This is a genomic window from Flavobacterium sp. ST-158 (assembly GCF_058309975.1).
The window spans coordinates 173,015-634,387 of sequence record NZ_JBZEEN010000001.1 but is presented as its reverse complement, the minus strand read 5'-3'; the positions used below and the strand labels follow the sequence as shown (position 1 = coordinate 634,387).

Here is a 461,373-nt window from a genome sequence, read left to right as displayed (position 1 = left end):
TGTCAAATAAATATCCTGTGCTGTTTATTGGTTTGTCAGTTGGGATTTTAAATTTGCTTCTAAATTTGGCTTCGGCTAAAACCTTAAAAATATTCCAGTTTTTAAATAAATTTTCGTTGGCAATTTGTTTTCCAGTTTTTGGGTCAAAAATTAAAGAACGCAAACCAGCATAGCCGTGTGCGCCACCGGTAAAAGTGTAATGATTGATTTCTATATTTAAAATAGCTTCCGAACTGTATTTTACATCTCCTTCAATTTTAGCTTCCCAACCAAAATGGTCGTTAGGGAAGTCTTTTTTTAGTTTTTCATAAGCTTGAATAAAAGAAGTAGTTAATTCCTCGTAATTAGAGGATGTATTAGGTTTGTCTCCAAAATCTACAATCGATTTTACAGTGGTAAATATGGCTTTGTTAATGCTGTCGGAAGCAATGTTATTGTTTTTTGCAATAGGAATTTCTAATTGGATGCTAGGGCAATTATCAGTACAGTCTACCGATGTTGTTTTTTCAAAAGATTGATTCTCAAAATTCACTTCTTTTGAACAGCTTGTAGATAGTAATAGTAAAAGTGAAAATAAGATGTATTTCATAGGTGTTTTTTTTCTGCCTTTAGCGTCATCATTAATATATGTAACTGCACAGGCTAATTAATTTCTAAAGAATGCTTAGGTGTTTGTAAACAGAAACAGATTTCTTAGATAGAAAATCCTAGGTTTTAAAGATAGTCTTTTGAATGCAAAAATAAAAATCAGATTTTATGAAATCGATTATTGCAGGTAATAAATGTAGCCTACATTAAACCAAACAAGCCAATCATTAGCCTTGTTTTCTTTGTAGTATTTTGGATTTGGTTTTAAGCCATCAACCCAATCTGAAAAATAATATTGAAATCGTAAATCGACCATTAAATCACTTAAAGGAGCTAATTTGTATCGGGTTCCTACACTGGAAACAATAGACCAAACGCTACCGCCTTCGGTAGAAAAACCGTATTGACGATTGTCTGTTGGGGTTAAATATTTTGGGTATGTTGTAAGTGGAGTTCCTAATGGTCCCAAAGTAGAATAGGCTTTGGTGTTGTAATAACTAAATTGCCCACCAAGGCTAATAAAAGGTCCTAAGCTTCCTATTCTTGCGGTAAAATCTCTAATGCTTAAAGGAAAATATTCTAATTGCATTCCCAGATTAGTTACGGATGATTCGCCTTTCATGGCTCTTAATTGGTCGGCTTGTAATGAAGTTCTTTCCGGACTTACCCATTCGCCAAAGTGATCGAAATGGGTTTTGTTGTAGGATAATTCACTTCTTAGTTTAAAGTGGTCGTTAAAATAAGTTTCGGGGGTATAACAGTTACATTCTGCAGTATAGGAAAAATTGATGTAATGAATAATTCCAACCCCAATTCCGGTGTTTCCCGCATTAGTACTTAAGTCGTGGCGCTCTCCGTAATCAGATTGAAAAGCTACAGGACCGGCTATAGCTCCAATTTCATGTGAAAAACCAAATTGCGCGTTAGATGTACTTGAAATTCCAAGTAAAATAAAAACGATTAATACGGTTAGCCAATTATTGCTGAGCATCTTATTAGTATTCGGGTCTGGACAAAGATATAAAAAACATCATTCATCTATTAAGATAATTCTAAACTAATTAAAACGAATTTCGATTAGAAAACACCGCTTTTTGATATTTATTTTTTAATTTTATATAAGATAATTCTGTTCTGTTTTATATATTTTTTACAAAGTCTCGCTTTATAAAATGTATATTTGTAAGAGGAGTAAAATGTTCTTAAAACTTAAAAATCTAAAGTATCATGTCTCAAGCTATCCAAAAATTTATGAATGGGGTTACGCTTAAAAATCCCAACGAACCTGAATTTCTTCAAGCGGTTTTAGAAGTCGCCGAGACGATAATTCCATTTATCGAAGAGAATGAAAAATACCGTAACAAAATGCTGTTGGAACGAATGGTAGAAGCTGAGCGAACTATTGTTTTTCGGGTGGCTTGGATTGACGATAAAGGACAAATTCAGATCAATAGAGGATTCCGTGTTCAAATGAATTCGGCAATTGGCCCGTATAAAGGAGGCCTTCGGTTTCATCCTTCGGTGAATTTGAGTGTGTTGAAGTTTTTAGCATTCGAACAAACCTTTAAAAACAGTTTGACTACTTTGCCTATGGGCGGAGGAAAAGGAGGTTCTGATTTTGATCCTAAAGGGAAATCGGAAAATGAAGTAATGCGTTTTTGTCAAGCCTTTATGACTGAATTGTGTAAATATATTGGTGCTGATACCGATGTTCCTGCCGGAGATCTTGGTGTAGGAGCCAGAGAAGTAGGCTATTTATTTGGACAGTATAAAAAAATCAGAAATGAATTTACCGGAGTTTTAACCGGTAAAGGAGTGTCTTTTGGAGGTTCGTTAATTCGTCCTGAAGCTACAGGATATGGGGTAGTCTATTTTGCCCAAAGTATGTTGGCCACTAAAGGAAACGATTTTAAAGATAAAATTGTAGCAGTTTCGGGTTCTGGAAACGTAGCTCAATATGCGGTGGAAAAAGCCACTCAATTAGGAGCAAAAGTAATTACGATGTCGGATTCCGGGGGTTATATTTATGATGCTGATGGAATTGATGCCGAAAAGTTAGCGCATATCATGTATTTGAAAAATGAATTGCGAACTCGAATTAGTGACTATGTAGACAAATATCCTAATGCTGTTTATTATGAAGGGGCAAAATCTTGGGAGCAAAAATGTGACATTGCTTTGCCTTGCGCAACTCAGAACGAATTAGATGCTCAAAGTGCTCAAAATCTGGTTGATAATGGGTGCATTTGTGTTGCCGAAGGAGCTAATATGCCTTCTACTTATGAAGCATTGACTATTTTTCATAAGGCTAAAATATTATTTTCTCCCGGAAAAGCTTCTAATGCAGGTGGAGTTGCGACTTCTGGTTTAGAAATGTCTCAAAATTCCTTGCGAATGAGTTGGACTGCCGAGGAAGTGGATGAAAAACTAAAAGGGATAATGCTTAATATTCACGCGGCTTGTGTGAAATATGGTGCCGATGCCGATGGCTATGTAGATTATGTAAAAGGGGCTAATATTGCTGGTTTTGTAAAAGTAGCCGATGCGATGCTGGCTCAGGGAGTAGTTTAGTTTTTTAGTCCTTAGTACATAGTCCTTAGTACATAGTCCTTAGTCCTTAGTTTTAGTTAGTTCTTTAGTGTTTTGCTAAGGACTAAGGACTAGGGACTTTTTTATAAAGCTAAGGACTTTTAACTATCTTCGCAAAAAATCAAAATCCATGCAAATTAAAACCAAAGCAATTGTTATTTCGGCTTTAAAATACCAGGAAAAAAGCTTGATTGTAAAGTGCTTTACGTTGTCGCACGGATTGAAATCATACTTTGTCCGGGATGCTTTTTCGAATAGAAAGAGCAATCAAAAAATGGCTTATTTTCAACCAATGAGCATCTTGGAAATCGAAGCCACACACAAGAACAAAGGAACTTTAGAGCATTTTAAAGAAATTAAAATTGCCGCACCGTTTCAGTCGATACATTCCGATATTTACAAGAGTACCATTGTGCTGTTTCTTTCTGAAATTTTGCATCATTCGATACATGAAGAGGAAAAAAACGAATCCCTTTTTGAGTTTCTGGAAGCGGCTTTGCATTGGCTGGACGAACATGATGATATGGCTAATTTTCATCTGATTTTAATGCTCGAAATGACCAAGTATTTTGGTTTTTATCCTGATACTTCCGATACGGATATGCCTTTCTTCGAAATGAACGAAGGTGTTTTTACGCCCTTTCATGCTCTAGGTTCTCTGAGCGAACACGAAACCCAATTACTCAAAAAACTGATTGCATTGAAATTGGATAACAATCAAAAAGTGTTTCATGTGATCGAAAGGCAGATCCTTTTGAAAATTCTGATTGACTACTACGCATATCATCTCGATGGTTTTAAAAGACCCAAATCATTAGAGGTTTTAAAAGAGGTTTTTGCTTAAAATTTTCTAACTGACCTAATAATTGAGGATGTTACACAATCCTGATAGCCATCGGAACTGATTGTAACGGATGATCCAGATTATTTTTAAATATTCAATTAGAATAGCTTCATAGTCAACCCTTACAGAGTTTTAAAACACGAATCTTTTTATTAATCAATCTTAAAAGTATCAATTGGTTTACAAATTAAAACATCCCAAAGGCTTTAGCCAAATCTTGATTTAGATTTTGGCTAAAGCCTTTTCTGTTTTAATAATTCAAATCATCTGGCTAAAGCCAGACGCTATTGACAAAGCTAATTATCCAAAACCCTATCCGTAATATATCACTTATAATAAAATTTAAAAAAAAGAAGTAAAAAACTACAAACTAAAAGAATAATAGCGTAGCTTTGGGAGTATAATCTTACTTATTACCAACTTTTTTAAACTATTATTTTATGTCAAATTTACTCAACAACCGTGTGAACGCTACGGCTACCGCAGCGCAATTAACAGCAGTAAAAGCTGCTTTTCAAACCATTTTAAACAACCTGCCTTTTCTGGTGGGGCTTACTGCTGACGAAAGAAAGTCCTTAAACGCCATTGATGTCAACAACAAAGCCTTTGCCGAAGATGCTCTTAGTGCTGCGGTAAACAATGCTACACTGGTTCCCGGTTATATTTCGGTGCCTACTATGCAAAACGACCTGACGTTGTTTGCCCAAATGGACGAAATCTCGGGATTAGCGAACCAATTGTGCGAACGCATTGAGGATACTAAAATGCTGGCGGGTAGCGAAGCCTACAATACAGCACTTAGCCTGTATAAATCCTTTGGGACTGCCGCCGATGCCGGAGTACAGGGTGCCGACAGCATTGTCGATAAACTCAAAACTCGTTTTGCAACTAAAAGTTCCAGTGATCCGGTTACAGCACCTCCGGCACCTCCAGCGGCATAAAATTAAAAATTAATGCTATTAAACTGGGCTGGTTTCCGTACCTAGAAAAGCCACCCCGCCCTCTGGGCACCTCCCGGAATAAAATCGGGACAAGCTTTCCAGAGGAGGGGAAATTACGCGACTTCCCCTCCTCTGGAGGGGTGCCTGCAAGGCGGGGTGGTTCGTTAAGCTGCTAACCATTATTTCCAGTCCCATTGAACAAATGGGGCTTTTTTTATGCCTAAAAAGAACCATTTAGGTTCGTTATAGGTACTTTTTTAGTGTCTTAAAGTAGTTTATAGGTTCGTTATAGGGTATTTTTAAGTACTAAAAGGGAATTTTTAGGTTTGTTATAGCTACTTTTTTAGTAGTTAAAAGGAGTTTTTAAGTAGGATACAAGTACTTTTTAAGTACTAAAAGAGATGTTTTAAGTTTGCTATGAGGAGTTTTTAGGTACTATTAAGCAAGAATACTATAGTAATTTTGCTTATATTTGACACTATTCCTCTAAAAAATAGCGCCTTATGCCTGATAACACGAAACCAACACAAGCCGTACAATACCCTCCAATAGGGAATTTTATCCATTACCACATTATACAGCAAGCCCAAACCAAAAGCAGCATTGCTAAGGCAATGGGTATAGGTCCTAAAGGATTAAGGGATTATTTTAAGAAAGATTCGCTGCAATTTGCCGTTTTGTGGAAACTAAGCCTGGTGCTGAAACATAATTTCTTGGCGCAGTTGGGCGAATACCTGCCGTACCGTTTTGAAACCCTACAGGAAAAAGCCCTAAAAAAAGAACTCGATGAGAAAAACGCTTATATCCAGAAACTGGAAATACAGCTTGAAACTTTGAGAGAAATGATACAGAAGTAGTAATTTTGTAAGAATTATTTATATATTAGCGAAAAAAATAAAACGAAACAAACCTTCGTATATACACCCAAAATTGGGTAGATTGGCGAAGGTTTGTTTCGCCTATATACAAGTTAGCAGCAACACAAAAAAACTGACAAAAAATAAACAAATGACACAACTAAGACTTTCAGACATTTATTTAGGTGTAAATGACGGCAAAAAAGAAGCTTTATATAAACAAGACTTTGAAAAGTATTTTGTAGACTATAATAATAATTATACAGATATTTTAAAGCCGGAAAAATATATTATTCTTGGAAGAAAAGGTGCTGGAAAGACAATATTGGCAGAGTACATAAAAAAGCAATCTGAAAACAATCCGTTATGGTTTTGTGACATTAAATCTTATAAAGATTTTAGATTTCACGAATTAATTAACTTCAAAACCAATGATATTTCTCCAAATGAATATACCTCAATTTGGAGATGGATTATTTTGATAGACTTTGCAAAACTGATTATTGAAGATAACGGAATCCAAGATTTCGAAAACAAAAGAAAGCTTGAAGCATTTTTTAAAGACAATTATTATTCACTAGACATAGATGCAAAGAAAATTATAGAAATAACTAAGGGAGGAAAAATTAATGGCTCAATCCTAAAAGAAATTTTACAAGTTGGTGGCGAGTTAAATAAACAAACCAAGTTCAGTGAGAGTAGTTACTTGACTTATTTAGAAGACCTAGAAAAAGTTGTATTAAAATTACTCAACAATAGCAAAAGCAAGTATACATTAATTTATGATGAACTAGACGATAGATTTCAAAATGACGATTTTTACAAGAATTCAATAATTAGTTTGATTAAAACAACGGATTCCATAAACTGTGAGCTATTGTCAAAAAGGATAGATGCAAAAGTAAACTTATTAATTCGTTCAGATATTTTTTCAATATTAAATGATACTGACCTAAACAAGATTAAATTAACAAATACAATTAACATTAATTGGGGCGACAGAGTTAACGTTGATTCTCCTCTTGTTCATTTAGTTGTTCAAAAGGCAAAACGCTCAAACCAATTCTTAAATCAAAAATCGGATTTTGAAGTTTTTAAAACCTTATTTCCTCAAGATGTAAAAGGCGTTGAACCTGCTAGATTTGTCTTGGAAAGAACTTTGTTTAGACCTAGAGATGTTATCACTTTGCTTAATCTAATTATTGAAAAATATCCGCATTCAAGTTATTTTGGATGGAAAGGACTTTTGGAACTAAAACCAAAGTATTCAGAATATCTATTTGATGAAATTCGCAATGAAATGCTTGGACACGTTTCGCAAGACGAAATAGATTTGGGATTCAAATTACTAAAAAACTATAATCACCATTTCTTTAAATTCAAAGATTTAAAAGATTATTTTGAACGCCAACAAAAGCATTATCCAGGAATAGATTTAGAAAAAATTATGGTTTCTTTTTTTCAATTTAATGTTATTGGCAACAAGTGGTTCAATAAGTTTAAGAACAAAGAATATTATACGTGGTCTCATAGGGACACGAAAGCTGAACTTGATTTTGATAAAGTAATCGTAATTCATCTTGGACTTAGAGAACAACTATCAATGTAAATGTGCAGCTGCTAACATGCGTTTGGCAAAAAAGCGGGTTCAGTGCTTAAATGAAGATTTGTACTTCGTATAAAGCTCAGTGCTAACAGACAGTTTAGTGCTTCAAAATCCGCTTCTTCGCCAAGCGCGAGAACGTCAGGCTGTGAAAAAACCTCGTTTTTTCTTTTAAATCCCCAGGCTAGCGCAAGCGTCCCGCTTGTGCCCGTAAAGAAAAAATAGTTAAAGAAAATTTTCATATACAAATTATTTAAAAGACATGATTCCAACGTGGATAAATAATATTAGGAGTTTACCATTTTAAACATTAATTAGAGTGTAGGCACAAGCGGGACGCTTGCGCTAGCTTGAGGAGAAGACGCTCTAGTTAAGATTTAAACCCCCCGATGGCTCGGATACACATAAACGTTAGCGCAGTCCCGAAGCTTCGGGATGTATTCTGTGCGCACAAAGAGGAGCAACTTTGTGGAGTTACTTGATGAGATTGCTTCGTTCCTCGCAATGACTTACCCTTGATTACTATGATTTATGCAAATCCGTGCTATCCTCACGAAAAAGATTACTGCAAATCTGCGTGATTGGGTTCGTTCTTCGCAATGATTTGCTTGTGGGTAGTTGGGTTTAGAAAACTAAACCGATGGCTCGGGCTTGTAGATAAAACTTAGCACAGTCCCGTACCGAAATTTTGGTATCGGGATGCCTGTACACCTTTAGTGAATCAAGCAGCATAAAAAGAAAGTTGGAACTGTTTTAATGCTTACAACTTTCTTTTTTTTGTAAAAACCTTCTATAATTGTGTTTATTCCCTCTTTTTTCTTTCCTCTTTCCTCTATTTTCTTTAAAATTCCTTATTTTCGCACCTCGATTAAGAAAAGGATACAATGAGTACAAAATTTACTGAATACAAAGGACTTGACTTGCCAACAGTAGCGTCGGAAGTTCTGGATTTTTGGAAGCAAGAAAATATATTTGAAAAAAGTGTAACAACCCGCGAAGGGGCGAAACCTTATGTGTTTTTTGAAGGACCGCCTTCGGCAAATGGATTACCGGGAATTCACCACGTAATGGCGCGTGCAATCAAAGATATTTTTTGTAGATATAAAACTCAGAAAGGTTTTCAGGTAAAAAGAAAAGCTGGTTGGGATACTCATGGTTTACCGGTAGAATTAGGTACCGAAAAAGAACTTGGAATTACCAAAGAAGATATCGGGAAAACGATTTCAGTAGAAGAATATAACGAAGCCTGTAAAAAAACGGTGATGCGTTATACGGATGTATGGAATGATCTGACCGAAAAAATGGGGTATTGGGTTGATATGGAAGATCCGTATGTGACTTACAAATCCAAATATATGGAGTCGGTTTGGTGGTTGTTGAAACAAATCTACAACAAGGATTTGATGTACAAAGGCTACACGATTCAGCCGTATTCTCCAAAAGCGGGTACAGGATTGTCTTCTCACGAAGTAAATCAACCGGGTTCATACCGTGATGTGACTGATACTACGATTGTGGCTCAGTTTAAAGTCCTCACCCCAGCCCTCTCCAAAGGAGAGGGAGGTATTGAGGAAAATACTGTAGCAAAAGCATTCGGTCTAGTTTCCCCTCCTTCGGAGGGGTTAGGGGAGGATTTTTATTTCTTAGCTTGGACAACTACGCCTTGGACCTTGCCTTCAAATACGGCTTTGACTGTAGGTCCAAAAATCGATTATGTTTTAGTAAAGACTTTTAATCAATATACTTTTGAGCCAATCAATGTGATTTTGGCTAAAAACTTAGTAGGGAAACAGTTTGGGAAAACCTATTTCGCAACTGAAGAAGCCACCGATTTTGAAAACTATAAAGCCGGAGATAAAAAAATCCCGTACCAAATTGTTGCTGAAGCAAAAGGAGCTGATTTAGTAGGAATCCGTTACGAACAATTATTGCCTTGGGCATTGCCATACCAAAATCCGGAAAATGCGTTTAGAGTAATTTCGGGAGATTTCGTGACAACAGAAGATGGAACGGGAATTGTACATACGGCTCCAACTTTTGGTGCAGATGATGCTAAGGTAGCTAAAGAAGCTACGCCTGAAGTGCCGCCAATGTTAGTTTTGGATGAAAATGGTACTGCAGTTCCATTAGTAGATTTACAAGGAAAATTCACGGCTCATGTAGGTGAAGAATTTGCCGGTAAATACGTGAAAAACGAATATTATGATGCCGATCAGGCTCCGGAACGTTCGGTAGATGTGGAGATTGCTATTCGCTTAAAAGAAGAAAATAAAGCATTCAAAGTAGAGAAATACGTCCACAGTTACCCACATTGCTGGAGAACGGACAAGCCTATTTTATATTATCCTCTGGATTCCTGGTTTATTAAAATCACAGAAGTTAGAGACAGAATGTTTGACCTGAACGAATCCATCAACTGGAAGCCAAAAGCAACCGGGGAAGGACGTTTTGGAAACTGGTTGAAAAATGCCAACGACTGGAACTTATCGCGTTCCAGATATTGGGGAATTCCATTGCCAATTTGGAGAACCGATGACAAACAGGAAGAAATCCTGATAGGTTCGGTGGAAGAATTATACAACGAAATTGAAAAAGCAATTGCTGCAGGATTCCAAAAAGAAAATCCTTTTAAAGGTTTTGAAATTGGAAATATGGACGAATCTAACTATGATTTAATCGACTTACATAAAAATGTGGTGGATGGAATTACGCTAGTTTCGGCTTCTGGAAAACCAATGAAGCGTGAGGCTGATTTGATTGACGTTTGGTTTGATTCCGGAGCGATGCCTTATGCACAATGGCATTATCCTTTTGAAAACAAAGAACTAATTGACGAGAATAAATCATTCCCAGCTGATTTTATTGCCGAAGGTGTGGATCAAACCCGTGGATGGTTTTATACGTTGCATGCTATCGGAACTTTGGTTTTTGATACTATTGCGTATAAAAATGTAGTTTCTAACGGATTGGTATTGGACAAAAACGGACAAAAAATGTCGAAACGTCTGGGGAATGCCGTTGATCCATTTGAAACTTTAAAAGAATATGGTCCTGATGCTACACGCTGGTACATGATTGCCAATGCAAATCCTTGGGATAACCTGAAATTTGATATTGAAGGTGTGGCTGAGGTGAGAAGAAAGTTCTTTGGAACCCTTTATAATACTTATTCATTCTTTAGTTTGTATGCTAATATTGATGGTTTCAAATTTGATGAAGCTGAGGTGCCATTGAATGAAAGACCTGAAATTGACCGTTGGATTTTATCTGAATTACATACTTTAATCAAATTAGTGGATGAAGCTTATGCGGATTATGAGCCAACAAGAGCTGCCCGTGCCATTTCTGATTTCGTACAGGAAAATCTTAGTAACTGGTACGTTCGTTTATGCCGTCGTCGTTTCTGGAAAGGGGACTATGCACAAGATAAAATAGCGGCTTACCAAACTTTATATACTTGTTTGTTAACCGTAAGTAAACTGAGTGCTCCGATAGCTCCATTCTTTATGGACAAGCTTTACAGAGACTTAACGCAGGCAACACAAACAGAAAAATTTGATAGCGTACATTTGGCGGAATTTCCAAAATACGTTGAAAACTTTGTTGATAAATCGTTAGAGAGCAAAATGCAGAAAGCACAGACCATTTCATCACTGGTTTTATCACTGCGTAAAAAGGAAATGATTAAGGTGCGTCAACCGCTGCAAAAGGTAATGATTCCGGTACTTGACGAGAAACAAAGACTAGAAATTGAGGCGGTTTCTGACCTGATAAAAGCGGAGGTAAATGTGAAAGAAATTGAACTTTTAGACGATGCTTCGGGAGTGTTGGTAAAACAAATTAAGCCTAATTTTAAAGCACTTGGGCCACGTTTTGGAAAAGATATGGGATTGATTTCCAAAGAGATACAAGGTTTTTCTCCAGAGCAAATCAATCAGTTGGATAAAGAAGGAAGCTTAAGTATTATCATTGCAGGAAAAGACGTAACTTTATCTTTAGAGGATGTAGAGATTAGCTCTCAGGATATTGAGGGTTGGTTGGTTGCTAATTCTAATGGAATTACCGTTGCGCTTGACATTACAATCTCTGATGAGTTAAGAAAAGAAGGAATTGCAAGAGAGTTAGTAAACAGAGTTCAGAATGTTAGAAAAGATTCTGGATTTGAGGTAACAGACAAAATTAAGGTGTATTTGCAAAATAATGCTATTCTTGAAGCTGCTGTAAACGAAAATATTGAATATATCAAATCGGAAACATTAACAGAGACCTTAGTTTTTGAAGCGCAAATCGAAAGTGGCATAGAAATTGAATTTGATGAGATTAAAACTAAAATAACGATTACTAAATAATATTGATTATGGTAGATGAAGCAACACGATACTCAGACGCCGACTTGGCAGAGTTCAAAGAGATAATCCAAAAGAAAATTGAGAAAGCTCAAGCCGATTTAGATTTGATTAAAAGTGCTTACATGAATGATTTGAATAATGGTACGGATGATACATCACCAACATTCAAAGCCTTTGAAGAAGGAAGCGAGACTATGTCTAAAGAAGCCAACTCTCAATTAGCTATTCGTCAGGAGAAATTCATACGCGATTTAAAGAATGCTTTATTCCGTGTAGAGAACAAAACCTATGGGATTTGTAAAGTAACAGGTAAATTAATTGGGAAAGAAAGATTGAAAATTGTGCCTCATGCTACTATGAGTATTGAAGCAAAAAACATGCAACGATAATCAAATTTTACCATATAATATTTAACGCTCCGTAGGGAGCGTTTTTTTTGATAAAATTATTACTTTTACGCACTTAAAATTTTTAAAATGTCATTACGAAAAGCGTATCTACTTATTTTCATTGTATTATTAGTTGACCAGATTTCTAAAATATATATAAAAACCAATTTTTTATTAGGAGAAGAAGTTGAGGTTTTCAATTGGTTTAGAATTCATTTTATAGAAAATGAAGGAATGGCCTGGGGAACTCAAATTCCTGGAGCTTATGGAAAATTGTTTCTTACGTTATTTCGATTGGTTGCGGTAGGAGGAATTGGGTATTGGCTGTGGGATTCTGTAGAAAGAAAACACAGTAGTAATTATTTAGTGGTTGCCATTGCTTTAATTCTAGCAGGTGCTTTTGGAAATATTATTGACTCGGTTTTTTACGGTGTTATTTTTGACGATAGTAGTTCGCAGTTAGCTACCTTGTTTACAAGCCAGCCTTACGGCGAATATTTTCACGGTAAAGTAGTGGATATGTTTTACTTTCCGTTTTGGCATGGAAATCTACCAAGTTGGTTGCCAGTTTGGGGTGGAAGAGATTTTACTTTTTTTAATGCCATTTTTAATGTTGCGGATATAGCTATTTCAACAGGAGTTGGGATTTTGATTGTTTTCAATAAAAGAGCATTTCATCATAAAGAGGTATAGGTTTATACCAGTGCATAGAAAAAAGAGAAAGACCTATTTCGTACTGAAATAGGTCTTTCTCTTTTTTCTATTATTTATTTTGTCCTGGAGCATAACGTTTGGCACTTTTTTCACCAGTAATTTTTTTAGCTTGACCTGGAGGAAGAGACTTAGTAGTACTTGTTCTAGATCTGGTTCTAAATCCTACAGAACAATTAGATAGGGAAATAGAAAAAATACCTATTAAAGCAATTGTAATTAATCTTGAGTTTAGAATTTTTATCATAATAATGGGGCTTTGTATGCTAGGAAGTTACCGATTAATTTGAAAGGAATAAAGTTTATTTGGAGTTACACAATAATCCAATTGAACATCGGTTTCAAAAACACCTTCTATTTGTTCTTCAGCTTCAAAGAACGACAATCCTATTTTAATTACTTCGGGCTTGCATTTGCTTAAAAATTTATCATAAAAACCTTTGCCGTAACCCACACGATTTCCTTTTTTATCAAAGGCTAAAAGGGGAACAAAAACGACTTCAATTTTGTTCGAAGGAACTTCAATGCCGTCAACAGGTTCTGGTATGTTGAATTTGTTTTTTTTGATTTTAGTATTATCAGTTAAAAGGAAATGCGTCATTTCCCGAGTTTCAAAATTAGATTTTGAAATAAGAATGTTTTTGTCTTTACCCGAAAGTAAGTGCAGTATGAGCTCGGTGTCTATTTCCTGATGATTTTCAATAGCTAAAAAAACATGGAAATAGTTTTTGTCCCAAATATCGAGTTGGAGTAACTGATTGGCAATTGCTAAACTCATTTCTCCCATTTCGTTTTCAGAAAGTTGTTTTCGGAGTGCTTTGTATTTAATGCGTAATTCATTTTTGTTATTTTCCATTCACTACGTTTTTTGAAATATGATAAATAGCGTCTCCTTGATATACAATTGGAGAATGATTGACGTTGATAATATAGCCATCATTGGGTGCCTTTACTTTTCGTTCAAATTTACCAAAAGGATCAGTAATTGTGGCTAGTACAGCTCCTTTTTTGACAAAGGAATTTATGTGGATTTCATTATGCAATAGTCCTGAAGAATTGGCTCTAATCCAGGTGGATTTTTCAATACAAATGCTTTCTGTTTGTTTTTTAATGGTTTGATGTTTGGGATGAAGCATATTCAAATGCTCTAAAAAACGTTTTACACCTTCCAAGCCTTCATTTGCAATAGCGGTATTAATATCTAGTGATTTTCCGCCTTCAAAAAGCAGCATTTTCACATTGGATTTCTGACTTGCGTTTCTGAACGAGCCTGCAATATTTTTTGAATATAAAGTAAAAGGGGCATTAAAAACATCGGCTAATATTTTTAATTCGGCATTATTGGGTTCCAGTCGAATTTGCGGAGCATTAAATCTTCCAGCTCCTCCGGCATGAAAATCAATGGCATAATCTACATGCGGCATTATTTGAGTCAAAATATGATAAGCAAACTGGCTGGCAAGCGAACCTTTTTTGCTTCCTGGGAAAACCCGGTTTAAATCCCTGCCATCTGGAAATTGTCTGGACTGATTGACAAAGCCAAACATATTGACAATAGGGATGCAAATAATGGTTCCTTTTTTTGGCTTGTTGATTTTCCGTGTGATAATTTGGCGAACAATTTCGATTCCATTTATTTCATCTCCATGAATTCCGGCAGAAAACAACACTACTGGGCCGTCAATTTTAGAACGCTGGACAATTATTGGAATTTTTAACTTGGCTGAATTGTGTAGTTTAGCAATTTCCATATCGATGGTTTTGCTTTCGCCTGCTAAAATAGTTTCGCCTAGAATTGTGATGGGTTTTGTGTTTTGCATTGCCAAAATAAAAAGTTAAAAATATGTAATTATATGTTGTGAAACGTAAGTTATGAGTTGTTTTTCGTTTTAGAAAAATGTTATTTGTAAATTTGTTTGACAATAATATACAATCCGAAATCTACAATGCCAATTCCAACGCTCGAACTTCAAATTCAAACCTTACCAGATGGTCCAGGTGTTTATCAGTATTATGATAAAGAAGGCAAGATTTTATATGTAGGTAAAGCCAAAAATTTAAAAAAACGAGTTTCTTCTTATTTTAATAAAATTCACGATACAGCCAAAACGAATGTTTTAGTTAAAAAAATTGTAACCATAAAACACATTGTGGTCCCTACCGAAACTGATGCGCTTTTGCTGGAAAATAATTTAATTAAAACCCTTCAGCCACGCTACAATATCAATTTGAAAGATGATAAAAGTTATCCGTGGATTTGTATTAAAAAAGAACCTTTTTCGAGAATATTTTCTACCCGAAGAATGGTTAAAGATGGTTCGGAATATTTTGGACCTTATACCAGTTTTAAAACGGTAAATACCATTTTAGAATTGATTAAAGAATTGTATCCGCTTAGAACTTGTAATTTTGATTTAAGTGATTCCAATATAGAAAGCGGTAAATTTAAGGTTTGTTTGGAATATCATATTGGCAATTGCAAAGGACCTTGTGAAGGCTATGAATCATTAGAAGAATATCAAAGACAAGTGGATGCTATTCGGGAAATTCTGAAGGGCAATTTCAAAGAAAGTTTGAAAGATTTCAAAAAATTGATGATATCCTTAGCGCAGCAAATGCATTTTGAGGAAGCACAAAAAATAAAGGAAAAGATAGAAGTTTTAGAAAATTATCAATCACGTTCTACCATTGTAAATCCTAAAATTACCAATATTGATGTGTTTTCGATTGTTTCTGACGAAAGTGCTGCTTATGTGAATTTTTTACAAATTTCTCATGGTTCGATTATTCGTTCGCATACATTAGAAATTAAAAAGAAATTAGCTGAAACCGATGAAGAATTATTAGAATTAGCCATTGTAGAATTGAGAGAGCGATTTCAGTTATTGTCTAAAGAAGTAATTGTTCCTTTTGCTGTTGATTTAGGCGAAAATATAAAAGTTACAGTACCGCAATTGGGAGATAAAAAACAGATTTTAGAATTGTCTATTCGAAATGCTAAATTCTATCGTATTGAACAATTGAAACAATTACAAATTGTAGATCCTGACAGGCATACCAATAGAATTATGGCGCAGATGAAAAAAGATTTGCTGTTGCCTGTAGAACCAAGACATATTGAATGTTTTGATAATTCGAACATTCAGGGAACTAATCCGGTTTCGGCCTGTGTGGTTTTTAAAGATGGAAAGCCTAGCAAGAAAGATTACCGTCATTTTAACATTAAAACTGTTGAAGGACCTAATGATTTTGCTTCGATGGAAGAAGTGGTTTATCGTCGTTACAAGCGATTGTTGGATGAAGAGCAGCCTTTGCCACAATTGATTATTATTGATGGAGGGAAAGGGCAACTTTCATCGGCTTTAAAGAGTTTGGACGATTTAGGTTTGCGTGGAAAAATCAGTATTATTGGAATTGCCAAACGATTAGAAGAATTGTTTTATCCTGGGGATTCGGTTCCGTTATATTTAGATAAAAAATCAGAAACTTTAAAAGTAATTCAGCAATTGCGAAATGAAGCACATCGTTTTGGGATTACGCATCATCGGGATAAAAGAAGTAAGTCGGCTTTGAACTCTTCGATAGAATCCATTCCTGGAATTGGCGAAAAAACCATGCAAACGTTAATAAAACACTTTAAAAGTGTTAAAAGATTGAAAGAGGCTTCAGAAAAAGAAATTTCAGACGTTGTAGGAGTATCAAAAGCCAAAAAAATTACCGATTTTTACAAAACCACAACAACTTGATTTATAAATAGTAAAGTGAATATTGTTTTATGAAGAAATCCATCCTTGTATTGCTCATTTTTTTTAGTGGTTTGACGTTGTTTTCCCAGAAAAAAGATAGACCAAAAATAGGGTTGGTCTTAAGTGGTGGTGGAGCAAAAGGATTTGCTCATATTGGGGTTCTTAAGGTAATTGAAGAGGCTGGAGTTAAGATCGATTATATTGGTGGTACCAGTATGGGAGCGGTTGTTGGTGGCTTGTATGCAGCAGGCTATAATGCAGCTCAACTTGATTCAATTTTTACAGAAACTGATTTTGATGAGCTTTTAAGTGATTATATTCCAAGAGAAACCAAGAATTTTTATGAAAAAAGAAATGACGAAGTTTATGCGCTTGTTTTGCCTTTTAATAACTATAAAATAGGAATTCCTGATGCGCTTTCTAAAGGCTTGTATAATTTTAATTTATTAAGTCGAATAACCAGAAATGTTAGGCATACAAGAGATTTTAGCAAACTATCAATTCCTTTTTTGTGCATTGGTACCGATATTGAAACGGGAGAACAATTGATATTAGATAAAGGAAACTTGGCGCGAGCCATGATAGCCAGTTCTGCTTTTCCTTCATTGTTTTCACCTGTTGAATATCAAGATCGATTTATTGTTGATGGAGGGGTGGTTAATAATTATCCAATTGATGAAATTAGAAAATTAGGTGCCGATATTATTATCGGGGTGGATGTTCAGAATGATTTATTGGATAGAAAAGGACTTAATGATGCTACCAAAATTTTGGTTCAAATTACCAATCTTCATTCTATTGATAAGATGAAGGAAAATATTTTAAAAACAGATATTTACATTCGTCCGGATATTAAAGATTATGGAGTAATGTCTTTTGATAGCGGCCAAGAAATAGTAAGTAAAGGAGAAGAAGCTGCTTTTTCGGTTTTTGAACGTTTGAAACAACTAGGAGTTCAGTCTAAAAATTACAAAAAACCAAAATTAAAAAATGAAGTTGATAGTTTGTATATTGTTAATATCAATTGCAATAAGCTAAAAAACTACACGAAAGAATATATATATGGAAAGCTAAGGTTTAAACCAGATACCAAAATTAGTTATGATCAATTGAAAAAGGGAATCAATAATTTGAATGCAACAGAGAATTTTAGCGCAATAGATTATTATTTTGATGCTAATAAGGACGGTGATGATTTGAATTTGGTTTTAAAAGAAAATCCAGTAGATACCTATTTGAAATTTGGATTGCATTATGATGGTCTCTATAAAAGTGCGGTTTTAGTAAATTTAACGCACAAGAAAACCTTTTTTAAAAATGATGTTACTTCATTAGATGTTATTCTGGGAGATAATTTCAGGTATAATTTTGATTACTATGTAGAAAATGGATATAATATTAGTTTGGGTTTTAAATCTTACTTGAATCAGTTTAATCGAAATATTGAAGGACAGATTAGTAATTTAGATTTTGAAGATTTAGGAATCAATTCTCTTAATGTAGATTTGTTTGATTTTACCAATCAATTGTATTTGCAAACTATGTTTGCACAACGTTTTTTAATTGGAGCAGGATTGGAATACAAATATTTGAATATTAACTCTAAAACCTTATCCAATGCAGATCCTAAGATAGACAAAAGCGATTATGCGAGTGTTTTTGCTCGATTGGATTTTGATTCCTTAGACGATAAATTTTTTCCTAAAAAAGGTTGGTATTTTTCAGGAGATATTCATTCTTATTTGTATTCGTCTGATTATACCAAAGAGTTTGAGCCTTTTTCAATTGCTAAGGCCGATTTTGGAGTTGCTTTTAAATTGTTCAATAGAGCTTCCATGAAAATTCAATCTGAAGCCGGTTTTGCAATTGGTAATAAGAGTGTGTCTTTTTTTAATTTTATTCTGGGTGGTTTTGGTTATAATGTTTCTAATAATTTCAGTCATTTTTATGGCTATGATTTTTTAAGTATAGGGGGGAATAGTTATATAAAATCTACGTTGACTTTTGATTATGAAATTATCAAAAAGAATCATATCAATTTTGCAGCTAATTACGCTAATATAGGTGATGATATTTTTGATACTGTCGATTGGATTTCAATTCCTCAAATTTCCGGTTATGCAGTGGGATATGGTTTAGAGACAGCTATTGGTCCAATTGAAATAAAAAGAAGTTGGTCTCCAGAAACCAATAGTGGCTATACTTGGTTTAGTGTAGGATTTCCTTTTTAGGTGCAAAAAAACAAAATCATTAAAAATATAAAAGTTAAAAACAGCTGTTTTTGGTAAAATTGGCGCCGTTTTTTAGGTTAAAAAATGTTTTTAAGTGTGAAAGAAACGGTTTTTGAATTTTTAAAACAAAACTAAAATTATCACTTTAATTTTTTATCACGTCTTTTTTTATGATATGCAAAAAAAAACGGCTTTGCTTTCGAATCTTATTTTAAAATTTTGTTAAACTGAATTTTTGTTGTTGAAATCGCATTTTCTTGCCTTATCTTTGTCATATCAAAACAAGAGGGGTGGTTTCCTTTTGGTTTATATAAATTTAATAATTTATAATTTTTTGGTTGGTTAATAGCATAAAAACTCAGTCATTATTTGACTGAGTTTTTTTGTTTTAATATATTTGGAACAAAATTTGCAAATTGAATCAATAAAACAATTCTAGTAAATTATGAAAAAGATTATACTACTCTTATTATTGATTTTAACCGTAAGTTTTGATTCACAATCTAAAGATGCATTTGATGTAGGCGAGTGGTTTAAATTTCGTATCCATTACGGATTTGTAAACGCCGGATATGCTACTCTCGAAGTAAAAGATGCTGTTGTAAATAATAAAAAAGTTTTTCATGTTGTAGGGAAGGGGTATACCACAGGTGTTTCTCGTTTTTTTTTCAAGGTAGAAGATCTTTATGAGAGCTATATAGACAAGGAATCGGGAAATCCATATCAATTTGTTAGAAAGATAAACGAAGGTGGATATACTAAAAATCAAGAAGGTTTTTTTAATCAGGCATCAAATAGGGTTACTGTGAAAGACTATAAAAAGAAAACTGAAAAAACCTTTGTCATTTCTAAAAATACCCAAGACATATTGTCTACTTTTTATTACTTGCGAAATTATCCTACAATAGACAAAATCAAGCCAGGAGAGTCTGTTGAAATTGACATGTTTTTTGATGATGAAACCACAAAATTTAAGTTAAAGTTTATGGGTCGTGAGGATATTACAACTAAATTTGGGGTCGTGTCTGCAATGATTTTTAGACCATTAGTACAATCAGGGCGAGTATTTAAAGAGCAGGAGAGCTTAACGGTTTGGGTTTCAGATGATGATAACAGATTGCCAATACGCATTAAGGCAGAATTAGCGGTCGGATCGCTTAAAGCCGATTTGGAAGCTTTCAAAGGATTGAAAGGTCCGTTTAAAATTAAGAAGTAATGAATGTTAATGAGAATACAGCAAGTATTTTAAAAGAAATAGAACAAAAATACGAGTCCATCAGTCAAAAAACGGAAACACAACTTGAAGGTTTGCTTTGGTCAAAACCCACTAATTATTGGGATTATATCCAAACGGATGCTTTGTTGAATTTACAAATTCAAAGAACAGTGCTTCCTGATGAAATGGTCTTTATTCTCTACCACCAGATTAATGAATTAATATTCAAAATGATTCTTTGGGAAATGAATCAGATTTCCTATTCAGAAAACATTACAGCAGCTTTTTTTACCGATAGATTATCGCGCATTAGTCGTTATTTTGATATGCTTACTGCTTCCTTTACTATTATGGAAAATGGTATGGATGTAGATCAATATATGAAATTTAGAAATACGCTTACTCCAGCCAGTGGTTTTCAAAGTGCACAATACCGTTTGATTGAATTTTGTACTACTGATTTAGTTAATTTGATTGATAGTCGTTTTAGAAAATCGTTTGATAATACTATTTCTAATGAAAATGCGTTTGAAATTCTGTATTGGCAAGCAGCAGGAAAAGATTATCATACTGGGAAAAAATCCTATACCTTAGAAGTTTTTGAACAAAAATACAAAGCTACATTCCTAGATTATATGGAAACGTATAAGCCTATAAATATTTGGCAAAAATACAAGCAACTTCCGGCTCAAAATCAAGAAGATGCCGCTTTGAAAGCAGCCATGCGTCATTTAGATTATACTGTAAATATTACTTGGGTTATGCAGCATTTAAATGTAGCTATTAAGTATATTGATCAAAGTGGAATGGGTGATGGTGAGGCTACAGGAGGAAGTGATTGGCGTAAATACATGCATCCAAAATATCAGAAAAGAATATTTTTTCCTGAATTATGGAGCGAAAATGAATTAGCAAATTGGGGACAAGAACAATAAAATAATAATTAGTAGAATTGAATAAATAGATAGAGTTTGAAATACGTTTTAACATTTATAATTGCATTAACATTAGTAGTATCCTGTAAACAATCGGATAAAGAAACGGTAAAGAAAAAAGTCGTAAAAAAAGTAATTCCAAAAAAAGATAATTCTGATTTTGGATTTAATTTTTCCGACTATAATGTGGTTCAGGATACCGTTAAAAAAGGAGATACTTTTGGGACAATTATAAGTAAACAAAATATTGGCGACCGTAAAATTTATGAGATTGTAAACAGTATTAAAGATACTTTTGATGTGCGTGTTATTAGACCTAATAAGGCATACACCATGTTACGTTCTAAGGATAAAACTAATAAGCTTCAGGTTTTTGTCTATCAACCCAATGATTTAATGTATTATATTTTTGACATGCGTGATTCGGTAGTTGTTGCGCACAAAAAAGTAAGACCGGTTACCTATAAACGAAAAGTAATTACAGGTGTTTTAAAAGGTTCTTTGTCGGAAACGCTGGAAAGATCAGGTGTTTCGCCAAATTTAGCCAACCAAATGACAAAAATTTATTCTTGGTCTATAGATTTTTTTAAATTAAAAAAAGGAGATCGTTTTGGTATTATTTTTAATGAACGATTCATCAACGATACTATTTATAATGGTATTAGTAATATAGAAGGATCATTTTTTGAGTACAAAGGTAAAATTATGTATGCCTTTCCTTTTGCACAAAATCAAACAAGCGGAAAAATAGATTATTATGATGAAGAAGGGAAAACGATGAAAAATCTTTTTCTGAAATCTCCCATCAAATTTAGTCGAATTACGTCTAGATTTACTATGCGAAGATATCATCCGGTGCAGCATAAATGGAAAGCACATAAAGGGACAGATTATGCAGCTCCTACAGGAACACCTATTATGACTACGGCTGCAGGTGTAGTAGAAAGAACAGGTTATACGGCAGGTAATGGAAATTATGTAAAAGTAAAACATAATGGAACTTATTCGACTCAGTATCTACATATGTCAAAAATATTAGTAAGACGCGGACAGCATGTTAATCAAGGAGATGTTATTGGTAGAGTAGGAAGTACAGGTTTGGCTACTGGTCCTCATGTGTGTTATCGCTTTTGGAAAAATGGAGTGCAAGTGGATGCGTTAGGATTGAAACTGCCTACAGGAACCCCGATGGAAAGTGTTAATAAAGCGCGATTCTTGAAGAAAATTGAACCTTTAAAAAGAGAATTGGATAGTATAGGGAATTTGTAAATCGATTTATAAAATTTTAAAAGAGAAGTAATTTTTAGGATTAGCTTCTCTTTTTTTATGTGAGAAACTGACTAAAGATACTCTTTATACTTGTATTCCATTCGAGAATTTCAACTAATTTCAGTATTTTTACGACCAAATCTAAAAACTAAAAAACAAAAACATAAATGGCTTTAAGTACTCTAAACCCAACACAAACTGCTTCTTGGAAGAAGTTGGAAAAACATTTTGGAGAATTGAAAAATGTTTCCATGCAAGAAATGTTTAAACAAGATAATTCCAGAGCAGAGAAATTTAGTATTCTTTGGAATGATTTTTTAATTGACTATTCTAAAAATATTGTCAATCAAGAAACGATAGCGTTATTGCTTGAATTGGCAAATGAAATGGGGCTTAAGGATGGAATTGAAGATTATTTTGGAGGAGGAATAATCAACCAAACAGAAAATAGAGCAGTGCTTCATACAGCATTAAGAGCTAAGGAATCGGCTGTGATTAATGTAAACGGTATAAATGTTATTCCTGAAGTTTATGAAGTAAAAACTAAGATTAAAAACTTTACTAATGAAGTTACTTCTGGCAAAAGAACCGGTTATACAGGGAAAGCTTTTACAGATGTGGTTAATATAGGTATTGGTGGTTCTGATTTAGGGCCAGCTATGGTTGTAGAAGCCTTACAATATTATAAGAATCATTTGAATGTTCATTTTGTTTCAAATGTAGATGGAGATCATGTTAATGAAGTAATTAAAAAGTTAAATCCAGAAACGACTCTTTTTGTTATTGTATCTAAAACTTTTACTACTCAAGAAACCTTGACAAATTCAGAAACCATTAGAAAATGGTTCTTGCAATCGGCTGCTCAGGAAGATGTAGCAAAGCATTTTGTGGCTGTTTCTACTAATTTGCAAAAAGTAACTGAATTTGGAATTAATCCTGATAATGTATTCCCAATGTGGGACTGGGTTGGGGGTCGTTTTTCTCTTTGGAGTGCAGTAGGTTTGTCTATAAGTTTAGCCGTAGGTTTTGATCATTTTGAGGAATTATTAAATGGAGCTAACGAAATGGATGAACATTTTAAAACGGCTGATTTTGATAAAAACATACCTGTTGTTTTAGCTTTATTGAGTGTTTGGTATAATAATTTCTTTGGAGCTGAGAGCGAAGCCTTAATTCCATATACACAATATTTGCAAAAATTAGCTCCTTATTTACAACAAGGAACAATGGAAAGTAATGGGAAAAGTGTTGGTCGTGACGGAAAAGAAGTCGATTATCAAACTGGAACAATTATTTGGGGAGAGCCAGGAACCAATGCGCAACACGCTTTTTTTCAGTTAATCCACCAAGGAACAAAATTAATTCCAACTGATTTTATTGGTTATGTTCAGCCTTTGTATGGAGATAACAATCATCACGATAAATTGATGTCTAATTTTTTTGCACAAACAGAAGCTTTGCTGAACGGGAAAGATGAAACTAAAGTTCAGGCCGAATTTGATAAACAAGGATTATCTGCCGAAGCGGCTCAATTTCTTTTACCATTTAAAGTATTTGCAGGAAACAAACCTACCAATACTTTCTTGATTCAAAAATTAACGCCTAAATCTTTAGGTTCGTTAATTTCTTTGTATGAGCATAAAATATTCGTTCAAGGATTTATTTGGAATATTTTTAGTTACGACCAATGGGGAGTAGAACTTGGAAAACAATTAGCCAATTCTATCTTAGATGAAATCAATTCGAATGAAGTAAAAAATCATGATAGTTCTACGGCTTCATTATTGGGACATTTTTTAAGAAATAAATAACATTTGACTTGTTTTGTTTAAGCTTCTGATTTTCAGTAGTTGTTAAAAAAAATATGGTTTCTAAGCCTTAAAAACCTCATTTGCTTTTAGTATTTTGAGGTTTTTTTTATAGCTTTTTTGTTTATATTTGTTAAAAAAAATATCGAAAAACATGTATACATTTATTCAAAAGTTTCATTCAGGTTGGGCTTATTTAGCACTTTTATTATTAGTGGTTGCGGTAGTTAATGCTTTTATAGGTATGGCTTCAAAAAAAGAGTTTACAGCCACAGACAGAAAAATTGCAATTTTTGGATTAATTGGAACACATACCCAATTGTTAATTGGTTTGATTTTGTACTTTGTTTCACCTCTTGGGTTTGGTTCATTAGGACAAATGTCAGACAAAATGTTACGATTAACTTCCTTAGAGCATCCACTGATTAATATTATTGCGATTACTTTGATTACTATTGGATGGTCAAAACATAAAAAATTAACCACGAGCGAATCAAAATTTAAAACGTTTTCTATTTTTTACGGATTAGGATTGTTACTTATACTAAGTAGAATACCTTGGTCGTTATGGTTTTAATAAAAACTTAAAAAGTCCTTATTAGGACTTTTTTTATCTAGGTATAGTTTTTGTTTTAAAATAGATTCGAACTAAAAAGTTAATATGAAAAAATCAATAACACTTCTTTTTTTATTTGTTGCTGTAGTTTTTACAAATGCTCAAAATAAGATTTCAGATAATCAAAAAACAGCAACTAAATTACCAACTCAAAAAAGTACCGAACCTAAAGATTCTATATTAAGAAAATATCCATTTGTAGTTGATAAAAAAGGCGTTGTAACAGATACTCTTTTTGGTGAAGCTATTGGAAAGTTAAAGGTCTATAAAAAGAGTGTTCATGCTTCCTATTATGCAGATAAATTTAATGGCAGAAGAACAACAAGTGGGGTAAAATTTAATAATAGAGATTATACGGCAGCACATAAAAAACTCCCTTTTGGGACAAAGTTGAGAATTACTAATGAAGCTAATGGAAAATCAGTAATGGTAGAAGTTACAGATAGAGGTCCTTTTGTAAAATCAAGAGAAATAGATTTGACTAAAAGGGCTTTTATGGAAATTGCCTCCAATAAAGGATCTGGTTCGATGATTGTAACTATAGAGGAAGTTATTCCTTAAATTACCAGTTTTTAAAAGGATTTTTGCTTAAATACGAATTGTAATAGCGTTTGTCGTTTGTTACTTCTTCGCCAAGCCAGTTGGGTTTTTCAAACGATTCTGTTTCTGATTGAAGTTCAATTTCGGCCATTTCTAAACCTTCGTTTTCTCCATAAAATTCGTCTACCTCATAAATGTGATTGCCTATTTTTACTTCAAAACGGGTTTTGTCAATTACTCCTTTTTCGCAAAGTAACAATAGATTTTTTGCTTCTTCTACGGCTATTTCTTTTTCCCATTCAAAACGTGTCATGCCTGATGCATTTGAGCTTCCTTTGATGGTTAAATAGGCTTTGTCTTCTTTTATTCGAACACGAACAGTACGCTCTGGAACAGAACTTAAATAACCTTGAATAATGCGTTTTTTAGACAAAGCTATAGCTTTGTAAGCGTCAGATGTAACTAAAAATTTTCTTTCTATTTCTAACATTTTGAATGTAAAATTATGGGTCTAAAGATATGTTATTCCTTTATAATTTTAAATGTTTGAGGTGAATCGGTATTGAAAATTTTTAGAATATAAAAACCAGAGTTTAATATAGAAACATCGATGGTGCCATCATTACTATTTCCGTTTAAGATAGGATTAGATTCGAAGTCATAAAAAGCATAATCAAATTTTTGATATTCGTAATTTTTAATGGATATTGTTGTTTTAGCTGGATTTGGAAACACGTATGCTTTTCTAGTTTTTATCATTTCAGGCTGTGGAATATTATTGCAGGCACTTTCTATTAGAGCATCTAAATCATTTTCATCAAATGTCAAATTGTATTTAAGTTCTTTGGCTTTTTCAAATAATTCGCAAGCAGCATCATATTTTTTTTGGTCTAGATAAATAATTCCTAGGTTTTTGATAGCGTATGAATTGTTTTTATTTCTTTCTAAGGCTTCTTTTAAATCTGAGATTCCTTTTTCGGATTCACCTAGTTTATGATATAATAATCCTCTGGTGGTTCTTAAATCTCTTCCGTAATAACCTAAAGAACCTTTTATGATAACATCCTCTTTTTCAAAAGCTAAATTAATATTGTACATAGCTTTTTCATAATCTCCCATGTCTGAGTACAACTTAGCAATCCCCCATCTGGCGTGAGGGTGATCTTTTCTTTCTGCTAGGATTTTCTTCATATAATAAAGTGCTAAATCATTTGATTTTCTGTTTTGTAAATAATTAGCAAAATTATATAGAATTCGATAGTCGTTAGGAGCTGCAGTCATAGCTTTATAGAAGTAGTTCAAGGCAAAATTCTCCATTTCAAAATTGCTATAACTATTAGCAAGTAAATCATAAAGTAGGCTTTTGAATTTTGCTTTTTTATCTGCAAGGGTATCAACTGTAGTTGTTTTTTTAGCTATGTTATCTATTGCTTTTTCAACTCTTCTAAAATCTTCAATGGCTAAAGTTATATTGCCAAGACGATACCTGTAGTTGGCTCTTTTATAAAGATCACTAATAGTGGTTGCATTATAATTAGTTTTAGTGTTTAATTCGTTTAATTTTTCAAGAGTTGTTTTTACGATTGTTTCGCTAACTTTGTTAAAAGGTAATTTGTGGTCGGTTCTACTAATTAGCCGTCCATGTGAAAAGTTCCAAGTAACTAATTTTTCACCCATTTCATTATATTGATAGCAATTGGAATTTTTGAATCCTTTTTCGTCATAATAAAATATTTCTTGTATGTTACCATTGCGATAGTAGGTTTTAAGACTGTCTAATTTTTTATCAGCTCCTTTCCATATTTCAATTGAAGGAATATTGTCTCTATAAAAAAATTTAGTAAGATTATAGTTTGTATTGCTGTTTTGACTCCATCCTAAAATTGAGAAAAGTAAAAGACTAGAAAGTATTTTTATATTCATAACTATGTTTTTATGACGAAATGATTTTACGATGCTAAAAAAAGATTTATAAATGTAAGATATTTACATGAATTATGATGCGTTAATTTGTATAATTTTGTTGCATGTCCGAAATGAATCCAAATAGAAAAATCATACACATCGATATGGATGCTTTTTTTGCTTCTGTGGAGCAAATGGACAATCCTGAACTTCGTGGAAAACCTATTGCTGTAGGCGGTTCAGAAAATAGGGGAGTTGTTGCTGCAGCGAGTTATGAAGCTAGGGAATTTGGAGTTCGTTCGGCAATTAGTGGGGTATTAGCTAAGAAAAATTGTCCAGAACTTATTTTTGTAAAACCCCGTTTTGAGCGTTATAAAGAAATTTCGAATCAAATTCATAAAATTTTTCGCGATTATACCGATTTGATTGAGCCGTTGTCATTGGATGAAGCTTATCTTGATGTAACGCAAAATAAAAAAGGAAATCCCAGTGCTAGTTTGTTAGCGCAAGAAATCCGTAATAGAATATTTAATGAAGTAGGTTTAACAGCTTCGGCGGGTATTTCTATTAATAAATTTGTTGCTAAAATTGCTAGTGATTATAATAAACCAAACGGACAAAAAACGGTTACTCCCGACGAAGTGATTCCGTTTCTGGAAAATTTACCTATTCGAAAATTTTACGGAGTTGGAAAAGTGACTACCGAGAAAATGTACCAATTGGGTATTTTTACGGGATTAGAGTTAAAAAGTAAATCTTTGGAATTTCTGGAATTGCATTTCGGAAAAGCAGGTCTTTTTTACTATCATGTGGTGCGCGGTATTCATAATAGTGAAGTTAAATCAAGTCGCATTGCAAAATCAGTTGCTGCAGAACATACTTTTGAGGTTAATCTTTCCTCAGAAATTTTTATGCTGGAACAATTAGAATTGATAGCAAATAGTTTAGAAAGAAGGCTTAAAAAACATAATGTCTCTGGGAAAACAGTGACTTTAAAGATAAAATATAGTGATTTTACACAGCAAACTCGAAGTAAAACCTTGCCGTATTTTATAGCAGATAAAGGATTGATACTGGAAACCGTAAAAGAATTATTGTTTCAAGAACGAATGAAAGATTCTGTTAGATTACTCGGAATTGCAATGAGTAATTTAAATACCGAAGTAAAAAAATCAGTTGTTGCAGTACAGTTGAAATTTGCTTTTTAAGTACTAAAAAACCCTTCTTTGTGAGAAGGGTTTGTGTTTTTTTAAATTATTTTCTACTTGAAAGCTTTGAAAGTAATCTCAAGAACTCGATATACAACCAAACAAGAGTTATCATTAATCCCATTGCACCAAACCATTCCATGTATTTTGGCATTCTTTGTTGAACGCCTTGTTCGATACGATCAAAATCTAGGAATAGATTTAAGGCCGCAATTACAATTACAAAAACGCTAATGCCAATGCTTACCATTGAGTTTCCATAATGAACCGGTTGATAGCTTGTAAATAACGAAAATAACCAAGAAATAAGATAGTATGTTGCAATTGCTAAAGTTGCTGCAACGACTACTGATTTAAATTGTTCTGTTACTTTTACAATTTGGTATTTATATAGTCCTAGACAAACAGCAAAGGTTACAAAAGTAGCTCCTACAGCTTCCATTACAATTCCAGGGTATTGAACTTCAAAAATAGCCGAAACGCCACCGATAAACAAACCTTCAAATAAGGCGTATCCAGGTGCTAAATAACCAGAGTATTGTGGTTTGAATGCAGAAATGACAACTAATATTAATCCCATAATAGCTCCGCCAATAGCAGGTAGTATTGGGTTCATTCCATTAAAAGTCAACCACCAAATTACCATTGCTGATGCAGTAAGCAGTAAGAATAATAAGAGGGTTTTGTTGATAGTTCCTGAAAGTGTCATTTCTTGGTCGTAGCCAATAACAGTTGCTTCATGAACTCGTTCTGCTCTTGAAGTAGCAGAGAAACTTTTATTGTTCAAAAACGGATTTTTTGATCTAAAATTCATATTAAATACATTTTATGTTAGCCAAATATAAATGATATTTTATTATTTAGCTGTTTAATTCTTCTTAATTTTTTCTCTATTATTTTTAGAATATGTAGTGTATTGCTTATTTAAAAATACAGATTGGCTAAAATATAAAAATCCGTCTTATTTTTCAACAAGACGGATTCTTTATATTCAGGTTTATCTTTTATTAGATAATTTCCGAAACTCTCATAGTGTTTACCATTCCTTTTTCGGTAATAGGCATAGAAGCTAAGTTGATGATGTAATCGCCTGCTTGAACATGTCCTTTTTCTTTTGCAATTTTGTTGATATCTGTTACAGTTGTATCAGTACTTTCTTCTTTATCGTAGAAATAAGAACGAACTCCCCATAATAAACTCAATTGAGTAAGGATTCTTTTGTTTGAAGTAAATACTAAAATTTCAGCAGTATTTGGTCTCCATGCAGATAATTGGAATGCAGTATACCCACTGTTTGTCATAGTAGAAATAGCTTTAGCTTCAATAGAATTAGCCATAACCGCTGCATGACGACAAATAGTTTTAGTAATAAAACGGTTTGTTTTGATTTGTGGTGTGTTTTGTGGTACTTGAATTAGTGGAGAATTTTCTACTGCTTCAAGGATTTGAGTCATTTTTTGGATTACTTGTACCGGATAGTTTCCAGCAGCTGTTTCACCTGAAAGCATTACAGCATCAGCACCATCCATAACAGAGTTTGCTACGTCATTTACTTCAGCACGTGTTGGAGTTAAACTAGTAATCATTGTTTCCATCATTTGTGTAGCAACAATAACTGGAATACGAGCCATTTTAGCTCTACGGATTAAGTCTTTTTGTACTAAAGGTACTTCATGAGCAGGAAGTTCAACTCCTAGGTCTCCACGAGCTACCATTAATGCATCACAATAAGCTACAATTTTATCCATGTTTTCTAATGCTTCTGGCATTTCGATTTTAGCAACAATTGGAATTTTGTATTCGGCGTGTTCAGCAATTAAGTCTTGAAGATCTTTTAAATCTTGAGGTGTTTTTACAAAAGAAAGAGCAATCCAATCTACTTTTTGTCCAATGGCAAAAATAGCATCGGCAATATCTTTTTCAGTCAAAGCTGGAAGAGAGATTTTTGTATTAGGAAGATTAACTCCTTTTTTGGATTTCAATTCACCACCTTGAATTACTTTGGCAACGACTTCTGTTTTTTTATCTGTAGATACAATTTCGAAAATTAATTTTCCATCATCTAATAAGATTCTTTCTCCTGGATTTACATCATTAGGAAAGTTTTGGTATTTCATGAAAACTCTTTCAGCAGTTCCAAGAATGTCTTCGGCTGTTGTAAAAGTGATTAAATCACCGTCATTAACAACTACACCTTCGGTCATTACTCCAACGCGAAGTTTAGGGCCTTGTAAATCTGCAAGAATAGCTGTAGTGTACCCGAATTCCTCATTAAGGCTTCTGATGATTTTGATTCTGTTTTCTACGTCAGTGTAATCAGCATGTGAAAAATTGATTCTGAATACGTTAACTCCAGATTCAATCATATCCTTTATGATTTCTCTTGTGCCGCAAGCCGGCCCAAGGGTAGCCACAATTTTAGTTTTCTTGTTTGTTGTAATCATTTGCATTAAAAAATTAGATTGTTTTTAGATTTTATTTGTTTTGTTTCAACAGTATAAACTGTTGTTATGTTGTCTATAGTATTTAATATTGTTTTTATTTTAATAACATCAATGCTATCGTCGCTATTGTCTATTTTTAAAAAATAATCGGCTTTTTTACATTCGGGTAATAAATACACTTTGGTAGAAATCCCTTCGCTTGAATCCGAAAATAAGTCTTGAACTTGGTCGTTTTTTTCAGGAACAACCTCGTTTTTGTTTTGAACTAAGTTCCAGGCAACTGTGTTTTCTTCATCATAAAAATAGAATCTCGAAAATTTTGTTTCACCTTCTTTGATGTTTATATGAACTTCATCTGCGCTCTTTGCAAGATTTATAGGAAGTTTTTGATTGATACAATAGGCCAACCGATAATCTTCTAAAGAAGTATGAATGGCGATAAGATTGTAATCAATTTCATCAAATTCGTCAAGACTTAATTTATGAATAGCCATCTTCATTAAAAATAAAGATGTAAATATACTATTTCTGTCGAAGTTTAAGTGTTGAAAATATAATGATTTCGTTAAATTTAAAACGAAAACGTTGTAGCTTTGAGGAATTTAGTATTATTTTTTGTTCATTTTTTCCTGAAATGCAAAATAAGCACGTTGTGAAGCTTTTTCTTCCGCTTTCTTTTTTGAAGTTGCTCGTGCTTTTGCAATGACTTTTTCATCAATGCTTAATTTAACGCCAAATAGACGTTGTCCATCGATGGCATTGTCTTCAAAAATATCATAATGAAACTGTCTTTTCTCTTTCTGGCACCATTCAATAATTAAACTTTTGTAACTGATAACCTTGCCTTCAAGTCTTGAAATATCAACATAAGGAATGATTACCTTTTTCTGAATGAATTTTTCACAAAAAAGATATCCTTTATCTAAGTAGATGGCTCCAATAAGGGATTCAAAAATATTTCCATGAATGTTTTCTCCAAAATGTTGAACAGGAACTTTGCTTTCAACAAAGCGAATTAAGTCTAAGTCTTTACCTAGTTCGTTCAAATGTTCTCTACTTACAATTTTTGAACGCATTTTGGTAAGATAGCCTTCATCTCCATGTGGCGCTTCGTTAAATAAATGAGCGGCAATAACAGAACTCAACATCGCATCACCCAAAAATTCCAAACGTTCATAACTTATTGGATTGCCTGTAGAATCCAATTTTCCAGAAGAACGATGAGTAAATGCTTTTTGATAATGAGTAAGGTTTCCTGGAGCAAAGCCGATAATTTTTTGGATAGCATCAAAAAAAATCCCGTCTTCTTGAGAACGGGATTTTGTAAATATTTTTTTGAATATACTCATAGTATTCAATTAGAATCCTAATTTTTTCACTAATACACAAGCATTGTGGCCACCAAAACCGAAAGTATTACTCATAACAACGTTCATTTCTCTTTTTTGAGCAACGTTGAAAGTGAAGTTTAACTTAGGGTCAATTTTTTCATCATCGGTAAAATGATTAATTGTTGGAGGAACGATCCCGTGTTTAATGGAAAGGATGGCTGAAATAGTTTCAATTGCTCCAGCGGCTCCAAGCAAATGTCCTGTCATTGATTTTGTTGAGTTCAAGTTCATGGTATATGCGTGTTCTCCAAATACTTGTTCAATTGCTTTACTTTCGGCCATGTCTCCAAGTGGAGTTGAAGTTCCATGCATGTTTACTCCGTCAACATCAGTTGGTTTTAAGCCGGCATCTCTCAAGCAGTTTAACATTACATTTCTAGCGCCTAATCCTTCTGGGTGTGGTGCTGTAATGTGATGCGCATCGGCTGACATTCCGCCACCACCAATTTCACAATAAATTTTAGCGCCACGTGCTACCGCATGTTCATATTCTTCAAGGATTAAAGCTCCAGCTCCTTCTCCAAGTACAAATCCGTCTCTGTCTTTGTCCATTGGTCTGGAAGCTGTTTTTGGATCATCATTTCTTGTGGATAAGGCATGCATTGCATTAAATCCTCCCATACCTGCTATAGTTACTGCAGCTTCTGATCCTCCAGTTACCATAACATCAGCGTGGCCTAATCTAATATAGTTAAATGCATCAATTAATGCATTTGTAGAAGAAGCGCAAGCAGATACAGTTGTGAAATTGGGTCCTCTAAAACCGTATTTTATTGATATATGGCCACCAGCGATATCAGCAATCATTTTAGGAATAAAAAATGGGTTGAATCGAGGTGTTCCGTCACCAGCAGCATAATTAAGGACTTCAATTTGGAAAGTTTCTAAACCTCCAATTCCAGAACCCCAAATGACACCTGCGCGATCTTTGTCTAGTTTTTCAAAATCAAAATTCGCATCTTTTATAGCTTCATCAGTAGAAACTACAGCATATTGCGCATAACGGTCCATTTTTCTAGCTTCTTTTCGGTCTATAAATTCTTCAACATTGAAGTTTTTAAGTTCGCAAGCAAATTGTGTTCTAAATTTTGAAGCATCAAAATAAGTTATTGGTGCAGCTCCACTAACTCCGTTAATTAGACCATTCCAATACTCTTCAATATTGTTTCCAATAGGAGTAAGGGCACCTAAACCTGTTACAACAACTCGTCTTAATACCATATATTCTGTATTTTGTTATCTTTAAACAAACAAAACCCACGCTTTCTTTTGTGTTTTAGTACCTAAGAGCCATGGGTGTTGCATTATGTGTAATTGATTGAAAATCAATCGTTCTTTTTGTTTTTTTAAAATAATAACACCCGATAAACAGATTCTGTTATCGGGTGTAAGTGTATTATTTTTTAGCTTCTTCGATATAAGAGATAGCTTGACCAACAGTAGCAATGTTTTCAGCTTGATCGTCTGGAATTTGAATGTCAAATTCTTTTTCGAATTCCATAATAAGCTCAACAGTGTCTAATGAGTCAGCTCCTAAATCATTAGTGAAGCTTGCTTCTGTTACAACTTCGTTTTCGTCAACGCCTAATTTGTCTACGATAATCGCTTTTACTCTTGATGCAATGTCTGACATAATCTTTAATTTTAGAATTTAATTGGTGGCAAAAATAAAAAACTTTATTTTAAAATAACCATTAAGTTGATAAATGTGACATCTAAAATATAAAATAATTTTGAACAAAGAGTTCTCAAAGCTATTTAATTTCATTTTTTATTCTTTTTTTTGTGAGACTTAAACGTGATGAAATATGAAAAAAATAGTTGTTTTTGCTTCTGGATCTGGGACTAATGCTGAAAATATTATAAAATATTTTAAAGGAGGAACAATTGGAGAGGTTGTAAGTGTTTTTACAAATAATGCTAATGCAAAGGTGATTGATCGAGCAAAAAATAATGCTGTTCCTGTTGAGATTTTTACAAAAACAGAATTAAATGAAAGCGGATTAGTACAAAAAATAAATTCAATTCAACCAGATTTAATTGTTTTGGCTGGGTTTTTATTGAAATTTCCTGATGCTATTATTGCAGATTATCCTAATAAGATAATTAATATACATCCTGCACTGTTGCCAAAATATGGTGGAAAAGGAATGTATGGTATGCATGTGCATAGAGCTGTTGTTGAAAACAAAGAAAAAGAAACGGGTATTACTATTCATTATGTAAATGAGAATTATGATGAAGGTGCAACTATTTTTCAAAAACAGGTAACTGTTTTAGGAACAGATACACCAGAGGTGGTTGCTGAAAAAATTCATGAACTGGAACAGAAATATTTTCCTTTAGTTATTGAAGATTTGTTAAAGGCTAAATTGTAAGTTTGGAATATCAAGTACATATATATACTGATGGAGCCGCAAAAGGAAATCCGGGTCCTGGAGGTTATGGAGTAGTAATGGAACTAGTTGGGACTCCGCATAAAAAAGAGTTTTACGAAGGTTTTCGATATACTACGAATAACAGAATGGAATTATTGGCGGTAATTGTTGGGTTAGAGAAATTAAAAAATCCCAATATGAAAGTCTTGGTAGTTTCTGATTCTAAATATGTAGTAGATTCAGTAGTTAAAAAATGGGTTTTAGGTTGGGAAAAAAAAGCTTTTGCTGGGAGAAAAAATGCTGATTTGTGGAAACGATTTTTACTTGTTTATCGTAAACATCTTGTAGATTTCAAGTGGATTAAAGGACATAATAATCACCCTCAAAACGAACGTTGCGATGAATTAGCTGTATTTGCCTCAAATCAAGAATCCCTGTCAATAGATGCTTTTTATGAAAAAGAAGAGGGGAAGATTTTGTGATGATTTTGCCGCTTTTAACTTTTGCAAGATTGTAACTTATAAACTATCTTTGCACTTTAATTCGAAATTCATAAAATGAATAAATTATTGATTGTTGGAACAGTCGCTTTCGACGCAATTGAAACCCCATTTGGAAAAACTGATAAAATTTTAGGAGGAGCCGGAACTTATATTGGGCTTTCAGCAGCTTTTTTTAAATTACAATCTGCCATTGTCTCTGTTGTAGGTGACGATTTTCCACAAGAATATTTAGATTTATTAACGGAAAGAAATATTGATATTTCTGGACTTGAAGTTGTAAAAGGAGGGAAAACTTTCTTCTGGAGTGGACGTTACCACAACGACTTGAATTCGAGAGATACTCTGGATACGCAATTAAATGTTTTGGCTGATTTTGAGCCAAAAGTTCCTGAAAATTTTAAAAATGCTGATGTCGTAATGCTTGGAAACTTGCATCCATTAGTACAGAGCGGCGTTTTAGATCAACTAGAAAGCAAGCCAAAGTTAGTAGTTTTAGATACGATGAACTTTTGGATGGATTGTGCTTTGCCAGAATTGATGGAGGTAATTAAACGTGTTGATGTTATTACTGTTAATGATGAAGAAGCGAGACAGCTTTCTGGAGAATATTCTTTGGTAAAAGCAGCTGCTAAAATTCAAGCTATGGGGCCTGAATTTGTAGTAATTAAAAAAGGAGAACATGGAGCGTTATTGTTTCATGAAAACAATGTGTTCTTTGCGCCGGCATTACCATTAGAAGAAGTTTTTGATCCTACAGGAGCTGGTGATACTTTTGCAGGAGGTTTTGCAGGATTTATTACGCAGAGCGAGAATATTTCTTTCGAAAACATGAAAAATGCGATTATTTATGGTTCTAATTTGGCTTCCTTTTGTGTGGAGAAATTTGGAACAGAACGAATGGTCGACCTGGAAAAAGAAGAAGTTGTGTCCCGATTAAAACAATTTAAGTCGTTGACACAATTTGATATAGAATTATAATATTTCAAACCTCGGAAACGGGGTTTTTTTGTTCCATGTATACTCTAAATGGAGATTTCTTAATCTAGATTAACGGTTATTCGGACAAAAAAAGTGGAATTTTGTAATTTCAAATAAGAAATATCAAACTTTACAAAATAAGGTTTGATAACATAGATTAAAAACAAAACAACAAACACAACTACAATGAGCGACGCTTTAAAACATGAATGTGGAATAGCTTTAGTTAGACTACTTAAACCGCTTGAATTTTACAAGGAAAAGTATGGTTCTGCTTTTTACGGGATACAAAAAATGTATCTAATGATGGAGAAACAGCATAATCGCGGACAAGATGGTGCCGGTTTTGCTAGTATAAAAATGGATGTAGAACCAGGGGAAAGATATATTAGTAGAGTTCGTTCGAATCAGTCTCAACCTATTCAAGATGTGTTTGCTCAAATTAATGAGCGTATCAATGAAGAGTTGACAGCTCATCCGGAATATGCTGATGATGTTGCGGCTCAAAAAGCAAATATTCCTTATATAGGAGAATTGTTTTTGGGACACGTGCGTTACGGTACTTTTGGAAAAAATAGTATAGAAAGTGTACATCCTTTTTTAAGACAAAGTAACTGGATGCATCGTAATCTTATTTTGGCAGGAAACTTTAATATGACGAATGTTAAAGAACTTTTTCAAAATTTGGTGGAGTTGGGTCAGCATCCAAAAGAAATGGCCGATACGGTTACAGTAATGGAAAAGATAGGTCATTTCTTGGATAAAGAAGTGATGCAATTGTATCAAGATTGCAAGGCAGAAGGTTATTCTAAGCAAGAAGCTTCGCCAGTAATTGCTGAAAGATTAGATGTTGCTAAAATTTTAGCGCGTTCGGCTAAAAACTTAGATGGAGGTTATGCAATGGCAGGACTTTTAGGTCATGGAGATGCATTTGTATTTAGAGATCCAGCGGGAATTCGTCCAGCATATTATTATCAAGATGACGAAATTGTAGTAGTTGCCTCTGAAAGACCAGTTATTCAAACGGTTTTCAATGTGCCATTTGATAAAGTGCAAGAAATAGATCCAGGAAGTGCTTTGATTATTAAGAAGAATGGTGCTGTTTCTATGAAAGAAATTTTAACTCCTACGGTTAAAAAATCATGTTCATTTGAGCGTATTTATTTCTCTAGAGGTAGTGATGCTGAAATTTATCAAGAAAGAAAAAATTTAGGGAAATTAATTTTACCAGCAGTTTTGAATTCTATTGATCAAGATACTGATAATACAGTGTTCTCTTATATTCCTAATACTGCTGAAACTTCTTTTTACGGATTAGTTGAAGCAGCTCAGGATTTCTTAAATCAAAGAAAGAATAATTACATTTTAGCTAATAGAAATACGCTTACGGCTGAAACCTTACAAGAGTTATTAGCAGTTAAGATTAGAACTGAAAAGGTTGCTATTAAAGATGCTAAGCTAAGAACCTTTATTACTGCTGATGATAGTCGTGATGATTTGGTAGCTCATGTTTATGATGTAACTTACGGAGTAATCAAGCCTACGGATAACTTGGTAATTATTGATGATAGTATTGTGAGAGGTACGACTCTTAAAAAGAGTATTATTAAAATGATGGATCGTTTGAATCCTAAACGTATTGTGATTGTTTCTTCGGCTCCTCAAATTCGTTTCCCTGACTGTTACGGAATTGATATGGCTAAGTTAGAAGGTTTAGTGGCTTTTAGAGCAGCACTGGAGCTTTTAAAAGAAAGAAACATGTATCATATCGTTGATGAGGTATATGCTAAATGTAAGGCGCAAGAAGATTTTAAAGATACTGATGTTGTGAATTATGTGACAGCAATCTATGAGCCGTTTCAACCTCAAGAAATTTCAGATAAAATTGCCGAAATGTTAAGTTCGCCTGAAATTAATGCTGAAGTTAAGATTATTTTCCAAACGGTAGAAGATTTACATATAGCTTGTCCTAAAAACTTGGGCGATTGGTACTTTACGGGTGATTATCCTACTCCTGGAGGAAATAGAGTGGTAAATAGAGCTTTTATGAATTTTTACGAAGGTAAAGATGCAAGAGCATATTAATCGATAATTTGAGTTATTTATCGGTTTTTTAGGTTGTTTGTCTTGAATATTTGTACACAACATATAACTAGCATAAATTTGTAAGACCATAATATTAGTAGGTTAAGTTTATGGTAGATTTGGGGCAAAAAAGGTGGAAGTAATTCCACCTTTTTTATTGGAATAAAGTCAGAAAATAAGAGGGTAATACAAAATAGGAAAGACGAATAATCTAATACTAATTAGTTTGTTCGTCTTTATTATTGCAATAAAGTCTAGGTAAAGAATTGGGTAAAAAAAATAGACGAATGACTTTAGTGTCAATTCGTCTATTCTCTTTGATTCTATTTTTTTATAGAAAAAGACTATTTCTCTGAAGCATATCTTCTAGCTACTTCTGTCCAGTTAATTACATTGAAAAATGCTTCGATATAATCAGGTCTTCTGTTTTGGTAGTTTAAGTAGTAAGCGTGCTCCCAAACATCCATTCCTAAGATTGGAGTTCCACCGCAACCAACACCTGGCATTAGTGGGTTGTCTTGGTTTGGAGTTCCACAAACGTCAAGTTTTCCGCCTTTTTGTACGCATAACCAAGCCCATCCTGAACCAAATTGAGTTGCTCCGGCTTTAGAAAACTTAGCTTTAAATTCTTCAAAAGAACCAAAAGCAGCTTCGATAGCAGCTAATAATTCTCCTGTTGGTTGTCCGCCACCATTAGGAGTCATAACAGTCCAAAAAAGATTGTGGTTATAGAAACCTCCACCATTATTACGAACAGCACCGTTTGCCATATCAAGGTTAATCAATATGTTTTCAATAGTTTTACCTTCCATATCAGTACCAGCAATGGCAGCGTTTAGGTTAGTAGTGTAAGCATTATGATGTTTTGAGTGGTGAATTTCCATTGTTCTAGCATCAATATGTGGTTCTAGTGCGTCATACGCATAAGGTAATTGAGGTAATTCAAAAGCCATGATATTTTTGTTTAAGATTTATAAAATAATTTATCCAAAATTAAACATTTATGTTTGGAATTGGAAATTCTCGTTCGTTAAATAAATTAAATTATATGTTTTTTTGTTATTTTAATACGTAAAATATAGTTGCTTTCTAGTAATCAGTAAGTTATATGTAGCTTTTTGTGTTTAGAAATTATTCTTTTTAATGATTTGATATACAGTGTTTTGTTGAGCTTAGGATTGTGCCATTGCCATGCAAATGATACTAATTTTAACTCCTGGAATTTTTAATAGTGCACGACTACATGCTTCTAGAGTGGCTCCAGTTGTAATTACATCGTCAATAAGAATAAAATGTTTGTTATAATCATTTTCGGTGTAATGAATATCAAATATGTTTTCAATTCCCTCAGTTCTTCCTAAAAGATTTTTTTTAGACTGCGTTTTCGAATATACTTTTCGGTATAGAATGTTTTCGTTGTAATTCAATTTAAGATTTTCTGAAAGTGCTCTCCCAAAAGTACTTACTTGGTTGTATCCTCTTTCTTTATGTTTTTTAGGGTGTAAAGGAACTGGGATGATTTCATCGGCGTTTAATGTGTTTATGATTTCTTTTAAATCTTCAATGTACCATTGGCCAAGAATAGTTCCAATTTCTTGTTGACCTTTATATTTTAAATTATGAATAAGTTGTTGCACAATTCCTTTTTTATGAAAATATAAAAATGCAGAAACGTGTATTACAGGAATTCGCCCATAGAATTTATTATAAGCTTCATTTTCTTTTAACAAATGATGGTTTGTTAATGGGATATTATGTCTGCAAACACTGCAAATTACTTTTTCATTTGTCAATAAAATAGTATCACAACCCATACAGATTTTGGGAAAGAATAAGTTTATGATGCTATTTAACATATGATTCGCTTTGAGAATCCTAAAAATATAAAAATCAATGCTTCAAACTTTAATTATTTTCTTTTTTTTACAGTCACTTTTTATATTTTTGCACCACTATGGCAAAACAAGAAGATATATTTAAAAATGTAGTTTCGCATGCAAAAGAGTACGGATTTATTTTTCCGTCAAGCGAAGTTTACGATGGTTTAAGTGCAGTATATGATTATGCACAAAACGGTGTAGAGTTAAAAAAGAACATCCGTGAATATTGGTGGAAAGCAATGGTTCAGATGAATGAAAATATTGTAGGACTTGATGCTGCAATATTAATGCATCCAACTACCTGGAAAGCTTCCGGTCACGTAGATGCTTTTAACGATCCGTTAATTGATAATAAAGATTCAAAAAAGAGATATAGAGCCGATGTTTTGATTGAAGATTATGCCGAAAAGCTAAATCAAAAAGCAATCAAAGAAATCGAAAAAGCACGTGCTCGTTTTGGTGATGCTTTCAATGAGCAGGAATTTGTTTCTACAAATGCTCGTGTGAAAGAATATAAAGCTAAAGAAAGAGAAATTCTGGAAAGAATGGGACGTTCTCTAGGGAATGAAGATTTGGCAGATGTAAAAGCATTAATTGAAGAATTAGAAATTGCTTGTCCTGAATCAGGTTCTAGAAACTGGACAGAAGTAAAACAATTCAACTTAATGTTTGGTACCAAATTAGGTGCTTCGGCTGATTCGGCAATGGATTTGTATTTACGACCGGAAACGGCTCAAGGGATTTTTGTGAACTTCCTAAATGTACAAAAATCAGGAAGAATGAAAGTTCCTTTTGGAATTGCACAAACGGGTAAGGCATTTAGAAATGAGATTGTTGCTAGACAATTTATTTTCCGTATGCGTGAATTTGAACAAATGGAAATGCAGTTTTTTGTACGTCCAGGGGAAGAGATGAAACACTATGAATTCTGGAAAGAAGCCCGTTTAAAATGGCACTTATCTTTAGGATTAGGAAAAGAGAATTATCGTTTTCATGATCATGAAAAATTAGCGCACTATGCAAATGCAGCTGCTGATATTGAATTTAATTTTCCATTTGGATTTAAAGAATTAGAAGGAATTCACTCTCGCACTGATTTTGATTTAAAAGCTCACGAACAATATTCTGGTAGAAAATTGCAGTATTTTGATGCTGAATTGAATCAAAATTATGTTCCTTATGTAGTGGAAACTTCAGTAGGTTTAGATAGAATGTTCTTAGCTGTTTTTGCGACTTCATTAAAAGAAGAAGTTTTAGAAGATGGTTCATCAAGAACAGTTTTAAAGTTACCATCTGTTTTGGCGCCAACAAAAGCAGCAGTTTTGCCATTGGTTAAAAAAGATGGATTGCCAGAAATTGCACATCAAATCATTGCTGATTTGAAATGGGATTTTAATGTAGCTTATGATGAAAAAGATGCAGTGGGTCGTCGTTACAGAAGACAAGATGCTTTAGGAACACCTTTCTGTATTACAGTTGATCATCAAACAATAGAAGATGAAACGGTAACCATTCGTCATAGAGATTCAATGAAACAAGATCGAGTAAAGATTGCTGATTTAAGACTAATTATTGAAAACGAAGTTTCGATGAAAAATTGGTTGATGAAGATGTAATTTTTTCTAAGATAAAAGCTTAAAAAAAGGCTCTCCGTTTGGAGGGCTTTTTTTATTTTGGAACATGCTGTGTAAGAATTAGTTGAAAAAAAATAAATTTTGTAAAATTACGTATATGTCCTTAATCGGATTTATTTGCCCTTAATCAATTACTATTTACACTTCGTCGATTTCTAATAGTAACTAATCAAAAAAATAAGTTAAATGTTTATTTTTAACTTGTTAAAAGGCTGTTTTTTTGCTCAAAAAACAATTTTTTATCTAGTTTCCCCAAACTACCTATTGTTAAATTTAATTCATAGTTGGATAATTTTCGACTACTATTAATGTTGTGCTATCTAATTTAATTAGGAAGTGCCGCAAATGAATTATTCATACGTTATTATTGACGACAATCAAGAAAGTGTCTTAGAAACCAAAGCTATTGCTGATGGTTTTTCGGAACTCTCTTTTGTGGGTTCGGCTAATAATTATGAAGAAGGATTGAATTTAATATTAGAGCACAATCCACAATTGGTTTTTCTGGAAATAGATCCTGCAAACAAAAAGAGTAATCTCTCACTTTTACTTATAAATGAATTATATCGGTACCTTAAAGTAGTTCCTAAAGTCATTGTTACCACAACAAAAAAAGAGTTGGCTTTTGAGGCAATACAATACGAAGTGTCTGATTATTTAATAAAGCCTATTTCTCGTATTAATATTGTAAAATCGATACTGAAATTAGAAAAATCAAAGAATGTAGAGCCTTCTGTTCAGTCGATGTCTCGAGTCGAGATTGAGCAGCCTGTAGTTCCGGTGGTTCCAATAACAAATTCGGTTAAAAATGATCCACTTATCTTATGTATTAAATCATATGGTGATTACAGGTATATTGATGCTCGAGATATATGTTATTTACAAGCCGATAATAATTCAACCGATATCCATTTAAATTCAGGAGAAACGGTTACTGCTTTTAAAACTCTAAAACACTTTGAAGGTGTTTTATCTTTTCCTTTTGTTCGAATTCATAACAGTTATATTGTAAACAGCCAATGGATTTCCAGAATACACACTGGAAATGCGGTATGTTATATAAAGAACTCTACAGTAAAAATTCCATTTTCTAAATCATATAAGGCTAATATTGACCTTATAATTACTGAAATTTCGAACGGAAATTACCTCGAAATTTAAAAAACATCCATTCACCCAGATTTGGGTATCATCCACTCACAAATGACCGCATTCTACCATAAACGCTTAAAAACACGATTGTAATAGGGGTAAGCTATGTAATTTTACTACAGGAAAAGCAATAAAAGCTCTTTCAACAAACAAGTAAAAAAGTATAAAACATAAAAACCCAAATCATGAAAAAATCAATCGTAACAATTGGATTATTCTCTTTAATGATGATATTAACATCTTTTACCGCTTCGACTGAAAATATTGGAGGAACAAGAGATTATAAATCAGATTATTCTATCGGAGGAACAAGAGATTACAAATCAGATTATTCTATCGGAGGAACAAGAGACTACAAATCAGATTATGCTATCGGAGGAACAAGAGACTACAAATCAGATTATGCTATAGGAGGAACAAGAGACTATAAATCAGATTATTCTATAGGAGGAACAAGAGATTATAAAACAGATTAATCCCTTCAAACAAAATAAAAAAAGGCTGTCAATTTTGACAGCCTTTTTTTATGCTACAATCTTAAAATTAGTATTTTTGGTAAAATTTAAATCTACTATTGAAAACAATTAGGATAAAATGGTTTTTTTTGATGTTGTTTGTTTTTTTTGGGTGTACCCCCAAAAAATCAGATACACAAATAATTGGTACTATAAATGATAGTCTTTCATCTTATTTTTCACAAGCTAATGATTTTAATCTATCAAGAGCTAAAAGGCAAGAATATGTAGAAAAAGCGCAAAAGATAGTGCTAGAGCAAGAAAATGATTCTTTGAACAGGGTTAATCTTTTTAAAGTTGCCAATCGATATTTTAATTTAAATAATTGGAAGGCATATAAGAAAACGGTTGATTTGGTTTTAGAGAACTCTGAAAAATCAAATGATACAGTTAGTATCGCTAAGGCTTATGGCTATTTAGGTGATTATTATCGTGTCAGATTAGTTTCTGACTCTTCTTTTTTATTTTATTATAGAGCTGAAAAGCTATATGTTGATCAAGAGGGGAGTAAAACACAACTTGTTAAGATACTTATTAATAAGGTAAGTTTATTGTTTAGAGTTGGAGATTTTATTGGTGGTGAAAAAGAAGCTTTTAAGGTTTTAAGACTTATAAATGGAGAAACTAGTCAAGAATATAAAGAAATATATTATGATGCCTATAATTTATTAGGTTTAGTATATAATGGTATGGGAGATTATGCGAATGCTATTAATTATCATGAAAAAGCTTTGAAAGTTCTTGAAGATAATGATATTGGTGCTAAAAGTCAAACTATGGCTATCTCATATTTAAATTTGGGTTTGGTTTATATGAATTTAAAGAATTATGAAAAAGCCAAAATTTATTTTCAAAAAGGAATTAAATATCAGTTAGTTGATATTCAAGATCCTAGTGTATATGCAATGCTCTTAGATAATTTAGGCTATTGTAAATTTAAACTTAACGAAAAAGATGGGCTTCCTGATCTATTTTATGAGTCGATGAAAATTGGTAATGGTTTAAAAAAATCTTCAGGTAGTTTTGTGAATTTAATTCACTTATCGGAATATTATGAATCAAAAAATGATAGGGTTAAGGCTTTAGATTTTGCCAATCAGGCATTAGCATTCGTTCGTAAAACGAATGAAAGACATGATATTTTAGTGGCTTTAAAGCATATTGCGACTATTGAACCCCAAAAATCATCTGTATATACGAAAGAGTATATTCGTATTAATGAAGATTTACAAAAAGAAGAACGAAAAATAGGAGAGAAGTTTTCAAGAATAGAATATGAAACAGATCAGATAAAAGATGAGAATTCAGATTTAGAAACCAAGAACCGAAAGCTAGTTTATTTTTTTAGTGGTTTGACAATTTTGGGGCTTTTTATATATATCATTAAATCGCAAAAAGCTAAAAATAGAGAGTTGCTATACAAACAACAACAGCAAAAAGCGAATGAGGATATTTATAACTTAATGATTTCTCAACAAAATACAATTGAAGCGAATAGGGTTCAGGAGAAAAAACGGGTGGCTCAAGAGTTGCATGATGGTGTCTTGGGTAGGATGTTTGGTGTTAGAATGAACTTAGAAGGTTTGAATCAATTTAATGATGATTTAGCCGTTACTCAACGTCATGAGTATTTGGCCGAATTAAAAAATATTGAACAAGATATTCGTGAAATTTCACATGATTTGAATAGAGAAAAATCAGAATTAATTAATAACTTCGTCGCTATTGTTGATAATCTTTTTGAAGAACAGAGAAAAACATTTCAATCAAAATTATTTTCTAGTATTGATTCCAATATTAAATGGGATTTAGCGGTAAACTCGGTGAAAATTAATTTATATCGAATTATTCAAGAATCACTACAAAACATTAACAAATATGCTAATGCTGAAACCATAAAGGTTGATTTGAAGAAAGAGAATAATAATATTGTATTGACAGTAACAGATAATGGTATTGGTTTTAATGTCAATCTCAAAAAGAAAGGAATTGGCTTGCAAAACATGATTTCGCGAGTAAAAGAATGTCATGGGGAATTTAATGTAAAATCTAAAATTGGAGAAGGAACAACAATAACAGTTACTATTCCTATAGAATAATATAATACCTAATAGAGCAAATGACAATTGAAACTGCTGGGACTAAGTTAAAAAAGAACATCTTAATTGTTGATGATCATCCTTTTATTATTCAAGGATATAAAAATGCTATTACAAGGTATCATCCAAATGATTATGATTTTGTAATTTCTGAAGCTAAAGATTGTGAATCAGCTTATTCTTTGATTACTAATACTGATTCTTTAGTTTTTGATATCGCATTTCTAGATATTAGTATGCCTGCTTTTGAGGAAAAAGAATTATATTCTGGAGAAGATTTAGCCAAACTAATTTTGCAATACATGCCTAATTGCAAGATTATTATGTTAACTATGTTTACAGAGTTTTTAAAGTTAAAAACTTTGATTAATAATGTAAATCCCAGAGGATTGGTTATAAAAAATGATTTAACATTTGATGAGTTATTAAGTGCTTTTGATAAGGTAATTAATAATGAATTATATTACAGTAAGTCTATACTTGAGATGTTAGAATCCCACGATAATTCAATAGAAATAGACTTATTTGATAAACAAATATTATTTCATTTGTCTAAAGGAACTGCTATGCAGGATATAACCCAATTTGTGCCAATATCTTTGCACGCTATAGAAACCCGTAAAAATAATCTTAAAACACTTCTTGAAGTAGAGGAAGGAGAAGATAGTGATCTTGTAAAAGCAGCTAAAAATAAAGGCTTAATTTTTTAAATATAAGCATAAATAACATAAAAAAGTCTCGTTTTTGGAACGAGACTTTTTATTATACTAAAAATTTTATTCTTGACTTAAGGCATTCCAACCTCTTGCTTTCAAAGGAATTTTAGTATTGGCACGAGTAACCAGATGAATTCCTTCAGCCTCTTCTGTCATGTGACCAATGATAGAGAAATTTGGGTTTCCTTTTATTTTGTCAAAATCCTCAATAGGAATCGTAAACAATAATTCGTAATCTTCACCTCCATTGATGGCAACAGTGGTACTGTCAATATTAAATTCTTCGCAAACATTGATGAATTGAGGATCTAGCGGTAACTTGTCTTCATATAAATTACAACCTACTTTAGATTGTTTACATATATGAATAATTTCTGACGATAATCCATCCGAAATATCAATCATTGAAGTTGGTTTTATTTCTAAAGCGTGCAATAAGGTGCGAACATCTTTTCTAGCTTCTGGTTTTAATTGGCGTTCAATTAAGTAAGTATATAATTCTAAATCTGGTTGCGAATTGGGATTTACCTGAAAAACTTGTTTTTCTCTTTCTAAAACCTGTAATCCCATATAGGCTGCACCAATATCACCAGTAACTACTAATAAATCAGTTGATTTTGCCCCATTTCTATATACAATTTCTTCTTCATCGGCTTCACCTAAAACAGTAATGCTGATGATTAATCCTTTTTGAGAAGAAGTAGTATCACCACCAATAACATCTACTTTGTATTCATTGGCTGCTAATGTTATTCCTTGAAATAATTCTTCTAAGGCTTCTAAAGGAAAGCGATTTGAAACGGCAATGGAAACCGTTATTTGAGTTGCTTTGGCATTCATGGCGCAAATGTCAGACACATTAGAAACAACGGCTTTATAACCTAAATGTTTTAAAGGCATGTAAGCCAAATCAAAATGCACTCCTTCAACCATAATGTCAGTAGAAACAACTACTTTTTTGTCTTTGAAATCTAAAACTGCCGCATCATCTCCAATTCCTTTTAAGGTAGAAGCTTGGTTGATTTCAAAATGTTTGGTAAGATGTTCAATCAATCCAAATTCGCCCAATTGAGCAATGCTTGTACGTTGTGGGTTTTTATCTTCAATCATAGTTTGTAAGTTTCAAAGCAGCAAAGATACAATCCCGAAGCTTCGGGAGCAAAGGTTTTGGCTAATTAAAAGCAATCTATTTGATGATGTAGATTTTACTTTTTAATAAATTTTTGAAAAATTAAAATCCTACTGACAAACTGTTGTCACCAGGCGTATTTACTTTTGAAGAAATAAAAATATAAAACTTTTAAAATTATGAAAACATTAGCTGCACAAGTAATTACTCCTGAAGATTTATTAAAACATTGGCAAGGACATCGTGCTTTAACACGTCGAGTAATTGAATTATTTCCTGAGAAAGATTTCTTTGAATTTTCTATTGGCGGAATGCGTCCTTTTTCTAAAATGATTGATGAACTTTTAGCCATTGCTGCTCCCGCACTTAAGGGAATAGTAAATAGGGATGTACAACCTTATAATGAAGAAGGGGCAGAAAAGTTAATTTTTAAAGCCCAATATTTGGAAAAATGGGACGAAGCTACTGCCGAAATTAATCAATATTGGAGCCAATTATCAATAGAGGATTTTAATGAAACCTTCAATTTGTTTGGACAATATGAATTTCCAATTATACAAAATATTTTATATTTTGTTGATAATGAAATTCACCATAGAGGTCAGGGTTATGTGTATTTGAGAGCCTTAAATATTGAACCTCCTTTTTTCTGGGAAAGATAAAATTTGATGTTACCATTAAGAGATTAAGATAGATTAAATTTAAATTTTCTTAATTTCTTAATGGTTCGTTTTATAAAAGCCGTTGTTTGTTGAGTTCTAATAATTCCAGAATTCGGATTTTTAATCTTTCGGGTTCAAGTATTGTGGCATAATCTCCAAACATTAGAAACCAACGCGCAAAACCATTTTCAATATCACGACACATAAAAGTCATTTCAATTTCGTCTTCGATTTCTTTCTCAGAAATATAGCCGTGATATTTTTGTTCGAAAGCTAAATATTTGGCTATTTTTTTTTCAACTAGAATTCGGACTTTAGTTGTTGGAGTGTTTTTGTTTGTATCTAGGTAAGTTTCTAATGCATCATGTTCCAGTGAAAATGCGACTTTTGTTTTTTTAATTTCGTGAACTCTATCGGTTCGAAATTGCCTGTAATCCTTCCGTAAATGGCAATAACCTAAAAAGTACCAATTGTTATTGTCGTGGAAAACACCAACGGGTTCAATATTTCGTACTGTAATTCCGTCCGATTGAATCGCTTCATAAGAAAGAATAACTTGAGTTTTTTCGGCAATACTTTCAAATAGAATTGCTAGTGTATTGGGCGATTTGTCATTAAAAAGTTTTTCTTCCGATTGCATCACAACGTTTGATTCAATGTTTGAAATCCAATCTTTATCATCGCTTCGCAACACTGATTTTAGTTTGTACATTGCCGAAGCATAATGATTTCCTAGCGTTTCATCAGTGAATTTTTGCATTAGTTTTTCGGCAGCAATAAAGCTACTGGCTTCTTCCCGGGTAAACATGACAGGTGGCAATCGGTACCCTTTCATTAAAGCATAACCCACGCCAGCTTCACTGTAAATGGGAACTCCCGAAGCTTCCAATGTGCGAATATCACGATAAATAGTGCGTAAACTCACTTCAAAACGATCTGCTAATTCCTGTGCTTTTACAATCTTTTTGGATTGCAACTGAATCAAAATAGCAACAATGCGGTCAAATCGTTTTGGGGTTTCGTCCATTTTTTGGAGGTTCTGAGTTTGAAAGGTACTAAGTTACTAAGTTTAGTGTGTAAACAAAAAAACCTGACAATTTTCATCGTCAGGTTTTCTCTTTATTCTTGCTTCTTTTCTCTAAAAAAGATTTAATCATTCAATTTTAAGACAGCCATAAACGCCTCTTGTGGAATCTCAACATTTCCTACCTGACGCATACGTTTTTTACCTTTTTTCTGTTTTTCTAATAATTTACGTTTACGCGAAATATCTCCACCGTAACATTTTGCCGTTACGTCTTTACGAAGTGCTTTGATGGTTTCACGGGCAATGATTTTAGCACCAATGGAAGCCTGAATAGGAATTTCAAATTGTTGTCTAGGAATCAATTCGCGTAACTTCTCACACATTTTTTTACCAATAGTATAGGCGTTATCAGCGTGAATAAGTGCTGAAAGTGCGTCTAATTGATTGGCATTTAGTAAAATATCCATTTTGACTAATTTAGACTCTCTCATTCCAATCGGTGAATAATCAAAAGAAGCATAACCTTTAGAAACCGTTTTTAATCGGTCGTAGAAATCAAATACAATTTCGGCTAAAGGCATATCAAAATTCAATTCAACTCGTTCAGTAGTTAAATAAGTTTGGTTAGTAATTATACCACGTTTTTCAATACATAAACTCATTACGTTGCCCACGAAGTCAGCTTTAGTAATGATAGTTGCTTTAATGTATGGTTCTTCTACGCGGTCTAATTTTGTTGCTTCGGGTAAGTCGCTAGGATTGTTTACAACAATGGCAGTATCTGGTTCTTTTTTGGTGTAAGCCAAATACGAAACGTTAGGAACTGTAGTGATTACCGTCATGTTGAACTCGCGCTCTAATCGCTCCTGAATAATTTCCATGTGTAACATTCCTAAAAATCCACAACGGAAACCAAAACCTAAGGCAGCCGAACTTTCTGGTGCAAATACTAAGGAAGCATCATTTAATTGTAATTTTTCCATCGAAGCACGTAAATCTTCAAAGTCCTCGGTGTCAACAGGGTAAATACCGGCAAATACCATTGGTTTTACATCCTCAAAACCAGTAATCATATTGGTAGTTGGAACTTTAGCGTCAGTAATAGTATCACCTACTTTTACTTCTTTAGCTTCTTTAATTCCAGAAATTAAATACCCAACATCTCCTGTTGAGATGACATTTTTAGGAACTTGGTTTAATTTCAATGTTCCTACTTCGTCAGCAAAATATTCATTGCCAGTAGCCATGAATTTGATTTTTTGCCCTTTTTTAATTTCTCCGTTTACCACACGGAAAATAACTTCAATTCCACGGAATGGATTGTAGTGAGAGTCAAAAATCAATGCTTGTAATGGTTCTTCTTTATTTCCTGATGGTGGTGGAATTTTTTCGATAATAGCAGCTAAAATATTTTCAACACCAAAACCGGTTTTACCTGATGCATGAATAATATCCTCCAGTTTACAACCTAACAAATCAATGATATCATCACTAACTTCTTCTGGATTTGCTGATGGTAAATCAACTTTATTCAAAACCGGAATAATTTCTAAGTCGTTTTCTAAAGCCAAATATAAGTTGGAAATGGTTTGTGCTTGAATGCTCTGCGCAGCATCTACAATTAACAAAGCGCCTTCGCAGGCAGCAATAGAACGGGAAACTTCATAAGAGAAATCCACGTGTCCCGGAGTGTCAATCAGGTTTAGGATGTAATCCTCACCTTTATATTTATATTCCATCTGAATGGCGTGACTTTTAATCGTAATCCCACGCTCGCGTTCCAAATCCATGTTGTCCAAAAGCTGTGCTTTTTCTTCACGAGCCGTAACGGTTTGCGTAGCTGCCAATAATCGGTCAGCCAACGTACTTTTTCCGTGGTCAATATGAGCAATAATGCAAAAATTTCTAATGTGCTTCATTTGTTCTTTGTGTCAATTTTTTATGTCTTGCTTGTTTGGGCGTTTCCCTTCGGGTCGGGCTTTTCGCTCTATCTTTTATTCCATTTCATTCCATAAAAGGATGCCGCTGCACTCCCTAACGCACTCCCGAAAAAACAAGGCAATTAATCTGCAAATATACGCTAAATTCTATAGCTTCAAAGCGTATATTTAGTAAACTAATTGCTTAACTAATAAGTCTTTCCTAATTGTTCTTTTATCATTTCGTTTAAAAAACGTAATTTTGCAGCAAATTTGAGAAGATGATTAAGATTGGCAACATAGAATTACCTGATTTTCCACTATTATTAGCGCCTATGGAGGACGTGAGCGATCCGCCATTTCGTCGTTTGTGTAAGATGCATGGAGCTGATATGATGTATTCTGAATTTATTTCTTCGGAAGGCCTAATTCGTGATGCTATTAAAAGCCGTATGAAACTCGATATCTTTGATTACGAACGACCTGTTGGAATCCAAATTTTTGGAGGTGATGAAGAAGCTATGGCGCTTTCGTCTAAAATTGTCACTACCGTAAATCCTGATTTAATTGATATCAACTTTGGTTGTCCGGTTAAAAAAGTGGTTTGCAAAGGTGCCGGTGCTGGAGTTTTGAAAGATGTGGATTTAATGGTGCGTTTGACAAAAGCAGTGATTGATAGTACAAATCTTCCGGTAACAGTAAAAACCCGATTGGGCTGGGATGACAATTCAATAAATATTGACGAAGTAGCAGAACGTTTGCAGGATATTGGGGTGGCTGCTTTAAGTATTCATGCCAGAACCCGTGCTCAAATGTATAAAGGCCATTCGGACTGGTCACATATTGCAAGAGTAAAAAATAACCCGAGAATTACGATGCCGATTTTTGGTAATGGCGATATTGATACACCTGAAAAGGCATTGGAATATAAGAATAAATACGGCATTGATGGTATAATGATAGGTCGTGCTGCTATTGGATACCCTTGGATTTTTAATGAAATCAAGCATTATTTTAAAACCGGAGAACATTTGGCTAAACCTACTGTTGCCGACAGAGTAGAAGCAGTACGTAATCACTTGACTTGGGCAATGGACTGGAAAGGCGAACGATTAGGAATTGTAGAAACCCGTCCGCATTATACTAATTATTTTAAAGGAATTCATTCGTTTAAAACCTATAAACAAAAACTGGTGACTCTGGATCATCCAGAGGAATTGTTTGCAGTTTTGGATGAAATTAATGAAGCGTATTCAGGTTACGAAGTGGTATAAGATTTCTTATTCTAATAACTTCTCACTCACACGGCTACTCGCAATTAATGAGGCGATAAAGCCAAGGAAAACGATTGTTGCCATTACTATTAGCACATTTTCTATCGAAAAAACAACCGGATAAGCTAAGGTTGGCGTAATCATAATAAGTTGGAAATGCTGTTGTATCAATACAATTATGATTCCTAATGCGAGTCCTATAAGTCCGCCAAAAAAGCTTAATAAAGTCCCTTGTAATAAAAATATTTTGCGCAAGTTCTTGATTTCGACACCTAGATTAAACAAGGTTTTCAAGTTGCTTTTTTTGTCTAAAACCATCATAATAAGTGCTCCAATAAGGTTAAAAAGAGCCACGATTATCACCAAAGTAAAAATAAGATATACCGCTATATTTTCGGTGTTGAGCATCTTGTATAAAGACTCGTTGAGTTGCGCTCTGTTTTTTACGGTTACTTTTCCTTTAAAAATACTGTTGAGTTTTTGAATAATAGTATTTTCGTCGGCATTGGGTTTTTCTTTCAATTCAATACCTGAAACCTGATTGCCTTTGTATTCTAATAATTCTTGCGCCAGACCTAAATCGGCAAAAACATATTTGGAATCTAAATCTTCATTGATGGCATAAATACCTACAGGAAATATTTCATGCTGATTGAAAGCCTGTTCGGCATTTTCAATAGTTCCGGTGCCAGCTTTTGGGACTAAAACCTCCAAATGCTTATTGAAATCCATTAGGCCTAAAGATAATTTTTGAACTAAACCAAAACCTACAACCACCTGATAAGTATTTTCTTCAAGCCATTGTCCGTTGTAAATAATTTTTTTAGTGTTGTTGACTTTACTGTAGTTTGGATCAACTCCTTTTAAATAAGTAACCTCCTGTTTATTGTCAAAGGTAAATAAAACCCGTTCTTCAATAATTTTGGAAAAAGCTGCAACACCCTCAATTTTTCTGATTTCGTTTTCCTGTTCCGGAGTGACAAAAAAAGATTTTCCTATGGTACTTGAAATTTTTAAGTCAGGGTCAATGTTGTTGCTGAAAGAAAGACTAAAAACTTTTAATCCGCTAAAAACCGACAGTACCACAAACAAAGCCATGGCACCCACAATGATTCCCATACTCGCAATGCGATTAATAATGTTGATGGCATTATTTTTACTATTGCTACGAATGTAACGTTTGGCTATGTATAGCGGAAAATTCAAATGCTTAAAATTGTCTTCTTTTGTCTAATAAGTCTCTGTTTTCAATTGGATTTTCCTGGTTTTTCAAGGCATTATCTATTTTTTCTATATAATCCAATGAGTCATCTATAAAGAAAACTAAATTAGGAACTCTGCGCAATTGCTTACGCACTCTTTGTGCTAAGTCATGCTTAATCAATGGAGTATTCGATTTTATTCCTTCTAATGTTTCCTGTGCTTTTTCCTGTGGAAAAATACTCAAATATACTGTAGCCACAGATAAATCGGATGTTACCGAAACTTTGGATACCGAAATAACCAAATTGCTAACGCCATTTTTTCTCACTTCACCTTGCAGAATATCCACCAAATCTTTTTGGATAACTCCGCCTATTTTTTTCTGTCTGTTTGTTTCCATAGTGCAAAAATACTACTTTTAAAGATTAAATAAGCAATTTTATAATTTCTGATTTTCAGGAGCTGTTTCCCGCTATTCGTTTCAATCTTTTCTTGTCTCAAAAAAAAGAGACAGGAAAAGGATTTTCACTGCTATCGGGGCTAGGGCATATTTAAAGTTAGTAGTTTCATTCTAAAATTAAAAAATCGTTAATCAGCAATCAAAAATCCAAAATGCAAAGACACTCTTTTTCAATTTATGACGCATCAGCAGGTTCCGGTAAAACCTATACTCTGGTCAAAGAATATTTAAAAATCATTCTTACTTCTCCAAAAAATGATGCCTATCGTAATATTTTAGCTATCACTTTTACCAATAAAGCGGTACACGAAATGAAAAGCCGGATTGTGGGGAGTTTGTCTGAATTTGCTAAGGATGAACCTTCTAAAAAAGCACTGGATTTAATGCTGGATTTAGTTCATGATACTAAAGATTGGGAAACTAAATTATCTCTTGTTCAAATTAAAATCAAATCGCAGCAAATTATCAAGCATATTATTCATAATTATGCCGCTTTTGATATTTCAACCATTGATAAATTTACACATAAAGTCATTCGTGCTTTTGCTCACGATTTAAATTTACCCATGACTTTTGAAGTGACACTGGACACCGAAAATTTATTAGCAGAAGCGGTTGATGCCATTATTGCTCAGGCTGGTGAAGACGAAACCTTGACTGATTTACTCATTGATTTCACAATGGAAAAAACCGATGATGACAAATCCTGGGATATTTCCAGAGAAATTCTGGAAACAGGAAAGTTGGTTCTAAATGAAAACAATCGAAATGAAATTACACAATTTCATGATAAATCCATCGCTGAATTTGTTGAAATAAAAAAGAAGTTAATTGCAGTTTCTAAAGATTTAGAAAAAAAAAATGCGGCTTTGGCTGAAAATGCTTTATTACAAATTGAAAATAACGGAATTGATTTGAAATCGTTTTCCCGAGGTACTTTTCCGAATCATTTGGCAAGTATTCGAGACGAAAAATACAATCCAAAAAATAAAAAGTTTTATGAATTTGATGATATTGCCATCAATAAAACAGCAAAAGATCGTGCGTTAATTGAAAATTTGATTCCAGAGTTGTTGCAAATTTTAGCAACCATTTATAAGAATTTCGAAAAAAGAGATTTTTACAAAGCCTTTCTGAAAAACATCACGCCCCTTTCACTTTTGAATACGGTGAGTAATGAGTTGGCTAAAATTCAGGAAGAGCAAAATGTGCTTTCTATTTCGGAATTTAATACCATAATTCATCGCGAAATTCAAAATCAGCCTGCTCCTTTTATATATGAACGATTGGGAGAAAGATACCGCCACTTTTTTATAGATGAATTTCAGGATACTTCAGAGATGCAATGGCAAAACCTGATTCCGCTTATTGATAATGCACTTTCCGGTCAGGACGATTATGGAAACAAAGGAACATTAATGATTGTGGGCGATCCCAAACAATCTATTTATCGATGGCGTGGTGGAAAAGCGGAGCAGTTTATCGAACTAAGTAAAGACAATAATCCGTTCAATAATCCGGATAAAAATATTGAGCATTTAGATACCAATTATCGTTCGTATTCGGAAGTAATCGAATTCAATAATGATTTTTTTAAATTAATTTCAGCTGAATTCGAAAATGCAGATTACAAAGATTTATATGAAAATCACAGTCACCAACATTTCAATTCCAAAAAAGGAGGTTATGTAAATATTTCTTTTATCCCTAAAATAGAAGCTGCAGAAGCAGACGAAGAAGCATTGGATAAAACGGAATTGTATGTTTTAGCCACTTTAAATACCATTCAGAAAGTTTTACAAGAAGGTTTTGAATACAAAGATATTGTGATTCTGACACGTAAAAGAGATCAGGGAATTGCAGTGGCTAATTATTTGACTGAGCAGGGAATTCCTTTGTTGTCATCAGAAACATTGATGATTCAAAACGCAACCGAAGTTCGCCTAATCATTTGTCTTTTGAAATACCTTAAAAACAATGCCGATTTAGAATCAAAAGCTTATTTCTTGTATTATGTTGCGGTAAATGTTCAGGATCAATTAGCTGTTCATGATTTTATAGCCAAAGGAATGGAGCAAAAACAAGAAAAAGATTTTGAACAGTGGTTGTTGAGTTTTGACATTTCGCTTTCGTTTCAGAACATTCGAAAAAAGTCTTTATACGAAGCGGTAGAGATTATTGTATCAAAATTTCTTTCGAATATCAATCAAAAAGGGAATGCTTATGTTCAGTATTTTTTAGATATAGTACTGGAACGTGACGTGCGAAATCAGGCGGGAATTGCTGATTTTCTTGATTTTTGGGATAAAAATGGTGCTAAATACAGTATTCCGTCGCCTGAAGGAAATAATGCTGTGCGAATTATGACCATACATAAATCAAAAGGTTTGGAGTTTCCGGTGGTAATTATGCCTTTTGCAGAAGAAGATTACAGCAGAAAACCAAAAGATAAATTATGGTTGGATGTTGAAGATATGGAAATGCCTAAGGCTTTAATTGATAATAGCAGTGCTATAGAGGGATTTGGAGAAGATGCAAAGGCTATATACGATGAAAAAAAACAAGAAGAATTATTAGATAATATAAATGTTCTTTATGTGGCTTTAACGCGTGCGGAAGAACAATTATTTGTAATTTCTAATATGAATTTATCCAGTAAAGGAGAAATTAAGAAGAATGATATGTCATCTTTTTTTGTGAATTTTTTGCAAAATAAAGGAATGTTTGAAGAAGAAAAATTAGAATATAGTTTTGGAGATAAAGCAAAAATTTCATCGGTATCAAAACATGTTGATGCATCTAAAGTGATAGGTGTTGTAAGTGATGCTCTGAATCCTAAAAACATAAAAATTGCTCAGAGAGAAGCGCTTATGTGGGGGACTCATCAGCAAGAATCAATTGAATATGGTAATGTGGTACATGAGATTCTATCTTTTGTTAAAACAAAGAATGATGTTGCTTTTGCAATAGATAAAGCTCTCGAAAGTGGTTTGATAAATTTGGAACAAAAAGATTTAGTTCAAGAGACAATTTGTAAGATAGTTCATCATGCTGCCTTGGAAATGTTTTTTGTGGAGGGAAATGAAGTATTGAATGAACAAACCATTATTCAGAAAGAAGGAAAGACTGTGAAGCCAGACAGGATGGTGTTTACAGAAGACAAAAAGGTGTTTTTATTGGATTATAAAACAGGAGTTCATAATGCGAAATATCAGAAACAGTTAGAAAATTATCAACTTGCAATTGAATCAATGAGCTTTAAAGTAGTGCAAAAATCATTAGTTTATATAGGTGAGGAAGTAGAAATTGTTGATTTTTAATACAATTTTACGTAAGAAAATGTTTTCAATATAGGTTTTTTGATGATATGTTTGTTGTAATATTTTCAATAAATAATAAACTTTGTTTTTTTTGAAATTACGGAATGCCTTTTCAGAACTAGGTTTTTTTAAGGTTTTATTATGTTAACTCTTAGTTTTTATGTGTTTATGAGTGTTAAAGTCACTAGTGTATAGTGTTTTTTTTTTAACATTCTATTTTGTAGTTAAAAAATTACGCGTTACTTTTGTGAATAATTAACTAAATTGTAATTAAAATTTTTAAGTATGAAACATCTTAACAAACTTTTTGTTGCTGTAATGATGGCTATGGGAATTAGTTCTCAAGCACAGGACAGTAACAACCCATGGGCAATTGAATTTGGGGTAAATGCCGTAGACTTTAGAACTAGTGCAGGTGGACCAGGTGGATGGTTAGACGATCATTTCTCTCAACCATTTGATGTGAAAAATAACTGGAATATTCTTCCTTCTGTATCTTACTTGAGCGTATCACGTTATGTTGGAAGTAATTTTTCTGTATCTCTTCAAGGTTCAGTTAACAAAATTGACAAATTAGTAATGTGGGATGGTAATCCAGCTCAAGATCATTATGTTATTAATCCAGGAGATTTAATGTATTATGGAATTGATGGTAAAGTGAAATATAGTTTCATGAACCTAATCAAATCTAAAGTTATTGATCCAAGTTTACACTTAGGTGGAGGTTATACTTTTTTCGGAGATAGTAGTTTTGGAACAGTTAATGCTGGTGCTGGTTTGACTTTCTGGTTTACAGAAAATGTTGGATTATCTCTTGCAACTACTTATAAAAAAGCATTTGGAACTAGTGATCCTTTAGTTCGTTCTCATGCTCAACACACAGCTGGAATCGTTTTCAAATTTGGAGGAAAAGATACTGATGGTGATGGTGTTTACGATAAAGATGACGCTTGTCCAGAAGTTGCTGGTTTAAAACAATTCAACGGTTGTCCTGATACTGATGGAGACGGAATTATTGACTCAGAAGATGCTTGTCCAGAAGTTGCAGGTTTAGCATCATTAAAAGGATGTCCAGATGCTGACGGTGACGGAGTTACTGATGCTGAGGATGCTTGTCCTAATGTAGCTGGTTTAGCTTCTTTAAAAGGATGTCCAGATGCTGATAAAGATGGAGTAGCTGATAAAGATGACAAATGTCCAAATGTTGCAGGTCCTAAAGAAAATGCAGGATGCCCTTGGCCAGATACTGATAAAGATGGTGTAGCTGATAAAGATGATGCTTGTCCAGAAGTTGCTGGTCCAGCTAGTAACAAAGGATGTCCAGAAGTGACTCAAGAAGCTATGGATCAATTAAAATCTCAAGCTAGATTTATTTATTTCAACTCTGGAAAATCTACTTTCAAAACTGCTGATGTACCTAAGAGATTAGATGCTATGGCTGCTTTGCTTAAAAATTATCCTAACTCTGAGTTCTTAATTGAAGGACACACTGATAGCGATGGTTCTGATGCATTTAACCAAAAACTTTCTGAGGCTAGAGCTGCTGTTGTTAAAGACGCATTACTAGATAGAGGAATTTCTTCTAGCAAATTGAAATCAGTAGGATATGGTGAGTCTATGCCAATTGCTACTAACAAAACTGCTGCTGGTAAAGCATTAAACAGAAGAACTGAAGTGAAATTAATCAAATAATTTCTTTCTAAATAATTATTGAAAAACGCCCTGTTTATCGGGGCGTTTTTTTATTTTTATGCTATGACAAATAGTACCTTTTTAGATAAAATAGCGGAGCTTTTAATTGAAAAATATTCAGATAGGCTGGTAGATACTATAGTAGTTTTACCGAATAAAAGAGCTAAGATTTTTTTAATCGAAGCATTAAAAAAACAAGTTTCTACTAATATCCTGGCTCCTGAAATTATTAGCATTGAAGATTTTATCCAAGATATTGCAAGTATTCGTACCGTTGATCCAATAGAATTGTTATTTGAGTTCTATGAAGTGTATTTATCTGTTACCGATAAATCCAATCAACAGTCTTTTGAATTGTTTGCTAATTGGGCCAAAACGCTTTTACAAGACTTTAATGAAATTGATCGTTATTTATTAGATCCAACACATGTGTTGTCTTACTTAAAGGATATTGAGGATATTAAAAAATGGGGGATCGAAGTAGAGCATAAAACCCCTTTACTAGAAAAGTATATTGACTTCTGGAAATTACTGCCCTTATATTATCAATCTTTATACGCTCATTTACTTCAAAAAGGAATTGGTTATCAAGGTTTAATTTACCGTGAAGCCGTTGAAAATCTAAATCATTTTTCCAATTCAATAAAAAATAAACAGTTTGTTTTTGCGGGATTTAATGCTTTGAACGCTTCCGAAGAAAAAATTATTCAGCATTTGATTGCCAATGACCAAGCCAAAATTTATTGGGATGCCGATCAAACATTTTTGAATGATCCCTATCATGATGCGGCTTTGTTCTTACGTAGATTCAAACAAAGCTGGAAACATTATAAAACCAATCCTTTTGAATGGATAGTAGATGATTTTTCCCAATCTAAGAATATTCAAATTATTGGTACGCCCAAAAGTATTGGTCAAGCCAAAATTTCAGGGAGTATTATTGAAAAAATTATTGAAGATAATCCTTCAACTACCTTGGATAAGGTCGCAATTGTTCTTGGTGAAGAAAATCTTTTAGTGCCACTTTTGTATTCACTGCCATCCACTGTTGGAGCTTTGAATATTACGATGGGTTATTCTAGTAAAAACAATCCTGCGCAGATTTTGATTGCCAAATTGTTTAAAATGCATACGAATGCTTTGTCCAGAAAGTCTAGTAGTTATGTGTTGTATTACAAGGATGTTTTGGATATTTTGACACATCCATTGGTGGAGCCTTATGCTAAAACTGCTGATTTGGTCAATATCATCAATAAAAACAATTATACTTTTATTAGCCATCATAAATTGCTGGAGTTGAATCAAAATCCGAGTGATTTGTTTTTATTGTTATTCCAAAAATGGGACAATGGTTCTGTTGCGGTTTTACAGTCTGTTTCGAAATTATTATTGACTATCAAAGAAAATTTGAGCAATGATAATGAAGAAGAGAAAATTACCAAAGCCTTTGTTTTTGCTATTTTCAAAGTGATTAATAAGCTGATTAACTATTATTCGCAACACCAACATATTGATAAAATAGAAACCTTGCATGCTATTTACAAACAAGTGATTGATTTGGCTGAGGTATCTTTTGAAGGGGAACCGCTAAATGGTTTGCAAATTATGGGAGTTTTAGAAAGTCGTGTTTTGGATTTTGATACGGTGATTGTGACTTCTATGAATGAAGGAAAATTTCCAGCGGGTAAATCGCAAAATTCCTTTATTCCTTATGATGTAAAACGCGAATTAGGTTTGCCTACTTTCAAAGAAAAAGATGCCATTTACACCTATCACTTTTACCATTTGTTGCAACGGGCCAAAAATATTTATTTGCTATATAATACCGAAAGTGAAGGTTTAGACGCTGGTGAAAAAAGCCGTTTTATCACGCAATTGGAAGTCGAAAAACAACCCAAACATATTCTAACCCACGAAATATACAACGCGGTTTTGCCTGAAACAGCATATACGCCAATGGTCATAAAAAAATCGGCAGCGGTAATGGAACGATTGAAAGTGATTGCCGGGGAAGGATTTTCTCCATCTGCTTTAACGAGTTATATCAGGAATCCAATACAGTTTTATTTCCAAAAAATATTACGCATTCGGGAAGTAGAAGAAGTTGAGGAGAATATTGCTTTGAATACTTTGGGAACCATTATTCACGAAACATTAAAAACCTTATACGAACCTTTTATTGGTAGATTTATTTCTGAGGCAGCTATCGAAAATGCCTTTAAGGAGATTGATGCGGAGGTTTTAAAGCAATTCAAGATTGTTTACAAAGAAGGCGAAATTAAAAAAGGGAGGAATTTGTTGGCTTTTGAAGTAGCCAAACGCAATGTATCTAATTTCTTGAAAGTGGAATTAGAAAGTATCAAAGCAGGTGATGTGATTAAAATTATTGCGCTTGAACAAACCTACGGTAGAACTTTAACGCATCCTTCATTACCATTTCCGGTATTAATCAAAGGAAATGTGGATAGAATCGAAGAGCGCAACGGCATCATTCGAATTATTGATTATAAAACAGGAAAGGTTGAGAAAGCAACAGTGTGTCTGAAATCTTGGGAAGGTTTGACTCAGGAGCTTAAAAACGACAAAATTATTCAAGTTTTAGCCTATGCGTTCATGTACGAACAAGAAGCTGCCGGAAAATCCATTGAAGCAGGAATTATTTCGTTTAAAAATCTGAAATTAGGTTTTTTGCCTTTTAATTTTAAAGAAGATAAAGACGTACAGCAAATTATTAATTCAGAAATAATGACGAATTATTTGGAGCAAATTGTTTTGTTGTTGCAAGAGATTCTAGATGAAACGATACCGTTTAAGGAAAAGGTTTAACCGCAAAGATTATTGAGCTTTCGCAAAGAACACAAAGTTTTTGAAAAAAATCTGTTTTTAATATGTGTAATCTGTGGTTAAATTTTTTTTATAAGAATGCGCTAAACCTTCTTAAAAAAGTCCAGCAAAACTTTAGTTAATTCGGTTTCGTTTTCGATGGCGCTCATGTGACCGTCGGGGAAGGTTACGAGTTGGACATCGGTTTCTTCAATTTGTTCCAAGTTTTCTTCGTAATTCAAAACAGGATCTTTTTGACCCAAAATCAACATTTTTGGATAAGGCGTAAGGTGTAGAATTACTTCTCTGTCCATGCGGATTTTCATGCCTTCCAATGAAGCTACAATTCCTTGCAATGGTGTTTTTAAAGCTTCTTTTTTGACCCATTCGATTTGGTCTTTCAGCCGTTCGCGATTTTCTTCACTGAACAAATTAGCAATCGAGAGCGAAATAAAATTAGAAAAAGATTGTTTCACGGCTTTAATAGCACGATCCCGATTTAATTTTCTTTCTTCGCTATCAGCTCGCGAAGTGGAATTCAGTAAAACCAATCCTTTTACATTGTCAGGGTACAATTCGGCGAAAGCCAAAGCGACATATCCGCCCATTGAATGTCCAACCAAAACTGCTTTACGGATGCGTAATTCACTTAAAACGGCGTGAACGGCATCGGCATTGTCTTCCATGCTGTGTACATAACCCATGCATTCCGTTGCGCCATGACCTAATAAATCGATAGTGATAACACGGTATTTTTTAGAAAATTCAGGAACAAAAGCATGCCACATGTTTTGGTTTTCCAAAAAACCATGCAGTAAGACAACAGCAGTTCCTTTGCCAGAATCAGTATACGAAATGCGGGTGTTTTTAAAAAGAATGGATTTCAAGGGAGGATGCTTTTATGAGGCAAAAATAAAGTTTTTTATTTTTAAACCTAACAGCTTTTCAAAAGCTGTTAGGTTTTTTGTTGTTAAAACCGATTATCTCCGTCTAATAAGTTTCCTAATCCGCCCAGTAAACTTCCTTCACCACGACTGTCACCGCCTGCTTTTGGTGCAGAGGCAATGATTCTGTCGGCTAATCGGCTAAAAGGAAGGGATTGTATGTACACGGTTCCTGGGCCACGAAGTGTGGCATAGAATAGGCCTTCGCCTCCAAATATTGAATTTCTAATGCCGCCAATGAATTCAATATCATAATCGATATCTTGTGTAAATCCAATGATACAACCCGTGTCAACTTTTAGGATTTCGCCGGCTTTTAATTCTTTCTTGGCCATGGTTCCTCCGGAGTGAACAAAAGCCATTCCGTCACCTTCAATTTTTTGCATGATGAAACCTTCGCCGCCAAAGAGTCCGCGACCTAATTTTTTAGAGAATTCGATTCCCACTGCAACGCCTTTGGCAGCGCATAAAAAGGAACTTTTTTGGCAGATGAATTTTCCGTTGAATTGGGTTAAATCAATTGGCAGGATTTTTCCTGGATAAGGTGAGGCAAAAGATACTTTGGCTTTGCCATAATTTTGATTAATAAAGGCAGTCATAAAAAGACTTTCACCAGTAAGAACTCTTTTTCCGGCACTGAGCAATTTGCCAAAAATTCCCGATTGTTCCTGAGAACCATCCCCAAAAATAGTTTGCATCTGGATATTATTGTCCATCATCATAAAGCTGCCTGCTTCGGCAATGACAATTTCTTGTGGGTCGAGTTCGATTTCGACATATTGCATTTCTTCTCCAAAAATTTGGTAATCTATTTCGTGTGCTTGCATTGTGGTAGTTGTTGATTAATGAAGGTTAAAGTTACAAAAAAGCAGTTTATTTCTGTTGTATTTAATTTGCACAAGGGATAAGAGCGGCATCCTTTTATGAAGCGATAGCGAAATAAAAGATATAGCGGATAGCCCGACCCGAAGGGATGTGCCATAATTATTGTTTAATCGTTAGTAGGTTATTTGTTTAATCGAATTTTGACACAAAAAACGGCTCACATTACTGCAAGCCGTTTCGTTTTATTTATGTTAACTGATTACTGATCACTGCAAACTAGCTATTCATCAAACTCTCGATTTCCTCGACTTCAATTGGAATGTTTTTCATCAAATTGAAAGGTTCTCCTTTTTCCTGAATAACCACATCGTCCTCAATACGAATACCAAAACCTTCGGCTGGAATGTAAATTCCTGGTTCAACAGTGAAAACCATATTGGCTTGCATCGGTTCGGTTAAAATTCCGTAATCGTGGGTGTCGAGTCCCATGTGGTGCGAAGTACCGTGCATGAAATATTTTTTATACGCTGGCCATTCGGGATTTTCATTTTGCACATCGGCTTTGTCTAAAAGTCCTAATCCAAGTAGTTCAGATGTCATGATTTTGCCTACTTCAATATGGTATTGTTTCCAATTTGTTCCTGGAGTCAGCATTTTGGTAGCCTCATTTTTTACTCGTAAAACTGCATTGTAAACCGCTTTTTGTCTTTCGGAATATCGACCTGAAACCGGAATGGTTCGGGTTAAATCGCTGGAATAATTAGCATATTCTGCAGCAACGTCCAGTAATATTAAATCACCTTCTTTGCATTGTTGGTTGTTTTCGATATAATGCAACACATTAGCGTTGTTTCCCGAAGCAATAATTGGGGTGTAAGCAAAACCTTTGGAACGATTGCGAATGAATTCGTGAATCAATTCAGCTTCGATTTCGTATTCCGTTACATTAGGTTTTACAAATGACAATAAACGACGGAAACCAAGTTCGGTAATGTTACAAGCCTGTTGAATCAAATCGATTTCTTCGCTTTCTTTTACAGAACGCAGGCGTTGTAAAATTGGATTGCTTTTGGCAACTGTATGTGCGGGATATTTTTCTTTCCACCATTTTACAAAACGTGTTTCGCGGGTTTCGGTTTCCACTTTAGAGCGGTAATGTTCGTTGGTATTGATGTAAATAGTGTCTGAATACGTCATTAATTCAAACAATATTTTTTCGAAATCTTGTAACCAATACACGGTTTTGATACCTGAAACTTCAAAAGCACGTTCTTTGGTTAGTTTTTCTCCTTCCCAAATAGCAATCAATTCGCTGGTTTCTTTTAGGAAAAGCATTTCTTTCTGATGCTCGTAAGGTGCATCTGGAAAAAGCAACAAAATACTCTCTTCCTGATCAATTCCGCTTAAATAAAAAATATCGCGGTGTTGTGCAAACGGCAAAGTACTGTCGGCACTAACGGGATAAATATCATTAGAATTAAAAACAGCAACACTATTAGGCTTCATTTGAGCGGTAAACTTGCTGCGATTCTTTATAAATAAATGGCGATCAATCTGATGGTATTTCATTTGAAAAAATTTTGAAATACAAATCTAAACAATCCAATTTAAAAACACTAAAGAGTAGTTTTAATAGTTGTAAATGCGGTTAAAAATATTAACCGCAGAGTTTTTAAAGGTTTTTCGCAAAGTTCACAAAGATGGCTCACAGATTGTACGGATGCAACGGATAGTCACTAATTTTTTTAAAATTTGAGGATTAAAAAAATAATTAGTGAATTCGTGGCAAAAAAATCTGTGTTTTCTGCGATGTACTTTTTTAATCAATCCATTTGTAATAACGCGCACCAATTAGATTTGGATTTTCGTTTTCAATTCGGTCTAAAACCCATTCTTTTTTTGGCGTTTGTATGCTTTGTTTCTGTTCTTTTTTGTGTAGTTTTTCGTAAGTATCAAAGTCAATTTCGAAACTTTGAGCTAAGGTTTCAAAAAGTTTTGTGTTTGCCATTGCCAATTTCCATTCGTCCTGAATTACTCCTTCAAACACTTTAGATTTTGAACCACTACCATAAGCTAAGAACCCAAAAGTGTTACCTGAGATTTCTTTGTTTGTATCATAAAAATGAGCCAAAGTAGAAAGGAATCCCATGAAGATAGAGCCTGTATATAGGTTTCCAATTAATGAAGAAGCTAATTCGGCAGGCATTAATTTTTCTTCAACAAAGTTTTTGTATTCAGCTGTTTTGCTTGTTTCTTTTAGTTTTGGTTGGTATTCCGCCGGAGTTTCATTTCCAGAAATAATCGAATTTTCTGCATCCAAAGCATAGATTTCAGATAACATTCTGCGACCTTGGAAAGAATAAGGCAAATGCATGATAATACTGTTCCAAGATTGGTATAAAGTGGTTGTGGTTTCTTTTAATTTTTTGAAAGAGAAGTACGCATTACGAGTTCTGTCCATGTAACACTGATTCGAATATTGTCCGTCAAAAACAGGTTGGTCTTTGTGGATTTCGATTTCGGCTTCCAGATTGTCAAACCAATTTTCGTTGTTAGTATTTCCGGTTATTGTTTCTTTTGAAACTGTTCTGAAAGGTTTGAAAAAGTCAAAAACGCCTTTAGTATTGGTTGCCCAATGATTTTCGAAAGCAATAATTCTTGGGTTTGCAGTAATTAATAATGCCATAGCTCCAGCGCCTTGCGTATATTCGCCGGTAGAATTCAAATCGTATTTGGCAATATCAGTGGTCACTACAATGGCTTTTTTATTTGGGTTTAATCGAATGTAATCAAGACAGTTTTGCATGGCATCTACTCCGCCAATACAGGCAAAAGTAAAATCGACTACATCACATTCAGCTAAATTGTTTTCACCAAATTTTTGTTCCATTAAATCTACAAGGAAAGAACCAATCGGTTTTGCGTTATCAATAGCGCTTTCGGTTCCGACATAAATACGGGCAATTTCGTTTAGGTTGATTGCATTGTCTTGAATTAATTTGGTCAATGCATTGGCAGCAAAAACTACGCTATCTTGATGGGTATCGGGCAAAGTCATTTTGATTAATCCTAAGCCTTTTTCTAATTTTTCAGCTTCTATGTTTCTGGCTTCTGCCAATGTTTTTATGGGTAAATGTAGTTTGGCTACATCAAAAGATATTGCGTCGATTCCTGTTTTCATTTTCATTTTTTTTGAATTTGCAAAGATAAAATCCCCCTTTGAAAATGCTGTTTCTTTAACTACACAAAATAGTCTGATTTTGTGTTTTTGTTGATTTTAATGTAAAATATTATAAAAATTATTAAATGTGTATTTTTTAAGCTTTTAAATGCAGATAATTAATTGTTTTTTTGTAGTAATTTTTCACATTATTTTTTGTTTTCGTATGTTATTTTATTGATAATCAATGCTTTATTTTTTTTTTATTGAAAACGATTGTAGTTCTGATGTAAAACTTTATAATCTTTCTAAATAAGAACGAAAAGGTTGTAGTTCGTTGCTAATTACTTTATTTTTGTGTACTTTTTTAAATTATATTCTAAAATATTATGGCAAAATCTGGATTATTGAAATCGTCAATAGCAAAAAAAGTAGCTATGGCACTTTCAGGACTTTTTTTGATGTTGTTTCTAGCACAGCATTTTTTTATTAATATGATGTCAGTGTTTAGTGCTGATGTTTTTAATTCGATTTCTCATTTCATGGGAACCAATCCTTTGATTCAGTTTGTTATTCAACCTATTCTTATTGTAGGGGTTGTTTTTCACTTCATCATGGGATTTGTTTTGGATATTCAAAACAAAAAAGCAAGACCAGTAGGTTATGCTAGTTACAATGGAGCAGCAAATGCAAGTTGGGCGTCACGTAACATGATTATTTCAGGTTCAGTTATTTTAGCTTTCTTAGCATTACACTTTTATGATTTCTGGTTTCCAGAGATGATTTATAAGTATGTAGAATTCAATCCTGCAGATGAGACCAGATATTTTCCTGAATTAGTAGAGAAATTTGAAAATCCAGTACGTACAGCTTTGTATAGCTTGTCTTTTATATTGTTGTCTTTACACTTACGTCACGGATTTAGTTCTTCTTTTCAATCAGTAGGAGCAAATAATAAATACACAAAAGGGATGAAGAATTTTGGATTATGGTTTTCTGTAGTCGTTCCTTTAGGATTCGTATTTATTGCATTATTTCATCATTTCAATCATTAATATTCAATTATAATGGCATTAGATTCAAAAATTCCAAATGGTCCAATTGCGGACAAATGGACAAATTATAAAGATCATATTAATTTAGTAAACCCGGCTAACAAACGTAATTTAGATATTATTGTTGTTGGAACAGGATTAGCTGGAGGTTCTGCAGCTGCTACTTTAGCAGAATTAGGATATAACGTAAAAGCATTTTGTTTCCAAGATTCACCACGTCGTGCACACTCTATTGCTGCACAAGGGGGAATCAACGCTGCAAAAAATTATAAAGGTGACGGTGACTCAGTTTACAGATTATTCTACGATACTGTAAAAGGAGGAGATTACCGTGCTCGTGAGGCAAACGTACACCGTTTGGCTGAAGTTTCATCAAATATTATTGACCAATGTGTGGCTCAAGGGGTGCCATTGGCTCGTGAATACGGTGGATTATTAGACAACCGTTCTTTTGGGGGAACTTTGGTTTCTCGTACATTTTATGCGCAAGGTCAAACAGGACAACAATTATTGTTAGGAGCTTATTCGGCAATGAACCGTCAAATTGGTCGTGGAAAAATTAAAATGTACAACCGTCATGAAATGCTAGAATTAGTAATTATTGATGGAAAAGCAAGAGGAATTATCGCTCGTAACCTGATTACAGGTGAAATTGAAAGACATTCAGCTCACGCTGTTGTTATTGCTTCTGGAGGATACGGAAACGTTTTCTTCTTGTCAACTAACGCAATGGGTTCTAATGCTACTGCAGCATGGAAAATTCACAAAAAAGGAGCTTTCTTTGCAAACCCTTGTTATACTCAAATTCACCCAACTTGTATTCCAGTTTCAGGAGATCACCAATCCAAATTAACGTTGATGTCTGAGTCGCTTCGTAATGACGGACGTATCTGGGTTCCTGCAAAATTAGAAGATGCACAAGCTATTCGTGAAGGAAAGAAAAAAGCAACTGATATTGCTGAAGCAGACAGAGATTATTTCTTAGAAAGAAGATATCCTGCTTTTGGTAACTTAGTGCCTCGTGACGTAGCATCTCGTGCTGCTAAAGAAAGATGTGATGCCGGTTTTGGCGTGAACAAAACAGGAGAAGCTGTTTACTTGGATTTTGCAGCTGCAATTCAACGATACGGAAAAGAGCAAGCTCACGTAAAAGGATTAGACGAAAATGATAAACAATTAGTAACTAAATTAGGTACTGATATCGTTAGAAGTAAATATGGGAACTTATTCCAAATGTATTACAAAATTGTTGATGAGGATCCATACACTTCACCAATGATGATTTACCCTGCGGTTCACTATACTATGGGTGGAACATGGGTTGATTATAATCTGATGACTACAATTCCGGGTTGTTTCTCTATTGGAGAGTCTAACTTCTCTGATCACGGAGCGAACCGTTTAGGAGCTTCTGCTTTGATGCAAGGTTTGGCTGATGGATACTTTGTATTGCCTTATACGATTGGAGATTATTTGGCACCAGATATCAAAATGGGACCTATCTCTACAGATCGACCTGAGTTTGAGGCTGCTGAAAATGGAGTAAAAGAATTGATTGCTAAATTTATGAATAATAAAGGAACGCATTCAGTAGACCATTTCCACAAAAAATTAGGTAAAATTATGTGGGATAAGGTAGGTATGGCTCGTAACGAGAAAGGATTAAACGAGGCTATCGTTGAAATCGCTGCTTTACGTGAAGAGTTTTATAAAGATGTAAGAGTACCTGGAACTGATAAAGGATTCAATCAAGAATTAGAAAAAGCAATTCGTGTTGCTGATTTCTTAGAATTAGGAGAATTGTTTGCGAAAGATGCTTTACACCGTAACGAATCTTGTGGTGGTCACTTCCGTGAGGAATACCAAACAGAAGAAGGAGAAGCATTGCGTGATGATGAGAACTTTGCATACGTTGCTGCTTGGGAATACAAAGGAAAGCCAAGTGATGCGGTATTACACAAAGAGCCTCTAGTTTACGAAAACATTAAATTAGTTCAAAGAAGTTACAAATAGAATTTTGTCAAAAGTCGAAAGTCAAAAGTCTTAAAGTAAAGGCTTTCGACTTTTGATTTTAAGACTTTCAAACTAAAAAGATATGAAACTTACATTAAAAATATGGCGTCAAAAAAACGCCCAAGATAAAGGAGCAATGGTTGATTACAAAATCGACGGAATTGAACCTGATATGTCATTCCTTGAAATGCTTGACGTATTCAACGAACAACAAATCAACGCTGGTGAAGAGCCAGTAGCTTTTGATCACGATTGTCGCGAAGGAATTTGCGGAATGTGTTCTTTATTCATTAATGGAGAAGCGCACGGTCCAGATAGAGGTGTAACAACTTGTCAATTGCATATGCGTATGTTTAAAGACGGAGATACTATCACGATCGAGCCTTTCCGTGCAGCTGCTTTCCCGGTAGTAAAAGATTTAGTAGTGGACAGAAGTTCTTTTGATAGAATCCAACATGCAGGAGGATTTATTTCAGTTAACACATCTGGAAACACTATTGATGCTAACACCATTCCAGTAAATAAAGATGATGCTGATAAAGCTTTTGATGCAGCAACTTGCATTGGATGTGGAGCTTGTGTGGCAACTTGTAAAAACTCTTCTGCAATGTTATTCGTTTCAGCTAAAGTTTCTCAATATGCTTTGTTACCACAAGGTAGAGTGGAAGCTACTGACCGTGTATTGAACATGGTAAAACAAATGGACGAAGAAGGTTTTGGTAACTGTACCAATACAGGAGCTTGTGAAATCGAATGTCCAAAAGGAATTTCTCTTGAAAACATTGCTCGTATGAACAGAGAGTACATGTCAGCAAGTTTGAAAGGATAATATTTTTTTCAATATATTTCAAAAAACGCATTCATTGATTTGGATGCGTTTTTTTGTTGAAATAAACTTTGTAAATCTGCGTATCTTTGTGAAACAACTCTTTTGTTATGAAAATTGCACTAATTCAATCCAATCTAATTTGGGAAAACTCAAAAGTCAATCGAAATTCTTTTGAAGAAAAAATCAATGGAATTAATGAATCAGTTGATTTGATTGTACTTCCCGAAATGTTTTCCACCGGTTTTACGATGAATCCTAGTGTTGTTGCTGAAACGATGCAAGGCGAAACGGTGTTGTGGATGCAAGCTTTGGCGAAAGCCAAAAATGTCGCTATAACAGGCAGTGTGGTTATTGAAGAATCGGGTAATTTCTATAACAGAATGCTGTTTGTATTTCCTTCAGGTGAAATTGAACACTACGACAAGAGACATTTGTTTACGTTGGCTGGGGAAGAAAAAGTGTATACAGCAGGGAATAAAAAATTAATTGTCGATTATTTGGGTTGGAAAATCTGCCCGTTGGTTTGTTATGACTTGCGTTTTCCAGTTTTTTCCAGAAATGTAGAAAACTATGATTTGCTTTTGTATGTGGCCAGTTGGCCAGAAAAAAGAATTGCAGCTTGGGATGCCTTACTTAAAGCGCGTGCCATAGAAAACATGAGTTATGTAGTAGCTGTTAACCGAATAGGTGTTGATGGAAATGCGCATCCTTATACAGGTCATACGCAAGCAATAGATTCTTTAGGAGAATATGTGCTTTCCCCTAAAGAGTCAGAAGCTGTTTTTATTGTTGATTTAGACCGTGAAAAATTACTTTCTATTAGAGAAAGAATGGGTTTTTTAAATGATAAAGATGCTTTTAGATTACTCTAGTATTGTTTTTTCTTCTTTTTGTTTTTATCCTCTTTTTTAATAGGTGGTGTGTAGGGAATGCTGAGGTCAAATGTTTGTTCAACATCCCAATTGGCACGTACATCTATTTCTCCTGAAAGATAAACTACTTCTTCGGCATATTTCTTTTGAAGAAAATTTCCGGGGTCGTATTTTTTGTTTTTGTTTGTATCATAGATGGCTCTGAGTGAGAATTGAGCCGGATCTAATAAATCAAAACTAATTATAGTGTTGCTTTCTGCATAATTGCTTGCAACTATTTCTCCGCTTGATTTAAGGAGTTCTACAATAACAGGGAATGATTTTACATTCTCTAGTTTGACCTTTAAATTACCATAATCTGTGAGCTCTTTAGTGCTAATTTGATAATTTAAAGTATCATTAGTTAGTTCGAAAAAGTCAGTCATAGCGCCCGGTAAAATGTTGAAAGAATATTTTTGAGCAGGTTCTTTTTTGAAGTCAAAAAATAATTTTTGATTGAATTCATCATAATTAGTAGTGAATTTTACAGCTACAGAATCTTTGTTTATCAATTTGATTTTTGTTTCATCAAATTTTACTAAAGGGGTTGAGGCTTCTAATGCAAATGAATCATAGAAACCGGATGGATTTACTGAACTAACTGTTAAGCTGTCTTTCTTTTGATTTTTGATTTTGAGAACAAAATTTTTATTAAAATCTCCCTGAGCAACTTCTACTTTTAGAGAATCTGTTTTTATTGGTTTAAACCAAATTTGTAAGGAATCTTTTTTAGGTAATTTGGTGGTAATACTTTCTAAGATTTCATCTTTGTTTTTTAGAGTGATTTTAGGTCTTGATTGAGTTTCTGACAAGTCACCTTCGAAGCCCATAAATAATTTGTTCCCTGATTCTTGTGTAGGTTTGAAAGCTTTAAAAGGGTTGATTTCCTTGAATAATTCTATTTCGTACAGAGTGTCGTTAGGAATCGTGATGTAATCTTTGATAAAACCAATTTTTTCGGTTTTTGGGTCAAATTTATTGTTGTTGTTTAAGTCCTTTAGAGCTATTAAACGGTATTTTCCTGCCTTAAGATTTTCTAAGCGAAAGGTTTTTAAGCTATCCAAAGTATTGGTAATGTATCTTGGGCCAGGGATTTTTCCTCCAGAATCTTTTTTGTTATAAATTATTGAGTCGTTGAATGATTCGTTTACTTCGTATAGCATAACCGAAATAAAGGATTCGGGTTCTTTTTCGTAAGCATATTTTACTTTCCCGCCAATGGCTAAAGAGTCGATATAATCGCCTGTAGAAAATACGTATTTGAACTGGTTCAAAGGATTTCCTTCGTTATTGTCTGTTAGACTTTGCCCAAAATTAAAACTATAAGTTGTGTTGGGCTGAAGTGTGTCTGAAATTTTTATGGTAATTACTCTACTAGCTGTTGTTGGCAAAATGAGAGGGTCATTTTTCATTGGTGGAGAAATTACCAATTGTTTTCTAAGATTTTTTAGAATAACTATTTCATCAAATTCTAGTTTGATTTGTTTCGCATTAAAGTGAGTACTAAAGTTTTCAGGTAAACTCATTCTTAAACTAGGAGGAATGGTGTCTTTTAATCCTCCGGTTATGCTGCCTCTTTTGGCACAACTAGCCAAAATTATAATCAATAATAAAGAGATGTATTTTAATTTGTTTTTCAACATGTAATTCAGAATTTAGAATCTACAAAATAACGATTATAATTATTGGAATTAAAACTTTTTATTGAATTATTAAGATTCTAAAATGATAGAATGATTACCTTTATATATCGTTTTTGATTTTAGGTACTTTTTTAATAAAATAGTTTAGGATTCACCTCTAATAAAAGATTTTGAATGAAAAAAATCGACCATATAGGTATTGCGGTAAAAGATTTGGAGGTCTCTAATTTGTTGTTTGAGAAATTATTAGGTGTTGCTCCTTATAAACAAGAAGAAGTTCAGCATGAAGGGGTAATCACTTCGTTTTTTGATGCAGGTTCGAATAAAATAGAGCTTTTGGCGGCAACACGAGAAGATGGTGTCATTGCGAAGTTTATTGAAAAAAAAGGAGAAGGTATTCATCATATTGCTTTTGATGTAGATGATATTCAGGTTGAAATGGAAAGATTGAAAAAGGAAGGTTTTGTTATTTTGAATGAAAACCCTAAAAAAGGGGCTGACAATAAATTAGTGGTTTTTTTGCATCCTAAAAGTACAAATGGTGTTTTAATAGAGTTGTGCCAAAGTATTAAGGAATTATAAAATTCTTTATGGTTCTAGTAATCAGCTCTTTTCTGCTGTCATTTTTTTTATGTCGGTGTATACTAAAAAACTAAGTGAAAAATATTTGGAGCAAACAAAAAATAGTAGTAATATTGCAAACTCTTAACCGGTCCTATAGCTCAGCTGGTTAGAGCACCTGACTCATAATCAGGTGGTCCCTGGTTCGAGCCCAGGTGGGACCACAAACCGCACTAATTTAGTGCGGTTTTTTTGTTTAAAGTTCTTATTTTACAGGGGTTTACGTTTTATAAGCAAAAAAGATTACCGTTAAATATCAAACCTTTTTCTACCAGTTTTCTACCGAGTTTCTACCCAATTTATTAAAATTGTTTACATACATTTGCGTAAATCAATACGCTAATATTATGAACAAAACACGCTACACTCCAGTGTTTAACCGTAAAAAACAGTTAAATACAGTAGGAAAAGCACTAATACAAATTGAGTGCTATTTGAACGGTAAGAATAAATATTTTTCTACCCAAATTTATGTTGAGCCGAACAACTGGAACAACAAAACCCGAACCATTAAAACGGATTATCCCAACGCAATAAAACTAAATAAACAAATTGCGGAAACGATCAGGAACTTTGAAAACTTTGAACTGGATAAAATAAATGCGGGAAAGCCTTTTAATTTAGGAATGCTAACGGATTTTTTTAAAGGTGAAACCGTGAGCTCATTTACTGAATTTATGGAAAAGGAAATTGAACAAATGAACCTAACCGAAGCGACCAAAAAAAACCACCGAACCACATTAGCAAGGCTAAAGGAATTTAAAAAAGTGATTTATTTTGAAGACATTACTTTTGAATTACTAAACGATTTTGATTGTTTTTTACGTAAAATAAAAATCACTTATAAAGATGCACCTCCCAAAAAATTAATGCAAAATACAATTTGGAAGTATTTTAAGAATATGAAAACTTATGTGAACCTTGCAATTAATAAAGATTTAATGAATGTGCAACAATACCCATTTAGAAAATTTAAGGTAAAACAAGGCGAAAGCAACAAAGTTTTTTTAACTCCCGAAGAGATCGACCAAATGCAAGATTTGGTATTAACTGGCGAAAATCTAAAACACCAATACATAAAAGATTTATTTATGTATAGCGTTTATACTGGACTTCGTTTTAGTGATGTTTTGAGTATGCAAAAAAGGGAATTGGTGACTATCGGTGGCAATACTTGGCTTATTAAAAAAATGGAAAAGACAGACGAAAACGTAAGGATTCCAATCTATACTATTTTTAACGGAAAACCGCTGGAGATCATTAATAAGTACAACCGTTTTAATAGTGTATTTTGTTTTGAACAGATCACAAACCAGTACGCAAACCGAACTTTAAAAACGTTGGCCGTATTGGCTGGAATCAATAAAACAATAACCTTTCACACAGCACGTCATACCACAGCTACATATTTGCTTTATAAAGGCGTTAGCTTAACTACAGTGCAAAAAGTATTAGGACACAAGAAAATAGCCACTACTCAAATTTATGGGCATATAATGGATAATACCATAGAAAAGGAATTAAATGCCGTAAATTTTTAAAAGTTGCTTTACAAAGCTCCCTATTATGTTAATAAGTGAATTAACCCATTAAACAATGTTTTAGCAATTAGTATTACTTTTATATTTCACTCTAAAAATAGAAAATATGGAAATTAATTTCAAGAATATCAATGTTATGTATCCAAATGAAAACACCCCACAACCAAGAAAAATAACCCTCACAGCAGATGGCGAATATTTACAAATTAATATCTATGATGAAACTTTAGATTTTATAGGAATCACTCTTGAAAAAAATGAGGTCGAATTATTGAGCGATACATTGAAACTTATTTTAAAAAACAAACTGGTTGAAGAAGTTGAAATATAATTGAATTCGAGAACACTTTAAAAAGTTGTGAAATCCTTGCGTAGTAATTATGTGAAATATGCCTTTTTGTGAAACCTTTGCACTATGGCGTACAATAAAACAAATTACAACAAACGAGCACGGTTTATAATTGGGGTTTATAATGAAGTTAAAAACCCTGATATACCCGACACAAAAATAGTGGCTCGAATATTCCCGAAGCATGGAATAAACATAAGTTACCGCCAGTGGATGAACATAAAAGGAATGCCAGTGCCAAAAGAAACCGACACATAGTTTTATCACAGAATTTTATATATTATTTTTAGTTTTAGGTTTAAACCGTTTCATTTGGAACGGTTTTTTTATAATCTTACAAAACTGTATCAGATAGATAGATTGTTATTAGATCAATATTTTGTACTTTTATTTTATGGAAACAATTTACGATCATAATCCTACAACTGCTGAATTGCTGGATTTAGCTGACGGAATGACAAAAGATCAATATGTATTTAACTGGATGTACTCAAAAGATCACAGTATTTTAGATATTGTACTTTTGTACGAATCCCGAAATGATGAAATAATGGCAAAAAAATATAAGGATTTAATTCCCGATCTATACCAGCAATGGCAATGGGGATTAGATAATGTTTTGATCCCAATATGAAAGCCTTATTTTAAATAAAATGGTTACGAGGGGCAACCGCCCCGAGTTTCCTCCCATATAAACCGCCCCAACTGGAGCGGTTTTTTTATGCAATAAAATAGATGATCGCTTTATATTTTCAAATCAAGCAACTTTTTTTGTTAATTTGCCATATAATTTAATCCAATACGCTAAAAGAATGAACAAAACCAGTAAAATAACAGTAAAGCATTACCCAAATACTAATTTAAAATCTCAAACGGAAAACGGAAAAGAGAAATTTCCTTTATATGTACAGGTTATTTATGACCGAAAAATTTACAAATTCAAATCAGAGAATGAATATTTCAAATATGTTGACAATTCAGATTTAGAAAACGATTTTATTTGTAAAATGTTAGAGGATGAAATAAAACGTATTGAAAGAACTGTTAATTTAATTTCACAAAACAACGAAAAACTACTAACAAGTAAAGATATTTACAAACACTCAAAGCCATTAGATAAAATTATAGAAAAAAATTTAGGAGTATTAATAGCAAAGGAATTTAGCGATGCCCCACCTTTTTTAACAAATTTAAGTTATACCGAAATTAATCATTTATTGTTTTTTTTGGAAGCATACGATAAGCTACAAATGAATGATAAAATTGGTAGTGTGTGGCAAATAATAAATAATTTAAACTTCTACTCTCCAGAATTTTACAAAAATGATTATTGCTACATAGATTTATTTTTCGGAGATAAATTTTTAAAAATTTATGATGTGATAGAATGCACAGTTACAGGAAATGAAAAGAGGGCAAAACACTATTTAGAAAATTTTAGATACTTTATAGAATTGTAATTAGTCTTAATTATTTGATTTTAAAGCGGTTATTATAGCCGCTTTTTTATTATTCAAAATGTTTGAATTATAAAATTGAAACTTTTTATTAAAAATGTTTGTATTTTAAAATTCAAACAATATATTTGCAGATATAATATTGAAAACAACAATAAAAAATCAAATAAAATGGACATTCAAGAAATCAAAAAACAGCTACCTACTGGAGCAATTAAAACTATCGCAATTAACAGCGGTGTACATTATGCCACAGTACAAGGATTCTTTAATGGAAAAGAAACCAAAGAGAATGTAAAACTAATTGAACACACTGCGAAGTACTTAAAAGAGTACAAAGAAGCAAAAGCAAACGCAATGCAAGAACTACAAGCCGTTGCCAGCGCCTAATTATTCGAGTTATGGAAAAGCTAACATTTTCAACCAACTGGAATAATAAATTAGACTGCAAATGTTTTACCAGTATTAGGATTTACAACCTGTCAAAGCATTTTAGAGCAAATCAATTTGAAGTTTTTCTATAAAAGAAATTCAAAACTAAGGCGGTGGTTTTGGGTACTGTCATCACTAAACTGGATCTATTAAGTGACTATGTTTGTTATTTAGATACTGGATATAACAAGGAAGAAACTAAAGAAATTTTTAGAAAGATGTACCCGCACATTGATTTTAAAAAGCAAAAAATTTGCATTCTTATGTTACAACGAATTGAAGTACCAAAACCAGTTCAACACGAATTATTTAATTAAAATCTAAAAAAGAATATGAGTACAAACACATTATTTGATTTGAATAAGTTGTATAAAACTTATTTTAATAGTTCGCCTTACTATGTGACAAAGGACGAAAACAGACCATTATCTCAAGATGTAACCAGCTATGCGGTAAACACTGAAAACCCACGCCCAAAAGGAACAATTCAAAAAAGCACACAATATCAACCATTTAATAAAATAGGCTCGTACGGTCAAGAAATTTGGGGCGCAATCACTTTAAAAGTAGGTAATAAATTAAATATTGAGATTGAAGCGTGTACCGTAGCGGTTCATTTAAGTAAAACTATTATTAAAACGGCTGTTAGTGAGCGTCAAGGAACTATAAAAGAATGTTTTCATAATGACGATTATAAGTTTGTGATAAAAGGATTTTTGATTGATAAAAATAGAGCATTTCCCGAAGATCAAGTAAACACGTTAAAAGCCATTTTTGAAAGCACTGACCCAGTAGAACTATTAGGAGGTTATCCCGAAATGTTTTTAACTGACAATGCAAAAGTAGTAATAGAAACGCTGGACTTTCCAGAGGTACAAGGTAAAGCCCCGTGGATAAGACCATTTCAAATGACTTGTGAAAGTGACTTTATACAAGATTTGATAATCAAAGATTAAAGAATTATGAAGCACTGGAGCGAATTTATACACCAACGATCCCACGCATTAAAAAGGCTGGGAAAAATAGCCACTAGCCTAACTTTTGAGGTTGAAAGCAAAGCAATAGAACTACAAAACGCTAAAGCCAATTTAGAACGTTTTGAAACGCAAATATGTAATTCAATTGCGGGTAATTATTCCGATCAATCAGAATTTGAAACCGCAATTTTAAGCGCAAAGTATAAGGCAAATTTATGGAATAATGAACCCATAGCCAGCCATAAACCGCATACAGTAAAACAATAATTTAAAACCAATACGCTATGAAAACAAACCCGATCACAGAATACAACAAAGAAGCATTAAAAGGAATTAGTGAATTTTTAGAGTTTAGTAACTACCAAGGTAGTCAAGTTGTACAAAAAAACGTTTATACAAATTTTGTTGACATAGTTGACGATTTAGCAACCATTTTAGATGCTATTGAAGTTATAGGCTATCAAGGAAGTAATAAGGATATGGGCATTTGTGGTGGCTTGGCTGGGATTGCAAAAAAAATGATTCCACGTAATGAAATGGACTTTTTAGATAGTTTACTTATCAAAAAAGAAGATTCAAAAATAACTTTCTCAAAAATCGAAAATCTATAAAAATGGCAGAAAAAACACAACCAACAGTAAATGAAAAGATTGCTTCCTATTTTGAAAAACAAATAGATTTCAAAGATTTCGCACAACAAATTAGACGTGCAAATTGTATCATAACACAGGTAATGATGCGCCCCGATGCAGAACAAAATGTTACCAAAAGTTATTGGGCGGAAGATTGCGTTTACCACTTGAACGAGTTTGCAGAATTGATTGATCCATTTTTAGAAAAAGAATAAATGAAAGCAATATTTAGCATACAGAAAGTATATAATTTGAATGGTTCCGTACTTCAAATTAGAGTGAAAATGTTTAAAAAAGTAGCTTTAAGATTTTCGTTTAAACCTACTTTAAACAGTATTTAAAGTATTAGAAATAATAAACCCGAACCAATCCAAAAAGAGAAAAAACTAAAAATTAATTATAAAAATAATAAAATGAGTGAATTTAAAAAAGTAGCTATTTATGTGAATGAAGAGAGGATAAATAGCCACATAGCACCACAGGAAAACCGCTTTGAATATTTCCAGCAGTTAATAGATATGTACAACAATCTAAATACTGGAATTGTATTAGAAAAGAACGATCTAAAGGGAATGATCCAAAACCCCAAAGAGTTTGTTGCAAAGCGATTAATCAAAGATCAAGAAGTAAGTTTTGGAGGTTTAAAATTGAGCCTAGAAAAGGTTTTTGATATTATAGAAAAACCAGAGGGAACAGATGAATTGATTAATAAAATCATTAATGATAACCTAGTGAAAGAATTAATGATGAATCAAAGAAACGTTGAATATTTTGAAATTCAAAACGGTGACAGGGTTGCGATTAACTCCGAATATTTAGAAAAAATAACGGAACAAAGTACGGTTTACATTGCTACAGAAAAACAGGCTAAGGCATACAAAGCATTACAGTTAATTGTTGAGAGCATTCTAGAATTAAACAGCTTAAAAAGTCGGGGAAACATTCAAGATCTTTTATTCAATGATTTTCTTGAATTAAATACCAATACAGGATCGGTGTCGATCAACCCCTATTTTGCTAAACAAATACTTTAAAATATGGAAAATAATATTGCAGTTATTACCGTGCCATTAGATGAATGGACAGAATTAAAAAGCCAAATTAAAACCATTGCAAAGGGGTTGCTGGAGATTAAGAACAAAGGACAAAAAGAGTTTTTAACGCCAAAGGAAGCAATGGAAATGCTTAAATGTGGTCGAACCACTTTGCAAACTTACATTGATAGAGGATTTTTTAAAATTACAAAAATGAGTTCTAAAAAATATAGCAAAGTACTTATTAGGCGTGCGGATATAGATTATTTTATTGAAAGTAGAGCATAAAAAAAGCCACTAGAAAGTGGCTTTATATTGTTACTAAAAAACCAATACGCTAATATCATTATTTAGTACACTGCAAATATATAAAAATGATTGATAATATCACAATGACAAAAAGGACTTTGTCAGAGGTTGAAAAAAAGAGTATTATAAAATCCAGCCGTTTAGTGTGTAATTCATTAAACGGCTTGATCTATTATGACAATCGAAATACTAAAAATTTTACTGGAGGTCTTTTTATTCAGATAGATACAAGAAATAAATTAAAAATTACGGGCAGTATTCACAAATACCACTCTCATTTAGAAAAAGGGTTTTTAGCCAATTACGATAGCTTTACAATGGATCAAGCCAAATATACTTTTGATCGATTAATTGTAAATACTGGAATAGATCCAAATGACATAGAAGTAACATTTTTTGAAATTGGTATTAATCTAAAATTTGATATTGATGTAAAATTGATTTTAGAAAAAATACACAGCATCGGTAAAAATGAAAAACCGTTTTTCATTGAACCAAAGTTTAAAGATGGTCGGCAACTAACCACTGGAACGCATCGGGATTTTAGAGTGCATTTTAAAATATATGACAAAGTATTTGAAATGGAGGACAGAAGACAGCCAACCCGTAATTTAAACTACAATGTATTAAGAATTGAAACGGTACACAGGAGGTGCGAAAAACTCTACTTGAATGATTTTCTTAATTTGGAGTTTTTTCAACAATTACAAAATTCATTTTTTAATGAATGGGACAAACTCAATTTCTATAATGATATTACCGCACCAAAAGGCACACAGCGAAGCAAAATAGATTTGATACGCAATATTATCTATAAAGGTAAAAACGAGGTTTTAAAGCAGTATAAAACACAGTACGAAAATAACGCACTTACAAAGCGACAATTTTACTCGGTTCGGGATTTTTTAGAGAATTGGGAAACAATACGGCACGAATTTGATATTAAAAACAGTAAAATAGTACCATTTTGGAAAGCTGCATATAATATTGAAAAACAAACAGTTATGTTAATGTCAAAAATGAATTGATGCTTAACGGTAATATAAAGTGCTTGAATGGTACTTTTTATAAAAAGTTACACTTATGTAACTCTAGTAAGTATTTAAAAAACAATAAATTAACACGTAAAGTAAAATGAAATGGTATCTATCGGTAATAAAATTGGCTCGAATGACACACGTATAGTCCCGTATTTTTTTTATGGAAGCTTGTCTTAAACTTCCTTTAGGAAGCTAGAACCTATCAATATTGAGTTTACATAGTATTTACAGCAGTACACAAGTGTAACAATTCATAATATTAATGATAACAACAAAAAAAGGTCGAAAAAGGTCGATTTGATAGACCAAAGCACTTTTGATGCAAATTTTTCGAATGGGGCATTTTGATTTAAAATTGATTCAAAAGATTTCAAAAAATACGTTATAGCAATACCCTTAAAAAAAAGCTGATTTTTTACCTTTTATTACCATTTAACCGCCTTTTTATTTCTAAAATATTCAAAACTCCCCAATAATGAAAAAAACAAAATCGAATACTAAAATTATCAAAACCCGAACCACCTACACGCTGGATATAAAAGCTAGCGCAAAGCGGTTTTATTTGATCGGTTTGACACTTCAAGAAATTAGTAAAATAATTGATGCACCAGTACGCACAATTGAAAATTGGCAAATTGCCGAAAACTGGAGAGAATTAAAGGAAACTACTCCAGTTCAAAAGAAAGCGTTTGAATTAAAAGAAAGCGGTAAAACTTATAAAGAAATTGCAACGATGCTAAACAAAAGCCGAACTACAGTTTGGCGTTACATAGCAACCGCAAAAAAACAATAAAAACAATGGAACTAAATAAAACCAAAATCAAAGGTTTGTTTTTGACAAACGAGGGCAAAGCATGGCACAAAAGCGCAAAGCGTGAAATATCAGCCACCACAAACGGCAAAGTTAGGTTTAACGGCAAATTATACGATTTGCAAAAGTTATCAATTGGAACAAAGAACAAAGCATCAAAGCAACCAATTAAAAAAAGTGTTACAGTTCGTGAGCTTCAAAAAAAAGGATTTAGAAAAACTACAATAAAGGGCTTGTATGCTACCAATAACGGACTTTGTTATAATTGTACATCAAAGAGAAGTTTGTCTATTGCAAAGGGTAAAATTGTCATAAATGGCAAAGCTTACAACGTAGCAAAGTTAATTTTAGAAACATTTTGCAAAATTCCGATCCGTAGCGGTCAAATAAGCTTTAAAAACGGTAATAACAAAGATTTTTACTTTGAAAATTTAGAGTACAAAAGCACTATAAAGCAATTACCACCAAAGTCAGCCGATTTGATCCAGTGTATTAGGTTTTATTTTGAAGTTGAAAAAAACATGAACACTTCTAACCTCCTTTTTAAGTATTATTTGAACGAATTAGCAATAAAAAGAGGTTTTGTTTACTTGCATACGGATAATGACTTTTATTTGTTTTTAGAATGGTTAAAACCGTTTAGCCATAACCAAAGCAAAGCCGAAATAAGCAAAAATCATAATTACAGCACAACCAATGGAACTAATGCCATAAATAAGTATTTAGGAATGTTAGTAAATGAATGTATGCAAGACTTTGAAAACGGAATATTAAAAGTAAAGGATTTTAAACCAAAGCCACGGACTCCAACCCAAAAATTAAAAGACTTGCAAAAGTCAGTCGATGAAATGGGATTGGGTGTTAAAATTCCTTTACGAAAACCCAGTACGAAAGAATTATTAAATAAATTTAAGATCGATTAAAAAACAATCTATAAAATAAACCCAATGAAAGGAAAAAAACTATTTATTAGCTACGCATCAAAAAGAGATTACTCAGCGAGCGAAGCGGACGAATACGCCCAGCTTTTGGAAACAATAAGGTTTCATATTGGTGATGAAATATATAATTTACTTGAAATAGCAGAAAAGGAGGGTAAACGATTAAAAATTTTAGATCTTACAGAAAACGGCAAAATTTTAAGAGATGAAATATATACAACTGATATAATTTTTGTTTAACTTTGATATTATCATTTCCAAAAACACCACAAATTAAAACCGCTATTAAAAGGCGGTTTTTTTTATAGCAATAGTCTGTATAGGACTTGAACCAAATAGCAAAAACTATATAATATCAAGGCTTTAAATTGTCATTTCAGATCACTGGTAGAAAAATGGTATAAAAATGATAAAATATTAGGGATTAAATACCAATGCTTAAATTCATTTTATAAATAAAAATATTTAAATATTATTTTATCAAAATAAATAAAAAAGATATTATTTAAAATTATAATTCAAATCAAAATGTTTATGTTTGGTCTATAATTTAAATTATCAACATGAATTTAAAGCTTGAAGATTTAAAAGATGCAATGACCTATTTTAGTAATATTCAGTGTTTAGGTCTTACAGAAAACTGTATAGTTGCATTAGAAGATATTCCACACAAAAATGGTTGCGAATTAGAAGTGTCAGGATTGTATGAGGGAAAAATTTCTTTAGACTGGGATACAATAGTTAATAAAAATGGTTATAAAGAAAAGAAAAAATTCACAGAAAAGGGAGCGGAAGCCCTTTCTTTTTTTCTTGCCATGGAGTTTACAGAATATGAAATATTGGAAGAATCAGAAATCGGTACAGGAGTGGATTACTGGCTTGGATATGGAGAAAATCACGAAAAATACGACCCCCTAAATTTTTTTAATGCTCGTTTAGAAATATCGGGTATATTGAGAGAAACACCGACCAATTCTTTTAAGAAAAGAATTGAAGAGAAAAAAAAGCAAACCAACGCATCAAATAATACTGGAATACCTGCATACGTTTCTGTAATTGAATTTTCAAACCTTAAGGCTCATATTACTAAAAAATGAATATACAAGAGGTACATAGGGAAGCTATAAAATTATCAAAAGAAGCAAATGAGGAATTTGACAAAGGAAATTTTGAGCAATCAAATGTTCTGATTTCAAGAGCATTTGAGTTAGAAAAAAGTGCAGCGCAATTCCTTAAAAACAAATTCGAAGTTGAGCCTACAAGATCAGTATTGTATCGTAGTGCCGCTACACTTGCCTATAAGTGCGGAAATTATACAGAAGCTATTGATCTCATTACGGAAGCCCTTAAAGGAAATCCATTTGAGGAAATTAAATTTGAGCTTTTACATTTGCTAAAGGAAAGTATAAATGTTAGACCTCAATTAGTTAAAAAGAATGACTATTTAGATTTATTAAATAGAAAAGCCGTTCCCTTAAAATTAGAAGAAAAAACAAATAAATATGCTGGAGCTTTTGTAATACCTCATGTAGTGGAGTTTTTAAGGAATTTAAACACTTCATATCAAAACTATGCGGAAGCTTTATTTATTAATGGAATAGATAAAGATTCATTGCCCGATTTTGAGCATTCGCTAAATGACTTTAAAAGCAAATCTAATCTTTTAGGCTCTCATACTGCTTTTAGTAGTTTTGGAATTAATATAAGTGCAGAAAATTCACTTATGGATCAATTTGCTGTTTATACAAAAGAGTTTAAGGAAGTGAAAGAAAATTTATTTAATGATTTTAAAGAAGATGTTCTTTACTCTAATTATGAAGACCCGATTTTTCATGAAAGAATATCTAACAAATTCGATGATGAACAAAGAAGAAAAATATTTAATCCAGTATTAAATTCAATATCAAAATCTAAGGGGTATAAAATATCAATTACGGATTATGAATTTAAGGAAAAAATAAAAGAGTTTAAAGCTCCAACTAATATTATCAAACAAATATTAGTTCCAAAAGAAGATAAGATACAATCTTCTTTAGATGAAGAAACAAATCTGACAAGAAAAATAGAGCAAAGAACTGGGAAGAAAACAAAGACAATCTTAGCAGAAAATATTCAATACTTGGAGGAAAAAATAACACTAACGGGATTAGAATTTGATAAGCGGAACGTATATTTTAAAGAACATCATATTGTAGTACTAATATTTCAAAATAATTACTATAAGATAGACGATGATGTTTACCAAATATCAGTTTCACATAAGGATTTTGACGGAATATTGGAGCAATACAGTAAAATTTTTATTTCACAATTAATAACGATGCTGACAAATAAAACAAGTCTTTCGGATGATGAAAATGAATTGTTAGAACAATACGAAAATACGACGATAAGAGATTGGTAAATATTACAAGCATCATTGCTAATTTTGTTAAAAAATGTTAAAGTTTGCCTTTCTACCAGTTTTCTACCCAAAAATTAAAAATATCAATAATCCCTTTGTTTACAGTACTTAACAGCGTTTTTGGCTAGTGCAGGTGGGACCACTAGTAAAATCAAGCCTTCATAGTAATATGAGGGCTTTTTTGTTTTCATCAGTACAACATATGTACAACAAATTGTTGGACTTTACAAAGATAGTAAACTTTTCATTCTGTTTCAATTAGCTATATTTTTTTAGTATTTTTACTCTTAAAAATAAATTACTACTAATATGGCAGGTAGAATTGAAAAAGTTTTCTTCTTTATTCATAGGCAATTTGAAAAATTGAATACTATATTTAAATCAAAGAAGGTTTCATTAATTGCTGCTCCACTTTTGCCTTTTTTAGTCGCTATATTGTGTGTTGTCCAAATAAGCAATAATTCTTTCATCGTATTTAATTCAATAATTTTTTGCTTGGCTATTATTTTTACATTTTTACTAACAGTATCTTCCTTGTATTTTTTAAAAGGAGATAATATTTTTAATCGATATAATAGAGAAAAATCAAATAATAATTTAACTCAATTTCAAATCAGTGAGATTAGCGGAGATATTTCTAATGAGAAAATAATATTGGACATCCTTGAAAGCAATAAGGATAAAATTATTTATTATTATTTTGAACTGAGAAGAATAGAACTTTTTGATTTTGATACTACAATAGATGATTTTAAAAATTTAATTTCAAATTGTTTCAAAAAAACAAATGATAATTATGTTTTTAAATTGGAAGTTAGTGCTTATGAGGCTCATTATTTTATTAGGGGATTTTTAGTTCCTTTCTTAGGAGAATTAAATGAGGATGTTGTTGTATCTAAAAAAGGGATTGCTTCACTCATAAAGTATAAGAATAATCAAATGTATCATCCAATAAACATAAATTCATTTTCAACTAAAACGAGAATTAGTTATACTGAAGAACAAAAGAAATTGTATGATAGTGTTAAAATCAGGTGATTTCTCCGAATTAATACGTTACTGCCTCACGAACCCACGTTTCATTTCGTTTCATTCAAGTAGTTTAGCCTCATAATTTTAAAAGATATATTATGAATCTACAAAAAATTATTGAACAGTTAAATGAAATTAAAATGATGATTACTAAGGGGAATCAATTTCAAAAGGAAATCTTTACGATCAAGGATTTAATGGCTTATACAGGATTTTCAGAAAGTACCATACATAAATTATCTTCTAGAAAATTAATCCCTCATAGTAAACCTACTAATGGTACTTTGTTTTTTGATAGAGTTGAAATAGTTGAATGGATAAGAAAGTATAAAGTGTATTCTGACGAGGAAGTTTTGTGTAAATTTTCGAAAGAATTAAAAAAAAAATAGATGAAATCTAACTTATTGGTTCGAAGTTCATATCGCCCTCTTTTTATTGTTGATTTTGAGGGCGATCCGAAACTATTTTCGAACCATTTTCTACAAGATTTGAAAAAAATTTCAAAAATATAATTTGTAAAATAGATATTAAACTTGATGTGTTTTTTGATTTATATCCAATCACTAATCTTAATTGTAAAATCTTTCAATTTGAAATAGCAAAAATCTAAATATAGTCATTTTTATGCTTTTATTATATAACCTATTTTATTACCCTTAAGACTCATTTACATATGTTTATATATTAATTTTTCAGCGAAAACTCTGTAATTTGTATCAAGTAGTTTTGAAATTTTTTCAAGCTCAAAAACTTCAATTTGTTCTCTATTCAAAGCCTTAATTAGTAATTCTAATACTTCAAAATGAACTATATTATCATCAAATTCATCCTTAATATCTATCCATAAATCTTTACTCTCTAAAATTCGATTGTTAAGGAAATTTGCCGTTTTTTCTTCATATTGTTTCAAAATATTTGAACCAAAATCATCAAAATTATATTCACTGTTTCTAATATTAACAATTTGATTTATGATTTCTTTAAAAGACACAATATCACCTAAAACCCTTTCATAATTTGCTATTTTTGGTATTTTAATATTCCAAAACTCTAATTCAAGTAAATCTATTATTTCATCTTTAATTTGATATGTCGGATTAAACCAAAATTCGCAATCATCAACTTCTTTATCTAAATTATGAATAGTTAATTCTATTGCACCTTTATTAACTGGTTTTCCATTGAAGTATGGAATAAAAATAGCTTCAGAAATATTACTTTCAATGTAAACACTTTTAACACTGGTATTACTGACCTTAATTGTTCTTTGAAGAAATACTCTGGCAACAAATACAGAATAAGCAAAATCTTCGCTACATATTTCACTAGTTAAAATTAGAATATTACCAGCTTTACTATCAAGGTAAACATCAAATAACAAACCATAATCCCGATGTATTAATTTTCGTTCTTTTAAAAATCGTTTAGTCATTTCAATCTTAACAACTTTAAAATTCTGATTTGTTTGTTTAATAATTTTTGTATTTAAATTTCCTTTTTTAAAGTTAAATTGATGCCAACAATTAAATAGAATTTCAAGGTTTTTATTTTCATTTATATGAATTTGGTCAAGTTTATTTTCATCACAAAATTTAGAAAATAAATCCATAAATTCTCTATGATATAAATTGCAATTTTTAAGAGCACTTTTTATATTCATAAATGCAGGATTTGGATTGTATTTATCATCATTTTCAGCAAATAATCTTGATTTTTGGACATTAATAACATTATTTTCTAGAGTATTAAAAAATCCATTTATTGAATTAAAGTAACTATTCGAGTAACCTTTTAATTTTGAATATTTTTTAAGTGCAGTAATATTTTCCTTTACTATATTATTTGAGTTATCGCCTACTCCATTCAAATTACTTCCATCTGATACATATCCCCATTTATCTGAAATGTTTTTTGGAAAAGGAATCGACTTGATTTCTTGAACTTTAAGTTTTACTTGACCTAGTTCCTCAATAAATTTTACAATATTTTTATTTTTAAAGTATTCCTCAAATTTTTGAATTAAATGAAAAAGTACAGTAATATAATTTTCTCTTTTTTGTATCACAAAATCAACATATTCATTCCAGTTCTCTGGTTTGAATTCATAATTGTACAAATTGCTAACCAACGCATTATTACTAACTAAAAATGGAAGAGGAAGATTCGACGATGGTATTTCTTTTAATGTAGGATCATAAGACATTTCAATACCAAAAAAATTAAATCCAACACCTTTAACTGAATAAACTTCTTTATTTGGAAAAGCAAATCGAAGCATATCAATTATTTTCATAGATAAAGTATTTAGATAATCTCCTTCGTTAATTACTTTTTCATCATATTCGATTGGGTCATAGAAATATTTACATTCAATTTTTTTAGTTTCATTCAAAAATATTATGTTATACTCTTTTCTTAGTCTTTCAATAAACAGTTTCTTTATTTCGATAACATATAAAGTGTTGTAATTATTCAATTGAAGTCCAAATAGTAAAACAGAAAAATCTTTCAATGATAATGCAGTATTTAACATACTGGTAAGCTCTTCCTCATCAACATCAGTAATAATGTTTAATTTTAATTCGGAAATCCAAAAATTAACTTCTCCTAATGATTTTATATCATTTAACTTCAAAACACCTGATTTAATAATATCAATTTCTTTGAAGCAATCTTTCACATAATCATAAATAATTGCCTTACTTGTAAACTCTTTATGGATCTCTTTAATATGTTTTATTTTCTCTTTTGAATATAAACTTTCTAAAATTCCAAAAATTCCATTTTCTCTTTCATCATTAGCAAAATCAAAAGGAACCAAAAATGACCATAAGTCTTTAAATTCTGAATGTAATTTTGAAATTGTTTTTATGTTTTTAATGAAAATGAAATCATAAATGCCCTTCCAAATTAAAGCATTGAAAACTCCTGAATAAGCTGTCCAAGTATTAAACTTGATGCTTTTAAGAGTTTCAATACAAGTAAAGACATTATAGCCTTTGTGTAGACTTTCTAATAAATAAATTTGTAAATCTTCCTCATTTATTAAGTTAATTGAATTTGTTACATAGTCATATATATCGACATAATTTTCTTCACTAAATAGAATCTCACATATTATTTTAGATCTTATAGGGTGCAATCCAGTTATATACTCTTTGTTTTGTGAATATTGTAAGAGATACTCTTTTTGAAAATAATCAATGTAAAGTTTTGGGGTATTTATGTTTAGTTTGCCAACTAATTTTTTATAACTAATTTTAGAATTAAAAATATCTGCTAAACAAACATATCTTAATATCTCAAGCTCTTCCGTTTTATTTACGGACACTTTTTCTTGTATTCTTTTAATTTGGTCTTTTAATCTACTCTCTAAAGAATCTCCTTGATTAATTAAATAAACATATTCTAACAAAAGTCCTCCTTTATTAAACTTATTCCAGGATTCTTCAAAGTCAATAAATTTTAAATCCTCTTTAAATTTTGAAAGACTATCATAAATAATTTTCGCTTCACTTTTATCAAAACTTAAAGCTATATCATTAAACTTAAATTCAAAACCTAAAGTTGTTTTGTTCCAATCCTCTTGTCTGATTGTTATTAAAAATCTTAAATTTTTTCTACCATATAGTTCTTTTAAAATTTCATTCCAATAAATATCTTGTGGTTTAATATCTATATATAACAATATTGGAAAATCTAATCCTCTTGAAAGTGCATCCAAACTATTTATAGTTTGATAAACCTCGTTTATATCTTGCGACACTTTTAATTCATACGAGGTACTATTCGGTGTGAAATCATTAATATATCGATATGCTAATGTACTTTTTCCTTGACCAGATGCCCCGTGAACGAAAACAATATTATCAGTTTTAAAGGCTTCATTTATAGATTCCAATTTATCTTTTCTCTGAACATCTAAATTTGACAAAATATGTTCAAACTTTGCAGATGCACCATAATAGAAACCTTCTTTATAAATTTCTAGATTATCATTGAGGATTGATTTTGTTGTAAAGGGAATAATTGTATTTCCATAACTGTTATTAAATGATAATTGCTCATTAAGGAATTTACCAATATTTTCAAATTTAGAAATTAATCCTTTTGAAAAGATGCTTTGTTGCTTTTCTCCAGTGATATATAACCAATAAATTAAAAGCTCTAAAGCTATTTTTGAATCGGAAAAAAGACTAATCTTTTTAAGTATCTCAATTGTTTTACTTTCTAATTCATTCTCATTGACAATTTCATAAGTAAAATTTTGAACTATTTTATAGATGTCATCTTTTTTTAAACCGCTTTTAGTTAACTTCTTGTGTAATTTTTCTTTATTAGTTATCTCATCACTAATTTCATTGAACGAAACTAACTTAATAATTGTGTTGGGAGAATGATTTAACGCATGTGCAGCTCTTTGAAAAAAAGAAGATTTTTTAGAAACTAAATCTGAATATATTACCGGATTCGATTTATTCTTAATTTGTATTATTTCGACATAAGAATTGTTCGTGTCAAGAATATCTAAATCTTCAAATTTTCCTTCAGGTTGGTATATATAATTATTATTGTATTCTAAAAGAATTTTATATAAAGAATATAAAAACTGAGTTCGGTAACCTTTTAGTGCGAAAATTGCCCCCATAAGTAAACATTTATTAATATAATTTTAATTTGAAATGATTATCATTTCGAGAGAACGCCACATATATTTACAATGATCTCAATTCTATTCTTAATCTTTCAATCTCATATTCGATATTCTTTTTTCTCTCTTCATTTCCGAAAATTTCGGAATACATTTCTAGTAACTTTGATTTTACTATTGGTTCGTCAATTATTTCAATAATAATTTTGTGATATTCTTTGTCTTTTACTAATAATTCAAAATCTTCTTTAAAAGGTTTTTCTTTTTCTTCACGTATAGAATTCATCCATTGGATTGTTTCAGTAATTCTTTTCTTAGCAAATTCTCCAATTGAACCTTTATTCATAAAAAATCCATCTTTTAATAAATCATGAATATTAGCACCAAATGTTGATTTATCTTTTAAGATTTGAATTGCTTTATTATTTATGTTTTCTAAAAACATGATATTTTCTTTTGGAATATCAGAAAGTATAAATGGTGAATGGCTAACAAAACAAAAATTGATTGCTTTGATTTTGTAGAGTTCTATTCCTGAAATACTATTTAATATATCATTAATAAAATTTCGTTGCATTTCTGGATGAAAATATAATTCAATCTCCTCCAAGATTATATTAACATTGGTATAAGCTGTCTTTGTTCGAGTGTTTTTTACTGAATCTAGATTACTTAAATGATAAAGAATTGAACTAATAGAATAAATTTTCTGCTTTTCTCCTGAACTCAAAGTTTTGAATTCTATTTTCTCGTTTTTTTCTGATTTTAAGATTATATCTGTATTGAAAAAAGGAGGAGGAATTAATTCTATTGCATTAATTTTAGAATAATTTTTATTCTCTTTAATTTTTGAAATGAAATCTGAAATATTTTTAAGAGGAACTCTTTGGTTTTTTATTGGGATATTATTGTTACTAAATCTAATATAATTGAGTGTTTGCTTTAATTTAAATGTAATATGGCTTTCATCATTAACAAAAAGTTCTTTAAAATATTCGTCTAATATTTCCTCATTAAATTTTTTATTATTCTTACTAAAATATTTGTCATAATCTGAATAAGTCACGCAAATATTAACCAATTTATACTTTAAATAATCTAAAGCTATTCGCAACTTCTTTTTATTATTACCATCATAAGAAAACTTGTAATATTTATTAATTTTTTTATAAATTAAGTTCTCATTAAGGTTAAGATCTTTGAGTTTTATTTTTTCATTGATCTTTGGATCATCGGTAGGTAATTCATAAATAGTTTTTTCTCTTTTAGTATCATTTAATGTTATGTCAAGTTCAATAGCTTCAAGATTATCTGTTAGTTTTTTGAAGTTAAATTTAGTTGTTGGTTTAACTAAATTAGATATCAATCTTGATTTCACTAGATGATTTTCAGTACTAATTTTGAAGTCTCCTTTAGTACGCATAGGATTTAATACTAAAGGTGTTTGATATGCATCATTTTTATGAAATAAACCATTTAGCCAATCTCCCAAGTCATCTGTATTATAGGCATAATGAGAGTGATTAATAGTAACTGTATAAAAGAAATCTTGTAGTTTATATATATCATTTGAAATTGCGGGCTGGTATAATTTAAAATCTCCTTTAACTTTTTTATAGCGATAAATTGTTACTTCATTATCAAAGACCTTTACTTTATAAAACTTTTCTACTCCTTTATTCCTTTGAATAGAAAAAGTCTTAAAATAAAATTCAACTCTTACATCATCTACATAAATAAGGTCAGCTTTTTTATTTTTTTTGTTTAACCTGAATGAAAAGTTATTAATTGCTAAGAACAGAAGCTCTATAAGTGTACTTTTTCCTGAACCATTTTTTCCTGATATTGCAGAAATACAAATTTTTACTTTTTCATTGTTTAAGCACTCAACATCATATAATTGTTCTGGGATTTTCTTCACAAAAGATATTCTGTCATTATTTTCATCAATAGTAAATTCTCGATATAAATAATATATAGAATCTTCATTTAATAATTTCAAATATTTTTTATGACAGCCTTTAATAGGTTTTATTGCAATTATTTGTAAACTCATAACTATTTTGAATATTTTTTTAAGGAACCTATTGAGACTGCTATGTCTTTGGTCAATTTTGCTAAAGGTCTTTTATTAAATTCTTTTTCATCGTAAAAATTTCCATACGCTAATCTATATGCTTCTTCCAAAGTTAGTTTAGCTTCTGGAAAAGTTTTTTGTAATGTTTCAATATAGTTATCATTAGAAATATGTCTTTTTTTAATTATTTCTTGTACTACATCTTTATGCTCATTTACTATAGTATTTAATTCAAAAACTTTAGTATTACCGTCAATTTTTGCTTTAAGTTCAGGGCTAAGTTTTGCACCATCATTTTTTACAAAAATTCTAAATTCATCTGTTTCTCCAATTGAACCTAAATAAGTTTTTGGGTAATAATCATACTTAATCAAATCGTGTTTAGAATTTGCTTCATAAGGTGAAAAATGTGTTTGATATGAAAAACTTATTTTTCCTTTACAGTCTCTATTACAAATAGTACAAGATGGTATTAAATTAAAAAAACTTAATGATAATAATGGGTTTTCATTTTTTGGTAGAAAATGATCTAATTCAGGTCTTGTTATTTTGTTTTTTCCTTTTGAAAGACTAAATGTATATTGTCTATTGCAATAAGAACATACTTTGAGTCCTAAACTTTTAGTTAATTGATAAGGACCCCAAACTCCATTTGGATCAAGATTTAAAAACCAATTTTCGTAGTCAAATATTTTATTTATTAGAAAATCTATTGGTTCAAAATAAGAATCTTTTAAATAATTATAATAATCTATCTTGTATTGGCTTCCAAAACTTAAATCTAAACCTAAAATAAGTTTGTTTTTAGATTTTAAGTTTTCAAGTTTTTCAATTACAAGATTAACATTTTGAGCTTTTGTTTTAAAAAGTTCAGTTTTCTTTAAATTTAAATATTTAGTTTCGTCAAACTTTTTTTGATTAGCAAAAATTATTTTTATGAATGGGACATACTGTTTTAAGCGTATAAACTTATTAACACTGTTTTTTATAGTAATTTCTTTTGTTCCAATACTAAATGAATTAATAGACATGAAGAGATTAATATAAAAATCAATCCTTTTATCAACTTCAATTGATACAAAATCTATATGCTTATTTCTTACAGATATTAACTCTGATTCTGATATACATTCTCTTATGCTAATCATTTTGATTATTTTTTAGATTCCTTAAATGTTTTAATCTTTCTTCTAACTCATTAATCTCATTTTCTATTGAAACTTCAAAAATTGTATTGTACATATCTATCAGTTTCATTTTAATGATCGGCTCATCGATTATTTCAATGGTTTCTTTGAGTAATATTCTTTTATCTTCAGATATATCCACATACTTATTATTGAACTTCAAATCAAGTAATTTATCAAGATCAACTATTACTTCCTCAATCTTATCTTTTGCAAAATCACCAATTAATCCATCTTTAACAAAGAATGAATCAGCTAAAGACTTTCCCTTTTTTGTCTTCATCAAAATAATAAAAAAACTTACTCCCTAAATTAATAGTTTGCCCATTATGGTTTTCTCGGAAAATATGTGTCAAAACTCCGCTTGGAATGTATATAGCTGCTAATACCATTATATGTTTATTAATCTTTCTTTTAGTTCGTGCATTCTCATGATAAGATTTTCAAACTCCAATGTCTCACCATAAATCATAAATTGCTGCATGGCTTGGTAGTCTTTTTTCCAAAGTTCTGTTACTTCTGCTGGTGGAATAAAATTTATTGTTTGTGGTGTGTGTAAATCATAATAAATTCCTCTTAAAGGTGTGTATTTACTTCGGTGTTGGACTAGTGTTTCGAATAGCTCTTTATTTTTTATTGCTTCTTTTCCATAATCGTGGTTCATTAGTTTTTCAATATCGTAAAGATGTCTTGACATTCTGTAATGTCTAATGTTCTCAATTGGTTTTAGAAATTCTTCATGTAGTAACATTATTTTTTCTAAAAAAGTTTTGGTTGGTATTACCACAATTACTTCAAATGGTTGAATGGTGAAAGCTTGTACCGGATATGTTTTGCCAATGATTGATTGAATTGTCTTTTGTTCGTTTGGTTCTAGCAAAGCTCTAGCCCCTAATTCAATGATAACTCTTTGCGGAATGTATTCTCCTGATTCAACGATTGAGTTGTATTCTAATTCTATACGATGAGGATCACTCGTGTCGTCTATATCATCATCAAAGATTAAATTGTAAGTTTCATTATTTACACCAAGTTTTTCTAATTGATTAATCAATTCTTCTTTAAATTCACCTACTATAAAATTACCGGAAGCTTTACGAAGTTTTTTTATTTGTGTTTTTGATAATTCACCTTCAAATCCTAAGATTGTTCTATCAATTGATAAATCAATATCTTCCGAGAAACGTTCTATTAAGTTATAAGCTTTACTTAGTGATGTGCCGCCTTTGAAAACTAAATATTGAGCAAATTTTGATGAAAATATTGCTTTTAACGTAATGGTCACCCACCAATCTTTTTCTATAGCATCGGTAGGAAGTCCTGTTTGATTATTGACTTGGTTTAGTATTTCAATCCGTCTCTTTTCGGATAGTTTAAGCCACTCGTTCATATTAGTCATTGTTTATTAATTCAAGGATTATATTTCTAATCCATGTCGGTGCTGCAACGGTATCTTCTTTTATGCTCCCAATCGTCATTTGTTGCAATACTGTTTTAATTTTTTGTTTAGCATTTTCATCTACATTGTCTTTGCCTAACTCCTTTAATGCTTGAATTATAATGTTGAGTTTTTTATTTTTTATGGCCAGATTTTTGGGAGTGGTTTTTTTGAATGTGATAGTTCTTTTGCCCACTTTGATTTTTCTTGGTGCTCCATCAGTCAAATAGACTACGTTCATAGGGACTTGTGTAGATAAACCTAATTGTTGCAATGCCTGTACACCTGTAGAAATTATTCTCGCTTTATCTCTTTTTGCAATGGCTAATGCAATTTCTTCGGTTGAAGGGAATAGGGTTCCAAGTATTTTATCCTTTTTAGGATATAGATAGATACCGTGTGCTAAACGAATTAAAACTTCTTTTTTTTCTAATCGCAAGAGTACCTTTTTTACATTTTCGGCTGTACCTAATTCAATAAAATCTGATACAAAAACAATACTTCCTTTTTTTAAGGTCTTTATTTTTTCTTCTATTTGATTATGAATAGAATGCATGGTGAGGTGGTTTAATGGTTGTCCCAAATTTAGTAAAAAAATGGGACAAAAAATAAAGAAGTTATTGTTGTACTTTCTTCGTTTTTATTCTTTAATTGAGTTATAAATAAAGAAGCAAAAGGATTCATAATCATTCGTACTCTATTACATCACTAAAATTTTGTAAATCAGAGACTTTATTTTCAGATTAAAATTTTCTACTATCATCTATTTCTTTAAACTTTACATTACGTTCGCCACAGATTCTCCAAAAGAGCTTAAAGTCATTTTCAAAAAAAAAATTATTTAATATTTTTTTTAAAATAGGTAAATCTGTGATTATTTTTATAAACTTTAATTGTAAAAATATATTTCGAGGTGAGGGATTTCGATAGTAGTCAATCCCTTTTGATTTTTGAGTAGATGGGTTAGCAAAATTATTCATAAATTTCAATTAACTATCCGTTTAATATTATTTGATCGTAATGCTTTTTAAAATACCCAAGTTCATAAATTGCAATTAATGAGGATTTATCCAATTTATCATTCCATACATTATTGTAATTATGATACACTACGTCATATACTTCTGTGTCTTTTTGAATTTCCCAAGCAATACCTATTACAACAGCCGATTTATTCATTAAAAAGGCAGCAACCATACATCTAATCTCTAATTCTTTTAATCTTTCCTTTTGGTTATTAAATTTTCCAGAAACAAAAACATAAATGACGTGATTAAATGAGGAGGAAAAATAAATTCTTGCCCTGATATTAGTTTTAATTACCTCATTTAAATTGTTTACTAATTTTACTCTTTCAAATCTTGTTTCTTGCGCCATAATCTCATAGGCTTTCATCAAATTATTTAAAGATTTGGTATTGTAACCGTTTTGGGTAAAATGATTTTGAGCAGAATGATTAATTATGAAATCCCAGATATAACTTTCTTGTCTTTCTTTTTTTTCTTTAATATAAAATTTATCTTTTTTGAGGCTTTTATATAATCCTTCATCAAAAACTAAATAGGTTTTATCTGGAAAATTAAAATCATTGAATAAATAATACGCTAACAAATCTTCTTCTCCATTACCTGTAAAATAAACATTTGATAGTTTGGTTTGTTTTTCTCTTAAATAACTAATGAAATCTGTTATTGTATCAAGTTCCATAGTAATTGAATGAAATGAAACTTCATCCATAATGTTAACATATCCATTATTTCGAATAGATTCAGGAATAGGAAATTTGCCTCTTCCTCCAATCGCTAAAGCAATTTTGAAAAAGTTTTTTTCTATTGGTAATTCAATCTCTTCCTCTGAACCTTTCAGTTTAAATGAATAAACTGTTTTTAAAAAGCGTTCTGCTCCATTTAATTGTTTTACAGAATCTTCAATTGCACGTGTATTCCATCTGTTGTAATCAACATCATAGTTATGGGTTAGATTTATATTAATTTCTTTTACAGAAATTAATACTATATCCTTGCCACAAATAATAATAACATCGCAAAGTTCTTTCCCTTTTTTACCAATAGGATTAACAAAGCTAAACAGTGAGAAAAAAGAATCTCTACATAAATTATACGCCCACTCTTCTGATCTAGTCATTATTGTTGAACTTCTTTTTAATTAATTATTTTACACTTCTATTAATCTAAACAAACCACATTACCAGCCCCAAATAATTCTTTTGCCTTTTCAATAACAACTGGTTTGGGATTATGATAGTAAACAGCTAAATTTTCTTTTGCTCGTGTGCAACAAACGTAAAATATTTTTTGAGTTCTCTCCAAAACACTCGGTGTACCTGTATTTAAAAATAAAGATTCAAAATTATACTGATTCCACTTACCATTATCCAGAATAACGAATACATTATTGAATTCATCTCCCTTTGTTTTATGTTGTGTTGAAAACGGAGTAGCACCTTCTAAATACTCATATAACTTTTGAAATTCGGCAAATGCTACGTTTTTTACTCGATTAAACACGTACTCTTTTTCATTTATGAATTTCAGTAAATTATCATCAATAAGACAAATTCCTTTTTCGTTTGCTTCATTAATTATTTGTTCGATGGTTTTATTTCCAACATCAACTAATTCATTAATGTTTTTTTGCAATATTCTTTTTTCTTCAATACTTTTAAATTTATGCCTGAAATCGGTAACTCTCAAAAAGTCATTATACTGTTTGTTTTGATATAATGAGATATTATTTTGAATTTTGAAGAGATGCTTTATTAAATGGTCTCTTTTTGAACCTTTTTTATTTTCATCTTCCTTGTCCTGTTTTTTATCATCAAGTAATTGGTCTTTGTCTAAATAAATTTTTCGAAAAACTGTAAATGGGTAGTTCCTTGCAGTTAGATATAAATCATTGTTTTGAGTAAGGAACTGTCCAATTTGTGTTGAGGGATTTACAGCTAAATTCACTTTATCTATAATCTCTCCAAATGTAGCTTCTTCAGTAACTTCAATATTTTCGTCTTTAATTTTTTTTGTAATTTTATTTTTCAGTTCAATGATTCTATCACGATCATATATTTCCATTAAACTTGGAAATCCAGCTTTTCCTGCTATTAAATTATGTGTTAGATTTAATTCCTTTGTTTGTTTTGAATCTGAAAAATCCCAACCTAGATAATCTCTAAAAGTTTGTAAATTACCATCATTTGAATAAGCAAATTTTATATTTCCATCTTTCACAATACCATCCGACATATTGGGCGCAGAATTATCATCGGAATGAGTTTGAACCAAACCATCAGTATTAACTCTTAATCTATTTGCTAATTCATAAACTAATCTTGGGTTTCTTCTATTCTGTTCTTTCTTTACTTCTTTCACCTTTTGTACATCATCACCTTTATAATCATCCAAATTACCTATGCCATCAGGATAAATTGACTGCATTGCATCACCAAAAAAACCAATTATATTTTTCTTTTTGCTCTGATTTAATTGGTTAAGTAATATTTCAATTACTTCTCTGTGAGTATCCTGATATTCATCAATAAATATAAATTGGTATCTGTCTTTTAGAATATCACATAGTTTTGGGAAACATTGAAACATACTGTTGGCAACAATTAGTAATTCATCGTGAGAAATAATACCTTCTTTAAGTCGCAAATACTCTTTATATTGAATATCTTCTTCTAAACTATCAAAATAGTCAGGGAACACAATTGTTACATTTTCAATTTTTATTTTTGTTTCATTTTCATCATTTATTAATTTCACAAGAGTAGATTTAAGTTCTTTTTGAAAATGTTTGATGTTGTCCCACAGAAAATCGTGAATGGTTGTTACATTCAAATTATCATGATTTACCCTCTCTTCAATCTCTTTAACGGCTGCATTGGTATATGTCATACAAGCAACTTTAGAAGTTGGATTGTCTTCAATAACTTGTTTAATAACTTGTACAAGAGAATAAGTTTTCCCGCTTCCAGCACCGCCACTTAAAAGAAAGTTATTGCCATTTTTGATGTGTTCCATAATTTGTTGAAACTCATCTTTTTTTTCTAAAACTAATCCTGTTTCAACCATAACAATCCTTCTTTTATATATCCGGGTATTTGCCAATTACTAAAATCATCGTTGCTATGGTATAATATATCCAAAGCAAAATGAGTTTTTTTCTTAATACAATGTTCCGCTAATTGATAAGCGTTATTTTCTACATTATCAAAATCTGTGTGATTTTGCAAACCTTTAAATTCATCTTTTAATGGAGTAATAAAATCTCTGTTCAAATGAATAAAAGAGTCTTCAAAACTGCGAGAATTAAATCCATTTTCTAGTATTTGATAAACAACGCATAGTTTGCCATTAATATCAACATTCCATAAACTATTAGAATAACTAAAAATCTTGTTTTGAATAGTAAATCCTTTTAAATCAATTAATGTTGGATTCTTAAAGAAAAAAGATAAAGCATCGTTAGAATAGCTAATCCCAATTGATGGTTCACATTTTTTACCATTTGGCGCTATTGTGTCTAAATCAGTTATAACTAATGTTTTTATTCCAATAAATTCTATGAATTTTTCAAAAATTTGCGAATATGCGCCAACTTCTATAATTGAAATGTTTTGAGAAAGTAGAGGAAGTGAATCATCTATAGTCCCGAGGTTTTTATGTTTCTTTTCTTCGTCAATATCATATTTTTTCATCAAAGTAGGAAACAAAATTCTTTCAGTATCTCCTTCAATTAATATTGCTTTGTCGGCAAAGAATATTTCGGCTCTATTGATTGTGAGATATTGTTTCAGAAATTCATATTGTTTCGTATTTGCTTTATATTCTTCTTTTAATTCTTTTAAGTTTTTTGCAATTACAGAATTCTTGTTATTCTTTTTTAAGTATTTAATATCATCAAAATTACTTTCAGAAACAATATGAGAAGAGTGTGTGCTTATTATAGATTGTAATTCTCCACTTTGACCATAATCTCTTTTAATCCCTTGTTTTAATAAATCCTTGATGTTTTTAATAAATACATATTGCATCTGTGGATGAGTATGTGCTTCAGGCTCTTCAATGAATAGTAAATTTATATCTGAAGGTTTTTCATCTTTACCATTTTTAAAATCTTGAATAAGTATTTCAATTTCGAATATCATACTTATTAAATTCATATACCCAAGCCCATTGTAATGTTCCGGCAATGAATTTTCGTTATGATTGTACATAACTGTTGTATTCCCTTCAAGTAATTCGCGATGTTGCAGCGTTGAAACTATTTTAATAATTGAATCATCTTTTTTGACACCACCAAAGGTTTTAACTTTTTCAATAACATTATTAAATAAGTTTGAATAAATATCACTTAATACAAAATCAGTATCACTTAATTTATCTTTAAAATCATCGATAGCCTCTTGTTGCTCATCACTTGCCTCTGTCTTTTTGTAGATTTTGGAAGTTTGTATAGATAAAGTTTTATCTACTTCTTTATTAGAAACCTCGCGTTTAGCACTAATAAATTTAAAATTAATTATTTCTTTAATACTTATTTTTTCTTGTATTAAATCAATAAATTTTAGATCATTCTCTTCATTAGTTCTTAAATCAAATTCTATAGATTTTTTAGCAAAAACAAAGTAATCTTGATGATTTGCTTTTAAAAAATAAAATAGATCTTTTAAAAACTTTGGTTCATTATCTTTTTTCTTTTTGATTTTTAATGCTTCTTTTCTTGTAAATTCATTATAATCAATCCTTAATTTATTCAATTTTTCCAAATCAAGAACATATTCAAAACCTAAAACAATAAAATTATTATTAGGGTCTAAATCCATCATTACTCTGGAAATATTAGATAAATTATCTTCTTCATTGTACTCAATAAATAATTTTAACTTGATGCCTTTTTGTTCAAAAATCTCATCGTCTTCGACAGGATTCTCAACTAAAGTTTTAATTTCATTCTTAAAATCTATATTAAAATCATCAAATGAAAATTTATTTTTATCCGACTGATTTAAAAATTTATCTAATACAGCCAATAAAGAAGTTTTTCCACAATTATTTTTACCAATAACCAATGACAATTCATTTTCGAGATCTAATTGAAAGTTTTTTAAAAGTCTAAAATTTTCAATTTTTATTTTATTTATCTTCATAATCCGCCGTTTATATGGATTACCAAAATAGCGAATAATTCTGATTAATTTATTTTATCTACTATTGACTTATTAACGTACTTATTAAACTCGTTTATCCTCAATATTCTTGTCAAATCCAATCAAATTAACCATCATACGTAAACGGCTTCTCACTCTATTGCCATAATATTTTTCTATTTCTGTTGCTGATAGATTAGTTGTGATATGCGTTTGGATTTTTTTGGAAATAAAGAGATCGTAACGGGATATTAAAATTTCAACCATTACGTTGCTTTCATTTTTATAATATTTTAGGTTGTTTTCTGTTTTTAAATTATTTAATCAGTTTGTTTTTAATTTGATTCAAAACGCTGTGAATCGAATTTCCAGTTTTTATTATCCTAACCATTTCTCAGCTATTTTTTGAATGTGTTTTTTGATTTCTTCCACTTTATTTAAAAGAATTTTTTGTTGTATTTCATTGCTGATAATCTAGTTTTTGAACTCCGAAATTTGTTGAAGTGTATGGAGTTTTTTGACCGATTGATTAAAGTTATTTTCAATGGCTTGTAATTCGTTTCTTAGACGTATCATTTCATTCATAAATTCATCCAGAGATTGATTCCGATAAAAGGTCGTTATGGGTTTGTCTAGCAGTATTTTTCGAGCATATTCACTCAGTTTTCTACAGGTCGTTTTGTGAAATTTTTTTTCAATTTTTTGTAGTTCTTCCGGCTTCAAACGGATATGAAGCCACTTGGTTCGGTTGTCGTTTTGCTCTTTCATCATCTATCTTTTAGCATTTATTCGACTTTTTTAGAAATTTAAAGCTTTCTTTGGCTTGTTTTCAGCACTCTTTTATTTTGCAGTGTCACTGTCCACGAGTTCCGAGTAAAGGGCAGCCAGATATCGTTTGTGATACAAACGGACATCTGGCCGATTGCAGGAACGAGGCAATCTTGGAGCTTTTAAAAGTTAGATACTAAGATATTATTCATCTTAGACAACTACAATCCTGGTCAAATTTTGATTAGGATAGAAAAATCTAGTAGGGAAACCGGAAAACGCAAAATTGTGCAACAAAACGATACTAAACATTAATTTAAAAGAAAAAGGAAAAAAAGAAAGCCGTACTCTCATTGAATATTGTCAAAAGAGGTGCTATAAGTCCCGAAGGGTGACAGGCCTTGGCACAAGGCTTGTCATTATGCGCACTTCTTTTGACAATGTTCAATACCTTAGCTGGATTTTTCTCCTTTGAATTGGAGTCTGAAAACTTTAAAATGATTTTTAAGAAATCTAATCAATTTTAAACTCTTCAGAAAGGGTACACTTCTAAAATTCCAATTAAAAATTAAGTTCAAAAGAAGTGTACGCTTTCAGGAAATATTCTCCTTTTTTATTCGCAAAATTCTGAGGATTTATCCGAAGGTTTTTGAGGATGGTCTGACAGGAATATCAGCAGTTAAAAAACTCTTTTTAAGAATCTTTGAAAAGGGTATACTTCATCTAAATTCCAATAACAAACAAAGCCTAAATGAAGTGTACTCTTTTGGGCTTTATCTTCTAATCAATCCGCAAAATTCTGAGGATTTATCCGAAGGTTTTTGTGGATAGTCTGACTGTAATAAAATCAATCAAAAATTATTTTTTTACCGTCTCAATTAATGAAATGGTATCGCTCAAATTGTTATTTGAAATATATTCCAAAACATAATTTTCAGCTTCCTTTTTTTGCTCTGGTTCGGTTGAAAAAGTGTTTAGATAAAAATCCTCATTTTCATCTTCAATATGAATGATTTCAGTGAAGCCTTTAGAAATTAAAGTTCCTTTTAATTTTAAAACTTTAAGTTCATTTGCCCTGTCAACTTCTTTCTTTACCCTAAGTTTTATAATCTTATTCATGATGTTTTTAGTAGTGTTTTTTCAACAAATAATAATGCTTTTAACAACAAAGAGACTCTTAAAAAGAGCCTCTTGTTGGAATTAATATATTTGGGAATTTTATTTAGATTTTAGTAGCTTTTCCAAATATTCCACTTTATCTTTTTCAGCTTGAAGTAATCTTTCATATAATTCAACTACTTTATCAAGAGGATTGAATGTGCAATTATGATTTACTGTAGGGCCACTATTGATTACTGAACCTTCATAATTATTTTGGATATTTTGAAGAACCGTTTCATCACTATAGTTTTTGATAGCTTCTGCAGACACACCTAACACTTCCGCAATAGCTTTTAATTTGTCTTCATCTACAACTTCACTTCCTTCAATGTTTGAAACAGATTGTTGACTCACACCAATTGCTTGCGCTAGGGCTTCTTGTTTCATTCCTTTAAGCTCTCTGATACGGCTTATATTTCTACCAATATGTTTTGTTTTAGTTCCTGTGTTCATGGCTCAAAGATATTAAAATTTCTAAAAAGTAAAGTCTGTTGGTATTTTACAAGCCAGTAGTAGTAAGATACAATTCCAAATAGTTCGGTACGGTACAATCTATTCCTTACTTGCAGTGTATTAAACAAAAATACAATTTTTCAGACAGGTATCAATTAAAAAAAGTAAAATTATGAAAGCTTCCCATCAACTATCATTCCCACATCTCAACAATGAGTTGGTGGAAAATATACTGAAACAATTATTGAATCAGTATAGTATCATTCAAATGTTCTTTACCAAGGGACAGGCAGCTACAGCAGCACATTTAATCATTCATGTAGAGAAGAATGTAGATGCTATCGTATTACAGCAACATAAATGGGTTAAAAAAGTAAAAGAACAGTTCAATATTGCTGTCTTCTTTATTTACACTTCGAAACTTCATCATCGTTGTTATTTGGCTTGTCCTTTTGTTGAATTGTATTGCAGTCCTTCAGCTATGATCTATCAAAAAGAAAATGTAGATAATCTGTTGTATATAAAAAGAGATTGGAAGAAGTACAAAAAAAAATTCAATGCTTATCAAGAGCGATTTCACCACGATCATGACCTTTATAATTCCGAAATCCAAAAATTAATTGAAGAAGGAATCGCTAATAGTGTTTTTACCTCTTATTCCAGACTGATAGAATACCACTTTGACTATTTGGAGGAATTATATACAGGATATAAGTCCGATCATCTTAGTTTAGATGAAAGAATTACTAATCTAACAAGCTATGTTCCTGAAATCCAGAAAAACTTTGTAAAGGATTGTCCCAGTAAATACCATTTGCCTCAATTATTTGAAAAAGCAAAAGAAGCATCAGCTGAAAATGAACTTCTTTACGACAATAAAATGTTCGAAGCCATTGAGATTGTGGAACAAAAACTCTCTGAATTAGTTGTAGAACGATTTGGAGAATTGAAAAAACACATTAAAAAAGTAAAGTTAAACAAAGTACCAACAAAGAAAGAAGTTTTACTTAATCTTGAAGATAAATCGCAAAATCAAGTTCCGGAATTGGTGCTTCAAACTATCATTAAATCATTAGATACCGAAGAGATTTATTTGTATCATAAAAAAATATATGGTGAAAAAACAATCTATTATCTCCTGATAATCGCTAATAATGTCAGTAATGAAAAACTACATTCCATCAATCAATCCTTAAAAAGTAAACTGGGATACAGTTCTGAGTTTGTTTTGATTGGTCATAACAGAAGTTGGATTCAAAACAACCTTTATTGCTATCAGAGTTTTTTCGCTACCATAATCAAAGATAATCATCGAATCTATTCGTCCAGTAATTATCATGCAGGTTTTCACTGGGAAGCACCTCATGAACCTTATCATGCTGATTTGTATTTTCATTACAGACCTGTCAAAGCAGTAGCCTCACAGATTATCACGATAGCCGATAGCGATGCGCAAAACTATCAAGGAATTGAAAATCTATTTGGATTGTTTTTTCAGTCTTTCTGTAGAACTTTCATTTTTGTAAAGACCTATTACATGCCTAATTATGTTTCCAATGAAACATTATGGAATATGTGTTTGTATGCCGATTCATCACTTCAAAAATACAATTTCCTTTTTGCTCATTTTTGGACTGATTTCTTCCCATTCATAGAGAAGCACATGGTAATTCTTCATAAATTTTCAAAAATCGAAAAACAAGAAGTTATTCAAATCAAAGAAATTGTGGAGAAGCTAAGTGCTGAATTAGATGCGGATGTTGCTTGCAAATCGTTATTAAAAAGTGAAAAAAGTTTAGTGTTTCCCTGATCCGTTAAATAAAAAAATAACTGTAGAAGATAGCTGTAAATATTCGGATTTGAATGGTAAGTGTACTTGTTTATAACAGGATTATAAATACAGACTTATATTCCCGGAGGACGTCTTTTTCTTTTTTTCTTCTTCTTAAAATGAGGAACCTGATCTTCTGTATGCTCATAATCCAACAGTTCGGAAGAGAACAGAGTACCCAAAATGTTTACCACAGAATCCCCAATGATACCTATGAGTTGGGCCAAATCTGTTTTGTTATTTTGGTAAATATTCTTTGCAACATTAGGAACTTTTAGCTTTTCCGTATCAGTCAGTTTACTTTCAAGTTGATCCAGCAAATGGATCGCACTTTTTTGTTCGGTATTTCCGTTTTTCATTGTGAGTGCATAGGTCATTGAATCTTTTAACGGACGGTTGTAATTGAACATTTTGTCAAAAAGAATTTCACCAGATTCCTTAAAAGCTACTCGGTCAAACTGCCCGAGCTTAGCTGAATGTTGTTGATTACGTCCTCTGGAAGTATTCATAGGACTCAGCTTGATTTTATTGGTAGTATCCTTACGACTGACGATAACCTGAATGTGCATTTGCTCCCCTGTTTTAGGTTCTCCTACCTTTACGGTTCCTTGTTTTACTTCTTCATCGGTGTGATGATAGTAACGATGGTGTTCTAATTTTCCGTACCATAATAGATCTTTTCCACTTTCTATACCGGTACGTTTAAAATTATGGGCATAGGCATCCATTACATAAGCTGCATACTTTTTCAATTCTTCTTCAGTACCTTTCTCTCCAAACTGTTCTTTGAGGTAGCTGATTTCTTTTGGACTAGGACTGATGTTAATCAAGAAAAACTTTGCATCGTTCCGGCTTAACTTAGCTACATTGTTATCAATTTTCACACGTACTTCCTGCGGAGTGATATCTTTGCTAAGGTTATTGAACCATAGTTCGTTTTCTCTTCTTTCTGCAAGCGCCGTACGGTTTTCTTTCTCTAAATAACCTACCAATTGTCCTGAACTTCCTTTATTATTTCCTGTCTCAGAATCCGATATATTTATATACATAATTTTACAGATTTTTGAGGGATTGTTTTATATGAACAACGAGTTCTTCTTTCTTTATTCCTGAAGTTGTCCAATCCATTTGCTCTCGTTGGTTGATGTAATAATCAAACAATTGGGTAAATTGTTCTTTTAGAATTTCTTTTTCTTTCTGTTTTGAAACAATGTGTTTCAATCCATTTAGTAGCTGTTCACTGCGTTTGACAATAGCAGAAGTTTGCTCACTTTCGGTTAAAAGATGTTTTCCTATTCCTTCCAAAACTTCTTTTTGTCTTAAAGAAACAGTTTTTAATACAACAATGTCGGTAAATAAAGGCAACAGAAAATCTTTTTCTTGCTGACGGATAAAGGATATAATGCGACTGATACCCGAAGATAGTTCCCGTTTGAGTATCTCATCTCCGGGGTCTGAAGGATCTTTTTTGCTTCGGTAAAAGTAATCCACCATTTGACAGAATAGTTCTTTCTTGCTCCGTCCAAGACTTTTAGTCAGCTTTTCCATCTTTTCGTCCGTTTCTTTTGAATAACGGATACTGTTGGTATCTCTCTGTTTCATTGCCAATTGTTTTCTAAACCCAAATCAATCTTTTCTAAATGGTGATATACCCTGTAGTATACCATTTTCGTTGTTATAGCTAGCCTGAATGGCTAAAAGTATACTTCCGGTATACTAAAATCCTCTGTAACGCCAGTAAAGAGGCAAGCGAGTAGGGCTCTGCCCAACTCCTGCTTGCTTTTTTCAAAACATATTAAAAACGTAATAGAATCATTCACAAAGTAAATACATGACAGTAAAAGCGCATAATTTTTAGTATGGACAAAGAGTGTCTCCAAATGCCATATAAGACTCCGACTCTTAAAAGAATGCGCACTTCTGATTTTCTTTTTTCTAAAAAAAAACAGAAAAAAATTAGGTTTTCATAATAGTATCTTGCTCTGTTCTGGTGAACAGATAATCCGTCCGCCTGTCGGTGGAACCGGATTGAATATATCAGGGAAAAACGGCTTAATGCCGTTCCTGTTACCTCTTGTATATTAAAAGTCGTTTGTTTAAATCCGTTATTAAAAATAACCCCCTCTTTCAGAAAGGATTGTGTCGTACTCCAGTCCAAATGCAATGTTTTAACGGGAATACACTCGAATAAAATAGATTGGCTTTTGTGCTAATGATTTCAGGAAGAGCAGATTGTACATGTTCAGGCAAGTAGGCAAATCAGCCTGCCTGATTGCAGGAATACTAGATTTCACGACTGCCGGAAAGTGTTGATGCTTGTTATCCAGCTAGCCTGAATGATTGGTTGATTGTCAGAAAGAAAGAATGACGTCAAGCCTGCCTGGTAAACTACCGGAATGATTGTAAGGCTGCTGTACTGCAAGTAAGCAGGTAATTTGGGTAAGAATAGTCATTGCATTTACATAGCTGCATTTTTTTGTATTTAGAAACACATATAAGGCTATGCGTACCTACGTAAGTAACAACATAGTTACATCAATACGTACTTAAATTGATACATATATCCAGCTGTAAAACAGTAGCTAAGGAAATAAATACCTATAGAAGCAACTCTATATTCAAGTATGTCGTTAGTATTTCATAGCTATACTAACAGATTCAAGATGGCATTCAGATATATAATAGGTTGTTGCGTATTTGGTCACTTAGCACAGTAAAAAGAAACAAACGAAAAGAGAAGGTTAAGTCCTTTTTTAATTAATTGGAAAATTCAGTTTTGATCTGATGAAAAAATCAAAAATACTAAAGTCCCGATTTTGATTTTGGTAAAGAAGCCAATGATTTTGTGAATCGGATTTAAACGAAAATAGAAAAAGTATATCCTGAAGTAAATTCTCAAAAGTGTATTAGAAATTTTGCCTATATGGGCAATCAAAGATTAGAATTCAAATCCGTAATTAGTATAAAATTAGTTTCTCTTCTGAATTGACTGATGATGTTCCAAAGAGTTCTGCTAAAAGGAAAATGAGAAGATAAATTTAAAATGTAGATTTATGTAATAGGAAAAGTTATTTCTAAAAAATATTTCTGAGCTTTTTAAAGTAACTCAAATATTTTTTAGAATAACTTTTGAGTTTACTCATTTCGTGATGTTCTTCTTCCGAAAAAAAAATCTTAAATTTCAATTTTCAAAAAGGACAATTTACTGCAATAAGATAATTTAAGCAAAATCTTATTTTTTTTATTTTGTAAACGTTTACAATAAGGTGGATTGGAGTTGAATTTATTAGTAAAAGTGTAAATAATTTGGTTTTTATTAGTGTTTAATTGAGTTTAATTTATTAGACATTGTGTTTTGTTTTTAAATTAATAAAAATATTGATATCGTAAAATATCACCTAAAGTGGGTATTGTTTCATTGATTTTACTCTAATATGTTTGCAGGTAATTTTTTATAAAAAATATCTAATTTGAAAAAAACAATACTCAATCCAATACAGTTACTAACTGTCTTACTACTTATTACCATAGCAATAGGATTATTTAATACTGAAACTTTTTATAGTTCCACTGCTTTTGCTTATTATGGTTTCTGTACAATTGCGTTGTCTTTTGTAATTAGTTCTTCTTTTTTAAATTCAACAAAAAATACCGGTTTAATCCTTAAAGTTCCTCTGCTTTTATTTGGATTATGGTGTTGTTATGTACTGCTTCATTATTTCACTAATACGGGAACATCAGTTTTCACCATTTATTGTGCTGTACTTTATTTTTTACTTCTAAAAGCAAGTACACTTTTTAGCACATCTAATTTTAAATTCAAACTGTTTTTTATTGGTATTACTGGAATTGCAACACTAGAATCACTCTATTGTCTTTGTCAGTTTTTTGGATATTTCACAACTGCCAACAAAAATTTTGCAGTTACGGGCAGCTGGAGCAACCCTAATGTTACGGCTATTTTTTTAGCACTTACTGTCCCTGTATTCTTGTTTTTGTTTCGAGAGAAATACAAAAAAATTGTTTGGGCAGGTTTTCTTTCTTTGTTACTTGCTCTGCTATTGCTTAAATGCCGAGCTGCATTTATAGGTACTGTCTTGTCAGTCATTATATTTTATGGATTAGAATATGACTTTATAGCTTGGGCAAAAGATAAGAAGAACAAAACCACTGCCAAAGCTTTATTGATTCTAGGTTTACTGATTCTTATTCCATTAAGTTCTCAATTGTATAACGCTAAAAAAGCCTCGGCTGACGGCAGGAAATTTATTTGGAGGTTATCTGCTTTTATGATAACTGATAAACCCGTAATGGGTTATGGTTATGGTTATTTTGAAAGAGAATATAATTTATATCAAGCTAACTATATTCAAAAAGGAAAAGCTACACCTGAGGAATTAGAGAATGCAGGTTCTGTAATTATGCCACACAATGAATTGCTTCAAAATGCAGTTGAAGGGGGGAGTATTGGATTAGTACTAATTGTTCTTTTTTTTGGTTCACTTCTCATTACTGTAAAAGAGAAAAATCGAACCTATCGGAATAAACTTAATCATCAAGACAATGTTGAAACTATTTCCAAAACAAAAAAAAATATTTTCAATTTAAGTTATGCCGGGGTTGTAGCTTTTATAGGAATGTCTATGGTTAATTCTACCATGCAGATTGTGCCTATAATGTGTTTGTTGGTAGTTTATGCCGCCATCATTTGCAGTACTTTAAAACCAATAAAACTTCCTAGATTTCTTTTATTTATTGAAAACAATAAACTTTCCATTATTTCTAAAACGTTACAAATCACCATTAGCCTGTATTTATTGTATTTTCTTTTTGGAATGGCTATAGCTGATAATCAAAACAAAAAAGCAAAACTTTTAAAAGAATCAGGATACTACGAACAAGCCCTGCAGATTATGTGTACACTGAAACCTTACTTAGAAGAAGATAGTTATTACTGGGAAAACTATGGTCGAATCCATTTTAGAGCACAAAATTTTCAAGAAGCAATAGTTTGTTATAAAAAAGCACAAACATTGAGTGCTCTTCCATCACTATTTACTGGAGCAGGAAAAAATTATGAAAAATTGGAGCAATATCCTCAAGCCATTAAGGAATATGAAACGCTAATTGCCTTGAATCCGACTAAGTTCTCCTATCGAATGCTTTTACTAGAAGCCTATTTAAAAAACAAGGACAGCACTAAAGCTATTACAATAGCTCAGGGAATTATCCAGCTCAAACCAAAAATACCATCCGAAAAAGTAAATCGATATAAAAATATATGCGGGGTTTTATTGAAAAACTTAACTCATCGAAAAGAAAATAGAAAAGAATTTCAAATACAATAAGAATAATAAATACAATTTTTAAAATAAATATGCGACTAACTCTTAAAGCTCTCTTGTTTCTACTTCCTTTTTTAGTAAAAGCACAATATTCTGCCTCAGTTGAAACGGTTTTAAAAAAAGCAGGAAACAACCGAGTGGAACTTGAAAAAGCATTAGAGTATGCCAACAAAACGGGCGATACTTTAAAAATTAAAGCAATGCAGTTTTTGGTTTCCAACATGGATATTCATTCCTCTTCTAATTATTATTGGGAAGATGCTGCTGGCAAAAAAATAGCCTATAACGAGCTGGATTATCCTGATTTCGAGCAAGCTAAAACCGCTTTCGAAATCATAAAAAAACAAAACCCGGGACTTAAACCTAAACCAGTAACTTACAAAGATATCGAAACCCTAACAGGCGATTATTTGATACAAAATCTCGAAAAAGCTTTTCAGGCTTGGCAGACTTCCACAATGAAGAATATTACATTTGCCGATTTTTGTGAATACATCTTGCCTTACAGAGTGAGTGTAGAACCTTTACAGGATTGGCGCACTGTGTATGCTGAAAAATTCAAATGGATTAACGAACAAATTCCATCTAAGGGGTTTAAACAAGTTTTATTCTATTTAAAAGGCGATTATGATACTTGGTTTACCAATACTTGGGGTGAAGCAAGCAAAGAACCTTTGCCAAGACTAAGTGCTTTACAATTACTGTTAAGAAAACAAGGACCTTGTCCTGACATCGCCGATCTTGGTGTATATATTATGCGTTCACAAGGTATTCCAGCAGCTGTAAATGTAATTCCGTATTGGGCGACTGCCACAGGAGGACATTTTATGAATACTTTTTTTGATGATGCGATGACTTCTTATAATTGCGATTATGGTTCGAAAGATTTTGGAGAAAATTTAAAACGAGAACCCGCCAAAGTGCTGCGATTGACCTATTCTAAACAGCCAGAAACACTGGCTAGTTTTGAGGATAAAAACAATATCCCTACTGCATTTTTGAAACAAGAAAATTACATAGACGTAACCAAAGACTATTGGGAAACTACAGATGTACAATGCTCTTTATATCCAACTACAACACCAACTAAAATTGTTTACGCTACCACTTTTAACGGCTTGTCGTGGAGACCTTTTTGGTGGGGGAAAGTTGAAAACGGAAAAACAATTTTCAGTTCTATTTGTAAAGGGACTGTTTTGATTCCTCAATATTACAGCAACGGAAAATTAGTTCCTGCAGGTGCACCAATTGTTGTTGGTGACAAAGAACCTAAAGTATTGCTTCCTGACCTCGCACAAACTAGAGACGTAACCATAACTGAAGCCGATAAATACCTCCGATTCAAATTGGGAGTTACTTATAAATTATTTTATTGGAACAATGGCTGGAAACTGGTGGATAGCCGAGAAGTAAGTAGTCCTATCACTTCAATGTTATTTAATAAAGTTCCTAAAAACGCTTTGCTTTTATTTCTAGCAAGCGATTCCAAAAAACTAGAACGTCCTTTTATAATGGATGATAATGGAGAGCGAACGTGGTATTAATTAAATAATTATAAAATAATAACAATCAAAAATCAAAAATCATAAAACATGAAAAAACTAATTTTTGCCTTACTCTGTTCTTCTACCCTGTGTCAGGCGCAACAAAACCAGGGACTTACACAACAATTTCCTGCACACATTCTTTATAAAATAGAAGAAGTAAATAGCAAAGTACAATTAACCGAAGACAAAAAAGTCAAAATAGGTCGAAAACTTTTTACCGCCGATAGTCTAGCCACTATTAGCTTAACTAAAGGCGAGCCTATTAACCAACTAAAATCTTATTATACTGTTGATTCTAATTTCCTGAAACTTATTTTATCCCCAGAAGAATTAGATGCTTTTCAATATGAAAATAACAAAGAAAATCGCTTTTTAGTGGCTTTGAAGTTTGCTTCACAACTAAAACTTGAACCGAAAGAAGTAAACGAAATACGCAAAGAAAATGACGACTTAACTAATACTTCTTCATTGGATGCAAAAGAAACCATTGCTTTTTATGACTCCAAACTAAACTTAATTTTATCTAAAGCAAAATACGCATCTCTATTACGAATTATATACAAAGAACAATCAATAAAGGATGCCAATAAAGATTGGGATAGAATAAAACAACTCAAACTAGTTACAGATGAAAAAAATGGAAGTGAGTACAATCAGGTTCTAAATTATCATTTAACCAAAAATATTTTTCTGGATCCTAAAGCTGAAAAACATGATAAAAAAATGATAGAGGCAATAAATAATAAACTGCTGCTGCAACAGCCTCCAGTCTTGGTACGAGCAAATATTTTATCAGCAGGTATATTCAAAGACAATCTTTTTTCATCAATTATCAAATACGAAAAAGAAACGCAACTATCTAAGCCCCAAATCGACACTATTTTATCTAAATACTCCAAACTCGAAAGAATTCGATATGAAAATGAAATAAATGATTTGACAAGTAAACTCCCCTTAAAAGAACCTCTACAATATGAAGAAATTGCCCAAATTTTAACTCCAAAGCAAGTGAGTATATGGCTTGCCTATAAAAACAAGAATCAAGCCAATAAAGTTGCTATGAAAAATTGGAAAAAATTAGAGATGGAGGGGCTTACCAAAGATTTAGACAAGAATGTTATTATTGCTGAATTGGTCAAGTATCAATTGAAACATCAAATTATTGATGAAAAAATAAAAATCTACAACACGCAAGAATATGTCTTTTTGAAACGTGATATAGAGCAAAAAAAACCGGATATGCTCAAACAACTCGATGCTATAGCGCGAAGTAAATCTAAAGGCACTTATGTCAAGAATGCCCTTGCTTGGTAATAGTTTCTTTACAATGACATTGGCAAAAACAAGTAATAATTAACCTTTAAATACATTTTATGAAGAAAACCACAAAAAAAGGTCTCTCTCTATTGCTACTCCTAAGTAGTATGATGGGGTATTCGCAGGAATTGCCAGAGACCAAAAAAAATCTGTATGTTGCACAAATGCAGCTTAAAGAAGGTAGTATGATTTACAATCCCCAAGCTGCATTTGCCACTTATCAGCAACAAGCCGCTATGGGCATTCCAGAAGCGATGAATGGACTAGGCTTATTATATAGCAAAGGAATTGGGACACAAATTAACGAGCAGGAAAGTATCAATTGGTTTTTGAAGGCAGCCGAAAATGGGTATTCAAAAGCTTGGTTTAATCTGGCTATATTGTATAGAGAAGGGATTAGTACGATTAAAAATCCAACAAAAGCTATAGAATGTTTTGAAAAATCAGCCAAATCTGGTTACCACCAAGGATGGTTTTTTTGGGGATTATTGACAGCAAAAGGGGAAGGCGTGCCTCAAAATTACCCTTTGGCGATGAATATTTTCAAGCAAGGTGGAAACCTTGGGTATCCACGTTGCATATACGCCCAAGGATACTTGAATTATAAAGGCTTGGGTTGCAAACAAGATTATGATCAAGCTAAAAAACTATTTGAAATTGCAGCCCAAAAAGGAGACAAAGCCTCTATATATATGTTAGGATTATGCTATCGTAATGGTTATGGAGTAGCAATTGATTTAGAAAAAGCAAAATCATTGCTTAAAAAGGCAGCTGCACTAGGATATCAACCAGCCGATGTTGAATTAACCGAAACAGAAGCCGAAAATGTAAATCCAAAAAACAGCAAAACAGAATCAGCTGTTATTCCTGAAATTATTAAAATAACTGAAACTGTCGCTCCTGAAACTTTTCAAAAAGTGAAACAACAACCTATTAAGAACGACATTAGTGGCAGTTATACAGGATATTTGACTTACTATGATTGGAGTGGTCAAAATGTAATCGCTACCTCGCCTTTGCAAATAGAACTCAATCAAAACGGCAAAAATCTAATAGGAGAGTGGAAAGAAACTGCTGGCGACACGGTTACTTTCACTGCCAGAATAGAAGAGGATGCCATTGTGTTTCAGGATTCGAAGGTAGATCGATTAGAGCATTACAATGGAAGTAGACCTGTTAACTACGAATTTAGAGAGGCTAAACTACAATTCGTTCAATCTCAAGAATCGCTATTTCTGGTAGGTAATTTGCAACTTTACAATATCAAGGAGAGAGAGAATGAAAAACCAATGTACCTTATTCTTGAAAAAAAAATATTCAAAGAAAGTGATTTCCCAGAGATAATCTCTTCGGTAGTGGTATACCCCAACCCTGTAGTAAGTAATTTCAACCTGAGTTTTGACCTAGCCCAAGCTGCCGATGTTACAGTGAGTATTTACAATATGAACGCTGGAGAACTATACAGCGAGAAATGGAGGAATCTAGAGAAAGGAAAACAAACTAAAACTCTTAATCTTAACGCACCATCAGGATACTATATCTTAAAACTGGTTTATGGCAATGAAGTAAAAACTACTCTTTTAATTAAAAAATAAGAAATATGAAAAAGAAATATTTTATATTAGCTATTATGTTTTTATGTTTATTGGTGAGTGGGAATAGTTATGGACAGAATGTAAATTCTGATTATGATTTTGATGATCCTTTTGGTGATGATTATGGTGATGATTATGGTGATGATTATGGTGATGATAATAGTAATGAAGTATGTACAAGTACAACAGTAGATAATGATTTAATTCAATCATCTGATTGTGTGGACATATATTTAACCGTAGTAGAAACTTATTATTGTAATACAGGGGTTAATATAAATCAGACTCAATATGTGGATTATGTATTTAAGGAATGTGGCACAGTTGACTCAGGAGACTGTACAGATCCTTTTAGTATTGATTATCCTTGTACAAATCCACCAACAGATCCGCCAACAGATCCTGAAGATCCATCAACAGATCCTGAGGATCCACCAACAGATCCTGAGGATCCACCATTAGATCCATCATCCTGTCCAATAGGTTTTACAAAAGAGAATATTATGTCAAATGATTTAAGTTCATGTAAAGAGGATTTTGTGATAACAGGTATTAAAGTAAGCGATTCTAAAGACAGGACTGCAAATACAAATGAAACTTTATACATACTCGATGATGATAAGAAAATTACTATTACCTCCCTATTAGATAGGAACGTATGGACACCATATCATCATATAATAACTCAATTTGCCGTTAACAATATTACCGATACTCATCTCACCGCTGTATCAGGAACAAAAACAGCAACTGGTGGTTGGCCAAATTCTTCTACACATAATGTAGAAGTTAGTATTTTGCCAAAAATCAGTTATGTACCTGTGTCAAGCTTATCTTTTCCTGGGGTAACCAGTAATTTAGATGCAATTGCAAGAAATGCTAATGTAATTGGTTCAAAAACAAGTTTTAATCTTAATATTTCTCGCTCTATTGGAGAAAATGAAGTAGATCCTGGTTCAAGATTTATACGCACTTTCACAAAGTATAGTGGAACTTTTGGATTTTCGACCTCTTCTGGAGATGTCGCTGTTCCTGGATGGTCTTTTCAGTCACCTCCTGGTGTGCCTACAGTAGAAGCTGGTTTGTATTTGAGTATTAGTGGTGGAGCTTCATGTACAGTGAATTTAAAAAAATATCAATTAAATAATAATCTGGCACAAGATGTTTATTCAAATGATTCTTCTGTAACTGTTACAGGTAGTGCTACTGTAAAAGCTACTGTAAAAGCATTAGCTGAAGCCCAAGTGCTTTTATATGGAAGTTGCACTTTTGAAACTGGCTGCTCAGTAAGTGTGGGGGCAGAATTAACTGCCACAGCCAATGATGGCATTGTTAAAGCTTCATTAAATGTAGGGCAACTAAAAGGAAATTTATATTACAAAGTAAAATCAGGAGACATTTATTATTCTGATACAGTTTCTGTGGTTCTTTCCGGTGGGTTTAAACTAATTAATAATCAAGAAATTTTTACATATTAAAATACAGTTCGAATGATAAAATTAATAAAATACAGTTTTTTAATGATTGGGCTATTTGCCTGCTCACAAGAGAATAAAAAAAATAATGAAGAAAGCGTAAAAGTTACCGAATCTTCAAAAATTAAAAATGTAACCTTGATTACATATAGTCCTACTATTAAGCTAAAGAAATTATATCCGGATATCAAACAAGCTAAAAACAGAACTCCTGAAGAGTTATTGATTTCACTTTCTTCAGAAAATTCTGTGGAATGGAATCGCTGGAACAATTACAACAAAAATTTGCCCATTGACGAGGGGACTTTAGAATGGTTTAAAGGAAGGGCTAAGGTTGATAGAGAAAAGCATTATTCCGAATTAATTCAAGAATTATACTTCGAATATAATAATAAACAATACTGTTGGACGAAGTCATACTCGCATACAGAATTTAATAAGAAACGAGGTTATGGTATTTACACAATCACTAATGTAATGATTAAAGTGGAAGATCATTGGGAATTATACAATAATTTGGTGGATGAAGTGTTTTTAAGAGAAAAAGGAAATTTTACTGTTTTTAAAAGCAACATATTTACTTTGATTTGCACAAAACAAAATCCAGATAACAATCCTTATCTAGCAAAATTATTAGATAAAGTTTATGAAGGAGACTCGTTAAACTTAGATAAATTATACTCTGAAGTAAAACGAATGTATGAAGAAAACAATAAAAGCAATGAAACTAAAACTGAAGAATATAAATATTTTGCAGACGATTATTTATTTTAATTTATCTTAACAAGATGGTCTGTTAATATAACCCCCAAATTACAACTTTAAAAAAGTTGTAGTTTGGGATTTTTAGTTGTGGTTATATTTACTTACGATGCACAAGTTAACATTTTATTTACTTTTGGTTAACTAAAAGAATATATTACAATGTAACATCAGGAGATTTCAAATTTTTCAAGACAGTTTCATATATATTATACGGTGGTTTTAAATTGAAACAATAGTGGATATGCAAATAAAAATTTCGATCCAAGTTAAGCTACATTATTTTAAATGCATGTTTGTTATATTAAGTTCTCAAAAGCAGTGTCTAACTGTTCTGTATTAAAATCTTCCAGATAAGTTTCAGTTGTTTTGATAGATTGATGTCCTAAGGCTTGTTTAATCATAACGGTATTAATACCTTTTTTTAACGATAAGGTTGCAAAAGTGTGTCTGGCTGTATAAAAAGTTACTTTGTTTTTAATGCCACATTGAAGTGCAATAGTATTGAGAAGTTTTCCATAATAATTTAAAACACTTTTTTTTCGATCTCTCAATTCTTCTTTGGTGTAAAGTTTTTTATCTTTTTCTAAAATTGGAAAAATGTAATCGGTATCAAATGGGCGATAAGTTTTGAAGTAGTTTAGGATAGTTCTCATATAATTGTTATCTGGGATTTTTACATTTAATTTTATTCCGGTTTTATTTCTAACGTAAGAAAAACTGCTTAAATCAATTTCTTCCCATTTTAACTCAGCTAAATCAGTGAAATTCATACCTCGGCAATAAAAACTGAATAAGTAAGTGTATAAGGCTTTAGCTCCTTCTTTGTTTTTAGAAATATCATAGTTTAGTAATAGTTGTAAATCTTCTTTGTTTAAAGCTTTCTTTACTTTGCTGGATTTTAATTTAGAAATTACATAATCTTTAAAAGGATAAAATTCACTAGAAATAATTTTAGATTTTATCGCTGAGTTATATATGGCTCTAATATTACGCATATATACACCAATACCACCATCATTACAGCCATTGGCTCGTAAGAAGGACTCAAAAGCTATTAAGAAATCGTAATTGATTTTTGAAAAATCGTAAGTTGAAATGGTTGGTCTAAATCTCGTAAGTGCTGAGATAGTGTCACGATAGGAACTGCTGGAGCTTATTTTTCCGGATTCTTTTAATTGAAGTTTTCTTTCTTCAAAATAAGCAATAAAACTTAGTTTTTTTACCTCTTCAGGTCTAAGTAAAGAGTCAAATGATTCCAGAGAAAAGTCATGTTTTTCTTCAATCATTATGTCTAATATTTTGGAAGCATTTTGTTTTATTGAATTTAATATTCTGTTACATTGCAAACTATTTGGGAATTTAGTTGTAAATTCGCCTGCTTTGTCATTCCAAAATTTTGGTAAAGTATTGTAAGGTGTTTTGTAGAATTTAGACTTTCTATCAATTGTTATTCTTAAATTGACAGGAAATGTGCCATCGTTAAGCATTGTCTTTTTTAGAATGATTTTTACACTAGCTTTCATTTTTAATATTTTTAAAAGTACAACATACGTACAACAAATGCGTGCATATTGTGAAACCGGATGAAACAAAAATATTTTTTTAAAATGATAAACATCTGTAAAACAGTAGTTTTGAATCTATATGCAATTAAATGGAAAAGTTAAAAGTCTATCTCATAATCAGGTGGTCCCTGGTTCGAGCCCAGGTGGGACCACTAGTAAAATCAAGCCTTCACAGCAATGTGAGGGCTTTTTTTATGGATGAAATTTTGTGAAGATTAGTATGTCTAGAAAAAGAGGGATATCTGAAAATGAGTTAGAAATAAATTATTTTTAGATTACTTTGTGATTTTATTTTGGATACATAAAGGGGCTTGGTTTAGTGTTAAAACGCTAAAAAAATCGATAAAAACCCTTTAAAATTAACGTTTTGATGAGGTTTTCTTTTGTGAAGAATTCATTTAAATGCTATATCTTTGTTCCTGATGTTTGGTTTTGAGAATGGAAGGGAGTAGTTTGGGAGCTTGTTTAATCATGGCTAAATGTTTTTTTGTTTTATATGAGAGAAATGTTAAAAAAATATATTTTTTTTATTATCTGCTTCATGATGAGCATGGGGGGGGCTATGGCGGGCGATACTCCGCCAGCTCCTGCAGCAAAAACAACTTTTGAAAAGACTCCTCCGCCTCCAGGATTGCCAATAGATGAAAGTATTATGTTTTTACAGGTGTCTTGTTTGTTGTTTGGTTTTTATAAAATTTATACTTCTATATTAAAAAAGAAAGGCTCGGTATAACCGAGCCTTTCTTTTTTAAATTTTGTTGGCGTATAATCGGGAGACGTATTTTCCAATGACATCAAATTCAAGATTGATTTTAGAACCTACTACGAAATTTTTAAAATTAGTATGTTCGTGCGTGTAGGGAATAATGGCTACGCTAAATTGATTTTTTTGAGAGTTTACAACGGTTAGGCTAACTCCGTTTACAGTGATAGAGCCTTTTTCGATAGTTATATTGTTTAATTTGTCGTCGTATTCAAAGGTGTAAAGCCAGCTTCCGTCTGTTTCTTGGATTAAAATGCAATTTCCTGTTTGATCTACATGACCTTGAACGATATGTCCATCTAAGCGGTCTCCAAGTTTCATGGCTCTTTCCAGGTTAACTAAATCTCCTTCTTTCCATGTTCCTAAATTGGTTTTTTGGATGGTTTCGTCAATGGCTGTTACGGTGTATGTGGAGTCTTTTATGGCTACTACTGTTAGGCAAACTCCATTGTGAGCAACGCTTTGGTCTATTTTGAGTTCTGTTGTGATAGAAGAGTCTATTGTTATGTGAATATTGTCTTTTTCTTTTTTTATTTCTTGGATGGTTCCAAGGGTTTCTATGATTCCTGTAAACATTCTTGTTTTATTTTACTAAATTTGCCTTCAAAATTAGCAATAAAAATTTGGGGATATGATTAAAAAAGCAGAAAATATTATAGTAGGAATTTCAATTGGAGATTTAAATGGTATTGGAAGCGAGGTTATTCTGAAAACATTTGAAGATGCCCGAATGCTAGAGCTTTGTACGCCTGTTATTTTTGCTAATGTAAAGATTTTGTCTTTTATAAAAAGAAATTTAGAGTCTACGGTAGTATTGCATGGTATTGATAGATTGGATCAGTTTGTTCCGGGTAAAATCAATGTTTTAAATGTTTGGAAAGAAGGGGTAGATTTGAATTTAGGAACAAATGATGATAAAGTAGGGGAATATGCTATAAAATCTTTTGTGGCTGCAACAAAAGCTTTGAAAGAAGGTTTGGTGGATGTTTTGGTTACCGCGCCTATTAATAAGTACAATATTCAATCTGAAGATTTTAAATTCCCAGGACATACGGATTATTTGGATCAGGAATTGGGTGGAGATGCTTTGATGTTTATGGTTCAGGATAATCTGCGTGTAGGTTTGCTAACGGATCATGTGCCAATAAGTGAAGTGGCTTCCCGATTGACAGAAGACTTAATTGTAAAAAAAATAAATACAGTAAAGCAATCTTTAATTCGTGATTTTAGTATCAATAACCCAAAAATTGCTGTTTTAGGTTTGAATCCACATTGTGGTGATGGAGGGGTTATTGGGAAAGAAGATGAAGAACTAATTAAACCAGTATTGAAAAAAATGTTTGATAAAGGAACGATGGTTTTTGGGCCTTTTGCAGCGGATGGTTTTTTTGGTAGTGGTTATTATGAAAAGTTTGATGCAATTATCGCGACCTATCATGATCAGGGATTGGTTCCTTTTAAGACCTTGTCTTTTGGAAAAGGAGTTAATTTTACGGCTGGTTTGGATAAGATTCGAACTTCGCCAGATCACGGAACGGCTTATGATATTGCGGGGAAAGGAATTGCTGATTATAATTCGTTTAAAGAAGCAGTCTATTTGGCTATAGATGTCTATCGTTCAAGGATTCAGTACGAAGAAATCACCGAAAAGCCGCTAAAAGTTAGGGAAAAATAAATGTAAATAAAAAAAGATTAATAAGTTATTGGATTTATAATAATTTTATATCTTTGCACTCCCGAATTACGGGCAAAATTTTGTTGAAATGGACAGGACTAAAGAATTTTTAATTCCTTTCGTTGGCTTAAAGCTAGGGAAACATCATTTTGAGTATCAAATAAATAATGCGTTCTTTGAGAACTTTGAGTATGATGAATTTCAAAATTCAGATATCAAAGTAGCAGTAGTTTTAGAGAAAAAAAGCAATATGCTTGAGTTGAGTTTTAAGCACAAAGGGACAGTAAATGTGCCTTGCGACTTAACGGGAGAAGATTTTGATTTGCCAATTAAGGGTAAAATGAAACTGATAGTCCGTTTTGGTGAAGTGTTTAATGATGATAATGAAGAGTTGTTGATTTTGCCTTTTGGAGAATTTGAAATAAATATAGCACAATATATTTATGAGATGATTGCTCTATCGGTACCTTTAAAACGAGTTCATCCAGGAGTTAAAGATGGAAGTTTAAAAACGGAAGCTTTAGAAAAACTGAATGAATTGCAAGTTAAAGAAATAGATGAAAAAGAGAATAAAGAAGAGAACATAGACCCACGCTGGGACAAATTAAAGCAACTATTAACGGATAAATAATATAGTAAAATGGCACATCCTAAAAGAAAAATCTCAAAAACAAGAAGAGATAAGAGAAGAACACATTATAAAGCTACAGTAGCACAAATCGCTACTTGTCCTATTACAGGAGAAGCGCATTTATACCACAGAGCTTACTGGCATGAAGGAAAAATGTATTACAGAGGACAAGTAGTTATTGATAAGTCAGAAGCTACTTTTGCATAATATGTTTTTATAGATAATACGAGAACTCTCACACTTTGTGAGAGTTTTTTGTTGTTTGTAATTTTCGTTAAATTAGAAGTTTTAAAGATAAAGGGTTTAATTTTTTTTTGTAATTTTAACCCCTTTTTAAACGTTTTCTTCTATGGTTTTATAGAAGGGAAAATATCCGAGTAAAATGAATAAAATTACGGCCGCAATTACTGCAGTTGGAGCTTATGTTCCAGATTTTGTGCTCACAAATCAAGTTTTAGAAACGATGGTGGACACAAACGATGAATGGATAACTTCGCGTACAGGAATAAAAGAAAGAAGAATTTTAAAAGATGCTGATAAAGGAACCTCTTTCTTGGCTATCAAAGCAGCTGAAGATTTAATTGCTAAAGCCAATATAAATCCTTTAGAAATTGATTTGGTTTTAATGGCAACTGCCACACCAGATATGCAAGTTTCGGCAACAGGTGCTTATGTTGCCACTAAAATAGGAGCTACTAATGCTTTTGCTTACGACTTACAAGCCGCATGTTCCAGTTTTTTATACGGAATGTCTACAGCGGCAGCATACATACAATCAGGAAGATATAAAAAAGTATTGCTAATTGGGGCTGATAAAATGTCTTCAATTGTAGATTACACAGATAGAACAACTTGTATTATCTTTGGGGATGGTGCAGGGGCTGTTTTGTTTGAACCTAATCATGAAGGTTTAGGATTGCAAGACGAGTATTTAAGAAGTGATGGTATTGGTCGTGACTTCTTAAAAATTGATGCTGGAGGTTCGCTTCATCCAACAACGATTCAAACTATTGAAGAAAAAAGGCATAGTATTAGACAAGATGGGAAAACTGTATTTAAATATGCGGTAACCAATATGGCTGATGCTAGTGAGCAAATTCTTAAAAGAAATAATCTTACCAATGAAGATGTTAACTTTTTAGTACCGCATCAGGCAAATAAGCGAATTATTGATGCTACAGCGAGCCGCATGAACCTTGAAGAATCTAAGGTTTTAATGAATATCGAAAAATACGGTAATACTACATCGGCCACTTTACCGCTGGTTTTAAGTGACTTCGAACATTTGTTTAAAAAAGGAGATACTATTATTTTTGCTGCATTTGGAGGAGGATTCACTTGGGGTTCTATTTACCTAAAATGGGCATACAACAAACAATAAATTTAAACTAAAATCAAATATTATGGATTTAAAAGAAATTCAGAACCTAATCAAATTTGTATCCAATTCTGGCGTTGCTGAAGTGAAGTTAGAAATGGATGATGTTAAAATTACCATTAGAACTACGCTAGAAAGCCCTGCTTCTGAGCCAACTTATGTACAACAATTACCTGCTCAGGCACCAGTACAACAAATTGTAGCAGCACCTGCGGCACCAGCAGCAGCTCCAGTTGCAGCAGCTCCAGCTGCCGATGATGCTAAATATGTTACTATCAAGTCGCCAATGATTGGTACTTTCTATAGAAAACCTTCTCCAGATAAACCAATGTTTGTAGAAGTAGGCAGTTCTATTGCTAAAGGAGATGTACTTTGTGTTGTTGAAGCAATGAAGTTATTCAACGAAATCGAATCTGAAATTTCTGGAAAAATCGTTAAAATATTAGTTGACGATATGTCTCCGGTAGAATTTGATCAACCTTTATTTTTAGTAGATCCATCATAAGAAATTATAAATTATAAATTATAAATACGTTTTATCCTTATTTATAATTTTATAAAAATTTATAACTCATAACCCATAACTCAAAAGAGATGTTTAAAAAAATATTAGTTGCAAATAGAGGAGAAATTGCACTTCGTGTAATTAGAACATGCAAAGAAATGGGAATTAAAACAGTTGCTGTTTACTCTACTGCTGATGCAGAAAGTTTGCATGTAAAGTTTGCTGATGAAGCGGTTTGTATTGGACCGGCACCTAGCAACTTATCCTATTTGAAAATGTCAAATATTATTGCTGCAGCCGAAATTACAAATGCTGATGCAATTCATCCAGGATATGGTTTCCTTTCTGAAAATTCTAAATTTTCAAAAATTTGTCAAGAACACGGTATTAAGTTCATTGGAGCTGCTCCTGAAATGATTGATAGAATGGGAGACAAAGCTTCGGCAAAATCGACTATGATTGAAGCTGGAGTACCATGTGTTCCTGGATCTGAAGGAATCTTAGAATCTTTTGAACAAGCACAAAAAGTAGCAAAAGAAATAGGATATCCTGTAATGATGAAAGCTACTGCTGGTGGTGGTGGAAAAGGGATGCGTGCTATTTGGAAAGAAGAGGAACTTCATAAAGCATGGGAAAGTGCGCGTCAAGAAGCAGCTGCTGCTTTTGGAAATGACGGTATGTACATGGAGAAATTGATTGAAGAACCTCGTCATATTGAAATCCAAGTAGTAGGAGATGCTTACGGAAAAGCCTGTCATCTTTCTGAAAGAGACTGTTCTGTACAAAGACGTCACCAAAAATTAACGGAAGAAACTCCTTCTCCATTTATGACTGACGAATTGCGTCAAAGAATGGGTGAAGCAGCAGTAAAAGCAGCTGAATATATTAAATATGAAGGCGCTGGAACAGTGGAGTTTTTGGTAGATAAACACCGTAATTTCTACTTCATGGAAATGAATACGCGTATCCAAGTAGAACATCCTATTACCGAACAAGTAATTGATTACGATTTAATTCGTGAACAAATTATGGTAGCAGCAGGAATTCCAATTTCTGGGAAAAACTATTTACCACAATTACACGCAATTGAATGTCGTATCAATGCTGAAGATCCATACAATGATTTTAGACCTTCACCAGGAAAAATTACTACCTTACATATGCCAGGTGGTCACGGTGTACGTTTAGATACTCACGTATATTCCGGATATACTATTCCACCAAATTACGATTCGATGATTGCTAAATTAATTACTACTGCCCAATCTCGTGAAGAGGCAATTAGTAAAATGAGAAGAGCATTAGACGAATTTGTAATTGAAGGTATTAAAACTACAATTCCTTTCCACAGACAATTAATGGATGATCCTCGTTACATAGCGGGTGATTATACAACTGCTTTTATGGATACTTTTAAAATGAATGATCCAGAATAATCGCTATTATTCTTCTTATACAATCAAGCCGTACAGTTTATGTACGGCTTTTTTTATGCACTTAAGTGTGTAAAAAAGATACACTTTGATATGATTTTACACACTAATACACAAAGTGTAAAATTGCTGTTTATTTTTAAATTACTGTAAATCAGTTGTTTTTGTGTTTGTGATGTGTTTGAAAATAGTTGGTATGATAATTTCAATGTCCTAAGTGTAAAACAATAATAATATTTAAAATATACACATTATGAAAAAATTAATTTTAGCAACAGCAATCGTATTAGGAAGTTTATCAACAATGAATGCTCAAGAGAAAGATGAGGCTACAACTCCAACAGAGCAAGCGGCTCCAGCAACAGATGAATTTAAAGAAATTAAAGTTGAAGAAGTTCCTTCTGCAGTAACTGAAGCTTTAAAGAAAGCATATCCAGATGCAGTGCTTAATAAGGCTTATGTAAATGGTAAAAAAGAATACCAATTAGATGTTACAGTTGGTGATAAACAAGGATCTTTGTATGCTGACGAAACAGGAAAATGGATTCAAAAATAATCAAATATCAAAAATAATCTAAAGAATAATAATATTTTAAAATACACACATTATGAAAAAATTAATTTTAGCAGCAGCAATCGTATTAGGAGGTTTGTCAACTATTAACGCTCAGGCAAAAGAAGAGCAAGCTGCTCCAACGGAACAAGCAGCTCCTGTAGAAGCAGCAGCTCCAGCAACAGATGAATTTACAGAAATTAAAACAGAGGAAGTTCCTGCTGCTGTATCCGAAGCTTTAAAGAAAGCTTTTCCTGATGCCGTTCTAAATAAGGCTTACAAAAACGATAAAAACGAGTATAAATTAGAAGTAAAAACAGCTGATAAAGAAGGTGTTTTATATGCTGACGAATCAGGAAAATGGATTCAGAAATAATTAATACAAAAAGAAAATGATTTAGAATATCAGTTAAAGACCAAGCGGCTACTGTTTATACAGATGTTGATGGGAACTGATAACCAAAATAAGCACGCGAATTAGCTTATTGTTTTGAGGAGACTGTCCAAATGGGCAGTCTCTTTTTTTTGCATAATTTTATGAGAATACAATAATATAAGTTTTAATTTAGCATAAAAAGTGCCTCTATAATGTCAAAGATTTTAATTGTTGAAGATGATATTTCGTTTTGTAAATTGTTAGAAAAATTTCTAACCAAAAATAAGTATACGGTTAGAACCACTTTTTCAGCAACCGAAGCCCGATTAGCAATTCAAGAGGATGAATTCCATTTAATCTTGACGGATTTGCGTTTGCCAGATGCTGATGGCATTGAATTATTGGCAGAAATTAAAACTACTCATTCTCATATTCCAGTAGTTTTAATGACTGGATATTCAGAAGTGAGCACTGCTGTTAAAGCCATAAAAAATGGTGCTTCCGATTATATTTCGAAGCCTTTTAATCCAGATGAGGTTTTGGTGGTTATTGCGAATGCTTTAGCAATGGAAACTACAGAGAAGACTATTCCAAAGCAAGCTAAAAACGAGACTAAATCAGTGGCAACAACTCAATATGTGCAAGGAATTTCTCCAGCTTCTAGAAAGTTAGCAGAACATATAAAACTAGTTAGTCCCACCGATATGTCAGTTTTAATTATTGGCGAAAGTGGAACAGGTAAAGAAATTATTGCTAAAAGTATTCATCAACAAAGTCGTCGAAAAGAGAATAATTTTATAGCTGTAGATTGTGGTGCTATTCCAAAAGAATTAGCAGCGAGCGAGTTTTTTGGGCATTTAAAGGGTTCCTTTACTGGAGCAATTTCAGATAAAATAGGTTATTTTGAAGCAGCTAATGGTGGAACTATTTTCTTGGATGAAATTGGTAATTTGTCTTATGAAAACCAAATCCAGTTGTTGCGAGCGTTGCAGGAACGTAAAATAAAACCTGTGGGCAGTAATAAAGAAATTGAAGTTGATATTCGAATTATTACGGCTACCAATGAAGATTTGCGTGAAGCAGTTAAAAACGGTGATTTCAGGGAAGATTTATACCATAGAATCAATGAATTCTCTATTCATTCTCCTTCGCTTGTAGAGCGAGCGGAAGATTTAGTGTTGTTTGCTGATTTTTTTCTTGAAAAAGCCAATGTGCAATTGCACAAAGAGGTCATTGGTTTTTCTAAAGAAGTAGTCGCTATTTTTCAAAATTATAATTGGCCTGGAAATTTAAGAGAATTGCAAAATTGTATCAAACGCGCTACTTTGTTGACTCAAGGCGATTTTATTGAAACTACAGTTTTACCAGTTGAATTTTTTCATCAAAATCAAGTCAAAAAGGATTCTTTTTCTTTATCAGAAAATGAAAAAGAAGCTATCGAAAATGCTTTAGTGAAAACTAAAAACAATAAATCAGAAGCAGCAAAGTTGTTGAAAATTACCAGAAAAACTTTGTACAATAAACTCAAGTTGTACGATATGGATTAAATCATTTTTTCTAATTCAGTTATAAGTTGTTGAATTTTAGTTTTTAGATTAGAAAAATGGGCAGCTAATTCAGTTTCATTGTATTGTTGTGATTCCAGTTGTTCTAAAATTGCAGCAATGTCAGTAGCTTCAATTTGTTTGAACATAGGATTCATTTTGTGCGCTACTTCTTTTATTTTTTCATAATCAGCTGTTTGAATAGTATTTTCAAGTAAAAAAAGATTTGAATAGGTTGAAGAAATAAAAGATTCTATAACTGATTTTATTGCTTCGGAATCATTTTTTAAAAAAAGTTTTAGGCTTTCTAAAGAAAACAATTCTTCTTTGTTTTTAGAATCTCTAATTGTATTTTCTTGAATTGGCAATGCAATTTGATTAAAAATAGCATCGATAGTTTTCAGTAAAATACTTGGAGTAAATGGTTTTTTAAGTACAGCTGTAAATCCAGCTTTGGTGTATGTTTCTTGATTTAAATCAGTTCTCCCAGTTACCGCAATTAGGGGTTGATTGTTATAAATGTTTTTTTTCTTTTTTTGTAATTCTTCAATCAATTCAAAGCCGTCTTTAATAGGCATTTGGATATCAGTAATGAGTAAATCATAGTTTTCTAAAGCTAAATTTTGCAGGGCTTGTTCCGCATTCGAAAAAGAAATCACCTGATAATATTGTTTTAAAACTTCAACGGTAAGTTGTAATAAATCGGGATCATCATCTATTACTACAATAGTTTTATTTTGTTTTTTAGGTTCAAAGATATCCGTGTTTGTTTCTTGAATTTCTTGTTGTTTATCAAATCCAAATCGTATTGGCAAACTTATTTCAAAACAACTTCCTTTTTTGGAACTGTTTTTTAAATACAATTGCCCACCCAAAAGAGCAATTATTTTTTTGGAAATGGCTAATCCTAAACCTGTGCCGCCATATTTTTTTTCGATGGTTTCATTGGCTTGAGCAAATTCTTCAAAAACCAAATTTTGACTTTCTTTCTCAATCCCAATTCCTGAATCTTCAATGCTTATTAAAGCTGTATTTTTACTTGAATTAAAAGTAGCATTTATTTTGATGTAGCCTTCTGGAGTGAATTTATATGCATTCCCAATAATATTTGTTAACACTTGTTTTAAACGAAAAGCATCACCAATAATAGGTTGGTTGAATTCTTTATCAATAAAAATTTGAAGGTCAATTTCTTTTTGTTGAAACACCGACTGTAAATTTGTAGCTACTTCTTGAATGGTTTCTGTTAAGGAAAATGGATTTTTTTCTAAGTTAATTTTTCCAGCTTCAATTTGTGAAAAGTCCAATAAATCCTGAACTAATCTTGAAATGTATTCGGATGAGTTTTTGATGTTAGTAGTAAAATAGGATTGCTTAGTTGTTAAATCAGAGTTTCCTAATAACTCCGTGTAACCTACAATGGTACTCAAAGGTGTTTTTAAATCATGACTAACGGTAGAGATGAGTTGTTCTCTGTTTTTTAGTAAATTTTGAGTTTTAAAATTGGCTATTTCCAGTTGTTTTTTATACGATTGTGTTTTAGAAAAATCGCTTGTAATTAATATGGAAAAGAATAATGTAAGTAATAATCCTAAAATGGCAGCATAAGATACAATTTGATTGATTTTTTTTAGAGATTTTTCTTTTTCATTATTGTTTTTTATTGACGAAGCAACAACTTCTTGTTCAATAATACGGAGCACTTTCCTGAGTTGGTCCGATATTAATAACTCATTAGTAAGTAATTTATTTTCCTGAATGCTCAAGGATTCTTTTTTCTTTTCGGTTTCTAATTTTACTTTGCTAAGTAGTTTTTTAGAGGTAGATAAAATAGAATCGGTTTCTTTTTTTGTCAGTGTATTGCTAGGGTCATCTGGAATGTTTTGATTGAGATAGTCAACATATCGTTGCAATACATTGAGCTGATAACTGCTTAGTTTTTCGGGATTTCTTGTAAAATCTTGGAGTTTTAATTTACTAAGCGAAAACTCTAATTGTGTTAATTCTTGAATTGCATCATTTACTGAAGCTTCATCAGATGTTTTGTTTTTGATGCTTTTAAGATGTCTAATGTTTAGTGTTTTTTCATTTAATAAAATGATGACACTATCTAATAATTTGTTTTGATATTCACTAGAAAGGTCCTTTTTTAAGGAACGGATTCTCATTTTTAGTGAATCCGTTTCTTGTACATAATCTTTAAAATCAGATTCGGAATTAGATTGAATGGTTTTTCTAGCTAAACTTTCCGTTTTATAAATGTTTGAAAAAAGGTTACTGACCTTAAGAACTTTGTTTTTTTCGGTAATAATTTTGTTTTCAATTTTTGAATAATCTTTATTTTCGGTATACAAAATCCAGCCCACACTAGCCACAAGTGTAGCAAGGATGATGTAACTGATAAATACTTTTATAGGGATATTGCTGTTTTTGTTTCCCATTTTTTATTCGGTTGTTTTTTGTTTTTACAAAGTTTCTTGTAGCCATTTAAAAAATTCTCTTTGCCATATTTGGGCATTTTGAGCTTGTAATACCCAATGATTTTCTTCTGGAAAATAGAGTAATCGACTTTTTATGCCACGCAATTGAGCTGCCTGAAAAGCCTCCTGCGCTTGTCCAATTGGTACACGAAAATCTTTTCCCCCTTGGATAATTAAAATAGGAGTATTCCAATTATGAACCAGGTTAATTGGATTGAATTTCTGATAGACTTTTTGGGCAAGTAAATTATCTTTTTCCCAATATGGACCTCCAAAATCCCAGTTGCTAAAAAATACTTCTTCAGTGGTTCCAAACATGCTTTGGGTATTGAAAACACCATCATGAGCGATAAAAGTTTTAAATCGATTCTGGTGAATTCCAGCTAAATAATACACCGAATAACCGCCATAACTGGCTCCAATACAACCCAAACGGTTTTTGTCAACATAGCTTTCTTGTGCAATAGTATCAATAGCCGAAAGATAATCGTCCATTACTTGTCCGCCCCAATCTTTACTAATTTGTTCGTTCCATTCTACTCCGTGTCCTGGCATTCCGCGGCGGTTAGGGGCTACAATGATATAATCGTTTGCCGCCATCAATTGAAAATTCCATCTAAAGGAGTAAAACTGACTCAATGGACTTTGTGGTCCTCCTTGACAATAAAGTAGGGTTGGGTATTTCTTAGAGGCATCAAAATTTGGAGGGAAAATCACCCAAACTAGCATTTTCTTTCCATCGGTGGTGGTTACATATCTTTTTTCAGTTTTGCTTAATGCTAAGGATTCATAGATTTTAGTATTGCAGTGGCTTAGTTGTTGCCAGTTTTTCGCCATTAAATCATAAGAGAATATTTCTGCAGCATGATTGCTGTCTTCTCTTGTGACGATAATTTTTGTTTCATTAAAACCAATAAGAGTAGTGATGTCAAAATAACCATCGGTCAGCTGTTGTACTCTAGGAAGCATTTTTGTAAGTCCAGGAAAATTGACTTCAAACAATTGTTTGGTTCCGTCAATCGGGGCAATAAAATAAATTTTTTGGCTGTCCTGGCTCCAAATAAAATTATCCACTGTTCCGTCCCATTGTGCGGTTAAATTTATTTTTATTCCGTGGTAACGAACTATAATATCGTTTTTGTCTGCTTCATAACCATCACGTTTCATTTCCAGCCAAGCTAAAATTCCCGAATTTGAAAATTGGGGAGCCACATCATAACCTGTATTTTCTTCTGTGAGATTAGTGGTTTTAGCTGTTTCTAAATCGTATTGATAGATATTAGTGTTGGTTGAAATAGCATATTCGGTGCCTGATTTTTTCTTGCATACATAAAGGATACTCTTGCTATCAGGTGACCAGATATAATCTTCATCGCCGCCAAAAGGTTTCTGAGGACAATCAAAAAGTTCTTTTTCCATGATGTCTTTTTGCGGAGCATCTTCTCTATTTTCTTTGAAAAAAACATGATTGAATTTGCCTTCATTCCAAGTGTCCCAATGACGGTAATTCAAGGAATCGTATATTTGAACCTCCGATTTTTCAAGTTCGGGGTAGAAATCTTTTCCTAATACATTTTGCAGTTTTACTTCTTGGTGCGAAAGCAGAAATTTACCATCGGGTGATATTTTTTTATTAGTTAAAATTGTATTTGGATCTTCAATTTCGGTTGGATTCCCACCATTTATTGGTATGAAAAAATGTTTTGTTTGTGGTTTGTTTTCCTCCACTGAAGGAATGGTGACTTTGTAAACAATATTTTTTTTGTCTTTAGATATTCCTAGAGCAGTGATGCGTTCTAATTGCCAAAGTAAGTTGGCTGTCATTTTATTTTGAGTCATTGTATGGCTTCTGAATTTTGAAGTATAAAAATAGTTAATTTAAAATGGCTTCTTTAAAGGCTTAATTTTTTTAATATAATTTTAAATGAATTAGAAATATAAAATAATTTTATTGGATGATTCCTTAAAAAAAGTAATTTTACTTTTTGTAAAAAATAAATATCGAGTTTGTGATTTTAACACACAGAGAGCATCCCAAATTTAAAAATGGCAACAAAAATTACTCCAAAAGCAATAGCTAAAAAACCTTCAAAAAAATCGTCTTCAGGTTTTATGACTAAATTGAGAACTATTTTGTTTAAAATAACATTATGGTTTTTGGGGCTTTCCTTTTTTTCGGTAGTCTTTTTTAAATTTGTTCCAGTTCCTTTTACCCCTTTAATGCTTATTCGGGCCATAGAGAATAAAGCAGCTGGTAAACCGGTCTATTTTAATCACGATTGGGAGCCACTTGAGAATATTTCGGTTAATTTGCAAAAAGCAGTTATTGCTAGTGAAGATGGTTTGTTTTTAAAACACAACGGTTTTGATTTTAGAGCCATGCAAAAGGCTTATAAAAATAATTCAAGAGGTAGAAAAATTAAAGGAGGAAGTACCATTTCGCAGCAAACCGCAAAAAACGTTTTCTTGTGGCAAGGAAGAAGTTACATAAGAAAAGGATTGGAAGCTTATTTTACGGTTTTAATTGAACTAATTTGGGGCAAAGAACGTATTATGGAGGTTTACCTCAATAGTATTGAAATGGGAGACGGTGTTTATGGTGCGCAGGCCGCAGCGGAGCATTGGTATCGAAAAGATGCTGCTAACTTAACTCCAAAACAAGCAGCAGGGATAGCAGCAATTTTACCTAATCCTAGAAAATTTACCGCAACGAGTTCGTCTTCTTATATCAATAGAAGAAAAGATAAAATTATGCGTGTAATGCGTACAGTAGGAAAAATTGAATACTAAATGCAATTAAAAACAATACTTTTTAGCTTTTTATTCTTGTGCTTTTCGGCTACTTTATCAAGTCAGAATACTACTGTTGAAATAGGTATTGTTACGGATAATGATTTGTACACTTCTACTAAAAACGACCAGTATTATACCAATGGGTTAGAGATTTTTTATAGGTATTTATCTAAGAAAAATAAACCGAAAGTTTTAAAAAAAATCAATGAAATTCGTTTGGGACAATATATGTATAGTCCCAGAACAATTTATGTTGATGAGGAAGATATGTTTGATAGACCCTTTGCAGGTTATCTTTTTGGGCAATTTGGAAATACTAATTTTTATACCAATAAATTAGTTTTCAAGAAATATTTTCAACTAGGTTTTATTGGTCCTAATTCTTTTGCTGACCAAGTGCAATCGAGTACGCATAAGTTGTTTCATTACCAGGCATTTGAGCAATGGGATTACCAAATTAATAATGCTTTTTCGGTACAAAGTTATTTCATGTTGTCAAAATCATTTTTGAATTCGATTAAAAGTAAAAGAATTGATTTTCAATGGCAAACTGAAGCAAAACTGGGAACCGTATTTACGGCAGTATCAGCAGCTTTTATTACTAGAATTGGATTTAAAAAATTAGTGCCTTTATCTGATTCTAATTATTACGGAGCTTCAATAAGCCGTGATACAAAACCGACGGAACATGAATTTTATTTTTATATAAATCCATCCGTAAATTATCAAATTTACGATGCCACTATTCAAGGCAGTCTTTTTAATGATCACAGTCCGGTTACTTTTGATTTGATTCCCCTTAGGTTTAATGGTGAAGCAGGTTTGCGTTATCGAAACAATAATTGGAATCTTTCCTATGCTTTTGTTTATCGCGGAAAAGAATTGAAATTTTATAGGACTATTGGTTATTTTTATGGCTCGATTCAACTGTCTTATCTTTTTAGATAAGTTCGCTTAAAATAAGAAATTAGCATCGGGTTAAAAGCAAGTCGTTTTTTAATATTTTCAAAAAGCATTTAGTGTTAAATATTTTAATAAATTAGTAATAACTTAACCTAAACCAAAAACCACAACAATGAATAAATTTTGGACTTTATTCCTGATTTTTTGTTTTCCTGTTTTATTGTATTCTCAAGTTGAAATCGACGCATTATTGGATGAATTAGATACTACTATTGATAAAAGTGAATTTTATCATGATAAGAAAGAAGCGGATATTAATAAACTCCGTAGCTTGCTGAAGTTTACTTCTATCAATGCTCAGAAATTTGAGGTTTATGAGAAATTGTATGGTGAATATAAATTTTATCAATCGGATTCGGCTTTAAATTATGCTAGAAAAAGCATGAAAATTGCAACCGAATTAAAAGACTTGGCAAAAATAAATACCACCAAATTAAACTTGGCTTCCACCATGGGAACTTTAGGGATGTATAAGGAAGCGACGGATATCTTAAATAAAATTAATATTAAATCGACACCTGAAATCAAAGGTGTTTATTTTGGAGTTTGTAGCACACTTTATCTCTCTATGGCTGATTTTGCTGCAACTTCACAAGAAAAAAATAACTACTTAAGATTAACGCAACAATATAGAGACTCGAGTTATTATTTTTATCCTAAAAATTCAGAATCTTTTATAATTCATCAATCTAACAAGCTTTTCCAAAATAAAAAGTACGATGAAACCATTGGTTTATTAAGTGCTTATTTTTCTAAAATAGATAGTAATAATACTGATAAAGCAGTTGTCGCTTATATTATTTCGCAGGCATATCAACATAAAAAAGAGTATGAGCAAGAGAAAAAATGGTTGATTCTTTCGGCTATTTCAGATTTGCAATTAGAAAAGAAAGAATACATTTCGCTTCGTTCATTAGCCTACATTTTGTATGAAGAAGGAGATATAGATCGTGCCTATAAATACACAAAAAGAACGCTTGAAGATGCTCTCTTTTGTAATGCTCGATTAAGAACATTTGAAATTTCAAAAATGATGCCCATCATCAATGAAGCGTATCAAAAACAAAACGATACTAACCGTCATCAATTGCTTGTGTTTTTAGTAAGTGCTAGTATTTTGTCTTTATTTTTAATGGTAGTATTGATTTTATTATTCAAGCAAATGAAGAAATTGTCTAAAGCGAAACAGGAAATTAGTTTAGCCAATAAACAATTTATAATTCTTAACGAAGAATTGAAAACTGCAAATGAGAGATTGAATGAAACCAATCACACACTAGAAGAAGCCAGTTTGGTAAAAGAAATTTATATAGGCAGGTATATGGACCAATGTTCTGTTTATATCAGTAAACTAGATGAATACCGACGCAAATTAAACGTAATTGTTTCCAGTGGTAAAACCGCAGAACTTGTAAAAGCCATAAAATCAAAAGAATTTATCGAAGTCGAGCTCAAAGAATTCTACCATAATTTTGATAAAACCTTTCTATCCCTTTTTCCAAATTTTATTGAAGAGTTTAATGATTTATTGATTGATAATGAAGATATTAAATTGAAACAAGGAGAGTTAATGAATACCGAATTGCGAATTTTTGCATTGATTCGTTTGGGAATATCAGATAGCGTTAAAATTGCTGAATTTTTACGTTATTCATTGTCTACAATCTACAATTACAGAACAAAATTAAGAAACAAAGCTTTGGGACCTCGTGATGAATTTGAGGCCAATGTAATGCGCATTGGAACAAATAAATAGTTAATTATTCGTTTGTAATTTAATGTCTTTGTGCTGTTTTTTAGTACTTAGGCTGTTTTTTTATACTACAGGAGTACTACTTTTTTTTATTTGAACACATGATTTATTGTGTTGTAAATCAGTGTTTTATTGTTGTTTTTTGGTTGCATTTGACTACCAAATTTAGTTAATAAAAATATAGGAGGTAAAATCAATATAAATTTGGTTTATGAAGATGTATAAAGCAAATTATTAATTTATTAACTCAACCAAATGAAGTATTATTTTTTATTAACCCTGCTGTGTGTTACACTACATACTATGGTAGCACAACAGTTAAAATCGCCCAATCAAAAATTGCAAATGGAATTTTCTTTGCAATCTGATGGAACACCAAGCTATAGTTTAAATTACAAAGGCAAAGTAGTTATAAAGCCAAGTAAATTAGGACTCGAATTAAAAAATGATGAAAAGTCGTTGTTAAATGATTTTAGTATATTAAATACAAAGATTACTGCATTTGACGAAACTTGGAAACCGGTTTGGGGTGAAGTTGCCAGTATTCGAAATCATTATAACGAATTGGCTGTAACTTTAAATCAAAAGGGAACCAACAGGCAAATGGTTATTCGTTTTCGATTGTTTGACGAAGGTTTAGGTTTTCGCTATGAATTTCCTTCGCAGAAAAACCTAACGTATTTTGTAATCAAAGAAGAAAGAAGTCAATTTGCCATGACTGGCGATCATACAGCATTTTGGATTCCTGGTGATTATGATACTCAGGAATACGATTACACCACTTCTAAACTTTCTGAAATTAGAGGTCTTACGGAAAAAGCCATGACAGCTAATGTTTCTCAGCAATCATTTTCTCCTACAGGAGTACAAACTGCACTCATGATGAAAACTGCAGATGGCTTGTATATCAATTTGCATGAAGCAGCTTTAATTAACTATTCTTGTATGCACTTGAATTTAGATGATAAAAACATGGTTTTTGAATCTTGGTTAACTCCTGATGCTAAAGGGGATAAAGGATATATGCAGGCACCTTGTCAATCGCCTTGGAGAACGATTATGGTTAGCGATGATGCCAGAGAAATTTTGGCTTCTAAAATGACTTTAAATTTAAATGATCCTTGTAAAATAGAAGACACTTCTTGGATTAAACCTGTAAAATATATTGGTGTTTGGTGGGAAATGATTACCGGAAAAAGTACTTGGGCTTATACGGATGATTATCCAACAGTTGAATTAGGAGTTACAGATTATTCTAAAGCTAAACCTAACGGAAAACACGGAGCCAATACCGCTAATGTTAAAAAATACATTGACTTTGCAGCGGCAAATGGTTTTGATGCTGTATTGGTTGAAGGCTGGAATGAAGGCTGGGAAGACTGGTTTGGTCATTCTAAAGATTATGTTTTTGATTTTGTAACGCCTTACCCCGATTTTGATGTAAAAGGCATTCATGAGTATGCAAAATCCAAAGGAATTAAAATGATTATGCATCACGAAACTTCGGGTTCTACGCGTAATTATGAGCGTCATATGGATAAAGCCTATCAATTTATGAAAGACAATGGATATGATGCAGTTAAAAGTGGTTATGTAGGTCCAATTTTGCCACGTGGAGAAAATCATTACGACCAATGGATTGTAAATCATTATCAATATGCTGTTGAAAAAGCGGCCGATTATAAAATCATGGTCAATGCTCACGAAGCAATTCGTCCAACAGGGATTTGTAGAACGTATCCTAATTTAATTGGGAATGAATCGGCTAGAGGGACAGAATATCAAGCGTTTGGAGGTTCTAAGCCTAATCACGTTACTATTTTGCCATTTACCCGATTGGTTGGTGGGCCAATGGATTATACACCTGGAATTTTTGAAATGGATATAAGTAAATTAAATCCTGAAAATACTTCGCATTTAAACAGTACATTGGCTAATCAATTGGCATTATATGTAACCATGTATAGCCCATTGCAAATGGCTGCCGATTTACCGGAAAACTATGAGCGTTTTGCTGATGCTTTCCAATTTATCAAAGATGTAGCTGTAGATTGGAGTGAAAGCAAGTATTTAGAAGCTGAACCTGGTCAATATATTACCGTAGCAAGAAAAGCCAAAGGAACTAATAATTGGTTTGTGGGGAATGTAAATGGAGATAATTCTCGTGTATCAAATATTCAATTTGACTTTTTAGAAAAAGGAAAGAAATACGAAGCTACCATTTATGCTGATGCAAAAGACGCGCATTATAAAAGCAATCCACAGGCCTATACAATTAGAAAAATAAAGCTAAATAATAAATCAAAATTAAGTCAATTTTCAGCCCCAGGCGGAGGTTATGCGATAAGTATTGTTGAGGTTAAATAAATTTTATTCTAATAGTTATATTAATAGATCAAGTTTAATTGGGTTATTTTATTGGTTGGTTTATAAAATTCAAACCCTATTTTTTTGAAAAAGAGACTATATCACAAGTGGTGAAATAGTCTCTTTTTCTGTTTTTAATTTCTATTGGCTTTCTAAAAGTTTTTTAGAGTAAAAGGCTAAGTGCTATTTAGTAGTTTAGTAATCAAGTTCAATAAAAGATAATTCTTTTTTATTACAGCATAATGTTTTAATAAAATGTTAGTGAAGTATACTATTCTAACAACTAAGCTAAATAATCGATTTGATTAAACAAATGCATCAAAACGTCTTTAAAACTGACATAATAACTACAGCTAATTACAATAGGCTTTAAAATTATCAAAGATATTTTATCTCAAGGTATTCTTGTTACTAATTCATCAATAGTCTTAATTGACTTATTCTGTTTTTGAAGCTGTTTTTAATTGCTTTTTTTGAATTTTTAGTGCCTTTAAAATTTTATTTAATGTGTATTTATTTGTAATTTAATTTATATTTTATTTAAATAAAATAATCAATAATTGTTAATTATACAATTATAAGCTTAATGAAAATGTTATTTGTTATTTAGTGAAAAATCACTAAAATTTAGTTTTTTTCACTACATATTCACTACTTTTTTTTAAAATTAAAAACATGTAAATGCTTGTTTTTAAAGGGTTTTAAGCTTGGGTAGTTGCTCTTTTAACTACATTTTTATTGTCGTTAAAATTGAGGGTGTTAAATCCATATAATTTTACATAAACAAAATCGAAGAAGTGTTTGTTTGAGATACGTTTTAAGACCAATCGATTTTGTAAAACCAAAAATTATTAACAACCAAAAACTAAAAGAATTATGGTAAAAATGAAAAACAGTATGTATTACATTTTGTTATTATGTAACATGCTATTTATTATGCCAAGTGTAGTTGCTCAAACTACAACCAACAAAATCTCCGGTGTTGTCGTAGATCAAAAAGGAGAAACCTTAATTGGGGCAAGTGTCTTAATTAAAGGGACAAATATTGGAACGATTACAGATATAAATGGGGCTTTTGCCTTGCCATCATCAACTAAATCTCCAATAATCGTAGTTTCTTTTATCGGATTTACTACTCAAGAAATTGTTGCCAATGGTAAAGACCTTCGTGTTGTATTGATCGAGGACTCAAATGAATTGAAAGAAGTAGTGGTGCAAGTAGGGTATGGTACGGTGAAGAAAAAAGATGCCACAGGATCTGTATCGCAAATTTCGGCTAAAGAATTTAACAAAGGTCAAAATGTAACCCCAGAGAGTTTGATTAGTGGTCGTATTTCTGGAGTGAATGTTACAGGAGGTGGAGCTCCAGGAGCAAAAGCGGATATTCGTATTCGTGGAGGTTCTTCATTAAATGCATCAAATGATCCATTAATTATTTTGGATGGTTTGCCATTAAGTAATACTGTTCCATCTGGTTCTACTAGTATCTTATCTACAATTGATCCTAATGATATTGAATCTTTTACTGTATTGAAAGATGCTTCAGCAGCAGCAATTTATGGTTCAAGAGCAGCCAATGGGGTAATTGTAATTACTACTAAAAAAGGAAGTAAAGGTGGAGTAAAAGTGAATTTTAGTTCACAAGTAGGCGTAAATACTGTTGCTAACACAGTAGATGTTTTAAGCGCCAATCAATATCGTGCTTTAGTAAACGAAAAAGGTTCTGATGCTCAAAAAGCTTTGTTAGGAACGGCTAATACCAATTGGCAAAATGAAATTTTTCATACTGCTTTAACCACTAATAATAATATTTCTATCAGTGGCGCCTTGTTTAATAAATTACCTGTTCGTTTATCTGTTGGGAATGTTAACAATCCAGGGATTCTTAAAAACACTAATTTTGAAAGAACAACGACTTCGTTGTCTATTAATCCAGTTTTATTTGATAATCATTTAAAAATTGACATTAGTGGAAACTTATCTTTTGGAAAAAATAGATTCCAAGACGAAGATGCTGTAATAGGAAGTGCTATTGGATTTGATCCTACACAATCGGTGTATGCTGAAGGTTCACGTTACGGTGGCTATTTTGAATGGTTAGAAGCAAATGGAAACTTACCCTTATTACCTGCTAGAAATCCTGTTGCTCGATTGAATCAAGATGAAAGAAGAGCTACTTCAACCAGAAAATGGGGGAATATTCGTTTAGACTATAAATTCCATTTCTTTGAAGATTTACACATTGTAACAGAGGCTGGAATTGACCGTTTTGACAGTAGTGGATATACAAGAGTGAGTACAGAAAGTGCTTTAGGATATCAGCCAAATGCTTTTACTTCTGGGAATTGGGTTAATTTAGGAAATTATTCAACTTACACGGATGCACTTCAAAACAAAAATTTAAATACCTATTTCAACTATACTAAAGATTTAGGGAAATTTAAAGTGGATGCAACAGCAGGGTACAACTATCAATTGTTTCAAAAAGAAAAATACGAATCAGGTGAAACTATGCAGCCTAATCCAAATGAGGATGTTACTACTGATCCAGACATTAACTTACAATCTTATTTTGGACGTTTGAATTTGGGTTATGATAGCCGTTATTTATTGACTGTAAATTACAGAAGAGATGGAACTTCTCGTTTTTCTAAAGCAAACAGATGGGGTAATTTTGCCGGAGCAGCTTTTGCTTGGAATCTTTCAGAAGAATCTTTCTTAAAAGACAACGAAACGATTTCTACTTTAAAATTGCGTTTAGGATACGGAACAACTGGGCAGCAAGATATTACTGCTTCTTACGATTATTTGAGAAGAGTTACTCTTGGTTCTATCAATACTCAATATGTTTTTGGAGGTGTGGTGTATTCTACAGCAAGACCTGAAGGATACAATGAAAATATTAAATGGGAAGAGTTGTCTGAAACTAACGTAGGTATAGATTATGGTTTTTTCAATAATAGAATTTCAGGTTCTATCAACTATTTCGATAAAAAATCAAGTGACTTATTAGCGGATGTATTAGTTCCGGATGGTGCTAATTTAAGAAATCAAGGATTTAACAACATTGGTAATTTAAATACTAAAGGAATTGAATTTAGCATTCAGTCAGATATTGTTAAAAATGATAATTTGACTTGGAACCTTGCATTCAATACTACTTATATTGATCAAAAAATTACCAATTTAGGAAAAACAGTAGAGGGCTTTACGGGTTATGCAGTAGGAGATATTAAAGGAGGAAGTGGTAATAAAATCCAAATCAATTCGGTTGGATATGCACCAAATTCATTCTTTGTTTTCGAACAATTATACGATGCTAATAAAAAACCAATTGCAGGAGCTTATGTAGATAGAAATGATGATGGAAAAATTGATGATGGGGATCGTTATAGATTCCATAAAGCAGCACCGGATTATACTTTTGGACTGTTTTCAAGTCTAAATTACAAGAAATTTGATTTTGTAATGAATTGGAGAGCGAGCTTAGGGAATTATATTTTTGATAACGTAAGTTCTGATAAGGGTTACTTAATGGCTGGATTAAGAAGAGATACTGATTTAGCTAATATAAGTTCTGATTACTCAAATACAGCTTTTGTTTTTGAAGATAATGGAACACAACGCTATTTGTCTAATTACTTCGTGAAAGATGCTTCTTTTATCAAATTAGATAATGTTACTATTGGCTATACTTTAGACAAGGCCTTGCTTAAAGTGGTTAATTTAAGATTTTCGGCAGGGGTTCAAAATGTGTTAACCATTACAAAATACAATGGTTTAGATCCTGAAAAATTCAATGGAATTGACGGTAATATTTACCCTCGTGCAAGAACTTACCTGTTTGGTGTAAATGCAAGTTTCTAGTAGCTAATTAACAATCAAAAAATTAAACAAAATGAAAATATCATTTAAATATATATCTTTTTTCTTCCTATTTGTTTTAGGGATGAATATGGCTCTTGTATCGTGTACAAGCGATTTGGATGTGACTCCAAAAGATGATGACGAGTTTCTTTCTGAAACCTTTTTTCAAGATCAGGATTCTTACAAACAAGTTTTAGCAAAATTATACGCAGGACTTTATGTAGGAGGTAATGACGGTGATTCAAAACCGGATATTGCTGGAATTGGTGGCGATTTTAGTAGTTATTTGCGTTTGCTTTTTGTGAACCAAGAATTTACTACAGACGAAGCAATTATAGCTTGGGCAGATGGAACTTTACCAACCATGAATTCTCAAACTTGGTCACCAAATAACGAATTTTTATACGGAACATATTCTAGAGCTTTCTATGAAATCAGTTTGGCTAATGAATTTTTAAGACAAACAACAGATGAAAAATTAGATGCTCGTGGTGTAGATGCAAGTCTAAAAAGTGATATAGCAAATTTTAGAGCCGAAGCCCGCTTTTTAAGAGCTTTCTCTTATTTCAATTTAATGGATTTGTTTGGAAATGTGCCTATCACTACCGAAAATGATCCTGTGGGATTCTTCTATCCAGAACAAAAAACAAGAGCTGAGGTTTTTGCTTATATCGAAAGTGAATTGAAAGATTTGGATGCGAGTTTGGTAGCTTCAAAAGCTAATGAATACGGAAGAATTGATAAAACTGCGGCTAAATTTTTATTAGCACAAATTTATTTGAATGCAAAAGTATATATCGGTACAGACAGATATGCCGAAGCGGCTGCTTTATGCGCTGATATTATTACTAATTCAGGTTATACTTTTGCTAATGTACCTTACCGATATTTATTCTCTGCAGATAATGATAGAAATGGAGCACAATCTGAATTTATTTTCCCAATTGTAAGTGACGGAAATGCTATTAGAGCTACCGGTGGAGGGATGAGTTTTATCCTTCACGCTTCTATTGGTGGAAGTATGGATGCAGCTCAATACGGTATGAACGGTGGATGGCAAGGGATTAGAACAAGAAAAGAATTTGTTCAAATTTTTCCTGATGCAACTGCTACAGCCGATAAAAGAGGAACTTTCTATACCGATGGTCAAACTTTAGATATTGCTAATGTAGGGACTTTTACCAATGGATATGCGGTGACCAAATTTACGAATGTAAACTCAGATGGAACGGCTGCACAACGTAATGATATTCCTGATACTGATTTTCCAATGTTCCGTTTGTCTGATGCGATGTTAATGTATGCAGAATGTGCCGTTAGAGGTGCTTCTGGAACTGATATGACTACAGCAGTTGGTTACATCAATAAATTAAGAAACAGAGCGCAAGCATCTACAATTGCATCTTCTGATATGACACTTAATTTTATTTTGGACGAAAGAGGTCGCGAATTGTTCTGGGAATGCCACAGAAGAACTGATTTAATTCGTTTTGGTAAATTTTCTGGAGCAGATAAAATTTGGCAATGGAAAGGTGGAACGGAAAACGGTTCAGCTACAGCCTCATTTAGAGACTTAATGCCAATTCCGGCCAAAACCATTCAGGCAAATCCAACTTTGAAACAAAATTTAGGATACTAACCAATCACTTCAATTAAAGATGAAAAATATATATAAAATAGGAATCGCATTGGTAAGCGTTTTGTTTGTATCATGCAACGCTGATGCGGTAGATAATAGACCAATACTAGAGAATTTTAGTGCACCGGAAATGCCTCTTTCTTTAACAGGAAAAACATATGTTTTAACGGAAGAGAATGCAACCAATGAAGCGGATAAATTTGTTTGGTCACCAGCGGAATATTCACAAGATGTGGTAGTAACTTACACCTTGTTGATGGATGTAAAAGGAGGAGATTTTTCTAAAGCGCAAGTTTTAGCAACTACTAGTGATGTGACTGAAGCTGGAGTGCTTGTTAAAAACCTGAACCAAGCGGCAATAGATTTAGGTGCCGAAACAGGAAAAGCATCTCAGTTTGATTTAATTGTAAAATCAAGTGTATCTGGAGGAGTACCCGTAATGGCTCAAAATAGCGTTAGCATAACAGTTACTCCATATTCAGGTGCAGTAGCTTACACATTTACTGATTGGTATTTAGTAGGTGATGCAACTGCTGCAGGTTGGGACACGAATAACGGAAACCAACCGATTTTTAGAAGTGGTTCAAATGCTAAATTGTATAAGTTTACGGGCTATTTCAAAGCAGGATCATTTAAAGTTGTGTCAACTTTAGGAAGTTGGGTACCAATGTACGGTATGGGCGATGGAGGAGCACTTGCCTATAGAGGTAGTGATGCCGATGCCGATCCAGCAACCTTTAATATTGCAACAGCAGGTTATTATACTTTTTCAATGAATGTTCAAACCATGACGTATACTTTAGTTCCTTTTGATGCTTCTTCGGCTACAATCTATACTAGAGTTGGTTTAATTGGTTCTTCTAGAACTGGAGATGATGCAGGATGGGGAGGTGATGATACAATTATGACTCAATCTACATTTAATCCTCATTATTGGACACTTACAATTAGCTTATTTGATGGAAAAGCAAAGTTTAGAGCTAATAATGCTTGGGATGTGAACTGGGGCGGAGATACGGCTTTTTCAGGATTTCCTGCCAACGGAACAAGCGGAGGAGATATTCCTGTGGCTAAATCTAAATACAAGGTTTTCTTTAATGATTTAGACGGAAGTTATCTAATGATTCCAAATCAACAATAATAGATTGAAATAACAAAAAAGGCTATCTGATGATAGCCTTTTTTTTCCTAAACCTATAATCATGAAAAAAGCACTACTTTTTATATGTAGTTTTTTTTCAATTTTAGCTTTTGCCCAACAGCAAACGGTTACCTATTCCGTAAGTCCGGCTATTTTTGAAGAAACTACAGCAATCACTATTACCATAAATGGAAATAGTATTAACGAAGCTACATGGGGAATCACAGGAAATGCTTTGTATATGTGGGCATGGGCATTTGATACTGATGATACCACTGCCAAAGGAACTCCCGACAATGGAAGTTGGGAAGCTTCTTCAGAGTCAAGTAAATTTACCTATAATGCTGCTAATGATACCTACTCAAAAACCATAACTCCATCAACCTATTATAATGCCACTGCTTTAGGCAAAATAGGTTTTTTAGTTAAAGCCAAAAATGGAACTGGAGATAAAAAATCACAGGATATTTTGGTTGAGGTTGGCGGTTTTCAACTTACGTTGTTAACACCGGCAGAAAATAGTACAGCGATATTAAATTCAGGTTCCAATTTTACTATTTCAGCAACTAATACAGGAGGGAATGCAGCTTATGTTTTGAAAGCTAATGGGACTACGATTAATTCCAATGCAAATACGGCTGCTTTTTCCTATACACATTCCGGAATTACTACTAATCAAAATTATGAATTACAAGTAACTCAGGGCGCTACTGTAATTACTAAAAAGTTTACGGTAGTCATAAATCCTAATACCATTTCGGAGGCTATGGTCTCTGGTTTAGAAGATGGAATTAATTATAATTTATCTGATGTGACTAAGGCTACTTTAGTTTTAGATGCTCCAGGCAAAGATTTTGTGTATGTGGCGGGAAGCTTTAATAACTGGCAGCCTAGTTCGGCTTATGCAATGAAAAAAGATCCCACTACAGGAAAGTTTTGGCTGGAATTAACAGGCTTAGTTGCAGGAACTAATTATACCTATCAATATTGGGTTGTGGATCAATCGCCATTGGCTAATTCACCAATTATGGTTAAAACTGCCGATCCGTATTCTACTTTGGTTCTTTCTCCCTATGATGATGCTGGTATTCCGAGCACTACTTATCCTAATATGCCGGTGTATCCTTCAGGCCAAAAATTTGAAGTAACAGTTTTAAAAACAGGACAAACCCCTTATATCTGGCAAGTGACTAATTTTACAAAGCCAGAAAAGGAAAAACTCATTGTGTATGAAGTTTTAGTTCGTGATTTTGATGTGCATCGCAATTTTCAGGATTTAATCAACCGAATAGATTACTTCAAGAATTTAAAAATTAATGCTATCGAATTAATGCCAGTGATGGAGTTTGAAGGCAATGAAAGTTGGGGATACAACACTTCGTTTCACATGGCTTTGGATAAGTTTTACGGGCCATCCAGTAAGTTAAAGGAGTTTGTTGATTTATGCCATCAAAATGGAATTGCAGTCATTCTGGATGTGGCATTGAATCATGCTTTTGGCAGAAACCCAATGGTTCGTATGTGGATGAACGATCCGGACGGTGATGGTTTTGGTTCTCCAACTGCCGAGAATCCTTATTTTAATACTGTGGCTAAACATTCATACAATGTTGGGGAAGATTTTAATCATCAACAAGCCCGAACCCAATATTATGTAAAAAGAGTGATTAAACAGTGGATTCAGGAATATCATATTGATGGTTTTCGTTGGGATTTGACCAAAGGTTTTACGCAAAATTGTACGGCTACTGATGAAAGTTGTACCAATGCCTATCAGCAGGATCGTGTGGATGTTTTAAAATCCTATGCTGATTATTCCTGGAATCTTGATCCTACACATTATACCATTTTTGAACACCTAGGAACCGATGCCGAAGAACAACAATGGGCTAATTATCGAATTGCTGAAACACCAAGTAAAGGAATTATGCTTTGGGGAAAAATGACCAATGAATACAATGAACTTTCAATGGGGTATACCTCTAATATTGCAAGAATGAACAGCAGCAGTAGAGGATTTACTAAAAACCGATTGATGGGATTTGCCGAAAGTCATGACGAAGAGCGCTTGATGTATAAAAATTTGCAATACGGAAATTCGACTAATGCAACTCATAATGTAAAAAATCTAGATACAGCGCTATCGAGAATGTCAGCAGTAGGAGCAGTTAGTTTATTGGTTCCAGGACCAAAAATGATTTGGCATTTTGGCGAATTAGGTTTTGAAAATTCCATTTTTACATGTGATAATGGTATTGTAAATACCGATTCGGATGCTACTTCTGGCGATTGTAAATTGGCAACCAAACCACAACCGCAATGGACAAATAATTGGTTGGATAATAGCAATCGATACAAGATTTATTCGGATTGGGCTAGAATGATTCAACTTAAAACAGAGGAGCCTGTTTTTTTAGGAACGGTAACGATGACTAATGCCAGTTCCTTAACTAAAAACATTAAAATTACCGATGCAGCTTTGCCAGTAACTAGTTTGAAGGATGTAGTGATTTTGGCCAATTTTGATGTGACTACTCAAAATGTAGCTACCGGATTTCCATATTCTGGCGAATGGTATAATTTGATGGATAATTCAGTTTGGAATGTAACTAATGTGGATGAACCCATTGCAATTCCAGCGGGACAATTTAGAATATATGGGAACAAACCCGCCCTTGTAACCAATGTTCCTTTTGCTTTGTCTTCTGATAATTTTACCATCGAATCCAAATCTGAAACTTGTGCCAATAAGAAAAACGGACAGATTAGTATCACAGCACTTCAGTCGTATAATTATACCGCAACGATCAATAATGTCAACTACAATTTTGTAAATAATAGTTTGATTGTCTCTGATTTAGCTCCCGGAACTTATTCGGTTTGTATAAGTATTCCTGGTAAAACTTTCGAACAATGTTTTACTATCACCATAAATCCAGGAGGAACGTTTGTTGGAAAATCAACATTTTCTTCGGATAAAGTAGCCGTAGAAATCACCGAAGGAACAGCGCCTTATCAGGTGATTGTAAATGGAATTACCCAATTCGAGACCAATTCAAATTCCTTTTCTGTTGCGGTTCTGGGAGGAGATGTGTTAGAAGTTAAAACCGCCGTACCATGCGAAGGAACATTTTCCCAAACGGTTTCGGCTAATGTAATTGCATATCCAAATCCGGTCCAGGATGAATTGACACTTTTTGCTCCAACTTCAAAAAATGAAATCAATATCAGTCTGTATGCTATGAATGGCCAATTGATTTCTAGCGAAAATTATCCCGTTGTGAATCAAAAAGTAGTCTTGTACCTAGGAAAACTAGAGGCGGCAGTTTATATAGCTAAAGTTAATGCTGAAGCCTCATCTACAATTACCATAATAAAACAATAGACATGAAAAAATATATCTATTTAGTAGCGACAGTCTCTATGTTGGTTTCCTGTGGGGGAGGTGATTCTTCATCAGATACAACTTCAACGAATACAGCACCTTCCATTCCTGCCTTGACAACGCCCACAAACAATAAACTGTGCATCAGTAATGCCGTGAGTTTTGAGTGGAATGCTTCAACAGATGCCGAAAAAAATCCGATTACATATCAGATTCAAATAGCTACAGACAATCAATTTACACAAATTGTAAAAACTACCGAAGGGACTTCAAATTACCAAAGTATAACTCTTAATAAAGGAACGGCCTATTATTGGAGAGTGAAAGCTACGGATAGTAAGAATGCTTCAAGTAATTATTCTAGCAGCTTTAGTTTTTATACAGAAGCCAATGCGGTTGCAAACCATCTGCCATTTTTGCCTCAGCTTTTACAACCAGAAATGAGTGCCTTTGTAAACGCAGCAACAGCAACTTTAAAATGGACAGCTTCTGATGTGGATGCCTCTAATGTTTTAGTTTATGATGTTTATTTTGGAACTTCAAATTCACCAACGGCAAAAGTAGCCAGCAACTTAACAACTCCTGCATGGACAACTTCTACTTTGCAGCCAGCGACTAATTATTATTGGAAAGTGGTGGTTAAGGATAACAAAGGCGGAGAAACCATAGGTCAGATTTGGAATTTTAAAACCAATTAAATGAGAGAATCGATGAAAAAAATGAATAAGTTATCAAAGTGGAGCCTTCTTTTATTGGTTTTTATTTCGATAAATAGTTGGTCTCAAATACAAAGAGTAGAACCTCCTTTTTGGTACGCAGGAATGCATAATCCTGAGTTACAGATTTTATTTTACGGGAAAAATATTGCTGAAAATGAAGTTTCAGTTTCCAATGGAATTACAATTAAATCCGTCCAAAAAACAGAGAATCCCAATTATGTTTTTGTCACTATTGACACAAAAAATAGTTCGGCTCAGGATTTTGTTTTTTCTTTTTCGAAGAATAAAAAAGTCGTTTTTACTAAAAAATATACTTTAAAGCAACGAAAAGTAAATGCTGCTTTACGCAAAAGTTACGATGCTTCGGATTTGATTTATTTAATAATGCCCGATCGTTTTGCGAATGGAAATCCCAATAATGACATAGTAAAAACATTAGCTGAAAAAGCAAGTCGAACGAATCCATCAGGAAGACACGGAGGAGATATTGAAGGGATTATTCAAAATTTGGATTACCTCCAAGAATTAGGAGTTACTGCGCTTTGGCCAACACCGCTTTGCGAAGACAATGATGCTCAAGGTTCTTATCATGGTTATGCCCAATCGGATTTGTATCAAATAGATTCCCGTTATGGAACGAATGAAGAGTATCTGAAATTGTCTTCAGCTTTGCATGAAAGAAAGATGAAGCTTATCATGGATTATGTGACGAATCATTGGGGAACGGCTCACTGGATGATAAATGATTTACCTACTTATGATTGGATTCATCAATTTCCAGGATATGCACAAACTAATTATAGAATGACCACACAATTTGATACTCATGCATCCCAAATTGACACTAAAATGTGCGTGGACGGCTGGTTTGTAAAATCCATGCCCGATTTGAACCAATCCAACCCATTAGTATTAAATTATTTAATTCAAAATGCGATTTGGTGGATTGAATATGCTGATTTGGACGGGTTTCGGGTGGATACTTATTCTTATAATGACAAAGAAGGAATTGCCAAATGGACTAAAGCCATTACTGATGAATACCCGAATTTTAATATTGTGGGCGAAGTCTGGATGCACGATCAAGCACAAATGGCTTATTGGCAAAAAGACAGTAAACTGGCCGCTATTCAAAACTACAATTCCCATTTACCCGGTGTTATGGATTTTACTTTGATGGAAACCTTAGCCAATGTGTTTAATGAAAATCAGTCGGCTTGGGACAAAGGACTCATCAATATTTATGATAATTTTACTAATGATTTTTTATATCCAAATGCCAATAATATTATGATTTTTGCAGAAAATCATGACACGCAGCGTTTTAATGAAATTTATAAAAAAGACTTCAAAAAATACCAAATGGCTATGACAATTCTTGCTACGGTTAGAGGAATTCCGCAGTTGTATTATGGTTCTGAAATTGGAATGGCTGGAAATAAAAACGAAGGTGATGGAGCCATTCGATTGGATTTCCCCGGAGGATGGAAAGACGATGCAAACAATGCTTTTACTAAAACAGGAAGAACCGCAGAGCAACAACAATTTTTTGATTTTACTTCAAAATTGTTCCAATGGAGAAAAACGAATGACGCCGTACATTTTGGAAAAATGACCCATTATGTCCCTGAAAACAACGTCTATGTTTATTTTAGATATTCGGATACTAAAACCGTAATGGTTGTTTTGAATAATAATTTGATTCCAAGTATCATCAATCCGAAGCGTTTTCAGGAAAACATAAAAGATTTCAAATTGGGTAAGGATGTTTTGTCAGGAAAACGGATTAATTTGGAAACAGAAATTACTATTGAGGCACAATCAGTTTTGTTACTTGAATTGGAATGAAAAGTGTAGCTTTGTTACATTCTTTTTTTAACAAAGTTATATTTAATTTATTTTTCATGATCAAAGTTCATAAATGTTGGATTGGTTTTTTATTGCTAGTAGTTTGTGCTTGTCAAAAGAAACAGGAAATAATTGTAGAAAAGCCAGAAGATGTAATTACACCTGTAGACATGGTTTGGGTGCCTGGAAATACTTTTACGCAGGGAGCAAAAGAAAACGACCGATTGGCATTGGAACAAGAAAAACCAGCGCATAGCGTTGCCATAGATGGTTTTTTTATAGATGTAACTGAAGTAACCAATGCTAGTTTTGAAAAATTTGTATCCGAAACACATTATGTAACTACTGCCGAAAGACCTATTGAATGGGAGGAATTCAAGAAAAGTTTGCCTGAAGATACGGCTAAACCAGCTGATTCATTACTGCAACCGGGTTCTTTAGTTTTTAATTCGAAGGTAAAAAATGTGACTAATTATATGGATTTTCGCCAGTGGTGGAAATGGGTAGTTGGAGCTAACTGGAGACATCCCGAAGGAAAGGGATCGGATATAATAGGAAAAGAAAATTATCCAGTAGTTCATATCTCTTTTGAAGATGCTCAAGCCTATTGCAAATGGGCCAATCGTAGATTACCCACAGAAGCCGAATGGGAATTAGCAGCCATGGGTAATTTAAAAAATGCGATATATACTTGGGGAAATGACAAATCAAAATTAGAGATGGAAGCCAATACCTGGCAAGGAAATTTTCCAAATAGCAACAGCAATCAAGATGGTTATGCTTTTTTAGCGGCAGTAAAATCTTTTCCGCCTAATTCTTTAGGAATTTATGATTTATCTGGAAATGTTTGGGAGTTTACTCAGGACTGGTACAATACCAATTATTACCAAGAATTATATGCAACAGGAAAAACAAGCTTCAATCCACAAGGGGCTTCGGAAGCTTTTAATCCAAATAATCCTTATGAGAAAGAAAGAGTGATAAAAGGAGGTTCTTTTTTGTGTAATGAATCCTATTGTTCTAGTTTCAGAATTTCAGCCCGAATGGGATTAGCAGATGGTTCGAGTTCTAATCATGTGGGTTTTAGAACCGTAGTTGATTTAAAAATGCTTCCAAAAGATTGATTTTTATATCTTCGAACCTACTAAAAAAATATGAAAAACTATTTTAGCCGTTTACTTTTACTAGGATTGTTGTGTTGTTGTTTTGATGCAACTGCACAGCAATCTTTTGTGTTTACGGCTGTGGATAGCAAAGAAGGACTTTCGGATAATAGGGTGCGTACTATTTCGCAACTTCAGGATGGAAGAATGATTGTCACTACTGAAGGAGTAACCAATATTTATGATGGAACCTCCTTTAAATATTTACATCAAAAAGGCAATACAATTTATCCCTTAACAGCCTATACTGGATTTCACCACGGTTATGTGGACAAAGATTACATGTGGATAAAAGACAAAGGAAAGTTGATGCTAATTGACATTAAGCAAGAACATTTTGTGCAAAATCCTGAAAAGGTTTTGTCTTCGATAGGAATAAGTGAACCAATTGCTGATTTTTTTCTGGACTCTTATCACAATTATTGGGTACTTACTTCTTCCGATAAGCTATTGTTTCGAAACGCCAAAAACGCAAAGACTACTGTTTTTCTTCAAAATGTTTCCCGTCCCAATGGAATAAAAAATCAACTTTATGATGTTGCAGTAATCCAGAAACAGCTTTTTCTGTTTTATAAAAATGGATTAATGGTCTGTTACGATTTGGATACCACTAAGGAGTTGTATCAAACGAATTCTTTAGCCAAGGAAAATCCTAATCAATACAACAATACTTTGTTAGTGGTTCAGTCCAATGATTTTCTTTATCAAATTCGAAATGGTGGAGGTGGAATAATGAAAGCTTATGATATTCGTAAAAAAACCTTCAGAACTATACTTCAAACTGATTATTGGTTGAATACAGTCTCAGTCGATAATAAGGGGAATTTATGGGTAAGTTGTGCCAATGGATTGTGGTTTGTTAATAAAAATGGAAAAGAGAAACAATTTATACCCTCTTTTAAATTGGTTGATGGAACGCTCATACATACTGAAGCCAGCACACTTTATAATGATTCACAAGGTGGACTTTGGATTGGAACCTTTAATCATGGATTGTTGTATTATCATCCGGATCGCTTTAAATTTAAAAATATTGGTAAAACATTTTTTGACACTCAGGATAAGGATGTTAATATAAACTGTTTTGCAGCAACTGTATCGAATACCATCCTAGTAGGAACTAGAAATGGATTGTATAGCTATAATTCTCAAAAGTCAAGTCTTTCTATTTTAGCTGGTTTGCCAGCCGATGTGGATTGTATTTCGATGACTAAAGATTCCCAAAATCGAATATGGATATGTACACAGAATAAAGGATTGTATTGTTTGCAAAACAATCAGATAAAACCTATTGGGTTAGAATATCATTGCCGAAACATTGTTGAGCAATCAGCAAATCAATTTTTACTGGCAACAACCGAAGGATTAGTAGCATTTAATGCAGCAACTGGAAATGCTCAGTTGTTGCAATTGAAGTTAAATGGGGAAAGATTGCGCTCTGTTTCTCAATTGATTCCTTTTGGGAAGCAGACTTTTATAGGGATAAGTGACGCAGGATTATTTGAATATCATTATACAACGCACCGCATTAGTCAAACTTTTAATAAACTTTTGAAAAATGAAAAACAGCATCATAGCTGTGTTTTTAAAGACAGTCGTGGGATTGTTTGGCTGGGTACTCAGGATGGATTAAATGTTTGGGATCCCCTTAAAAAAGAATTGCATACACTCTACACTGACGATGGTATGGTCAATAATAGTATTAAAGCTATTGCAGAAGACAAGCAAGGAAGGATATGGGTTACAACTGCTGCCGGTGTTTCTCAAATTACCGTAGATAACAAAGGAAAACAACTTGATTTTACCATTGCTAATTTCAATCATTATGATGGAGTGATTGAAAATGAATTTGTTTCTAATGCTATTTATACCGATGAAAGCGAAAAGCTATTCCTGGGAGGTGTAAATGGTTTTAATGTTATTGATTTAAAAAAACCTTGGGATTTAAAGCAATTACAAAAACCATTGTTTACAGGTTTAACGCTTTTTGGTAATGAAGTAAAAGTGGGAACATCCTATGATGGAAATACCATATTGAAGAATGCAGTTGCTTTAAGTTCGCAATTAGCATTGAAGTACAATCAGAATTTTATAACGGTTCATTTCTCGGCACTCAATTATGTAAATCCTACGCAAACGTATTATCGTTATCGTCTAGAAGGAGTTGATGATAATTGGCGTGAAATTGTTGCTAAAAACGGAACTGGAAGTGCTACTTATACTAATTTGGCTCCGGGAACCTATGTTTTAAAGGTTAAAACTGCCAGCAATAGTCGAACATGGACTGATGAATATTCTCAAATTAGTATTGTGGTTCATCCGCCTTTTTGGAAAACGCCCTTGGCCTATTTTTTATATCTGGCAATTGTTTTGTTCTTGTTCTATTTCGCTTTGCGATATTACAAACAATGGACCACTCAAAAAATAATGAGGAAAAATGAAGAAAAACTGAATGAAATGAAGTTTAGTTTTTTTACCAATGTGAGCCATGAATTTCGTACGCCGCTTACCTTGATTATTACCCCGCTGGAATCTATTTTAAAAGAAATAAAAGAAACCAACTTAGAATCAAGAATCAGGTTAGTTCACCGACATGCACTAAACTTGCAGTATTTGGTCAATCAGTTATTAGATTTCAGACGATTGGAAATTTCGGGTGAAAAACTGAATCTGACTTTTGGAGATTTAGTAGATTTTGTAACGCAATTTGAAGAATTATTTGGCAAATTAGCTCAGGAAAAAAAAATTGAATTTTCGATACAAACGAATGTTTCGGAGTTGTTCCTGTATTTTGATAAAGATAAATTACATAAAGTAATCAATAATTTATTGTCGAATGCATTTAAGTTTACGCCAAAAGGAGGGACTATAAAACTTAGTATTTTGCAAAAAAATGCGGATGCAGTTCATTTAGAAGTTATCGACTCGGGTTCGGGAATTCTTGATAAAGATATGCCGCATTTATTTGAACGTTTTTATCAAGCCACAACAACTCAAGGGGGAAGTGGCATTGGCTTGCATTTAGTAAAAGAATATGTAGAATTGCATTCGGGAGAAATTATGGTAACGAGTGAGCCCAATGTAAAAACAGTATTTACAATAACAATTCCAACTCATCTTGTTCCGTTAAAAACAGATTTGGAAGTAAAAAATACAGATTCAAAGCTTTTAACTGAGAATCAAAGTTTGCAAGCAGATGTAAGAAAAGAGAAAATTCTGGTAGTGGAAGATAATGAGGATTTAAGGTCTTTTCTCGTGAATGAGTTAGCTAATACATACAAAGTTTTTGAAGCAGCTGATGGTGAAGTAGGTATAGAAATGGCTTTGTCAATAACTCCTGATTTGATTATAAGCGATGTGATGATGCCTAAAGTAAATGGCTTTGAATTATGCGAAAGCATAAAATCCAATTTGCAAACTTCACATATTCCGGTAATTTTATTAACCGCTCGTTCCTCCGAAGAGCTCAAAATTACAGGTTATCAATCCGGAGCTGACGAGTATTTGTCTAAACCCTTTAATCTCGATATTTTGTTGCTTCGAATAGAGAAACTGATTGCGCAGAAGAACCTTCGTCAAGCTACTTTTTCTCAAAAATTAGAAGTAAACCCAAAAGAGATTACCATAACATCACTTGATGAACAGTTAATCGAAAAGGCATTTGAATGGCTGGAAAAAAATATGGATAATGCTTCTTATTCTGTTCAGGAATTCAGTCAGGATTTAGGAATGGATAGAACGGTATTGTACAAAAAACTGCAATCTATTACGGGATTGGCTCCTTCGGAATTTATTCGTTCCATTAGATTAAAACGAGCCGCTCAACTATTAATTCAGGGACACTATTCCGTAGCTGAGGTATCCGAAAAAGTAGGTTTTAATACGCAGAAATATTTTAGTAAATACTTTAAGGAGGCTTTTGGAGTGAGTCCTTCAAAGTATACGCAAAAAGAAAAAAATTGTGATAATGAGTTACTATAAAGGAATAAACAACGAAATGTACCCATGAAAACAACATATCGTACCTATGCTTTTAAGTGAATAGATTTAGCTTTGGTTCTTTATTGATTAACTAAAAAATTTAACCAAATGAAAAATGCATTTCTGAGTAGAAACTGCAAGTATATGTTATTGCTTGCGATGTTTTCTTTTTCGTCTTTAGTAGCTCAAAGTTTTCAAAAAACAGCTCTGGGGATAAAAACAAAAATTCAGGCACTCGATGTTGAAGTCCAATTTTACAGTCCAACAATTGTTCGTGTTTTAAAATCACCTGAAGGAGTTGCTTTCAAAAAAGAGAGTTTATCTGTTATCAAAAAGGCAGAAAGCACAAAATTCACAATGCAACAAAAAGGAGATATCGTTTCGTTAAAAAGCGATAAAATGAAAGTGGACGTTGATTTGAAATCGGGTAAGATATCCTTTAATACTCTTGCCGGAGCATCTCTTTTAAACGAGGCAGCATCAGGCGCAACTTTTACCGATTTTAATGATGCAGGTTCTAAAACGTATAGCATCAATCAAGATTTTACCTTAGATGAAGACGAAACTATTTATGGTTTAGGGCAACAACAACGTGGAAAATTATCGCTGCGTAATGCTAAAATCAATATGGTACAAGGAAACTTAGATGATTATGTTCCTTTTCTTGTATCTACTAAAGGTTACGGATTGTTTTGGGACAATTACTCACCAACCGTTTTTGAAGATAAACCAAAAGTTACATCTTTTAAATCGGAAGTAGGCGATTGCATCGATTATTATTTTATGCTTGGCGGAAATATTGATGGTGCTATTGCGGGTATGCGTGAACTAACCGGACAAGCTCCTATGTTTCCGTTATGGACATTTGGATATTGGCAAAGTAAGGAGCGCTATAAGAGCCAGGATGAATTGGTAGGTGTAGTGAGTAAATATCGCGAACTAGGAGTGCCACTGGACGGAATTATTCAGGATTGGCAATATTGGGGGAACAATTATTTGTGGAATGCTATGGAATTTCTCAACATTGAATTTCCTAACCCAAAGAAAATGGTGGATGATATTCACAACATGAATGCACATGTTATTATTTCTATTTGGAATTCATTTGGGCCACAAACTAAGCAATTCCGAGAAATGCAACCAAAAGGGATGCTTTTAAATTTTGGTACTTGGCCGCAATCTGGAGTAGAATCATGGCCTCCAAATCGGGACTATCCATCAGGTGTTCAGCCTTATGATCCGTATAATCCTGAAGCTCGTAATATCTATTGGAAGTATTTAAGTAAAGGTCTTTTTTCTGTAGGTATTGATGGTTGGTGGATCGATTCATCAGAGCCGGATCATATGGATTTCAAACCTTCTGATTTTGATGTTAAAACCTATTTGGGTTCATTTAGAAAAGTGCGAAATGCTTTTCCATTGATGACTGTAGGAGGTGTTTCTGAACACCAACGCGCAGAAAGTTCAGATAAGCGAATCTTTATTCTTACACGTTCTGCTTTTGCAGGACAACAACGTTATGGAGCGAATACCTGGTCAGGTGATGTGAATTCGTCCTGGCAATCCTTACGCAATCAGATTCCGGCTGGTCTAAACTTTTCTATGAGTGCCATTCCATATTGGAATACGGATATTGGAGGTTTTTTTGCAGGTGCTTACAAAAAAGGATGGGGTGACGGAACTAAGAATCCATCATTTCAGGAATTGTATGTACGCTGGATGCAGTTTGGTGCATTTACCCCTATGATGCGTTCACATGGAACAGATATTCCTAGAGAAATATACAATTTTGGTAAAAAAGGAGACATTATTTTTGATGCAATAGTTAAAACAATTGATTTGCGTTATTCATTGTTGCCATACATTTATTCCGCTTCTTGGGATATTACAAATGGACAATCGACGATGATGCGTGCTTTGGTAATGGATTTCGATGATAAGAAAGTGGTTGACATGAATAATGAGTATCTATTTGGTAAATCAATTTTAGTTGCACCTGTTGTTCATGCACAATATACACCTGAGACTATTGTAAAATCAAATGAAGAAACAGGCTGGAATAAAAATGAGGATACTGATGTTGCTAAAACCCAAGCGGCTACTTTTGGTCAGGCCAAATCAACTAAAGTGTATTTGCCGGAAGGAACATCCTGGTTCGATTTTTGGACAAACGAGACTTTTAAAGGTGGACAGGAAATAACCAAGGTTACAACAATTGACGAGATTCCATTATTCATTAAATCAGGTAGTATCATTCCATTTGGACCCAAAGTGCAGTATGCAACGGAAAAGAAATGGGATAATTTAGAAATCCGTGTGTTTCCTGGAGCTAATGGTGAGTTCACTTTGTATGAAGATGAAAATGACAATTATAATTATGAAAAAGGAGCTTATTCGACTATTACTTTTAAATGGAACGATAAAACTCGAACCTTAACGATTGGAAAAAGAGAAGGAAGTTTTAAAGGAATGATTGCTAGCAGAACTTTCAAGCTTGTATTGGTTAAAAATTCGGCATCTTCATCAACTTTGGATAAAACAGTGACTTACAACGGGAAAACAAAAACCATAAAATTATAATAAATTATTTTTTTAGGGTGATTAAATAATTCATTAGTTGTATTTTAGTGGATGATATATTAACCATTTTAAAATAGAATAGTATGAAAAATATAGGTGTGTTTTGTTTGTTGTTCCTTTGTTTTGGTTTAGAAAGTTGTAAAAAAGATTCGGAAAAAAAAGCGGAAAAGGAAGCTAAGTTAAAACCAGATGTAGTGGTGAGTACAGATTGCTATAAAGCACTATACGATAAAGATACGATTGATTTAAAAATCAACACGATGGAAAGTGGAAAGATTTCGGGTGATATGACTATGAAACTGGATTTATTACCGAGTAAGATTGGAGAATTTTTTGGAGATTTCCATGGTGATACTTTGTTTGTGAGTTATACTTTCATCAACCAAGGAAATGATAAAATTACATACAAAAACCCAATGGCTTTTTTGAAAAAAGGAGATGAACTTATTTTAGGTAATGGAAAAATGGAAACTACTATGGGGGCTACTTATTTTGTTAAAGGCGAACCAATAGATTTTGAAAATGTAAAATATAAATTTTCAAAAGTGGATTGTAAGGAGAAATAATTGAAACAAATTCTATAAATAAAAAAGTCTTAAACAATTGCTGTTTAAGACTTTTTTTGTGGAGAATACCGGATTCGAACCGGTCGCCTCTACGCTGCCAGCGTAGCGCTCTAGCCAAATGAGCTAATCCCCCAATGCTTGGCAAATATAGTATTTTATCAGATTCAAAAAACAACTTTTGAAAAAACTATTGTTTCCGTTGAATATTTTTAACTTTACCTAAAAACTACTTTATGAATACGCAAAATACTTTGGGTTCAATAATCACTACTATAGAAAATAAAATTGCTACGGTTGAGTTTGGACATCCGGCGAGTAATTCTTTTCCGCGTTCTCTATTGGATTCATTAACTTCAGAAATCAATAGTATAAGCGAGAATAAAGCTGTTTCTATACTTGTTTTAAAAAGCAAAGGAACTGGGGCATTTTGTGCCGGAGCCTCTTTTGATGAACTTTTGGAAGTTTCAAATCGGGAAGAAGGATTGGCATTTTTTTCTGGTTTTGCCCATTTAATTAATGCCATGCGCCGTTGTTCTAAACTAATTATTGGACGCGTTCAGGGTAAAGCTGTTGGGGGTGGAGTAGGTATTGCTGCTGCCTGCGATTATGTTTTTGCCACTGCAAATGCATCGATTAAGTTATCCGAACTGGCCATCGGTATCGGACCTTTTGTTATTGAACCTGCCGTGAGTAGAAAAATTGGCAAAACAGCCATGACCGAGATGACTTTGGCAGCTCACGAATGGAAATCGGCAGCTTGGGCACTGCAAAAAGGTTTGTATGCCGAGGTTCTTGAAACAACTGAATTATTAGACGCCACTGTGAGCGACTTTGCAACTAAATTAGCTTCCTATAATTTAGATGCATTAACAGAAATGAAGAGCATTATTTGGGAAGGAACCGAAAATTGGGAAACCCTTTTAGTAGAAAGAGCCGCTATCACAGGAAAATTGGTTTTATCTGATTTTACTAGGAAAGCATTGGAACAATTCAAAAAATAGTCTTTTTTTATTTGAAGCTATTCCTGCTGTCCGCTATATCTTTATTGTCAAACCCTGACAATAAAGGATGCCGCTACCATCAGGGCTAGAAAGCTGTGAATTTTCAAACAAACAATTTTCAAGTCATTTCTCATATCAATTCCTTAAATTTGCAGTCAAAATAAATCTACAATGAGTAATATCCGAATTACAAAACAATTTAGTTTCGAAACTGGTCATGCATTATATGGTTATGACGGAAAATGTAAAAACGTACACGGTCATAGTTATAAATTGTCAGTAACCGTTATTGGTAAACCAATTACGAATAGAAATGATGTGAAATTCGGAATGGTTATTGACTTTTCTGATTTGAAAAAAATTGTCAAAGAAGAGATTGTAGACCAGTTTGATCATGCTACTGTTTTTAACGAAACAACACCTCATGTGGAGTTGGCTCAGGAATTAAAAAATCGCGGTCATCACGTTATTTTAGTTGATTATCAACCTACAAGTGAGAATATGGTTGTTGATTTTGCTCAAAGAATCGTTCGTAGATTGCCTGATGGAATCAAGCTCTTTTCTTTAAAACTACAAGAAACAGAATCCTCATTTGCCGAATGGTTTGCTAGTGATAATCTCTAAAAAGATATAGGTTAAGCGTTAGTCGTTGAATTGTTTTTGTCTAAACGCATAACTTATTACCCCTAACTCATAACTTCTTCTATGAAAAAAATATATTTCGCATCTGATCAACATTTTGGAGCACCCACGGCTGAATTAAGTTTTCCCAGAGAACAAAAATTTGTGGCTTGGCTTGACGAAGTGAAAAAAGATGCCGAAGCTATTTTTCTTTTAGGTGATTTATTTGATTTTTGGTTCGAATATAAAACCGTTGTTCCTAAAGGTTTTGTACGTGTTTTAGGCAAACTAGCCGAAATTCGCGATAGCGGAATTCCAATATATTTTTTCGTAGGAAATCACGATTTATGGATGGATGATTATTTCCAAAAAGAATTGAATATTCCTGTTTATCATGATAATCAAGAATTTACTTTTAGTGGAAAAACTTTTCTCATAGGTCATGGCGACGGAAAAGGTCCTGGGGATTTGGGTTACAAACGTATGAAAAAAGTATTTACTAATCCTTTTTCTAAATGGCTTTTCCGATGGTTGCACCCCGATATTGGAGTGCGTTTGGCACAATATCTTTCGGTTAAAAACAAGTTAATTTCGGGCGAATCGGATGTAAAGTTTCTTGGAGAAGATAAGGAATGGTTGATTTTGTATGCCAAACGAAAACTGGAGACCAAACATTATAATTATTTGGTTTTTGGACATCGTCATTTACCAATGATTCATCCGCTTGGCAATAATTCCCAATATGTCAATCTAGGCGATTGGATTTCGTATTTTACCTATGGTGTTTTTGACGGCGAAAAATTTGAACTAAAAACTTTCGAAAATTAGTTTCTTCCTTCTTCGTTAAGATACATTTCCATTTGAATTTTGAACAAAGTTCCATAAACCAGATCTTTAATATCTTTCAGTTCGTTCATAGAAACCGATAAATCTAGTGGATACAAAGGTGTTTTTAATAGAAATTTGCAATTAGAATTCAAATTGCAATTTTCGCAACAATTGTTTTTTGCAATACTTTCGTCAATTAAATAGTTAAAATCCTTTAGTTCAGGAACGGTAAAAAACAAACCAATTTCCTTAAAGATAAGTTGTATTCGGTTTGGTATTTTGCCTTCTTCTTTTTCCCAGTAAAAAGTTATTCCCAGGCTGTTGAGATAGATTTGATGTATTTGTTCCATATTTTCTACTATATGAAACAAATATAATTATTTATTTATATTAATTCTAAATAAAAATAGTAAAAAAATAAAGTAGAACTAAGTCAGACGTGTTTTAATAAGTGCAATTATTGCATCGGCACTAGTTGTCTTGGTGTCAATGGCTAGGCTATTGTTGCCATAAGGTTCATATTTTTCGGGAATTGTTACCGAAAATAATCCTAAAACCGGAGTTTGAGAAGCACAGGCCAAATGCATAATTCCACTATCGGCACCGATAAAAACTTCGGTACTAGCAATAAAAGCAGCTATTTCACGTACATCTTTACTATAAAAAGATGGTGCTTTAAAGCCAATTTGTGAAACATTTTCTACAGGTAAAACCTCTACAATATTATAGTCAGGGAAAGCAGTGACTAATTTTTCATAAAAGATATTCCACCATTCGATACAATAACATTTAGCTCCAGTAGCAAAAGTAAAAATGGAAATTGTTTTTTTGTCATTTTGAACAATTTGATCTAAAATAGATTTGGCATCTTTTAGTTCTTCTTCGCTAATTTTAATATTGATGGTTGGGATTTCTTTATTTTGGTTTGCTAGACCAAGTTGGTTTAAATAATGGCGTAATTCGTAGATAGGATATTTCGCCATGTGTTTATAATCACTATGATTTTTAACGATTTCGTCGTTTAATTCTCCAAAGAATTTATAATCAGCATTAGCCAATTGTGTAGACATACGTCCCGAAGAAGATCCTTTGTCGATGTTAATGACTAAATCGTATTTCTTTTTTTTGATTTTTAACCAAACTTGAAAGTATTTTAAGAGATTTTTAAAAGGTTTTCTTGGTAAAACAATGAAATTTTCAACCGAAGGATAGTTTTTAAAAACGATAGGTCCTAAACCTCCTTTTATGAAAATATCAATTTTACAATTGGGAAAAGTAGTATTGATTTCTTGAACTAACGGAGTGATGAGTAATAAATTTCCCAAACGATGGTTGGGACGACAGATTAACACATTTTTAAAATCTATTTCCGAACTACTATTTCGGTTTTTATCCAATTTAGTAGTTCCAATATTTTTAGTTAAACTGCGTGTAATTTTTCTTCTTACCGCATTAATTTTTGATTTAAAACTCATTTTTTACCTTTAAAAACTTTGAAAGTACTTTAAAAGTAGTTGACTTAGATTAAATTATTGTTAAGAATGCTTTTTTAATACCAAATTATATCCTTTTATAGGGTAATTCTTTAACACGCTATGTGTTAATTGATTAGTGAGTTAGTTTTGTTTAAGATTATTCTTCTTTTTCATGTTCCTCAATATCTTTTGTCAAATCTAATCTTCTAAAAGATGGCGAAATAATACCCGTTGTCATAACAATTAATAGAGTCATACTTCCTCCAAATACTACTGCTGTAACAGTTCCCATTAATCGAGCAGTTAGTCCGCTTTCAAATGCTCCTAATTCGTTTGATGAGCCCACAAACATCGAATTTACTGCTGAAACTCTTCCGCGCATATTGTCGGGTGTTTTAATTTGTAATATGGTTTGACGTATAACTACCGAAATCCCATCAAAAACACCACTAAAAAATAAAGCAAAAAGCGAAATCCAAAACCAGGTTGAGAGTCCAAAAATAATAATGCACACTCCGAAACCAAAAATGGCTCCTAAAAGTTTCATTCCCGCATTTTTACTTAAAGGGACATAAGCAGTAATTAACATAGTCAAGAAAGCTCCCACTGCTGGTGCGGCTCTTAAAAAACCAAAACCTTCAGGTCCAACTTTTAGAATATCTTGTGCGAAAACTGGTAATAGGGCTACGGCACCACCAAAAAGTACGGCAACCATATCCAATGTGATTGCTCCTAAAACGGTTTTATTATTGAAAACAAACTTGATTCCTTCAGTTAAACTTTGCATTACAGGCTCGCCAATTTTTGGGTTTAAAATTGGTTTTTTACTAATTTGTGATAAGGCTAATAAGGCCATTAGCGAACAGGCAAAAACCAAACATAGAGACCAATGAACCCCCATTAATGTAATGGAAAATCCTGCAACAGCTGGACCTACAACCGAACCTATTTGCCAAACCGTACTGCTCCAAGTAGCAGCATTAGGATATACTTTTTTAGGAACAATTAGAGATAAAAGCGAGAAAATAGTTGGTCCAAGAAAGGCTCTTACCAATCCTCCTAAAAACACTAGAAAATAAATGCAGTATAATATAATTTGGCTTGAATAACCTTTAACAACGGTAGGCCAGGTTAGTAGAAATAAACCAAAACTAATTACTGAAAAGGCAAAAATACATTTCATCAATAATCCTTTTTTCTCTTTTTGGTCTACAATATGTCCAGCAAATAATGCCAGCGAAACCGCTGGAATAACTTCCATTAATCCGATGATTCCCAGAGAAAGGGCATCTTTAGTAATGCTGTATACTTCCCATTCGATGACAATAAATTGCATGGACCAGGCAAATACCATCGCAAAACGAAGGAATAAAAAGGTATTGAATTCTTTATAACGTAAGGCTGCGTAAGGATCTTTTTTATCTAATTTTTTGGATGTCATTATCGAATGCTTTTTAGTCGTAATTGTATTGATGTTTTACCATTCCATTCGTTTTCATCAATGCAATAGGCAATTTGAAATGGTTTTTGATTGGTAGTTACATCCATTTTGTTTCCTAATCCAAAACCTATAGCGGCAATGCCTTCGGAATTATTTTGTTTTACAAATAGTTTTAAATGTTCGTCTTCTGAACCTAGTTTTTTTGCATAACCAGTATCAACGACCTCTTTAGTTAAAAATACAGGCGTCATGTTTAGAGGACCAAAAGGTTCGAATTGTTTCAAGATTCGGTTGAGTTTTGGTGTAATGTCCGAAAAGTTAATTTCAGCATCAATTTCTATTTCAGGAATAAGTTGGTCGGGATGAATGGTTTTTTGTACTTGTTTTTCAAAAGCTTCTTTAAAAGCGGCATAATTTTCAGCTTTTAACGTCATTCCGGCTGCATACATGTGCCCGCCAAATTGCTCCAAATGTTCCGAACAGGCTTCCAGCGCATTATAAACGTCAAATCCTTTTACCGATCGAGCCGAAGCAGCATATTTGTTACCACTTTTTGTAAAAACTAAGGTTGGACGGTAATAGGTTTCTATTAATCGCGAAGCCACAATTCCGATTACGCCTTTGTGCCAATCTTCTTGAAAAACTACCGTGGTAAAACGTTCTTGTTCTTGATTTTCTATTATTTGCTGAAAAGCTTCTTTGGTAATGTGTTTGTCTAAATCTTTTCGGTCGGCATTGTATTGTTCAATTTCAGAGGCAAATTGTTGGGCTTGTTCAAAATCAAATTCGCTCAATAATTCCACAGCATGATTACCATGTTTGATGCGTCCCGCAGCGTTAATTCTGGGAGCAATAATAAAAACAACATCTGTAATATCAAGCGTCTGTTTTTTTATTTGGTGTATTAAAGCTTTAATTCCAGGTCTTGGATTGTTGTTAATCACTTGCAAACCAAAATAGGCTAATACTCGATTTTCACCTGTCATTGGAACGATGTCGGCGGCAATAGCGGTAGCAACCAAATCGAGATAAGGTGCTAAATCTTCAATGGTTTGATTTCTATTTAAACCTAAAGCCTGAATTAATTTAAAGCCAATTCCGCAACCACACAATTCATCATACGGATAGTTACAATCGGCTCTTTTTGGGTCAAGTACCGCAACAGCTTCTGGTAAAGTATCTCCTGGTCTATGGTGGTCGCAAATGATGAAATCGATGTTTCGCTCTTTTGCGTAAGCGACATGATCAATCGATTTGATACCACAATCTAAGGCAATAATTAATGAAAATCCATTGTCATCCGCAAAGTCAATTCCTTTAAAGGAAACACCATAACCTTCGTCATAACGGTCTGGAATATAGGTGGCAACATTGGGATAAAAACTTTTTAAATAAGAAGAAACAAGAGAAACGGCCGTTGTTCCATCCACATCATAGTCGCCAAAAACTAATATGCGTTCTTGATTTTCAATGGCATTTTCAATGCGTTCAATTGCTTTTTCCATATCTTTCATCAGATAAGGATCATGCAAATGGTCTAATGAAGGACGAAAAAATAGTTTGGCGTCTTCAAAAGTTTCAATACCGCGTTGCACTAATAATTGGGCTACAAATTCTTCCACATTTAAGGCTTGTGCCAAATGTTTGATTTTGTCTTCCGAAGGTTTGGGTTTAAGAGTCCAACGCATTTGATTCTAGATTTTAGATTTTAGATATCAGAATGTAGAAAGCTAAAATCTACACGCTGAAATCTAAAATAATTTTATTTTAAAACTAAAGCAGTTCCTTCAAATTGAATTCCGTTCCAACCATGAATCATAAAGTTTCTGATGTTTTGGTGGTTAGTTCCTTCTGGTTCGCCTAAAACTTCCTCGCGGTAAAAAGCACCAAAACAAGCTAATGTTTCTGCTTGAGATAAGTTTTGCAATTGGGCGAAAGCAAATAATTTGCAAGAACCTGAATTAGTTCCAGCAGCGTTATGGGTATTTCCGTTTTGGAAAGCAGTAGGAGTAAAGTCGTAATTTTCTTCAATTACTGCTATCGTTTCAGGAAAAGTAATTGTTTCAGGTGTTTGTTGTAATTTTTCTAAGAAAGTTGTAATATTCATTTTGTGTAATTGTTATTCTTCGTCTTTTTCTTCTTTTTGGAATTTACTCTTTTTGGCTTCTTTAATAATGGTTTTTCCAGCAACCACCACTACAATTTCTCCTCGAGGCGCAGTTTTTTCAAAGTGAGCCAAAACTTCTTTGGCCGTTCCTCTGCGGTTTTCTTCGTGTAATTTAGAGAGTTCTCTCGAAACACATATTTGTCGGTCTTCGCCAAAATAAGTCACAAATTCGGCTAAGGTTTTGACTAATTTATGTGGCGAAACATACAGAATCATGGTTCTGGTTTCTTCGGCTAGTTCTAGATAGCGGGTTTGGCGTCCTTTTTTTTCAGGTAAAAAACCTTCGAAAATAAATTTATCGTTTGGCAAACCACTATTGACTAAGGCAGGAACAAAAGCCGTTGCGCCTGGAAGGCATTCTACAGCAATTCCGTTTTCCACGCAAGCACGCGTTAATAGAAAACCAGGGTCTGAAATAGCAGGAGTCCCCGCATCTGAAATCAGCGCAATGTTTTCTCCGGCTTTCAATCGGGCAATCACATTTTCGATGGTTTTGTGCTCGTTATGCATGTGATGACTGTGCATGTGGGTGCTAATCTCAAAATGCTTCAGGAGTTTTCCACTGGTGCGTGTGTCTTCGGCAAGAATCAAATCGGCTTCTTTTAGAATCCGAATGGCTCTAAAAGTCATGTCTTCAAGATTGCCTATGGGCGTGGGAACGATATATAGTTTTGACATAAATTAATTAGTTGAAACAAAGGTTAAAGCTTGTTTTTAAAGGAATTTTTTTTCAATAATTTCCATAAAACGTTCTTCGTATTCTTCTTTTCCTTTCCAATCATTATAATCTGGTTTTACCATTTCGTCTATGAAACTTTTGGTTTCATAGAAATTATCAAAAGTGATTAATTGATTCATCACTCGATTGTAATCTTCGTTGCTGTTGCCAAAAAGATGTTTTACAAAAGCGATACGATCGTTTAAATCAATTTCGATTCCTTTAGAGAATTTATCGTTTAATGAAACTTTTTTTGGAGCTTCTTTTTCAGTTGTTTCTACTGCTTTTTCAACAGGAGTTTCTGTTGTGTCAATCGGTTCAAAAACAATATCTTTATTCGTTTCAGTAGGTACTTCATCTACTTTTACAAATTCAGGTTCGTTATAGTTTAAACCTAATAAATCTTCAAACGAAATCTGTACCGTTTCAGGTTTTTTAACTTCTTCTACTTCGGGTTCTCCATTGAGTTCAAAGGCAGCTTTGATTTTTGGAGTTTCTTCAATTTCCTCTTCTTCTTCTATTTCTGGTTCCGTTTCGTGGAATTCAGCTTCCGTTTCTTCTAAAGCTTCTTCTTCATCAGAGATTAAATCTTCTTCCTCTTCTTCAACTGTTGCTTCAACTTCAGGAACATTTTCTGCTTCAATTGTAGCTTCTTCAGCAATTATAGCCACTTCTTCTTTTTCTTCAGCAATAGTTTCTTCAGCTTTGGCTTCAGGAAAAATGTTGCTTTCGGTCATTTCGATTTCTGTTTCTACAGGCAAAGTAGCTTCTTTATCATAAAAGCCTTCAATCTCTTTTTCTATCTCACTGTAACTGCCAATGGTAGGTTTTACATCGCCATAATTGTCCTCAACAAATTTCAAAACAGATAGTTTTTCATATAATTTTTGAGTTTCCAAATACAATTGATTCACGTCAGATTTATCTTTGATTTGTAATATTCTGTGCGCGATGCTAATTAAATCGGCTTCTAATCTTTTTTTCATAATGGTTAAATTATAGTATGTATTTTGGCGAATGTCTGTTTATTTCTTTAATAGAGAAGACTTTTGAGATTACTTTTAATAAAGTGCTCATAAACCTTCAAATTGCTAAAAATTTTCTACTTTTGAGAAAGTGTAAAAGTATAAAATCTTGAGTCGATTTTAAGTTTACAAAGTAATAAAAACTATTCATTTTTTAAGTTAGAAAAAAGATAAAATGTTTCTCGAAAATACAGTAAATCATAAAGAGCAATTTGGATGGATTGAAGTTATTTGCGGTTCGATGTTTTCGGGTAAAACGGAAGAATTGATTCGTCGATTAAAAAGAGCGCAATTTGCCAAGCAAAAAATAGAAATTTTTAAACCAGAGGTTGATACCCGCTATCATCAAGATATGGTAGTTTCTCATGATGCCAATGAAATTCGTTCGACACCGGTTCCAGCCGCCGCTAATATTGCTATTCTTGCACAAGGTTGTGATGTGGTGGGAATTGATGAAGCTCAGTTTTTTGATGACGAAATCGTAAGGGTTTGCAATGATTTGGCTAACCAAGGTATTCGTGTTATTGTAGCGGGATTAGATATGGATTTCAAGGGGAACCCTTTTGGACCAATGCCTGCACTTATGGCAACAGCTGAATATGTAACTAAGGTGCATGCCGTATGTACCCGTACCGGAAATTTAGCACATTATAGCCATAGAAAAACAGCAAATGATAAATTAGTATTATTAGGTGAAACCGAGGAATACGAGCCCTTGAGTCGTGCTGCTTATTATGAAGCGATGAAAGATCAGGAGAAGAAATAAATCCTCTCCTAAAAATAGGGAGCAAGAACTAGATTGAAATTGGCAATCCCTTGATATTCTGTTTATTATTTCTTTAATCTTTTAAATTCTCGATGTACAAGCCTTTGGCAGTGTTTGTAGGGTTGAATGCAGCAAGATTATCAATTCTTAAAGGCAAAGAGGTATCCGTATTTTTCCCTGTAGATCGCATAGTTTGTCCCGTAATTAATTCGAGCGCTTTCTTCAAAGAAGGATCTTTTATGTTTCCAAATTCAACCAGATTTAAGAAAGTACTGTAAGGATTAATTTCGTAATCAGGCTTAATATTTGTTGGATTTACGTCTTTGTCTTTGTTGTAATATGAAAATGTAATGGGTTGCAATTGCCATTTGTGTTTGCTGCTTCGATTGTCATAGGAGATATAATCATAATCAGGAGAATCGTACAATGTATTAGATCCTACAAATTTACCTACTGTTTCTTCACCTATTGTGGTTACGCTAATATATTTTTTTAGGCATTGTATGGTGAGCTCGCTGGCAGAAGCGGTTTGAAAACTTACCAACACATATATTTTTGTTAAAGCAAGACTGTTTATATTTTCTTCTCTCTGAAAAGTAGGTTCGTTATCAACTAAGTTAAAAATTTTTACTTTTTCGGAAAGGTTTTTATAGCCATCTTCACTGTTGTGTTTGTCATTGAAATCTAAATAAACATATGGTTTATTGGTAAAACTTCCGTTAATCATTTGTGCCAAAGCAATAGCTGTTTCTAATGATCCACCTCCATTGTATCTTAAATCTAAAACTAATTCGTTTATTCCATCCGATTGCATTTTAGCAAAAGCCGCATTGAGTTCGTCATTATAATCGGATTTAAAACCATTATAAACCAAATAACCAATGTTTTTATCTCCATATACTTTGTTTTCGTAATAAGCAATAGGATTTTCGTCGATATCGGCTTTTGTTACGGTTACAGTTGCTGCTTTGTCTGTGGTTACTAAACTTGAGCTTGTAAATTGAACGCTAGCTGCCAAAGTAACAGTTATTTGTGTGTTTTGTAGTTGATCATAATTACTTGAAGTAAGCTGGCTTCCATTTACTTTTGTAATAACGTCACCTCTTTTTAATCCCGCCAAAGCTGCTGGTGAACCAGGTACAATGTAGTTAATCAAGGCTACTAAATTTATACCGGATGCGTCTTTAGGATAAATCCCATAACTAAAACCACCTTTTTTTTCGACTTCTGCAATTTTTGATGCATAGACTACCTCATTACTGTTTTCAATCCAAGAAAATCGATCAACAGTCCCTCTTTGATACAGGAGTGAATAAAAAAGTGCATCGGGGGTTTTTCCATTAATCAATTTGTTATAAACGGCAGCAGAAGTGATTTTGCTATCGGACAAATCGGAAACATTGGGTTGCCAATAGTACCAAGAATTCATGGCTTTCCAAACAAAGTTGTTAATCTCGTCTGGTTTGGTTGTAGTTGTGGTGGTTTCATTAGAATCAGAATCCTTGCTGCAAGATGTAAAAATCAATGCTACAAGCAATGATTCAATGACATATTTTAATTTCATTATTTTAATCGTTAATTTTAATTAAATTTGAGGCTGTTAAACCTTTAAAAGTATGAAAAATAGTATTTCAAAAACCATCTTTTTATTACTTTCTTTCCAGTTTTTTTTTCTTTCTTGCTGTTCTAAACAATTTTTAGACATTAAAAACCAAACGTATAAAAGTTACAATAAGAATAGTGAGAAGGGATATGTTGTTTATTTTGAACTGAATAGCCCTAGTGTTACTCCTAGATCGGTTGTGATTAATGGTATTGTTCAAAATATCCTCAGTGCAAACAAAATTGGTAATACTTACCAAGTAAATGTGATTGCACAAACGAACATAATTCATGACTACCAAGTAAAATTAGAAAAAAAAGAAAACGGAATTTATTTTGAGAAAGATTCAAAACTATTTTTTCAAGCTGTAAAATTCAAGTTAATTACCGATTAATGTTCTCTTTGCTAAAAAACAGCAAATGATAAATTAGTATTATTGGGTGAAACCAAGGAATACAAGCCTTTAAGCCGAGCTGCTTATTATGAAGCAATGCAAAAAAAATCAAGAATGACGATTGCTTTTAAGTTTTTGATGAAAGCTACAATTTAAATTTTATAATAAATTAATAAAATCATATAAAACATAATAGTTGTTGTTGGTTGTATCTTTGTATGGTATTAATTTTTAAAATTATAAAGTCATGAAATATATTTATGTAATGTTAGCTTCTTTGATGATTGTTTCTTGTAAGAAAGCAGATTCTGCGGGTGTTTTAGATGATAAGCAAGCGAGTATTGATTCGATGAAAATGGAGATGGTAAAACAAAAAGCTATCGATTCTATGAAAATTGAAATGGCAAAACAAGAAGCTGAGAAAGAGAAAGAAGTAACGGTAATTAATAATACAACACCTCAAGCGGCTCCAGCTCCAGCTGAAAAAAAGAAATGGAGTAGTACTGCTAAGGGTGCGGTTATTGGTGCAGGAGTTGGTGCTGCAACAGGGGCAATTATCAGTAAGAAAAAAGGAGAAGGTGCTATTATTGGTGGTTTAGCAGGTGCTGGTGTTGGTGCCGGTACAGGTGCTATTATTGATAGTAAGAAAAAATAAAAATTTACTTTTAGATAAAAAGGCTGTTTCATGAATTTGAAACAGCCTTTTTTGGTTTTTAGACAAACTTAATAGTTATATTTTCTTTCGCATTCTGGCTACGGGAATATCCAGTTGTTCCCGGTATTTGGCAACCGTTCTTCTAGCAATAGGATAGCCTTTTTCTTTAAGCAATTCGGCTAGTTGATCGTCGGGAAGGGGTTTTTTCTTATCTTCTTCTTCAATAATATTTTGCAATATTTTTTTAATTTCTAAAGTCGAAACATCTTCTCCCTGATCGTTTTTCATGGCTTCAGAAAAGAATTCCTTAATTAGTTTCGTGCCGTAAGGTGTTTCTACATATTTACTGTTAGCCACACGGGAAACTGTCGAAATATCGAGTCCAACAATATCGGCAATGTCCTTTAGAATCATGGGTTTTAACTTGGTTTCATCACCATCTAAGAAATATTCTTCCTGATAATGCATGATAGCATTCATGGTTACAAACAAGGTTTCCTGTCGTTGTTTGATAGCATCAATAAACCATTTGGCTGAATCCAGTTTTTGTTTGATAAATTGAACGGCTTCTTTTTGAGAATTCGATTTGTCTCTGGAATCCTTATAGGTTTGCATCATTTCCTGATAATCTTTTGAAACGTGCAATGAAGGAGCATTTCTTCCATTTAGGCTTAATTCCAATTCATTGTCAACAATTCTAATAGCAAAATCTGGAACTACATTTTCTGTGACTTTGTTGTTTCCTGTAAAACCTCCTCCTGGTTTAGGATTCAGTTTTTCGATTTCGTAAATGGCTTTTTTAAGTTGCTCATTCGAAATGTTGTATTTCTGAATCAGTTTGTCATAATGTTTTTTGGTAAAAGCATCAAATTGATTTTCGATAATATCAGCAGCTAAATCAACAGAATCCGTTGGGGTTTTATGTTTTAATTGCAGTAAAAGAGATTCTTGTAAATCACGGGCACCAACCCCAGAAGGTTCTAATTGGTGGATAACTTGCAACATGCGTTCTACCATGTATTCATCGGTGTAGATGGCCTGAGTAAAAGCCATATCGTCTACAATATCAGGAATGCTACGGCGAATGTAGCCCATATCGTCAATGCTTCCTACTAAGAATTCTGCAATTTCTCTTTCGTGATCGTCTAAGATAAACGTATTGAGTTGGTTGATTAAATCCTGATGAAAACTTATAGGCGCTGCTAATGGCGACTCGCGAGCTTCGTCGTCGTCACTGTAATTATTAGCCTGTGTTTTATAATCTGGAGTATCATCATCACTTAGGTACTCGTCTATATTGATGTCGTCGGCATCAATACTTTCGGAATCGTCGTAATCATCATACTCATCGTTTTCATATTCATCTTTTTCGTAATCGTCTTCTTCTTTTCCGGATTCTAAAGCTGGATTTTCATTCATCTCTTCTAAAAGACGTTGTTCAAAGGCTTGCGTAGGCAATTGAATTAACTTCATCAGCTGAATTTGCTGTGGAGATAATTTCTGTGATAGTTTTAAATTTAAGAATTGCTTTAGCATGTATTTTTAGTTATGAGTTATGGGTTATGGGTTGTAAGTTGAAGTGTAACGTTTAACTTCTAACATTTAACATATAACTTTTTTTAAAATTCAGCATTTCCCGGTGTTCTAGGAAACGGGATAACGTCGCGAATATTGGTCATTCCGGTTACAAAAAGAACTAATCTTTCAAAACCCAGTCCAAAACCGGAGTGAACCGCACTACCAAATCTTCGAGTATCCAAATACCACCATAATTCCTCTTCATCGATGCCTAAGGCTTTCATTTTTTCGACTAAAACATCAAAGCGTTCCTCTCTTTGCGAGCCTCCTACAATTTCTCCAATTCCCGGAAAAAGAATGTCCATCGCGCGAACGGTTTTTCCGTCTTCGTTTAAACGCATGTAGAAAGCTTTTATTTTAGCCGGATAATCAAACAGAATTACTGGACATTTAAAATATTTTTCGACCAAAAAACGTTCGTGTTCCGATTGTAAGTCGGCGCCCCATTCATTAATGATGTATTGAAATTTTTTCTTTTTGTTTGGAGTCGAATCTCTCAAAATGTCAATCGCCTCTGTGTAAGATACGCGTTTGAAATTGTTTTCCAAAACGAAATTCAATTTCTCCAGTAAGCTCATTTCGCTTCTTTCGGCCTGTGGTTTCGATTTTTCTTCTTCCAACAAACGACTTTCTAAGAACTTTAAATCGTCAGGACATTTGTCCATGGCGTAACGAATTACGTATTGGATAAAATCTTCGGCCAAATCCATATTGGCATCCAAATCATTGAAAGCTACTTCCGGTTCAATCATCCAAAATTCTGCCAAGTGACGCGAAGTATTCGAGTTTTCGGCTCTAAACGTTGGTCCAAAAGTATATATCTGTCCCAAAGCCATCGCAAAAGTTTCTCCTTCCAGCTGCCCTGAAACCGTTAAATTAGTATGTTTTCCAAAGAAGTCTTTCTTGTAATCAATGTTTCCTTCTTCATTTTTTGGTAAATTCTCAATTGGTAATGAAGTCACCTGAAACATTTCGCCGGCACCTTCAGCATCGGCACCTGTAATGATGGGCGTGTTCACATACACAAAACCTTTTTGTTGAAAATAGCTATGCACCGCAAATGATAATACCGAACGCACGCGCATAATTGCCCCAAAAGCATTGGTTCTTACACGCAAATGCGCATTTTCACGTAAAAATTCCAAAGAATGTTTCTTAGGTTGCATCGGGAATTTCTCCGGATCCGAATCACCAAGGATCTCTAATTTAGCGACCTTAATTTCATATTTCTGACCCGCTCCTTTGCTTTCAACTAAAGTTCCCGTTACCGAAACCGCAGCTCCAGTAGTGATTCTTTTTAAAATTTCGTCGGCTGTATTTTCAAAATCCACCACACATTGGATGTTGTTGATGGTAGAACCGTCATTCAAAGCAATAAATTGATTGTTTCTAAAAGTTCTTACCCATCCTTTAGCATTTACTTCCTGCAGCGTCATTGAGCTGTTCAATAAGTCTTTAACCTTTGTATGCTTCATTTGTGTGACAATAACGATTAAAATAATCCTGTTTCTATGACACAAATATAATTCATTTTCCCAAAGGAATAAACCTATGATTTGAATTTGGAGCTCTTTCCCGCTATCCGTTACAATCTTTTGTACCGAACCCCGGTACAAAAAGGATTTTCACTATTATCGGGGCTAGGGAATAGTGGAATTAGGTTTTATAAAGCTGTTTTGCTTTACGAAGATTTAAAATGCCGATTTATATGTCGTCCCTACGGGACTTTGATTTTACGTTAATTTATTTCCCCCGAAATAAATTTCGGGGCTACAAAATGAGTCGTTCCTACGGAACTTTTCTTTGCAAATATTGTTTAGAAATTTCAATTTACTTTAGATAAAGTGACAAAGAGCCATAGGCTCGGTATACTTTGCAGTGATCGATTTTAATCCATCCTTAAAACATTTTGAACTTGTTTTTTTAGCTCCGGTAAAACATCTTGTCCGAACCATTCATTTTTAGCTTGCCAAATATTGTTTCTTGGTGAAGGATGCGGTAACGGAAAGTATTTTGGCAAATAGGTCTGGAAATGCTGAACGGTTTCTGTCAAAGTACTTTTTGCTTTATCGCCCAAATAATAGTTTTGGGCATATTGTCCGATAAGTAAAATGAGTTTTGCATTAGACATTAATGTCAATAATTTGTCGTGCCACAATGGTGCACATTCATTTCTAGGGGGTAAGTCCCCAGTTTTGCCAGTCCCAGGAAAACAAAATCCCATTGGCATTAAAGCAATTATATCGGGATTATAAAATGTTTGCGTGTCTATGCCTAACCAATTGCGCAGATTGTCTCCACTTTTGTCGTTCCAAGGAATAGCTGTATTATGAACTATTCGTCCCGGAGCTTGCCCGATGATGATAATCTTACTTTTTGGACTTGCTGCAATAATAGGATTAACACCATCTTTAAGATGTGGTTCACATTCTCTACAGTTTCTTATTTGTTGTAAAAGTTTATCCATTATTGTGGTCTCCTAAAATTATAACCAGCGTTCTGGCGCTATAGCGGGTTTAGTACTAAATTAAGTCCATTATTCGGATTTTGCCACCCAAGCGATAGCGAATATAAAATTTAAAGATAATTAGATTTAAATATCCGCTTTGCAAATGCAATGATTTTTCTTTTAATTGAAGTAGGTACTCAATGTAATCGAGCACCAGTTGGGTAAAATTATATTTAAGTTGTGTAACAAGCACTGCTGTTAGTGGCTGGCCATTTAATACTATAAGTTTTTCAATTTTGCTAATCCTTCCGGATTGCTATTTGATGTTACGATTTGATTAAATTTTTGTATATTTTCGGTTTTAGATTCTGTTTTGGCTTTAATCCCAATTTTATTAAAATCTATTAGACACTCAATGATAAGTATATAATTTTCGTCTCCAGCGAATTTTCCAAGCAAAAAATATGCAGTTGCGCCTTGTCTGAAATTTTCATCGTCTAGATAGACTTTTGAGTCATAAATAAGAAATTCATTTCCAGTAATGATTTTAAAGTCACTTTCTAAGGCTAGGGAAATTTTCTCAATATTCTGATTTAGAATTTTTATTGCTTTTTGATTTTCGAAATCCTGTAAATAATCTTTCTGGTATTCTTTTTTTATTTCTTCAAGTATTATGTAAGATTTCATTTTGTTTTTGCATTAGATTCTTGAATTTGCGTAAGACTTGCTACTAACTCATTTATAAGAAAAATAATCTTCGCCAATCCGTCTTTGTTTAAATTTATATGCGAAGTTTTATTTTCCTTAAATGTATAAAAAAATCTTATAAAAAATATAAAACCCCATCTCATTCCTAAAACGAGACAGGATTTTAAATATAAATCTTTTTGAATTTTAACTATTCTTCTCTAATTCCAAGATTAAGTTAGCAATAAGTGCTGTCCATCCGGTTTGGTGGGAAGCGCCAAGCCCTTTTCCGGTATCGCCATCAAAAAATTCATAGAACAGATGTTCGTTTCTAAAATGTTCGTCTTTGGCAAAATGCTTTTCGTGGTCGTCCGAATGGTATTGGAATTTGCCATCACTATTGCGTTCAAACAATTTGATTAAACGTTTGGTTAGTTCGTTGGCAATTTCTTTTAAATTCATTTTCACTCCGGAACCCGTTGGGAATTCATAGATGTAGGTTGGTCCATAAAAAGTATAATATTTACGCAACGACTGAATAATCATATAATTCAACGGCATCCAAATAGGACCACGCCAGTTAGAATTTCCGCCAAACATATTCGAACGGCTTTCTCCGGGTTCGTATTGAATCTGGTGGCGTCCATGATGTTCAAAAACAAAAGGATGATCCTTGTGGAATTTAGACAGGGAACGAATTCCGTAATCCGACAGGAATTCATTTTCATCCAATAATCGAATTAAAAGATGTTCGAGTCGGAATCCGCGCATAATCGAGAACAGGAAGTTTCCATCTGCATTGGTCTTTTCTAAATTCGAAATCAAAGAAGCCAAATCTGGGCGCGTTCTAATAATTTCGTTAGCTCTTTTTCTAAAATCTTGTAATTGATCGAAGAGTTCTTTGTTCATAATTTCGACCGCAAACATTGGGATAACACCCACGAGAGAACGTACTTTTAGACGCTCGGTTTTGCCATTTGCCATTTCCACTACGTCATAGTAAAAATTGTCTTCGTCATCCCAAAGCGAAATATCTTTTTTCCCGATATGATGCATCGCCCAGGCAATATTTAAAAAGTGTCTGAAAAATTTAGCTGATACATCTTCGTAAATTTTATTGGTTTTGGCCAGTTCCAGCGACATGCGAAGCATATTCAGCGAAAACATCGCCATCCAGCTCGTCGCATCGGCCTGTTGCATTTTTTTTATTCCTTCGGGCATGTGATTGCGGTCAAAAACCCCAATGTTGTCCAAGCCCAGAAATCCTCCTTCGAACAAATCGGTGCCGCTGGTATCTTTTTGGTTCACCCACCAGGTAAAGTTGATGAGTAATTTTTGAAAAGCAGTTTCTAGGAAATCAGTATCTGCTTTTCCGGTTTTGTTTTTGTCTTTATCGTAAACCGTCCACACTGCCCAGGAATGCACGGGAGGATTGACATCACTAAAATTCCATTCGTAAGCCGGAATTTGTCCGTTAGGATGCATGTAGCTTTCCTGTAAAACGAGCAGTAATTGCTGCTTGGCAAAATAAGGGTCAATTTCTACAAAGGAAGCCATGTGGAAAGCCAAGTCCCAGGCGGCATACCAAGGGTATTCCCATTTGTCGGGCATCGAAATCACATGACGATTGGTAAGATGTTGCCAGGAATAATTTCGCATATTCGAACGATGAGGTGGTTCTTCTTTTAGACCGCCAAAAAGCCATTTGAAAACATCGTTATAATAAAACTGCTTGGTCCATAACAAACCTGAAAAAGCACTTTTGGCAATAGCACGATGCGTTTCGGGGATTTTTTCGCTTATGGTTTCGTTATAAAAGGCTTCGCATTCTGTTTTCCGTTGGTCAAATAAATTGTCAAAATCAGCCCAGGGATTTTCTAATAGCAGATGACTTAAACGGATTTTGATGCTTTTTTCTTCACCTGCTTTTAATTCTAATTCATGCCAGATAGCCACTTTAGTTCCAAACTTCTCCGGATTTACTGTTGCTTCTCCATGGATAACATGATTGTTGATGCCGTCTTTGACGTATTTATATTCATTAGCGAAATTGTAAATGCGTTCGTTATTGGTTTCGTTTTCACAAAATAACTGCTTTCCGTCTTCATGATATAAATAATAATCTTCAATACGGCTGCTTTTAGAAAGTACTGTATTTTCAGAAACCGATTCCATATTTGGTCTCGGGTGACGGTCGTTGTGTTTCCAGAAATTACGAAACCAGTAATGTGGCAGCACATGAATTTTGGCTGTTTCATTTCCTCTGTTCACCACGGTCACTTTCATCAGGATGTCATCGGTTCCGGCTTTGGCATATTCGATAAAACAATCAAAATAAGCATTGTTGTCAAAGCTGTTGCTGTCCAAAATCTCAAATTCCGGTTCTTCACGACTTCGTTGATTTTTGTGAACCAAATCAGTATAAGGGAATTCGTTTTGTGGGTATTTATACAGGTATTTATTGTAGGTATGAGTAGGAGTAGAAATTTGATGGAAATAGAGTTCTTTCACATCTTCACCATGATTTCCCTGATTATTGGTTAAACCAAATAAACGTTCTTTTAAGATAGGATCTTTTCCGTTCCAAAAAGCAGCTGCCAGACATACAATTTCTCTGGAATCACAAAAACCCGCAATCCCTTCTTCTCCCCAGCGGTAGGCATTGCTTCTTGCTTTGTCATGGTCTATAAATTCCCATGCTTCTCCGTGCTCACTATAATCTTCACGAACAGTTCCCCATTGTCTTTCGGCTAAATAGGGACCCCATTTTTTCCAATTTCTGTAATTATCAGCAACGGCTAATCTTTCTGTTTCTGAATTGGTATGCCCCATATTATTTGTGTGCTAGTTAGTGGTATTATAAAACTAAGACCTATTTAAAAAAACTCATTTTCAATGAAATTTCTAAACGGTCATTAGTAAAAATAAGATTTTTTTCTACAACTGTTCACACAAAGGGGAAGTATTGTCTAATTGTTGGTATTGTGAAGTTTCTTTTTGTTTTTTAGAAAAAAAGGAGTGTTTTTTTTGATGAAGTAGTAGCTCATTATTCATTTACCAAAAACAAAAAACTTCCCAACTTGACTAAAGAGGGAAGTTTTGAGTATTTAAAAAAACGAAGTTTTATTTGTTGCTATGTACATGAACATCCATTTGTGGGAAAGGAATGTTGAGGTTGTAATTGGCAAATTTAGTATATACTTTTTCATTCATGTCAAAGAATACACCCCAATAATCTGCTCCATCCACCCAAACTCTTACGGTAAAATTTACAGAGCTATCGGCAAGTGCAGCCAATCCCATAAAAGGAGCTGGGTCTTTTAAAATTCGGCTGTCTTCGGCAATAAAATCATTGATGGCTTTTTTAAAATTTTCAACATCATCTCCATAAGCAATTCCAAAAGTCCAGTCCACTCTTCGTGTTGGTTCGGCTGAATAGTTGATTAAAGCACCAGTTGAAAGTGGGCCGTTAGGAATGATAACTAGTTTTTTATCGGCAGTGTTCAACATGGTCGAAAAAATGCTGATTTCTTTTACGGTTCCAGTAAAACCTTGGGCTTCGATGAAATCGCCAAGTTTAAATGGTTTTAGAATCAAAATAATAACTCCTCCTGCAAAATTTTGTAAGGTGCCAGATAATGCCATACCAACAGCTAAACCAGCAGCACCCAGAATTGCCACAAAAGAGGTCATTTGGATGCCAATCATGCCCATTACAGTAATGGCAACTAAAGCTTTCAAGGCAATATTAGTTAGGCTTTTTAGAAAAGGAACAAGGGATTGATCAATTTTTGATTTTTCTAAGGATTTACCCACTCCTTTAGTGACTATTCGGGTAATCCATAAACCAATTATAAGGACGATGAGTCCGCCTACTAATTTTGGAGCATATTCAAAGCCAAAATCAACTGCTTTGTCAAAGTATTTGTTTGCCAATGTAACTTGTTCTTCTATTATCATTTTAAGGAAATTTATGTTTGTTAATTAATTTTTTATTTGCGGCTTTCTACTTTTAAATTTTCCTGATATTTATAAAAACGAGCTTAGCTGGTTTTATTGTATTAAATGCGGAATTTGGGTAAATTTAAAGCTCAAAGGTACCTATTTAAAAGTAAAATATCAAAAATGCTGGTTTTTTGCTATAAAAAAGCCCGTCATCAAGACAGGTTTTTTTATAATAATTTGCTAACAAAAAGAGGTCTGTTTATTTGTCTTCCAATTCGCCAATATGATCCAAAACATCAATTTTTGGTTCAATAAATTCTTGTTCGTTTGCTAATGATTTGTTTAGTGTTAAAACCAAACATGGCAATAACATTAAATTAGATAACATTCCAAAAGCGAGTGTAATGGCAATTAATCCTCCTAATGCTACTGTTCCTCCAAAATCTGATAGCATAAAGACTGAAAATCCAGCAAACAATACTACCGAAGTATAAAACATACTAATCCCGGATTCTTTAATGGTTGCAAAAACAGATTTCTTAATCTTCCAGTTGTTGTGTGTTAATTCTTGACGGTATTGTGCCAAAAAGTGAATTGTATCGTCTACCGAAAGTCCAAATGCAATACTAAAAACCAATATAGTGGATGGTTTTAGTGGAATTCCAAAATAGCCCATTAATCCAGCTGTAATCATCAGTGGAAGTAAATTAGGAATTAAAGAAACTACCACCATTTTGAAAGAACGAAACATGAAAACCATTAATAAAGAAATCAGGAAAATGGCAAAAAGTATCGAACTTACCAAGTTGTCCAATAAATATTTGGTTCCTTTTTCAAATACCAAAGCTTTTCCGGTCATCACTACTTTGTAGCGGTCTTTTGGGAAAATAGTATTGATTTTTGACCAAAGTTTATCTTCTATTTTAGACATGTTACCAGTGCCTATATCTTTCATGAAAGTAGTAATACGCGCCACTTGTCCTGTACTGTCAACATAACTTTTCATGATGTTTTCTTTACTGTCCTTGGTTCCGTTTTTGGCATAGCCTAAAATAAAACTTTGTTCTTGCGAAGTAGGTAATTCGTAATAATCAGGATTCCCGTTATAATAAGCTTGTTTGGAATATTTAACCAAATTCAAAATCGAAATGGGTTTAGATAATTCAGGGATTTCTTCGATGGTTTTTTGCAATTCGTCCATTTTTCTCATGGTCGAAAGTTTCATGACTCCCTTTTTTCTTTCAGTATCAACAGTAATTTCTAAAGGCATCACACCGTTAAATTCTTTTTCGAAAAAAAGAATGTCTTGGAAGAAGCCTGTTTTTTTAGGCATATCTTCAATCAAACTACCAGAAGTTTGAATTTTTAAAGCGCCAATACTACTAATTAAAAACAAAAAGATAGCTACGGCATATACATATCTTCGGTTGTATTTTACTGTTTTTTCTATCCAAGTAATAAAAACTTTAGTGTAATTACGGCTCAAATGTTCGAGATGTTTGTCTTTAGGAACGGGTTGGTAGCTGTAATAAATTGGAATTACAATCAAGCATAGAAAGAATAAGAACACAATACTTAGAGATGAAACAATACCAAATTCTTTTAACAATTCACTTTGTGTAATGATAAATGTAGCAAAACCAGCGGCTGTTGTTAAATTGGTCATTAGAGTAGCAGTACCCACTTTAGTAATTACCCTTTGTAAAGCACGGGCTTTGTTTCCGTGAGCCCGAAATTCTTGTTGGTATTTATTGGTCAAAAAGATACAGTTTGGGATTCCAATTACAATTACTAAAGATGGAACAATAGCGGTAAGAACTGTAATCTCGTAGTGGAATAAACCAAGTAATCCAAAGGTCCACATGACACCAATAATAACGATAATCATAGAAATTAAGGTAGCACGAAACGAGCGGAAAAAGAAAAAGAAAATTAATGAGGTAATAAAAAGCGAAGCGCCAATGAATAAACTAATTTCATCGGTAATACTTTTTGCGTTTAGCGTCCTAATGTAAGGCATTCCCGAAACGCGCAGGTCAACACCGGTTTCTTTTTCAAATGCATCTATTTTTGGAATAAATTCGTTTAGGATAAAATCTTTTCGTGCTGCCGTATTTACAATTTTTTTGTCCATGTAAATGGCAGAGCGAATGGTTCCGTTGTTGTTGAAAAGCAAACCTTCGTAAAAAGGCATTTTTTCGAATAAATCTTTTTTGATGCTGTCCAGATAAGCTTGATTAGCAGTTTTGCTTTGGTCAACAAAAGGAACTAATTCGAAACTTTCTATGGCTTCGTTTTTTTGTAATTTTTTTAAATCACTTACCGAAACAACAAGGTCAATTTCTTTTTGCGCTTTAAAATCGGACATTAATTTATTCCAGGCAGCAAAAACTTTTGGAGTAAAAAATACATCGTCTTTTACACCTACTACAATCAAGTTTCCTTCTTCTCCAAATTCCTTTAAAAAGGCATTGTATTCGGTGTTAACAGTGTTGTTATCAGGAAGTAAGTTAGCTTCGGTAAAAGAAAAGCGGATGTTTTTCCATTGTAATCCTAAAAAAAGGGTTATTAGAAAAATAAGTCCTAGTATCGCTATTCGGTTTTTAAGTACAATTCGGGCTATAAATTCCCAAAATCCCACTTTTAAGTTCTTTTTCATAAGGGTTTTAAAATGGCTGCAAATGTAGTGAAAACCACCCTAAAGGAGTAATTTATTTGTAAATTTTAAATCAAATTTAGGTTTTTAAAGCCTGATTTTTTTGCTGTTAAAGATAATTTTCAAAATGTAAATTCAATGGAAGAATTTAGCATCTTTGTGTGAGATATAAATCAAATATTTTGAGAGTTATGGTTTTGAAAAAATATAAAAACTCGCTGTTTTATTTAGGAGTAACGGGAGGTTTCTCTGCATTGATTTATTGGATTATTGAAAGAGGAAAATTACTTGAGTTACGAAAATCGAATGTGGTGGTTTCTGCCCAGAATGATTCTTTTGGTGATTTTATCGATTCAATGATGCATAATTTTCAGGACCCTTTGGCTATTTTGTTAGCTCAAATCGTGATGATTATTTTTACGGCGCGCATTTTTGGCTGGATTTTCAAAAAAATTGGTCAGCCTACTGTTATTGGAGAAATCATTGCCGGAATTGTGTTAGGACCTTCTCTTGTAGGAATGTATTTTCCTGAATTTTCTGCGGCGCTTTTTCCGGAAGCTTCCTTAGGAAATTTAAAGTTTTTGAGTCAGATAGGTTTGATTCTTTTTATGTTCGTTATCGGTATGGAATTGGATGTGAAAGTCTTGAAAAATAAGGCTAGCGAAGCTATTGTTATCAGTCATGCCAGTATTGTTATTCCGTTTGCTATGGGGATTGGGTTGTCTTATTTTGTTTATAATAAGTTTGCACCAGTAGGGGTAGAATTTCTTTCTTTTAGTCTTTTTATGGGAATTGCCATGAGTATTACGGCTTTTCCGGTTTTGGCTCGAATTGTACAAGAACGTGGAATCCATAAAACCCGATTAGGAGCTATTGTGATCACCTGTGCCGCCGCCGATGATATTACTGCCTGGTGTTTATTGGCAGTGGTAATTGCTATTGTAAAAGCAGGTGATTTTGTGGGATCGTTGTATGTTATTTCGTTGGCATTGGTTTATGTGTTAGTGATGCTTTTTATAGTAAAACCGTTCTTGAAAAGAATAGGAGATTTGTATGCTGAAAAAGATAGTATTGGAAAACCAGTAATGGCTCTTTTTCTGTTATTACTTATTATTTCTTCTTATGCAACTGAGGTTATCGGGATTCATGCGCTTTTTGGTGGTTTTATGATGGGAGCTATTATGCCTGATATCGCTAAATTCAGAATGATATTTATTGAAAAAGTCGAAGATGTTTCGGTGATTTTATTGTTGCCCTTGTTTTTTGTTTTCACTGGTTTGCATACACAGGTAGGCTTGATTAATGATGTGTATTTATGGAAAGTTACCGGAGCTATTATTGCAGTTGCAGTCATTGGTAAGTTTTTAGGAAGTGCGCTTGCGGCAAAATTTGTCGGGCAAAATTGGCATGATAGTTTAACTATTGGTGCTTTGATGAATACTCGTGGTTTGATGGAATTGATTGTGTTGAACATTGGTTTAGAATTAAAAGTATTAACGCCTGAAGTGTTTACCATGATGGTAATTATGGCATTGGTAACTACATTTATGACAGGGCCTGCGTTGAATGTGCTTGGTTTTATTTTTAAAAATAGAACAGAAGAGGCTACAGTAGAAGGTATAGATGAAAATAAATACCGCATTTTAATTTCTTTTGGAAATAATGAAAAGGGAAAATCTTTATTGCGTTTAGCTAATAGTTTGACTAAAAAACAAAAATCGTCAACTGTAATTACGGCGATGCATTTGTCTCAGAGTGATGAATTGCATTCATTTAATATGGAAGAAATAGAAAGGGAGAGTTTTGAACCTATTTTTGACGAATCGGATCATTTGGGAGTAAAATTGCTTTCTATTTTTAAAGTTACTAATGATATCGAAACCGAAATTGCCGATATAGCTAATAATGGGGATTATGATTTGCTTTTGGTTGGATTAGGAAAATCCATTTTTGAAGGAAGTTTACTGGGGAAAGTAATAGGTTTTACCACCCGAATAATCAATCCCGATCGGTTGATAGATAAGTTCAAGGGAAAGGAAGGTTTGTTTGAAAATTCGCCTTTTGATGAAAGAACCAGACAAATTGTTGCTAAAACAAAAACTCCTTTGGGGATTTTGATAGACAATGATTTTGAAGCTCTTAATCAAGTTTTTGTACCTATCTTAAAAGCAGATGATGCAGGATTAATGGATTATGTTCAAAAGATGATTTTTAATAACAATTCTAAAATCAATATTTTGGATAGAAATGGTTTTGTGAAAAATAATTTTGTGATACAAAGTACAGTGGTAACTTTGTTGCAAAAATTTCCAAACAATATAAATGTTATTAAAGAAAAAGAAATGAGTACTACTTTTTTAAAACAACAAGACTTGATGTTGGTTAGTTTAGAAAGTTGGAAAGATATGATAGATGCCGATATCGATTGGTTGGAAGATGTTTCGTCTGTTTTAATTATAAAGTCATAAAAAAATGAGTTGGATTTTGTTGATAATAGGAGGTTTGTTTGAAGTAGCTTTTGCCTCCTGTTTAGGAAAAGCTAAGGAAACTACTGGGATGGAATCGGCCTATTGGATGATTGGTTTTTTGTTGAGTTTGACTGCCAGTATGTTTTTATTGTACAAAGCCACTCAGGAATTGCCTATAGGAACAGCTTATGCAGTTTGGACTGGGATTGGAGCTGTAGGAACTGTATTAGTTGGTATTTTAGTATTTAAAGAACCAGCTACTTTTTGGCGTTTGTTTTTTATCGTAACACTTATTGCATCCATTATTGGATTAAAGTTTGTGTCGAGTCATTAGAAACCTAAATTCAAAACATAGCTCAGTTTGATGGCAATATTGTCTTCAAATTTGGGCAATTGATTTGGACCATAACGGAAAAAAGTAGTCAGTCCTAAGCCATTAAAAATTTGATTCAATTCTATTCCAGACTCAAAAAAACCATCGTTTAGTGTTTTGAAATTCAGTCCGATATGTTGTTCCGGATGGTCTAGATTTCCCCAAGCCATTCGAGTGACTAAAACAAGTGAAGGTTTTACTTTTTTTAATAGTGTTACACGATTAAAAGCATGCTTGAATTGAAAAAAAGCATATTTATTAGAGAAAAACTCATTAAAAAACATGGTTTCAAAACTGTTTTTTCCTCCAAAAGTGATTCTTTGCAGAATGGTTTCTTTGGTAATGTTATTAGGCGAAGTGTTGTATAAATGTGTTAGTGGAACATCGCCAAGAGCATAACCTGCTTGAAAAAGTAAAGTTGTTTTTTGACCGTTTAGGTATTTTTTCTCGTATTCGGTTTTGAAATCAAATTTACTAAAACTAAAATCATTTTCCCATAATCTTCCTAAAGTTTGAGTGTATTGAAAACTGAATTTAGGAAAGCGTTTTTCTATTTCAATTCGCCCTGTTGGGTTTTGCATAAAATCACTAAATGGACTCCATTGTAAAGATACCATGGCGGTTGTCATGGTGTAAGAAGTGTACAATTTGTCGTTTAGGTGAAATGCATAGTTAAATTTAGGTTCAATTTGAGCATGAGCAATCTCCCAAATGCTTTCAGTTTTTGGAATTTGTTTGGTTTCAAAATAACTTTTCCAGCTTATATAATTGTAAAAAGTACTAATATTGATAGGTCGGGGATCGTATATTTTGAACGGTTTTTTTTCAATTAAGTAAGAAGTACTCGCAATCTCTCTTACATCATCGGTGTATGAAAACCCAAGCCAGGAATTGGTTCGTTGGTCAACTTTTGCGGCTGCTCCAATACTACCTTTAAAAATTCCGTCTTTAGTCCCATAAGCATAATAGCCTTCTACTCTAAAAAATTTAGAAAGACGTTCGTTAGTCATTCCACCTAATCCTAATCGAAAACCTTCGTAGTTGTTGTAACTGAATATTTTTCGCAAATCTAAATCGAAAAAGCTAAGTGGAAGGTAGCCATTGATGATTTTTTTTCCAAATTGAACTCGGTGTGCAATCTTTTTTCGGATAGCAATGCTGTCTAATTCTTTGTAGGTTTCTAGGCTTCTGCTATCAATACTGTCTTTTCGGTAGTTTTTCCAAAAAGAATCGTCTTTGTTTAATGCTTCTTTGTGAATTTCAACAGCAAAATAAGGGTTTTGGATATTTACAACACTGTTGTTTTGGATGTCAAAATTGTAGCTGTCAGAACGCAAATAAATATAATCGGAAGGTTGCTTTTTTCGAGGTTTGAAATCTTTTTCGATATCACCATCAAATTGAATTGTTCCTCCAAAAATTTTAATATCATCGTCATTTTTTCCTTTTATAATTTGGAAACTTTTATGGATTGGAAACCAAATATTCTCATCAGCTATGTATTCGAATTCATGAATTGCGCTAATGTCTAGCAATCCTCTAATGCGCATAATTGCTTTAGTGATAGCAAAACTGTTTTGGTCAATATACAAGATGCCCTCGAGGCCTTTGGCTTTGCTTTTCTTTTTGTTTTTAAAGTAAATTACAAATGAGTTTCTATCATTAATAGTAACGCTATCCAGTAATTTGAAATTGTATTCATTTAGTGAAGAATTATCGGCAATAGGACTGTTGTATTTGGTTTCAAAAAGCTCGTACTTAGAATCGTAAATGGAAAAAGATTGCAGGTTGAAAGTCAGGATTTCGTATAACGGTTGTTTTAAGCCGGCCATTTTAGTACCTAAAATAGTTTCTTTTAACTTGTTGTCGCTAAATTGAAATTGAGATACTTTTTCAGTTTGAAACAGATGACGTTTGTTAACCATTGTTTTAAACTTATAATTAGTTGAATCAATTTTGACATAAACTCCTTTTTTGGTTTTTCTAACAATAATGGAGTCTATTTGTCCCGAAATCGAATCCGGGTTGGCAGAAACAATTAGTTTGTTATAGGTTTTAAATGCAAAGTTGTGCAGTTTTTTTTCAGGATTGTTGTTGTCTTTTAGTGCAATGGTTTTTTTGATAATTGCTAGTGCAGCATTTTCGGTATTAATTACTACTTCATTCAGTTTATCTGTTTTTTGAAGCAGTAGAATGTTGTAAAAGCTGTTATTTTTTTGAACTTCAATTTTTGTTTTGCTGAAGCCAATGTAGGAAACATAAAAAAATAAAATGGGTGTTTTAGAGTTAATATTGAATTTTCCGTCTACATCTGTCATGCCGTAACTACCGTTGTTGGTAGCTATGGTGGCAAAAGGCAGGGCTTTTTTAGAGTCGGATCCTTTTACAATTCCATTGATTTGAAATTGTGCTTGAAGCGAAAGCGTGAAAAAGAAAAACAATAAAAACTGCTTCATGGTGTTAGTTTAATCAAAACGCTGTAAACCCATTTTGGTAAGGCAAAAGTAAGAATAAAAAATCCGTCCTGATAAAACTATCGGAACGGATTTTTGGATGTGTTTTTTTGAAAGTTAGACTTTCATGATTTCAGCTTCTTTTAAAGCTAGAAGTTCATCTATTTTTTTGATATACGTATTAGTTAGATTTTGAACATCTTCTTCGGCACTTTTACAAATATCTTCAGAAGTTCCATCTTTCTCTAGTTTCTTGATGTCAGTATTGGCATCTTTTCTAGCGTTTCTAATTCCAATTTTAGCATCTTCCGCTTCCGCTTTAGCTTGTTTGGCTAATTCACGACGGCGATCTTCTGTTAATGGTGGTACGCTAATAATAATAACATCTCCATTGTTCATTGGATTAAATCCAAGATTAGCAATCATGATTGCTTTTTCAATGGTTTGCAACATGCTTTTTTCAAAAGGTTGCAAAGTGATGGTTCTTGCATCAGGAACACTAATTTTGGCTACCTGATTCAATGGTGTTGATGAACCATAATAATCTACAAAAACACTTCCTAACATGGCAGGAGATGCTTTTCCAGCACGGATATTTAGAAATTCTTTTTCTAAATGCGCTATAGAACCTTCCATGGATTCTTGCGTGCTATCTAATATAAATTCAATTTCTTCAGTCATTTTTTTATTATTTAGTGTTCAGGATTCACTGCTCAGTAATCAGTGCTAACTGCAAACTGACAACCGAACACTGCCAACTATATATTTACTACAGTTCCAATGTTTTGACCGTCGCAGATTCTTTCCAGATTTCCGCTTTGATTCATATCAAAAATCAAGATTGGTAATTTGTTTTCTTGACTTAATGTAAAGGCTGTTGTGTCCATAACATTCAATCCTTTTTTGATCACATCATCAAATGAAATATAGTCAAATTTCACTGCCGAAGCATTTTTTTCAGGATCTGAATCGTATACTCCATCAACGCGGGTTCCTTTTAGGATTACGTCAGCATTGATTTCAATTCCACGTAAAACAGCAGCGGTATCAGTTGTAAAATACGGATTTCCTGTTCCTGCTCCAAAAATTACGATTCTTCCTTTTTCCAAGTGTCTGTCGGCTCTTCTTTTGATATAAGGCTCTGCAATAGATTCCATTTTCAAGGCTGTTTGCAAACGTGTTTTCATCCCTTTTTCTTCAAGAGCACCTTGCAATGCCATTCCGTTTATAACGGTAGCAAGCATTCCCATATAATCTCCTTGCACTCTATCCATTCCGTTGCTTGCTCCTGCAACTCCTCTAAAGATGTTTCCTCCACCTATTACGATAGCAATTTCTACCCCTTTGGCGTGAACTTTTTTGATTTCTTCAGCATATTCAGCTAATCTTACAGGATCGATTCCATATTGACGATCTCCCATTAATGCTTCTCCGCTTAATTTTAGAAGAATTCTTTTGTATTTCATGTGTTTGTTGCGTTGATTGGTGCAAATATAGGGATATTCTTTTTTTCTGAAATAGGCTGACTTAAATTTTATAAATTTTGTTTTCGTAACTGTATTTTGCCGCCTGATAGCCCAAATTGAAAATAGTGTCCATTTTGACTTTATTAGTCTCAAAGGTGCTGTAGATACTTAATTCCTTAGGTTGAATCATCCAGTCACATTGATCGAATTTAGCAACATTTGAATTTTCAGAAAGAATATCAAAAGCTCTGGTAGTTACGGCTCTAATGGAGTTTAAATCTTTAGCCGTTATCATATTGATGGGACTTACGTAAACTCCAATAATCATATCGCAATCATCGCGGAGTAAATCGGTTGGGAAATGATTTAAAATACCACCATCGCTGTAATGATTTCCGTTAATTTGATACGGAGAAATAACGCCAGGAAAGGAGCAAGAAGCAATAAGTGCATCCACAATTTTAGTTTCAGCTTCAAATATTTTCAATTCACCTTTAATCATATCGGTGGCGGTAATTTGTGTTGGAATCTGCAAATCGGCTAGGGTTGCGTCATCAAAAACAGCATGAAAATATTCTTTGAATGCTTCAGAATCAATCAAACCAGCTTTAGTAAAAGTGATATGTTTCCAGTGAAATAAATAGATGGATTTAAAGAAATTGAGGATTTCTTCGGGAGTTTTTCCCCAAGCATACATGGCGCCAACAATTGATCCCGCACTGGTTCCTGCAATTCTGTTAGGACGAATGTTTTTTTCTTCTAGAAATTTAATAGCACCCGCATGGGCTAAACCTTTTGACCCACCACCCGAAAGTGCCAAGCCAATTGATTTGGAATTTAAGTTCATCGTTTTTTGCAATTTTTATAAAATTACACTTTTTACTGATTTAGAAGTGATTTTTGTCATGTTTAATAGTGGCTATTTAGTTTAACTTTACAGAAAATAAAAATCATGATACAGTCAATTGCTAGAGCGTTATTTAATAGTTATTCCTACTTAGAATATAGAAAATTAGTCACTGATTTGTTGAGAGAAGGCAAGTCCACTGGTGACGAACAATCAGAAGATTTAACGCATTATAGTAGTCTAAACGAAACACGCATGAATCGTTTAGAGAAAACTATAAAAATTTCCAATGAAAACAACAGTAAGTTAAAAGCATTACAAAATGAGTTTGTTTGGTTAGTAATTTCAGAAGGATGGTGTGGAGATGCAGCACAATTGTTGCCTATTTTTGATAAAATGGTACAAGCTGCTGATGGAAAAATTGAGATGAGAATAGTTCTAAGAGATGAGAATGTAGATTTGATGGATCATTTTTTAACCAATAAAGGAAGAGCAATTCCTAAGTTGATTGTTATTGATAAAGAAACCTCAGGTGCATTAGCGCATTGGGGACCAAGACCGAAAGGAGCAACTGAACTTATTGCTAATTATAAAAAGGAACATGGAATTATAGATGAAATTATAAAAACCGAATTGCAATTATGGTACTTGCATGATAAAGGAAATACCACTCAAACAGAAATTATAGATATGATGCTGGATTTAGATCGGGATATTATTGAAAATGATTAAGCCGATGCGGTTTTTGTAAATAACCTATTTGGTCAATATTTATTTAGAGTCCAGTCCTAAACTTTCTTCAAAAAGAGTTACATCAATTGCATTTTTTACATCATAATCGCCAATTTTAGTTCGGCGCAACGCAGTAAGATGCGAACCAGAATTTAGGGCTTTTCCAAAGTCATAAGCTAACGAACGAATGTAAGTTCCTTTGCTGCAAACTACTCTAAAATCGATTTCTGGCAATGCAATTCTGGTGATTTCAAATTCGTGAATGGTAGTTTTTCGGCTGGCAATTTCCACTTCTTCACCGGCACGAGCGTGTTCGTACAATCTTTTTCCGTCTTTTTTAATGGCAGAAAAAATAGGTGGTTTTTGGTCGATTTCGCCTAAAAATTGTTTTGTTGTTTCATGAATCAAAGCTTCGTCAATATGTGCTGTTGGATAAGTCGCATCAATTTCGGTTTCTAAATCATAGGATGGAGTAGTAGCTCCAAGGTGAAAAGTTCCGGTATATTCTTTGGCTTGACCCTGCAATTCCTGAATTTTTTTAGTAAACTTTCCGGTACAGATTAATAATAAACCAGTAGCTAATGGATCCAAAGTTCCCGCATGACCAATTTTGAATTTTTTAGGCAATCCTACTTTATTAATTAGCAGGTATTTTAATTTATTTACTGCTTGAAACGAACTCCATTTTAGGGGTTTGTCAATTAATAAAACCTGTCCTTCTAAATATTCTTCTTTTGTCATTAGATAACCGTCAGAGGATGAATAAAATAATGGATAATCAATAAGATTAGTCCGGCTGCAATACGGTAATAACCAAAAACTTTGAAACCTTTTTTACTTAAAAAACCAATGAAAGATTTGATAGCTAACATGGCCACGATGAAAGCAATAACATTGCCTATAATCAATAAGTTGATTTGGTCGTGTGTTAATACAAAACCGTCTTTGTAATAATCGTAACATTTTTTAGCGGTTGCTCCAAACATGGTAGGAACAGCTAAGAAAAAGGAAAATTCAGCAGCGGCAGTTCTAGAAAGTTTTTGAGACATTCCACCTACTATGGAAGCACCACTTCTAGAAACTCCTGGAATCATGGCTAAACATTGGAAAAAACCAATTTTTAAAGCTCTGCTATAGGTGATTTCTGTGTCTTCGGAAGTATTGAACCATTCGTCTACTTTTAATAAAATAATTCCACCTATTAATAAGGAAACGGCAACTGTTACTGGGCTTTCTAATAATTTATCTATTTTTTTGCTGAAAAGCAAACCTAAAACTACTGCAGGAATAAAGGCTACTAATAATTTGAAATAGAAATCAAAAGATTGGAAAAAGCGCTTGAAGTATAGGACTAAAACAGAAAGTATAGCACCTAATTGGATAACAATTGTAAAAAGTTTGGTGAAATCGTCATGTGCAATTCCGTAAAAAGAAGAAGCAATAATCATGTGTCCAGTGGAGGAAACAGGAAGAAATTCGGTAATTCCCTCTATTATAGCCAGCACAATAGCTTGAAATGTATTCATTGTATTTTTGATTTTAGAGTGTAGATTTTAGCTTCAGTTTGCTAACTGAAACTGCATTCTGAACACTGCTAACTATTTTTTTTAGGGTTTTTTAAAATGGCATAAATGGTAATTCCAAAACCAATTAAAACTGTAGTTGGCGCCAAACGAATTCTTCTAAAATTAAAAATAGCGTCGCTATATACTTTAGGATCATCACTTCCTCCACCAGACATTAAGATAAATCCAAGTGCAATAACTCCAATTCCTACCAAAAGAATTTTGTAGTTTACTTTGTCAAATAAAAATTCGTGTTTATCGTCTTTCATTTTTTTATTGCGAGGAACGAAGTAATCTCATTCCAACTTTTTAAGTTATTATTTCTAAAATTCCTCAGTGATTTGCTCAACACTTACAGCTGAACACTGATTATTAATACAAATCGTCCGTTCTTAAATTCAAGAATCTTTGCGTAGCAAAATGAGTGCTAATCCAAGTGATTAAAACTCCAAATCCAAAAACCGCCGCAAAAACCAATACGATTAAGGTTTTGTCTTCCAGAATTCCTAAATCAGGGAAGTTAGACTGTACATAAGATAAAAGTCCTATTAAGGCTAAGATAGCCAATGCAGCTCCAAGCATTCCTAATTTTACACTTCGCATTACAAATGGTTTTCTAATGAATGATTTAGTTGCACCCACCATTTGCATGGTTTTAATAATGAAGCGGTTGGAATAAATGGAAAGGCGTAAAGAACTGTTGATTAATAAAACCGCAATGAAAGTCAAAAATCCACTTACGATTAAAATCCACATACTCACTTTTTTGATGTTATCATTCACCATGTTTACCAATTGTTTGTCATAAACAATATCCGAAATCATTGGATTATTTGTGCGTAATTGACGTTCTATTTTGGCTACAGAGTCTTTTTCAACATAGTCGGCTTTGATGTGAATGTCGTAAGAATTTTGTAAAGGATTTTCTCCCAGAAAAGTCAGGAAATCTTCTCCAATGATATCGGTATGTTGCTTGGCTGCTTCTTCTTTGCTTACATAAACTACATTTTTAGCAAATGGAGCTTTCTTTAAACCTGCACCAAAGTTTTTTAAAATAGTATCGTTAGCTTCGTTTTTAAAGAAAACAGTCATGGCGATTTTTTCTTTAAAGTCGTCTGCTAATTTTTTAGAATTGATAATAAAAAGCCCTAATGTACCCAGTAAAAATAATACCAGGAAAATACTCAATACTACCGAAAAATAAGAGGAAATTAACCTGCGTTTTTGAAACTTTTCAAATGAAGAACTCATATTTACTTTAATTATGGGGTAAAAATAATAAAGAATTTCTTTATATGAAGTTAATAACGCTCAAAGTTTTAACTTTCGTGTTGTAAAGCCTGATTTTTAAACTATAATTTTATTTAAAAACAAATTTTAAGTTAAAAGTAATTTTAAACAGGCAATGGTGAGTCCAGCGGCCAAGAGGTACTTCAGTGTCTTGTTTTTGAATATTTGACTTCCAAAGTAAGAACCTAATAAGCCACCTATAATAGTAGCTAAAACGGCTATTTGTAAATCTTTAGGTATATAAATACCTCCTTTTTGAATTTGTCCATAAAGACCGGAAACTGAGTTAACGAAAATAAATAAGGCTGAAACAGCGGCTGTTTCCTTTAATTTTGCCCAACGCATCAACAGCATTAACGGACTCAGGATGATGCCGCCGCCTATACCTAAAAGTCCGGAAAGCAATCCGATACTTCCTCCTGAAAGGAGTCCCGCCCATAAAGGAATTTCTCGATTAGGTTCTTTATTGTCTTCAAATTGGTATACTAATCGAATGATGGAAATGAAGATGCAAAGAGCTAGTATTTTTTTATATATAGCATCCGGCAAATTCATCGTGCCGCCCCAATAGGCCATTGGGATACTCGCGGCCATGAAAGGAATGAACAATTTTAATTTAAAATAGCCTGCCCTGTAAAAACCAATAAAAGAAAATAAAGATACAGCCAGATTCATTATTAAAGCTGATTGCTTCATCATTTGAGGAGCAACGCCGGCTATTGCCATAAGTGCTAAATAGCCACTGGCTCCTCCATGTCCTACGGATGAATACAGAAAGGCTACGATTGCAAATAAGAACAATAATAAGATAGGTATATGATTCATGAAAGAAATTGCTTTTATGCAGAAAAAATATTTTTCAAAAATAAGTATTTTTACGTATTAAGTACGTATTCATTTTCTTTTTTTATTCCAATTAAATTATTTTTATAGCACGCACAATAAATGTAAATTTGCCGTTCATTTTTTAGTTTGCTGTTTATAGTTTTTAGTTTGTTGTTAACAGCTTGAAATCAAAACTATAAACCACAAGCCATAAACCAATAAAAGAATAATGACTTGAGCGTGCGAAAGCATGACTCTATTTAAATAAAATTTATATCAGGAATGAAATACAATCCGAACGAAATCGAAGCCAGATGGCAACAATACTGGGCTGACAATAAAACTTTTGCAGCCGAAAATAATTCAGCTAAACCAAAACATTACGTTTTAGATATGTTTCCTTATCCATCAGGAGCGGGATTACACGTAGGACATCCGCTGGGATATATTGCTTCGGATGTGTATTCCAGATATAAAAGACATCAGGGTTTTAATGTGTTGCACCCCATGGGTTATGACAGTTTTGGACTGCCGGCTGAACAATATGCAATTCAAACAGGACAACGTCCGGAAGATACCACCCGAGTGAATATTGACGGAGGAGTGGATAAAGAAGGAAACCAAATTGCAGGTTACCGCAAACAATTGGATAAAATAGGATTTTCATTTGATTGGGACAGAGAAGTGCGTACTTCCAATCCGGATTATTACAAGCATACGCAGTGGATTTTTATCCAGTTGTTCAATTCCTGGTACAATAAAGAAACTGATAAAGCAGAAGATATTTCGACTTTGATTTCCATTTTCGAGTCAGCAGGAAATTCAAGCGTAAATGCAGTTTGTGATGATAACATCGAAGCTTTTACGGCTGCTGAGTGGAGCGCTTTCGCAAAAGATACTCAGGAGAAAATTCTGTTGCAATACCGATTGACTTATTTGGCAGAAACCGAAGTAAACTGGTGTCCGGGATTGGGGACGGTTTTGGCCAATGACGAAATCGTAAACGGTGTTTCAGAACGTGGAGGATATCCGGTAGTTCGTAAAAAAATGACCCAGTGGAGCATGCGAATTTCAGCTTATGCAGAACGTTTGTTGCAAGGGTTAAATGATATTGACTGGAGTGAATCGATTAAAGAATCACAAAGAAACTGGATTGGAAAATCGGTTGGAGCGATGGTAACATTCCCCATCCTATCCTTCCCCGAAGGGGAAGAGAACTTGGAGTCTAATACAACTTTGGGTTATATGACGGGAGGAAATAATTCTCATTTATTACTCGAAAGAGCCAAAGAAATGAGAAATAATCCAACTGAAGCAGAAAAAGTATTGTGGTTAAATTTGAAATCTAAAGCATTAGATTATAAATTTAGGCAACAACATTTAATAGCAGATTACATAGTTGATTTTGTTTGTCTTTCTAGAAAACTAGTGATTGAAGTAGATGGAGAAATTCATGATTTACAGCAAGAAGCGGATGCTGAAAGAACAAAGGTGCTGAAAGAAAAAGGTTTCAAAGTAATCCGATTTAATAACAAAGAGATTTTAAATAATATTGATAGTGTTCTAAATATTATCACGCACGAATTACGCAATGCGATAGTTCCCCCTTCGGGGGCTAGGGGGATTACGGTTTTCACTACTCGTCCTGACACTATCTTCGGAGTTACTTTTATGACTTTGGCACCGGAGCATGAATTGGTAGCTCAAATCACAACTGCTGAACAAAAAGAAGCTGTTGAAGCCTATATTGAAAAAACGGCTAAACGTTCTGAAAGAGAACGTATGGCCGATGTAAAAACGATTTCGGGAGTGTTTACTGGTGCTTATGCTGAACATCCTTTTACGAAAGAACCTATTCCGGTTTGGATTGGCGATTATGTTTTGGCAGGTTACGGAACAGGAGCAGTAATGGCCGTTCCTTGTGGTGACGAAAGAGATTATGCTTTTGCTAATTTCTTCAAAGGAACTAACGGAATGCCGGAAATCAAAAATATTGTAGATAAAGACATTTCAGAAGCGGCTTTTGGAGGAAAAGAAGGTTTCCAATTAGTGAATTCGGATTTCTTGAATGGTATGGGTTACAAAGACGGAACCCAAAAAGTAATTGCCGAATTGGAAAAATTAGGTCAGGGTTACGGAAAAATCAATTACCGTTTGCGTGATGCGGTTTTCTCCCGTCAGCGTTATTGGGGAGAGCCATTCCCGGTGTATTATGTGAATGGTTTACCAAAAATGATTGATGCGCAACATCTGCCCATTATTTTACCGGAAGTAGAGAAATATTTACCTACCGAAGACGGTTTGCCTCCATTAGGAAACGCGGCGGTTTGGGCTTGGGATTCTGAAAAGTTGTCGGTTGTGAGTTGTGAGTTGATAGATCATGTGACTGTTTTTCCTTTAGAATTGAATACGATGCCAGGTTGGGCGGGAAGTTCTTGGTATTGGATGCGTTATATGGATGCACATAATGATACTGAATTTGCTTCTGCAGATGCTTTGAAATATTGGGAATCTGTAGATTTATACATTGGCGGAAGCGAGCATGCAACAGGTCACTTGTTGTATTCCCGTTTTTGGAACAAATTCCTAAAAGACAAAGGCTTTGCGCCAACCGAAGAACCATTTAAAAAACTGATTAATCAGGGGATGATTTTGGGAACGAGTGCTTTTGTGTATAGATTAATGGTATTAGGGTATGATATTCTTAGCGAAGAATCATCAACTAATAAATCAAATTTAGATGTAGATTATTTTGATGATATTTATATAAGTGTATCAATTAAGAATAGTTTGTCGGCATTAAATAAAAAATTTGATATTAGTCAGATTGACTTCGCTTATCAGTCAGAGAATGCTTTTGTGTTCTATAATAAAGATTGTGTTGTTCTTGAAAATTTGAAATTTAGTGAAGAGGATTTAGCTATTTTGGATTCTTTGAAAGATAAATTACAAAAAAGTTTTAATGGTAATCAAGGAGTAATACAAATATCAACATTGGAATATCCTATTCATGTTGATGTTTCAATGGTGAATGCTTCCGATGAATTGGATATTGAAAAATTCAAAGCATGGAGAGAAGATTATAAAGATGCTGAATTCATTTTAGATGATAACGGAAAATACATTGTAGGTCGTGAAGTTGAAAAAATGTCAAAATCAAAATACAATGTAGTCACTCCAGACAATATTTGTGCAGAATATGGTGCCGATACTTTGCGTTTATACGAAATGTTCTTAGGACCATTGGAACAGGCAAAACCTTGGAATACGGCTGGTATTTCGGGTGTTTTTGGATTCCTGAAAAAGCTATGGCGTTTGTATTTTGATGATAATGGCTTGATTGTTACCAATGACGAGCCAACCAAAGATAACCTGAAAACTTTACACAAAACCATCAAGAAAGTAGCGGAAGATATTGAGAATTTCTCTTTCAATACTTCGGTTTCTCAGTTTATGATTTGTGTGAATGAATTGTCAACGCAAAATTGCCATTCCCGTGCTATTTTGGAACCATTGGCTGTTGTGATTTCGTCTTATGCGCCACATATTGCAGAAGAATTGTGGTCTCAACTAGGTCATGAAGGTTCTATTGCGACAGTACCTTTTCCAAAATTTGAAGAAAAACATTTGGTGGAATCGGAGAAAGAATATCCGGTTTCCTTTAACGGAAAAATGCGTTTCACTATCAAATTACCTTTGGATTTAACTAAGGAACAAATTGAGGAAATCGTAATGAAAGATGAAAGAACTCAAAAACAATTAGACGGCAGAACACCAAATAACGTGATTATTGTTCCAGGGAAAATTATTAATCTTGTAGGTTAGAAATAAATTCCAATATCTTAAATTCCAAATTCCAATTGTCACACTGAGTTTGTCGAAGTGCAATTGGGATTTGGAATTTTTGTTTTTGAAATGGCAATTTAATACATTTTTAACAGCTGTCAAACTGACATTTTTCTAATTTGGTGTGTAATTTGCTGTTTAGGAAAACAGAAACTAAAACTATCAAAATATGGGAAGTGGATATTTAATTCTGGCTGGAGCTATTATGTTGTTCAGCTGGTTAGTAAGTTCAAGATTAAAGAGTAAGTTTGAGCATTACTCGCAATTGCATTTGCAAAATAATATGAGTGGTGCTGAGATTGCTACTAAAATGCTTCACGATAACGGGATTTATGACGTTCGAGTAATTTCGACTCCAGGACAATTAACGGATCATTATAATCCGACCGATAAAACAGTCAATTTAAGTGAAGCGGTGTATAATCAACGAAATGCGGCTGCGGCTGCAGTGGCAGCGCACGAATGTGGTCATGCGGTGCAACATGCCCATGGTTATGAGTGGCTGACCATGCGTTCTAAATTAGTGCCTTTTGTTAATGTGGCTTCGTCTTATATGCAATGGGTTTTATTGGCGGGTATTTTTATGTTAAAGACTTTTCCGGGATTATTGCTTATTGGAATTATTTTGTTTGCTACAACAACCTTGTTTTCAATTATAACCCTGCCTGTGGAATATGATGCCAGTAATCGTGCTTTGGCCTGGTTAAAAACTAAAAACATGTTGAATCCTGCTGAATATGCCGGAGCTGAAGATTCTTTGAAATGGGCGGCTCGTACCTATGTTGTGGCTGCTTTAGGTTCCATTGCTACTTTGTTGTATTACCTGTCTATTTATTTAGGAGGAAGTAGGAGGGACTAATAAGTTCAATATCAATTTCAGTGATGGAATTGAGAGAGAAATAAATTTTTAAAAAAATAAAAAATCCAAATTCCAATTGTCACACTGAGCTTGTCGAAGTGTTATTGGGATTTGGATTTTTTTTTATTGAATATTTTTGGCTGTTATTCTGGCATATTTTGTTTTTGCCAATTCACTAAAATAGCAAGCTGCGCTTCAGTCAAGGCTGGTTTTTTATTTACAGGCGGCATAAATTTACGGTTGTCTTGTGGTAAAGTTATCCTTTCCAATATAGCACCAATATTTTCTTTTACATGCTCATAGTTTTCAAGTGGTTCTTTTCGCCCTTGTGGTGGCATGTGACAAGGCGTACAGCTGTTTGCAATAATGGGTTTTACATCGGTATTGTAGCTTATTTTCTTAGCATCAACATACTCTTTTCCTTTTCTAGTAGAGCTGCAATTGAACAATAATAACGATAACGGAAGCATCATTGCAATAAGTTGGATTTTTTTCATGGCTTTCTTTTTTGTGTTGTTTGTTACAACTCAAAAATAAAGAAAACTATGTGTTTTGTAGTCTTTGAATTTTTACTTTTATCAAAAATTTGGCAAAAAAATAGCCGTCTCATTTTTAACGAGACGGCTATAAGGTATGTGATGTTAGTTTTATTTCACTTTGTTGGCTTCTACAATGTATTTTTCTAAAGCCATTGTCATTGAAGGTGTGCCTGGAGCAGGAGCCATGATATCAATTCTTAAACCATGGTCTAGCGCTTCTTTTTGAGTTGTGCTTCCAAAAACAGCTATTCTAGTGTTGTTTTGTTTGAAATCAGGGAAGTTTTTGTATAATGATTTAATTCCTGTTGGACTAAAGAATGCTAAAACATCATAATAAACATCGGCTAAATCAGATAAATCACTCATTACTGTTCTGTAAAAAGTAGCTTGAGTCCAATCTACTTTTAAACCGTTTAAGGTTTGAGGGGCATCAGCATTCAATTGATCAGAAGCAGGTAATAAGAATTTTTCGTCTTTGTATTTCTTGATTAAAGGAGATAAGTCGGCAAAGTCTTTTGCGCCAACATAAATCTTACGTTTTCTGTAAACTACATACTTTTGTAAATAGAAAGCCACAGCTTCCGATTGACAAAAATACTTTAAACCTTCAGGAACTTTAAAACGCATTTCCTCAGCTACTCTGAAAAAATGATCCACAGCATTTCTACTGGTTAAAATAATTGCAGAAAAATTGTTAAGATCAATTTTTTGAAGTCTAATTTCTTTCGCACTCACTCCTTCTATATGAATAAAAGGACGGAAATCAATTTTGATTTTATGTTTTTGTTGGAGTTCAAAGTAAGGTGAGTTCTCTACTTTAGGCTCTGGTTGCGATACCAAAATTGTTTTCACTTTCATATTTTAACATTTTCTAAGCGCTCCCTTTTGTAAACAAATAATACATGAAAAAATAGGGAGCTATTTCGAGAGTGCAAAGATATAAAATAAAATAAAACAACTTACTGAATATTAAATTTTGATATTTTTTTATTGAGAGGGAGTAAGTTAGAACGCTTAATGCTAGTATTATGGCTATTATTGCAATAGGAATATTCTGAGAAACAGTATTATAGTAAAATAAAAGAATATTGATAGGTAAAATAATTATTCCAATATACGTTCGATAAGTGATTTTTTGCAGGTTAAATTGCTCCACAAATTCTTCAATATTGAAGGTGGTAGCGATTATTTTTTCCACTAAAAACTTCGATAAGATAAAAAAACCAAGAAAAGTTATGATTTGTATGTACAATCTCCAATCGGTTTTTGAAGCATAGCCAAAAATACTTAGTGAAATTAGTATGAAAAATGCAAACGAAATAAGCTGAACGAAGAATAAAGAGATAGTAAAACTGCTTTTTAATTGGCTACTATCGCGATATACTTTAGAATATTTATCCGAAAAAATTAAATTGATAAATTCGCCAAAACGATTGCCGTAAATCGCTCTGGTAGCGGCAATAATGCCAAAAGCTAAAACAAATAAAAAGGTTGCCCAGTCTTTGTTTTCGGTTATTCTCGGATGTAAGAGATATTCTGTCATAGCGGAAGCAAAATTAGTAAAATTTTATATCAATATTTTTATTATACTATTATTATGAATCAAATGGCATAAAAAGGTTATTTTTGCCATGAAATTTCTAGAAATATGAATAATTGTATTGTTATAATTCCAACCTATAACGAAATTGAAAATATCGAGAGCATTATTCGAACAACGCTTTCTCAACACAAACATTTTCATGTTCTTATAGTGGATGATAATTCTCCAGATCATACAGCCGACAAGGTTCGTTTGTTGCAAACGGAATTTGAAGGGCGCTTATTTCTTGAAAACAGATTGCAAAAATCAGGCTTAGGAACGGCTTATGTACATGGTTTTAAGTGGGCATTGGCTAATAATTATGAATTTATTTTTGAAATGGATGCCGATTTTTCGCACAATCCAAGTGATTTAGAAAAATTGTATAATGCCTGTCATTTTGGTGATGCTGATTTGGCTATTGGTTCGCGTTATGTTACGGGAGTAAACGTGGTCAATTGGCCATTAAACCGGGTGTTGTTGTCTTATTTTGCTTCGGTATATGTGCGATTCATTACAGGAATGCAAATTCATGATGCTACAGCAGGTTTTGTTTGTTACAAAAGGGAAGTTTTAGAAAAAATCAATTTGGATAAAATAAAATTTGTGGGTTATGCTTTTCAGATAGAAATGAAATACCGTACCTATTGCAATAATTTTAAGATTTCCGAAGTGCCTATTATTTTTACTGATAGAACCAAAGGACAATCCAAAATGAGTAATTCCATAATAATAGAAGCTGTTTTTGGGGTTATTTCACTTCGTTTAAAAAGATTAGTTAATAGATTATAATATAAAAAATAATGAACAGGGTTTTAATTAAGAATGCCAAAATAGTAAATGAAGGGGTAATTTTTGAGGGCGATGTATTAATTGAGAATGATATAATTGTTGAAATTTCGGAAAGCATTAGTGCAAAATCGTCTGATTGTAAAATTATTGATGCCGAGGGGAATTATTTAATTCCAGGTGCAATAGACGATCAGGTACATTTTAGAGAACCAGGTTTAACGCACAAAGGGGATATTGAATCAGAATCCAGAGCGGCTGTTGCAGGAGGAATCACTTCATACATTGAGCAACCTAATACGGTTCCAAATGCGGTTACCCAAGAAATTTTAGAAGAAAAATACAAAACTGCAGCTGAGAAATCCTATGCGAATTATTCGTTTATGATGGGGGCTACTAATGATAATTTGGAAGAAGTTTTAAAAACAAATCCTAAAAATGTTGCTGGAATTAAGATCTTTTTAGGTTCTTCAACAGGAAATATGTTAGTGGATAATCAAGCTACTTTAGAAAGGATATTTTCAAGTACGCCGATGTTAATTGCTGTGCATTGTGAAGATGAAGCAACCATTAGAGCTAATTCAGAAAAATATAAAGCTGAATATGGTGAGGATGTTCCAGTAACCGTGCATCATTTAATTAGAAGCGAAGAAGCTTGTTATTTGTCTTCTTCTAAAGCTATTGAATTAGCTAAAAAAACGGGGGCTCGTTTGCATATTTTTCACTTGTCTACGGCTAAAGAGATGGATTTATTTACGAATAAAATTCCATTGGAAGAAAAGAAAATTACTGCTGAGGTTTGTGTACATCATTTATGGTTTACCAATGATGATTATGCTACAAAAGGGAATTTTATCAAATGGAATCCAGCAGTAAAAACAGCTAAGGATAGAGATGCCTTGTGGAAGGCCTTGAATGACGATAGAATTGATGTTATTGCTACAGACCATGCACCACATACATTAGAAGAAAAAAAACAACCGTATTTAAAAGCGCCTTCTGGTGGGCCATTAGTGCAGCATGCTGTAGTGGCTATGTTTGAAGCCTATCATCAAGGAAAGATTAGTATTGAAAAAATTGTGGAAAAAATGTGTCACAATCCAGCTAAGATTTTCAAGATTGAAAAGCGTGGTTTTATCAAAGAAGGTTATTTTGCCGATTTGGTAATTGTCAATGCAGGTTTACCTTGGGGAGTGAAAAAAGAGAATATTTTTGCAAAATGTGGATGGTCTCCATTTGAAGGGTATACTTTTAAATCCCGAATTACACATACGTTTGTAAACGGACAATTGGTATATAATGCTTTTAAAGTAAAAGATATTCGCGCTGGAAAAAGACTTTTATTTGATAGATAAACCATGAAAAAAACGGTATTATTTTTAGCCATTATAATGTTATTTTTTAGCTGTAAAAACGATGGTGTTGAAAAACCAGATCGGCTTATAGACAGGAAAGTAATGGAAAATATTATTTATGATTTATCGCTTTTGGATGCGATAAAATATAATGAACCTAATACTACCGAAAACTACAAGGTAAACCCGAAAGAGTTTGTTTATAGAAAATACAAAGTGGATAGCGCACAGTTTGCACAAAGTAATATTTATTATGCTGCTGATTTTGATGCCTACAAAGCCATGTACGATAGTGTTATTAAGCGTATTGATAGAAAGAAAACGGTTTTTGAAACTATAGTAAAAAAAGAAGCCAAAAGAGATTCTTTAATTCAAGTTAAAAAGAAACGTTTAGACTCTATTGCTGCGGCTAAAAAAGTAGTTTTGGCAAAGAAAGATTCTTTGATGAAAATAAAGAAAAAAGACAGTTTGCTTTTGTTGAAGAAAAAAGCAACTTTATCTAAGAATAAAGAGGCTCTTTCTAAAAAAGCAACGATTGTTAAAAAAGGAGCTACAGTCAATTAATCGCTCAGAATGTTTCTTTAATGTACTGCTGTACATCTAAAAAACTAGTGTTAGTTGCGTTGATAATTTTGCTGTTAGAAAACGCTGTTTTACTCAGAAATGAACGCAAAGTATCCTTAGATAAATTATTAGTTTTTTTTGTAAAAAGACTTAAAAACCAATTCAATCTCCAAGTGAGTTCCATTATAAAAGGCTTAGCTTCAATGCTAGGTCTTTTTACTTTTAAAGTATCGGCAATGGTGTTGAAAATGTCTTTAAAAACGATGTTTTGACTAGAAAGAATAAAACGTTCGTTGCTAATAGTACTGTCCATCAGTAGGGTCATTTTTTGAACTACATCGTCAACCGCAACAAAAGCTGTTGTTCCATAGGTGTAAAACAATAAGCCATCGGCTATTTTTTTAAACAATTGTCCGCTGCCTTGGTTTTCAAATCCAGGACCTATAATTACTCCCGGATTGACAATAATGACTTTTAATCCTTCTTGTTGTCCGCGCCAAATTTCCATTTCGGCACCGTATTTAGAAATAGCATAATCACTATGGTGTTTTTCTGGATTCCATTCTGTTTCTTCGGTAATAATGCTTTCATGAGGTGCTAAGTCGCCTAGAGCAGCTACTGAACTCACGTAACATAATTTCTGGATGCCTTTGGCAAGACAAAAGTTAACTATATTAGCTGTTCCTTCAATATTGGTTTTTCGAAGTAATTGTTCATCTTTTGGATCAAATGAAATTAAGGCAGCACAATGATATACTTTAGTAATATTGGTGAAAGCATGTTCTAAAGAAGGAATATCTGTAATATCGGCATGAACCCATTCGATTGCATCAAACAAAGCTGATTTGTTGTAGTGCTGAAATAAGGATTTCGTTTTTGGAATGTTATTTTCTTTGCGATAAATGGCACGTACTTTTTCTCCATTTTCGATTAAATGAAGTAATAAATGTGCGCCTACTAAACCTGTTCCTCCTGTAACTAATACCATAATTGCAAATGTAATAATTTATCAATTTTATATGGTAACAATTAGCTTTTTAGATATTTTTTTCAAATTGGTACATTTTCAAATTTTCAAATTGTCTAATTAAAACTATCTTTGCGCACTCGAAGCCTAAAAGGCTGAACTGACGAAGTAAATTGATTTAAAAAGATGAAAAATTTTATTGAAGAAGTAACTTGGAGAGGAATGCTCCACGATGTTATGCCAGGCACCGAAGAACATTTGATGGAACAAATGCGTGTGGCGTATGTGGGGATTGACCCAACTGCAGATTCATTACATATAGGGCACTTAGTAGGAGTGATGTTGTTGAAGCATTTTCAAATTGCAGGACACAAACCTTTAGCCTTAGTAGGTGGAGCAACAGGAATGATTGGTGATCCGTCTGGGAAATCGAACGAAAGAAACTTGTTGGACGAAGCTACTTTGCGTCACAATCAGGAATCTATCAAGGAACAATTAGGACGTTTCTTAGATTTTACTTCGGCTGCGCCAAATGCTGCTGAGTTAGTAAACAATTACGATTGGATGAAGAATTTCTCCTTCTTGGAATTCATTCGTGATGTAGGGAAACACATTACTGTAAACTATATGATGGCAAAAGATTCTGTAAAGAAACGTTTGTCTTCTGAGTCGGCCGAAGGAATGTCGTTTACGGAGTTTACCTATCAATTGGTTCAAGGATATGATTTCTTGCATTTGTACAGAGATAAAAATTGTACGTTGCAAATGGGAGGAAGTGACCAATGGGGAAATATCACTACTGGAACCGAATTAGTACGCCGAATAGCTAGTGGAAAAGCTTATGCTTTAACTTGTCCGTTGATTACAAAAGCTGATGGGACTAAATTCGGAAAATCCGAAGGAGGAAACATTTGGTTGGATGCAGCTAGAACTTCTCCGTATAAATTTTACCAATATTGGTTGAATACGTCTGATGTAGATGCAGAGAAATACATCAAAATTTTTACTTTCTTATCAAAAGAAGAAATAGAAAATCTAACCGTACAACATAGAGAAGCACCGCATTTGCGTTTGTTGCAGAAACGTTTGGCTGAAGAAATTACCATTATGGTTCATTCTAAGGAAGATTTGGAAAATGCGATTAAAGCATCAGGAATTCTTTTTGGAAATGCCACTGCTGATGATTTGAAACAATTAGATGAAGCGACTTTCTTAGAAGTTTTTGATGGTGTTCCTCAGGCTGAAATTGCAAAAACTGAAATTGAAGCAGGAATTGATATTGTTAGTGTTTTGAATGAAAAAACTGGTTTTATGAAATCGAACGGTGAGGCAAGACGTGCTTTGACTGCTAATTCTATTTCAGTAAACAGAGAAAAAGTAAAAGAAGATTTTGTGCTTTCAAACAATGATTTAATCAATAATCAATTTGTATTATTACAAAGCGGGAAGAAAAATTATTTTGTGGTAAGAGTGGTTTAACGGTTTAATCGTTTGTATGGTTAACCAAATAAATAATTAACTGATTAAACTTTTCAGAGAACCATCAAATTGCAACCACGAATATCTGAATTATCAAAACGTCCCAATACCTCAAAAGAGTTGTTGGGATTTTTTTTACCCAAATCTTGCGTGGCAATAAAAGAGCAGGAATTGATATTAGCTAAGTCAATTACATTGATTCCGCCTGTTTTTCCTTGTGGGATATAAGTCAAAGCGTCTTCGGTGTCCCGAATTAAGATTTGCATCCACGAAGGGCATTCAAATACGCCTTCTCCTAAGGAATAAGCTTGCGAAAGTAATTCGGTCATTCCATACTCTGAATGAATGGCTGAAACGCCAAAACCTGCACACAATTGTTCGTGGAGTTCTTCGCGAATCATTTCTTTTCGTTTGCCTTTCATACCGCCCGTTTCCATAATGATGGTATTTTGGAGTTGGAATTTTTGTTTTTCGATTAAATCGAGCAGGGCATAAGTAACTCCGATTAAAATTACATTTTGTCCGGATTCATCCAGTTTAATTAATTTTTTAATTAAATCTTCGTGATTGTGAAGGTAGAAACCACTTTCAGCTTGATTAGATAGTTTTATTAAATCTTCGACCATATAAATTAACGAAGAACCTTCTCTTTCCAGATAGGAAGGAAGCAAAGCAAGAACCACATAATTTTCAATATCACCATAAAATTCAGAAAATCCTTTTCGATAACTTTCTTCGTAAACAGTTACATCAGTCACTAGATGTTTACTGGTAATCATGCCTGTAGTTCCACTACTTGTAAAAGTAGTTTGAATGGGATTTGTGTTTGAAACTACTTGGTGGCTTTTGAAAAACTGAATGGGTAAAAAAGGGATTTGTTGTATAGATTTTACCCGTTGGACATCTGTTTTTAAGAAGTCGCAAAATTCTTTATACACTAGATTATTCTCATATTGAAAACGGAATACTTTTAAAGCTATTTTTTCAAATTGCTTTTGACTCGAAATAGTAAATATATCAGTAGTTGTAATCAAGAATTTTTTTTGCAAAGGTATAATTAAATGCTGTTTATTCGGAAATAAAAAAAGCTTCAATTTTTATGTTGAAGCTTTTAATTTATGTTTTACAAATTTACCTTATAATTAATTTACGGGTTGCTGTTGCGCTTGCCTCATTAATCTTGATGATATAAACACCAGGACTAAGATTTGAAACGTTCAGTTCTCTGGAACTTAGTTGGGTTTGAAGGACTTTTTTACCTAATAGATCAAAGATAATGACTTCCTTATCACCGTCATTTTTGGTAGAAATATATACTTTGCCATTGTAAACAGGATTTGGGTATAAATTCAGGCCTTCAATTACAGAGGGAGCGTTCTGGTTTTGTTGTTGTTTGTTGTCCTGAGCGTTTAGACTTAGGGAACAGAAAAAAACCATTAAAATAACACTATAAAAGTAGTTTTTTTTCATTAGCTTGATTTTGATTAGTAAATATACAAAAAAATCAAATAGCATGCCAAAAAAAAATACCTTCCTGAAAAAGGAAGGTATTTTTGAGTTTTTTTATAATTTAATTATTTAGTCCAATCTGCCCAAGTAGGTAGAGAAGCACCAGCACCAGCACCAGTTTGATTTGTTACATATGTAGCAACAGTATTAGTAGCTGTTACAAAGTTGATACCATTGATTTTGAATTCACCCGCTGTAATTCTAGCAGTAGCTCCAGTACCTGCATCTAATTTTGCAAATGTAGAAGGCATATCGCTACCAACATATAAGTTAGTGTATGTTTGAATACCACCACCTTCTTTAAAGTTGATTGCTTTTTCAGAAGCTGTAAATTTAGCGTCAGCACCTTTTACAATTGAGATGTTGTTGATTTTTGCATTTGTCATAGGTGTAGCAATATCATTAGAACCATTGTTAGAACCTTCAACTCCTCCAAAAGATACTCCAGAAATATAAACATTTGATATTGTACCTTGGTAACCATCAGCATAATCTAATGAATCATCATAAGAATTGATAAGAACTAAGTTTGAAGCATTTACTGCACCACCAAAGAATTCAACAGCATCATCACCACTTTCGTAAGTATAGATATTGTTAACTACTGTTCCACTACCCACTCCAAAGAATGAAACTCCATTGTATTCTTTAGTATCGCTAAATTTTGAACCAGTATAAGAGATTTTTAAATAAGTGATTGACCCAGAGTTGTCAGCGTTGTTGTTTCCTCCGTATAACAATCCACCTACTTCAGATGTTCCGTTATCTCCAGTGTTTACTTTTGCATCTCCGCAAATGATTAATCCACCCCAGTCAGATTGTGCTGGAGAAGCTTTACCAGATGTCATAACTACTGGTTTAGTTGAAGTACCATTAATGTAAATTTTTGCGCCTCTTTCAACAGCAACATAAATTGTTTTTGCTTTTTCAGAATCAGCAGTTGGATCAGACTTGATAGTTGTTCCTGCAGGGATGATTAGAGTAGCACCAGATCTTACTACTAAACCTCCAGTTAGTGTATAGGTTTCATTAGCGTCTAATGTTACTGTTCCTTCAGTAATATTACCTTTTAAATCATCTACGTTTATCTGAAACGAGCTAGATGAATCTGGATTATTGTCATTACTACAGCTTGTGAAAGTTATGCTTGCAATAGTTAAAATTGCTAAAATTGATTTTTTCATTTTTTTTAATTTTTTGTTGTTTATTATTAACACTGCAAAGAAACACAGAGTATGTTTTTCCTTGGTTAAGTAACTATTACATTGTTGTTAAGTATTGTAACTTTTTTTCAGTGTTTTATTAACATTGAATTTACATTGAAAATGACTTCAAAAAAGAAGAGGTAGCTATTGTTGTTTAGCTACCTCTTAAATGATTTATATTGTTATTTTGTCTTAGAATTTATAGTTAAGAGACAAACTCAAATTAGAACCTATTTTGTATGAACCTGCAAGTATGTCAGCTGTTTTAATAATCGGTGCTTTACTTTGTTCTGTTACTCTTCTATAAGCTGGATTTAATATGTTTTTATAACTTAAACCAATTTTTAATTTCTTAGTTAAATTAGATTTTAAAATAAAGTCCATTCTACCTATAGCTTTATCTACAAGGTTTCCTCTTTCTTGTGTTCCAATAACAGCAAGTTTGTCAGATACATAAGCATAAGTCAAGGTTGCAGTAATGTCTTTGTCGTTTTTAAATTCTTTTGAGAAAGACAAATCTGCATTAGCTAAAAAGTCAGAGGCTCCCGATAATTTAGAATTTTTGAATGTAAAATTAGCACCAAATCCATTTTCAACAACAACTTTTGTATTGCTCAGGTCTTGATCTTGATACATATAAGATCCGTTGAAACCAAGAGTAAGTTTTTCTTTTAGATTGTTTTCATCTTCTTTTTCAAAAATGTTTTTTCTGAATTCTAATTCAACTCCTGCAACCACTGCTTTGTCTCCTGTATTAGCATAAGTAATATTTCCTGAAGAGGAATTAGTAAACATTTCGTTAATTGGATTTTGAATCATTTTTCCGAAAGCAGTTACCGAAATTAGTTCGTCAGATTTTGGGAATAACTCCCAGCTTAAATCGAAATTGTAGTTTGTAGAAGCATATAATTTATCATTCCCTTCATAACTTTGACCAACTTCTTGAAAAAGAATTTTTACTTTTTCCTTGAATTGAGGTAGGGTATATGTGTTACTTGCAGCAAATTTCAAGTTTTGTTTGTCGTTCAATTTGTATTTAGCAATGATGCTAGGTAAAAACTTTACTGGAGAATATGTTGTGGATGTTCCGTCTGGAGCATCTAAACTTACATAATTTACATATTGTTCAATTTGTTCAAATCTACCACCTAAAATTACTGATAGTCTGTCAGTGAAATCATATTTTAAATTCCCAAAAACAGCATGGATATTTAAATGACCAGTGTAATATTGCGAAAGTTTGCTTGAACTATCTCCGTCAGCATAATTAAAGTAAGTATTACTTAAATATAAATCGGTATTATTGAAACCTTCGATAGGAAATATTGTTTTGTTTGTAACTGGGAAAAATGAATATTGCTGAGAGTTAAAATCTACATTTTTCATTTTACCAGAATAACCTAAAGTTGCTTTTCCTTTAAATTCATCATCCTTTTTTGCAAAATTATAGCTTGCAGAAAGTTTAGCTGAAAATTCATTTTCAGTTAATGCTTGGAAATATCTATGGTTGTTAATACTTGAGTTTTTAAAGAAAGTGTAAGCCGTTGATCCATCTTCTGTTGGGACAAATGTATTTTGCATACGGTCAGGTATAGTGTTATCTAACATACTATATCCTACTGCCCAATTAGCATCCCATTTGTCATTAAGTTTATGTTTTCCTAATAATTGGTTTACCAATAATTGTGTTTTGTCAAATGTACCACGTTTAATAAAGCCTTTTGGATCGTTTCCAGGGAATTCAATGTTTTTTCCATTGTATTCACTATAATCTTGAGATGTTGAGTTCAAGAATAAAGAGGTGAATAACATAGAATTGTTGCTGTTTATTTTGTAATCGGCACTCCCCATTACTGTGGTGTTCGTGTTGTATTTGTATGATTTTCTGTAGAAATCAGAATTGGCTAAACCTTGTGCTGTAATGTTTGTTTTGTAAACGCCCTCATTGTATTTGTTGTCATTGTCAAATGAAGCGGTGATAAATGTTCCAATACTTCCATTTTCTCCTACATCGAATTTTTTTCCTGCGGATAATGATAAGTTATTGTTTAAAGTGTTTTTTCTTTCTTTTCTATCCCAACTAGTTGAATAGTTGTATGGTAACAATGGATTATTAGGAGCGCTTATGGTTTTGAATCCTAAATAAGATGGTCCGTCTTGTAGATAAAAATGATCTAACTTTAACACATTAGTATTTGTTCCAGAACCAATTCCGATTTCAACAAAAGGAGAACCGTTCATCTTTTTTGAAACTATATCAACATTTGCTCCAGCAAAATCAGCATAATTTTGTGATTCGAATGTTTTACTGATACCTATGGATTCAACAATATCAGTTGAAAAAATATCTAAAAGGATGTTTTTATTATTTGGGTTATTAGATGGTAATGGCAAACCGTTTAATGTTGTTACGTTATAACGGTCTCCTAAACCTCTAACAAAAACACTTCCTGAACCTTCTTGTTTTGAAATTCCACTTACTTTAGTAACGGCAGATGCTACATCGCTAACCCCTTTTCTGGATAATTCCTGCGCTCCAATGGCCTGCTTGATTTCCACTGCATTTTTTTGTTCTAATAATAAAGCCGTTTCTTTTTGTCTGTTTGCTGTAGTTTTGATAACAACATCATCTAGTGCATAAGCTCCCGATGATAAAGATTGATTCATTACTATTTTAGCACCAGCGGTAACTTTTACGGGAACTTCTTTAGGTTCATATCCAATAAATGTATACTGGATAATGTAGCTTCCTGGAGCAATACTAATAGTATATTTTCCATCAATATCAGTTGTTGCATTGATTTTAGTTCCTTTTACAAAAACATTAGCAAAGGGCAATGTCTCATTGTTCGAATCCTTGTCTGTTATTACCCCTGAAATCGTACCTTTGCTCTGTGCAAAGCTTAATGTTGTAATAAAAAGTGTTAGAATAAATAATCTAAGTTTCATAATTGATTAAATTTTTTGCAAAGAAATGGTAGCTTTGTAAAGTTCATGTTAACGGGTTATTACTATTATGTTTCTTTAGTATTACGAAATTGTTATCTCTTTAAATTACCGTTAACACGACTTTTATGCTGTTTTTTTATTGTTACATTTACAACGCAAAAGAAAATTTGCCCGATTATGAAAAAGAAAAACACGAAGATTTTACTGGTTGATGATGAACCAGATATTTTAGAAATTGTTGGTTATAACCTTACTCAAGAAGGTTATCAAATTGTTACAGCTTCTAATGGTAGAGAAGCTATAGCTAAAGCCAAAAAAGAATTACCTGATTTAATTATCATGGATGTTATGATGCCAGAAATGGACGGAATGGAAGCTTGTGAAAACATTAGAAATATTCCTGAATTAAGCAATGTTATTATAACGTTCCTAACGGCAAGAAGCGAAGACTATTCTCAAGTAGCAGGTTTTGATGCCGGTGCCGATGATTATATTACAAAACCTATTAAGCCAAAGTTATTAGTAAGTAAAGTAAAAGCCTTATTACGCAGATTAAAAGAATCCGGTGAACAAGATAGTGAAACCCTAAATGTAGGTGGTATAGAAATCAATCGCGAAGAATACAAGATTATAAAAGACGATATTGAAATTGCTTTGCCTCGAAAAGAATTTGAATTGTTTTATCTTTTAGCTTCTAAACCTGGCAAAGTGTTTAAAAGAGATGAAATCTTAGATAAAGTTTGGGGAAATGAAGTTGTGGTAGGAGGAAGAACTATTGATGTTCATATTAGAAAACTACGCGAAAAAATAGGTGATGAGCTTTTTAAAACCATAAAAGGAGTTGGTTACAAGTTTGAAGTGTAATGTATGGTTTGGGTTTTAAAATCATATAAGTCATATAAGTTTGACTAATGTTGTAGTTAGACTTTTCTTTTGATAAAAGAAGTTTATATAATTGATTTAGTCTAGTAATTAAACATTCTATTTCAGTAGAGATAATAATTTATGATGAAATTTTCTTTTTGTTCTTCATACTTATGTGCTCTTATTTTTAAAATCATATTTTTGTGATCAGTCAAAGAAAAAACTTATCTGACTTATATGGTAAAAAAGATAGGATTGTTATTATTTAAGTACAAAGACGAATAAATGAAAATAAGTTTTAAAAAAACGTATAAGTTTGCCATCAAATCGGCATTTTACATCAGCCTTTTTTCTACTGGATTTGTCCTTTTTTTGGCAATGATAATTTTTAAAGTTGATCCTAAAAGTCTTTTGGTTTTTGGGATCATTTTTGTTTTTGCAATTTACCTTTTCTCTTTTTTGGTTTTACAATATAGAGTAGAACGCTTTATATATAGAAGAGTAAAAAAAATCTACGACGATGTTTCCTTATTAGAATCTAGCACCCTTATCAATCAGCCTATTACTACAGATATGGAAACCTTAACTAGAGAAGTTAAGAAGTTTGCCACTGATAAGAAATTGGAAATTGAAATGTTACAAGTGCGTGAAGAATATCGAAGAGAGTTCTTGGGAAATATTTCACACGAATTAAAAACGCCCCTTTTTACAGTTCAAGGATATATTTCTACTTTATTAGATGGCGCTATGGATGATAAGGCTATTCGAAAAAAATATTTAAAACGTGCCGACAAAGGAGTGGAGCGTCTTATATATATAGTAGAAGATTTGGATATGATTACCAAATTAGAATCAGGAGATTTGAATTTAGACATTACCGAATTTGATATTGTAGAATTAATTCGAAATGTTTTTGACCTTTTAGAAATGAAAGCAGACAAAAAGAGAATCACTCTGGCTTTTGAGAATGATTACATCCGACCTAATTTTGTTAGAGCAGATAAAGATAGAATCCAGCAAGTTGTTGAGAACTTAATTGTAAACTCGATTAAGTATGGTAAAAAAGAAGGCACTACCGAAGTGGCTGTAGTGAATTTGACTAAAGAAAAAGTCTTAGTTCGTATTAGTGACGATGGCGAAGGGATTGAGAAGCAAAATATACCAAGATTGTTTGAGCGTTTTTATCGTGTAAACAAAAGTGGTTCTAGAGCCGAGGGAGGTTCTGGCTTAGGATTAGCGATTGTGAAACACATTATCGAAGCGCACAAAGAAAAAATATATGTAGAAAGTGAGTTTGGTATTGGTTCTGAATTTTCCTTTACTATAGAAAAAGCAACCCAAAAAGAGACTGGAAAAATAGTGTAGGTTTTCACATAAATAGATATTATCCTAAAAAGGGTGTAGTTGAAATAACAACTGCACCCTTTTTTTTGTCTTTTTGTCAAAATCCAAGCCAATAATGCTCTTTTTTAGCTGCCAAAAATTAGCTGTTTTTTTCAATGTTAAGTAAATGTTAAGTAAAAAAAAGCTTCTAAAGCGCTGCTAATTCTGGGATTTAATTTTTTATATATAGGTTTTCTGACATTGTTAAGAAGCTAATGTGAACAAATCTTTACGTTATGTTTCCTTAAAGGTAACTCTGGCTTAATATTCAGGCTAAAGTTTAATATTAGGTTTGCATAAAAATAATATAATATTGATTCTTAGTTAAAATGAAAAAGAAATTATTTGTTATACTGTTGATGTTTTCAATAGTGGGATTTGCTCAAGATGGGAAAAAATCTTTAGATGGTTATACTGTTAATAAAAAGAAATTAGGATTTACTGCAGCTGATAGTTTGTTTCAGGTCAATATTGGTTTTAGAATTCAAAGTAGAACTGGTTTTGAAAAAACAGAAGGAGAAACTGGTATCGTTGAAGGAGAAGTAAGAAGAATGCGTTTAAAACTGGATGGTTTTATTTATAATCCAAAATTTGGGTACAAAATAGAGTTAGGTTTTGCAGCTAAGGATATGGTAACCTTAGATAATAAGAATGGTAATGTTATTCTCGATGCGGTATTTTTCTATCATCCTACTAAAAACTGGACTATTGCTTTTGGGCAAACCAAATTGCCAGGTAATAACCAACGTGTGATTTCTTCAGGATCTTTAGAATTTACAGACAGAACTATTAATAATTCAAGATTTAATATTGATCGTGATTTTGGTCTTTTTGTAGATTATAGTCATGAAAATCCAACAAAATTTGCTTACTCTTTAAAAGGAGCTTTGACAAAAGGTGAAGGTAGAAACTGGGTAAAAACAGAAGATGATGGGATTGCTTTAACAGCAAAAGCAGAATTATTTCCTTTAGGTTCTTTTACAAAACATGGTTCGCTTACGGAAGCAGATTTGGAGAGAGAAAAAACACTTAAATGGATGCTTTCTGGAGCTTTTTCACAAAACAACCATGCTTTAAGAAAACAAGGGCAGTTGGGGAGTGAGTTGTTTGAAGCAAGAACTATTAAGTCATTGTTTTTTGATACAATGTTTAAGTACAATGGATGGTCACTAACTGGGGCTTATATGTCAGCTATGTGTGATAATCCTATTACAGTAAATCCTTTGGATATTACTAAAACACAAGCCGTAATGACAGGTCACGGATTTGATACGCAATTAGGATATGTTTTTCCATCAAATTATCAAATTGCTGCTAGATATTCTAATCAGATAGCAGGAAGTGAAATCCGTACAACAACTCCAGATGCAAATGAGTTTGCCTTAGGATTGTCAAAATATATTTTAGGACATAAATTCAAAGTACAATCGGAATGTTCTTTTGAAGATAAAAAATATATCACAGGAGATCACGTTGGAACATGGTATGTGCGTTTCCAAGTTGAAATCGGAATTTAATTATAAACGAGTTTAATATAAAAGTATTTCAGTTCTAAAAGTATGTAATTGCTTAATAGTGAATTAACATTAGCTTAATATTGAGTAGTTACTTTTGCAACAATTAATTTAAAACAAAATGAAAAAAACAAAATTATTTTTGATTTTACCTTTAATAGGTATGTTGAGTTGTGGTAAGGCTAAAACGGAAGACAAAGGTTCTGAAGATAAAGCAGCAGCTGTTTCTGTAACTATAAAAGGAAGTGATACGGTTTTGCCATTGGCTCAAAAAGAGTCTGAAGATTTAATGAAATCAGATTCAAATGTTAGTATTACGGTAGTAGGTGGAGGATCTGGAGTTGGAATTACTGCTCTTATTGATGGTACTACTGATATTGCAATGGCTTCTAGAGATTTAAAAACAGAAGAGAAATTAAAGTTTTCTGAAGAGAAAAAAGAGATTGAACAAGTAGTTATCGCTTTTGATGCTTTAACAGTTATTGTGAATCCAGCAAATGGAGTTTCTAAATTAACTCGTGAACAATTAGAAAAAATCTTTACAGGTGAGGTTAAAAACTGGAAAGAAGTAGGTGGAGCAGATGAGAAAATTGTTGCTTATTCAAGAGAATCTTCTTCTGGAACTTATGAGTTCTTTAAAGAAGAGGTTATGGAAAAGAAAAACTATGCTAATGATGTATTAAGTTTACCAGCTACAGGAGCTATTGTTCAAGCTGTAGGTCAAACTAAAGGTGCTATTGGGTACATTGGTTTAGCTTATGAAACTAAAGAAGTAAAACAATTAGCAGTTTCTTATGATCAGGGTAAAACTTTTATCGAGCCTTCTGTAGCAAGTGCTAAAGATAAAACGTATCCAATTTCAAGACCTTTGTATTATATGTTTGATAAAACAAACGCTGAAAAAGTAAAATCAATTGTTGATTACGCTTTGTCTGATGCTGGACAAAAAACAGTTTCAGAAGTAGGTTATGTTCCTTTGAAATAATTATTTAAGGTTAAATATTGAATTCTTAAAAAAGGTTATCATTTTTGATAGCCTTTTTTTTGTACTATTTTGTACCCAAGAAAACAATGTCTTAACATTAAGTTAACCTAAAGATAATAACTACCGAACATTCAGTCTGGATTGCTGGCGTAGTTTTGCAAAAAATAAAACATACTGGATTTGAAAACAAATTTTAAACAGTTAAAAGAGAGAATCATAGAGACAATTTTAATGCTGAGTGGCGCTGCTACAAGTATTACAGTAGTCTTGATTGTCTTTTTTCTATTTATTGAAGGGGCTGGAGTTTTTAATAGAAAGCCTATTGATGATGGTTTTATGTTGGCGGTTAATGCAACTAATAATGTAAAAACGCTTCATCCTTCGCAAATAAAGGATATTTTTGATCAAAAAATCACTAATTGGAAGCAGCTAGGAGGGGAGGATATGCCAATTGTTTTGTTTAGAACTAGTGATATTACAGACTATTACACCGAAGAAGAATTAGGTTCTAATTTTGAATACTTTCCAGAAAAACTCAACGAGTTAATACAAAAACAGCCAGGAATAATCGCCTTCTTTTCAGACAAATATAAGGCTAAAAAATTCAATGGTAAAGAAGTTGATATTGATAAAATTTCAGTGTATCAATTTTTATCTGGAGAAGAATGGTTTCCTACCGCACAGCCAATTGCTCAAATGGGAGTTAAGCCATTGATTTATGGAACCTTGTGGGTTAGTCTTGGAGCTATTCTTTTGGCTTTACCTATCGGTTTGGCAGCGGCAATTTACCTAAGTGAAATAGCTAAAAAAAGAACTCGAAGTATCTTAAAACCTTTGATTGAATTATTAGCCGGAATTCCATCAGTTGTATATGGTTTTTTTGGTCTGGTAGTGATTGTTCCTCTTATTCAAAGTACTTTTGATTTACCTGTAGGAGAAACAGGTTTAGCAGGAAGTGTGGTTTTAGCTATTATGGCTTTGCCTACAATTATTACGATTTCTGAAGATGCAATGCGCAATACACCACGCGCTATGAAAGAAGCAAGTTTAGCTTTAGGTGCAAGTCAATGGCAAACGATTTACAAGGTAGTAATGCCTTATTCAGCCTCTGGAATTACGGCCGGTGCTATATTAGGAATTGGTAGGGCAATTGGAGAAACTATGGCGGTTTTAATGGTTACTGGAAATGCTGCTGTAATACCACATACACTTTTAGCTCCAGTGCGAACCATTCCGGCAACTATTGCTGCAGAACTTGGTGAAGCACCAAACGGAGGCTTGCACTACGAAGCCTTATTTGCTTTAGGTTGTATTTTGTTCTTGATAACATTTGGGATTAATATGTTAGTCGAATTAGTTACTAATAGAAAATCACACAAAAAACATTAATAATGAGTTCTGAAAATAAATTAGCCCGTAAAAAGAAAATCAATCAAAAGATTGCTTTTGGAATATTTACAGCAATAAGTTATGCTATTGTTGCCCTTTTATTCGTTATATTAGCTTTTATAGTAATAAAAGGGATAGGAGTTATTAGTTGGGAGTTTATTACGGCAATGCCTTCTAATGGTATGACCGAAGGAGGAATTTTTCCAGCTATTGTAGGTACACTTTGTTTAGTTCTTGCCAGTATGATTTTTGCCTTTCCGGTTGGTGTTTTTGCAGCTATTTATATGAATGAATACGTAAAAGACGGCGTGGTTAAAAAAATCATCAAACAAATGACTAATAATCTTGCAGGTGTTCCATCTATTGTTTTTGGTTTATTTGGAATGTCATTATTTGTAAATAAATTAGGCTTTGGCGACTCTATTTTAGCTGGTGGATTAACTTTAGGTTTATTAGTGCTTCCAGTAGTTATTAGAACTACCGAAGAATCACTTAAAGCTGTTGATGCTACTTTTAGACAAGCTAGTTTAGGTTTAGGAGCTACAAAATGGCAAACCACAAGCAAAGTAGTTTTGCCTATTGCATTTCCTAATATTATTACCGGTTTGATTTTATCCATCGGAAGGGTTTCTGGAGAAACGGCTCCTATTTTATTTACAGTTGCAGCTTATTTCTTGCCTAAATTACCAACTTCTATTTTTGATCAAGCAATGGCTTTGCCGTATCATTTATATGTAATTGCTACCAGTGGAACAAACATTGAAAAATCGCGAGCAATGGCTTACGGTACAGCACTTATTTTAATTATTATTGTATTAATTTCTAATTTATTGGCGAATGCACTTCGTAAATATTACGGAAAAAAAGTAAAAATGAATTAACATGCATAAAATAGAATCCAGAAACGTAAACTTTTTTTACGGAGAAACACAAGCCTTACATGATATTTCTTTATCGATGAAGGAAAATACCGTTACGGCACTTATTGGTCCTTCAGGATGTGGAAAATCTACTTATTTACGTTTACTGAACAGAATGAATGATTTGATTGATAATACCCGCATGGAAGGGACTATTTTAATCGATCAAAATGATATTTATCAAAAGAATACCAATGTAGATGATTTGAGAAAGAATGTTGGAATGGTATTTCAAAAACCAAATCCTTTTCCAAAAAGCATTTACGAAAATGTAGCTTACGGTTTAAGAGTTAACGGAATTGAGGATAAAAACATTATCGAAGAAAGAGTTGTTACTTCTATAGAGCAAGTGGCTTTGTGGGGAGAAGTAAAAGATAAATTAAAAAAATCTGCTTTTGAATTGTCTGGTGGGCAGCAACAGCGTTTGTGTATTGCTCGTGCCTTAGCGATTCAACCTTCAGTTTTATTAATGGATGAGCCTACTTCGGCTTTGGATCCTATTTCAACTTCTAAAATTGAAGAATTGATTCACGAATTAAAAAATCAATATACTATTGTTATTGTAACGCATAACATGCAGCAAGCAGCACGTGTGAGTGATAACACTGCTTTTTTCTATATGGGAGAATTAATTGAGTGCGATAAAACAAAAACAATTTTTACAAAACCGGCGATACAGCAGACTGAGGATTATATAACAGGAAGATTTGGTTGATATTTGCAACTTTCTTTATAATCAGCTAACTTTAAATTAAAAAAAATGGCATCACACTTCGAAATAGAATTAGAAAAGCTTAAAAATGTAATTATCAAGATTGGTAATCTTGCTGAAAATCAATTGAGTGAAGCAGTAAAAGCTTTGCTTTCTGAGCCTATGGCTGAGAAAAAAGAGGTTAAAAAAACCGAAGAAAAGATAGATAGATTAGATGTGAAAATTGATGAGATTTGTCAAACTATTTTTGCATTACAACAACCTGTTGCTTCTGATTTGCGATTTATTATGGCTTCCATGCAAATTAGTAATGAGATTGAAAGAATAGGTGATTTAGCTATGAGTGTTATCAAAAACTCTAAAAACATTAAAGATAAACATGATTTAATTGTCAAATTTAATGTTGCTGAATTAGCTAAACAGGTAGAGCAAATTACGGTAAAAATGAACAAATGTTTTTTAGACAGAAGTGAAACAACTATCGGAGAAATTTTTGTTTTAAATAATAGTATTAAAAAAGGAACTGACGATACCATTCATAATTTAATGAACGAGATGAAGTCTAATTCTAAGGCGGTTGTTTCGGGTATGAATTTAGTGATGGTTTTAAAACATCTGGAGCGTGTGTCGGAGCATTGTACCAATATTGCTGAACATGTGCATTTTATGATAAAAGCTAAAATTATCAAACACGAAAAATTTGATGATAAGCAATAATAGTTATTCTTAATAAAGATTTATTTATAAAAAAAACCAGTTTCCTTTCTCAACAAGAAACTGGTTTTTTATGGTTTTTAGATATAAGTTTAATGGTCTACACCATTGGTTTTATTGAATAAACTAATAAGTTCTACAATGTTTTTAATATTTAATTTATTAAAAATTTTGTTTTTATGTGTACTTACTGTTGTGAGTTGGATACTAAGTTTGTTAGCAATTTCTATGTTTCCATCTCCATGAACTAGTAATTCTGAAATTTCTCTTTCTCTTTTAGATAATTTATCCAATGGATTAATACTTTCTTTGTTGGTAGAAGCTTTTACCAATTCTTTAATGATATCAGGGGTTAGGTAATTGCCAGTTTTTAAAATACTGTCAATGGCATTACATAGTTTTTTTTTATCACTTAGTTTATTAAGATAACCATTTGCTCCGGCAATAATATAAGGGCAGGCGTGGGTTTCTTCTTCGTAAACAGAAAAAATGAGTATTTTAATATCTTCTTGAATACTTCTAATCTCTTCAATCATAGCTGTATTTCTTCCACCTGGAATGTTGATGTCTAGGATTATTAAATCGAACTTTTTCTCTGTCAGAATTTTTAGAGTTTGATTAAAATTCTCAGTTGTGGTGATGGAGATGTTTTTAATTTTTTCTTCTAATATGATTGAAACGCCTGTTCTTACAACTAAATGATCATCTACTATTAGTATTTCTTTTTGCATAGTTTAACTATTTAGGTTAAGCACTTATTTTGTTTAAAATTGATTTCTATTGTTACTGTAGTGCCTTCGTTATTTGGGTTTGAAAACGAAATGTTTCCATTTAGAATTATTAGTAATTCTAATACCAAATGTAAGCCAATTCCATAGGTACTTAAAATAAGCTTTTCAGGATCTCTGTTTTTGTATAAATTAGTATAATAATCAATGATGTCTTGGCTCATTCCGTTACCAGTGTCTTTTACCCAATATGCTATTTTATTGTTATCTGCTTTTGCGCCAATTTCAATAGTTCCCGAGTTGGTATTTTTTACAGCATTGTCTATTAAGTTATGAATAATTATCGAAACGATTCTGATGTTGATATCTGAGGTTAGGTTTGCATCGGTATTATTGATGATTTTAGTGCCATTTATAGAAGCGATATCTTCAAAGAAAGTTTTTTTGTTTTCTATTAAATCATAAACGGAATAACTTTTTTGATCATAATCACGATCTTCAATATATATTTTTGAGTATTCAATGAGTGTTTTGGTAAACTCATACAGTTGTGAGGAAGATTTGTAAATGGAGTTTGCGTAATTGTGTATTGTTGTGTTTTTTGTTTTTTTAGTGTTGCTGCTTAGGTGTTTGGCTATAAGTTGAATGTATTTTAAAGGGCTCCTAATATCATGGCTTACAGTACCAATTATTTTTTTATGTTGAATAATTTCGGTAAATAAATCTTGTTTCGTTTTTTCTAAATCATTAATTATTGCCTCCAGTTGTATTTTTTGTTGTTTTAATTCTTGTTTGGATTTTATTATTTTTTTGAGCATTCCACTATAGTAAATACTTATGGAACTTATGATAATACAAATGAAAAAAATGTTTATTAATAGAAGATAATAGTTTGTTTTACGGGTACCATCTCCTAATAAATTTGAAAACCGTTCTTCGATACGGCCTATTTTTATGTTTAACTCGTTTAATTCTTCTAAAGCTTTGATTTTCGATTCTGGGTCTAATTTTCGATTCTTAATTTTTTCATGTAAATCAAGTCCTTTTTGATACAATTTTAAGTTTAGTTCATCACCTTTTTTCCATTCTTCTATAGCTTTCTTAAAGAACCATATTTTTTGAAAGTTGTTAAACAACCAAATCATATCATTTAAGTCTTCTTCATGGTTTTTTCCCTCTCTGAATCCTTGTTTTGTGGTTTCATTATCTAATTTATCAGTTAGTGATATCCTGGCTTTGGCATCACCCATAGGAATGTTAATATTGGACAAAAAGTTTGACCAATATTTATTCTTAGAGGTAAATAAATAATTAATCAAATTTCTGGTAGCAACGTTATGTCCTTTAGAGTAACGAGATTCTCCATTTACATAGGCTCTTGTTGCGGACAATGTTTTTATGGTGTAAAAATTTATGACAATCAATAAAGAACAAGCTGTCAGAATTATAATTAAAAAAGTAACTGTATGTGTTTTAGCCTGTTTCAATTTTAAAAAATTTTATTTGATTCGTTTGATTGTTTTTAATGTTAATGTAGGAAATACAATGATACAGTAGTCAAATAATATTAATGCTAGTTCTAGTATTCCACAAATATACCAATATAATCATGTTGTTTTTGTAGGAATAAATCTGTTTTAAAGTTGATATTTAGCCATTTTTTTGTAGTTTTTATTTTGTTAAGCTGTAGTTTTATGTCTACGGATATTTTGGCTTTATCCGTATTCAATATTTTAATTTTGTCAATAAATCATTATTGCTGTTGAGCTTTATGTTTTTTGTAGTCGTACTATTCCGATAAAAAAAAACTAAATATTGATTTAAATCAAAATTAAATTCTTTAGATTATGAGAAACAATTACTTTGTTGGAAGAAATAGATTTAGCAAATTCTTCTTCTTTTTGAGTTTCATATTAGTGTCTTTAAATTCCTTTGGACAAGATAACGGAGCAGATCCAATTCCTTTTGTGTCTTCAAATTTTGCCAATTTGTCTGTTAATAAAAGTACTACAGCTACCTTATGTGTTGGTTGTGGTATAAGCAACGAGAGTAATTTAATTGATGGTGATTTAACTAATTATGCAACTGCTAGTACAGGTGTTCTTAGTGTAGGTGTAGTCAATACATTGCGTGTTACCGATGGAACTTTAAATAAAAGCTATGTACCTGGAACTTTTGCAGGTTTCAAAATTGGTACAGGAAGTCAACTACTTAGTTTAGATTTGTTAAACGGAATAACCATAAAAACATATCTAGACGGTGTTTTACAGGATTCAAACTCAGGAAATGCTTTATTAGGTTTGAGTTTGCTTTCTGGAACAAATGAAAGTTTAGTTGGTTTTAATACTTTAAAAGCTTTTGATGCTATTGAAATCGTTTTAAATGGAACAGTATCTTTATTAAGTGATACAAATGTTTTCTATGCAGTAGTTAAAGAATATTCAGCAGGACCAGATTTAGTTTGCAATACCATGACTAAAATGAGTTCTCCTATTTATCCAGTTACAATAGATCAGGCTAATACAGGATTTACAGGTCTTCTTTCGGTAGGAAGTATTACTGATGTAGACAATGCTGTTAGTGCTAATGATTCTGATTATGCAACAATAAGTTTTACAGTTGGTGCTGTGGCTGATGCAAGTATCGCTATTAAAGATCAGGTTACGAATTATCCAGCAGGAACATATGCAGGATTTGAAATAGAGAATACAGGTTTACTAGATCTTTCAGTTTTAGGTAATATTGTTGTTTCAACTTATTTAGATGGAGTACAGAAAGAACAGTTTTCTGGAAATAATTTGGTTGCTAATGTAGGATTGCTTCCTGCATCGGGTTCTTTTAAGTTAGGTTTTGTTAGTAGTCAAGATTTTGATGAGGTAAAATTAACCATCAATCAAACGGTGGGATTGAGTTTAGGAACAACTAGAGTTTACGGGGCTGTTTTTGAAAAGTTTTGTGCTGGTCCTGATTTAGCCTGTAATACTCAAACACCTATGACAGCTCCAACTTATCCAGTTTATGTGAACAGTGCTAATTCTGGAATTAATGGTTTGGTTTGTGCACTATGTAGTGTGTCAAATCAAGATAATTTAATAGATGCAGATCTTACTAATTATACCAGTGTAAATTTATCAGTAGGAGTAGGCACAACTGGGAGTTTGTCAGTAAAAAATCAAATTACAGATTACCCTGCAGGAACTTTTGCAGGTTATACAATAGAAAATCCAGCTTTACTTAATGTTGACGCTTTGAGTGCGGTAACTGTTACCACTTATTTAGATGGTGTGCAGCAAGAAACAAAAACAGGTAATGGGCCTTTAGTGTCTGTAGGAACTGATTTGTTGGTTGGAACAGGAAAAGAAACAATAGGTTTTGTGTCAACAATGCCATTTGATGAAGCTAAAATTACCTTTCAAAATTTGGTTTCTGTCAATCTGGGAGAAGTTAAAGTGTATTACTCCGTTTTTCAAAAATTATGTGATCCAGTTGTAGAGTGTAATAAAGAATATGTTTGGACAAATCCAGATTTTCCAGTTACTATTAATAACGATAATACAGGTGTTGAAGGTGTGGCTTGTGTAGCTTGTGCTGTGAATGATACCAATAATTTATTAACTGCAGATACAACAGATTATGCTAATATTACTTTGGTTGCAGGAGTAATAGGCTCAGGTTCTGTTGCAGTAAAAGATCAATTGTTTACTTATCCTCAAGGAACTTTTGCAGGTTATGTTATTGACGATTTAGGGACATTAGCACAAGTTAATTTACTTCAATCTTTAAATATTAGTACTTATAATAATGGTGTTTTACAAGAAACAAAATCAGCAGGTCAGTTAATTGATTTATCACTTCTGGGATTAGATGTTTTGGGTTCTGTTCCTGGTGTGTATAATGTTGGTTTTAAAACCACTTTGCCTTTTGACGAAATTAAACTTACCTTGAATTCGTTGGCAAGTGTTGTTAATAGTATTAATGTTTATGGTGCATTTGTAAATACATTTGAGACTGATGGCGGAAGTGGAAGTGGTTTAGAATGTAACTCTTCTTCGATTTCGGTAGCTAAAGATGGAACTTATATTGATGCAAACAACGATGGAATTGTTAATGTTGGAGATCGAATTGATTATACTTTTGATATTAAAAATACTGGTTTTGAAACCTTAACGAATGTAGTTTTAACAGATAATAACGCTACTGTATCGGGAACTCCTATAGCTAGTTTGGAAGCGGGTGAAAATGATACAACATCATATACGGCCACTTATGCTATTACTCAGGCAGATATAGATGCAGGAGTAGTGTATAACTTGGCAACTGTGACGGCTCAAACTATTTTAGGAACGGATGTTACAGCAACTTCTACAGACCCTACACCTTGTGCTAGTTGTCCAATAGACCCAAGCTGTCCTGATTGTACAGCAACTCCAATAGCTCAAACAAATACTATTGCATTAGTAAAAACGGGAACTATAAGTGGAACAGCAGCTTTGGGAGATATTATTAACTATACATTTAGTGTAACTAATACAGGAAATACTACCTTAACTAATGTAATTGTTACAGATCCAATGACTGGGTTGGTAATTTCAGGAAGTCCAATTGCAACTTTAGCACCAGGAGATACAGACAATAGTATTACAGGAATTTATATTATTACTCAAGCTGATATTGATGCTGGTAAGGTTACGAATTCAGCTTTAGTAACGGCAAAAGATCCACAAGCTAATGATGTTACGGATATTTCTGGAACAACAATAACTACAGATGATCCTACAGAAACACCAGTAGATCAAACTGCTACTATTGCATTAGTAAAAACTGCAGAAGTAGGAGGAGCAGGAGAGTTAAATGATGTAATTGCCTACACTTTTGCTGTAACCAATACAGGAACAACAACATTAACGAATGTAGTAGTAACGGATCCAATGACAGGATTGGTAATTTCAGGAAGTCCAATTGCAACTTTAGCACCTGGAGCTACTAATATAAGTATTACAGGAACTTATACCATTACTCAAGATGATGTTGATGCAGGGAAAGTTACTAATTCAGCCTTAGTGACTGCAAAAGATCCAGAAGGTAATGATGTTACAGATATTTCTGGAACAACAATAACTACTGATGATGCAACCGAAACACCAATTGGACAGCGATCAACGATTGCTTTAGTAAAAACAGCAACAATTGATGGTACTGGAACAGGGCTTTTAGGAGAAACTATTACCTATACTTTTGCAGTAACAAATACAGGAACAACTACTTTAACGGATATTGTAGTAACAGATCCTATGACTACTACCGGTTTGACTATTCCGGTAAATCAAATTGCAACTTTGGCACCTAATACTACTGATGCTACAACTATTACAGGAACTTACGTTATTACTCAAGCTGATATTGATGCTGGTAAAGTAGTTAATCAAGCTACGGTGATAGCAAAAGATCCACTTAGTAATGATGTTACTGATATCTCTGGAACTACCAAAGGTACCAATGATGCTACAGAAACTCCTTTGACTCAAAGTTCAAGTATTGCATTAATGAAAAAAGCAACAATTGGAGGGACTGGAACGGGACTTTTGGGAGAAGTTATTTCTTATGAATTTACAGTTAAAAATACAGGAACAACGACCTTAAAGAATATTTTAGTTTCAGATCCAATGATTGGATTAACTATTACAGGAAATCCAATAGCGACATTAGCTCCTGGGGTTACTGATAATACAACAATTAAAGGAACTTATACAATTACTCAGGCAGATATTGATGCTGGAAAAGTTACCAACTCAGCCTTAGTGATAGCAAAAGATCCAGAGAATAATAATGTGACTGATATTTCGGGAACAACTTTGACAACGGATGACAGTACGGATACTCCTGTAACTCAGAATTCAACTATTGCATTGATGAAAACAGCTACAATCGGTGGAACTGGAACAGGGCTTTTGGGAGAAGTTATCACGTATACCTTTACAGTAAAAAATACGGGGAATACTACTTTGACAAATGTAGTGGTAACGGATCCTATGGTTGGTTTAACTATTACAGGAAATCCAATAGCTATATTAGCTCCTGGAGTTACTAATACCACAATAAAAGGAACTTATACGATTACTCAGTCAGATATCGATGCAGGAAAAGTATCAAACTCAGCCTTAGTAACAGCCAAAGACCCTCAGAATAATGATATTACTGATGTTTCAGGAACAACATTAACAACGGATGACAGTACGGATACACCTGTAACTCATACTTCAACTATTGCATTGATGAAAACAGCCACAATCGGTGGAACTGGAACAGGGCTTTTAGGAGAAGTTATTACTTATAAGTTTACCGTAAAAAATACAGGAAATACTACTTTAACCAATGTAGTGGTAACGGATCCAATGGTTGGATTGACTATAACAGGAAGTCCAATAGTTACATTAGCTCCTGGGGTTACTGATGATACCAGTATTGTGGGAATTTATACAATTACTCAGGCAGATATTGATGCAGGAAAAGTATCAAATTCAGCTTTAGTAACGGCTAAAGACCCTCAGAATAATGATATTACTGATGTTTCAGGAACAACATTAACAACGGATGATACTACGGATACTCCTGTAACTCATACTTCAACTATTGCATTGATGAAAACAGCCACAATCGGTGGAACTGGAACAGGGCTTTTAGGAGAAGTTATTACTTATAAGTTTACCGTAAAAAATACAGGAAATACTACTTTAACCAATGTAGTGGTAACGGATCCAATGGTTGGATTGACTATAACAGGAAGTCCAATAGTTACATTAGCTCCAGGAGTTACTGATGATACCAGTATTGTGGGAACTTATACGATTACTCAGGCAGATATTGATGCAGGAAAAGTATCAAATTCAGCCTTAGTAACGGCCAAAGATCCTCAGAATAATGATATTACTGATGTTTCAGGAACAACATTAACAACAGACGATACTACTGATACTCCACTAACTCAAAATTCAAGTATAGCATTAGTAAAAACGGCATCAACACCAACTGTTATTTCAGCTGGAGAGATTGTAACGTATACATTTACTGTTCATAACACAGGAAATACTACTATTAAGAATATTGTAGTTACGGATCCTTTGACTGATTTGATAATAGGAACTAATACAATTGCTTCTTTAGCTCCGGGTACTTCCGATAACTCTATTACAGCAACTTATGTAATAAAACAAACTGATATTGAGTTTGGTAAAATAGTTAATCAAGCAACAGCCGTTGGTAAAGATCCAAATGGAGATGATGTTACTGATATATCTGGTACAGCCATCACTAATGATAATCCGACAGAAACAAGTTTGGATCAAATGCCTGCTATAACTTTAACTAAAGACGGCGTATATGAAGATACAAACAATGATGGTATTGCAAGTATTGGTGACAAAGTGAAGTATATTTTTGAAATTAAAAATACTGGAAACACAATACTTTACAATATTAGTTTAACAGATGACAATGCGAATGTTCAAGGTACTGTAATTCCTTCTTTAGCTGTTAACGCTTCTAATACCAATGCATATACAGCCGAATATCTAATTACGCAAGACGATATTAATGCTGGAGTAGTCTATAATTCAGCAACAGTTTCGGCTAAAACATCCTTAGATGTGACTGTTTCGGCTAATTCAGTTGACCCAACACCTTGTACAACGTGTCCAGTAAATACGGCTTGTCCAACTTGTACTATTACAGGATTACCACAATCTCCAAAAATTGCTTTAATGTTAACGGGAGAATTTCAGGATGAAAATATGGATGGTCAAGCTCAAATTGGTGAAACGATCAAGTATACTTACACCATTATGAATATGGGTAATGTACCGTTATCTGATGTTTGGATTGATGATGCAATGGCAGGACTTGATATGAATAGTGGAATGATTAATATGGCTATTGGTGCTATGGATAACACAACGTTTTATGCAAGTTACAGTATCACTCAAGAAGATATTATTGCTGGTCATGTAACTAATCAAGCAACTGTGTATGGAACAAGTCCTTTAGGTGTAGTAGTTCAGGATTTGTCTGATGATGATAGTCCATTAGAAAATGATGCTACCGTAATAGGTGTTGAAGGATGTACTCTTAATGTGTTTAATGCAGTTTCTCCAAACGTAGGCTCAGATTATCAGAGGATATTTTATGTAAGAGGTATTGATTGTTATCCTAATAACTCGGTTCAAATATTTGACCGTTGGGGAGTTAAAGTTTATGATGTTGATGGTTACGATAATATTGCCAAAGCTTTTAGAGGTGTCTCTGAAGGAAGAGCAACGGTTAGCCAATCTAAAGCTTTACCTAGCGGAACTTATTTCTATGTAATTAAATATGTAGATAAAGACGGTAAAGGTTTTAACAAAGCAGGATACCTGCATTTAATTAATAATTAGTAAATGCAGCTCACGAGAAAGAAAGGTTCTTTTAGAATAAATTAAAATTAATAGTATGAAAACAAATTCTATAATAATACTTCTGTTGTTAGTAACGGTGTCTGGCTTTGCTCAACAAGATTCGCAGTTCACGCATTATATGTATAACACCATTAACATTAATCCTGCTTATGCCGGTAGTCGAGGAGTAGCAAGTATTTTCGGTTTACATCGTACACAATGGGTAGGATTAGATGGGGCTCCAACAACAAATGCATTTTCAATCAATACACCAATTCAAAATTCAAGAGTTGGTATTGGGGTGTCTTTTGTAAATGATAAAATTGGAGCTGCAGACCAGAATAATATTGCAGTGGATGTATCTTATACAATTCCTACTTCTGAAGAATACAATTTATCTTTTGGGATTAAAGCTTCAGGAGATTTATTGAATGTAGATTATACAAAACTGGATCGTTATAATGGAGGTAGTGCTGTATTTCAAAATAATATAGATAATGCATTCTCGCCAAACATAGGTGCTGGTGTTTATTATCATTCAGACAAGCTTTATGTAGGTTTCTCGGTTCCTAATTTTTTAACAATCAAACATTTTGATGATAATACTGAGGCAGCTGTCAAAGATAGATTGCACTATTATTTAATTGGAGGTTATGTATTTGATATGAGTCCTACAGTTAAATTCAAACCAAGTATTTTGACTAAAATGGTTTCTGGAGCACCTTTACAGGTTGATTTGTCTGCCAACGTAATGTTACAAGATAAATTTACTTTAGGTCTTTCGTATCGTTTAAGTGCTGCAGCGACAGCTATGGCAGGAATTCAACTAACGGATGGTTTGCTTGTAGGCTATAGCTATGATTTTGATACCACTAGTTTAGAACATTATAATTCAGGTTCTCACGAAATATTCTTACGTTTTGAATTGTTTAACATTCAGAAAAGAATAATAACTCCAAGATTTTTCTAAAATAATAAGCTTATGAAAAAGTATTACATATCAGTATTGTTGTTTAGCTTCTTTGCTTTACAACTTTCGGCGCAAGTTAGTTCAAATGATAATAAGGCAGATAAAGAGTACGATAGATTCGCTTATATTGATGCGATTAAGACTTATGAGCGTATGTATGAAAGAGGGTATAAGTCACCAGATATGTTGTTAAAATTAGCAAACGCATATTATTTTAATGGCGATTTAGAGAATGCCGCTAAGTACTATAAAGAATTGTTTACTACTGAAACAATCGTAAAACCAGAATGTTATTATCGTTATGCTCAATCTTTAAAGTCAATTAAAGAGTATGAAAAGGCCGATGAAATGATGGCTAAATTTAATAAAGAAAACGGAAATGATCTGAGAGCCAAACTTGCCAATAATCAAAAAAACTATCTTGAAGTTATTAAGAAAAATTCAGGAAGGTACGATATCGAGAACGCTGGGATAAACTCCAAATATTCAGATTATGGAAGTTCTTATTACAATGGATATCTAGTTTTTGCTACCGCTCGTGATACTGGAAATTTTGTTAAAAGAATGGATCCTTGGACAGGTGAAGGATTTACTAATTTGTATCAGGCAAGAATTGATTCAGACGGAGCTTTAACTAATGTTAGAAGAGCTTTTAGAAATTTAAATACAAAGTTTCACGAGGCGACTCCTGTTTTTACTAAAGATGGAAAAACAGTTTATTTTACCCGAAACAATTACAATGATGGTAAGCGTGGGAAAGATGAAAATGAAACTACTTTGTTGAAAATTTACAAAGCAAACTTAAATGGTGATAAATGGGAAAATATTACCGAATTACCTTTTAATAGTGATGATTATAGTGCTGCACATCCAGCTTTGAGTTTTGATGAAAAGACCTTGTATTTTGCTTCAGATATGCCAGGAACAGTAGGGCAATCGGATATTTATAAGGTAAGTATTAATGAGGATGGAAGTTATGGAACTCCAGAAAATTTAGGTAAAGGGATTAATACAGAGGGAAGAGAAACTTTTCCATTTATAACTGAAAAGAATGAACTTTATTTTGCTTCTGACGGGCATCCTGGTTTAGGAGGAATGGATGTTTTTGTTTCAAAAGCGAGACAAGATGGTACTTTTAAAGAGGTTCTTAATGTAGGTGAACCTTTAAATAGTTCAAAAGATGATTTTGGATTTTTATTTAATCCAGAAACTAAAATAGGATATGTTACTTCTAATAGAGATGGAGGTCAGGGAGGAGATGATATTTATAAAGTAAAAGAAAATAGACCCATTGAATATCCATGTGAGCAGTTTTTAGGAGGAACTGTTGCAGATGTTGAAACTCATGAGTTAATTGAAGGTGCAAAAGTGAGTTTGTTTGATAGTAGCTATAAAGCTTTGAAAACAGCTTTGACAAACACAAAAGGTGAATTTGATTTTGGTGAAGTAGATTGTAATGCTAAATATTACATTAAAACTGAAAAAGAGGCTTATAATACTGATGAAGTTTCTGCAGTGATTGCCGATAACACTGGTAAAACACTTGTTCCAATTACAATTGAAAAAACACTTAAGAAAGTAACTGTAGGAGATGATATTGCTAAAGCATTTGGAATTAAAATTATCTATTTTGATTTAAACAAATCAGATATTCGTCCTGATGCAGCCCTTGAATTGTCTAAAATTTTAGATGTAATGATTCAAAATCCAACCATTAAAATTGATATCCGTTCACATACAGATAGTAGAAATACTGCAGCATACAATATGAAACTTTCAGAAAGGAGAGCAGCTTCAACTAAAGAATGGTTAATTAATAATGGAATTGATAAATCACGCTTGACAGCTAAAGGTTATGGCGAATCGCAATTAGTAAATAGATGTGCTGATGGCGTAGAATGTACTGAAGAGGAACATCAAGCAAACAGACGTAGTGAGTTTGTGATTGTTTCTTTACAATAACACTAATAGTTAGGTTAGTTTTTTTGTATCGTTATCCTATAACGGGGGTTAATTAGGATAACATTTTAAACAACACTAATTGATCATTTTTGATTGATTAGTGTTTGTTTTTTTATTGAAATACATTAAAAATTTCAGCCCAATTTAAATCAGATTTTATTTCCGAAAGACCTTTGTAGTTTTTTGTTTTTTCAAGATTTTGGATGCTAAAAAGATTTTGTTCTGTATAAGGAACTCGTTTTTCTGCTTCTAATTTTTTAGCTAAATATTCTTGTTCGTATTGTCCTGGAGTAGGTATGAAAAAAGCTTTTTTATTTAGTTTTGCTAAATCCATAATCGAGGTGTAGCCAGAACGACAAAGTATCAGTTCACTTTCGTTTAGGGATTGTTCCAGCTGACGGCTGTGCATAAAATTGTAAAAAGTAAGATTTTCTGTTTGTTCCTTTTTTTGTTCTTTTTCTATAATTCCTTTTATAAAAAGGATTTTTCCATTATAATGTAGAATTTCTTTTTTTAGTTTTTCTTCCAGCATTCCTCTTTGAGGTTCTGGACCGGAAAGAACTATCATTAAATCGTATTTTTTTTCTACTTTTTTACAATGCATCCTACTCAAAGGGCCAATGTATTTAATGTTTAAATCGGGTCTTTTTAAATGGCTTAATTCGCCTGCTAAATTAGGAGTGTTGTTGGTGTCAGGAACCCAACATTCAGTGAATTTTTTGATAATATTTTGATGTAAAAGGCTAGTAATCCAGGTAGTGTTTCCGGTCATTACATTGAGTTGGTGGGTGATAAATACCGAAGGTACTTTTTTACTAAAAACACCTAGTCTATTGTCAGATATGATACCGTCAATTTCATATTTTTTAATCCATTTTTTTACCAATTTTTTTTCTTCTAAAATGGCTTCAATCATTTTAGGGCAATTCTTTAGCAGTTTCCATTTGAAATACTTGCCATTTTTAGCATATTCTATTTCGTATGAAGGAAGTTCGAGGAATCTTAAATAAGGAAATTCTTTTTTTAATAAATCCAAAGCAATTCCGTCCGAAGCAATAATAGGGATATGATTGTTGTCTTGTAAGGCTTTAATAATAGGAATACATCGTGTTGCATGACCTAAGCCCCAATTTAATGGAGCTACTAATATTGTTTTGCTAGGAGTGTTTAAATTCATTTTTCAATCATTTTAATGATAAAAATAGTTAAACAAACTTTTTATCAACAGGCTTATGAATTATCAAACCATTAACTTATTATTTCCTAAAGTAATAATTTATTGCAGAATTGCTAAGTTGTAAGACAAAAAAAAGACATTATTGTTTTGTAACAAACAACAATGTCTTTTTTAAGAATATATAGTTAAGAAAAGCTTAGTTTTCTTTGGTTACAATTTGCATGGTTTCAGTACCTAATTGTTTTAATAGAACTGTTTTTCCTTCGCTAACGGTTTGTGCAGCAGTGTCGTTAAAGTGTCTGATGGTGTAAAGCGTAACATTTTCGTTGTAACCTACTTTGAATTTTTTTGATAAAATAGCAAGTAAATCTTTGAAGTTGCCAAACTTGTCTTCTACACACACAGAAAAACTAATTGCCGAGTTCTGAATTAAGTTTACTTTGATTTTAAATTCGTGGAATAAACCAAAAATTTCACTGATATTTTCTTCCATGATGAATGAAAAATCAATTGAAGAAAGCGAAATTAACAATTGTTCTCTTTTTACAATAAAACAAGGCATAAAAGGCTCAAGTGTTGCTCCTTTGCTTACCACAGTTCCTTTTAATAAAGGATTGATAAAAGATTTTACGTGCAAAGGAATTTCCTTTTTTTGTAAAGGTTGTAATGTTTTTGGGTGAATTACTGTTGCTCCGTAAAAAGCTAACTCAATAGCTTCTCTGTAGGATATTTGGTTTAGCAAACTTGCATTTTCAAAATATCTTGGGTCAGCATTCATTACTCCAGGAACATCTTTCCAGATGGTTACACTTTCGGCATTTAAGCAATAAGCAAAAATAGCAGCAGTATAATCAGAACCTTCACGACCTAAAGTGGTTGTAAAATTGTTTTCGTCAGAACCCAAGAAACCTTGAGTAATATTCAAGCATTTGGTTTTGATGTTTTTAGAAATATTGCTTTGAGTTAATTCCCAATCTACTTCAGCATCACGGTAATTGTTGTTAGTTTTAACAAAATTACGCACATCAATCCATTGGGTTTCAATTCCCATGAAATTCATGTAATAGCTCAAAATAGTAGTCGAAATAATTTCTCCCATACTCACAATTTGGTCGTAAACAAAGTTGTAGTTAGGTGATTTATTGTGTGCTAAAAAATATTCTAAATCTGAAAAATGAGTTTGAACACCAGCAAAAACGGCATGGTTTTCATCTTCAAATAAATCCAATAAAATTTGATTGTGGTATTTTTTAATTTCTTGTACTGAAGCACTAAGTTCAGGTGATTTATCAAAATAATTTTTAATCACTAGCTCTAATGCGTTTGTAGTTTTTCCCATTGCAGAAACTACTAATAATACATCTTCGTAACCTGCTTTTTGCAAAACGTCATATACGTTTCTTATTCCGGCAGCATCTTTGACAGAAGCTCCACCAAATTTAAATACTTTCATATTTTATTTTCTCTAATATTGTTTTAATCTATTTTCTATAAAATTAGCAATTCCTGCTTCATCCATTTGAGCAACATGCCATTCTTTTAATACTTTAGCGCCTGTTTTTTCATAAAAATCAATCGCCGGAGTATTCCAGTCCAGTACGTTCCAATCTATTCTTTTTACCTTGTCTCTTTGAGCTTGCTTTATAATTTCAGAATACAACGCATATCCAATACCTTTGCCGCGCATACTGTTTTTTACTACTAAATCTTCTAGGTGAATTATTTTTCCTTTCCAAGTAGAATAACGGTAATAATAAAACGCAATTCCAACAATTTCCTTGTCGTTTGAATCCGAATTTATTTCGGCAACAAAAACATGAAACATGGGTTTGTCACCAAAACCATCTCTTATAAGGTCTTCCGCTGTTATTATGACAGCATCGGGCTCTTTCTCAAAATCAGCTAATTCTTGAATTAAGCTCAAAACAGCCTTCATGTCTTCTTTTTTACCGATTCTAATATTCATAAATTCCTATTATAAGGCTTTAAATTTTAACAATATGGCTTTTTAAAATTCTATAGAACTGTAAATCCTTAGCAAATATACAATACTGACAAACTAAGTAAGTTTTATTGAGTCATTATCACAAAAAAAACGATATTTGTTACTTCAAACTTTAATTATATCGATTTCGTAATGGAGGAAAGTGCTAAAACCTTAGGGGAATTTATTATTGAAAACCAAAAAGCATTTCAATATTCATCAGGAGAGTTATCTCGAATAATCAATTCAATCCGATTGGCTGCAAAAGTAGTTAGTTATAAAGTAAATAAAGCGGGTTTGGTAGACATTACCGGAGCTGCTGGTGAAACTAATATTCAAGGTGAAGATCAGCAAAAATTAGATGTTTATGCCAATGAAGTTTTTATTCAAACCTTAAAGAATCGCGAAATTGTTTGCGGAATTGCATCGGAAGAAAATGATGAGTTCATAACCGTAGAAGGAAATGATAACAGTCATAAGAACAAGTATGTTGTTTTGATGGATCCTTTAGATGGATCTTCTAATATTGATGTTAATGTGTCAGTAGGTACTGTTTTTTCGGTTTACAGAAGAATTACGCCAGTAGGAACTCCAGTTACCCTTGAAGATTTTTTGCAACCTGGAACTATGCAAGTAGCAGCAGGATATGTAATTTATGGTACATCAACAATGCTTGTGTATACTACTGGGCACGGAGTAAATGGTTTTACGTTGAATCCGGCAATTGGGACTTTTTATCTTTCGCATCCTGATATGAAATTTTCTAAAGACGGTCATATTTATTCTATTAACGAAGGAAATTATATTCAGTTCCCTCAAGGGGTAAAAGATTATATTAAATATTGTCAATCGGAAGAAGAAGATAGACCATATACGTCAAGATATATTGGTAGTTTGGTTTCGGATATTCATAGAAATATGATTAAAGGAGGAATTTATATTTATCCTACCAGTTCTAAAGCGCCCAAAGGAAAATTAAGATTGCTCTACGAATGCAATCCAATGGCATTTATTGCAGAGCAGGCTGGAGGAAAAGCATCGGATGGGTTTAGAAGAATTATGGAAATTAAACCAACTGAATTGCACGAACGAGTACCTTTTTTCTGTGGAAGTTACAATATGGTAACTAAAGCGGAAGAATTTATGCTTAAAGCAAGTAAATGATATTCATATAAAGTAATAAAAAAGCTCTTGATTGTGTTTTCAAGAGCTTTATTGTGTTGTATAAAAAGTAAAAATTACTTGTGCATGTTTTGCATTTCGTATGCAAAAGTGTCAAAATCCACTTTTTTATCTACTAAAGACATGGCTTTAGCTATAATGTAATTCACGTTGCTAGGTGTAAAACCTAAACCAACAGCAATTTTCTTTAAAACCACTTCCTGTTTGTCACCTAATTGATGGTCAACGTGGACCATTCTAGCTAAATCGTATAAACGCTCTAGTCTTTGAGAGTATAAATAAGGAGGGTTGATTGGGTGTACTGTTGGATTCTCTAAAATTTCTTCATACTCTGATGCAGAAATTTCAAGTTTCGTAGCTAATTTGTCTAAGAAGTCTTTCTCTTCGTTAGAAACAATACCATCAGCTAGAGCAACACGAACAATCGCAGAAAAATGTCCCTTATTTCTTTGTTTAAATTCGCTATCAAATAAATCTGAAAATGACATAATTATTGTGTTTTTTTTATTCGGCAAATATAATTCAATTTTTAAATTATTAATTTTCTTTTAAAAATTATTTAACGAGAAATGTTGTTTTGGTTAAAATTATTAAAAGGAATTGGAAAATTGGATTGAGGAGTTTCAAAATTAATCGTAAGTTTACAACCCCTTTATCAATTAAATAGTGTCTATGATGTCGCAATTTTTAATCTACTTTCAATTAGGATTAAAACATATTTTAAATATCTATTCCTACGATCATATTTTGTTTTTAGTTGCTTTAGCAATTCCGCTTTCTTTTAAGGATTGGAAACGTGTTTTAATATTGGTTACTTCATTTACGCTAGGGCATACCATCGCATTATTGCTTACTTTGTATGGGATTATAGCTGTCAAAGTAGCTGTAATTGAATTGCTTATTCCAATTACAATTTTAATAGTGGCTTTGTTTCATCTTTTTACAGCGGGAAAATCAGGCAAGAAAGAAAGTGTTAATTTGGTTTTCTTTATCACGCTTTTCTTCGGAATTATTCATGGTTTAGGATTTTTAAATCATTTTAAAAACATATATCGCGGAACTGCAACCTCAAAATTATTAGCTATTTTAGAATCGGGTTTGGGAATTGAGGTGGGTCAATTAGTGGTTATTCTGGTAGTTTTGATTTTAGCTTATATTGTGCAAACGGTTTTTAGGTTTTCTAAAAGAGATTGGACGTTGGTTATGTCGGCGTTTATAATTGGAGTAGTTTTGCCAATTATTATAGGGAATAAAATTTGGTTACGATAAATTATGGAACAAAAGAAATTAAATAAATACGATAAGGCTTATCTCCGTATTGCTAAGGAATGGGGGCTTTTGTCTTACTGTAAGCGCAAGCAGGTAGGAGCGATTATTGTAAAAGATAGAATGATTATTTCAGATGGTTATAACGGAACGCCTTCTGGCTTTGATAATTGCTGCGAAGATGAAGAAGGTTTAACAAGATGGGATGTTTTGCATGCCGAAGCAAATGCTATTCTTAAAGTAGCGCGTTCTACACAGTCTTGCGAGGGAGCAACACTTTATATTACGCTTTCTCCTTGCAAAGAATGTAGTAAATTAATCCATCAGTCTGGAATAAAAAGAGTGGTCTATCAAAATGGATACCGAGATGATTCTGGAATTCAGTTTTTAAAAAAAGCAGGTGTAATTGTAGATCATATTCCAGAATTAGAAGAGTAAAGTGAAAATAAACTATAGATACATACCTATTTACGTTGCTGTCATTCTTTCGATAGGAATATTTATTGGCGGATTTTTGAACTTTTCCAGTAGCAATCCTTATGCTGCTGTCAATCATTCAAAAGTCAAACTCAATAAATTAATTGATTTTATCAATAATGAATATGTAGATGAGCTCGATACGGATTCTATTGTGAATAAAACGGTCGATAATATTTTGTCGCAGCTAGATCCTCATTCGGTGTATATTCCGCCTAGTGAGCAAGCGGAAGTAGCCGAAAATATGAAAGGTGATTTTGTGGGTATTGGCATTCGATTTTATGTTTATAAAGATACGGTAGCTATCGTTGAACCAATGAAAAATGGCCCTTCGGCAAAAGCAGGAATCAAAGCTGGAGACAGGATTTTGTATGCAGATGGAGTAAAACTGTATGGACGTAAATTACCAACTGATTCTTTATTTGCAAAACTTAAAGGAAAAGAAGGTTCTCTGGTAGCTCTTACTATCTATAGAAAATCTGAAAAGAGAAAAATAACACTGACTGTCAAGCGTGGAATTATTCCAATTAAAAGTGTTGATGTGGGTTTAATGTTAAACCCAACTACAGCTTACATAAAAATCAATCGTTTTGCTGAGACTACCTATGAGGAGTTTAGGTCAAATTTGATTCGATTGAAAAAAGAAGGTGCAAAAACGCTAGTGATTGATCTTCGAGATAATGGTGGAGGTTATATGGAAGAGGCTATTGATATTGCTGATGAGTTATTATCGGATAAAAAGTTGATTGTTTTTACTAAAAATAAAAAAGGCAGGGTGGATAAAACCTATGCTACTAAAAAAGGCGACTTTGAAACCGGAAAATTATTCATTTTAATCAACGAAAATTCGGCTTCTGCTAGTGAAATTCTGGCTGGTGCAGTTCAGGATAATGATAGAGGAGTTATTGTGGGGCGTCGTTCTTTTGGTAAAGGATTGGTGCAACGCGAAATGGATTTTGAGGATGGTTCTGCAGTTCGATTGACGGTAGCGCGCTATTATACACCTACAGGAAGATCTATTCAAAAACCTTATGCTAAGGGCGCGGAACAGTATTTTAAAGAGTCAGAATTGCGATTTAAAAATGGTGAATTATACGATAAAGACAGTATAAAGGTTGCGGATAGCTTAAAGTTTAAAACCCCAAAAGGGAAAATTGTGTATGGCGGCGGCGGAATTGTTCCTGATATTTTTGTGCCACTAGAATTTGAAAATGCCGATGAAGCTACTGTTTTTTTAATGGAATCCGGTATTGTGGGGAATTTTGTTTTTGAACAATTGGATAAAAATAGAAATGATTTTAGTGGACTTTCATTTGATGAATTTCTGAGTAAAATGAATGCTACTGATAAGTATTTTTCTTCTTTTAATTTGTTTTTAGTTAAGCATGTTCCTGGTATTCAGTTGGAAAAAAGTAAAGAGGTAGTAAAACGCTATTTAAATGCTGAATTTGCTAAACAATTATTTGGTGAAAAAGCCTATTATGATATTATTCTAAAGGACGATGTGATGTTGAAAAAGGTTTTGAAAAAATAGAGAATTTTTAAAAGGTTTATCGAATACTATCGTGAGAATGGGTTTCGGTACCATTATTCCATAAAGTAAGGATATCTGTAGCAACGGCTGCACCACTTCCGGCAGCAATGGCTAGTTGGCTTCTCCATCCGGCTAAAGTTCCAATAACATAGATGCCTTCGGTAACCAGATGGTCTGTGTTTTTTAATTGTATTCTTTGTTTTTCAGGAAGTGCTTTTTGATGCGGTATCACATATTGCATTAATCCTTCGATAGCAAAAGTATTGGCAGAGCCTATTCCTACTACAACAGCTTTGGTTTTGTAATTGTTTTTATTGGTAATAACGGTAAAATTAGGAGCGCTTCCTTCAATGCGAAAAACTTTTTCGTTTTGAATTTGTGTAATGTGTGGGTAAGTCTGGCTTAAATGTTCGATACTTTCACTAAGTAACTCAGAACCTAATTTTCCGGCAGGAATTCCGTAAGCATTATTAAACAAAGCATCTTGAAGAGAGGATGATTTTTGGTGAGAAAAGATGCCTATTTTTTTATCAGACATGAATTTTTTTTCTTTTGCAGACCCCAATACTAAAGCACAGGACATTCCAGAAACACCTCCGCCAATGATTAATACGTCAAACATATATTATAGTTTGTCGTTCATTTTGTCTTCTATTTTTTTAGACATTCTAAAAATGATTAGAATCAGGATGGCGCAACAAGAAGCAGCTATTCCAATAAAAGCCACTGCATTGTCTTCCTTGAAAAGATTACTAAAATCTAATTGAGTAATGTTGAAAATGACAAGTGCTGCAGCTAAAAACACTAAGATGTTGGTAAAAATTTTCATGTTGTTTATTTTGACTTGTAACTAATAATCTGTTTTGAGAAAGAAAGAAATTCTTTATTCTGAATCCCAGATTGTTTTTACAGGCTAAATTATTGGGTAAAATTATAAAAAAATCGTTTAGATGAACAGTCCTTTAACATTAGAAGCAAATAATTTAACAGCTATAGCTAGAAGTACTACACCAAATGCTTTTCTGACTACTCCAAGTCCGTTTTTTCCTAATAGTTTTTCAATTTTGGAAGAAGATTTTAATACAATATAGACTAGAATAATATTGAGAAGGATGGCTATTACTATGTTTATAGTATGATATTGCGAGCGTAAAGAAAGTAAAGTGGTCATGGTTCCAGCTCCGGCTATCAACGGAAATGCCAGAGGAACAATAGAGGCTGAGTTGGCTTCTTCGTCTTTGTAAATACGTATTCCAAGTATCATTTCCAAGGCAATAAAAAAGAGTACAAAAGACCCCGCTACAGCAAATGAATGTACGTCAATACCTATGATGCTTAAGAAATCTTCACCTATAAAAAGGAAAACCAACATTATGATTCCTGCTACTAATGCAGCTTTTTCAGAATCAATATGGCCGTGTTTTTTTCTAAGATCTACAATTATTGGGACGGAACCTACAATATCAATAACGGCGAAAAGAACCATTCCTACGGTGATAATTTCTTTTAGGTTTATTAAGAGCATATTTTTTGTTGTTTTTGAAAAATTAATTTGGCAGGTATTGTTAATTGATTTAAATGTAAAAATAGCTAAATGTAAAATTAAATTAATCTTTTATAACCTGTTTTTTAGCCAAGCAAATATTATTCTAACGGTAGAATTATCCTTCTTTTGTTAGAGAGAGATTGATTACCTTTGTAGTCTGTAATGAAAGTGTTTAAAAGTTATGTTTCAATTAGGAAAAACAATAGTTTCTGAGGATATTTTAGAAAAGGAATTTGTGTGTAATTTGTCAGCTTGTCACGGGGCTTGCTGTATTGATGGAGATGCTGGGGCACCATTAAATGAAGAGGAAACTAAGATTTTGGAAGAAATCTATCCTAAGGTAAAGCCTTTTTTGCGAAAAGAAGGAATCGAGGCGATTGAAGCTCAGGGAACCTGGGTGAAAGGTACTGATGGAGATTTAGAAACTACTTTAATCGACAATAAGGATTGTGCATATGTTATTTTTGACGGTAAAACGGCTTTGTGTGGAATAGAGCAGGCTTACAATCAAGGTTTGGTCGATTGGAAAAAACCAGTTTCCTGTCATTTGTATCCAGTGCGTGTAAAAGATTTTACTGAGTTTGCTGCCGTGAATTATGATAAATGGGATATTTGTGACGACGCCTGTACTTTGGGTAAAGAATTGGAAGTTCCAGTGTATAAATTTGTAAAGGAAGCACTGATAAGAAGATTTGGTGAAGACTGGTATTTGGAGCTTGAAGTAGTGGCTCGAGAATGGAAAAAAGTGAAGTCAAAATAAACTATTTTTTTCTTGTTTTCTATTTTTTTAATCCTATATTTTATGCCCGTTTACAACGTTTTCGAGTTTTTAAATGATTGATTTTTAAAGGGTTGTTTTTTTTAACCAATTTGAATGTCTTTTCTGTCTTTGTTAAAAACTAGGGGGTATTGTGAATAAGTTTGGCTTTTAATTGCCGCAATATTTCACAATCTTTGTAAAGCTTCAAAAAGCAAAAAACTATCCTTAAATCTCATTAAAAATAGAATTACAATGTCGCAAATTGAACCAATTTTACAGGAGAATAAAAATCGTTTCGTAATATTTCCAATTAAACACCATGATATCTGGGAATGGTATAAAAAAATGGAGGCTAGTTTTTGGACTGCAGAAGAGATCGATTTGTCTCAGGATTTACATGATTGGAACAATAAGTTGAATTCGGATGAGAAATATTTCATCAAACACATTTTAGCTTTTTTTGCTGCTTCTGATGGAATTGTAAACGAGAATTTAGCAGAGAACTTTGTTAATGAAGTACAATATGCTGAAGCTAAATTTTTCTATGGTTTCCAAATCATGATGGAAAACATCCACAGTGAGACCTATTCACTTTTGATTGATACTTATGTAAAAGACGAAGCAGAGAAAGATGAGTTGTTCAATGCCTTAGATGTTTTTCCTGCTATTAGAAAAAAAGCAGATTGGGCTTTAAAATGGATTGAATCTGATTCTTTTGCGGAAAGATTAATTGCTTTTGCAGCTGTGGAAGGAATTTTCTTTTCAGGAGCCTTTTGTTCTATTTATTGGTTAAAAAAACGTGGTTTAATGCCAGGATTGACGTTTTCTAACGAACTAATTTCTCGCGATGAAGGAGTTCACTGTGATTTTGCGGTGCATTTACACAACCATCATTTAGTAAATAAAGTTTCTAAAGAAAGAATTAAAGAAATTATTGTAAACGCTTTAGATATTGAAAGAGAGTTTATTACTGAATCACTTCCTGTGAGTTTGATTGGGATGAACGCTGGTTTGATGACTCAGTATTTAGAATTTGTAACGGATAGATTGTTAGTAGAATTAGGTTGCGATAGAGTGTATAACACTGCGAATCCATTTGACTTTATGGATATGATTTCACTACAAGGAAAAACAAACTTCTTTGAGAAAAAAGTATCTGAGTACCAAAAATCAGGAGTTTTGAATAGTGGAACTTCTAATGATTCAGATGCTCAAAAAATATCTTTTGACGCTGATTTTTAATATAAAATAGCACTTGATTACAAGTGAAACAATATAAAAGCCTTGTGCTTTTTCGCCCAATGGGCAAAACAAAGATTACAAATAACCCAAAGCAGGGAAGGGATTCTCTGTTTTACAAAAACCAAAACCTATGTACGTAGTAAAAAGAGACGGCCACAAAGAGCCAGTAATGTTCGACAAAATCACAGAAAGAATTAAAAAACTTTGCTATGGTTTAAATGATTTAGTGGATGCCGTAAAAGTGGCAATGCGAGTAATCGAAGGATTATATGATGGAGTTTCTACGTCAGAGTTAGATAATTTAGCAGCCGAGACTGCGGCTTCGATGACTATTGCACATCCTGATTATGCTCAGTTAGCAGCTAGAATTGCTATTTCTAACTTACATTCTAATACTAAAAAGTCGTTTTCTGAGACAATGACTGAAATGTATCATTATGTAAATCCAAGAAACGGACAAAAAGCACCGTTAATTTCGGATGAGGTTTTTAAGGTTATTCAAGAAAATTCAGAATTCTTAGATTCTCATATTATTTACAATAGAGATTTTAATTACGATTATTTTGGTTTCAAAACATTAGAGCGTTCTTATTTGTTAAAAATAAACGGTAAAATTGTTGAAAGACCACAACATATGTTAATGCGTGTATCGGTTGGTATTCACTTAGATGATTTGCAGGCTGTTTTAGAGACTTATGATTTAATGTCTAAAAAGTTCTTTACACATGCTACACCAACTTTGTTTAATGCAGGAACACCAAAACCTCAAATGTCTTCTTGCTTCCTTTTGGCAATGCAGGATGATAGTATTGATGGAATTTATGATACATTAAAACAAACGGCTAAAATCTCGCAATCAGCGGGAGGAATTGGACTTTCTATTCACAATGTTCGTGCAACAGGTTCTTACATTCGTGGTACTAACGGGACTTCTAACGGAATTGTTCCAATGTTGAGAGTATTTAACGATACGGCTCGTTATGTAGATCAAGGTGGAGGAAAACGTAAAGGTAGTTTTGCGATTTATATCGAAACATGGCATGCTGATATTTTCGAATTTTTAGATTTGAAAAAGAATACTGGTAAAGAAGAAATGCGTGCCAGAGATTTATTCTTTGCCATGTGGACTTCGGATTTGTTCATGAAACGTGTACAGGAAGACGGACAATGGACTTTAATGTGTCCAAACGAATGTCCTGGTTTGTATGATGTGTATGGAGAAGAATTTGAAGCTTTGTATACGGATTATGAAGCTAAAGGAAAAGGTAGAAAAACCATCAGAGCACGTGAGTTGTGGGAGAAAATTCTAGAATCTCAAATCGAGACGGGAACGCCTTATATGTTGTATAAAGATTCAGTTAACCGTAAATCGAACCAAAAGAATTTGGGAACAATTCGTTCTTCTAACTTGTGTACCGAAATTATGGAGTATACCTCTAAGGATGAAATTGCGGTTTGTAACTTGGCTTCGCTTTCATTACCAATGTTTGTGGAGAACGGAAAATTTGATCATGAAGCTTTATTTAACGTTACCAAACGTGTTACCAGAAACTTGAACAAAGTAATTGATAGAAATTACTATCCGGTTCAGGAAGCTGAGAATTCTAACCTTCGCCATAGACCGGTAGGTTTAGGTGTTCAGGGGTTAGCCGATGCTTTTATCATGTTGCGTATGCCGTTTACAAGTGATGAAGCTAAGAAATTAAATCAGGAAATTTTCGAAACTTTATACTTTGCTGCTGTAACCGCTTCTATGGAAATGGCAAAAGAAGAAGGACCATATTCTACTTATGAAGGTTCTCCAATTTCTAAAGGAGAATTCCAACACAATTTATGGGGATTAAAAGACGAAGAATTATCTGGTCGTTGGGATTGGGCTTCATTAAGAAAAGAAGTAATGGAGCATGGAGTGCGTAACTCATTATTAGTAGCCCCAATGCCTACGGCTTCTACCTCTCAAATCTTAGGAAACAACGAAGCATTTGAACCTTATACTTCAAATATTTATACACGTCGTGTATTGTCAGGTGAGTTTATTGTGGTAAACAAACATTTATTACATGATTTAGTTGAACGTGGATTGTGGAATGAAAGCTTGAAACAAGAAATCATGCGTCACAATGGATCGGTTCAAAACATTGATGTGATTCCTCAGGATTTGAAAGAATTGTATAAAACAGTTTGGGAAATGTCAATGAAAGATATTATCGATATGTCTCGTCAAAGAGGGTATTTTATTGACCAATCACAATCATTAAACTTGTTCATGCAAGATGCTAATTATGCTAAATTAACTTCGATGCACTTCTATGCGTGGCAATCTGGATTGAAAACAGGTATGTACTATTTAAGAACGAAATCGGCAGTAGATGCTATTAAGTTTACTTTAAATAATGATAAAAAAGAACAACCTGCTGCTACTGAAGAAGTAAAAACAGATTCTATTGATATTAACGAATACAAAGCAATGATTCTGAAAGCTCAGGCTGGAGGACCAGAAGATTGCGAAATGTGCGGTTCATAACGAGCGTTAGTTATTAATTCAAAATAATTTTAAAAACAGTCATCAATTTTGATGACTGTTTTTTTGTTTTAATCAAATATTTAAATTCAGTTTGATTCCTCTTTTTGCTTATAATTCATTATATTTGAGTAGGTTGATTTAGTAAAGGATTCTTTTTTAACACTAAATTGTATAGTCATGAAAAACGAAGGATTTACAATAACAGATGAATTATACGCCACTCAATTTCAGCGTTTCCTTAATCTTTGCATCGATTTAATGTTTGTTTATATTATCGTTTTAAGTTTAGGAACGACAATCATTTTGGTAGCTTTATCCGCAAATAATTTTGAACTTTCCAACTGGGTCGAAAATCTTTCGGTTATGGAAATTGGCTTTTATGCCGTTGCGGTTGCTTTTTTATATTATTATTTTACGGAGGTTTATTTTTCCCGAACTATTGCTAAGTTGATAACACATACGATTGTTGTTAGAACAGATGGTTCTAAGCCTTCTAAAAAGACATTTTTTATTAGAACTTGTTGTCGTTTTATCCCTTTTGAAGTATTTACTTTTTTAAGTGAATTACCAAGAGGTTGGCACGATACTTTTTCTCAAACTTACGTAGTTAAAAAACGTAAACTGAATAAAATGAGAAAGCAATTTAATGCTATGGCTAATCCGGTTTAAACGTTTTTTAATGTTTGTTTCAAATTACTTATTTGGTTTGTATTAAATAGTTTTAGAGATGATTTTCCGTTTTCGCTAAATTGCTGTTTCTTTCTCCTATCTGCTGTCTCCACATAGCGTAATACAAGCCTTTTTCGGTTAATAAATCATCGTGTTTACCTTGTTCGATAATTTGTCCCTGTTCCAATACAAATATTTTATCGGCATGCATAATCGTTGATAATCGATGCGCTATCAACACTGTAATTTGATCTTTTTTGGATGAAATGCTACGGATGGTTTTGGTGATTTCTTCTTCGGTAATGGAATCTAAAGCTGAGGTAGCTTCATCAAAAAGCAATAAATGCGGATTTCTAAGTAAAGCTCTCGCAATAGACAAACGTTGTTTTTCCCCGCCAGACACTTTAATGCCGCCTTCACCTATGGTAGTGTAAATTCCGTTTTCAGCGCGTTTTAATAAATTTTGACAAGCTGATTTTTGTAAAACATCATTGATTTCCTCATCGGTAGCATTAGGTTTTACAAAAAGCAAATTGTCTTTTATGGTTCCGGAAAATAATTGTGCATCCTGAGTTACAAAACCCAATTGCTGTCTGAGTTCGGTAATGTCAATTTCCTTGGCATTTTTTTCATTGTAAAAAATAGCTCCTTCTGCCGGATTGTATAGACCTACTAACATTTTTACTAAAGTGGTTTTTCCGCTTCCGGAAGGGCCTACAAAAGCAATGGTTTCACCCACTTCTGCTTCAAACGAAATGTTTTTTACAGCATACTCTTTGGCAGTTTTGTGTTTAAAAGATACATTTTTAAAACTTAAATGGTTAATTGCTCCAATAGTTTTTGGGTTTTTTGGTGTTTTTTCGATTTTAGTATTCATCAAATCGGCAAAATTGTCCATGGAAGCTTTGGTTTCATTAAAGGTTGCAATTACATTACCTAATTCCTGTAAGGGATTGAATAGGAAGAATGAAAAGAACATCAATGTAATCAAATCACCAGGTTTGATAATGTCTTGAAAAATGAACATATAAAGGGCAAAAACCAAACTGGTTCTCATAAAATGAACAGTCGTACCCTGAATAAAACTTAAGGAGCGAATAAAGCGTACTTTTTTAAGTTCTAAACCTAGAATTTTGATTGTGGTGGCATTTAATCGGTTGATTTCCTGATCGGTTAATCCTAAACTTTTTACTAATTCGATATTACGCAAAGATTCAGTAGTTGCTCCTGCTAATGCAGTAGTTTCACCTAAAATTTCTCTGGATACTTTTTTGATTTTTTTGCCTAAAAATGAACTAATAAAGGCAATCACAGGAACGGTTACCAGAAATATTGGACCTAAAAGCCAATGAATACTTACGGCATACACAACTACAAAAACAATTCCTACTATAGATTGAAATATTAAAGAAATAGACAGCGTGATGAATTTTTCGCAGTCAATTTTTACCTTTTGGAGTTTTCCTAAGGTTTCTCCACTACGTTGGTCTTCAAAATCCTGAAAAGGTAATTGCAAGGCTTTTTGAATACCGTCGGTGTACATTTGAGCGCCTGTCCGCTGAATGATGATATTGGTAAAGTAATCCTGAAAATTTTTGGCAATTCTGGAAACCATCGCTGCTCCTAATGATAATGCCAGCCAACCCAAAACGGCTTTTACAAAATGCATTTGGTTGTGGTTAAAATTGGCAACCCCAACACCACATTCGTTTAGTAGTTTACCTATAATAATGGAATCAAATAATGAGAAACATTGGTTGATGGTTGCTAATAATAAAGCGATGTATAAAAGCGTTTTATGAGTTTTGATGTACGAATATAAAAGTTGCATAAGTTTTCTTTTTAAGAAGAAATTAAAATATAAAATTAACTGGATAAATTTATATTAATGCAAATTTAAAATATTGCATCGAAATATTTCGATATATTAAAATATATTTTTACTTTTGCCTTATGATTACCGAGTTAAATAGCAAACAAGTAGAGAAAATTTCAAAGGCATTAGGAGATCCTTATCGTTTGAAAATAATGAAAATTATTAGTAAAGGAGAAGGCTGTGTACAATGTTGTGATGTTTCTGCTGAGTTTAATTTGGCACAATCTACCATGTCGCATCATTTGAAACAATTAATAGAAGCCGATTTGTTAATTGCTGATAAAGATGGACGTAATTTAAAGTTTGAAATTAACAAAGAGGTTTGTAGTGCTTATGCCAGATACATTGGCAATTTTGGACTTTAGCTTTTTTTTGATTAAAAACATCGAAATATTTAGATATTTAAATACTTAAAATAATAAAAATATAATGTTATGAAAAAATTACAGAATAAAGTTGCTGTTGTAACAGGAGGAAACAGTGGAATAGGTTTGGCTACAGCTAAATTGTTTGCAGAGGAAGGAGCTAAAGTTGCGATCACAGGACGCAACAAAGCAACAATTGACGAAGCAGTATTCGATATTGGAAATGCTTCAATAGGATTTGTAAGTGATGTTTCGGATATCAATACTATTGACAGAACTTTCAAGACCGTAAAAGATACATTCGGAAAAATTGATGTGTTGGTTGTAAATGCAGGAGTTTTTATTGCTGCTCCCTTAGCCGATTATACTGAAGAAATGTTTGATCAAACCAGTGATATTAATTTCAAAGGGGTTTTCTTTAGTATTCAAAAAGCATTGCCTTATTTGAATGATGGAAGTTCTATAATTATTACTGCTTCTACAGTAGCGCATAAAGGTTTTGCAACTACAGCAGCTTATTCAGCTTCTAAAGCAGCCGTACGTTCTTTAGCCAGAACTTTATCAGCAGAATTATTGGATAGAAATATTCGTGTAAATGTACTTTCGCCTGGGCCAATTGATACACCAATCTTCTCAAGAGGAGGAGCTTCGGAAGAAGAAGCTAATGGAACTAAAAACCATTTTGCATCAGGAATACCAGCAAAACGATTGGGATCTTCAGAGGAGATGGCAGCTGGATTTCTTTATTTAGCTTCAGATGATTCTAAATTTATGATAGGTGGTGAATTGTTATTAGACGGAGGTGCCGCTACACTTTAATGAAATTATTTAGTTAATTATTTGTTTTAAAAAGGAGAAGCCCTAGTTGCATTGAATCGACTAGGGCTTCTTTAATAAATAAAGGAAATATAATTAGGCGGTTACTGCATTCTCAACAGTTTGACGCATTTTTTAGCAGCATTAACCATTTCAATTAAAGCTTTTTAAGTTTTCTCCCAGTGCGGGTTTTTAAACCACAATCCGGATTTACCCAAAGTTGGTTGGTAGGAATAACAGCTGCTGCTTTTTCTAGCAAATGTATCATTTCTTCATGAGATGGAACACGTGGCGAGTGAATGTCGTAAACTCCAGGACCAATTTGGTTTTGATATTTAAAATCGGCAAAAGTATCCCGCAATTCCATTTGCGAACGCTAATATTCAATGGTAATTACATCGGCATCCATGTCGGTAATGTTTTGAATGATGTCGTTAAATGCACTGTAACACATGTGCGTGTGAATTTGTGTGTCATCAGCTACTCCGCTAGCCGAAATTCGGAATGCTTTAATAGCCCAATCCAAATAATTAGCCCATTCTTCTTTATATATAGGCAATCCTTCACGAATAGCCGGTTCGTCAATTTGAATGATTTTGATACGGCTTTGTTTACGTGTTTTTGTTTTATAAAATCATAAAATAAACCGTATTTTTGATTTTTAATTAAGAATAATAAATCTACAATCTAAAATCAACATGAACTGGGAACAATTATTATCTTTAAAACGACAAGGCGACACAAGCAAGCGATTACGAATTGAGCAAGATGATACAAGATTAGGATTTGAAGTAGATTATGATCGTATTATTTTCTCAGCAGCTTTTAGAAGTTTACAAGATAAAACTCAGGTAATTCCTCTTTCTAAAACTGATTTTGTGCACACTCGTTTGACACATAGTTTAGAAGTTTCGGTTGTGGGACGTTCTTTAGGTCGTTTAGTTGGAAAAAAAATCATAGAGAAATATCCACATTTAAAAGAAGTTCATGGTTTTCATATGAACGATTTTGGAGCTATAGTTGCAGCGGCTTCTTTGGCGCATGATATTGGGAATCCTCCTTTTGGTCATTCAGGAGAGAAGGCTATTGGAGAGTATTTTTCGAATGGAAAAGGAAAAAAATACCAAGAGTATTTAACACCAAAACAATGGCAGGATTTAATTGATTTTGAAGGCAATGCCAATGGTTTTTCCGTTTTGACATCTAGTCGTCCAGGAATTGAGGGAGGACTCCGAATTTCTTATGCAACTCTTGGAGCTTTTATGAAATACCCAAAAGAGAGTTTGCCAAAAAAGCCAACCCGAAATATTGCCGATAAAAAATATGGTTTCTTTCAGGCAGATGCAGCATTTTTTCAGGAAGCAGCTCAGGATATGGGATTGATTCCTAATAAATCAGGAGAAGATATTGGTTTTGAAAGGCATCCACTTGCTTATTTAGTAGAAGCTGCTGATGATATTTGTTATACAATCATTGATTTTGAGGACGGAATTAATTTAGGTTTGGTCTCTGAAGATTTTGCATTGGAATACCTAATTAAGTTAGTGAAAGACAGTATTAATACCTCAAAATATAAAACTTTAGAAACCAAAGAAGATCGTATTAGTTATTTGCGTGCTTTGGCAATTAGTAGTTTAATCAACGATGCTGTAAAAGTATTTATTGCTAATGAAGAAGCTATTTTGCAAGGTAAATTTCCTTTTGCATTAATGGATAAGAGTAAGTATAAAGCACAAATGGATGATATTATCAAAATCAGTATTGATAATATTTACCAAAGCCGAGAAGTTATCGAAAAGGAATTGGTTGGGTACCAAATTATACAAACCCTATTGGATAAATTTATTACAGCTTACGATAATAAATTTAATGGTACAGCTTCTAATTATGATAAATTAATCTTGAAATTACTGCCAGAAAAGCACCATCTAGAAAAAGAAAATTTATACGATCGATTATTACATATTTGCCATTATGTTTCTTTGCTAACTGACGGAAATGCCTTGGAATTATATGAAACAATAAACGGTAGAAAGAAAAGATAAAGACTTAGACTTAAAAAGCATAAGTAAGACCAACCCCTAAAACTTGTTTAATTTGAGTTTTAGGGCCTTCGTTTACAGTGACTCCGTCAACTTCAGTTTTGTTTTTGATATCGTCATCATATAGAATTCGTGCCCCAATGTTAGCTTTTACATATTGGTTTACAACTAGGTTTAAGGCTAAATCACAATCCACGTCAACATTTCCAAAATTATTAAGATAATCTGAGTATAAACTTAGCGTGTTTACAAAAACTACATTTTTTGCTATTTCTTTTTTATAGTTGTTCGTAAATAAAATTCCTAATTCGTTTTTGGCTCTTTTTCCTTTGGTAAGTAGGTTTCCATCTGCGTCGTAAGTGGCTTTTTCAACACCAAATGCTCCTTTGTTTGCTAAAGTTTGATCCCAGACAAAAGTAGCTTTGTAGGTAAAAGGAGAAAAGTATATCACTCGTCTTTTATCTTTGGTGCTGTTTTCTGCTCCTGTTCCTAAAAACATGTAGGCTGGAGCAAACAATCTGGAGATAGGATTTTCTTTGTCCGGATATTTGTAACCGTTGGTAAATTGAGTATTAAAATTAAGTTTAGCTGAATGAAACCAATTGCTTTCAGGATCTTTTCGGTAACCAAAAGTAGAGTTAAATCTAAAAGCATCGTCAGTTTTTCTAATTTCTATTCCATCTTGTTTGTTCATTCCGTATCGAATACTCAGTTCGTTTACCCATTTCACCAGTTTTTTTTCATAGGTGCGGTTAAAATCACCTTTTAACAAACCAGAAACAGAGTTGGTACCACCGGCACTCCAATTGACAAAAGCAATTTCGGAAATATCAAATCCCAGTACATTTTTCTTACTCCAGTTAGAAGGTAATGGTGTTATAATTGGTGGAGGTGCAATTTGTCTAGTAGCCAAAGTATACTTTAGTTTTTGCGGTTCTGGCTTTCTGTAAAAGTTATCATTCAATACTGGGAGAATGATAATTTTAACATTATTATCGGTTGTATCAATTTCAGTCTGAGAAAAAACAGCACTGTTAGTTAGGGATATAAATGCAATTATAATATAGCTAAGGTTTTGTATTTTCATTATTAAATTGAGATTTAAGTTGCGCAAATTACTTATTTATATAACTTAAAAAAAGTAATTTTAGTGTTTTAACGTCAATTCCGCAATTTTGTTGTAGCTGATTTACAGTTCCTTGCTCAATAAAATTATCTAAAATACCTAATGTTTTAATACTAGAATGATAATTGTTTTGAGCAGCAAATTCAAGAATTCCACTTCCGAACCCACCAATAATTGTGCCATCCTCTATTGTGATGATGAATTTGAATTTTTGAAAAATGTCATGCAATGTTTTTTCGTCCAATGGCTTAATGAATCCAAAGTTATAATGTGCAATTTGTTTTGGATTATCAATTTCATCTAGTGCTAAACGAACATTGTTTTCTATTGTTCCAGTAGACAAAATAGCTATTTCAGATCCGTTTTTTAAACAATTGGCTTTGCCAATATTGATGGCTTGATAGTTACCAAAATGTTCTTTTTTCCAATTAGAAATTATGCCGCGACCTCTTGGGTACCTGATTGCAATAGGTTGTTCTAAGCCCAATTGAGCTGTATATAAAATGTTTTGCAAAGCAATTTCATTAGCAGGAGCATAAATCATTAGGTTAGGTATGCAACGCAAATAAGCAATATCAAAAACGCCGTGATGGGTAGCTCCATCTTCGCCCACTAGTCCGGCTCTGTCTAGACAAAAAATTACAGGTAGTTTTTGTAAGGCCACATCATGGATGACTTGGTCGTATGCTCTTTGTAAAAAAGTGGAGTAAATATTGCAATAAACAATCATTCCCTGAGTTGCCATTCCTGCAGCTAAAGTTACAGCATGTTGTTCGGCAATTCCCACATCAAAAGCGCGTTCTGGAATGGCATCCATCATAAATTTTAGAGAACTACCCGAAGGCATGGCTGGTGTGATACCGACTATTTTTTTGTTTTTTTGTGCCAAATTTAGAATGGTCAAACCAAAGACATCTTGGTATTTTGGCGGAAGATTTTCTTCTGATTTTGGTATAATTTCTCCCGTTGTAGCGTCAAATTTTCCTGGTGCATGGTATTGCACTTGGTTTTCTTCGGCTTGTTGCAATCCTTTTCCTTTGGTGGTAATTACGTGAAGAAATTTAGGCCCTTTTATTTTTCGTAAACGCTTTAATTCTTTTATTACGGCAAAAATATCGTTACCATTAATAGGTCCCGAATAATTAAAATTCAAGGATTTAATCATGTTGTTTTGCCTTGGGTTCTTACCTTCTTTTACAGCGGTAAGATAATTTTTCAAAGCACCAACGCTTGGATCAATTCCAATAGCGTTGTCATTTAGAATGACTAACAAATTAGCATCTGTTACTCCAGCATGATTGAGCCCCTCAAAAGCCATTCCTGAGGCTATAGAAGCATCACCAATAACTGCTATATGTTGTTTTTCGAAATCACCATTTAAATTAGATGCAATTGCCATTCCCAAAGCTGCCGAAATAGAAGTGGAAGAGTGTCCTACGCCAAAGGCATCATAAATACTTTCGCTTCTTTTAGGAAAACCCGAAATCCCACCTAATTGTCTGTTAGTGTGAAAATTTTCTCTTCTCCCAGTTAGGATTTTGTGTCCGTAAGCCTGATGACCTACATCCCAAATTAAAGCGTCTTCTGGCGTATTGAATACATAATGCAAAGCAATCGTTAATTCGATAACACCTAAACTAGCTCCTAGATGTCCCTCTTTTACCGAAACAATATCGATGATAAAGTCGCGTAATTCCTGCGCTACTTGTGGAAGTTGTGCTTCGTTAAGTAGGCGTAAATCGTTTGGTGTTTGTATGTTTGAAAGTAAATTTTTCAGCATAGTGCAAATGTACAAATTGAATGCTGTATTTTTGTTGCATGGAGAACATTTTCACAGACGAGTATTTTATGAAAAAAGCTTTGCAGGAAGCAGAAGCCGCTTTTGAACAAGGTGAAATTCCTGTTGGAGCTGTGATTGTAATCAATAACACCATTATTGCCCGTAGTCATAATTTAACCGAAATACTCAATGATGTTACTGCTCATGCCGAAATGCAATCTATAACCGCAGCCGCAAATTATCTAGGTGGAAAATACCTCAAAAACTGCACTCTTTATGTCACTCTGGAACCTTGCCAGATGTGTGCCGGAGCTTTGTATTGGAGCCAAATCTCTAAAATTGTTTTTGGAGCGAGTGATGCCCAACGCGGTTTTGAAAAAATGGGAACACAGTTACATCCTAAAACTACAGTGGTTCGAGGTATTTTAGCCGATGAAGCTGCGGACTTAATGAAACGTTTTTTCTCTTCCAAAAGAAAATAGTTTGTTTTCTTAGACTATAAGTTAGAATATCCCATTGATTTGTTTCAAATAGTTTCTTGAAAAATCATATATTTACTACAATTATTACTTACTAATTTAGTTGCTGCTTAAATACTAAATTGTTAGGTCTATTATTTAACGCTTTATTTCTAAAAAAATGAAAATAAAAGGATTTGTTTTTGTGTTTCTTTCTTTTTTAATGATTCAAGGATGCTCTAAAAAATCAGCTTCTAATTTTAATTCTGATTTCGCTCTATTTAAAGGCTTTATTTCTAATTTTTCGGGAGGAATTGTTTCGACAAAATCAGATATTCGAGTTGTTTTAGGCTTTAATAAAAGTGAATGGAAAGCCAATCAGGTTTTAGATAGCGATTTATTTGATATTTCGCCAAGTGTAGATGGAAAAGTCATTGCTTTATCTGGAAATACAATTGCTTTTGTACCTAAAGGGAAATTAAAACAAAATACAGCTTACCAAATTACCTTGCATTTGTCCAAGTTGATAAAAACTCCAAAAGAATTGGAGGATTTTAATTTTACGGTAAAAACGATAAAGCAGGATTTTATAGTTTTGACAAATGACATACAGTCGTATAGTAAAGATTCTCAATACCTAAATTGTGTTTTAAAAACGGCAGATGTTATCGATTTAGAATCGGCTATAAAACTTGTTTCGGTAAAGCAAAATGGAAGTAATTTAGCAGTTAAATTCGATAAATCAATCCGTTCGGGAACAGAATTTAACTTTATTATTGATAAAATTCAGCGTCTAAGCACCGAGAGTAAAGTTGAAATTGATTTTGATGAGAGTGCTATAGATGCTGACGATAAAGATAAAATTGAGTATGCAGTTGCGGCAAAGAATGATTTTAAAGTCATAAAAGTGGATGTTCCGGAAGGGAATAATCAAACTTTGGCCATTAATTTTTCGGAGCCTTTGTTGAAAGGACAAGATTTTAGAGGATTAGTTTCGATACAAAATGCGCGAAATTTAAAATTTAGTGTACAAGGTAATTTATTGAAAGTATTTTTCAACAATCAAGCTGAAGCTGATTCTAATACAGTTAGTGAGGCTTCGGTTGCCAGTGATAGTGCTTCAGTAACTCCTGTGGTGACTTATGTAGCGCCAAAAGGAGTGCAACCGCAACTACTATCGGGAGAATTATTAGTAGAAATTTTTAGAGGTATAGAAAGTGTATATGGTCAAAAAATGAACAAAGATTACGCCACTAAAATTTCTTTTGATCAAATAAAACCAGGGGTTCGTTTTGTGAAAAATGGAACTATTTTGCCAAGTTCTAACAATCTTAAACTTAATTTTGAAGCTGCTAATTTAAGTTCGGTTGATGTCAAAGTATTTAAGATTTATAAAAATAACATTCTTCAATTTCTGCAAGACAATCAAATAAATGGGAATCAAAATTTACAACGAGTTGGGCAGCCTGTAGCAAAAACAACGATCAATTTAAAAGAAAATTCATTGGTTAATACCAGTAAATGGAATACTTATGCCTTAGATTTATCTCAAATAATCATGCCTGAACCAGGTGCTATTTACCGAGTAGAATTTTCATTTAAAAAAGCATATTCTTTGTATAAGTGTGCTAATTTAGTTCCTGATGAAAATCCGGAACCCGAAGAAGAAATTGACGAAGATGATGTGAATTATAGTAATTCAAATTATTATGATGATTACTATTATGACTATTATAATTGGAACGAAAGAGATGATCCTTGCTCGAATTCGTATTATTATAACAATAGAATTGGAACTAATATTCTAGCTTCTGATTTAGGAGTAATTGCAAAAAGAGGAACTGATAAATCTTATTTTTTTGCTGTGAATAACATTGTTACTACTGAACCTGTTGCTAATGCTAAAATCGAATTGTACAGTTTTCAGCAACAAAAACTAGAAGAGAAAACCACAGATAGTGATGGAATTGCTACTTTTCAACTGAATAAGTATGCTTATTTTGCCATTGTCACCGAAGGTAAAAGTGCCACTTATGTGAAGTTGGACGACGGGAATTCATTATCAGTAAGTAATTTTGATGTAGCTGGAGAGACTTTGCAAAAAGGTTTAAAGGGCTATATTTATGGAGAAAGAGGCGTTTGGCGTCCAGGAGATAATGTCTATCTTTCATTTGTATTAAACGATGCAGCGAATAAATTACCAGCATCACATCCTATAAAATTGAGGATTTCTGATCCTAATGGCAAAGTGATTTATCAAACGGTTCAAAAATTAAACGATTTAAATCACTATGCCTTTGTTTTTAAAACGGATGCTGATGCACCAACAGGAAATTGGGAAGCCATGGTAAGCGTAGGAGGAGCAAGGTTTTATAAGAGTTTAAAAATTGAGACCATAAAACCCAATCGCTTGCGCATTAAGAATAGTTTTAAAAATGCGGTACTTTCGGCTTCTTATCCCAATTCTAGTAATCTGGAAGTGACTTGGCTTCATGGCGCAGTGGCTAAAAATTTAAAAGTGGAGATGCAAGCTAAATTTTCGCAACAGCAAACTAAATTCAAGGATTTTCCCAACTACGTTTTTGATGATTTGGTTCGTAAATTCAACACAGAAGAGATTAATGTTTTTTCTGGAAAAGTAGATGAAAATGGAAAAGCTAGTGTTGTTATTCAACCCAAATTGCAGGAACAAGCACCTGGAATGTTAAAAGCGGCATTTATTACTAAAGTTTATGAAGAAGGAGGAGATTTTAGTTCGGATGTAATTGCCACTACTTATTCGCCTTATAAAACCTATGTAGGACTTAAATCTCCGGAACCTAATAAGTACGGTACTTTAGAAACAGGAAAGAATAACCGATTTGATGTTGTAACTGTTAATGAAAAAGGGAATCCGGTAGCGGTAAAAAACCTTGAAGTGAAAATTTTCAAGGTCGAATGGAGATGGTGGTGGGATGCGTCCGAGGACAATCTTTCCAATTATAATGCTTCTAATGCTACAACATCTTATAAAACAATAGTTGTAAATACCGATTCCAAAGGGAAAGGAAGTTTTCAATTTTCAGTTGGCGAAGAGGAATGGGGAAGGTATTTAGTGCGTGTTTATGATGCAACAGGAGGGCATGCAACGGCACAAACCGTTTTAATTGATTGGCCTATTTGGTCCGGAAAAACAAGAAATACCGATGCAGCAACCGCAAATATGTTGGTTTTTTCAACGGATAAGAAAAGTTATTCGGTAGGTGAAAAAGCGCAAATTTCTTTTCCGTCAAGCGAAGGAGGAAGAGCTTTAATAGCTATTGAAAACGGAACAAAAGTGATACAAACGCTTTGGGCAACGACCCAAAAAGGAGAAACTAAAGTAGAAGTGCCGATTACTTCGGCTATGGCGCCAAATGTATTTTTTAATATTAGCTTGTTGCAACCGCACGCGAATACTAAAAATGATTCTCCAATAAGAATGTACGGAATTGTGCCAATTGCTGTGGTGGATAAAAACACGATTTTGGAACCTAAAATTGCAATGCCTGAAGTCCTGAAACCGGAACAAACATTCAATGTTAAGGTAAGTGAAAAAATGGGTAGGGAAATGACCTATACAATTGCAATTGTTGATGAAGGTTTGCTAGACTTAACTCGGTTTAAAACACCAAATGCTTGGGATAGTTTTTATAGTCGTGAAGCTTTAGGGGTAAAAACTTGGGATGTATATGATGATGTTATTGGTGCTTATGGCGGAAAAGTAAATCAGATTTTCAGTATTGGAGGAGATCAGGATTTAGGTGGTGGAAAAGCTAAAAAAGCCAATCGTTTTAAACCCGTTGTTGTTTATCTTGGGCCATTTGTTTTACCAAAAGGAGGAACGAAAACGCATCAAATAAAATTACCTAAGTACATTGGGTCTGTGCGAACAATGGTAGTAGCAGCAGACGCCAAAACAAGTGCTTATGGAAGTGTAGAAAAAGCGACTCCTGTTAGAAGTCCTTTGATGGTTTTGGCTTCATTACCAAGAAAAATTTCTCCTTCAGAAAAAGTAACCATTCCAGTTACTGTTTTTGCTATGGATAAAAATGTAAAAAATGTAAGTGTTCAGATCAAAACCAATAACGGATTAAAAGTGGTTGGTGCAACAACACAAACATTGAGTTTTTCTCAACCAGATGAGAAAATGACTTATTTTGATTTAGAGGTTGGAGGAAAAACAGGAATTGGAAAAGTGACTATTACGGCAATTTCTGGAAAAGAGAGGGCTTCTTATGATGTTGAAATTGACATGACCAATCCAAATCCGATAACAAATACTTTTGAAGATATTGTTCTGGAACCACATAGTACTAAAACCATTTCGTGGAAAACCTTTGGAGTTTCGGGGAATAATAAGGCACAACTCGAAGTTTCTTCTATGCCAACAATTGATTTTAATAGAAGGTTACAGTATTTAATTACGTATCCTCATGGTTGTGTGGAGCAAACTACTTCCTCTGTTTTTCCACAATTGTATCTCAGTGATGTGGTGGATATTGATGGGATTCAGCAACAAAAGATTCAAAAAAACATTACTGCGGGTATTGTTAGATTAGGAGGATTTCAGTTAGCAAATGGAGGCCTTTCTTATTGGCAGGGAAATACAATTGCAGATGATTGGGGAACTTCTTATGCGGGACATTTTATGATTGAAGCCGAGAAAAAAGGCTATGTTTTGCCTATTAATTTTAAATCAAAATGGATTGCTTACCAACAAAGACAAGCGAAACAATGGCGATTTGTACCACAATATGGTAACGATTTAGCGCAAGCCTATAGACTTTATACACTTGCTCTGGCAGGAGTTCCTGATTTGTCTTCGATGAACCGATTAAGAGAAACCGCAAATATTTCTAATGAAACCAAGTTGCGATTGGCTACTGCATTTGCATTAGCAGGGCAAAAAGCAGCAGGAATATCTCTGGTTTTAAAAGCTGATATCGATTCTGAAAAAACGAATTATGGTCGTTATTATTACTATGGTTCAAGTGATAGAAATAGAGCGATGACTTTAGAGACTTTGGTTTTGTTAGGTTTAAAACAAAAAGCATTTGAAACAGCTAAGCAATTAGCTGAAAATCTAGCAAGTGACCAATGGATGAGTACACAAACTACTGCTTATTGTTTGTTTTCGATGTCTAAGTTTGCAAAGAATAATGGTAGTAAAGGAATTGCTGTTCAGTATAATAAAGATGGAAAAGCTCAACTTGTAAAAACAATGAAGTCTATCGCTAACCGCACTTTAGAGGTTAAAATGGGAGATAATTTGGTTACACTAACCAATACTAAAGATAATACAATCTATGTTCGAGTGCTAAATAGCGGGGTTCTTCCTGTTGGTGAAGAGCAAGTGGTGCAAAATAATTTGGATGCCAATATCATTTTTAAAAACCGTAAAGGAGCTGTTATTGATGTTTCTAAAGTGAATCAGGGAACCGAATTTATAGCTGAGGTTACGGTTAAAAATTTAAAAAATGAACGAGTTGAAAATGTGGCTTTATCTCAAATTTTACCTTCCGGTTTTGAAATTGTCAATACGAGATTTACCGATTATGGGGATGCAATTAATAACGTAGCTGATTATATTGATATTCGTGATGATAGGACTAATTTTTATTTTAGTCTTCAAGCGCATGAAAAAAAGGTGTTTCGAGTGCTGTTGAATGCATCTTATCTTGGAAATTATTATTTACCAGGCTTACAATGTGAAGCGATGTATGATCATTCCTTTTTGGCTCGAACAAAAGGACAATGGGTTGAGGTTGTAAAGTAACAGCTTATAAGACCTAACAGGTTTTTGAAACCTGTTAGGTCTGTAGAATGATTTCAAAAAAAACACCTAACAGGTTTTAAAAACCTGCTAGGTCTATAAATAATAATTTTGTAGATGAAAAAAGATGTTTTTGAACCAGGAGCCTATTATCATGTTTACAATAGAGGGAATAATTCAGAAAATATTTTCCTTGAAGAGCGGAACTACAATTATTTCTTAATGTTGATACAGAAATATCTCCTGCCAATTGCCGATGTTTATGCCTATTGTTTACTCAAAAATCATTTTCATCTCTTGATTAGAATCAAAGAAATGGAGGAGTTGCCGGCAAAATATCAGTTTAAAGTTCATTTGCCTTTTTCTAATATGTTTAATACTTATGCAAAAAGTATTAATAAAACTTATGGTAGAGTTGGGAGTCTGTTTCAAGAACATTTGAAAAGGAATCGTGTTGAAGATGAAGAATATTTAAAGCAATTGGTCATTTATATTCATCTAAATCCTGTAAAACACAAGTTTTCTAATAATTTTGAAAATTATCTTCATTCTTCTTATCGTTCGTATCTGTCTAATAAAGAAACTAATGTTCAAAGAGATTTCATTCTAGATCTATTTGGAGGGTTAGAAAATTTTAGATTCCATCATGATGAAAGTAAACTAAAATATGAAGGCATAATTGCTGAAATTGATAGAATAGATGATTAAAATGTTTTTATAGACCAAACAGGTTTTTACAACCTGTTTGATCTATAAATATAAATAACAATACTTTGAAAGATAAATTTATTGCGTTTTTGCAACGCTTTATTCATTGGATAAAACAAAATAAAATTAAATCATCAATAGCTTTTTTGCTATTGGTGGTTTATTATTTTTCATTGCCAATAACTTTATTTCAAGAACCTTATTCTACAGTTATTGAAAGTAAAGAAGGAGAATTACTTGGGGCAAAAATTGCCAGAGACGGACAGTGGCGTTTTCCGGAACAGGATAGTATTCCTTATAAATTTAAAAAATGTATTGTTTATTTTGAAGACGAACATTTTTATCAGCATCCTGGGTTTAATCCGGTTGCTATGTTTAATGCAATGAAGCAAAATAGTGCCGCTGGGAAAGTAGTTCGTGGGGGAAGCACATTAACTCAACAAGTCATTCGTTTGTCTAGAAAAGGAAAAAGCAGAACCTATTTTGAAAAAATAATTGAAGTGATTCTTGCTACAAGGTTAGAGTTGCGTCATTCTAAAGAAACAATTCTGGGGTTGTATGTGGCTCATGCTCCTTTTGGGGGAAATGTAGTAGGACTTGAAATGGCTTCATGGCGTTATTTTGGTGTGCAATCTCATCAATTGTCATGGGCTCAATGCGCTACTTTAGCGGTTTTACCCAATGCGCCAAGTTTAATTTATCCAGGGAAAAACCAGCAAAAATTACGAGAGAAACGCGATCGATTGTTGTTGAAATTGGAGAAAGAAGCTGTCATAGATAAACAGACTTATGAACTTTCGATAGCCGAACCATTACCTCAAAAACCATTTGATTTACCACAAATAGCTCCTCAGTTGTTGCAACGAGTTGTTAGAAATCATGAAGGTGAACGTGTAAAAACAACAGTAGCAGTCGAATTGCAAAACAGAGTCAATCAGATTGCTAAATATTATTACAATCAATACAAACAAAACGAAGTCTATAATTTGGCTATTTTGGTAGTGGATATTTCCAATAGAAACATAATAAGTTATGTAGGCAATTCTCCCACAGATAACAATCATCAAAAAGATGTTGATATTATTGATGCGCCCAGAAGTACAGGAAGTATTTTAAAGCCCTTGCTTTACGCTGCAATGCTGGATGATGGAGAATTGTTACCTAATACTTTAGTTCCAGATATTCCAACGCAAATTTCAGGTTATGCGCCTCAAAATTACAATCTTACTTTTGATGGTGCTGTTCCTGCACATAGAGCTTTGTCCCGCTCTTTGAATATTCCCGCTGTTTTGATGTTACAAGATTTTGGAGTAAATAATTTTTATGAAGAATTGCAAAAATTTAAATTGCGCGATATATCTAAAGCTCCAGATCATTATGGGTTATCATTAATTTTAGGGGGCGCCGAAAGCAATCTTTGGGATTTGTGCAGAACTTATGCCGGTTTGTCTTCAACAGTAGGTTATTTTAATGCAAATCAGGGGAAATATAGAACTAAAGAGTTTTCGGAATTGAATATTCAACATGATTTTAAAACCGATTTTGGAAAACAAAGCAACCAAAAGACAATTTTGGGAGCAGGATCCATTTGGTTAACCTATAATGCAATGGAAGAAGTCAATCGTCCAGAGGGAGACGAGGCTTGGAAATTTTATGACAGTGCTTTAAAAATTGCTTGGAAAACAGGAACTAGTTTTGGTAATCGGGATGCTTGGGCTATTGGAACAAATTCAAAATATGTAGTTGGGGTTTGGGTAGGAAATGCTACAGGAGAAGGAAGGCCTACTTTGACTGGAGTTACAAGTGCAGCACCTATTTTATTTGATGTTTTTAATTTATTGCCAAGAAAAAAATGGTTTGCTACACCATACAAAGATTTGAGAGAAGTTGAGGTTTGTGCTTTGAGTGGTTATTTAGCTCAGGAAAGTTGTCCAAAAATAAAACAATTAGTTGCTTTAAAAGGAAGTTCCACAGCTATTTGTCCCTATCACAAAATAGTTCATTTGGATAAAACGGAGCAATTTAGAGTAAATAGTAGTTGTGAGAATGTTGAAAATATGGTGGTGAAGAATTGGTTTGTTCTGCCGCCGGTTATGGAATGGTATTATAAAAGTCACCATATAGAATACCAATCGTTGCCTCCGTTTAGAGCTGATTGTGCTGCAACAAATACGGCATCAATGGATTTTATTTATCCTAAAACAAATAGTAAAATATATTTGACCAAGGATTTTAATAGCAAAATCCAGCCTGTGATTTTAAAAGTAGCGCATTCGCAAAGAGAAACAAAACTATTTTGGTATGTTGATAATGTATTTAAAGGAGTTACAAAAACCTTTCATGAAATGCCTGTAGAAGTAAATTCAGGGATTCATTATATTACCGTGTCAGATGAAAACGGAAATGAAATTAATAGAAGAATTGAAATTATAAGAGAATAACTGTTATTTCTTCTTTTTAACCGCACTTGGCTTGATGTTTCTTTGTTTTTTAAAATAATTAGAAAGATGACTTTCATCGGTAAAACCAAATTCGTAAGCAATTTGCTTCATGGATAATTGCTTGTTTAAAATTCGTTTTTCAATTAATTGCGTTTTGAGTTTGTTACAATATTCCCGATAACTTATCGTAAAATTTCGTTTGAAATAAGTGCCAAAATAACTCTGAGAAATATTAAAATGTGCTGAAATTGTTTTTATTTGTACCAGTTTTGGTTTGTAAATATTCTGATGAATGTAAGAGATGATTTGGTCGTTATCTACTCCTGAATGGGCAATTTTTATATTTTGCTGTTGTAAACTTTCTTTAATTAACCCAAAAATAGATAGGATTTGGTAAAAAGCAATGGGCGAAGTCGAAATGTTTGAATTATTGTTATAAGTTCGGATGTTGTCGATAGTATTTTTTAATATTACAGCATATGTTTCGTCCAGTTTTAAAACATTTTCCTTCAGAGATTTATTCCTCATGAAATTTTCGGGTGTGTTTAGTAAAAACTCGTCGCAGGAAAGTTTTTTATTCGAATTAAAATAAGTATCGGTGAATTTTATAAAGAAAAAGCGTGTTCGTTCCTGAATATCAAAATAATGTTCGTCATCTGTTGAAAGCACAAATAAATCACCAGCTTGATATGGAAGTAAATTGTTGTTTAGACGATGAATTCCACATCCTTTGATGATATAAATAATTTCATAATAAGTATGACTGTGCGCTGGAAGATGAAATTGGTCTTCTTCAAATTCGTCAATGACTAAGGTGTCAAATTGATTTAATTTTCTCATAACCGATAGTTGCAAGTTTATGAGGTAAAATTACAATTTTATTGAATTACTGGTCTATAAATTTGCAGTGTAAAATAGACGTTGCAGTAAAATCAATGCTTCGTTAGTATTAATTTTTTTAGAATAAAAATGAAAAAGAGTTTGCTTTCACTCTCTTTGGGTGGTTTGACTATAGGAATTACGGAGTTTGTGATGATGGGAATACTACCTGATATTGCTTCTAATTTAAAAATAAGCATTCCTGTTGCAGGACATTTAATTTCGGCTTATGCACTTGGAGTAGTCATTGGTGCACCATTGTTAGTGATTCTTACTCGAAATTTGCCTCCTAAAAAAACGCTTTTGATTCTTGCTATGATGATAACGGTTTTTAATTCGCTTTCTATTATTGCACCTAATTATGAATTTCTTTTTGCGGTACGATTGCTGTCGGGACTGCCACATGGAGCTTTTTTTGGTGTTGGAGCGGTAGTGGCTAGTAGGCTTGCAGATAAAGGAAAAGAAGCCCAAGCCATTTCGGTTATGTTTGCCGGATTGACTATTGCGAATCTGATTGGAGTACCTATTGGTACATTTATAGGGCACCATTTCTCATGGCGTTATACGTTTATTATTATTGCTATTGTTGGAACTTTGACTGTGGCTTCACTTTATTTTTGGATGCCCAATGTGGAAGCTAAAAACAAGGAAGGTATGATGAGTCAGTTGCAGTTTTTTAAGAAAGCCGAAGCTTGGTTGGTGATTCTTATTACCGCCATCGGAGCTGGAGGTTTGTTTTGTTGGATAAGTTATATTGCTCCATTGTTAACTGAAGTTTCTGGTTTTGCTGCTTCCAATGTGCCTTATATTATGATGCTTGCTGGTCTAGGAATGGTGTTGGGAAATTTTATTGGAGGGAAATTAGCCGATAAATATTCAGCTGAAAAAACAATAATTATTTTGTTGACCGTTATGGCGTTTGATTTGTTGATGGTATTCTTCTTTTCTACAAATCCATATGTGAGTTTATTGTTAGTGTTTTCTACAGGATGTATTGCATTTGCTGTAGCGGCACCCATCCAAACACTGATGATCCAAACAGCAGTAGGAGCTGAGATGATTGCTTCGGCAGCTATTCAGGCGGCATTTAATACGGGAAATGCATTAGGTGCTTTTTTAGGTGGATTACCTTTGATTGCAGGATTTAGTTATGCTTCTCCTAATTTGGTGGGAATTACCATGTCTATGCTTGGTGTGTTATTTACTGTCATTTTTCTACAAAGAAAAAGACGTGTTTTGAAGCTGGCAAGTATTTAAATTTTAGAAAATGTTTATTTGGAATCAAAATTCCTAGCCCAGATAGAAGGGGAAATCCTTTATTGTTTTTCTTTAAAACAATAAAGATTGTAACGGATAGCTGGAAAAAGTTCCATGTAAAAGTGAAATTAATTTAATTGTGCGATTGCTTCTTGCCTCGCAATGACGCACAAAAAAACCGCTAATCTTTCGAAAAGCGGTTTTTTGTTTAGTCTTTTATAGCATTTCCTTGTTTGTCAAAGAAATGATATTCTAAATACGTGTAAGCGTCACGTGGTATAATTTTCACCCATTTTTTATGTTCAAAAAACCATTTTGAACGTAATGATGGAAAACCTTTACTGAGGTAAGCAGCCACAAACGGATGTACATTTAGTACTACTTTTTTGTGGTTTTTTAGAACTCTTTCCAGGTCAGATTGGATTTTGTCGATAATTAAAATTGGCGCTTCAATTTCGCCTTTAATATCGTTTGGATCTTCTTCTCTGGTTTTAATATTTCTTTCTGGTCTTACTCTTTGTCTGGTAATTTGGACTAATCCAAACTTACTAGGAGGTAAGATTTTGTGTTTTGCTTTATCGTCGCTCATTTCTTCTCGAAGGAAGTCGAACAAGACTTTGCGATTTTCGGGATTTGACATATCGATAAAATCGATTACAATAATACCGCCCATATCGCGCAAACGCAATTGTCTGGCTATTTCGGCTGCGGCAATCATATTCACTTCCATGGCTGTGTCTTCTTGATTAGTCGCTTTATTAGAACGGTTTCCGCTGTTTACGTCAATAACGTGTAGTGCTTCAGTGTGTTCAATAATAAGGTAAGCTCCTTTACTCATGGAAACGGTTTTTCCAAAGGAAGTTTTGATTTGTCTCTCTATATTGTATTTCTCGAAAATGGGTGTGTCGTTTGATTGATAAAACTTCACAATAGATTGTTTGGATGGTGCAATTTCTTGCAAATAATCCTTTGTTTGTTGGTACAACTCTTCATCATCTATTTGGATACTGGTAAAAGTATCGTTAAAAACATCTCTAAGAATAGAGGAAGCTCGGTTGAGTTCGCCTAATACTTTTGAGGGATGATGAGCAGTTGGTAATTTCTTACACATTGCAGTCCATCTGCTTAGCAGGTTCTGCAAATCTTTTTCTAATTCGGCTGTATTTTTGCCTTCGGCTACTGTGCGAACAATAACACCAAATCCTTTTGGTTTGATGGATTGTACAAGTTTTTTTAGTCTGTCTTTTTCTTTTTTGTCTTCTATTTTTTGAGAAATAGACACACGATCAGAGAAAGGAACTAATACAATAAAACGTCCAGCCAGAGAAAGCTCAGCGCTAATTCTCGGTCCTTTGGTAGATATTGGTTCTTTTACAACTTGTACTAAGATAGATTGATTGGCGTTTATTACATCGGTAATGGTCCCATCTTTGTCTATCTCTTTTTCAAACTGAAAGTTTTTTAGGGAGAAATCTTTTATTTTACCTGCGCTTACAAGTTTTATGAATTTCAGTTGGGAAGTTAGATTAGGTCCTAAATCGTGATAATGTAAAAAGGCATCTTTTTCAAAGCCTACATTTACAAAAGCAGCATTAAGTCCGGCAACAGGTTTTCTTATTTTGGCAATAAAAATATCGCCTACTTGAAAGTTGCTTGTCTCTTCTTCTTTGTGTAATTCAATTAGTTTTCCATCTTTTAATAAGGCAAAATCTACGGAATCAGAACTAGATCTAATGATTAATTCTTTATTCACGTTGTAAATTTTTATCCAAGAATTGGTTGTTAGTTGTTAGTTGTTAGTTGTTGGTAAAAACCATCAGCCATTAACTATTAACCATCAACTTCTACAAGGATGGATTAAACAATATTTTGAACAGGTATTAACCCGGAGGAAAACAGTTTGCAGTGTTCAGAAAGCAGTAGGCAATTTATGCTGCAATCTGCAATCTAAAATCTGAAGTCTGAAATCCAAATTTCAATGAACGTTTAAAAAGAAAAAAGTAGTTAAAAACTACTTTTTCTTTTTGTGACGGTTAGCTCTCGCTCTTTTCTTACGTTTGTGAGTAGCTACCTTATGTCTTTTTCTTTTTTTACCACTTGGCATAATCTTTTAGATTTTATGATTAATAATGTTATTTTGCTTCGTTATTTGTTTTTACTCCTTCTACAAAAACTTTTGCAGGTTTGAAAGCAGGAATGTTGTGTGCAGGTATTTTAATTGTAGTGTTTTTTGAGATATTTCTACCTGTTTTCTCAGCTCTTGTCTTTACGATAAAGCTACCAAAACCTCTTAAATAAACATTGTCTCCAGTTTCTAATGAAGTTTTTACTTCCTCCATAAAAGTCTCTACTGTTGCTTGCACATCACCTTTTTCAAGACCTAATTTTTCTGAAATTTTCGCTACGATATCTGCTTTCGTCATTTTCTTTCCTTATTTATTATTCTGTAATAATTTTTTTGAGTGTGCAAATATATGAATTTAAAAAACAATTATTCAAGCTAATTCATTAAATTTTAATTACATAAACTTTTACTTTTGTGAACAAATATTTAATAATGAAATTTCATAACTTGCTTATAAAGTGGTATTTAGAAAATAAACGTGATTTGCCTTGGCGAAATACAACTAATCCGTACCATATTTGGCTCTCCGAAATCATGCTGCAACAGACGCGAGTAGCACAAGGAATGCCTTATTTTTTGTCTTTTACAACTGCTTTTCCAACCGTTTTTGATTTGGCTAAAGCCGAAGAAGAACAAGTCTTGAAATTATGGCAAGGTTTGGGGTATTATTCTCGTGCCCGCAACTTACATAAAACCGCTCAATATATAGCGACCGAACTCAACGGAATTTTTCCGGATAACTATAAGGACTTATTACAGTTAAAAGGAGTGGGTGATTATACTGCTGCTGCAATTGCTTCTTTTTCTTATAATGAAGCGGTGCCGGTTGTAGATGGCAATGTGTTTCGAGTGCTTTCTCGTTATTTTGATGTAGAAACTGATATTGCTCAGACTTCCGCCAAAAAAGAATTTGCTGCTCTGGCTTTTGAATTAATGCCAAAAGACAATCCAGCAATTTTTAATCAAGCCATCATGGAATTTGGCGCTTTGCAATGTGTGCCTAAAAATCCCGATTGTACAATTTGTGTTTTTAATGATAGTTGTGCCGCTCTCCAAAAAAGGAAAGTGGATCAATTGCCAGTGAAATCAAAGAAGTTGAAAGTTAGAAATAGATACTTTAATTATTTGGTGCTTTCGGATGAGAATGATAATACGATATTGAATAAAAGAACGGCAAAAGGAATTTGGCATAACTTATATGAGTTTCCCTTGATTGAAACTTTGCAAGAAGAAGATTTTGAGTTTGTGTCTAATGCTGTTCAGCAAGAATCATTTTTTACTAATCCTATTATAAGTATGCGTGCTTGTAATGAAAAAAGTATAGTGCATAAATTGTCGCATCAGCATTTGCATATTAAATTTTGGAAGTTGAATGTAAAAGGTAAGGTGGAGAATGGAATTTCTAAAGAAGAATTAAAACAGTATCCTTTTCCTATTGTGATTCATAATTTTATTGAATCGGAATAGAGAATAAGGAGTAAAAAATGTATCTTTGGTATAAATTGTATGTTGCTATATTATGAATGGAACCTTGAATAAAGTGATGCTTATCGGTCATCTGGGGGATGATGTTAAAATGCATTATTTCGATGGAGGTAATTGTATTGGAAGATTTCAATTGGCTACAAACGAAGTGTATATTAACAAAACAACTAATGAGAGAATTGTTTCGACCGAGTGGCATAATCTTGTGGTACGCAATAAAGCAGCAGAAATTTGCGAAAAATATTTGTCAAAAGGAGATAAAATTTATGTAGAAGGAAGGATTAAATCCCGTCAATGGCAGGCTGAGGATGGAACAATGAAACATACTACCGAGATTCAGGTAACAGAGTTTACTTTTTTAACAACGAAAAAAGATGCTGAAAATAATAAACCAATTCAGAATCCAGATTCTTCCAAAAACACTAACTTTGACACACCTAATAAAGGTTTGCCTATTAATGATTTGCCTTTTTAATTGTTTAACTAATCTTTTGTAATTTGGACCCAGAGCCCAGTTTAAATTTTGTTTATACATTAGATGTAAATCTATTGTTCGGTTTTGCCGGAATATTTGCGTTGCTTTTTTGTTCAGCAGTAGTTTCGGGAGCCGAAGTAGCCTTGTTTTCGCTTTCGCAAAAAGACCTCGACGATACATTACAGGAAAATCTTTCTACCGGAAAATTACTTTCTGAGTTACTACAAAGACCCAAAAAATTATTAGCAACATTACTTGTGGCTAACAATTTTATTAATATTGGCGTCGTTATTTTATTCTCTTTTATTGGTTCCGATTTATTTGCAGCTATTACTTCACCTTTGTTGAAGTTTATTTTTGAAGTTATTATTGTAACTTTTTTGCTGCTACTTTTTGGAGAGGTTTTACCCAAAGTATATGCAAGCCGAAACAATGTTAAGTTTGCTAAAAACATTGCTTATCCTATATCTGTTTTAGATCATTTTCTTACTCCTATAAGTATACCCATGCGTGCCGCTACGGTTTATTTACATAATAAATTAGGAAAACAAAAGACTAATTTTTCGGTGGATCAATTATCTCAGGCTTTAGAATTGACAGCAACCGATGAAACTTCGACCGATGAACAAAAAATATTAGAAGGAATTGTTTCTTTTGGGAATACCGATACCAAACAGGTAATGAGTCCTCGAATTGATATTTTTGCTTTGGAAATCACGGAAACCTTTGATGCGATTTATACAAAAATTTTAGAAAAAGGTTATTCTCGAATTCCAGTATATCGAGATAATATCGATCAAATCGAGGGAGTTTTGTTTATTAAAGATTTATTGCCGCATATAGATAAAAAAGAATTTGATTGGACAGTATTAATAAGAGAACCGTTTTTTGTTCCTGAGAATAAGAAGTTAGATAATTTATTGAAAGATTTTCAGGCAATGAAAAGTCATTTGGCAATCGTTGTGGATGAATATGGAGGAACTTCTGGTTTGGTTTCATTAGAAGATGTAATCGAAGAAATTGTGGGAGATATTAGTGATGAGTTTGATGATGAAGATATTAATTTTTCTCAAATTGACGATAAAAATTACCTTTTTGAAGGCAAAATAAACTTGAAAGATTTCTATAGAATTGTTGATGTAGATGAAGAAGCATTTGAAGAGCAAAAAGGAGAGGCTGAGACACTAGCGGGATTTATTCTGGAAATTTCAGGTAATTTTCCAGCCAAAAGACAAAAAATTTCTTTTGGGAATTGCCTTTTTACCATTGAAGTTGTAGATAAAAAACGTATCAAACAGATAAAAGTTACTATTGATGTTTAATATAAAAGAGGTGTGTAAAAAAAGCAAGTATAAGTCAGTTGTCTTTGGTTTTTTTGGATTAGTGTTGTTTTCAAGTTGTAAAGATAATGTGTTGCCTAAGCCGGCAAGTTATTTAAGGTTGGATTATCCAATCGCACAATATGCTCATTTTGAAAATCAATGTCCTTTTACATTTGATATGAATGCTAAAGCTGTCATAAAAGGAGGGAAGGATTGTGGTTTTACAATTTCATATCCTAAGATGAAAGCAACTATTTATTTGACTTATAAACCTGTAAATGGTAATCTTAATAAATTGTTGCGTGATGCTCAAAAACTCACTTTCGAACATGTTATAAAAGCCGATGATATTTTAGAACAACCCTATTTAAATCCAGAAAGAAAGGTGTATGGTATGTTTTATCAAGTAGATGGTAATGCAGCAACTAATTCTCAGTTTTATGTGACTGATAGTACGAAACATTTTATTACGGGTTCAGTTTACTTTTATGCTAAACCTAATTTTGATTCTATTATGCCAGCGGCGAGTTATATTAAAAATGATATGCAGCGTTTGGTAGAGACTTTGTCTTGGAAATAGGATTCAGTAATTTTATATAAAACAAGAAAGCATTCACTTCTGTGAATGCTTTCTTGTTTTTATTCAAAAACTGGTTTCTCTATGGGATTTCCATATTTGTCAAAATAGAAAATTGGAATGTTTAGTTTTTCTAATTCAGGGATAACTTCCTTGCCTTTTCCAACGATGATTATTCGGGAGTTATCGATTAAGAAATACTTGTTGGCAGCAGCAAGAACATCTTCTTTGGTAACAGCATTAATGGTTTTAATGTAGTTTTCGTAGAAATCAGCTGGTAAATCTTCTGTTTCTGTGTTCAAGGCATATCGTGCAACCGATTCTGGTTTTTCGGCCTTCATTACAAAACGGCCAATGTAACCTGCTTTGGCATTATCAAGATGTTCGGTGGTTACTTTTTCGGTTCTTATTTTTTTGATTTCTTTGATAAATTCTACTACGGCGCTATCGGTTACGTTATTCTTTACTGCTGATGCCGAGCGTATGCTGGTGACATATTTTCCTGCACCAATATTCGTGCTTGCGCCATAAGTCCATCCGTGAGCTTCTCTTAAATTCATGTTTAAATAGCTGTTGAAGCCTCCTCCTAAAATGTAACTGGCAATTACTGTTGGGAAGAAATCTTTATCATTCATTTTTAATTTGTAGGTGTTCACCAACGAAATTTCCGACTGAACAGCATTAGGAACGTCAATAAAATTAATTTGAGTACTTGCTACGTTTTCTGGGTCGGGATAAGTGGTTTTTGGGGTGGTAGTTTTTTTCCAAGAACCAAAAAGTTCTTCCACCAGTGCCTTAATTTCGTTGTATTTAACATCTCCTACAATTGCTAAATAAGCATTTTGCGGAACAAAATGAGTTTTGTAATTCTTTATAATGTCTTCTAAGGTAATATTAGATAAAGTTTCTTCTGTCATGAATTCGCCTGAAGGATGGTTTTTTCCATAAGCTAAGGCATTTACTAATCTGTTAGCGATAGAAGAGACGCTTTTTTCTTGAGAACGTAATCCTTCAATCGCTTTTGCTTTTTCTTTGTCTAATTCTTCTTGAGTGAAATTTGGATCTAAAGCTCCGTATGCTAAAAGTTCTAAGGTGCGTTTTGAGAATTTAGAGAGTGAGCTGGCATAAGCGCTATTGGAACTAAATGACATAGAAGCACCCATAAAATCAACTTCTTCGTTAAAGTCTTCTTTTGAAATTTTGGTACTACCGTTTCCTATTAGGTTGCTGCATAATTCGTCGACTCCTTTTTTGTCTCCTTCGGCAAATGGAGGATTGTCAATCGTAAGGTTTACTGTTACCTTAGGTAATTTGTGGTTTTCAACAATCATTACTTTTAGGCCGTTAGTTAAAGTAAAACTTTGCGGTTTTTTTATATTGACTACAGGTGGTTTTCCAGCTATAGGTTGTTTGCGTTCTTGTGCTTGCATGATTGCGGTAACTAGGATTAGAATAAATAGAATACTTGATTTTTTCATGATTGGAAGGACTTAGTTTTCATTCTTTTCAGGGCTAGGAATGTAATCTAATAATAGACGTTGATTTGGATTTAAATATTTTTTTGCAGCATCTCTAATTTCTTCTCTCGTAATAGAATGATAGATGTTGATGTCGTTGTTAATCAAATTTACGTCGCCAAAAAGAAGATAGTATTTGGCTAAATTTTCGGCAATTCCTTCTACATTTGAATTTTCGTTTACGTATTGGTTTTCAAATTGATTCAAGATTTTTTGATAATCTTTTTCAGAAATTAAATCGGTTTGTATTTTTACAATTTCTTCGTCAATTTCTTTAAGTAGATCTTCGTTGGTATAGTTTGTCATTGGTAAGCCATATAATATGTACATACCATAATCTTCTTCATTAAAACCTACTGCGCCAATTTGCAGAGCCTTCTTTTGATCGTCTACTATTTTCTTGTATAATTTGGAGCTTTTGCCATCGCTCAAATAAGAAGATATGAAATCTAAGGCGCGGGCATCTCTGGTTTTCATTGATGGTGTTCGGTAAGCTGCAACAAGCATTGGAATCTGGATATTTGGATCGATATGAGTAGCTTTGATAGTTTCGGTTATTGGTTTTTCAACAAATGTTTCTCTTTTTATCGGAGCGCCTTTTTTAATTGGGCCAAAGTATTGTTCAATCCATTCTTTGGCTTGTTTTTGTTCGAAATCGCCAGCAACCACCAAAACCGCATTGTTTGGAATGTAGAATTTTTCATTAAAAGCTTTAAAATCTTCTAGTTTAGCAGAGTTTAAATGTTCAGTCGAGCCTATGGTGGTCCATCGATATGGGTGGTTAATAAATAAGTTCTTTTTAACGGCTTCGATTATTTTGCCGTAAGGTTGATTGTCATAGCGGGAGTTTTTTTCTTCCTTGATTACTTCTTTTTGAGTATCAACACCTATTTGATTGATTACAGGATGCATTAATCTTTCGGATTCCATCCAAAGTGCTAATTCTAAATTGTTTGAAGGAAAAACTTCGTAATAATAAGTGCGGTCATCAGAGGTGTTAGCGTTGTTTACACCTCCGTTAGCGGTAACAATATTAAACCACTCGCCTCTTTTAATATTTTCGGTGCCTTCGAATAATAGGTGTTCAAAAAAATGAGCAAACCCTGTTTTGTTAGGGTTTTCATCTTTTGAACCTACATGGTACATAACCGAAGTAATTACTACTGGAGCACTATTGTCTTGGTGTAAGATAACGTGGAGTCCATTGTTTAGGTCATATTCTTCAAAAGCTATTTTTTGAGCAGTAATAATATTACTCATTAAAAGTGCGGAACTAATTGCCATTATTATTTTTTTCATATAAGATTAATAAAAAATGAGGTTGTAATACTTATATTAGTATGATTGTTATTTCAAAAATACTTTTTTTTAGCATTGAATGTACAATAGAGTTGTTTTTAACAAAAAAATAGGTTTAAATAAAGTTTCTAAAGTATTGAAAATAAAGCGAAAGTACGAAGAATAATTTTTTTAAATTTAGTGATTGCGTGATAAAAAAATAATTGTATATTTGCAACCTTAAAAATCAATAAATCAATTTGGTATGTATGCAATCGTAGAGATAGCAGGGCAACAATTTAAAGTAAGCAAAGACTTAAAGGTTTATGTTCACCGTTTGTCTAACGAAGAAGGATCAAAAGTTTCTTTTGATAAAGTTCTTTTATTAGATGACAATGGGAATGTAACTTTGGGCGCCCCAGCTATAGAAGGTGCTTCAGTAGAAGCTAAAGTGTTACAACACTTAAAAGGAGATAAAGTTATCGTTTTCAAAAAGAAAAGAAGAAAAGGATACAAAAAAAGAAATGGTCACAGACAATATCTTACTCAAATTGTAATTGAAGGTATTACTGCAGCAGGTGCTAAAAAAGCGGCTTCTAAAAAAGCAGCAGTTGAAGCAACTACAGAAACAGCTGAAGCTCCAAAGAAAAAAGTAGCTAAAGCTAAAAAAGAAGATACTCAAGAATAATAACAATATTAAAACTAAAACATCATGGCTCACAAGAAAGGTGTCGGTAGTTCTAAGAATGGTAGAGAATCAGAATCAAAACGTTTAGGTGTTAAGATTTTTGGAGGACAGGCTGCTATCGCAGGGAACATCATCGTAAGACAAAGAGGTTCGAAACACAATCCAGGTGAAAATGTTTACATCAGTAAAGATCACACGCTACATGCAAAAGTAGACGGAATTGTTAAGTTCCAAAAGAAAAGAGACAACAAATCATACGTTTCAATCCTTCCATTTGAAGTAGAAGCATAATTGATTTCTCAATTTATTATAAACCCATCTCATTTGAGATGGGTTTTTTTATGCTTAAAAGTGTTGTTATTGCTATTTTTTAAGTAATTAATTGCATAACAAGCAGACTAATGTTCTTATTGTTTTAGAAAAGAAGCTTTATGAATAATTAGTAGGCTTATTTTTGATTAGTAAGTTCTTGGTTTGTTGTATGTGGTTGAAAAAAGTATAAATAAAATAACAAATCCCCTTGCTTAATAAAAAAAGCAAGGGGATTTATCTCAAAAACTGAATTAATAATTAGTTTTTTTAATCCATAGATCTCGAGCCTCTGTCTCCACCGCCAGGGCGCTCTCCTCTGTCCATTCCGCCCATGTTTCTGTTGTATCTTCCAGGAGGGTTTTTCATTCCAGAGAAATTTTGGATTTTATAGGTCAAAGAAAACATAGCATAACGTTTTAATACTGTGTTAATATTATCTGTAATTGCTGTTGATGAAATGCTTCTGGTAATACTTTGATTCTGGTTTAATACATCATACACTTTTATTTTGGCAACAAAAGCTTTGTTTAGGAAACTGTATGATAAACTGGTATTCCATAAATAATAATCCTGATTGATGGAATTGTAAGTGTAACCAAAATCATTACCCCAAATCCAATTGGTTGGCCAATATGATGTTGTTTGTAAATTAATGCGATGTACTACATTTGACCTTGATTTAAGCGAACTGATATCATAATCAGTTTCGTTATAAGAGAAATTATAAGAAGGTGCTACTGTGAAAAATTCGCCATAATCATAATTTAAATAGACTCTTGGAGTAAGTCCTTTGGAAGTGGCTCCGTATAAAACGCCATTGGTTGATGCTTTGTTGAAATTATAATTTGCATTTAAGGCAATTCCGTATCTCAATAAATTAGATTCCTGTTTGATAGATTTATTCCAACTACCACCTCCGGAAAAAGAGTAGGTTCCTGAAATGTTTGAATAAGTTGAGATTCGGCTATTATTTTGATTGTAATTAGAAGTGCTGATAATATCATTTTGGTTATAATTGGCATTCAAATAAAAGTTATATCCGGAACGGGTGCGGAAATCAAAGTTTCTGTAATTTAGCCTTGCGCTATGCGTTTCAGTAGGATTTAAATCAGGATTCCCGGTAACTGTGTTTATGGTGCTGGATACGTTTGTAATTGGAAGCAATTGAGATGCCGAAGGTAACGATTGGTCGTAGTTGTATCTAAAAGTAAAAAACTTAGAACGATCTATTCTGTATCGAATTTGTAAAGCGTTGCTTGGTAAGATGTATTTTTGATTTAAATCGATGGCTTTTTCTTTGTAAAACGAGTGGTTGTCGTATTGTAAAATAGAGGCCGATGAATTGATGTCAAAAGTGAATTTGTTTTTTTGAAAACGAATACCTGTCTTCGGAACAATACTATTTTGTTTGGATTTTAAATAAGTAGTTTGATCTTGATTTAAGTTTGTATAAACATCGTTTCCAATATCATCAAAAGTTTTATTGTCGTTAATGTTATTTTGATAATTGTATTCTACTCCAATTTTAAAACGAATGGAATCGGTTATGGGTTCGGTATATTCAATTTCGGCAGAATAAGAATCACTAATGCTATTGTTTCTACTGTTCTGATCTCTGGAGATGTTTTTTTCTAATGTTCCGTCAGCTTTGTAAAAATTTGTTTCTGACTCAACAAAGTTATTTGAGTTTGAGCTTGAATTGCTGTTGTTGAAAACAAAACTTAAATTTCGTGTTTTTTTCTCGAAAGATTTGTTGAAATTAATTGAGTTGTTAAAGTTGTTTGATTCATTTCTGTTGGATGATAAAGGAGAATCAGTATCATAAGCTCGTTTACCAGTAGTTAAGTTGTCACTAATGCTATTAGAAGTATTATTGCTTTCAGAAATAGAGTTATTAAATCTGGGAGCAACAAATAATCGTATAGTTGGTGATATTTTGTATTCTAATTCTACATTGGCTTTGTGATTGCTGTTTCTGTTGTCTGTATTGGAATTAGAAACAGTATAGTATGAATTACCATCCTGACGTAACTCGGTTGATTCAGAATAGTGATTGTTTTCAGTATGGGCATCTGAATAGTTATAACTTGCATTAGAATTAAAATCTTTGATTAATTCATCAGAATAGTTAAAACCAAGTAAATTGGATGTAGTAATTCCATTTGCCTGACTTCTGTTTATGGTTGTTCCGCGGCTGTTTCTTCCACCACCCATGTTGTCAAAAACTTCATCTTGCGAAAAGCCTTGTGCATTAATGTTGTTAGAAGAACCAAGTAAACTTATCTTTCTGTTGTTGTTAAAGAAATTGACAATAAAGCTAGATTCATAGCGGTCGTCTGTTCCATATCCACCCATAAATTTTCCAAAATAACCTTTGTTTTTATCATCGTCTATGGTCAAGTTGATACTGGAATTGTCAGATGCAGCTTGGTCTTTAGAATACTCTTCTTTTTTAGTTTTATAGTCCGAAACCTGAACTTTATTGATGATTTCGGCTGGAAGGTTTTTCAGAGCCATCGCTCCATCTCGGTCAAAGAAAGGTTTTCCATTCACTAAAACCTGAGTCACTTCTTTTCCGTTTGCAGTGATTTTTCCATCGCTATCTACTTCAATTCCTGGAAGTTGTTTTAGTAATGTTTCTACATTTGCATCTGGGCGTACTTTAAATAAAGAAGCCTTAAATTCTATCGTGTCATTTTTAACTCTAATAGGTGGATCTTCGCTTTTTACAGTAACTTCGTTAAGCGTATTTATTGATTCAGACAGATAAATGTTGTTGAAATCTTTATTTGCCGAAATTCCTTTTTGTTCTTCTGCAAAAGTGTCAAATCCCATATAAGTGACTTTCAGAAATACTGGTTTGTCATTTTTTTTAACTGCAAAATTAAAATCCCCATTTTTATCCGTTAATGTGTATTCTAAAACTGTTGAATCTTTTACAGTTGTAATATAGACTGTAGCGGACTCCAATGGTTGTTGGTTATTGATGTTGAGTACTTTTCCTTTTAAAATGTAGCTTTGCGCCGAAGTATTTAAAGAAAGCAGCAGTAAGAATAGAAATGATAAATATTTACACATAATAATTTGGTTAAACTTAACATAAGATGTTAAATACGACCAAAGGTTTAATTCGAAGTGTAAAAATATATTTATTATTTTGAGAGTGATTTTTTGTGTCTTAGGTAGTCGTTTTTAATGTTTATTCTAGTTTAAAATATTCATATGATATACCGCAACAAATTATTTGAGAAAGACCATTTTCAGATTCGTTTCCAAATAAAAATGTTTTTAAAAGACCTGATTTTTCATCAATATAAAATTGCCAGACTTCTTTATTTTTGAATGTGAATTCAGTGAGAGTTACATCATAAATGTCGTTTCCCTGTTCAGCTTTTTTACAAAAAACAATGGGTTCTGTTTTTACCAAACACCATTCTTTTGCATTTTTATATAATTCGAAAAATAAAATGTCATTTTCATTTATAGTAATCATTTCTCCAACAATACCATTTTCATCAGGGATGCCCCAGTTAGGACCTTTGTATATTTTTTTCCAATTTCCGATTATATTTTTTTTGAGATTTTCCCTGATAATAGGTTTTAATGAATCGTATTTTTTAAAAGCAATTTCGCCTATTTCGTTGTTGGAAATAAGATAATGAGTTAAATAAAATAATTGAACAGCTCTTTCATTTTTACCTCTTTTTAAAAAAGACATTCCTAAATCAAATCTGTCTTTTTGAAGTTCTTCTTTTGACATATTTTGTCCTGACATTTGGGAGCAAATAAAAAATAAGAGTGGAATAAGTTTCTTCATATCAATCAAAAATTGAAATATAAATATATAAAAAACCCTCACATTTCTGTAAGGGTTTTGAAAGTTATAGTAGGATTACTTCATTCCGATAGTTAACGGAACTCGCAAGGACCTAGTATCTGTAATATTCTGGTTTGAATGGTCCTTCAACTTCTACTCCAATATAAGAAGCTTGGTCAGGACGTAAAGTTTCTAATTCAACACCTAATTTAGCTAAGTGTAAAGCAGCTACTTTTTCATCTAAATGTTTAGGTAACATGTACACTTCGTTTTTGTAAGCTGCACTGTTTTTCCATAATTCAATTTGAGCTAAAGTTTGGTTTGTAAATGAGTTACTCATTACAAATGAAGGGTGGCCTGTAGCACAACCTAAGTTTACCAAACGACCTTCAGCCAAGATGATGATATCTTTTCCAGCGATAGTATATTTGTCAACCTGAGGTTTGATTTCGATTTTAGAAGCACCGTGGTTTTTGTTCAACCAAGCCATGTCGATTTCGTTATCAAAGTGTCCGATGTTACAAACAATCGTTTTATCTTTCATTTGTTCGAAGTGCTCACCAAGAACGATGTCTTTATTACCAGTTGTAGTGATGATGATATCAGCATTTCCAATAACAGTGTTTAATTTCTTTACTTCAAAACCGTCCATTGCCGCTTGTAAAGCACAAATAGGGTCGATTTCAGTAACAGTAACAATAGAACCAGCACCTCTGAAAGAAGCAGCAGTTCCTTTACCTACGTCACCATATCCGCAAACAATTACTCTTTTACCAGCTAACATAATGTCTGTAGCACGACGAACAGCATCAACAGCCGATTCTTTACATCCGTATTTGTTGTCAAATTTAGATTTAGTTACAGAGTCATTTACGTTGATTGCAGGCATTGGCAATGTTCCGTTTTTCATTCTTTCATATAATCTGTGAACTCCTGTAGTAGTCTCTTCAGATAATCCTTTGATTCCAGGAACCAATTCTGGGTAACGATCAATAACCATGTTAGTTAAATCTCCACCATCATCAAGAATCATGTTCAATGGTTTTCTGTCTTCACCAAAGAATAATGTTTGCTCAATACACCAGTCAAATGATTCTTCGTCAAGACCTTTCCAAGCATAAACTTGAATTCCAGCGGCAGCAATAGCAGCAGCAGCCTGATCCTGAGTTGAGAAAATGTTACAAGAAGACCAAGTAACTTCAGCACCTAAAGCAATCAAAGTTTCAATTAAAACAGCAGTTTGAATGGTCATGTGTAAACATCCAGCAATACGAGCTCCTTTAAGCGGTTGCTCATCTTTATATTCAGCGCGAAGTGCCATTAAACCTGGCATTTCAGCCTCAGCAAGTTCAATTTCTTTTCTTCCCCAAGCCGCTAGAGAAATGTCTTTTACTTTGTAAGCCACAAAAGGCGTAGTTGTAGTACTCATTTATAGTATATTTGTAATTGTAAATTTTTTGCAAAATTACACAATAACTTTAGATTTCAGCTAATTTCTAAAATATTTATGAAATGTTTAATGTCTTAATCTTTTGAATATTAACTAAATAATTTTATTTTAGTCTAAGCTATTTATTTTTAGAAGCTATTCCCGTTATCCGCTCTATCTTTTACTCCTTAAAGAAAGGAGTAAAAGGATGCCGCTTCTACCGGGGCTACAAAATCAAGGAAATAACAACATGCCATTATACAAGAAAATAGATTTCAATACGAACACTCAAATTTACATTTGGAAAATTACGGAGTCCTATGAACAATTGTTTGCAGAAGTCAGCCTGAACCCAATATGTCAAAAACGCATTAGCGGTATGAAGTCCGAGCTCCATCAGCGTGGTTTTTTAAGTGTACGCAAACTTTTAAATGAAGCGGCTTATACCGATTTTGATTTGTATTATGATGTTTTTGGTAAACCACATTTGCAGGATGGTAAACATATTTCAATTACCCATTCGCATCAATTCTCATCCATTATTATTAGTAATGAAACCGTTGGAATTGACATCGAATTACAAAGAGAGAAAATCATTCGTATTGCTGATAAATTCTGTGATTCCGAATTTCAATATTTGGATCGAAATGAAACATTGGAATACATCAAAAAACTAACGGTAATTTGGGGAGCCAAAGAAGCGATTTTCAAAATCCGAAATGAAAAAGGCATTAGTTTTAAAGACCATATTGCAGTTCATGATTTCGATTTGAATCAATCTCAAACTTTAGCAACATTACATTTTTCCAATTTGGAAAAGCAATTCAAAATTTATCATGAAGAAGTGGAAAATTTTACTTTAGTATATGCTTTAGAAAAATAAATTATGCCGAAACACTTCGGTTTTTAAACATATTAAGGTAGAAAAAACTTCCCATTCTTCGGGCTCTGTCTTTTAATACGGTTACATTTTCTCCTTCAAAAAGTTCATCTAAAGTTTGAAACCAATAATTTAACCAAATTCCAAATTCATTCGGATTGATTTGACCATGAAAGTGTTCGTCTACTTTATTATGCACTTCAATGGGATTGCCTTTGTATTTCCGAATGGCAAATAAATTAGTTTCCCAGAAATCTGTAAGCTTTTCTAAATGTGAATCCCAATCTAGAATTAGTTTGTTAAAATAAGGACCAATTTCTTTATCAGCCCTTATTTTATCATAAAAGGTATGCACTAATTTAGAGATATCTGCTCTGTTTTCGATATCTTTTTTCATTTATAAGTTGTTTATAATGATAAAGAGTACACTTGAAATCATACTTGCTAAAACAGCATTAAAAAACACTTTGTGTTTCATTTGTGCTAGGATAGATGTGTTAGCCATCATACTAATGAAAACGACAAGAACAAGTTGAATCATTTGCCCTATAGAAGTTCCGTTAGCTAATACAGCCATGGCTGCAGCACCACCCAAACAGCTTTGTACTAAGATACATAATGATGCAGATGCAAAATAATTGGTATCAAATTTTTCGAAGGTATTGTTGTAAAGTGTCATAATAATTTGTTTTAATAACACAAAATTACAACGGGAACTAGGCTCCATTTTATGACTTAAATCATAAAACGAAATTATCTGTACACTTTTCGGTTAATTATTTTTAAAGATCCTTTTTTCTCCAGTGATTTAATAGCTCTAATTACGGTTTCGACTCGTAATCCTGTTAAATCAGCTATTTGTTGTCGGGTAAAATTTATAAGAAAACCGTTTTCATCTGGTTTGAAATTCAATTGTTCAATGGAATAGTCAATGAGGCGGATGACGCGATGTTCAGGGTCTTGAGAGGAAATTTCAGCAGCCATAACTGATTTGTAATACAGTCGTTGTGACAGGTTTTTGATGATGTTCAAACTAATTTCCGAATTGTCTCTTAGTAGTTCTAGGAATTTTTCTTTGCTAACACTTATCAATTCGCTGTCAATAACAGCTACGGCATTGGCAGGATAAAGCTGTTCAATAAACAAAGGAGGTTCACCAAAACATTGGTTTTTGTAAAAAATACCTTGGATGAACTCTTTGCTTTCGTCGTTGTAATTGTTCATTTTTACTTCGCCCGAAATAATTTGGTAATAACACATAGCTTGCGTGCCTTCTTTAAAAATGAGGACGCTACTTTTGTAGTTTTTTCTAATTCCGCCATATTTTTCTAGCAATGAAAGAGCAATCATCTTAAAGTAAGTTTTTAGAATTCTAAATGTGCTAACAAATATAATTGTTTCAGGATGGTTCTTATACTACAAAAACTTTTTACTTTTACCCTCACATGAAAAAAGTTACAATCTATCAAGAAATACAGGCTGCAAAAGCAGCAAATAAGCAATTATTGGCTATTCTTTTGGATCCCGACAAAATCATTTGGGAACAAATTGCTGATTTGGTAGTTAAAATAAATCAATCACCGGCAACGCATGTTTTTATTGGTGGAAGCCAAGTAGAGAGTACTATTTTAGACGATTTGGTGCTAAGAATCAAACAAGATTGTACTTTGCCTGTTGTTCTTTTTCCAGGGCATCCTTCTCAAATTTCGAATCATGCCGATGGGATTTTGTTTTTATCACTTTTGTCCGGGCGAAACCCCGATTATTTGATAGAACATCATGTAAAAGCAGCACCAATTTTAAAACAAACAAAGCTTGAAATTATTTCTACGGCTTATATTTTAATTGAAAGTGGTAGCGAAACAGCTGTAGAACGCGTGAGTAAAACCAAGCCTTTAGAAAGAGATAATTTAGATATGGTTGTAGCTACGGCTTTAGCAGGAGAAATGATTGGTAATAAATTAATTTATCTGGAAGCGGGAAGTGGTGCTCAAAAATCGGTTCCTTTAGAGATGATTTCTCAACTGAGGCAGAACATAGATATTCCTATTATTGTTGGTGGCGGAATTGTTGATGGACAAGGTATTCAAAATGCCTATAAAGCAGGTGCGGATTTAGTGGTAATAGGAACTGCTTTTGAAAGAGATAGTGATTTTTTTAATGATCAAATACAATTATAAATGATAGAGTATTTTTTCTCCCAATATGCTGGTTATCCCACAATTGAAATTGTACTGGAATTGGTAGCCGTTTTTTTTGGTCTTGCCAGTGTTTGGTTTGCTAAGAAAGATAATATTTTGGTCTTTCCAACTGGATTAGTGAGCACTTTTATTTATGCTTATTTATTGTGGAAATGGGAGCTACTGGGTGATTCGATGATTAATGGCTATTATTTTGTTATGAGTGTTTACGGTTGGTATCATTGGACAAGAAAAAAAGGAGATGTTGAAGAATTTCCTGTTTCAGTTGTAACAAAAAGTGAAAATATAATTACTGCTGTTATTTTTGTTTTAACTTTAGTTTTCGTTTTTATAGTGTATCAGTATTTTGATAAATTTATAAATTGGTATAACTATGTAGATACTTTTTTAACAGCTATCTTTTTTGTAGGGATGTGGTTAATGGCTAAGCGAAAAATTGAAAATTGGATTTTTTGGATTGTAGGAGATTTCATTTCAATACCTTTGTATTTTTGCAAAGGTTATACTTTTACCAGTTTGCAATATTTGATTTTTACGGTTCTTGCAGTGTTTGGTTATCTAGAATGGAAGAAAATCTTAAAAGATCAAGATACTCATACTGTAGGAAAGACTGTTCTAGGAGAATAGTTTTAGTATTTTATAATGATTTATAGTAGTTAGATGAGTGAAATAAAAGTTTCAGTGGTTGAAAAATCTAAATCAATTGATGATTTAAATAATATAAAAGATATGGGATTGTCAGAACAAGATTTTGAACAAATAAAACAGCATGGTGTTTTAGTAGAAAATGTTCAAAAACAACTTTCAATTTTTAAAAAAGGAATTCCAAAGATGGAATTGTTTGAAGCTGCAACGGTTGGAAATGGGATTTTGAAGTTAATCAATGCTGATTTTGTAGAGAAAGCTAACTTTTTTGACGAACACAAATCCAATTTAAAATTGTTGAAGTTCGTGCCAGCTTCTGGAGCAGCAACTAGAATGTTCAAGTTTTTATTAGCATTCTTGAATGATTTTGATATAGAGAAGGAAAGTATTAATGCTTATATCAATAGAAAAAAGGATACTAAATTACCTGTCTTTATTGTTGGGATGGAAAAGCTGCCTTTTTTTGATATTATCTATAAAAAATTAAAAGAAGAAATTCAGGATTTTGATACGCTTCCGCGAGATTATAAGAATTATTATTTTATAAAATTCATGTTGGACTCGAAGTATTTTGATTTTGCTTCTAAGCCAAAAGGAATTTTACCCTTTCATAAATATGCTACTAAAATTGCCACTCCTATTGAAGAACATTTATATGAATGCGGTTATTATTCTAGTACAAATAATAAATCCTATTTGCATTTTACAGTTTCAGAATCGCATCAAACTCAATTTGAAGAAATCATCAATAATGAAAAAGCCAAGGTTGAAAAAGAGACACAAACTAGTATTGAAGTAAGTTATTCGTATCAGGCTCAAAGTACCGATACGATTGCGGTAAATATGAACAATAAACCCTTTAGAACTGAGGAAGGGAAATTACTTTTTAGACCCGGAGGGCATGGTTCTTTAATTGGAAATTTGAATCAACTGGATGCGGATATTATTTTTATTAAAAATATTGACAATGTTATTCTCCATAATAATGAAACCATAGCTCTTTATAAAAAAGGTTTGGCTGGAATTTTGTTAGAATTACAACAACAAATATTTGCTTGTTTGAATCTAATGGATTTGTATACTATTGATGATAAACAAATCGAGGAAATCAAAACATTTTTGAAAACCAAATTGAATATGAGTATAAAGTCTGATTTTGATTTGTATACTTTCGAAAATAAAATTAAGGTTTTGAGATCTTTATTGGATAGGCCTATTCGCGTATGTGGAATGGTAAAAAATGAGGGGGAGCCAGGAGGAGGTCCTTTTTGGGTAAAAAATGCTCAAAAAGGGATTTCATTGCAAATTGTTGAATCGTCTCAGGTGGATTTAAGTAATAAGAAACAGGCTAAAATCATAACGAATGCCACGCATTTTAATCCGGTAGATTTAGTTTGTGCAACCAAAAATTATAAAAACGAAAAATTTGATTTACACCAATTTGTAGATGAAAATAGCGGTTTTATTGTTGAGAAGAATTATTTGGGCAAAGATATTAAGGGATATGAGCTACCTGGATTATGGAATGGCGCTATGGCAAACTGGTTGACGATTTTTGTTGAAGTTCCTTTGGTTACTTTTAATCCGGTTAAAACGGTAAATGATTTGTTGAAAGAAGCACATCAGTCGTTATAAGAAATGGAGGTTCAAAAAATCATATCAGAGTTACAATACAAAGCTGTGCGGAGCAGTGGTGCTGGTGGGCAAAACGTCAATAAAGTTTCGTCTAAGGTGGTGTTGTCTTTTGATCTAAAAAATTCGCAAGCAGTATCTGATGAAGAAAAGTTATTGTTAGAAATAAATCTTTCTTCAAGATTGACCAATGATTTAATGTTGATTTTGAATTGTGATGAAGATAGAAGCCAACTTAAAAACAAAGACATTGTAACCAAGCGTTTTTTGGAATTGATTAGAAAAGCACTTGTAGTTCTTAAAACCAGAAAAGCGACTAAAGTTCCTAAGGCGGTAATCAGGAAGCGTATTAAAGATAAAAAGAATCTTTCGGATTTAAAAAAATCCAGAAAGAAACCTAACTGGGATTGAATTTTTAGTTTGTTTTTGTAATTGCTATTGATTTTTGAACTTTTTAGCTGTACTTTTGCAGCGTCTCAAAGGGGTGCTCTAAATAACGAGCTGAGATCATACCCAACGAACCTGAGCAAGTAATGTTGCTAAGGGAAAACAAGATAAGTTGATGGTGAAAATCATTGGTTTATGAGTTGAACAAATCTATTTATTACATTAACAAAAAGAATAATTCCCCCTTTTATTCGTAAAACAATTACGGATGAAAACTATTCTAGTTTTAAAGTCGCAAAGACACAAAGTCTCAAAATCAAGTGTTTTGATGGCAAGTTGTTCTCTATTATTTTCTTTAGGTGCTTTAGCACAACAAAAACAACAAGACAGTATTAAAACCAATCAACTGGATGAAGTTTTGGTTTCTGCAATTCGTGTAACTACAAAGACACCTGTGAGTTTTTCGAATTTAAACAAAAAAGAAATTGCACCTCGTAATTTAGGTCAAGATATTCCAACTTTAATGAACTACATGCCTTCAGTTGTTACTACTTCTGATGCAGGAAATGGAGTGGGTTATTCTGGAATTCGAGTGCGTGGCAGTGATGCAACCAGAATCAATGTTACTATTAACGGAATTCCTTATAATGATGCTGAAAGTCAGGGAACATTTTGGGTAAATATGCCTGATTTTGTTTCTTCGGTTGAGAGTTTACAATTGCAACGCGGTGTAGGAACTTCAACTAATGGTTCTGGAGCTTTTGGAGCGAGTTTAAATATGTTAACGGATAATTACGCTAAGAAAAGTACTGGAGAAATATCGAATTCTTTTGGAAGTTTTAATACGCACAAGCATACGGTAAAGTTTAGTACAGGATTGATGAATGATCATTTTGAATTGGCTGGGCGTTTGTCAACCTTAAAATCGGATGGTTATATTGATAGAGCTTCATCTGATTTAAAATCCTATTTTTTACAAGGAACTTATGTAGGGAAGACCACTTTAATCAAGGCTTTGGCTTTTGGTGGAACTGAAAAAACCTATCAATCTTGGAACGGAATTGATCCAGAAACGATGGCTGACAATAGAACTTTCAATTCAGCTGGAATGTTTACAGATGAAACAGGAAATAACCGTTTTTATGATAATGAAACAGATAATTATCAGCAAGATCATTACCAATTGCATTGGAACGAAAAAGTATCTGATCATTGGAATACGAACTTAGCTTTCCATTATACCAAAGGAAAAGGTTATTATGAAAATTATAAAGAAGATGCTGATTTTGGGGATTACGGATTGAATCCTGTTGGTTCAGAAACTTCAACTGATCTAATTCGTCAAAAATGGTTGGATAACGATTTTTACGGGACAACCTTTTCGGTTAATTATAAAAATGAAAGTCTGAGTTTGATTTTTGGAGGAGGTTATAATAAATATGAAGGCGATCATTATGGAAAAGTAATCTGGGCAAGATATGCTTCGCAAAGTGAATTGGGAGATCACTATTATGATGATTTTTCGACAAAAACAGATGGAAATGTTTTTGCAAAAGCTAATTTTCAAGTGACTTCTCAATTAAGTTTATTCGGAGATTTACAATACCGAAATGTAACTTACAAAGCCAATAGTTGGGAAACAGGTTTGGTTAATGATATTTTTAATTTCTTCAATCCTAAAGCGGGTCTTACGTTTGATATTAACAATCAAAATTCTTTGTACTTTTCGTATGCTAGAGCCAATCGCGAACCAAACAGAACCGATTATGAAGGTGGAAGTGTAAAACCTGAAAGGCTAAATGATTACGAATTGGGATGGAGATTCAAATCCAATCAATTTCAAGTAAATACGAATTTGTATTACATGGCCTATAAAGACCAACTGGTTTTAACGGGAGAGTTAAATGATGTTGGGAGTCCAATTAGACAAAATAGCGGAGATAGTTATAGATTAGGTTTGGAAGTAGATGCTACTTTTAAACTATCGGATAAATGGTCTGTTGCTCCAAATTTCACAATAAGCAACAATAAAAATGTAGATTTTATTTCTAATGTAGATGGTGATTTGACCAATTTAGGGAATACAGACATCGCTTTTTCTCCTGAATTTATTGCAGGAAATATTTTGACTTTTTCACCAATAACATCATTAAGATTGAGTTTAATGTCTAAGTTTGTTAGTAGTCAATATATGGATAACATAGAATTAGCTGCTGCAAAGTTAGCTGATTATTTTGTAAATGATTTTAATGTTACTTATACGATCAATCCAAAAAGTGTTTTTAAATCGGTTGTCATAAGTGTATTAGCAAATAATATCACGAATAAGCAGTATATTTCAAATGGATATATGTGGGATGTTTATCCGTACTATTATCCTCAAGCGGGAGCAAATATCTTAGCGGGACTTACATTGAAGTTTTAATTTGTAGTTTATATTTAAAAAAATCCTGAAAGTATTCTATTTTCAGGATTTTTGTTTTAGTTGTACACTCGAAGTATGTTTCCTATAACTTCAACTCGATATTGTTTTAAAGGATATTGTAATTTTCCTTGACCAGTAAACAAACTATATTCTTCGTTATCACAAGGGCAAACTAGATTAATCCCATTAAGGGTTAAAGTAGAACAACTACTTAGCGATTGATTAGGGCAAGCAGCATCAAAAGCATTGTAGCCACTACCGGTATTGAAAACGTAAATCCCTTTAGGGCCTACGTCAGATCCTGCATAATAAACGGCATTACTAGCAAATTTAAGATTAGAATAGGCAGGATAATTCAAGTCAAAAGTTACCGAAAAATTATAGTTAGGGATGTATGGATTTTTATTATTGAAGCCATTATCCGAACAAGAAAAAAACAAAAGATTAATTAGGAAAAGCGGGATAATTTTTTTCATGTTTTTAATTCGTAAAAGTATTAGTGAAACAAATTTAATTTATTTACATTTGAAATAATAATGGTTAACATATAATTATACACTATAAAAAATATATATTATCTTTGTGGAAAGAAATCCCGTTCCGATGGGATTTTTTCTATTTTATAAAATGATGAAGTTATGAGTACAGTATCTTATTACACAGCAGAAGGACTTAAAAAGTTAAGAGAAGAATTAGATTATTTAAAGACAGTGATGCGCCCAAAAGCATCTCAAGATATAGCCGATGCAAGAGATAAAGGAGATTTATCTGAGAATGCAGAGTACGATGCTGCAAAAGAGGCCCAAGGAATGTTAGAAATGAAAATTGCCAAGTTAGAGGAAATTCATGCTAATGCTCGATTAATTGATGAGTCAAATCTTGATTTGTCAAAAGTTTTGGTATTGTCAAGCGTAAAAATCAAAAACCAAGCAAACGGTATGGAAATGAAATATACCTTAGTTGCCGAAAGTGAAGCCGATTTGAAAACAGGAAAAATTTCTGTTACCTCTCCTATTGGAAAAGGTTTGTTAGGAAAATCAATTGGTGAAGTAGCTGAAATTAAAGTGCCTAATGGTGTTTTGAAATTTGAAATTCTAGAAATTACTAGAGAGTAAATATTTTAAAAGTTTAACCGTTTATTTGTTTAATCGGTTAATCGGATAAATGATTAAACAACTAAACAATGTCATCAATATTCACCAAAATAGTAAACGGAGAAATCCCCTGTTATAAAATTGCTGAAGACGATAATTATTTCGCTTTTTTAGATATCAATCCCAATGCTAAAGGACATACTTTGTGTATTCCTAAAGTTGAAATCGATAAGATTTTTGATATGGATGAAGCACATTTTTTAGGGCTGATGCATTTTTCTAGAAAAGTGGCTAAGGCTATTGAAAAAACCGTTCCTTGCAATCGGATTGCTATTTCGGTTATTGGATTGGAAGTGCCACATGCGCATGTTCATTTGATTCCATTAAATACCATGGAGGATATTCGTTTTCAGAAAAAAGTAGCGATGAACAAAGAAGAATTTGAACAATTAGCTCAGGATATCAGAGCTAATTTATAATTCGCTATAATAAATAAATTTTTAAAATCGTTTAGGGAATAGTTTCTAAACGATTTTTTTTATGCTTTTTAATAATGGCATAGATATTGAATTTTGATTGGAATAAATGTTTAATAAATCTATATTGTTGTTTTATGAAGACTATATTGATATCCTTTTTTTGTTTGTTTTCCTTTTTTGTTTTGGCACAAAAAAAACAAAAAGTCCAGAAAAACTATGCTTTGATTGATGCTAAGATGGACGAAATGCCTGCTATTTATGGTCAATCATTGGATGATATTAGCCAATATATCAAACGAAATTTCGAAACAGAATCGGATAGAATTCGTGCGGTTTTTTATTGGACGGCTCACAATATTAGTTATGATGTAGACAATATGTTTGAAGTGAAATTTGACGAAAAACTACAAGACAGGATAAAAAGGACATTTAATAATAAAAAAGGTGTTTGTTTTGATTATGCCAATATCTTTAATCAATTAGCAAATTCGCTTGGAATAAAATCATTTGTAATTACAGGTTATACCAAATGGAATAAGATAAAAGTGGATAATTTATCGCATGCTTGGAATGCGGCCAGAATTGATAATAAATGGTATTTATTTGATCCTACTTGGGGTTCAGGATTTGTTTCAAATGGCTATTTTACAAGACGACTTGATAATAGAAATTTTATGGTAGATCCTGAAATAATGATTAATACCCACATGCCATTTGATTATTTATGGCAATTTATGCAATATCCCATAAGCAATCAAGAATTTATTGAAGGAGTTTATTTAGGTGACGACCGAAAACAAAAATTTGACTATGTAAAAGAAATTGAAAGATTTGAAAACGAGCCAAAACTACAGCAATTGTTTGACGTTGCCCAAAGAATCGAAAAAGGAGGTATGAAAAACCAGCATATTTCTCAGGCATACGTTCATGCAAAAAACGCTTGGAGAAATGAAAGTGAAAGACAGAATGGAAAACAATATGGTGAAATAGTGAATCAATTCAATAGAGCTAATCATCAGTTGAATGATTTTATAAATTATAGGAACAAGCAATTTCAACCCATGGTGTCGGATGTAGAAATTAAAAAGAGAATACAAGAACCGATTGATAGTTTAATTAAATGCAGAGAGCGTCTCTTTGAATTTGAAAAAAGTCTAAGTAATGTTAATAATAAGTCTAATGTTAATAATTTGAAGGAAGCAATTGCAAAAAGATTGGAGAAATCAGAAGAGTATTTGCAATTTGTAAACAGCTATTTGTCTAAGCCTAGGACTGATAGAAAAATGATGTTTTATAAAGTACTTCAAAAAGCAAAATAATTTCTTTAAATTATTTTTTTGAGGGTAATTTGCATCGTGGTTCCTTTGCCAATTTCGGAATTTAAAACCTTAATGTTTCCCTTGTGGTATTCGTTTACTATTCGTTTGGTTAATGAAAGTCCCAATCCCCAACCTCTTTTTTTGGTGGTAAAACCAGGTTCAAAAATAGTTTTAAACTGATTTTTTGGAATTCCGCTACCGGTATCTGAAATGTTTATTTTTACGTAAAGAGCATCTTCTTGTATCAAAACAGCAATTTTTCCTTTGCCTTTCATGGCATCAATAGCATTCTTGATGAGGTTTTCTATGGTCCAGCTATGCAAAGTGGGATTAAGCATAGTGTATATAGCTATTTTAGGACTGTCAAAAGAAAATTCCACTTGTTTAGAAAATCGGGACTGTAGGTAGTTGTAAGTTTGTAATGTTTCGTTGATAATGTTTCTTTTTTCTAAAACTGGTTCCGAACCTATTTTAGAAAAACGATCGGTTATGGTTTGTAACCGATTAATATCTTTTTCGATTTCTGAGGTCGTTGTTTCATCAATGTTTTCAGTTTTCAGAATTTCTACCCAACCAATTAACGAAGATAATGGAGTGCCTATTTGATGGGCTGTTTCCTTAGCCATACCAGCCCAAAGCTTATTTTGAGTGGCAATTTTGGTACTTCTATAGAAATAATAAATCAGTGTAGAAAATAAGAAAATAATCAGTAATAAAGCTATAGGATAGTATTTTAGTTTATTTAATAAAGCCGAGTTGCCATAATACCATTTTTGAAATTTATTAGGAGCATATTCGATAATAATAGGATCATTTTCTTTTTTTAAATCATTTAAAAAATCCATGGCTTTTACCTGGTCTTTTACAATGTTTTCATCAATGTTAATGGTGTTGATGATGCTGTCATTTTCAGTAAGGATAACGGGGATAGAATTGTTGTTGTTGAAAATTTGAAGCGGAAGTTCCACATCTGTATTTTCATCGGCATTAATGAGCGTTTGTTGGGCTTTGGCCAAAAGACTCATTTTTAGTCGTTCTTCATTTTTGAAAATCTGAAAAAAAGTATAGGTATTCCATAGGATTAAGGAAATAATAAGAAATGAGGCAAAAATAAGAATCCATCTTACGGTATTTCTTTTATCAGAAAATTGCATAAATGATATTTTGAGCTATAAATATAACGAAATATACGAACTATTGTTTTAGTCTACTTTAAAGTTTTAGAGCATTTTCTTAATGAAAAGAGTTTATATTGGTTTAAACACCCTTGTTTGACAAGGAATTAAAAATTAAAATTGAAAATGTAAAACAAACTTTATTGTCAGACAGAAGAAGTTGTTATATTTGTATATCAAATGTTTTTCTGTTTGAATTTTGCATTCAATTGATTTAGAGTAGTTAAAGTTCAAATGAAAGACTTGTTATTCTGGTTTAGGAATAGTTTTGAAAATAATATTATATAACAGTTAAAATAGCGAAGATGGAAGTTACAGGGAAAATTAAGGTTGTTAATCCAGAACAACAAGTTAGTGCATCATTTAGAAAAAGAGAAGTAGTTGTAACTACTGAGGAGCAATATCCTCAACATATAATGATTGAGTTTACACAAGATAAATGTGATTTATTGAACAATTACAATATTGGAGAAGCCGTAAAAGTATCTATCAATTTAAGAGGTAGAGAATGGGTAAATCCACAAGGTGAAACAAGATATTTTAATAGTATCCAAGGATGGAGAATTGAAAAATTAGCTACTGAAGCGCCTGCTGCCGTTATGCCAGCTGCTCCAGCTTTTGCTCCAGCAACAAACTTAAACGAAGACGAACCAGACGATTTACCGTTCTAATAATTAAATTCCAAATTTTTAAATTCCAAATTCCAATTAATCAATATCTAATTGGAATTTGGATTTTTTTTTGATTTGATATTGATTTTTGTCATTGCTATTGAAATTTTAAAGAATGTTTTATTTAACCGAAGAATTATTCTTTCCACCTGTACATTTAGCTCATTCCTCTGGAATTATTGGGCTTGGTGGCGACTTGTCTTCAGATCGATTACAATTAGCTTACAAAAGCGGCATTTTTCCGTGGTTTGAAGATGGTGAACCCATTACTTGGTGGTCGCCAAACCCTAGAATGGTATTGTTTCTGAACGAATTGGTTGTTTCTAAAAGTATGCGGAATATTCTTAATAGAAAACTCTTTCGGGTTACTTTTAATCAAAATTTCAGAGCTGTTATTTCTAACTGCCAACAAGTAAAAAGAGAAGGGCAAAACGGAACATGGATTACCAATGATATGATTGAAGCCTATTGCAAGTTGCATGATTTAGGAATGGCTAAATCGGTTGAGGTTTGGCAAGAAGATGAATTAGTTGGAGGACTTTACGGTGTCGATTTAGGTCATGTTTTTTGTGGAGAAAGTATGTTTTCTTTGGTTTCCAATGCTTCTAAAGTGGCTTTTATTGCCTTGGTAGAAAAATTGAAAAAAGAAAATTATAAACTACTCGATTGCCAAGTGTATAATGAACATTTAGAAAGTTTAGGCTGTCGCGAAATTGCCCGCGAGGAATTTATGGCTATTTTAAATAAATAAAAATTAATAAATTTGAGTAAAAAGAGTTTTATATTTTAATCTAGAATTATTTAGTTAAAATTATGGGAAATTATGTGCCTACTATAAACATAGATTGGGAGTACGAAAATTATAAATATTCACATAATTTTGATTTAGAAAGAAAAGGGGCATATTTTTCTTCTATTACAGAGAATAAAGAGAAATTTGTAAAACCAGAATTTCTATATAAATTTTATGGCTTAAATGAAAATAGTTTTAATGCACTTTTAGAAGGTTATTTATATTTTTCTAGTCCCAAAAACTTTAATGATCCTTTTGATTGCTTAGATAATAGAGAAAAATATATTATTGATAGAGGTAGTGAAGGGATAAAAAGGCATCGTGAAAACATAGGGGTTTGTTGTTTTAGTTTGGAAAGCAATAATCGTTTAATGTGGGGACATTATGCTAATAGTTATAGTGGATTTTGCTTAAAATATGAAAACGATTCTTCGTTACTACAAAATAAAAATATTGCAATTAAAAGTCATGTAGCCTATTTAAAAGATTACGAACCAAATAATAAGAAACTAGAAGAAGTAATTGCAGGACTAAATGAGAGTTTTTTAGACGAAGAATACAAAGAATTTATTCGTAAAATTCTAACAATGGTATTTGAATATTGTTGGAAAATGGATGATTGGAAATATGAGAATGAATTTAGAGCAATATCTATAAATGCAAAATCATTTGATAATAAATTGTATTTTGATAAAAGCTTAGTTAAAGAAATTTATATTGGTCAAAATATGAAAATTAAAGACTCAAATTCATATGAACATTTGATGCATATTTTAAAAAATGAATACCCGCATATTAAAATATTTGAAGTAAGACCACATCCTCTTTCTGTTAAATTAGAATTTAATGAAATAATTTAGACAAGAAATGGAAAAGAATTTCTTCCATTTCTCTAATCTGTGTCTCTGAAAAAATTAAAAAGTTATTTTAGTAAAACTCCAATCTAAGGTTTTGTAAAGAACCAATTGGTTTTTCAAACTCGGTAAACCGATAATTAGTTTTAAAGTTTCGTGTGCCATCATGGTGCCTATCATTCCCGGTAAGGTTCCTAAAACTCCATTAAAACTGCAATTGGGTACGTCTTTAGGATTTGGTGGTTCAGGAAATAAATCACGTAAATTTTTACTCCCTTGATGATTAAAAACCGAAATTTGTCCTTCGAATCCCAGAATGCTGCCGTAAACTAAAGTTTTTCCTAAGGAAACACAAGTATCGTTAACTAAATAGCGCGTACTAAAATTATCCGATCCATCCACTACAATATCAAAGTCAGTAATGATTCTGGTAGCATTTTCAATAGTTAATTTTTCTTCGAAAGAGATAACTTCAATTAACGGATTTAGTTTTTCAACGGTTTCTTTTGCAGTCAAAGCTTTCGATAAACCCACTTGGTTTTCGATATAAAGAATTTGGCGATGTAAATTATGAATTTCGATTTTGTCAAAATCTACAATCCCAATAGTTCCCACTCCGGCAGGAGCTAAATATTGCAAAATGGGACAGCCTAAACCGCCTGCGCCAATTACCAATACTTTGGCTTTTTTTAATTTTTCCTGCCCTTCTTCACCAATTTCAGGTAAAATGACTTGTCTGTTGTATCTTAAAAAGTCTTGTATAATGCTCATTTTTTAAGTCTTAAAGTAATGAAGTCGAAAGTTATAAAGTCAAAATAATGTTTAATGGAAAACCGAATTTTCTTTAAGACTTTCGACTTTCGACGTTTGACTAAAAGTTCTGTCCCAATCTTTCCAAACGGGTTCGTATCCTCTTTGACTGATAATAGTTGCTATTTCAGCAACGGAACGTTCGTCGCTAATTTCGAATTGTTCCAGCGATTGCGGGTCCACCACATAACCACCCGGATTGGTTTTAGAACCAGCGCTCATACTTGTTGTTCCAAGTGGGATAATATTGTTTCTGAATTTTTCGTTCTCACGGGTCGAAATCGAAATTTCCAAATCTTCATTCCACAAACGGTAGGCACAAATGAGTTGGGTTAAATCTTTATCATTCATGATAAAATTAGGTTCGATAATGCCTTCTGCAGGACGCAATCGAGGGAAGGAAACCGAATATTTAGTTTGCCAATAGGTCTTTTGCAAATAATCCAAATGCAAAGCATTGAAAAAACTATCTGTTCGCCAGTCTTCTAATCCCAATAGGACACCTAAACCTATTTTGTGAATGCCTGCTTTCCCAATTCGGTCTGGAGTTTCCAAACGAAAATCAAAATTAGATTTCTTGCCTTTCGTATGGTATTTTTTATATACTTCCTGATGATAAGTTTCCTGATATACTAGAACCGAATAGACGCCGGCCTGATGCAATCGTTCATAGTCTTCTTGTGAAAGGGGTTGTACTTCAACGGAAATAATGGAAAAATCGGTTTTGATTTGCTCGATTGCATTCAGGAAATAATTGATATTAACGGTGTAGTTGGCTTCTCCGGTGACCAATAAAACATGGTCAAATCCAGCTTTTTTCAAAGCTTCGACTTCTAATTTTATTTCAGAATCGGTTAGGGTTTTGCGTTTGATTTTGTTGTCCAGACTAAAACCGCAATACGTACAGATATTTTGGCACTCGTTACTTAGATACAAGGGTGCATACATTTGAATGGTTTTTCCAAAACGTTTTTTAGTAAGTACGTGACTTTTTTGCGCCATTTGTTCTAAATAAGCTTGAGCAGCAGGAGAAATCATCACCAAAAAATCATCCAAATTACGCTTGGTTTTCGCCAGGGCTTGTTCTACTTGTTTAGCAGTAGTAGCATAAATTTTAGTTTGAATTTCGTCCCAATTGTATTGTTCGAAAGTAGATTTGAAGTTTGTCATTGTTTATTTTTTAAACACTAAGAGCACTAAGATATTTCACAAGTAACACAAAGCTTGATGAGCTGAGCGTTTGCTTTGTGTACTTTGTGGTTAAGAAAATTACTCATATAAAAATGCTGTCAAAGGACTCGAAGCTACAGCCTGAGAATATTGTTGTCCCAGTTTAGCTTCAAAAGCTTTTCTTCCTGCAATAACAGCTTCTTTGAATGCTTCTGCCATCAATTTTGGGTTTCCAGCTACCGCAATGGCTGTGTTGACTAAAACGGCATCGGCGCCTAATTCCATTGCTTTTGCAGCATCCGATGGAGCGCCAATTCCGGCATCAATAATCACAGGAACTTTGCTTTGTTCAATAATGATTTCTAAAAAATCAATTGTTTTTAATCCTTTGTTACTACCAATTGGCGAACCCAAAGGCATTACTGCTGCCGTTCCCGCATCTTCTAATCGTTTACACAAAACCGGGTCGGCGTGGATGTAAGGCAAAACGATAAAGCCAAGTTTAGCTAATTCTTCCGTTGCTTTCAAAGTCTCAATAGGGTCGGGTAGAAGATATCTTGGGTCGGGATGAATTTCCAGTTTTAACCAGTTTGTTTCTAATGCTTCTCTTGCAAGTTGCGCTGCAAAAACGGCTTCTTTGGCATTTCTGGCTCCAGAAGTATTGGGTAATAAGTTGATTTTTGGATGTTTCAAATGCGACAAAATAGCATCAGTATCTGTTTCTAAATCAACCCGTTTTAATGCAACAGTCACTAATTCGCTTTCTGAGGCTAAAATAGCTTCTTCCATTTGGGCATTCGAACCAAATTTGCCTGTTCCTAAAAACAAGCGTGATTGTAGCTCTTTGTCACCTATTTTAAACAATGACGTTTCCATATAATTTTTCGTTAAGTGCAGTTATTAATTTGTTTTTATGGTCATTTTTGGTAATCAAACCTGAAACAGCAATACCATAAATTCCTGTGTTCATAATCGATTCCACATCTTCCAGTTGGATGCCTCCAATGGCATAAACAGGAGTTTTTATTTGTTCTTTTTTTAGTTGGTCAAGAATATTTTGGTAACCTTCTAAACCTAAAATCGGACTTAAATTGTCTTTGGTTGTCGTAAATCGAAAAGGGCCTAAACCAATATAATCGGCTCCCTGATTGATTTGACTAAGAACGTCCTCAAAAGTATTAGTCGTTCCACCAATGATTTTTTGATTCCCAAGAATGGCTCTCGCATTGGCTATCTTCATATCGTTGAGTCCTAAATGAACGCCATCGGCACCTATTTCTAGCGCAAGCGGAACATTGTCATTGATGATAAAAGTGGCCGAATATTCCTGACATAATATTTTTACGGCTTCCGCCAAAGTAAAAGTATCTTCTGAGTTTCCTTTTTTGAAACGAAGCTGGATCCACTGGCAACCATGTTCTAAGGCTTCGCGAATGTTCTGCAATTGTTCGTCAATGCTGTTTCCTTGTGAGATGTATTGTAAGCGATTATACATGATGATTTCCTAAAAGTGTTGGATTAGATAATAAAAATTGTTCGGTGTATTCTTTAGCATTTTTACAAGCATTTAAAAGTTCTTGCTCTAAGGCTAAATTGGCTGTAATGGCTGCTGATAAAACACAACCAGAACCGTGTTTTTGAAATATTTCGGTATTCTTTGGCGAAAGCCTAAAAAAACGGTCTTGAATATGTAAATAATCAATGCCAATTTCGTTTGGATTATGACCGCCTTTTAATAAAACAGCGCAATGTATAGCTAGTTTTTCGGTGATGATTTCAATGGATTTTTCATTGGAATCCAATGTCAAAATTTCGTTATAATTGGGAGTTATCAAATCTATTTCGTTTAAGATAGCAATCAAATCATTTTGATTTTCTATGGCTAAAAAGTCAAATTCTGTAGTCGATTTTAAAATGGTGTCCCAAACTATTTTAGTTTCAATTGAAAGCCTTTTTATTAAAAAGACAATTGATTTTAAATAATCCAATGAAGGGACAATTCCAATTTTTACTGCTTTAATTTCATAGGCTTGGAACAATGTTGTGATGGATTGCAATACAAAATCAAGTGCAGTCCATTGAAGGCTAACAAACTCATTTTCAGTTTGAATCGTGTTTGCTGTATTAATGGCAAAACCATATACTTTATGTTGTTCAAAAGTTTTGATATCTGCCAAGACTCCAGCACCAGCCGAAGGGTCGAAACCTGCGATACTTAATACGAAAGGACGATTTGTTGGCATAATTCAAAGTTTTTAATTGGTTGTTCACTGTTCCAGATAGTCCCCAAAAGGGCTACATCATCAAAACCGACTTTAATAGTTTTGCTTATATTTTCCGAAGAAATTCCTCCAAGAGCTACTAATTGAGTTGAAAAATTGCTTCTGTTTTTAATGTCTTCTAATAAATTAGTTTCCGATTGGTAATTTGCTTTTGAAATACTGGGATAAACAGGACTTAAAAACGCATATTGAAAAAACAGTCTTAAATGATTAAAATCATCAATGGAATGTGTCGATGTTGATAGTCGAATTCTTTTTTCATTGTATTCGTATAGTGCTTCAGTACTGATTTCTTTTCTTTCTTTTTCAGATAAATGAAGTCGAATGATACCTAAGTCTTCAGCCAAATAATGATGACTGTGTAAAACCAGTTTATTTCGAAATTCCAATCCAATTGCATTCACAAAGTCTTTCATTTCAGAAGCTGAAAATGCTGGTTTTCGAACATGAAACAACTCCAGTCCATTCTCGAAAAGAGAATGAATGGTGTTGATTTCATTTGCTACTGCAGTTGGATTGGATATGATTATCATTTTTTTAGATTAAAAGATTTAATGATTGAAGAATTTAAAGATTATTTAGACAGTTTTTTAATCTTTAAATCATTCAATTTTTCAATCATTTTACACATAAATCTCTTTTCCTTGTTCAATAAACTCTTCTGATTTCTCCTGCATTCCTTTTTTAGCTTCTTCCACATCACGGATTTCCTGTGATATTTTCATAGAACAGAATTTTGGGCCACACATCGAACAAAAATGCGCTACTTTAGCACCATCAGCAGGTAAGGTTTCATCGTGGAATTCACGGGCTGTATCTGGATCAAGCGATAAGTTAAATTGATCTTCCCAACGGAATTCAAAACGGGCTTTACTCAAGGCATTGTCACGGTATTGCGCTCCAGGATGTCCTTTGGCTAAATCGGCAGCATGCGCAGCAATTTTATAGGTAATCACCCCATCTTTTACATCTTTTTTGTTGGGTAAACCAAGGTGCTCTTTTGGCGTTACATAGCACAACATTGCACAGCCGTACCAGCCAATCATCGCTGCTCCAATAGCAGAAGTAATGTGGTCGTAACCCGGAGCAATGTCAGTGGTTAATGGACCAAGAGTATAAAATGGTGCTTCTGAACAATGCTCTAATTGCTTGTCCATATTTTCTTTAATCATGTGCATCGGAACATGACCTGGTCCTTCGATGAAAACTTGTACATCATGTTTCCAAGCGATTTTGGTCAGTTCACCTAGAGTTTCTAATTCGGCAAACTGAGCGGCGTCATTAGCGTCGGCAATTGAACCCGGACGCAAACCATCTCCAAGGGAAAAAGCTACGTCATATTGTTTCATGATTTCGCATATTTCTTCAAAATGGGTGTACAGGAAATTTTCTTTGTGGTGAAACAAACACCATTTGGCCATAATAGAACCTCCACGGGAAACAATTCCTGTCACACGATTAGCAGTTAAATGAATGTATCTTAAAAGTACTCCTGCGTGAATTGTAAAATATGAAACGCCTTGTTCAGCCTGTTCGATTAAAGTATCACGGAAAACTTCCCAGGTTAAATCTTCGGCAATTCCGTTTACTTTTTCTAAAGCTTGGTAGATAGGAACGGTTCCAATAGGCACGGGTGAATTTCGGATGATCCATTCACGAGTTTCGTGGATGTTTTTTCCGGTTGATAAATCCATAATGGTATCAGCTCCCCAACGGCAAGCCCAAACAGCTTTTTCTACTTCTTCTTCGATAGAGGATGTAACGGCACTGTTTCCAATATTTGCATTGATTTTTACCAGGAAATTACGACCTACAATCATCGGCTCACTTTCCGGGTGGTTGATGTTGTTAGGAATAATGGCACGACCGGCAGCAACTTCGCTACGAACAAATTCCGGAGTGATTTTATTTTTTGGAGTATTGGCACCAAAACTATGACCTGCATGTTGGCATTGCATGGCTTTAGTTTGATTCTCTAATTGTTCAATGCGTTGGTTTTCACGAATGGCAATGTATTCCATTTCGGGAGTAATAATTCCTTTTTTTGCGTAGTGCAATTGGGAAACATTGGCTCCTTTTTTGGCACGCATCGGTTGGTGCAGGTATTCAAAACGCAAATGATTTAGTTTCTCATCATGCAAACGTTCTTTTCCATAATTTGAGCTAATTTCACTTAATTCTTCAACATCACCACGATCTTTAATCCATTGTTCACGAATGCGTGGTAATCCTTTTCTAACATCGATTTCGATATTTGGATCAGTGTAAGGGCCTGAAGTATCGTAAACAGTTACAGCTGGATTTTTTTCTACTCCACCTTTAGAAAGTTTAGAGTCAGATAATTTGATTTCGCGCATCGCCACTTTTATCGGGTGGATTTCACCATCGATATAAACCTTTGTCGAATTAGGAAAAGGCTGTCTGGATATTTGTTCTTCGTTTGTCATATTTTTTTAATTGAAAGATTGAAAGATTGAAAGATTGAAAGATTGAAAGATTGAAAGATTGAAAGATTCGAATCATTAAATTCTTAAATCTTTTAATCTTTAAATTGTTTTAACCGCCTTGAGTGGCGGAGATAATTAAAATGTCGTCAGTTTCGGATAGCAGGTGATTGTCCCAATTGGATTTAGGGATTACATTGTTGTTAACAGCTACGGCAATGCCGTTTTGTTTTTGCGGAATTTCAATATCGAGCAGGGCTTGAATGCTTAGGGCATCTGCTTGAAATTGTTTGATTTGGTTGTTGATTTTTAGTTCCATTCCTTGATTTTTTTAAATAAAAAATACTTTAGGAATGGCTACAAAGCGCCCAAAAAAATGGGACTATGGAAGTCATCTTACTTTTCCCTACGCTAGTATGAACTAGATCAGGTTCAGAGGGTAAAATCTCAGCCTTTTTCCGAATTCTCGGAAGCAGACACCCCTAAAGTGTGAGACAAATGTAAGCAAAAAGTTAGAAAACAGAAGTTAGAAAACAGAAGTTTAACAATTTTGTGCTGAATACCTTTAAAATGGAACACTGATTACTGGTTTCTAGTCCAACAACTTTCTATGTGGTCGTTCACCATTCCGGTAGCCTGCATGTGTGCGTATACTACGGTGGAACCCACGAATTTGAATCCTCGTTTTTTTAAATCTTTACTAATGGCGTCCGAGAGTGGAGTAGTAGCAGCAACTTCCTTTAGAGTTTTGGGTTTGTTGTCAATAGGTTTTCCGTCAATAAAACCCCAAATATATTTAGAAAAACTGCCAAATTCTTCCTGAACTTTCATAAAAGCAATAGCATTAGTAACTGTTGCACGTACTTTTAATTTGTTTCGAATGATCCCTGGATTCAATAGTAATTCTTCGATTTTTTCTTCGGAATAATTTATAATTTTTTTATAATCGAAATTATCGAAAGCAGCTCTAAAATGTTCTCTTTTTGCCAATACCGTATACCAACTTAATCCTGCCTGAAAGGTTTCCAGCGTTAAGAATTCAAATAATGTTGGGTCGTCATAAACGGCTTTTCCCCATTCTTCATCGTGGTATTTTCGGTATAAATCGTCTTTTTCGCACCAGGCGCAGCGTAGTTTGTTTTCCATAATTATTTGTTATGAATGTATTTTTCAATTAATGAATGTCCTAAATAAATTAAAGGAGTAAGCAAGATAGCGATAATTAACTTTACAAAATAGCCTGTAAAAGCTGAAGTAATATATTGTTCGGTATTTATTTTTCCGGTCATCCAAAAAGCAATTCCAAGGACAATAAAACTATCAAAAAGTTGTGATATAACGGTAGAACCTGTACTTCGAAGCCAAATCATTTTGTCTCCTGTTTTTCTTTTGAAAAAATGGAAAATACTAACATCAATGAGTTGCGAAACAAGAAAGGCAGTGATACTACCCACGATAATCCACATACTTTGGCCAAATACAGCGTGAAATTGAGTGTCTGTCACGAGGCCTTCTCCTTTTACAGCAGGAATTTTTAAGGCAATAAAAAGCAGCACAAAGCAGTAGGCAATTAAACAGGCGGTAATTAAGGAAAGCTTTTTAACCCCTTTTTGGCCAAAATATTCGTTGATTAAATCGGTGGTAACAAATACAATGGGCCAAGGTAAAATACCGACACTCATAAGATAAGGACCGACGTAAATTAGTTTTCCACCTATTAATTCGGCCACGACAGCGTTAGTAATAAATATTCCAGCCAGAATTACGTAAACAAGGTCTTTTTTGGATTGAAACATAGGCCGCTTTTTGATTCATCCAAATTTAGTTTTTTATTTTGAAAAAGAGCTTTTTTAGAAAACGTGGACAGTTTTTTTTAAATAAAAAAGTTCCACTTTAAAAAATTAAAATGGAACTTAAGAACATTCAGGTTAGGGTTTGTTTGTAGTGTAATGAAAGAAGGTCTTAAATTTCTTCTAGTTTTATGTTATTTGGCAATTGACCAAGATGTTGTATTTTAATACTAGCCAGTTTTTGAGCATTATCAATACATTCTAGTGGTTCTTTTCCTTTTAGTTTGCTGTATAAAAAACCTGTCCAAAATGCATCTCCAGCTCCTGTAGTGTCTTTTACGTTGGCAACAAAATTGGCTTTTTTATGAATGACACCAAGTTTTACATCAGATAAAACCACTCCTTCTTTTCCTTTTGTCAAGCAAATGGTGGATGCTCCTAATTGATGAAAATAATCAAAAATATAGTCGTCACTTTTGTTTTCTTCAAATAATCTAAAACAATCATCATCACTCAATTTGACCAAAGGATTTGTAGATAAATATGCTGCAATTATGGTTTTAGCTTCGGCTCTATTTGGCCAAATTTTTTCTGAAAAATTAAGATCGATACTAGTTTGTAATCCTAACTGTTGTGCCTTTTTTGCTTTTTCTAAAATGGTTTCACGCGCTGGATTTTTGCTTAAGGCAAAACAAGTAGTGTGAAATATTTTTGCAGTTTTAAGTAATTCGTCTGTAATCTGACTGTTTTTAATATGATAATCCGCTTGTCTGTACGGAATGAATTCAGGTGTTTCACTTGATTTGGAAACGAAAATTACTGATGAAGGTTGTTCTTCTGTTTGTTTAACATAAGAAGTTATAACTTTATTTTCGTTTAATTCTTCTATCATGAAGTCGCCTAAACCATCTTTGCCGCAAGTGGCAACTAAGGCTGTTTTGAGACCTAATTTAGCTCCGTTTATAGCTACATTTGTTGGTGAACCACCTAAAAAGCGATGGTAATTTTCTATTTTAGAAATGGGTAAATTGATTTCATTACCAATAAAGTCAATGAGTAATTCCCCAATGCATATGATGTCGATTGTCTTTTCCATTTTAAATCAATAATTTAAAATTTGCAGTAATTCCTTGATGTAATAAAACAGTTGCTGCAGCACTCCAAGTACAAAACGGAACTCCGTTTGGCATTTCTGTCTCAGTATTAAAGTTTTCGTAAAAACTAAAATCCTCTTTTTGATTGGCGTGATTTATTGCTTCTAAAAGTTTATTTGCTTCTTGATTTTGATTTTGATTTTGAGCAAGCAAAGCTAAGCCGTAAAACCCATTCACCATTGGCCAACTTCCTCCATTGTGAAACTCATTTGGATAATTTCTGAATTCGTATTTGAAATTGTTTTTCAATAAATTCCAGTCGGCATCAGTTTCCTTAATTGGAGGCCAAAAAGCTGGAATTAATTTCAGTGGTTTTTGATTTCTAATTGCTTCGGCATGTTGAATGGTTTTCTCTTGAAAGTCTTTTGAACCGATATTTAATAGTATTGCCAATGAATTTGCGAAAGCATCAAATTGCGTTTTATATCCAGCAGGAGAGAAGGAGCATGGCATGAAATCCCCAAACTGCATTTCATTATAGGTTCTTTCATGGTATTTTTCACCTCCTGAATTCGGAGTGAAATTAATTTCTATTTGCTCCGTTATTTTTTCAATTTTAGATGTGATTGCAGTGTTTTTTGCAAAATGATTGTAGCTTTTTAATGCCCAAATGCGCAACAGTTGGTCGTATAAAACATAACCATCCGTGATGTATTCATCAGCCCAGTTTCCTGATAATGGAACATACATTAGGTGTTTGTTGTTGAATTCCCAAGCTTCCATTAATGTCAAACATTTTTCGATATTGGCTTGGTATTTTTCAACAAAAGAAGGATCGTTTTTGTAAAAAGCATATTGGCAAATCCCAATAATAAACCAAGTTACAGCATCGACTCTTCCTGCTAATCCACCGTAACTTACTTCGGTTTCATTGCCGTTAGCCATTACATTTGAAGGAATGGTGCCGTTAGTATGTTGATTTTTGGCTAAAGTTTCTAATGTTTTTCTAAAAGTTTCAATCAAATCGTCTTGTCCTGACGCTAAGGCTGCGAGTCCACATATTACACCATCACGTGCCCAAACTCTTTTGTAATTGGAAATGTTTTGTGCGCTTGCTAAAAAACCTTCTGAGGAAGATGATTTTTCGAGTAATTCAATTGCTTTTGTATAATTGATATCAGTATTCATAATACTAGAATGTTGTTTTCTTAACTTTAATTAATAAGGTACTCATGGAGCCGAGTAGTAATAAGATTCCAGCAAATGTTATGGCTAAACGCGGATCATTATTCAAAAAATGTTTTAGGATGAATCCAAAGGATAAATTTTGAATAATCATTGGAATAACAATCATCATGTTGATGATACCCATGTAAACTCCGTAGCGCTCTTTGGGGATATTAGAAACTACCATGAGATAAGGAATTCCCATCATACTCGCCCAAGCAATTCCGTAACCAATGATTACTGCAAAGAATATATATTGATTTTGTATTACTGGGAAAAATAAAAAGGAAATAGCTCCAAAAAGCAGGCATATAAAATGTACCATTTTTGGGCTGTGCTTTTTGGCTAATTTAGCCAGATAAAATGCTACCGAAAAGGTAACTATAAAGCCAAAAGCACCAATAAGCCCCATCCATTCAACTGCTTTTTCGTATCCTACTTTGTTAGCTGGTGTAACATCCCAAACAGATAAGGCAATACTTTTTGAATTGTTTTGCCAAAAACACATTAAAGCATACCATTGAAATAAATAGACTAAAAAGAGTTGCCACATTACTTTTGGCATTTCTAATACGGCATGATAGATATCGACAAAAGGAGAAAAGAGATTTAAGGGTTCTGATTTCATTTTTTCGATCTCTACTGCTGTTGGTGGAATCTCTTTAGTTTTCTTCATACTCCACCAAATGGATGTTACCGAAAGTACTGCTCCTAAAAAGAAAGAGGCATAAATCCAGTTTGGCAATTGTCCTGTATAGCCAATAAAAATAATGGGAAACAGAAATAGAGAAATATAAGATAAGAATTGTCCAAATCCAGTAAAGAAACTTTGTGCCTGAAAACCGGTAGGTTGTTGTTCTTCATTAAGAGTATCGGCAATAAATGCACGGTAAGGTTCCATTGCTGTATTGTTTCCTACGTCTAAAATCCAGAGTAAACCTGCTGCCATCCATAACGAACTGCTAAAGGGAAAAAGGAATAAGGCAATGCTACAAATAATAGCTCCTATAAAAAAATAGGGTTTTCTGCGACCCCATTTTGGATGCCAGGTTTTATCACTCATGGCTCCAATAATAGGTTGGATTAATAATCCAGTTAAAGGTCCTGCTAAATTTAATATTGGAATTTGATCTGGACTGGCGTGTAGAAAATCATAAATAGGATTTACAGCACTTTGTTGCAAGCCAAAACTATATTGGATGCCAAAAAAGCCGACATTCATGTTGATTATTTGCCAAAAACTAAGTTTAGGTTTAGAAAATGCCATAATTGTGTTTTTTAAATTTTTAAATCAATTCCTGTACTATAAAAGTACAGGAATTGGTAACCAACTAACATTTATGAAACAATTGTATTAAAATTTATAAGATAGAGCCATAGAAATTGATCTTCCTGTCATTGATCTTGCTCTAACATAATTTACGGTATTCTCAGTGATATTTCCTTCTTCAGCTTCAGTGATTGCTAAGGTGTTGAATAGGTTGTTTCCAGAAACATTTAAAGATAATCCTTTTGCAATGCCTACTTCTACAAATCCATTTACAATTACAAAACCATTCATAACTAATTGATTTGAGTCTTGTGCATATGCTTTACTTTGACCAATGAAGCTTAAACCAAGTGTATTCTTTTTATCCATGAATTTATAAGTTGGTAAAAAACTATACATTAATTTAGGTTGTCTTCTTGGTTGATTTCCATCGTTTGCTCCTGAAGTAATTTCAGCTTTTGTATAAGTTAAAGAACCTCTTACATCTAAATTATCAGTAACATTATAAGCTGTTTCTAATTCTACACCCATAGATTTGTAATTGTTTTTGATAATGCTGTTTGAAGTTGCTTCAAAACCTCCTTGTTCATCCGTTTTAGAATGAAAAGCTGTAGCATAAAGGTATCCGTTATTGAATTTTTGTTTGAATCCAATTTCTGCCTGAGTTAAAAAGTCTAATGCATTAATTTTATTTCCGTCTAAATAATCTAGTCCACTGAATAAAATTCTATCCGCTTTAGCTGAAGCACCTCTACTTATTCTTGCAAATACAGATTGTCTGCTTGCTAAAAGTAAATTAGCTCCTAAAGTGTATGAATAATAATCGTAATCATAGTTTACAGCTGTAGGATTAGCATTATCAATTGCGAATACATTTTGCTCTGGTGCCGAAATTACGCCATCATTATTGATGTCATAAGTAGTTGAAACACCTCCTGCAAATGAACCAGTAACTTTTCCTTTGTCATAACGTAAACCTCCTTCAAGGGATAAATTTTCAGTTGCATCAACAGAGATATTGATATAAGGAGCAGAAACATTGTATTGTGTATCGTAATTTCTAGCTAAATTTCCCCAAGCTGGTGTTCCGTAAGCATATAAGCCGTTTTCTGACAAGGCACCGCCGCTTACATTACTAACATTAATTAGACGAGGATTGTCATCTGATACTTCTTGAAGGTAGGAATTCCACAACCATGACATTGAGATATTTTGCATCGATTTAAACAATCCTGCTGTAATTCCTATTTTATCGAATTTTTTTGTCAAACGTAAATCATTCATAAAATTCCCCATGTTGTTTAATTGAGTGTCGAACATGTGAATTCTTGCTACTAATCCGTTTGGAGTATTAAAAGGAGCTCCATTGTCTGCATAGCTTAAAGTTGATCCAGCTCCAAAAGAATTTGCAATTGCTGATGCTGTTCCTAATTCTGCAGGAAAAGGAGAGATAAATCCACCTGAATTAGATGAAAATCTAATGTTATCGGTAATTTTCCAATCATTTTCTAAATTAAATGAAGCATTTGCACCAATTGATTTTGAGACAGGATGCATTCCATTTGCTACAGCTTCTCTTCGAACATTTCCATCAGGACCTAATCCAAGGCTATGAGTCAAATAAATAGATTGTAAAGCACCGGTTGTAGCATCATAACCATCAACACTTTTCCAAGTAGGATTTGCATTTGTTCCTGAAACAGCTACTGGCATTGGCATATAAGCGGCTGCTCTGTCATTTAAGAATTTAGCATAAACAGTAACCGAACCGTTTTCGAATTCTTTAGTAATATTGAATTTAAATTGACCACCATTATTGCTATTGAATCCTGTTTTTCTTACTCCTTCACCAGTTCTGTAAAAACCACCAACGTGAAAATACAATCCGTCTCCAATTTTTGATCCGTAATCCAAGTCGGTTCTAAAATTTCCGTAGTCTAATCCAAAAGTTGTACTGATGTTACCACCTTCGGTTTTACCAGTTTTACTGATAAAGTTGATAATTCCACCAGGTGAATTAGAAGATAAAGTAGATGCAGATCCACCACGAATGGCTTCAATTTTAGCTATGTTTCCGTCAAATCTTGTAAAGATATCCGCTGTTGCAAATGCAATATCACCAAATAGTAATACAGGAAGCCCATCTTCTTGAAGTTGTAAATATTTAGATCCGCCTGAAGATATTGGTACACCACGCACAGAGATATTTGAGTTCCCTTCACCTCCTGAAGATTCTGAACGAATACCAGGAATGGTTCTGAAGATTTCAGCAGTTGATCTTGGTGCTGATTGGGTTACTTGTTCTGTTCCTAAAGTAGTAATGGAAACACTAGATTTAATTTTTGCTTTTGGATTTACAACACCTGTAACCACTACATCATCTAAAACATTTGCATCTTCAACTAATGAGATATTTTGTATGGTGTTTCCGTTAATTGTGACTTTTGATTCTACAGTTTTAAAACCAATATAGGTTGCAATAATATTTACTGTTCCATTTTTTAGATTAGCAAATGAATATTTTCCATTAACATCAGTTGCAATGGCTTTGTTGGTATTTTTTATGGCAATATTTACACCTGGAATTGCTGCTCCTGTTGCATCAGTAACAGTTCCTGATAAATTGGAATTTTGTGAAAAAGAAATATTAAATAGCAATAATGCTATAACTATTCCCGTTTTTTTAAATAATGAATTTGCTGTTTTCATGATTGGATAATTATTTAGTTAATAATTTATTTGGTTATTTTTTATCAAATGTATATTTAATCAGCAAAATAAAATTAATGTTTTTATACGAAAACGTTTTCGAAATTACCGAAAACGTTTTCGATTTTGTTAAGAATTTTTTTGCGATATTTGTTTTTATGAGAGAGACCACTTTAAAAGAGATAGCTAATACCTTAGGTATATCCATTACAACTGTTTCAAAAGCATTAAAAAATTACCCAGATGTTAGTGAAAAAACTAAGAAAGCGGTAGTTGCTCTTGCTGAAGAGCTGCATTATATCCCTAATAGTTTTGCAGTTAATTTAAGAACCAAAGAATCTAAAACTATCGGGCTTATTATTCCTGAAGTGGTGCATCACTTTTTTTCTGGGGTTGTAAATGGTATTATTGCTGAGGCAGAAAAAAACGGTTATTTGGTTATTATTCTTCAGTCTAATGAATCTTTAGAATTAGAGAAGAAGCAAGTAGAACTTTTGATTAATAAAAGAGTAGATGGGATTATTATGTCGTTGTCTAATGATTCAAACAATGATGCTCATATTATGGAAATTCTCCAAAAAGAAATTCCATTTGTGCAGTTTGATAAAATAGCTAAATTAATTCCGAGTTCTAAAGTTATTATTAATGATCAAAAAGCAGCTATGGAAGCGGTTCAGCATCTTATTGATATGGGGTGTAAAAAAATTGCGCATATTCGTGGTCTTGAAAATCCACAAAATGCTATTGATCGTTTTTTAGGTTACAAAAAAGCATTAGAAAAAAATGGAATCCCTTTTGATTCAAGTTTAGTTTATGCTTGTAAAAGCATCACTTTTGAGCAAGGAGTTGCATTTGCGAAACAAATTTTAGAAGAAGACAAAGGAATTGATGGGATTTTTGTTATAACTGATTTGGTAGCAGTTGGTGTTTTGGCTCATTTTAATGAAAAAGGAATTCAGGTGCCTAATCAAATTGCTGTAATTGGTTTTAGTAATTGGCTTGTTTCTCAGGTTATTACGCCAAAATTAAGTACTGTTGATCAACCTAGCTATGAAATGGGAGTGGCTGCTTTTAACTTATTATTAGAGGAAATGCTTTGTCGTAAAGAAGGAAGGGTATTTAAGCCGAAGATAATTGAATTGGAAACGGGTATCATTGTTCGAGAATCTACAATGAGGAATAATTGATATAAAAAAAGAGCGATTTTCAATTAGAAAATCGCTCTTTGGTATAGAATAAAACGGTTTATATTATCCTAAAGTAACTCTTTTGAAACCTGAAATTTCAACATTGAATCCTTTAACATAATCACCCACTTTTTTACTGTCATCTTTGATGAAGTTTTGGTCAAGTAAAGCTTTTTCCTGATCTAAAGTAGTGTTGTCAGAAATGAAACGTTGTACTTTTCCAGGAATAATTTTATCCCAAATTTGCTCTGGTTTTCCTTCTGCTTTTAATTCAGCTTTAGCATCTTCTTCTGCTTGTTTGATAACTTCTTCAGTTAATTGAGCGTAAGAGATATATTTAGGAACATTTTTCAAAGTTTTACCTAAACGTTTTGCTTCTTCGTTTTCTTTTTCGATTACAGCAATACGAGCATCAAGTTCAGCAGCGATGAAAGCAGGATCAAAATCTTTGTAAGATAATGTATCAGCTCCCATAGATGCAACTTGCATAGAGATGTCTTTTGTTAAAGTTTCAGCATTTGCAATTGGAGCAGAAATAGCTGTTAATGCAGCAATTTTGTTAACGTGAACATAAGATCCAACGTAAGCACCTTCTAAAATTTCAAAACCACCGATTTCGATTTTTTCACCGATAACTCCAGTTTGCTCAATTAATTTTTCAGCAACTGTAATTCCGTTGAAATCAGAAGCTAAGAAATCCTCTTTAGAAGAGAAGTTGATTGCTTTTTCAACTAATTCTTTTGCTAAAGATACGAATGTTTCGTTTTTACCTACGAAATCAGTTTCACAGTTTAATGTAATGATAGCTCCTTTAGTTTTGTCAGCATTGATAAAAGAAACAGCAGCTCCTTCAGAAGACTCACGGTCAGAACGGTTAGCAGCAACTTTTTGTCCTTTTTTTCTAAGGTTTTCAATAGCTTTATCGAAATCTCCTTCAGCTTCAACTAAAGCTTTTTTACAGTCCATCATTCCGGCTCCTGTAGCTTGTCTTAATTTATTTACGTCTGCAGCAGTAATTGTTGCCATAATATATCTTGTGTTTTAATGTTAAAAGTAAAAATTCCAATCTTCAAATCCCAAATCCCAACGTTATCAGATCGTTAAAAATCTGATTTTGGAATTTGGAATTTAAAACTTGGAATTTAAAAAATTATTTATTCTTCAGTTGCTGGAGTAGCAGTTTCAGTTGCTACTGGAGCTTCCTCAGTAGTTGCTTCAGCAGTTTCTTTCTCAGAACCTCTTTCAGAAAGTCCTTCGATAACTGCAGTAGTTACTAAAGATAAAATTTTATCGATTGATTTAGAAGCATCATCATTAGCTGGAATAACGTAATCTACTTCACGTGGATCAGAGTTAGTATCAACCATTGCGAAAACTGGAATGTTTAATTTTTGTGCTTCTTTTATTGCGATGTGCTCAGCTTTGATATCTACTACGAACAATGCAGCTGGAAGTCTAGACATATCAGCGATTGAACCTAAGTTTTTTTCTAATTTAGCACGAAGACGATCTACTTGTAAACGCTCTTTTTTAGATAAGGTGTTAAAAGTACCATCTTTCTTCATTTTATCAATAGAAGACATTTTTTTAACTGCTTTACGGATAGTAACAAAGTTTGTTAACATTCCACCTGGCCATCTTTCAGTGATGTAAGGCATGTTTGCAGCAGCAGCTTTTTCAGCTACGATGTCTTTTGCTTGTTTTTTGGTAGCAACAAATAATATTTTTCTACCTGATGCAGCAATTTTTTTCAAAGCTTCGTTAGCTTCTTCAATTTTAGCTGCAGTTTTATATAGGTTGATAATGTGAATACCATTACGCTCCATATAAATGTAAGGAGCCATGTTTGGGTCCCATTTTCTAGTCATGTGTCCAAAGTGAACACCTGCTTCTAGTAATTCTTTTACTTCTATTTTGCTTGACATTTTTTGTACTAGTTTACGTTCTGTTGAGTAAGCAATGCATGAATGGCGATTTCTCGGCTAAATGCATTTAGATGCTAAACTAATTTCTCACCTTGGTGAGACAACAACAACATTGTTTAAATTCAATAATAAATTCAATAAAGTCTTGCTCCTGTGAACAAGACAGGCAATATTAACGTTTAGAGAATTGGAATCTCTTACGAGCTTTCTTCTGACCGAATTTCTTACGTTCAACCATTCTTGGGTCTCTTGTTAATAAACCTTCTGGTTTTAATACAGATCTGTTCTCAGCGTTAACTTCACACATAGCGCGAGCGATTGCCATTCTTACAGCTTCTGCCTGACCAGTTACACCACCTCCGTAAACATTTACATTTACGTCAAAGTTTTCAGCATTTTCTGTCATAGACATTGGTTGCATTACTTTGTATTGTAAAGTAGCTGTTGGGAAATAAGTTGCTAATTCTTTTTTGTTTACAGTGATTTTTCCTGTTCCTTCTGAAACATAAACACGTGCAACAGCGGTTTTTCTTCTACCGATTTTGTGAATAACTCCCATTACTTAAGATCGTTTAGGTTAACAGTTCTTGGTTTTTGAGCTCCTTGTTTGTGCTCAGCTCCAACAACAACATTTAAATTTCTGAAAAGTTCAGCTCCTAATTTGTTTTTAGGTAACATTCCTTTTACTGCTTTTTCAACTAAAGCTGCAGGATTTTTTGCTTGCAATACTTTAGCAGTTAAAGTTCTTTGTCCTCCTGGATAACCTGTGTGACGCATGTAAATTTTCTCGTCCATTTTGTTACCTGTAAGGTTGATTTTTTCTGCGTTGATAACAATTACGTTATCTCCACAGTCCACGTGTGGGGTATAGCTTGGCTTGTACTTTCCTCTTAAAATCATAGCGACTTTAGAAGCAAGACGTCCTAAGTTATGACCCTCTGCATCTACAACGATCCACTCTTTAGTAGAGTTTGCCTTTGTAGTTGAAATTGTCTTGTAGCTTAATGCGTTCACAATAAAAATTTTTTAATTAAACATTCCATCCCCAATAAAGGGGTTGCAAAAGTACAATTAATTATTTTAAATACAAATACCTTAATTGAATAATTTTTTTAGGTTTTTGTGCTGATAATCAATTGGATATTTAATACGCTTTAGAGTGCTACTTTTTTATAATTCTAGTTGGTGCTTTGGTTCTAAAATTATCTTACATTTGATATGAAAAATAATTTGATTATCTTGCCATCTTGCGATGGAAAGAATAGAGTAGGTGCAATTTGATTTTAAAGTCTATGTATCGTTATTTTTTTCAAAGTATTTTTAGAGTCACTATTCTAAATGGCTATAAACAAAGACAATATAATTCATTATGAAAGTTAAAGCAACACTGAAGCAAATTGCCAAAGAACTTAATGTTTCTGTTTCTACAGTTTCTAAAGCACTCAATGATAGTCCGGAGATTAGTAGTCAAACTAAAATTAAGATTAAGGAGTATGCTAAACTCAAAAACTACAAACCTAATATCATTGGTTTGAATTTAAAAAATAGAAAAACAAAAACGATAGGGGTAATTATCCCTAATATTTTGAATTCTTTTTTTGCCAAAGTTTTTAGTGGAATCGAAAAGGTAGCCGATGCAAAAGGATATAACGTAATTACTTGTATTTCGAATGAATCCTTAGTGAAAGAAATTAACACCTTAGAAATGTTGAGCAATGGAACTACCGATGGTTTTATATTGTCGGTTTCACAAGAAGCTCAAAAACTTCAAGATTACTCTCATTTTATCGATATTATTAATGAAGGAACGCCAATTGTAATGTTTGATCGCATTGCGGATGAAGTAGAATGTGATAAGGTAGTGGTGGATGATTATGATTCTGCCTTAAATGTTACCCAACGTTTAATTGATACCGGTTGTAAAAATATTGCATTGATTTCTTCGGTAGATGATTTAAGTGTAGGGAAATTAAGAACCGAAGGATATTTGAAAGCCTTGGCAGATAATGGAATTGCAGTAAACGAGAATATTATTCTTCGCACTAATTCTGAAGATGATATGAAGAAAAAAATTGAAGCTGTTTTTGAAAACAATGCTATAGATGGTGTTTTTGCTTTAGACGAACGCGATTCGGTTGCAGCTTTGAAAGTAGCGATTAAAAAAGGCTATAAAATTCCGGAAGAGTTATCCATTATTGGTTTTGCCGATGGAATTTTGGCTTCCCGACGATTAACGCCAAGTTTAAGCACGGTAAGTCAACACGGAGTAGAAATTGGAGAAGTGGCTGCCAAATTACTCATTGAACGTTTGGAAGGTGATGAAGAAAATGAAGCACCTTATCAAACTGTTGTAATAAAAACGAATTTAAAAGAAAGAGAATCTTCTAGAACTATAAAAAAATCCATTCTTAAAAAGAAATAAGAATGGATTTTTTGTTTTCACTGCCAACTGCTCTGACAACTAAAATTAATGCGCTTCCAGCCAATTTTTCCCCATTCCTAAATCAACTACTAAAGGAACTTCCAGTTTAAAAGCATTTTCCATTTCGTGTTTAATCATTGGTTGGATTCGTTCTAGTTCCTCATTGTGAACATCAAACACGAGTTCGTCATGAACCTGCAATAGCATTTTTGATTTCCAGTTTTCGGCGATTAATTTATTATGAATATTAATCATCGCAATTTTGATAATATCAGCTGCTGATCCCTGAATAGGGGCGTTCACTGCATTTCGCTCAGCACCACCACGAACAATAGCGTTTTGCGAATTAATATCCTTTAAGTAACGACGACGGCCTAAAACCGTTTGTACATAGCCATGATCTCTGGCAAAATCAATTTGCTCATTGATAAAAGACTTTAGTCTTGGGTAGGTTTTGTAATAAGCTTCAATCAATTCGGCACTTTCAGAACGGGAAAGGTTGGTTTGATTTGAAAGTCCAAAAGCTGAAACACCATAGATAATTCCAAAGTTTACCGTTTTAGCATGACTACGTTGTTCACGAGTTACTTCTTCAAGCGGCACATTAAAAACCTTAGAAGCTGTTGACTTGTGAATATCTTCGTTGTTTTGAAAAGCCTTAATCATATTTTCTTCACCACTCAAAGCCGCAATCACACGCAATTCTATTTGAGAATAATCGGCAGAAACTAAGGTGTAATTTTCATCACGAGCAATAAAGGCTTTACGAATCAATCGGCCTCTTTCGGTACGAATCGGGATGTTTTGCAAGTTGGGATTATTCGAACTCAAACGTCCTGTTGCGGCAACAGTTTGCATGTAATCCGTATGAACGCGTCCTGTTTTAGAATCGACTTGGTTGGGTAAAGCATCAATATAAGTACTTTGCAATTTTACCATTTGGCGCCATTCCAAGATGTCACGTACAATTTCGTTGTCATTGGCTAAATAGGATAAAACTTCTTCGCCAGTAGCATATTGTCCTGTTTTAGTTTTCTTTTGTTTGGCGCCGCCAATTTTCAATTTGTCAAATAAAATATCACCCAGTTGTTTTGGCGAAGCCAAATTGAATTTCTCTCCGGCGGTTTCATATATTTTTTGTTCCAAAGCATTGCTTTCAGCAGCCATTTCGATTGACATGCTTTTTAAAAATGGAACGTCCAATTTGATTCCTTCGGTTTCCATTGCAGCCAAAACAGGAACAAGCGGAATTTCGATTTCGTCAAATAATTTTTGAGTTGCTGTTTTTTCTAATTCGACAGCAAATAATTCTTTCAGTTGAAAAGTAACATCAGCATCTTCGGCAGCGTATTCTTTAATGTCTTCCAAAGCGACTTCGCGCATCGATTTTTGATTCTTTCCTTTTTTACCAATTAAATCTTCAATGGATTTTGGCGAATATTTTAAATAGGTTTCCGATAAAATATCCATATTATGACGCATATCTGGATTAATCAAGTAATGCGCAATCATGGTGTCAAACAATTTTCCAGTTACGCGAATGCCATAATTTGAAAGGATTTTTAAATCGTATTTGATGTTTTGTCCAATTTTTTCAATTTCAGGGTTTTCAAAAAACGGAATGAATTTTTCTGCCAAAGTTTTGGCTTCTTCTTGGTTTTCTGGAAACGGAACATAAAATCCTTTTCCTTTTTCATAAGAAAATGACATTCCAACTAATTCTGCATGCAATGCATCTAATCCAGTAGTTTCGGTATCAAAGCAAACGGAAGTTTGTTTTTGTAAATTTTGCAACAGCAGGCGAACTCCTAAATCGCCTTGGATGATTTGGTATGAATGTGCTGTGTTTTCCAGTGTATTGTAAAACTGATGATATCCGTTTGAAGTTTGTTCATCTGCAATGGCGCTCCCAAAAAGATCAAACTGTTCTTCGTTTTTTGGCTGTGGTTTTTTGTATAATTTGGCTTCGTCAACGTTATTTGTTGGACCAGCTGCTTCACCTTTTTTGAAAATAGCATCAAATTGTTCTGCCATTCTTCTAAACTCTAATTCGTTGAATAAAGCATCTGTTTTCTCCACATCAGGAGTCGAAAGCTCATAATCTTTTTCGTCAAAAGTCACAGGACAGTCTAATAAAATTGTTGCTAACCTTTTGGATAATAAACCTAATTCGGCATTAGCTTCAATTTTGGTTTTTATAGCACCTTTTAATTGGTGTGTATTTGCCAATAAATTTTCCATTGAGCCGTACTCAGCCAGGAATTTTTTAGCAGTTTTTTCTCCTACACCTGGTAGTCCAGGAATATTATCGGCAGAATCACCCATCATTCCCAAATAGTCGATTACCTGTTCTGGTCTTTCGATTTCAAATTTTTCCAAAACCTCAGGAATCCCCCAAATCTCGATTCCGTTACCCATTCGGGCAGGTTTGTACATAAAAATATTTTCCGAAACCAATTGGGCAAAATCCTTATCCGGAGTCACCATATACACCTGGTAGTTTTGTTTTTCGGCTTGTTTAGCAATCGTTCCTATCAAGTCATCGGCTTCGTAACCTGCTACTTCAATAATAGGAATGTGCATGGCATTCAATAAAGCTTGAATATAAGGAACTGCAATTTTGATGGCTTCGGGAGTTGCATCACGATTGGCTTTGTATTCCGGAAACAATTCGTTTCTCAAATCGCTACCGCCTTTGTCAAAAGCTACCGCCAAATGATCTGGTTTTTCACGCTTAATCACATCCATTAGCGAATTCATAAATCCCATAATGGCCGAGGTATCCATACCTTTAGAATTGATTCTTGGATTTTTAATAAAGGCATAATACCCTCTAAAAATTAAAGCATAGGCATCGAGTAGAAAAAGACGTTTTTGAGCTGACATATTGAAATTATTTGGATGTAAAAATAAGCAAAGCTTTTTAAAATTGTCTTTTTTTAAAGGATGATTTGAGACAGAAAGGTTTTGTGAGCGTAATGAGTATTACGGAAAAATGTAATTTTTTGATAAAATAAGGGAAAGCTACCTTTTAATAAGTTTCAAAAATATGTCAATAACAAAAACTAGCTGAATCAAAACCATACTAAATACTGTAGTAATACAGGTGTAGGTTAAAAATTGATTTATTCTAATGGATTTTAGAATTTCTTCAAAATTTTTAGTCGGATTATTATTGATTCTTTTTAGTAACAACCATATCAAAATTAGACCTCCAATGGTTAATAATGAGTGCGTATAGATGATCCAGTTGTTTAAGTGTATTTCTTTTTTGTGTAAGATGAAATAAAGTAAACCAAGGATAAAATAAAATACAGACAGTATTATTCCCAAATGTAAATTCAAAATAACGAAGTAGGTATCCCCAATGTTTATATCAAAGGTTTTTTTGGGATTGTAGTATGAAAAAGCAAGAATTAAAGGAATAATGGAAAAGAAAAATAAATAGGTTTTAGTAAGTAGTAAATTCATCCTGATTTAAAGTTAGTGGTTGTTTAACTCCTCAATTCTATCATTTATCGCTTTAATCTTAGCTTTTTGTGCCGCTGTTCGTATTTCTGTTTTTTCAAAAATATGTCCGTCAGGCCAAATTAGTTTTGCTTTTATGGCTTCGTTTTTTAAAATGCTATGGAATCTTTCATCGGTTTTTTCAAAAGCCCAAATTCGCCATTTAGTAATAAATAACGACCAAACCAGCCAACCTAAAATAAATGATATTGCAAAGCCAACTAGCATTATTGGTCTCGAAATCAAATCTAGCTTATTCAAATAATAGAAAAGCCCCATTAATCCAAACATCACTATCATTACAGGGAAATTGATGAAAATTTGGCCTTTGTTCACTACTTTATTAAGTTCGATTTCTTCTTCTTTTGTCATGATTTTTAGTTTAAATGTTTGGTTGTTTTTTAGTGAAGTTATTCTGGATTTTGTCATTTCGACAAAGGAGGAATCTCATCCAGTAGCTCCACAAAGATTAGTTGAACATACCACACGAAAGGATTCGTGCGGCAGCGTTTGGGGGAGCGGGTATTTACCAAATCATCCCAAATACAAAATCATTTTTACATTAAACCCAATGCCTAAATCCGTTGTAGTGGTTGTTATATTCTTCTTCCTTCGCGCATATATTCAGATATATAGTTTATAACTTTCGTAGAGAGGTCAACAAAGTCTTTAGTGTAGATTTTAAATTGTAAGCCAAATTGATAAATTTCATCTTCATTTAAATCATTAATTTGCTTACTTAGCATTAATGCATCTTTAGTTTTGTGTGCAATTGTATTATTTCTGATTTCTCGAAGTAGACGTTCATTTTCTTTTTTAAAAGCAGAAAAATTCTTGTGTATTGCTTTAAAATCATCCATTAATTCAAGCATATTATTGCGTTTTAATTCTGCTAAACAATTGCTTCCAATTAACACTGCAATGTTATCTAAGTAATCTAAAATTACAATAACCATAACTCTTGCGTATAGTTTTCTTTCTTGTTTTCTTTTAGCAAATTGAAATTTTTCCAATAATAGAGTTAAGTCAATTGAAACTACATCTGAAAATATACATAAATTTAAAAAACTGTCATGTTTGGAATAATTATGTTTTTTAAAATCTTCAAAGATTTGAGTTAAATCATCGATACTATTTTGAGAATCTAAAATATTTTTATCAATCGCAAGTCTAAGTTCTTCATGTGACTTTTTAATTTCTAGTTTAGTTTTCCGGTCTTTAAACCATTGTGAAATTTTCATGAATTTTATAGATTTTATAGTTTCTGCAGGTTAATGGTTATTAACTTGTATGTAAGCAAAATATACTTTCGTGTGTAAACCCAAAATTGGGTAGATTGGCAAAGTTTTGTTTCGTAAAACTATTTTCCAAAGATATTAAAATATTCTTACAAAAGTGATTGTGAAATCAAATCCTGATTTATAGCCCTGATCGCAGCGGCATCCTCTTGTTTTGCGATAGCGAAACAAGAGATATAGCGGAGAGCAGGAGGGAACGTTATGGTGTGTTTTGTAGTTTTGCTCCTAAAAATCAGTGTAGTTCCGTTAAAGTTTAATTAAGATATTCTTAATTAAGCGCTAGAAGTCGTTATTTTGTGTAAAAATGTATTAAAATGGGTTTTAGGTTGCTCTTTTTTGTGGTGTTTCTTTTTGTGATTGAACTCTACGCTTTTCAGGCTTTTAAGACAATTGTTAAGGATAAATGGTTTTTGATAGCTTATGCTGCGGTGAGTTTGGCTATTTTAATTTATATTGTTTATGGGTTTTTTAGCTTTGACCGTTCGGTAGGACAAACCAAACAAACGATGTTTGTGATGGGTTTGATGCTGGTGGTTTATGTTCCTAAAATTGTTTTGGCCATTGTTTTATTAGGGGAAGATATTTTTAGAGTAATAATGGGGTCTGTGAATTATTTTGTAGAAAATAATAACGAAGGCTTCTTAGGTTCAAGACGAAAGTTTGTGAGTCAGTTGGGTTTAGGTTTGGCAGCTATTCCGTTTTTATCTTTGATTTATGGGGTTACTATTGGGAAATACAATTATAAGGTCATTAAGCAACGTATCTTTTTTCCAGATTTACCCGATGCTTTTGATGGTTTTACTATAACGCAAATTTCGGATGTGCATTCGGGTAGTTTTGATAATGCCGAGAAAATAAATTATGCTATTGATTTGGTGAACGAACAAAATTCGGACATGATTTTGTTTACGGGAGATATCGTTAATACACATGCCAAGGAAATGCATCCGTGGATTGAAACTTTTAACCGAATTAAAACACACGAATATGGTAAATATTCCGTTTTAGGTAATCATGATTATGGCGAGTATGTTACATGGCCTTCTCAAGCAGAAAAAGATCAGAATTTTAAAGAAATTAAGGCTTTGTACGGACAAATTGGTTTTGATTTGTTGTTAAATGAACATACTTATATTCAAAAAGGGAACGATAGGATAGCCTTAGTGGGTGTAGAAAACTGGGGGCATAATTTTAAGAAAGCGGGCGATTTGAATAAAGCGTCGGCTGCTATTGACGAAAATGAATTTAAAATTTTGATGAGTCACGATCCAAGTCACTGGGATTATGAGATTAAAAAACACGATAAAAATTTTCATTTAACGCTTTCGGGACATACACATGGGATGCAGTTTGGGATTGAAATTCCGGGCTATTTTAAATGGAGTTTGGCGCAATATGTTTACGCGCAATGGGCAGGTTTATATGAGCATTTAGGGCGTTATGTGTATGTAAATCGTGGTTTTGGCTTTCATGCTTATCCTGGTAGAGTAGGAATTATGCCTGAAATTACGGTTATCGAACTAAAAAAAGGAGATAAAGTAGCATAATTCGTTAAAAATGCTACATTTGTACGTAAGAAATAGTATTTTTTCTTAGATTTAAAAAAAATTAATTCGTTGGTTTTATGTCAAAATTTGGAGAACTTATAAGTGCACATGTGCCTGTGTTAATTGATTTTTACACAGATTGGAACGAATCTTCAGTTTCAATGCACGAGGTAATTAGAGATGTTGCTGCTGCTCTAGGTGATAAAGCAAAAGTGATAAAGATTGATGTGGATAAAAATCAAGAACTTGCCGAAGCTTTAAGAATTAAAGGATTGCCTACTTTGATGGTGTATAAAGATGGTCAAATGGTTTGGAGACAGTCAGGAGAATTAGATGCTAATTCATTAATAAGCATTGTTCAAGAGCAACTTTAATTTATTCTTGTATTATTTCAAAACGGAAATTTTTTTTAGTTAAGTATTGAAGTGCTTTAGGTAATACATATTTTAGATTTTCGAAAGCTTTTATGCTATCGTGAAATACGATAATACTTCCTGATTGGGTATGATTTATTACATTATCCAAACATTTTTCCTTGCTGATACTTAGGTCAAAATCGGCACTAAGAACATCCCACATAATTATTTTATAGCCTTTTTGTTTGAGTTTTTTAGCTTGGGCTGGTTTTATTTTGCCGTAAGGCGGTCGGAAAAGTTGGTTGTCGGTTGTTTGTGGTTTGTTGTTGGAAAACTGATTGCTAATTACTGAACACTGAACACTATTTTCTATGTATTCGTTAGTATTTGTTTTCCATCCATTCAAATGGTTGAATGTGTGATTTCCTATTGCGTGTCCTTTTTCGATTACTTTTTCGAAAATTTCAGGATGTTGTTCGATGTTTTTTCCTATGCAAAAAAAAGTAGCTTTGGCATTATAATGTTCTAATTGATCTAAGACCCATTCGGTTATTTCTGGTGTAGGTCCGTCATCAAAAGTAAGGTAGACTTTGTTTTCTGAATTTGGAATATCCCAAATGAAATTAGAAAATAGTTTTTTGATTATGCGGTTTGTTTTGACCCAATAGGCTTTCATTTGGTTTTTATTTGGAATTAAAGATAAAAAAAATGTAGCAATCTTTTTAGTTGGGATTGCTACATTTTTTATGAAATCAATTGTTTGTTATTCTTTATCTCTACCAAAACGATGGAAAATTTCAATATAAGTATTAAAAGTAGCTCTGTGTTTTTGGAAGAATGCTGTGTCATTGTTTTTCTTCATTACAGCTAGTAAAGCTCTGTAACGCTCAATATCAGTTACAATATCAATAGCTATGTCAGATTGGTCTGAAGCACTCATTTTACTGTAGTAATTTAGGTTTTCTTTGTATTTGCCTACTAGTTTGTCTAGTAGTTGATGTGCTTTTTCTTTTTCACCTACTAGGTAATAACCATTGCAAAATGGTTCTAGTAAAGAATAATAGCCAAATTTATCTACAGGCATTTTTTGCATGGCTAAGTCAATTACTTTTTTGGCTTTGTCAATTTTGTCTTCTTTAACCAATTGGTCTACTAATCTAGACAGATTGGTTCTGTAGGTGATACTTTCACGACGTGTTTCTGGGTCATGGTAGATGTTTCCATCGCTATTGCCCCAATCCCATTTCATAATAATGTCGTACATTTTATCAGCATCAATTTGTCCCATTTCCATAGGATTACCGTCTTTCGGAATAGTTGTTCTGATAGGGACTAGCTTGTAAACCATACCATCTAATTGAAGATAATCTTTCATCCAAAGGTATTCTTCATCGTCAAAAGCACCTCCGCTAAAATAAATAGGTCGTTTCCAGTTGTTATTAGCTACAAGATCTAACATCATTAGTCGGTTTTTGTACAATGCACCTCCTTTGATGTCAACGTCTATGTAAGGAACAATTGAATCATAATCTTTTTCAGCTACCATTTTGTTTTTAATAATGGTATTTTTATCAACGGGAATTCTAATTTGATTGGTAGGGTAGAAATGGATGGTTTGCCCATTCTGCATTTCCACGGTAGATTTTGGATGTTTGATAAAATCCATTAATCCTTTTACGGACCATCTGCTTTTTATTTTTGGAATGTTTACCACATAATCCAACTTATCCCCTACATATTGATCGTGTGTAAAAGAAATAGGCAATGGATCTGATTCATAGGTTTTGGTTTTCATTTGATCAATGTACCAATCCGTCATGAAAAGGCTGGTGTTTACAATTTTTACATCGGTTCTATAGCCTTCAATTTCTTGGGCATACCAGAGAGGGAAGGTGTCGTTGTCTCCAATGGTAAATAAGATAGCATTTGGGTCGCAAGAACTTAAATAGGCTTTTGCCATGGCTAAAGCGGTATATTTTCCTGAACGGTCGTGATCGTCCCAGTTTTGTGATGCCATTATTACAGGTGCTGTAAATAAAGAAGCTGCAACAATTACAGGTCCTGCAATTTTAGGAGATAAATATTTTTTAGCACTTTCGTACAGTGAATATACTCCTAAACCTATCCAAATAGCAAATACATAGAAGGAACCTACTAAGGCATAGTCTCTTTCTCTAGGTTCAAAAGGTCTTTCGTTTAGGTATATTTTTAATGCTATTCCTGTAAAAAGAAATAAGGCTAATAATACGTAAAAGCTTTTTAAATCTTTGCCTGCGTGGTACATTAATCCAATTAATCCTAAGATAAAAGGAATGAAATAGTATACATTTCTTCCTTTGTTGTTTAATGCATCTGAAGGTAAATTGTCTTGCGATCCTAAGTGAATGTCATCAATAAATTTAATTCCACTCAGCCAGTTTCCGTCTTGATTATCATATCTGCCTTGGTTGTCACTTTGACGACCAACAAAATTCCACATCAAATACCTCCAGTACATATAGCCAAATTGGAATTCAGCCATAAAGCTAAGGTTGTCTATGGTGGTTGGTTTTTCGATAATTAAATAGTCTCCGTAACTTTTTAAGAATTTAACATAGCCTTCGTTGTCGATTTGCTTTTGAGCATAAGCTTGTCTGAATTCTGTGATGGTTTTTTCTACCTCATTTTTCAATTGGGCAATAGCTTTATTGTAATCTTCTTCAGAAAGTTTACTAGCATCCACGCCGTATCGAGCCAAATCATTTTCGAATGGATAATCTGGGTTGATTCTGAATTGAGGAGGATTGGTGAAATTGATATAATTTTCAATGTTTCCAGTACTCCACATTCTAGGTAAAAATGCTTTCTGAGCGTTATCACTATTTTGCTCGGCGTTTTTGTAATTGTTTACAATAACATATTTTCCGGTTTTGTAATCTCTCTCGTAGTTAGGGGCTTTGTCAAGATAAGGAGTGTCTTTGTCTAAACCTACAAAAGCTTCTGTGTATTGTGGTCCGTAAAATAATGGATTAGAACCATATTGCTCTCTGTTGTAGTAAGCTAGTACTTCTCTGGCATCCGAAGGTTTGTTTTCATTTATAATCACATTGGCATTGGCACGAATAGGAAGCATTAACCAAGTGGAGAAACCAATCAAGATGAATAAAATACAAAGAATAAGAGTATTGTAAGTTACCAATTCTTTTTCTTTAGTGTATTTTAAACCAAAATAAAATGCAGCAATTAAGACCAAGGTTGCAAGAATGGTTCCTGAGTCAAAAGGCATTCCGAGGCTGTTTACTGTAAAAACTTCTGCTTTTGCAAAAAATGCCATCGTTAATGGGAGTAATAATTTGAAAATAAACAATAATATCGAAACCACCACCACATTAGCAATAATGAAGTTTTTGATTGTTATGGTTTTGTAATGTTTAAAATAGTAAAGGAAACCAATAGCTGGAATGGTCAATAAAGCCATAAAGTGTACTCCAAACGAAAGTCCGGTAATCAGTGAAATGATTAAAAGCCATTTGTTTCCTCGCGGTTTGTCCATGTCTTGTTCCCAGCGTAATCCTAGCCAAAATAATAAAGCAATTAGTAAGGAAGCCATGGCGTAAACTTCGGCTTCAACGGCATTGAACCAAAAACTATCCGAAAAAGTATAAGCTAGCGCTCCAACAAATGAACTACCTAAAATAACAATGTCATTGCTTTTACTAGGCTCTTCAGAATTATTAATGATTTTTCTCAAAATCATAGTGGAAGACCAAAACATAAAAAGAATGGTAAATGCACTCGAAAAAACAGAAGTCATATTTACCATTAAGGCTACATGTTGTGCATCGGAAGCAAACATGGCAAAAAAGGCACCAATCATTTGAAATAAAGGAGCTCCAGGTGGATGTCCCACTTCTAGTTTTGCAGCGGTAGCAATGTATTCTCCGCAATCCCAAAAACTCATGGTAGGCTCAACGGTAAGCGAATAGGTTATTAATGCGATTCCAAATGTAATCCATCCTATAATAGTATTCCATTTTTTGAAATTGAAAGACTCCTTATTCATGTAGTAAATTTTAGTTAATTTTTCGAGTTACAAAGAAAATGTTTTTTTATTTAAGGATATAGGCATTAACAAAATTTTCTATAAAACAAATGGCTTTTTTAAAATGTTGATTCTGAGTGTTGTTTTTGTTTTTTTAATTTTTTTTCGAAAAAAAATTAAAAAAAGTTTGCGTAAACTGAAAAACGTTGTAAATTTGCACTCGCAATAAAGCACTGCTGGTCTATGGTGTAATGGTAACACAACTGTTTTTGGTGCAGTCTTTCTAGGTTCGAGTCCTAGTAGACCAACATAAAAAGCCTCTCATTTGAGAGGCTTTTTTTATTCCCGCTATTTAGATTTATATTTTAAATACAATAAGTGGTTTAGTTCCATGATTAGCTAAGTCTTCGCTAATACTGCCGGTAAAGAAGTGAGAAAGTCCAGTTCTGCCATGTGTGCAAAGACTAATTAAGTCGGCGTTGATTTCATTGGAGAAATGAATTATTCCTTTTTCAATGTTAGTGTCATTGTATATATGAGTTGAGAAATTTTTTATTTCAAATTGACTAATAAATTTTTGAGTTATTTCTTTAGTGAGTGCAGTTGTTTTGAAACTGTTTGGGGTGCAAATGGTAACTAAATTAATTGTTGCATCGAATAAATTTGCAAAATTGAGTAGTTTTTGAAAAGGTTTTTTTATTTCTTCTGAAAAATCCGAAGCAAAAACAATGTTGTTTGGTGTAAATGACTCGATTTTTTCTTTAATTACCATTACAGGAATGTTTGATAAGCGAACTACTTTTTCAGTGTTGGAACCAATGATAATTTCAGTTAGACCTGATGCGCCGTTAGAGCCCATGATTATTAAATCTATTTGGTGTTCTTTACTATAGGAAAGAATTCCTGTTGTGGCTTTTTCTAATTGGATAGAATCAATTATAGTTAGTCCTTCTAGGTATTTTTTGTCTTTAAGGTGATGTAGTGTTTCCTTTGCTTTTTGGATAAAAAGCATGATTTCTGGAATTGGGGTTGCTCCTGTTATGGCATCGTTCATCTGGCTTGGGATTTCAAGCATGTGTAAAAGATGGATTTCGAAATTGTTTTTTCGGGCTAATTGGGCGGCAACTTTAAGGGCGTTTTCGGCCTGAGTGGAGAAATCGGTGGGAACTAAAATTCGTGTCATAACTTTGGGATTTGGTAGAGGGTTGTTGTAGTGTTTTGTTGGTATAATAAAGGTAAGGAATAATTTTACAGTAATCAATTATTTTTGGTTTATAAAAATAAACACTATATTTGTGCCGTTATTTATTAAAATCTAGATAATGAGGGGACTAAATGTCCCCTCTTTTTATAAAAAATATGACATTTAAAGAAAAAGTAAATACGTTATTGCAAGAAGCTCTTGAGGAAAGACCTTCGCTTTTTTTGATTGATTTGACCATAACAGATGCGTTTAAAGTAATTGTATCTTTGGATGATGATAACGGAGTGGTGTTGCAGGATTGTATCGATATTAGTCGGGCAATTGAGAGTAAGTTGGATAGAGAAGAGCAAGATTTTTCTCTTGAAGTAGCTTCGGTAGGGGTAGGATCGCCATTAAAAATGGTTCGTCAATACATTAAAAATATTGGTAGAACTTTGATTGTGACTACAAATACTGAAAAAATTGAGGCTGAATTAGTTGATGCTAATGAAGATTTTATAATTTTGTCTTGGAAAGCAAGAGAGCCTAAAAAAATAGGAAAAGGAAAAGAAACAGTACAGAAAGAACAACAAATACCTTATACGGAAATTAAAGAGGCAGTTGTTACAGTAACATTTTAATTTAAAGAATTCGCATGGAAAATTTAGCATTAATCGATTCATTTTCAGAGTTTAAAGATGATAAACTTATTGATCGTGTAACGCTTATGGCAATTTTAGAAGATGTATTTAGAAATGCATTGAAGAAAAAATACGGTTCAGATGATAATTTCGATATCATTATCAATCCAGATAAAGGAGATATGGAGATTTGGAGAAGGAGAGTAATCGTTGCCGACGAAGATTTGGATTTCGAAAATGAAGAAATTACTTTAACAGAAGCTAGAAAAATTGAAGCAGATTTTGAAATTGGTGAAGAAGTTTCTGAAGAAGTAAAATTAATCGATTTAGGAAGAAGAGCTATCTTGGCTTTGCGTCAAAATTTGATTTCAAAAATACACGAGCATGATAACACTAATCTTTATAAGCAATTTAAAGATTTAATAGGCGATATTTACACCGCCGAAGTACACCATGTGAGACCAAGAGTTGTAATTTTGGTAGATGATGAAGGAAATGAAATTGTTTTACCAAAAGAAAAACAAATTCCATCTGACTTTTTCCGTAAAGGAGATAACGTTCGTGGAATTATTGAAAGCGTTGAGTTAAAAGGAAACAAACCTCAAATTATTATGTCTAGAACTTCAGAGAAGTTTTTAGAAAAATTATTTGAACAAGAAATTCCAGAGGTATTTGACGGTTTAATTACTATTAAAAAAGTAGTAAGAATCCCTGGTGAAAAAGCAAAAGTAGCAGTGGATTCTTATGACGATAGAATTGATCCTGTGGGAGCATGTGTGGGAATGAAAGGTTCTCGTATCCATGGAATTGTTCGTGAATTAGGAAATGAAAATATTGATGTTATTAATTATACAAGTAACATTCAATTGTTTATTACAAGAGCATTAAGTCCTGCTAAAGTATCTTCTATTAAAATTAATGAAGAAGCAAAAAGAGCTGATGTATTCTTGAAATTAGAAGAAGTATCAAAAGCAATTGGTAGAGGTGGTCATAACATTAAATTAGCTGGTTTGTTAACGGGTTATGAATTAGATGTTATTAGAGAAGGAGATATTGCTGGTGCAACTGCAGATGAGGATGATGTTGAATTAACAGAATTCTCAGATGAAATCGATGAGTGGATTATCGAGGAATTTGCAAAAATTGGTTTAGATACAGCAAAAAGTATCTTGAAACATGATGTAGAAGACTTAGTAAGAAGAACAGATTTAGAAGAAGAAACAATTCTAGATGTAATGAAAATATTGAAAGAAGAGTTCGATAGTTAGGTCTATGCTTCTAACAACACAACGAAATAGGTAATAATAAAAAGGTTATATGTCTGAAGAGAGAGTAATAAGAATAAACAAAGTTTTAAGGGAATTGAATATTTCTTTGGAAAGAGCTGTGGATTATCTTAAAGATAAGGGGATTGCAATCGAGTCCAATCCAAACACAAAAATTTCTAATGAGGTATACGATGTCTTGTGCGGTCAGTTTGCGGGTGACAGAGGGAAAAAAGAGGCTTCGAAAGAAGTAAGCGAAGAGAAGAGAAAAGAAAAAGAAGCATTGCGTATTGAACGTGATAGAGAGGCTGAAGATAAGCGTAAGCAAGAAGAAGAATTACAAAGACAACAACAGGAAGTTATTAAGGCTAGAGCCGTAATCTCAGGACCTGTTCAAGTTGGAAAAATTGATTTGAATCCTTCTAAGCCAAGTACTCCTCCTGCAGCTGAAGAAAAAGTAGTTACTCCTAAGCCTGAAGTTGCCGACGAAAAACCGGCTGCTAAAATAAGCTCTCCAGAGAAAATCGAATCAGACAAAAAAGAAGAGAAACCTATTGCTGCCGAAGTTAGTAAGCCTGTTGAAAATGCTGCGCCTAAGAAAGAAGTAGCAAAAGAAGAAAAGAAAGCGCCAGCTGCTGCTCAAGCTAAAGAAGCTGCTAAAGCGGAACCAGCTAAAACTGAGGAAGCTCCTGCTGAAGATGCAATTGCTACTCAATATCAAAAACTTTCTGGGGCTAAATTAACTGGGCAAACTATTGACTTATCACAATTCAATAAGCCTAAAAAGAAAAAAGAAGATCCTAAAATTACGCCTAATAAGCCAGGTGCTCCTGGAGCTGCTGGGGCTAATGCAAATAAAAACAAACGTAAGAGGATTGCTCCTAAGCCTGGTACAGCTAATGCGCCTGGCACACCTAGAACTTCTGGTACTCCAAATCCTAATAAGATTACACCTAACACAGGTGGTGGGGGATTCAATGCTAATAGAGGTTCTAGACCTGGATTTGTAAAAGGAAATCGCCCTGCTATTGTGGCTAAAGTAGAGCCTACAGAAGAGGAAGTTAAAAATCAAATTAGAGAGACTTTAGAAAAACTCCAAGGTAAAAAAGGAGGGAAATCTAAAGCGGCTAAATATAGAAGAGATAAAAGAGATACACATCGTCAAAAATCTGATGATGAGCAAAGAGCTTTAGACGAAGAAAGTAAGACTATTAAGGTTACTGAATTTGTTACCGTAGGTGAAATTGCTATTATGATGGATGTGCCAATTAACAAAGTAATTGGAACCTGTATGTCTCTTGGTATCATGGTGACACAAAATCAACGTTTGGATGCGGAAACGCTAACAATTGTTGCAGACGAGTTTGGGTATGATGTAGAGTTTATCACTGTGGACATTGAAGAAGCTATCGAGGTAGTTGAAGATAAAGAAGAAGACTTAGTAACCAGAGCGCCTATTGTTACCGTAATGGGACACGTAGATCACGGTAAAACCTCTTTATTGGATTATATTCGTAAAGAAAATGTTATCGCTGGTGAGTCTGGAGGTATTACACAGCATATTGGTGCTTATGGAGTAACTTTAGATAATGGTCAAAAAATTGCATTCTTAGATACTCCGGGTCACGAGGCGTTTACCGCAATGCGTGCGCGTGGTGCTCAAGTAACCGATATTGCTATTATTGTAATTGCTGCCGATGATGATATCATGCCACAGACAAAAGAGGCGATTTCTCATGCTCAGGCTGCAGGTGTGCCAATTATATTTGCTATCAATAAGGTGGATAAGCCAAATGCGAATCCAGAAAAAATTAAAGAACGTTTAGCTGGTATGAATTTATTGGTAGAAGACTGGGGAGGAAAAATCCAATCGCATGATATCTCTGCTAAAAAAGGAACTGGTGTAAAAGAGCTTTTAGAGAAAGTATTGTTAGAAGCTGAAATATTAGATTTGAAATCTAATCCAAATAAATTAGCTCAAGGTACGGTAGTGGAAGCATTCTTAGATAAAGGAAAAGGATATGTATCTACTATTTTAGTACAACATGGAACATTAAAAATTGGAGATTACTTACTAGCAGGTAAACATCATGGTAAAGTTAAGGCTATGCATGATGAGCGTGGTAATGTTGTTACTGTTGCAGGGCCTTCAACGCCAGTATCTATATTAGGTTTGGATGGTGCAGCTACTGCAGGGGATAAATTCAATGTATTTGAAGACGAAAAAGAAGCAAAACAAATTGCGGCTAAACGTTCTCAATTAATGCGTGAGCAATCCGTACGTACACAACGTCATATTACATTAGATGAAATTGGTCGTCGTATTGCATTAGGTCAGTTTAAAGAATTGAACGTAATCCTTAAGGGAGACGTGGATGGTTCTGTAGAAGCATTATCTGATTCGTTCTCTAAATTGTCTACTGAAGAAATTCAAATTAACATTATTCATAAAGGAGTTGGTGCAATTACGGAGACTGACGTTATGTTGGCTTCTGCTTCTGATGCAATCATTATCGGATTTAACGTTCGTCCTGCTGGAAATGCAAGACAATTGGCTGATAAGGAAGAAATCGATATCCGTTACTACTCTATTATCTACGCGGCAATTGATGACTTGAAAGATGCAATGGAAGGAATGCTTGCTCCTGAAATGAAAGAAGAAGTATTAGGAACTGCTGAAATCAGAGAGTTATTCAAGATTTCTAAAGTAGGAACTATTGCCGGATGTATGGTTATGGATGGAAAGATTACCAGAAATGGAAAAATCAGAATCATTAGAGATGGTGTGGTAATCCATGAAGGAGAATTAGTTGCCTTGAAACGTTTTAAAGATGATGTGAAAGAAGTAACTAAAGGTTATGATTGTGGTATTCAAATTAAAGGGTACAATGATATCGAAGAAAGAGATGTTATTGAAGCTTACCACGAAGTAGCTATCAAAAAGAAATTGAAGTAAAAATTTTTTGTAAGTTTATAAGAAAAATCCCGAGCAATCGGGATTTTTTTGTATTTTAGAGTTTTATGTTTGAGAATATTTAATTCAATAATTTGAGTTGTGTGCACGGATTATAAATCTGAGCCATCAGGGTTTTCGGGGTTGAAGTTCATTGATATAAAAGATCATAGACGGGAGACTTCGCTGAGCGAAGTCTATTGTAAAGTCTATACAAGATAATCCTAAAGAAAGTAGGAAAGAATTTTTATTAGAATTTTTCAAAAAAGAAGCTCAAAAAAAACTCAAATATAAAGGGGTTTCAATTTTGGCGACACGATAGCAAACCAATAGAGTTATGGAGCAACAAAGTAATTAAACAAAAAATAGGCTATGTGCATAACAACCCTGTTGAGGCCGGTTTAGTATATAAAGCAGGAGATTACGTTTATAGTAGCGCAACTGATTATTCAGATATAAAAGAACTTATTGACAATGTTGTAGTTTTTAAGGTATTTGAATAGTTTCAAGCCACACGAAAGGATTCGTGCGGTAGCGGGGGATTTTCATAATTTTTTGCAAACGATAGCAGAAGAGCAGCTTTGTGGCCAACTAATCGATCTGTAAAAACATGGACATGGCAAGGTGTTTCAGGGACAGGTACAATTGTTATACCTATGGGGACAAGATATGGTGCTAAATGGTCTACTAGTAATTATAAATTTTTAAATGGTGGTAAACCTTATATAAGTTTAATCAAATGAAAAAGTCTAAAATGATTCTATTAGGGACAATATTTTTTATTTTATTAGTAATATTTCAAATTTACATGACGACTTCACCTAGTTTAGTTGTTGAAAGTATTAAAAGGGGATATAAAGGTATCGTAGTTAGTAAAAAGCAAATTGCACAACGAGATAGTCATATAATTAGTGTTTTTTCAAAAGAAGAGAATAAAACATATGATGATCTTTTTGGACAAGGATTAGATAGCATCATTGCTATTGGTGACTCAATTGTAAAGCCTATTAATGATAATTATGTATTTGTTATAAAACCGAATGGACAAAAAGAAAGACATGTATATACGTATATATCTAGACGTCAAAGGGAGGGTTTCAGGTGGCCAAAGAAATGGAAATATAAGTGGTCAGATGCTAGTAAGTAAATGTAATGTATCAGATGTGTTGGTCGCTAATTATTTTAAATTATATATGAAGATAGTCAATTATTTATTTATGATATTACTGTAGTAAAAATTAAAAATAAAATCCTCTTCATGAACGGAGTGGCTTTGTTTGTTTTGTAACTATTATTGAGGAATGATTCGTAGTAGTTATAATATTTAAAGGTTTTTGTGAAATTTGTTATAAAAATAAAGACCGCTAAAATGGAACATATTTTAGCGGTCTTTTTTGATAATAGTTATATTGTTAATTTTTACTTTTTTGGTTTGATTAAGAAAGCATTTTCGTAAACTTTTTTAATTTCAAGCAGATTTCTTTCAGCATCAATTCGGTTTCTAAAATTGCCTATCCAAACTTTGTAGTTTGGTGTATTGAAGACAATAGTTCCGTCAAGATTAGAAAAATTTTGTTTACAATCGTTTAAAGTGCTTTTTGCTTTTTCACTATTGCCACTAAAAACTTGTATTTTATATAGCTCATTTACAGCTATTGAGGCGTTGATTTTTCTTTTTTCGTTTAATAATTGTTCAAACTTTGGATCTTGATGAATGTTAATTTTTGAATCCTGCGCAGCTACTTTATAGCTGCAAATGAATAATGTCAAAATGAATAAAAGTTTGTTTAGAATAGTTAAAATTCTCATACTGTGAAGATTTTTGAGTAAAATTAGAATTTATTCATCAAAACTGAAATAAAAAACTTATTTAGAATTGATATAAATTGATATTTCGTTTGTTTTGGGGTTTTGAGAATAGTTCTTAAGTCGTATTTTTGTCGAAGTTTAAAATAAAGGAACGTTTTTTATGTGATTTTATTATATAAAAAATGTGCCAATTTTTAGTAGATAATCATTATACTTTATGAAAAAGGTGGGTAACCATAATTCGAACTCAAGGAAAATGTTTTTAAGTTTAGCGCTAATGCTGGCTTTTTCCTTCTCTTCATTTGCGCAAGATGCTGCTCCTGCAGCTGCAACCGAAGCTCCAGCAGCTGCTACACAAGCTGGTGGTGATCCAGTAAAAGGTAAGGCGCTTTTTAATTCTAATTGTGCTGCGTGTCATAAGCTTGATGCCAAATCAACAGGTCCTGCGTTAAGAGGGGTTGCTGAAAGACACGAAATGGCGTGGATCTATAAATGGGTTCATAATAGTTCTGACATGATTAAGTCGGGAGATGCTGCTGCGGTTAAATTATTTAATGAAAATAATAAATCTGTCATGACAGCTTTTCCTCAATTATCTGAGGCAGATATTGATAATATTATAGCTTATACATCTGAGCCAAAAGCAGAACCTGCTGCGGCTGCGGCTTTGCCGGGTGCACAAGTATCTGATGGAGCTGGCCAAGGAGGTTCTAATAATGTAATATTAGGAGTTCTTGCTTTGGTTTTGGTAGTTCTTGTTGTAATGTTGTTTATGGTTAATAATGTTTTGACAAAAGTTGCTAAGGCTAATGGAATTGAAGTTGCTGATAAAGGGCAACGCATTTCAATCTGGAAAGCTTTTGTTAAAAATCAATTTTTAGTATTGGTTTCTTGCATATTCTTATTGTTAGCTAGTGCTTATTTGGTTTATGGATTTTTAATGCAGGTTGGTGTTGATCAGAATTATCAGCCAATTCAGCCAATTCATTATTCTCATAAAATTCACGCTGGTGATAATGAGATTAATTGTAAGTATTGTCACTCTGCTGCCAGAGTTAGTAAAACAGCTGGTATTCCTTCTTTGAATGTTTGTATGAACTGTCATAAAAATATTTCTGAGGTTGCTGAAACTACTGCTACTCCTGAGTACAGCAAAGCATTCTATGATGCTCAAATTCAAAAATTATACGACGCAGTAGGTTGGGATAAAACAACTCAGTCTTATACTGGAAAAACACAACCAGTTAAATGGGTTCGTATTCATAATTTACCTGACTTTGTATATTTCAACCACTCTCAACACGTAACTGTTGCTGGTATTGAGTGTCAAACTTGTCACGGTCCGGTTGAAACTTATGAAATTCAAAAACAATTTGCTCCATTAACTATGGGATGGTGTGTAAACTGTCACAGAAAAACAGAAGTTAAAATGGAAGGAAATGGGTATTATACTAAGATACATGAAGAACTTTCTAAGAAATATGGTGTGGATAAATTGACTGAAGCACAAATGGGAGGTTTAGAATGTGGAAAATGCCACTATTAATTAAATTATTAAGATTTTAATATATATATACAATGTCATCAAACAAAAAATACTGGAAAAGTGTTGAGGAACTAGAAAATGGTTCTATTGTTGAGGCGCTTAGAAATAACGAGTTTGTCGAAGAGATTCCTACTGATGAGTTTTTAGGAAATGCTGATGCGATGTCATCTTCTTCAACTTCAAGGCGTGATTTTCTAAAGTACGTTGGGTTTAGTACTGCAGCAGCTACACTTGCAGCATGCGAAGGCCCTGTGAACAAGTCGATTCCTTATGTATTACAACCGGAGCAAATCATTCCTGGAGTAGCTGATTATTATGCAACTTCTGTTTTTGATGGTTTTGATTTTGCTAATCTTCTTGTTAAAACACGTGAAGGGCGTCCTATTAAAATAGATAATAATACTATTTCGGGAGCTAAATTTGCTGCAAATGCTAGAATTCATGCCTCAATATTGTCATTGTATGATAATATGCGTTTGAAAGCACCAAAAGTTGAAGCGAAAGAAGCAACTTGGTCTGCGGTAGATTCAAAAATTAAATCAAGTATTGCTGATGCGAAAGCAAAAGGTAGTCAAGTAGTTTTTTTGACAAATACTTTAGCGAGTCCTTCAACTGAAAAATTAATTGCTGATTTTATTGCTGCTAATCCAAATGCAAAACATGTAGTTTATGACGCGGTTTCTTCGTCAGCTGCATTAGATGCTTTTGAAACAGTTTATGGTGAAAGAGCGTTAGTTGATTATGATTTCTCTAAGGCATCTTTAATCGTATCTGTTGGAGCTGATTTCTTAGGAGATTGGCAAGGAGGAGGATTTGATGCTGGATATGCTCAAGGTAGAATTCCTAAAAATGGAAAGATGTCTCGTCATTTCCAATTAGAAGCAAATATGACTTTGTCTGGTGCTGCTGCTGATAAACGTTTGCCGATGTCAGTTGCGAATCAAAAACAAGCATTAGTACTTATATATAATATCATTACAGGTTCTTCTGTAGCGGTTAACTTGGCTCCGGAATTTAAAGCTGAAGTAACTAAAGCGGCTCAACAATTGAAAGCTGCTGGTTCTAAAGGTCTTTTGGTTTCAGGTATTCAAGATAAAAACGCTCAATTGTTAGTTTTAGCTATCAACCAAGTATTAGCTAGTGAAGCTTATACAACTGTTGGGACTAGACAAATAAGAAAAGGATCTGATGAAAAAGTTGCTCAGTTAGTTAAGGATATGAATGCAGGAAGCGTTCATACTTTAATCATGAGTGGTGTGAATCCAGTTTATACTTTAGCTGATTCTGCTTCTTTTGTAGAAGGACTTAAAAAAGTAAAAACTTCTGTAGCTTTATCTTTAAAAGAAGATGAAACTGCTTCTGTTGCAACTATTGCTGCTCCAGTGCCTCATTATTTAGAAGCTTGGGGGGATTTAGTACTTACTAAAGGTACTTATAGTTTAACGCAACCAACAATTCGTCCATTATTTGATACAAAACAATTTCAAGATGTTTTAATGTCTATTAACGGACTTACTGGAACTTATTACGATTATTTAAAAGCATATTCTTCATCATTTATTGCTGGTTCATCTTGGAACAAAGTTTTGCATGATGGGGTATTTGTTGGAGAACCACAAGCTGCTTCTGGAGGAACTGCTGATTATGCAGGTGCTGCTTCAGAATTAGCAAAATCTAAAGCTGCTTCTGGTTTAGAATTGGTATTGTATACTAAAACAGGTATGGGAGATGGTCAACAAGCTAACAACCCATGGTTGCAAGAGTTTCCAGATCCTATTACAAGAGTATCTTGGGATAACTATGTGACTGTTTCTAATGCTGATGCTAAAACTTTAGGATTGTCTAATGCAATTGTTGCTAATGGAGGTTTGAATGGTAGTTATGCTACACTTACAACTGCTGATGGTACAAAATTAGAGCAAGTTCCGGTAATTGTTCAGCCAGGTCAAGCTGTTGGTACTGTTGGTTTTGCTTTAGGATATGGTCGTAAAGCTGCCTTAAAAGAAGAAATGCAAGTAGGTGTTAATGCTTACGCTTTATATAAAGGTTTTAATGATGTTCAATCTGTTGAATTAGTTAAAGCTGACGGAGAACATGAGTTTGCTTGTGTTCAAGGTCAAAAAACTTTGATGGGTAGAGGAGATATTGTTAAAGAAACTACTTTAGAGATCTTCAATACTAAAGATGCTGATGTTTGGAACGAAACTCCAAAAGTTTCATTAGATCATAAGGAAGTTGAATCAACTACTGTTGATTTATGGGAATCTTTTGATCGTTCAGTTGGTCACCACTTTAATTTGTCTATTGATTTAAATGCTTGTACTGGATGTGGGGCTTGTGTTATTGCTTGTCACGCTGAAAATAATGTACCTGTTGTAGGAAAATCAGAGATAAGAAGAAGCCGTGATATGCACTGGTTGCGTATTGACAGATATTATTCTTCTGATGCTACTTTTGCAGAAGATGTAGAAAGAAAAGAAAATATTGCTGGTTTGTCTAGTTCTTTGTCTACTTTCAACGAAATGGAAAAAGCAGCAGATAATCCACAAGTTTCTTTCCAGCCTGTTATGTGTCAACACTGTAATCACGCGCCTTGTGAAACAGTATGTCCAGTTGCTGCAACTTCTCATGGTCGTCAAGGTCAAAACATGATGGCTTACAACAGATGTGTGGGTACTCGTTACTGTGCTAATAACTGTCCTTATAAAGTACGTCGTTTTAACTGGTTCTTGTATAACAAAAACAGTGAATTTGATTATCATATGAATGATGATTTAGGACGTATGGTGTTAAATCCAGATGTTAACGTTCGTTCTCGTGGAGTAATGGAAAAATGTTCTATGTGTATTCAAATGACACAAGCAACAATTTTAAATGCTAAGAGAGAAGGAAGAGAAGTAGTAGATGGTGAGTTCCAAACTGCATGTTCAAATGCTTGTTCTTCCGGAGCAATGATTTTTGGAGATGTAAATAATAAAGAAAGTAAAGTTGCTGCATTAGCTGCTGACGAAAGATCTTATCATTTATTAGAACACATTGGTACTAAACCAAATGTAGTTTATCACGTAAAAGTTAGAAACACTTAAGAAATAAATTTAAAATCAATATAAAGGAATATGTCTCATATATACGACTCTAGTATTAGAAAGCCTTTAGTTATAGGTGATAAAACTTATCATGATGTAACAGTAGATGTGGCGGCGCCTGTCGAAGGTTTGGCTAATAAACATTGGTGGATTGTATTTTCAATCGCCTTAACAGCCTTTCTTTGGGGAATAGGATGTATCGTTTACACTGTATCTACAGGTATTGGAACATGGGGATTAAATAAAACAGTTGGTTGGGCATGGGATATCACTAACTTCGTTTGGTGGGTAGGTATTGGACATGCTGGTACGCTTATCTCTGCAGTATTATTGTTATTCCGTCAAAGATGGAGAATGGCAATTAACCGTTCAGCAGAAGCAATGACTATTTTCTCTGTTGTACAAGCTGGTTTGTTCCCAATTATTCACATGGGACGTCCTTGGTTAGCTTACTGGGTATTACCAATACCAAATCAATTTGGATCTCTTTGGGTTAACTTTAATTCGCCATTGCTTTGGGATGTATTTGCAATCTCTACCTATTTATCAGTATCATTAGTTTTCTGGTGGACTGGTTTACTACCTGACTTTGCAATGCTAAGAGATAGAGCTATCACACCATTTAACAAAAGAGTGTATTCAATCTTAAGTTTTGGATGGAGTGGTAGAGTAAAAGATTGGCAACGTTTTGAAGAAGTATCTTTAGTTCTTGCTGGTTTAGCAACTCCTCTTGTACTTTCTGTACACACTATTGTATCTATGGACTTTGCTACTTCTGTAATTCCAGGATGGCATACAACAATTTTCCCTCCATACTTTGTTGCTGGAGCGGTATTCTCTGGATTTGCGATGGTAAATACATTGCTTATCATTATGAGAAAAGTATCTAACTTAGAAGCTTATATTACTTTACAACACATCGAATTGATGAACCTTATCATCATGATTACTGGTTCTATCGTTGGTGTAGCTTATATTACTGAGTTGTTTATTGCTTGGTATTCAGGAGTTGAGTATGAGCAATATGCGTTCTTAAATAGAGCTACTGGACCTTACTGGTGGGCATATTGGTCAATGATGACTTGTAATGTATTTTCTCCACAATTTATGTGGTTCAAAAAATTAAGAACAAGTATCATGTTTTCTTTCATTATTTCTATTGTTGTAAACATAGGAATGTGGTTCGAAAGATTCGTAATTATTGTTACGTCTTTACATAGAGATTATTTACCGTCTTCTTGGACAATGTTCTCTCCAACATTTGTTGATATTGGAATTTTCATTGGAACAATAGGTTTCTTCTTTGTTTTGTTTTTATTATACTCTAGAACTTTCCCTGTAATCGCTCAGGCAGAGGTTAAAACAATTTTAAAGGCAACAGGAGATAATTATATTAGAGAAAGAGAAGCAAATAAAGATTCACACCATGAGTAATAAAGTAATATACGCCATTTATAATGACGATGATGTTTTGATGCACGCTGTAAAGTCAACAAGAGCTGCACATCATCATATTGAAGAAGTCTTTACTCCATTTCCAGTTCACGGTTTGGATAAAGCAATGGGGATAGCCCCTACAAGATTAGCTATCTGTGCCTTTTTGTATGGTTGCGTTGGTATCTCTTTTGCAACTTTCATGATGAGTTTTATTATGATTCATGATTGGCCTCAAGATATTGGAGGTAAACCGAGTTTTAGTTTTATTCAAAACATGCCGGCTTTTGTGCCTATTATGTTTGAGATGACTGTATTCTTTGCAGCCCACTTAATGGTTATTACTTTTTATATGAGAAGTAAATTGTGGCCTTTTAAGAAAGCTGAAAATCCAGATGTTAGAACTACAGATGATCATTTCTTAATGGAAGTAGCTATTAAAGATAATGAAGAAGAATTGGTTTCTTTTTTCAAAAATACAGGTGCTGTAGAAGTTAAAGTAATAGAAAAGAATTAATTTAGATATGAAAAGGGTATATAAAATAACACTATTGTTAGGCATTACTATGTTAGTAGCTTCATGCCATAATGATAAAGCGCCGAATTATCAGTATTTTCCAAATATGTATGAGTCAGTAGGCTATGAAACTTATTCAGAGTCTAAAGCTTTTGCTAATGGTAAAGAAGGTCAACTTCCAGCTGAAGGTAGTATCAATAGAGGTTTTGAACCTTATGATTATCCTAATACTACTGAAGGTTATGAATTAGCTAAAGCAAATTTGAAATCACCTTTAGATTCATTAGACAGAAATTCTGGTAAGGGAAAAGAACTTTTCGATATCTATTGTATTAGTTGTCATGGAGCAGCTGGTAATGGTAAAGGAAAATTAGTTGAAAGAGAAAAATTTCTTGGGGTTCCTAATTATAAAGATAGAGATATCACTGAAGGAAGTATTTTTCACGTTGAGACGTATGGTTTAAATGCGATGGGATCTCATGCCAATCAATTAAGTGTTCATGAACGTTGGTTAATTGCTGACTACGTTCTAAAACTTAGAAGCCAATTATAATTGTTGAACAAACTGATCGTAATAGATATGTATACATTTTCAAGTAAATTAAAAACTTTTTCTTTTATCTTAATGGCCGTTGGTATATTAGGAATAGGTTATGGTTTTTTAAACGCACCTAAAGATATTCACGAAGTTGAGAATATCCTTTCCGCATCATCTCACGGTGGTCATGGTGAAGCTCATCATGAAGAAGCAAATTCTTCTGAAGATGTTCACGCAACTAAACATGAAGCTGAAAGTGAAGTTAATGCTTCTGCTGAACACGAAGAACATTTAACTCACGTTTTACACCAATTACAGAATAAACCATGGTCTGCTTTGTATGTAGCTTGTATATTCTTTATGTTGCTTACAATGGGAACTTTAGTTTTCTATGCAATTCAACAAGTTGCTGTAGCAGGATGGTCTCCAGTATTATTTAGAGTTATGCAAGGGATAACAGCTTATTTACCTTATGGTTCTGCTATTTTCTTTGTAATATTAGTTTTGTGTGGTCTTCATTTTAATCATTTATTTGCATGGTTAAATGAAGGAGTAACAGATCCTAATAATGCTAATTATGACGCATTAATTGCTGGTAAATCAGGTTATTTAAATTTTGGTTTCTGGATCGCTAGAGCTGCAATTTTCTTAATTGGATGGAATTTATACCGACACTTTTCAAGAAAAAACTGTTTAGCTCAAGATGAATCTAATGATAATTCAAATTATAAAAAGAATTTTAATATCTCAGCAGGTTTCTTAGTATTCTTTATCGTTTCTGAGTCTATTATGTCTTGGGACTGGATTATGTCAGTAGATCCACATTGGTTCTCAACATTATTTGGTTGGTATGTATTTGCAAGTTTCTTTGTAAGTGGTATTACTATGATTGCTATGGTTACTGTTTACTTAAAATCTAGAGGGTTTTTAGAGTATGTAAGTACTAGTCATATTCATGATTTAGCTAAATTCATGTTCGGTATTAGTATCTTTTGGACATACTTATGGTTCTCTCAATTTATGTTAATCTGGTATGCAGATATTCCTGAAGAGATAACATATTTTATTACAAGAATTAATGTTTACAATTTGCCATTTTTTGGGGCTGTTGTTATGAACTTTGTGTTCCCATTATTAATTCTTTTAAATACAGATTTCAAGAGAATTACTTGGGTTATTGTAATGGCTGGTATTGTTATATTAACGGGTCATTATATTGATTTCTTCAATATGATTATGCCTGGTTCAGTTGGTGACCAATGGTTTATTGGAGTTCCTGAAATCTCATCAGTTCTTTTCTTCCTTGGGTTGTTTATTTTTACAGTGTTTACTGCATTAACTAAAGCTCCTTTATTAGCAAAAAGAAATCCTTATATCGAAGAAAGTAAACATTTTCATTATTAATTTTTAAAGAGATAAACAGATGACAAGTTTGTTGGTAATTATAGTTTTAGTTTTATTAGCTGTTGCTTTATGGCAATTGACTAAAATATTCGACCTTACTCAAGTTGGTTCTGCCTCAAATAGCTCTCAAGTAGCTAATGATAAAGACAACAACATACAAGGGTATTTGATGTTTGGGTTTTTGGCATTCTTATATGTTTTTACAATATATGGTTTAATTGCCTGGGGTAATTTGCCGCTTCATACTCCAGCTTCGGCTCACGGAGGTCAAGTAGATCATTTAATGAATATTACTTGGGTTTTAATTTTCCTTGTACAAGCAATTACGCAAGTATTATTATATTACTTTGCTTTTAAATATAAAGGTAAAAAAGATCAAAAGGCATTATATTTTGCTGATAATAATAAATTAGAAGCATTATGGAGTATTATTCCTGCTGTAGTTTTAGCTGGTTTGATTCTTTACGGTTTATATGCTTGGACAAACATTATGTTTATTGATGAGGATGAAGATACTGTAGTAGTTGAATTATATGCTCAACAATTTAAATGGACAGCTAGAATTGCTGGTGAAGATAATGTTTTAGGTAAAGCTAATGTGAGATATATTGAAGGAATTAATACATTAGGTGTTGATTTATCTGATCCAAATGCTCAAGATGATATTGTGGTAAGTGAACTACATATTCCTAAAGGTAAAAAAATTCATTTCAAGTTCCGCTCACAAGACGTATTGCACTCTGCATATATGCCACATTTTAGAGCTCAAATGAACTGTGTGCCAGGAATGGTTACTGAATTTGCCTTTACTCCAATTTATACTACGGCAGAATATAGAGAGTTGCCTTATATGATTGAAAAAGTAGCTCACATTAATGAATTAAGAGCTAAGAAAAGTAATGAGTTAATAGCTAAAGGAGAATCTGGTTTAGATCCTTATACTTTTGACTATTTGTTACTTTGTAATAAAATTTGTGGAGCTTCTCACTACAATATGCAAATGAAAATTGTTGTAGATACTCCTGAAGATTACAAAAAATGGTTAGCTGATCAAACTACACTTGTTAGTCAAGTTAAAGCTTCTTTGGAAACACCAGCAGAAGATGCAGCAGCAGCTCCAGCTGAAGTTAAAGAAAATGATACAGTAGCAGCTACTAAAGTAGCTATGAAATAATTATTAAGAAAATTTAAAGTATAATATATGTCAGCAGAAGGTCACGATCACGCTCACGATCACGAACACGAACACCACCATAAAGAGACATTCATTACTAAATACATCTTTAGTATTGATCACAAAATGATTGCTAAACAATACCTTATTACAGGTATTATTATGGGGGTTATTGGTATAAGTATGTCTTTGCTTTTTAGAATGCAATTAGCTTGGCCAGAAGAATCTTTTAAAATATTTAATGTTTTATTAGGTGATAAATTTGCTCCAGACGGAGTAATGGCTAATGATGTTTATCTTGCATTAGTGACAATACACGGTACTATAATGGTATTCTTTGTATTGACCGCTGGATTAAGTGGTACTTTTAGTAACTTACTGATTCCTCTTCAAATTGGTGCACGAGACATGGCATCAGGATTCATGAACATGATTTCTTACTGGTTGTTTTTCTTATCAGCTGTAGTTATGTTAGCTTCTTTATTTGTAGAATCAGGACCTGCATCTGCTGGTTGGACAATTTATCCTCCTTTAAGTGCTTTGCCTCAAGCAATTCCTGGTTCAGGTACAGGTATGACGCTTTGGTTAGTATCTATGGCTATATTTATTGCATCTTCTTTAATGGGATCTTTAAATTATATCGTTACTGTTATTAACTTGAGAACTAAAGGTATGTCTATGACTAGACTTCCTCTTACAATTTGGACGTTTTTTGTAACAGCTATTATTGGAGTTCTTTCTTTCCCAGTTTTGTTATCTGCAGCTTTATTGTTGATTTTTGATAGAAGTTTTGGTACTTCATTCTTCTTATCTGATATTTATATTGCTGGAGAAGTTTTACACTACCAAGGTGGTTCACCAGTATTGTTTGAACACTTATTCTGGTTCTTAGGTCACCCTGAGGTATATATTGTAATCTTGCCTGCAATGGGACTTGTATCTGAAATTATGGCTACAAACTCTCGTAAACCTATCTTTGGTTACAGAGCGATGATTATGTCAGTTCTTGCTATTGCATTCCTTTCAACTATTGTTTGGGGACACCATATGTTTATTTCAGGTATGAATCCTTTCTTAGGTTCTGTATTTACTTTTACAACCTTATTGATTGCAATTCCTTCTGCTGTAAAAGCATTTAACTGGATTACAACTTTATGGAAAGGTAATTTACAAATGAACCCTGCAATGTTGTTCTCTATCGGAATGGTTTCTACTTTCATTACTGGAGGTTTAACAGGAATCATTTTAGGTGATAGTACATTAGATATTAACGTTCACGATACTTACTTTGTAATTGCTCACTTCCACTTAGTAATGGGTATCTCTGCACTTTACGGAATGTTTGCAGGTATCTACCACTGGTTTCCTAAAATGTTCGGTAGAATGTTAAATAAAAACTTAGGGTATGTTCACTTTTGGATAACTGCAGTTTGTGCTTATGGTGTTTTCTTCCCAATGCACTTTATCGGATTAGCAGGTTTACCAAGACGTTATTATACAAATACAAACTTTCCGTTATTTGATGATTTGCAAAATGTGAATGTATTGATTACGACTTTCGCATTAGTTGGTGGAGTTTTTCAATTGGTATTCTTATATAACTTCTTTAGTAGTATTTTCTACGGAAAGAAAGCGGATCAAAACCCATGGAGATCTACTACATTAGAGTGGACAACACCAGTAGAACACATGCATGGGAACTGGCCAGGGGAAATTCCAGAAGTTCACCGTTGGGCTTACGATTACAGTAACCCAGAACACGAAGAGGATTTTGTTCCTCAAACGGTTCCAATGAAACCAGGTGAGTCAGTTTTACACCACTAAAAATATTTTAAACCTCTGTTTTTTACAGAGGTTTTTTTTTGACTGTATTTTTGTTCTGTTTATTATTTCCAATTCACAAATCGTTTTTTCTATCTTTGTTAAATGAATGAAAATTTAGACCCAACAACTAAGGGATACAATCCTGAAGAGCTTGATCTCGAAAAAAGATTGAGGCCGCTTAGTTTTGATGACTTTGCAGGTCAAGATCAGGTTTTAGAAAATTTAAAAGTTTTTGTGGCTGCTGCCAATCAGCGTAACGAAGCCTTAGATCATACTTTGTTTCACGGTCCTCCAGGATTAGGAAAAACAACTTTGGCTAACATCTTGGCTAACGAATTAGAAGTTGGTATTAAAATAACTTCTGGACCTGTTTTAGATAAACCTGGAGACTTAGCTGGTTTGTTAACGAATCTTGAAGAAAGAGATGTTTTGTTTATTGACGAAATTCATAGACTGAGTCCTATAGTGGAAGAGTATTTGTATTCGGCTATGGAAGATTTCAAGATTGATATTATGATTGAATCGGGGCCTAACGCAAGAACGGTTCAAATTAATTTGAATCCGTTTACCTTAATTGGAGCGACAACTCGTTCAGGACTTTTAACAGCTCCTATGCGTGCTCGTTTTGGAATTTCATCTCGATTACAATATTATACGGTTGAATTATTAACTACCATTATACAAAGAAGTGCTTCTATTTTAAAAATGCCTATTTCTATGGAAGCAGCTATTGAAATTGCAGGTAGAAGCAGAGGTACGCCTAGAATTGCAAATGCTTTGTTGAGACGTGTTCGTGATTTTGCGCAAATAAAAGGAAATGGAACTATTGACATTGAAATTTCTAAATATGCATTAAAAGCACTTAATGTTGATGCTCATGGTTTGGATGAAATGGATAATAAAATTTTAAACACTATTATTGATAAGTTTAAAGGTGGTCCTGTTGGTTTAACCACATTGGCAACAGCAGTATCTGAAAGCAGTGAAACTATTGAAGAAGTATATGAGCCTTTTCTAATTCAAGAAGGATTTATTATGCGAACACCACGTGGTCGTGAAGTAACTGATAAAGCCTATAAGCATTTAGGAAAAGTTAGGAATAATATTCAGGGTGAACTTTTTTAAAAATAATAATAATATTATAGACTTAAGAGCTAAATACACGCAGTTTATCAAATCCGAAGCCCAACGCCTCGGATTTTTGTCTTGTGGTATATCTAAAGCTGGATTTTTAGAAGAAGAAGCTCCTCGTTTAGAAAACTGGTTGAATAAAAATCATAATGGGCAAATGTCCTATATGGAAAATCATTTTGACAAACGTCTAAATCCTACTTTGCTTGTTGATGATGCCAAAAGTGTGGTTTCGCTTTTGTTGAATTATTATCCGGAACAGCAACAAATTCAAGATTCTTTTAAAATTTCTAAGTACGCTTATGGCAAAGACTATCATTTTGTAATTAAAGAGAAATTAAAAGAATTACTATTCTCTATTCAAGAATCTATCGGAGCGGTTTCTGGACGTGCTTTTGTGGATTCGGCACCAGTTTTAGATAAAGCTTGGGCAGCTAAAAGTGGCTTAGGTTGGATAGGGAAAAACAGTAATTTACTGACTCAAAAAGTAGGTTCTTTTTACTTTATTGCCGAGTTAATTATTGATTTAGAACTAGAATATGATAATCCTACAACGGATCATTGTGGTAGCTGTACCGCTTGTATTGATGCTTGTCCTACACAAGCAATTATAGCTCCTTATATTGTTGATGGAAGCAAATGTATTTCTTATTTTACAATCGAACTTAAAGAAAATATCCCTTCGGAAATGAAAGGTCATTTTGATGATTGGATGTTTGGTTGTGATACCTGCCAAGATGTGTGCCCTTGGAATCGCTTTTCTAAATCACATAGTGAACCTCTTTTTAATCCTAATCCTGATTTACTGACAATGACCAAAAGAGATTGGGAAGAAATGACCGAGGAAACCTTTAAAATAGTTTTTAAAGATTCAGCTGTTAAAAGAACCAAGTTTCAGGGTTTAAGTAGAAATATAGATTTCCTGAAGTCTTAAGAAATTAAAAAAATAAAATTATAGATAGTGTAATAATTATTTTTGATGATTTTTTTTTTATATTTATAGTTCTTAAAAAATTCTCAATATGACTGTAAATCAAATATTAAGCACAAAAGGGAATAATGTATATTCAATTATTTCTACGATTAGCGTTTATGACGCTATAAAGGTAATGGGAGAGAAAAATGTTGGTGCAATATTAATTATTGAAGAGGGCCAACTTAAAGGTATTCTGTCTGAGAGAGATTATGCTCGAAAAATTGTTCTTAAGGATAAATCTTCCAAGAATACTTTAGTTCATGAGATAATGGTAAGTAATGTGATTACTGTAGGTCCTGAAGATGATTTGGATAATTGTATGGAATTGATGATTTCTAAGAGAATCCGGCATTTACCAGTTGTTGAGGATAATGAAGTAATAGGGCTTATTTCTATTGGAGATGTTGTGAAATCTATTATAGAAAAGCAAAAAGAAACTATACAATTATTGGATTCTTATATTAATGGAACCCAATCTTAGTTTTTTTAAAAAGAATATACTCCAGCCGCAAATCATTGCGGCTTTTTTATTTGCTTAATAGTTAGTTTTTTATAAAAGAATTATGAAAATGTTAACTTTTTAAGTTAAGACTTCTATCTTTGTGTATAAGATAAAACTGCCATTATGAATAAAGATAGCAAAAGAAGAGAAGCCTTACTATACCACGCTAAGCCCACTCCGGGTAAAATTCAAGTTGTACCAACAAAGAAATATGCTACTCAAAGAGATTTGTCTTTGGCTTATTCTCCTGGTGTTGCAGAGCCTTGTTTAGAAATAGCTAAAGATGTAAATAATGTTTACAAATACACCGCTAAAGGTAATTTAGTTGCTGTTATTAGTAATGGAACTGCGGTTTTAGGACTTGGAGATATTGGGCCAGAAGCCTCAAAACCTGTAATGGAAGGAAAAGGTTTGTTGTTTAAAATTTTTGCTGATATTGATGTTTTTGATATTGAAGTAGATACTAAAAATGTAGAAGAGTTTATCCAAACGGTTAAAAATATTGCCCCCACTTTTGGAGGGATTAATTTAGAAGATATCAAAGCACCGGAATCTTTTGAAATTGAACGCCGACTTGTAGAAGAGTTGAATATTCCTGTAATGCATGATGATCAACACGGTACAGCTATTATTTCGGCTGCGGCGTTAATCAATGCATTAGAATTAGCTAAGAAAAAAGCCGAAGAAGTTAAAATGGTGATTTCTGGAGCAGGTTCTGCTGCATTAGCTTGTGCAGACTTATACGTTTTGTTAGGGGTTAAAAAGGAAAATATTTTGATGTTTAATAGCAAAGGGGTTTTAACTAAAAATAATCCTTCGCTTTCTGTTTTACAACAAAAATACGCTCGTGATATAGAACCCGTTTCACTTGAAACAGCTCTAAATAAAGCGGATGTTTTTATAGGATTGTCTTCAGGAGATATTATGACTGCTAATATGTTGTCCAGTATGGCTAAGAATCCTATTGTTTTTGCAATGGCAAATCCAACGCCTGAAATTGATTATAACTTAGCAATTGCTACTCGTAAAGATGTAATTATGGCTACAGGAAGATCGGATCATCCTAATCAGGTAAATAATGTTCTAGGATTTCCATATATTTTTAGAGGAGCTTTAGATGTTCGTGCCACTAAGATTAATGAAGAGATGAAAATGGCTGCTGTAAAAGCGCTGGCTTCTTTGGCAAAAGAATCTGTTCCGGAACAAGTAAATGTGGCTTATGGTGCTACCAAATTAGTTTTTGGAAGAGAATATATTATCCCTAAACCATTTGATCCTAGATTAATTAGTGTTGTTTCACCTGCTGTAGCAAAAGCAGCTATGGAATCGGGGGTAGCTTTGAATCCAATTTCTGATTGGAATAAATACAAAGAAGAACTTATAGAAAGATTAGGAAATGATAATAAAATGGTTCGATTGATTAGCAATCGTGCTAAAATGGCTCCTAAACGCATTGTGTTTTCAGAAGCCGATCATTTGGATGTTTTAAAAGCTGCTCAAATTGTTTATGAAGAAGGTATAGCTTTTCCTATTTTGTTGGGAGATAAAGAGGTTATTTTGGAATTAAAAGAAGAATTAGGTTTCGATGCTGATGTAGAAATTATAGACCCCAAAACTAGCGAGGAAAATTCAAGAAGAGACAGATATGCAACCGCTTATTGGCAGTCAAGAAAACGTAGAGGTATTTCTTTGTTGGATGCACAAAAATTAATGCGTGAACGTAATTATTTTGCTGCTATGATGGTGAATACTGCAGAGGCTGACGGATTAGTTACTGGTTATACCAGAAGTTATTCGACTGTTATAAAGCCGATGTTGCAATTAATTGACAAAGATTCTGATGCGTCTATTGTGGCTACAACCAATATGATGATGACTTCTAGAGGCCCGATGTTTTTGTCAGATACAGCAATTAATATTGATCCATCAGCTGAGGATTTAGCTAAAATAGCTTTGATGACGGCAAAAACAGCTCGAATTTTTGGTGTGGAACCCGTTATCGCTATGGTTTCTTATTCTAATTTTGGGTCGTCTACCAATGAAAAAGCTTCAAAAATTAGAGATGCAATAGCTTATTTGCATAAAAATCATCCAGATTTAATTGTTGATGGAGAAATTCAAGCTGATTTTGCTTTGAATCCTGAAATGTTAAGCGAAAAATTCCCTTTTTCTAAATTAGCAGGAAAAAAAGTCAATACCTTGATTTTTCCAAATCTTGATTCGGCCAATATTACCTATAAATTAATGAAAGAATTGTACAAAACAGGATCAATAGGTCCTATTATGATGGGAATGGGAAAACCAATTCATATTTTTCAATTGGGGGCTAGCGTAGAAGAAATGGTTAATATGGCAGCTATTACTGTTATTGATGCTCAAGAAAAAGAGATTAGAAAAAATAATTTAAAATAAACTATATAGTTTACGAAATTAAAGAATAAATGATTGCACATATACAAGGGAAACTGGTTGAGAAATCGCCAACACAACTCGTTATTGACTGTGGTGGAGTAGGTTATGAAGTTCATATTTCATTGCATACTTATTCATTACTCCCTAATACAGATTTTATAAAAGTATTTACATATCTTCAAATAAAAGAAGATGCTCATACTATTTTTGGCTTTGTAGAGAAATCTGAACGAGAAATTTTTAAATTGTTACTTTCGGTTTCGGGTATTGGAGCAAGTATTGCAAGAACGATGTTGTCATCATTAGATCCCAAACAAATTACCAATGCAATTGCATCAGGAGATGTAGTTACTATTCAGTCTATAAAAGGAATTGGAAGCAAAACGGCTCAAAGAGTTATTTTAGATTTAAAAGAAAAAGTATTAAAATTGTATGATTTGGACGAAGTTTCGATTTCGCAAAGCAATACAAATAGAGATGAAGCGTTATCTGCATTAGAAGTATTAGGTTTTGCTAGAAAAGCTTCTGAAAAAGTGATAGATAAAATTGTAAAAGAGGATCCAGATGCATCTGTTGAATCGATTATTAAACAAGCATTAAAAAGCTTATAAAAGAAAGCAAAAACCAATTGTATGCATAAAATTTGTATTTTTTTGGGAGTTTTATTATGCGGTTTTGTATCATTCGCTCAAGTAAATGAACCCGCACAGGATACTACAAAAACAGGATATTCTTTAGGAAAAGTTCAAATAAAAGATCCTAAAAGTATCCTATCGGCATATACATATGACCCTAAAACAGATAGATATATTTATACAAACTCAGTTGATGGGTTTTCAATTAAGTATCCTGTTATTTTGACACCAAAGGAATATGAAAATTTAGTGTTGAAAGAATCTATGAAGGATTATTTCAAAAAGAAATCCGATGCTATTGATGGGAAAAAAGAAGGAAGTGAAGCTGATAAGAAAGATTTGTTACCTAGGTATTATGTCAATTCAGGATTGTTTGAATCTATTTTTGGGAGTAACACTATCGATGTAAAACCTACTGGTTCTGTAGAAATGGATATGGGGGCTCGTTTTACCAAACAGGATAATCCTTCTTTCTCTCCAAGAAACAGAAAAAATTTGGCCTTTGATTTTGAACAAAGGATAAGCATGAGTTTAATGGGAAAAGTAGGTACCCGACTCAACGTAAATGCTAATTATGATACTCAATCTACTTTTGCTTTCCAAAACCTACTTAAATTAGAGTATGCTCCAACAGAGGATGATATTATTCAAAAAATTGAAGTAGGAAATGTAAGTATGCCGCTGAATAGTTCGCTAATTAGAGGAGCGCAAAGTTTATTTGGAGTAAAGGCGCAATTACAATTTGGAAAAACAACCGTTACAGGTGTTTTCTCTGAACAAAAATCGCAAACCAAAACAGTTGTTTCTCAAGGTGGAGGAACAATACAGGATTTTGATATTTATGCTTTAGATTATGATAGTGACAGACACTTTTTCTTGTCGCAATATTTTAGAAATAAATATGATGCTGCTTTAAAAAACTATCCATTTATTGATAGTAGGGTACAAATTACCCGAATAGAAGTTTGGGTTACTAATAAGCAAACTCGTCTGAATACCACGTCAAATAACCTTAGAAATGTAATTGCACTTCAGGATTTGGGAGAAGCACAATTAACGGGTTTAGCCGATAATGAAGTAGTTGTTTTAGGTTCTTCTGCAGGAATGTTTAATAATCCAGTAGATTCGCCATCTGATAATTCGAATAACAAGTATGATCCAAGCCAAATTCAGTCAGGTAGTGGATTGTTGAATTCTAATATTCGTGAAATGGCTACAGCAAATTCTGGTTTTAATGCTACTGTAAGCGAAGGTCAGGATTATTCTAAACTTGAAAATGCGCGTAAATTAACCACCAATGAATATACTTATCATCCGCAATTAGGGTACATTTCCTTGCAACAAAAATTAGCCAATGATGAGATTTTGGCAGTAGCTTACGAATATACCATTGGAGATAAAGTATACCAAGTTGGAGAATTTGGTAACGATGGTGTTGATGCAACTCTTGTTACAGGAACAACACAATCAACTCAGGCGGTAATTACGCAGAGTTTGATTTTGAAGATGCTTAAAAGTAATATAACAAATGTAAAAAATCCAGTTTGGAATTTAATGATGAAAAATATTTATCAAATTCCAGGTGCTTATCAAGTAAAGCAAGAAGATTTTAGATTTAATATTCTTTATACCGATCCATCGCCATTAAATTATATTAATCCAGTTACAGGAAGTCCTTTTCCAGTTAATCCATCGCCAGATAATCAAGTGGCAGAAACGCCTTTGTTGAATGTATTTAATTTGGATAAATTAAATTACAACAACGATCGCCAAAGTGGTGGTGATGGTTTTTTTGATTTTATTTCCGGTTTGACTGTCGATTCTCAAAATGGACGAATTATTTTTACTACTAAAGAACCTTTTGGAGAATTGTTATTTAATAAATTGTCCAATCCTAATGCAGGAGAAGATTATAATAATACAAATTCATACAATGCTAATCAAAGTAAGTATGTTTTTAGAAACATGTACCGCAACACCCAATCGGGAGCATTGCAAGACAGTGATAAAAATAAGTTTTTATTAAGAGGAAAATATAAATCTTCCAGTGGTGACGGAATTCCAATTGGGGCTTTCAATGTGCCACAAGGTTCTGTTGTAGTTACTGCTGGGGGAAGGGTTCTGGTAGAAGGAGTTGATTATAGTGTCAATTATCAATTGGGTAGAGTGCAAATTCTAGATCCATCTTTGCAAGCATCCAATACGCCAATCAATGTTTCGTTAGAAAATAATTCTATTTTTGGTCAACAAACCAGAAGGTTTATGGGAGTAAACGTCGAGCATAAATTTTCAGACAATTTTACATTAGGAGGTACTTTCTTGAAAATGACTGAAAAACCATTTACTCAAAAATCTAATTATGGTCAAGAATCAGTAAACAATACTATTTTTGGATTCAATACTAATTTTTCTACTGAGGTGCCATTTTTTACTCGATTAGTAAATATGCTTCCTAATGTTGATACCGATGTCCCATCGAATTTATCGGTTAGAGGAGAAATTGCTTTCTTGAAACCGGGTACTTCAAAAGCTGATCAATTTCAAGGAGAATCAACATTATATGTAGATGATTTTGAAGGTTCGCAATCTACTATCGATATGCGTTCGGCTTATGCTTGGAGTTTAGCATCTGTTCCAGAGGAAAATACGAATAGCGCTTATAATTTTAATGCAGCAGCTAATGATTTAACTTATGGGTTTAAAAGAGCAAAATTGGCTTGGTACACTATTGATCCTATTTTCTATGTGCAAAAACCATCCGGAATATCCAATGACGATATTTCGTTGAACTCTACCAGAAGGATTTATAGTGAAGAATTGTATCCATTGACAGATATTGCGCAAGGGCAAACACAAGTAATTAGTACTTTGGATTTGACTTATTTTCCGTCTGAAAGAGGGCCTTATAATAATAATTCTAGTTTTAGTTTGTACCCAAAAGAAAATTTTGGAGGTATTATGCGTTCGCTGAGTTCTACTAATTTTGAACAAGGAAATGTAGAATACATTCAGTTTTGGGTTTTAGATCCTTATGTAGGTAATGGAAAAGTTGATGGGACTAATACAGGTAAAATTTATTTTAACCTAGGAGAAATATCCGAAGATATTTTAAAAGATGGTCGAAAACAATATGAAAATGGTTTAGGACCAGATCAAGTATTAGTAAATCCAAGACCAATTTGGGGTGATGTTCCTGCTTCGCAATCATTAATTTACGCTTTCGATGCTGATACTAAAAATAGAAAGACTCAAGATGTTGGTTTAGATGGTTTGTCTAATGCTGCTGAAGCAACTGTTTATAATAATTTTGCCAGCGAACCTGATCCAGCTGCCGATGATTATACATATTATCTAAATACTTCAGGAGGAATAAAAGAACGTTATAAAAACTATAATGGCGTAGATGGAAATTCTGCGGTAGATATAAATGATCCAAATCGTGGTTCTTCTACTGTTCCAGATGTTGAAGATATCAATAGAGATAATACCATGAATACGATTAATGCGTATTATGAATATAGTGTTGATATGAAACCTGATATGCAAGTAGGAGAAAATTATGTTACTGATATCAGGGAAACACAAGCGCCATTGCCTAATGGAGAAGTGACTAATGCGAGATGGATTCAGTTTAAAATTCCAGTATCGCAACCTCAAAATACCATCGGAAATATTACTGATTTTAGATCCATTCGTTTTATGAGAATGTTTATGACTGGTTTTGAAGATGAAGTTACTGTGCGTTTTGGAGCTTTGGATTTAGTACGTGGCGAATGGAGAAGATATACAAGTACATTGGATCCTAATGATACGAATGTGGATGATGATAATACAGAATTGGATGTAACTGCTGTTAATATTCAAGAAAATAATGAAAGATGTCCTGTTAATTATATTACGCCTCCTGGTGTTAGAAGAGAACAGTTGTACAACAATAATACTTTGATTAATCAAAATGAGCAATCGTTGTCACTAAGAGTTGCTGGAGATGGTTTAGAGGTTGAAGATTCAAGAGCTGTATTTAAAAACGTGAGTGTGGATATGCGTCAGTTTAAAAAGCTGAAAATGTTTTTACATGCTGAATCTTTGACAGATGAAATTCCATTGGGAGATGACCAAATGGTTGGATTTATTCGTTTTGGAAATGATTTTACTCAGAATTTTTATCAAATTGAGATTCCTTTAAAAGTAACAAAAACAACATTAAGTAATTGCGACTATACAGCTGAACAAGTTTGGCCTGAAGCCAATGAAATTGATTTGGCCTTGTCTTTATTGACCAAATTAAAAGTTCAAGCCATGAGTATAGATCCAAGCACACTGCCTCTAGACGGTATTTATTATAAAAATGAAGAAGAGCTGGATGGGAGTTTAGCTAATAAAACCAATAAACTTCGATTAGGAATTAAAGGAAATCCTAATTTTGGAATGGTACGTACCTTAATGGTGGGTATTAAAAATAGTGATACACATCAAAAAATAAAAGGAGAAGTATGGTTCAATGAACTTCGTTTGGCTGATATGGACAATCATGGAGGGATGGCAGCAGTCTTAAATGTTGATACCAATATGGCTGATTTTGCTACCGTTTCTGCAACTGGAAAAATGAGTACAGTTGGATTCGGAACCATTGAACAAGGACCGAATGAGAGAAGTAGGGAAGATATTCAGCAGTATAATATTGTAACTAATTTGAATTTAGGGAAATTGTTGCCTAACAAATGGGGGATTAATTTACCGTTTAATTACAGTGTAGGGGAGGAAACTATTAAACCAGAATACGATCCGTTTAATCAAGATATTAAATTAAAACAACTTTTAGCAGAAACAGCCGATGCTGACGAAAGAGCTAATTTAAGAAATCGTGCCATTGACTATACTAAGCGTACAAGTATTAATTTTATTGGGGTAAGAAAACAAAGAGGAGCTGAACAAAAACCTCATGTTTATGATCCTGAAAACTTTACATTTTCGCAATCGTTCAATAAAGTGGAGCGTCATGATTATGAAATTGAAGATTATTTAGATCAACAAGCGAGTACATCTGTAGATTATGCTTATAGTTTTGATAATAAACCAGTAGAGCCTTTCAAGAAAACAAAATTCATGAAGAAAAGTAATTATTGGAAGATGTTAAGTGATTTTAATTTTAATTATTTACCGTCTAATATTACTTTCAATACCAATATTAATAGACAATACAATCGTCAACAGTTTAGACAGGTTGATAATGTTCCGGGTCTTGAATTAAATCCTTTGTACCGAAGAAATTTTGGATTCAACTATAATTATGGTTTCAATTATAATTTAACTAAATCATTAAAGTTTAGTTATGCGGCTTCCACAAATAACCTTGTTAAGAATTATTTAGATGATAATGACCAACCAATAGAAGATTTCTCTATTTGGGATAGTTATTGGGATATAGGTGATCCTAACCGTCATACGCAACAAGTTGTTCTGAATTATGAATTACCTATTAACAAGATTCCGTTGTTTAGTTTTGTAAAAGCTACATATTCTTATACAGGAGATTACAGTTGGCAAAAATCAGCCAACGCATTGTCTGAAATAGTTGTAGATGGAACAGGATATAATTTAGGGAATACCGTTCAAAATGCACGAACAAACAATTTGAATGCTAGTTTCAATATGGATTTGTTGTACAAGTATTTAGGGATTTCCAAAAAAGCAAAAGCTCCAGTTAGAAAAACTCCAACTGTAGCACCTAAACCAGGACAAAAAATTACAGCAGTTGCAAAAACACCAACCAAAGACAATGAGTTTGTAGATGGACTAATGGGAGTTTTAACGAGTATTAAAAACATTCAAATTAATTATTCTGAAAATAGTGGAACACTTTTGCCGGGTTATACACCAAGTATTGGTTTCTTAGGTTCTTCAAGACCTTCATTAGGATTTATTTTTGGTAGTCAGGATGATGTGCGATATGAAGCTGCTAAAAATGGTTGGTTAACCAATTATCAGGAGTTTAGTCAAAATTATACTCAGGTATCCAATAAGATTTTGAAAGCTACCGCTAATGTAGATTTATTCCCAGATTTAAAAATCGATTTGACGATGGACAGATCATTCTCTGAAAATTATTCGGAACAATATGATGTATCTGCAGATGGAACATATAATTCTCGTTCACCATATAATTATGGAATGTTTTCTATCTCTACGGTATTAATTAAAACAGCGTTTTCTACAAGTAATGAAAATACTTCGGCTGCTTTTGATGATTTTAGGACTAACAGATTGTTGATAGCTAATAGATTGGCTACTGAAAAAGGAATCAATATTTTTGATTCGGCAAATATTGATGACGAAGGTTATCCAAAAGGCTTTGGCAAAAACAGTCAAGCCGTATTATTGCCGGCATTTATAGCAGCTTATACAGGGACTAATGTAGATAAGGTTTCTACTGGAATTTTTAGAAGTTTTCCAATTCCTAACTGGTCTATAAAATACAATGGATTGATGCGTTATAATATGTTTAAAAAGAATTTCAAACGTTTTTCATTGCAACATAGTTACAGGGCTTCTTATACCATCAATCAGTTTAGATCAAATTTTGATTATGATAATGATCCTTCGGGAACAGACGATAATGGTAATTTTTTCAATAAAACACTTATTTCTAATGTCAATTTAGTGGAGCAATTTAGTCCGCTTGTTCGTATGGATTTTGAATTAAAAAATTCATTAAAAGTACTTACAGAGATTAAAAAAGATCGTGCTTTGTCTATGAGTTTTGACAATAACTTATTGACCGAAGTAAAAGGAATTGAATATATAGTAGGTTTAGGATATCGATTTAAAAATGTAGTTTTCTCTTCAAGATTGGCCGATAATCCTACCGGAGTTATTAAAGGTGATATTAACCTTAAAGCCGATTTGTCGTATAGAAACAATCAAACTATTGTACGTTATTTAGATTACGATAACAATCAATTGGCAGGTGGGCAAAATTTATGGTCATTGAAACTAACAGCCGATTATTCGTTTAGCAAAAACCTAACGGCTATTTTCTATTATGATCATTCGTTTTCAAAGGCTGTAATATCGACTTCATTTCCTATAACAAATATTCGTTCCGGATTTACGCTTCGATATAATTTTGGGAATTAATTTCTAAAATCTAAACAGGATTTAAGTTGAAGATTGTTACATTTGCAAAAAAATAATTTTTATATTTCAAATACTATAATTATGAGTATACCAGCAAATTTAAAGTACACTAAAGACCACGAATGGGTAAGTTTAGAAGGGGATATTGCAACAGTAGGAATTACACATTTTGCTCAAAAAGAGTTAGGTGATATTGTTTATGTTGAAGTGGAAACTTTAGATCAAACACTTGATAAAGATGAAGTTTTTGGTACTGTAGAAGCGGTAAAAACAGTTTCTGATTTGTTTCTTCCTTTATCGGGAGAAATTATCGAGTTCAATTCTGGATTAGAAGATGCACCTGAATTAGTAAATTCTGATCCTTACGGAGCTGGTTGGATGATTAAAATTAAAGTAGCTAATTTAGCTGAATACGATACTTTGTTAACTGATGAAGGATACAAAGAACTTATTGGTGCTTAAGAAAATTAGTTTAGGAGCAGCCTTATCTTGGGCAGGATTTATTTTATGTCTCTGTCTTATTAGAATAAGTGAGCTTCCTGAAGTTAAGATCCCTTATATTGATAAAATAGTTCACGTCTTTTTTTATTTTGTTTTTAGTGTGTTGTGGTTTTACACGTTTCGTTTTTACTTTAGGAAACAAAGTCGTGCAAAACTTTTGAAAATAGTTTTTATAATGGCCTTTCTTTTTGGAGTGACAATAGAACTGTTTCAAACATTTTTTACAAACTATAGAACGGGCGATATTACCGATGTTATGGCTAATACTAGCGGAATATTATTAGCAATAGGCGCAATCAATATTTTTGATAAAAACGATTTTTTTAAGTAAAATATCATAATAAATACAAATCCTGCTTCGGCAGGATTTTTTGTTTGAAATATTTTTGTGATAGTGCAAACAAGCGATTTTATAGTAAAATAGATATTTTTAAGGTATTAAATGTATTTTTGTGTACCAAGTACCAATTGACAAAGCAATAATCATGGACATTACTTCATTTCTTGATTCAACTTATTTAAAAACGCCTGTTCAGGCTGGACTAGATGAAATTCAAAACCAAGTTGTAGTAGAGGGTTTTGTGAAAGAAGCCATTCAGGAAGGTTTTAAATTAATAATGATTCGTCCTGAAATGGTTAGTTTGGCTAAACAAATGATTGTGGGAGTAAAATCAAGTTTGCAATTAGGTACCGTTATTGATTTTCCTGAAGGCTCGTCCAGCATTGAAAAGAAATTAGAAGAAGCCAATAAGGTTATTTTAGACGGAGCTGATGAATTGGATTTTGTATGCAATTATCAAGCTTTTAAAAAAGGTGAACTGGACCTGCTTAAACATGAGATTCTAAAAGCTACACAGTTTGTTTTGGCTCATCATAAAATTATCAAATGGATTATTGAGGTGGCTGCTTTAACTGATAAAGAGATTATTCAGTTGTCGGCATTGATAAAAAATGTGGTAATGGCTAATTTTAAAGAAGCTGATTATGCATCGGTTTTTGTCAAATCGTCTACGGGTTTTTATAAAACAGAAAATAACGAGCCTAATGGCGCAACAATTCCTGCTATAGTTATGATGTTAGAAAATGCTTCGCCTCTTCCTGTAAAAGCGGCAGGTGGTGTTAGAAGTTATGATGAAGCTGTTGCAATGATAAAATTAGGTGTAAAACGTATAGGGACTTCATCGGCAAAAATAATTGTTGATGGAGGTTGTAATTCTGACGAATATTAAGATAATGATTGAAAAAGATATGAAAAAAAGCTTGCTGATTTTGATTTTGTGTTTTGGTTCTATTTTGACTTATGCTCAAGATACTAAAGCATTGAATGCGGAACGTTTTCCTGTTTTTCCAAATTGTGAAAATTTAGAATCTAAAGCATTGGAGGATTGTTTTTATACCGAAGTGCAAGAGTTTGTTTTTCAAAATTTTGTGGTGCCGGAGGATTTAGTACAAAATAATTTCAAAGGAAATGTAAAAGTGCTTTTTGAGGTGGATGCCAATGGTATTTTTAAAGTGATTTATGTCAATGCAGTGGATGAAAAGTTAATTGAAGAAACCAAACGTGTTTTTGCAAAGTTTCCAAAAATTACAGCAGCAACTTATAATGGAAAGCCTGAATATTCTAAATATAATATCACCATCGCGATTCCGCTAAAAAGTACTGAAACTATTGCAGCCGAAAATGTAGCCAAAGTGGATGTTCTTAGAAATACAACTAATCAGTTAACGGAGTTGGATAGTATTGTGTACCATAAATACAAAAATCCGGAGTTTGAAAGTCATTTAAATATTCCGTTTTCACATAGTTATTATGCGCAGTTTGATGCGGCGATGAATCGGCTTGGAAGTAATAATCACACGGCTTCTAAACCTTATACTTATGCTGAAGTTGCTAAATATTATAATTTAAAGAAAGTTAATGAGCAATTGAAGAAGCCTACAACGGGTTGGTGGACGCGTAAATTGTGGAATGAAAACACGGTCGAAATTCAGGGAGAAGGCTACTGGTTTACGTTGAATCCCGTTTTGGATTTGCAAGTGGGTAAATCGTCTGGAAATACTTCTATAAATACTTTTGTGAACACCCGAGCCATTAATTTTAGAGGTGGATTGGGAGAAAAACTCAATTTTTCGACTACTATTTTTGAAAGCCAAGGACGTTTTGCCGATTATTATAATCGTTATGCGGAATCGATAAAACCTTCTGGAGGAAATCCAGCAGTAATTCCGGGAATTGGTATTGCAAAAGATTTTAAGACAGATGCCTATGATTTTCCGATGGCTGAAGCCAATATTACTTTTGCGCCTAATCAATTTATAGATATGCAATTGGGTTATGGTCGAAATTTTATTGGTGATGGTTATCGTTCTTTGTTGGAAAGTGATGGTGCGAGTCCGTATCCTTATTTTAAGCTGAATACTAAGTTTTGGAAAATAAAATATACGAACACATATATGTGGCTCAAAGATATTCGTCCGGAAGTGACCGTTGATAAAACCTATGCGACTAAGTTTATGGCGAATCACTATTTGAGTTGGAATGTATCCAATCGTTTGAATTTAGGATTTTTTGAGTCGGTGGTATGGACTAATGGAAATGACAGAGGTTTTGATGCCAGCTTTGTCAATCCGATTATTTTTTATCGCGCGGTGGAATTTGGGTCTTCTTCTAAGTCAGGAAATGCCTTGCTTGGGGTGACTTTTAAATACAAATGGAACAATCAGCTTAATTTTTACGGACAGTTTCTATTAGATGAGTTTTCATTGAGTGATATTAAAGCGGCTGATAATAGCTGGAAAAACAAATACGGTTATCAGATAGGAGCCAAATATTACAATGCTTTCAATGTGCCTAATTTATTAGTACAATTGGAATACAATCGTGTGCGACCTTTTGTGTATTCCCATTCCGAGCCGATTACCAATTATGGACACAACAACCAAAGTTTGGGACATCAGTGGGGAAGTAGTTTGGGAGAATTTATTGCTATCGCCCGTTATCATCAGGGAAGATGGTTTGCTGATTTGAAAATAACCAGTGCTATAAGAGGTTTTGATTTTGCTGCTTCGGGAGCCAATTCTAATTATGGAACGAATATTTACCGTGATTATGATGAAGAACGCTATGCTGATTCAGGAGTGACTGTAGGGCAAGGAAATAAAACCAAATTTTTTATGACCGATGTTCAGGGTGGTTATTTGATTAATCCGTCCACTAACTTGAAGTTATTTGCGAGTTATATCTATAGAGATTTTAACCCAATGCAAAATACTGATACTACAATCAAAGAAAGTACGAATTGGTTTTCTATTGGATTGCGCTCGGATATTTTTAATTGGTATTTTGATTATTGATTTGATTTTGCAGATTTGAAATTTTAGATACTTGTGATTGATATTTTTTTAGTAAACTATACACTGCGTACTTTTTAAGTAAAATCCATTGTTTTTTAAATTTTCAATTGTTCCGTTTTCTGTTACAAGAAAAGAAAAACTTTCTTTTGATATAGGGCAATGTTCATACTTCATCATGTTAAGTTTAAAGCCTTTTAGTTGTTTTTTAAAGCCATTACCTTTATTTGAATTTTGATCAATAGAATATCCGTTAATTATGCCAATTAAAAAAGCTTCTGATTCGTTTTCAATTTTATCCATAAACTTTTTTAAATCCTTTTCCGATTTTACAACTTTCCATTCCTTATTTTCGAAATAAGTTATTCTGTATGCGCAATAAAAGGGGTGGCAATCAGAAAAAAAACCACCAAAGTCTAGTTTATTTTTAGGAATAGAATCTTTTGGTAAATATTTTCCCTTTGAAAATAATATTTCAGAATCTATTTCTTCAGTTTTAAAGTTAGGGTAATGTTCAAGTTGCCAATATTTGACACTTTCATTTGGTTGTATTTTTTTTAACAATGCTTCTTTGTAAGTGTCTTTTTCAGGTAATTGTTCTAGTTTTTGGGTACATGAATTCAGCAAAAGTATCGAAAGAATAGTTGTAGTTATCGAATGTTTCATTTGAGGGAGTTTAAAGAAAATGTTTGATGCCAATTTATGGTGATTGCTAACTACTATAATATTTCCTTATTTAGATAGATTGTAGTGGTGGGTGTTGTATTATGGATTGTTCAAATATATAGAAAAATTTTACAAAATATAAGTTTGATTTTTAATTGCTTGAATCTTTCGGATTTTATATAAATCTTAAATTTTTCTTCAACAATATTTTATGATTAGATTTTTGTCAATTCCCTTTCGATGCGTTACTTTTGCAGCAGTTTTACAAAAACCTAATGAAAACGGCATTGAGCACAACTACACATACAGTTTCCCTTAAATCAATTTTTACCGATTTTAAAGAAATCACTAAGGCAGGATTAGCCATTAGTGTGTTGTTCTCGTCTATTGCCGGTTATCTTTTGGGGTTTAATGATAATCAGCCTTTTCAGTGGTCGGTTTTGTTGATGCTTTGTATTGGTGGTTATTGTATGGTGGGGGCTTCTAATGCTTTTAATCAGGTGATAGAAAAGGATTTGGATGCCTTGATGGATAGAACTAAAAATCGTCCGGTGCCTTCAGGTCGTATGTCGCCTACAGTAGCTTTGGTAGTGGCAAGTTTGTTGACAATTATTGGGATAGTTTTATTGTATTTGATCAATCCTAAAACAGCCATGTTTGGGGCTATTTCTATTTTTTTATATACCAGTGTTTATACACCACTTAAAACGATAACTTCTTTATCTGTTTTTGTGGGGGCATTTCCGGGAGCGATTCCTTTTATGTTAGGTTGGGTAGCTGCTACCGGTGATTTCGGAATTGAAGCAGGAACCTTGTTTTTGATTCAGTTTTTCTGGCAATTCCCTCATTTTTGGGCTATTGGCTGGTTTTTGTATGAGGATTATGAAAAAGCAGGTTTTTATATGTTGCCAACAGGTAAAAAAGATAATGGTACTGCTTTGCAAGTTATTTTATATACGGTTTGGTTGATTATTGCTTCTCTTTTGCCTTGTTTGGGGTATACCGGAAAATTGTTTATTTCACCAGTTGCTGCTGTTTTGGTATTCTTATTGGGGCTTTGGATGCTTTTTTATGCCGTACGACTTTATAAAATTAGAACAGCAAAGGCAGCTCGAACATTAATGTTGGTGAGTGTGTCTTATATTTCATTGTTACAATTGGTTTATATAATTGATAAATTTTTAAGATAGTTATGGGAGTTACAATGACAACAGAGGAGCAAAAACAGCAAAGTGCAAAATCGTATAAAATGATTTTGTTGTTTGCTATGGTGAGTATGACCATGATGTTTGCAGGATTGACGAGTGCTTTTGTGGTAAGTAAGTCAAGAGTAGATTGGTTGAAGGATTTTCAATTACCATCAGCTTTTTATGTCAGTACAGTGCTTATTATAGCGTGTAGTGTGACTTTTCATTTGGCTAAAAAAGCGATACAAAAAGACAATCATAGTCAAACTACAATGATGCTTTTAGCGACTTTAGCTTTGGGAGTGTCGTTTGTAGTGTCTCAATTTGTAGGTTTTGGTCAGATTATAGCAAGTGGCTATTATATGACTGGACAAGGGAGTTCGATTACGGTGACTTTTCTTTATATTATAGCTTTTATTCACTTGCTGCACTTGGCTGGAGGCTTAATTTCACTTTTGATTATAATTTATAATCATTTTAAACAAAAATACAATTCGACTCAAACTCTTGGTATAGAACTAGGTGCAATGTATTGGCACTTTTTAGATTTGCTATGGGTTTTATTATTTTTATTTATATATTTCTTTAAATAAGAAAAAAACGTAAATTTGGGAACTTTTTAACGATTAACTTTTATGGAAGCGACAGTTACTACTGCAAATAACGAAGAAAAAACTTGGGGAGGCGGCAATGAGCCAATGGGAGCAAGTTATGGTAAAATGATGATGTGGTTCTTTATCATGTCTGATGCCTTAACTTTCTCTGGATTTTTAGCAGCTTACGGTTTTTCTAGATTTAAATTTATTGAAACTTGGCCATTGGCCGATGAAGTGTTTACTCACTTCCCATTTATGCATGGAGTTTCTGCTCCTATGTATTATGTAGCATTTATGACTTTTATTTTGATCTTTTCATCTGTAACAATGGTTTTAGCTGTTGATGCAGGACACCAATTGAAGAAAAATAAAGTGATAGTGTACATGTTTTTAACTATTATTGGTGGTTTAATTTTCGTGGGTTCTCAAGCTTGGGAGTGGAAAAACTTCATTAAAGGAGAATATGGAGCTATTGAAACAAAAGGAGGAAGTATACTTCAGTTTGTTAAAGATGGTAAGCAAATTGCTTTGGCTGATTTTGCTGTTAAATTGCCAGAGGAAAGAGCGCAGTTGTCAAGAAGCCGTGCAACATGGTTTATGGAAGAAGCTAATTTGCCTTCTTATTCTGTTGCTGAGGTTCAAGCTGGTTTCAAAGCGCATCCTGATGTGTTAATCAGAACCGAAGTAATCCATGATAAACAAAAAACAATTCTTTCAAGAGCTGAATCTGAAGCGAGATTGAAGGATGCTGTTTTTGTGGTAGAAGGAGCTAACTTAGAAAGAAATGAATACGGAAGTAAATTATTTGCTGATTTCTTCTTCTTTATTACTGGTTTCCACGGATTCCACGTTTTTTCTGGAGTTATTATTAATATCATTATTTTCTTCAATGTATTGTTGGGGACTTATGAGAAAAGAAAAAGTTATGAAATGGTAGAAAAAGTTGGATTGTACTGGCACTTTGTAGATTTAGTGTGGGTATTTGTATTTACAGTTTTCTATCTAGTTTAATTTTTTAAAGTTTTATATTATGGCACACGCACACGCACATGAGTCTAACGCAGGTAAAATTTGGAAAGTATTTGCAATTTTATCAGTAGTTACAATTATAGAGGTATTTTTGGGTATTTATAAACCAGACGTAATTCACCGTCAGTACTTCTTAGGGTTAAGCTTATTAAATTGGATTTTCTATGCGCTTACAGTTTTTAAGGCTTACTATATTGTTTGGTCTTTCATGCACTTAGAAGGTGAAAAATCGAGCCTTAGATGGTCTATCGTTTTACCAATTATTTTTCTTGTCTTATACTTACTTTTCATTCTGTTGACTGAAGGGCATTATATTTATGGGGTTTTTAAAGATTCAACCATTAAATGGAATTTTTAACACTATATTAATTCAAAAAAAGGGCACGCATTGCGTGCCTTTTTTTATTTTTGCATTTTAAAATTACTTTCTCTGATGAAAAAAAATATTGTTCTTTTCGTGCTTTTTGTTTTGCCAATTGTTGCTTATCTTTTTTTTGCTTCAGGAGTGAATAGTTTTACCAAACTTCCGGTGATTACTCCCAAAGTAGCCGATTTGGGAAATTGGGAATCACTTAAAGGCGAGAAAGTCAGTTTAGATAATAAAATTACCATCTTAGGTTTTTCGGGGACAGAAATCTTAAAAAATCGCGGAAATCTTTTTAATCTAAACGAAAAGATTTACCAACGCTACCATAGCTTTAAAGATTTGCAATTTGTAATGGTTTGTCCATTAGGTACAGAAAAAGATGTGCAAAGTATTATGGATGCATTTGATGATTTTACAGATGTTTCTCAGTGGCATTTTGTTTTTGCTACTCCCGAAGAAATTCAAGGCTATTACAAACAACTGCTATTACAAGGTAAATTGGATGCTAACATAGGAACATCTAATGTCTACATTATTGACAAAGAAAGAAATTTAAGAGGTAGAAAAGAGAAAAAAGAATATAAGGAAGGTTATGATACTTTTCACCCCTCTGAGTTGAGTAATGAAATGTTAGATGATTTCAAGGTGATTCTTTATGAATACCGCGCAGCTCTCAAAAAAAATCACAATGCTACTAAACAATTATAAAAACTTTTTCAATGTTTAAAAATAAATCCTATATCGGAATTGCCTTTATTGTTTTAATTTTCGGAATATATGCTATACCAAAAATTGTTTCCCGAATTCAAAATAGCGATGTGGTAAAAGCCGATCGTCTGGATAAAGTTTCTTCTACTTCAAGTGAAGGAGGTGCTTTAGTAAAAATTGGGCCTGCTCCAAAATTTGAACTGATAAATCAGGATAATCAAACAGTAACTAATGAAACCTATAAAGGTAAGGTGTATGTTTTAGAGTTTTTCTTTACTACTTGTCCTTCTATTTGTCCAAAAATGAATCAAAGTATGTTGGTGTTAGAAAAGAAATTTTTTGGTAATCCTAACTTTGGAATCGCTTCTATTACTATAGATCCTAAACATGATACACCTGAGGTTTTAAAATCGCATGCAGAGTTGCTAGGTGTTAAATCATCTAATTGGAATTTTTTAACTGGTGATAGACAGCTTATCTTTGATTTAGCAAATAAAGGTTTTAATCTTTATGCAGGAGAAAATAGCAAAGTAAATGGAGGTTTTGAACATTCGGGTATGTTTGCTTTGGTAGATAAAAATGGGAATATTCGTTGTAGAAAAGATGAATTTGGTAATCCAATTTTGTATTATGATGGATTAGAAAAAGCAGGAGTTAGAGATATTCAACAGGATATCAGTATTTTATTAGCAGAATAAATCATGGAAGAACAAAATTTAGAAACAAAATACAATAAGTGGATTGTTGTGTTATCAGTAGCTATCCCTCTAGTAGTAGCATTGCTTTTTGGAGTTAATTTAAGAAAAATGGGGTTTGATGTGGAGCCGCTTTCTTTTTTGCCTCCTATTTATGCTACAGTAAATGGAATTACTGCAATTGTTTTAATTTTAGCTGTAAGAGCAATTAAAAACGGAAATATAAAGTTGCATGAAAATTTAATGAAAACGGCTATAGCTTGTTCTATTGCATTTTTAGTGATGTATGTAGCCTATCACATGACTTCCGATTCTACAAAATTTGGAGGAGAAGGAATTATTAAATATGTGTATTATTTTATTCTAGTTACTCATATTATACTTTCCATTGCGATTATTCCATTGGTTCTTATTACGTATGTACGTGCTTTGGCTCAGGTATTTGATAAACATAAGAAAATTGCAAAAATCACTTTTCCAATTTGGTTGTATGTGGCAGTTACCGGAGTAATAGTTTATTTAATGATTTCACCTTATTATGTATACTAAAGTCAGAAGTAAAAACATCAAATTCCAAAATCTGTTTTTTGCGATTTGTTTTTTGTTTTTTGGAATTTCATCTTATTCTCAGTGCGCTATGTGTAGAGCTGCTTTAGGTGGTGATGCTAATATTGCACAAGCAAAAGCAGTCAATGACGGAATTGTTTATTTGATGGTAGTGCCTTATTTATTGGTTGCAGTAATTGGTTTTTTTGTTTATCGAATGAGAAAAAATAAGACTAAAAACCAATAATTTATTTTAAACCATTTACACTAATGTTGATTTCGCCATTAACTTTTACAAAGGCAATAATCGCATTTTGACTTAATTCAATTTTTTGGAATTGGATGTCCTCCATTTTTCCATTAACAAAAACTCCTGCCAAAGGGGAATAGTTGTTCAGGTAGTTGAGCATTGTTTTCTTACCTTCGTCTAAATTAGGTTTGATAGAATAGCGACAGTTTTCTTGAATTTTTCTTAGAATAATTCCCTGAGCAAGCCAATTGGCTGTTCGCATCAATTTACTTTTAGTGTCCAAAACATAGTCTAATTCGTCAAAGTAAATTTCTTTTTTCTCCGAATCGTATTTTGGAAATCCAGCCAAATATATTGTTCCGTTGATTGAGCCTGTAACATCTAGCGCAATGACCATTTTACCACTTTTGTGCCAGATATTTACATCTTGTACTTTAATTTTTCGGGAGCCGGATGTGAATTCTTCTCCAGCAAAATTTTTCTTCATAATTCTGGAAGCATCCTCATAGGAAGAAACCGCTACAATATTTGCAGTAATTTGGTTAGGTATTTTTGTAACTGCTTTAAGTGTGATTTTATTGGCGTCAAATTTGGATTCAGGAGCTTGTCCAATTAAGGTTTCCATGTTGCATTTCATGCCCATTTGCAAAAGAAAACTATCGTTTTTTAAATGTGCCGCTGTCGAGTAAATTTCAATTGGTACAATTCGAAGCCAACTTTCGTAGGCTTCATTCATTTGAAATGGGGTGCAAATTTTTTCTAAAGCCGCTAAAACGTTGGGTCTAAAATCCATTGATTTTTCAATAGCTTCATCAATCTTTTTTTCAATTTTAGATTTAAACAGTTTAATGGAAGGGTTTATCAAATAAGTAACAGGCATATTTTTGCCAAAAACAGTCATTGTAGGGCTTTCATTCCAGTCTAATGACTTTAATTCAGTTTGGGTTTTAAGTTTCCAGTTGTATAAATTCACAAGACTATTTAGAGTTACAACGCCGTTTAGGTTGAATTCTTTGATGTTATACATAGAAACTCCCATAGTTTTAGTTCCAATTCGGTATTTAACATTCAGTTTTAGAGGAAGGATAGTAGTGATTTTTTCAGCATTTGTAGCATTGCTGTTTTTTATGGTAATAGGGGCTTGTTTCCAGATTTTTATTTCAATGTCATCATCTTCAATATTGTTGTCTTCATAGATCAAACCATTAAGTAAACTGTTTGTTTGGTTTTCGATGTCTTTTAGTTTTACCGTAATTGGTAAGTTTATAAATGATGGAACATTGTTGTAAATAATGGGACTGGCATTATCTGGTTCTGGTTTTAAAGTAGCAAGTTTTTGAGTTGTAGAACAACTTATTAATATGATAACAGTGATGGATATTAAAATTATCGAATGAAGTTTCATTGAGTAATGAATTATTTTTAAGATGGTAAAAATACAAAAACAATTATTGTTTGTCTAAAAGTGTTTTTCGTAGATAAATTTGTTTTCGTGTTCAATTATTTAACTAAATTATTAACTTTTTTTTATCATAAAATACTTAACAAATTGTTATTATTGCTTTAAAATTGAGATAGCCATGATTGAAATTAAAGATTTACACAAGTCATATAAAATGGGTAGTTCTGAGTTGCATGTGTTACAAGGTATTAATTTTAATATTGAAGAGGGGGAATTAGTGGCCATTATGGGGTCATCAGGATCGGGAAAGTCAACATTGCTAAATATTTTAGGTATTCTTGATGAAGCAGACTCGGGGAGTTATATTTTAGACAAAACTCCAATAAAAAAATTAAACGAAACACTCGCTTCAAAATATAGAAATAAATTCTTAGGATTTGTTTTTCAATCTTTTAATCTAATAAATTATAAATCAGCACTAGATAACGTTGCTATGCCTTTGTATTATCAAGGTGTAAAAAGAAAAGAGCGTTATGAAATTGCTATGAAATATCTAGAGAAAGTAGGTTTAGCTACACATTCTCATCATTTGCCTAATGAGCTTTCTGGTGGTCAAAAACAGCGTGTTGCTATTGCAAGAGCATTAGCTTCTAATCCAAAAGTTTTGCTAGCTGATGAGCCAACAGGGGCTTTAGATACCAAGACTTCTTATGAGGTAATGGAGCTCATTCAAGGGATTAATGATGAAGGGAAAACAATTTTGATTGTGACACATGAACCCGATATTGCGGCGATGTGCAAAAGAAATGTTGTTTTGAAAGATGGATTAATTATAGATGATAAAATAGTAGAACAGGTTAGAGCTTCATCTTATGTTTAATATTGAGCGATGGCAAGAAATATTTGAAGCAATTTCAAAAAACCGACTAAGAACTTTTCTTACTGGTGTTTCTGTGGCTTCTGGTATTTTTATTTTAGTGATTTTGTTGGGAGCCGGTAAAGGTCTTCAGAATGGAATTGAAAAACAATTTGAACATGATGCTACAGGAATTATCGAGGTATGGTCAGGAACTACTACAAAGGAATTTAAAGGTTTAAATCCAGGAAGAAAAATTCAGTTTAGAAATAGTGATTATGCGCAATCGATTCAGAAATTTGATGATCAATTAGATCTCAGGGCTTCAACTTACAATTTTTGGGGAGGTGCTTTTTCATACGGAAAAGAATCAGGAAGTTATCAATATCGTGGTGTTGATCCTGATTATTCAAGTATTGAAAATGTTAGTGTTGTTCAAGGTCGTTTTATAAATAGTAATGATTTATCCAATAATGAAAAGGTAGCAACTATTGGAATGAAAATAAAAACAGATTTGTTTAAAGATAAAGAAGCTGTTGGTAAAGAGATATTAATAAACAATATTAGTTTTAAAGTTGTAGGGGTCTTTACAGATCCAGGAGGTGAACGGGAAGAGTCTAGAGCTTATTTACCCCGAACGACTGTGCAAAGAACCTTTGGAGGTGGTGATAAAATTAGCAATTTGTTTTTTACTTTAAAGAAAACGAATAATTATGATCAAGCTTTGGCACAATCAACAAGGTTTACAGAAGATCTAAAAAAATTATTAAAAAGTAAAAATGTGATAGCTCCTAATGATGATGGAGGTATTGGGGTTTATAATTCGGTTGAAAATGCAAAGCAGTTTTATGATTTAAATCTGTATATCCGATTGTTTTTTTGGTGGGTTGGTATCTGTACTATTATTGCAGGAGTTGTTGGGGTAAGTAATATTATGCTGATTATTGTAAAAGAAAGAACCAAAGAAATTGGAATTAGAAAAGCACTGGGAGCATCACCTCTTTCTATTATAGGGATGATTCTTCATGAATCTATTTTTATTACTACAATAGCAGGATTTGTAGGCTTGTTAGCTAGTCTATTATTACTTGAATTTGTTGGTACTAGGGTTCAAAGTGAATATTTTCAAAATCCGGAAGTCGATTTCAGTGTAGCATTAACAACACTTTTTCTCCTTGTTTTTGCAGGAGCTATGGCTGGATTTTTTCCTGCCTACAGAGCAGCTAAAATAAAACCAATTGTAGCACTTAGAGATGAATAATTATGTTTAAGAAAGATAATTGGGATGAGATTTTACAAGCTTTAACAGCTAATGTTTTTAGAACAATACTAACAGCATTTGGTGTGTTTTGGGGGGTATTTATTTTAGTGATATTATTGGCAGCAGGAAAAGGTCTAGAAAACGGAGTAAAAAAGGGTTTTGATGGAATTGCGACCAATACTATGTTCATGTGGAGTCAAACCACTTCTAAGGCTTACAAAGGGCTTCCTAAAACGCGTCGCTATGATTTTAGAAATAGTGATGTGCAGGCTTTAAAACAAGCTATGCCGGATTTGTTATATGTTTCCCCACGCAATCAATTAGGAGATTTTAATGGAACCAATAATGTGGTTCGGGGCACCAAAACTTCTGCCTTTACCATTTATGGAGATTATCCTGAGCTGATTAAACAGCAACCCATGGATATTATAAAAGGCCGTTTTGTAAACCAACAGGATATTCTTGAAAAAAGGAAAATTGCTGTTATAGGAAAAGGAGTTATTACTGAGCTTTATGGAAGGGAAGAAGAAGCAATTGGGACGTATATAAAAATCAACGGAATTAACTTTATGGTGGTTGGAGTTTATAAATCTAAACAACAAGGTGGGAATGCGGAACAAGAACAGAAAAATATTTTTATACCATTTACTACTTTTCAACAGGTGTTTAATTATGGTGATAAAGTGGGATGGATGGCACTTACAGCAAAAGACGAAGTGTCTATTACTAAATTAAAACCTAAGATTCTGGACTTGATAAAATCATTACACTCGATAAACCCAAAAGACGATAGGGCTGTGGGGAATTTTGATTTGTATGAAGAGTTTAATAAAGTACAAAGCTTGTTCAATATATTGAAAATCATAGCTTATTTTGTTGGGACTTTAGTTCTAATTTCAGGAGTTATTGGTATTTCTAATATTATGCTTATAGTAGTAAAAGAGCGTACGAAAGAAATAGGAATTAGAAGGGCTTTAGGAGCAACTCCAGGAGCAATTAGAGGTCAAATTTTAACAGAATCAATATTTTTGACAATTATTTCGGGTATGTTTGGTATTGCAGCGGCAACAGGAATTATTGGGTTGTTAAATATGTTTTTAGACTCCATGCCGCCAGAAAGTAATACTATGTTTGCAAATCCTAGCGTGGATTTAGGAGTTGTATTTGTGGCATTATTAATATTGGTAGGTTCAGGATTATTGGCTGGATTTATACCTGCGCAAACTGCAATTAATGTTAAGCCTGTAGATGCTTTAAGATCTGAATAAATGAACAATCAAAAATAATCGATTAAACCATAAATAAAATGAAAAAAGGAATAACGATAACCATTTTAATTCTTATTGTAATAGTTTTTTTTGGTGCACTTTACTATTTGTATGCAAAAAATCAAGAGCCACCAATTGTTTTTAAGACTGAAAAGACAGAAATAAAAACAATCATAAAGAACACTATTGCAACTGGAAATATTCAGCCAGATGAGGAAGTTTTAATCAAACCTAATATTTCCGGTATAATTGAAGCAGTATATATTAAAGCGGGAGAAAAAATTAAGGCAGGAGATATGATTGCTAAAATTAAAGTTGTTGCTAATGTTTCTAGTGTGAGTAGCACTCAAAATCAAGTGAAGACTGCTAAAATAGCTTTAGACAATCAAGAGAAAATTTATCAAAGACAAAAAACATTGTTTGAAAAAGACGTTATTTCGGCAAATGATTTTGATGGAGCTCAATTAGAATATAATCAGGCAAAACAAAATTATTTGGCTGCAAAACAAAGTTTAGATATTGTAAAAACAGGAACGACTTCCTCTTTGGGAAGTTATGCTAATACATTGATTCGTTCTACAGTAAATGGAATGGTATTGGATGTTCCTGTAAAAGTTGGAAATCAAGTTATCGAGAGTAATAATTTTAATGAAGGAACTACGATTGCTAGTGTGGCTGATGTAGGGAGAATGATTTTTGTTGGAAAAATCGATGAATCTGAAGTAGGGAAAATAAAAGAGAAGATGCCTATCGAAATTACTGTTGGAGCCATAGAGAATAAAAAGTTTGATGCCTTTTTAAATTATATAGCGCCAAAAGGAGTTACTGAAAATGGAGCTATTCAGTTTGAAATTAAAGCTTCTTTAAACAATAGAGATGAAACTTTTATTAGAGCAGGTTTAAGTGCAAACGCTTCAATCATTTTGGAAAAAGCCAATAAAGTAATGGCTATTAAAGAGTCTTTAGTGCAATTTGATAAAAAAACACAAAAACCTTATGTTGAAGTGGAGACAGCTCCACAAAAATTTCAAAGAAGAGATTTAGTTTTAGGAGTTAGTGATGGGATTTATGTTCAGGTTAAAAGCGGTATTAAAAAATCAGATAAAATTAAAATCTGGAATCAAGGTTTAATAGCCGAATCTGATAAAAAATAATTTGAAATAGAAAAGGTCCTTTTTGGTTTTAAAAAATGTTAAATTTGCGTAGTGTCCTACTATGCTTTGATTCAAAATATATGAAAGTAAATAAATATAATAGTCTCATTTTTGCAATATTATTTGGATTTGGCTTTTCAAGTCAGGCGCAAACAAAACAGTGGACTTTAGAAGAATGTGTAAAGTATGCACTGGATCATAATATATCCATTCGACAATCTGAGTTAGATACACAATCGGCGGGAATTGATAAAAAAGATGCTTTTGGTAAATTCTTGCCTACGGTTTCAGCTTCGGCTTCGCATTCTTGGAACATTGGATTGAATCAGGATATTACAACAGGACTTTTGAAAAATCAAACTACGCAGTTTACTTCGGCAGGAGCCAGTGTAGGAATTGATATTTATAAGGGCTTACAAAACTTAAATACACTTAGAAAATCGAATTTATCATTAATTGCAGCTAAATACCAATTGCAAAAAATGCAAGAAGATATTGCTTTGAATGTAGCTAATGCTTATTTGCAAGTGCTTTTTAACAAAGAAAATTTAAAAGTACAAAACGATCAATTGACTATCGATAACAAACAGTTAAACAGAACACAAGAATTAGTAAATGCAGGTAATTTACCTAAAGGTGATTTGTTAGATGTGAAAGCAACTATTGCTGCCGATAATCAGAAAGTGATTAATGCCGAAAATGCTTTGTTGATTTCTAAATTAAGCTTGGCGCAGTTGTTACAATTAGATGGTTTTGACAATTTTGATGTAGTAGATTCGAATGAATTTCAAATGAATCAAACTATTTTGTCTCAAACACCCACCAGCATTTATGATAAAGCAAAGCAAGAGCGTGTAGAGCTTAAGATAGCGCAGACAAATTTAGAAATAGCCCAAAAAAATATAACCATTGCCAGAGGAGCTTATCAACCTACTTTGAGAGGTTTTTATAATTTTAATAGTCGTGTTTCTTATGCTGATGTGGCTTTAAGAGACCCAAATACTGGGGCTGTTATTGGGACACAGGCGCCACCTAAATTTTTTGATCAGTTTAGCGATAATAAAGGGCAGTCATTTGGTGCTCAATTGAGTATTCCAATTTTTAACGGATTTTCAGTTCGAAATAATGTAGAGCGTAGCAAAGTGAATTATGAGAAATCTAAAATTGCTTTAGAGCAGCAAGAATTAGATTTACAGCGTAATGTTTATACTGCTTTTACAGATGCTAAAGGTGCATTGAAAGCTTACGAATCGGCAATTGAGGCCTTAGATGCAAGATCGCAGTCGTATAATTATTCCAAAGAAAAATTTGAAGTAGGATTAATGAATTCGTTTGATTTAAGTCAGTCACAAACATTGCTTTCTAATGCACAATCAGAAGTTTTAAGAACCAAATACGATTATATTTTTAAAACAAAAATATTAGAATTCTATTTTGGAATTCCAATTATAAAAAATTAAAGAAGTTATGTCAAAAAAAAATATTTATATTCTTTTAGCTGTTTTTGTTGTTGTGATTGGCTTGTTGATGTATCTGGGCAAAAAAGGTGTTTTTGGAAATAAAGATGATGTTAAAGAGGTTGAAATAGCAAAAACTGTCCCAATGACTATTGTGGAAACAGTTTCGGCAACGGGCAAGATTCAACCCGAAATAGAGGTTAAAATTGCTTCGATGGTTTCGGGAGAAATTATAGATCTACCTATAAAAGAAGGTCAAGTAGTTAAAAAAGGGGATTTGTTGGTGAAGATAAATCCTGATTTATATTTATCTAGTTTGAATAGAACTGTTGCAGGATTATCCGGTTCTAAAGCTGGATTGACACAAAGTGAAGCACAATTTAAAGAAGCAAAATCCAGTTATGAAAGAAATAAGGTTTTGTTTGAAAAAGGAATTATTTCAAAATCAGATTGGGATAAATCAGTGTCGTCATTTGAAGTAGCTAAGGCTACCAGACAATCGGCATATTATAATGTTCAGAGTGCTTCGGCATCGGTTAATGAGGCTAAAGATAACTTAGGAAGAACTATTATTTATTCTCCTGCCGATGGAACTATTTCGATGCTAAATGTAGAATTGGGAGAAAGAGTGTTAGGAACACAGCAAATGACAGGAACTGAACTTCTTAGAGTGGCTAACTTGAACAATATGGAAGTGGAAGTAGATGTAAACGAAAATGATATTGTAAAAATTAAAGAAGGTGATTTGGCAAATGTAGAGGTGGACGCTTATCTGAAAAAACAATTCAAAGGAGTAGTTACTAGTATTTCTAATTCGGCGAGCTCAACTTTAACGGCTGATCAGGTAACTAATTTTAAGGTTAAAGTTAGAATTCTAAAAGAGTCTTACGAAGATTTATTGACTGGAAAACCAGTGACTTATTCTCCTTTTAGACCAGGAATGACAGCAACAGTAGATATTATTACTAAAACGAAGAAGAATGTTTTGGCGGTACCCATTAGTGCTGTAGTTGTAAAAACGGACACAACTGCTGTTTCGATAACGGATAAAAAAATTCCGGATGACAAAGATGATAAGAATCTAGCACCTAAAAACGATAAAAAATTAGAGTGTGTTTTCTTGAAATCAGGCGAGAAAGTTAAAATTAAAATTGTAAAAACCGGAATTCAAGACGATACTAACATTGAAATTTTAAGCGGAATTAAAAATGGGGATGTTGTAATAACAGGACCTTATAATATTGTGAGTAAAGAATTGAATTCGGGTGACAAAGTAACGGTAAAATCCGAAACTACTAAGAAATAAGTTTTGTTCTTTTGTAATCTTCCATTAGAATTTTAGACCTTTGTAAAAAAAAATACATTGAATAATAATTATATACTTAACATAGAAACGGCTACTAAAAGTTGTTCTGTTTCAGTTGCTCTAAATGGTAAAACTGTTGTTTGTCATGAAATCGCTGAAGAAGGTTATTCTCATGCTGAACGTTTGCATGTTTTTATAGAGCAAGGTATAAAAGAAACTGGAATTAGCTATCAAGATTTGGTTGCTATTGCAGTAAGTCAGGGACCGGGTTCTTATACAGGTCTTCGGATTGGAGTTTCGGCGGCTAAAGGTTTGTGTTATGCTTTAGGGATTCCATTAATTGCGGTGGATACTTTACAATCATTAGCAGCTCAAGTTAAAATTTCATCTGGATTAATTGTTCCAATGTTAGACGCAAGAAGAATGGAAGTGTATAGTGCTGTTTTTTCTGCTGAATTAGCATTTAAAAGAGCCATTCAGGCCGAAGTTATTACTCAGGAATCTTTTCAGGAACTTGAAGAAACAGTCTATTTTGTTGGCGATTGTGCCGAGAAAGCAAAAACGGTATTAAGCAAAGCTAATTTTGTTTTTTTAGAAGAGGTAAAATTCCCTTCAGCTAAAGAAATGAGTGCACTAAGTTTTGAGAAATATACTAAAAAAGATTTTGTAGATGTTGCTTATTTTGAACCTTATTATTTGAAAGATTTTATGGTAACGACTTCAAAGAAATAGTACCATTTTTTGAAAATATAAAAAAAAGCGTTTCAATCGAAACGCTTTTTTGTTTTTATGGCAATCAAGATTTTAAGCGTTAATTGCTTCCACTTGAATTTTTTCGTCGTTTAGCATGCTTTTCAACATGTTTTCGATTCCTGATTTTAAAGTAAAAGTAGAAGATGGACAACCACTACAAGCACCTTGAAGAATTACTTTTACAATTTTGCTCTCTTCATCATAAGATTCAAAAGCAATATTTCCACCATCGGCAGCAACTGCTGGTTTTACATATTCTTCTAAGATATTGATGATTTGTTGTGAAGTAACATCAAGTTTGTCAAACTCTTCTGTTTTAATTTGTTCTTGTTTTTCGGCAGCAATTACTACGCTGTCGTCAAGAACAATTCCTCCGTTTTCAATATATTGTTTGATAAAAGTTCTTAATTCTAAGGTAATTTCATCCCAACTATTCAAATCGTATTTGGTAACCGAAATATAGTTTTCATCAATAAAAACTTCTTTTACATAAGGAAATTTGAATAATTCTTTTGCCAATGGTGAAGAAGCTGTTTGGTCGATATTTTTGTATTCCACAGCATTTTTTGTTAGCATTCTGCTTACCACAAATTTCAAAGCCGAAGGATTTGGAGTTGTTTCTCCATAAACCGTAATAGGTTGTTTTTTAGCTTTGTTTTCGTCAAGCTTGATGATGGCTCCACCGTTGTTTACAAAGTTTTCAATTTGTTCAGCGACAGCCTCTTTGACATCATCCCATTCTACAATACTGAATCTTTCCACTGCAATAAAGTTTCCAGAAATGTAAACGGTTTTTACAAATGGTAAGTAAAATAATTGTTGAGCCAGAGGCGAAGATTTAGCTTCGTCGATATTTTTAAACTCAAAACTTTCATTTTTAGTGATAAAATCCTCAAATTCAAACTTTAATATAGTAGGGTTTTGCGTTTCTTTAACGGTTATTTTTGTCATGACTTTTGTAAATTTTTACAAATTTAGTAAAGTTATTTTCTATGATTAACTATATTTGGATTATTAATGAATAAATTAACTTAACTTTAGTTTTTGGACTAAGTTTCTGTCGTTTTTTCAATTCATCTAGATTAATTTTTTTTAAATGTATAGTAAAATTAAATACTTTTTAATCTGTTTTTTTATCGGCTTCTATTCTTATTCGCAGGAAGGAATTCCCGTATATTCAGATTATCTTTCCGATAATTACTATTTACTTCATCCGTCTATGGCGGGTGCTTCTAATTGTGCTAAAATTAGATTAACAGCTCGTAAACAATGGTTTGGACAAGAAGATGCTCCTGCGTTGCAAACCTTGAGTTTTAATGGTAGAGTAGGTGAAAAGGCAGGTGCCGGTATTATCCTTTTTAACGATAAAAATGGTTATCATTCTCAAAAAGGAGTTAAGCTTACTTATGCTTATCATTTGATGTTTTCTAGAGATGAAATTGACTTGAATCAGTTGTCTTTTGGTATTAGTGGCGGTTTGATTCAGAGTCAGTTAGATGAAACTTCTTTTTTACAATCAGGTGATTTTGATCCAATTATTGATGGAACAATAGTTCAAAAAGATTCTTATTTTAATGTTGATTTTGGGATGTCTTATAATTATTTGGATTTTTATGTTCATGGAACCGTTAAGAATGCTATTGAAACCAGACGCGATATTTATACCGAATTTGAAAGTGACAACTTAAGAAAATACATCTTAAGTGCAGGTTATGTTTTTGGGGATAAATACAGAGTATTATGGGAGCCTTCCGTTTTGTTTCAATATACTGAATTGACCACAGAAAAGGCAATCGATTTTAATTTAAAAGCCTACAAAAATATGGATTTTGGTACCTTATGGGGTGGTTTATCTTACAGAACCAGCTTTGATGGTGCCGAGTACAATAACGGAAATGGTACTTCAAAACAAAGATACCAATCCATTACTCCAATTGTTGGGGTGAACTTTGGAAATGTAATGTTTGCTTATACTTATTCAAACATAGGTGGAAAAGTAAAATATGCTACAGGTGGTTTTCACCAAATAACTTTAGGGCTTAATTTATTCTGTAAAAGAGAAAAATACGAGTGTAATTGTCCTGCCATTAATTAATTCAAAATTCCATGTTGATAAAATCAGTTAACGGAAAATCTCCAGCAATTCCTGAAGATTGTTATGTGGCAGAAAATGCTACCATTGTTGGCGATGTCAGTTTTGGAACATCCTGCAGCGTTTGGTTTAATGCCGTGATTAGAGGAGATGTCAATTATATAAAAATTGGCAACAAAGTCAATATTCAAGATGGCGCTGTTATTCATTGTACTTATCAAAAATATCCAACAATTATAGGAAATAATGTTTCCATTGGACATAATGCTATTGTTCACGGTTGTGTGATTCAGGACAATGTTTTGATAGGAATGGGAGCAATTGTAATGGATAATTGTATCGTAGAAAGTAATTCAATTGTTGCAGCAGGGGCGGTAGTTACTCAAAACACCATAATTACTTCAGGTTCTATTTGGGCAGGAGTTCCTGCTAAAAAGGTAAAAGACCTAAATCAATCTAGTTTTGCGGGCGAAATAGAACGTATTGCGGATAATTATTTGATGTATTCTAGCTGGTTTAAAGAAGAAGAATAGTTTACAAATTGATTTTCTCAAAGAATGAATTTTTGTAGCTTTCACTAATTGGAATGCGTTTATCAGTAATTAATACCTTGTTTTTTTGAATCGATTTCACATATTTGATATTGATAATATAGGAACGATGAATCCGAGCAAATCCTTTATTTGAAAGTATGTTTTCCAGCTTAATCAAGCTGATTAGCGTTAACGTATATTTATTGTCATTAGTATATATTTTGACATAATCTTTCAATCCTTCTATAAATAAAATATCCGAAAAATTAATTTTTACATTCTCATATTCGGAACGTACAAACATAAAATCAGGTTCTAATTCTGGAGCAACTACTTGAGGCGTTGTAGCAGTTGTTATTGTGTTTTGAGTCAAGAATAATTGCTGCGCTCTCATAACCGATTTTAGAAAACGGTGAAAAGGAATTGGTTTTACTAAATAATCAACTGCTCCTAGATTAAAGCCTTCTACGGCATAATTAGAATAAGCAGTGGTGAAAATAATTAAGGGTTTTTTGTCGATAGCATTTAGAAAGTCAATTCCTGAAAAGTGTGGCATTTCGATATCCAAGAAAATCAAATCCACATTAGTAGTGTTAATCATAGTAATTGCATCAATAGCATTATTAAAAGTATTGATGAGCTCAAGACTTTCTACTTTGCTAACAAATTCCTTGATTAAATCAACCGCTAAAGGTTCGTCATCTATAATTACACACTTCATTTTGTTTCTTTTTCCAATGGTTCAAGCTTCAAATTTAAATAAACACTATATTTGTTTTCTGTTTCATCAATGGTTAACTGATGTGCATTTGGATACAAGATACTCAATCTATTTTTGATATTATTCAATCCTATTCCTGAGTTGTTCGGGTCTTTGATTTGGTTTTCTATTCGGTTTTCAATCCAAAAATCTAAAATGCTGTCCTCTATACTAATTTTTATTTTTACAAAAGCAGTTCCCTTATAATCTGTTCCGTATTTAAATGCATTTTCTATAAAGGAAATTAACAATAAAGGTTCAATTGATTTGTTTTTGGTATCACCATGTATGTTAATAAAAATATTTTCAATGTTGTTTAATCGTAATTTTTGTAATTCGATATAGTTTTTAATGTAGTTGATTTCTTTTTCTAAAGATACAGCTTTGTTATCTGTTTCATAGAGCATGTACCGCATCATTTCTGATAAAGTTACAATGGCATCGGGAACTAAATCGGATTTTTTATATGCTAAAGAATAGATGCTATTTAGGGCATTGAATAAAAAATGCGGATTGGTTTGTTTTCTTAGGTAATTTAATTCAGTAGAGGTTTTACGAGTTTCTGAAATTAATTTGTTTTGTTGGTTAATGTAAAACTCTGAAAGAGTTTTAATTACGGTGCTAATTGTTATAATAAGTAAATAAAAAAGAGATGGGAAAAACTTGAAAAAATGTGGTGGTTTTTTCGGGAATCTTTTATCAGGAATAATTTCTTTTCCAGAAGCATCAAAGAATTTTTCATGTGGAAGATTGTGGAAATCTGGGCTGAAATAAAAGACCTTAATACAAGTTAATATAGCAACTATGGTAAATGTAATTCCTAAATAAGCAGTGTATTTTTTTTGTAATAGCAAATGGGGTACAAAATAAAAATAATTAGCGTAGAATAATAGAATCCCACTTGACCATTGTACATAAAATTCGGCATCAATGCTAGTAAAGTTTTGGTAAAAAGGCAATAAGGAGGCAATTATTAAAAAGCACCAAATGATACTGTGTATCAGTATTTTGTTAGAATTGTTATTTGTAATTTCCTCTAAGTCCATCTAGGTTTTTATTGACAATAAAATTAAATCTTTTTTTGTAATTGTAGGCGAAGTTTTGTCTTTCAATTTTTGTAAAACTAAAGAGCCTACTTTTAAAGCTTCCTTTTCGTTTTCGAAAGATTTTTGTGTTGTAATAACTGGAATAATGGATTGTTTTATAATGATTTTATCATTCTTTTTAATAACATATCCCCAGCCAGTTGGTGTTTTAATAGATTCTAAAGTCAATCCTTGTTTCTTACTACAAGCAAAAACAATCAATAAGCAGCTTAGTAAAACGAAATACTTTAGGGTATTGACTAAAAAATTCTTCTGGATCTTTGACCAGAAGAATTTAGTTTGTGTATTAATTATCATCGTCATTTTGTTCTTCTTGTGGTTTAAATTCCCATACATCATCATAATAAGAAGAGCCTGATCTTCCTAGTAATACAAATCCTCTTTCATTGATTGCTATACCAATTGCATCAGTTCTACCAGAACCTTCAAGGGGTGTTTTTTCAGACCATACGTCTGTAGCGGGATCATATTCCCAAATCGTTTTTGAACTTTCGCCGCAAGCTAAGTATCCTAATCCGTTCATCGAGAAGGCTGATGCATTAGAACGTACAATTGCATAATCATCATTGTATGATTCATCATCATCCGTGTCTTGATCAATATCACGTTTTTTGGTCCAGCTATCGTCACTTGGATCAAACATCCAAAAGTCAACTTGATATGCGCCATTGTTTGTTCCGGCTACTAAATAAGCTTTGTCATCAATTACAAATACTGAGGCGTTACGTCTTTTATTTCCGCTAAAACCGTTTACTTGTGTCCAAGAATCCGCATTAGAATTGTACTGATAAAAATCTTTTAAATAATTGCCATCATATCCAGTCCCAAAATAGGCTTTTCCACCTACTTGAAAACCAACAGCAGAGTAACGGGCTGTTCCAATGAAATCTGATTTTTGAGTCCATATATTAGTATCTGGATTGTATTGATAAAAATCTTTTAATTTATTGGTTCCATCATATCCTAAACCTATATAGCCATTTCCATCTAATGCAAATCCAGATGCAGAGCTTCTTGCAGTTCCTGTAAAATCAGCTTTTTGTTCCCAATAATCTCCATCAGAATTATATGCCCATAGGTCTTTTAAATATTCGTCTCCGGTATATCCTGTAGCAACATAAGCATATGAACCAATTACGAAACTTGTTGCACTTGATCTGGCAGGGCCGTCAAATGAGGATTTTCTAATCCAGTTTCCTAATAACTCTTCCTCATCATCATTGCTGCAACTTACAAAAACTAATCCCATTAATAGTATGGCAATTAGGGTTCTTCCTTTTAAAATAGTCATAATTTAGTTTATTTGTTATTGTTTGTATTTTATGCCAATGCTAAAAAGATATCCGTCATTAGCGTTGAAATTAAATTGTGTTGTTCCGTTGTTATCGGTCAAACGGTATTTTTTATTGAATTGATAGCCTCCTTGAAAATTCATATACCAGTTACTATCAAGGTTTCTTTCGTAGGTTGTAGAAGTTGTCATTTGAGCGAAACTCATTTTCCTAGCACTTATATTTGGACTTATCGATTTAGTTTGATCAAGCTTGTAATACGCTCCAGCAAAGACATTGTTTACACTAAATGTATTTCTACGATTATTAGAATACTGAATGCTTGAATAAGGAAATCCAAGTTCCATTTGGGTTTTTGTAGTCAACTGACTATGGAAAGCTATAGTAGGAAGGACTTGAGCTTTTCCAAAAACATTCATTTTTTTTACTCCTAGTTGTAGACTGTTTTTTGTGTTAAAAGCATAATCAATTCCGACTCCACCAAAGAAACTAACATCCGAAAAGTCTAAGCTGTTTTCAAAACCAGCCATTGTTTTAAACTCGATATCCAAAGTTATTTTTTGGTTGAATTGATGTTTTAGTTCAAAAGTATTGGTGATTTGATTATATGTACTGCTGTTGTTTTCGGTATAAAAATTTGCTAAGTTGTAATTGAATCCTGTGTTTGTATAACTCATGCTATTTGTTATTTTGTTTTTTGAATCCAAATTTTTATAAAACGAAAAGTCAATTCCGGTATCATTTTTTGTGATTTCTTCGGTTGGAATGGTATTGATGTTCAGTTCTAAGGAATAGCCACTTTGAGCAGCTATTTTAAGAATTGGAATTATAAAAAATAGGCTTGTTAAATATTTTAATTTCATTTATTTCTTTATTGCATCAAAAGTATATTCATTATCTATTTTAAAAAAAGAAGATATATGAATGCTCTTTTTTCATAGACAAAATGCTGTTTTGTTCGGTCGAATGAAATTCTAAGTATTGAATAGAGAATGTAGATTAAAAAGTCCTTTTTATAGACATAAATAGCTTGGTTGTATATGTTGTTAGGCTTTGTAGATAGGGCTCTGCTATATTTGTTCAAAAATATTTTATGTATAGATTATTTATAGTGTTGTTTTTTGGGGTTATGATTACTTCGTGTAATTCTGATGTAGATGTAGGAGAATTTGTAGTAGGTTCTGATAATTTAGCTGTGAATAATAAAGTAATATTAATTGATACTGCTACAGTTGAAGTTTCAACTATTAATTTTGATTCTTTAGTTACTTCCGGTACAAGTAGAATACTTTTAGGAAACTATAATGATCCAATTTTTGGGAAGGTAAAATCGGATAGTTATTTTCAGTTGACTTCTACTAGTTATGGATTACAAACTACGAGTTCGGATACAGAAGGTGCCAACTATGTTTTTGATTCGATTCGAATGGTTTTAATTCCCGATAAATATTATTATGCCGATACAACCCAAGTGCAGTCAATCAGCATTCATCGTTTGTTGCAAAAAGTTAAACCGAATACAGAAGATGATAGTTTTTATAATAATTCGACTTTAAGTTATGATGATTCAAGTATTGGTAGCGCTTCTTTTAAACCGAAACCTATTTCTCAAGATACCATTTTTGTAAAAATGGATGATGTTTTTGGAGATGCTCTTTTTCAAAAATTAAAAAAGCGGGAGATTACTACCGAGGATGAATTTATAGAATATTTTAAAGGTTTGGTGATTCAATCTACTTCTGAAGCTACTTCTGCTGTGGTGGGTTTTAAAACTACAAGTTCTTTGCAATTGTATTATTCAAAAAAAGTATCAGATTCTGAAACATCGCTTTTACAAGAATTTACTATTAGCGATGCTTCTAAACAATTCAATAGGATTTCATTAAATAGAATAGGAACTATTGTAAAAGATTTGCCAGGGACTACAGGTCGACTTTCTAGTAATTTGACCGAAAATAAATCATTTATTCAATCAGGTACTGGTTTGGCTTGTAGGATTGATTTTCCTAATATAAAGGAGCTTAAATACATTACTGAAAAAGGTGCTATTGTTGACGCTCAATTGGTTATTAGACCCGTAAATAATACGTATTCTAAAAATTATCCGCTGGCTGATTCCTTAAATGTTTATGTTGCCGATCAGTTAAATCGAATATCAAGTACGTTAAATTCGGCCTCAGGTTATCCAGTTTATGCAGTTTTAAATAAGGAAAGCGATGAGTTTGATGAAAATATAGGATATAGCATTCCGCTAGGTTCATTTATGCAAAATGAAATGATAAAACAGTCAGATACTAAGTTGGCTTTGATACTCACAATGCCAAATATTTCTAAAGCGGTGAATCGTTTGGTGTTAGGAAACCAAAAAAACACGGGAAATAAAATTTTATTAAAAATATATTATATCTCATATTAGATGAAAAATACAATCGCAATAATATCTTTTTTAATTCTTGTTTCTTTTGGCTCTTATTCCCAAAGTTTATCGAGTTCTCCTTATTCTATTTATGGATTGGGGAGTTTATATGAAGTTGATTTTGGTTCGATTTCAGGAATTGGTTCTTCGGGTGTTGCTTTACCATCGACACAATTTATTAATAATTTAAATCCTGCTTCGTTGGCTTTTATGCATAAAAATCATTTTATTTTTGATGTTGGGGGGAATATGATTCAAACTGCTTATCAGGATTTATCAAGAAAAGAAAGCCGAAACAATATACAGTTTTCTCATATTGCCTTTGCTTTTCCTATAAGTCCTAAGTCGGCGTTTAGTCTTGCATTAAAACCGTATTCTAGTGCTGGTTTTAAAATATCCAATTATAAATTGCCTATTCAGGATAGTAATGAGGAATATACGTTGAGTGCTACGGGAACTGGTGGTTTGAATAGTTTTGATATTTCATTTGGACATCTAATTGGTACTAAATTATCAGTGGGTTTGTCTACTTCTATTTTGTTTGGAAGTACGAAAGACTCTAGAGAATATTTAATTGCAAATTCTGTTACGACTATAGATAAAGAATCTTCGTATAATGGCGCTAGATTGAATTTAGGAGGCCAATTTAAAATTGATTCCACTTTTACTATAGCAGCAAATTTAAAATCTCCTTCAAAAGTAAATGCTACCAAGGTTCAATCGGTTGTTACTTATAATGCTGATTTGGAAGCTACGAGTACCATGGAGTCACAAGCAAAATCGGATACTGATGATTATTATTTGCCATTTGAATTTGTTGTTGGATTTAGCAAAAGATTTAAAAATAATTTAAATCTGACAATGGATTACGAAAAGGCTTTTTGGCAAAATACCAATCAGGCCGATTTGTATGGAAATTATCTGAATCAGGAAAAGTTTAAAATGGGGTTTTCGTATAAAAAAGCTAAGAATTTAAGAAACTATTTTGATAGAATGCAGTTTTCTACTGGGTTGAATTATGATAGTGGATTTTTGGAAATAGATAATAAAAGAATAGAGAATAAATCAATTTCATTTGGTGTTTCGTTGCCTATTGAACACACCTTTTCAATGCTTAATATTTCTTATTCTTATGGTCAAAAAGCGCGGATTAGTAATGGGTTGATAAAAGAGAATTATCACAAGATTTCGGTTAATTTATCTTTAGATGGAATTTGGTTTGTAAAAAGAAAAATAGAATAATTTAAAAATATTTTTCTTGTACAGCATACTTACAGCCTATAATGTTTGCTAGAACTTTTGGGTTGGTATTGGTATAAAAAATGGGCTTGTTGTTGTTATCCGTATTAAAACCGATTTCTTTTAATACATTTTGCGTTTGTCTTGCCACGGCCAAACCAGAATCAATTATTTGGATATGATCGGGGATGATTTTTCTTATTTGAGGGATGAGATAAGGATAATGGCTGCAGCCCAGTACAAGAAAATCAATGTTTGCTTCGATCATTGGTTTCAAATAGGAGCGAAGTAGTTGATCCATTTCTGGAGAGTCAATCTGACCGTTTTCTATTAATTCCACTAGTCCATAGCCTATTTGCTCTATGATTTTAGTTTCATAGAACATTTCGGTAGTTTTATGAAATAATTCACTGTTCAAAGTTCCTTTGGTAGCCAGAATACCTATAACTTGTGTTTTAGAGTTAATTGCTGCAGGTTTTATTGCTGGCTCTATACCAATAAACGGAATGTCATAATGAGCTCTTAATTCTCTTATGGCATTAGTAGTTGCGGTGTTGCAGGCAACTACAATCAATTTGCACTTCATGTTAAGCAAAAAATCGACGTTTTTCATGCTTAAGCGTATGATTTCTTCTTTGGATTTTTCTCCATAAGGAGCGTTTTTACTATCGGCTAAATAGATGGTTTTTTCGTTAGGTAAAAGATTATGAATCTCTTTCCAAATCGAAGTTCCTCCTATTCCTGAGTCAAAAACACCTATGGGTTGATTGTTATCCATTGAAACAAATTTAATAGCTATGGATTAATTTTCCTAAGAATTAGATATAAAAAAACCGCTCAATTCTGTGTAGAAAAAAGAGCGGTTTTTTTTTGAATTTAGAATATATTAGAATCCTAAGTCTTTTTTAACGTCTGCAGTAATGTTTGGTCCATCAGCTAATAAAAGAGTAGATCCGTCTAATACGTATTGGAAACCTTTAGCTTTACCTACTTTTTGGATTGAAGCTCTTACTTTTTCCATCAATGGTTTTACGATATCAGATTCTTTTTGTTGTAATTCTTTTTGAGCATTGTCTCTAAAGTCAACAATTCTTTTTTGCATGTCTTGAACTTCTTTAGAACGTTCTCCGTTTACAGCATCAGTTACTGTAGCAGATTCTCCTTCATATTTTTTCAATTTTGCTTGGTATTCTTCTACCATCTTTTTGTAGTCTGCATCGTATGTAGTGCTTAATTTTTCTAATTGGTTTTGAGCATCTAGCATAGCTGGCATCTTTGCCATAATTTCACTTACATCTACATGGGCTGTCTTTGCTTGTGCATTGATGGTTTGTTTTGCTCCAAAAACGAATAGAGCGGCAATTAATAAAGTTTTAATTTGTTTCATTGGTTTTAAAATATTAAGTAATTAATTTATTGTTTTAATTTTTCTTCTCTAGCAGCTTTGATAGAGTCTCTTTGTTGAATAATTTGTAATCTTCTTTCTTCTAATGCTTTTTTACGGTCTTCGATAATTTTTTTACGGTCTTCTAGAGCTTTTGCTTTTGCATCTGCTGCTTTTTGTTTGGCTAATTCTGCTTCTGTTAGCGTACTATCTGTAACTACTTTTTGAGCTTCTGTTTTAGTAGGTGTTTCAGAAACTGCTGGTTTTTTTTGTGCCGCCGCTCTATCATCTAGAATTTTTTGTCTTCGTTCTTCTAATTCTTTTTTACGATCTGCAATAGCCTTGTTTCTGTCTTCAAGTGCTTTCGCTTTAGCATCGACAGCTTTTTGTTTAGCCAATTCCGTTTCTGTTTGAGTGTCATTTGCGGCAGCTTTTTGAACCTCTGTTTTAACTGTTTCAGAAACCGTGCCATTTTTTTTAGCAGCTCTTTCGTCTAATATTCTTTGTCTTCGTTCTTCGTAATCTTTTTTCTTTTGTTCTACAGCTAATTTTCTATCGGCTATTATTTTTTCTCTGGCCGCTTTTCTTTCATCTAAAACTTTTTGTCTTTCGGAAAGTTCAGGATTATCAGCAATAGCGTCTTCTTTATTTTCTTTTTCTTGCTCTGCAGCTAATTCTTTTTTGCTTAGCTGTTCTCTTTTTTCAGTACGATTAATGACTCTTAACACTTGGTCGCTGATGTCAAATCTTTTATCTGCAAAAAGCATGGTTAAATCCGATGATTTGTCAAAGATAAAATCGTATTTTTTGGCTTCGGCAATGTCTTGTACTGCTGTAAAAACCTGATCTTGTATTGGTTTTACTAATAAAGCTTTTTGACTCATTAATAAACCATTTGGACCAAATCTCTTTTGTTGTAAATCTAATAATTCATTTTCCAGAAAGGTAATTTCCGTTTCTCTTTCTTCGATTAATGATTTTGTCAATAGCGGTTTTTCGGCAGTAAGTGCTTCTTTAACTTTGTTAATATCTAATTTTTTTGCTTCTATTTCTTGCTTCCACTTTTCTGCTTTTTCTTCTAAAAGGGAATTGGATTCATTGTAACTGGCGACATTTTGTAAAATGTATTCCATATCAATGTAACCTACACGATTTCCTCGAGCTTGTGAATGCAAACTATTGCTGATAATTGCGGCTAAAAATAGAAATAAAAAATGTTTTCTCATAACTTAAAGTTTTAGAAAATCAGAACTCAATTTTTTTAGAATTGTTGTCCAATTATGAAATGAGTTTCCCATCCATTTGGTTTTGTTGTTCCTGGTAAGGCATCAAATCCGTGTCCAAAATCAATTCCTAATAATCCAAATGCTGGCATAAATACTCTTAAACCAACTCCCGCTGAGCGTTTGATATCAAACGGATTGTATGCTTTAAAATTTTCAAAAGAGTTACCCGCTTCTAAAAAGGCTAGTGCATAAATTGATGCTGCTGCTTTTAATGTTATAGGATAACGCAATTCCATAGAGAATTTATTGTATACCGTAGCCCCAATTTGTTGACCATTTTGAATAGGTGTCAAAGAGTTGTTAGGATATCCTCTCAACTGTATGGTCTCTCTACCGTCCATTGAATAGTTTGCCATTCCGTCTCCACCCACATAAAATCTCTCAAATGGTACCAATCCTCTGTCTTGGTTGTATGCGCCTAAGAATCCAAATTCAGTTAATGTTCTTAAAACAAATTTACCATAAACTTTTGTATACCAATCGGCTTTGAATTTAATTTTATAATATTCTAACCAGTTGAACTTTTTTTGATCCACTTTTCCTTGGTCTACAGCTGCTTCTTCTGCTGTATCAACTTTATTGCCATTAGCGTCTAAGAAAGACCCTTTTGGTATTGTAAGACCATTTACAGTTGTTGTTTCGGTAGCTTTTCTTTTGTAATCGTCTTGGTTTTTTAAATCGCCATAATCAATTTTGTTAAATAAAGAGTAAGGCGGAGTAATTTTTGCAGAAAGACTAAATTCAGAACCATAGGTTGGGAAAATTGGATTCACTCCTTTGTTACTTCTTGAAAGTCCAATGGTGTAAGCAAAGTTTTTTGATGATCCATCCCCAAAAGTAAACAAACCGGTGTTATAGTTGTTCAAGTCATAGTTTTGATAACTGATAGATTGTGATAATACAAAAAAGTCATCTGGTACAGTCAATCTTTTTGCTAAACCTACAGATACTGTAAAGATGTTAAAGCTTTTTGATTTATCAACTTTGTAAGTAATATAGTTGTTTAAGAATTGTTTGCTGTAAGAAATCGAGGTGCTAAATTGTACAGGTTTTTTTTGTCCAAACCAAGGTTCAGAGAAGGAAACGCTATACGTTTGGAAATAAGTACTTCCTTGTAAGCGTAAAGAAACTTTTTGACCATCTCCCATAGGAAGTGGTTTGTATGCCGATTTGTTCATGATGTTTCTCGCCGAGAAGTTATTGAACGAAAGTCCTAAGGTTCCAATAAAACCACCGCCACCATAACCACCTTGTAGTTCAATCTGGCTAGAACCTTTTTCTACCAGGTTGTATTCAATATCAACTGTTCCAGCAGCGCCATCAACGTTTTTAAATTTTGGATCAATAGCTTCTGGGTCAAAATAACCCAATTGCCCAATTTCACGAACAGTTCTTACCAGTTCTTCTTTGCTGTATTTTTCTCCTGGTTTAGTTCTTAATTCGCGATAAATGACACGGTCATTTGTTTTGTCATTTCCAACCACTGTAATGTGATTGAAATATGCTAATGGACCTTCGGTAATTCTAATTTCGAAATCAATAGTATCGTTAGCTGTTTTTACTTCAACTGCGTTAATGTTAGAGAATAAATATCCGTTATTTTGATATAAATTGGTAATGTCTTCACCGTCAGGTTTCGTTTTGTCAGCAATTCTTTTTTCAAGTAAAACTCCGTTGTAGGTTTCTCCTTTTTTGATTCCTAAATATCTGTTTAAGTCTTGATCCGAATATACAGAGTTTCCTAAGAATTTAATGTTCCCAAAATAGTATTTGTTTCCTTCTTCAATATTTACTTTAATAGCTAAAGTGTTTTTTTCTTTGTTGTATGCTACTGTATCTGAAACAATTCGAGCATCACGGTACCCTTTTTCTTTGTATTTTTCAATAATTTTATCTAAATCTTCTTTGTATTTGTCTTTTACAAACTTTGAAGCTTTTAGTAATCGAATAGGATTTCTTTGTTTGGTATTCTTCATTGCTTTACGCAACTTTTTATCGGAAATCTTGCTGTTTCCTTCAAAATCAATTTTACTAATCTTGATTTTATCTCCCTTGTCTAAGCTCACAACCATATTTACTTGGTTGATTGCTGAGGTGTCTTTTACTGTATTGATGTTTACCTTAGAATTAAAGTAACCGTCTTTTTTGTATTTGTTCTCAATGTAGTTTTTAGTGGTAGTAATTAAGTTTTCATTGACTACTTTTCCCTTAGTTAAACTATTGTCTTTAATAAAGGTTTCCGTTTTACCCTTTTTAACTCCTATAAATTTTACATCGTTTAGTTTAGGAAGTTCTTTAATATCTAAGTCTAAATATATGCTATCGTTGTCAATATGGTTTACGTAAAAAGCAATTTCATCAAAAAGACCTAGTTTCCCAAGTTTTTTGATGGCAGCACTAATTTCTTCTCCAGGTACAGTGATTTCTTGTCCTTTTTGTAGACCAGCAAATGTTACTACAGTTTGATCATTAAAACTGATTTTATTGGTCAATTCTACCTTAGCTAAAATGTATTTTTTACCCTGGTCGAATGGTACTCTGTCTTGTGCCTTAATTTGTGAAAAACTTCCCAATAATACTAGGGAAAGTAATGCTTTTATACTTTTATTCAACACTAAAAAATTATTTAATTTGTTCACTTGTTTTTCCAAATCTACGTTCTCTTTTTTGATAACTAATAAGCGCCTCATAAAGGTGCTCCTCTCTGAAATCAGGCCACATAACCTCAGAAAAAAATAATTCAGCATAAGCAATCTGCCATAATAGGAAATTACTTATTCTGTGTTCTCCACTTGTTCTGATTAATAAATCTACATCGGGTAAATTTTGCGTGTAAAGATGCTCATTTATAATTGAATCGTCAATAGAGTCGATTGAAATTATATTATTTTTAACTTTATCAGAAATCTTCTTTACAGCGTTAATTATTTCTTCTCTAGAACCATAACTGAGGGCAAGTGTTAGGGTCATTCGAGTATTATTTTTTGTTTGTTCCATCACCTCTAGGAGTTTCTTTTGAGCCGATTTGGGCATCATTTCGATATTTCCTATGGCATTGAGTTTAATGTTGTTGTTTTGTAAAGTATCTAATTCTTTTTCCAGAGACTTTATCAATAACTTCATTAAGGTTTCTACCTCTAGTTTGGGTCTGTTCCAGTTTTCAGTTGAAAAGGCATATAGGGTTAGGTTTTCTATTCCTAATTTAGCACAATTTTCAATAGCAATTCGTACCGATTTGGTACCGTTTTCATGGCCTATTGTTCTAAGTAGACCTTGTTGTTTAGCCCATCTGCCATTACCGTCCATAATGATGGCAAGGTGTTTAGGGAGATTGTGTTTATTTATAGTATCTAATACGTTCATTTTTTATTCTGCACAATAGCAAGGTTTTTCGCCAAAGGTATAGGTTAATGTTATACCTGAGAAGACATACCAATCATTATTATTTAAATTTCCAAATCGCAAGGCACTTAAACTTTCCTCTTTTGGATTACTTCCGTCAAGATTATCGGTAAAAGTGTAGCGGGCCCCTACTTCAGCTGCAAGAATCAATCTTCTAGAAATATTTGTTTTTATTCCTAGAATCATTGGAATTGCAATGGAGCTTTTTCTTTCGTTTTCCTTTGTTTCTCCAGCTTCAATATACAAATTATCATACTTTAAAAAATTAATTCCTGAGGTTACATAAGGCGTTATTTTATGGTCTAAAGTATGAAGATTGAAATCAAAAAAGTTGAATTCAAGGCCTAAAGATAGTTCTTTTATGCTATTTTCAAAATGATAACCCCTTAGACTTCTACTTGCTTCATCTGAATCACGGTCGTTAGCACTAATAGTTGACTGCATATAGGATATCCTCCAGGCATGTCTGGGACTTTTGTTCCATTTGTACAAAATACCAAAAGCAGGCTCATTTGGAGCAATATAGGTTGTTGAACCTACATCGCCAATGTAGTTGCTTCCGCCAAGGAAAACTCCTATTTCGTGTATTTGTGCTTGTGCGCTTAGACCTAGAAATAAGTAAACGAGTATGCTTAAAAAATTTTTCATTTTCATAGAAAATTGCTTGCAAATATAATAATTATCAATACGAATCAATGCCTATTAAAATAAATGTACTTTTTTTTGAAAAAAAATCAATTTGTTTTAATAAGAATTCGTTTTTATTATACTTAAAACGAGAAATTTGGCTGTATTGTATGTTTTGAAGTTTAAAAAAGATTAATTTCTTTTGTCTTCTCCCCAAAGTAATTTGCTTCTTAATGTTTTTAAGAAAGTTTCGTTTGGTATTTCGGCCATATTAATTTGAAAAGGTGTTTTTTTGATTGTTAAAACCGATTCATTGCCCACGGATGTAATTCTGGAATCTAGTGAAACCAGATAATTCTCTTCTCTACCAGATACTTTCAAAGTGATTTCTGTTTCATCAGGGATTACAAGGGGTCTTGCGTTAAGGTTATGAGGTGCAATAGGTGTAATTACTAAGCTTTTTACGTCAGGAGTCAATATTGGGCCTCCACAACTTAAGGAGTATCCAGTTGATCCGGTAGGTGTTGAAATAATTAATCCGTCTGCCCAGTAGGAGTTTAAAATTTCTCCATTAAGATAAGTTTCAATGGTAATCATTGATGTAGTGTCCTTTCTGCTTACTGAAACTTCGTTCATGGCAAAATTAATATCGCTTAGGGCTTCGTTTTCTGGAGTCGAAGTCAAGCTTAAAAGTGTTCTTTTAGATAAAGTATATTTCTTGTCAATTACAATTTGCAAAAATTCATCGATATTTTCTTTTTGAACTGTTGCCAGAAACCCCAATCTTCCAGCATTGATGCCTAATATAGGAATGCCTGAATCTCGAACTAAAGTAGCTGCTCTTAAAATGGTTCCATCACCACCAATACTTAAAAGTATATCAAAACTTGAATCCAATTCGGTATGCGATGAAAAGGTTTTGTATTCCTTTTCGATGATTTTTTTTTCTTGAATTAAGGCTAAGAAATTAGATTCAATGACGATTTCTATTTTTCTTTTATTAAAAAATACAAAGATGTCTTTTATAATAGGTTCTGTACTATTTTGATAATATTGACCGTAAATGGCTATTTTCATTGGGGTTACATGTTAAGGTATTTGTCTAAATAGTCTGAACGCTCTTTTAAATTAGTGATATAAGAATCTTCGTGATGTTCGGAAATGATTTCGTAATTGTATCTCCTAAAAGTTTGAATAATCTCATTGATAGCTCCTGAGCTTATCTTTATAGTAACTTCTACGCTGCTTATGTCCGATTCAGAGATGAATAAGCCTAATATTTTGCCATTATTACTTTCTACAATTTGGGTAATTTGGCTCATGGAATAATCCAAAATTCCTTTTCTAATTTTTACAACAACCCCTTGATCTTTGATAAAAGGAGTTTGGTGGAAGAAATTAATAATATCTTCCATTTCGTAGTAACCTACATATTTATTGTTTTCGTCTAAAACGGCAATTAAATTCGAATGATTTTTGGCAAAAACTTCTAAAACTTCCAGCCAAAGGGCATTGGTTCTGATGAAAAAAGTTTCCAGACTGTATTTGTAATCCGCTACCTTTTTTTCTTCATTAAAAGTTTCTACATCTTCAGCTGAAATGCTTCCAATATAAACTCCTTCTTCAACAACCGGAAAGTGAGAAAAATTGAAATCACCCAAAAAATCTCTTACTTCAGCAATAGTTTCCTGGCTGTCAATAGGTTTGAAATCGTTGGTTATGTAGTTTATAATTTCCATTTTGTGTGAGTCCTCAATTTTTATGCAAAATAATCAAAAAAAGGCAAAAACGCCTAGCTTTTACTTTGTATTTTTGTAACCAAAATATAGTTTTTCGTAATCAAAAAATGTTGCAATGACAAAGTTAAGTGTAAATATCAATAAAATTGCTACTTTACGTAATGCACGTGGTGGAAATGTGCCCGATTTATTAAAAGTAGCTACCGATATTCAAAAATTTGGTGGACAAGGAATCACCATTCACCCACGTCCTGACGAACGCCATATTCGTTATCAAGATGCTCGTGATTTGAAATCCATTGTTTACACTGAATACAATATTGAAGGGAATCCTCAACATAACTTTGTGGATTTGGTTTTAGAATGCAAGCCGGATCAGGTGACTTTAGTTCCAGATGCTATTGGTGCTATTACTTCATCGGCTGGTTGGGATACCATAAAAAACCAGGCTTATTTAACCGAGATGATTCAGGAATTTCAGCGTAACGGAATCAGAACTTCTATTTTTGTGGATCCTGTTCTGGATATGATTGAAGGAGCTAAGAAAACAGGAACCGATAGAATTGAGTTATATACTGAAGCTTTTGCGCATCAATACAGTTTAGGAAATGAAAACGGAATTGATCCTTATGTAAAATCTGCTGTTTTAGCTAATGAATTGGGTTTAGGAATCAATGCAGGACATGATTTGAGTTTAGATAATATCCAATTTTTTAAACAAAACATTCCTGGATTACTAGAGGTTTCAATCGGGCATGCCTTAATTGCCGAAGCTTTGTATCTTGGATTAGAAAACGTAGTTAATATGTATTTACGAAAATTAAAATAATATAATTTTTTTAAGATTTGTTCGTGCAGCTGTTTTCTGCAATCTAAAATCTGCAATCTAAAATCTAAAATGTAATGCTTTATTCAAAAATAGAAGGAGAAGGAAAACCATTTTTAATCATTCATGGATTTCTAGGGATGTCTGACAACTGGAAAACTTTAGGACGACAATTTGCTGCCGAAGGTTTTCAGGTTCATATGCTCGATATGCGTAATCACGGCCGTAGTGTTCAATCGGAAGATTTTAGTTATGAATTAATGGTTCAGGATGTTTACGACTATTGCCGAGAACATTCTTTAGTATCTATAGATATTCTAGGACATTCTATGGGAGGTAAAATCGCTATGCTTTTTGCTACTCGGTATCCTGAAATGGTCGAAAAATTGATTGTGGCTGATATTGGACCAAAATATTACGCGCCACATCATCAAACTATTTTAGCGGGATTAAATGCGGTAGATTTTTCTATTAAACCAAGTCGCGCTGATGTAGAAGCAACTTTAAGTGAATATATCACCGATTTTGGAACCAGACAGTTTTTATTAAAAAACTTGTATTGGCAAGAGCCAGGGCAATTAGCTTTTCGTTTTAATTTGGCTGTTTTTAATGAGAAAGTTGAAGAAATAGGAGTGGCATTGCCATCTGAATTGATTTTTAGTAAACCAACACTTTTTATTCGTGGTGGAAGTTCAAATTATATTTTAGATTCGGATATTGAAAATATTGCTGAACATTTTCCATTGATGCAATTAGAAACGATTCCCAATGCAGGGCATTGGTTGCATGCCGAAAATCCAGCTTTGTTCTACCAAATGGTGGTTTCGTTTTTGAAATAATTACAATTAAGTCCACAATATAAAACAGTAACTTTTTAAGGTTGCTGTTTTTTTGTGGCTATATTTTGATAAATGTATAAAAAACACTTATGTTTGTTCTCTTACTAAGATTAACCAAAAAAATTAAACCCAGTTAGAATGAAAACATTCGGTTCCTTTTTCAAAAGAAATAAAATAGCGACAGTTTTTGCTTTGATTTTGAATTCTGTTTTTCTTTTTTCAGCCTGTAGTTCGATGAAAAATAGAAAAGATAGTACTTCAAAAGACAAAATGGATGCTTATCTAATGACTTACTTTAAAGATGATACACATGGATTGTATTTTGCATTGAGTAAAGACGGTTATACATTTACGGATGTTAATAATGGAAAAGCTGTTGTTGCTGGAGACACTATTGCCGAACAAAAAGGGATTCGCGATCCTTATATTATGCGTGGTAACGATGGCAATTTTTATATCGCCATGACAGATTTACATATTTATGGAAAACAAAAAGGCTATCGCGATACCGAATGGGAACGCCCAGGAGAAAAGTACGATTGGGGGAATAATCGAGATTTGGTTTTGATGAAATCAAAAGATTTAATTCATTGGTCGCATTCTATTTTAGATATTGATAAGGAATATCCGGAATGGAATGTAGGCTGTGTTTGGGCGCCTGAATTGATTTATGATGAAGTGAAAGGGAAAATCATGATTTATTTCACCATGCGAAAAGGTAAGGGAGGAACTAAGTTGTATTATGCCTATATGAATCATTCCTTTACGGCTCTTGAAACAGCTCCTGAAATTCTTTTTGAGTATCCAGATAGTACAAAACAGATTTTAGATGCTGATATTACAAAATTACCTGACGGTAGATTTTGTATGATGTACGTAGCTCAGGAAAATCCGGGCGGAATAAAAATGGCTTTTTCAGATAAAATAAATACGGGTTATGTGTATCAGCCAGAACAAATTGATTTTGAGAAAAAATCATGTGAAGCGCCTAATGTTTTTAAACGTATTGGCGAAAATAAATGGGTGTTGATGTACGATATTTTTAGCGTCAATCCACACAATTTTGGATTTGCTGAAACTACCGATTTTAAAAGCTTTACGAATCTTGGGCATTTTGATGAAGGCGTTATGAAACGTACTAATTTTTCGGTTCAAAAACATGGTGCTGTAATTCATTTGACTAAAAAGGAAGCAGAGCGTCTGGCTAAACATTGGAACACAAATTTATCATTCTAAAAAAAAAATAATAAAGATGAAATCAATATTTAAAGTTTTTATTTACAGCCTATTGTGTGTTTCCGGTTTAAGTGCGCAAAAAAAAGATTATAAAGGCTATCTTTTTGCTTATTTTGAAGGAAAAGGTCCGGCTGAAAAACAAGAACAATTGCGTTTTGCAGTAAGTGATGATGCTGTACATTGGAAAGCATTAAACAATAATGAACCTATAATGGCATCCAAAGATATTTCTAAAACGGGTGGTGTAAGAGATCCGCATATCCTTAGAAGTGCGGATGGGAATAGTTTTTATATGGTGGCAACCGATATGAATACTAAGAAAAATGGCTGGGATTACAATCCGGGAATTGTGCTGATGCATTCTAACAATCTATTGGATTGGAAGTCATCGGTAATTGATTTAGAAAAATTATATCCAAAGAAATTTAAAGACATCAAATGGGTGTGGGCGCCACAAACTTTTTACGATGCAAAAACCAAAAAGTATTTGGTGTATTTCACGGTGCGTTTTAATTATAATTTAAAATTGGATTTTTATTGTGCTTATGCTAATAAAGATTTTACTGCTTTTGAACAAGAACCTAAATTATTGTATAGTGCTAAAGACGGTGCTATAGATGGAGATATTATTTATAAAGATGGAGTTTATCATTTGTTTTACAAAGGAAATACTAAGGATGAAAATGGAAAGGAAATTAAAAACGGAATAAAGCAAGCTACCAGCAAAAAGCTGCTAGGACCTTGGAAAGAAAGTTTTGAATATCTGGATGCTTACGCAAATGAAAAAACAGGTGTAGAAGGCTCTTCGGTTTTTAAATTAAATGACAGTGATGAGTATATTTTGATGTATGATTTGTATTCTAGTGGGCGCTATGAATTTCAGCGTTCTAAGGATTTGTATCATTTTACAGCCAAAACAGAATCGTTTATTAAAGATTTCTTCCCAAGACACGGAAGCGTAATAAGTATTACTAAGGAAGAAGCAAAAAGATTAGAAGATAAATGGGGTGGTGTGCCGCAAAGTTTATTGACTTCAAAAGATGGTTTGTACCGATTTAAATCAGAAGGAAATCCAATAATCAAGCACAAGTTTACTGCTGATCCTGCTGCATTTGTTGAAAATGATACCTTGTGGTTGTTTACCGGACACGATTTTGAAGGAGGTCAAAAAGGATATAAATTGAAAGATTGGTTGCTGTTTTCAACTACCGACATGAAAAACTGGACAGAGTATCCAGTTCCATTAAAAATTGAAGATTTTAAATGGGATAAAACCAATGATGCTTATGCTGGACAAGCAATTAAGAGAAATGGAAAATATTATTGGTACATCAGTACAAATGGTTCTGGAATAGGGGTAGCAGTTGCTGATAAGCCTCAAGGGCCATATAAAGATGCTTTAGGAAAACCGCTTTTGACAAATGCTGACTGTTTTGCTTCCACGCATTCTTGGACTTGTATTGACCCTGCTGTTTTTATTGATGATGACGGACAAGCATGGCTGTTTTGGGGGAATGGAGTTTGCTATTATGCAAAGCTGAAAGATAATATGATTGAAATTGACGGCCCAGTTAAAAAGATTGATTTTGAAGGATTACAGTTTACCGAAGCGCCTTGGGTACATAAAAAAGATGGGAAATATTATTTGAGTTATGCCAGTGGTTTTCCTGAAAAAATAGCATATGCTATGGCTGATACTATAGAAGGTTCTTATGAGTATAAAGGAATTCTTAACGAAATTGCGGGAAATTCTAATACCAATCATCAAGCTATTTTAGATTTTAAAGGCAAATCATATTTTATTTATCATAATGGAGCGATACAAACCAATGGCTCTAGTTATAGCCGTTCGGTATGTATTGATAAATTAGAATATAATGCTGATGGCACTATGAAACGTATTATTATGACAACTGAAGGAGTTTCAAAATAGTTCTGCTAATTACTTTTTAATTGTTACATGATAATTTCTTTGGTCAAACTAATGCTCATGATTTAAAATAGTAGTATTTTTGATGTAATAAATACAAGTTAAATGAAATTAATTTTTAGAATTTTAACCACTTCTATTTTAGTACTGCTCATTTCGCATTTTATGCATGGAGTACATGTAGCTAGTTTTACAACAGCTCTTTTTGTGGCTATAGTATTGGGATTACTGAATATTTTTGTCAAACCTATTTTGGTTTTGTTTACATTACCCATTACCTTTTTCACACTGGGATTGTTCTTATTAGTTATCAATGGATTAATCATTATTGTGTGCGATAATATAGTTGGCGGGTTTGATGTAGATTCTTTTTTTACGGCGCTGCTTTTTAGTATTATATTGTCACTTTCTCAATCAATTGTGTTTGCAATAACAGGTGATAAATAGGGGGTGTAATCTATAAAAAAATCATAAATACAAGTGAGATTTACTTTTAGATAGGTAAAATTCATTAATTTTGTTTTTTCAAAAATTTAAAAATGAACAAAATCTACCTCATACTTATTTTGTTACTAGGCTTCTTTTTGTTGCCTAGTGCCACTTATGCATGTGGTTCAGGTTCAGGGAGTCATTCTTGTAAAATGGAAATGTCTTCAAAAACAAAAATGAAAGATTGTTGCAATAAAAAATCCAATTCAAAAGAAAATAAAGACAAAGGTTGTTCTGGAAAATGCGGACAAACGATGTGTAGTGTTTCTTCAGTAAACATTGGAATTCCTGCAACAATTCAATATGAAATTCTAAATGCTTCTTTTGGTTTTTCAGAAAAAAAACAAAATTTTTCTCCTAGCATATCTTTACTTTCAGCTGGATATGCAAGTTTATGGCTTATTCCTAAAATAGGCTAAATTCTTTCTTTGATAGCCATTGGTGTATCAAATTCAAAGCATATTTGCTTAAAAAAATCAAATTATTTTATCGGTTAATTAAGGAATAACAATAGTTTTTAAGGCTATTTGTTGCTGATTAACGTTTTCACAAATTAAAAATCACAATCATGAAATCATTAAAAAGAATAATGATAGCAGTTGTTGTAATGCTATCAACTCTAGGTTTAAACGCACAAATAAAACACAAAAAAACGGCTAACGTAAAAATATTAGGAAACTGTGAAATGTGTAAAAAGAATATTGAAAAAGCAGGAAATCTTAAAAAAGTAGCTGTTGTAAACTGGGATGTAGATTCAAAAATGGCCAAACTTACTTATGATTCTTCTAAAACTAATCCAGACGAAATTTTAAAACGTATTGCTGATGCAGGTTACGAAAATGAAAAATTTGCGGCTAATGACGAGCAGTATAATAAACTTCATACTTGTTGTCAATATGATAGAAATGCTTTGGGAACAAGCAAAAAATAAATAGTAATGTAATAAACTACAGTTTTGAACATGAATCTTTTCTGTTTGATACTGTAGTTTATCAAAAAATATAGGAAATGAAAATCGTAATTATAAAAAAACAATGGATCGTCTTAGTAATGTTATTTGTCATGACGACTTCTTTTGCCCAAATCTCGAAAGTTGAAATTATAGCAACAGGACTAACTTGTTCCATGTGTTCTAACGCCATTAATAAACAACTTAAGGCTATGCCCGAGGTTGAAAAAGTAATGATTGATTTGAATACCAATACTTTTGTGGTTCATTTGCAAAAAAACAGCAATATGACTCCGCAAATTTTAAGAAACAGTATCGAAAAAACAGGATTTTTTGTTGGTTCCATGATACTGACTATGGACGTCGATAATATCCAACTAAAAGACAATAGCAGTTTTAAAAATGCAACAGGAACTTATGTTTTGGTAGCGCCAAGTGAAAAAAATGCTAATGGTAGTCTTCGATTAAAAGTGTTAAATAATGGTTTTGTAACCAAAAAAGAATACAAGCAATCGGCTAAACAGCTTTCTAAATATTCAAGTTTTGGAACAGCAGAAGGAACTTATTTAGTAAAAACAATTTAGATGAAAACAATTGTAATCTTTGTACTCTGTTTGTTTTCATTTCAAATGCAAGCACAAGAATTATTTGTAATGACGGAACCCGCTAGTAACATGCCTACGGCTTCAATTGGAGTTCGAGACATGAGTCATTTTGTATTCAAAAAAACGGGGGGGTATGATTATCACAACATGCCCGAGTTAATGTGGGGAGTTAACAAGAACTGGATGATTCATACTACGGCTTTTTTGAGTGACACTGAAGGAGATATGTCTTTAGAAGGAGGAAGTTTGTACGCTAAATACCGTTTTTTCTCGGTTGACGACATTCACAGTCATTTTAGATTAGCTGCCTACGGAAGAATAAGTACCAATAATTCCGAAATTCGTCAAGAAGATATCGAAACGATGGGGATGAATTCAGGTTATGAAATAGGTGCAGTAGCTACTAAACTAATTAACAAAACAGCCTTAAGCACAAGTGTAAGTTATGAAAGAGCATTAAACAATCAAGGAAATGGCTTTCCTGAGGACTTAAGTAATAGTGCTATGGATTATACTTTTTCCATTGGGCAATTGATGTATCCTAAAAAATACACTAATTTTAAGCAAACAAACATTAATGCAATGTTAGAGTTTTTGGGTCAACGATTAAATCAAAATGGGAAATCTTATCTAGATGTTGTACCTTCGATTCAGTTTATTGTTAACAGTCAGGCTCGAATTGATTTAGGCTATAGACGCCAAGTATATTCGGATATGGAACGTATTAGCGTCAATAGTATCTTGCTGAAATTAGAGTATACTTTCTTTAATGTAACCAATTAGTTTAACTATTTTAATATTTAAAAAATGAAAAAAATAATACTGACTTCTGTTTTATTAGCATTGCTTGCAGTAGGTTGTAACCAAAAAAACAAAGAAGAAAAAACAACAGAAGGACAAGTAATTGTAAAAACCGATGTAAAATACAGCTGTCCGATGCATCCTGAAGTTACTGGAAAAGAAGGAGAGCTATGTAAAGAATGCGGTATGGAATTAGAACCAGAAAAAGTAGAAGCGGAAGCAGATCAAAGCACTGTTGAATTTACCCCTGTTAGCGATGCCGTAAAACAATCGGTATCTACGGAAGCAATTGTTAATGGATATTTGAAAATAAAAAATGCTTTAGCTAATGATAATGCTAAAGATGCTACTGCTGCTGCCAAAGATTTTATTAAGGCAGTTGAAGCTACTAATGTGAGTAAAATAGATTCTAAATTGCTAACCAAGTATTTGAATAGTACTGATGATGCTAAAAAGCAAGCAGAATTGATTGTCAAAAATGATGGAAAAATTGCCCAACAAAGAATGTACTTTGCAGTTTTAAGCAAAGACATCACCAATTTAATTGCCAGTTTTGGTACAAACCAAAAATTATATCATGATTATTGCCCAATGTATAATGAAGGGAAAAGCGGCTATTGGATAAGCGAAATAAAAGAGATTAAAAATCCCTATTATGGTTCGGAAATGCTTACATGTGGCGGTATGATTAAAGAAATTAAATAAGCAATTTTCGATTCATATATTCTCGAAAATTAATTTCATCAAAATCCTAGCTTCATCCTAAGTTAGGATTTTGTTGTTTATAAACAGTTCAAAATGGTTTTAATATGAAAATCTATATCAAGAATATGGTTTGTAACCGTTGCGAAATGGCAGTGAAAAAGATACTAGACAAAATGGAAATTGCTATAGTTGCAATGCAGTTAGGAGAAGTGGAGATTTCTAATGATTTAGAAGAAACTCAAAAGCAATTATTGGCTAGAAATTTAAAAGAATTGGGTTTTGAGTTGTTAGATGATAAAGTTAGTAAGACGATTGAGCGTATAAAAAATCTAATTGTGGATTTGGTGCATCATCAAAGCCAAAAACTAAAAATCAATTTGTCGACCTATATAGCCGACGATTTAAAACAGGATTATAGTGCTTTGAGTAATTTGTTTTCTGAAACGGAAGGCATTACCATTGAGCATTATTTTATTGCGCAAAAAATAGAAAAAGTAAAAGAATTATTGATTTATAATGAACTTAGTTTGAGCGAAATTGCATTTCAAATGAACTACAGTAGTGTGGCACATTTGAGCAATCAATTTAAAAAGACTACAGGAATTACACCTACACAGTTCAAACAATTGAAGAATAAAAAAAGAATACAGTTAGATGAGTTATAAATGATGTAATTCTTTTCCAAGATTGTGCAACAGCCTAAAGAGAAGCTATTCGGAAATTTGTAGAAGTACTTTTAAATAAAATTAAAATGAAACATACTTATAAAATTACTGGAATGTCTTGCGATGGTTGTCGATCTAAAGTCGAGAAAACCTTGAATACTGTGGAAGGCTTGGATGCTCAGGTTACTTTGTCACCGCCACAAGCTATTATTAGCATGCAAGAACATATTCCTACGGAAACGATGCAAAAGGCATTAGCAGCGGTTGGAAAATATACCATTGAAATGGAAAATGGACATCAAATGAGCTCAACTCATGACAATACAGTTACACAAAAATCTTGTTGCAGTGTTGGTGAAACGCACGAACATAAAAAAGAAAGCAACCATCACATAACAGCAGGAAAATATTATTGTCCAATGCATTGCGAAGGCGATAAAGAATATGATGCTCCAGGTGATTGCCCAGTATGCGGAATGGACTTGGTGCAACAACCCGTTTTTAATCAGCGTGTACAATATACTTGTCCCATGCATCCCGAAGTGGTAAAAGACGAACCCGGTTCTTGTCCTATTTGCGGAATGGATTTGGTGCCGCTAACTCCTGATGTTAGCGAAGAATCAAAAGTTTATGATGATTTATGGCGTAAAATGAAAATAGCCTTGTTGTTTACAGTTCCTATTTTTATCATAGCCATGTCTGATATGATTCCGAATAATCCTTTGCTTAAAGTTTTGGATTATGGCACTTGGAATTGGGTACAATTTGCTTTGTCATTGCCAGTAGTTTTTTATGCCGCTTGGCTATTTTTTCAACGTGCTTGGAAATCGATAATAACTTGGAATCTCAATATGTTTACGCTCATTGGAATTGGCTCAGGAGTGGCATTCTTATTGAGTGTGTTTGGATTGTTTTTTCCAGAATTTTTTCCGGATGAATTTAAAAACCATTCGGGACATGTCGCCTTGTATTTTGAAGCCACTACGGTGATTTTAACCTTAGTTTTATTGGGGCAATTGTTAGAAGCTCGAGCGCACAGCCAAACCAGTGGTGCCATTAAAGAATTAATGAAATTAGCACCTACCGAAGCAACATTGGTTACCGATGGAAAGGATAAAGTGATTTCCATTCATGATATTGTAAAAGGAAATGTTCTCCGAGTAAAACCAGGAGAAAAAATTCCAGTAGATGGAAAAATAACAGAAGGAACGACTACTATAGACGAATCGATGATTTCGGGAGAACCTATTCCCGTTGATAAAAAAATAGCTGATGAGGTAATTGCTGGAACTATAAACGGAACCCAATCTTTCTTGATGGAAGCTGAAAAAGTAGGTTCGGAGACTTTGCTTTCGCAAATTGTACAAATGGTAAATGATGCCAGTCGTTCCAGAGCGCCTATTCAAAAATTAGCGGATAGCATTGCCAAATATTTTGTACCAATGGTAGTTGGAGTTTCCATAATCACCTTTTTTGTTTGGGCACAATGGGGACCAGAACCAGCATTGGTTTATGGTTTTATCAATGCAATTGCTGTTTTAATTATTGCTTGTCCTTGTGCTTTGGGCTTGGCTACGCCTATGTCCGTAATGGTGGGTGTGGGCAAAGGAGCGCAATCGGGGATTTTGATAAAAAATGCCGAAGCTCTGGAGAACATGAATAAAATTACGGTTTTGATTACCGATAAAACGGGAACCATCACTGAGGGGAAACCTTCGGTGGAGAAAATCGTGGTAAAAGAAGGCGATGAAAATGATGTTTTAGGCAAAATTGCTTCGGTCAATCAAAATAGCGAACATCCTTTGGCGACAGCCGTAGTCATTTTTGCGAAAGCGAAAAAAGCCACTTTATCCAAAGTTGAAAAATTCGAGTCGGTTACTGGGAAAGGAGTGACGGCTTTTATGGGTGAAGACAAAATTGTTATTGGAAACAAAGCATTATTAGAAGAAGAAAAGATTCAAGATTTTTCGGCTTTAGAAAAAGAGGTTGTTGCCGAACAAAAACAGGGTAAAACCGTTTCTTACATTGCCATTAACGATAAAGCAGTGGGATACATTACGATTACGGATGCCATTAAAAAAAGCAGTTTTGATGCCATTCAGGAATTAAAAAAACAAGGTGTCGAGGTGATTATGATGACAGGTGATAATGAGAATACTGCCAAGGCTGTGGCCGAAACATTGCATTTGACTTCCTATAAAGCAGCTTGTTTGCCTCAGGATAAATTGACAGAAATTAAGCGTTTGCAAGCCAAAGGAGCAATTGTAGCCATGGCTGGTGATGGGATTAATGACGCACCTGCTTTGGCTCAAGCCGATATTGGGATTGCGATGGGAACAGGAACTGATGTAGCGATTGAAAGTGCCAAAATTACTTTGGTTAAAGGTGATTTACAAGGCATTGTAAAAGCTAAGCAGTTGAGTCATGCCGTGATGAAAAATATTAAACAGAATCTATTCTTTGCTTTCTTGTACAATGTGTTAGGAGTACCTATTGCCGCTGGGGTTTTGTATCCATTTTTTGGGATTTTATTATCACCTATGATTGCGGCTTTGGCTATGAGTTTTAGTTCGGTTTCGGTAATTACAAATGCTTTGCGATTGCGAACTTTGAAACTGTAAAACGATTTGATTTTTCTATTTTTGATAAAAATTAAGTAAGATGTTACAACTTTCAGAAATTTGGATTTATCCTGTAAAATCATTGGCGGGGATTCGTTTACAAGAATCCAAAGTCACCCAAAGAGGTTTGGAGTTTGACAGACGTTGGATGTTAGTAGATGAAAAAGGAGTTTTTATAAGTCAAAGAGAATGTCCCGAATTGGCTTTGTTTCATCCTAAAATAGAGGAAGGTTTTATGCAAATTTCTCATGTAGATGTTGCTAAAGGGAGCATACGTTTTTCGCTTTCGCAAAAGAATCATAATCTTCCTTTTGATGTTATGGTTTGGGAAGATAGTGTTACAGCTGTTGAGGTAGATAGCGAAATTTCGGATTGGTTTTCAACGATTTTAGGTTTCACAGTTCGTTTGGTTTTTATGCCCGAAGACAGTCAACGGAAAGTAGATCCTAATTATGCGGTTTCACCAAATGATATCACTTCGTTTTCAGATGGATTTCCGTATTTAATTATTGGCCAGTCATCTTTAGATGATTTGAATTCCAGATTAGCAAATCCAATTTCCATGAAGCGTTTTCGTCCTAATTTTGTGTTCTCAGGAGGCAAAGCCTATGAAGAAGAAACTTGGAAGGAATTTAATATTGGAGGGCTATTGTTTTATGGCGTAAAAAATTGTGGGCGTTGCATTATCACGACCATTGATCCAGAAAAAGGGAAATTCTCTGGTAAAGATCCTTTGTACACTTTGGCTAAATATAAAATGCGAGGAAATAAAGTGATTTTTGGGCAAAATGTAATAACTCAACAAGAAGGCTGTTTAAAAATAGGCACTGTTGTTAATGTACTAAAAAAGAACCCAATCTAACAATTGTTGTTAGGTTGAGTTCTTTTTATTTATCTAACGTTCAATCTCAGCTAGTACGGTTTTTATTTCGCTTAGGCTAATTGGTTTTATTAAATAATTTTCGTCTAAGTTGTATTTTTCTGCCATTTTTTTGTCTTCTTCACTATTGGAACTAGTGAGAATGTAGATGATGATTTTCGTTTTAATAGGTATTTTAGTGAACTCATCTAGAAATTGCCATCCATCCCAAATAGGCATGTTTAGGTCTAATAATATGATTTCAGGTAGTATTTCACTTGAAAGAAAAATAGCTTTCAGCTTATCATAAGCTTCTTTCCCATTTTTATAAACCATAATATTTTCTACCATACCTGACATTTCAATCATCTTTCTTGTAATGAACAGGTGTGTAGGGTCATCTTCTATGATGCATAAGAGATCAAATTTTTTCATGTTCTAAATATATTTTAAAAGTAGTTCCAATATTTACTTCACTTTCTACTTCAATTTTACCGTTCATGGATTCAATTTGGTTTTTGGTAATGAATAAGCCAATACCTCTAGAGTCATTATGGTTATGAAAGGTTTTGTACATTCCAAAAAGTTTGTCTCCATGTTTTTTTAAATCAATGCCTAAGCCGTTATCTATAAATTTTAGAATGACATGTTTGTTGGTTTCCTCGGTTTGTATTTTTAAAAAACTCTCTCTCTCTTTTGAGCTGTATTTAATAGCATTGGTGATGAAATTCATGACAATGCTATCTAAGTAAGCAGGAATTGCTTCTACTGAGGTGTTTGGGTTTACTTCATTAGTAATGTTTATCTTTTGTCTATTAGCCTGAGTTATTAAGCTATTAATGTTGTTTTCAATTACATTTTTTAAACGAATGGTTTCCAGTTTTTCTTTGGTAGACAAATTAATTTGAACTACTTCTGTTAAATGTTTTATCGTCTCAGAAAGGTTAGTAGATGATTTTTTTAAATAATCAAAAAAATCAGTTTGGCTAAAATCTGGAAAATCAGATTCTATTAATTCTATTAATGTGCTGATACCTCCAGAATGGGAACGCAAATTATGCGAAACGATGTAAGCAAAGTTCTTTAATCTTTCGTTCTGTGATTCGGCAATTTGAAGTAGAGCAAGCGTTTCTTGTTCTACTTGTTTCATTTGGGTAATATCAGTGGCTATACCAAGAAAACCAGTTATAGTGTCTTTTTTCTTAATGGCGGTTACGGAAAGCAAAACAGGAAATGTGCTACCATCTTTTCTTTTGTAAGTCCATTCTTTGGTTTCTGCTTTTCCTTTTTTAGCATTATGAACAAAAACATCAAAACCATCAATTTTTTCAGCTGTTTTTTCAAAATGTTTTTGAGCAACTAATTCGACTTCTTCGCGAATATGTATTAATTGTGGGGTTTCTTTGTTGATTAATTCTTCAGCATCATAACCTAAAAGTAGTTCTGCACCTTCGTTAAAAGTGGTAATAATTCCTTTGGTGTCTGTTCCAATAATAGCTACTTGAGTACTAGCATCTAAGATAGCTTGGTTATAAGCTATAGTATTTGCTAGTTCAATTTCAAACGTTTTTTGAGCAGTAATGTCTACAATTTGAGAAATAAAGTAAAGAGTTTTTCCGTTTTCGTCCCTTACCATTGATACACCTAGAATTACATATATGATTTCTCCGTTTTTATGGAAATAGCGTTTTTCCATGGTGTAACCATCGCGTTTTCCTTCAATTAATTCTTCAAGGAGAATTAAATCGGCTTCTAAATCAGTAGGATAGGTAATGTCTTGGAAAGTGAGTTTTAGTAATTCATCTTCGGTGTAACCTAATATTTTACATATTCTTTTGTTAACTTTTAACCATTGCCCTTTTTCATTAAGCAAAGCCATACCAATGGCTGCCTGTTCAAAATTAGCTCTAAAAGCTTCTTCATTAATTCGCAATTGTTCTTCTTTGGTTTTCCTTTCAGTGATGTCTTTGTGTGTACCATACATCATCAAAGGTTTTCCGTCATCGGTCCAACTAAATATCTTTCCTCTGTCATGAACCCAAACCCATGAACCATTTTTATGTTTCATGCGAGCTTCTAATTCATAGAATTCAGCTTTTCTTTCAAAGCATAGATTTAATCTTCTTCCAGACTCATCTAAGTCATCAGGATGTGCCAGTTTAGTCCAAGTGTCAATACTAATAGGTTCTAATTCGTCTAAGGTATAGCCAATGATTTCAGCCCAGCGCTTATTAAATACGGTTTCTCCGGTTTGAACATTCCATTCCCAAGTACCTACATTAGTACCCTCAAGTACTGCTTTGTAGCGAAATCGATCATCTACAATTTCTTGTATTGGTCTTCCCTCTGGAACAATATAAACGACATTGTTATTTTGGTCAAATACAGGACGCATACTAAAGAGTATGGTTACCGGATTTTGATTAGCAACCCATATAACTACCTCGTATGAGATTTCTTCTCCTTTTAATACTTTGTAGAAATTTTCTTTTAATTCTTTTTGGGTTTCTTTTGAAATTTGCCACCAGTAGCAATCCCAAAAAGGTTTACCTATTACATCTTCCTGCTTAATACCAGCTGTTTTAATGGCTGTTTCGTTAGCTTCAGTTAAAATTCCATTGGTATCCAGTAGTCCAATAAATGAAAATGTAGAGTTAAAAATTCCTTGAAATTTTTGTTCCGATTCTTTAAGCTTTGTTATGTCTTGAAAAGTTCCAAAAATTTTGGTGATTTCTCCATTTTTTTTCCATGCTTTTCCTGATGAACGTACCCACTTGAAGTTGTTTTTTGCAGTAATAAAACGGCATTGAACATCAAAAGGTTCTCCTGTATTAATAGTACTTTCTAGCGCATTTATAATAATATGTCTGTCGTCAGGATGGTAAAATTCAATTGCTTTGGTTTTGTCAAAAATGAGATCATTGGCTACTTCATGAATTTGATAGACTTCGTCTGTCCAAAAAGCAATGCCAGTGGATAAGTCAAATTCCCAAGCTCCAATTTTATTGATTCGTTGGCTTTCATTGAATAAAATAGAGGTTTTTTCTAATTCCTTATTTTGCTCTTTTAATTCAAATGTTTTTTTACGAAGTTCTAACAGTTTAATTACTTGTTTGGATAGAAGCTTTAAAGAGTCAATTTGTTTTGCAGAAAGTTTTTTAGGATGATTGTCAATAACGCAAATTGTTCCTAAGGGAAAGCCATTTTCAGTTACTAATGGCATTCCTGCATAAAATATTACTTTTGGGTAACCAATGACTAATGGATTATCGTAAAAACGCTCATCTTGAGTAGCGTCTTCAATGATAAAAATATCTTCGGGTGTATTAATCGCATGAGCACAAAAAGCCAATTCTTTTGGTGTTTCGCGTTCTTTTAAACCGTGATGTGATAAAAACCACTGTTTTTCATTGGTTACTAAACTGATTAATGAAATTTGAGTATCACAAATTTGGGCGGCCATTTGAGTTAAGAAGTCGTAATCTTCAGTTTCTAACTCGCCTATTATTTTATAAGTATCTAATTCTGTTAATCTATCTAGTTCGTTCTGAGGGATGAAAGGCTTTTTCATTTTGTAACAGTTTAGTATAATAGGGGGTTATTATAAAATAAGGGCTGATACAGCATTTTATCTCATAAAAATAGTATTTAAGATTTAGCATCCAAAATTAATTTTGAATTAAATTTTTAAATAAAAAATCAGCTCGTTTTTTTATATACAAACGAGCTGATTGGAATTCTAGTATTTTTTTGAACATTAAAGTTGGAATTGGCTAGTCGTTTTTTTTAATTGTATTTATCAATGTAGAATAGCAATACTAATCTTTACTTTCAGCAACTTGAACTCCTTGAAATTCAATCCCGAAGCTTAAGGAAAAAAAGCTTGGTTGACTGGTGAAAATTTTATAATTTTGCCAGCCAATTTTATTATGTAAATTAAAGAAGAAGATGGATATTAAAAGAGTAGCAATTGATGCTGTAACTGAAACCATTGTAATGACTGTGGTGCACATGGATTACAAAGGACAAGTAGCCAAAAGAATCAACGAAAAAATGCCTTTAGCACAAGTTAAAGGATTTAGAAAAGGGGCTGTGCCTAAAGACTTAGTTGAAAAACAATACGGAAAAGGAATCAAGCAAGAAGAGGTTAAGAAAGTAGTTGACTTGGCTTTAGAGCGTTACATTCAATCAGAAAGATTAAATCTACTTGGAACTCCACTTCCTAAAGTAAACGAAGAATTAGATTGGAATGCTGAAGAATTGACTTTTGAATTCGAAATTGGTTTAGTACCAAGCTTCGAATTGGATTTAGATGCTAAAAACGATATCGTGAAATATGTAGTTACTGCTGATGATAAATTAATCGACGGTCAAGTGGCTCGTATCCAAAAACAATTTGGAACAGCAATTCCTCAAGAAACTGTTGAAGCAACATCTGATATCAAAGGAATTTTTACAAATGAAGCTCAAGGAATTGGTAATACAACTACCATTACTTTAGATGTTTTTAAAGATAAAGCTACTGCTGATAAATTTATCGGTAAAAAAGTAGGTGATGTGGTTACTGTAAACACTCAAGGTTTATTTGAAGACGATCATCAATTAATGGATTACTTAAAAGTAGGTCACGATGTAGTACATACTTTAGCAGTGGACGTAGATTTTACAATCGAAGCAATCACTGTTTCTGAGCCAGCTGAATTAAACCAAGAATTATTTGATAAATTATTTGGTGAAGGAAACGTAGCTTCTTTAGAAGAATTAAAAGGAAAAATTAAAGAAGATGCTGAGTCTCAATTTGCTCAACAAGCTGACCAAAAATTATTAGGAGATGTTACTGAGTTCTTAATCGAAAATACAAAATTCGATTTACCATCAGAATTCCTTAAAAAATGGTTGCAAACTGTGGGTGAGAAAAAATTAACTCCGGAAGAAGCTGAGGTTGAATATGCGCGTTCTGAAAAAGGATTGCGTTTCCAATTAATTGAAGGAAAAGCATTAGCTCAAAATGATATCAAAATCACTTTTGAAGACTTAAAAGAATTTACTGCTAAAAACATCAGAGTTCAAATGGCACAATTCGGACAAACAAATCCTACTGACGAAGAAGTTCAAGGAATTGTAGCTAGAGTTTTGTCTAACCAAGATGAAGTAAAAAGACTTTCTGATCAAGTAGTTGCTGAAAAATTATTGGAGTTGTTCAAAGAAAAAGCAAATCCAACAACTAAAGAAGTAACTTACGAAGAATTTATCGCAGCTTCTTACGGTGAATAAATAATTTCTGGAATAGCTGTGGGTATTAGCCAATAGTTAAAAAAATACTTATATTTGAGCGTCAGAAGTTTCTTTTGACGCTCTTTGTTTTTAAATGTTTTAGGTCTGGAACAAGACAGAATGGCATTGTTTACAAAGAGGTATAACCTTTGATAAATACAGTAAATTAGGTATAACTCATAACTTAAAGAAAATATGAACTACGGTAAAGAATTTAAAAAGTTTGCTACAAAACACCAAGGAGTAAACGCCATGTATTACGATAAAATCGTAAGTGCCATGACACCAACCAATATGACGCCTTATATCATTGAAGAGCGTCAATTAAATATTTCGCAATTAGATGTTTTCTCTCGTTTGATGATGGATAGAATCATTTTCTTAGGAACAGGAATTGACGACCAAATTGCAAATATCGTTCAGGCCCAATTGCTTTTCTTAGAAAGTGCAGATGCTTCTAAGGATATTCAAATTTACCTGAATTCTCCAGGTGGAAGCGTTTACGCAGGATTAGGGATTTATGATACCATGCAGTACATTAAACCTGATGTTGCTACAATTTGTACTGGAATGGCCGCTTCTATGGGAGCTGTATTATTGTGTGCAGGTGCAGCAGGAAAACGTTCGGCTTTGCCACATTCAAGAGTAATGATTCACCAGCCATCAGGAGGAGCTCAAGGTGTTGCTTCAGATATGGAAATCAACTTACGTGAAATGTTGAAATTGAAAGATGAGCTATACCGAATCATTTCTCATCATTCAGGACAGGAATTTGATAAAGTTTATGCCGATAGTGAACGTGATTACTGGATGATTGCTGAAGAAGCAAAACAGTATGGAATGATTGATGAAGTTTTAATAAGAGAAAAATAAGTATTCAGTATTCAGTGGTTAGTATTCAGTCAGACCACTGTTCACTGATACTGCTAACTAGAAAAGATGGCAAAAGAAGTATTAGAGTGTTCGTTTTGTGGAAGGAAAAAACCAGAAACCAATTTATTGATTGCTGGAATTAATGCGCACATTTGCGACAGATGTATCGAACAAGCTCACGGAATTGTACTAGAAGAATTAAAATCTAGTGGAAGTTCAAAATTAGTTGGTGATTTGATTTTGCAAAAGCCAAAAGAAATTAGAGCTTTCTTAGATCAATATGTTATAGGACAGGACCAAACTAAAAAAGTAATGTCGGTAGCGGTTTACAATCACTACAAACGTTTGATGCAACAACAATTAGATGATGAGGTGGAGATTGAAAAATCCAACATCATCATGGTCGGACAAACAGGAACAGGGAAAACATTGGTCGCTAAAACGATAGCTAAAATGTTAGACGTTCCTTTGGCTATCGTAGATGCTACAGTTTTAACTGAAGCAGGTTATGTTGGAGAAGATGTGGAGACTATTTTAACGCGTCTTTTACAAGCTGCAGATTATGATGTTGCCAAAGCAGAACGCGGAATTGTATTTATTGACGAAATAGATAAAATTGCTCGTAAAAGTGATAATCCATCTATAACTCGTGATGTTTCGGGTGAAGGAGTGCAACAGGCCTTATTGAAATTATTGGAAGGAACTGTAGTTAACGTACCACCAAAAGGAGGACGTAAGCATCCGGACCAAAAATTTGTAGAAGTCAATACACAAAACATTCTGTTTATTGCAGGAGGTGCTTTTGATGGAGTAGAGCGTATTATTTCAAAACGATTGAATCGTCAAGCAGTTGGGTATTCAACTTCTAAAAATGAGGATAATATTGACAAGGAAAACTTATTGCAATACATCATTCCAAAAGACATTAAAGATTTCGGATTGATTCCGGAGATTATTGGTCGTTTACCAGTATTGACTCACATGGATCCCTTGGACAGAGCCACTTTACGTTCTATTTTAACACAGCCTAAGAATGCTTTAATTAAACAGTATGAAAAGTTGTTTTTAATGGACGATGTAGAATTTACGATTACCGACGAGGCTTTGGATTTTATTGTAGATAAAGCATTAGAATATAAATTAGGAGCTCGTGGACTACGTTCGCTTTGTGAAGCTATTTTAACCGATGCCATGTACGAATTGCCAAGTTCTGATGATAAAATATTAGAAATTGATGTAGATTACGCTAAGGAAACCTTGAATAAAAATTTATTGAAGCGTTTGGAAATTGCATCTTAAAGACTCGAAATTCTTTAAAAATGTAAAAACCTGTTTATTAGTTTAAGCAGGTTTTTTTGTGCCTTTAATTTATTTAAAATCATCTCTATGTAAAAAACACAAAATCTGTTTTTTTATAAGCAATATATTGTCGATTTTTGTCGCTTCTAAAATCAATATAGATTAAAAATGGCAATTGAGGATAAAGAGATTATTTTATTAAAAGTTTCTGGTCAGGATAAACCAGGGGTAACTGCTGGATTAACATCAGTGTTGGCGACCTATAATGCCATTGTTTTAGACATTGGTCAAGCTGATATTCACGATACACTTTCGTTAGGGATTTTGTTCGAAATTGAAGCGGGTTCTTCTTCGGCACCAGTTTTGAAAGACCTGTTGTTTAAAGCTTATGAATTAGGAATTAAAGTAAAGTTTATTCCTATTACCATTGCTGATTACGAAAGTTGGGTAAAAGCACAGTCGAAACAACGTTATATCATTAATATTTTAGGCGAAACATTAGCTGCGTCGCAATTGGCTGCAGTAACTAAAATAATGTCCGACCAAAATTTGAATATTGATTCTATCAAAAGATTGACAGGAAGAACTTCTATTGTAGAAACGGAAGTATATCCTCGTTCTTGTGTGCAATTATCTGTTTCGGGAGAAATTGTGGATAAGTCTGTCATGACGGCTAGTTTTATGGAAATCTCTAGAACTTTAGACGTTGATATTTCTTTCCAAGAAGATAATATTTACAGAAGAAACCGCCGTTTGGTGTGTTTTGATATGGATTCTACTTTAATCCAAACTGAAGTCATTGATGAATTGGCTGAATTGGCTGGAGTAGGAGAAGAAGTAAGAGCAATTACGGAATCAGCAATGAATGGTGAGATTGATTTTAGCGAAAGCTTCAAAAAACGCATGGCTTTGCTAGAAGGATTGAGCGAAGACGTATTGCATAATGTAGCTATCAATTTACCAATTACTAAAGGAGCACACCGCTTGATGAAAGCCTTGAAATATTACGGCTATAAAACGGCTATTCTTTCAGGAGGTTTTACTTATTTTGGAAACTATTTGCAAAAAGAATTAGGAATTGATTATGTGTATGCGAATCAATTGGAAATTAAAGACGGTAAGTTAACAGGGAACTATTTAGGTGAAATTGTTGACGGACAAAAGAAAGCCGAGTATTTGAAAGCTATTGCTGAGAAAGAAGGCATTCATATCAATCAAACGATTGCTGTGGGCGATGGAGCAAATGATTTACCAATGATTAATTTAGCAGGATTAGGAATTGCTTTTCATGCTAAACCTACGGTAAAAGAAAGCGCTGCTACTTCTATTTCGAGTTTGGGTCTTGATGGAGTTTTATATTTATTAGGCTACCATGATCGCCATATTGACATGATGGACGAAATATAAAAGCCTAAAAAATAATATTTTAAAAACCTTAGTTCTGATTCTGAACTAAGGTTTTTTTATGGGTTGTTTCCAAAAAAAGATAAGTCGTTCTATACAATTACAGAAAATTGCATGCTTTTCAGCTGTTCTAAATAGTCTCTTTGATTGGATAATCTAGGTATTTTATGTTGCCCACCTAGTTTGTTATTGTCTTTTAGCCAATCATAAAATAAATTTTCTCTGGCCACATTGATGACCAAAGGATTTAATGTCATGTTGTTGTAACGTTTGGCTTCGTAGTCAGAGTTTAAAGACTGCAAGGTTTCGTCTAAAGCTTTTTGAAAGAGAACCATATTTGTTGGTTTTTTCTTGAATTCAATCATCCATTCGTGTGCGCCTTTTTCTTTGCCGTTCATAAAAATAGGAGCTACGGTATAATCGATCATTTCAGCTTGAGTAAGACTACAAGCTTTAGCGAGGGCTTGATCTGTGTTTTCAACCATTAATTCTTCGCCAAAAACATTAATATGGTGTTTGGTTCTTCCGGTAACTCGAATTCGAAACGGACTTAAAGAAGTAAAACGTACCGTGTCTCCGACCAAATAACGGAATAATCCCGAATTAGTAGTAATAACAACTGCATAGTTTTTGTTTAATTCCACATCGGCTAAACGGATTGCTTTTTGGTTTGGAGTCCCAAAAGTATCCATTGGGATAAATTCGTAAAAGATTCCATAATCCAACATCAACAATAAGTCAGAAGAATGATTCAAATCCTGAATGGCAAAAAAGCCTTCTGAAGCGTTGTATATTTCGTAATATTTAAATTCTTTTTTAGGAAGTAAATTTTGGTATTGTTCGCGGTATGGATTAAAACTTACGCCTCCGTGGAAATACACTTCCAGGTTAGGCCAGATTTCTAATAAATTACCTCTTCCTGTTTCTTCCAGCATTTTGTTCATTAAAACTAACATCCAGGAAGGAACGCCAGCAAAACTGGTGACATTTTCTCTTTTGGTTTCGTTAATAATGGCAGCCATTTTAGATTCCCATTCGCTCATTAACGAAGTTCTATTGCTTGGTGTACTACTAAATTCAGCCCAAATCGGCATGTTTTCAATTAATATAGCCGATAAATCACCAAAGAAACTATTGTTGTCTTCATAAATTTGAGAGCTTCCACCTAGGCGTAAGCTTTTGCCTGTAAAAAGCTCTGAATTTTCATTGTTACTCAAATACAAACACAACAAATCTTTACTGCCTTTGTAATGACAATCTTCCAGTGCCTCATAACTTACAGGAATAAATTTGCTCTTAGCATTGGTAGTTCCGCTGGATTTGGCAAACCATTTGATAGATGATTCCCAAAAAACATTTTGCTCTCCTTGACGCGTTCTTTCAATTAAAGGCTGTAAATCTTCGTAAGTAGAAATTGGAATTCTTTCTGCAAAAGTTGCGTAGGAATTTATTGAATCATAATCGTATTTTTTACCTAAAACCGAATTTTTTGCAGCGCCAATTAAATTCATAAGTAGTTCTTCCTGAACCTCATTAGGGTATTTCAGGAACAGTTCAATCTGATGGATTCGTTGTTTTAAAACCCAAGAGGCAAATGAATTGATGAGCTGTTTTGGCATTTTTAAAAAAATAGGGTTATGAAAATTACTTTAGGAGTAATAACTTTACCAAAAATAGGAAAATTTACGAAACATCAAACTTTTAAAATTCAAACTTAATGCAATACGAAGGCGTGCTTACAAAGATGGAAACTGAATATGGAAATCCGATTCAATATTATTTGGTTTTTGAAAATAGTTTTTTGAACGTAAACCAACTTTTAGATAAGAATATCGAAATTAATTTTGTAGGTTTCCAATGTTTGAATTGTGGTAAAAAGAAAAAAATATACCGTCAAGGCTTTTGCTATGATTGTTTTTATTCCAGTGCTGCTGTGGGCGATTGGATTATGAAACCTGAATTGAGTACGGCACATTTAGGAATTGCTGATAGAGATTTAGCTTATGAAGAAAAAGTACAATTGCAACCTCATATTGTGTATTTGGCTTTGTCCAGTGAAATAAAAGTAGGAGTGACTCGTAAAACGCAAGTCCCAACACGATGGATTGATCAAGGAGCTAATGAAGCCATTGCAATTGTAGAAGTTCCCAATAGGTATTTAGCGGGTATTACTGAGGTAGCTCTAAAAGATCATTATGCAGATAAAACCAATTGGCGTAAAATGTTGACTAATGATGTTGAAGCGGTTGATTTAGTTGCCGAACGATTAAAATTGGAAAATTTAATTCCTGATGAAGTACGGGATTATTTTATTTTGGATAAAAATGATTTGTACCAAATGGATTATCCTGTTTTACAGTATCCTACAAAAGTAAAAAGTTTAAATTTAGATAAAACACCAAGTTTTCAAGGAAAGTTGACGGGAATAAAAGGGCAGTATTTACTATTTGAAGACGGAACTGTTTTTAATGTTCGTGGTTCGGAAGGTTATGTGGTGAGTGTTTCTGTTTAGTTATATAGTGTCAAAAGTTAAAAAAGGATGGTTTTTCAATTGAAAAACCATCCTTTTTTTTAAAAGATAAATTATTACTTCGTTGCAGTAGTATCGGCTACTTTTTTCTTTTTATTGAAGAGATTGTTTAATAAATTGGTAGCTTTTGTTTTTACTTCTTCCTTGGCTTTTTCTTGTGCTTCGGCTTTAGTAGTTGGAACTACAGTTTTAGTAGTGTCTCCTGCTTTTTTATTTTTGTTAATAATGTCAGTTAATGCAGATGTTCCTTTGCTTACTAATTTTTCTTTTTGTTGTTGAACCAATTGATTAGTCAAGTTAGTTGCTGCCGTTTTTAAATCGGTTGTGATTTTAGGTTTAGAAAAACTACCCGTTAAAATCGCATTGATAGGAATGCTTTCAAATTTTTGAGCATCGGCAGGGGATAATTTTGAAATTAAAGCATTGGCTTCTGTTCCAAGATATTTGGCAGGAACATCAAATTTGATGTTGTAGTTCATTATTTGGTCAAAACTGTGTGTTCCACCAATGGTGGCTTTTATATCTTGGTATTTAATGTCAAAAGGTTTTATGTTTACTTTTCCATCTTTAAAAGAAATAGCGGCTTTTAAATCATTCAAATTAATTTTATTTAAATCTAAAAATTTAATATTTGAAGTTAATGCAGTCAATAAAGTTGAATTACTGGAATTAATCGTAGTGGAAAGAAATTGTCCTAATAAATCTCCTGTAATGGTTTTTAAATCGGGAGTCAGTTCGTTTGCATCTAGATTTCCATTCAATTTGATGCTAGAGTTGATTTTTCCGTTAACAATTCCTGCAATAGGAGCTAATTTTTTTAGCATGTCTAATTGTGTAAACGACTGTGCAATATCTACTTGATTTAAACTCAAATCCATATTGAAAGTTGGCGTTTTTTCTTTGGTAGAAACAGCCCCGTTTAATCCGATTGCTCCACCAAATATGGAAGTTTTAATGTTTTCCATAGTAAGTTTTTCGTCTTTAACAATTAGTTTTCCCGAAACATTTTTCAAGGTTAAATTGTCATATAAAACAGTATTGGCTTTGGCGGTAAGTGTACAATCCAAGAATGCAGGGATTTTCATAGCTTCTGTTTTCTTAGTTTCCGTTTTAGAAGCGTCTTTATTTTCAGTTGTCATGAAATCATCAACAGCAATTTGATTTGATGTTAGGTTAAAATTCCCTTGCAAGTTTTGATTTTTAAAGATATATCCATAGAAATTTTCTAAAACTCCGGTAACACTCAAGTCGCTTTTTCCTGTTGCTGCATTAAATTGTTTTAGGTTTACTTTAGAAGGGTTAAATGCAATTACTGCATTGCTGATGTTCATAGATTTGCCGTTTTCGTCCGTGTATTTAAAGCCTGACAAGCTCATGGTACCTGCATTATTGATATTTTGGTATTGGCTTTTTTCTACGGATTGCATATCAAATTTGGTAGTAACATCAGCTTTTAAAATTCCGCTTAGTGGTTTGTCTAATTTGATGGGGTAGGCTTTTGATAAATTTCCTAAGTTGATGGTTCCTTTTAACATGGCGTCTACCAATGCGTTTTCGGTAACGTTTTTAATATTGGCTTTGGCATTAAAAACATCTTGATCAATGCGGAAAGAAAGTTTGTCTAAGTTGACATAAGTATCGTTTAGAACTCCGGTTTGGTTGATGATTTTAGTGTCAATTATGATGTTTTGAACTGATTTTGGTAAATTAGGATATTGAAAAGAAGCATTGTTGGAGGAAATGGCAATATTGAATTTTGGCACTGTAGTGTCTGAATACAATCCTTTAGCAAAACCTACTACGGTAAAATCACCTGTGGTTTTTACATTGTCTAAACTTGTAGCGTAAGCCTCAGGAATAACACCTAAGAAGTTTTTAAAAGAAGAAGTAGGTGTTTTAAATTTCAAATCGTATTCTTGACCCGCATCGACTAATTGAATAAAACCATCAAATTCTAATGGCAATTGATTGATTAATGCTTTATTTTCTTTAAAAGTATATTTGCTTTTTTCTAAATCTATTCCCAAAACAGCATCCAGTGTCAAGGCTACATTTTTCATATAATTGACCTTGTCCATGTCTAGGCTTATTTTTGCAGTTGATTTGGTATCCAAATCTAATTTGGAAGCAGCAAAATCTCCTGTTCCTTCGTGGTTTAGACTATCAATAAGCATTTTTATTTTTGAACTTTCGTCAAAATAACGAAATTGAAAGTTTTCTATTTTGTAATTTTTGATATTAAGAGCTAACGGTTTGCTTTTAGAATAATCAGCATTGTCTTTGTCATCTTTTAGCGCAATGTCATAATTTCCAACACCATCTTTGTTGAAAATAATATTGATTAAACCATTTTTTGAACTAATTCCATCGATATTCATAGCCTCATTATTGCCTTTAAAAAGTTCTTTGATAGACATCTTTAAATTCAATTCCCCTAAGGAAACTAGTGTGTCACCCTCAAAAGGAGCTTTGTTTATGATAGCTAGTTTTTCTATAGTAACATTTGCGTTAGGGAAACTTTTAAACAAGCTTAAATCGGCATCAGCAAAACTTACTTTAGCATCTACTTTTTGATTGATGGCATCAATGATTTTAGCTTTGATTTGATCCTTAAAAAAATAAGGAATAGCAAACAAAGAAGCTACAAAGAGAAGGATGATAACCCCTGCAATTTTTAATATTTTTTTGAACATAGCTATGTAATTTAATGTTTTATAAAGATATTCTATTACAAAAATAATGCAATAGTTATTAAGAACTTTATAATATTATCATAATATGTTACAACTTCTTAAGTAGTTTTTTTAGGTAAAAAAAAATCCGTTTAAGAGCTAGTTAAACGGATTTTAGAAAATGTTTTTTGTATTTAATTCTCGATAGTATTAATGAATTGCTATTTCAAATGGCAACATAGCTTGAACACCTTTTCGGGATTGGAATTTTTTGACTTGTTGTAAAAGTTGGTAATTGTCATTTCCAATTTCTTCTTTGATGATATTCTCTTTGCTTTTTGCAAATGGCAATCCGGAGATTACATCGTCAAAGTCTTTTTCGTATTCAGGAAAATTTTGAGTTGTATAGTCGGTGGTTTTAGATAATCTTGCCGCTTCTACAATGGCAGCGTTTAATCCGCCAATTTTATCTACAAGTCCCATTTTTAAAGCTTCTGCACCTGACCAAACTCTTCCTTGTGCTATAGAATCTACAGCGGCAAAGTTCATTTTTCTACCTTCGGCAACATGGCTCACAAAGGTTTTATAAATATGTTCAATACCTTCGAGTGTAACGGCTTTAAAGTTTTCATCCATTGGTACAAAAGGACTATAACGAGCCGCATTGTTATGGGTTTTTACCTGTTCAATATTAATTCCAATTTTTTTTGTTAGTTGGCTAAAGTTGGGTAGTATACCAAAAACTCCAATAGAACCCGTAATAGTGTTGTTTTGAGCAAAAATGGTATTGGCATTACAAGCAATATAATAGCCTCCTGAAGCGGCATAATTACCCATAGAAACGACCACGGGTTTTATTTTCTTAGTTAGACCAACTTCTCTCCAAATTAAATCAGAAGTTAAAGCATTTCCTCCAGGGCTGTCTATTCTTAACACAATAGCCTTTACTTTTTTGTCTTTTCGTGCTTCTTGTAAGGATCTGCGTATGGAACCTTCGCCAATAGTGTTTACATCTCCTTCGCCACTTTGTATTTCACCTTGTGCATAAATAATAGCTATTTTATCATCGGTTTCAGATAGAACAGATGTGGTTAGCATTTTGTGGGTATAATCGCTAATAGATATTTTGTTGTAGTCTTTGTTGAGATTGACTTTTAATGCTTTTTTTATGTCATTATGATAGACATCTTCATAAGCAATATAGTCAATTAGTTTTTCATTTTTAGCCATTTCAGGAGTTCTAGCCAGTAAACCATTGGCAATTTCGTTTAATTTAGCAACAGATATATTTCTGCTCTTAGCGATATCAGCTGAAACGGAAGTCCAGATGGATTGCAATAATGCTGTAGTTTGTTCTCTATTAGCATCGCTCATTTTGTTTTCTAAGAATGGTTCAACGGCACTTTTGTATTTTCCGTGACGAAGCACTTCCATTCTTACTCCGGTTTTTTCCTGTAAATCTTTGTAGAACATAATTTCAGAAGAAAGTCCTTTAAAATCCAATTCGCCCACAGGATTTAAATAAATGCTATTGGCTACGGAATTCAAATAATATTCTTTTTGCGAATAGCTATTGGCATAAGCCATTACAAATTTTCCTGATTTTTTAAAGTTTTCCAGAGCATTTCGCAAGTCTTTGCTTTGTGCCATTCCTAGTTCGGATTCGTTGTTCAAAATAGAAATCCCTTTGATATTGTCGTCTATCGATGCCACATCGATAGCATCGATAACATCCGAAAGACCAACGTTTTTTTCTTCAGAGAAAAAACTCATCCAAGGATCTTTGTATTTTCCAGCATAATCATATTTTACATCTTTCAAATCCAATTCGATAACCGAATTGTTTTTTAGGCTTTCGGTTTCAGATTCTCCGCCAAAAATGGCTGCAATAAAAATGATTCCGAAAAAAAATAACATTAAAAAAACAAACAGACCTACAACCGTAGCAATCACATTACTTAAAAATTTCATAATAGTATTCTTTGATTTTCTAGAGTAAAAGCATCCCAAATTTAGGTTCTTTCTGGAACTAGGATGCAGACACTTTATGCAAATATATTGCTATTTCTAAAATTCTTTAGTTAATTTGTACTTAATATGAAAGCACAGCACCAGGTTGTTTTATCCATTGGGAGTAATCAAGGCAACCGACTTGAAGTTATAAAAAACTGTATTGCATTAATACATCAGGAAATAGGAACCGTTATTGAGGTTTCTAAAGTCTATGAAACCGCTGCTTGGGGGTTTGATAGTGATGCTTTTTATAATTGTGCTTTGGTGCTACATACCCATATTTCTGCTTCCGAAGTACTTGTAAAAGCCTTGTCAATAGAACAAAAGTTAGGGCGCATTCGAAAAAATGAAAGTAGCTATCAATCTCGAATTATTGATATAGATTTAATTGCTTTTGATGAAGTGATTATTCAAACAGAAACCCTCCAAATACCACATCCATTAATGCAAGATCGAAAGTTTGTGTTGCTTCCTTTTCAGGACTTAACCATAAACTGGATGCATCCTATTTTGAATAAAAGCATTACAGAATTAGTGGCAAGTTGCCCTGATGAAGGTATTTGCGAAGCAGTTGCAACTATCGAAAATCCGCTGCAACAACTATTGCTTAAAAATCTGAATTATATAGCTTTTGAAGGGAATATTGGTGCAGGAAAAACCACTTTAGCCACTAAAATAGCACAAGATTTTAATACTAAAACCCTTTTGGAACGTTTTGCAGAAAATTCTTTTTTGGAGAAATTTTACAAGGATCAAGAGCGCTATGCTTTTCCGCTAGAATTGTCTTTTTTAGTGGACAGGTATGAGCAAATTTCAGGAGATTTGGCGGCAGTGGATTTGCAAAATGATTTTTTAGTTGCCGATTATCATGTTTTTAAATCGTTGATTTTTGCCAAAGTTACTTTGGTAGACGAAGAATATCAGTTGTATAAAAACCTTTTTGATATTGTTTACAAAGAAATTCCCAAGCCTGATTTGTATGTTTATTTATTGCAAAATCCAGAGCAATTATTAGCAAATATCAAAAAAAGAGGACGAAGTTATGAACAGGAAATTTCAGCAGAATATCTAGAAAAAATTAATACGGCTTATTTGAATTATTTACAGCTTAACACTGATTTGAATATTCTAATTATCGATGTTACCAATAGAGATTTTGTTCATAATCAATCGGATTATCTATTTATTTTAGAAGAAATTCAGAAAAAAATCAATGCTTAGTTTATCTTTTTAAAGAAAAGTGACCTCTGATTTCAGGACTGTCTTTGTCGATTTTTAATACATACCAATAATCAGAAGCCGGAAGCATTGTTTGGTGATAAGTTCCATTCCAACTCAGATTTTGTGCATTTAAAATGCTTATTAATTTTCCATAGCGGTCAAAAATAGTTACACTTGCTTTTGGATAATAAATTAAGCCATTAATTTCCCAACGGTCATTATAGCCATCATTGTTTGGAGTGAAAAATTTTGGAACAATCAAAACAATAAAGTTTTTAGTATCCATTCCGCAAGAATTTATTTCTCTAACAAATGCAGTCTGTAATCCACTTGGGGCGTCAAAAAATACATTAGAAGATTGAAAATTAGTTCCATCAATAGAATATTCAAAATAAGATTGTTCTTGTTTTGGATAAATTACTACTGTAGTTTCGTTTACATCTACATAATTAATTTCAGGAAGAATATGTTCTGTAACAATAATCGTTTTTTGGCTGCTGCAATCATCAGAATTAGTAACATCTACGGTGTACGTTCCAGCAGTAGATACTGAAATTTTTTGAGAATTAGCTCCTGTTGACCATAAATAACGCATTCCTGAAAGTCCAGCATCTAGTTCAATACTGTTTCCTTGGCAAAAAGAAACGGCTTCATCCATAACTATGGGAGGCGTATTTACTACAATATTTACAGATGTTCTGTTTCCAGTACTGCAACCATTGTTAACGGCTTCGGCATAATAGATTGTATTTTGTGTAATTGTTGGAGTGGTAAATTGTGCTCCAGTACCAACAATACTACCTCCGTTTGCTGTGTTGTACCAGTTGATGTTTCCCACATCAGTAGTAGCAGTTAAAGTAGTCTTTCCTGAGCCACATATAGGTATTGTGGTGGTAGAGACGGTTAAGGTTGGGATTTTATTGATAGTGGCTGTAACTTTTACTCTTGTAGATTCGCAACCATCAGCTTCGGCATAGTAGTCTGTTGTTGTTGATAAATTTGGAGTTGTAAAGCTATTAGTTGTTGCTAGAAGAGTTCCTTCTGTGGGAGTATCGTACCAGTTTACTGTTCCATTAAGAGCTGTTGCTTTTAGTGTTACTGAGCCGTTTCCACATCTTGATGCTGGAGTAGTATCTGTTATTTTAGGTATGCTTAGGGTTGTGCTTGCTGAAAGATGCAATTCAGGATCACCGGGCATTCCGCCATATTCTACAATGTAGCCCTTTGGATGATAATTGCCTGGAGGATCTCCATCATTAGAAAGATCATTCCACGCTCCTGGCTTTCCAATTTCGGGTGCTGTAATATGGGCATAATGCTCGCCAGTTGGTTTAAAAGACTGTATGTTGTTATTAGGTTCATTATTATTCCAATTCGCATAATAATCAGGAGCTGTTTTTGATCCGTTTGCGGTTCCAATCCAAAAAGTCCTACCACTTCCTCCGTTTTCCAGACCTTCAGGTCCGGTAACCCATTTCCAAGTGCCTTCAATTTCGGCATCACTTCCGCCAATCCATCCTGTGCCTGGTGCCTGTGCGCCTGCTAATTGAGCTTCATCGGAAGCGGTTAAGGTGGCTAAATAACCTCGTAAGCCGTGATAGGGAGGTCTGTTTGAAGCAGCATCTCTGGCTGCAGTCCAGCTAATCCCATAACTGTCTACATATTCATAATAATGACCGTTTCGAGGTAAGTAACTAAGCTGTCCTGCGCCTATGGTTATAGAAAAACTTCTGCTGCCTGAAGGTGAAGGTGATGAATTGTAAAATTCTACTGCTTCAATAGCTTCTTTAAAATCGGAATAAGGTATTAAATCATTTGTCGAACTAAATAATTTTAACTTTCCCTCTGAAGCAGAAAAAGAACTTGTTATTGATGGGTGAGTACTTTTAAATAAGTCATTCAATATTAATAAATCCTGTCCATAAACATATCCTGAAGAAATTTGAATGTAAACGGCATCAGTACTCGTTTCAGATGGGTCGTTTGTAATAAGTACATTTTTGGCAATCTTTTGATAAGTTCCCGGGCAATAGGTTTCATAGCCTTCGGCTGTTATTGTTGGAGGATCAATAGTTATGTTTGTAGAAGAATAGGATTGATTTGCGATAAATAATACTAGTGTTACAATATATAATACCCTGTTTGTCATATTGTAAAAGTATTATTTTTTTGAATATGACGTTATTTTGACCAATTCATTTTTTGAAATAAATCCCAAACTACAATTCCGGCACTAACGGAAATGTTTAAGGAATGTTTGGTTCCTAATTGTGGAATTTCAATACAGCCATCACATAAGGCGACAGCTTCTTGCGCTACACCATGCACTTCATTTCCGAAAACCAAAGCGTATTTTTGATTTTTTTCAGGATTAAAATCTTGCAAAAAAATAGCACTTTCTACTTGTTCAATGGCTAGTGTTATAACACCTTCTTGTTTTAAAGTGCTTATGGTGTTTAATACATTTTCGTTGTGTTCCCAACTTACAGTTTCGGTAGCACCTAATGCTGTTTTATGTATTTCCTTATTAGGTGGTGTGGCGGTGATGCCACATAGATATATTTTTTCAATCAAAAAAGCGTCAGCAGTTCTAAAAACAGAACCAATATTATGCAAACTACGCACATCGTCTAAAACTAAGATAAGTGGTGTTTTATCTGATTTTTTAAAGTCTTCAACAGATTTGCGTTCTAATTCGCTGTTTTCTAGTTTTCTCATTTTTATGATGCAATTTATTCGAATAAAAAAAGCTTCCGATTTTAAGAAAGGAAGCTCTTTTGAGTATTTTGTGATTTAAAGTTTAGCTCTTTTTCTCGTCATCAGGAAGTACTGTTCCTTTGATAGTTAAAACTTTTGTAGTTTGTCCTTCTGCATTTGAAGTTACAGTTACAGTTTTAGTAAAAGCACCCACTCTGTCAGTAGCATATTTTACGCCAATTACTCCTTTAGCTCCTGGAGCAATTGGTTCTTTTGGAGTTGAAGGTACTGTACATCCACATGAACCTACAGTATTAGTAATGATAAGAGGTTTGTTTCCGTTATTAGTAAAAACAAATTCACGTTTTCCATCAGCGTTATGAGCAATAGTTCCGTAGTCTATAGTTTCAGTTTCAAAAACCATTCCTGCACCGTTTACTTTTGCCATTTTAGTAGCCGTTGCTTTGATTTTTTTAGTTGTTTCCTGAGCTTTAGAAGTAGTAATTCCAAAAACAACAAGTGCTGCAAGTAAAATTATTTTTTTCATTTTTTTTAAATTTTATGTTTTATACAACAAATCTAAAGAAAAAATCATGCCAATGGTTTAAAATTTACTTAAAAATGCTTTTAATTTTTGAAGTGGTGGTTATTCATTATAAAATTTTTAAATTCGCTTTCTCATTTTTCTAATAAATAAAACACGAAATAAATTGGCATCTAAAGAGAAAACAGTTAAGGAAACTCCATTAATGAAACAGTATAATGAGATAAAGAGAAAGTATCCGGATGCTTGTTTGTTGTTTAGAGTAGGAGATTTTTACGAAACATTTGGAGAAGATGCTATTCGATCGGCAAAAATACTGGGAATTACATTAACCAAACGTGGTGCCGGTTCAGAAACAGAAACTGCCTTGGCTGGATTTCCGCATCATTCCATAAATACTTATTTGCCAAAATTAGTAAAAGCAGGACTTCGAGTGGCTATTTGTGATCAATTGGAAGATCCGAAAATGACTAAAACCATTGTGAAACGTGGCGTGACCGAATTAGTTACTCCTGGTGTTTCCATGAATGATGAGGTGTTGCAATCTAAAACCAATAATTTTCTAGCTTCGGTTTATTTTACCAATAAATCCATCGGAATTTCTTTCTTAGATGTTTCTACAGGTGAGTTTCTTACGGCTCAGGGAAATGGAGAATATATTGATAAGTTGTTACAGAATTTTAGCCCATCGGAAGTTTTAATTCAAAAAAACAATAAAAACGATTTTAAGGAAAATTTTGGCGATGATTACCACTGTTTTTATTTGGAGGATTGGGTTTATAAAGAAGATTATGCATTTGAAACTTTAACCAAACATTTTCAAACCGTTTCTTTAAAAGGTTTTGGTGTAGAAGAGCTAAAAGAAGGAATTATTGCTTCGGGTGCTATTTTGTATTATTTGTCCGAGACTCAACATAATAAAGTACAACATATAACGGCTATTCAACGAATTGCTGAGGATGCTTATGTTTGGATGGACCGATTTACTATTCGAAATCTCGAATTGTATCATAGCTATAATCCTAATGCTGTTACACTTTTGGATGTAATAGATAAGACGTTGTCACCAATGGGAGGGCGTTTGTTAAAGCGTTGGTTGGCTTTACCTCTTAAAGATAGTAATAAAGTAAGAAGTCGTCATGATGTGGTTTCTTATTTGAAAGATAATCAGGAGGTCTTGCAAAAAATGCAATACCAGATTAAACAAATTTCCGATTTAGAGCGTTTGATTTCTAAAATTGCAGCCGGAAAGGTTTCTCCGCGGGAAGTAGTTTATTTAAAAGAATCCTTGGATGCAATTATACCAATAAAAACATTAGCCTTGGCTAGTCCGCAAGAAGCGGTAAAAACCATTGGTGATAGTCTGCATAGTTGTGATTTATTGCGAGAAAAAATAAAAACAACTTTAAATCAAGATGCTCCTGTAGCTATCAATAAAGGGAATGCTATTGCAAAAGGAGTTAATGAAGAATTAGACGACTTGCGAGCGATTTCTAGTTCTGGAAAAGAATTTTTAGAGGGAATTGAAAAAAGAGAATCTGAAAGAACAGGAATTTCTTCGTTGAAAATATCTTTTAATAATGTTTTTGGGTATTATATAGAAGTTAGAAATACGCATAAAGATAAGGTTCCTGTCGAATGGATTAGAAAACAGACGCTGGTAAATGCCGAGCGTTATATTACAGAAGAATTAAAGGAATATGAAGCTAAAATTCTGGGTGCTGAAGAAAAAATTCATAAAATTGAATCAGAATTATTTGAGCAATTAGTAGCATGGATTGCTACTTATATTAAACCAGTTCAATTGAATGCTAATTTAGTGGCACAATTGGATTGTTTGTGTTCTTTTACCCAATTGGCTATTGAAAACAAATATGTTTGTCCGGAATTAGACGAAACATTCGAGTTGGATATTAAAAATGGAAGGCATCCGGTTATTGAAAAACAATTGCCAGTAGGGGTACCTTATATTGCAAATGATGTTTTTTTGGATAGAGAAACGCAGCAGTTAATTATGATTACTGGGCCTAATATGTCGGGTAAGTCGGCTATTTTACGCCAAACGGCTCTAATTGTACTCTTGGCTCAAATGGGAAGTTTTGTGCCTGCTGATAGTGTGAAAATGGGAATTGTAGATAAGATATTTACCAGAGTAGGAGCGAGTGATAACATTTCGATGGGAGAATCTACTTTTATGGTCGAGATGAACGAAACTGCTTCTATTTTGAACAATATTTCGGATAGAAGTTTGGTGCTCTTAGATGAAATTGGTAGAGGAACAAGTACCTATGATGGAATTTCTATTGCATGGGCTATTGCTGAATTTTTGCATGAGCATCCATCAAAACCTAAAACCTTATTTGCAACCCATTATCACGAGTTGAATGAAATGGGTGAGTCGTTGAAACGTATTCAGAATTATAATGTTTCTGTTAAAGAGTTGAAAGATAATGTGCTTTTTATTCGAAAATTAGTCAAAGGAGGAAGTGCACATAGTTTTGGTATTCACGTGGCTAAAATGGCAGGAATGCCTCAAATTGTGATTTTGAAAGCACAAAAGATTTTGAAAAAATTAGAAAAAGATCATTCTAGTGATGCTTTAAACGGCATCAAATCAGATAAGGAAGAAATGCAAATGAGTTTCTTTAATTTAGATGATCCGCTGTTAGAGGAGATAAAAGAAGAGATTTTAAATATCGATATCAATTCGGTTACTCCAGTGGAAGCCTTGATGAAACTCAATGAAATAAAAAGAATGTTGACAAGGAAATAATTTTTATTTTAAAATCAAGTAAATCAAAATATTAGAAAAAAATATTTATTTTTTCAATAAAAACGCTTGTGTAATCGAAAAAAGGTCTTAAATTTGCATCCGCAATACAGAACAAGTATCGCGGTTCTTTTTAAGGATTGATAATGCGAAAATAGCTCAGTTGGTAGAGCGCGACCTTGCCAAGGTCGAGGTCGCGGGTTCGAGCCCCGTTTTTCGCTCGAAACCATATCATGCTCGGATGGTGAAATTGGTAGACACGCTGGACTTAAAATCCAGTGAACAGCAATGTTCGTGCGGGTTCAAGTCCCGCTCTGAGTACAAAGAAAGCTTCAAACATAATGTTTGGAGCTTTTTTATTTTGGGCTAGTTTGTATTTGGATGATAATTTCTTTTATTTGAGGTAAAAAATAATATGGGGACTTTTGTGATTAGTAAACGATTTAGTGGAGATTACAAATTTGAATTTGTTTCCAGAAAAGGAAAAACAATTTTTACGAGTAATGCTTATGAATTGCGAATGGATTGTGAGGCCGATGCGGAATATTTGCGATCGGTTTTTGAAAGTTGTTCGTATGTGAAGTTTAAGACCTCAAAAGGAAAGTTTTTCTTTAGGGTGGTTACGGGGGATAGAGTAATAGCTGTGAGTCGAAAATATTCTACTGAGCTAATGGTTCAAAAAGGTATTGACGAAATTGTTAAATACGGATCTAAAGCAGAGATATTGGATTTTGCTAATAATGATTTTGTATTTGAGGATTGATTTTTTTTGTTTTTTATCTTGCTGGATAGAAAATAGAAGGCGTAAAAAAAGCCGTCACAATGTGAACGGCTTATTTTTTTTACTGTAATTTAAAATTACTCAGCAGCAGGAGCTTCAGTAGCTTCAGCAGCAGCAGTATCAACAGCAACAGCAGCAGTATCAACAGCAACAGCAGCAGTATCAACAGCTACAGCAGTAGTGTCAACAGCTTCTTCAGAAGCAGGAGCTTCAGCTTTTTTACAAGATACAACAGTTAATACAGCAACTACAGCTAAACTTAAAAATACTTTTTTCATCTTACTTTATTATAAAAGGTTAATTATTAATTCGGAGCAAAGATATAAAATTTTTGACACGTAAAATATTTTTTCATTTTTTTTTTAAAATATTATTCGATTATATTTTGCGACTTAAAATGTAAGTTTTGTATCTAAAAATTAGTATTGTTTAAAAGCAACTTTTGTTAATTTGACTTAAAAATAGTCTTTGTATCGCGTTTTTTTAATGCTTTGATTGATAGCTTTTTAGTTTTGTATTTGTTGCTTTTTTGGGATATTTTGTAAATTACGAGATTGGAAACTATCTTTTTTAAGAATACAATTTTTAAGCATGAAGATTTTTGCGATTCTTTTAGTGCGATTTCATAGCTGATATTAGTCTTTAAAAAATGCCTGAAAAATGTTGAATTGATTTTTTACTTCTGCTTATAGAACTATTTTTTGTTTAGATTTTATCTAAAATTAATGTTGTAGCTCCCTTATTATTTTTTACAAAGTTTTTGCAAATACTACCTTTTTTCTTACGATTAATTTCGTTTGTAAGCAAATAATTGAAAGTTTCGGTTAATTCAGCGCTGTTTGAAATGCTAATACAGCCTTCAAGATTTACCAATTCAATTGCTTCGGCAAAATGAGAATAGTTGGGGCCAATGATAATTGGGACTCCAAAAGTAGCTGGTTCTAATAGGTTGTGGACACCTGGGTTTCCAAAACCTCCTCCTACATAAGCAATGTCAGCGTAGCTGTATATTTTTGTTAGTATCCCGATAGTGTCAATGATGAATACATCAAAATCTGCTAAGTGTTTGTTTTCTTTTTCAGAGAATAATACGGTCTTTCTAGTTATGTTATTTTTTAATTGTTGGATTTGCTCGCTCTTTATATTATGTGGCGCAATGATGAATTTTACTTTTTGTGTAGTAGAATTGATGTATTTAACTAAAAGGTTTTCGTCTTTTGGCCATGAACTTCCTATTACTATAGTAGTCGTGTTGTTTTTAAACTCAGCAATAAAATCTAAAGTGTTGTCTTTTTCTAAAATGCTAACCACTCTGTCAAAGCGTGTATCGCCGGAAACCGCCACATTTGTATGGTTTAACTCAAGTAGCAGTTTTTTAGATTTTTCATTTTGGACAAAAAAGAAAGTGAAACTATTTAATGCATTTCTGTAAAATTGTCCGTACCATTTAAAAAACATTTGGTTTTCTCTAAAAATACCTGAGATTAAATATGTAGGTGTATTTGATTTCTTTAATTCGTTCAGATAATTCGGCCAATATTCATATTTAATAAAAAAAGCCATTTCAGGATGAACTAGTTTTAGAAACTTTTGTGCATTCTTTTTGGTGTCCATTGGTAAATAAACCGTTATATCTGCTAGCGGGTTATTTTTTCTAACTTCATAACCTGATGGAGAAAAGAAAGTCAGTACAATTTTATGTGCAGGATATTTTTCTTTTATTTTTTCAATAACAGGAAGCCCTTGTTCGTATTCGCCTAAAGAAGCGGCGTGGAACCAAATGGTTTTGTCTTTTGTGTCTATCTTTTGCGAAAGCGTATCAAAAACTGTTTTTCTTCCTGAAACAAACAGTTTCATTTTTGGACTAAAAAGTGCTACGATTTTTAAGAATAAATCGGCAATTGTAATGATGAAATTGTATAGAAAAAGCATTCGGATATTTTTTGGGGCTAAAATACATTTTCTTTGGCTTAAAATCATTGGTTTGAAATCAATAATAGCTATTTTTGTTTCCCTTTTATGAAAGTTTGATGTTTAAACAATAAGTGTTAATACTACAGCTTTCTAACTATTTAATTAAGTTGAAATGAAGAAAATTCAAATGGTTGACTTAAAAAGTCAATATGATAAAATTGCTGCTACAGTAAATACTTCTATTCAGGAAGTTTTAGATAATACTGCTTATATTAATGGACCTCAGGTGCATCAGTTTCAAAAATCTTTAGAAGATTATTTAGGAGTAAAACACGTAATTCCTTGCGCTAATGGTACAGATGCATTGCAAATTGCGATGATGGGATTAGGGTTACAGCCAGGAGATGAGGTAATTACTGCCGATTTTACTTTTGCTGCAACTGTCGAGGTAATTGCTTTGTTACAATTAACTCCTGTTTTGGTAGATGTTGATGTGGATTCTATGAATATTTCTTTGGAAAGAATTAAAGCAGCTATTACACCTAAAACAAAAGCAATTGTTCCTGTACATTTATTTGGTCGTGCGGCGAATATGGATGATATTATGGCTTTGGCTAAGGAACATGATTTATATGTTATTGAAGATAATGCTCAGGCTATAGGAGCGGATTATATTTCGACAAAAGGAATAAAATCAAAAGTAGGAACGATAGGTCATGTGGGCGCTACTTCATTTTTTCCATCTAAAAACTTAGGTTGTTATGGAGATGGCGGAGCTATTTTTACTAATGATGATGCGTTGGCACATACCATTAGAGGAATTGTAAATCACGGAATGTACGAGCGTTACCATCATGATGTGGTAGGTGTAAATTCACGATTAGACAGTATTCAGGCGGCAGTATTGAATGCTAAATTGCCATTTTTGAATGATTATAATGAAGCGCGTCGTACAGCGGCGGCTAAGTATAATACGGCTTTAGCGGGTCATGTAAATATTATTACACCTTCATTTGACCATACAGAAAACAATCATGTTTTTCATCAATATGTGTTGCGAATTATCAATTCCGATAGAAATGCATTGATGCAGCATTTGTTAGATAAAGGAATTCCTTGTGCTATTTATTATCCAATTCCATTGCATTCGCAAAAAGCGTATGCTGATGTTCGTTATAACGAAGAGGATTTTCCGGTAACGAATGAGTTGGTTAAAGAAGTTATTGCTCTTCCAATGCATACGGAATTAGAAGACGAACAAATTCAATTTATTACAGATAGTATTTTAGAATTTTTAAATAAATAATTATGAAAAAGTATTTCTTACTGCTTGTTTTAGTATTAATTTCATTTTCAAATCTGGCGCAAACAAAAACTGTTTCAAATGAAGAAACTGCGGTTGCAAATCAGGTAGAAGCTCTTCGAAAAGCTTTGATAGATCCTACTGAAGCGAACTTGAAAGCATTAACAGCAAAGGATTTGAGCTATGGTCATTCCAGTGGCGTACTTCAGGATCAAACCGTTTTTATTGAAAAATTACTGAATGGTGAATCGGATTTTGTAACGATAGAATTTCAAAATCAAAGTATCCAAGTTATTGGAGATGTTGCGATAGTAAGACACAATTTGGCTGCACATACTAAGGATAGTGGTGTTGAAAAAGATATCAAAATAGGTATTATGTTAGTTTGGCAAAAGCAAAAAGGGAAATGGCTGTTAATAGCCAGACAAGCTTTTAAATTGCCTGTATAAAGTAGAAAAGTATAGCAATAAAAAATCCCAAATTAACCTGAGTTAATTTGGGATTTTTTATTATAAAACTAATTCTTGGTATAGTTTTTCAAAAGTGCTGTCTAAATCATCACTAAAGCCCGAATGTGGTCTTGAGGTTTGTATACTTGAACTTTTTACTGCGGTAAGCCATCTAAAGCGTTCGTCTTTTTCAAATAGAGCAATTGGGCCTGCGTTTTTTTTGCCTTCACAAATAGCAACAAAAGAATCTAAATTAATTTTGAGTTGCTCCAAATCAAATTCTTTGCAAAAAGCATTGATTTTAGCTGTAGGAATTTGATACTGAATGCGTAAATACTTTTGACGCTTGGAATACAGCATTAATCCTAGATTGATAAATTCTTCGCGTTCTACTCTTGGTACCACACGAATGACAGCATAATCATATAAGTGTTTTTCGTGCATCTTGAGCTTGTTTTAAAAAGATTTCGGCGTTTTGTAAGCGTAGGCTTAAAAACTGAAAATAAATGGCTTTGATTTCGGCTGGACTTATAGTTTGATCTTCCCATTGCAACCAATCTTCTGGAATTTGATTGACAATTTCTTCAAGGATGGAATCGTTTAGTTTAGCGCTGCATGTTTCATGTGCTTCTTCAAGTTGAGATGCTTTAGGAATTAAAACGTGATCTTTAATTAAGACAAAAGGCGTTACAGCTGTTTTTTCCCAGTTAGTCCAGGAATGATGAAAATAAAACGAAGCGCCGTGGTCAATCAACCAAAGTTCTTTTTTCCAAATTAATAGATTGGTGTTTTTAAAAGTTCGGTCAACATTTGTAATAAAAGCGTCTAACCAAACAATTTTTGAAGCTAATAAAGCTTCACAATCATTGGCTGCTGCATCATAAGTGATGGCACCAGATAAATAATGTAAACCTAAGTTTAATCCTTGGCTAAACTTTAATAAATCCTGAATTTCTTCATCGGCTTCTGTTCTCCCAAAAGCTTCATCTAATTCGGCGAAAACTAATTCAGGAACTGGTAAACCTAAAATTTTTGCAATTTGACCACCCAAAAATTCGGCAATCAAAGCTTTTACGCCATGACCAGCTCCTCTGAATTTTAAGACATATTTAAAATCGTCATCGGCTTCCGCCAATGCAGGTAAGGAGCCACCTTCTCTAAGTGGAGTAATGTATCGGGTAACGTTTACTGTTCGTAAATTTGGAATCATAAAAAGAAAATCTTTGAACAAAGATAGCTAAAAATCAGGCTGCAATTATGGGGCTATTTTGTATTTCAAAATTTTTTAATAAAGAAAAATCCTCACAAACATTTGGTTTATGAGGATTGATTCTGTATTGTTTATTTTCTAAATCTACTTATGCATTTGCAGTAGCAGCTTCTTTATTGATCTTTCCAATTAATCCGGTCAATACTTTTCCTGGACCAACTTCAGTAAATAAAGTAGCGCCATCAGCAATCATTTGTTGTACCGATTGTGTCCATTTTACAGGAGCGGTCAATTGGATGATTAAGTTTTTCTTAATTTCATTTGCATCAGAAACAGCTGTAGCCGCTACGTTTTGGTAGACTGGGCAAATTGGGGTTGAAAAAGTAGTTGCTTCAATGGCAGCCGCTAATTCTTCTCTTGCAGGTTCCATCATAGGTGAGTGAAAAGCGCCACCTACTGGTAATAACAACGCACGTTTAGCACCTGCTTCTTTCATTTTTTCGCAAGCTAATTCAACTGCTTTAAATTCACCTGAAATTACTAATTGTCCCGGACAGTTGTAGTTTGCAGCAACCACAACACCATCTATAGAAGCACAAACTTCTTCTACAATAGTATCAGCTAATCCTAAAACGGCAGCCATTGTGGAAGGAGTTATTTCGCAGGCTTTTTGCATCGCTAAAGCTCTTTGAGAAACTAATTTTAATCCATCTTCAAATGATAAAGCACCATTAGCCACCAAAGCAGAGAATTCCCCTAAAGAGTGACCCGCTACCATTTCTGGTTTGAAATTCTCTAGAGTTTTAGCTAAAATAACAGAGTGTAAAAATACAGCTGGTTGGGTAACTTTAGTTTCTTTTAATTCTTCTGCAGTTCCTTCAAACATAATATCTGTGATGCGGAAACCTAATATTTCATTGGCTCTTTCGAATAATTCTTTTGCTAATGGAGAGTTTTCATATAAGTCTTTGCCCATTCCTGTAAATTGTGCTCCTTGACCTGGAAATACGTATGCCTTCATATTTTTCTAATTTAAAAATTGAAATATTTAAAGATTGAAAAATTATTCAATCGGGATGCAAAAGTAGTATTTTTTTAGGATTTATAAATTTATTTAAAAAATGACAAAAAAATAAAGCCTTTCTATTTCGTGTTGAAACAGAAAGGCTTCGTAGGGTTTGATAGTCTTTATTCGGTATTTTTATTGTTTTAACAATTGTAATTCGATGTTCAATTTTACTTCTTCACCAACTAAAACACCACCAGTTTCTAGAGCAGCATTCCAGTTCAAGCCCCAGTCTTTACGGTTTATTTTACCAGAAATATTCAAACCTACTTTGGTGTTTCCCCATGGATCTTTCATTAATCCGCTGAATTCAGTAGCTAGTTTTACTTCTTTAGTAATGTCTTTTATGCTTAAATCGCCAATTAGCTCATAATCTTCGCCTTTTTTAGTAAAAGAAGTGGCTTTGAAAGTTAGTTTTGGATGATTTTCAGCATCAAAAAAGTCGCCACTTTTTAGATGATTGTCTCTATCTGTATTGTTCGTGCTTATTGAATCTATGTTTGCCGAGAATTCAATGGTTGCTTTTTCAAAGTTGTCGTCTTCAGTTGAAATATTAGCTTCGTAATTATTAAATTTTCCCGAAACATTAGTAAACATCATGTGTTTTACTTTAAATCCAATTTCTGAGTGAGTAGCGTCAATTGCCCATTTTGTAGTTGCCATAATTGTATCTTTTTATTGTTATATCATTTTGATAAGACAAATTTACAGCAAGACTAAGGATGGAGCTCTTAACCTAGATTAAGAAATAAAAAAAAACTCTCATTTTGTTTAGACTATTTCTTCATACAAGGAAAGGATGGGAAGGTCCAGACTTTCAGTTGCGTTTATATTTTTATTTTTGAGTTTGATTTTTTTAGGTTTTCTGGTTTCTATTAAAAGGTCAATGTTGTTTTTGGAAATGGTATCTTTTAATAATGATTGTAAATCTTCGGGATTTTGATCGTTAAAAATTTTAGCCTTGCTGACAATTCTGAAATTAAAATTTTTAGGAATCAATTCCAGTAAATCTTCCAACTGAAGTTTAGAAAAGTTTTGTTCTAAATACATGGCTTTAGTCAAATCAAAAACATCACAATTAGGATTTAAATGTAAAATTGGACATTTGCAATTACAAAGAATTTGTATGAATTGATTGTGGATTTTCTTTTTTGCTGATTTGTATGATGTGCTAAGTATCGTTAATTCGATTTCTAATTGTTCGATTAAATTTTTCATTAAAGGAACCGAAATACCATATTGATGATGAATTTTTAAGTTGCAATTTTGAGAAATAGTGATTAATTCTCTACAATAATCCAATACGTTTTTTTGGGTAGGGTTTAACTCACTTTTCATCGTTCTTAAGTAAGTTGCTGATGAAAACGTTTCTGGAATTTCGTTAACTAATAGTATATAAACAGTACATTTTTGACCTCTAGATTGTTGGATAGCTATCCTAACTGCGGTTATTGTATCCGATTCTAATATTGATGGGATTAAGAAGTTTTTCATATGTATAGTTCATTTATACATACAAAATAAATGCTTGAACATTAGAGTCTTCTTGGATTAAAATTAGAATTTCCTAAGATTCTACATTAGAATTTCTAATGTTACTTTTTTTCGAAAGTAATATTCACAACCGTTCCTTTTCCAGTTTCCGATTGAATTTGCAATTCGCCATTGTGCATTCGGATAATTTTCATAGCCAATGGTAAGCCCAATCCGTAACCGTTGTATTTAGAAGCTATTTTTCCTCTAAAGAAAGGTTCGTATAAATACGGAATGTCTTCGGGAGGGATTCCAATTCCAATATCGGTAATAGCAATTTTAATCTTAGATTGATCTATTGAAAGACTTACAAAAACCTCGTCGTTATCTGAATATTTTACAGCATTTGAGATGATGTTATTCAAAGCGAGTTCCAATAAAGGTCTGTTGCAAGGAATGGTTAAAAGTGTTTCGTCTTCCGGAATAGTATTCAGTCTAATGTTGACGCGATTATTAGGAAAAAGAGTGTCAATTGAAGCCTTGACTTCTAAAAGAATTTCGTCTATGCGAGCAATATCTAAAACCTGTTTGGTGCCATCATAGCCTGTTTGGGTTAGTTTTAGAAGACTTTCGGTAAGGTTTCCTAATTTAGAGGCCTGTTTGTTGATGTTTTCTAAAGAAAGAATATATTCTTGTTTTTCACGGTCTTTTAAAAGCATGATTTCGGTTTCGGCAATAATAGTGGTTATTGGCGTTTTGAGTTCATGCGAAGCGTTATTGATAAAATTAGCCTGGATTTCAAAAGAAGTTTCTAAGCGATCCAGCATATCGTTGAAGGTTTTGGTCAAATCCGATATTTCGTCATTACCATTGGTGTCAGCCAATCGGTTATGAAGGTTAGAAGCGCTAATGCGATGCACTTCATTTGTAATTCGAGCAATAGGATTGATTACTCTTCGGGCTAAAAACTTACCGAAAAAGTAAGCTAAAATTATAAAAGCAATTCCTCCAAAAATTAGTATTTGTAAAATATAAATAGTACTAGTATTGCCACGGCGGTCTATGGCAGTCACAATTACAATGTGTTTTTGACCTCCTTCATTGAAAATTTGTCCATAATAATAACGATGATTTTCCTCAATCCAGCTGGAACCTTTTTTCATTATCGTATGATAAAATTCTGGTGGGAGATGTAAATCAGTATTGTATTCAAAAGTATTTTTGCTGTTTACTTTTAACACAAAATCATTTTCTTCAACCAATTCTTCTAGTCCTCTTTTTTTAAAATTTTTGAAATAATCTTTTTGTTCAAGATTTTTTTGATAATAAGCTGACGAAGCAATTTTGGCTCTGTCTTGGAGTCTTTTAATGAAATAATATTGGTTGTTTTGCTTGAAAAGAGAAAAAATAACAATGCACAAAAGCAGGGTGCTAAAACCCGAAAGTGCAATGTAAGTAATGGTTATTTTTTTTCTAATTTGCATGAGTTATGATTTTATAATGTATCCCAAACCTTTGATAGTTTGGATTAATTTGTTTTGATATGGTTTGTCTATTTTATTTCTTAAATAATTAATGTAGACATCAACTACATTGGTATTCATGTCAAAATTTATATCCCAAACATTTTCTAGAATCTTTTCTCTGGATAAAATAGTGTCGGCATTGCTAGCCAAATAATGCAATAATTTAAATTCTTTGGCGGTCAACTGAATGGGTTCTCCATTTCTTTTTACTGAAATGGCTCTAGTGTCAATTTCTAAATCATCAATTTGAATCAAGCTGTTAGGTTTGTGTTCTTGGCTTGAACGTCTGGCTAATGCTGCTATTCTGGCTTCCAATTCTGAAAATTTGAACGGTTTTGCCAGATAATCGTCGGCACCAGCATTCAATCCGGTAACGATGTTTTCAGTAGTGCCTAAAGCAGTTAAAAGTAAAATTGGGACAAAGTTTTTAGCAGCTCTTAATCTTCTGCAAATTTCGATTCCGTTAATATCTGGAAGCATAATGTCTAAAACAATCACATCAAAATTGTGATTCAAAATCATTTCTAGTGCTGTTGTTCCGTCAAGAGCAACGCTTACTTCATTGTTTTTCTCCGAAAGTCCTTTTCGTATAATGGATAAAAGATGCGGTTCATCTTCAACGATGAGTAGTTTCATAAATGATTTTTTTCTGTATCAAAAATAAATATTGTCTTTTTAAAATTATACAAAATTGTGTTTTATCTTTTCTTTTTATTAAAATCGTAGTGAGTGCTATTGTTTTGTATGTGATTAAAGATTGGATTTTGATTTTTTTATAAAAATGCAATACCTTGGTTTGTCTTTTTTTGAAAAATAAAAAAGCGCTACTTAAGGTAACGCTTTTAATAAAGGATTGATTCTTTTTTAAAGAGTTATTGATTGTATAATTTCGTCTAATTCTCCTTTTAATTTATCATTTGTAATTCCTTTTTCAATGTCAAAATTATCATTGAAACTTGGCAACGAAAAACTTCCTTTAATGTCAGCACCTTGATAAGGAAAACGGTTTTTTGCAATTTCTAAAACCGAAAGACCTCCTCTTGGTCCTGGTGAAGTAGCCATAAGTAGGGTTTGTTTTTCCTGAAGGAATTTTGGATTAATTCGGGAAGTCCAGTCAAATATATTTTTAAATGCAGTAGCATAAGCTCCATTATGCTCGGCAAATGAAATAACAATTAAATCGGCAGTTCCCAGTTTGTTGAAAAAATCAGTTGCTAGTGTTGGAATTCCATTTTCCGATTCTTTGTCTAAAGAAAAAATGGGCATTTCATATTCGTTTAAGTCTAAAACTTCAACATCGGCGTTTTCAAATTGCGATGCTGCATAGGTTGCTAATTGTTTATTAATGGAGTTTTTACTTGATGAAGCGCCAAAGGCGATAATTTTTTTAGTCATTTTTATTTATTTAAAAAGTAAGTCAATGCTCCCGAAGGACATTTGTTTACGGTTTCGATAATTTTTTCTGTAGTTGAACCTTCGGGTTTGATCCAAGGTTTTTCTTTGGGTTGGAATACATCAGGATTGTTGCGAACACAATTAGCCGAATGGATGCATTTTGCTGATTGCCATACAATGGTAACTTCGCCATTTGTATATTCTTTGGTAAGGTCTTTTGGATTCATAATTAGAGTTTGGTGTTAATAGTTACTTTTCCTTTTAAAATTTTAGAAACAGGACATTTATCGGCAATTAATAATAATCGCGTTTTTTGTTCTTCAGTAATTTCAGAAGAAAAAGAGATTTGTCTTGAAAATAAGGTTTCAAATTCTCCGTCTAATTCTTGAGTGGCATTTACAGCAACATTAATTTCGGGTATATCCCAGCCTTTTCGATCAATATACATACGCAAGGTTGCTAGAGTACATCCAGCTAAGGAAGCTAAAAGTGCCGAATAAGGATCAGGACCTAAGTCTTTTCCGCCATTGCTTTCCGGTTCATCCATAATAAGTTGGCCATTACGCCATGAAACGGTACACAAATATTTTTGAGTGCCTATAGTTCCAATAATATCTTTTTCTACTAAATTTTTCATAACTAATTATAAATCAGATTTGATGAATGTTTACAAAACATCACTATATTCAGGTGTTTTATCAAAAACTTTTTTGGCAAATGGACATAGAGGAAGGATTTTTAAATTGTTTTCCCTTGCAAATAAAACCGCTTGTTCTACCATTTTTTTTCCAAAGCCTTTGCCGTTGTTTCCAGCATTTACTTCGGTATGATCAATGATTATTTTGTGTGGACCAGCAAAAACAAAGGTCATTTTTGCTTCAATCTTATCATTTACTTTTACATAAAAATAACCTTTTTTTTCGTTGTATTCTAAACCTATTATTCCTTCCATGATTTTTCGTTTTTTTAGTGTTTCATTGGAACTTCCATCAATAAGAATTTAGCATCGCTAGTTGCTTTGATGTCTAAAGTTTTAAAATCAGTTATTCCTAAACCATCACGAGTTTCTAATTCTTGTCCATTCACAGTAATAGTTCCTGAAATTACAAAAACGTACATTCCGTTTCCTTCTTTTTTGATTTCATAAGTTTTAGAAAAATCTTTATCAAAGTCAGCCAAATGGAACCAAGCGTCTTGGTGAATCCAAACTCCTGCATCATCTGGATTTGGTGATAAAACTTGAGCGAAATCATTTTTCTCTAAAGATTTGTCTAAGGTTATTTGTTGGTAACGAGGGGTTACATTTCTAGTTTTTGGAAACAACCAAATTTGGAATAACTTAGTTCTTTGATCAGCATTTGGATTAAATTCACTGTGTTGGATTCCTGTTCCGGCACTCATCACTTGAACATCACCTGTTTTTATAGTAGCTGCATTTCCCATGCTGTCTTTGTGAGCCAAATCACCTTCTAGTGGAATAGTAATAATTTCCATGTTGTCATGTGGATGTGTTCCAAAACCCATTCCTGGTGCAATAGTGTCATCGTTCAATACACGAAGTGTACCAAACTGAACTCTATCAGGGTTGTACCAGCTAGCAAAACTAAAGCTGTGGTATGCGTTTAGCCATCCGTGATCTGCGTGTCCTCTTGTATCTGCTTTGTGTAAAACTGTAGTTGCCATGATATATTTGTTTTATTGATTATTATATTACAAATGTACAGCCATCACAAGCATTTTGTACTTAACCTAGATTAAGAAATAGTTTTCGGTGTTCAAGGTTTAGGAATAAGAACCAAAGTTGATTTGAAAAAATAGAATATTATTTACTTTTTAATAATCGACTTTTCATTTTACTGAAGAATTCTGGAGTAACTCCTATATAAGATGCAATTTGCTTTTGAGGTATTTTGTGTTGTAAGTCGGCGTATTTTTTTTGAAATTTATCATAGCGTTCTTCGGCAGATAAACTCAAATTATCCATCAATCGCTCTTGATGCGCTACTAACGAATTTTCGATAAGAATTCTAAAAAAGCGTTCCAGTTTAGGAATTTCGGTATAAAGTTGCTCTTGGTTTTCTTTAGAAAGCAGTACTAATTCAGCATCTTCTAAAACTTCGATAAAAAGATTTCCAGGTTTTTGAGAAATCAAACTGTACATATCGCCAATCCACCAGCCTTCGCAAGCAAAGTTTAAAACATGTTCTACTATGTTGTCATTAATATTAAAACTTCTTAAAATACCTGAATTTACAAAATAAGAGTGTTTGCAAATTTGCCCCGGACTCAACAAAATAGTCTTGGCTTTGTGATGTTGAATTTCGAGTTTGCTTAAAAAAAGTTGCTGCTCTTCGGGTGTAAGAGCAACATGTTTTTCAATATTATCTAAAATCAAAGACATTGTGCTTTTTTACAGTTATGTCCTGCAAGATAGTGATTTTAGTTGGGTGCTGTTTTTCTTATTTTGAATAATTTATTTACTATTTGCATGAGTTAGCACTTCTCTTATCATTACATGCTAGCATTTGTTTTTTGTCTTTTATCTAGCGTTTTCAATAGATTTTAGTATTGGGATAAGATTTTTATTCTAAATTTTCGAATGTTTTCGTTTATAGTTGTTTAATTTAAGTAGCTTGTAATTTAAATTATTATATTAGCATTTAATGGAATTCAAAATAAGAATTCTCAATCAAAATAACTGAGTTTGTAATAAATTATCAATCTTTTATTTGTAGAAATTTTTTCTAATGTCTGAAACAAAAGCAATTAATAATAGACTACTAGTCGTAAATCTTATGGAAGGTAATGAGAAAGCTTTTAGTGAGCTTTTTAATATCTATTGTAATGATGTTTATGCCTATAGTTTTAGTATGCTTAAGAATGAAGCTTTTGCCGAAGAAATAGTTCAGGAAGTTTTTATGAATATCTGGTTGCATAGAGACAGACTTAATCCTGATTTATCCTTCAAATCATATGTGTTTACCATAACGCGTAATCTAACCTTTAATAGTATTAGCAAAATAGCTAATAATCGTAAGTTTAAGGAAGAGGTGTTTTACAGCAGTCAAAAATCATATAGTCCTATTGAGGATATTCTTGCTGAAGCTGATTATGATACCATCAAGAATAAAGCTATTGAACAATTGCCTCCTAAGCGCAGAATTATTTTTGAAATGTCTCGTAATCGAGAAATGAGTTATGAGGAAATCAGTAAAGAATTGAATATTTCTGTCAGTACTGTAAAAGGTCAAATGAGCAAAGCCTTAGCAGAAATTAGACATTTTTTAGAAACTCATGGGGATGTTGCACTTCTTATTACTCTTATTTCTTCCCGTTGGTTAGAATAAAACGCCTTTAATATTTTTGGTTTTTTCTTTCTTTTTTTCTTTCTATTTGTTTGTATTTTTTTCTTTTTGAGTGTTATTTTTTAATTTTCGAAAAAAAATAATAATACTCGATAGTACTTTTCTATTTCTCATCTGTATTATATATAAGAACCTAAATATTATGCAACACGATAGCTATATCCATAAAATATTAAAAAAATTCATCTTGAATCAATGCTCTAAAAAAGAGGTTGATGAAGTGATAGAGTATGTTCAGGGTTTAACAAATGCTAATGGACTGCCGACTGTTGAAGAAGTGTTGTCAATTTTAGATGAAAAAGCGATGATGTCTCAGGAAGATATTATACGTATTCAAAATAAAATACTAGCCACTTCTCAAAAACAACAAAATTCAGCACCAAAAAAGATATTTCATTTTATGAAATATGTGGCAGCAGCAATTTTGATAGGTGTTTTAAGTACAACTTATTTATTTAAGGATGATATTTTTAATAAATCGGTTCAAAATATTCCAGTAGTAGTTAAGCAAGATAAAAAAAATCTTGAACCAGGTACTGATAAAGCCACACTTACATTAGGGAACGGTTCCCAAATAGCATTAGTAAATGGGAGTTCATTAAAAACTCAAAATGCCAGCAGTAATGGAGAAGGAATTGTTTATGAAGCAGGCGAAACTAAAACAGCCGAAGTAGTTTACAATTATTTGACTATTCCTAGAGGAGGTAAATTCTTTATTAAATTATCAGATGGTACTCAAGTTTGGTTGAACTCTGAAACTAAATTAAAATTTCCAGTGGCATTTATTGAGGGCCAAACCAGACAGGTAGAATTAGTTTATGGTGAAGCTTATTTTGCGGTATCACCTAGTACAAAACATAAAGGAGCTCATTTTAAAGTTATCAGCAACAAACAGCAAGTAGATGTTATAGGGACAGAATTTAATATTAAAGCATATAGAGATGAGATTAATGTTTACACCACTTTAGTTGAAGGGAAAGTAGATGTAAATATTGAAAACAAAAAGCTAAGGTTAATTCCTAATCAACAATTGAATGTAAACCTAGCCACCAATAATTCGGCAATTAGAAATGTTGATGTTTTTAATGAAATATCCTGGAAAGATGGTGTTTTTAGTTTCGAAAAAATAACGCTTAAAGAGATGATCAAAGTATTGTCACGCTGGTATGATGTTGATTTTACTTTTAAAAATAAAGGAATTGAAAATGAAATTTTTGATGGGGTTTTAAGAAAGACTCAAACTTTAGACGAGATTTTGAAAAGTATTAAATATTTTAAAATTATTAAAAACTATGAAATAAAAGACAAACAAGTAATCCTGGAGTAAAACCACAAACACGTAAGCAGCTGTTATAGAGTTATGCTTTCTTCATTCCAAACTATTTAAATCTATTAACTTATTGTATAACCAACCAATCCCAAAAATTATGAAAATTAAAGAATTTGATGTTTTTGATTACGTTAAAGAACGGCTAATTAAAACTGTTATGCGAGCATTTATCTTTTTATGGTGTACAAATGTATTTTGTCTCAATATCAACAGTGCATTTGCTCAGGCAAATGTGAAAATTGAGAAAGATCAATCCGTAAGTATTTATGAGGTATTTAAAATTATAAAACAACAGACTGATTTAAACTTTGTTTATCCTAGAAAAGTGTTTAAAGACATGCCAGATGTCGAGCTTAAAAAAGGAGTAATTGCAGTGTCTACTTTGTTAAATCAATGTTTGTCATCTAATAATCTCAACTTTGAGCTTACGGATGATAATACAATTTTAATTAAAGAAAAGACAGTTGCTGTTTCAAACAACAATGTACAACAAAAAGTAGTTAGCGGAAAAATTATTGATAACTCAGGACAGCCAATTCCAGGAGTTAATGTTGTTGAAAAAGGAACTAAAAATGGAATCCAAACGGATTTTGATGGTAATTTTTCAATAAAAGTAAAAAGCGACAAAGCCGTATTAGTAATTTCTTATATTGGTTTTAAAACCAAAGAAGTTCCAGTAAATGGACAAGCTAATCTTTCCATTAAATTAGAGGAGGATTCCGCTACTTTAGAGGAGGTTGTAGTTGTTGGATATGGTTCTGTTAAGAAAAAAGATTTGACAGGCTCTGTAGTTTCTATAGGATCTGATAAATTAGAAGGAAGGTCTAATAGTAATGTGCTTCAATCGCTTGCAGGACAAGCAACTGGTGTGCAAATTACACAGTCTCAAGGTGCGCCTGGACTTGCACCTACAATTAAAGTTCGTGGTGCTTCTTCAATTAATGCAGGAACAACTCCACTTTATGTAATTGATGGGATTCCATTAGAGGACAGCACAACTAATTCAACTGATACTGGAATTAGTTCAGGGAGTAATTTGAGCTATAACAGAAATCCATTGAACTCCATTAATCCTAATGATATTGAGTCTATTGATATTTTAAAAGATGCCTCTTCTGCCGCAATTTATGGTTCTAGAGGTGCAAATGGGGTTGTTATTATTACAACAAAACAAGGAAAAGCAGGAAAAACTAAAATTAATGCAACTATAGAAACAAGTATTTCTCATGTGAATCGTAAGACTGATATGATGAATGCTTCAGAATTTATTGCATTCAATACTGCTGCTAGAAATAATTCATGGGCAACTATTGTGGCTGCTAATCCATCGGCTACAAGAGGAATAAACGTAACTGTTCCTACTGAATTTTCTGATCCAGCTTGGATTGAACGTATTGGAAATGGTACCGATTGGCAGGATGTGGTGTTTAGAACTGCAAATACAAGTAATTTTCAATTATCGGCTTCTGGTGGAAGTGAGAAAACTCAATTCATGACCTCACTTGGATATTTAAATTCAGAAGGTGTTGTTGATAGAAATACCTATGATAGAATCAACTTAAGATCAAACATCAAGCATAAGTTTAATGATCATGTACGCATGGGGTTAAATATTGGTATTAGCCGTGCAAAAGAAGCACCATATGGTACAGGTGGTAAAAGTGATGTAGTAAGTTTAGCTTTGCAAAGTGATCCGTTCTTCCCTTTGTATGTTGAAACGGGAAGTCTTGGTTTTAAAGATCCTGCTTCTATTTGGAACACTTTTGCAAAATATGGTTTCCAACTTTGGCATCCATATGCCTTAACAAGAGAAGCAACTGCTGAAAAAACGACTAATGTCTCTACCATTACTTCTTATTTAGAATGGGACATTATTAAAGATTTAACCATTAAAACTTCGGCAAGTTCTAATATTGAAAATACCGTTCATAAATTTTATTGGAATGCAGGACAAAATTGGGGGTACTCAGGATGGGTTCCAGCACAGGCTGATTTTAAAACGCTGCAATCAAATAACTGGATTTCAGAAACTACGCTGACTTATAATAAGACCTTTAATACAGATCACAATTTAAATGTATTAGCAGGTTATTCTGCACAGGAACAAACTTTGGATAATAGCTCTATGACAGCCGGTAATTTTCCAAATGATTTAGTACATACTTTAAATGCAGGTGTTGTTAATTCAGGAAGTACTTTTTCGGAAGAATGGTCATTAGTTTCTTATTTAGCTCGTGCTAATTATTCTTATAAAGGAAAATATTTAGCATCAGCAGCTATTAGAGCTGATGGTTCTTCTCGTTTTGGAGCTAATAATAGATGGGGGTATTTTCCTTCTGGATCATTGGCTTGGCGTATTTCTGAAGAGGATTTCTTAAAAGACGTTTCTTGGATTAGTAATATGAAAGTTAGATTAAGTTATGGGGCAACTGGTAATAATCAAATTCCAAACTATGGTTCAATTGGAGTGTTAGGCTATAATTCTTATGTAAGTTCAGGTACAGTGAACCAAGGGATTAGTACTTCTAACTTTGCCGATAAAAACTTAAAATGGGAAAAAACGGGTCAAACCAATTTTGGTGTTGATTTAGGGGCTTTTAATGGGCGTATAAAATTCACCGCTGATATCTATTATTCAAAAACGAAAGACTTATTGCTTAATGTGCCTATTCCTATTCTTTCTGGGTTTACTTCTACCTTAACAAACATTGGAGAGCTTGAAAACAGAGGATACGAGATAAATCTAAGCACACAAAATATTGATAGTAAATTTAAATGGAGTACGGACTTTAATATTTTTGCTAACCGCAACAAAGTATTGAAACTTGGTGTAAATGATGCTCCTATCGATATTAATGTTAGTAGTATGACTTCTCGTACTGCAGTAGGTAAACCTATTGGTATGTATTATGGTTATGTTATAGATGGTGTAATCATGTCGCAAGCGGAGTTGGATAATAATGATTATCCAGTATGGCCAGGTAGTGAAGCTGGAGATCCTAAAGTAAAAGATGTTAATAAAGATGGTAAAATAGATTCTAATGACCGAACCTATCTTGGGAATTATCAACCAAATTACCAATGGGGACTTACCAATAATTTTTCATACTCTGGCTTTGAATTGTCAGTAATGTTGCGCGGTTCTCAAGGTGGAGAAATTTTAAATCATAATGCTAGATATTTAAAATCAGGTGTAGGTGGAGGAAATCGTAATATGTATGCTGTGGTGAATAATTACTGGAAATCAGAAGCTGAGCCTGGAAACGGAAAGATTCCTAAACCACGTATGTTGCCAACTACAGTTCGTGATTTTGGATCTAGTTACTGGGTAGAAGACGGTTCGTTTGTTCGTATCCAAAACATTCGTTTAGGATATAATTTGCCTAAAACTTTAGTCGAAAAAATGAAGTTAAGTAATATTAAGTTATATCTAAATATGGAAAATGTCTATGTATTCTCTGATTATTTAGGTTATGACCCAGAAGGTAGTACTTATCAATCAGGTGTAATGGTAGGCTTTGATTATGGAGCGTATCCAAATCCATTTACAGCTACTGCTGGGATAAATATTAGTTTCTAAAACTAGATTAATTTTTTAAAACTTAAAAAGATGAAAAAAATAACATACATAATACTTATTTGCAACTTATTCCTGTTAGGATGTAGTGCTGATTTTTTAGATAAAGCGCCTATTTCAAACGCAAATGAAGAGAATTTTTATAATTCTCAAAAAGATATTGAAACGGCCTTGTGGTCTGCTTATAACTCACTTTATACCTTATATGGACCGGAGAGTTTACCATCGTTCTATGGGGAGTTAATGTCGGATAATGCGTATAGTGATAATGCGGCTGGAAGAATTCAAGACTATGAAAGTTTTGAACTACATACTATGACTATTGATAATGAGTTGGTATTTAATTTCTGGAACAATTATTATAAGGCAATTTTTGTTGTTAATAATATCATTGTGAATACCGAAAAATTGGATTTTGCTAGTAAAGATGCTTTAATTGGTGAAGCTAAGTTTTTACGCGCTTTGTACTATTTTGATATGGTTCGCGCCTGGGGTGATGTGCCTTTGGTGCTTAGTCCTCTTAGTGTTGCTGATGCTTATGCTAAAGGACGTACACCTAAAGATCAAGTGTACACTCAAATTATTGAAGATTTAACTTTTGCTGTATCTAAACTTCCTGCAAAAGCAAATAGTCGTTTTGTAGGGGCAGCCACTCAAGAAGCTGCTAATACTTTGCTTGGTAAAGTTTATCTAACTATGGGAGATAAACCAAAGGCTACTGAAGCTTTATTGAAAGTCTATGGTAAATTTACTTTGGTTCCTTACGCTGATTTATGGAATTTAACCAAGAAAAATGGTGCGTCATCAATTTTTGAAATTCAATATAAAGGAGGAGTCTCAAATCCGTATAGTTTGTATTGGGCTATGTTTTCACCAGTAGATAACCGCGTAGTTACTGCTTGGGGAGGTGGTTTTAATCAAGTTACAGATGATTTATGGAATGCGTATGAAACAGCTGATCCAAGGAGAGATATTTCTATTCAGAATGGATACGAAACCGCTAATAACGTACATGTAGATGTGAAATTCCCAATTAAGTGGAGAGATACAAGTGCGCCAGTTAGTGGTTTAAGAGAAGCTTCGGATAATAACTTTATTGTACTTCGTTATGCCGATGTGCTTTTGATGCTTACGGAAGCAACTTCAGATCCTAAATATTTGAACGAAGTACGTGCCCGTGTAGGTTTACCTGCTTATGGAGCTGTAGGTTATCCAGCGCAGTACAATACCGTGGAGTTGGCTTTAGAACACGAAAGTCAGGTTGAGTTTGCTTGCGAATTCCATCGTTGGTTTGATTTAATTAGAGCAGGAAGAGCTATTTCAGTAATTAAAAATAGTACTAAGAATGTTACTATTACAGCGGATCAATTGTTATTACCAATTCCATTTTTAGTAATTAATCAAAATCCTGATGTAATAACTCAAAATGAAGCTTATAAATAATAAATAAAGTTAAGTTAGTGGTTAGTTTTTTTAGTGGTAAAGACCGCTTCCTTTAATGGGGAAGCGGTCTTTTTATTTCGAATAATTCTTAAACATATACAACCATAACAATCTTGATAATCGAATGTTTAAAGGTGATAGACCAATTATAACAGCCATAATTATGGGTATGATTCGTAAATCGAAGGTTTGTTCAAAGAAAAAATGAGCAATGACATAAGTAGTAATGGCTTGTGCCACTGTTAATCCATAATTGACATACATAGCGCCAAAAAAATAACCCGGTTCCTTTTGGAATTTATAATGACAATGTGGACAATATTCATTCATTTTAGGGAAACTGAATTTAAAAAAGATACTTTTCTCTTTAAAAACTTTTCCTTGTTGACAATGAGGACAATCATTATTCAGAATGTGTGCGAGGATATTTGACATGGCGATTCTTTTTTACAAAGGTATTTATTCCTTTATCTGCGCACTATTTTCTATATTCGCTTATTATAGCACAAAAAAGACATTTTTGCACAATGAAAAAATATCCTATTTATAGCATTGAACAGTTTAATTGCAATTCCGTAACGAGCGATTTGTATATTAATACCTTTAAAAATCATTTGGTCAATCATAGTTTTATTGAAAAACCACATCGGCATGATTTTTATTTATTGGTTTTTTTTACGAATGGTTCAGGAATTCATGAAGTAGATTTTGACCGATTTGATATCTGTGCAGGAAGTGTTTTTGTTTTGCAGCCAGGGCAAATGCATCATTGGGTTTTGTCTGAAGATATAGAAGGTTTTATTGTTTTCTATACGTCAGAAATGTATAATTTGTATTTTGGAAACAAAAAAATCGATGATTATCCCTTTTATTTTTCGGTGCAAAATAGTCCAGAAATTGTTTTAGAGGAAGCAGAAATCAAACAGGTTTTGCCTTATTTTGAAAATTTAATTACCGAAAGTCAAAGCAATCAGTTATTGAAGCGGGATAAGATTATGAATCTCTTGGACAGTATTCACATTGAGTTGGCACGAAAGTACAGCCAAATCCATGTTCATGAAGCGCATTCGTATAATGTGAAGATTAAAAATCTGGAACAACTTTTAGAACAAAAATTTAAAGAAGAAAAATCGGCGGCTTATTATGCTTCGGAGCTAAATATTACGCTGAAACATCTGAATCGAATTTGCAGGGATATCCTTAAAAAAACAACCACCGAAGTAATTGTGGATCGGGTTATTCTGGAAGCCAAACGCATGCTGCTTGACAAAAACTGGACCGTCAACGAAATTGCTGCTGAATTAGGCTATGAAGATTATTCCTATTTCAGTCGTTTGTTCAAAAAACACAGTGGAATGACTGCTACTGAATTTCGATTATTGAAAAATTAATTTCAGTGTGAAGTCAATAAATTTTAGGTATAAACTAGGTGCGTTACAAACGCTCGGTTTTGTGTTTTATCAGTAAGTAGGTACTCGTTGCAAACGAGCACCAGTTTGAGTTTTATTTTTTTTCAATGAGGTTACGCCCAAAATTTTGAAAACAAAAATAGTTTAAGATTTGAAGTAGCAATACTTCAAATCTTAAACTATTTTTAGAAAAAGGAGTTGTTTTTACAAATTAATTTCAGTCATTCGATCATCGATAAAACCAAATCCCCAACCAGGCAAATTGTGCGGTTTAGCATAACCATCCTGAACGACCATAGGGTTATCGATTAAAGAATCCACCCAATCAAAGGATTCTACGCCCACACCATTAGAAATGGTACACACTAAAGGAACATCGTAATCTTTGTAATAGTGCGGCAGTACTGGCAGGTGGAAACTTTTGGCCAGTGCGGCGCTTTCTCTCCAGGCTTCGACACCACCAATTCTTAAAATATCGGGTTGCCAAATGTCTAGGGCATTTCGAGTAGCTAATTCACGAAGCGGCAAAGTGTCAAATTCTCTTTCGCCCATAGCCAGTGAAATTCCGGTTTGGTTTTTCAGGATTTCGTAACCCTGAAAATTTTGGTGATGGATTGGTTCTTCAAACCAGTTGATGTTTAAATCGCGTGCTTCTCTTGCCAGTTTCATTGCCGATGGCAAATCCATTCCCTGATTAGCATCCATCATAATATCCACTTTATCGCCTACGGCCTCGCGCACTAGTCGCAAACGTTCGACATCAGTACTCACTTTTGGTGAACCTACTTTTATTTTGACGGCCTTAAAACCACGGTCGGCATAGTTAGTTACTTCTTCAATCAATTCGTCAATAGAATACGAAATCCAACCGCCACTTCCGTAAATGGAAACTTTTTCTTTGTGTGTTCCCAGAATTTTATGAATAGGTTGTCCCAGGAATTTTCCCCAGGCATCCCACATGGCAATATTGATGGCGGCCTGAGCCCAGCGCAAAAGCCCTTGGTTTCCAAAATATTCGGCTAAATCGTCTAGTTTTTGGTAAACGGCTCCCGTTTCATTGGTATTATAGCCTTTAATTACCGGGATAATGTCTTTCAGTGCTCCTACAATCGCGTTAGGAGAATATTGAAAAGATAATAAATAGGATTCCCCAATGATTCCGTTTTCTAACTGAATTCGCATCACAATAAAGGAGATTTCAGTTAGCGTATGGGTAGCATCGGCAATTGGTTTTTTAAGCGTGGAAGTCGCTTTGTATAGTTTTACGTCTCTAATGGCGATAGATGAGCTCATGCTGTAATGGTTTTAGTATCTGCAATATTACAAATCTTAAATAAACACTATTTGCACCATAAAAGCAATTTTAGACACTATATTGATTCAAAATAGTGTTATTTTTACGGTTTTATATCCGTTTAGAGTCTATGAAAGCAGAATACCGAAGTATTAGTCCGTCACCCGGAAGTTCCTTTAGAACCAGTATTTTTGAAGGAAAAGAATTTATTGCTTCCTGGCATTTTCATCCGCAGTATGAACTGACTTATATTTTGGGTAGCAGTGGGATTCGCTATGTGGGTGATAATATGGCTAATTTTGAATATGGCGATTTGGTTTTAGTAGGTTCTAATTTGCCGCATTGCTGGAAAACGGTTGGTGAACAAAAGGAGGAAGTGCGCTGTATAATTATCCAATGGGATGACGATTTGCTTACTCCTTGGTTAGAAAAAGAAGAGTTTCAGCACATCAGGCAAATGATGCAATTGGCTTCTCGTGGCATTCATTTTCCTAAAGAAGAGGCGCTGCTGGTAGAAAAAAAGATGTTGGAATTAATCGATTTGCCTCCTTTTGAGCGATTACTGTCTTTTTTGCAAATATTACAAGAATTGACCAGAGCTCGTCATAATTGTTTGGCAGGAGAAGGTTTTACGACCAATTTGACGGTAAAGGAAAGCGAGCGTGTCAATTTGATTTACAATTATGTCAAAGAATGTTATAACCAACAGATTACTTTAGAGGATGTTGCTCAAAAAATAGCGATGAATAAGGATTCGTTTTGTCGTTTTTTTAAGAAAACCTTTCGCAAGTCTTTTTTTGAATTTATCAATGAGTACAAAATTAGTATGGCGACTAAAATGCTTATCAATACTGATTTAACGGCTTCTGAAATAGGGTATAAAGTAGGTTATAATAATTTGAGTTTCTTTAATAGACAGTTTAGCAAATTTGTAAAAATGTCCCCTTCTAAATATAGGAAGATGTATCGGGATATTTAAAAAAACGCCCCAAGTTTCCTTGAGATATTGGCGTGATAAATAAAGATTAGTTGTTTATAGGAATAGCAACTCCAGCAGCAATAGCTCCTGAAATTTGCTTTATTGAAGGGTAGAAATAATAGTTAAATGCTATATCTACATTGTGTTTGCGACCAATCGCTAATCCTAATGAAACAGGGATATGCATCAAAACGCCATTTTTTTTGAGATTAGTCGATGGAGTATAAGTTTGAAAAGAACCGATAGATACCCCAATTCCTGATTCTATAAAAGGAGCAACATAAGGGATAGGTGCTGCAACACGGATCTTTCCACCAAATGAAAATGCTTTAGCGCTTATTCTATATTCTGTAGGATTCCCGTTTTCATTGGTTTTGTCTCCTGAAGTGAGTAAAATTCCTGCATAAGATCTTGCGCCAATCCATTTTGTTATTCCATTTGCATATTCAGCCTGAGCATAAAAACCGGTTCCTCCACCATCTTCTTCGTAATAGGAGGTACTTAATCCTATACCAATAGAAGCATTGATGTATTCTCCTTTTCTAGGCTGGGCTTTTAATGAGGTTGAATATGAAAATGTAGTAAGGATAATTGATATAGTTAGTAATCGAAATGATATTGACATGATAGTGTTTTTAGTTTGGTGAAATTTTTGTCACAAAAATAAAATTTATTCCTTGGAGTTATAAATAATTAATTACAAGTTTTAGGTAGGCTAACAAAAAAAGCCCCAAGTTTCCTTGAGGCGTTTTAGTATTTTGAATATTAGGTTTTGACTATCCTGCCAAAGCGTCTTTGATTCTTTTTAAAGCTTCTTTCAATAATTCGTCGCTAGTTGCATAAGAGAAACGAATACAGTTAGGGTTACCAAAAGCATCACCGGTTACTGTAGCTACGTTAGCTTCTGCTAAAAGGTACATCGATACATCGTTAGCATCTTTAATTTCAGTTCCTTTTAATGTTTTTCCGAAGAAAGAAGAAACGTCTGGGAATACATAAAATGCTCCTTCTGGAACGTTGATTTTGATTCCTGGAATTTCTTTCAACAATCCAACAACTAAATCTCTACGGCTGTGGAATGCTTGTACCATGTGGTTTAATACAGATGGATCTGCATCAACTGCAGTAATAGTTGCGCGTTGTGCTACTGAATTAGCTCCTGAAGTTACCTGACCTTGAATTTTAGTACAAGCTTTAGCGATGAATTCTGGTGCTCCAATGTATCCAATTCTGTATCCTGTCATAGCAAAAGCTTTTGCTACTCCGTTTACCGTAATAGTTCTTTCGAACATTCCTGGAACAGAGGCAATACTGCAGAAAGTTCCTGAGAAATTAATGTGCTCGTAGATTTCGTCAGCAACCACATATACGTTTGGATATTTTTCTAAAACTTTAGCTAAAGCTGTTAATTCTTCTCTGTTGTAAACTGATCCTGAAGGGTTGCATGGAGAAGAGAACCACATCATTTTTGTTTTTGGTGTGATAGCAGCTTCTAATTGTTCTGGTGTGATTTTGAAATCAGTTTCTACAGAAGTTGGCACTTCTACAGGAACTCCACCTGATAATTTTACGATTTCGAAATAAGAAACCCAGTAAGGTGCTGGTAAGATTACTTCGTCACCGTCGTTTAACATTACCTGTGCAATGTTGTATAAAGATTGTTTAGCTCCTGTTGAAACTACAATATTTGCTGGTTTGTAATCTAAGTCGTTGTCTCTTTTGAATTTTCTGCAGATAGCTTCTTTCAAATCAGCATATCCATCAACTGGTGAATAGGTGCTGTAGTTATCGTCAATTGCTTTTTTAGCGGCTTCTTTGATGAAGTCAGGCGTGTTAAAGTCAGGCTCTCCTAAACTTAAACTAATAATATCTTTACCTTGTGCTTTTAATTCTCTAGCCAAAGCTGCCATTGCTAATGTTTGTGATGTAGCAAGATTGTTAATTCTGTCTGAAAGTGGATTACTCATTAATAAAGTGTTGAAAGCCCCGAATTCCTAATTTCTGAATTAAGGGAGGTTAATTATTTATTTTAATTAATTATTATTGAAATGCACCGTAATGCATCTTTATTTTAAGCCATTTCTGGGTTCATTCCTAGTTCCTTTAAATGTTTGAAATGTGCAATTATAGCACTTCTCATGGTTTTGTATTCATAGTAAGGCAAGTTGCATTCTTGAGCGGTTTCGCGAACAATTTTTGCAATTTTACCATAATGAATGTGACTGATATGTGGAAAAATATGATGTTCTATTTGGTGATTTAATCCGCCTGTATACCAATTGACCAACCAATTTTTTGGTGCAAAATTAGTAGTGGTGAACAATTGGTGTATAGCCCAAGTATTTTCCATTTCTCCTAATTCATTTGGCGATGGATTCTCCGTTTCTTCCACAACATGAGCCAATTGGAAAACAATACTTAAAATTAATCCAGCAGTATAATGCATTACGAAAAATCCAATCAATACTTTCCACCAAACGATTCCGATAATAATAGGTAATACAATCCAGATAGAAACATATATAACCTTAGTGATGATTAAAGTGGTCCATAAAATCTTAGGACTTTTAGGTTCTCCATAAGATAATTTTCTTTTTAAGTAGTTTCTCATTTGCTTAAAATCGGTTGTAATAGCCCAATTAAAAGTCAATAATCCGTATAGAAAAACAGAGTAATAATGTTGAAAACGATGGAAACTATGCCATTTAGCGCTTTTAGTAAAACGGATAATTCGTCCAGCATCTAAATCTTCATCATAACCTGGAATATTGGTGTAGGTGTGGTGTAATACATTATGTTGTACTTGCCAGTTGTAAACATTTCCA

The 461,373-nt window shown here is 33.1% G+C and carries 391 protein-coding genes, 5 tRNA genes, 1 pseudogene and 1 riboswitch (2 of these 398 only partly in view); of the genes and pseudogenes, 225 read left to right on the top strand and 172 right to left on the bottom strand.

Translation table 11 applies throughout. The features are described from left to right. Positions 1 to 589, bottom strand: partial view of a DUF3298 and DUF4163 domain-containing protein gene (locus AC4FRF_RS02665; RefSeq protein WP_491157902.1) — the 5' portion only. The gene continues 152 nt to the left of window position 1, outside the view; the window shows 589 of its 741 coding nt (coding positions 1-589); it begins with the start codon at positions 587 to 589; its stop codon lies off the left edge, out of view. A 177-nt stretch (positions 590 to 766) separates the two neighbouring features. Next, complete coding sequence (locus tag AC4FRF_RS02660) at positions 767 to 1,579, bottom strand: THC0290_0291 family protein (RefSeq protein WP_491157901.1); 813 nt, start codon at positions 1,577 to 1,579, stop codon at positions 767 to 769. Between the two features lie 236 nt (positions 1,580 to 1,815). Between AC4FRF_RS02660 and gdhA the strand changes: the two genes are divergently transcribed. The 8 genes from gdhA to AC4FRF_RS02620 all read left to right on the top strand — a co-directional run bounded on the left by gdhA (position 1,816) and on the right by AC4FRF_RS02620 (position 12,853). Then, positions 1,816 to 3,159: an NADP-specific glutamate dehydrogenase gene (gene gdhA, locus AC4FRF_RS02655; RefSeq protein ID WP_491157900.1), complete on the top strand. Its 1,344-nt coding sequence runs from the start codon at positions 1,816 to 1,818 to the stop codon at positions 3,157 to 3,159. Between the two features lie 148 nt (positions 3,160 to 3,307). Further along, on the top strand, positions 3,308 to 4,021 hold the full coding sequence (gene recO / locus AC4FRF_RS02650) for a DNA repair protein RecO (RefSeq protein WP_491157899.1): 714 nt from the start codon (positions 3,308 to 3,310) through the stop codon (positions 4,019 to 4,021). Between the two features lie 440 nt (positions 4,022 to 4,461). Further along, positions 4,462 to 4,962: a hypothetical protein gene (locus tag AC4FRF_RS02645; protein ID WP_491157898.1), complete on the top strand. Its 501-nt coding sequence runs from the start codon at positions 4,462 to 4,464 to the stop codon at positions 4,960 to 4,962. A gap of 503 nt (positions 4,963 to 5,465) precedes the next feature. Further along, the gene (locus tag AC4FRF_RS02640; protein ID WP_491157897.1) at positions 5,466 to 5,819 is read left to right on the top strand and encodes a transcriptional regulator; all 354 of its coding nucleotides are present in this window, start codon (positions 5,466 to 5,468) and stop codon (positions 5,817 to 5,819) included. A 151-nt stretch (positions 5,820 to 5,970) separates the two neighbouring features. Beyond that, positions 5,971 to 7,428, top strand: a complete 1,458-nt coding sequence (locus AC4FRF_RS02635) for a P-loop ATPase, Sll1717 family (protein WP_491157896.1) — start codon at positions 5,971 to 5,973, stop codon at positions 7,426 to 7,428. 878 nt (positions 7,429 to 8,306) lie between these two features. Next, positions 8,307 to 11,771 carry an isoleucine--tRNA ligase gene (ileS, locus tag AC4FRF_RS02630; RefSeq protein ID WP_491157895.1) on the top strand — a complete coding sequence of 1,155 codons (3,465 nt, stop codon included), beginning with the start codon at positions 8,307 to 8,309 and terminating at the stop codon, positions 11,769 to 11,771. An 8-nt stretch (positions 11,772 to 11,779) separates the two neighbouring features. Beyond that, a complete protein-coding gene (locus AC4FRF_RS02625; RefSeq protein ID WP_491157894.1) occupies positions 11,780 to 12,160 on the top strand; it encodes a TraR/DksA family transcriptional regulator in 381 nt (126 codons plus the stop codon). Positions 12,161 to 12,247: 87 nt separating this feature from the next. After that, positions 12,248 to 12,853, top strand: a complete 606-nt coding sequence (locus AC4FRF_RS02620) for a lipoprotein signal peptidase (RefSeq protein WP_491157893.1) — start codon at positions 12,248 to 12,250, stop codon at positions 12,851 to 12,853. Between the two features lie 70 nt (positions 12,854 to 12,923). Here the strand turns inward: AC4FRF_RS02620 and AC4FRF_RS02615 are convergent, their stop codons facing one another. Genes AC4FRF_RS02615 through AC4FRF_RS02605 form a run of 3 tightly spaced genes read right to left on the bottom strand, consistent with a single transcriptional unit; the run spans position 12,924 to position 14,691 of the window. Then, entirely contained in the window at positions 12,924 to 13,118 is a 195-nt protein-coding gene (locus AC4FRF_RS02615) for a hypothetical protein (protein WP_491157892.1), read from the bottom strand. Between the two features lie 27 nt (positions 13,119 to 13,145). Further along, on the bottom strand, positions 13,146 to 13,727 hold the full coding sequence (locus AC4FRF_RS02610) for a 5-formyltetrahydrofolate cyclo-ligase (protein ID WP_491157891.1): 582 nt from the start codon (positions 13,725 to 13,727) through the stop codon (positions 13,146 to 13,148). Next, entirely contained in the window at positions 13,717 to 14,691 is a 975-nt protein-coding gene (locus tag AC4FRF_RS02605) for a succinylglutamate desuccinylase/aspartoacylase family protein (RefSeq protein ID WP_491157890.1), read from the bottom strand. Before AC4FRF_RS02605 ends, AC4FRF_RS02610 begins: the two co-directional genes overlap by 11 nt. Before the next feature lie 126 nt (positions 14,692 to 14,817). Here AC4FRF_RS02605 and uvrC point away from each other — a divergent pair, with 126 nt between their 5' ends. The 8 genes from uvrC to AC4FRF_RS02565 all read left to right on the top strand — a co-directional run bounded on the left by uvrC (position 14,818) and on the right by AC4FRF_RS02565 (position 25,253). After that, a complete protein-coding gene (gene uvrC, locus AC4FRF_RS02600) occupies positions 14,818 to 16,617 on the top strand; it encodes an excinuclease ABC subunit UvrC (RefSeq protein ID WP_491157889.1) in 1,800 nt (599 codons plus the stop codon). Positions 16,618 to 16,646: 29 nt separating this feature from the next. After that, complete coding sequence (locus AC4FRF_RS02595; RefSeq protein WP_491157888.1) at positions 16,647 to 18,848, top strand: patatin-like phospholipase family protein; 2,202 nt, start codon at positions 16,647 to 16,649, stop codon at positions 18,846 to 18,848. A gap of 445 nt (positions 18,849 to 19,293) precedes the next feature. Continuing rightward, a complete protein-coding gene (locus tag AC4FRF_RS02590; protein ID WP_491157887.1) occupies positions 19,294 to 20,064 on the top strand; it encodes a DUF3108 domain-containing protein in 771 nt (256 codons plus the stop codon). Next, positions 20,064 to 20,999, top strand: a complete 936-nt coding sequence (locus tag AC4FRF_RS02585) for a tryptophan 2,3-dioxygenase family protein (RefSeq protein ID WP_491157886.1) — start codon at positions 20,064 to 20,066, stop codon at positions 20,997 to 20,999. The genes AC4FRF_RS02590 and AC4FRF_RS02585 overlap by 1 nt, the downstream gene beginning before the upstream one ends. 36 nt (positions 21,000 to 21,035) lie before the next feature. Beyond that, positions 21,036 to 22,268 carry a peptidoglycan DD-metalloendopeptidase family protein gene (locus AC4FRF_RS02580; RefSeq protein ID WP_491157885.1) on the top strand — a complete coding sequence of 411 codons (1,233 nt, stop codon included), beginning with the start codon at positions 21,036 to 21,038 and terminating at the stop codon, positions 22,266 to 22,268. Between the two features lie 167 nt (positions 22,269 to 22,435). After that, complete coding sequence (pgi, locus tag AC4FRF_RS02575) at positions 22,436 to 24,079, top strand: glucose-6-phosphate isomerase (RefSeq protein WP_491157884.1); 1,644 nt, start codon at positions 22,436 to 22,438, stop codon at positions 24,077 to 24,079. Positions 24,080 to 24,230: 151 nt separating this feature from the next. Next, positions 24,231 to 24,653, top strand: coding sequence for a hypothetical protein (locus AC4FRF_RS02570; RefSeq protein WP_491157883.1), 423 nt, complete (start codon positions 24,231 to 24,233; stop codon positions 24,651 to 24,653). Between the two features lie 84 nt (positions 24,654 to 24,737). After that, positions 24,738 to 25,253, top strand: coding sequence for a septal ring lytic transglycosylase RlpA family protein (locus AC4FRF_RS02565; RefSeq protein ID WP_491157882.1), 516 nt, complete (start codon positions 24,738 to 24,740; stop codon positions 25,251 to 25,253). Between the two features lies 1 nt (position 25,254). Here AC4FRF_RS02565 and AC4FRF_RS02560 read toward each other — a convergent pair whose 3' ends face one another. After that, entirely contained in the window at positions 25,255 to 25,722 is a 468-nt protein-coding gene (locus AC4FRF_RS02560; RefSeq protein ID WP_491157881.1) for a CYTH domain-containing protein, read from the bottom strand. Positions 25,723 to 25,754: 32 nt separating this feature from the next. Further along, positions 25,755 to 27,155 (bottom strand): tetratricopeptide repeat protein, encoded by a 1,401-nt coding sequence (locus AC4FRF_RS02555; RefSeq protein ID WP_491157880.1) that lies wholly within the window; start codon positions 27,153 to 27,155, stop codon positions 25,755 to 25,757. A gap of 104 nt (positions 27,156 to 27,259) precedes the next feature. On the opposite strand from AC4FRF_RS02555, the gene dinB reads away from it, so the two are divergent. After that, the gene (dinB, locus tag AC4FRF_RS02550; RefSeq protein WP_491157879.1) at positions 27,260 to 28,345 is read left to right on the top strand and encodes a DNA polymerase IV; all 1,086 of its coding nucleotides are present in this window, start codon (positions 27,260 to 27,262) and stop codon (positions 28,343 to 28,345) included. Positions 28,346 to 28,391: 46 nt separating this feature from the next. Here the strand turns inward: dinB and AC4FRF_RS02545 are convergent, their stop codons facing one another. The 6 genes from AC4FRF_RS02545 to AC4FRF_RS02520 form a co-directional block, all read right to left on the bottom strand. Continuing rightward, positions 28,392 to 29,159, bottom strand: coding sequence for a Bax inhibitor-1/YccA family protein (locus AC4FRF_RS02545; RefSeq protein WP_491157878.1), 768 nt, complete (start codon positions 29,157 to 29,159; stop codon positions 28,392 to 28,394). A gap of 193 nt (positions 29,160 to 29,352) precedes the next feature. After that, complete coding sequence (gene pyk / locus AC4FRF_RS02540) at positions 29,353 to 30,786, bottom strand: pyruvate kinase (protein ID WP_491158292.1); 1,434 nt, start codon at positions 30,784 to 30,786, stop codon at positions 29,353 to 29,355. A gap of 8 nt (positions 30,787 to 30,794) precedes the next feature. After that, entirely contained in the window at positions 30,795 to 31,283 is a 489-nt protein-coding gene (locus tag AC4FRF_RS02535) for an IPExxxVDY family protein (protein WP_491157877.1), read from the bottom strand. Between the two features lie 114 nt (positions 31,284 to 31,397). Beyond that, the gene (locus AC4FRF_RS02530; protein ID WP_491157876.1) at positions 31,398 to 32,138 is read right to left on the bottom strand and encodes a ribonuclease III family protein; all 741 of its coding nucleotides are present in this window, start codon (positions 32,136 to 32,138) and stop codon (positions 31,398 to 31,400) included. 9 nt (positions 32,139 to 32,147) lie between these two features. Further along, positions 32,148 to 33,401, bottom strand: a complete 1,254-nt coding sequence (gene fabF, locus AC4FRF_RS02525; RefSeq protein WP_491157875.1) for a beta-ketoacyl-ACP synthase II — start codon at positions 33,399 to 33,401, stop codon at positions 32,148 to 32,150. 175 nt (positions 33,402 to 33,576) lie between these two features. After that, a complete protein-coding gene (locus AC4FRF_RS02520) occupies positions 33,577 to 33,813 on the bottom strand; it encodes an acyl carrier protein (RefSeq protein ID WP_007137004.1) in 237 nt (78 codons plus the stop codon). A 175-nt stretch (positions 33,814 to 33,988) separates the two neighbouring features. Between AC4FRF_RS02520 and purN the strand changes: the two genes are divergently transcribed. From purN to AC4FRF_RS02500, 4 genes are all read left to right on the top strand, one after another. Further along, positions 33,989 to 34,558: a phosphoribosylglycinamide formyltransferase gene (gene purN / locus AC4FRF_RS02515; RefSeq protein ID WP_491157872.1), complete on the top strand. Its 570-nt coding sequence runs from the start codon at positions 33,989 to 33,991 to the stop codon at positions 34,556 to 34,558. Positions 34,559 to 34,560: 2 nt separating this feature from the next. Further along, a complete protein-coding gene (gene rnhA / locus AC4FRF_RS02510) occupies positions 34,561 to 35,040 on the top strand; it encodes a ribonuclease HI (RefSeq protein ID WP_491157871.1) in 480 nt (159 codons plus the stop codon). A 75-nt stretch (positions 35,041 to 35,115) separates the two neighbouring features. Continuing rightward, positions 35,116 to 36,039: a PfkB family carbohydrate kinase gene (locus AC4FRF_RS02505; protein ID WP_491157870.1), complete on the top strand. Its 924-nt coding sequence runs from the start codon at positions 35,116 to 35,118 to the stop codon at positions 36,037 to 36,039. 186 nt (positions 36,040 to 36,225) lie between these two features. Then, positions 36,226 to 38,124: an amidophosphoribosyltransferase gene (locus AC4FRF_RS02500; RefSeq protein WP_491157869.1), complete on the top strand. Its 1,899-nt coding sequence runs from the start codon at positions 36,226 to 36,228 to the stop codon at positions 38,122 to 38,124. Positions 38,125 to 38,468: 344 nt separating this feature from the next. Here the strand turns inward: AC4FRF_RS02500 and AC4FRF_RS02495 are convergent, their stop codons facing one another. Both AC4FRF_RS02495 and AC4FRF_RS02490 read right to left on the bottom strand, forming a co-directional pair. After that, positions 38,469 to 39,077, bottom strand: coding sequence for a superoxide dismutase (locus tag AC4FRF_RS02495; protein WP_491157868.1), 609 nt, complete (start codon positions 39,075 to 39,077; stop codon positions 38,469 to 38,471). 219 nt (positions 39,078 to 39,296) lie between these two features. After that, positions 39,297 to 39,980, bottom strand: a complete 684-nt coding sequence (locus tag AC4FRF_RS02490) for a ComF family protein (RefSeq protein ID WP_491157867.1) — start codon at positions 39,978 to 39,980, stop codon at positions 39,297 to 39,299. A gap of 98 nt (positions 39,981 to 40,078) precedes the next feature. On the opposite strand from AC4FRF_RS02490, the gene AC4FRF_RS02485 reads away from it, so the two are divergent. The 5 genes from AC4FRF_RS02485 (at position 40,079) to AC4FRF_RS02465 (ending at position 46,114) form a co-directional block, all read left to right on the top strand. After that, entirely contained in the window at positions 40,079 to 41,620 is a 1,542-nt protein-coding gene (locus AC4FRF_RS02485) for a glycine--tRNA ligase (RefSeq protein ID WP_491157866.1), read from the top strand. Between the two features lie 363 nt (positions 41,621 to 41,983). Then, positions 41,984 to 42,799 carry a LytR/AlgR family response regulator transcription factor gene (locus tag AC4FRF_RS02480; RefSeq protein WP_491157865.1) on the top strand — a complete coding sequence of 272 codons (816 nt, stop codon included), beginning with the start codon at positions 41,984 to 41,986 and terminating at the stop codon, positions 42,797 to 42,799. 176 nt (positions 42,800 to 42,975) lie between these two features. Further along, the gene (locus AC4FRF_RS02475; RefSeq protein WP_491157864.1) at positions 42,976 to 43,266 is read left to right on the top strand and encodes a hypothetical protein; all 291 of its coding nucleotides are present in this window, start codon (positions 42,976 to 42,978) and stop codon (positions 43,264 to 43,266) included. A gap of 98 nt (positions 43,267 to 43,364) precedes the next feature. Further along, positions 43,365 to 45,404: an ATP-binding protein gene (locus AC4FRF_RS02470; protein WP_491157863.1), complete on the top strand. Its 2,040-nt coding sequence runs from the start codon at positions 43,365 to 43,367 to the stop codon at positions 45,402 to 45,404. Between the two features lie 20 nt (positions 45,405 to 45,424). Further along, positions 45,425 to 46,114 carry a response regulator gene (locus AC4FRF_RS02465; RefSeq protein ID WP_491157862.1) on the top strand — a complete coding sequence of 230 codons (690 nt, stop codon included), beginning with the start codon at positions 45,425 to 45,427 and terminating at the stop codon, positions 46,112 to 46,114. 66 nt (positions 46,115 to 46,180) lie between these two features. Here AC4FRF_RS02465 and thiL read toward each other — a convergent pair whose 3' ends face one another. Then, positions 46,181 to 47,230 carry a thiamine-phosphate kinase gene (gene thiL, locus AC4FRF_RS02460; protein ID WP_491157861.1) on the bottom strand — a complete coding sequence of 350 codons (1,050 nt, stop codon included), beginning with the start codon at positions 47,228 to 47,230 and terminating at the stop codon, positions 46,181 to 46,183. Between the two features lie 198 nt (positions 47,231 to 47,428). Between thiL and AC4FRF_RS02455 the strand changes: the two genes are divergently transcribed. After that, positions 47,429 to 47,911, top strand: coding sequence for a DinB family protein (locus tag AC4FRF_RS02455; RefSeq protein ID WP_491157860.1), 483 nt, complete (start codon positions 47,429 to 47,431; stop codon positions 47,909 to 47,911). Between the two features lie 70 nt (positions 47,912 to 47,981). Here AC4FRF_RS02455 and AC4FRF_RS02450 read toward each other — a convergent pair whose 3' ends face one another. Beyond that, positions 47,982 to 48,938 (bottom strand): helix-turn-helix transcriptional regulator, encoded by a 957-nt coding sequence (locus AC4FRF_RS02450; RefSeq protein WP_491157859.1) that lies wholly within the window; start codon positions 48,936 to 48,938, stop codon positions 47,982 to 47,984. Between the two features lie 122 nt (positions 48,939 to 49,060). Further along, positions 49,061 to 50,857, bottom strand: coding sequence for a translation elongation factor 4 (gene lepA, locus AC4FRF_RS02445; RefSeq protein WP_491157858.1), 1,797 nt, complete (start codon positions 50,855 to 50,857; stop codon positions 49,061 to 49,063). A 281-nt stretch (positions 50,858 to 51,138) separates the two neighbouring features. On the opposite strand from lepA, the gene dusB reads away from it, so the two are divergent. Then, a complete protein-coding gene (gene dusB, locus AC4FRF_RS02440; RefSeq protein ID WP_491157857.1) occupies positions 51,139 to 52,131 on the top strand; it encodes a tRNA dihydrouridine synthase DusB in 993 nt (330 codons plus the stop codon). A 6-nt stretch (positions 52,132 to 52,137) separates the two neighbouring features. Here the strand turns inward: dusB and AC4FRF_RS02435 are convergent, their stop codons facing one another. Both AC4FRF_RS02435 and rbfA read right to left on the bottom strand, forming a co-directional pair. Then, positions 52,138 to 53,337, bottom strand: a complete 1,200-nt coding sequence (locus tag AC4FRF_RS02435) for an ABC transporter permease (protein WP_491157856.1) — start codon at positions 53,335 to 53,337, stop codon at positions 52,138 to 52,140. 4 nt (positions 53,338 to 53,341) lie between these two features. Continuing rightward, positions 53,342 to 53,734, bottom strand: a complete 393-nt coding sequence (gene rbfA / locus AC4FRF_RS02430) for a 30S ribosome-binding factor RbfA (RefSeq protein ID WP_408079962.1) — start codon at positions 53,732 to 53,734, stop codon at positions 53,342 to 53,344. Positions 53,735 to 53,946: 212 nt separating this feature from the next. Between rbfA and AC4FRF_RS02425 the strand changes: the two genes are divergently transcribed. The 3 genes from AC4FRF_RS02425 (at position 53,947) to AC4FRF_RS02415 (ending at position 61,632) form a co-directional block, all read left to right on the top strand. Further along, complete coding sequence (locus tag AC4FRF_RS02425; protein WP_491157855.1) at positions 53,947 to 57,114, top strand: UvrD-helicase domain-containing protein; 3,168 nt, start codon at positions 53,947 to 53,949, stop codon at positions 57,112 to 57,114. Between the two features lie 285 nt (positions 57,115 to 57,399). Further along, the gene (locus AC4FRF_RS02420) at positions 57,400 to 58,806 is read left to right on the top strand and encodes an OmpA family protein (RefSeq protein WP_491157854.1); all 1,407 of its coding nucleotides are present in this window, start codon (positions 57,400 to 57,402) and stop codon (positions 58,804 to 58,806) included. Between the two features lie 63 nt (positions 58,807 to 58,869). Then, entirely contained in the window at positions 58,870 to 61,632 is a 2,763-nt protein-coding gene (locus AC4FRF_RS02415) for a PD-(D/E)XK nuclease family protein (protein ID WP_491157853.1), read from the top strand. A gap of 101 nt (positions 61,633 to 61,733) precedes the next feature. Here AC4FRF_RS02415 and AC4FRF_RS02410 read toward each other — a convergent pair whose 3' ends face one another. The 4 genes from AC4FRF_RS02410 to AC4FRF_RS02395 all read right to left on the bottom strand — a co-directional run bounded on the left by AC4FRF_RS02410 (position 61,734) and on the right by AC4FRF_RS02395 (position 66,579). After that, positions 61,734 to 62,516, bottom strand: coding sequence for an alpha/beta fold hydrolase (locus AC4FRF_RS02410; RefSeq protein ID WP_491157852.1), 783 nt, complete (start codon positions 62,514 to 62,516; stop codon positions 61,734 to 61,736). Between the two features lie 83 nt (positions 62,517 to 62,599). Beyond that, a complete protein-coding gene (locus AC4FRF_RS02405) occupies positions 62,600 to 63,400 on the bottom strand; it encodes a TIGR00266 family protein (protein ID WP_491157851.1) in 801 nt (266 codons plus the stop codon). Between the two features lie 274 nt (positions 63,401 to 63,674). After that, positions 63,675 to 64,967, bottom strand: a complete 1,293-nt coding sequence (locus AC4FRF_RS02400; RefSeq protein ID WP_491157850.1) for an aminopeptidase P family protein — start codon at positions 64,965 to 64,967, stop codon at positions 63,675 to 63,677. A 250-nt stretch (positions 64,968 to 65,217) separates the two neighbouring features. Continuing rightward, positions 65,218 to 66,579 (bottom strand): hydroxymethylglutaryl-CoA synthase family protein, encoded by a 1,362-nt coding sequence (locus AC4FRF_RS02395; protein ID WP_491157849.1) that lies wholly within the window; start codon positions 66,577 to 66,579, stop codon positions 65,218 to 65,220. A gap of 368 nt (positions 66,580 to 66,947) precedes the next feature. Here AC4FRF_RS02395 and AC4FRF_RS02390 point away from each other — a divergent pair, with 368 nt between their 5' ends. The 4 genes from AC4FRF_RS02390 to AC4FRF_RS02375 all read left to right on the top strand — a co-directional run bounded on the left by AC4FRF_RS02390 (position 66,948) and on the right by AC4FRF_RS02375 (position 71,327). Then, on the top strand, positions 66,948 to 67,613 hold the full coding sequence (locus AC4FRF_RS02390; RefSeq protein WP_491157848.1) for a succinate dehydrogenase cytochrome b subunit: 666 nt from the start codon (positions 66,948 to 66,950) through the stop codon (positions 67,611 to 67,613). Positions 67,614 to 67,625: 12 nt separating this feature from the next. After that, positions 67,626 to 69,626, top strand: coding sequence for a fumarate reductase/succinate dehydrogenase flavoprotein subunit (locus AC4FRF_RS02385; RefSeq protein WP_491157846.1), 2,001 nt, complete (start codon positions 67,626 to 67,628; stop codon positions 69,624 to 69,626). 82 nt (positions 69,627 to 69,708) lie between these two features. Further along, on the top strand, positions 69,709 to 70,455 hold the full coding sequence (locus tag AC4FRF_RS02380; RefSeq protein WP_491157845.1) for a succinate dehydrogenase/fumarate reductase iron-sulfur subunit: 747 nt from the start codon (positions 69,709 to 69,711) through the stop codon (positions 70,453 to 70,455). Between the two features lie 107 nt (positions 70,456 to 70,562). Then, positions 70,563 to 71,327: an amidohydrolase gene (locus AC4FRF_RS02375; RefSeq protein ID WP_491157844.1), complete on the top strand. Its 765-nt coding sequence runs from the start codon at positions 70,563 to 70,565 to the stop codon at positions 71,325 to 71,327. Here the strand turns inward: AC4FRF_RS02375 and AC4FRF_RS02370 are convergent. Then, the gene (locus AC4FRF_RS02370; protein WP_491157843.1) at positions 71,324 to 73,009 is read right to left on the bottom strand and encodes an Ig-like domain-containing domain; all 1,686 of its coding nucleotides are present in this window, start codon (positions 73,007 to 73,009) and stop codon (positions 71,324 to 71,326) included. The two genes, AC4FRF_RS02375 and AC4FRF_RS02370, sit on opposite strands and share 4 nt — an antisense overlap. Positions 73,010 to 73,183: 174 nt before the next feature. On the opposite strand from AC4FRF_RS02370, the gene mce reads away from it, so the two are divergent. The 21 genes from mce (at position 73,184) to AC4FRF_RS02265 (ending at position 86,978) form a co-directional block, all read left to right on the top strand. Further along, on the top strand, positions 73,184 to 73,591 hold the full coding sequence (mce, locus tag AC4FRF_RS02365; protein ID WP_491157842.1) for a methylmalonyl-CoA epimerase: 408 nt from the start codon (positions 73,184 to 73,186) through the stop codon (positions 73,589 to 73,591). Positions 73,592 to 73,720: 129 nt separating this feature from the next. Beyond that, positions 73,721 to 73,794 (top strand) — tRNA-Ile (locus AC4FRF_RS02360). Positions 73,795 to 73,977: 183 nt separating this feature from the next. Further along, positions 73,978 to 75,171: a tyrosine-type recombinase/integrase gene (locus AC4FRF_RS02355; protein ID WP_491157841.1), complete on the top strand. Its 1,194-nt coding sequence runs from the start codon at positions 73,978 to 73,980 to the stop codon at positions 75,169 to 75,171. Between the two features lie 106 nt (positions 75,172 to 75,277). Continuing rightward, positions 75,278 to 75,502: a hypothetical protein gene (locus tag AC4FRF_RS02350; protein WP_491157840.1), complete on the top strand. Its 225-nt coding sequence runs from the start codon at positions 75,278 to 75,280 to the stop codon at positions 75,500 to 75,502. Between the two features lie 412 nt (positions 75,503 to 75,914). Beyond that, entirely contained in the window at positions 75,915 to 76,154 is a 240-nt protein-coding gene (locus AC4FRF_RS02345) for a hypothetical protein (RefSeq protein WP_491157839.1), read from the top strand. Positions 76,155 to 76,332: 178 nt separating this feature from the next. Beyond that, positions 76,333 to 76,980, top strand: coding sequence for a hypothetical protein (locus AC4FRF_RS02340; protein WP_491157838.1), 648 nt, complete (start codon positions 76,333 to 76,335; stop codon positions 76,978 to 76,980). Positions 76,981 to 77,148: 168 nt separating this feature from the next. After that, a complete protein-coding gene (locus AC4FRF_RS02335) occupies positions 77,149 to 77,367 on the top strand; it encodes a hypothetical protein (RefSeq protein WP_491157837.1) in 219 nt (72 codons plus the stop codon). Between the two features lie 374 nt (positions 77,368 to 77,741). Beyond that, positions 77,742 to 78,365 carry a DUF6046 domain-containing protein gene (locus AC4FRF_RS02330; protein WP_491157836.1) on the top strand — a complete coding sequence of 208 codons (624 nt, stop codon included), beginning with the start codon at positions 77,742 to 77,744 and terminating at the stop codon, positions 78,363 to 78,365. Positions 78,366 to 78,371: 6 nt separating this feature from the next. Beyond that, positions 78,372 to 78,653 carry a hypothetical protein gene (locus AC4FRF_RS02325; RefSeq protein ID WP_491157835.1) on the top strand — a complete coding sequence of 94 codons (282 nt, stop codon included), beginning with the start codon at positions 78,372 to 78,374 and terminating at the stop codon, positions 78,651 to 78,653. Positions 78,654 to 78,670: 17 nt separating this feature from the next. Next, positions 78,671 to 78,997: a hypothetical protein gene (locus AC4FRF_RS02320; RefSeq protein WP_491157834.1), complete on the top strand. Its 327-nt coding sequence runs from the start codon at positions 78,671 to 78,673 to the stop codon at positions 78,995 to 78,997. A gap of 2 nt (positions 78,998 to 78,999) precedes the next feature. Further along, positions 79,000 to 79,233: a hypothetical protein gene (locus AC4FRF_RS02315; RefSeq protein WP_491157833.1), complete on the top strand. Its 234-nt coding sequence runs from the start codon at positions 79,000 to 79,002 to the stop codon at positions 79,231 to 79,233. A 198-nt stretch (positions 79,234 to 79,431) separates the two neighbouring features. Further along, on the top strand, positions 79,432 to 80,052 hold the full coding sequence (locus AC4FRF_RS02310; protein WP_491157832.1) for a hypothetical protein: 621 nt from the start codon (positions 79,432 to 79,434) through the stop codon (positions 80,050 to 80,052). Between the two features lie 3 nt (positions 80,053 to 80,055). Further along, on the top strand, positions 80,056 to 80,340 hold the full coding sequence (locus AC4FRF_RS02305) for a helix-turn-helix domain-containing protein (RefSeq protein ID WP_491157831.1): 285 nt from the start codon (positions 80,056 to 80,058) through the stop codon (positions 80,338 to 80,340). Between the two features lie 86 nt (positions 80,341 to 80,426). After that, complete coding sequence (locus AC4FRF_RS02300) at positions 80,427 to 81,389, top strand: hypothetical protein (protein ID WP_491157830.1); 963 nt, start codon at positions 80,427 to 80,429, stop codon at positions 81,387 to 81,389. A gap of 487 nt (positions 81,390 to 81,876) precedes the next feature. After that, entirely contained in the window at positions 81,877 to 82,194 is a 318-nt protein-coding gene (locus tag AC4FRF_RS02295; RefSeq protein ID WP_491157829.1) for a sigma factor-like helix-turn-helix DNA-binding protein, read from the top strand. Between the two features lie 5 nt (positions 82,195 to 82,199). Then, entirely contained in the window at positions 82,200 to 83,135 is a 936-nt protein-coding gene (locus AC4FRF_RS02290; protein ID WP_491157828.1) for a hypothetical protein, read from the top strand. A 24-nt stretch (positions 83,136 to 83,159) separates the two neighbouring features. After that, positions 83,160 to 83,393, top strand: coding sequence for a hypothetical protein (locus AC4FRF_RS02285; RefSeq protein ID WP_491157827.1), 234 nt, complete (start codon positions 83,160 to 83,162; stop codon positions 83,391 to 83,393). 323 nt (positions 83,394 to 83,716) lie between these two features. Continuing rightward, positions 83,717 to 84,250: a hypothetical protein gene (locus AC4FRF_RS02280; RefSeq protein WP_491157826.1), complete on the top strand. Its 534-nt coding sequence runs from the start codon at positions 83,717 to 83,719 to the stop codon at positions 84,248 to 84,250. Next, positions 84,247 to 85,557: a hypothetical protein gene (locus AC4FRF_RS02275; RefSeq protein ID WP_491157825.1), complete on the top strand. Its 1,311-nt coding sequence runs from the start codon at positions 84,247 to 84,249 to the stop codon at positions 85,555 to 85,557. The genes AC4FRF_RS02280 and AC4FRF_RS02275 overlap by 4 nt, the downstream gene beginning before the upstream one ends. A gap of 309 nt (positions 85,558 to 85,866) precedes the next feature. Further along, a complete protein-coding gene (locus AC4FRF_RS02270) occupies positions 85,867 to 86,595 on the top strand; it encodes a hypothetical protein (RefSeq protein ID WP_491157824.1) in 729 nt (242 codons plus the stop codon). Positions 86,596 to 86,687: 92 nt separating this feature from the next. Next, positions 86,688 to 86,978: a helix-turn-helix transcriptional regulator gene (locus tag AC4FRF_RS02265; protein WP_491157823.1), complete on the top strand. Its 291-nt coding sequence runs from the start codon at positions 86,688 to 86,690 to the stop codon at positions 86,976 to 86,978. Between the two features lie 278 nt (positions 86,979 to 87,256). Here the strand turns inward: AC4FRF_RS02265 and AC4FRF_RS02260 are convergent, their stop codons facing one another. The 13 genes from AC4FRF_RS02260 to AC4FRF_RS02200 form a co-directional block, all read right to left on the bottom strand. Beyond that, complete coding sequence (locus tag AC4FRF_RS02260; protein ID WP_491157822.1) at positions 87,257 to 91,237, bottom strand: hypothetical protein; 3,981 nt, start codon at positions 91,235 to 91,237, stop codon at positions 87,257 to 87,259. 67 nt (positions 91,238 to 91,304) lie between these two features. Then, entirely contained in the window at positions 91,305 to 93,296 is a 1,992-nt protein-coding gene (locus tag AC4FRF_RS02255) for an AAA family ATPase (RefSeq protein ID WP_491157821.1), read from the bottom strand. Between the two features lie 2 nt (positions 93,297 to 93,298). Continuing rightward, positions 93,299 to 94,465 (bottom strand): hypothetical protein, encoded by a 1,167-nt coding sequence (locus AC4FRF_RS02250; protein ID WP_491157819.1) that lies wholly within the window; start codon positions 94,463 to 94,465, stop codon positions 93,299 to 93,301. Then, on the bottom strand, positions 94,458 to 94,790 hold the full coding sequence (locus AC4FRF_RS02245) for a hypothetical protein (RefSeq protein WP_491157818.1): 333 nt from the start codon (positions 94,788 to 94,790) through the stop codon (positions 94,458 to 94,460). Before AC4FRF_RS02245 ends, AC4FRF_RS02250 begins: the two co-directional genes overlap by 8 nt. 105 nt (positions 94,791 to 94,895) lie before the next feature. Next, positions 94,896 to 95,894 carry a nucleotidyl transferase AbiEii/AbiGii toxin family protein gene (locus AC4FRF_RS02240; RefSeq protein WP_491157817.1) on the bottom strand — a complete coding sequence of 333 codons (999 nt, stop codon included), beginning with the start codon at positions 95,892 to 95,894 and terminating at the stop codon, positions 94,896 to 94,898. A gap of 1 nt (position 95,895) precedes the next feature. After that, positions 95,896 to 96,498, bottom strand: coding sequence for a DUF6088 family protein (locus AC4FRF_RS02235; protein WP_491157816.1), 603 nt, complete (start codon positions 96,496 to 96,498; stop codon positions 95,896 to 95,898). A gap of 187 nt (positions 96,499 to 96,685) precedes the next feature. After that, complete coding sequence (locus AC4FRF_RS02230; RefSeq protein WP_491157815.1) at positions 96,686 to 96,922, bottom strand: hypothetical protein; 237 nt, start codon at positions 96,920 to 96,922, stop codon at positions 96,686 to 96,688. A 13-nt stretch (positions 96,923 to 96,935) separates the two neighbouring features. After that, positions 96,936 to 98,087, bottom strand: coding sequence for a hypothetical protein (locus AC4FRF_RS02225; protein WP_491157814.1), 1,152 nt, complete (start codon positions 98,085 to 98,087; stop codon positions 96,936 to 96,938). Positions 98,088 to 98,128: 41 nt separating this feature from the next. Continuing rightward, entirely contained in the window at positions 98,129 to 100,033 is a 1,905-nt protein-coding gene (locus tag AC4FRF_RS02220; RefSeq protein WP_491157813.1) for a UvrD-helicase domain-containing protein, read from the bottom strand. Beyond that, complete coding sequence (locus AC4FRF_RS02215) at positions 100,015 to 102,111, bottom strand: ATP-dependent nuclease (RefSeq protein WP_491157812.1); 2,097 nt, start codon at positions 102,109 to 102,111, stop codon at positions 100,015 to 100,017. Before AC4FRF_RS02215 ends, AC4FRF_RS02220 begins: the two co-directional genes overlap by 19 nt. 474 nt (positions 102,112 to 102,585) lie before the next feature. Next, positions 102,586 to 102,882, bottom strand: a complete 297-nt coding sequence (locus AC4FRF_RS02210) for a plasmid mobilization protein (RefSeq protein ID WP_491157811.1) — start codon at positions 102,880 to 102,882, stop codon at positions 102,586 to 102,588. An 855-nt stretch (positions 102,883 to 103,737) separates the two neighbouring features. Next, entirely contained in the window at positions 103,738 to 103,998 is a 261-nt protein-coding gene (locus AC4FRF_RS02205) for a hypothetical protein (RefSeq protein WP_491157810.1), read from the bottom strand. A 99-nt stretch (positions 103,999 to 104,097) separates the two neighbouring features. Further along, positions 104,098 to 104,493, bottom strand: coding sequence for a helix-turn-helix domain-containing protein (locus AC4FRF_RS02200; protein ID WP_491157808.1), 396 nt, complete (start codon positions 104,491 to 104,493; stop codon positions 104,098 to 104,100). Positions 104,494 to 104,665: 172 nt separating this feature from the next. Here AC4FRF_RS02200 and AC4FRF_RS02195 point away from each other — a divergent pair, with 172 nt between their 5' ends. Further along, positions 104,666 to 106,303, top strand: coding sequence for a hypothetical protein (locus AC4FRF_RS02195; protein ID WP_491157807.1), 1,638 nt, complete (start codon positions 104,666 to 104,668; stop codon positions 106,301 to 106,303). Positions 106,304 to 106,398: 95 nt separating this feature from the next. On the opposite strand, the gene AC4FRF_RS02190 is transcribed toward AC4FRF_RS02195, so the two are convergent. Next, a complete protein-coding gene (locus tag AC4FRF_RS02190; RefSeq protein ID WP_491157806.1) occupies positions 106,399 to 107,373 on the bottom strand; it encodes a DUF5712 family protein in 975 nt (324 codons plus the stop codon). A gap of 4 nt (positions 107,374 to 107,377) precedes the next feature. After that, positions 107,378 to 107,926 carry a BfmA/BtgA family mobilization protein gene (locus tag AC4FRF_RS02185; protein WP_491157805.1) on the bottom strand — a complete coding sequence of 183 codons (549 nt, stop codon included), beginning with the start codon at positions 107,924 to 107,926 and terminating at the stop codon, positions 107,378 to 107,380. A gap of 1,868 nt (positions 107,927 to 109,794) precedes the next feature. Here AC4FRF_RS02185 and AC4FRF_RS02180 point away from each other — a divergent pair. Genes AC4FRF_RS02180 through AC4FRF_RS02155 form a run of 6 tightly spaced genes read left to right on the top strand, consistent with a single transcriptional unit; the run spans position 109,795 to position 118,377 of the window. Next, positions 109,795 to 111,672, top strand: coding sequence for an O-antigen ligase family protein (locus AC4FRF_RS02180; RefSeq protein WP_491157804.1), 1,878 nt, complete (start codon positions 109,795 to 109,797; stop codon positions 111,670 to 111,672). Between the two features lie 29 nt (positions 111,673 to 111,701). Beyond that, positions 111,702 to 113,213 (top strand): hypothetical protein, encoded by a 1,512-nt coding sequence (locus AC4FRF_RS02175; RefSeq protein ID WP_491157803.1) that lies wholly within the window; start codon positions 111,702 to 111,704, stop codon positions 113,211 to 113,213. A 48-nt stretch (positions 113,214 to 113,261) separates the two neighbouring features. Next, positions 113,262 to 114,530 carry a hypothetical protein gene (locus AC4FRF_RS02170; RefSeq protein ID WP_491157802.1) on the top strand — a complete coding sequence of 423 codons (1,269 nt, stop codon included), beginning with the start codon at positions 113,262 to 113,264 and terminating at the stop codon, positions 114,528 to 114,530. A 59-nt stretch (positions 114,531 to 114,589) separates the two neighbouring features. Continuing rightward, complete coding sequence (locus AC4FRF_RS02165) at positions 114,590 to 116,128, top strand: T9SS type A sorting domain-containing protein (protein ID WP_491157801.1); 1,539 nt, start codon at positions 114,590 to 114,592, stop codon at positions 116,126 to 116,128. A 5-nt stretch (positions 116,129 to 116,133) separates the two neighbouring features. Next, positions 116,134 to 117,606, top strand: coding sequence for a hypothetical protein (locus AC4FRF_RS02160; RefSeq protein ID WP_491157800.1), 1,473 nt, complete (start codon positions 116,134 to 116,136; stop codon positions 117,604 to 117,606). A 12-nt stretch (positions 117,607 to 117,618) separates the two neighbouring features. Then, the gene (locus AC4FRF_RS02155) at positions 117,619 to 118,377 is read left to right on the top strand and encodes a hypothetical protein (protein ID WP_491157799.1); all 759 of its coding nucleotides are present in this window, start codon (positions 117,619 to 117,621) and stop codon (positions 118,375 to 118,377) included. 287 nt (positions 118,378 to 118,664) lie between these two features. Here the strand turns inward: AC4FRF_RS02155 and AC4FRF_RS02150 are convergent, their stop codons facing one another. Further along, positions 118,665 to 119,891 carry a phage integrase SAM-like domain-containing protein gene (locus AC4FRF_RS02150; protein ID WP_491157798.1) on the bottom strand — a complete coding sequence of 409 codons (1,227 nt, stop codon included), beginning with the start codon at positions 119,889 to 119,891 and terminating at the stop codon, positions 118,665 to 118,667. A 583-nt stretch (positions 119,892 to 120,474) separates the two neighbouring features. Between AC4FRF_RS02150 and AC4FRF_RS02145 the strand changes: the two genes are divergently transcribed. Next, positions 120,475 to 120,666, top strand: a complete 192-nt coding sequence (locus AC4FRF_RS02145; protein WP_491157797.1) for a hypothetical protein — start codon at positions 120,475 to 120,477, stop codon at positions 120,664 to 120,666. Positions 120,667 to 120,681: 15 nt separating this feature from the next. Here the strand turns inward: AC4FRF_RS02145 and AC4FRF_RS02140 are convergent, their stop codons facing one another. Further along, on the bottom strand, positions 120,682 to 121,272 hold the full coding sequence (locus tag AC4FRF_RS02140) for a riboflavin synthase (RefSeq protein ID WP_491157796.1): 591 nt from the start codon (positions 121,270 to 121,272) through the stop codon (positions 120,682 to 120,684). Positions 121,273 to 121,327: 55 nt separating this feature from the next. On the opposite strand from AC4FRF_RS02140, the gene pdxA reads away from it, so the two are divergent. The 9 genes from pdxA (at position 121,328) to AC4FRF_RS02095 (ending at position 128,794) form a co-directional block, all read left to right on the top strand. Further along, positions 121,328 to 122,371: a 4-hydroxythreonine-4-phosphate dehydrogenase PdxA gene (gene pdxA, locus AC4FRF_RS02135; protein WP_491157795.1), complete on the top strand. Its 1,044-nt coding sequence runs from the start codon at positions 121,328 to 121,330 to the stop codon at positions 122,369 to 122,371. An 88-nt stretch (positions 122,372 to 122,459) separates the two neighbouring features. Further along, positions 122,460 to 123,002 carry a YceD family protein gene (locus tag AC4FRF_RS02130; protein WP_491157794.1) on the top strand — a complete coding sequence of 181 codons (543 nt, stop codon included), beginning with the start codon at positions 122,460 to 122,462 and terminating at the stop codon, positions 123,000 to 123,002. A gap of 9 nt (positions 123,003 to 123,011) precedes the next feature. Next, positions 123,012 to 123,209: a 50S ribosomal protein L32 gene (gene rpmF, locus AC4FRF_RS02125; protein WP_073242095.1), complete on the top strand. Its 198-nt coding sequence runs from the start codon at positions 123,012 to 123,014 to the stop codon at positions 123,207 to 123,209. A 175-nt stretch (positions 123,210 to 123,384) separates the two neighbouring features. Further along, positions 123,385 to 124,383, top strand: coding sequence for a beta-ketoacyl-ACP synthase III (locus AC4FRF_RS02120; RefSeq protein WP_491157793.1), 999 nt, complete (start codon positions 123,385 to 123,387; stop codon positions 124,381 to 124,383). Positions 124,384 to 124,405: 22 nt separating this feature from the next. Beyond that, entirely contained in the window at positions 124,406 to 124,885 is a 480-nt protein-coding gene (gene accB / locus AC4FRF_RS02115; protein WP_491157792.1) for an acetyl-CoA carboxylase biotin carboxyl carrier protein, read from the top strand. An 89-nt stretch (positions 124,886 to 124,974) separates the two neighbouring features. Further along, the gene (gene accC / locus AC4FRF_RS02110) at positions 124,975 to 126,321 is read left to right on the top strand and encodes an acetyl-CoA carboxylase biotin carboxylase subunit (protein ID WP_491157791.1); all 1,347 of its coding nucleotides are present in this window, start codon (positions 124,975 to 124,977) and stop codon (positions 126,319 to 126,321) included. Between the two features lie 250 nt (positions 126,322 to 126,571). After that, complete coding sequence (locus AC4FRF_RS02105; RefSeq protein ID WP_491157790.1) at positions 126,572 to 126,874, top strand: hypothetical protein; 303 nt, start codon at positions 126,572 to 126,574, stop codon at positions 126,872 to 126,874. 52 nt (positions 126,875 to 126,926) lie between these two features. Then, positions 126,927 to 127,247 carry a hypothetical protein gene (locus AC4FRF_RS02100; protein ID WP_491157789.1) on the top strand — a complete coding sequence of 107 codons (321 nt, stop codon included), beginning with the start codon at positions 126,927 to 126,929 and terminating at the stop codon, positions 127,245 to 127,247. Between the two features lie 212 nt (positions 127,248 to 127,459). After that, positions 127,460 to 128,794, top strand: a complete 1,335-nt coding sequence (locus AC4FRF_RS02095; RefSeq protein ID WP_491157788.1) for a sigma-54-dependent transcriptional regulator — start codon at positions 127,460 to 127,462, stop codon at positions 128,792 to 128,794. Here the strand turns inward: AC4FRF_RS02095 and AC4FRF_RS02090 are convergent. Both AC4FRF_RS02090 and AC4FRF_RS02085 read right to left on the bottom strand, forming a co-directional pair. Next, complete coding sequence (locus tag AC4FRF_RS02090; protein WP_491157787.1) at positions 128,791 to 131,232, bottom strand: ATP-binding response regulator; 2,442 nt, start codon at positions 131,230 to 131,232, stop codon at positions 128,791 to 128,793. The genes AC4FRF_RS02095 and AC4FRF_RS02090 overlap by 4 nt on opposite strands. A 24-nt stretch (positions 131,233 to 131,256) precedes the next feature. Further along, complete coding sequence (locus AC4FRF_RS02085; protein ID WP_491157786.1) at positions 131,257 to 133,110, bottom strand: S9 family peptidase; 1,854 nt, start codon at positions 133,108 to 133,110, stop codon at positions 131,257 to 131,259. A 207-nt stretch (positions 133,111 to 133,317) separates the two neighbouring features. Between AC4FRF_RS02085 and mtgA the strand changes: the two genes are divergently transcribed. The 14 genes from mtgA to AC4FRF_RS02015 all read left to right on the top strand — a co-directional run bounded on the left by mtgA (position 133,318) and on the right by AC4FRF_RS02015 (position 160,036). Continuing rightward, on the top strand, positions 133,318 to 134,061 hold the full coding sequence (gene mtgA, locus AC4FRF_RS02080; RefSeq protein WP_491157785.1) for a monofunctional biosynthetic peptidoglycan transglycosylase: 744 nt from the start codon (positions 133,318 to 133,320) through the stop codon (positions 134,059 to 134,061). Next, on the top strand, positions 134,062 to 135,012 hold the full coding sequence (locus tag AC4FRF_RS02075) for a lipid A deacylase LpxR family protein (protein ID WP_491157784.1): 951 nt from the start codon (positions 134,062 to 134,064) through the stop codon (positions 135,010 to 135,012). It begins immediately after the preceding gene. Positions 135,013 to 135,139: 127 nt separating this feature from the next. Beyond that, on the top strand, positions 135,140 to 136,783 hold the full coding sequence (susR, locus tag AC4FRF_RS02070; protein ID WP_491157783.1) for a SusR family glycan utilization regulator: 1,644 nt from the start codon (positions 135,140 to 135,142) through the stop codon (positions 136,781 to 136,783). A 252-nt stretch (positions 136,784 to 137,035) separates the two neighbouring features. Then, positions 137,036 to 139,147 carry a glycoside hydrolase family 97 protein gene (locus tag AC4FRF_RS02065; protein ID WP_491157782.1) on the top strand — a complete coding sequence of 704 codons (2,112 nt, stop codon included), beginning with the start codon at positions 137,036 to 137,038 and terminating at the stop codon, positions 139,145 to 139,147. A gap of 876 nt (positions 139,148 to 140,023) precedes the next feature. Then, positions 140,024 to 143,014 carry a SusC/RagA family TonB-linked outer membrane protein gene (locus AC4FRF_RS02060; RefSeq protein ID WP_491157781.1) on the top strand — a complete coding sequence of 997 codons (2,991 nt, stop codon included), beginning with the start codon at positions 140,024 to 140,026 and terminating at the stop codon, positions 143,012 to 143,014. 31 nt (positions 143,015 to 143,045) lie between these two features. Beyond that, a complete protein-coding gene (locus AC4FRF_RS02055) occupies positions 143,046 to 144,653 on the top strand; it encodes a RagB/SusD family nutrient uptake outer membrane protein (protein WP_491157780.1) in 1,608 nt (535 codons plus the stop codon). Between the two features lie 19 nt (positions 144,654 to 144,672). Then, complete coding sequence (locus AC4FRF_RS02050; RefSeq protein WP_491157779.1) at positions 144,673 to 145,794, top strand: SusE domain-containing protein; 1,122 nt, start codon at positions 144,673 to 144,675, stop codon at positions 145,792 to 145,794. A gap of 61 nt (positions 145,795 to 145,855) precedes the next feature. After that, on the top strand, positions 145,856 to 149,179 hold the full coding sequence (locus tag AC4FRF_RS02045) for an alpha-amylase family glycosyl hydrolase (protein WP_491157778.1): 3,324 nt from the start codon (positions 145,856 to 145,858) through the stop codon (positions 149,177 to 149,179). 2 nt (positions 149,180 to 149,181) lie between these two features. Next, on the top strand, positions 149,182 to 149,877 hold the full coding sequence (locus tag AC4FRF_RS02040; protein ID WP_491157777.1) for a glycoside hydrolase family 78 protein: 696 nt from the start codon (positions 149,182 to 149,184) through the stop codon (positions 149,875 to 149,877). 21 nt (positions 149,878 to 149,898) lie between these two features. After that, on the top strand, positions 149,899 to 151,746 hold the full coding sequence (locus tag AC4FRF_RS02035) for a glycoside hydrolase family 13 protein (protein ID WP_491157776.1): 1,848 nt from the start codon (positions 149,899 to 149,901) through the stop codon (positions 151,744 to 151,746). Positions 151,747 to 151,802: 56 nt separating this feature from the next. After that, positions 151,803 to 152,870 carry a formylglycine-generating enzyme family protein gene (locus tag AC4FRF_RS02030; protein WP_491157775.1) on the top strand — a complete coding sequence of 356 codons (1,068 nt, stop codon included), beginning with the start codon at positions 151,803 to 151,805 and terminating at the stop codon, positions 152,868 to 152,870. A gap of 30 nt (positions 152,871 to 152,900) precedes the next feature. After that, complete coding sequence (locus tag AC4FRF_RS02025; RefSeq protein WP_491157774.1) at positions 152,901 to 156,890, top strand: ATP-binding protein; 3,990 nt, start codon at positions 152,901 to 152,903, stop codon at positions 156,888 to 156,890. Positions 156,891 to 156,998: 108 nt separating this feature from the next. Further along, on the top strand, positions 156,999 to 159,470 hold the full coding sequence (locus AC4FRF_RS02020) for a glycoside hydrolase family 31 protein (protein WP_491157773.1): 2,472 nt from the start codon (positions 156,999 to 157,001) through the stop codon (positions 159,468 to 159,470). Positions 159,471 to 159,553: 83 nt separating this feature from the next. Continuing rightward, positions 159,554 to 160,036: a hypothetical protein gene (locus tag AC4FRF_RS02015; protein WP_491157772.1), complete on the top strand. Its 483-nt coding sequence runs from the start codon at positions 159,554 to 159,556 to the stop codon at positions 160,034 to 160,036. Between the two features lie 59 nt (positions 160,037 to 160,095). Here the strand turns inward: AC4FRF_RS02015 and AC4FRF_RS02010 are convergent. Next, positions 160,096 to 160,169: transfer RNA gene (locus AC4FRF_RS02010), tRNA-Ala, on the bottom strand. A gap of 100 nt (positions 160,170 to 160,269) precedes the next feature. Here AC4FRF_RS02010 and AC4FRF_RS02005 point away from each other — a divergent pair. The 3 genes from AC4FRF_RS02005 to AC4FRF_RS01995 all read left to right on the top strand — a co-directional run bounded on the left by AC4FRF_RS02005 (position 160,270) and on the right by AC4FRF_RS01995 (position 162,486). Next, complete coding sequence (locus AC4FRF_RS02005) at positions 160,270 to 161,037, top strand: enoyl-CoA hydratase/isomerase family protein (RefSeq protein ID WP_491157771.1); 768 nt, start codon at positions 160,270 to 160,272, stop codon at positions 161,035 to 161,037. 171 nt (positions 161,038 to 161,208) lie between these two features. Further along, the gene (locus tag AC4FRF_RS02000; protein ID WP_491157770.1) at positions 161,209 to 161,661 is read left to right on the top strand and encodes a 6-pyruvoyl trahydropterin synthase family protein; all 453 of its coding nucleotides are present in this window, start codon (positions 161,209 to 161,211) and stop codon (positions 161,659 to 161,661) included. An 81-nt stretch (positions 161,662 to 161,742) separates the two neighbouring features. Next, positions 161,743 to 162,486: a UDP-2,3-diacylglucosamine diphosphatase gene (locus AC4FRF_RS01995; protein WP_491157769.1), complete on the top strand. Its 744-nt coding sequence runs from the start codon at positions 161,743 to 161,745 to the stop codon at positions 162,484 to 162,486. Here the strand turns inward: AC4FRF_RS01995 and AC4FRF_RS01990 are convergent. The 7 genes from AC4FRF_RS01990 to AC4FRF_RS01960 form a co-directional block, all read right to left on the bottom strand. Then, positions 162,483 to 162,836, bottom strand: coding sequence for a hypothetical protein (locus AC4FRF_RS01990; RefSeq protein WP_491157768.1), 354 nt, complete (start codon positions 162,834 to 162,836; stop codon positions 162,483 to 162,485). The genes AC4FRF_RS01995 and AC4FRF_RS01990 overlap by 4 nt on opposite strands. A 78-nt stretch (positions 162,837 to 162,914) precedes the next feature. After that, the gene (locus AC4FRF_RS01985; protein WP_491157767.1) at positions 162,915 to 163,961 is read right to left on the bottom strand and encodes a glycosyltransferase family 9 protein; all 1,047 of its coding nucleotides are present in this window, start codon (positions 163,959 to 163,961) and stop codon (positions 162,915 to 162,917) included. Between the two features lie 157 nt (positions 163,962 to 164,118). Beyond that, positions 164,119 to 165,402, bottom strand: coding sequence for an MFS transporter (locus tag AC4FRF_RS01980; RefSeq protein WP_491157766.1), 1,284 nt, complete (start codon positions 165,400 to 165,402; stop codon positions 164,119 to 164,121). Next, positions 165,402 to 167,090, bottom strand: coding sequence for a single-stranded-DNA-specific exonuclease RecJ (gene recJ, locus AC4FRF_RS01975; protein WP_491157765.1), 1,689 nt, complete (start codon positions 167,088 to 167,090; stop codon positions 165,402 to 165,404). The genes AC4FRF_RS01980 and recJ overlap by 1 nt, the downstream gene beginning before the upstream one ends. Positions 167,091 to 167,164: 74 nt before the next feature. Continuing rightward, a complete protein-coding gene (locus AC4FRF_RS01970; protein ID WP_491157764.1) occupies positions 167,165 to 167,509 on the bottom strand; it encodes a HopJ type III effector protein in 345 nt (114 codons plus the stop codon). A 12-nt stretch (positions 167,510 to 167,521) separates the two neighbouring features. Then, positions 167,522 to 168,247, bottom strand: a complete 726-nt coding sequence (gene rsmI / locus AC4FRF_RS01965; RefSeq protein ID WP_491157763.1) for a 16S rRNA (cytidine(1402)-2'-O)-methyltransferase — start codon at positions 168,245 to 168,247, stop codon at positions 167,522 to 167,524. 36 nt (positions 168,248 to 168,283) lie between these two features. After that, positions 168,284 to 169,273 (bottom strand): DUF8457 domain-containing protein, encoded by a 990-nt coding sequence (locus tag AC4FRF_RS01960; protein ID WP_491157762.1) that lies wholly within the window; start codon positions 169,271 to 169,273, stop codon positions 168,284 to 168,286. A gap of 214 nt (positions 169,274 to 169,487) precedes the next feature. On the opposite strand from AC4FRF_RS01960, the gene AC4FRF_RS01955 reads away from it, so the two are divergent. Further along, entirely contained in the window at positions 169,488 to 170,078 is a 591-nt protein-coding gene (locus AC4FRF_RS01955; RefSeq protein WP_491157761.1) for a thymidine kinase, read from the top strand. 73 nt (positions 170,079 to 170,151) lie between these two features. Here the strand turns inward: AC4FRF_RS01955 and AC4FRF_RS01950 are convergent, their stop codons facing one another. Then, complete coding sequence (locus tag AC4FRF_RS01950) at positions 170,152 to 171,642, bottom strand: S41 family peptidase (protein WP_491157760.1); 1,491 nt, start codon at positions 171,640 to 171,642, stop codon at positions 170,152 to 170,154. Positions 171,643 to 171,694: 52 nt separating this feature from the next. Here AC4FRF_RS01950 and AC4FRF_RS01945 point away from each other — a divergent pair, with 52 nt between their 5' ends. Both AC4FRF_RS01945 and AC4FRF_RS01940 read left to right on the top strand, forming a co-directional pair. Further along, positions 171,695 to 172,075, top strand: a complete 381-nt coding sequence (locus tag AC4FRF_RS01945) for a hypothetical protein (RefSeq protein ID WP_491157759.1) — start codon at positions 171,695 to 171,697, stop codon at positions 172,073 to 172,075. 247 nt (positions 172,076 to 172,322) lie between these two features. Beyond that, complete coding sequence (locus tag AC4FRF_RS01940; RefSeq protein ID WP_491157758.1) at positions 172,323 to 172,730, top strand: YMGG-like glycine zipper-containing protein; 408 nt, start codon at positions 172,323 to 172,325, stop codon at positions 172,728 to 172,730. A 75-nt stretch (positions 172,731 to 172,805) separates the two neighbouring features. Here the strand turns inward: AC4FRF_RS01940 and rpoN are convergent, their stop codons facing one another. From rpoN to AC4FRF_RS01905, 7 genes are all read right to left on the bottom strand, one after another. After that, entirely contained in the window at positions 172,806 to 174,266 is a 1,461-nt protein-coding gene (gene rpoN / locus AC4FRF_RS01935; protein WP_491157757.1) for an RNA polymerase factor sigma-54, read from the bottom strand. Between the two features lie 83 nt (positions 174,267 to 174,349). Next, positions 174,350 to 175,783 carry an asparagine--tRNA ligase gene (gene asnS / locus AC4FRF_RS01930; protein WP_491157756.1) on the bottom strand — a complete coding sequence of 478 codons (1,434 nt, stop codon included), beginning with the start codon at positions 175,781 to 175,783 and terminating at the stop codon, positions 174,350 to 174,352. 413 nt (positions 175,784 to 176,196) lie between these two features. Then, complete coding sequence (locus AC4FRF_RS01925) at positions 176,197 to 176,775, bottom strand: uracil-DNA glycosylase family protein (RefSeq protein WP_491157755.1); 579 nt, start codon at positions 176,773 to 176,775, stop codon at positions 176,197 to 176,199. 261 nt (positions 176,776 to 177,036) lie between these two features. Beyond that, the gene (locus tag AC4FRF_RS01920; RefSeq protein WP_491157754.1) at positions 177,037 to 177,444 is read right to left on the bottom strand and encodes a hypothetical protein; all 408 of its coding nucleotides are present in this window, start codon (positions 177,442 to 177,444) and stop codon (positions 177,037 to 177,039) included. Positions 177,445 to 177,651: 207 nt separating this feature from the next. After that, entirely contained in the window at positions 177,652 to 180,276 is a 2,625-nt protein-coding gene (locus AC4FRF_RS01915) for an MGH1-like glycoside hydrolase domain-containing protein (RefSeq protein ID WP_491157753.1), read from the bottom strand. A 291-nt stretch (positions 180,277 to 180,567) separates the two neighbouring features. After that, on the bottom strand, positions 180,568 to 181,404 hold the full coding sequence (locus AC4FRF_RS01910) for a mechanosensitive ion channel family protein (protein ID WP_491157752.1): 837 nt from the start codon (positions 181,402 to 181,404) through the stop codon (positions 180,568 to 180,570). 244 nt (positions 181,405 to 181,648) lie between these two features. Beyond that, the gene (locus AC4FRF_RS01905) at positions 181,649 to 184,048 is read right to left on the bottom strand and encodes an efflux RND transporter permease subunit (RefSeq protein WP_491157751.1); all 2,400 of its coding nucleotides are present in this window, start codon (positions 184,046 to 184,048) and stop codon (positions 181,649 to 181,651) included. A gap of 194 nt (positions 184,049 to 184,242) precedes the next feature. Between AC4FRF_RS01905 and AC4FRF_RS01900 the strand changes: the two genes are divergently transcribed. Together AC4FRF_RS01900 and AC4FRF_RS01895 are read left to right on the top strand one after the other, a co-directional pair. Beyond that, entirely contained in the window at positions 184,243 to 186,513 is a 2,271-nt protein-coding gene (locus AC4FRF_RS01900) for a cation:proton antiporter domain-containing protein (protein WP_491158291.1), read from the top strand. Positions 186,514 to 186,517: 4 nt separating this feature from the next. Then, entirely contained in the window at positions 186,518 to 186,847 is a 330-nt protein-coding gene (locus tag AC4FRF_RS01895; RefSeq protein WP_491157750.1) for a DMT family transporter, read from the top strand. On the opposite strand, the gene AC4FRF_RS01890 is transcribed toward AC4FRF_RS01895, so the two are convergent. From AC4FRF_RS01890 to AC4FRF_RS01875, 4 genes are all read right to left on the bottom strand, one after another. Next, positions 186,844 to 189,342 (bottom strand): carboxypeptidase-like regulatory domain-containing protein, encoded by a 2,499-nt coding sequence (locus tag AC4FRF_RS01890; protein ID WP_491157749.1) that lies wholly within the window; start codon positions 189,340 to 189,342, stop codon positions 186,844 to 186,846. The genes AC4FRF_RS01895 and AC4FRF_RS01890 overlap by 4 nt on opposite strands. Positions 189,343 to 189,456: 114 nt before the next feature. Continuing rightward, positions 189,457 to 190,020, bottom strand: a complete 564-nt coding sequence (frr, locus tag AC4FRF_RS01885; RefSeq protein WP_491157748.1) for a ribosome recycling factor — start codon at positions 190,018 to 190,020, stop codon at positions 189,457 to 189,459. Positions 190,021 to 190,097: 77 nt separating this feature from the next. Continuing rightward, a complete protein-coding gene (gene pyrH / locus AC4FRF_RS01880; protein ID WP_491157747.1) occupies positions 190,098 to 190,805 on the bottom strand; it encodes a UMP kinase in 708 nt (235 codons plus the stop codon). 61 nt (positions 190,806 to 190,866) lie between these two features. Further along, complete coding sequence (locus tag AC4FRF_RS01875; protein ID WP_491157746.1) at positions 190,867 to 191,652, bottom strand: patatin-like phospholipase family protein; 786 nt, start codon at positions 191,650 to 191,652, stop codon at positions 190,867 to 190,869. Between the two features lie 105 nt (positions 191,653 to 191,757). On the opposite strand from AC4FRF_RS01875, the gene AC4FRF_RS01870 reads away from it, so the two are divergent. Beyond that, the gene (locus AC4FRF_RS01870; protein ID WP_491157745.1) at positions 191,758 to 192,384 is read left to right on the top strand and encodes a thioredoxin family protein; all 627 of its coding nucleotides are present in this window, start codon (positions 191,758 to 191,760) and stop codon (positions 192,382 to 192,384) included. Between the two features lie 39 nt (positions 192,385 to 192,423). Here the strand turns inward: AC4FRF_RS01870 and truB are convergent, their stop codons facing one another. From truB to AC4FRF_RS01845, 5 genes are all read right to left on the bottom strand, one after another. Beyond that, complete coding sequence (truB, locus tag AC4FRF_RS01865; protein ID WP_491157744.1) at positions 192,424 to 193,125, bottom strand: tRNA pseudouridine(55) synthase TruB; 702 nt, start codon at positions 193,123 to 193,125, stop codon at positions 192,424 to 192,426. After that, a complete protein-coding gene (locus AC4FRF_RS01860; RefSeq protein WP_491157743.1) occupies positions 193,125 to 193,910 on the bottom strand; it encodes an undecaprenyl-diphosphate phosphatase in 786 nt (261 codons plus the stop codon). The genes truB and AC4FRF_RS01860 overlap by 1 nt, the downstream gene beginning before the upstream one ends. Before the next feature lie 68 nt (positions 193,911 to 193,978). After that, positions 193,979 to 194,218 carry a DUF3098 domain-containing protein gene (locus AC4FRF_RS01855; RefSeq protein ID WP_491157742.1) on the bottom strand — a complete coding sequence of 80 codons (240 nt, stop codon included), beginning with the start codon at positions 194,216 to 194,218 and terminating at the stop codon, positions 193,979 to 193,981. A gap of 103 nt (positions 194,219 to 194,321) precedes the next feature. Beyond that, positions 194,322 to 195,200, bottom strand: a complete 879-nt coding sequence (locus AC4FRF_RS01850; RefSeq protein WP_491157741.1) for a cell division protein FtsX — start codon at positions 195,198 to 195,200, stop codon at positions 194,322 to 194,324. 126 nt (positions 195,201 to 195,326) lie between these two features. Next, positions 195,327 to 196,064 (bottom strand): sulfite exporter TauE/SafE family protein, encoded by a 738-nt coding sequence (locus tag AC4FRF_RS01845; RefSeq protein ID WP_491157740.1) that lies wholly within the window; start codon positions 196,062 to 196,064, stop codon positions 195,327 to 195,329. Positions 196,065 to 196,346: 282 nt separating this feature from the next. Here AC4FRF_RS01845 and AC4FRF_RS01840 point away from each other — a divergent pair, with 282 nt between their 5' ends. Together AC4FRF_RS01840 and AC4FRF_RS01835 are read left to right on the top strand one after the other, a co-directional pair. Continuing rightward, positions 196,347 to 199,889 (top strand): leucine--tRNA ligase, encoded by a 3,543-nt coding sequence (locus AC4FRF_RS01840; protein ID WP_491157739.1) that lies wholly within the window; start codon positions 196,347 to 196,349, stop codon positions 199,887 to 199,889. A 190-nt stretch (positions 199,890 to 200,079) separates the two neighbouring features. Next, positions 200,080 to 200,769, top strand: coding sequence for a zinc metallopeptidase (locus AC4FRF_RS01835; protein WP_491157738.1), 690 nt, complete (start codon positions 200,080 to 200,082; stop codon positions 200,767 to 200,769). Positions 200,770 to 200,912: 143 nt separating this feature from the next. Here the strand turns inward: AC4FRF_RS01835 and AC4FRF_RS01830 are convergent, their stop codons facing one another. The 3 genes from AC4FRF_RS01830 to AC4FRF_RS01820 all read right to left on the bottom strand — a co-directional run bounded on the left by AC4FRF_RS01830 (position 200,913) and on the right by AC4FRF_RS01820 (position 202,851). Then, entirely contained in the window at positions 200,913 to 201,266 is a 354-nt protein-coding gene (locus tag AC4FRF_RS01830) for a hypothetical protein (RefSeq protein WP_491157737.1), read from the bottom strand. A 150-nt stretch (positions 201,267 to 201,416) separates the two neighbouring features. After that, entirely contained in the window at positions 201,417 to 202,166 is a 750-nt protein-coding gene (locus AC4FRF_RS01825; protein ID WP_491157736.1) for a uroporphyrinogen-III synthase, read from the bottom strand. A gap of 13 nt (positions 202,167 to 202,179) precedes the next feature. Then, complete coding sequence (locus AC4FRF_RS01820; protein ID WP_491157735.1) at positions 202,180 to 202,851, bottom strand: DUF4271 domain-containing protein; 672 nt, start codon at positions 202,849 to 202,851, stop codon at positions 202,180 to 202,182. Positions 202,852 to 202,956: 105 nt separating this feature from the next. Here AC4FRF_RS01820 and AC4FRF_RS01815 point away from each other — a divergent pair, with 105 nt between their 5' ends. The 3 genes from AC4FRF_RS01815 to AC4FRF_RS01805 are packed head-to-tail and all read left to right on the top strand — an operon-like array spanning position 202,957 to position 205,598. Then, entirely contained in the window at positions 202,957 to 203,682 is a 726-nt protein-coding gene (locus AC4FRF_RS01815) for a polyprenol monophosphomannose synthase (protein WP_491157734.1), read from the top strand. 11 nt (positions 203,683 to 203,693) lie between these two features. Next, positions 203,694 to 205,034 carry a dihydroorotase gene (locus tag AC4FRF_RS01810; RefSeq protein WP_491157733.1) on the top strand — a complete coding sequence of 447 codons (1,341 nt, stop codon included), beginning with the start codon at positions 203,694 to 203,696 and terminating at the stop codon, positions 205,032 to 205,034. Between the two features lie 3 nt (positions 205,035 to 205,037). Next, the gene (locus AC4FRF_RS01805) at positions 205,038 to 205,598 is read left to right on the top strand and encodes a DUF4296 domain-containing protein (RefSeq protein WP_491157732.1); all 561 of its coding nucleotides are present in this window, start codon (positions 205,038 to 205,040) and stop codon (positions 205,596 to 205,598) included. Positions 205,599 to 205,602: 4 nt separating this feature from the next. Here AC4FRF_RS01805 and AC4FRF_RS01800 read toward each other — a convergent pair whose 3' ends face one another. Continuing rightward, positions 205,603 to 206,586 (bottom strand): NAD-dependent epimerase/dehydratase family protein, encoded by a 984-nt coding sequence (locus tag AC4FRF_RS01800; protein ID WP_491157731.1) that lies wholly within the window; start codon positions 206,584 to 206,586, stop codon positions 205,603 to 205,605. A 165-nt stretch (positions 206,587 to 206,751) separates the two neighbouring features. Here AC4FRF_RS01800 and tyrS point away from each other — a divergent pair, with 165 nt between their 5' ends. Continuing rightward, complete coding sequence (tyrS, locus tag AC4FRF_RS01795) at positions 206,752 to 208,044, top strand: tyrosine--tRNA ligase (protein WP_491157730.1); 1,293 nt, start codon at positions 206,752 to 206,754, stop codon at positions 208,042 to 208,044. Positions 208,045 to 208,097: 53 nt separating this feature from the next. Here the strand turns inward: tyrS and AC4FRF_RS01790 are convergent, their stop codons facing one another. The 4 genes from AC4FRF_RS01790 to AC4FRF_RS01775 all read right to left on the bottom strand — a co-directional run bounded on the left by AC4FRF_RS01790 (position 208,098) and on the right by AC4FRF_RS01775 (position 213,707). Beyond that, positions 208,098 to 209,138 (bottom strand): LuxE/PaaK family acyltransferase, encoded by a 1,041-nt coding sequence (locus tag AC4FRF_RS01790; RefSeq protein WP_491157729.1) that lies wholly within the window; start codon positions 209,136 to 209,138, stop codon positions 208,098 to 208,100. Between the two features lie 37 nt (positions 209,139 to 209,175). After that, complete coding sequence (locus tag AC4FRF_RS01785) at positions 209,176 to 209,514, bottom strand: T9SS type A sorting domain-containing protein (protein ID WP_491157728.1); 339 nt, start codon at positions 209,512 to 209,514, stop codon at positions 209,176 to 209,178. A gap of 104 nt (positions 209,515 to 209,618) precedes the next feature. Next, positions 209,619 to 210,737: a beta-helix domain-containing protein gene (locus AC4FRF_RS01780; protein ID WP_491157727.1), complete on the bottom strand. Its 1,119-nt coding sequence runs from the start codon at positions 210,735 to 210,737 to the stop codon at positions 209,619 to 209,621. Positions 210,738 to 210,950: 213 nt separating this feature from the next. Beyond that, positions 210,951 to 213,707, bottom strand: a complete 2,757-nt coding sequence (locus AC4FRF_RS01775) for a TonB-dependent receptor (protein ID WP_491157726.1) — start codon at positions 213,705 to 213,707, stop codon at positions 210,951 to 210,953. 177 nt (positions 213,708 to 213,884) lie between these two features. Here AC4FRF_RS01775 and AC4FRF_RS01770 point away from each other — a divergent pair, with 177 nt between their 5' ends. The 8 genes from AC4FRF_RS01770 to phoU all read left to right on the top strand — a co-directional run bounded on the left by AC4FRF_RS01770 (position 213,885) and on the right by phoU (position 222,191). Then, positions 213,885 to 214,571: a response regulator transcription factor gene (locus AC4FRF_RS01770; RefSeq protein ID WP_491157725.1), complete on the top strand. Its 687-nt coding sequence runs from the start codon at positions 213,885 to 213,887 to the stop codon at positions 214,569 to 214,571. Between the two features lie 285 nt (positions 214,572 to 214,856). Continuing rightward, positions 214,857 to 215,936, top strand: coding sequence for a sensor histidine kinase (locus AC4FRF_RS01765; protein ID WP_491157724.1), 1,080 nt, complete (start codon positions 214,857 to 214,859; stop codon positions 215,934 to 215,936). A gap of 347 nt (positions 215,937 to 216,283) precedes the next feature. Then, positions 216,284 to 217,471: a porin gene (locus tag AC4FRF_RS01760; RefSeq protein WP_491157723.1), complete on the top strand. Its 1,188-nt coding sequence runs from the start codon at positions 216,284 to 216,286 to the stop codon at positions 217,469 to 217,471. A gap of 118 nt (positions 217,472 to 217,589) precedes the next feature. Next, positions 217,590 to 218,453, top strand: coding sequence for a PstS family phosphate ABC transporter substrate-binding protein (locus AC4FRF_RS01755; RefSeq protein ID WP_491157722.1), 864 nt, complete (start codon positions 217,590 to 217,592; stop codon positions 218,451 to 218,453). A gap of 180 nt (positions 218,454 to 218,633) precedes the next feature. Continuing rightward, the gene (gene pstC, locus AC4FRF_RS01750) at positions 218,634 to 219,842 is read left to right on the top strand and encodes a phosphate ABC transporter permease subunit PstC (RefSeq protein WP_491157721.1); all 1,209 of its coding nucleotides are present in this window, start codon (positions 218,634 to 218,636) and stop codon (positions 219,840 to 219,842) included. Between the two features lie 2 nt (positions 219,843 to 219,844). Continuing rightward, positions 219,845 to 220,723, top strand: a complete 879-nt coding sequence (pstA, locus tag AC4FRF_RS01745; RefSeq protein WP_491157720.1) for a phosphate ABC transporter permease PstA — start codon at positions 219,845 to 219,847, stop codon at positions 220,721 to 220,723. Between the two features lies 1 nt (position 220,724). Further along, positions 220,725 to 221,477, top strand: coding sequence for a phosphate ABC transporter ATP-binding protein PstB (gene pstB / locus AC4FRF_RS01740; RefSeq protein ID WP_491157719.1), 753 nt, complete (start codon positions 220,725 to 220,727; stop codon positions 221,475 to 221,477). A 45-nt stretch (positions 221,478 to 221,522) separates the two neighbouring features. Beyond that, positions 221,523 to 222,191 (top strand): phosphate signaling complex protein PhoU, encoded by a 669-nt coding sequence (phoU, locus tag AC4FRF_RS01735; RefSeq protein ID WP_491157718.1) that lies wholly within the window; start codon positions 221,523 to 221,525, stop codon positions 222,189 to 222,191. An 89-nt stretch (positions 222,192 to 222,280) separates the two neighbouring features. Here phoU and AC4FRF_RS01730 read toward each other — a convergent pair whose 3' ends face one another. Both AC4FRF_RS01730 and AC4FRF_RS01725 read right to left on the bottom strand, forming a co-directional pair. Further along, positions 222,281 to 222,919, bottom strand: coding sequence for a response regulator (locus AC4FRF_RS01730; protein ID WP_491157717.1), 639 nt, complete (start codon positions 222,917 to 222,919; stop codon positions 222,281 to 222,283). 11 nt (positions 222,920 to 222,930) lie between these two features. After that, positions 222,931 to 224,403: a sensor histidine kinase gene (locus AC4FRF_RS01725; protein ID WP_491157716.1), complete on the bottom strand. Its 1,473-nt coding sequence runs from the start codon at positions 224,401 to 224,403 to the stop codon at positions 222,931 to 222,933. 360 nt (positions 224,404 to 224,763) lie between these two features. Here AC4FRF_RS01725 and AC4FRF_RS01720 point away from each other — a divergent pair, with 360 nt between their 5' ends. From AC4FRF_RS01720 to AC4FRF_RS01710, 3 genes are read left to right on the top strand one after another with little or no spacing between them, the layout of a single operon-like run. Continuing rightward, complete coding sequence (locus AC4FRF_RS01720; protein WP_491157715.1) at positions 224,764 to 231,342, top strand: DUF7507 domain-containing protein; 6,579 nt, start codon at positions 224,764 to 224,766, stop codon at positions 231,340 to 231,342. A gap of 55 nt (positions 231,343 to 231,397) precedes the next feature. Then, positions 231,398 to 232,312, top strand: a complete 915-nt coding sequence (locus AC4FRF_RS01715; RefSeq protein ID WP_491157714.1) for a PorP/SprF family type IX secretion system membrane protein — start codon at positions 231,398 to 231,400, stop codon at positions 232,310 to 232,312. A gap of 12 nt (positions 232,313 to 232,324) precedes the next feature. Further along, positions 232,325 to 234,274 carry an OmpA family protein gene (locus AC4FRF_RS01710; protein WP_491157713.1) on the top strand — a complete coding sequence of 650 codons (1,950 nt, stop codon included), beginning with the start codon at positions 232,325 to 232,327 and terminating at the stop codon, positions 234,272 to 234,274. 112 nt (positions 234,275 to 234,386) lie between these two features. Here AC4FRF_RS01710 and AC4FRF_RS01705 read toward each other — a convergent pair whose 3' ends face one another. The 3 genes from AC4FRF_RS01705 to AC4FRF_RS01695 all read right to left on the bottom strand — a co-directional run bounded on the left by AC4FRF_RS01705 (position 234,387) and on the right by AC4FRF_RS01695 (position 237,417). Then, entirely contained in the window at positions 234,387 to 235,451 is a 1,065-nt protein-coding gene (locus AC4FRF_RS01705; RefSeq protein WP_491157712.1) for a glycosyltransferase, read from the bottom strand. Positions 235,452 to 235,647: 196 nt separating this feature from the next. Continuing rightward, the gene (locus tag AC4FRF_RS01700; RefSeq protein ID WP_491157711.1) at positions 235,648 to 236,904 is read right to left on the bottom strand and encodes an aspartate kinase; all 1,257 of its coding nucleotides are present in this window, start codon (positions 236,902 to 236,904) and stop codon (positions 235,648 to 235,650) included. A gap of 12 nt (positions 236,905 to 236,916) precedes the next feature. After that, the gene (locus tag AC4FRF_RS01695; RefSeq protein WP_491157710.1) at positions 236,917 to 237,417 is read right to left on the bottom strand and encodes a GNAT family N-acetyltransferase; all 501 of its coding nucleotides are present in this window, start codon (positions 237,415 to 237,417) and stop codon (positions 236,917 to 236,919) included. A gap of 171 nt (positions 237,418 to 237,588) precedes the next feature. On the opposite strand from AC4FRF_RS01695, the gene fbp reads away from it, so the two are divergent. Continuing rightward, positions 237,589 to 238,599: a class 1 fructose-bisphosphatase gene (gene fbp / locus AC4FRF_RS01690; RefSeq protein WP_491157709.1), complete on the top strand. Its 1,011-nt coding sequence runs from the start codon at positions 237,589 to 237,591 to the stop codon at positions 238,597 to 238,599. A 74-nt stretch (positions 238,600 to 238,673) separates the two neighbouring features. On the opposite strand, the gene AC4FRF_RS01685 is transcribed toward fbp, so the two are convergent. Further along, positions 238,674 to 239,105 carry a TerB family tellurite resistance protein gene (locus tag AC4FRF_RS01685; RefSeq protein ID WP_491157708.1) on the bottom strand — a complete coding sequence of 144 codons (432 nt, stop codon included), beginning with the start codon at positions 239,103 to 239,105 and terminating at the stop codon, positions 238,674 to 238,676. Positions 239,106 to 239,292: 187 nt separating this feature from the next. Between AC4FRF_RS01685 and AC4FRF_RS01680 the strand changes: the two genes are divergently transcribed. From AC4FRF_RS01680 to AC4FRF_RS01670, 3 genes are read left to right on the top strand one after another with little or no spacing between them, the layout of a single operon-like run. After that, a complete protein-coding gene (locus AC4FRF_RS01680) occupies positions 239,293 to 239,886 on the top strand; it encodes a HupE/UreJ family protein (RefSeq protein ID WP_491158290.1) in 594 nt (197 codons plus the stop codon). Between the two features lie 3 nt (positions 239,887 to 239,889). After that, the gene (locus AC4FRF_RS01675) at positions 239,890 to 240,321 is read left to right on the top strand and encodes a deoxycytidylate deaminase (protein ID WP_491157707.1); all 432 of its coding nucleotides are present in this window, start codon (positions 239,890 to 239,892) and stop codon (positions 240,319 to 240,321) included. Between the two features lies 1 nt (position 240,322). Continuing rightward, positions 240,323 to 241,894: a S41 family peptidase gene (locus AC4FRF_RS01670; RefSeq protein WP_491157706.1), complete on the top strand. Its 1,572-nt coding sequence runs from the start codon at positions 240,323 to 240,325 to the stop codon at positions 241,892 to 241,894. A 16-nt stretch (positions 241,895 to 241,910) separates the two neighbouring features. Here AC4FRF_RS01670 and AC4FRF_RS01665 read toward each other — a convergent pair whose 3' ends face one another. The 3 genes from AC4FRF_RS01665 to AC4FRF_RS01655 form a co-directional block, all read right to left on the bottom strand. Next, complete coding sequence (locus AC4FRF_RS01665; RefSeq protein ID WP_491157705.1) at positions 241,911 to 242,516, bottom strand: FAD-dependent oxidoreductase; 606 nt, start codon at positions 242,514 to 242,516, stop codon at positions 241,911 to 241,913. 3 nt (positions 242,517 to 242,519) lie between these two features. Further along, positions 242,520 to 242,723: a hypothetical protein gene (locus AC4FRF_RS01660; protein ID WP_491157704.1), complete on the bottom strand. Its 204-nt coding sequence runs from the start codon at positions 242,721 to 242,723 to the stop codon at positions 242,520 to 242,522. Between the two features lie 117 nt (positions 242,724 to 242,840). Further along, on the bottom strand, positions 242,841 to 243,419 hold the full coding sequence (locus AC4FRF_RS01655; protein WP_491157703.1) for a MarC family protein: 579 nt from the start codon (positions 243,417 to 243,419) through the stop codon (positions 242,841 to 242,843). Positions 243,420 to 243,621: 202 nt separating this feature from the next. On the opposite strand from AC4FRF_RS01655, the gene AC4FRF_RS01650 reads away from it, so the two are divergent. The 4 genes from AC4FRF_RS01650 to AC4FRF_RS01635 all read left to right on the top strand — a co-directional run bounded on the left by AC4FRF_RS01650 (position 243,622) and on the right by AC4FRF_RS01635 (position 248,635). Then, positions 243,622 to 244,200 carry a DUF3109 family protein gene (locus AC4FRF_RS01650; RefSeq protein ID WP_491157702.1) on the top strand — a complete coding sequence of 193 codons (579 nt, stop codon included), beginning with the start codon at positions 243,622 to 243,624 and terminating at the stop codon, positions 244,198 to 244,200. Positions 244,201 to 244,452: 252 nt separating this feature from the next. Next, entirely contained in the window at positions 244,453 to 245,442 is a 990-nt protein-coding gene (locus tag AC4FRF_RS01645) for a ribonucleotide-diphosphate reductase subunit beta (protein WP_491157701.1), read from the top strand. A 130-nt stretch (positions 245,443 to 245,572) separates the two neighbouring features. Then, positions 245,573 to 247,966, top strand: a complete 2,394-nt coding sequence (locus AC4FRF_RS01640; RefSeq protein ID WP_491157700.1) for a ribonucleoside-diphosphate reductase subunit alpha — start codon at positions 245,573 to 245,575, stop codon at positions 247,964 to 247,966. Positions 247,967 to 248,143: 177 nt separating this feature from the next. Further along, complete coding sequence (locus tag AC4FRF_RS01635; protein WP_491157699.1) at positions 248,144 to 248,635, top strand: RDD family protein; 492 nt, start codon at positions 248,144 to 248,146, stop codon at positions 248,633 to 248,635. A 52-nt stretch (positions 248,636 to 248,687) separates the two neighbouring features. On the opposite strand, the gene AC4FRF_RS01630 is transcribed toward AC4FRF_RS01635, so the two are convergent. Continuing rightward, positions 248,688 to 250,466, bottom strand: coding sequence for an ABC transporter ATP-binding protein (locus AC4FRF_RS01630; protein ID WP_491157698.1), 1,779 nt, complete (start codon positions 250,464 to 250,466; stop codon positions 248,688 to 248,690). Positions 250,467 to 250,588: 122 nt separating this feature from the next. Here AC4FRF_RS01630 and AC4FRF_RS01625 point away from each other — a divergent pair, with 122 nt between their 5' ends. Then, the gene (locus AC4FRF_RS01625; protein ID WP_491157697.1) at positions 250,589 to 250,876 is read left to right on the top strand and encodes an ArsR/SmtB family transcription factor; all 288 of its coding nucleotides are present in this window, start codon (positions 250,589 to 250,591) and stop codon (positions 250,874 to 250,876) included. 69 nt (positions 250,877 to 250,945) lie between these two features. Continuing rightward, on the top strand, positions 250,946 to 251,695 hold the full coding sequence (locus AC4FRF_RS01620; RefSeq protein ID WP_491157696.1) for an SDR family oxidoreductase: 750 nt from the start codon (positions 250,946 to 250,948) through the stop codon (positions 251,693 to 251,695). A 93-nt stretch (positions 251,696 to 251,788) separates the two neighbouring features. Here the strand turns inward: AC4FRF_RS01620 and AC4FRF_RS01615 are convergent. Continuing rightward, a pseudogene (locus AC4FRF_RS01615) lies at positions 251,789 to 252,293 on the bottom strand (5-methyltetrahydropteroyltriglutamate--homocysteine S-methyltransferase); the annotation flags it as partial. Between the two features lie 97 nt (positions 252,294 to 252,390). Here AC4FRF_RS01615 and AC4FRF_RS01610 point away from each other — a divergent pair. Further along, positions 252,391 to 253,737, top strand: a complete 1,347-nt coding sequence (locus tag AC4FRF_RS01610) for a deoxyguanosinetriphosphate triphosphohydrolase (RefSeq protein WP_491157695.1) — start codon at positions 252,391 to 252,393, stop codon at positions 253,735 to 253,737. A 10-nt stretch (positions 253,738 to 253,747) separates the two neighbouring features. Here the strand turns inward: AC4FRF_RS01610 and AC4FRF_RS01605 are convergent, their stop codons facing one another. Together AC4FRF_RS01605 and AC4FRF_RS01600 are read right to left on the bottom strand one after the other, a co-directional pair. Further along, positions 253,748 to 254,821, bottom strand: a complete 1,074-nt coding sequence (locus AC4FRF_RS01605; RefSeq protein ID WP_491157694.1) for a DUF3078 domain-containing protein — start codon at positions 254,819 to 254,821, stop codon at positions 253,748 to 253,750. Positions 254,822 to 254,849: 28 nt separating this feature from the next. Beyond that, complete coding sequence (locus AC4FRF_RS01600) at positions 254,850 to 256,640, bottom strand: 1-deoxy-D-xylulose-5-phosphate synthase (RefSeq protein WP_491157693.1); 1,791 nt, start codon at positions 256,638 to 256,640, stop codon at positions 254,850 to 254,852. Positions 256,641 to 256,678: 38 nt separating this feature from the next. On the opposite strand from AC4FRF_RS01600, the gene AC4FRF_RS01595 reads away from it, so the two are divergent. The 4 genes from AC4FRF_RS01595 (at position 256,679) to pbpC (ending at position 266,041) form a co-directional block, all read left to right on the top strand. Further along, a complete protein-coding gene (locus AC4FRF_RS01595) occupies positions 256,679 to 257,122 on the top strand; it encodes a nucleoside deaminase (RefSeq protein WP_491157692.1) in 444 nt (147 codons plus the stop codon). 157 nt (positions 257,123 to 257,279) lie between these two features. Then, entirely contained in the window at positions 257,280 to 262,895 is a 5,616-nt protein-coding gene (locus AC4FRF_RS01590) for an alpha-2-macroglobulin family protein (protein WP_491157691.1), read from the top strand. A 114-nt stretch (positions 262,896 to 263,009) separates the two neighbouring features. Beyond that, a complete protein-coding gene (locus AC4FRF_RS01585; RefSeq protein WP_491157690.1) occupies positions 263,010 to 263,600 on the top strand; it encodes a transposase in 591 nt (196 codons plus the stop codon). A gap of 65 nt (positions 263,601 to 263,665) precedes the next feature. Continuing rightward, on the top strand, positions 263,666 to 266,041 hold the full coding sequence (gene pbpC, locus AC4FRF_RS01580) for a penicillin-binding protein 1C (RefSeq protein WP_491157689.1): 2,376 nt from the start codon (positions 263,666 to 263,668) through the stop codon (positions 266,039 to 266,041). Between the two features lie 3 nt (positions 266,042 to 266,044). Here the strand turns inward: pbpC and AC4FRF_RS01575 are convergent, their stop codons facing one another. Further along, the gene (locus AC4FRF_RS01575; protein WP_491157688.1) at positions 266,045 to 266,881 is read right to left on the bottom strand and encodes an AraC family transcriptional regulator; all 837 of its coding nucleotides are present in this window, start codon (positions 266,879 to 266,881) and stop codon (positions 266,045 to 266,047) included. Positions 266,882 to 267,010: 129 nt separating this feature from the next. Here AC4FRF_RS01575 and AC4FRF_RS01570 point away from each other — a divergent pair, with 129 nt between their 5' ends. Then, positions 267,011 to 268,177 carry an MFS transporter gene (locus AC4FRF_RS01570; protein WP_491157687.1) on the top strand — a complete coding sequence of 389 codons (1,167 nt, stop codon included), beginning with the start codon at positions 267,011 to 267,013 and terminating at the stop codon, positions 268,175 to 268,177. Positions 268,178 to 268,385: 208 nt separating this feature from the next. On the opposite strand, the gene AC4FRF_RS01565 is transcribed toward AC4FRF_RS01570, so the two are convergent. Next, positions 268,386 to 269,930 (bottom strand): Rne/Rng family ribonuclease, encoded by a 1,545-nt coding sequence (locus AC4FRF_RS01565; RefSeq protein ID WP_491157686.1) that lies wholly within the window; start codon positions 269,928 to 269,930, stop codon positions 268,386 to 268,388. A gap of 379 nt (positions 269,931 to 270,309) precedes the next feature. Beyond that, complete coding sequence (locus AC4FRF_RS01560) at positions 270,310 to 270,600, bottom strand: HU family DNA-binding protein (RefSeq protein ID WP_007805026.1); 291 nt, start codon at positions 270,598 to 270,600, stop codon at positions 270,310 to 270,312. A 134-nt stretch (positions 270,601 to 270,734) separates the two neighbouring features. On the opposite strand from AC4FRF_RS01560, the gene mutY reads away from it, so the two are divergent. From mutY to gldD, 4 genes are read left to right on the top strand one after another with little or no spacing between them, the layout of a single operon-like run. Then, the gene (gene mutY, locus AC4FRF_RS01555; RefSeq protein ID WP_491157685.1) at positions 270,735 to 271,769 is read left to right on the top strand and encodes an A/G-specific adenine glycosylase; all 1,035 of its coding nucleotides are present in this window, start codon (positions 270,735 to 270,737) and stop codon (positions 271,767 to 271,769) included. Positions 271,770 to 271,821: 52 nt separating this feature from the next. Then, complete coding sequence (locus AC4FRF_RS01550; RefSeq protein ID WP_491157684.1) at positions 271,822 to 272,262, top strand: single-stranded DNA-binding protein; 441 nt, start codon at positions 271,822 to 271,824, stop codon at positions 272,260 to 272,262. 23 nt (positions 272,263 to 272,285) lie between these two features. After that, complete coding sequence (locus AC4FRF_RS01545; RefSeq protein WP_491157683.1) at positions 272,286 to 273,584, top strand: gliding motility-associated protein GldE; 1,299 nt, start codon at positions 272,286 to 272,288, stop codon at positions 273,582 to 273,584. Continuing rightward, positions 273,577 to 274,164, top strand: coding sequence for a gliding motility lipoprotein GldD (gldD, locus tag AC4FRF_RS01540; protein ID WP_491157682.1), 588 nt, complete (start codon positions 273,577 to 273,579; stop codon positions 274,162 to 274,164). Before AC4FRF_RS01545 ends, gldD begins: the two co-directional genes overlap by 8 nt. 59 nt (positions 274,165 to 274,223) lie before the next feature. On the opposite strand, the gene AC4FRF_RS01535 is transcribed toward gldD, so the two are convergent. Together AC4FRF_RS01535 and AC4FRF_RS01530 are read right to left on the bottom strand one after the other, a co-directional pair. Then, the gene (locus AC4FRF_RS01535; protein ID WP_491157681.1) at positions 274,224 to 275,639 is read right to left on the bottom strand and encodes a M16 family metallopeptidase; all 1,416 of its coding nucleotides are present in this window, start codon (positions 275,637 to 275,639) and stop codon (positions 274,224 to 274,226) included. Between the two features lie 12 nt (positions 275,640 to 275,651). Next, entirely contained in the window at positions 275,652 to 276,977 is a 1,326-nt protein-coding gene (locus AC4FRF_RS01530) for a M16 family metallopeptidase (protein ID WP_491157679.1), read from the bottom strand. 244 nt (positions 276,978 to 277,221) lie between these two features. On the opposite strand from AC4FRF_RS01530, the gene rplU reads away from it, so the two are divergent. Next, entirely contained in the window at positions 277,222 to 277,644 is a 423-nt protein-coding gene (gene rplU / locus AC4FRF_RS01525) for a 50S ribosomal protein L21 (RefSeq protein WP_491157678.1), read from the top strand. A gap of 24 nt (positions 277,645 to 277,668) precedes the next feature. After that, positions 277,669 to 277,935, top strand: a complete 267-nt coding sequence (rpmA, locus tag AC4FRF_RS01520) for a 50S ribosomal protein L27 (protein WP_026712573.1) — start codon at positions 277,669 to 277,671, stop codon at positions 277,933 to 277,935. Between the two features lie 288 nt (positions 277,936 to 278,223). On the opposite strand, the gene AC4FRF_RS01515 is transcribed toward rpmA, so the two are convergent. From AC4FRF_RS01515 to ahcY, 3 genes are all read right to left on the bottom strand, one after another. Then, positions 278,224 to 281,034: an outer membrane beta-barrel protein gene (locus AC4FRF_RS01515; protein ID WP_491157677.1), complete on the bottom strand. Its 2,811-nt coding sequence runs from the start codon at positions 281,032 to 281,034 to the stop codon at positions 278,224 to 278,226. A 121-nt stretch (positions 281,035 to 281,155) separates the two neighbouring features. Next, entirely contained in the window at positions 281,156 to 281,716 is a 561-nt protein-coding gene (locus tag AC4FRF_RS01510) for a hypothetical protein (protein WP_491157676.1), read from the bottom strand. Positions 281,717 to 281,885: 169 nt separating this feature from the next. Beyond that, entirely contained in the window at positions 281,886 to 283,202 is a 1,317-nt protein-coding gene (gene ahcY / locus AC4FRF_RS01505; RefSeq protein WP_491157675.1) for an adenosylhomocysteinase, read from the bottom strand. Between the two features lie 250 nt (positions 283,203 to 283,452). On the opposite strand from ahcY, the gene AC4FRF_RS01500 reads away from it, so the two are divergent. After that, positions 283,453 to 284,085 (top strand): 4'-phosphopantetheinyl transferase family protein, encoded by a 633-nt coding sequence (locus AC4FRF_RS01500; protein WP_491158288.1) that lies wholly within the window; start codon positions 283,453 to 283,455, stop codon positions 284,083 to 284,085. A 1-nt stretch (position 284,086) separates the two neighbouring features. On the opposite strand, the gene AC4FRF_RS01495 is transcribed toward AC4FRF_RS01500, so the two are convergent. The 3 genes from AC4FRF_RS01495 to AC4FRF_RS01485 all read right to left on the bottom strand — a co-directional run bounded on the left by AC4FRF_RS01495 (position 284,087) and on the right by AC4FRF_RS01485 (position 285,432). Continuing rightward, a complete protein-coding gene (locus tag AC4FRF_RS01495) occupies positions 284,087 to 284,479 on the bottom strand; it encodes a group III truncated hemoglobin (protein ID WP_491157674.1) in 393 nt (130 codons plus the stop codon). Continuing rightward, complete coding sequence (locus AC4FRF_RS01490) at positions 284,480 to 284,761, bottom strand: hypothetical protein (protein ID WP_491157673.1); 282 nt, start codon at positions 284,759 to 284,761, stop codon at positions 284,480 to 284,482. It lies immediately after the preceding gene. A gap of 74 nt (positions 284,762 to 284,835) precedes the next feature. Then, complete coding sequence (locus AC4FRF_RS01485) at positions 284,836 to 285,432, bottom strand: Crp/Fnr family transcriptional regulator (RefSeq protein ID WP_491157672.1); 597 nt, start codon at positions 285,430 to 285,432, stop codon at positions 284,836 to 284,838. 95 nt (positions 285,433 to 285,527) lie between these two features. Here AC4FRF_RS01485 and AC4FRF_RS01480 point away from each other — a divergent pair, with 95 nt between their 5' ends. From AC4FRF_RS01480 to AC4FRF_RS01460, 5 genes are all read left to right on the top strand, one after another. Next, on the top strand, positions 285,528 to 286,262 hold the full coding sequence (locus tag AC4FRF_RS01480; RefSeq protein ID WP_491157671.1) for a phosphoglycerol geranylgeranyltransferase: 735 nt from the start codon (positions 285,528 to 285,530) through the stop codon (positions 286,260 to 286,262). Next, a complete protein-coding gene (pnuC, locus tag AC4FRF_RS01475; RefSeq protein ID WP_491157670.1) occupies positions 286,263 to 286,910 on the top strand; it encodes a nicotinamide riboside transporter PnuC in 648 nt (215 codons plus the stop codon). A 33-nt stretch (positions 286,911 to 286,943) separates the two neighbouring features. Then, positions 286,944 to 288,563: a DUF4301 family protein gene (locus tag AC4FRF_RS01470; RefSeq protein WP_491157669.1), complete on the top strand. Its 1,620-nt coding sequence runs from the start codon at positions 286,944 to 286,946 to the stop codon at positions 288,561 to 288,563. Positions 288,564 to 288,566: 3 nt separating this feature from the next. Then, the gene (arfB, locus tag AC4FRF_RS01465; RefSeq protein ID WP_491157668.1) at positions 288,567 to 288,971 is read left to right on the top strand and encodes an alternative ribosome rescue aminoacyl-tRNA hydrolase ArfB; all 405 of its coding nucleotides are present in this window, start codon (positions 288,567 to 288,569) and stop codon (positions 288,969 to 288,971) included. A 244-nt stretch (positions 288,972 to 289,215) separates the two neighbouring features. Beyond that, positions 289,216 to 291,372: a TonB-dependent receptor gene (locus AC4FRF_RS01460; RefSeq protein ID WP_491157667.1), complete on the top strand. Its 2,157-nt coding sequence runs from the start codon at positions 289,216 to 289,218 to the stop codon at positions 291,370 to 291,372. 56 nt (positions 291,373 to 291,428) lie between these two features. Here AC4FRF_RS01460 and AC4FRF_RS01455 read toward each other — a convergent pair whose 3' ends face one another. Further along, entirely contained in the window at positions 291,429 to 291,848 is a 420-nt protein-coding gene (locus AC4FRF_RS01455) for a Rieske (2Fe-2S) protein (RefSeq protein WP_491157666.1), read from the bottom strand. Positions 291,849 to 292,010: 162 nt separating this feature from the next. Between AC4FRF_RS01455 and greA the strand changes: the two genes are divergently transcribed. The 3 genes from greA to AC4FRF_RS01440 all read left to right on the top strand — a co-directional run bounded on the left by greA (position 292,011) and on the right by AC4FRF_RS01440 (position 294,264). After that, complete coding sequence (gene greA, locus AC4FRF_RS01450) at positions 292,011 to 292,487, top strand: transcription elongation factor GreA (protein ID WP_035656904.1); 477 nt, start codon at positions 292,011 to 292,013, stop codon at positions 292,485 to 292,487. A gap of 68 nt (positions 292,488 to 292,555) precedes the next feature. Then, entirely contained in the window at positions 292,556 to 292,945 is a 390-nt protein-coding gene (locus AC4FRF_RS01445) for an HIT family protein (RefSeq protein WP_491157665.1), read from the top strand. 134 nt (positions 292,946 to 293,079) lie between these two features. Beyond that, complete coding sequence (locus AC4FRF_RS01440) at positions 293,080 to 294,264, top strand: transglutaminase domain-containing protein (RefSeq protein WP_491157664.1); 1,185 nt, start codon at positions 293,080 to 293,082, stop codon at positions 294,262 to 294,264. Positions 294,265 to 294,269: 5 nt separating this feature from the next. Here AC4FRF_RS01440 and AC4FRF_RS01435 read toward each other — a convergent pair whose 3' ends face one another. Further along, positions 294,270 to 295,418 (bottom strand): sensor histidine kinase, encoded by a 1,149-nt coding sequence (locus tag AC4FRF_RS01435; protein WP_491157663.1) that lies wholly within the window; start codon positions 295,416 to 295,418, stop codon positions 294,270 to 294,272. A gap of 326 nt (positions 295,419 to 295,744) precedes the next feature. Here AC4FRF_RS01435 and AC4FRF_RS01430 point away from each other — a divergent pair, with 326 nt between their 5' ends. The 3 genes from AC4FRF_RS01430 to AC4FRF_RS01420 all read left to right on the top strand — a co-directional run bounded on the left by AC4FRF_RS01430 (position 295,745) and on the right by AC4FRF_RS01420 (position 297,763). Beyond that, positions 295,745 to 296,110 (top strand): DUF3127 domain-containing protein, encoded by a 366-nt coding sequence (locus AC4FRF_RS01430; protein WP_491157662.1) that lies wholly within the window; start codon positions 295,745 to 295,747, stop codon positions 296,108 to 296,110. 115 nt (positions 296,111 to 296,225) lie between these two features. Then, complete coding sequence (gene aat / locus AC4FRF_RS01425; RefSeq protein WP_491157661.1) at positions 296,226 to 296,861, top strand: leucyl/phenylalanyl-tRNA--protein transferase; 636 nt, start codon at positions 296,226 to 296,228, stop codon at positions 296,859 to 296,861. Positions 296,862 to 296,923: 62 nt separating this feature from the next. Beyond that, positions 296,924 to 297,763, top strand: a complete 840-nt coding sequence (locus AC4FRF_RS01420; RefSeq protein ID WP_491157660.1) for a DUF2971 domain-containing protein — start codon at positions 296,924 to 296,926, stop codon at positions 297,761 to 297,763. A 54-nt stretch (positions 297,764 to 297,817) separates the two neighbouring features. On the opposite strand, the gene AC4FRF_RS01415 is transcribed toward AC4FRF_RS01420, so the two are convergent. From AC4FRF_RS01415 to AC4FRF_RS01350, 14 genes are all read right to left on the bottom strand, one after another. Further along, on the bottom strand, positions 297,818 to 298,528 hold the full coding sequence (locus tag AC4FRF_RS01415; RefSeq protein WP_491157659.1) for a HesA/MoeB/ThiF family protein: 711 nt from the start codon (positions 298,526 to 298,528) through the stop codon (positions 297,818 to 297,820). Between the two features lie 51 nt (positions 298,529 to 298,579). Beyond that, positions 298,580 to 299,737 (bottom strand): 2-iminoacetate synthase ThiH, encoded by a 1,158-nt coding sequence (gene thiH / locus AC4FRF_RS01410; RefSeq protein ID WP_491157657.1) that lies wholly within the window; start codon positions 299,735 to 299,737, stop codon positions 298,580 to 298,582. A 99-nt stretch (positions 299,738 to 299,836) separates the two neighbouring features. Then, entirely contained in the window at positions 299,837 to 300,613 is a 777-nt protein-coding gene (locus AC4FRF_RS01405; protein ID WP_491157655.1) for a thiazole synthase, read from the bottom strand. After that, a complete protein-coding gene (locus tag AC4FRF_RS01400; RefSeq protein WP_491157654.1) occupies positions 300,594 to 301,232 on the bottom strand; it encodes a thiamine phosphate synthase in 639 nt (212 codons plus the stop codon). The genes AC4FRF_RS01405 and AC4FRF_RS01400 overlap by 20 nt, the downstream gene beginning before the upstream one ends. After that, positions 301,225 to 301,980: a hydroxymethylpyrimidine/phosphomethylpyrimidine kinase gene (locus tag AC4FRF_RS01395; protein WP_491157653.1), complete on the bottom strand. Its 756-nt coding sequence runs from the start codon at positions 301,978 to 301,980 to the stop codon at positions 301,225 to 301,227. The genes AC4FRF_RS01400 and AC4FRF_RS01395 overlap by 8 nt, the downstream gene beginning before the upstream one ends. Next, positions 301,953 to 302,552, bottom strand: a complete 600-nt coding sequence (locus AC4FRF_RS01390; RefSeq protein WP_491157652.1) for a thiamine phosphate synthase — start codon at positions 302,550 to 302,552, stop codon at positions 301,953 to 301,955. Before AC4FRF_RS01390 ends, AC4FRF_RS01395 begins: the two co-directional genes overlap by 28 nt. 90 nt (positions 302,553 to 302,642) lie before the next feature. Continuing rightward, entirely contained in the window at positions 302,643 to 304,466 is a 1,824-nt protein-coding gene (thiC, locus tag AC4FRF_RS01385) for a phosphomethylpyrimidine synthase ThiC (RefSeq protein WP_491157651.1), read from the bottom strand. A gap of 109 nt (positions 304,467 to 304,575) precedes the next feature. Next, positions 304,576 to 304,782, bottom strand: a complete 207-nt coding sequence (gene thiS / locus AC4FRF_RS01380; RefSeq protein ID WP_491157650.1) for a sulfur carrier protein ThiS — start codon at positions 304,780 to 304,782, stop codon at positions 304,576 to 304,578. A 67-nt stretch (positions 304,783 to 304,849) separates the two neighbouring features. Further along, positions 304,850 to 304,957, bottom strand: a riboswitch (TPP riboswitch). A gap of 88 nt (positions 304,958 to 305,045) precedes the next feature. Further along, positions 305,046 to 305,609, bottom strand: coding sequence for a DNA-3-methyladenine glycosylase I (locus AC4FRF_RS01375; protein WP_491157649.1), 564 nt, complete (start codon positions 305,607 to 305,609; stop codon positions 305,046 to 305,048). Positions 305,610 to 305,611: 2 nt separating this feature from the next. Continuing rightward, positions 305,612 to 306,259, bottom strand: coding sequence for a queuosine precursor transporter (locus AC4FRF_RS01370; RefSeq protein ID WP_491157648.1), 648 nt, complete (start codon positions 306,257 to 306,259; stop codon positions 305,612 to 305,614). A gap of 166 nt (positions 306,260 to 306,425) precedes the next feature. Further along, a complete protein-coding gene (locus AC4FRF_RS01365) occupies positions 306,426 to 307,349 on the bottom strand; it encodes a carbohydrate kinase family protein (RefSeq protein ID WP_491157647.1) in 924 nt (307 codons plus the stop codon). A gap of 1 nt (position 307,350) precedes the next feature. Further along, positions 307,351 to 308,535, bottom strand: a complete 1,185-nt coding sequence (locus AC4FRF_RS01360) for a glycoside hydrolase 100 family protein (RefSeq protein ID WP_491157646.1) — start codon at positions 308,533 to 308,535, stop codon at positions 307,351 to 307,353. A 4-nt stretch (positions 308,536 to 308,539) separates the two neighbouring features. Then, positions 308,540 to 309,841: an MFS transporter gene (locus AC4FRF_RS01355; protein ID WP_491157645.1), complete on the bottom strand. Its 1,302-nt coding sequence runs from the start codon at positions 309,839 to 309,841 to the stop codon at positions 308,540 to 308,542. Between the two features lie 87 nt (positions 309,842 to 309,928). After that, the gene (locus AC4FRF_RS01350) at positions 309,929 to 312,553 is read right to left on the bottom strand and encodes a TonB-dependent receptor domain-containing protein (RefSeq protein ID WP_491157644.1); all 2,625 of its coding nucleotides are present in this window, start codon (positions 312,551 to 312,553) and stop codon (positions 309,929 to 309,931) included. 158 nt (positions 312,554 to 312,711) lie between these two features. Here AC4FRF_RS01350 and AC4FRF_RS01345 point away from each other — a divergent pair, with 158 nt between their 5' ends. Further along, positions 312,712 to 313,740 (top strand): LacI family DNA-binding transcriptional regulator, encoded by a 1,029-nt coding sequence (locus tag AC4FRF_RS01345; protein ID WP_491157643.1) that lies wholly within the window; start codon positions 312,712 to 312,714, stop codon positions 313,738 to 313,740. Positions 313,741 to 313,803: 63 nt separating this feature from the next. Here the strand turns inward: AC4FRF_RS01345 and tsf are convergent, their stop codons facing one another. From tsf to rplM, 4 genes are all read right to left on the bottom strand, one after another. After that, positions 313,804 to 314,766, bottom strand: a complete 963-nt coding sequence (gene tsf / locus AC4FRF_RS01340; protein WP_491157642.1) for a translation elongation factor Ts — start codon at positions 314,764 to 314,766, stop codon at positions 313,804 to 313,806. Positions 314,767 to 314,894: 128 nt separating this feature from the next. Continuing rightward, positions 314,895 to 315,665 carry a 30S ribosomal protein S2 gene (rpsB, locus tag AC4FRF_RS01335; RefSeq protein WP_491157641.1) on the bottom strand — a complete coding sequence of 257 codons (771 nt, stop codon included), beginning with the start codon at positions 315,663 to 315,665 and terminating at the stop codon, positions 314,895 to 314,897. A 172-nt stretch (positions 315,666 to 315,837) separates the two neighbouring features. Next, positions 315,838 to 316,224, bottom strand: coding sequence for a 30S ribosomal protein S9 (gene rpsI / locus AC4FRF_RS01330; protein ID WP_491157640.1), 387 nt, complete (start codon positions 316,222 to 316,224; stop codon positions 315,838 to 315,840). Next, positions 316,224 to 316,679 (bottom strand): 50S ribosomal protein L13, encoded by a 456-nt coding sequence (rplM, locus tag AC4FRF_RS01325; protein WP_128193672.1) that lies wholly within the window; start codon positions 316,677 to 316,679, stop codon positions 316,224 to 316,226. The genes rpsI and rplM overlap by 1 nt, the downstream gene beginning before the upstream one ends. A gap of 355 nt (positions 316,680 to 317,034) precedes the next feature. Between rplM and AC4FRF_RS01320 the strand changes: the two genes are divergently transcribed. Continuing rightward, entirely contained in the window at positions 317,035 to 318,087 is a 1,053-nt protein-coding gene (locus tag AC4FRF_RS01320; RefSeq protein WP_491157639.1) for a LacI family DNA-binding transcriptional regulator, read from the top strand. 45 nt (positions 318,088 to 318,132) lie between these two features. On the opposite strand, the gene polA is transcribed toward AC4FRF_RS01320, so the two are convergent. The 3 genes from polA to AC4FRF_RS01305 form a co-directional block, all read right to left on the bottom strand. After that, positions 318,133 to 320,973, bottom strand: coding sequence for a DNA polymerase I (polA, locus tag AC4FRF_RS01315; protein ID WP_491157638.1), 2,841 nt, complete (start codon positions 320,971 to 320,973; stop codon positions 318,133 to 318,135). Between the two features lie 597 nt (positions 320,974 to 321,570). Next, positions 321,571 to 321,966, bottom strand: a complete 396-nt coding sequence (locus AC4FRF_RS01310; RefSeq protein WP_491157637.1) for a hypothetical protein — start codon at positions 321,964 to 321,966, stop codon at positions 321,571 to 321,573. A gap of 224 nt (positions 321,967 to 322,190) precedes the next feature. Continuing rightward, complete coding sequence (locus AC4FRF_RS01305; protein ID WP_491157636.1) at positions 322,191 to 322,835, bottom strand: hypothetical protein; 645 nt, start codon at positions 322,833 to 322,835, stop codon at positions 322,191 to 322,193. A gap of 371 nt (positions 322,836 to 323,206) precedes the next feature. On the opposite strand from AC4FRF_RS01305, the gene AC4FRF_RS01300 reads away from it, so the two are divergent. Further along, positions 323,207 to 324,439: a metallophosphoesterase gene (locus AC4FRF_RS01300; RefSeq protein ID WP_491157635.1), complete on the top strand. Its 1,233-nt coding sequence runs from the start codon at positions 323,207 to 323,209 to the stop codon at positions 324,437 to 324,439. 77 nt (positions 324,440 to 324,516) lie between these two features. Beyond that, positions 324,517 to 324,813 (top strand): thioredoxin family protein, encoded by a 297-nt coding sequence (locus AC4FRF_RS01295; protein ID WP_491157634.1) that lies wholly within the window; start codon positions 324,517 to 324,519, stop codon positions 324,811 to 324,813. 1 nt (position 324,814) lies between these two features. Here AC4FRF_RS01295 and AC4FRF_RS01290 read toward each other — a convergent pair whose 3' ends face one another. Together AC4FRF_RS01290 and AC4FRF_RS01285 are read right to left on the bottom strand one after the other, a co-directional pair. Further along, positions 324,815 to 325,471 carry a polysaccharide deacetylase family protein gene (locus tag AC4FRF_RS01290; protein ID WP_491157633.1) on the bottom strand — a complete coding sequence of 219 codons (657 nt, stop codon included), beginning with the start codon at positions 325,469 to 325,471 and terminating at the stop codon, positions 324,815 to 324,817. 87 nt (positions 325,472 to 325,558) lie between these two features. Beyond that, positions 325,559 to 328,837, bottom strand: a complete 3,279-nt coding sequence (locus AC4FRF_RS01285) for a glycosyltransferase family 117 protein (RefSeq protein WP_491157632.1) — start codon at positions 328,835 to 328,837, stop codon at positions 325,559 to 325,561. Between the two features lie 216 nt (positions 328,838 to 329,053). On the opposite strand from AC4FRF_RS01285, the gene AC4FRF_RS01280 reads away from it, so the two are divergent. Next, a tRNA-Gln gene (locus tag AC4FRF_RS01280) sits at positions 329,054 to 329,124 on the top strand. 50 nt (positions 329,125 to 329,174) lie between these two features. On the opposite strand, the gene AC4FRF_RS01275 is transcribed toward AC4FRF_RS01280, so the two are convergent. Continuing rightward, positions 329,175 to 329,999: a universal stress protein gene (locus AC4FRF_RS01275; RefSeq protein WP_491157631.1), complete on the bottom strand. Its 825-nt coding sequence runs from the start codon at positions 329,997 to 329,999 to the stop codon at positions 329,175 to 329,177. Positions 330,000 to 330,175: 176 nt separating this feature from the next. On the opposite strand from AC4FRF_RS01275, the gene rimP reads away from it, so the two are divergent. The 5 genes from rimP (at position 330,176) to AC4FRF_RS01250 (ending at position 336,005) form a co-directional block, all read left to right on the top strand. Next, entirely contained in the window at positions 330,176 to 330,640 is a 465-nt protein-coding gene (gene rimP / locus AC4FRF_RS01270) for a ribosome assembly cofactor RimP (protein ID WP_491157630.1), read from the top strand. A 14-nt stretch (positions 330,641 to 330,654) separates the two neighbouring features. Continuing rightward, complete coding sequence (nusA, locus tag AC4FRF_RS01265; RefSeq protein ID WP_491157629.1) at positions 330,655 to 331,908, top strand: transcription termination factor NusA; 1,254 nt, start codon at positions 330,655 to 330,657, stop codon at positions 331,906 to 331,908. A gap of 49 nt (positions 331,909 to 331,957) precedes the next feature. Continuing rightward, positions 331,958 to 334,861, top strand: a complete 2,904-nt coding sequence (gene infB, locus AC4FRF_RS01260; protein WP_491157628.1) for a translation initiation factor IF-2 — start codon at positions 331,958 to 331,960, stop codon at positions 334,859 to 334,861. Positions 334,862 to 335,232: 371 nt separating this feature from the next. Continuing rightward, positions 335,233 to 335,361 (top strand): hypothetical protein, encoded by a 129-nt coding sequence (locus AC4FRF_RS01255; protein ID WP_491157627.1) that lies wholly within the window; start codon positions 335,233 to 335,235, stop codon positions 335,359 to 335,361. Between the two features lie 236 nt (positions 335,362 to 335,597). Then, positions 335,598 to 336,005, top strand: coding sequence for a hypothetical protein (locus tag AC4FRF_RS01250; protein WP_491157626.1), 408 nt, complete (start codon positions 335,598 to 335,600; stop codon positions 336,003 to 336,005). Between the two features lie 272 nt (positions 336,006 to 336,277). Here AC4FRF_RS01250 and AC4FRF_RS01245 read toward each other — a convergent pair whose 3' ends face one another. Continuing rightward, positions 336,278 to 336,667, bottom strand: coding sequence for an SPOR domain-containing protein (locus AC4FRF_RS01245; RefSeq protein ID WP_491157625.1), 390 nt, complete (start codon positions 336,665 to 336,667; stop codon positions 336,278 to 336,280). A gap of 217 nt (positions 336,668 to 336,884) precedes the next feature. Between AC4FRF_RS01245 and AC4FRF_RS01240 the strand changes: the two genes are divergently transcribed. The 18 genes from AC4FRF_RS01240 to AC4FRF_RS01155 all read left to right on the top strand — a co-directional run bounded on the left by AC4FRF_RS01240 (position 336,885) and on the right by AC4FRF_RS01155 (position 364,838). After that, positions 336,885 to 338,213: a c-type cytochrome gene (locus AC4FRF_RS01240; protein ID WP_491157624.1), complete on the top strand. Its 1,329-nt coding sequence runs from the start codon at positions 336,885 to 336,887 to the stop codon at positions 338,211 to 338,213. A gap of 32 nt (positions 338,214 to 338,245) precedes the next feature. Beyond that, the gene (locus AC4FRF_RS01235) at positions 338,246 to 341,299 is read left to right on the top strand and encodes a TAT-variant-translocated molybdopterin oxidoreductase (protein ID WP_491157623.1); all 3,054 of its coding nucleotides are present in this window, start codon (positions 338,246 to 338,248) and stop codon (positions 341,297 to 341,299) included. A gap of 30 nt (positions 341,300 to 341,329) precedes the next feature. Further along, a complete protein-coding gene (nrfD, locus tag AC4FRF_RS01230) occupies positions 341,330 to 342,733 on the top strand; it encodes an NrfD/PsrC family molybdoenzyme membrane anchor subunit (RefSeq protein WP_491157622.1) in 1,404 nt (467 codons plus the stop codon). Then, complete coding sequence (locus AC4FRF_RS01225; RefSeq protein WP_491157621.1) at positions 342,726 to 343,250, top strand: DUF3341 domain-containing protein; 525 nt, start codon at positions 342,726 to 342,728, stop codon at positions 343,248 to 343,250. The genes nrfD and AC4FRF_RS01225 overlap by 8 nt, the downstream gene beginning before the upstream one ends. A 7-nt stretch (positions 343,251 to 343,257) precedes the next feature. After that, positions 343,258 to 343,803: a c-type cytochrome gene (locus tag AC4FRF_RS01220; RefSeq protein WP_491157620.1), complete on the top strand. Its 546-nt coding sequence runs from the start codon at positions 343,258 to 343,260 to the stop codon at positions 343,801 to 343,803. Between the two features lie 27 nt (positions 343,804 to 343,830). Then, entirely contained in the window at positions 343,831 to 345,192 is a 1,362-nt protein-coding gene (locus tag AC4FRF_RS01215) for a quinol:cytochrome C oxidoreductase (RefSeq protein WP_491157619.1), read from the top strand. A gap of 19 nt (positions 345,193 to 345,211) precedes the next feature. After that, positions 345,212 to 346,366, top strand: a complete 1,155-nt coding sequence (locus AC4FRF_RS01210) for a cytochrome c oxidase subunit II (protein ID WP_491157618.1) — start codon at positions 345,212 to 345,214, stop codon at positions 346,364 to 346,366. Positions 346,367 to 346,393: 27 nt separating this feature from the next. Then, positions 346,394 to 348,190 (top strand): cytochrome c oxidase subunit I, encoded by a 1,797-nt coding sequence (locus AC4FRF_RS01205; protein WP_491157617.1) that lies wholly within the window; start codon positions 346,394 to 346,396, stop codon positions 348,188 to 348,190. A 102-nt stretch (positions 348,191 to 348,292) separates the two neighbouring features. Beyond that, positions 348,293 to 349,315 (top strand): Holliday junction branch migration DNA helicase RuvB, encoded by a 1,023-nt coding sequence (gene ruvB / locus AC4FRF_RS01200; RefSeq protein ID WP_491157616.1) that lies wholly within the window; start codon positions 348,293 to 348,295, stop codon positions 349,313 to 349,315. Next, the gene (gene queG / locus AC4FRF_RS01195; protein ID WP_491157615.1) at positions 349,302 to 350,255 is read left to right on the top strand and encodes a tRNA epoxyqueuosine(34) reductase QueG; all 954 of its coding nucleotides are present in this window, start codon (positions 349,302 to 349,304) and stop codon (positions 350,253 to 350,255) included. Before ruvB ends, queG begins: the two co-directional genes overlap by 14 nt. An 88-nt stretch (positions 350,256 to 350,343) precedes the next feature. After that, complete coding sequence (locus tag AC4FRF_RS01190) at positions 350,344 to 350,778, top strand: CBS domain-containing protein (protein WP_491157614.1); 435 nt, start codon at positions 350,344 to 350,346, stop codon at positions 350,776 to 350,778. Positions 350,779 to 350,922: 144 nt separating this feature from the next. After that, the gene (locus AC4FRF_RS01185; protein WP_491157613.1) at positions 350,923 to 353,211 is read left to right on the top strand and encodes an NADP-dependent malic enzyme; all 2,289 of its coding nucleotides are present in this window, start codon (positions 350,923 to 350,925) and stop codon (positions 353,209 to 353,211) included. Positions 353,212 to 353,240: 29 nt separating this feature from the next. Beyond that, positions 353,241 to 353,822 (top strand): Holliday junction branch migration protein RuvA, encoded by a 582-nt coding sequence (gene ruvA / locus AC4FRF_RS01180; RefSeq protein WP_491157612.1) that lies wholly within the window; start codon positions 353,241 to 353,243, stop codon positions 353,820 to 353,822. 21 nt (positions 353,823 to 353,843) lie between these two features. Beyond that, positions 353,844 to 360,983, top strand: coding sequence for a T9SS outer membrane translocon Sov/SprA (sov, locus tag AC4FRF_RS01175; protein WP_491157611.1), 7,140 nt, complete (start codon positions 353,844 to 353,846; stop codon positions 360,981 to 360,983). Between the two features lie 81 nt (positions 360,984 to 361,064). Then, positions 361,065 to 361,445 carry a glycine cleavage system protein GcvH gene (gene gcvH / locus AC4FRF_RS01170; protein WP_491157610.1) on the top strand — a complete coding sequence of 127 codons (381 nt, stop codon included), beginning with the start codon at positions 361,065 to 361,067 and terminating at the stop codon, positions 361,443 to 361,445. Further along, positions 361,438 to 361,815: a VanZ family protein gene (locus tag AC4FRF_RS01165; protein WP_491157609.1), complete on the top strand. Its 378-nt coding sequence runs from the start codon at positions 361,438 to 361,440 to the stop codon at positions 361,813 to 361,815. Before gcvH ends, AC4FRF_RS01165 begins: the two co-directional genes overlap by 8 nt. A 154-nt stretch (positions 361,816 to 361,969) precedes the next feature. Continuing rightward, the gene (gene deoC / locus AC4FRF_RS01160) at positions 361,970 to 362,713 is read left to right on the top strand and encodes a deoxyribose-phosphate aldolase (protein WP_491158286.1); all 744 of its coding nucleotides are present in this window, start codon (positions 361,970 to 361,972) and stop codon (positions 362,711 to 362,713) included. A 19-nt stretch (positions 362,714 to 362,732) separates the two neighbouring features. Continuing rightward, positions 362,733 to 364,838, top strand: coding sequence for a capsule assembly Wzi family protein (locus AC4FRF_RS01155; protein ID WP_491158285.1), 2,106 nt, complete (start codon positions 362,733 to 362,735; stop codon positions 364,836 to 364,838). 48 nt (positions 364,839 to 364,886) lie between these two features. Here AC4FRF_RS01155 and AC4FRF_RS01150 read toward each other — a convergent pair whose 3' ends face one another. Continuing rightward, positions 364,887 to 365,501: a hypothetical protein gene (locus tag AC4FRF_RS01150; protein ID WP_491157608.1), complete on the bottom strand. Its 615-nt coding sequence runs from the start codon at positions 365,499 to 365,501 to the stop codon at positions 364,887 to 364,889. Positions 365,502 to 365,776: 275 nt separating this feature from the next. Between AC4FRF_RS01150 and cyoE the strand changes: the two genes are divergently transcribed. From cyoE to AC4FRF_RS01110, 8 genes are all read left to right on the top strand, one after another. Then, complete coding sequence (gene cyoE, locus AC4FRF_RS01145) at positions 365,777 to 366,691, top strand: heme o synthase (protein ID WP_491157607.1); 915 nt, start codon at positions 365,777 to 365,779, stop codon at positions 366,689 to 366,691. A gap of 2 nt (positions 366,692 to 366,693) precedes the next feature. Beyond that, entirely contained in the window at positions 366,694 to 367,281 is a 588-nt protein-coding gene (locus tag AC4FRF_RS01140) for a cytochrome c oxidase subunit 3 (RefSeq protein ID WP_491157606.1), read from the top strand. Positions 367,282 to 367,323: 42 nt separating this feature from the next. Beyond that, positions 367,324 to 368,295 (top strand): cytochrome c oxidase subunit 3, encoded by a 972-nt coding sequence (locus tag AC4FRF_RS01135; protein ID WP_491157605.1) that lies wholly within the window; start codon positions 367,324 to 367,326, stop codon positions 368,293 to 368,295. Between the two features lie 19 nt (positions 368,296 to 368,314). Then, positions 368,315 to 368,671: a cytochrome C oxidase subunit IV family protein gene (locus tag AC4FRF_RS01130; RefSeq protein WP_491157604.1), complete on the top strand. Its 357-nt coding sequence runs from the start codon at positions 368,315 to 368,317 to the stop codon at positions 368,669 to 368,671. 75 nt (positions 368,672 to 368,746) lie between these two features. Further along, complete coding sequence (locus tag AC4FRF_RS01125) at positions 368,747 to 369,388, top strand: hypothetical protein (protein ID WP_491157603.1); 642 nt, start codon at positions 368,747 to 368,749, stop codon at positions 369,386 to 369,388. Positions 369,389 to 369,399: 11 nt separating this feature from the next. Further along, positions 369,400 to 370,086: an SCO family protein gene (locus AC4FRF_RS01120; RefSeq protein ID WP_491157602.1), complete on the top strand. Its 687-nt coding sequence runs from the start codon at positions 369,400 to 369,402 to the stop codon at positions 370,084 to 370,086. Positions 370,087 to 370,089: 3 nt separating this feature from the next. Continuing rightward, complete coding sequence (locus AC4FRF_RS01115) at positions 370,090 to 370,632, top strand: DUF420 domain-containing protein (protein ID WP_491157601.1); 543 nt, start codon at positions 370,090 to 370,092, stop codon at positions 370,630 to 370,632. A gap of 88 nt (positions 370,633 to 370,720) precedes the next feature. Further along, positions 370,721 to 370,876 (top strand): hypothetical protein, encoded by a 156-nt coding sequence (locus AC4FRF_RS01110; RefSeq protein WP_491157600.1) that lies wholly within the window; start codon positions 370,721 to 370,723, stop codon positions 370,874 to 370,876. 1 nt (position 370,877) lies between these two features. On the opposite strand, the gene AC4FRF_RS01105 is transcribed toward AC4FRF_RS01110, so the two are convergent. Next, the gene (locus AC4FRF_RS01105) at positions 370,878 to 372,284 is read right to left on the bottom strand and encodes a DUF4403 family protein (protein WP_491157599.1); all 1,407 of its coding nucleotides are present in this window, start codon (positions 372,282 to 372,284) and stop codon (positions 370,878 to 370,880) included. A gap of 175 nt (positions 372,285 to 372,459) precedes the next feature. Between AC4FRF_RS01105 and AC4FRF_RS01100 the strand changes: the two genes are divergently transcribed. From AC4FRF_RS01100 to tsaB, 7 genes are all read left to right on the top strand, one after another. After that, positions 372,460 to 373,161 carry an ABC transporter ATP-binding protein gene (locus AC4FRF_RS01100; protein ID WP_491157598.1) on the top strand — a complete coding sequence of 234 codons (702 nt, stop codon included), beginning with the start codon at positions 372,460 to 372,462 and terminating at the stop codon, positions 373,159 to 373,161. Then, on the top strand, positions 373,154 to 374,398 hold the full coding sequence (locus AC4FRF_RS01095) for an ABC transporter permease (RefSeq protein WP_491157597.1): 1,245 nt from the start codon (positions 373,154 to 373,156) through the stop codon (positions 374,396 to 374,398). Before AC4FRF_RS01100 ends, AC4FRF_RS01095 begins: the two co-directional genes overlap by 8 nt. A gap of 2 nt (positions 374,399 to 374,400) precedes the next feature. Next, positions 374,401 to 375,666 (top strand): ABC transporter permease, encoded by a 1,266-nt coding sequence (locus AC4FRF_RS01090; RefSeq protein WP_491157596.1) that lies wholly within the window; start codon positions 374,401 to 374,403, stop codon positions 375,664 to 375,666. A 38-nt stretch (positions 375,667 to 375,704) separates the two neighbouring features. After that, positions 375,705 to 376,820 (top strand): efflux RND transporter periplasmic adaptor subunit, encoded by a 1,116-nt coding sequence (locus AC4FRF_RS01085; RefSeq protein ID WP_491157595.1) that lies wholly within the window; start codon positions 375,705 to 375,707, stop codon positions 376,818 to 376,820. Positions 376,821 to 376,900: 80 nt separating this feature from the next. After that, positions 376,901 to 378,280, top strand: coding sequence for a TolC family protein (locus AC4FRF_RS01080; RefSeq protein WP_491157594.1), 1,380 nt, complete (start codon positions 376,901 to 376,903; stop codon positions 378,278 to 378,280). A gap of 7 nt (positions 378,281 to 378,287) precedes the next feature. Beyond that, complete coding sequence (locus AC4FRF_RS01075) at positions 378,288 to 379,583, top strand: efflux RND transporter periplasmic adaptor subunit (RefSeq protein ID WP_491157593.1); 1,296 nt, start codon at positions 378,288 to 378,290, stop codon at positions 379,581 to 379,583. A 57-nt stretch (positions 379,584 to 379,640) separates the two neighbouring features. Next, positions 379,641 to 380,315 (top strand): tRNA (adenosine(37)-N6)-threonylcarbamoyltransferase complex dimerization subunit type 1 TsaB, encoded by a 675-nt coding sequence (gene tsaB, locus AC4FRF_RS01070; protein WP_491157592.1) that lies wholly within the window; start codon positions 379,641 to 379,643, stop codon positions 380,313 to 380,315. Between the two features lie 72 nt (positions 380,316 to 380,387). Here the strand turns inward: tsaB and AC4FRF_RS01065 are convergent, their stop codons facing one another. Beyond that, the gene (locus AC4FRF_RS01065; protein ID WP_491157591.1) at positions 380,388 to 381,287 is read right to left on the bottom strand and encodes a NifU family protein; all 900 of its coding nucleotides are present in this window, start codon (positions 381,285 to 381,287) and stop codon (positions 380,388 to 380,390) included. Positions 381,288 to 381,432: 145 nt separating this feature from the next. Between AC4FRF_RS01065 and AC4FRF_RS01060 the strand changes: the two genes are divergently transcribed. Beyond that, complete coding sequence (locus AC4FRF_RS01060) at positions 381,433 to 382,431, top strand: PorP/SprF family type IX secretion system membrane protein (protein WP_491157590.1); 999 nt, start codon at positions 381,433 to 381,435, stop codon at positions 382,429 to 382,431. 11 nt (positions 382,432 to 382,442) lie between these two features. Beyond that, positions 382,443 to 382,961: a gamma carbonic anhydrase family protein gene (locus AC4FRF_RS01055; RefSeq protein WP_491157589.1), complete on the top strand. Its 519-nt coding sequence runs from the start codon at positions 382,443 to 382,445 to the stop codon at positions 382,959 to 382,961. 1 nt (position 382,962) lies between these two features. Here AC4FRF_RS01055 and AC4FRF_RS01050 read toward each other — a convergent pair whose 3' ends face one another. From AC4FRF_RS01050 to AC4FRF_RS01030, 5 genes are read right to left on the bottom strand one after another with little or no spacing between them, the layout of a single operon-like run. Continuing rightward, positions 382,963 to 383,682, bottom strand: coding sequence for a LytR/AlgR family response regulator transcription factor (locus AC4FRF_RS01050; protein ID WP_491157588.1), 720 nt, complete (start codon positions 383,680 to 383,682; stop codon positions 382,963 to 382,965). Continuing rightward, a complete protein-coding gene (locus tag AC4FRF_RS01045) occupies positions 383,679 to 384,767 on the bottom strand; it encodes a sensor histidine kinase (RefSeq protein ID WP_491157587.1) in 1,089 nt (362 codons plus the stop codon). The genes AC4FRF_RS01050 and AC4FRF_RS01045 overlap by 4 nt, the downstream gene beginning before the upstream one ends. Continuing rightward, positions 384,768 to 385,124, bottom strand: a complete 357-nt coding sequence (locus AC4FRF_RS01040) for a DUF4907 domain-containing protein (RefSeq protein WP_491157586.1) — start codon at positions 385,122 to 385,124, stop codon at positions 384,768 to 384,770. It lies immediately after the preceding gene. After that, complete coding sequence (locus AC4FRF_RS01035) at positions 385,114 to 386,118, bottom strand: Kelch repeat-containing protein (protein ID WP_491157585.1); 1,005 nt, start codon at positions 386,116 to 386,118, stop codon at positions 385,114 to 385,116. Before AC4FRF_RS01035 ends, AC4FRF_RS01040 begins: the two co-directional genes overlap by 11 nt. A 15-nt stretch (positions 386,119 to 386,133) precedes the next feature. Then, positions 386,134 to 386,982 carry a DUF6268 family outer membrane beta-barrel protein gene (locus AC4FRF_RS01030; RefSeq protein WP_491157584.1) on the bottom strand — a complete coding sequence of 283 codons (849 nt, stop codon included), beginning with the start codon at positions 386,980 to 386,982 and terminating at the stop codon, positions 386,134 to 386,136. Between the two features lie 230 nt (positions 386,983 to 387,212). On the opposite strand from AC4FRF_RS01030, the gene AC4FRF_RS01025 reads away from it, so the two are divergent. Both AC4FRF_RS01025 and bamG read left to right on the top strand, forming a co-directional pair. Further along, positions 387,213 to 388,535: a DUF4270 family protein gene (locus AC4FRF_RS01025; RefSeq protein WP_491157583.1), complete on the top strand. Its 1,323-nt coding sequence runs from the start codon at positions 387,213 to 387,215 to the stop codon at positions 388,533 to 388,535. After that, entirely contained in the window at positions 388,536 to 389,777 is a 1,242-nt protein-coding gene (bamG, locus tag AC4FRF_RS01020; RefSeq protein ID WP_491157581.1) for a BamG family beta-barrel-assembly machinery protein, read from the top strand. A gap of 1 nt (position 389,778) precedes the next feature. Here the strand turns inward: bamG and murI are convergent, their stop codons facing one another. From murI to AC4FRF_RS00980, 8 genes are all read right to left on the bottom strand, one after another. Continuing rightward, positions 389,779 to 390,552: a glutamate racemase gene (murI, locus tag AC4FRF_RS01015; RefSeq protein WP_491157580.1), complete on the bottom strand. Its 774-nt coding sequence runs from the start codon at positions 390,550 to 390,552 to the stop codon at positions 389,779 to 389,781. Positions 390,553 to 390,660: 108 nt separating this feature from the next. After that, positions 390,661 to 391,161, bottom strand: a complete 501-nt coding sequence (locus AC4FRF_RS01010) for an OmpH/Skp family outer membrane protein (RefSeq protein WP_491157579.1) — start codon at positions 391,159 to 391,161, stop codon at positions 390,661 to 390,663. A 26-nt stretch (positions 391,162 to 391,187) separates the two neighbouring features. Then, entirely contained in the window at positions 391,188 to 392,384 is a 1,197-nt protein-coding gene (locus AC4FRF_RS01005; protein ID WP_491157578.1) for an OmpH/Skp family outer membrane protein, read from the bottom strand. Between the two features lie 35 nt (positions 392,385 to 392,419). Continuing rightward, entirely contained in the window at positions 392,420 to 395,134 is a 2,715-nt protein-coding gene (locus tag AC4FRF_RS01000; RefSeq protein WP_491157577.1) for a BamA/OMP85 family outer membrane protein, read from the bottom strand. Then, positions 395,067 to 395,807, bottom strand: coding sequence for an undecaprenyl pyrophosphate synthase (gene uppS, locus AC4FRF_RS00995; RefSeq protein ID WP_491157576.1), 741 nt, complete (start codon positions 395,805 to 395,807; stop codon positions 395,067 to 395,069). Before uppS ends, AC4FRF_RS01000 begins: the two co-directional genes overlap by 68 nt. A gap of 3 nt (positions 395,808 to 395,810) precedes the next feature. Further along, positions 395,811 to 396,494: a type IX secretion system protein PorG gene (gene porG, locus AC4FRF_RS00990; RefSeq protein ID WP_491157575.1), complete on the bottom strand. Its 684-nt coding sequence runs from the start codon at positions 396,492 to 396,494 to the stop codon at positions 395,811 to 395,813. Positions 396,495 to 396,665: 171 nt separating this feature from the next. Next, positions 396,666 to 397,550: an NAD kinase gene (locus AC4FRF_RS00985; RefSeq protein ID WP_491157574.1), complete on the bottom strand. Its 885-nt coding sequence runs from the start codon at positions 397,548 to 397,550 to the stop codon at positions 396,666 to 396,668. A gap of 5 nt (positions 397,551 to 397,555) precedes the next feature. Further along, positions 397,556 to 398,212 carry a CBS domain-containing protein gene (locus AC4FRF_RS00980; RefSeq protein WP_491157573.1) on the bottom strand — a complete coding sequence of 219 codons (657 nt, stop codon included), beginning with the start codon at positions 398,210 to 398,212 and terminating at the stop codon, positions 397,556 to 397,558. A gap of 115 nt (positions 398,213 to 398,327) precedes the next feature. On the opposite strand from AC4FRF_RS00980, the gene AC4FRF_RS00975 reads away from it, so the two are divergent. From AC4FRF_RS00975 to AC4FRF_RS00915, 13 genes are all read left to right on the top strand, one after another. Then, a complete protein-coding gene (locus AC4FRF_RS00975; RefSeq protein ID WP_491157572.1) occupies positions 398,328 to 399,041 on the top strand; it encodes a pyridoxine 5'-phosphate synthase in 714 nt (237 codons plus the stop codon). 74 nt (positions 399,042 to 399,115) lie between these two features. Further along, positions 399,116 to 399,877 (top strand): alpha/beta fold hydrolase, encoded by a 762-nt coding sequence (locus AC4FRF_RS00970; RefSeq protein ID WP_491157571.1) that lies wholly within the window; start codon positions 399,116 to 399,118, stop codon positions 399,875 to 399,877. A 138-nt stretch (positions 399,878 to 400,015) separates the two neighbouring features. Then, on the top strand, positions 400,016 to 401,113 hold the full coding sequence (locus AC4FRF_RS00965) for a glycoside hydrolase family 43 protein (protein WP_491157570.1): 1,098 nt from the start codon (positions 400,016 to 400,018) through the stop codon (positions 401,111 to 401,113). A 16-nt stretch (positions 401,114 to 401,129) separates the two neighbouring features. Further along, positions 401,130 to 403,046 (top strand): family 43 glycosylhydrolase, encoded by a 1,917-nt coding sequence (locus AC4FRF_RS00960; RefSeq protein WP_491157569.1) that lies wholly within the window; start codon positions 401,130 to 401,132, stop codon positions 403,044 to 403,046. A gap of 102 nt (positions 403,047 to 403,148) precedes the next feature. Next, positions 403,149 to 403,490 carry a phage holin family protein gene (locus tag AC4FRF_RS00955; RefSeq protein WP_491157568.1) on the top strand — a complete coding sequence of 114 codons (342 nt, stop codon included), beginning with the start codon at positions 403,149 to 403,151 and terminating at the stop codon, positions 403,488 to 403,490. A gap of 92 nt (positions 403,491 to 403,582) precedes the next feature. Continuing rightward, the gene (locus AC4FRF_RS00950) at positions 403,583 to 403,951 is read left to right on the top strand and encodes a hypothetical protein (protein WP_491157567.1); all 369 of its coding nucleotides are present in this window, start codon (positions 403,583 to 403,585) and stop codon (positions 403,949 to 403,951) included. Positions 403,952 to 404,100: 149 nt separating this feature from the next. Next, positions 404,101 to 404,463: a heavy-metal-associated domain-containing protein gene (locus tag AC4FRF_RS00945; protein WP_491157566.1), complete on the top strand. Its 363-nt coding sequence runs from the start codon at positions 404,101 to 404,103 to the stop codon at positions 404,461 to 404,463. A gap of 77 nt (positions 404,464 to 404,540) precedes the next feature. Continuing rightward, the gene (locus AC4FRF_RS00940; protein ID WP_491157565.1) at positions 404,541 to 405,065 is read left to right on the top strand and encodes a heavy-metal-associated domain-containing protein; all 525 of its coding nucleotides are present in this window, start codon (positions 404,541 to 404,543) and stop codon (positions 405,063 to 405,065) included. Beyond that, positions 405,066 to 405,869 carry a hypothetical protein gene (locus AC4FRF_RS00935; protein ID WP_491157564.1) on the top strand — a complete coding sequence of 268 codons (804 nt, stop codon included), beginning with the start codon at positions 405,066 to 405,068 and terminating at the stop codon, positions 405,867 to 405,869. Between the two features lie 24 nt (positions 405,870 to 405,893). Further along, a complete protein-coding gene (locus tag AC4FRF_RS00930; protein WP_491157563.1) occupies positions 405,894 to 406,592 on the top strand; it encodes a DUF3347 domain-containing protein in 699 nt (232 codons plus the stop codon). A 104-nt stretch (positions 406,593 to 406,696) separates the two neighbouring features. Then, complete coding sequence (locus AC4FRF_RS00925; RefSeq protein ID WP_491157562.1) at positions 406,697 to 407,257, top strand: helix-turn-helix domain-containing protein; 561 nt, start codon at positions 406,697 to 406,699, stop codon at positions 407,255 to 407,257. An 86-nt stretch (positions 407,258 to 407,343) separates the two neighbouring features. Further along, positions 407,344 to 409,878 carry a heavy metal translocating P-type ATPase gene (locus AC4FRF_RS00920; RefSeq protein WP_491157561.1) on the top strand — a complete coding sequence of 845 codons (2,535 nt, stop codon included), beginning with the start codon at positions 407,344 to 407,346 and terminating at the stop codon, positions 409,876 to 409,878. Between the two features lie 40 nt (positions 409,879 to 409,918). After that, on the top strand, positions 409,919 to 410,740 hold the full coding sequence (locus AC4FRF_RS00915) for an MOSC domain-containing protein (protein WP_491157560.1): 822 nt from the start codon (positions 409,919 to 409,921) through the stop codon (positions 410,738 to 410,740). A gap of 33 nt (positions 410,741 to 410,773) precedes the next feature. Here the strand turns inward: AC4FRF_RS00915 and AC4FRF_RS00910 are convergent, their stop codons facing one another. Both AC4FRF_RS00910 and AC4FRF_RS00905 read right to left on the bottom strand, forming a co-directional pair. After that, a complete protein-coding gene (locus tag AC4FRF_RS00910) occupies positions 410,774 to 411,172 on the bottom strand; it encodes a response regulator (RefSeq protein ID WP_491157559.1) in 399 nt (132 codons plus the stop codon). Further along, on the bottom strand, positions 411,159 to 414,308 hold the full coding sequence (locus AC4FRF_RS00905; protein WP_491157558.1) for a PAS domain S-box protein: 3,150 nt from the start codon (positions 414,306 to 414,308) through the stop codon (positions 411,159 to 411,161). Before AC4FRF_RS00905 ends, AC4FRF_RS00910 begins: the two co-directional genes overlap by 14 nt. Positions 414,309 to 414,685: 377 nt before the next feature. On the opposite strand from AC4FRF_RS00905, the gene AC4FRF_RS00900 reads away from it, so the two are divergent. The 4 genes from AC4FRF_RS00900 (at position 414,686) to serB (ending at position 419,590) form a co-directional block, all read left to right on the top strand. Continuing rightward, positions 414,686 to 416,011: a trigger factor gene (locus tag AC4FRF_RS00900; protein WP_491157557.1), complete on the top strand. Its 1,326-nt coding sequence runs from the start codon at positions 414,686 to 414,688 to the stop codon at positions 416,009 to 416,011. A 195-nt stretch (positions 416,012 to 416,206) separates the two neighbouring features. Continuing rightward, positions 416,207 to 416,884, top strand: a complete 678-nt coding sequence (clpP, locus tag AC4FRF_RS00895) for an ATP-dependent Clp endopeptidase proteolytic subunit ClpP (RefSeq protein WP_491157556.1) — start codon at positions 416,207 to 416,209, stop codon at positions 416,882 to 416,884. A gap of 66 nt (positions 416,885 to 416,950) precedes the next feature. Further along, positions 416,951 to 418,183, top strand: coding sequence for an ATP-dependent Clp protease ATP-binding subunit ClpX (gene clpX / locus AC4FRF_RS00890; protein ID WP_491157555.1), 1,233 nt, complete (start codon positions 416,951 to 416,953; stop codon positions 418,181 to 418,183). 168 nt (positions 418,184 to 418,351) lie between these two features. Then, positions 418,352 to 419,590 (top strand): phosphoserine phosphatase SerB, encoded by a 1,239-nt coding sequence (gene serB, locus AC4FRF_RS00885; protein WP_491157554.1) that lies wholly within the window; start codon positions 418,352 to 418,354, stop codon positions 419,588 to 419,590. Positions 419,591 to 419,679: 89 nt separating this feature from the next. Here the strand turns inward: serB and AC4FRF_RS00880 are convergent, their stop codons facing one another. Continuing rightward, complete coding sequence (locus AC4FRF_RS00880) at positions 419,680 to 421,206, bottom strand: GH3 auxin-responsive promoter family protein (RefSeq protein ID WP_491157553.1); 1,527 nt, start codon at positions 421,204 to 421,206, stop codon at positions 419,680 to 419,682. Between the two features lie 98 nt (positions 421,207 to 421,304). On the opposite strand from AC4FRF_RS00880, the gene AC4FRF_RS00875 reads away from it, so the two are divergent. Next, positions 421,305 to 422,099, top strand: a complete 795-nt coding sequence (locus AC4FRF_RS00875) for a DUF2797 domain-containing protein (protein WP_491157552.1) — start codon at positions 421,305 to 421,307, stop codon at positions 422,097 to 422,099. 74 nt (positions 422,100 to 422,173) lie between these two features. On the opposite strand, the gene AC4FRF_RS00870 is transcribed toward AC4FRF_RS00875, so the two are convergent. Both AC4FRF_RS00870 and sppA read right to left on the bottom strand, forming a co-directional pair. Continuing rightward, complete coding sequence (locus AC4FRF_RS00870) at positions 422,174 to 424,810, bottom strand: AsmA family protein (protein WP_491157551.1); 2,637 nt, start codon at positions 424,808 to 424,810, stop codon at positions 422,174 to 422,176. A gap of 189 nt (positions 424,811 to 424,999) precedes the next feature. Then, positions 425,000 to 426,760, bottom strand: a complete 1,761-nt coding sequence (sppA, locus tag AC4FRF_RS00865; protein WP_491157550.1) for a signal peptide peptidase SppA — start codon at positions 426,758 to 426,760, stop codon at positions 425,000 to 425,002. Positions 426,761 to 426,886: 126 nt separating this feature from the next. Here sppA and folK point away from each other — a divergent pair, with 126 nt between their 5' ends. Continuing rightward, the gene (folK, locus tag AC4FRF_RS00860) at positions 426,887 to 428,023 is read left to right on the top strand and encodes a 2-amino-4-hydroxy-6-hydroxymethyldihydropteridine diphosphokinase (protein ID WP_491157549.1); all 1,137 of its coding nucleotides are present in this window, start codon (positions 426,887 to 426,889) and stop codon (positions 428,021 to 428,023) included. Between the two features lies 1 nt (position 428,024). Here the strand turns inward: folK and AC4FRF_RS00855 are convergent, their stop codons facing one another. The 3 genes from AC4FRF_RS00855 to AC4FRF_RS00845 form a co-directional block, all read right to left on the bottom strand. Continuing rightward, a complete protein-coding gene (locus AC4FRF_RS00855) occupies positions 428,025 to 430,172 on the bottom strand; it encodes an Ig-like domain-containing protein (RefSeq protein WP_491157548.1) in 2,148 nt (715 codons plus the stop codon). 32 nt (positions 430,173 to 430,204) lie between these two features. Further along, the gene (locus AC4FRF_RS00850; protein ID WP_491157547.1) at positions 430,205 to 430,741 is read right to left on the bottom strand and encodes an RNA methyltransferase; all 537 of its coding nucleotides are present in this window, start codon (positions 430,739 to 430,741) and stop codon (positions 430,205 to 430,207) included. A gap of 82 nt (positions 430,742 to 430,823) precedes the next feature. After that, positions 430,824 to 431,267: a DUF1573 domain-containing protein gene (locus tag AC4FRF_RS00845; protein WP_491157546.1), complete on the bottom strand. Its 444-nt coding sequence runs from the start codon at positions 431,265 to 431,267 to the stop codon at positions 430,824 to 430,826. A gap of 163 nt (positions 431,268 to 431,430) precedes the next feature. On the opposite strand from AC4FRF_RS00845, the gene mutS reads away from it, so the two are divergent. The 4 genes from mutS to AC4FRF_RS00825 all read left to right on the top strand — a co-directional run bounded on the left by mutS (position 431,431) and on the right by AC4FRF_RS00825 (position 434,797). Continuing rightward, positions 431,431 to 434,037: a DNA mismatch repair protein MutS gene (mutS, locus tag AC4FRF_RS00840; RefSeq protein ID WP_491157545.1), complete on the top strand. Its 2,607-nt coding sequence runs from the start codon at positions 431,431 to 431,433 to the stop codon at positions 434,035 to 434,037. A 145-nt stretch (positions 434,038 to 434,182) separates the two neighbouring features. Next, positions 434,183 to 434,255: transfer RNA gene (locus AC4FRF_RS00835), tRNA-Gly, on the top strand. Between the two features lie 14 nt (positions 434,256 to 434,269). After that, positions 434,270 to 434,355 (top strand) — tRNA-Leu (locus AC4FRF_RS00830). Positions 434,356 to 434,449: 94 nt separating this feature from the next. Beyond that, positions 434,450 to 434,797 (top strand): DUF1508 domain-containing protein, encoded by a 348-nt coding sequence (locus AC4FRF_RS00825; protein WP_491157544.1) that lies wholly within the window; start codon positions 434,450 to 434,452, stop codon positions 434,795 to 434,797. Between the two features lie 95 nt (positions 434,798 to 434,892). On the opposite strand, the gene AC4FRF_RS00820 is transcribed toward AC4FRF_RS00825, so the two are convergent. Next, complete coding sequence (locus AC4FRF_RS00820) at positions 434,893 to 435,093, bottom strand: hypothetical protein (RefSeq protein WP_491157543.1); 201 nt, start codon at positions 435,091 to 435,093, stop codon at positions 434,893 to 434,895. Positions 435,094 to 435,520: 427 nt separating this feature from the next. After that, positions 435,521 to 436,747: a 3-deoxy-D-manno-octulosonic acid transferase gene (locus AC4FRF_RS00815; protein ID WP_491157542.1), complete on the bottom strand. Its 1,227-nt coding sequence runs from the start codon at positions 436,745 to 436,747 to the stop codon at positions 435,521 to 435,523. Between the two features lie 154 nt (positions 436,748 to 436,901). Between AC4FRF_RS00815 and AC4FRF_RS00810 the strand changes: the two genes are divergently transcribed. Further along, positions 436,902 to 438,035 carry a DegT/DnrJ/EryC1/StrS family aminotransferase gene (locus AC4FRF_RS00810; RefSeq protein WP_491157541.1) on the top strand — a complete coding sequence of 378 codons (1,134 nt, stop codon included), beginning with the start codon at positions 436,902 to 436,904 and terminating at the stop codon, positions 438,033 to 438,035. 2 nt (positions 438,036 to 438,037) lie between these two features. After that, a complete protein-coding gene (locus tag AC4FRF_RS00805) occupies positions 438,038 to 438,481 on the top strand; it encodes a nuclear transport factor 2 family protein (RefSeq protein WP_491157540.1) in 444 nt (147 codons plus the stop codon). 60 nt (positions 438,482 to 438,541) lie between these two features. On the opposite strand, the gene AC4FRF_RS00800 is transcribed toward AC4FRF_RS00805, so the two are convergent. The 13 genes from AC4FRF_RS00800 to AC4FRF_RS00740 all read right to left on the bottom strand — a co-directional run bounded on the left by AC4FRF_RS00800 (position 438,542) and on the right by AC4FRF_RS00740 (position 447,552). Then, the gene (locus AC4FRF_RS00800) at positions 438,542 to 438,925 is read right to left on the bottom strand and encodes a DUF3037 domain-containing protein (RefSeq protein ID WP_491157539.1); all 384 of its coding nucleotides are present in this window, start codon (positions 438,923 to 438,925) and stop codon (positions 438,542 to 438,544) included. Continuing rightward, positions 438,903 to 439,691 carry a HipA family kinase gene (locus tag AC4FRF_RS00795; protein WP_491157538.1) on the bottom strand — a complete coding sequence of 263 codons (789 nt, stop codon included), beginning with the start codon at positions 439,689 to 439,691 and terminating at the stop codon, positions 438,903 to 438,905. The genes AC4FRF_RS00800 and AC4FRF_RS00795 overlap by 23 nt, the downstream gene beginning before the upstream one ends. A 148-nt stretch (positions 439,692 to 439,839) precedes the next feature. Beyond that, positions 439,840 to 440,712 (bottom strand): ACP S-malonyltransferase, encoded by an 873-nt coding sequence (fabD, locus tag AC4FRF_RS00790; protein WP_491157537.1) that lies wholly within the window; start codon positions 440,710 to 440,712, stop codon positions 439,840 to 439,842. A 180-nt stretch (positions 440,713 to 440,892) separates the two neighbouring features. Continuing rightward, positions 440,893 to 441,420 (bottom strand): YceI family protein, encoded by a 528-nt coding sequence (locus AC4FRF_RS00785; protein ID WP_491157536.1) that lies wholly within the window; start codon positions 441,418 to 441,420, stop codon positions 440,893 to 440,895. A gap of 108 nt (positions 441,421 to 441,528) precedes the next feature. Beyond that, a complete protein-coding gene (locus AC4FRF_RS00780; protein WP_491157535.1) occupies positions 441,529 to 442,251 on the bottom strand; it encodes a hypothetical protein in 723 nt (240 codons plus the stop codon). A gap of 101 nt (positions 442,252 to 442,352) precedes the next feature. After that, complete coding sequence (locus AC4FRF_RS00775) at positions 442,353 to 443,714, bottom strand: HAMP domain-containing sensor histidine kinase (RefSeq protein WP_491157534.1); 1,362 nt, start codon at positions 443,712 to 443,714, stop codon at positions 442,353 to 442,355. A 3-nt stretch (positions 443,715 to 443,717) separates the two neighbouring features. Beyond that, a complete protein-coding gene (locus AC4FRF_RS00770; RefSeq protein ID WP_491157533.1) occupies positions 443,718 to 444,392 on the bottom strand; it encodes a response regulator transcription factor in 675 nt (224 codons plus the stop codon). A 228-nt stretch (positions 444,393 to 444,620) separates the two neighbouring features. Continuing rightward, the gene (locus tag AC4FRF_RS00765) at positions 444,621 to 445,151 is read right to left on the bottom strand and encodes an NADPH-dependent FMN reductase (protein ID WP_491157532.1); all 531 of its coding nucleotides are present in this window, start codon (positions 445,149 to 445,151) and stop codon (positions 444,621 to 444,623) included. Between the two features lie 2 nt (positions 445,152 to 445,153). Then, positions 445,154 to 445,378, bottom strand: coding sequence for a (4Fe-4S)-binding protein (locus AC4FRF_RS00760; RefSeq protein ID WP_491157531.1), 225 nt, complete (start codon positions 445,376 to 445,378; stop codon positions 445,154 to 445,156). A 2-nt stretch (positions 445,379 to 445,380) separates the two neighbouring features. Further along, entirely contained in the window at positions 445,381 to 445,788 is a 408-nt protein-coding gene (locus tag AC4FRF_RS00755) for an OsmC family protein (RefSeq protein ID WP_491157530.1), read from the bottom strand. Between the two features lie 30 nt (positions 445,789 to 445,818). Further along, positions 445,819 to 446,103 carry a GNAT family N-acetyltransferase gene (locus AC4FRF_RS00750; RefSeq protein WP_491157529.1) on the bottom strand — a complete coding sequence of 95 codons (285 nt, stop codon included), beginning with the start codon at positions 446,101 to 446,103 and terminating at the stop codon, positions 445,819 to 445,821. A gap of 14 nt (positions 446,104 to 446,117) precedes the next feature. Continuing rightward, a complete protein-coding gene (locus AC4FRF_RS00745) occupies positions 446,118 to 446,834 on the bottom strand; it encodes a pirin family protein (RefSeq protein WP_491157528.1) in 717 nt (238 codons plus the stop codon). 139 nt (positions 446,835 to 446,973) lie between these two features. Beyond that, positions 446,974 to 447,552, bottom strand: a complete 579-nt coding sequence (locus tag AC4FRF_RS00740) for a Crp/Fnr family transcriptional regulator (RefSeq protein ID WP_491157527.1) — start codon at positions 447,550 to 447,552, stop codon at positions 446,974 to 446,976. A gap of 394 nt (positions 447,553 to 447,946) precedes the next feature. Here AC4FRF_RS00740 and AC4FRF_RS00735 point away from each other — a divergent pair, with 394 nt between their 5' ends. The 4 genes from AC4FRF_RS00735 (at position 447,947) to AC4FRF_RS00720 (ending at position 454,866) form a co-directional block, all read left to right on the top strand. Continuing rightward, positions 447,947 to 448,498 (top strand): RNA polymerase sigma-70 factor, encoded by a 552-nt coding sequence (locus AC4FRF_RS00735; RefSeq protein WP_491157526.1) that lies wholly within the window; start codon positions 447,947 to 447,949, stop codon positions 448,496 to 448,498. 160 nt (positions 448,499 to 448,658) lie between these two features. Next, entirely contained in the window at positions 448,659 to 449,843 is a 1,185-nt protein-coding gene (locus AC4FRF_RS00730) for a FecR family protein (protein ID WP_491157525.1), read from the top strand. A 100-nt stretch (positions 449,844 to 449,943) separates the two neighbouring features. Beyond that, positions 449,944 to 453,426 carry a SusC/RagA family TonB-linked outer membrane protein gene (locus AC4FRF_RS00725; protein ID WP_491157524.1) on the top strand — a complete coding sequence of 1,161 codons (3,483 nt, stop codon included), beginning with the start codon at positions 449,944 to 449,946 and terminating at the stop codon, positions 453,424 to 453,426. A 30-nt stretch (positions 453,427 to 453,456) separates the two neighbouring features. Beyond that, positions 453,457 to 454,866, top strand: coding sequence for a RagB/SusD family nutrient uptake outer membrane protein (locus AC4FRF_RS00720; protein ID WP_491157523.1), 1,410 nt, complete (start codon positions 453,457 to 453,459; stop codon positions 454,864 to 454,866). A gap of 72 nt (positions 454,867 to 454,938) precedes the next feature. Here AC4FRF_RS00720 and AC4FRF_RS00715 read toward each other — a convergent pair whose 3' ends face one another. Next, entirely contained in the window at positions 454,939 to 455,301 is a 363-nt protein-coding gene (locus AC4FRF_RS00715; RefSeq protein WP_491157522.1) for a DUF983 domain-containing protein, read from the bottom strand. 92 nt (positions 455,302 to 455,393) lie between these two features. Here AC4FRF_RS00715 and AC4FRF_RS00710 point away from each other — a divergent pair, with 92 nt between their 5' ends. Continuing rightward, positions 455,394 to 456,257, top strand: a complete 864-nt coding sequence (locus AC4FRF_RS00710) for a helix-turn-helix domain-containing protein (RefSeq protein ID WP_491157521.1) — start codon at positions 455,394 to 455,396, stop codon at positions 456,255 to 456,257. A gap of 222 nt (positions 456,258 to 456,479) precedes the next feature. On the opposite strand, the gene AC4FRF_RS00705 is transcribed toward AC4FRF_RS00710, so the two are convergent. After that, positions 456,480 to 457,568: a mandelate racemase/muconate lactonizing enzyme family protein gene (locus tag AC4FRF_RS00705; RefSeq protein ID WP_491157520.1), complete on the bottom strand. Its 1,089-nt coding sequence runs from the start codon at positions 457,566 to 457,568 to the stop codon at positions 456,480 to 456,482. Positions 457,569 to 457,699: 131 nt separating this feature from the next. Here AC4FRF_RS00705 and AC4FRF_RS00700 point away from each other — a divergent pair, with 131 nt between their 5' ends. Next, positions 457,700 to 458,548, top strand: a complete 849-nt coding sequence (locus tag AC4FRF_RS00700) for an AraC family transcriptional regulator (protein ID WP_491157519.1) — start codon at positions 457,700 to 457,702, stop codon at positions 458,546 to 458,548. Positions 458,549 to 458,594: 46 nt separating this feature from the next. Here AC4FRF_RS00700 and AC4FRF_RS00695 read toward each other — a convergent pair whose 3' ends face one another. The 3 genes from AC4FRF_RS00695 to AC4FRF_RS00685 form a co-directional block, all read right to left on the bottom strand. Next, entirely contained in the window at positions 458,595 to 459,173 is a 579-nt protein-coding gene (locus tag AC4FRF_RS00695) for a hypothetical protein (RefSeq protein WP_491157518.1), read from the bottom strand. Between the two features lie 151 nt (positions 459,174 to 459,324). Continuing rightward, on the bottom strand, positions 459,325 to 460,515 hold the full coding sequence (locus AC4FRF_RS00690; protein WP_491157517.1) for a pyridoxal phosphate-dependent aminotransferase: 1,191 nt from the start codon (positions 460,513 to 460,515) through the stop codon (positions 459,325 to 459,327). A 104-nt stretch (positions 460,516 to 460,619) separates the two neighbouring features. Then, on the bottom strand, positions 460,620 to 461,373 hold the 3' portion of the coding sequence (locus AC4FRF_RS00685) for a fatty acid desaturase family protein (protein WP_491157516.1). It continues 341 nt past the right edge of the window; only the last 754 of its 1,095 coding nucleotides appear in the window; its start codon lies beyond the right edge, outside the window; the stop codon is at positions 460,620 to 460,622.

Coding starts and splice junctions, on each gene's coding strand:
- AC4FRF_RS01915 (WP_491157753.1), bottom strand. CDS start 180,276: ATGGGGCATACCAATTCAGAAACAGAAAGATTAGCCGTTGCTGATAAT.
- AC4FRF_RS02260 (WP_491157822.1), bottom strand. CDS start 91,237: ATGGGGGCAATTTTCGCACTAAAAGGTTACCGAACTCAGTTTTTATAT.
- AC4FRF_RS00825 (WP_491157544.1), top strand. CDS start 434,450: ATGGGGACTTTTGTGATTAGTAAACGATTTAGTGGAGATTACAAATTT.
- AC4FRF_RS02120 (WP_491157793.1), top strand. CDS start 123,385: ATGAATAAAATTACGGCCGCAATTACTGCAGTTGGAGCTTATGTTCCA.
- AC4FRF_RS02065 (WP_491157782.1), top strand. CDS start 137,036: ATGAAGTATTATTTTTTATTAACCCTGCTGTGTGTTACACTACATACT.
- AC4FRF_RS00940 (WP_491157565.1), top strand. CDS start 404,541: ATGAAAATCGTAATTATAAAAAAACAATGGATCGTCTTAGTAATGTTA.
- AC4FRF_RS01055 (WP_491157589.1), top strand. CDS start 382,443: ATGTTGATAAAATCAGTTAACGGAAAATCTCCAGCAATTCCTGAAGAT.
- AC4FRF_RS01835 (WP_491157738.1), top strand. CDS start 200,080: ATGGGAAGTGGATATTTAATTCTGGCTGGAGCTATTATGTTGTTCAGC.
- AC4FRF_RS02530 (WP_491157876.1), bottom strand. CDS start 32,138: ATGAGTATATTCAAAAAAATATTTACAAAATCCCGTTCTCAAGAAGAC.
- serB (WP_491157554.1), top strand. CDS start 418,352: ATGGCAATTGAGGATAAAGAGATTATTTTATTAAAAGTTTCTGGTCAG.
- rplU (WP_491157678.1), top strand. CDS start 277,222: ATGTATGCAATCGTAGAGATAGCAGGGCAACAATTTAAAGTAAGCAAA.
- AC4FRF_RS02085 (WP_491157786.1), bottom strand. CDS start 133,110: ATGACTCAAAATAAAATGACAGCCAACTTACTTTGGCAATTAGAACGC.
- sppA (WP_491157550.1), bottom strand. CDS start 426,760: ATGAAATTTTTAAGTAATGTGATTGCTACGGTTGTAGGTCTGTTTGTT.
- AC4FRF_RS01810 (WP_491157733.1), top strand. CDS start 203,694: ATGAACAGGGTTTTAATTAAGAATGCCAAAATAGTAAATGAAGGGGTA.
- AC4FRF_RS02310 (WP_491157832.1), top strand. CDS start 79,432: ATGAGTGAATTTAAAAAAGTAGCTATTTATGTGAATGAAGAGAGGATA.
- AC4FRF_RS02175 (WP_491157803.1), top strand. CDS start 111,702: ATGCGACTAACTCTTAAAGCTCTCTTGTTTCTACTTCCTTTTTTAGTA.
- ruvB (WP_491157616.1), top strand. CDS start 348,293: ATGAATGAAAATTTAGACCCAACAACTAAGGGATACAATCCTGAAGAG.
- AC4FRF_RS00970 (WP_491157571.1), top strand. CDS start 399,116: ATGCTTTATTCAAAAATAGAAGGAGAAGGAAAACCATTTTTAATCATT.
- AC4FRF_RS01550 (WP_491157684.1), top strand. CDS start 271,822: ATGAATGGAACCTTGAATAAAGTGATGCTTATCGGTCATCTGGGGGAT.
- AC4FRF_RS01705 (WP_491157712.1), bottom strand. CDS start 235,451: ATGAATTTAAACACTCCTAGCAAAACAATATTAGTAGCTCCATTAAAT.
- AC4FRF_RS01370 (WP_491157648.1), bottom strand. CDS start 306,259: ATGTTTCAATCCAAAAAAGACCTTGTTTACGTAATTCTGGCTGGAATA.
- AC4FRF_RS01960 (WP_491157762.1), bottom strand. CDS start 169,273: ATGAAAAAAAGATTAGAAGCCGATTTAATTAGCATCGCGCACAGAATA.
- recO (WP_491157899.1), top strand. CDS start 3,308: ATGCAAATTAAAACCAAAGCAATTGTTATTTCGGCTTTAAAATACCAG.
- AC4FRF_RS01660 (WP_491157704.1), bottom strand. CDS start 242,723: ATGAAAATTTTTACCAACATCTTAGTGTTTTTAGCTGCAGCACTTGTC.
- AC4FRF_RS01440 (WP_491157664.1), top strand. CDS start 293,080: ATGAAGACTATATTGATATCCTTTTTTTGTTTGTTTTCCTTTTTTGTT.
- cyoE (WP_491157607.1), top strand. CDS start 365,777: ATGAAAACGGCATTGAGCACAACTACACATACAGTTTCCCTTAAATCA.
- AC4FRF_RS00815 (WP_491157542.1), bottom strand. CDS start 436,747: ATGCTTTTTCTATACAATTTCATCATTACAATTGCCGATTTATTCTTA.
- AC4FRF_RS02605 (WP_491157890.1), bottom strand. CDS start 14,691: ATGCAAAACACAAAACCCATCACAATTCTAGGCGAAACTATTTTAGCA.
- AC4FRF_RS01815 (WP_491157734.1), top strand. CDS start 202,957: ATGAATAATTGTATTGTTATAATTCCAACCTATAACGAAATTGAAAAT.
- AC4FRF_RS00955 (WP_491157568.1), top strand. CDS start 403,149: ATGAAATTAATTTTTAGAATTTTAACCACTTCTATTTTAGTACTGCTC.
- arfB (WP_491157668.1), top strand. CDS start 288,567: ATGGAGGTTCAAAAAATCATATCAGAGTTACAATACAAAGCTGTGCGG.
- AC4FRF_RS01645 (WP_491157701.1), top strand. CDS start 244,453: ATGTCGCAAATTGAACCAATTTTACAGGAGAATAAAAATCGTTTCGTA.
- greA (WP_035656904.1), top strand. CDS start 292,011: ATGAGTACAGTATCTTATTACACAGCAGAAGGACTTAAAAAGTTAAGA.
- AC4FRF_RS01720 (WP_491157715.1), top strand. CDS start 224,764: ATGAGAAACAATTACTTTGTTGGAAGAAATAGATTTAGCAAATTCTTC.
- AC4FRF_RS01480 (WP_491157671.1), top strand. CDS start 285,528: ATGAAAAAAGTTACAATCTATCAAGAAATACAGGCTGCAAAAGCAGCA.
- fabD (WP_491157537.1), bottom strand. CDS start 440,712: ATGAAGGCATACGTATTTCCAGGTCAAGGAGCACAATTTACAGGAATG.
- rsmI (WP_491157763.1), bottom strand. CDS start 168,247: ATGTCAAAACTATATATCGTTCCCACGCCCATAGGCAATCTTGAAGAC.
- AC4FRF_RS01575 (WP_491157688.1), bottom strand. CDS start 266,881: ATGAGAAAATTAAATCAATTTGACACCTTAGTCATTGACGAATTTGAA.
- AC4FRF_RS01785 (WP_491157728.1), bottom strand. CDS start 209,514: ATGAAAAAAAACTACTTTTATAGTGTTATTTTAATGGTTTTTTTCTGT.
- AC4FRF_RS02300 (WP_491157830.1), top strand. CDS start 80,427: ATGATTGATAATATCACAATGACAAAAAGGACTTTGTCAGAGGTTGAA.
- AC4FRF_RS01530 (WP_491157679.1), bottom strand. CDS start 276,977: ATGAAAAAAATAATAATGGCAATTAGTTCCGCACTTTTAATGAGTAAT.
- clpP (WP_491157556.1), top strand. CDS start 416,207: ATGAACTACGGTAAAGAATTTAAAAAGTTTGCTACAAAACACCAAGGA.
- AC4FRF_RS02625 (WP_491157894.1), top strand. CDS start 11,780: ATGGTAGATGAAGCAACACGATACTCAGACGCCGACTTGGCAGAGTTC.
- AC4FRF_RS00725 (WP_491157524.1), top strand. CDS start 449,944: ATGAAAATTAAAGAATTTGATGTTTTTGATTACGTTAAAGAACGGCTA.
- AC4FRF_RS01680 (WP_491158290.1), top strand. CDS start 239,293: ATGTCGCAATTTTTAATCTACTTTCAATTAGGATTAAAACATATTTTA.
- gldD (WP_491157682.1), top strand. CDS start 273,577: ATGTTTAATATAAAAGAGGTGTGTAAAAAAAGCAAGTATAAGTCAGTT.
- AC4FRF_RS00965 (WP_491157570.1), top strand. CDS start 400,016: ATGAAAACATTCGGTTCCTTTTTCAAAAGAAATAAAATAGCGACAGTT.
- AC4FRF_RS00795 (WP_491157538.1), bottom strand. CDS start 439,691: ATGATTCCAAATTTACGAACAGTAAACGTTACCCGATACATTACTCCA.
- AC4FRF_RS01715 (WP_491157714.1), top strand. CDS start 231,398: ATGAAAACAAATTCTATAATAATACTTCTGTTGTTAGTAACGGTGTCT.
- AC4FRF_RS01205 (WP_491157617.1), top strand. CDS start 346,394: ATGTCAGCAGAAGGTCACGATCACGCTCACGATCACGAACACGAACAC.
- asnS (WP_491157756.1), bottom strand. CDS start 175,783: ATGAAGCATACAAAGGTTAAAGACTTATTGAACAGCTCAATGACGCTG.
- AC4FRF_RS02545 (WP_491157878.1), bottom strand. CDS start 29,159: ATGAATTTTAGATCAAAAAATCCGTTTTTGAACAATAAAAGTTTCTCT.
- pstA (WP_491157720.1), top strand. CDS start 219,845: ATGAGTTCTGAAAATAAATTAGCCCGTAAAAAGAAAATCAATCAAAAG.
- AC4FRF_RS01950 (WP_491157760.1), bottom strand. CDS start 171,642: ATGAAATTAAAATATGTCATTGAATCATTGCTTGTAGCATTGATTTTT.
- AC4FRF_RS02210 (WP_491157811.1), bottom strand. CDS start 102,882: ATGATGAAAGAGCAAAACGACAACCGAACCAAGTGGCTTCATATCCGT.
- AC4FRF_RS01080 (WP_491157594.1), top strand. CDS start 376,901: ATGAAAGTAAATAAATATAATAGTCTCATTTTTGCAATATTATTTGGA.
- AC4FRF_RS01155 (WP_491158285.1), top strand. CDS start 362,733: ATGAAAAAAAGCTTGCTGATTTTGATTTTGTGTTTTGGTTCTATTTTG.
- AC4FRF_RS02305 (WP_491157831.1), top strand. CDS start 80,056: ATGGAAAATAATATTGCAGTTATTACCGTGCCATTAGATGAATGGACA.
- AC4FRF_RS01905 (WP_491157751.1), bottom strand. CDS start 184,048: ATGAAAAAGAACTTAAAAGTGGGATTTTGGGAATTTATAGCCCGAATT.
- AC4FRF_RS01310 (WP_491157637.1), bottom strand. CDS start 321,966: ATGACAAAAGAAGAAGAAATCGAACTTAATAAAGTAGTGAACAAAGGC.
- AC4FRF_RS01040 (WP_491157586.1), bottom strand. CDS start 385,124: ATGATAATTAATACACAAACTAAATTCTTCTGGTCAAAGATCCAGAAG.
- AC4FRF_RS02455 (WP_491157860.1), top strand. CDS start 47,429: ATGAAAACATTAGCTGCACAAGTAATTACTCCTGAAGATTTATTAAAA.
- AC4FRF_RS02560 (WP_491157881.1), bottom strand. CDS start 25,722: ATGTTAGAAATAGAAAGAAAATTTTTAGTTACATCTGACGCTTACAAA.
- truB (WP_491157744.1), bottom strand. CDS start 193,125: ATGACAAAAGAAGAATATTTAGAAGGACAGGTTTTATTAATTGACAAA.
- AC4FRF_RS01005 (WP_491157578.1), bottom strand. CDS start 392,384: ATGAGAAAACATTTTTTATTTCTATTTTTAGCCGCAATTATCAGCAAT.
- AC4FRF_RS01025 (WP_491157583.1), top strand. CDS start 387,213: ATGTATAGATTATTTATAGTGTTGTTTTTTGGGGTTATGATTACTTCG.
- lepA (WP_491157858.1), bottom strand. CDS start 50,857: ATGAAGCACATTAGAAATTTTTGCATTATTGCTCATATTGACCACGGA.
- AC4FRF_RS02290 (WP_491157828.1), top strand. CDS start 82,200: ATGGAACTAAATAAAACCAAAATCAAAGGTTTGTTTTTGACAAACGAG.
- AC4FRF_RS00850 (WP_491157547.1), bottom strand. CDS start 430,741: ATGAGAAAACTAGAAAACAGCGAATTAGAACGCAAATCTGTTGAAGAC.
- AC4FRF_RS02145 (WP_491157797.1), top strand. CDS start 120,475: ATGATGAGCATGGGGGGGGCTATGGCGGGCGATACTCCGCCAGCTCCT.
- AC4FRF_RS02315 (WP_491157833.1), top strand. CDS start 79,000: ATGGCAGAAAAAACACAACCAACAGTAAATGAAAAGATTGCTTCCTAT.
- frr (WP_491157748.1), bottom strand. CDS start 190,020: ATGACTGAAGAAATTGAATTTATATTAGATAGCACGCAAGAATCCATG.
- tsf (WP_491157642.1), bottom strand. CDS start 314,766: ATGGCAACAATTACTGCTGCAGACGTAAATAAATTAAGACAAGCTACA.
- folK (WP_491157549.1), top strand. CDS start 426,887: ATGAAAGCACAGCACCAGGTTGTTTTATCCATTGGGAGTAATCAAGGC.
- AC4FRF_RS01625 (WP_491157697.1), top strand. CDS start 250,589: ATGATTACCGAGTTAAATAGCAAACAAGTAGAGAAAATTTCAAAGGCA.
- AC4FRF_RS02090 (WP_491157787.1), bottom strand. CDS start 131,232: ATGGGAAACAAAAACAGCAATATCCCTATAAAAGTATTTATCAGTTAC.
- AC4FRF_RS00985 (WP_491157574.1), bottom strand. CDS start 397,550: ATGAAAATAGCCATTTACGGTCAATATTATCAAAATAGTACAGAACCT.
- deoC (WP_491158286.1), top strand. CDS start 361,970: ATGGACATTACTTCATTTCTTGATTCAACTTATTTAAAAACGCCTGTT.
- AC4FRF_RS00855 (WP_491157548.1), bottom strand. CDS start 430,172: ATGACAAACAGGGTATTATATATTGTAACACTAGTATTATTTATCGCA.
- AC4FRF_RS02105 (WP_491157790.1), top strand. CDS start 126,572: ATGAAAAAATTAATTTTAGCAACAGCAATCGTATTAGGAAGTTTATCA.
- AC4FRF_RS01700 (WP_491157711.1), bottom strand. CDS start 236,904: ATGAAAGTATTTAAATTTGGTGGAGCTTCTGTCAAAGATGCTGCCGGA.
- AC4FRF_RS00745 (WP_491157528.1), bottom strand. CDS start 446,834: ATGGCAACTACAGTTTTACACAAAGCAGATACAAGAGGACACGCAGAT.
- AC4FRF_RS00930 (WP_491157563.1), top strand. CDS start 405,894: ATGAAAAAAATAATACTGACTTCTGTTTTATTAGCATTGCTTGCAGTA.
- AC4FRF_RS01400 (WP_491157654.1), bottom strand. CDS start 301,232: ATGTATAATCGCTTACAATACATCTCACAAGGAAACAGCATTGACGAA.
- AC4FRF_RS00980 (WP_491157573.1), bottom strand. CDS start 398,212: ATGGAAATTATAAACTACATAACCAACGATTTCAAACCTATTGACAGC.
- AC4FRF_RS01620 (WP_491157696.1), top strand. CDS start 250,946: ATGAAAAAATTACAGAATAAAGTTGCTGTTGTAACAGGAGGAAACAGT.
- AC4FRF_RS02150 (WP_491157798.1), bottom strand. CDS start 119,891: ATGAAAGCTAGTGTAAAAATCATTCTAAAAAAGACAATGCTTAACGAT.
- AC4FRF_RS01345 (WP_491157643.1), top strand. CDS start 312,712: ATGAGAGAGACCACTTTAAAAGAGATAGCTAATACCTTAGGTATATCC.
- AC4FRF_RS02520 (WP_007137004.1), bottom strand. CDS start 33,813: ATGTCAGACATTGCATCAAGAGTAAAAGCGATTATCGTAGACAAATTA.
- AC4FRF_RS01685 (WP_491157708.1), bottom strand. CDS start 239,105: ATGTCATTTTCAGATTTATTTGATAGCGAATTTAAACAAAGAAATAAG.
- AC4FRF_RS01500 (WP_491158288.1), top strand. CDS start 283,453: ATGCCATTATACAAGAAAATAGATTTCAATACGAACACTCAAATTTAC.
- AC4FRF_RS02130 (WP_491157794.1), top strand. CDS start 122,460: ATGGACAGGACTAAAGAATTTTTAATTCCTTTCGTTGGCTTAAAGCTA.
- AC4FRF_RS01420 (WP_491157660.1), top strand. CDS start 296,924: ATGGGAAATTATGTGCCTACTATAAACATAGATTGGGAGTACGAAAAT.
- susR (WP_491157783.1), top strand. CDS start 135,140: ATGAATAAATTTTGGACTTTATTCCTGATTTTTTGTTTTCCTGTTTTA.
- AC4FRF_RS01050 (WP_491157588.1), bottom strand. CDS start 383,682: ATGAAGTGTGTAATTATAGATGACGAACCTTTAGCGGTTGATTTAATC.
- AC4FRF_RS02220 (WP_491157813.1), bottom strand. CDS start 100,033: ATGGTTGAAACAGGATTAGTTTTAGAAAAAAAAGATGAGTTTCAACAA.
- AC4FRF_RS02425 (WP_491157855.1), top strand. CDS start 53,947: ATGCAAAGACACTCTTTTTCAATTTATGACGCATCAGCAGGTTCCGGT.
- AC4FRF_RS01445 (WP_491157665.1), top strand. CDS start 292,556: ATGTCATCAATATTCACCAAAATAGTAAACGGAGAAATCCCCTGTTAT.
- AC4FRF_RS01895 (WP_491157750.1), top strand. CDS start 186,518: ATGAGTTGGATTTTGTTGATAATAGGAGGTTTGTTTGAAGTAGCTTTT.
- AC4FRF_RS02195 (WP_491157807.1), top strand. CDS start 104,666: ATGAAAGCTTCCCATCAACTATCATTCCCACATCTCAACAATGAGTTG.
- AC4FRF_RS01855 (WP_491157742.1), bottom strand. CDS start 194,218: ATGAAAGACGATAAACACGAATTTTTATTTGACAAAGTAAACTACAAA.
- rpmA (WP_026712573.1), top strand. CDS start 277,669: ATGGCTCACAAGAAAGGTGTCGGTAGTTCTAAGAATGGTAGAGAATCA.
- AC4FRF_RS02040 (WP_491157777.1), top strand. CDS start 149,182: ATGAAAAAATATATCTATTTAGTAGCGACAGTCTCTATGTTGGTTTCC.
- AC4FRF_RS01825 (WP_491157736.1), bottom strand. CDS start 202,166: ATGAAAGTGAAAACAATTTTGGTATCGCAACCAGAGCCTAAAGTAGAG.
- AC4FRF_RS01830 (WP_491157737.1), bottom strand. CDS start 201,266: ATGAAAAAAATCCAACTTATTGCAATGATGCTTCCGTTATCGTTATTA.
- AC4FRF_RS00765 (WP_491157532.1), bottom strand. CDS start 445,151: ATGACTAAAAAAATTATCGCCTTTGGCGCTTCATCAAGTAAAAACTCC.
- AC4FRF_RS01285 (WP_491157632.1), bottom strand. CDS start 328,837: ATGAATAAGGAGTCTTTCAATTTCAAAAAATGGAATACTATTATAGGA.
- AC4FRF_RS01320 (WP_491157639.1), top strand. CDS start 317,035: ATGAAAGTTAAAGCAACACTGAAGCAAATTGCCAAAGAACTTAATGTT.
- AC4FRF_RS00755 (WP_491157530.1), bottom strand. CDS start 445,788: ATGAAAAATTTAGTAGAAAAAGATATTATTGGAACTATAGGCACTCAA.
- AC4FRF_RS01360 (WP_491157646.1), bottom strand. CDS start 308,535: ATGAATACTGATATCAATTATACAAAAGCAATTGAATTACTCGAAAAA.
- AC4FRF_RS01490 (WP_491157673.1), bottom strand. CDS start 284,761: ATGACACTTTACAACAATACCTTCGAAAAATTTGATACCAATTATTTT.
- AC4FRF_RS01110 (WP_491157600.1), top strand. CDS start 370,721: ATGTGTAGAGCTGCTTTAGGTGGTGATGCTAATATTGCACAAGCAAAA.
- AC4FRF_RS01435 (WP_491157663.1), bottom strand. CDS start 295,418: ATGCAATTTTCTGATAAAAGAAATACCGTAAGATGGATTCTTATTTTT.
- AC4FRF_RS00770 (WP_491157533.1), bottom strand. CDS start 444,392: ATGAAACTACTCATCGTTGAAGATGAACCGCATCTTTTATCCATTATA.
- uppS (WP_491157576.1), bottom strand. CDS start 395,807: ATGAACGTATTAGATACTATAAATAAACACAATCTCCCTAAACACCTT.
- AC4FRF_RS01650 (WP_491157702.1), top strand. CDS start 243,622: ATGTTTCAATTAGGAAAAACAATAGTTTCTGAGGATATTTTAGAAAAG.
- AC4FRF_RS02585 (WP_491157886.1), top strand. CDS start 20,064: ATGAATGTTAATGAGAATACAGCAAGTATTTTAAAAGAAATAGAACAA.
- AC4FRF_RS01890 (WP_491157749.1), bottom strand. CDS start 189,342: ATGAAGCAGTTTTTATTGTTTTTCTTTTTCACGCTTTCGCTTCAAGCA.
- AC4FRF_RS01805 (WP_491157732.1), top strand. CDS start 205,038: ATGAAAAAAACGGTATTATTTTTAGCCATTATAATGTTATTTTTTAGC.
- AC4FRF_RS00805 (WP_491157540.1), top strand. CDS start 438,038: ATGAAAAAGTATTTCTTACTGCTTGTTTTAGTATTAATTTCATTTTCA.
- AC4FRF_RS01515 (WP_491157677.1), bottom strand. CDS start 281,034: ATGTGTAAATATTTATCATTTCTATTCTTACTGCTGCTTTCTTTAAAT.
- AC4FRF_RS01275 (WP_491157631.1), bottom strand. CDS start 329,999: ATGACACGAATTTTAGTTCCCACCGATTTCTCCACTCAGGCCGAAAAC.
- AC4FRF_RS02225 (WP_491157814.1), bottom strand. CDS start 98,087: ATGACTAGATCAGAAGAGTGGGCGTATAATTTATGTAGAGATTCTTTT.
- AC4FRF_RS02140 (WP_491157796.1), bottom strand. CDS start 121,272: ATGTTTACAGGAATCATAGAAACCCTTGGAACCATCCAAGAAATAAAA.
- AC4FRF_RS02480 (WP_491157865.1), top strand. CDS start 41,984: ATGAATTATTCATACGTTATTATTGACGACAATCAAGAAAGTGTCTTA.
- AC4FRF_RS00820 (WP_491157543.1), bottom strand. CDS start 435,093: ATGAAAAAAGTATTTTTAAGTTTAGCTGTAGTTGCTGTATTAACTGTT.
- AC4FRF_RS01130 (WP_491157604.1), top strand. CDS start 368,315: ATGGCACACGCACACGCACATGAGTCTAACGCAGGTAAAATTTGGAAA.
- AC4FRF_RS01780 (WP_491157727.1), bottom strand. CDS start 210,737: ATGAAAAAATCAATTTTAGCAATTTTAACTATTGCAAGCATAACTTTC.
- pyrH (WP_491157747.1), bottom strand. CDS start 190,805: ATGAAATACAAAAGAATTCTTCTAAAATTAAGCGGAGAAGCATTAATG.
- recJ (WP_491157765.1), bottom strand. CDS start 167,090: ATGCGTTGGACTCTTAAACCCAAACCTTCGGAAGACAAAATCAAACAT.
- AC4FRF_RS02465 (WP_491157862.1), top strand. CDS start 45,425: ATGACAATTGAAACTGCTGGGACTAAGTTAAAAAAGAACATCTTAATT.
- AC4FRF_RS02265 (WP_491157823.1), top strand. CDS start 86,688: ATGAATCTACAAAAAATTATTGAACAGTTAAATGAAATTAAAATGATG.
- AC4FRF_RS00925 (WP_491157562.1), top strand. CDS start 406,697: ATGAAAATCTATATCAAGAATATGGTTTGTAACCGTTGCGAAATGGCA.
- pstB (WP_491157719.1), top strand. CDS start 220,725: ATGCATAAAATAGAATCCAGAAACGTAAACTTTTTTTACGGAGAAACA.
- AC4FRF_RS00920 (WP_491157561.1), top strand. CDS start 407,344: ATGAAACATACTTATAAAATTACTGGAATGTCTTGCGATGGTTGTCGA.
- AC4FRF_RS01300 (WP_491157635.1), top strand. CDS start 323,207: ATGGGTTTTAGGTTGCTCTTTTTTGTGGTGTTTCTTTTTGTGATTGAA.
- AC4FRF_RS01045 (WP_491157587.1), bottom strand. CDS start 384,767: ATGGACTTAGAGGAAATTACAAATAACAATTCTAACAAAATACTGATA.
- AC4FRF_RS01210 (WP_491157618.1), top strand. CDS start 345,212: ATGACAAGTTTGTTGGTAATTATAGTTTTAGTTTTATTAGCTGTTGCT.
- AC4FRF_RS02000 (WP_491157770.1), top strand. CDS start 161,209: ATGAGTAATATCCGAATTACAAAACAATTTAGTTTCGAAACTGGTCAT.
- AC4FRF_RS00880 (WP_491157553.1), bottom strand. CDS start 421,206: ATGCCAAAACAGCTCATCAATTCATTTGCCTCTTGGGTTTTAAAACAA.
- AC4FRF_RS00780 (WP_491157535.1), bottom strand. CDS start 442,251: ATGAAAAACTTCTTAATCCCATCAATATTAGAATCGGATACAATAACC.
- AC4FRF_RS02075 (WP_491157784.1), top strand. CDS start 134,062: ATGCAATTAAAAACAATACTTTTTAGCTTTTTATTCTTGTGCTTTTCG.
- tyrS (WP_491157730.1), top strand. CDS start 206,752: ATGAAAAATTTTATTGAAGAAGTAACTTGGAGAGGAATGCTCCACGAT.
- AC4FRF_RS02335 (WP_491157837.1), top strand. CDS start 77,149: ATGGACATTCAAGAAATCAAAAAACAGCTACCTACTGGAGCAATTAAA.
- AC4FRF_RS00690 (WP_491157517.1), bottom strand. CDS start 460,515: ATGAGTAATCCACTTTCAGACAGAATTAACAATCTTGCTACATCACAA.
- AC4FRF_RS01105 (WP_491157599.1), bottom strand. CDS start 372,284: ATGAAACTTCATTCGATAATTTTAATATCCATCACTGTTATCATATTA.
- AC4FRF_RS00710 (WP_491157521.1), top strand. CDS start 455,394: ATGAAAAAATATCCTATTTATAGCATTGAACAGTTTAATTGCAATTCC.
- AC4FRF_RS01665 (WP_491157705.1), bottom strand. CDS start 242,516: ATGTTTGACGTATTAATCATTGGCGGAGGTGTTTCTGGAATGTCCTGT.
- AC4FRF_RS02285 (WP_491157827.1), top strand. CDS start 83,160: ATGAAAGGAAAAAAACTATTTATTAGCTACGCATCAAAAAGAGATTAC.
- AC4FRF_RS02485 (WP_491157866.1), top strand. CDS start 40,079: ATGGCAAAACAAGAAGATATATTTAAAAATGTAGTTTCGCATGCAAAA.
- rpoN (WP_491157757.1), bottom strand. CDS start 174,266: ATGCTAAAGCAATTCTTAAATTTAAAACTATCACAGAAATTATCTCCA.
- AC4FRF_RS00870 (WP_491157551.1), bottom strand. CDS start 424,810: ATGTTCAAAAAAATATTAAAAATTGCAGGGGTTATCATCCTTCTCTTT.
- nusA (WP_491157629.1), top strand. CDS start 330,655: ATGGAAAATTTAGCATTAATCGATTCATTTTCAGAGTTTAAAGATGAT.
- AC4FRF_RS01000 (WP_491157577.1), bottom strand. CDS start 395,134: ATGAGGCGCTTATTAGTTATCAAAAAAGAGAACGTAGATTTGGAAAAA.
- thiL (WP_491157861.1), bottom strand. CDS start 47,230: ATGATTGAAGATAAAAACCCACAACGTACAAGCATTGCTCAATTGGGC.
- rpsI (WP_491157640.1), bottom strand. CDS start 316,224: ATGGGAGTTATTCACAAAATCGGTAGAAGAAAAACCGCTGTTGCACGT.
- AC4FRF_RS01220 (WP_491157620.1), top strand. CDS start 343,258: ATGAAAAGGGTATATAAAATAACACTATTGTTAGGCATTACTATGTTA.
- thiS (WP_491157650.1), bottom strand. CDS start 304,782: ATGGAACTAAAAATCAACAACCAAATCAAACAATTTCAAGCAGATGCC.
- AC4FRF_RS01925 (WP_491157755.1), bottom strand. CDS start 176,775: ATGGATAAACTTTTACAACAAATAAGAAACTGTAGAGAATGTGAACCA.
- AC4FRF_RS01945 (WP_491157759.1), top strand. CDS start 171,695: ATGAAAAATAGTATTTCAAAAACCATCTTTTTATTACTTTCTTTCCAG.
- AC4FRF_RS02025 (WP_491157774.1), top strand. CDS start 152,901: ATGAAAAACTATTTTAGCCGTTTACTTTTACTAGGATTGTTGTGTTGT.
- AC4FRF_RS01850 (WP_491157741.1), bottom strand. CDS start 195,200: ATGAGTTCTTCATTTGAAAAGTTTCAAAAACGCAGGTTAATTTCCTCT.
- AC4FRF_RS02535 (WP_491157877.1), bottom strand. CDS start 31,283: ATGGCTATTCATAAATTAAGTCTTGACGAATTTGATGAAATTGATTAC.
- AC4FRF_RS00760 (WP_491157531.1), bottom strand. CDS start 445,378: ATGAATCCAAAAGACCTTACCAAAGAATATACAAATGGCGAAGTTACC.
- AC4FRF_RS01605 (WP_491157694.1), bottom strand. CDS start 254,821: ATGAAAATACAAAACCTTAGCTATATTATAATTGCATTTATATCCCTA.
- AC4FRF_RS00875 (WP_491157552.1), top strand. CDS start 421,305: ATGCAATACGAAGGCGTGCTTACAAAGATGGAAACTGAATATGGAAAT.
- AC4FRF_RS02250 (WP_491157819.1), bottom strand. CDS start 94,465: ATGATTAGCATAAGAGAATGTATATCAGAATCAGAGTTAATATCTGTA.
- AC4FRF_RS01840 (WP_491157739.1), top strand. CDS start 196,347: ATGAAATACAATCCGAACGAAATCGAAGCCAGATGGCAACAATACTGG.
- AC4FRF_RS01845 (WP_491157740.1), bottom strand. CDS start 196,064: ATGAATCATATACCTATCTTATTATTGTTCTTATTTGCAATCGTAGCC.
- nrfD (WP_491157622.1), top strand. CDS start 341,330: ATGTCTCATATATACGACTCTAGTATTAGAAAGCCTTTAGTTATAGGT.
- AC4FRF_RS02635 (WP_491157896.1), top strand. CDS start 5,971: ATGACACAACTAAGACTTTCAGACATTTATTTAGGTGTAAATGACGGC.
- AC4FRF_RS02200 (WP_491157808.1), bottom strand. CDS start 104,493: ATGAACACAGGAACTAAAACAAAACATATTGGTAGAAATATAAGCCGT.
- AC4FRF_RS01295 (WP_491157634.1), top strand. CDS start 324,517: ATGTCAAAATTTGGAGAACTTATAAGTGCACATGTGCCTGTGTTAATT.
- AC4FRF_RS02295 (WP_491157829.1), top strand. CDS start 81,877: ATGAAAAAAACAAAATCGAATACTAAAATTATCAAAACCCGAACCACC.
- AC4FRF_RS00800 (WP_491157539.1), bottom strand. CDS start 438,925: ATGCACGAAAAACACTTATATGATTATGCTGTCATTCGTGTGGTACCA.
- AC4FRF_RS02270 (WP_491157824.1), top strand. CDS start 85,867: ATGGCAGGTAGAATTGAAAAAGTTTTCTTCTTTATTCATAGGCAATTT.
- AC4FRF_RS01305 (WP_491157636.1), bottom strand. CDS start 322,835: ATGAAAATTTCACAATGGTTTAAAGACCGGAAAACTAAACTAGAAATT.
- ruvA (WP_491157612.1), top strand. CDS start 353,241: ATGATTGCACATATACAAGGGAAACTGGTTGAGAAATCGCCAACACAA.
- AC4FRF_RS01600 (WP_491157693.1), bottom strand. CDS start 256,640: ATGCTGAAAAATTTACTTTCAAACATACAAACACCAAACGATTTACGC.
- AC4FRF_RS02565 (WP_491157882.1), top strand. CDS start 24,738: ATGAAAAAATCAATAACACTTCTTTTTTTATTTGTTGCTGTAGTTTTT.
- AC4FRF_RS01375 (WP_491157649.1), bottom strand. CDS start 305,609: ATGGAAAACAAACTACGCTGCGCCTGGTGCGAAAAAGACGATTTATAC.
- rimP (WP_491157630.1), top strand. CDS start 330,176: ATGACATTTAAAGAAAAAGTAAATACGTTATTGCAAGAAGCTCTTGAG.
- pgi (WP_491157884.1), top strand. CDS start 22,436: ATGGCTTTAAGTACTCTAAACCCAACACAAACTGCTTCTTGGAAGAAG.
- AC4FRF_RS01560 (WP_007805026.1), bottom strand. CDS start 270,600: ATGACGAAAGCAGATATCGTAGCGAAAATTTCAGAAAAATTAGGTCTT.
- AC4FRF_RS00775 (WP_491157534.1), bottom strand. CDS start 443,714: ATGCAAATTAGAAAAAAAATAACCATTACTTACATTGCACTTTCGGGT.
- AC4FRF_RS00945 (WP_491157566.1), top strand. CDS start 404,101: ATGAAATCATTAAAAAGAATAATGATAGCAGTTGTTGTAATGCTATCA.
- AC4FRF_RS02500 (WP_491157869.1), top strand. CDS start 36,226: ATGAGCGACGCTTTAAAACATGAATGTGGAATAGCTTTAGTTAGACTA.
- AC4FRF_RS02205 (WP_491157810.1), bottom strand. CDS start 103,998: ATGAATAAGATTATAAAACTTAGGGTAAAGAAAGAAGTTGACAGGGCA.
- AC4FRF_RS02345 (WP_491157839.1), top strand. CDS start 75,915: ATGGAAACAATTTACGATCATAATCCTACAACTGCTGAATTGCTGGAT.
- AC4FRF_RS00900 (WP_491157557.1), top strand. CDS start 414,686: ATGGATATTAAAAGAGTAGCAATTGATGCTGTAACTGAAACCATTGTA.
- clpX (WP_491157555.1), top strand. CDS start 416,951: ATGGCAAAAGAAGTATTAGAGTGTTCGTTTTGTGGAAGGAAAAAACCA.
- murI (WP_491157580.1), bottom strand. CDS start 390,552: ATGGATAACAATCAACCCATAGGTGTTTTTGACTCAGGAATAGGAGGA.
- rpmF (WP_073242095.1), top strand. CDS start 123,012: ATGGCACATCCTAAAAGAAAAATCTCAAAAACAAGAAGAGATAAGAGA.
- AC4FRF_RS02390 (WP_491157848.1), top strand. CDS start 66,948: ATGGCAAAATCTGGATTATTGAAATCGTCAATAGCAAAAAAAGTAGCT.
- ahcY (WP_491157675.1), bottom strand. CDS start 283,202: ATGAGTACTACAACTACGCCTTTTGTGGCTTACAAAGTAAAAGACATT.
- AC4FRF_RS02590 (WP_491157887.1), top strand. CDS start 19,294: ATGAAAAAGATTATACTACTCTTATTATTGATTTTAACCGTAAGTTTT.
- AC4FRF_RS01125 (WP_491157603.1), top strand. CDS start 368,747: ATGAAAAAAAATATTGTTCTTTTCGTGCTTTTTGTTTTGCCAATTGTT.
- AC4FRF_RS02475 (WP_491157864.1), top strand. CDS start 42,976: ATGAAAAAATCAATCGTAACAATTGGATTATTCTCTTTAATGATGATA.
- sov (WP_491157611.1), top strand. CDS start 353,844: ATGCATAAAATTTGTATTTTTTTGGGAGTTTTATTATGCGGTTTTGTA.
- AC4FRF_RS01395 (WP_491157653.1), bottom strand. CDS start 301,980: ATGCCAACAAATCGTCCTTTCGTATTAAGTATCGCAGGTTTCGACCCT.
- AC4FRF_RS02340 (WP_491157838.1), top strand. CDS start 76,333: ATGAACAAAACCAGTAAAATAACAGTAAAGCATTACCCAAATACTAAT.
- AC4FRF_RS02005 (WP_491157771.1), top strand. CDS start 160,270: ATGAATACGCAAAATACTTTGGGTTCAATAATCACTACTATAGAAAAT.
- AC4FRF_RS01035 (WP_491157585.1), bottom strand. CDS start 386,118: ATGACTATTTTAAAAGGAAGAACCCTAATTGCCATACTATTAATGGGA.
- AC4FRF_RS02570 (WP_491157883.1), top strand. CDS start 24,231: ATGTATACATTTATTCAAAAGTTTCATTCAGGTTGGGCTTATTTAGCA.
- pnuC (WP_491157670.1), top strand. CDS start 286,263: ATGATAGAGTATTTTTTCTCCCAATATGCTGGTTATCCCACAATTGAA.
- AC4FRF_RS02355 (WP_491157841.1), top strand. CDS start 73,978: ATGAACAAAACACGCTACACTCCAGTGTTTAACCGTAAAAAACAGTTA.
- AC4FRF_RS01630 (WP_491157698.1), bottom strand. CDS start 250,466: ATGCAACTTTTATATTCGTACATCAAAACTCATAAAACGCTTTTATAC.
- AC4FRF_RS01430 (WP_491157662.1), top strand. CDS start 295,745: ATGGAAGTTACAGGGAAAATTAAGGTTGTTAATCCAGAACAACAAGTT.
- accB (WP_491157792.1), top strand. CDS start 124,406: ATGGATTTAAAAGAAATTCAGAACCTAATCAAATTTGTATCCAATTCT.
- AC4FRF_RS02020 (WP_491157773.1), top strand. CDS start 156,999: ATGAAAAATGCATTTCTGAGTAGAAACTGCAAGTATATGTTATTGCTT.
- AC4FRF_RS01350 (WP_491157644.1), bottom strand. CDS start 312,553: ATGAAAACAGCAAATTCATTATTTAAAAAAACGGGAATAGTTATAGCA.
- bamG (WP_491157581.1), top strand. CDS start 388,536: ATGAAAAATACAATCGCAATAATATCTTTTTTAATTCTTGTTTCTTTT.
- AC4FRF_RS01635 (WP_491157699.1), top strand. CDS start 248,144: ATGAAAAACGAAGGATTTACAATAACAGATGAATTATACGCCACTCAA.
- AC4FRF_RS02050 (WP_491157779.1), top strand. CDS start 144,673: ATGAAAAATATATATAAAATAGGAATCGCATTGGTAAGCGTTTTGTTT.
- AC4FRF_RS01225 (WP_491157621.1), top strand. CDS start 342,726: ATGAGTAATAAAGTAATATACGCCATTTATAATGACGATGATGTTTTG.
- AC4FRF_RS02320 (WP_491157834.1), top strand. CDS start 78,671: ATGAAAACAAACCCGATCACAGAATACAACAAAGAAGCATTAAAAGGA.
- AC4FRF_RS01510 (WP_491157676.1), bottom strand. CDS start 281,716: ATGTCAAAAGAAGAACTTCAAAAAGACAGATTTGATTTAGGAATGTCT.
- AC4FRF_RS01800 (WP_491157731.1), bottom strand. CDS start 206,586: ATGGTATTAGTTACAGGAGGAACAGGTTTAGTAGGCGCACATTTATTA.
- AC4FRF_RS01185 (WP_491157613.1), top strand. CDS start 350,923: ATGAATAAAGATAGCAAAAGAAGAGAAGCCTTACTATACCACGCTAAG.
- AC4FRF_RS02555 (WP_491157880.1), bottom strand. CDS start 27,155: ATGAATATAAAAATACTTTCTAGTCTTTTACTTTTCTCAATTTTAGGA.
- AC4FRF_RS02215 (WP_491157812.1), bottom strand. CDS start 102,111: ATGAAGATAAATAAAATAAAAATTGAAAATTTTAGACTTTTAAAAAAC.
- AC4FRF_RS01535 (WP_491157681.1), bottom strand. CDS start 275,639: ATGAAAAAATCAAGTATTCTATTTATTCTAATCCTAGTTACCGCAATC.
- AC4FRF_RS02400 (WP_491157850.1), bottom strand. CDS start 64,967: ATGAAATACCATCAGATTGATCGCCATTTATTTATAAAGAATCGCAGC.
- AC4FRF_RS02350 (WP_491157840.1), top strand. CDS start 75,278: ATGGAAATTAATTTCAAGAATATCAATGTTATGTATCCAAATGAAAAC.
- AC4FRF_RS00960 (WP_491157569.1), top strand. CDS start 401,130: ATGAAATCAATATTTAAAGTTTTTATTTACAGCCTATTGTGTGTTTCC.
- AC4FRF_RS02280 (WP_491157826.1), top strand. CDS start 83,717: ATGAATTTAAAGCTTGAAGATTTAAAAGATGCAATGACCTATTTTAGT.
- AC4FRF_RS01495 (WP_491157674.1), bottom strand. CDS start 284,479: ATGAAAAAAGATATCGAAAACAGAGCAGATATCTCTAAATTAGTGCAT.
- AC4FRF_RS02155 (WP_491157799.1), top strand. CDS start 117,619: ATGATAAAATTAATAAAATACAGTTTTTTAATGATTGGGCTATTTGCC.
- AC4FRF_RS00740 (WP_491157527.1), bottom strand. CDS start 447,552: ATGTCTTTGATTTTAGATAATATTGAAAAACATGTTGCTCTTACACCC.
- AC4FRF_RS01135 (WP_491157605.1), top strand. CDS start 367,324: ATGGAAGCGACAGTTACTACTGCAAATAACGAAGAAAAAACTTGGGGA.
- AC4FRF_RS02045 (WP_491157778.1), top strand. CDS start 145,856: ATGAAAAAAGCACTACTTTTTATATGTAGTTTTTTTTCAATTTTAGCT.
- AC4FRF_RS02380 (WP_491157845.1), top strand. CDS start 69,709: ATGAAACTTACATTAAAAATATGGCGTCAAAAAAACGCCCAAGATAAA.
- AC4FRF_RS02325 (WP_491157835.1), top strand. CDS start 78,372: ATGAAGCACTGGAGCGAATTTATACACCAACGATCCCACGCATTAAAA.
- AC4FRF_RS02330 (WP_491157836.1), top strand. CDS start 77,742: ATGAGTACAAACACATTATTTGATTTGAATAAGTTGTATAAAACTTAT.
- AC4FRF_RS02595 (WP_491157888.1), top strand. CDS start 16,647: ATGAAGAAATCCATCCTTGTATTGCTCATTTTTTTTAGTGGTTTGACG.
- AC4FRF_RS00785 (WP_491157536.1), bottom strand. CDS start 441,420: ATGGCAACTACAAAATGGGCAATTGACGCTACTCACTCAGAAATTGGA.
- AC4FRF_RS01095 (WP_491157597.1), top strand. CDS start 373,154: ATGTTTAATATTGAGCGATGGCAAGAAATATTTGAAGCAATTTCAAAA.
- AC4FRF_RS01590 (WP_491157691.1), top strand. CDS start 257,280: ATGAAAATAAAAGGATTTGTTTTTGTGTTTCTTTCTTTTTTAATGATT.
- AC4FRF_RS02415 (WP_491157853.1), top strand. CDS start 58,870: ATGACAAATAGTACCTTTTTAGATAAAATAGCGGAGCTTTTAATTGAA.
- AC4FRF_RS01390 (WP_491157652.1), bottom strand. CDS start 302,552: ATGATAATCATATCCAATCCAACTGCAGTAGCAAATGAAATCAACACC.
- AC4FRF_RS02375 (WP_491157844.1), top strand. CDS start 70,563: ATGAAAATTGCACTAATTCAATCCAATCTAATTTGGGAAAACTCAAAA.
- gcvH (WP_491157610.1), top strand. CDS start 361,065: ATGAGTATACCAGCAAATTTAAAGTACACTAAAGACCACGAATGGGTA.
- AC4FRF_RS02165 (WP_491157801.1), top strand. CDS start 114,590: ATGAAGAAAACCACAAAAAAAGGTCTCTCTCTATTGCTACTCCTAAGT.
- AC4FRF_RS01955 (WP_491157761.1), top strand. CDS start 169,488: ATGTTTCTCGAAAATACAGTAAATCATAAAGAGCAATTTGGATGGATT.
- fbp (WP_491157709.1), top strand. CDS start 237,589: ATGGAGGAAAGTGCTAAAACCTTAGGGGAATTTATTATTGAAAACCAA.
- accC (WP_491157791.1), top strand. CDS start 124,975: ATGTTTAAAAAAATATTAGTTGCAAATAGAGGAGAAATTGCACTTCGT.
- AC4FRF_RS01695 (WP_491157710.1), bottom strand. CDS start 237,417: ATGAATATTAGAATCGGTAAAAAAGAAGACATGAAGGCTGTTTTGAGC.
- AC4FRF_RS02100 (WP_491157789.1), top strand. CDS start 126,927: ATGAAAAAATTAATTTTAGCAGCAGCAATCGTATTAGGAGGTTTGTCA.
- AC4FRF_RS01775 (WP_491157726.1), bottom strand. CDS start 213,707: ATGAAACTTAGATTATTTATTCTAACACTTTTTATTACAACATTAAGC.
- AC4FRF_RS00705 (WP_491157520.1), bottom strand. CDS start 457,568: ATGAGCTCATCTATCGCCATTAGAGACGTAAAACTATACAAAGCGACT.
- AC4FRF_RS01075 (WP_491157593.1), top strand. CDS start 378,288: ATGTCAAAAAAAAATATTTATATTCTTTTAGCTGTTTTTGTTGTTGTG.
- AC4FRF_RS00700 (WP_491157519.1), top strand. CDS start 457,700: ATGAAAGCAGAATACCGAAGTATTAGTCCGTCACCCGGAAGTTCCTTT.
- AC4FRF_RS01245 (WP_491157625.1), bottom strand. CDS start 336,667: ATGAGAATTTTAACTATTCTAAACAAACTTTTATTCATTTTGACATTA.
- AC4FRF_RS01770 (WP_491157725.1), top strand. CDS start 213,885: ATGAAAAAGAAAAACACGAAGATTTTACTGGTTGATGATGAACCAGAT.
- AC4FRF_RS01365 (WP_491157647.1), bottom strand. CDS start 307,349: ATGGAAAAGACAATCGACATCATATGCATTGGGGAATTACTCATTGAC.
- AC4FRF_RS01570 (WP_491157687.1), top strand. CDS start 267,011: ATGAAAAAGAGTTTGCTTTCACTCTCTTTGGGTGGTTTGACTATAGGA.
- AC4FRF_RS01870 (WP_491157745.1), top strand. CDS start 191,758: ATGATACAGTCAATTGCTAGAGCGTTATTTAATAGTTATTCCTACTTA.
- mutY (WP_491157685.1), top strand. CDS start 270,735: ATGAAATTTCATAACTTGCTTATAAAGTGGTATTTAGAAAATAAACGT.
- mce (WP_491157842.1), top strand. CDS start 73,184: ATGAAAAAAATCGACCATATAGGTATTGCGGTAAAAGATTTGGAGGTC.
- AC4FRF_RS01470 (WP_491157669.1), top strand. CDS start 286,944: ATGAGTGAAATAAAAGTTTCAGTGGTTGAAAAATCTAAATCAATTGAT.
- AC4FRF_RS02185 (WP_491157805.1), bottom strand. CDS start 107,926: ATGAAACAGAGAGATACCAACAGTATCCGTTATTCAAAAGAAACGGAC.
- porG (WP_491157575.1), bottom strand. CDS start 396,494: ATGAAAAATTTTTTAAGCATACTCGTTTACTTATTTCTAGGTCTAAGC.
- AC4FRF_RS01250 (WP_491157626.1), top strand. CDS start 335,598: ATGAAAAAGTCTAAAATGATTCTATTAGGGACAATATTTTTTATTTTA.
- AC4FRF_RS01655 (WP_491157703.1), bottom strand. CDS start 243,419: ATGCTCTTAATAAACCTAAAAGAAATTATCACCGTAGGAATGGTTCTT.
- AC4FRF_RS02230 (WP_491157815.1), bottom strand. CDS start 96,922: ATGAATAATTTTGCTAACCCATCTACTCAAAAATCAAAAGGGATTGAC.
- AC4FRF_RS02450 (WP_491157859.1), bottom strand. CDS start 48,938: ATGGACGAAACCCCAAAACGATTTGACCGCATTGTTGCTATTTTGATT.
- AC4FRF_RS01240 (WP_491157624.1), top strand. CDS start 336,885: ATGAAAAAGGTGGGTAACCATAATTCGAACTCAAGGAAAATGTTTTTA.
- dinB (WP_491157879.1), top strand. CDS start 27,260: ATGTCCGAAATGAATCCAAATAGAAAAATCATACACATCGATATGGAT.
- AC4FRF_RS00695 (WP_491157518.1), bottom strand. CDS start 459,173: ATGTCAATATCATTTCGATTACTAACTATATCAATTATCCTTACTACA.
- AC4FRF_RS02620 (WP_491157893.1), top strand. CDS start 12,248: ATGTCATTACGAAAAGCGTATCTACTTATTTTCATTGTATTATTAGTT.
- AC4FRF_RS01190 (WP_491157614.1), top strand. CDS start 350,344: ATGACTGTAAATCAAATATTAAGCACAAAAGGGAATAATGTATATTCA.
- polA (WP_491157638.1), bottom strand. CDS start 320,973: ATGTCAGCTCAAAAACGTCTTTTTCTACTCGATGCCTATGCTTTAATT.
- AC4FRF_RS01730 (WP_491157717.1), bottom strand. CDS start 222,919: ATGCAAAAAGAAATACTAATAGTAGATGATCATTTAGTTGTAAGAACA.
- AC4FRF_RS00810 (WP_491157541.1), top strand. CDS start 436,902: ATGAAGAAAATTCAAATGGTTGACTTAAAAAGTCAATATGATAAAATT.
- dusB (WP_491157857.1), top strand. CDS start 51,139: ATGATTAAGATTGGCAACATAGAATTACCTGATTTTCCACTATTATTA.
- AC4FRF_RS02420 (WP_491157854.1), top strand. CDS start 57,400: ATGAAACATCTTAACAAACTTTTTGTTGCTGTAATGATGGCTATGGGA.
- AC4FRF_RS02240 (WP_491157817.1), bottom strand. CDS start 95,894: ATGAACGAGTGGCTTAAACTATCCGAAAAGAGACGGATTGAAATACTA.
- AC4FRF_RS02395 (WP_491157849.1), bottom strand. CDS start 66,579: ATGAAAACAGGAATCGACGCAATATCTTTTGATGTAGCCAAACTACAT.
- AC4FRF_RS01755 (WP_491157722.1), top strand. CDS start 217,590: ATGAAAAAAACAAAATTATTTTTGATTTTACCTTTAATAGGTATGTTG.
- AC4FRF_RS01970 (WP_491157764.1), bottom strand. CDS start 167,509: ATGAATATTACAACTTTCTTAGAAAAATTACAACAAACACCTGAAACA.
- AC4FRF_RS02490 (WP_491157867.1), bottom strand. CDS start 39,980: ATGTTAAATAGCATCATAAACTTATTCTTTCCCAAAATCTGTATGGGT.
- AC4FRF_RS01455 (WP_491157666.1), bottom strand. CDS start 291,848: ATGAAAAAAATTATCCCGCTTTTCCTAATTAATCTTTTGTTTTTTTCT.
- AC4FRF_RS00915 (WP_491157560.1), top strand. CDS start 409,919: ATGTTACAACTTTCAGAAATTTGGATTTATCCTGTAAAATCATTGGCG.
- AC4FRF_RS00750 (WP_491157529.1), bottom strand. CDS start 446,103: ATGGAAGGAATAATAGGTTTAGAATACAACGAAAAAAAAGGTTATTTT.
- AC4FRF_RS01610 (WP_491157695.1), top strand. CDS start 252,391: ATGAACTGGGAACAATTATTATCTTTAAAACGACAAGGCGACACAAGC.
- purN (WP_491157872.1), top strand. CDS start 33,989: ATGAAAAAAATAGTTGTTTTTGCTTCTGGATCTGGGACTAATGCTGAA.
- fabF (WP_491157875.1), bottom strand. CDS start 33,401: ATGGTATTAAGACGAGTTGTTGTAACAGGTTTAGGTGCCCTTACTCCT.
- AC4FRF_RS00975 (WP_491157572.1), top strand. CDS start 398,328: ATGACAAAGTTAAGTGTAAATATCAATAAAATTGCTACTTTACGTAAT.
- AC4FRF_RS02495 (WP_491157868.1), bottom strand. CDS start 39,077: ATGGCTTTTGAATTACCTCAATTACCTTATGCGTATGACGCACTAGAA.
- AC4FRF_RS00910 (WP_491157559.1), bottom strand. CDS start 411,172: ATGAAAAAATTTGATCTCTTATGCATCATAGAAGATGACCCTACACAC.
- AC4FRF_RS01585 (WP_491157690.1), top strand. CDS start 263,010: ATGAAAAAAGATGTTTTTGAACCAGGAGCCTATTATCATGTTTACAAT.
- AC4FRF_RS01640 (WP_491157700.1), top strand. CDS start 245,573: ATGTACGTAGTAAAAAGAGACGGCCACAAAGAGCCAGTAATGTTCGAC.
- AC4FRF_RS01910 (WP_491157752.1), bottom strand. CDS start 181,404: ATGATAATAGAAGAACAAGTTACATTGGCAAACAAATACTTTGACAAA.
- AC4FRF_RS02385 (WP_491157846.1), top strand. CDS start 67,626: ATGGCATTAGATTCAAAAATTCCAAATGGTCCAATTGCGGACAAATGG.
- AC4FRF_RS00720 (WP_491157523.1), top strand. CDS start 453,457: ATGAAAAAAATAACATACATAATACTTATTTGCAACTTATTCCTGTTA.
- AC4FRF_RS02235 (WP_491157816.1), bottom strand. CDS start 96,498: ATGCATTCTATTCATAATCAAATAGAAGAAAAAATAAAGACCTTAAAA.
- AC4FRF_RS01980 (WP_491157766.1), bottom strand. CDS start 165,402: ATGACATCCAAAAAATTAGATAAAAAAGATCCTTACGCAGCCTTACGT.
- AC4FRF_RS02055 (WP_491157780.1), top strand. CDS start 143,046: ATGAAAATATCATTTAAATATATATCTTTTTTCTTCCTATTTGTTTTA.
- AC4FRF_RS01085 (WP_491157595.1), top strand. CDS start 375,705: ATGAAAAAAGGAATAACGATAACCATTTTAATTCTTATTGTAATAGTT.
- mtgA (WP_491157785.1), top strand. CDS start 133,318: ATGGCAACAAAAATTACTCCAAAAGCAATAGCTAAAAAACCTTCAAAA.
- AC4FRF_RS02160 (WP_491157800.1), top strand. CDS start 116,134: ATGAAAAAGAAATATTTTATATTAGCTATTATGTTTTTATGTTTATTG.
- infB (WP_491157628.1), top strand. CDS start 331,958: ATGTCTGAAGAGAGAGTAATAAGAATAAACAAAGTTTTAAGGGAATTG.
- rpsB (WP_491157641.1), bottom strand. CDS start 315,665: ATGTCAAGCAAAATAGAAGTAAAAGAATTACTAGAAGCAGGTGTTCAC.
- AC4FRF_RS01460 (WP_491157667.1), top strand. CDS start 289,216: ATGAAAACTATTCTAGTTTTAAAGTCGCAAAGACACAAAGTCTCAAAA.
- AC4FRF_RS01290 (WP_491157633.1), bottom strand. CDS start 325,471: ATGAAAGCCTATTGGGTCAAAACAAACCGCATAATCAAAAAACTATTT.
- AC4FRF_RS01140 (WP_491157606.1), top strand. CDS start 366,694: ATGGGAGTTACAATGACAACAGAGGAGCAAAAACAGCAAAGTGCAAAA.
- AC4FRF_RS01030 (WP_491157584.1), bottom strand. CDS start 386,982: ATGAAATTAAAATATTTAACAAGCCTATTTTTTATAATTCCAATTCTT.
- AC4FRF_RS01060 (WP_491157590.1), top strand. CDS start 381,433: ATGTATAGTAAAATTAAATACTTTTTAATCTGTTTTTTTATCGGCTTC.
- AC4FRF_RS01920 (WP_491157754.1), bottom strand. CDS start 177,444: ATGAAATCTTACATAATACTTGAAGAAATAAAAAAAGAATACCAGAAA.
- rbfA (WP_408079962.1), bottom strand. CDS start 53,734: ATGGAAACAAACAGACAGAAAAAAATAGGCGGAGTTATCCAAAAAGAT.
- AC4FRF_RS01485 (WP_491157672.1), bottom strand. CDS start 285,432: ATGATTGCTCTTTCATTGCTAGAAAAATATGGCGGAATTAGAAAAAAC.
- AC4FRF_RS01595 (WP_491157692.1), top strand. CDS start 256,679: ATGGAGAACATTTTCACAGACGAGTATTTTATGAAAAAAGCTTTGCAG.
- AC4FRF_RS01675 (WP_491157707.1), top strand. CDS start 239,890: ATGGAACAAAAGAAATTAAATAAATACGATAAGGCTTATCTCCGTATT.
- AC4FRF_RS01405 (WP_491157655.1), bottom strand. CDS start 300,613: ATGGAAACGTCATTGTTTAAAATAGGTGACAAAGAGCTACAATCACGC.
- AC4FRF_RS01820 (WP_491157735.1), bottom strand. CDS start 202,851: ATGACAGAATATCTCTTACATCCGAGAATAACCGAAAACAAAGACTGG.
- AC4FRF_RS01120 (WP_491157602.1), top strand. CDS start 369,400: ATGTTTAAAAATAAATCCTATATCGGAATTGCCTTTATTGTTTTAATT.
- AC4FRF_RS02170 (WP_491157802.1), top strand. CDS start 113,262: ATGAAAAAACTAATTTTTGCCTTACTCTGTTCTTCTACCCTGTGTCAG.
- AC4FRF_RS02610 (WP_491157891.1), bottom strand. CDS start 13,727: ATGGAAAATAACAAAAATGAATTACGCATTAAATACAAAGCACTCCGA.
- AC4FRF_RS01235 (WP_491157623.1), top strand. CDS start 338,246: ATGTCATCAAACAAAAAATACTGGAAAAGTGTTGAGGAACTAGAAAAT.
- AC4FRF_RS00905 (WP_491157558.1), bottom strand. CDS start 414,308: ATGAAAAAGCCTTTCATCCCTCAGAACGAACTAGATAGATTAACAGAA.
- AC4FRF_RS01765 (WP_491157724.1), top strand. CDS start 214,857: ATGAAAATAAGTTTTAAAAAAACGTATAAGTTTGCCATCAAATCGGCA.
- AC4FRF_RS01090 (WP_491157596.1), top strand. CDS start 374,401: ATGTTTAAGAAAGATAATTGGGATGAGATTTTACAAGCTTTAACAGCT.
- AC4FRF_RS02640 (WP_491157897.1), top strand. CDS start 5,466: ATGCCTGATAACACGAAACCAACACAAGCCGTACAATACCCTCCAATA.
- AC4FRF_RS00715 (WP_491157522.1), bottom strand. CDS start 455,301: ATGTCAAATATCCTCGCACACATTCTGAATAATGATTGTCCTCATTGT.
- pdxA (WP_491157795.1), top strand. CDS start 121,328: ATGATTAAAAAAGCAGAAAATATTATAGTAGGAATTTCAATTGGAGAT.
- AC4FRF_RS01100 (WP_491157598.1), top strand. CDS start 372,460: ATGATTGAAATTAAAGATTTACACAAGTCATATAAAATGGGTAGTTCT.
- AC4FRF_RS02255 (WP_491157821.1), bottom strand. CDS start 93,296: ATGAGTTTACAAATAATTGCAATAAAACCTATTAAAGGCTGTCATAAA.
- AC4FRF_RS00730 (WP_491157525.1), top strand. CDS start 448,659: ATGCAACACGATAGCTATATCCATAAAATATTAAAAAAATTCATCTTG.
- AC4FRF_RS02015 (WP_491157772.1), top strand. CDS start 159,554: ATGAAAAATATAGGTGTGTTTTGTTTGTTGTTCCTTTGTTTTGGTTTA.
- AC4FRF_RS02645 (WP_491157898.1), top strand. CDS start 4,462: ATGTCAAATTTACTCAACAACCGTGTGAACGCTACGGCTACCGCAGCG.
- thiC (WP_491157651.1), bottom strand. CDS start 304,466: ATGACAAACGAAGAACAAATATCCAGACAGCCTTTTCCTAATTCGACA.
- AC4FRF_RS01150 (WP_491157608.1), bottom strand. CDS start 365,501: ATGAAACATTCGATAACTACAACTATTCTTTCGATACTTTTGCTGAAT.
- AC4FRF_RS01760 (WP_491157723.1), top strand. CDS start 216,284: ATGAAAAAGAAATTATTTGTTATACTGTTGATGTTTTCAATAGTGGGA.
- AC4FRF_RS01355 (WP_491157645.1), bottom strand. CDS start 309,841: ATGGCATTTTCTAAACCTAAACTTAGTTTTTGGCAAATAATCAACATG.
- AC4FRF_RS01990 (WP_491157768.1), bottom strand. CDS start 162,836: ATGGAACAAATACATCAAATCTATCTCAACAGCCTGGGAATAACTTTT.
- uvrC (WP_491157889.1), top strand. CDS start 14,818: ATGCCAATTCCAACGCTCGAACTTCAAATTCAAACCTTACCAGATGGT.
- AC4FRF_RS02660 (WP_491157901.1), bottom strand. CDS start 1,579: ATGCTCAGCAATAATTGGCTAACCGTATTAATCGTTTTTATTTTACTT.
- AC4FRF_RS02030 (WP_491157775.1), top strand. CDS start 151,803: ATGATCAAAGTTCATAAATGTTGGATTGGTTTTTTATTGCTAGTAGTT.
- aat (WP_491157661.1), top strand. CDS start 296,226: ATGTTTTATTTAACCGAAGAATTATTCTTTCCACCTGTACATTTAGCT.
- AC4FRF_RS01215 (WP_491157619.1), top strand. CDS start 343,831: ATGTATACATTTTCAAGTAAATTAAAAACTTTTTCTTTTATCTTAATG.
- AC4FRF_RS00950 (WP_491157567.1), top strand. CDS start 403,583: ATGAACAAAATCTACCTCATACTTATTTTGTTACTAGGCTTCTTTTTG.
- AC4FRF_RS01860 (WP_491157743.1), bottom strand. CDS start 193,910: ATGAATACATTTCAAGCTATTGTGCTGGCTATAATAGAGGGAATTACC.
- phoU (WP_491157718.1), top strand. CDS start 221,523: ATGGCATCACACTTCGAAATAGAATTAGAAAAGCTTAAAAATGTAATT.
- AC4FRF_RS02035 (WP_491157776.1), top strand. CDS start 149,899: ATGAATAAGTTATCAAAGTGGAGCCTTCTTTTATTGGTTTTTATTTCG.
- gdhA (WP_491157900.1), top strand. CDS start 1,816: ATGTCTCAAGCTATCCAAAAATTTATGAATGGGGTTACGCTTAAAAAT.
- AC4FRF_RS00845 (WP_491157546.1), bottom strand. CDS start 431,267: ATGAAAAAAATAATTTTACTTGCAGCACTTGTTGTTTTTGGAATTACT.
- ileS (WP_491157895.1), top strand. CDS start 8,307: ATGAGTACAAAATTTACTGAATACAAAGGACTTGACTTGCCAACAGTA.
- AC4FRF_RS01875 (WP_491157746.1), bottom strand. CDS start 191,652: ATGAACTTAAATTCCAAATCAATTGGCTTGGCACTTTCGGGTGGTGGG.
- AC4FRF_RS01710 (WP_491157713.1), top strand. CDS start 232,325: ATGAAAAAGTATTACATATCAGTATTGTTGTTTAGCTTCTTTGCTTTA.
- AC4FRF_RS02405 (WP_491157851.1), bottom strand. CDS start 63,400: ATGCAAGCACACGAAATAGATTACCAAATTTTTGGAGAAGAAATGCAA.
- AC4FRF_RS02095 (WP_491157788.1), top strand. CDS start 127,460: ATGTCAAAGATTTTAATTGTTGAAGATGATATTTCGTTTTGTAAATTG.
- AC4FRF_RS02190 (WP_491157806.1), bottom strand. CDS start 107,373: ATGTATATAAATATATCGGATTCTGAGACAGGAAATAATAAAGGAAGT.
- thiH (WP_491157657.1), bottom strand. CDS start 299,737: ATGACAAACTTCAAATCTACTTTCGAACAATACAATTGGGACGAAATT.
- AC4FRF_RS02505 (WP_491157870.1), top strand. CDS start 35,116: ATGAATAAATTATTGATTGTTGGAACAGTCGCTTTCGACGCAATTGAA.
- AC4FRF_RS02060 (WP_491157781.1), top strand. CDS start 140,024: ATGGTAAAAATGAAAAACAGTATGTATTACATTTTGTTATTATGTAAC.
- AC4FRF_RS02615 (WP_491157892.1), bottom strand. CDS start 13,118: ATGATAAAAATTCTAAACTCAAGATTAATTACAATTGCTTTAATAGGT.
- AC4FRF_RS01415 (WP_491157659.1), bottom strand. CDS start 298,528: ATGAGCATTATACAAGACTTTTTAAGATACAACAGACAAGTCATTTTA.
- AC4FRF_RS01115 (WP_491157601.1), top strand. CDS start 370,090: ATGGAAGAACAAAATTTAGAAACAAAATACAATAAGTGGATTGTTGTG.
- AC4FRF_RS02275 (WP_491157825.1), top strand. CDS start 84,247: ATGAATATACAAGAGGTACATAGGGAAGCTATAAAATTATCAAAAGAA.
- AC4FRF_RS00735 (WP_491157526.1), top strand. CDS start 447,947: ATGGAAGGTAATGAGAAAGCTTTTAGTGAGCTTTTTAATATCTATTGT.
- AC4FRF_RS01940 (WP_491157758.1), top strand. CDS start 172,323: ATGAAATATATTTATGTAATGTTAGCTTCTTTGATGATTGTTTCTTGT.
- AC4FRF_RS01065 (WP_491157591.1), bottom strand. CDS start 381,287: ATGACAAAAATAACCGTTAAAGAAACGCAAAACCCTACTATATTAAAG.
- AC4FRF_RS01010 (WP_491157579.1), bottom strand. CDS start 391,161: ATGAAACAAATTAAAACTTTATTAATTGCCGCTCTATTCGTTTTTGGA.
- AC4FRF_RS00935 (WP_491157564.1), top strand. CDS start 405,066: ATGAAAACAATTGTAATCTTTGTACTCTGTTTGTTTTCATTTCAAATG.
- AC4FRF_RS01995 (WP_491157769.1), top strand. CDS start 161,743: ATGAAAAAAATATATTTCGCATCTGATCAACATTTTGGAGCACCCACG.
- AC4FRF_RS01985 (WP_491157767.1), bottom strand. CDS start 163,961: ATGAGTTTTAAATCAAAAATTAATGCGGTAAGAAGAAAAATTACACGC.
- AC4FRF_RS02370 (WP_491157843.1), bottom strand. CDS start 73,009: ATGTTGAAAAACAAATTAAAATACATCTCTTTATTATTGATTATAATT.